This is a genomic window from Flagellimonas alvinocaridis, assembly GCF_965248585.1.
Classification (GTDB): Bacteria; Bacteroidota; Bacteroidia; order Flavobacteriales; family Flavobacteriaceae; genus Flagellimonas; species Flagellimonas alvinocaridis.
The window spans coordinates 1,990,841-2,452,213 of record NZ_OZ252111.1 but is presented as its reverse complement, the minus strand read 5'-3'; the positions used below and the strand labels follow the sequence as shown (position 1 = coordinate 2,452,213).

The 461,373-nt window shown below is 41.0% G+C and carries 344 protein-coding genes, 5 tRNA genes and 1 pseudogene (2 of these 350 only partly in view); 206 read left to right on the top strand and 144 right to left on the bottom strand.

Annotated features, from left to right (window positions below):
- The 9 genes from ACP14V_RS10895 to ACP14V_RS10855 all read left to right on the top strand — a co-directional run.
- Window positions 1-1,853, top strand: partial view of an HD family phosphohydrolase gene (locus tag ACP14V_RS10895; protein WP_272610655.1) — the 3' portion only. 184 nt of this gene lie to the left of the window's left edge; 1,853 of the gene's 2,037 nt are visible here — the last part of the coding sequence; the start codon falls outside the window, past its left edge; its stop codon occupies window positions 1,851-1,853.
- A 112-nt stretch (window positions 1,854-1,965) separates the two neighbouring features.
- Window positions 1,966-2,049: transfer RNA gene (locus ACP14V_RS10890), tRNA-Ser, on the top strand.
- 33 nt (window positions 2,050-2,082) lie between these two features.
- Window positions 2,083-2,157, top strand: a tRNA-Pro gene (locus ACP14V_RS10885).
- Window positions 2,158-3,064: 907 nt separating this feature from the next.
- Window positions 3,065-3,661: a YceI family protein gene (locus tag ACP14V_RS10880; protein ID WP_272610562.1), complete on the top strand. Its 597-nt coding sequence runs from the start codon at window positions 3,065-3,067 to the stop codon at window positions 3,659-3,661.
- Window positions 3,662-4,031: 370 nt separating this feature from the next.
- The gene (locus ACP14V_RS10875) at window positions 4,032-4,610 is read left to right on the top strand and encodes a Crp/Fnr family transcriptional regulator (RefSeq protein WP_272610561.1); all 579 of its coding nucleotides are present in this window, start codon (window positions 4,032-4,034) and stop codon (window positions 4,608-4,610) included.
- 71 nt (window positions 4,611-4,681) lie between these two features.
- Window positions 4,682-5,671 carry a cyclase family protein gene (locus ACP14V_RS10870; RefSeq protein WP_272610560.1) on the top strand — a complete coding sequence of 330 codons (990 nt, stop codon included), beginning with the start codon at window positions 4,682-4,684 and terminating at the stop codon, window positions 5,669-5,671.
- 185 nt (window positions 5,672-5,856) lie between these two features.
- Window positions 5,857-6,618, top strand: coding sequence for an alpha/beta fold hydrolase (locus tag ACP14V_RS10865; RefSeq protein WP_272610559.1), 762 nt, complete (start codon window positions 5,857-5,859; stop codon window positions 6,616-6,618).
- 288 nt (window positions 6,619-6,906) lie between these two features.
- Entirely contained in the window at window positions 6,907-7,770 is an 864-nt protein-coding gene (locus ACP14V_RS10860; RefSeq protein WP_272610558.1) for an alpha/beta fold hydrolase, read from the top strand.
- 6 nt (window positions 7,771-7,776) lie between these two features.
- The gene (locus ACP14V_RS10855; RefSeq protein ID WP_272610557.1) at window positions 7,777-8,325 is read left to right on the top strand and encodes a TetR/AcrR family transcriptional regulator; all 549 of its coding nucleotides are present in this window, start codon (window positions 7,777-7,779) and stop codon (window positions 8,323-8,325) included.
- 7 nt (window positions 8,326-8,332) lie between these two features.
- Here ACP14V_RS10855 and ACP14V_RS10850 read toward each other — a convergent pair whose 3' ends face one another.
- From ACP14V_RS10850 to ACP14V_RS10815, 8 genes are all read right to left on the bottom strand, one after another.
- Window positions 8,333-8,785, bottom strand: a complete 453-nt coding sequence (locus ACP14V_RS10850) for a GNAT family N-acetyltransferase (RefSeq protein WP_272610556.1) — start codon at window positions 8,783-8,785, stop codon at window positions 8,333-8,335.
- Between the two features lie 176 nt (window positions 8,786-8,961).
- Window positions 8,962-9,414: a YHS domain-containing (seleno)protein gene (locus ACP14V_RS10845; RefSeq protein WP_272610555.1), complete on the bottom strand. Its 453-nt coding sequence runs from the start codon at window positions 9,412-9,414 to the stop codon at window positions 8,962-8,964.
- A 6-nt stretch (window positions 9,415-9,420) separates the two neighbouring features.
- Window positions 9,421-9,789, bottom strand: a complete 369-nt coding sequence (locus tag ACP14V_RS10840) for an SPW repeat domain-containing protein (RefSeq protein WP_272610554.1) — start codon at window positions 9,787-9,789, stop codon at window positions 9,421-9,423.
- 10 nt (window positions 9,790-9,799) lie between these two features.
- The gene (locus ACP14V_RS10835) at window positions 9,800-10,153 is read right to left on the bottom strand and encodes a hypothetical protein (protein WP_272610553.1); all 354 of its coding nucleotides are present in this window, start codon (window positions 10,151-10,153) and stop codon (window positions 9,800-9,802) included.
- Window positions 10,154-10,252: 99 nt separating this feature from the next.
- A complete protein-coding gene (locus tag ACP14V_RS10830) occupies window positions 10,253-10,810 on the bottom strand; it encodes a Crp/Fnr family transcriptional regulator (RefSeq protein WP_272610552.1) in 558 nt (185 codons plus the stop codon).
- Between the two features lie 209 nt (window positions 10,811-11,019).
- A complete protein-coding gene (locus tag ACP14V_RS10825) occupies window positions 11,020-11,877 on the bottom strand; it encodes a hypothetical protein (RefSeq protein ID WP_272610551.1) in 858 nt (285 codons plus the stop codon).
- 90 nt (window positions 11,878-11,967) lie between these two features.
- Entirely contained in the window at window positions 11,968-12,435 is a 468-nt protein-coding gene (locus ACP14V_RS10820; protein WP_272610550.1) for a DM13 domain-containing protein, read from the bottom strand.
- A gap of 169 nt (window positions 12,436-12,604) precedes the next feature.
- Window positions 12,605-13,327 (bottom strand): DUF547 domain-containing protein, encoded by a 723-nt coding sequence (locus tag ACP14V_RS10815; RefSeq protein WP_272610549.1) that lies wholly within the window; start codon window positions 13,325-13,327, stop codon window positions 12,605-12,607.
- Window positions 13,328-13,617: 290 nt separating this feature from the next.
- Here ACP14V_RS10815 and ACP14V_RS10810 point away from each other — a divergent pair, with 290 nt between their 5' ends.
- Window positions 13,618-14,055 (top strand): toxin-antitoxin system YwqK family antitoxin, encoded by a 438-nt coding sequence (locus tag ACP14V_RS10810; RefSeq protein ID WP_272610548.1) that lies wholly within the window; start codon window positions 13,618-13,620, stop codon window positions 14,053-14,055.
- Window positions 14,056-14,100: 45 nt separating this feature from the next.
- Here ACP14V_RS10810 and ACP14V_RS10805 read toward each other — a convergent pair whose 3' ends face one another.
- The 4 genes from ACP14V_RS10805 to ACP14V_RS10790 form a co-directional block, all read right to left on the bottom strand.
- Window positions 14,101-15,597, bottom strand: a complete 1,497-nt coding sequence (locus tag ACP14V_RS10805) for a sensor histidine kinase (protein WP_272610547.1) — start codon at window positions 15,595-15,597, stop codon at window positions 14,101-14,103.
- A gap of 10 nt (window positions 15,598-15,607) precedes the next feature.
- On the bottom strand, window positions 15,608-16,318 hold the full coding sequence (locus ACP14V_RS10800; RefSeq protein ID WP_272610546.1) for a response regulator transcription factor: 711 nt from the start codon (window positions 16,316-16,318) through the stop codon (window positions 15,608-15,610).
- A 239-nt stretch (window positions 16,319-16,557) separates the two neighbouring features.
- A complete protein-coding gene (locus ACP14V_RS10795; protein ID WP_272610545.1) occupies window positions 16,558-17,433 on the bottom strand; it encodes an NAD-dependent epimerase/dehydratase family protein in 876 nt (291 codons plus the stop codon).
- A 768-nt stretch (window positions 17,434-18,201) separates the two neighbouring features.
- Window positions 18,202-18,402 (bottom strand): hypothetical protein, encoded by a 201-nt coding sequence (locus ACP14V_RS10790; protein ID WP_272610544.1) that lies wholly within the window; start codon window positions 18,400-18,402, stop codon window positions 18,202-18,204.
- Between the two features lie 167 nt (window positions 18,403-18,569).
- Here ACP14V_RS10790 and ACP14V_RS10785 point away from each other — a divergent pair, with 167 nt between their 5' ends.
- From ACP14V_RS10785 to ACP14V_RS10695, 19 genes are all read left to right on the top strand, one after another.
- Window positions 18,570-21,308 carry a Two component regulator three Y domain-containing protein gene (locus tag ACP14V_RS10785; protein WP_424987327.1) on the top strand — a complete coding sequence of 913 codons (2,739 nt, stop codon included), beginning with the start codon at window positions 18,570-18,572 and terminating at the stop codon, window positions 21,306-21,308.
- A gap of 234 nt (window positions 21,309-21,542) precedes the next feature.
- Window positions 21,543-24,581 carry a SusC/RagA family TonB-linked outer membrane protein gene (locus tag ACP14V_RS10780; protein ID WP_272610542.1) on the top strand — a complete coding sequence of 1,013 codons (3,039 nt, stop codon included), beginning with the start codon at window positions 21,543-21,545 and terminating at the stop codon, window positions 24,579-24,581.
- Window positions 24,582-24,591: 10 nt separating this feature from the next.
- On the top strand, window positions 24,592-26,142 hold the full coding sequence (locus ACP14V_RS10775; protein WP_272610541.1) for a RagB/SusD family nutrient uptake outer membrane protein: 1,551 nt from the start codon (window positions 24,592-24,594) through the stop codon (window positions 26,140-26,142).
- 12 nt (window positions 26,143-26,154) lie between these two features.
- Window positions 26,155-28,533 carry a LamG-like jellyroll fold domain-containing protein gene (locus ACP14V_RS10770; protein ID WP_272610540.1) on the top strand — a complete coding sequence of 793 codons (2,379 nt, stop codon included), beginning with the start codon at window positions 26,155-26,157 and terminating at the stop codon, window positions 28,531-28,533.
- A 43-nt stretch (window positions 28,534-28,576) separates the two neighbouring features.
- On the top strand, window positions 28,577-29,938 hold the full coding sequence (locus tag ACP14V_RS10765; RefSeq protein ID WP_424987324.1) for a glucoamylase family protein: 1,362 nt from the start codon (window positions 28,577-28,579) through the stop codon (window positions 29,936-29,938).
- Window position 29,939: 1 nt separating this feature from the next.
- Window positions 29,940-31,331 carry a glucoamylase family protein gene (locus ACP14V_RS10760; RefSeq protein WP_272610538.1) on the top strand — a complete coding sequence of 464 codons (1,392 nt, stop codon included), beginning with the start codon at window positions 29,940-29,942 and terminating at the stop codon, window positions 31,329-31,331.
- A 1-nt stretch (window position 31,332) separates the two neighbouring features.
- Window positions 31,333-32,127 carry an alpha/beta hydrolase-fold protein gene (locus ACP14V_RS10755; protein ID WP_313791647.1) on the top strand — a complete coding sequence of 265 codons (795 nt, stop codon included), beginning with the start codon at window positions 31,333-31,335 and terminating at the stop codon, window positions 32,125-32,127.
- A complete protein-coding gene (locus ACP14V_RS10750; protein WP_272610537.1) occupies window positions 32,120-33,883 on the top strand; it encodes a discoidin domain-containing protein in 1,764 nt (587 codons plus the stop codon). The genes ACP14V_RS10755 and ACP14V_RS10750 overlap by 8 nt, the downstream gene beginning before the upstream one ends.
- A gap of 21 nt (window positions 33,884-33,904) precedes the next feature.
- Complete coding sequence (bglX, locus tag ACP14V_RS10745; RefSeq protein ID WP_272610536.1) at window positions 33,905-36,172, top strand: beta-glucosidase BglX; 2,268 nt, start codon at window positions 33,905-33,907, stop codon at window positions 36,170-36,172.
- Window positions 36,173-36,178: 6 nt separating this feature from the next.
- Entirely contained in the window at window positions 36,179-37,807 is a 1,629-nt protein-coding gene (locus ACP14V_RS10740) for a sulfatase family protein (protein ID WP_272610535.1), read from the top strand.
- Window positions 37,808-38,289: 482 nt separating this feature from the next.
- The gene (locus ACP14V_RS10735) at window positions 38,290-41,199 is read left to right on the top strand and encodes a response regulator (protein WP_424987321.1); all 2,910 of its coding nucleotides are present in this window, start codon (window positions 38,290-38,292) and stop codon (window positions 41,197-41,199) included.
- A 125-nt stretch (window positions 41,200-41,324) separates the two neighbouring features.
- The gene (locus ACP14V_RS10730; protein WP_156102226.1) at window positions 41,325-41,489 is read left to right on the top strand and encodes a hypothetical protein; all 165 of its coding nucleotides are present in this window, start codon (window positions 41,325-41,327) and stop codon (window positions 41,487-41,489) included.
- Window positions 41,490-41,496: 7 nt separating this feature from the next.
- Entirely contained in the window at window positions 41,497-42,072 is a 576-nt protein-coding gene (locus tag ACP14V_RS10725; protein WP_272610533.1) for a lipocalin family protein, read from the top strand.
- 15 nt (window positions 42,073-42,087) lie between these two features.
- The gene (locus ACP14V_RS10720; protein ID WP_272610532.1) at window positions 42,088-42,708 is read left to right on the top strand and encodes a hypothetical protein; all 621 of its coding nucleotides are present in this window, start codon (window positions 42,088-42,090) and stop codon (window positions 42,706-42,708) included.
- 4 nt (window positions 42,709-42,712) lie between these two features.
- Window positions 42,713-44,122, top strand: a complete 1,410-nt coding sequence (locus ACP14V_RS10715; RefSeq protein ID WP_272610531.1) for a hypothetical protein — start codon at window positions 42,713-42,715, stop codon at window positions 44,120-44,122.
- Between the two features lie 3 nt (window positions 44,123-44,125).
- Window positions 44,126-44,530 carry a hypothetical protein gene (locus ACP14V_RS10710; protein ID WP_272610530.1) on the top strand — a complete coding sequence of 135 codons (405 nt, stop codon included), beginning with the start codon at window positions 44,126-44,128 and terminating at the stop codon, window positions 44,528-44,530.
- On the top strand, window positions 44,530-46,269 hold the full coding sequence (locus ACP14V_RS10705; RefSeq protein ID WP_272610529.1) for an OmpA family protein: 1,740 nt from the start codon (window positions 44,530-44,532) through the stop codon (window positions 46,267-46,269). The genes ACP14V_RS10710 and ACP14V_RS10705 overlap by 1 nt, the downstream gene beginning before the upstream one ends.
- 44 nt (window positions 46,270-46,313) lie before the next feature.
- A complete protein-coding gene (locus tag ACP14V_RS10700) occupies window positions 46,314-47,000 on the top strand; it encodes a hypothetical protein (protein WP_272610528.1) in 687 nt (228 codons plus the stop codon).
- 107 nt (window positions 47,001-47,107) lie between these two features.
- Entirely contained in the window at window positions 47,108-47,950 is an 843-nt protein-coding gene (locus tag ACP14V_RS10695) for a hypothetical protein (RefSeq protein ID WP_272610527.1), read from the top strand.
- Window positions 47,951-48,354: 404 nt separating this feature from the next.
- On the opposite strand, the gene ACP14V_RS10690 is transcribed toward ACP14V_RS10695, so the two are convergent.
- The 19 genes from ACP14V_RS10690 to ACP14V_RS10600 form a co-directional block, all read right to left on the bottom strand.
- Window positions 48,355-49,416: a DUF3137 domain-containing protein gene (locus ACP14V_RS10690; RefSeq protein WP_272610526.1), complete on the bottom strand. Its 1,062-nt coding sequence runs from the start codon at window positions 49,414-49,416 to the stop codon at window positions 48,355-48,357.
- 4 nt (window positions 49,417-49,420) lie between these two features.
- Window positions 49,421-50,233, bottom strand: a complete 813-nt coding sequence (locus ACP14V_RS10685; RefSeq protein WP_272610525.1) for a DUF1266 domain-containing protein — start codon at window positions 50,231-50,233, stop codon at window positions 49,421-49,423.
- An 11-nt stretch (window positions 50,234-50,244) separates the two neighbouring features.
- Window positions 50,245-50,811, bottom strand: a complete 567-nt coding sequence (locus tag ACP14V_RS10680; RefSeq protein ID WP_272610524.1) for a LemA family protein — start codon at window positions 50,809-50,811, stop codon at window positions 50,245-50,247.
- 20 nt (window positions 50,812-50,831) lie between these two features.
- Window positions 50,832-51,524 carry a hypothetical protein gene (locus ACP14V_RS10675; protein ID WP_272610523.1) on the bottom strand — a complete coding sequence of 231 codons (693 nt, stop codon included), beginning with the start codon at window positions 51,522-51,524 and terminating at the stop codon, window positions 50,832-50,834.
- Between the two features lie 26 nt (window positions 51,525-51,550).
- The gene (locus ACP14V_RS10670; protein WP_272610522.1) at window positions 51,551-53,425 is read right to left on the bottom strand and encodes a hypothetical protein; all 1,875 of its coding nucleotides are present in this window, start codon (window positions 53,423-53,425) and stop codon (window positions 51,551-51,553) included.
- 25 nt (window positions 53,426-53,450) lie between these two features.
- Entirely contained in the window at window positions 53,451-54,785 is a 1,335-nt protein-coding gene (locus ACP14V_RS10665) for a hypothetical protein (RefSeq protein ID WP_272610521.1), read from the bottom strand.
- Between the two features lie 8 nt (window positions 54,786-54,793).
- The gene (locus tag ACP14V_RS10660) at window positions 54,794-55,135 is read right to left on the bottom strand and encodes a hypothetical protein (RefSeq protein WP_272610520.1); all 342 of its coding nucleotides are present in this window, start codon (window positions 55,133-55,135) and stop codon (window positions 54,794-54,796) included.
- Window positions 55,136-56,308, bottom strand: coding sequence for a hypothetical protein (locus ACP14V_RS10655; protein WP_272610519.1), 1,173 nt, complete (start codon window positions 56,306-56,308; stop codon window positions 55,136-55,138).
- Window positions 56,305-56,922, bottom strand: coding sequence for a hypothetical protein (locus ACP14V_RS10650; protein ID WP_272610518.1), 618 nt, complete (start codon window positions 56,920-56,922; stop codon window positions 56,305-56,307). Before ACP14V_RS10650 ends, ACP14V_RS10655 begins: the two co-directional genes overlap by 4 nt.
- 26 nt (window positions 56,923-56,948) lie before the next feature.
- Entirely contained in the window at window positions 56,949-57,719 is a 771-nt protein-coding gene (locus ACP14V_RS10645; protein ID WP_272610517.1) for a hypothetical protein, read from the bottom strand.
- 1 nt (window position 57,720) lies between these two features.
- Complete coding sequence (locus ACP14V_RS10640; RefSeq protein ID WP_272610516.1) at window positions 57,721-58,683, bottom strand: hypothetical protein; 963 nt, start codon at window positions 58,681-58,683, stop codon at window positions 57,721-57,723.
- Between the two features lie 109 nt (window positions 58,684-58,792).
- On the bottom strand, window positions 58,793-59,857 hold the full coding sequence (locus tag ACP14V_RS10635; RefSeq protein WP_272610515.1) for a trypsin-like peptidase domain-containing protein: 1,065 nt from the start codon (window positions 59,855-59,857) through the stop codon (window positions 58,793-58,795).
- Between the two features lie 11 nt (window positions 59,858-59,868).
- Window positions 59,869-61,074 carry a hypothetical protein gene (locus tag ACP14V_RS10630; protein ID WP_272610514.1) on the bottom strand — a complete coding sequence of 402 codons (1,206 nt, stop codon included), beginning with the start codon at window positions 61,072-61,074 and terminating at the stop codon, window positions 59,869-59,871.
- Window positions 61,075-61,110: 36 nt separating this feature from the next.
- Window positions 61,111-61,497, bottom strand: coding sequence for a hypothetical protein (locus ACP14V_RS10625; protein ID WP_272610513.1), 387 nt, complete (start codon window positions 61,495-61,497; stop codon window positions 61,111-61,113).
- A gap of 43 nt (window positions 61,498-61,540) precedes the next feature.
- Window positions 61,541-62,101, bottom strand: coding sequence for a hypothetical protein (locus tag ACP14V_RS10620; RefSeq protein ID WP_272610512.1), 561 nt, complete (start codon window positions 62,099-62,101; stop codon window positions 61,541-61,543).
- A 21-nt stretch (window positions 62,102-62,122) separates the two neighbouring features.
- Window positions 62,123-62,335, bottom strand: coding sequence for a hypothetical protein (locus ACP14V_RS10615; protein ID WP_272610511.1), 213 nt, complete (start codon window positions 62,333-62,335; stop codon window positions 62,123-62,125).
- Window positions 62,336-62,565: 230 nt separating this feature from the next.
- Window positions 62,566-63,303, bottom strand: a complete 738-nt coding sequence (locus ACP14V_RS10610; RefSeq protein ID WP_272610510.1) for a LytR/AlgR family response regulator transcription factor — start codon at window positions 63,301-63,303, stop codon at window positions 62,566-62,568.
- Complete coding sequence (locus ACP14V_RS10605) at window positions 63,300-65,540, bottom strand: tetratricopeptide repeat protein (RefSeq protein WP_424987312.1); 2,241 nt, start codon at window positions 65,538-65,540, stop codon at window positions 63,300-63,302. The genes ACP14V_RS10610 and ACP14V_RS10605 overlap by 4 nt, the downstream gene beginning before the upstream one ends.
- Before the next feature lie 699 nt (window positions 65,541-66,239).
- Window positions 66,240-70,292 carry an ATP-binding protein gene (locus ACP14V_RS10600; RefSeq protein WP_272610508.1) on the bottom strand — a complete coding sequence of 1,351 codons (4,053 nt, stop codon included), beginning with the start codon at window positions 70,290-70,292 and terminating at the stop codon, window positions 66,240-66,242.
- Between the two features lie 455 nt (window positions 70,293-70,747).
- Here ACP14V_RS10600 and ACP14V_RS10595 point away from each other — a divergent pair, with 455 nt between their 5' ends.
- The 5 genes from ACP14V_RS10595 (at window position 70,748) to ACP14V_RS10575 (ending at window position 81,505) form a co-directional block, all read left to right on the top strand.
- Window positions 70,748-72,112 (top strand): Gfo/Idh/MocA family protein, encoded by a 1,365-nt coding sequence (locus ACP14V_RS10595; protein ID WP_272610507.1) that lies wholly within the window; start codon window positions 70,748-70,750, stop codon window positions 72,110-72,112.
- Window positions 72,113-72,150: 38 nt separating this feature from the next.
- Window positions 72,151-75,099 carry a SusC/RagA family TonB-linked outer membrane protein gene (locus tag ACP14V_RS10590; RefSeq protein WP_272610506.1) on the top strand — a complete coding sequence of 983 codons (2,949 nt, stop codon included), beginning with the start codon at window positions 72,151-72,153 and terminating at the stop codon, window positions 75,097-75,099.
- A gap of 19 nt (window positions 75,100-75,118) precedes the next feature.
- On the top strand, window positions 75,119-76,777 hold the full coding sequence (locus ACP14V_RS10585; RefSeq protein WP_272610505.1) for a RagB/SusD family nutrient uptake outer membrane protein: 1,659 nt from the start codon (window positions 75,119-75,121) through the stop codon (window positions 76,775-76,777).
- A 61-nt stretch (window positions 76,778-76,838) separates the two neighbouring features.
- A complete protein-coding gene (locus ACP14V_RS10580; RefSeq protein WP_272610504.1) occupies window positions 76,839-80,162 on the top strand; it encodes a VCBS repeat-containing protein in 3,324 nt (1,107 codons plus the stop codon).
- A gap of 2 nt (window positions 80,163-80,164) precedes the next feature.
- Window positions 80,165-81,505, top strand: a complete 1,341-nt coding sequence (locus tag ACP14V_RS10575; RefSeq protein ID WP_272610503.1) for a DUF3472 domain-containing protein — start codon at window positions 80,165-80,167, stop codon at window positions 81,503-81,505.
- A 237-nt stretch (window positions 81,506-81,742) separates the two neighbouring features.
- Here ACP14V_RS10575 and ACP14V_RS10570 read toward each other — a convergent pair whose 3' ends face one another.
- Window positions 81,743-82,612 carry a TolB family protein gene (locus ACP14V_RS10570; protein ID WP_424987308.1) on the bottom strand — a complete coding sequence of 290 codons (870 nt, stop codon included), beginning with the start codon at window positions 82,610-82,612 and terminating at the stop codon, window positions 81,743-81,745.
- Between the two features lie 172 nt (window positions 82,613-82,784).
- The gene (locus ACP14V_RS10565; RefSeq protein ID WP_272610501.1) at window positions 82,785-83,357 is read right to left on the bottom strand and encodes a hypothetical protein; all 573 of its coding nucleotides are present in this window, start codon (window positions 83,355-83,357) and stop codon (window positions 82,785-82,787) included.
- A 312-nt stretch (window positions 83,358-83,669) separates the two neighbouring features.
- Between ACP14V_RS10565 and ACP14V_RS10560 the strand changes: the two genes are divergently transcribed.
- From ACP14V_RS10560 to ACP14V_RS10515, 10 genes are all read left to right on the top strand, one after another.
- Window positions 83,670-84,524: a helix-turn-helix domain-containing protein gene (locus ACP14V_RS10560; protein WP_272610500.1), complete on the top strand. Its 855-nt coding sequence runs from the start codon at window positions 83,670-83,672 to the stop codon at window positions 84,522-84,524.
- A 142-nt stretch (window positions 84,525-84,666) separates the two neighbouring features.
- A complete protein-coding gene (locus tag ACP14V_RS10555; protein ID WP_272610499.1) occupies window positions 84,667-86,190 on the top strand; it encodes a serine hydrolase in 1,524 nt (507 codons plus the stop codon).
- 4 nt (window positions 86,191-86,194) lie between these two features.
- A complete protein-coding gene (locus ACP14V_RS10550) occupies window positions 86,195-87,649 on the top strand; it encodes an amidohydrolase family protein (RefSeq protein ID WP_272610498.1) in 1,455 nt (484 codons plus the stop codon).
- A 215-nt stretch (window positions 87,650-87,864) separates the two neighbouring features.
- Window positions 87,865-89,055 carry an FG-GAP repeat domain-containing protein gene (locus ACP14V_RS10545; RefSeq protein WP_272610497.1) on the top strand — a complete coding sequence of 397 codons (1,191 nt, stop codon included), beginning with the start codon at window positions 87,865-87,867 and terminating at the stop codon, window positions 89,053-89,055.
- A 1-nt stretch (window position 89,056) separates the two neighbouring features.
- Window positions 89,057-89,716 (top strand): cyclase family protein, encoded by a 660-nt coding sequence (locus ACP14V_RS10540; protein ID WP_272610496.1) that lies wholly within the window; start codon window positions 89,057-89,059, stop codon window positions 89,714-89,716.
- A 116-nt stretch (window positions 89,717-89,832) separates the two neighbouring features.
- Window positions 89,833-90,981: a DJ-1/PfpI family protein gene (locus ACP14V_RS10535; protein ID WP_272610495.1), complete on the top strand. Its 1,149-nt coding sequence runs from the start codon at window positions 89,833-89,835 to the stop codon at window positions 90,979-90,981.
- The gene (locus ACP14V_RS10530; protein WP_424987304.1) at window positions 90,965-92,290 is read left to right on the top strand and encodes a sialidase family protein; all 1,326 of its coding nucleotides are present in this window, start codon (window positions 90,965-90,967) and stop codon (window positions 92,288-92,290) included. Before ACP14V_RS10535 ends, ACP14V_RS10530 begins: the two co-directional genes overlap by 17 nt.
- An 89-nt stretch (window positions 92,291-92,379) precedes the next feature.
- Window positions 92,380-92,778, top strand: a complete 399-nt coding sequence (locus ACP14V_RS10525) for a hypothetical protein (protein ID WP_272610492.1) — start codon at window positions 92,380-92,382, stop codon at window positions 92,776-92,778.
- 208 nt (window positions 92,779-92,986) lie between these two features.
- The gene (locus tag ACP14V_RS10520) at window positions 92,987-93,652 is read left to right on the top strand and encodes a hypothetical protein (protein WP_272610491.1); all 666 of its coding nucleotides are present in this window, start codon (window positions 92,987-92,989) and stop codon (window positions 93,650-93,652) included.
- A gap of 273 nt (window positions 93,653-93,925) precedes the next feature.
- Entirely contained in the window at window positions 93,926-94,444 is a 519-nt protein-coding gene (locus ACP14V_RS10515; RefSeq protein ID WP_272610490.1) for a DUF5004 domain-containing protein, read from the top strand.
- A 128-nt stretch (window positions 94,445-94,572) separates the two neighbouring features.
- Here the strand turns inward: ACP14V_RS10515 and ACP14V_RS10510 are convergent, their stop codons facing one another.
- Window positions 94,573-95,628: a PAS domain-containing sensor histidine kinase gene (locus ACP14V_RS10510; protein ID WP_272610489.1), complete on the bottom strand. Its 1,056-nt coding sequence runs from the start codon at window positions 95,626-95,628 to the stop codon at window positions 94,573-94,575.
- Window positions 95,629-96,125: 497 nt separating this feature from the next.
- On the opposite strand from ACP14V_RS10510, the gene ACP14V_RS10505 reads away from it, so the two are divergent.
- The 3 genes from ACP14V_RS10505 to ACP14V_RS10495 all read left to right on the top strand — a co-directional run bounded on the left by ACP14V_RS10505 (window position 96,126) and on the right by ACP14V_RS10495 (window position 101,960).
- Complete coding sequence (locus tag ACP14V_RS10505; protein WP_272610488.1) at window positions 96,126-97,049, top strand: dihydrodipicolinate synthase family protein; 924 nt, start codon at window positions 96,126-96,128, stop codon at window positions 97,047-97,049.
- Window positions 97,050-97,137: 88 nt separating this feature from the next.
- The gene (locus tag ACP14V_RS10500; protein WP_272610487.1) at window positions 97,138-100,443 is read left to right on the top strand and encodes a SusC/RagA family TonB-linked outer membrane protein; all 3,306 of its coding nucleotides are present in this window, start codon (window positions 97,138-97,140) and stop codon (window positions 100,441-100,443) included.
- 11 nt (window positions 100,444-100,454) lie between these two features.
- The gene (locus ACP14V_RS10495; protein ID WP_272610486.1) at window positions 100,455-101,960 is read left to right on the top strand and encodes a RagB/SusD family nutrient uptake outer membrane protein; all 1,506 of its coding nucleotides are present in this window, start codon (window positions 100,455-100,457) and stop codon (window positions 101,958-101,960) included.
- A gap of 148 nt (window positions 101,961-102,108) precedes the next feature.
- Here ACP14V_RS10495 and ACP14V_RS10490 read toward each other — a convergent pair whose 3' ends face one another.
- Entirely contained in the window at window positions 102,109-102,837 is a 729-nt protein-coding gene (locus ACP14V_RS10490; protein WP_272610485.1) for a FadR/GntR family transcriptional regulator, read from the bottom strand.
- Window positions 102,838-102,970: 133 nt separating this feature from the next.
- On the opposite strand from ACP14V_RS10490, the pseudogene ACP14V_RS10485 reads away from it, so the two are divergent.
- The 6 genes and pseudogenes from ACP14V_RS10485 to ACP14V_RS10460 form a co-directional block, all read left to right on the top strand.
- Window positions 102,971-103,153, top strand: a pseudogene (locus ACP14V_RS10485) (AGE family epimerase/isomerase); the annotation flags it as partial.
- A gap of 3 nt (window positions 103,154-103,156) precedes the next feature.
- Complete coding sequence (locus ACP14V_RS10480) at window positions 103,157-104,752, top strand: exo-alpha-sialidase (RefSeq protein WP_424987300.1); 1,596 nt, start codon at window positions 103,157-103,159, stop codon at window positions 104,750-104,752.
- Between the two features lie 3 nt (window positions 104,753-104,755).
- Window positions 104,756-106,756 (top strand): family 20 glycosylhydrolase, encoded by a 2,001-nt coding sequence (locus ACP14V_RS10475; RefSeq protein ID WP_272610483.1) that lies wholly within the window; start codon window positions 104,756-104,758, stop codon window positions 106,754-106,756.
- Window positions 106,753-109,362: a sodium:solute symporter family transporter gene (locus ACP14V_RS10470; protein WP_272610482.1), complete on the top strand. Its 2,610-nt coding sequence runs from the start codon at window positions 106,753-106,755 to the stop codon at window positions 109,360-109,362. Before ACP14V_RS10475 ends, ACP14V_RS10470 begins: the two co-directional genes overlap by 4 nt.
- Before the next feature lie 3 nt (window positions 109,363-109,365).
- Window positions 109,366-110,868, top strand: coding sequence for a sialate O-acetylesterase (locus ACP14V_RS10465; protein WP_272610481.1), 1,503 nt, complete (start codon window positions 109,366-109,368; stop codon window positions 110,866-110,868).
- Window positions 110,869-110,947: 79 nt separating this feature from the next.
- Complete coding sequence (locus tag ACP14V_RS10460) at window positions 110,948-112,048, top strand: SGNH/GDSL hydrolase family protein (protein ID WP_272610480.1); 1,101 nt, start codon at window positions 110,948-110,950, stop codon at window positions 112,046-112,048.
- Window positions 112,049-112,102: 54 nt separating this feature from the next.
- On the opposite strand, the gene deoD is transcribed toward ACP14V_RS10460, so the two are convergent.
- The 4 genes from deoD to cls form a co-directional block, all read right to left on the bottom strand.
- Window positions 112,103-112,807, bottom strand: coding sequence for a purine-nucleoside phosphorylase (gene deoD, locus ACP14V_RS10455; RefSeq protein WP_272610479.1), 705 nt, complete (start codon window positions 112,805-112,807; stop codon window positions 112,103-112,105).
- Between the two features lie 8 nt (window positions 112,808-112,815).
- Window positions 112,816-113,454, bottom strand: coding sequence for a deoxyribose-phosphate aldolase (gene deoC, locus ACP14V_RS10450; protein WP_272610478.1), 639 nt, complete (start codon window positions 113,452-113,454; stop codon window positions 112,816-112,818).
- A 1-nt stretch (window position 113,455) separates the two neighbouring features.
- Entirely contained in the window at window positions 113,456-113,860 is a 405-nt protein-coding gene (locus ACP14V_RS10445) for a hypothetical protein (RefSeq protein WP_272610477.1), read from the bottom strand.
- Window positions 113,861-114,037: 177 nt separating this feature from the next.
- Window positions 114,038-115,444, bottom strand: a complete 1,407-nt coding sequence (gene cls, locus ACP14V_RS10440; RefSeq protein ID WP_272610476.1) for a cardiolipin synthase — start codon at window positions 115,442-115,444, stop codon at window positions 114,038-114,040.
- Window positions 115,445-115,531: 87 nt separating this feature from the next.
- On the opposite strand from cls, the gene ACP14V_RS10435 reads away from it, so the two are divergent.
- Complete coding sequence (locus ACP14V_RS10435; protein WP_272610475.1) at window positions 115,532-115,693, top strand: hypothetical protein; 162 nt, start codon at window positions 115,532-115,534, stop codon at window positions 115,691-115,693.
- A gap of 117 nt (window positions 115,694-115,810) precedes the next feature.
- A complete protein-coding gene (locus ACP14V_RS10430) occupies window positions 115,811-117,127 on the top strand; it encodes a PQQ-dependent sugar dehydrogenase (protein ID WP_272610474.1) in 1,317 nt (438 codons plus the stop codon).
- Between the two features lie 116 nt (window positions 117,128-117,243).
- Here the strand turns inward: ACP14V_RS10430 and ACP14V_RS10425 are convergent, their stop codons facing one another.
- From ACP14V_RS10425 to ACP14V_RS10415, 3 genes are read right to left on the bottom strand one after another with little or no spacing between them, the layout of a single operon-like run.
- On the bottom strand, window positions 117,244-117,666 hold the full coding sequence (locus tag ACP14V_RS10425; RefSeq protein WP_272610473.1) for a putative quinol monooxygenase: 423 nt from the start codon (window positions 117,664-117,666) through the stop codon (window positions 117,244-117,246).
- Window positions 117,667-117,676: 10 nt separating this feature from the next.
- A complete protein-coding gene (locus ACP14V_RS10420) occupies window positions 117,677-118,252 on the bottom strand; it encodes a DapH/DapD/GlmU-related protein (RefSeq protein ID WP_272610472.1) in 576 nt (191 codons plus the stop codon).
- Window positions 118,253-118,262: 10 nt separating this feature from the next.
- Complete coding sequence (locus tag ACP14V_RS10415) at window positions 118,263-119,165, bottom strand: helix-turn-helix domain-containing protein (RefSeq protein WP_272610471.1); 903 nt, start codon at window positions 119,163-119,165, stop codon at window positions 118,263-118,265.
- 163 nt (window positions 119,166-119,328) lie between these two features.
- Here ACP14V_RS10415 and ACP14V_RS10410 point away from each other — a divergent pair, with 163 nt between their 5' ends.
- The 8 genes from ACP14V_RS10410 to ACP14V_RS10375 all read left to right on the top strand — a co-directional run bounded on the left by ACP14V_RS10410 (window position 119,329) and on the right by ACP14V_RS10375 (window position 133,945).
- Window positions 119,329-119,802, top strand: a complete 474-nt coding sequence (locus ACP14V_RS10410) for a cupin domain-containing protein (protein WP_272610470.1) — start codon at window positions 119,329-119,331, stop codon at window positions 119,800-119,802.
- Between the two features lie 58 nt (window positions 119,803-119,860).
- Window positions 119,861-120,637 carry a hypothetical protein gene (locus tag ACP14V_RS10405; RefSeq protein WP_272610469.1) on the top strand — a complete coding sequence of 259 codons (777 nt, stop codon included), beginning with the start codon at window positions 119,861-119,863 and terminating at the stop codon, window positions 120,635-120,637.
- 78 nt (window positions 120,638-120,715) lie between these two features.
- Entirely contained in the window at window positions 120,716-121,177 is a 462-nt protein-coding gene (locus ACP14V_RS10400) for a (2Fe-2S)-binding protein (RefSeq protein WP_272610468.1), read from the top strand.
- A gap of 20 nt (window positions 121,178-121,197) precedes the next feature.
- Window positions 121,198-123,468 (top strand): xanthine dehydrogenase family protein molybdopterin-binding subunit, encoded by a 2,271-nt coding sequence (locus ACP14V_RS10395; RefSeq protein WP_272610467.1) that lies wholly within the window; start codon window positions 121,198-121,200, stop codon window positions 123,466-123,468.
- A gap of 24 nt (window positions 123,469-123,492) precedes the next feature.
- On the top strand, window positions 123,493-125,760 hold the full coding sequence (locus tag ACP14V_RS10390) for a xanthine dehydrogenase family protein molybdopterin-binding subunit (protein WP_272610466.1): 2,268 nt from the start codon (window positions 123,493-123,495) through the stop codon (window positions 125,758-125,760).
- Window positions 125,761-126,583: 823 nt separating this feature from the next.
- Window positions 126,584-129,742: a SusC/RagA family TonB-linked outer membrane protein gene (locus ACP14V_RS10385; protein ID WP_272610465.1), complete on the top strand. Its 3,159-nt coding sequence runs from the start codon at window positions 126,584-126,586 to the stop codon at window positions 129,740-129,742.
- A 9-nt stretch (window positions 129,743-129,751) separates the two neighbouring features.
- Window positions 129,752-131,431, top strand: a complete 1,680-nt coding sequence (locus ACP14V_RS10380; protein WP_272610464.1) for a RagB/SusD family nutrient uptake outer membrane protein — start codon at window positions 129,752-129,754, stop codon at window positions 131,429-131,431.
- A 195-nt stretch (window positions 131,432-131,626) separates the two neighbouring features.
- The gene (locus ACP14V_RS10375; RefSeq protein WP_272610651.1) at window positions 131,627-133,945 is read left to right on the top strand and encodes a GH92 family glycosyl hydrolase; all 2,319 of its coding nucleotides are present in this window, start codon (window positions 131,627-131,629) and stop codon (window positions 133,943-133,945) included.
- A 26-nt stretch (window positions 133,946-133,971) separates the two neighbouring features.
- Here ACP14V_RS10375 and ACP14V_RS10370 read toward each other — a convergent pair whose 3' ends face one another.
- Together ACP14V_RS10370 and ACP14V_RS10365 are read right to left on the bottom strand one after the other, a co-directional pair.
- Window positions 133,972-135,855: a helix-turn-helix domain-containing protein gene (locus ACP14V_RS10370; RefSeq protein ID WP_424987292.1), complete on the bottom strand. Its 1,884-nt coding sequence runs from the start codon at window positions 135,853-135,855 to the stop codon at window positions 133,972-133,974.
- A gap of 261 nt (window positions 135,856-136,116) precedes the next feature.
- On the bottom strand, window positions 136,117-137,085 hold the full coding sequence (locus tag ACP14V_RS10365; RefSeq protein ID WP_272610462.1) for an NAD-dependent epimerase/dehydratase family protein: 969 nt from the start codon (window positions 137,083-137,085) through the stop codon (window positions 136,117-136,119).
- Between the two features lie 164 nt (window positions 137,086-137,249).
- On the opposite strand from ACP14V_RS10365, the gene ACP14V_RS10360 reads away from it, so the two are divergent.
- The 3 genes from ACP14V_RS10360 to ACP14V_RS10350 all read left to right on the top strand — a co-directional run bounded on the left by ACP14V_RS10360 (window position 137,250) and on the right by ACP14V_RS10350 (window position 139,512).
- Complete coding sequence (locus ACP14V_RS10360; RefSeq protein WP_272610461.1) at window positions 137,250-137,711, top strand: Lrp/AsnC family transcriptional regulator; 462 nt, start codon at window positions 137,250-137,252, stop codon at window positions 137,709-137,711.
- A gap of 161 nt (window positions 137,712-137,872) precedes the next feature.
- A complete protein-coding gene (locus tag ACP14V_RS10355; RefSeq protein WP_272610460.1) occupies window positions 137,873-138,883 on the top strand; it encodes a sugar kinase in 1,011 nt (336 codons plus the stop codon).
- A complete protein-coding gene (locus ACP14V_RS10350; RefSeq protein ID WP_272610459.1) occupies window positions 138,880-139,512 on the top strand; it encodes a bifunctional 4-hydroxy-2-oxoglutarate aldolase/2-dehydro-3-deoxy-phosphogluconate aldolase in 633 nt (210 codons plus the stop codon). The genes ACP14V_RS10355 and ACP14V_RS10350 overlap by 4 nt, the downstream gene beginning before the upstream one ends.
- 6 nt (window positions 139,513-139,518) lie before the next feature.
- Here ACP14V_RS10350 and ACP14V_RS10345 read toward each other — a convergent pair whose 3' ends face one another.
- The 3 genes from ACP14V_RS10345 to ACP14V_RS10335 all read right to left on the bottom strand — a co-directional run bounded on the left by ACP14V_RS10345 (window position 139,519) and on the right by ACP14V_RS10335 (window position 143,620).
- Complete coding sequence (locus tag ACP14V_RS10345) at window positions 139,519-140,730, bottom strand: Nramp family divalent metal transporter (protein WP_272610458.1); 1,212 nt, start codon at window positions 140,728-140,730, stop codon at window positions 139,519-139,521.
- A gap of 294 nt (window positions 140,731-141,024) precedes the next feature.
- A complete protein-coding gene (locus ACP14V_RS10340) occupies window positions 141,025-142,809 on the bottom strand; it encodes a PQQ-dependent sugar dehydrogenase (protein WP_272610457.1) in 1,785 nt (594 codons plus the stop codon).
- A 13-nt stretch (window positions 142,810-142,822) separates the two neighbouring features.
- Complete coding sequence (locus ACP14V_RS10335) at window positions 142,823-143,620, bottom strand: ThuA domain-containing protein (protein WP_272610456.1); 798 nt, start codon at window positions 143,618-143,620, stop codon at window positions 142,823-142,825.
- A gap of 300 nt (window positions 143,621-143,920) precedes the next feature.
- On the opposite strand from ACP14V_RS10335, the gene ACP14V_RS10330 reads away from it, so the two are divergent.
- From ACP14V_RS10330 to ACP14V_RS10305, 6 genes are all read left to right on the top strand, one after another.
- Window positions 143,921-144,607 carry a TetR/AcrR family transcriptional regulator gene (locus ACP14V_RS10330; RefSeq protein WP_272610455.1) on the top strand — a complete coding sequence of 229 codons (687 nt, stop codon included), beginning with the start codon at window positions 143,921-143,923 and terminating at the stop codon, window positions 144,605-144,607.
- Entirely contained in the window at window positions 144,600-146,267 is a 1,668-nt protein-coding gene (locus ACP14V_RS10325; protein ID WP_272610454.1) for a peptidase domain-containing ABC transporter, read from the top strand. The genes ACP14V_RS10330 and ACP14V_RS10325 overlap by 8 nt, the downstream gene beginning before the upstream one ends.
- Before the next feature lie 5 nt (window positions 146,268-146,272).
- A complete protein-coding gene (locus tag ACP14V_RS10320; RefSeq protein ID WP_272610453.1) occupies window positions 146,273-147,625 on the top strand; it encodes an HlyD family secretion protein in 1,353 nt (450 codons plus the stop codon).
- On the top strand, window positions 147,609-149,021 hold the full coding sequence (locus tag ACP14V_RS10315) for a TolC family protein (RefSeq protein ID WP_272610452.1): 1,413 nt from the start codon (window positions 147,609-147,611) through the stop codon (window positions 149,019-149,021). Before ACP14V_RS10320 ends, ACP14V_RS10315 begins: the two co-directional genes overlap by 17 nt.
- A gap of 106 nt (window positions 149,022-149,127) precedes the next feature.
- Window positions 149,128-150,603 (top strand): potassium/proton antiporter, encoded by a 1,476-nt coding sequence (locus ACP14V_RS10310; protein WP_272610451.1) that lies wholly within the window; start codon window positions 149,128-149,130, stop codon window positions 150,601-150,603.
- A 96-nt stretch (window positions 150,604-150,699) separates the two neighbouring features.
- A complete protein-coding gene (locus ACP14V_RS10305; protein WP_272610450.1) occupies window positions 150,700-151,539 on the top strand; it encodes an endonuclease/exonuclease/phosphatase family protein in 840 nt (279 codons plus the stop codon).
- A 27-nt stretch (window positions 151,540-151,566) separates the two neighbouring features.
- Here the strand turns inward: ACP14V_RS10305 and ACP14V_RS10300 are convergent, their stop codons facing one another.
- Both ACP14V_RS10300 and ACP14V_RS10295 read right to left on the bottom strand, forming a co-directional pair.
- Entirely contained in the window at window positions 151,567-152,799 is a 1,233-nt protein-coding gene (locus ACP14V_RS10300; protein ID WP_272610449.1) for an amidohydrolase/deacetylase family metallohydrolase, read from the bottom strand.
- A gap of 3 nt (window positions 152,800-152,802) precedes the next feature.
- Complete coding sequence (locus ACP14V_RS10295; RefSeq protein ID WP_272610448.1) at window positions 152,803-154,068, bottom strand: amidohydrolase/deacetylase family metallohydrolase; 1,266 nt, start codon at window positions 154,066-154,068, stop codon at window positions 152,803-152,805.
- A 263-nt stretch (window positions 154,069-154,331) separates the two neighbouring features.
- On the opposite strand from ACP14V_RS10295, the gene ACP14V_RS10290 reads away from it, so the two are divergent.
- Entirely contained in the window at window positions 154,332-156,524 is a 2,193-nt protein-coding gene (locus ACP14V_RS10290) for a PQQ-binding-like beta-propeller repeat protein (protein ID WP_272610447.1), read from the top strand.
- A gap of 12 nt (window positions 156,525-156,536) precedes the next feature.
- On the opposite strand, the gene ACP14V_RS10285 is transcribed toward ACP14V_RS10290, so the two are convergent.
- The gene (locus tag ACP14V_RS10285) at window positions 156,537-157,559 is read right to left on the bottom strand and encodes a sterol desaturase family protein (protein ID WP_272610649.1); all 1,023 of its coding nucleotides are present in this window, start codon (window positions 157,557-157,559) and stop codon (window positions 156,537-156,539) included.
- Between the two features lie 455 nt (window positions 157,560-158,014).
- On the opposite strand from ACP14V_RS10285, the gene ACP14V_RS10280 reads away from it, so the two are divergent.
- The 10 genes from ACP14V_RS10280 to ACP14V_RS10235 are packed head-to-tail and all read left to right on the top strand — an operon-like array spanning window position 158,015 to window position 177,743.
- Window positions 158,015-158,449: a DUF5004 domain-containing protein gene (locus tag ACP14V_RS10280; protein ID WP_272610446.1), complete on the top strand. Its 435-nt coding sequence runs from the start codon at window positions 158,015-158,017 to the stop codon at window positions 158,447-158,449.
- A gap of 22 nt (window positions 158,450-158,471) precedes the next feature.
- Window positions 158,472-159,437 (top strand): DUF4961 domain-containing protein, encoded by a 966-nt coding sequence (locus ACP14V_RS10275; RefSeq protein ID WP_272610445.1) that lies wholly within the window; start codon window positions 158,472-158,474, stop codon window positions 159,435-159,437.
- A 13-nt stretch (window positions 159,438-159,450) separates the two neighbouring features.
- Window positions 159,451-162,579 (top strand): SusC/RagA family TonB-linked outer membrane protein, encoded by a 3,129-nt coding sequence (locus ACP14V_RS10270; RefSeq protein WP_272610444.1) that lies wholly within the window; start codon window positions 159,451-159,453, stop codon window positions 162,577-162,579.
- Window positions 162,580-162,590: 11 nt separating this feature from the next.
- Entirely contained in the window at window positions 162,591-164,090 is a 1,500-nt protein-coding gene (locus tag ACP14V_RS10265; protein ID WP_272610443.1) for a RagB/SusD family nutrient uptake outer membrane protein, read from the top strand.
- 1 nt (window position 164,091) lies between these two features.
- Window positions 164,092-166,869 carry a GH92 family glycosyl hydrolase gene (locus ACP14V_RS10260; protein WP_272610442.1) on the top strand — a complete coding sequence of 926 codons (2,778 nt, stop codon included), beginning with the start codon at window positions 164,092-164,094 and terminating at the stop codon, window positions 166,867-166,869.
- A 44-nt stretch (window positions 166,870-166,913) separates the two neighbouring features.
- Entirely contained in the window at window positions 166,914-170,399 is a 3,486-nt protein-coding gene (locus ACP14V_RS10255; protein ID WP_272610441.1) for a VCBS repeat-containing protein, read from the top strand.
- A gap of 5 nt (window positions 170,400-170,404) precedes the next feature.
- Entirely contained in the window at window positions 170,405-173,092 is a 2,688-nt protein-coding gene (locus ACP14V_RS10250) for an ROK family protein (RefSeq protein WP_272610440.1), read from the top strand.
- Between the two features lie 14 nt (window positions 173,093-173,106).
- Entirely contained in the window at window positions 173,107-174,456 is a 1,350-nt protein-coding gene (locus ACP14V_RS10245; RefSeq protein WP_272610439.1) for a sugar porter family MFS transporter, read from the top strand.
- An 8-nt stretch (window positions 174,457-174,464) separates the two neighbouring features.
- Window positions 174,465-176,447: a sialate O-acetylesterase gene (locus tag ACP14V_RS10240; RefSeq protein ID WP_272610438.1), complete on the top strand. Its 1,983-nt coding sequence runs from the start codon at window positions 174,465-174,467 to the stop codon at window positions 176,445-176,447.
- 60 nt (window positions 176,448-176,507) lie between these two features.
- A complete protein-coding gene (locus tag ACP14V_RS10235; RefSeq protein WP_272610437.1) occupies window positions 176,508-177,743 on the top strand; it encodes a DUF4185 domain-containing protein in 1,236 nt (411 codons plus the stop codon).
- Between the two features lie 4 nt (window positions 177,744-177,747).
- Here ACP14V_RS10235 and ACP14V_RS10230 read toward each other — a convergent pair whose 3' ends face one another.
- The 6 genes from ACP14V_RS10230 to ACP14V_RS10205 are packed head-to-tail and all read right to left on the bottom strand — an operon-like array spanning window position 177,748 to window position 183,607.
- Window positions 177,748-178,506, bottom strand: a complete 759-nt coding sequence (locus tag ACP14V_RS10230) for a GntR family transcriptional regulator (RefSeq protein ID WP_272610436.1) — start codon at window positions 178,504-178,506, stop codon at window positions 177,748-177,750.
- A gap of 54 nt (window positions 178,507-178,560) precedes the next feature.
- Window positions 178,561-179,799 (bottom strand): hypothetical protein, encoded by a 1,239-nt coding sequence (locus ACP14V_RS10225; protein ID WP_272610435.1) that lies wholly within the window; start codon window positions 179,797-179,799, stop codon window positions 178,561-178,563.
- 5 nt (window positions 179,800-179,804) lie between these two features.
- Window positions 179,805-181,001, bottom strand: a complete 1,197-nt coding sequence (locus tag ACP14V_RS10220) for a hypothetical protein (RefSeq protein ID WP_424987282.1) — start codon at window positions 180,999-181,001, stop codon at window positions 179,805-179,807.
- 11 nt (window positions 181,002-181,012) lie between these two features.
- A complete protein-coding gene (locus tag ACP14V_RS10215; RefSeq protein WP_272610433.1) occupies window positions 181,013-182,041 on the bottom strand; it encodes a hypothetical protein in 1,029 nt (342 codons plus the stop codon).
- 3 nt (window positions 182,042-182,044) lie between these two features.
- Window positions 182,045-183,058: a hypothetical protein gene (locus ACP14V_RS10210; RefSeq protein WP_272610432.1), complete on the bottom strand. Its 1,014-nt coding sequence runs from the start codon at window positions 183,056-183,058 to the stop codon at window positions 182,045-182,047.
- A gap of 9 nt (window positions 183,059-183,067) precedes the next feature.
- Entirely contained in the window at window positions 183,068-183,607 is a 540-nt protein-coding gene (locus ACP14V_RS10205; protein WP_272610431.1) for a hypothetical protein, read from the bottom strand.
- Window positions 183,608-183,796: 189 nt separating this feature from the next.
- Here ACP14V_RS10205 and ACP14V_RS10200 point away from each other — a divergent pair, with 189 nt between their 5' ends.
- The 4 genes from ACP14V_RS10200 (at window position 183,797) to ACP14V_RS10185 (ending at window position 188,654) form a co-directional block, all read left to right on the top strand.
- Complete coding sequence (locus tag ACP14V_RS10200; protein WP_272610430.1) at window positions 183,797-185,593, top strand: tetratricopeptide repeat-containing sensor histidine kinase; 1,797 nt, start codon at window positions 183,797-183,799, stop codon at window positions 185,591-185,593.
- A 6-nt stretch (window positions 185,594-185,599) separates the two neighbouring features.
- Window positions 185,600-186,352 carry a LytR/AlgR family response regulator transcription factor gene (locus ACP14V_RS10195; protein WP_272610429.1) on the top strand — a complete coding sequence of 251 codons (753 nt, stop codon included), beginning with the start codon at window positions 185,600-185,602 and terminating at the stop codon, window positions 186,350-186,352.
- A 79-nt stretch (window positions 186,353-186,431) separates the two neighbouring features.
- On the top strand, window positions 186,432-187,280 hold the full coding sequence (locus ACP14V_RS10190; RefSeq protein ID WP_272610428.1) for an ATP cone domain-containing protein: 849 nt from the start codon (window positions 186,432-186,434) through the stop codon (window positions 187,278-187,280).
- A gap of 3 nt (window positions 187,281-187,283) precedes the next feature.
- Window positions 187,284-188,654, top strand: coding sequence for an MBL fold metallo-hydrolase RNA specificity domain-containing protein (locus tag ACP14V_RS10185; RefSeq protein ID WP_272610427.1), 1,371 nt, complete (start codon window positions 187,284-187,286; stop codon window positions 188,652-188,654).
- Window positions 188,655-188,671: 17 nt separating this feature from the next.
- On the opposite strand, the gene upp is transcribed toward ACP14V_RS10185, so the two are convergent.
- Window positions 188,672-189,325 carry a uracil phosphoribosyltransferase gene (upp, locus tag ACP14V_RS10180; protein WP_272610426.1) on the bottom strand — a complete coding sequence of 218 codons (654 nt, stop codon included), beginning with the start codon at window positions 189,323-189,325 and terminating at the stop codon, window positions 188,672-188,674.
- Window positions 189,326-189,981: 656 nt separating this feature from the next.
- On the opposite strand from upp, the gene ACP14V_RS10175 reads away from it, so the two are divergent.
- From ACP14V_RS10175 to ACP14V_RS10155, 5 genes are all read left to right on the top strand, one after another.
- Window positions 189,982-190,590, top strand: coding sequence for an RNA polymerase sigma-70 factor (locus ACP14V_RS10175; protein WP_136566997.1), 609 nt, complete (start codon window positions 189,982-189,984; stop codon window positions 190,588-190,590).
- Window positions 190,591-190,660: 70 nt separating this feature from the next.
- Window positions 190,661-191,788, top strand: a complete 1,128-nt coding sequence (locus ACP14V_RS10170; RefSeq protein ID WP_136566996.1) for a FecR family protein — start codon at window positions 190,661-190,663, stop codon at window positions 191,786-191,788.
- A gap of 119 nt (window positions 191,789-191,907) precedes the next feature.
- Window positions 191,908-195,321 carry a TonB-dependent receptor gene (locus ACP14V_RS10165; protein WP_136566995.1) on the top strand — a complete coding sequence of 1,138 codons (3,414 nt, stop codon included), beginning with the start codon at window positions 191,908-191,910 and terminating at the stop codon, window positions 195,319-195,321.
- A 37-nt stretch (window positions 195,322-195,358) separates the two neighbouring features.
- The gene (locus ACP14V_RS10160) at window positions 195,359-196,798 is read left to right on the top strand and encodes a RagB/SusD family nutrient uptake outer membrane protein (RefSeq protein WP_136566994.1); all 1,440 of its coding nucleotides are present in this window, start codon (window positions 195,359-195,361) and stop codon (window positions 196,796-196,798) included.
- 157 nt (window positions 196,799-196,955) lie between these two features.
- Window positions 196,956-198,200: an aminotransferase class V-fold PLP-dependent enzyme gene (locus ACP14V_RS10155; protein ID WP_272610425.1), complete on the top strand. Its 1,245-nt coding sequence runs from the start codon at window positions 196,956-196,958 to the stop codon at window positions 198,198-198,200.
- A 182-nt stretch (window positions 198,201-198,382) separates the two neighbouring features.
- Here ACP14V_RS10155 and ACP14V_RS10150 read toward each other — a convergent pair whose 3' ends face one another.
- Window positions 198,383-199,153, bottom strand: a complete 771-nt coding sequence (locus ACP14V_RS10150; RefSeq protein WP_424987276.1) for a carbohydrate-binding family 9-like protein — start codon at window positions 199,151-199,153, stop codon at window positions 198,383-198,385.
- Between the two features lie 113 nt (window positions 199,154-199,266).
- Window positions 199,267-199,848, bottom strand: a complete 582-nt coding sequence (locus tag ACP14V_RS10145) for an RNA polymerase sigma factor (RefSeq protein ID WP_272610423.1) — start codon at window positions 199,846-199,848, stop codon at window positions 199,267-199,269.
- A 118-nt stretch (window positions 199,849-199,966) separates the two neighbouring features.
- Here ACP14V_RS10145 and ACP14V_RS10140 point away from each other — a divergent pair, with 118 nt between their 5' ends.
- The 23 genes from ACP14V_RS10140 (at window position 199,967) to ACP14V_RS10030 (ending at window position 228,728) form a co-directional block, all read left to right on the top strand.
- Window positions 199,967-201,118, top strand: a complete 1,152-nt coding sequence (locus ACP14V_RS10140) for a FecR family protein (RefSeq protein WP_272610422.1) — start codon at window positions 199,967-199,969, stop codon at window positions 201,116-201,118.
- 183 nt (window positions 201,119-201,301) lie between these two features.
- On the top strand, window positions 201,302-204,598 hold the full coding sequence (locus ACP14V_RS10135) for a TonB-dependent receptor domain-containing protein (protein WP_272610421.1): 3,297 nt from the start codon (window positions 201,302-201,304) through the stop codon (window positions 204,596-204,598).
- Between the two features lie 9 nt (window positions 204,599-204,607).
- Window positions 204,608-206,221 carry a RagB/SusD family nutrient uptake outer membrane protein gene (locus ACP14V_RS10130; RefSeq protein WP_272610420.1) on the top strand — a complete coding sequence of 538 codons (1,614 nt, stop codon included), beginning with the start codon at window positions 204,608-204,610 and terminating at the stop codon, window positions 206,219-206,221.
- Between the two features lie 369 nt (window positions 206,222-206,590).
- A complete protein-coding gene (locus ACP14V_RS10125; RefSeq protein ID WP_272610419.1) occupies window positions 206,591-207,763 on the top strand; it encodes a DUF5009 domain-containing protein in 1,173 nt (390 codons plus the stop codon).
- An 11-nt stretch (window positions 207,764-207,774) separates the two neighbouring features.
- On the top strand, window positions 207,775-208,857 hold the full coding sequence (locus tag ACP14V_RS10120) for a family 20 glycosylhydrolase (RefSeq protein WP_272610418.1): 1,083 nt from the start codon (window positions 207,775-207,777) through the stop codon (window positions 208,855-208,857).
- Window positions 208,858-208,904: 47 nt separating this feature from the next.
- A complete protein-coding gene (locus ACP14V_RS10115) occupies window positions 208,905-210,719 on the top strand; it encodes a PQQ-dependent sugar dehydrogenase (RefSeq protein ID WP_272610417.1) in 1,815 nt (604 codons plus the stop codon).
- Window positions 210,720-210,744: 25 nt separating this feature from the next.
- Window positions 210,745-211,758 (top strand): SMP-30/gluconolactonase/LRE family protein, encoded by a 1,014-nt coding sequence (locus tag ACP14V_RS10110; protein ID WP_272610416.1) that lies wholly within the window; start codon window positions 210,745-210,747, stop codon window positions 211,756-211,758.
- 17 nt (window positions 211,759-211,775) lie between these two features.
- Window positions 211,776-213,023, top strand: coding sequence for an amidohydrolase/deacetylase family metallohydrolase (locus ACP14V_RS10105; RefSeq protein ID WP_272610415.1), 1,248 nt, complete (start codon window positions 211,776-211,778; stop codon window positions 213,021-213,023).
- Between the two features lie 42 nt (window positions 213,024-213,065).
- Window positions 213,066-214,691: an aminotransferase class V-fold PLP-dependent enzyme gene (locus tag ACP14V_RS10100; RefSeq protein WP_272610414.1), complete on the top strand. Its 1,626-nt coding sequence runs from the start codon at window positions 213,066-213,068 to the stop codon at window positions 214,689-214,691.
- Between the two features lie 55 nt (window positions 214,692-214,746).
- The gene (locus ACP14V_RS10095) at window positions 214,747-215,226 is read left to right on the top strand and encodes a RidA family protein (RefSeq protein ID WP_136566983.1); all 480 of its coding nucleotides are present in this window, start codon (window positions 214,747-214,749) and stop codon (window positions 215,224-215,226) included.
- A gap of 40 nt (window positions 215,227-215,266) precedes the next feature.
- Complete coding sequence (locus ACP14V_RS10090; protein ID WP_272610413.1) at window positions 215,267-216,187, top strand: RraA family protein; 921 nt, start codon at window positions 215,267-215,269, stop codon at window positions 216,185-216,187.
- 26 nt (window positions 216,188-216,213) lie between these two features.
- Window positions 216,214-216,708, top strand: coding sequence for a nuclear transport factor 2 family protein (locus ACP14V_RS10085; protein ID WP_272610412.1), 495 nt, complete (start codon window positions 216,214-216,216; stop codon window positions 216,706-216,708).
- A 58-nt stretch (window positions 216,709-216,766) separates the two neighbouring features.
- Window positions 216,767-217,873, top strand: a complete 1,107-nt coding sequence (locus ACP14V_RS10080; protein WP_236640919.1) for a bile acid:sodium symporter family protein — start codon at window positions 216,767-216,769, stop codon at window positions 217,871-217,873.
- Between the two features lie 53 nt (window positions 217,874-217,926).
- Window positions 217,927-218,973: a sugar kinase gene (locus ACP14V_RS10075; protein ID WP_272610411.1), complete on the top strand. Its 1,047-nt coding sequence runs from the start codon at window positions 217,927-217,929 to the stop codon at window positions 218,971-218,973.
- Between the two features lie 24 nt (window positions 218,974-218,997).
- A complete protein-coding gene (locus ACP14V_RS10070; RefSeq protein ID WP_272610410.1) occupies window positions 218,998-219,672 on the top strand; it encodes a bifunctional 4-hydroxy-2-oxoglutarate aldolase/2-dehydro-3-deoxy-phosphogluconate aldolase in 675 nt (224 codons plus the stop codon).
- A gap of 181 nt (window positions 219,673-219,853) precedes the next feature.
- Window positions 219,854-220,732, top strand: a complete 879-nt coding sequence (locus ACP14V_RS10065) for a sugar phosphate isomerase/epimerase family protein (RefSeq protein WP_409557936.1) — start codon at window positions 219,854-219,856, stop codon at window positions 220,730-220,732.
- 92 nt (window positions 220,733-220,824) lie between these two features.
- A tRNA-Arg gene (locus tag ACP14V_RS10060) sits at window positions 220,825-220,898 on the top strand.
- Window positions 220,899-221,392: 494 nt separating this feature from the next.
- Window positions 221,393-223,369: a WD40/YVTN/BNR-like repeat-containing protein gene (locus ACP14V_RS10055; RefSeq protein WP_272610408.1), complete on the top strand. Its 1,977-nt coding sequence runs from the start codon at window positions 221,393-221,395 to the stop codon at window positions 223,367-223,369.
- Window positions 223,370-223,607: 238 nt separating this feature from the next.
- The gene (locus ACP14V_RS10050; protein WP_272610407.1) at window positions 223,608-224,606 is read left to right on the top strand and encodes a TlpA disulfide reductase family protein; all 999 of its coding nucleotides are present in this window, start codon (window positions 223,608-223,610) and stop codon (window positions 224,604-224,606) included.
- 1,040 nt (window positions 224,607-225,646) lie between these two features.
- Window positions 225,647-226,249 (top strand): hypothetical protein, encoded by a 603-nt coding sequence (locus ACP14V_RS10045; protein WP_272610406.1) that lies wholly within the window; start codon window positions 225,647-225,649, stop codon window positions 226,247-226,249.
- Window positions 226,250-226,381: 132 nt separating this feature from the next.
- Window positions 226,382-227,146 carry a hypothetical protein gene (locus ACP14V_RS10040; RefSeq protein WP_272610405.1) on the top strand — a complete coding sequence of 255 codons (765 nt, stop codon included), beginning with the start codon at window positions 226,382-226,384 and terminating at the stop codon, window positions 227,144-227,146.
- A 32-nt stretch (window positions 227,147-227,178) separates the two neighbouring features.
- Window positions 227,179-227,967, top strand: coding sequence for a hypothetical protein (locus ACP14V_RS10035; RefSeq protein WP_272610404.1), 789 nt, complete (start codon window positions 227,179-227,181; stop codon window positions 227,965-227,967).
- A gap of 341 nt (window positions 227,968-228,308) precedes the next feature.
- A complete protein-coding gene (locus ACP14V_RS10030; protein WP_272610403.1) occupies window positions 228,309-228,728 on the top strand; it encodes a hypothetical protein in 420 nt (139 codons plus the stop codon).
- A gap of 56 nt (window positions 228,729-228,784) precedes the next feature.
- Here the strand turns inward: ACP14V_RS10030 and ACP14V_RS10025 are convergent, their stop codons facing one another.
- The 3 genes from ACP14V_RS10025 to ACP14V_RS10015 form a co-directional block, all read right to left on the bottom strand.
- On the bottom strand, window positions 228,785-230,767 hold the full coding sequence (locus ACP14V_RS10025) for a DUF3857 domain-containing protein (RefSeq protein WP_272610402.1): 1,983 nt from the start codon (window positions 230,765-230,767) through the stop codon (window positions 228,785-228,787).
- A 6-nt stretch (window positions 230,768-230,773) separates the two neighbouring features.
- Entirely contained in the window at window positions 230,774-232,561 is a 1,788-nt protein-coding gene (locus ACP14V_RS10020) for a DUF3857 domain-containing protein (RefSeq protein WP_272610401.1), read from the bottom strand.
- Between the two features lie 130 nt (window positions 232,562-232,691).
- On the bottom strand, window positions 232,692-235,991 hold the full coding sequence (locus ACP14V_RS10015) for a hypothetical protein (protein ID WP_272610400.1): 3,300 nt from the start codon (window positions 235,989-235,991) through the stop codon (window positions 232,692-232,694).
- A gap of 725 nt (window positions 235,992-236,716) precedes the next feature.
- Here ACP14V_RS10015 and ACP14V_RS10010 point away from each other — a divergent pair.
- From ACP14V_RS10010 to ACP14V_RS09950, 13 genes are all read left to right on the top strand, one after another.
- Window positions 236,717-237,325 carry a hypothetical protein gene (locus tag ACP14V_RS10010; protein WP_272610399.1) on the top strand — a complete coding sequence of 203 codons (609 nt, stop codon included), beginning with the start codon at window positions 236,717-236,719 and terminating at the stop codon, window positions 237,323-237,325.
- 75 nt (window positions 237,326-237,400) lie between these two features.
- Window positions 237,401-238,411, top strand: a complete 1,011-nt coding sequence (locus tag ACP14V_RS10005; RefSeq protein WP_272610398.1) for an alpha/beta hydrolase — start codon at window positions 237,401-237,403, stop codon at window positions 238,409-238,411.
- A gap of 2 nt (window positions 238,412-238,413) precedes the next feature.
- A complete protein-coding gene (locus ACP14V_RS10000; protein ID WP_272610397.1) occupies window positions 238,414-239,115 on the top strand; it encodes a hypothetical protein in 702 nt (233 codons plus the stop codon).
- 16 nt (window positions 239,116-239,131) lie between these two features.
- Complete coding sequence (locus ACP14V_RS09995; protein WP_272610396.1) at window positions 239,132-240,010, top strand: hypothetical protein; 879 nt, start codon at window positions 239,132-239,134, stop codon at window positions 240,008-240,010.
- Between the two features lie 7 nt (window positions 240,011-240,017).
- Window positions 240,018-240,506, top strand: a complete 489-nt coding sequence (locus ACP14V_RS09990; protein ID WP_272610394.1) for an SRPBCC family protein — start codon at window positions 240,018-240,020, stop codon at window positions 240,504-240,506.
- Window positions 240,507-240,865: 359 nt separating this feature from the next.
- The gene (locus tag ACP14V_RS09985) at window positions 240,866-242,992 is read left to right on the top strand and encodes a M48 family metallopeptidase (protein WP_272610393.1); all 2,127 of its coding nucleotides are present in this window, start codon (window positions 240,866-240,868) and stop codon (window positions 242,990-242,992) included.
- Between the two features lie 91 nt (window positions 242,993-243,083).
- Window positions 243,084-243,620: a hypothetical protein gene (locus ACP14V_RS09980; protein ID WP_272610392.1), complete on the top strand. Its 537-nt coding sequence runs from the start codon at window positions 243,084-243,086 to the stop codon at window positions 243,618-243,620.
- A 466-nt stretch (window positions 243,621-244,086) separates the two neighbouring features.
- Window positions 244,087-244,491 (top strand): hypothetical protein, encoded by a 405-nt coding sequence (locus ACP14V_RS09975; protein WP_272610391.1) that lies wholly within the window; start codon window positions 244,087-244,089, stop codon window positions 244,489-244,491.
- Window positions 244,492-244,775: 284 nt separating this feature from the next.
- Window positions 244,776-245,156, top strand: coding sequence for a hypothetical protein (locus ACP14V_RS09970; protein ID WP_272610390.1), 381 nt, complete (start codon window positions 244,776-244,778; stop codon window positions 245,154-245,156).
- Between the two features lie 53 nt (window positions 245,157-245,209).
- Entirely contained in the window at window positions 245,210-245,674 is a 465-nt protein-coding gene (locus tag ACP14V_RS09965) for a hypothetical protein (RefSeq protein WP_272610389.1), read from the top strand.
- Window positions 245,675-245,712: 38 nt separating this feature from the next.
- Window positions 245,713-246,813 (top strand): serine hydrolase domain-containing protein, encoded by a 1,101-nt coding sequence (locus ACP14V_RS09960; protein WP_272610388.1) that lies wholly within the window; start codon window positions 245,713-245,715, stop codon window positions 246,811-246,813.
- 116 nt (window positions 246,814-246,929) lie between these two features.
- Window positions 246,930-247,235 (top strand): hypothetical protein, encoded by a 306-nt coding sequence (locus ACP14V_RS09955; RefSeq protein ID WP_272610387.1) that lies wholly within the window; start codon window positions 246,930-246,932, stop codon window positions 247,233-247,235.
- A 469-nt stretch (window positions 247,236-247,704) separates the two neighbouring features.
- The gene (locus ACP14V_RS09950) at window positions 247,705-248,976 is read left to right on the top strand and encodes a site-specific integrase (RefSeq protein WP_272610386.1); all 1,272 of its coding nucleotides are present in this window, start codon (window positions 247,705-247,707) and stop codon (window positions 248,974-248,976) included.
- Window positions 248,977-250,064: 1,088 nt separating this feature from the next.
- On the opposite strand, the gene ACP14V_RS09945 is transcribed toward ACP14V_RS09950, so the two are convergent.
- From ACP14V_RS09945 to ACP14V_RS09915, 7 genes are all read right to left on the bottom strand, one after another.
- Window positions 250,065-250,571, bottom strand: a complete 507-nt coding sequence (locus ACP14V_RS09945; RefSeq protein WP_272610385.1) for a hypothetical protein — start codon at window positions 250,569-250,571, stop codon at window positions 250,065-250,067.
- 339 nt (window positions 250,572-250,910) lie between these two features.
- Window positions 250,911-252,044, bottom strand: a complete 1,134-nt coding sequence (locus ACP14V_RS09940; RefSeq protein WP_272610384.1) for a DinB family protein — start codon at window positions 252,042-252,044, stop codon at window positions 250,911-250,913.
- A 217-nt stretch (window positions 252,045-252,261) separates the two neighbouring features.
- On the bottom strand, window positions 252,262-252,903 hold the full coding sequence (locus ACP14V_RS09935) for a class I SAM-dependent methyltransferase (protein WP_272610383.1): 642 nt from the start codon (window positions 252,901-252,903) through the stop codon (window positions 252,262-252,264).
- A 139-nt stretch (window positions 252,904-253,042) separates the two neighbouring features.
- Window positions 253,043-253,483, bottom strand: a complete 441-nt coding sequence (locus tag ACP14V_RS09930) for a GNAT family N-acetyltransferase (protein WP_272610382.1) — start codon at window positions 253,481-253,483, stop codon at window positions 253,043-253,045.
- 90 nt (window positions 253,484-253,573) lie between these two features.
- Window positions 253,574-254,386, bottom strand: a complete 813-nt coding sequence (locus ACP14V_RS09925; protein WP_272610381.1) for an alpha/beta fold hydrolase — start codon at window positions 254,384-254,386, stop codon at window positions 253,574-253,576.
- A 141-nt stretch (window positions 254,387-254,527) separates the two neighbouring features.
- On the bottom strand, window positions 254,528-255,337 hold the full coding sequence (locus ACP14V_RS09920; protein ID WP_272610380.1) for a sterol desaturase family protein: 810 nt from the start codon (window positions 255,335-255,337) through the stop codon (window positions 254,528-254,530).
- A gap of 77 nt (window positions 255,338-255,414) precedes the next feature.
- On the bottom strand, window positions 255,415-255,981 hold the full coding sequence (locus tag ACP14V_RS09915) for a Crp/Fnr family transcriptional regulator (protein ID WP_272610379.1): 567 nt from the start codon (window positions 255,979-255,981) through the stop codon (window positions 255,415-255,417).
- 309 nt (window positions 255,982-256,290) lie between these two features.
- On the opposite strand from ACP14V_RS09915, the gene ACP14V_RS09910 reads away from it, so the two are divergent.
- The 3 genes from ACP14V_RS09910 to ACP14V_RS09900 all read left to right on the top strand — a co-directional run bounded on the left by ACP14V_RS09910 (window position 256,291) and on the right by ACP14V_RS09900 (window position 259,741).
- Window positions 256,291-257,214, top strand: a complete 924-nt coding sequence (locus tag ACP14V_RS09910) for a M43 family zinc metalloprotease (RefSeq protein ID WP_272610378.1) — start codon at window positions 256,291-256,293, stop codon at window positions 257,212-257,214.
- Window positions 257,215-257,219: 5 nt separating this feature from the next.
- The gene (locus tag ACP14V_RS09905) at window positions 257,220-257,741 is read left to right on the top strand and encodes a DUF5946 family protein (RefSeq protein ID WP_272610377.1); all 522 of its coding nucleotides are present in this window, start codon (window positions 257,220-257,222) and stop codon (window positions 257,739-257,741) included.
- A gap of 545 nt (window positions 257,742-258,286) precedes the next feature.
- Window positions 258,287-259,741 carry a serine hydrolase domain-containing protein gene (locus ACP14V_RS09900; protein WP_272610376.1) on the top strand — a complete coding sequence of 485 codons (1,455 nt, stop codon included), beginning with the start codon at window positions 258,287-258,289 and terminating at the stop codon, window positions 259,739-259,741.
- 215 nt (window positions 259,742-259,956) lie between these two features.
- Here the strand turns inward: ACP14V_RS09900 and ACP14V_RS09895 are convergent, their stop codons facing one another.
- From ACP14V_RS09895 to ACP14V_RS09880, 4 genes are all read right to left on the bottom strand, one after another.
- On the bottom strand, window positions 259,957-260,355 hold the full coding sequence (locus tag ACP14V_RS09895) for a lipocalin family protein (RefSeq protein WP_272610375.1): 399 nt from the start codon (window positions 260,353-260,355) through the stop codon (window positions 259,957-259,959).
- Between the two features lie 92 nt (window positions 260,356-260,447).
- Complete coding sequence (locus ACP14V_RS09890; protein WP_272610374.1) at window positions 260,448-260,873, bottom strand: lipocalin family protein; 426 nt, start codon at window positions 260,871-260,873, stop codon at window positions 260,448-260,450.
- A gap of 92 nt (window positions 260,874-260,965) precedes the next feature.
- Window positions 260,966-261,793 (bottom strand): alpha/beta fold hydrolase, encoded by an 828-nt coding sequence (locus tag ACP14V_RS09885; protein WP_272610373.1) that lies wholly within the window; start codon window positions 261,791-261,793, stop codon window positions 260,966-260,968.
- Window positions 261,794-261,873: 80 nt separating this feature from the next.
- Window positions 261,874-262,767 (bottom strand): LysR family transcriptional regulator, encoded by an 894-nt coding sequence (locus ACP14V_RS09880; RefSeq protein ID WP_272610372.1) that lies wholly within the window; start codon window positions 262,765-262,767, stop codon window positions 261,874-261,876.
- 130 nt (window positions 262,768-262,897) lie between these two features.
- Here ACP14V_RS09880 and ACP14V_RS09875 point away from each other — a divergent pair, with 130 nt between their 5' ends.
- From ACP14V_RS09875 to ACP14V_RS09850, 6 genes are all read left to right on the top strand, one after another.
- Window positions 262,898-263,920 (top strand): fasciclin domain-containing protein, encoded by a 1,023-nt coding sequence (locus tag ACP14V_RS09875; RefSeq protein ID WP_272610371.1) that lies wholly within the window; start codon window positions 262,898-262,900, stop codon window positions 263,918-263,920.
- Window positions 263,921-264,076: 156 nt separating this feature from the next.
- Window positions 264,077-266,725, top strand: coding sequence for a DUF5916 domain-containing protein (locus ACP14V_RS09870; protein WP_272610370.1), 2,649 nt, complete (start codon window positions 264,077-264,079; stop codon window positions 266,723-266,725).
- A 125-nt stretch (window positions 266,726-266,850) separates the two neighbouring features.
- Entirely contained in the window at window positions 266,851-267,555 is a 705-nt protein-coding gene (locus tag ACP14V_RS09865) for an aspartate/glutamate racemase family protein (RefSeq protein ID WP_272610369.1), read from the top strand.
- 199 nt (window positions 267,556-267,754) lie between these two features.
- Window positions 267,755-268,576, top strand: a complete 822-nt coding sequence (locus ACP14V_RS09860) for a GNAT family N-acetyltransferase (RefSeq protein ID WP_272610368.1) — start codon at window positions 267,755-267,757, stop codon at window positions 268,574-268,576.
- Between the two features lie 6 nt (window positions 268,577-268,582).
- The gene (locus ACP14V_RS09855) at window positions 268,583-269,065 is read left to right on the top strand and encodes an acyl-CoA thioesterase (RefSeq protein WP_272610367.1); all 483 of its coding nucleotides are present in this window, start codon (window positions 268,583-268,585) and stop codon (window positions 269,063-269,065) included.
- Between the two features lie 10 nt (window positions 269,066-269,075).
- Window positions 269,076-269,438 (top strand): nuclear transport factor 2 family protein, encoded by a 363-nt coding sequence (locus ACP14V_RS09850; protein WP_272610366.1) that lies wholly within the window; start codon window positions 269,076-269,078, stop codon window positions 269,436-269,438.
- A 341-nt stretch (window positions 269,439-269,779) separates the two neighbouring features.
- Here ACP14V_RS09850 and ACP14V_RS09845 read toward each other — a convergent pair whose 3' ends face one another.
- The gene (locus ACP14V_RS09845) at window positions 269,780-271,021 is read right to left on the bottom strand and encodes a dipeptidase (protein WP_272610365.1); all 1,242 of its coding nucleotides are present in this window, start codon (window positions 271,019-271,021) and stop codon (window positions 269,780-269,782) included.
- Between the two features lie 35 nt (window positions 271,022-271,056).
- The gene (locus ACP14V_RS09840; protein ID WP_272610364.1) at window positions 271,057-272,427 is read right to left on the bottom strand and encodes a hypothetical protein; all 1,371 of its coding nucleotides are present in this window, start codon (window positions 272,425-272,427) and stop codon (window positions 271,057-271,059) included.
- 440 nt (window positions 272,428-272,867) lie between these two features.
- Between ACP14V_RS09840 and ACP14V_RS09835 the strand changes: the two genes are divergently transcribed.
- Window positions 272,868-275,057: a PAS domain-containing sensor histidine kinase gene (locus ACP14V_RS09835; RefSeq protein ID WP_272610363.1), complete on the top strand. Its 2,190-nt coding sequence runs from the start codon at window positions 272,868-272,870 to the stop codon at window positions 275,055-275,057.
- A 5-nt stretch (window positions 275,058-275,062) separates the two neighbouring features.
- Complete coding sequence (locus ACP14V_RS09830; RefSeq protein WP_272610362.1) at window positions 275,063-275,464, top strand: response regulator; 402 nt, start codon at window positions 275,063-275,065, stop codon at window positions 275,462-275,464.
- On the opposite strand, the gene ACP14V_RS09825 is transcribed toward ACP14V_RS09830, so the two are convergent.
- The 5 genes from ACP14V_RS09825 to ACP14V_RS09805 form a co-directional block, all read right to left on the bottom strand.
- Window positions 275,461-277,671 carry a DUF5916 domain-containing protein gene (locus ACP14V_RS09825; protein WP_272610361.1) on the bottom strand — a complete coding sequence of 737 codons (2,211 nt, stop codon included), beginning with the start codon at window positions 277,669-277,671 and terminating at the stop codon, window positions 275,461-275,463. The two genes, ACP14V_RS09830 and ACP14V_RS09825, sit on opposite strands and share 4 nt — an antisense overlap.
- A gap of 194 nt (window positions 277,672-277,865) precedes the next feature.
- Complete coding sequence (locus tag ACP14V_RS09820) at window positions 277,866-278,756, bottom strand: PorP/SprF family type IX secretion system membrane protein (RefSeq protein ID WP_136567063.1); 891 nt, start codon at window positions 278,754-278,756, stop codon at window positions 277,866-277,868.
- A 30-nt stretch (window positions 278,757-278,786) separates the two neighbouring features.
- A complete protein-coding gene (locus ACP14V_RS09815) occupies window positions 278,787-283,838 on the bottom strand; it encodes a gliding motility-associated C-terminal domain-containing protein (protein ID WP_272610360.1) in 5,052 nt (1,683 codons plus the stop codon).
- Between the two features lie 11 nt (window positions 283,839-283,849).
- The gene (locus ACP14V_RS09810) at window positions 283,850-284,398 is read right to left on the bottom strand and encodes a DUF4347 domain-containing protein (RefSeq protein ID WP_272610359.1); all 549 of its coding nucleotides are present in this window, start codon (window positions 284,396-284,398) and stop codon (window positions 283,850-283,852) included.
- Between the two features lie 466 nt (window positions 284,399-284,864).
- Window positions 284,865-285,461: a Crp/Fnr family transcriptional regulator gene (locus ACP14V_RS09805; RefSeq protein ID WP_272610358.1), complete on the bottom strand. Its 597-nt coding sequence runs from the start codon at window positions 285,459-285,461 to the stop codon at window positions 284,865-284,867.
- Between the two features lie 328 nt (window positions 285,462-285,789).
- Here ACP14V_RS09805 and ACP14V_RS09800 point away from each other — a divergent pair, with 328 nt between their 5' ends.
- From ACP14V_RS09800 to agaR, 7 genes are all read left to right on the top strand, one after another.
- Window positions 285,790-286,932 (top strand): SIS domain-containing protein, encoded by a 1,143-nt coding sequence (locus tag ACP14V_RS09800; RefSeq protein WP_272610357.1) that lies wholly within the window; start codon window positions 285,790-285,792, stop codon window positions 286,930-286,932.
- Window position 286,933: 1 nt separating this feature from the next.
- Entirely contained in the window at window positions 286,934-287,857 is a 924-nt protein-coding gene (locus ACP14V_RS09795) for a 1-phosphofructokinase family hexose kinase (protein ID WP_272610356.1), read from the top strand.
- Window positions 287,850-288,800, top strand: coding sequence for a carbohydrate kinase family protein (locus tag ACP14V_RS09790; protein ID WP_272610355.1), 951 nt, complete (start codon window positions 287,850-287,852; stop codon window positions 288,798-288,800). Before ACP14V_RS09795 ends, ACP14V_RS09790 begins: the two co-directional genes overlap by 8 nt.
- 1 nt (window position 288,801) lies before the next feature.
- Window positions 288,802-289,644: a class II fructose-bisphosphate aldolase gene (locus ACP14V_RS09785; protein ID WP_272610354.1), complete on the top strand. Its 843-nt coding sequence runs from the start codon at window positions 288,802-288,804 to the stop codon at window positions 289,642-289,644.
- The gene (locus ACP14V_RS09780; RefSeq protein WP_272610353.1) at window positions 289,625-290,620 is read left to right on the top strand and encodes an amidohydrolase family protein; all 996 of its coding nucleotides are present in this window, start codon (window positions 289,625-289,627) and stop codon (window positions 290,618-290,620) included. The genes ACP14V_RS09785 and ACP14V_RS09780 overlap by 20 nt, the downstream gene beginning before the upstream one ends.
- Window positions 290,621-290,640: 20 nt before the next feature.
- Window positions 290,641-292,086, top strand: a complete 1,446-nt coding sequence (locus tag ACP14V_RS09775) for a Gfo/Idh/MocA family protein (RefSeq protein ID WP_272610352.1) — start codon at window positions 290,641-290,643, stop codon at window positions 292,084-292,086.
- Between the two features lie 94 nt (window positions 292,087-292,180).
- Window positions 292,181-292,939: a transcriptional repressor AgaR gene (agaR, locus tag ACP14V_RS09770; RefSeq protein ID WP_136567072.1), complete on the top strand. Its 759-nt coding sequence runs from the start codon at window positions 292,181-292,183 to the stop codon at window positions 292,937-292,939.
- A gap of 135 nt (window positions 292,940-293,074) precedes the next feature.
- Here agaR and ACP14V_RS09765 read toward each other — a convergent pair whose 3' ends face one another.
- Genes ACP14V_RS09765 through ACP14V_RS09750 form a run of 4 tightly spaced genes read right to left on the bottom strand, consistent with a single transcriptional unit; the run spans window position 293,075 to window position 298,524 of the window.
- Window positions 293,075-294,718: a serine hydrolase domain-containing protein gene (locus tag ACP14V_RS09765; RefSeq protein WP_272610351.1), complete on the bottom strand. Its 1,644-nt coding sequence runs from the start codon at window positions 294,716-294,718 to the stop codon at window positions 293,075-293,077.
- Between the two features lie 4 nt (window positions 294,719-294,722).
- The gene (locus tag ACP14V_RS09760) at window positions 294,723-296,021 is read right to left on the bottom strand and encodes a M20/M25/M40 family metallo-hydrolase (RefSeq protein ID WP_272610350.1); all 1,299 of its coding nucleotides are present in this window, start codon (window positions 296,019-296,021) and stop codon (window positions 294,723-294,725) included.
- 5 nt (window positions 296,022-296,026) lie between these two features.
- Window positions 296,027-297,643, bottom strand: coding sequence for an N-acyl-D-amino-acid deacylase family protein (locus ACP14V_RS09755; protein WP_272610349.1), 1,617 nt, complete (start codon window positions 297,641-297,643; stop codon window positions 296,027-296,029).
- A 2-nt stretch (window positions 297,644-297,645) separates the two neighbouring features.
- Entirely contained in the window at window positions 297,646-298,524 is an 879-nt protein-coding gene (locus ACP14V_RS09750) for an aminotransferase class IV (RefSeq protein WP_272610348.1), read from the bottom strand.
- A gap of 163 nt (window positions 298,525-298,687) precedes the next feature.
- On the opposite strand from ACP14V_RS09750, the gene ACP14V_RS09745 reads away from it, so the two are divergent.
- A complete protein-coding gene (locus tag ACP14V_RS09745; RefSeq protein WP_272610347.1) occupies window positions 298,688-299,821 on the top strand; it encodes a formylglycine-generating enzyme family protein in 1,134 nt (377 codons plus the stop codon).
- A 25-nt stretch (window positions 299,822-299,846) separates the two neighbouring features.
- Here the strand turns inward: ACP14V_RS09745 and ACP14V_RS09740 are convergent, their stop codons facing one another.
- The 4 genes from ACP14V_RS09740 to ACP14V_RS09725 form a co-directional block, all read right to left on the bottom strand.
- Window positions 299,847-301,796, bottom strand: a complete 1,950-nt coding sequence (locus tag ACP14V_RS09740; RefSeq protein ID WP_424987251.1) for an OmpA family protein — start codon at window positions 301,794-301,796, stop codon at window positions 299,847-299,849.
- Window positions 301,797-301,804: 8 nt separating this feature from the next.
- Entirely contained in the window at window positions 301,805-302,731 is a 927-nt protein-coding gene (locus ACP14V_RS09735) for a PorP/SprF family type IX secretion system membrane protein (RefSeq protein ID WP_272610345.1), read from the bottom strand.
- A 33-nt stretch (window positions 302,732-302,764) separates the two neighbouring features.
- Entirely contained in the window at window positions 302,765-306,043 is a 3,279-nt protein-coding gene (locus ACP14V_RS09730; RefSeq protein ID WP_272610344.1) for a gliding motility-associated C-terminal domain-containing protein, read from the bottom strand.
- 226 nt (window positions 306,044-306,269) lie between these two features.
- Window positions 306,270-306,752, bottom strand: a complete 483-nt coding sequence (locus ACP14V_RS09725; RefSeq protein WP_272610343.1) for a CAP domain-containing protein — start codon at window positions 306,750-306,752, stop codon at window positions 306,270-306,272.
- 358 nt (window positions 306,753-307,110) lie between these two features.
- Here ACP14V_RS09725 and ACP14V_RS09720 point away from each other — a divergent pair, with 358 nt between their 5' ends.
- Genes ACP14V_RS09720 through ACP14V_RS09705 form a run of 4 tightly spaced genes read left to right on the top strand, consistent with a single transcriptional unit; the run spans window position 307,111 to window position 310,041 of the window.
- Window positions 307,111-307,632, top strand: coding sequence for a 5' nucleotidase, NT5C type (locus tag ACP14V_RS09720; protein ID WP_136567078.1), 522 nt, complete (start codon window positions 307,111-307,113; stop codon window positions 307,630-307,632).
- Between the two features lie 8 nt (window positions 307,633-307,640).
- Entirely contained in the window at window positions 307,641-308,369 is a 729-nt protein-coding gene (locus ACP14V_RS09715; RefSeq protein WP_272610342.1) for a prolyl oligopeptidase family serine peptidase, read from the top strand.
- A gap of 5 nt (window positions 308,370-308,374) precedes the next feature.
- Complete coding sequence (locus ACP14V_RS09710; RefSeq protein ID WP_272610341.1) at window positions 308,375-309,094, top strand: M15 family metallopeptidase; 720 nt, start codon at window positions 308,375-308,377, stop codon at window positions 309,092-309,094.
- A gap of 17 nt (window positions 309,095-309,111) precedes the next feature.
- Entirely contained in the window at window positions 309,112-310,041 is a 930-nt protein-coding gene (locus ACP14V_RS09705) for an alpha/beta hydrolase (protein WP_272610340.1), read from the top strand.
- Here the strand turns inward: ACP14V_RS09705 and ACP14V_RS09700 are convergent.
- The 3 genes from ACP14V_RS09700 to ACP14V_RS09690 form a co-directional block, all read right to left on the bottom strand.
- Window positions 310,038-311,159 carry a class I SAM-dependent methyltransferase gene (locus tag ACP14V_RS09700; protein ID WP_313791646.1) on the bottom strand — a complete coding sequence of 374 codons (1,122 nt, stop codon included), beginning with the start codon at window positions 311,157-311,159 and terminating at the stop codon, window positions 310,038-310,040. The genes ACP14V_RS09705 and ACP14V_RS09700 overlap by 4 nt on opposite strands.
- Window positions 311,160-311,229: 70 nt before the next feature.
- The gene (locus ACP14V_RS09695) at window positions 311,230-312,330 is read right to left on the bottom strand and encodes an AI-2E family transporter (RefSeq protein WP_136567082.1); all 1,101 of its coding nucleotides are present in this window, start codon (window positions 312,328-312,330) and stop codon (window positions 311,230-311,232) included.
- 3 nt (window positions 312,331-312,333) lie between these two features.
- Window positions 312,334-312,984, bottom strand: coding sequence for a DUF4159 domain-containing protein (locus ACP14V_RS09690; RefSeq protein ID WP_272610338.1), 651 nt, complete (start codon window positions 312,982-312,984; stop codon window positions 312,334-312,336).
- A gap of 138 nt (window positions 312,985-313,122) precedes the next feature.
- On the opposite strand from ACP14V_RS09690, the gene ACP14V_RS09685 reads away from it, so the two are divergent.
- On the top strand, window positions 313,123-313,800 hold the full coding sequence (locus tag ACP14V_RS09685) for a DUF1223 domain-containing protein (RefSeq protein WP_272610337.1): 678 nt from the start codon (window positions 313,123-313,125) through the stop codon (window positions 313,798-313,800).
- Here ACP14V_RS09685 and ACP14V_RS09680 read toward each other — a convergent pair.
- Genes ACP14V_RS09680 through tsaD form a run of 3 tightly spaced genes read right to left on the bottom strand, consistent with a single transcriptional unit; the run spans window position 313,797 to window position 315,916 of the window.
- Window positions 313,797-314,501 carry a 16S rRNA (uracil(1498)-N(3))-methyltransferase gene (locus ACP14V_RS09680; protein WP_136567085.1) on the bottom strand — a complete coding sequence of 235 codons (705 nt, stop codon included), beginning with the start codon at window positions 314,499-314,501 and terminating at the stop codon, window positions 313,797-313,799. The two genes, ACP14V_RS09685 and ACP14V_RS09680, sit on opposite strands and share 4 nt — an antisense overlap.
- A 3-nt stretch (window positions 314,502-314,504) precedes the next feature.
- Window positions 314,505-314,831, bottom strand: a complete 327-nt coding sequence (locus ACP14V_RS09675; protein WP_136567086.1) for a TfoX/Sxy family protein — start codon at window positions 314,829-314,831, stop codon at window positions 314,505-314,507.
- Window positions 314,832-314,887: 56 nt separating this feature from the next.
- A complete protein-coding gene (gene tsaD, locus ACP14V_RS09670) occupies window positions 314,888-315,916 on the bottom strand; it encodes a tRNA (adenosine(37)-N6)-threonylcarbamoyltransferase complex transferase subunit TsaD (protein WP_136567087.1) in 1,029 nt (342 codons plus the stop codon).
- Window positions 315,917-316,044: 128 nt separating this feature from the next.
- Here tsaD and ACP14V_RS09665 point away from each other — a divergent pair, with 128 nt between their 5' ends.
- From ACP14V_RS09665 to ACP14V_RS09650, 4 genes are all read left to right on the top strand, one after another.
- Window positions 316,045-320,439 carry a translocation/assembly module TamB domain-containing protein gene (locus ACP14V_RS09665; protein WP_272610647.1) on the top strand — a complete coding sequence of 1,465 codons (4,395 nt, stop codon included), beginning with the start codon at window positions 316,045-316,047 and terminating at the stop codon, window positions 320,437-320,439.
- 131 nt (window positions 320,440-320,570) lie between these two features.
- Entirely contained in the window at window positions 320,571-321,557 is a 987-nt protein-coding gene (gene pfkA, locus ACP14V_RS09660) for a 6-phosphofructokinase (RefSeq protein WP_136567089.1), read from the top strand.
- Window positions 321,558-321,580: 23 nt separating this feature from the next.
- Window positions 321,581-322,582: a type I glyceraldehyde-3-phosphate dehydrogenase gene (gene gap, locus ACP14V_RS09655; protein ID WP_136567090.1), complete on the top strand. Its 1,002-nt coding sequence runs from the start codon at window positions 321,581-321,583 to the stop codon at window positions 322,580-322,582.
- A gap of 74 nt (window positions 322,583-322,656) precedes the next feature.
- A complete protein-coding gene (locus tag ACP14V_RS09650) occupies window positions 322,657-323,508 on the top strand; it encodes an N-acetylglucosamine kinase (RefSeq protein ID WP_136567091.1) in 852 nt (283 codons plus the stop codon).
- Here the strand turns inward: ACP14V_RS09650 and ACP14V_RS09645 are convergent.
- Complete coding sequence (locus ACP14V_RS09645; RefSeq protein ID WP_272610336.1) at window positions 323,501-323,881, bottom strand: RidA family protein; 381 nt, start codon at window positions 323,879-323,881, stop codon at window positions 323,501-323,503. The two genes, ACP14V_RS09650 and ACP14V_RS09645, sit on opposite strands and share 8 nt — an antisense overlap.
- A 45-nt stretch (window positions 323,882-323,926) precedes the next feature.
- The gene (locus ACP14V_RS09640) at window positions 323,927-326,626 is read right to left on the bottom strand and encodes a putative LPS assembly protein LptD (protein ID WP_272610335.1); all 2,700 of its coding nucleotides are present in this window, start codon (window positions 326,624-326,626) and stop codon (window positions 323,927-323,929) included.
- 130 nt (window positions 326,627-326,756) lie between these two features.
- Between ACP14V_RS09640 and ACP14V_RS09635 the strand changes: the two genes are divergently transcribed.
- From ACP14V_RS09635 to ACP14V_RS09585, 11 genes are all read left to right on the top strand, one after another.
- Window positions 326,757-327,977 (top strand): N-acetylmuramoyl-L-alanine amidase family protein, encoded by a 1,221-nt coding sequence (locus ACP14V_RS09635; RefSeq protein WP_272610334.1) that lies wholly within the window; start codon window positions 326,757-326,759, stop codon window positions 327,975-327,977.
- 68 nt (window positions 327,978-328,045) lie between these two features.
- Complete coding sequence (locus ACP14V_RS09630) at window positions 328,046-329,011, top strand: MlaD family protein (protein ID WP_136567095.1); 966 nt, start codon at window positions 328,046-328,048, stop codon at window positions 329,009-329,011.
- Window positions 329,012-329,014: 3 nt separating this feature from the next.
- On the top strand, window positions 329,015-330,337 hold the full coding sequence (locus ACP14V_RS09625; protein WP_272610333.1) for a (Fe-S)-binding protein: 1,323 nt from the start codon (window positions 329,015-329,017) through the stop codon (window positions 330,335-330,337).
- Window positions 330,338-330,347: 10 nt separating this feature from the next.
- On the top strand, window positions 330,348-331,133 hold the full coding sequence (locus ACP14V_RS09620; protein ID WP_272610332.1) for a (Fe-S)-binding protein: 786 nt from the start codon (window positions 330,348-330,350) through the stop codon (window positions 331,131-331,133).
- A gap of 2 nt (window positions 331,134-331,135) precedes the next feature.
- Complete coding sequence (locus ACP14V_RS09615) at window positions 331,136-331,621, top strand: ABC transporter ATPase (protein ID WP_272610331.1); 486 nt, start codon at window positions 331,136-331,138, stop codon at window positions 331,619-331,621.
- An 89-nt stretch (window positions 331,622-331,710) separates the two neighbouring features.
- A complete protein-coding gene (locus ACP14V_RS09610; protein ID WP_272610330.1) occupies window positions 331,711-334,623 on the top strand; it encodes a glycoside hydrolase family 3 N-terminal domain-containing protein in 2,913 nt (970 codons plus the stop codon).
- Between the two features lie 29 nt (window positions 334,624-334,652).
- A complete protein-coding gene (gene bshA / locus ACP14V_RS09605) occupies window positions 334,653-335,795 on the top strand; it encodes an N-acetyl-alpha-D-glucosaminyl L-malate synthase BshA (RefSeq protein WP_272610329.1) in 1,143 nt (380 codons plus the stop codon).
- Window positions 335,796-335,798: 3 nt separating this feature from the next.
- Window positions 335,799-336,248: a hypothetical protein gene (locus ACP14V_RS09600; RefSeq protein WP_272610328.1), complete on the top strand. Its 450-nt coding sequence runs from the start codon at window positions 335,799-335,801 to the stop codon at window positions 336,246-336,248.
- Window positions 336,249-336,367: 119 nt separating this feature from the next.
- Window positions 336,368-337,537 carry an OmpA family protein gene (locus tag ACP14V_RS09595; RefSeq protein ID WP_272610327.1) on the top strand — a complete coding sequence of 390 codons (1,170 nt, stop codon included), beginning with the start codon at window positions 336,368-336,370 and terminating at the stop codon, window positions 337,535-337,537.
- A 128-nt stretch (window positions 337,538-337,665) separates the two neighbouring features.
- Complete coding sequence (locus ACP14V_RS09590) at window positions 337,666-341,352, top strand: efflux RND transporter permease subunit (protein ID WP_272610326.1); 3,687 nt, start codon at window positions 337,666-337,668, stop codon at window positions 341,350-341,352.
- A 1-nt stretch (window position 341,353) separates the two neighbouring features.
- The gene (locus ACP14V_RS09585; RefSeq protein ID WP_272610325.1) at window positions 341,354-343,075 is read left to right on the top strand and encodes an efflux RND transporter periplasmic adaptor subunit; all 1,722 of its coding nucleotides are present in this window, start codon (window positions 341,354-341,356) and stop codon (window positions 343,073-343,075) included.
- A gap of 43 nt (window positions 343,076-343,118) precedes the next feature.
- Here ACP14V_RS09585 and ACP14V_RS09580 read toward each other — a convergent pair whose 3' ends face one another.
- From ACP14V_RS09580 to ACP14V_RS09515, 14 genes are all read right to left on the bottom strand, one after another.
- Window positions 343,119-344,798, bottom strand: coding sequence for a N,N-dimethylformamidase beta subunit family domain-containing protein (locus ACP14V_RS09580; RefSeq protein WP_272610324.1), 1,680 nt, complete (start codon window positions 344,796-344,798; stop codon window positions 343,119-343,121).
- A 26-nt stretch (window positions 344,799-344,824) separates the two neighbouring features.
- A complete protein-coding gene (gene asnB / locus ACP14V_RS09575) occupies window positions 344,825-346,726 on the bottom strand; it encodes an asparagine synthase (glutamine-hydrolyzing) (protein WP_272610323.1) in 1,902 nt (633 codons plus the stop codon).
- A 12-nt stretch (window positions 346,727-346,738) separates the two neighbouring features.
- A complete protein-coding gene (locus ACP14V_RS09570; RefSeq protein ID WP_272610322.1) occupies window positions 346,739-347,890 on the bottom strand; it encodes a glycosyltransferase in 1,152 nt (383 codons plus the stop codon).
- A gap of 39 nt (window positions 347,891-347,929) precedes the next feature.
- Window positions 347,930-349,786, bottom strand: coding sequence for an asparagine synthase (glutamine-hydrolyzing) (asnB, locus tag ACP14V_RS09565; protein WP_272610321.1), 1,857 nt, complete (start codon window positions 349,784-349,786; stop codon window positions 347,930-347,932).
- A gap of 42 nt (window positions 349,787-349,828) precedes the next feature.
- Window positions 349,829-350,926 carry a glycosyltransferase gene (locus ACP14V_RS09560; RefSeq protein ID WP_272610320.1) on the bottom strand — a complete coding sequence of 366 codons (1,098 nt, stop codon included), beginning with the start codon at window positions 350,924-350,926 and terminating at the stop codon, window positions 349,829-349,831.
- Between the two features lie 62 nt (window positions 350,927-350,988).
- The gene (locus tag ACP14V_RS09555; RefSeq protein ID WP_272610319.1) at window positions 350,989-352,107 is read right to left on the bottom strand and encodes an O-antigen ligase family protein; all 1,119 of its coding nucleotides are present in this window, start codon (window positions 352,105-352,107) and stop codon (window positions 350,989-350,991) included.
- Window positions 352,108-352,116: 9 nt separating this feature from the next.
- A complete protein-coding gene (locus tag ACP14V_RS09550) occupies window positions 352,117-353,214 on the bottom strand; it encodes a glycosyltransferase family 4 protein (protein WP_272610318.1) in 1,098 nt (365 codons plus the stop codon).
- A gap of 3 nt (window positions 353,215-353,217) precedes the next feature.
- Window positions 353,218-354,213 carry a glycosyltransferase family 2 protein gene (locus ACP14V_RS09545; RefSeq protein ID WP_272610317.1) on the bottom strand — a complete coding sequence of 332 codons (996 nt, stop codon included), beginning with the start codon at window positions 354,211-354,213 and terminating at the stop codon, window positions 353,218-353,220.
- A 7-nt stretch (window positions 354,214-354,220) separates the two neighbouring features.
- A complete protein-coding gene (locus tag ACP14V_RS09540; protein WP_272610316.1) occupies window positions 354,221-355,192 on the bottom strand; it encodes a glycosyltransferase family 2 protein in 972 nt (323 codons plus the stop codon).
- Window positions 355,185-356,714, bottom strand: a complete 1,530-nt coding sequence (locus ACP14V_RS09535) for a sugar transporter (protein ID WP_136567114.1) — start codon at window positions 356,712-356,714, stop codon at window positions 355,185-355,187. Before ACP14V_RS09535 ends, ACP14V_RS09540 begins: the two co-directional genes overlap by 8 nt.
- Window positions 356,715-356,933: 219 nt before the next feature.
- A complete protein-coding gene (locus ACP14V_RS09530; protein WP_136567115.1) occupies window positions 356,934-358,271 on the bottom strand; it encodes a UDP-glucose dehydrogenase family protein in 1,338 nt (445 codons plus the stop codon).
- Between the two features lie 263 nt (window positions 358,272-358,534).
- Complete coding sequence (locus ACP14V_RS09525; RefSeq protein ID WP_272610315.1) at window positions 358,535-360,922, bottom strand: GumC family protein; 2,388 nt, start codon at window positions 360,920-360,922, stop codon at window positions 358,535-358,537.
- A 26-nt stretch (window positions 360,923-360,948) separates the two neighbouring features.
- Window positions 360,949-361,725 carry a polysaccharide biosynthesis/export family protein gene (locus ACP14V_RS09520; RefSeq protein ID WP_272610314.1) on the bottom strand — a complete coding sequence of 259 codons (777 nt, stop codon included), beginning with the start codon at window positions 361,723-361,725 and terminating at the stop codon, window positions 360,949-360,951.
- A 23-nt stretch (window positions 361,726-361,748) separates the two neighbouring features.
- Window positions 361,749-363,692, bottom strand: coding sequence for a polysaccharide biosynthesis protein (locus ACP14V_RS09515; protein WP_272610313.1), 1,944 nt, complete (start codon window positions 363,690-363,692; stop codon window positions 361,749-361,751).
- Between the two features lie 453 nt (window positions 363,693-364,145).
- Here ACP14V_RS09515 and ACP14V_RS09510 point away from each other — a divergent pair, with 453 nt between their 5' ends.
- From ACP14V_RS09510 to ACP14V_RS09480, 7 genes are all read left to right on the top strand, one after another.
- Entirely contained in the window at window positions 364,146-370,358 is a 6,213-nt protein-coding gene (locus tag ACP14V_RS09510; RefSeq protein ID WP_424987234.1) for a LamG-like jellyroll fold domain-containing protein, read from the top strand.
- Entirely contained in the window at window positions 370,259-370,693 is a 435-nt protein-coding gene (locus ACP14V_RS09505) for a PKD domain-containing protein (protein ID WP_424987232.1), read from the top strand. The genes ACP14V_RS09510 and ACP14V_RS09505 overlap by 100 nt, the downstream gene beginning before the upstream one ends.
- A 115-nt stretch (window positions 370,694-370,808) precedes the next feature.
- Window positions 370,809-371,906: a glycosyltransferase family 4 protein gene (locus ACP14V_RS09500; RefSeq protein ID WP_272610311.1), complete on the top strand. Its 1,098-nt coding sequence runs from the start codon at window positions 370,809-370,811 to the stop codon at window positions 371,904-371,906.
- On the top strand, window positions 371,896-373,104 hold the full coding sequence (locus ACP14V_RS09495) for a DegT/DnrJ/EryC1/StrS family aminotransferase (protein ID WP_272610310.1): 1,209 nt from the start codon (window positions 371,896-371,898) through the stop codon (window positions 373,102-373,104). Before ACP14V_RS09500 ends, ACP14V_RS09495 begins: the two co-directional genes overlap by 11 nt.
- Complete coding sequence (locus ACP14V_RS09490; RefSeq protein WP_272610309.1) at window positions 373,101-373,694, top strand: sugar transferase; 594 nt, start codon at window positions 373,101-373,103, stop codon at window positions 373,692-373,694. Before ACP14V_RS09495 ends, ACP14V_RS09490 begins: the two co-directional genes overlap by 4 nt.
- Before the next feature lie 3 nt (window positions 373,695-373,697).
- Entirely contained in the window at window positions 373,698-374,714 is a 1,017-nt protein-coding gene (locus tag ACP14V_RS09485; RefSeq protein ID WP_272610308.1) for an NAD-dependent epimerase, read from the top strand.
- An 11-nt stretch (window positions 374,715-374,725) separates the two neighbouring features.
- The gene (locus ACP14V_RS09480) at window positions 374,726-375,856 is read left to right on the top strand and encodes an acyltransferase family protein (RefSeq protein ID WP_424987229.1); all 1,131 of its coding nucleotides are present in this window, start codon (window positions 374,726-374,728) and stop codon (window positions 375,854-375,856) included.
- 50 nt (window positions 375,857-375,906) lie between these two features.
- On the opposite strand, the gene ACP14V_RS09475 is transcribed toward ACP14V_RS09480, so the two are convergent.
- Window positions 375,907-377,451 carry a pectate lyase family protein gene (locus tag ACP14V_RS09475; RefSeq protein ID WP_272610306.1) on the bottom strand — a complete coding sequence of 515 codons (1,545 nt, stop codon included), beginning with the start codon at window positions 377,449-377,451 and terminating at the stop codon, window positions 375,907-375,909.
- Window positions 377,452-377,793: 342 nt separating this feature from the next.
- Here ACP14V_RS09475 and ACP14V_RS09470 point away from each other — a divergent pair, with 342 nt between their 5' ends.
- Window positions 377,794-379,452 carry a glucosamine inositolphosphorylceramide transferase family protein gene (locus tag ACP14V_RS09470; RefSeq protein ID WP_272610305.1) on the top strand — a complete coding sequence of 553 codons (1,659 nt, stop codon included), beginning with the start codon at window positions 377,794-377,796 and terminating at the stop codon, window positions 379,450-379,452.
- 183 nt (window positions 379,453-379,635) lie between these two features.
- Entirely contained in the window at window positions 379,636-384,285 is a 4,650-nt protein-coding gene (locus ACP14V_RS09465) for a PKD domain-containing protein (protein ID WP_424987227.1), read from the top strand.
- On the opposite strand, the gene ACP14V_RS09460 is transcribed toward ACP14V_RS09465, so the two are convergent.
- A complete protein-coding gene (locus tag ACP14V_RS09460; protein ID WP_272611063.1) occupies window positions 384,286-385,029 on the bottom strand; it encodes a tyrosine-protein phosphatase in 744 nt (247 codons plus the stop codon).
- Between the two features lie 300 nt (window positions 385,030-385,329).
- Between ACP14V_RS09460 and ACP14V_RS09455 the strand changes: the two genes are divergently transcribed.
- From ACP14V_RS09455 to ACP14V_RS09435, 5 genes are all read left to right on the top strand, one after another.
- Window positions 385,330-386,604, top strand: coding sequence for a sensor histidine kinase (locus ACP14V_RS09455; RefSeq protein ID WP_272611062.1), 1,275 nt, complete (start codon window positions 385,330-385,332; stop codon window positions 386,602-386,604).
- A complete protein-coding gene (locus tag ACP14V_RS09450) occupies window positions 386,597-387,301 on the top strand; it encodes a response regulator transcription factor (RefSeq protein ID WP_272611061.1) in 705 nt (234 codons plus the stop codon). The genes ACP14V_RS09455 and ACP14V_RS09450 overlap by 8 nt, the downstream gene beginning before the upstream one ends.
- Before the next feature lie 391 nt (window positions 387,302-387,692).
- On the top strand, window positions 387,693-388,781 hold the full coding sequence (locus ACP14V_RS09445) for a sensor histidine kinase (RefSeq protein ID WP_272611060.1): 1,089 nt from the start codon (window positions 387,693-387,695) through the stop codon (window positions 388,779-388,781).
- A 13-nt stretch (window positions 388,782-388,794) separates the two neighbouring features.
- Window positions 388,795-390,114: a sigma-54-dependent transcriptional regulator gene (locus ACP14V_RS09440; protein ID WP_272611058.1), complete on the top strand. Its 1,320-nt coding sequence runs from the start codon at window positions 388,795-388,797 to the stop codon at window positions 390,112-390,114.
- 187 nt (window positions 390,115-390,301) lie between these two features.
- Window positions 390,302-390,661 carry a hypothetical protein gene (locus tag ACP14V_RS09435; RefSeq protein ID WP_272611056.1) on the top strand — a complete coding sequence of 120 codons (360 nt, stop codon included), beginning with the start codon at window positions 390,302-390,304 and terminating at the stop codon, window positions 390,659-390,661.
- A 109-nt stretch (window positions 390,662-390,770) separates the two neighbouring features.
- Here ACP14V_RS09435 and ACP14V_RS09430 read toward each other — a convergent pair whose 3' ends face one another.
- Both ACP14V_RS09430 and mnmE read right to left on the bottom strand, forming a co-directional pair.
- Entirely contained in the window at window positions 390,771-393,497 is a 2,727-nt protein-coding gene (locus ACP14V_RS09430; protein ID WP_272611054.1) for a hypothetical protein, read from the bottom strand.
- Between the two features lie 141 nt (window positions 393,498-393,638).
- On the bottom strand, window positions 393,639-395,009 hold the full coding sequence (gene mnmE, locus ACP14V_RS09425; RefSeq protein WP_272611052.1) for a tRNA uridine-5-carboxymethylaminomethyl(34) synthesis GTPase MnmE: 1,371 nt from the start codon (window positions 395,007-395,009) through the stop codon (window positions 393,639-393,641).
- 86 nt (window positions 395,010-395,095) lie between these two features.
- Between mnmE and ACP14V_RS09420 the strand changes: the two genes are divergently transcribed.
- A complete protein-coding gene (locus ACP14V_RS09420) occupies window positions 395,096-395,455 on the top strand; it encodes a DUF4870 domain-containing protein (RefSeq protein WP_272611050.1) in 360 nt (119 codons plus the stop codon).
- Window positions 395,456-395,508: 53 nt separating this feature from the next.
- Here the strand turns inward: ACP14V_RS09420 and dnaN are convergent, their stop codons facing one another.
- The 5 genes from dnaN to ACP14V_RS09395 form a co-directional block, all read right to left on the bottom strand.
- Window positions 395,509-396,627, bottom strand: a complete 1,119-nt coding sequence (dnaN, locus tag ACP14V_RS09415) for a DNA polymerase III subunit beta (RefSeq protein ID WP_136567433.1) — start codon at window positions 396,625-396,627, stop codon at window positions 395,509-395,511.
- A 118-nt stretch (window positions 396,628-396,745) separates the two neighbouring features.
- Window positions 396,746-398,413 carry a gliding motility-associated ABC transporter substrate-binding protein GldG gene (gldG, locus tag ACP14V_RS09410; protein WP_272611048.1) on the bottom strand — a complete coding sequence of 556 codons (1,668 nt, stop codon included), beginning with the start codon at window positions 398,411-398,413 and terminating at the stop codon, window positions 396,746-396,748.
- Complete coding sequence (gene gldF, locus ACP14V_RS09405; protein WP_272611046.1) at window positions 398,410-399,141, bottom strand: gliding motility-associated ABC transporter permease subunit GldF; 732 nt, start codon at window positions 399,139-399,141, stop codon at window positions 398,410-398,412. The genes gldG and gldF overlap by 4 nt, the downstream gene beginning before the upstream one ends.
- The gene (locus tag ACP14V_RS09400) at window positions 399,141-399,443 is read right to left on the bottom strand and encodes a putative quinol monooxygenase (protein WP_272611045.1); all 303 of its coding nucleotides are present in this window, start codon (window positions 399,441-399,443) and stop codon (window positions 399,141-399,143) included. The genes gldF and ACP14V_RS09400 overlap by 1 nt, the downstream gene beginning before the upstream one ends.
- Window positions 399,444-400,274 (bottom strand): SAM hydrolase/SAM-dependent halogenase family protein, encoded by an 831-nt coding sequence (locus ACP14V_RS09395; RefSeq protein ID WP_272611043.1) that lies wholly within the window; start codon window positions 400,272-400,274, stop codon window positions 399,444-399,446. It abuts the gene before it with no gap.
- Between the two features lie 121 nt (window positions 400,275-400,395).
- Here ACP14V_RS09395 and ACP14V_RS09390 point away from each other — a divergent pair, with 121 nt between their 5' ends.
- The 5 genes from ACP14V_RS09390 to acs all read left to right on the top strand — a co-directional run bounded on the left by ACP14V_RS09390 (window position 400,396) and on the right by acs (window position 406,392).
- On the top strand, window positions 400,396-401,355 hold the full coding sequence (locus ACP14V_RS09390; protein WP_136567438.1) for a PhoH family protein: 960 nt from the start codon (window positions 400,396-400,398) through the stop codon (window positions 401,353-401,355).
- 6 nt (window positions 401,356-401,361) lie between these two features.
- Entirely contained in the window at window positions 401,362-402,321 is a 960-nt protein-coding gene (locus ACP14V_RS09385; protein ID WP_136567439.1) for a phosphoribosylaminoimidazolesuccinocarboxamide synthase, read from the top strand.
- Window positions 402,322-402,393: 72 nt separating this feature from the next.
- A complete protein-coding gene (locus tag ACP14V_RS09380) occupies window positions 402,394-402,648 on the top strand; it encodes a DUF4212 domain-containing protein (protein ID WP_116218961.1) in 255 nt (84 codons plus the stop codon).
- Window positions 402,648-404,423: a sodium:solute symporter family protein gene (locus ACP14V_RS09375; protein ID WP_272611040.1), complete on the top strand. Its 1,776-nt coding sequence runs from the start codon at window positions 402,648-402,650 to the stop codon at window positions 404,421-404,423. The genes ACP14V_RS09380 and ACP14V_RS09375 overlap by 1 nt, the downstream gene beginning before the upstream one ends.
- Window positions 404,424-404,484: 61 nt before the next feature.
- Window positions 404,485-406,392 (top strand): acetate--CoA ligase, encoded by a 1,908-nt coding sequence (acs, locus tag ACP14V_RS09370; RefSeq protein WP_136567442.1) that lies wholly within the window; start codon window positions 404,485-404,487, stop codon window positions 406,390-406,392.
- A 3-nt stretch (window positions 406,393-406,395) separates the two neighbouring features.
- Here acs and ACP14V_RS09365 read toward each other — a convergent pair whose 3' ends face one another.
- The 3 genes from ACP14V_RS09365 to ACP14V_RS09355 form a co-directional block, all read right to left on the bottom strand.
- Complete coding sequence (locus ACP14V_RS09365; RefSeq protein WP_272611039.1) at window positions 406,396-407,073, bottom strand: 3'-5' exonuclease; 678 nt, start codon at window positions 407,071-407,073, stop codon at window positions 406,396-406,398.
- The gene (locus ACP14V_RS09360; RefSeq protein WP_272611037.1) at window positions 407,073-408,992 is read right to left on the bottom strand and encodes a DUF294 nucleotidyltransferase-like domain-containing protein; all 1,920 of its coding nucleotides are present in this window, start codon (window positions 408,990-408,992) and stop codon (window positions 407,073-407,075) included. Before ACP14V_RS09360 ends, ACP14V_RS09365 begins: the two co-directional genes overlap by 1 nt.
- A gap of 366 nt (window positions 408,993-409,358) precedes the next feature.
- Window positions 409,359-409,432, bottom strand: a tRNA-Met gene (locus ACP14V_RS09355).
- Window positions 409,433-409,570: 138 nt separating this feature from the next.
- Between ACP14V_RS09355 and ACP14V_RS09350 the strand changes: the two genes are divergently transcribed.
- A complete protein-coding gene (locus ACP14V_RS09350; RefSeq protein ID WP_136567445.1) occupies window positions 409,571-409,954 on the top strand; it encodes an START-like domain-containing protein in 384 nt (127 codons plus the stop codon).
- A gap of 52 nt (window positions 409,955-410,006) precedes the next feature.
- On the top strand, window positions 410,007-410,861 hold the full coding sequence (locus tag ACP14V_RS09345) for an aminotransferase class IV (RefSeq protein ID WP_272611035.1): 855 nt from the start codon (window positions 410,007-410,009) through the stop codon (window positions 410,859-410,861).
- Here ACP14V_RS09345 and ACP14V_RS09340 read toward each other — a convergent pair.
- From ACP14V_RS09340 to ACP14V_RS09320, 5 genes are all read right to left on the bottom strand, one after another.
- Window positions 410,854-411,414 carry a YqgE/AlgH family protein gene (locus tag ACP14V_RS09340; RefSeq protein WP_136567475.1) on the bottom strand — a complete coding sequence of 187 codons (561 nt, stop codon included), beginning with the start codon at window positions 411,412-411,414 and terminating at the stop codon, window positions 410,854-410,856. The two genes, ACP14V_RS09345 and ACP14V_RS09340, sit on opposite strands and share 8 nt — an antisense overlap.
- Before the next feature lie 122 nt (window positions 411,415-411,536).
- Window positions 411,537-411,809, bottom strand: coding sequence for an HU family DNA-binding protein (locus ACP14V_RS09335; protein ID WP_116218957.1), 273 nt, complete (start codon window positions 411,807-411,809; stop codon window positions 411,537-411,539).
- 176 nt (window positions 411,810-411,985) lie between these two features.
- Window positions 411,986-412,948: a methionyl-tRNA formyltransferase gene (gene fmt, locus ACP14V_RS09330; protein ID WP_409557943.1), complete on the bottom strand. Its 963-nt coding sequence runs from the start codon at window positions 412,946-412,948 to the stop codon at window positions 411,986-411,988.
- A complete protein-coding gene (locus ACP14V_RS09325; protein WP_272611032.1) occupies window positions 412,926-414,821 on the bottom strand; it encodes a RecQ family ATP-dependent DNA helicase in 1,896 nt (631 codons plus the stop codon). Before ACP14V_RS09325 ends, fmt begins: the two co-directional genes overlap by 23 nt.
- On the bottom strand, window positions 414,821-415,384 hold the full coding sequence (locus tag ACP14V_RS09320; RefSeq protein WP_424987216.1) for an AAA family ATPase: 564 nt from the start codon (window positions 415,382-415,384) through the stop codon (window positions 414,821-414,823). The genes ACP14V_RS09325 and ACP14V_RS09320 overlap by 1 nt, the downstream gene beginning before the upstream one ends.
- Before the next feature lie 85 nt (window positions 415,385-415,469).
- Here ACP14V_RS09320 and ACP14V_RS09315 point away from each other — a divergent pair, with 85 nt between their 5' ends.
- The 3 genes from ACP14V_RS09315 (at window position 415,470) to murA (ending at window position 417,812) form a co-directional block, all read left to right on the top strand.
- Window positions 415,470-415,757, top strand: coding sequence for a DUF493 family protein (locus ACP14V_RS09315; RefSeq protein WP_136567449.1), 288 nt, complete (start codon window positions 415,470-415,472; stop codon window positions 415,755-415,757).
- Between the two features lie 84 nt (window positions 415,758-415,841).
- A complete protein-coding gene (locus ACP14V_RS09310) occupies window positions 415,842-416,489 on the top strand; it encodes a DUF4290 domain-containing protein (protein WP_136567450.1) in 648 nt (215 codons plus the stop codon).
- A gap of 15 nt (window positions 416,490-416,504) precedes the next feature.
- Entirely contained in the window at window positions 416,505-417,812 is a 1,308-nt protein-coding gene (gene murA / locus ACP14V_RS09305; RefSeq protein WP_272611030.1) for a UDP-N-acetylglucosamine 1-carboxyvinyltransferase, read from the top strand.
- Window positions 417,813-417,816: 4 nt separating this feature from the next.
- Here the strand turns inward: murA and ACP14V_RS09300 are convergent, their stop codons facing one another.
- The 10 genes from ACP14V_RS09300 to ACP14V_RS09255 form a co-directional block, all read right to left on the bottom strand.
- The gene (locus ACP14V_RS09300; protein WP_272611028.1) at window positions 417,817-418,233 is read right to left on the bottom strand and encodes an SRPBCC family protein; all 417 of its coding nucleotides are present in this window, start codon (window positions 418,231-418,233) and stop codon (window positions 417,817-417,819) included.
- Window positions 418,234-418,246: 13 nt separating this feature from the next.
- Window positions 418,247-418,627, bottom strand: a complete 381-nt coding sequence (locus tag ACP14V_RS09295; protein ID WP_272611026.1) for a DoxX family membrane protein — start codon at window positions 418,625-418,627, stop codon at window positions 418,247-418,249.
- Between the two features lie 12 nt (window positions 418,628-418,639).
- Window positions 418,640-419,137: an SRPBCC family protein gene (locus tag ACP14V_RS09290; RefSeq protein ID WP_272611024.1), complete on the bottom strand. Its 498-nt coding sequence runs from the start codon at window positions 419,135-419,137 to the stop codon at window positions 418,640-418,642.
- Window positions 419,134-419,586 (bottom strand): SRPBCC domain-containing protein, encoded by a 453-nt coding sequence (locus tag ACP14V_RS09285; RefSeq protein ID WP_272611022.1) that lies wholly within the window; start codon window positions 419,584-419,586, stop codon window positions 419,134-419,136. Before ACP14V_RS09285 ends, ACP14V_RS09290 begins: the two co-directional genes overlap by 4 nt.
- Window positions 419,573-419,911, bottom strand: a complete 339-nt coding sequence (locus tag ACP14V_RS09280) for a metalloregulator ArsR/SmtB family transcription factor (RefSeq protein WP_272611065.1) — start codon at window positions 419,909-419,911, stop codon at window positions 419,573-419,575. The genes ACP14V_RS09285 and ACP14V_RS09280 overlap by 14 nt, the downstream gene beginning before the upstream one ends.
- A 133-nt stretch (window positions 419,912-420,044) precedes the next feature.
- Window positions 420,045-421,052 (bottom strand): pirin family protein, encoded by a 1,008-nt coding sequence (locus ACP14V_RS09275; RefSeq protein WP_272611021.1) that lies wholly within the window; start codon window positions 421,050-421,052, stop codon window positions 420,045-420,047.
- A 4-nt stretch (window positions 421,053-421,056) separates the two neighbouring features.
- Window positions 421,057-421,941, bottom strand: a complete 885-nt coding sequence (locus ACP14V_RS09270) for a VOC family protein (protein WP_272611020.1) — start codon at window positions 421,939-421,941, stop codon at window positions 421,057-421,059.
- Between the two features lie 2 nt (window positions 421,942-421,943).
- Window positions 421,944-423,371: an amidohydrolase gene (locus tag ACP14V_RS09265; protein ID WP_272611019.1), complete on the bottom strand. Its 1,428-nt coding sequence runs from the start codon at window positions 423,369-423,371 to the stop codon at window positions 421,944-421,946.
- Window positions 423,372-423,468: 97 nt separating this feature from the next.
- Window positions 423,469-424,782: a cryptochrome/photolyase family protein gene (locus ACP14V_RS09260; RefSeq protein ID WP_272611018.1), complete on the bottom strand. Its 1,314-nt coding sequence runs from the start codon at window positions 424,780-424,782 to the stop codon at window positions 423,469-423,471.
- Window positions 424,782-425,279 carry an SRPBCC family protein gene (locus ACP14V_RS09255; protein WP_272611017.1) on the bottom strand — a complete coding sequence of 166 codons (498 nt, stop codon included), beginning with the start codon at window positions 425,277-425,279 and terminating at the stop codon, window positions 424,782-424,784. Before ACP14V_RS09255 ends, ACP14V_RS09260 begins: the two co-directional genes overlap by 1 nt.
- A 153-nt stretch (window positions 425,280-425,432) precedes the next feature.
- Here ACP14V_RS09255 and ACP14V_RS09250 point away from each other — a divergent pair, with 153 nt between their 5' ends.
- A complete protein-coding gene (locus ACP14V_RS09250; protein WP_272611016.1) occupies window positions 425,433-426,287 on the top strand; it encodes a DUF2911 domain-containing protein in 855 nt (284 codons plus the stop codon).
- A 48-nt stretch (window positions 426,288-426,335) separates the two neighbouring features.
- Here ACP14V_RS09250 and ACP14V_RS09245 read toward each other — a convergent pair whose 3' ends face one another.
- The 6 genes from ACP14V_RS09245 to ACP14V_RS09220 all read right to left on the bottom strand — a co-directional run bounded on the left by ACP14V_RS09245 (window position 426,336) and on the right by ACP14V_RS09220 (window position 433,621).
- The gene (locus ACP14V_RS09245) at window positions 426,336-428,042 is read right to left on the bottom strand and encodes a sodium:solute symporter (RefSeq protein WP_136567461.1); all 1,707 of its coding nucleotides are present in this window, start codon (window positions 428,040-428,042) and stop codon (window positions 426,336-426,338) included.
- 110 nt (window positions 428,043-428,152) lie between these two features.
- Window positions 428,153-430,684, bottom strand: a complete 2,532-nt coding sequence (locus ACP14V_RS09240) for a PIG-L family deacetylase (protein WP_272611015.1) — start codon at window positions 430,682-430,684, stop codon at window positions 428,153-428,155.
- A gap of 93 nt (window positions 430,685-430,777) precedes the next feature.
- Window positions 430,778-431,722 carry a septum formation inhibitor Maf gene (locus ACP14V_RS09235; protein ID WP_272611014.1) on the bottom strand — a complete coding sequence of 315 codons (945 nt, stop codon included), beginning with the start codon at window positions 431,720-431,722 and terminating at the stop codon, window positions 430,778-430,780.
- Between the two features lie 34 nt (window positions 431,723-431,756).
- Window positions 431,757-432,356, bottom strand: coding sequence for a Maf family nucleotide pyrophosphatase (locus ACP14V_RS09230; RefSeq protein ID WP_272611013.1), 600 nt, complete (start codon window positions 432,354-432,356; stop codon window positions 431,757-431,759).
- Window positions 432,349-432,876: a KdsC family phosphatase gene (locus ACP14V_RS09225; protein WP_272611012.1), complete on the bottom strand. Its 528-nt coding sequence runs from the start codon at window positions 432,874-432,876 to the stop codon at window positions 432,349-432,351. The genes ACP14V_RS09230 and ACP14V_RS09225 overlap by 8 nt, the downstream gene beginning before the upstream one ends.
- Window positions 432,860-433,621, bottom strand: a complete 762-nt coding sequence (locus tag ACP14V_RS09220; RefSeq protein WP_272611011.1) for a Rossmann-like and DUF2520 domain-containing protein — start codon at window positions 433,619-433,621, stop codon at window positions 432,860-432,862. The genes ACP14V_RS09225 and ACP14V_RS09220 overlap by 17 nt, the downstream gene beginning before the upstream one ends.
- A gap of 135 nt (window positions 433,622-433,756) precedes the next feature.
- Here ACP14V_RS09220 and ccsA point away from each other — a divergent pair, with 135 nt between their 5' ends.
- The 4 genes from ccsA to bshB1 all read left to right on the top strand — a co-directional run bounded on the left by ccsA (window position 433,757) and on the right by bshB1 (window position 440,453).
- Complete coding sequence (gene ccsA, locus ACP14V_RS09215; protein WP_272611010.1) at window positions 433,757-436,927, top strand: cytochrome c biogenesis protein; 3,171 nt, start codon at window positions 433,757-433,759, stop codon at window positions 436,925-436,927.
- A 174-nt stretch (window positions 436,928-437,101) separates the two neighbouring features.
- On the top strand, window positions 437,102-438,517 hold the full coding sequence (locus ACP14V_RS09210) for an MATE family efflux transporter (RefSeq protein ID WP_272611009.1): 1,416 nt from the start codon (window positions 437,102-437,104) through the stop codon (window positions 438,515-438,517).
- Between the two features lie 38 nt (window positions 438,518-438,555).
- Entirely contained in the window at window positions 438,556-439,722 is a 1,167-nt protein-coding gene (locus ACP14V_RS09205; protein WP_272611008.1) for a trans-sulfuration enzyme family protein, read from the top strand.
- A gap of 8 nt (window positions 439,723-439,730) precedes the next feature.
- Window positions 439,731-440,453: a bacillithiol biosynthesis deacetylase BshB1 gene (bshB1, locus tag ACP14V_RS09200; protein WP_272611007.1), complete on the top strand. Its 723-nt coding sequence runs from the start codon at window positions 439,731-439,733 to the stop codon at window positions 440,451-440,453.
- Here bshB1 and ACP14V_RS09195 read toward each other — a convergent pair whose 3' ends face one another.
- On the bottom strand, window positions 440,454-442,475 hold the full coding sequence (locus ACP14V_RS09195) for a tetratricopeptide repeat-containing sensor histidine kinase (RefSeq protein WP_272611006.1): 2,022 nt from the start codon (window positions 442,473-442,475) through the stop codon (window positions 440,454-440,456).
- Between the two features lie 343 nt (window positions 442,476-442,818).
- On the opposite strand from ACP14V_RS09195, the gene ACP14V_RS09190 reads away from it, so the two are divergent.
- The 9 genes from ACP14V_RS09190 to ACP14V_RS09150 all read left to right on the top strand — a co-directional run.
- Window positions 442,819-442,894: transfer RNA gene (locus ACP14V_RS09190), tRNA-His, on the top strand.
- Window positions 442,895-443,950: 1,056 nt separating this feature from the next.
- Window positions 443,951-448,339, top strand: coding sequence for a hypothetical protein (locus tag ACP14V_RS09185; protein WP_272611078.1), 4,389 nt, complete (start codon window positions 443,951-443,953; stop codon window positions 448,337-448,339).
- Between the two features lie 125 nt (window positions 448,340-448,464).
- Window positions 448,465-450,522, top strand: a complete 2,058-nt coding sequence (locus ACP14V_RS09180; protein ID WP_272611077.1) for a hypothetical protein — start codon at window positions 448,465-448,467, stop codon at window positions 450,520-450,522.
- A gap of 558 nt (window positions 450,523-451,080) precedes the next feature.
- Complete coding sequence (locus ACP14V_RS09175) at window positions 451,081-454,557, top strand: hypothetical protein (RefSeq protein WP_272611076.1); 3,477 nt, start codon at window positions 451,081-451,083, stop codon at window positions 454,555-454,557.
- Window positions 454,557-455,912 carry a PKD domain-containing protein gene (locus ACP14V_RS09170; RefSeq protein WP_272611075.1) on the top strand — a complete coding sequence of 452 codons (1,356 nt, stop codon included), beginning with the start codon at window positions 454,557-454,559 and terminating at the stop codon, window positions 455,910-455,912. Before ACP14V_RS09175 ends, ACP14V_RS09170 begins: the two co-directional genes overlap by 1 nt.
- A 171-nt stretch (window positions 455,913-456,083) precedes the next feature.
- Window positions 456,084-456,446 carry a four helix bundle protein gene (locus tag ACP14V_RS09165; protein ID WP_272611074.1) on the top strand — a complete coding sequence of 121 codons (363 nt, stop codon included), beginning with the start codon at window positions 456,084-456,086 and terminating at the stop codon, window positions 456,444-456,446.
- 104 nt (window positions 456,447-456,550) lie between these two features.
- Window positions 456,551-459,658, top strand: a complete 3,108-nt coding sequence (locus ACP14V_RS09160) for a C39 family peptidase (RefSeq protein WP_424987205.1) — start codon at window positions 456,551-456,553, stop codon at window positions 459,656-459,658.
- Window positions 459,659-459,856: 198 nt separating this feature from the next.
- Window positions 459,857-460,600, top strand: coding sequence for an SH3 domain-containing protein (locus tag ACP14V_RS09155; RefSeq protein ID WP_272610278.1), 744 nt, complete (start codon window positions 459,857-459,859; stop codon window positions 460,598-460,600).
- Window positions 460,601-460,731: 131 nt separating this feature from the next.
- Window positions 460,732-461,373: the beginning of a PQQ-binding-like beta-propeller repeat protein gene (locus ACP14V_RS09150; protein ID WP_272610277.1), read on the top strand. 1,230 nt of this gene lie beyond the right edge of the window; the window shows 642 of its 1,872 coding nt (coding positions 1-642); it begins with the start codon at window positions 460,732-460,734; its stop codon lies off the right edge, out of view.

The window sequence follows — 461,373 nt, the reverse complement described above, 5'->3', positions numbered from 1 at the left end:
AGAAAAGCCAAGAAGAGATTGCCCAAGAACAACTTTCCATCCGCAATAGCAAAACTGATTATTATACTTTTGATGGGTCTATTGTTACAACCGTAAAGAATGATGTACAAAAAGGGTTGGAGCGATGGTTTGCCACCAATACTTTCACAGCAAGGCAACAGCGTGATGCCCTGAAAATAGGTATGGATGTCATTGACAACATATACTCGCTCGGGGTATTTGAAAAACATCCTGGTTCCAACTCCATTATAGTGGTAAGAAACAATGAAGCCGTTCCGGTAGCTCCCAGTGATTTTCTTGATTTGGAAAGTGCAAAAAGGCGTGTCTCCGCAGAACTATCAAATAGCGCTATTGAAAACAGGATTGGGCTGGAAAGTGTAATACAAACCAACTTGAGAATCAACCTTTTTTATGATGAAGCGCTTACGGAAAGTGCTTTGGAACAAGAGCTGTCAAGAATTTCATATACTAGGGGGGAAGTGTCCCAAGGCAGATTGATCATAGCTAAGGGAGAGGTTGTTGAAGCTGAGAATTTTAAGATACTTAATTCCTTAAAAGAGGAATATGAGTCCGAATTATGGAGAGGGAATAACTATTATTATATCATTTTGGGTTACACTATATTGGTGGCCTTGGTGCTTATTATGTTGTTCCTGTTTTTAAAGCGGTACAGAAATGAAATTTTTAAGAACAACAATAAAGTAACTTTCATCTTTTTCAACATATTGCTCATGGTCCTTGCCACTACGTTAATGGTAAAGAACAATGAAAGTTATGTGTATGGAGTACCATTGTGTATTCTTCCTTTGGTACTCAAGAATTTTTTTGATGCGAGGTTGGGACTCTTTGTACATGTACTCACCGTATTGATTCTTGGTTTTGTGGTGCCCAATAGCTTCGAGTATATTTTTTTGCAGACCATAGCAGGTATAGTTACCATTTTAACGGCATCTGAACTGTATAAACGGGCTAATTTGTTCATATCCGTTGGGCAGATTACCTTGATTTATATCATAGGTTATTTTGCATTCCATGCCATTCACGAAGGAAACCTTGAGAACATAGAATGGATATTGTTTGGGGTATTTGTATTAAATGGACTATTGACACTTTTTGCACAGCCTCTTATCTATATGTTTGAAAAATTGTTTGGGCTAATATCCGATGTTTCCCTATTAGAGCTTTCAGACACTAATTCTAAACTGTTAAAAGAACTTTCAGACAAGGCCCCAGGAACTTTTCACCATTCTTTACAGGTGGCCAACTTGGCCGAAGCAGCAGCCAATGAGATAGGGGCCAATGCCATGCTGGTTAGGGTTGGAGCCCTTTATCATGATGTTGGCAAGATGGAGAAGCCAACGTTCTTTACAGAGAATCAGGTGACCAATGTTAACCCACATGATGACCTGCCACCTCGCGAGAGCGCCAAAATTATAATTGATCATGTGATCCAGGGAATTGAAATTGCAAGAAGGAACAATCTACCCGATAGAATCATAGATTTTATCAGAACCCATCATGGCACCACATTGGTATACTATTTCTATAAGAAACAGCAGGAGATGGAGGCGGAAGTAGATGAAAACGACTTTAGGTATCCGGGTCCAATTCCATTTTCAAAAGAAACCGCCATTTTAATGATGTCAGATGCCGTTGAGGCAGCCTCCAAGAGTTTGAAGAACCCAACTTTTTTGGTAATTGATGAATTTGTGGAGAAAATAGTGAAGGGACAGATGCAGGCCAACCAATTTTTAAATGCCAATATCACCCTAAAGGAAATAGAGATGGTCAAGAAAGTATTGAAGCAAAAACTGACCAATATCTACCATCTACGGGTTGAGTATCCAGAGTAATGTTCATAAAATCAGTTCCTAATTAAAAAAAACGGAAAATAGTTGCGTTATTTCGGATGAAAAGGTACATTTGCATCCGCATTTTTAGAGTGCAAGTTCATAAGAAGTATTGGGAGAGGTGCCGGAGTGGTAACGGAGCAGATTGCTAATCTGTCGGCGGGTAACTGTCGCCTGGGTTCGAGTCCCAGTCTCTCCGCTTTTTCCTAAGTATTTGGAATTAAATTATGTTCGGGGTGTAGCGTAGCCCGGTTATCGCGCCTGCTTTGGGAGCAGGAGGTCGCAGGTTCGAATCCTGCCACCCCGACGAACCTAGAAATAGGTAATATCAAAACACTGTTAATCGTATGATTATCAGTGTTTTTTGTTTTTAGACAAAACTCCAAATCAATTCAAAACGCACCAAAACGTAATGTTAGGTGTCCTATTTTTTTAGATATCTTCTTGGCCCCTGCCCTCCAAGGGGATTTGGGAGCTTCGCCACCGAGATACTTCATACCATAAGGAACCAAGCCACCCCATACTTCCCTTCCACTTACACTGGGTCTTGATTATTGGATGGTAAGATCGGTAATCCCAATTCGTTGGGACAAGGTTGCCGCTTGACTACTTCTTGGTAAAAAGTCCAATTGTCCCCTTAATGTACCCGCAAGCAGTTGGAATAGTATAACTAGTAAGACCGATAAAGATGAGTTGAAATTTTTCATTGTTCATTGTTTGATTTAGTGATATTGTGCGAAACGATTTGAACTTGTTAGAAGATAAGTCTTGCTTAAAAAACATGTAACCCAACCTTAATGCCCAATCCATTTATTGTTAAAAAAACTAATTTTCATAGCATTGTTTGGAATAGTCGCAATGCTTACGAGAATCTTATTTTCAATTTGCCATTATTTCCAAAATTGTTACTTCAAAACAATTTCTCAATTGATAAGGCACCTATTAAAATCTCCCAAACTTCAAATGGTTATATGAGAAGAAACGTTGATGTTCTGATTACGTTTACCAATGAAGTTTAACAAAGATTCCTTCAAGAAATGATTGCGTCTTACTTTAGGGACAACCAAAAAAAATGAGCAAAATAGGATTCAAATAATGACTGCACAAGATGGCAATGTTAATCTAGTTTAATCAACTTTTTTAATTTATCTTATTTTTCTTCCAGCCGATTTGATTCAATTTTGTTTGATAAAACAGTAAAAATTGTCAAATTGATGAAAGAAAAATTGCAAAAGAACATATCGTTACTAATAGTGATGGGTATTGTTTCCCTTGGTTATAGTCAAAACACGGTTTGGAATATTGATCCAGCACATTCAACATTGGGGTTTTCCATTGATCATTTGGTCGTTTCGGAAACAACAGGGAAATTTAATGACTATTCGGCAATGGTGAAATCAGATGAGAAAGATTTTTCAGACGCCACAATAGAACTTGTGATAGAAACGCAAAGCATAGATACCAATGATAAAGAACGAGATAAACATCTACAAAGTGCTGACTTTTTTGATGTCGAACAATATCCCCAAATAGTATTTAAATCGGATAAACTTTATAAATCCAACAACGGTAATTATAAGTTGTCGGGGACCCTTCAAATGCATGGGGTTACAAAGAACATAGAATTGGATGCAAAATTTGGTGGTATAGTTAAAGACCCTTGGGGTGGCACACGTGCTGGGTTAAAGATTTGGGGAGTATTGGATCGTTATGACTATGACCTCAAATATAATAGCCTGTTGGAAGCCGGGGGGCTCTCCATTGGACGAGAAGTTAGAATTGACTGCCGTATTGAATGGATAAAAGAATGACCATCTAATTAAAAATAGGGCATTTTAGGGTTGAATTGATTTATGCCCCAGGCTTCTAAGCTGTGTTGTACTGCAAATTTCATGATATTTTACTTAGTCGCTAAAATTTGATTGGTTGTTGAAGTAAGGGCGGTTCGGGAGGTACATTGTGTACCTTTCGACTGCTTTTACATTCAAGTTTTACCTTAGCTATTTAGTTAAAGTGTAAAAGTATATAGCAATTTTTTTCAAGACACTTGAGGAATTTGTCCATAGAACCAAGTTATTTTCAATTTGAGGTTTGTTTTTACAACGTTTGGGAAACTTTATCTTTCCCTCTGTATAATTCTAGGGTTATCCCTAATTTGTGGATAAATTTAATTAAACATCAATGGATACGGATTATTATGCTCCCATCATGAAAGTGTTGACGGATAACACAAATTTTACCGACGAACAGCTCTCTAAAATAAAAGATTCATTTAAGGTTGTAGAACTCCATAAAAAACAGTTTCTACTTCGACCTGGATCAAAGGCTGACTCACTTTTTTTTGTTGCTGACGGTTGTGTCCGGGTTTTTAAGATAGCACTGGATCGCGAAGTAATCATTCAATTTGGGGTTAAAGGGTCTTGCGTCAGCGATCTTCAGGCTTATTTGGGCAAAAAGGCATCAGAACAGTTCATTCAGGCCATTGAGCCTTCGGTTGTATTACAAATCCGCCAAAAACAGTTGGAAAACCTATTCGATGAAATACCACCCTTGGAACGTTTTTTTAGAATTAAGTTTGAAAATGCCCATAGTGAACTTCAGGAGCGACATCTTACAAATTTAAGTAGGAATGCCCGGGAGCGGTATGAACAATTTAGGAATAAGTTCAAGGATTTGGAGCAACGGGTCCCGCAATACATGATAGCTTCTTATCTTGGTATGACCAAAGAATTTTTGAGTTATATAAGACGATCAAATTAGCTTTTTAAGATTTCTTATTTTTTTTCGGTTTTCACTGTATAAAATTTGCGCCATATAAATCGAAAAATAATATGATGAAAAGAACTTTGATTATCGCAACTATTTCAATTTTATTTGTTCATTTCTCCCATTGCCAACAAAAGGCTGGAACTAGTCCATGGGGCAAAGAAGACCAAATTGGAACATTAAACATGATGACCGATGCGTCCAAATTACAGGTCTTGAAATCCATAGGTTCAGGAAAAACATATGATTTGGGCGTGGAATATTTTGTGGGAATGCCCGGGTTTAATTTTTTTGGGGATCCACAGTATCAGTATTGGCTTACCCATACACCTCATGGCACATTGGTAGACAATCCAAACTATCAAGGTGAGGCAATGAACAAGAAAGTAAGCTATACATCCGACGCCATTTCCATGCTTACCCACTCGGGCACCCACATTGATGCCTTGAATCACTTCGGTCTAAACGGTCAAATTTGGAATGGTTTTTCCGCGAATGAACATTTAGGGGATAAGGGTTGGAAAAAGGCCGGGGCGGAAAAAATACCACCGATTATTGCGCGAGGTGTGCTCATTGATGTTGCAGGATATAAGAACAAAGCTGTTTTGGATAAAAATTATAGAATAAGCGCGGATGACCTTAAAGGAACGCTCAAAAGACAAAAGGTTGAACTTAGAAAGGGGGACGTTGTCCTCATTCGGACTGGACAAGCAACCTATTACAATGATGCTGCAAAGTATTTGGGTCAATACCCTGGTGTGAGTCTTGAAGCTGTAAAATGGTTGGTAGAAGATCAAAATATTATGATTCTAGGCGCAGATAATCTAGGTCTTGAAGCCTTTCCATCGAAACATAAAGAAAGTTGGGTGCCAATTCATAGCTACTTGCTCGCTGAAAAAGGAGTTATGTTCATGGAGCAATTAAACTTGGAAGGGATGGCATCAGATCATGTGTATGAATTTGCCTTCATTGCATCATCATTAAAATTAAGGGGAGCTAGTGGAGCTCCAATGAGGCCCATGGCACTTCCATTGGCCACAACCCATGTTAAATAGGAATGGGAACTTGATGTATGGATTTGGTGCCTTGATCTTCTTTCTTGGTTCCAAATCCATTTCTATTGTAAGTGAAGTGATAAAAATCGACCAATACTGAGAAAATTAGCTATCCAGATTTAGCTGTTCAATATATGCGCCGACATTGTTATGCAGTTTTTATGATTTTCATCTTTTTTATTGGTATGGCAAACAACAACCTTTACTCCCAAACAGATTTTGAATCGGGAACCATTATTGCAGATGGCAGGCACATTTATTTTGAAAAATATGGAGTAGGGGACCCCCTTATTTTTTTACATGGATATGGCTTGTCATCAGAATCATGGAAATCTTATGTGAAAGACTTTAGCCAAGATTATACAGTCTACCTCATTGACTTGCCTGGGCATGGTAGGTCAGATAATTTTCAGGAAGACCTTTCTGTAAAAGAAGTCGCAGAGGATGTGAACAAAATGCTAGATAAAATAGGACTGAAACGCATCAATGCAATTGGTTTCAGTTTTGGAGGCGATGTACTTTTTCAACTTACACTGATCAATCCACAGTTGATTACGGCAATGATTAGTATTGGCTCCGTTGGTTCGTGGACCATTGCGGATTTTCCTCAACTTAGAGAGAGTTTCACCTATGAAAACAGGGAACAATACAAGTGGCTTCAGGAAGCGCAAACTAGTGAAGAACAAGTAAAGATATTAATGGACCAGTTTCAGAATTACACCATTTATCTTACGGATGAAGAACTGCAACAAATTCAATCCAAAGTACTTATTATCTATGGCGATGATGACCCAGGTGTTGACTTATTTGAAATAGCCAGGGTTCAAAAATATCTAACCCACGTAGATGTCTGGATTTTGCCAAATGTTGCCCATAGCGCCCATACCGGTCCAAACAAGAAAGTCTTTATCTCAAGAACCAAAGCATTTTTGGCCAAAACAAAATAGCCTTACATAAGGTTGATCTCTCTAGGATAACTAGACAGTATTTTTTCAAATTATGAAAAGGTAGTTCCATGTCAAATACCATAAATATATGTTAATTTATATATACAGACTTGTCTGAATAAAAATATGATGATTACTTTTGATATGGATTAAAAATTCAATTCAAACAAAACAAGAATTTGGAATATGATAGCTCAAAAAATACTAGTTGCACTACTGTTTTTTATAAGCACACAGGTATGCCCAAAGAATGGTCTTACCGATACGTTGAACAAAAATTATAATGATATGACATCTACACAAATACAGTTTAAAAGAAAGAAAATTAGCGGCATCAATATTTTTTATAGGGAAGCGGGAGACCCCAAAAATCCAGCTATTGTGCTGTTACATGGATTCCCCACATCTTCACATATGTATAGAAAGGTCTTGGACGAACTCGCTGATGAATATCATCTGATTGCTCCAGATTATCCCGGATTTGGTGAAAGTGATTTTCCTTCGCCCGATAAATTCAATTATACCTTTGATACTATCGCCAAATTGATGGATGAGTTTATTGCGAGTTTCAATCTGGAAAATTATGCGTTGATGATACAGGATTATGGGGCGCCAATTGGTTTTAGGATTGCTACGGCCCATCCCGAAAAGATAACGGCCATCATTAATCAAAATGGCAATGCTTATGAAGCTGGATTGGGAGATGCTTGGGCAAGTATTCGAAAACTATGGGCAGAAAATAGCGAGGAAAATAGAAATGCACTCTTGGGGGCATTTTCTTTGGAAGGGCTCAAATGGCAATACACCCATGGGACCAGAAACCCAGAAAACATAAACCCAGATGCTTGGCAACTGGATTATCTGCGTTTATCCCGGCCGGGTTCCCACGAAGTCAACTTGGATTTATTCTACGATTACCAAAACAACGTAAAGCTTTATCCCAAGTGGCAGGAGTATTTGCGAAAATACCAACCTCCCATGCTCATTGTTTGGGGCAAGAACGATGAATTTTTCCCCGAATCGGGTGCCAAAGCCTACACAAATGATTTAAAAACTGTTGATTACAATGTTTACGATACTGGTCATTTTGCCCTGGAGGAAGATGGTGAGGCGATCATCAAAAAAATACGTTCCTTTATGGAGAAATTGTAAGATGTCATGGTACAGCAGAATCAAGATGTAAGGGATAGAATTCTCATTACGGCTGATAGATTGTTCCAAGAACAGGGGTTCAACGAGACGGGAATCAATCAAATAATCAGTGAGGCCAATATTGCTAAGGCCAGTCTTTACTATCACTTTAAATCTAAAGAAGATTTGTGTGTGGCCTATTTGCAACGGCGCAATGAAATTTGGAACAAGGCCTTTTATGAGTTTCTCAGAGACAAAAATAAAAAGGCCTTGTCTGCATTTGATTTTTTGGCTGACCGAAATATAGCAGACGATTTTAGAGGCTGTAGTTTTTTAAATATGCTTTCTGAAACCAGCCCGGAAAAGAAATTGGTCTATGACGAGATTCAAAACCACAAGAGTGGGCTACTTCTTTTTTTTGAACACGAAGTACAGGATAAGGAGTTGGCCTATATTATTTATTCCCTTTTCGAGAACGCCATTATTGAAAGCAAGCTGCAACGAAATCAAGAGCCCGTTTATCGGTTAAAAAAACTGGCGGAAAGTTTGATCCAGGTCAAAAAATCTTCAAATTGAGTGGGTATTAGTCCAAGCCCATTTCGTAGGCACTGTTTTTGCGAAGGGTAAAACCAAGTTTTTCATACAATTTTTTGGCCCTAGCATTATCAGGGGTAACTTCTAGTTGAAGACCTACAGCATCAGCAAATTTGGATTTGGCCAATCGGTAGATCAGTTGGGAGCCTATCCCTTTAGAGCGATACTCCTCTTTTATAAATAGCTCATCAATATGCAAAATGTTCCCGCCATATTCGTTGCTCCAATAATTGATGAGCATGCAGTACCCTATGGTTTCACCTTTGACTTCAATGACCAAAACAGAACCTAAATCCGCTTTTTTAGAAAGCAGTTCCAGAGTGCCGAGTGCTTTTTCCTTGGTCATTTGTATAAGACCAGGGTCCTCATTGTATAATTTAATGATCAAATCTGTGACCGTAGCAAAATCTGAAACGCTACAGGGTCTAAAACTAATATTCATACTGGGCTGGTGCTATAGAATTATTTTGTTGAATTAGTAGAAGTTCGATGGTAGAAATTACAGTTACACTTCTTATCGGTGATTATTTTAAATATGAACGCAAAAAAAGGAACAACCAAAATATGAGCAAATAAAAAAGGCCCAGAGGAAGTATTTTCCAATGGGCCTTTTTAGTGTTACTTACTTAACTTCTTCCAATTGGCATCTGCCTTTTTCTTTACTTGTTGGTGATTTTCTGCCAACCAAAGTTGTTGGGCATCCACTTCTACATCGTAAAGAAACAAAAAATACTTTCCATCCTTAACCACAAATTTTGTGGGATCAACTCTAAACTTAGCACCTACGGAAACACCAAAAGCGCAATAGCCGCCATATTGGGGAAGGTATTTCTCAGGAGCAGCTTCAAAAGTTTTCTTTTGATCCGCACTAGTAAAGTAGTAAGATATTCCATTATGAGAAGCTTTATGCTCTTTAACTCCCCTTTGTGCAATACCCAAATCCAAATAGGAGACCGGGCTGTATCCTTGCAATGCAATTTTGCTGTCATCAATGTTATTACTTTCTTTTAAATTTTGTGAATAACCCAATGATGCGATTAGTAGCGTTGCCGCCAATAATAATGATTTCATAATGATTTAATTTTTTGCTTTTTGTAAATTATTTTCTGGTTTATGTAAACTAACCACCGTTAAAACGGCAATACCATTGACCCAATAGTAGTAGGCATCCATCCCCTCAAAACCGAGCAAAGAGGGGGCTATTACAAACAAGCCTCCCACCATTCCATCAACAATGAGGTGCCCCTTGTAGGGAATAATTTTCAAAACCCCAAACTGATGATCTGTCAACAGGGTTAAAATGAGTGCAGCTATTCCCACAATAAGGGAAAGTTTCCAAGCCATTGGGTTAGAAGATCCCAATCCCAATACAAAAGGTAGGGCCATCAACGCCAACGCTACTGGGTAATCCAGATACGCATGTATTTTTTTTGTTACAAATCCCATAGTATCTGTTTTATCCTTTAAAATATTGTTCTTCCACAATCTGTCCATTATGCCAGACGGTACGCAGAATTTCGTGCCATAAGATTTTACTACCGTCTTTCATATCAAAGTCGAAGGTGAATTCTGTAAAAGAGACATCTCCTGATAATGATGCATGATGCAAGGTGATACCGTTGACTTTGTCAATAGCTCCAGCAAACCCTTGCATTTTGGCTAGCATCTCGGCTTTGTTATTGGTAACCGTTCCATCAAAATCATACGTTTTGGCATCCGGAGAAAAATACTTTTCGGTGGCCTCCACAATTTGTCCATTTTTGACCATTTCATTTTTGGCCGAAAGGACTTCATTTAATGATTGTTCCATTTTTAAGGTTTTAATTCTATGTCAATATCGACAGGACAAATGTCCTACCATTGGAGGCAGAAAAAAATGAAGTATATCAAAAAATATAATTGAACTAGGTCAACTTTTATTGGCCTTTTTGTTTCTGATTCTGGAGAGAAATTCTTTGGTCATCCCTAAATAGGAGGCTAGGGCATATTGTGGTACCCGGTTCACAAAATTGGGAAAGTTCAACAAAAAGTTTTCATACCGGGCCTCTGCAGAATTGGTGAGGTTAAAAAGAATCCTTCGGTGTTCAAAGGCAAGCCCTTTTTCGGCCATGATTCTAAAAAAGGTTTCGAACTTGTGGTTGGATTTTTTTAGATTTTGTTCTTGGTTATATTCTATTTGTAAAATGGTACTGTCTTCCAAGGCAACGATGAATAGCGTGGCTGGATGTTGGTAGATATAGCTGTTAAAATCTGAAACCCACCAATTCTCTATGGCAAATTGAAGGGTTTGTTCTTGTCCATCAGGGGTGATTATATAGGCTCTGAACGCACCTTTTACCACAAAAGCCCTGTGCATGTTGGTAAACCCGGGCTGAACAATGAACTGTCTCTTTTTTACTTTTAACTCTTCAAAATTTGAGATAAATTGACGGGTTTCTTCGTCGGACAATACAACAAAGTTGTTCACATAATTTATCAGAGATTTTTTACTCGACACTGGATTGGATAGTTGTTTGTTTAGGCATCAAAAATCGATAAGGAGTACCGGACTCACTTTGTACCATGAATTTAAGCATATAAAGTAAAAGCTCGTTATTTTAATTCCTTAAAAAAGAAAACCTTACCTCCAGATATAATATACAAATGGAAGTAAGGTGATTTTGTTTGTGGAGAGTCTCAATACTCTATGGAAATGCCCAAAGAGAAGGTTGCTCCGTCATAAATATTTTTGCGTTCTACCAGAAAACCGGCATAATCTGAATAAGAAGATACCAAACTCAAATGTCCTCCCAATTTATAAATGGCATTGAACCCATAAGATGTAAATGTTGTACCCTCTCCATAAAGAAAGGAGCCACCTTGGAATCCGTCACCGGAAGATAGTTTTTCCAATATGCGCAATTTACCGATCAAATACAGTTTATCAAAAAATAGGTGTCCGACTTCAGCCCCGGCCTGAAATTGATTGCTAAAGGATTCGGTTCTAAAATTTATCCCGGTATATAAACTTCCATAGGTCTTTCCATCTCCAAAGGAATGGGACCCAATAATATTGGTCCATACATTAAACTCCCCATCAGAAGTTGGGAGGTTAATTTCATCAAAAGTGCCCAGAGCGTTGGGACGTTTTGACCTTGCGAAGTTTGTTCCATCGTCAGTGGGGATTTCAAAATCGGCCTGAACAGCTATGGGAATGTTGTTGAACACTTTATATTTTAGACCAACTTTTACGCTTCCCACTCCTGCAACGGTTTCGGTTGAACTGAAACTGTTCAGCATTATCACCGGAAAATCGACAATGGCAGTAATGCGATCTGTTATGCCATATTCGCCATACAGGAATAGTGCGCTACTGTTGAACCTGCTTCCAGAATCAGATAGATTGCCTTCCGTAGTATAGTAATCTTTTGAAGAATAGTGGGAAACCGAAGATTGTACGTAAAAACTTTTGGCTTTCCTTGTCCAGCCACTTTGGGCTTGGGTTTGGGGTATCATTAGTGAAAAAACCACAAGAGTATACCAATACTTTATCATAGTATTATTAATTAAGAACCTTCGGGAAGTAGTTGGAAACCATAGGTTTTTATTATTGTCCCCGAAGGCAATTGTTTACATAATCCGCTTTTACTGAAGTTCAGCGTTTCCAAAAGGGATGTTGGCGGTAGCACACCATAAAATTACATGGGTGAACTTTGCTTCCGGTCCTTCATTCAGTTTAACGAACATTTCTCCATTACTTTCCACGTTTCCAATCAACTTTAAATCCGGATTTCCGTTGGCCGGATCGGCGTTGTAAACGGATGATGTGGAAAAGAATATGGCCACAGTACCTGTTCCGAGTTCGGTGGTGAAATCATTGGAGAAACGTAAAAAATCAGTTCCTTCCGAATCAGTTCCCAATTGAACGGTCCCTTGGGTGGGGGTTCCACTTTCTGCGACCAGGTCTCCTTGTCGGTCGACTTCAAAATCACCAACAGGCAGTGCCGTGTCAACAGTTATAATTTCAGAATCAGAATCATCATCGGAACAGCCGACAAGGACAAAGGCAAACACTGAAAAAATACTGGTTAGTAGTGCAAATTTTCTTTTCATCAATTTAGGTTTAATTATTCTTAATTTGTTTTTTGAAATTCATTATGGATTTTTCAAACCTTATGAATTTCGATTTCAAACCTATGGGTAACCTATCACAGAAAAATCACGATTACATAACAAAAGAATTCAGGCGGCTTTTTTAATGTTGACCAGCTAAAATGGAGCGTTATTTCATCTTGTTCAAAGACCAATCGTAGGGGTAAAAAACGACTTTTGAATCAGGGTTTAATTTTTTGGTTCTATACATGTTTACAAAGTCGATAAAGCTTTTTCCATTTTTTGTGAAATCACCCGCATACCATTCAAAAATTTGGGACAACCCAACCTTGTCACCATCAATGCGGATAAAATGAGGGTTGTTCAAAGAAAGTTCTGTCTGCTCTTGCAATTGTTTGTCCAGCGTTTTTGGTAAATACGCTTTATCAATAATTGGGGGGCACCCCAGACCTGCACAAACCAAGGCAAAATGAAACCGCGGCTCTTCAGGAAAGTTGGCTCGGAGCAATTTGTTCTCTATCTCATTCAATGTTCTGTCTGTATTGGCAATGGTATAGGTTTTCGCATCAAAAAAGCCCTGTACATCCAATGGGGAATTAATGGGATAGTTGTCCACCACACCCTTAATAACACACAGGTTGTAGGCGTTTATCCAAAAGGCTTGATAGGTTTTGGGATTGTTTTTTGTTACCGAAATATTTTTGGCCAATTCCAATACCCTGTCCAGTTTTTCAGGGTTTGAATGAATTTGTTGGTAATTGACCCTACCATCTTTCACATATTGGCCAAAGATTGTATTGGCCTTTTCAAAAAAATGGGAAGTGTCTTGGCCATAGCTATATGATAAGCCCATTGTTAAAGCGCAGATAATCAAAAAGTTTCTTGTTTTCATGTTTACATCGAATCTATTTCAAAACTGTTTTAATAGTTCAAAGAAATTATGAACATATCCCACAGAGGTCACAAAAATGTCAAATCTTCATTATTGAAACGGAGCAACACCCCATAGGGTCGTTTGGGTTTAAAGTAGTGCCACTTCTTATACAATTTGGTGATTCTTTCGTGATGTTTTTGGCATTAATTTGCTTTAAACGGTTTGTTGCAAGTCTGAACAACAGTCCAAAAAATCAAATTTTGAAAGTTCTACACTTCTTATTTTATATTGTTTTTAGCCTTATTTCCATGAGCAAGGAAGTTTCTGAGAGATACGTCAAGGAATTTTACCCAACAGGTTTACTTAGATCCGAGGGCTGGGTGAAGGGAAATGACAAAATCCGGTATTGGAAATATTATTATTCCAATGGAGCCCTTATGAAAAAAGGACATTATATGAACAATACGAAGGAAGGGTATTGGTATTTCTATGCTGTAAATGGTGTTTTGGAAAAGGAAGGGCATTTTGTAAATGGAAACATGGAGCATTGGTGGTTATTTTATGATGACCAGGGTACTGTTAATCATAAATGCCAACTTACCAATGGTATAAAGGATGGATATTGTTTACGATATGAGAACAAAAAATTGGCCTCAGCGGAAAAATATAAAAATGGGGAGAAGGTAAACGAGTGGCACGATTTTTACAGCTTCAAGAGGGATAACGATCTTTCCAGGTTAAAATAAAGTAGGGATTACCTATTGTAGGAACCATGGTTTATTTTAAAAATTTTAAATAGCACTATAAATGGGTAATTCAAAGCTAAATTCTGTTCCTTCATTTGGATTACTGAGGACAGTGATTTCGCTATCATGAATATCCATGATCTTTTTTACGATGGCCAACCCCAATCCAGAACCTTCTTTTTCTTTTCCAATTTTGGTTTGCCTATACCGCTCAAAGATTAAAGCTTGACTTTCTTTATCAATACCCGGCCCTGAATCCTGTACAACAATCTCCACATGGGTTTTCAAAGCTTTTACCTTCATCACAATTTTGCCATTTTCTGGAGTAAACTTTATAGCATTGTCCATAAGATTTTGAATGGCCCGTTCCACCAATGAAATATCAGCAAAGACCAATGGGATATCATCGGACATGGATAACTTTAAATCAATGTTCTTGTTTTGGGCAAGAATGGAGTAGTTCCTATGAATGTCATTGGCCAGTTCACTGATTAAGAACGGTTCTTTTAGAGGCTGGATTTGGTTGGATTCAAGTTTAGAATATTCAAATAATTGCGAAATTAAGTTGGAGAGTCGTTCACTGCCCGAAGAAATTATTTTTAAATAGCCTTGTTGTTCTTCAACGGAAAGCTGGTCATTCTTCATATGCAAAGTTTCAATATACCCTTGAACAACCGAAAGAGGTGTTCTAAGATCATGCGAGATATTTGCGATTAATTCCTGCCTTAGTTGATCTATGGATTTTATTTTTTCTATATCGGAAAGAATGGTGTCTGCCATGCTATTGAAAGTGGTGGCCACATTGGCCAAATCTGTCTTGTCTGCATTTTGGATGCGATAGTCTAAATCCCCTTCCTGAAAGCGTTTTGCGGCATAAATAATCTTTCTGAGGCTCCGAGTAAGGTGCCAAATGGCTAGTATGCCTAGAAAGGTTGAGAAAAAGAGGGTCAATAACGAGCCTCCAAGACCTATATGCATAAGGTAACCGCTGAACAAGTCGCTCCGTGTTGCCAAGAAATCCTTTCCAGCCAGAACAATATAAATATACCCGTTATGGCCATTTTTGTTAAACCTGGCTGCTGAAAAAATGGTTTGTTGGGTAGGGTCTTTGGGGTCTTCGCCCAATATGTAATCCTTTCCTCCACTCTGGATGAATTCATGAATGGGGGCAAGGTCTATCTTTTTTTGATTGGTCTCGGGGATATTATGATCTAAAACCACAGAGTATTGCACATACCCTTGGGCATCCAATAGATATACTTCAATGGCCCTGTTTACAGCCATCATATTGTGCATGATATCCCCAAAAAGAACTTTGTTTACAGTTCCAGTAGAGTCGAATGGTTGATTAGCACCGAATTTTTCATCAATAAGGTCCTGGGCTAAGCTGGCATTTAAACGCTGGGTGGTTTGCTGGAAATATTGATTTGAGAAATAAACAGATGTAACCGTGTATCCAATACCGGCCATCAAGATTATAGTAAAGAAAGTCAATATTAATTTTACAATAAACTTTGTGGTAAGAACTTCACTTTTTCCCATGATAGAATAATTATGCAATAACAAGCTCTTCATTGAATTTATACCCGACCCCCCAAGTGGTTAGAATATATTTGGGCTTGCCCATATCGGGTTCTATCTTGGATCTAAGGCGATTAATATGAGAATTTACGGTATGCTCATACCCACGAAAGTCATACCCCCAGATTAGGTTCAATAATTTGGAGCGGTCATAACTTTTCCCTGGGTTGGAGGACAGTAGCACCAATAATTCAAATTCCTTTGGGGAAAGCTCCACTTTTTCACCCTTTAAAACCACCTTTCGCATTTCAATGTCAATGATCAGGGTCTCAAACTGAAGTATTTTAGAGTTGTCGATGGATTGCTCTAGATTATCTAATTTCTGTCGCCTAAAAATGGCCTTGACCCTAGCGATGAATTCCCGAACACTGAAAGGTTTGGTCAAGTAATCATCTGCTCCTACCTCAAGGCCCAAGACCTTATCAATTTCTTCAGATCTTGAAGTAAGCATCATAACGGGAGTGGTATTGTTGCTTGCTCTTATTTTTTGGCATATTTCAATACCATCCATTTCTGGAAGCATGACATCCAAGATTATGAGATCAAGATTTTCATTGATTGCAGAGGAAAGTCCTTTGATACCATTGGTTTCGTTTACGACTTCACACCCTAAGTCCTTTAGATGTATTTGTAGCAGACGAACAATTTGAAGATCGTCCTCAACAATAAGTACCTTTTTCATGGCCTCACCAAACTATTGAATGGCATTATAAATGCTTTTTACAACACTATAAAACCATTGATTTGATTTAAGCAGTCTTGTTTTAAGTTAAAACTTTACAAGATTTTTATACTTTAACATATTTCAAAGCGATGACCAGAATTGATTCCAACAGTGATTTTACGAATTTGAAAAAGATTATAAAGATGGAACTACTTTTTAAGTAAAGACTATATATTCAGCCGATTTGAAATTGAGGTTCAAGAAGGTGGTAGTATTTCATAATCACCATTATCGAACTGCTTGAACACTTCAAGTGGGCCGTTTTTTGGTCGCCAACCAAGTATTTTTTGAGAATAAGATGAATCATATACCCTATCAATGGACTCTGGGAATTTCCAACCTCTTTTATCAAGCTCCTTGGCCAAAAGGGGGTGCCGCATACGAATAACAGCTTCAGGATTTTCAAACAACAATTGGCTGTCGGTTTTAAGAAATGGTGTGTCTGCTGAAATAAGGTATACATCAAAGTTTTTATTTTTTTCCAGTTGGGCGGCCAATAGGTGAGCTTCCGCAACATCCCTATAGTCCACTCCTCTGTGAAGTCTGTAAGATGCCATAATTTGCACCGGCTCAGGAAAACATCGAGACATTCTAATTACACTAACAGCTAGGCTTTTTTTTGAGTATTCCTTCATTATAGTTTCGGCTTCCAGTTTTGTTTTGTGATAAATGGTTTTTGGCTTGGGTATGGTTTGTTCATTTATCCAAACTGCTTTTTGCGACCCATTATTTGAAAAACCGTACAAAGCTGTGGTACTGGTAAAAATTATTTGGGACACCCCCGTCTCTATTGCTGCCCTGCAAATTTTTTCTGTTGCGGTTACATTAATATCATAAAACTCCTTCTCTGAAGCAATGCCTACATGTGGTGCGTGTAGAGCCGCTACATGAAAAATGGTGTCCATTCCTTCAAAGTTCCATAGAAGCTGTTCATAGTCTCTGATGTCAACAATTTTTGAGGTCACTGAAGATGGAAATGTGTCAATGCCAGAAACATCATAGTTTTGACAAAGCTTCCAATGTAAGGCACGCCCTATTCTTCCACTACTTCCTGTAATAACTATTTTATTCATAATTCATCTTCCCCTTTAATCGTTTTTAAACAGGATATATCTTTTCATTTTCAACACCTTAGAACATGTTTTGTTAATTTCTTTGACAATATCCAACCATGTAGATTTTGTACTGCGATTAAATAAATACACATATTTGATTCAGTAATAAGCTAAGTGTTTCATTGCCAAATTCTTATTTGGCGATAGGCTTGCTGCCACCAGTTACTTTCATTATAACTTTAAACCTTCAACTAAAAGTGCTAATAAACATTAATATACTGATTGATTTGAGGCTTAATAATAAAGCTTTTTAGGTTGAACACAAATAGCTTGAATATTATTACTATTTTTATGGATGGTTAAGCACATGAAAATTGTGTTCAGTAGTTGTTTTTTGTTTTCCGTGTTCTTAACGGGAATGCCCTTAAGATTAAGGTGTTAAAACATTTATTTTTAAATATATATAAATCGGATGTGGTTTCTGCCACTCTTACCTTAACATTTTATCAACAAAATAACCCTGGTAATCTTCTGATAATCAGAGTTTTTTTGTTTTTTGAACGAAACCCCAAATCAATTCAAAGCGCACCAAAACGTAATGTTAGGTGTCCTATTTTTTTAGATATCTTCCTGGCCCCATCAATAAAGGGGTCAAGTATTGTGGTTCCAATGGATCATGGATTCGAACTTAAATATTGTGTATTTAGTTTATTGCAGGAAAGTGAAATACTTGTAATGTCAACCTAAGGAGTTTAACCTCAATGTAATTATTCAAAGTGTTGAATGTCAATCCTGTATGATTGATTTGGTTGTAAGTGCAAGCTCGCTATACATCTGCTTGTAGTTGGAAAGTTCCACTTTCAACTTCTTTAGTTGAGAGGAATTCATTCCTCTGTATTTGCCCTCCCAATTATTGAACATGGATGTAATGATGCTCTGTTTCTTGCGCAGCTTCTTTACAGAAATACCGACCTTGTACAGTTCCAAGGTCTTGACGATTCGGGTCTCAGTGAAACTGCTTCTTTTGATGTCTTTAAATTTATGGTTCTTCTATTTTTGACCTAGGTATGCTTACTGTATCTTTTCTTTGTGACAGTTTTGTATATTGGGTTATACAAATGAGCCCTGAACTACAATCAAAAAAACATTCTTTTATGCTATTTCGGGTTATAGTTTTATTCATCCCCTTATTGTTGAATGGCCAAAACCTATTGCCTCCCATTTATAATTATCGTTTACTGGAATACAAAGGCGCCAGCAAGAATTGGGATTTGTCGGTAAATGCCAATGGAGAGCTATTTGTAGCCAATAATAGTGGATTATTGCATTTTAATGGAGAGGAATGGAATTTAAACAAACTACCCAATAACACAATTATTAGGTCGGTCGAATCTATTGGTGATAAGATTTACACGGGTTCTTATGAAGAATTTGGCTATTGGAAGAAAAATCGTTTGGGCGAGCTAGAGTATACGTCACTTAAACAACTAATAAAGGACCATGAATTCACTAGCGAAGAGTTTTGGGAAATCCTATCTGCCAACAACAATGTTCTATTTAGATCATTCTCATCCATTTATAGCTATGATGGCAATAGTATAAAAGTGTTAGACCCACCGCAGGTCATTTCTGATTTTATCGAATTCAACGATAAAATTATTGTTGCGGGTGGATTGAGCGGGCTTTTTGAGCTCAAAAGTGATGAACTTGTACCATTACAAAATCAAGAGCTTTTACAAGGGAAAACTGTTACCGATATGGTGGTGTTCAAGGGCAAGCTTTTGGTCGGTACCAAGTTGAGTGGTTGTTACCTGTATGATGGTCAGCGTTTGCAAGCATGGAATCCTCTGATAAATGAAGAACTTAAACTTCATCAATTAAATAAGATTCTCCTTTTGGAAGATGATAAAATTGGCTTTGGCACCATTAAAAATGGGATGTACCTTTTTAATACCAATACTGACTCTTACCAGATATTGAATCGTGAATCGGGGCTTCAGAACAATACGGTTCTTTCCATGCTACTCTTTAACGATCACTTGTGGTTAGGTCTCGATAATGGAATCGCAAGGGCAAAACTCAATAATTCGATTATGTATTACACCGACTATTCCGGTACCTTGGGAATGGTCTATGATATGGTGGATTATAACGGTAGGCTATATTTAGGAAGTAATACTGGAGTATTCTATTTTGAGAATAATACATTAAAATTTGTCAAAGGTTCCCAAGGACATGTTTGGGACTTGATTGAGATTGAAGGTGATCTACTTTGTGGCCATAATACAGGCACATACAAAATAGGGGAAAATGGATTTCAGTTACTGACTTCACAATCGGGAGGGTATCAAATCATAAAGGTTCCGGATCAGAATGCAACATATATCCAAGGTACGTATAATGGGTTGGTAAAGTTTAAGAAACAACCTAGCGGACAATGGGAAATCAAAAAAATAAGAGGTGTTGACTTCCCTGTAAAGCATTTATCCTTTGAAACTCCCAATATTTTGTGGGCGGCCCATCCCTACAAAGGATTTTATAGGATTCATTTAGCGGATAATTACGAAGAAGTTGTACAGACACAAAGGTTCGATCAAGATAGCGCTCCGAGCGAATACAACGTAAAAGTGTTTAACATTAAAAACCAGATGGTATTCTCGAGTGAGGGAAAATGGTACAAGTACAACCCCATAGGTGAGCGTATTGTTCCGTTTGAGGAATTTATAGATTACGCCAACAAGGAGTTATTGTTTTTTGATGACAGACATTTTTGGTTCGTAGATGGCGAAGGGAGAAAGTCAATCATTTATACCGATTTAAAAGGCGATAACTTGATGATTACAGATTTATCGCTACGGGAGAGATTGATTCCAGCATCCCAGCGGGTAATTAAAATGAACGATTCCACCTCTTATATTACACTTAGCGACGGTTTTGCCAAGGTTGATGATTCAAAGTTGCAGAGTCAAACCAATCAGTATGTACTCCCCATTCCTGATGTTACTGTACTCAGGGATGAGAAAAACACCTATTCAGCAAATGGTACAGTTAAAATACCTTTTAATAATGCTGAGTCCATTATCATTGAAGCGTCCTGTCCAGAAATAATCCAATCTAGATACTTTTATGAATTGGAAGGGCCAAAAGAATATTCCGAATATGCGGAAAATGGATTTATAAATTTCCAGAACCTACCACATGGGGAGTATACCTTTAAGATTTCTACTGCAGGTATGGACAACAAAATATCTGAACCCAACATCATCCATTTTGAGATTGCGCCGCCTTGGTATCTTTCAACCATCAGTATGATATTTTATGGTATATGTGCAATATTGTTCGTTGTCGCGGTACGGCAATACAACCGAAGGAAATTTATGCGAAAGCAAAAAGAGCAGCAGGAACAGATGGAGAAAGAGCAGCAGGAGCGCTTTTCCCAATTGGAAAAGGAAAAATTGGCTAAAGAAGTTAAACTCAAGCAGAATGAGTTGGCGAGCACAACCCTTAACATCGCCAAAAAGAACGAAATGATTCTAGAGCTCAAAAATATGCTCTTGATGAACAAGGAAAAATTCTCCAACTCCCAGCGATATAGGTCGTTCATTACAAAACTGAACAAATCCATTCAAGATACTGAAGACTGGAAACGATTTGAAGTGAACTTCAAGGAACTACATGAGGATTTTTTTGAACGACTCCTAAAAGAATATCCTTCATTGACCCCCAAGGACCTAAAATTATGTGCGTACCTTAAAATGAACCTTTCAACGAAGGAGATTGCACCGCTAATGGCAATAACCGTGAGGGGGGTAGAGATACATAGGTACAGACTTCGAAAAAAGCTTGATATGGACAGTTCGGATAACCTCTCCAATTTCCTAATAACCTTTTAATAGGGTTGCTGTAGCTAAAGCAACAGGTATTTCGGCAAGTTTTCAATTACATCATTACTACATCACTCTGTTAAATTTTTTTACATCAAATAGGAGTGATGTTACTGCAGAACAAGCGAAATAGGGCATTATGCGCGATATTTTAATGATGTATTTATTATGTAATGGTACATCTGACCATCAAATGCACTCTTTATTAATTTAGTAAAAATCTAACTCAATTTTTGCACAATTATGAAAATTAGAAGCAAACTATTAACAATCTCATTTATATTGTTTCAGGCGCTGCTTTATGCCCAAAACAATATAACGGTCTCGGGAACGGTTACCGACGATCAGGGACAGCCATTGCCCGGGGCTAGTGTTATTTTAATGGGTACTACAAACGGTGTTCAGACAGATTTTGATGGAAATTACAGTTTGGACAACGTTCCCAGTAACGGAACGATTGCATTCAGTTACATTGGTTTTACCGACCAAGAAATTCCTATTAATGGCCAAACCATCATTAATGTCTCACTCCAAGAAGGCACACAAAGTTTGGATGAGGTAGTCGTGGTTGGGTATGGTACTCAAAAGAAAGCAGATTTAACTGGTTCCATTGCTACGATCAAATCAGAGGATATAACCCGAACCCCATCCGGTGCGGCTATGCAAGCCCTTCAAGGAAAGGTAGCAGGATTACAGGTTGTGAGTAGCGGTGCACCTGGAACAGGACCCACTATCAGGGTCAGGGGTATTGGTTCGTATGTAGATGGAGCTTCCAATCCTTTGTATGTGGTAGACGGAACATTTTTTGACGACATTGACTTTCTCAACCCAGAAGATATTGAAAGTATTTCGGTTTTGAAAGATGCTTCGGCAGCTGCTATTTATGGTGTTAGAGCGGCAAACGGTGTGGTATTGGTCGAGACCAAATCCGGTAGAAAAAATCAAAAACCACAAATTACCTATAATGGGTATCAAGGGGTGCAAGTAGCACAAAATTTGGTGACACTTTCCAACACAGAACAGTTTGCCACCCTTGCAAGGAAATCTGGGTCAGCTGCTGAGGCACAGTTTATTGAAAATGCCATGCAACGTTACGGGAGGAGCAGGGTAAACCCCAATGTGCCAAATGTTAATACAGATTGGTACGATTTGATTCTTCGTCATGCCTTACAGCAAAATCACAGTTTTGGCGTTACAGGAGGATCCGAAAATATCGTCTATTCCGTGGGACTGAATTATTTTGAGCAAGAAGGGATTCTAAAAATGAAGAATGACTTTGAACGACTCAATGTTCGAAGCAAGTTGAGCTTTGATATCAGTGATCGTCTCAATGTAGGGGTGTCAACACTTTTCAGTAACGCTACAAGATACAGACCTGAAGACACTGCATTTGCACTCGCATATTTTGCAGTTCCAGTAATGCCTGTTTTGGATCCTTCCAAAACCGATGCCTTTCCAAAACCTTATGCAAATGCACAGGATTTAGGATATAGGGGTACACAAAACCCTTTCCCAATACTGGATAACACGGAAAACAGGAATAAAATACGAAATACGTTGATGAGCATTGATTTGAGCTATCAATTGGTTCCAGATAAATTGACATTCAAAACGGCTTATTATCACAATTTTGAAACCTTGGAAGTAAGGGAAGTAAGATTGCCCTTCTTTTTTGGTAATGGAAACGCTTTTAGAGAAAATGCAGAATTGATCAAAAGGTCTGAAACCTTTTCAGAACAGACTTGGGACAATACCTTAACCTATAACGACAGTTTTGGGAAACACAATCTAACGGTTTTGGCAGGTACGGCATTTCGGGATAGGTCTTTTGAACTTTTGGAAGCTAAAGGGTTGAATTTTCCTAATGGCCCTGGAATTGGAGATGAGTCCTATTTTTTGGATTTATCCAAAACAATAGATGTTGATGGTGTTGGAGATGATGGAAGTCGACAATACTTTTTCTCCTATTTTGGCCGGGTTGCCTATAATTTTGATGACCGATATCTACTTTACGGAACATTCCGAGCGGACGGAACAAGTAAGTATCAAGAAAAATGGGGTTATTTTCCAACCATTGGTGCCGGATGGGTCATTTCAGAAGAATCTTTCTTCCCACAAACAGATGCCATCAATTTTCTAAAATTTAGAGGTAGCTGGGGCGAATTGGGTAATGCCAATGTTGCCTCAAGTACTGGAGGTATAACTTCCGAAGAAGTTGATGCTGCTTTTGGAGATACCAGATATTCAGGATTGGTGACCAGTAGTGACTTTGAAGCCTTGAAATGGGAAGTGACCGAAGAGACCAACGTAGGAATAACAGCAAGAATGTTCAATAACCAATTGTCTTTGGATGCTGATTATTTTAGAAGGGATACCAGGGATGCGGTAATTCCAGTATCCAGATTATTGGTGCCAGGTACCACCAGACAGAATGTTGGAAAAATCAGAAACACCGGTTTTGAGGTGGTATTGAATTGGAATAAAAGGGTTTCTAAGGATTTCAGTTACACTGTTGGAGCAAATTTTTCGACCTTGGACAATGAAGTGTTGGATTTAAAAGGACAAGAAAACCTGACGAGTGGAGGTGACCTTGCCCAAAGAACCGTGGTCGGAGGTACTATAAACCCTTTCTTTGGTCTCGAAGTGGCAGGAGTGTACCAAACGCCTGAAGAAATCCAATCAGACCCTGCTGCACAAGCTGCTATTGGAAACGGTCTTACGGTAGAGCCTGGGGATTTTAGATTCGTAGATCACAATGGAGATATGATGATTGATGCCCAAGATAGGGTCGATTTAGGATCATACTTGCCCACATATACCTTCGGATTCAATTTGGGACTTAATTATAAAGCATGGGATTTTGCATTGAATGTCATTGGACAAGGTGGAAATGTCATCGCCAATCAAAAACGATTCGCAATTCGCCAAACCCCTGATCCAAATATAGACAGAGACTTTGCCATAAATCGCTGGAATGGGCCTGGTTCCACCAATTCTTATCCATCAGCAAGGGGGATCAGAAACCCATGGAGCAACCAATTCCTGAACAGCTTTTTTGTGGAAAAAGGAGATTTTGTCAGACTGCAAAATGTGACCTTGGGATACACCCTGCCAGAATTGACAGGGAAATTTAATCCCGAAATACGGTTTTATATAACCGCTGAGAGGCCTCTGACCTTGTTTGATTACAATGGTTTTACACCAGAGGTGCCAGATGGTCGGGATAATCAAACGTATCCTATACCGGGAGTTTATACAGTGGGAGTTAATGTTAAAATCTAAAAAGACAGCTATGAAATTTATAAAAACAAACAATTTTTTTGCACTCGTAGCATTTCTGGGCATCTTGGTTTCAAGCTGCTCCAGTGAACTTGAGCAACCAGAACTCAATAACAATTTTGCGGGCGGTACCGACTTTTCAAAGACCGATGACATGATATTCTCCTTGGTAGGGATTTATCAAGCGGTAAATTCCAGAGGCTGGGAACAACCTTTGGTTGTGGCAACCCGGGGAGACGACGTCAACGCAGCAGGAGATCAACAAGGACTCAAAAACCAAGACCGTTACGTATACGATAACTCCTTTTTTGGTTCAAGGACCCTATGGGAAACCTATTACGGTGATATAATAGCAGCCCATACCGGAATGGAACAGATTGGTAGGTATATGGAATTAGCTAATGAGGAAGGAGTTGCCCTTGGCAACCAATATATTGCCGAGGCAAAGGTTTTGCGATCCATATTGCTTTTCCAATTGTCGCAGGTATATGGAGCCGTCTTTATCCCTGAGTCTTCGGATTTGAGTGCCTTTGAAAATGTGACCTCAGTACCAAGTAAAGAAGAGGTAATGCAGCATATTTCCGATCAAATGGATGAAGCCCTGCCATTTTTGCCAAATATGCGCCCAAACGAGCGTACAGATTTGCCCGGAGGCGTTACCCGGTATACAGCCTTGATGATCAAAGCATTGGCAAACCAAGAATTGGAAAACTATCAAGCCGTTGCTGATGCTGCGGGAGCAATAATCAGTTCGGGCAAGTTTAGTTTGATGCAAGATTACTATGAATTGTTCAAAACACCGGGTAAGCTCAGTGATGAAAACCTGTTTGAATTCCAATATTCTGATTTTAATTCAGGTCAAGGAGACCGGGTAGGACATCTCTATGCCCCTTACGGGCCAAACGGTTGGACCCCAGCTGTGGCTGGATCCGCAGGTGGCTGGGGCTTTTTTGAACCAAGTATGAAGTATGTGACTTTTATGCTGGATAGAGGTGAAACCGAGCGTTTGGAAACAACTGTATTGTTCACCCAGAACGGTATTGACAGTATCATTAACACAACAGATTATACAGCAGAGACCTTACCCGATTTTGTTTCCCCCGAAACACGGTATGGCGATGTACTATTGGACAATGAAAGAGCCATATTCTGCAGTGGCAAACATTATCTGCCAAGTAGTCAACTCATTTCGGGGCGTACCGCATACGGAAGTAACAAACACTACATCGTATATAGATATGCCGAAACCTTATTGATCTATGCCGAGGCCTTGTTGCATGGAGCCTCTGGCTCAGCCATCAGTGCAGACCAAGCAGTGAACATGGTAAGGGATAGGGCAGGACTTCCACCCATTACTGGTGTTACCATGGATCAACTTGTAGACGAAAAATATGCCGAATTGGCCATGGAATGGGGCAAGCGGTTTTTAGACATGGTTCGGTTGGGTAGATATGATGAGCTCAGCTTTGAAGGAAGGACGTTTACGGCAGATAAGGCCTACGTCACCTATCATCAAGACCAAATTGATGAATTCCCCATTTTGGGAGACATAATTAACAACTAACACAGCAGAAAGATGAAAACCATAAGATTAATACTGGTCAATTGCCTGATCATCCTGTTCTTTTATGGATGTGACCAAGGGATTGATCCCATTACGGAAATTATACCAGGAACTGATGAATCGGCTCCTCAAATTACCATAAACTATCCTACCGAGGGAACCCAAATACAGGTTTTTGAGGAGATAACGAGTCTTGACATAGATTTTGAAGTCACGGACGATATTGAGGTCACGGACATTAAGGTGATGTTAAACGGTACACAAATAGCCAATTTCAACTCGTTCTTGGATTATCGTGTTGTACTTAAAGAGTTCGCTTATGACAATTTAGATGATGGAGATCACAAACTTGTGGTAACAGCCACAGACCTTGAAGGGAAAACATCCACAGAGGAAGTCAATTTCTCTAAATCTCCACCATACGAAGCCATGTTTGATGGTGAGGTAATGTACATGCCTTTTGATGGTCAATATATGGACCTTATTAGTTTCCAACAACCCGAAGAAGTAGGTACACCCGGCTTCAATGGCGATGGTTATGTAGGTTCCGATGCGTATAAAGGAGCACAAGATTCATACCTCAATTTCCCAATGAATGGTCTTAAGACTCCAGAATTCAGTGCAGCATTTTGGTATAAGGTAAACCCAGTCCCGGATAGAGCAGGAATACTTGTAGTTGGTGATGATGCCGAAGATCGTTTTCAAGGCTTTAGATTGTTCAGGGAAGGTAATGGAGCTGAACAACGTATCAAACTGAACGTGGGTACCGGAGCCGGTGAAAGCTGGAACGATGGGGGTGTCATTGATGTTCCCGCTGGTGAATGGGTTCATGTGGCCATGTCCATCTCCCAAACCAAGACCACCATTTATTTCAACGGAATAGAAATGCTATCCGCAGATTTATCGGCCCCAATCGACTGGACAGGTTGTGAAATTTTAACCATTGGTTCAGGGGGTCCTACTTTTGATTACTGGAACCATTTATCAGACTACAGTGAAATAGATGAACTCCGTATCTTCAACAAGGCGTTGACCGATATTGATATTCAAATTATGTTGAATTCTTTGAATCCTTATATGCCACAATATCCCGGCGAGTCGTTCTATATGCCTTTTGATGGGGATTATATTGATTTGGTGGGAAGTAGGTCAGCCACTAAAGTAGGTACACCTGGCTTTACCAATGAAAGTCAGGTAGGTGACCAGGCCTATGCCGGAGCAACAGATTCATATATTCAATACCCTGCCAATGAAGCATTACTTACCCCTGAATTCAGTGGTGCATTCTGGTACAAAGTGGATGCAGACCCTGATAGAGCCGGTATTATTGTCATTGGTGATGATGAAGTGGATCGTTTCCAAGGATTCAGGCTCTTTAGGGAAGGGGATGCCAACCAGCAACGTATAAAACTCAATGTAGGAACCGGAGCTGGTGAAAGCTGGAACGATGGTGATGTCATTGATGTTGCCGCTGGCGAATGGGTGCACATTGCCTTTACCATTGCCAGCGATAAGAACACCATTTATTTCAATGGAACTGAAGTACTTTCTTCTGCCATGTCCGCGCCTATTGATTGGACTGGCTGTGAAACCTTCACCATTGGTTCGGGAGGCCCTACATTCAGTTATTGGAATCACTTGTCGGACAATAGTGCCATAGATGACCTTCGTTTCTTCAATAAGGCACTTACCCCAGAAGAAGTGGCAGCTGTGGCTGGAGGTACGGTTACTGTTCCAAACTACGGGTCTACCTTCTACATGCCTTTTGATGGTACCTATATCGAGGCCAATAGCAATACAGAACCCACGATTGAAGGAACACCGGGATTTGCTGGCGAAAGCAGTGTGGGAACAGATGCCTATGCTGGTGCAGCAGATTCGTATCTCACATTCCCTATAGATGGATTGTTCAATAATCAGTTCAGTGGCGCTTTTTGGTACAAAGTAAACGGTGCCCCTGATAGGGCAGGACTGCTTACAGTAAGCCCACCGATGAATGGAGGCGACAATGATTTAAGTGCTGGTTTCAGATTGTTTAGGGAAGGAGATGCCGCATCACAGCGCATTAAACTTCATGTGGGCAGTGATGCCGGAGATGTGTGGAATGATGGAGAGGTGATCGATGTCACTGTAGGGGAATGGGTACACGTAGCCTTTACCGTGACCGAAACCGCTACACTGATTTATTTTAATGGAGAACCTGTGGCAAACATGGGGGATATGACGGACAAGACCATCAGTTGGGAAAACTGTTCCATACTCTCCATTGGTTCGGGTGCACCCAATTTTATTGGGTGGAACCACCTGTCGGACTCAAGCTTTATTGATGAGCTGTACCTCTTTGATAAGGCCTTGACCCAAGAGGAAATACAAGAAATAATGAATGATTAATAAAAATCAAAAAAGTTAAGTTTTTTGAGTTAGTTGATTTTGTATGAGGTTAATTTTAATTTCAATTGCTTTGGCTGTTGCATCCCTGGTTATGGGGTGCAATGGCCAAAAAACTAAAAAGGAAAAAAGTGTAGCAGATAATACTTCGGCTACCAAAGCATATTCGGATGAAGAATTGTTGGATTCCGTTCAATACCAAACCTTCAATTACTTTTGGGATGGGGCAGAACCCATTTCAGGTTTGGCTAGGGAACGGTTTCATATGGACAATGTGTATCCAAACCACGATAAGGATATCATTACCACAGGTGGGTCCGGATTTGGACTCATGGCCATTCTAGTGGGAGTCGAACGAAAGTTCATTACACGTCAACAAGCACTTGAGCGGTTCGAGAAAATTGTGGGTTTTTTGGAAAGAGCAGACCGTTTTCATGGCGCATGGCCCCACTGGCTTTTACCTTCGGGTAAAGTGACCCCCTTCAGCAAAAAAGATAATGGAGGCGATTTGGTAGAAACTGCCTTTCTGGTTCAAGGACTCCTAGCAGTAAAGGAATACTTCAAAGACGGTAATGAACGTGAACTAAAGCTAGCGGATAAAATCCAGAAACTTTGGGAAGGTGTTGAGTGGGACTGGTATACCAAAAACGGGGAAGATGTGCTCTATTGGCACTGGAGCCCCGAGTACAACTGGGAAATGAATTTTCCCGTGGGCGGGTACAATGAATGCTTGATCATGTACGTGTTGGCGGCTGCTTCGCCTACCCATTCCATCAAAAAAAGCGTGTACGAAAAAGGTTGGGCCTTGAACGGCAAAATAACCAATGACACTACCTACTATGGTTTGGAAACCGAACTGAACCATTATGAGCATGATAAAGCCCAAGTAGGCCCATTGTTTTGGGCCCATTACTCCTATTTGGGGTTGAACCCGAAGGGTCTTACAGATCAGTATGCGGATTACTGGAAGTTGAATGTGAATCATGCCATGATTCAATACAAATATGCTGTGGATAACCCCAAAGGTTACAAGGGATACGGTGAAAATTGTTGGGGGCTTACATCGAGCTACTCCATTAAAGGATACGCTGGTCACCGTCCTGGCATGGATTTGGGAGTGATTTCTCCAACTGCGGCACTCTCTTCCATGCCGTATACACCAAAGGAAAGCATGCAGTTTTTACGCTTTATCTACACTAAACAAGACAGTCTGGTTGGCAAGTACGGCCCCTATGACGCTTTTAGTTTGGAAAACAACTGGTATTTACCCAGATATTTAGCCATAGACCAAGGCCCAATTCCCGTAATGATTGAAAATCACAGGAGTGGCTTGTTATGGAAATTGTTCATGGCCAATACAGATGTACAGAAAGGATTGGATAAACTAGGTTTTAAAACCCAAGAATAAGATGGTAAAAAACATAGTTGGATATTTTTTGCTTTGTACACTTTTCTTTTTCTCCTGTTCCGATGATGGAAAAGGACCTACGGGGTTATCAGAATTGCCTACGGACGATGAGGTTCCCGTTGAAGAGGGAGAGGAAGAGGAAGAACCGAACATCACAGATGAAGAACTCATGGACCTCACTCAAGCTGAAACCTTTAAATATTTCTGGGATCACGCTGAAGAAAATTCAGGGGGCGCCCGGGAACGATACCATCCTAATGACCCAGGCAGGGACGCAAATGTGGTTACAGCAGGAGGTACGGGCTTTGGTCTCATGGCCTTGATAGTGGGAATGGAAAGAGGTTTTATCAGCAAGGAACAAGGTGTGGAACGATTGACCACCCTTCTCGATTTCTTGGAGAACGCAGACCGTTTTCATGGTGCATGGTCGCATTGGATCAATGGTACCAACGGATCTGTGATTCCATTCAGTGCAATGGATGATGGAGGCGATTTGGTGGAAACCGCATTTTTGGCGCAGGGCCTAATATGTGTAAAGGAATATTTTAAGAGCGGAAGTGCTTCGGAACAAACGCTGGCACAACAAGCGGATGACCTTTGGAAAGGAGTGGAATGGGACTGGTATACCCAAGGACAAAATGTGCTGTACTGGCATTGGAGTCCAAACTTTGGATTCGACATCAATTTTCAGCTTAGAGGGTATAATGAAGTGCTGATTACCTACATCATGGCTGCAGCTTCCCCTGATTATGACATATCCAAGGAAGTATACACAAGTGGATGGGCCTCGGACGGCAGTATAGTCTCAGCCAATACCCAATATGGGCACCCGCTTTTGGTGAAGCACAATGGATCGGAACAATTTGGTGGCCCCCTGTTCTGGGCACACTATTCCTATTTAGGGCTTGACCCAACTACACTGTCGGATGAATTTGTTGATTATTGGGATGTGAATGTGAATCATTCCAAAATCAACTATGCATATTGCGTGGACAATCCCAACAATTATTTGGATTATGGGGAAGACTGTTGGGGATTAACGGCAAGCTATTCCAGAAATAACGATGGGAGTATTGGCTATAACGCCCATAACCCATCCAATGATACAGGGGTTATATCGCCCACGGCCGCCATAAGTTCCATTCCCTATACACCCGAAGAATCCTTGAAAGCGATGCACTATTTCTATAAAAACAAGGATAAACTTTTAGGCCCGGCTGGATTTTATGACGCCTTCAGCCCGCAAAACAACTATTGGGTGGCCGAAGCTTATTTGGCCATAGACCAAGGCCCCCAGATCATTATGATCGAGAACTATAGAACTGGATTGCTTTGGAACTTATTTATGGGCAATGAAGATGTACAGACCGGTTTGACCAAACTTGGATTTTGATATGATGAGACAACTATCGTTATTTCTTTTACTCCTTGCATGTAATTTGATTGTTGCGCAATGGCAATCAAAATATGAATCCAAAATGTTGATTGATGGGAATGATACGTTACAATATCGGATTATGTATCCGAAGAATTTCCAAGAAGATGGAAATTACCCAGTGGTGCTTTTTTTACATGGAGCAGGGGAGCGTGGCAGCGATAATCAAAGCCAATTGACCCATGGCGGTAAGTTGTTTGCTACGGATTACCTGCAAGAACGCTATCCCGCAATTGTCATTTTTCCACAATGCCCCAAGGAAAGTTATTGGTCCAATGTAGATGTGGATCGAAGCACATATCCCGTTAAATTGAATTTTAATTACAAAGATGGCCCTACCAAACCTTTGAAAATGGTCATGGATTTGCTAGACACGACCATACGGAAATCATACACAAATGATCATCAAATATATTTAATGGGATTATCAATGGGAGGAATGGGAACCTTCGAATTGTTAAGTCGAAAACCCAATACTTTTGCTGCTGCAATCCCAATTTGTGGTGGTGGAGATCCTGAATCTGTGTCCGTTTATGCCAATGAAACTCCATTATGGGTGTTTCATGGTGCCCAAGACAATGTGGTAAATCCACTTCAATCCATGGAAATAGTATCCGCTCTCTTAAAGGTAGGGGCCTATCCAAAATTTACAATATATGATTTTGCCAATCACAACAGTTGGGATCCTACGTTTGCTGAACCTGACCTAATGCCCTGGTTGTTTTCACATCAGAAACCCTCCGATTATGAATAAAATTTGCTCCATATGTATTGCCCTAACAATAATAGGCACAACTCAGGTTATATCAGCACAACAAAAAACCTATTGCAATCCAATCAATATAGATTATGGGTACACGCCCATACCCCGCTTTGCAAGGCATGGAAAACATCGAGCTACTGCCGACCCTGTAATAGTCACTTTTAAGGACAAGTATTTTTTGTTTTCGACCAACCAATGGGGGTATTGGTGGAGCGATGATATGTACAATTGGAAATTTATCCCAAGGAAGTTTTTACGTGAACGAAATAAGGTCTATGACGAACTTTGCGCTCCTGCGGCATTTGTAATGAAAGATGAACTCTATCTGATTGGTTCCACACATGGTCCGGGATTTTCTTTATGGAAGAGCAAGGATCCAACTACGGATAATTGGGAAATCGCAGTGGACTCCCTTAAAGTTGGGGCATGGGACCCCGCATTTTTGTACGAGGAAGATACCGATGACCTCTACCTCTATTGGGGGTCAAGCAATGTACATCCTTTGTTTGGAACAAAAATTAACACAAAAACCATGCAATCCGAGGGTTATGTAAAGCCTTTGATGAACTTGGCACCCGAAGACCATGGTTGGGAACGTTTTGGTGAACATAATGACAATACCTTTTTGCAACCTTTCATGGAAGGGGCCTGGGTTACCAAACATAACGAAAAGTATTATTTGCAATACGGTGCCCCAGGAACCGAATTCAGCGGCTATGCCGATGGGGTATATGTAAGTGATCATCCGTTGAAGGGATTTGCCTATCAGAAACACAACCCATTTTCATATAAACCGGGAGGATTTGCCAGAGGTGCTGGGCATGGAGCCACATATCAGGATACGTACGGCAATTGGTGGCATGTCTCTACAATCATCCTTAACAATAAAAACAATTTTGAGCGAAGAATTGGTATTTGGCCCGCAGGTTTTGATCAAGAGGATGTTATGTATTGCAATACGGCCTATGGCGATTACCCCACATACCTGCCTCAAGAAAACGCAGATCATATAAAAGGGCTTTTTACCGGTTGGATGATATTGAATTACAACAAACCTGTACAAGTATCTTCTACATTGGGGGGGTATCAACCCAACTATGCTGTGGATGAAAATATGCGAACCTATTGGAGCGCCAAATCCGGACATAAAGGGGAGTATTTTCAAACAGATTTGGGAGAGGTGTCTACCATAAATGCCATTCAAATCAACTATGCCGATCAGGAAGCTGAATTTCTGGGGAAATCCACAGGAGTTTACCATCAGTATAAGATTTATGCTTCCAACGATGGAAAAAAGTGGTCTGTTCTGGTAGATAATAGTAACAATGTGACCGATGTTCCCCATGATTATATTGAGTTTGATAAACCAGCAAAAGCCCGATTCCTAAAACTGGAAAACATAAAAATGCCAACAGGAAAATTTGCGTTGAGCGGCTTTCGGGTCTTTGGAAAGGGTAATGGTGAAAAACCTGCAGCTGTGGAGAATTTTGTTGTGCTCAGAAACAATCCTGAAAAATTTGGAGAACGTAGAAACTCCTGGCTCCGCTGGAAGCAAAATGATGTAGCCGACGGCTATGTCATCTATTTCGGGAAATCAGAGGATAAGCTATACGGTAGCATCATGGTATATGGTACCAATGAATATTATTTTTCAGGAATGGACCGAGCCGATGCCTACTATTTTCAGATAGAGGCATTCAACAACAATGGAATTTCCGCAAGGACTCCCATTGTAAAATCAGAATAAGTCAACTTAAAAAATCTGTTCATGCACATAAAAGGAATAGTGATAACCATTGTAGCGTTATGCACATGGGCGGTGAATGCACAAGAAAGGATTCCTGAAGTGGAAGCCCTATTGCAGAAAATGACCTTGGAAGAGAAAATAGGTCAATTGAACCTTGTGACACCAGGCGGTGGTGTGGCTACTGGCGAGGTAGTGAGCAAAAATGTTGAAGCCAAGATAAAGGCCGGACAGGTAGGAGGTCTTTTTGGAGTCGCAGGGCCCGATAAAGTACGGGTTGCCCAAGAACTGGCCGTTAAAGAAAGTCGTTTGGGGATTCCATTGCTTATTGGTTCCGATGTAATCCACGGATATAAAACTACCTATCCAATCCCTTTGGGATTGTCTTCCAGTTGGGATATGGAGTTGGTGGGACAAGCCGCACAGATGGCGGCAAAAGAAGCCACGGCTGATGGTATCAACTGGAATTTTTCTCCCATGGTGGATATTGCCCGTGACCCCCGCTGGGGCCGGATTGCAGAAGGAGCAGGGGAAGACCCCTATTTGGGATCAAAAATAGCCGAGGCTATGATAAAAGGTTATCAAGGAAATGATTTGGCGGCAACCTACACCATGTTAGCCTGTGTAAAACACTTTGCGCTTTATGGAGCAGCGGAGGCAGGGCGCGATTACCATTCCGTGGACATGAGCAAAATAAAAATGTTCAATCAATATTTGCCTCCGTATAAAGCGGCCATAGACGCTGGTGTGGCCAGTGTTATGAGTTCATTTAATGATGTTGATGGTGTTCCGGCAACCGGAAACAAATGGTTACTCACCGATTTGTTGCGTGACCGTTGGGGATTCCGGGGATTTGTGGTTTCGGATTATACCTCATTGAATGAAATGATTGCCCATGGACTTGGCGATTTACAAACTGTTTCAGCATTATCTTTAAATGCAGGATTGGATATGGATATGGTGGGTGAAGGTTTTTTGACCACTTTAAAGAAATCCTGGGAAGAAGGTAAGGTTACCGAGGAAGCAATCACCAATGCATGCCGACGAATTTTGGAAGCCAAATACCAATCAGGACTTTTTGAGGACCCTTATCGATATTTGGATGGCAATCGCCCAGAAAAAGACATCCTAACCATAGAAAATAGGGCTTTGGCCCGGAAATTGGCGACCCATTCCTTTGTGCTATTGAAGAACCACCAAAATATCTTACCCTTTCAAAAAGGCAAAAAAATTGCCCTAATTGGCCCATTGGCGGATAGCCGAAACAATATGTTAGGTACTTGGGCCCCAACTGGGGATGTAAAATTGGCCGTGACGATTAGGGAAGGTTTCAAAAATGTGGCACCCAACGCCACCATTCAATATGCGAAAGGAGCCAACATTTCGGATGACCCTGAATTTGCCAAGCACGTGAACATGTTTGGACCTCGAATAGAAATCGATGAACGGTCACCTGAGGTGATGTTGAAAGAGGCGGTTGATGTGGCCAAAAACTCAGAGGTTGTTGTCGTTGTTGTGGGTGAAGCCACTGAGATGAGTGGGGAAGCCGCGAGTCGTACCGACCTTTCAATCCCAGAAAGTCAGAAGAAATTAATCAAGATATTGATAGAAACTGGTAAGCCGGTGGCCTTGGTTCTCATGAGTGGAAGACCGTTGACCATTCCTGAGGAATTTGAACTCCCCGTTGCCATTTTACAAGTTTGGCATCCCGGTGTGGAAGCGGGGAATGCGATAGCCGATGTGGTCTTTGGAGATTACAATCCATCAGGAAAACTAACGGCAACTTGGCCCCGAAATGTAGGACAGATTCCAATTTACCACAGTGTGAAAAATACAGGGAGACCTGCGCCAGGGAGTGAAGAGTTCCAAAAATTTAAATCCAATTATTTGGATTCCCCAAATTCACCATTGTTGCCTTTTGGATATGGGCTGAGCTATACCACTTTTTCCTATTCCAGCCTTAGGCTGGACAAAACAACCATTGGGCAAAATGAATCCATATCGGCCACGGTAACCATTGCCAACACCGGTGATTATGACGGGGAAGAAGTGGTGCAGCTGTATCTAAGGGATGTGGTGAGAAGCATCACTCCACCAAAGAGGGAATTGAAAGGATTTCAAAAAATAACATTGAAAAAAGGAGAACGAAAAGAAGTGACCATCACATTGGCTCCAGATGACCTAAAGTTTTATAATAGTCACTTGGATTTTGTGGCTGAACCGGGCGAATTTGAGGTTTTTGTAGGCACCGACTCAGATGCCCAACTTTCAAAAACATTCACCTTAAAATAATACACTATGCGCATTTTTGCAGTTTTGGCAGGTTTGCTATTGGTTTTGGCCTGTAAGCAAGAAGGAAAATCAGAAGAAGAAGTGGCAACAGGTCCACCAAACATCATTTTCATTATGTCGGACGACCATGCCTTTCAAGCCATCAGTGCGTATGGACATGAACTGGGCAAGTTGGCTCCCACCCCTAATATCGACCGGATTGCCAAAAATGGAGCCCTATTCCGGAATAATTTCTGTACGAATTCCATTTGTGGACCCAGTAGGGCGGTTATCCTAACAGGAAAGCACAGCCATATCAATGGGTTTCGGATGAATGGAGAGCGATTTGATGGCAATCAACCCACATTGCCCAAGCATTTAAAAAAATTGGGATATGAAACTGCGATTATTGGAAAATGGCATTTGCATGGAGCACCTACCGGATTTGATTATTGGGATATATTAAATGACCAAGGGAATTATTACAATCCAGAATTCATTTCAGGGGAAGACACCACCATAGTTGAAGGGTACGCTACGGATTTGATTACAGAAAAAAGTCTGAATTGGCTAAAACAGAGAGATAGCACACAGGAACCTTTCTATTTAATGGTGCACCATAAAGCCCCACATCGAAATTGGATGCCTGCATTGCGTCATTTAAATGTGTACGATTCCATTACATTCCCATTGCCCGACACCTATTTTCCAGAATTTGAGGACCAGAGGGCAGCAGCTGAACAGCAACAGACCATTTATGAGGACATGTACGAGGGCCACGATTTAAAAATGAGTGATGGCTATGGTAGTACTGAATTGGCCCATAATCCGTGGACCACAGATTTTGACCGAATGACCCCTGAGCAACGCAAAGTGTGGGACGAGGCCTACTTGGCCAAGAACAATGCCTTTTGGGAAGCGAATTTGCATGGAAAAGAGTTGGCTGAATGGAAGGGACAGCGCTATCTACAAGAGTATTTGGCAACGGTAAAGGCTGTGGATGAAGGCATCGGCAAGATCTTGGATTATTTGGAAGAAACAGGTTTGGATGAAAACACTTTGGTGGTATACACATCGGATCAAGGATTTTATTTGGGAGAGCATGGTTGGTTCGATAAGCGTTTTATGTACGAGGAGTCCATGAAAATGCCATTGTTGATGCAACTGCCCGGAGTTATTGAACCGGAAACAACTATTGATGCCCTAGTCCAAAACTTGGATTTTGCCCCTACTTTTCTTGATTTGGTTGGAGGTTCGCAATATGCTTCGGAAATGCAAGGTGCATCTTTTCGAGATGTATTGGAAGGTTCCAGAACGGATTTTAAGGATGCCATTTACTATCACTATTATGACTTTCCAGCATTTCATATGGTCAAAAGACAATATGGTGTGCGAACGGACAGATACAAACTCATCCATTTTTATGATGATATCGATGAATGGGAATTCTATGACCTACAAAAGGACCCCCAAGAAGTTCACAATGCCATTAATGATGAACAATACAAAGACATCATAGTCACAATGCATCAAAAATTGGACAGCCTTCAGACCTACTATAAGGTAACTGAAAAGGAATTTGAGAATACCCCAAAAGAGAAAGTGGATAAAACGTACGAGGTTTTCAAAAGACTAAGAGGTACGCCACTGCAATGAAAATAGTATTGTTATTTAGTGAAATGGCATATCAAGCGATGCTATTTGTTGTCTTCTTTTTTGTGAAGATCTAGAAAAGAGAGACCGAAAGGGCGAGCAATTGTAAAACGCAGTGTATTTATAATTGGTTTTAGGTACTAATTGAATATTATTATATCTACTGGCCCTGACTTCAACATTATGTCAATATAGTATGGGCTTTAATAATCATAGTATAAGTTTTTTACACCTTGAACCAAGCTCAATTTTTTTAATCTACTAGTCCCTTATAAGATTCCTATATAATCTGAACCCTTTAAAATTTTGATATTCAGGACTGAATATGAACCGGTTCATTCTTGATTCTACAACCTATTGATTACTAAGGATGTAATGGTCATTTTGATCACATGGATTAAATTATGTAACTTTAGTTGTTACCACACTATCCAGCCCCCCGGTTAAAATATTGTACTATTGGTTGTCCTAAGCTTTAGTTTGAGATGAAAAGGTTATTAGTTACGTTATTTTTCTTACCCGCTCTGGTCTTTGCCCAATACGATTCCAAGCTTGACTCGCTCAACAAAGTATATGAAGGCACCACAGATATCAAAGAAAAGGCAAGGATAAAGGTAAAGATGGTGGATATCTACTTGACCATCGATAGGGAAAAAGCAAAAACTGAAATTGAAAACGTACTGGCACTGGACAATGACGGGGATTGTTTGGAATGCTTGGCGCTTGGTCATTTTTTTTATGGGCATTACCATGCATCCGGTGGGGACTTGAAAAATGCCATTGCTTATTATGAGAAGGCTTCCGAACTGGCCCAAAAAGCTGGGGATACTTTTTTATATAGAAAATCTAGGGCATGGATTGCCCAAGAGTACCTGAGCAACAAAATGTTTGATGAGACGGAGAAAGTGCTTACCAACCTCATCGCAGAAGTCGAGGAAGACGAGGACAAAACAGGAATAGAGGACAATTACTTCCTGTTGGCCATTTTGGATTACGAAAGAGGCTTTTTAAATCGCTCGATCGAGAACTATATCAATGTCGAAAAGAACATACAACCGGATAATCCCCTTGCAGATGTATATAGGTTCAAGGTGTACAACAACATAGCGCAATGCTACCGCGAACTAAAAAAGTATAGGAGTTCCCTGGAGTACATTGATGCAGGTCTGGAGATGGCCAGAAAGAAGAAAGATACCTTTAATGTGATGAACCTGTTGCTCAATAAGGGAATCACCGAGGTTGTTTTGGGAGATCCATCGAAAGGTACAGGGCATTTGAAAAGTACATATGGGTACTTTACGGATATTGGGGAGAAATACTTCCAAGGAAGCAGCGCGCTGTTCTTGGGAATCGGATTTCAGAAACAGGATAGTCTGCAATCCTCCATAGTTTATTTGGACAGTGCCGAGACCATTTATACAGAATTGGGCGATAGTCTCAGTCTGGCCGAAACACTCTCGGCCAAGGCAACCAACAACTTGACCTTGGGAAACAATACGACCGCTTTGGACCAATCAAACAAAGCTTATGGTTTGATAAAGCGCCGGGAGTTCTCACCTATACAGATAGAGGTTTTAAAGAACCATATCGACGTATTGATTGAAAATGGGGCTTTGGAAAAGGCCGTTCCCTTGCTCAGGGAAAAAGACTCCCTTGAAGCCATTCTTACGGATAGGATGGAAGCCGAAAAATTCTACGAGCTGGAAGCCAAATACCAAACCGAAAAAAAGGAGCAGGAAATAACCCTGCTCTCAGCCCGGAACAAACTCTCTGAACAACGCAGGAAAAATCAAAAAATCCTATATATTGGGCTCTTGGGGCTGTTCTTGGCAATTGCGAGCCTTTTGTTTTATGGATATAGGAACAAGCTAAGGACAGCCGAAAGGATAAAGGAACTCGACACGCTCAAATCCCGTTTCTTTGCCAACGTCTCACACGAGTTTAGAACCCCATTGACCCTGATCAAGAGTCCGGTGCAGCAATTAAGGTCCATCTCGGATGGAACGAACCAAAAACAATTGGACCTGATCGACAACAATGCCGATCGGATGTTGGAACTTGTGGACCAGCTATTGGAACTCTCAAAAATAGAGGGAGGCCAATTGAAGATTATCCTGAAAAAGGGGAATGTTTCCTCTTTTTTAAATACCCTTCTGGAGCCGTTTCAGTTTCGGGCCAAAGAAGAGGGGGTTCCATTCGAAGTTAATGTACAGGTTTCAGAGGAGCCTCATTATTTCGATAGGGACATTCTGGCGAAGATTGTTGTCAATTTACTTTCCAATGCTTTTAAATATAGGGAAGGTGGGCCTGTTTCCTTTGTTTCAAGGATACACAATGAAAGACTTGAGTTGGAAATTGAAAACCGCAATGGTCAAGTGAAAGAGAAAGACCTACCCAGATTCTTTGAGCGTTTTTATCAAAAGGATGGCACTGCGGTTGGTTTTGGAATAGGGCTGGCCTTGGTGAAGAATCTGGTGACTATTTGCGAAGGTTCCATTCATGCAAGTTTGGATAAGGGAAAAGTGATGATCTCCGTTGAAATGCCGTTGAAAAAGGATTTGAAAGAAGCCATTTTAATAGAGGACAACAATGATTCACATTCCGATCAACAGGAACAGGTCATTAAAATTGAAAGTGATGAGGTTCCCGTTTTGCTCATTGCAGACGATCATCCGGATATTCGGACCGTGCTCAAGGATATTTTCAAGGAAGATTTCACCATACTTGAAGCCAGTAATGGGGAAGAAGCTTTTGAATTGGCCCAAAAGGAAATTCCTGATATGATAATTTCAGATATCATGATGCCCAAAAAGGACGGGTATGCATTGGTAAAGGAATTGAAGGAAAATGAACTCACGTCTTCTGTTCCGATAGTGTTGCTCACCGCCAAGGCAGGGGATGAAGCCAGATTGAAAGGTTTGCTGACCCAAGCTGATGGGTATCTTACCAAGCCCTTCAATCACAAAATTGTGAAGGCAACGGTTCATCAGCTTCTCCATGAACGCAAAAAACTACAGGAAAGGTATAGCCGAGAACTCATTTTAAGACCTGTGGATATTGCCATCAATACGGCTGATGAAAGATTTATACAACGATTGGAAACCGTTATGGACGCCGAATTGACCAATCCCGATTTTACCACCGATGATTTTGCTTCGCGGATGAACCTGAGCCGGATGCAACTGCATAGAAAACTAAAATCCCTATTGGGGGTCTCCGCCACAGAGTTCGTTCGTAACGAACGATTGAAAGCAGCCTCGGAACTTCTGAAAAACCCTAAACTCAGTATTGCCGAGGTAGCCTATAGTTCAGGTTTCAACGAAGCCACCTATTTCTCGAAATGCTTTAAGGATGTTTACGGTCTTTCCCCATCCGATTTTAGGAAGACTACCTGATTTCCCTTATTTCTTAATCCCATAGCATGCCCTTTTAAAGGGAGTGTTCCCTATGTTACATATACCCATGGTATCTGTTACATAATTACATGATGCTGTCCAAAGCATCCCATAGCTTTGGAACAATGAAGTCACGCAACGGCAAACCCCTGCACTATAGAGGGGAAATGGACCATCTCCCCAATACCAGGATCTATTTGAACATAAAGTATTTGGAGAAGGGCCATTATGAACTGAACATCATCAACAAACACAAGTTGATCAAGAAGATACATTTCAACAAAAAGTAAACACATCATGAAAACAAAGACAATCATGCTTATTCTTCTGGGAGGAACATTGCTGATTCCTTTACAGCACACCGAGGCGCAGTTTCTTAAAAAGTTGGGCAAAAAAGCCAAAGAAGGTGCTGAACGTGGGGTGGAACGAACCGTGGAACGCAAGGCGGAACAAAAAGCTGAAGAGAGTACGGAAAAAGCCATTGAAACCGTTTTTGGCGTTCCCAAAAGTGTGATGGACAAAAAGGAAGATAACGAGGGGAATGGCCTTGAGGGTATTTGGTACTATGAATCCCTTGAAGGGGTGCCCGGATACGAAAACCTGAACGATTGTGGCAAGAAATCCAACATCACCTATTCGGCCAACAACTATCATGTCCAGTTTTATGATAATGACTGTAATCTACTTACCGATAGTGGGGGCACTTTTGAGTTGGAGGACAACATCATGAAAGTTACTGCCGAGGCAAAGGATGAGATGAGCACAACCAAGATAACCACCACCCAGACCATTATGGAACAGACCCAAAACCGGTTGGTTATGAAAGATGATATGAGTGGGGCTGTGGTGACATTGGTAAGGGAAAAGGAATAATCAATCAGAATCAGTATGGAAACCAAAAAGATTTCAATCATTTTTTTTGCAGTAGTGCTCTTCATGGCCTGCGGGCAGTCAAACAAAAAAAGAGGGGAGGCCACTTCGGAGGCGAAGGTGGAGACTACCGCCAAGAGTAAAGTAAACACAAACGGAATTGGCCTTGAGCAACATGGGGATTATACCAACCTTTACGCCTCCAGCTCCCAATGTAAGTTAACAGCTGAAGAAGTAGCCACCCTCTACGGTATTTCTGTTACGGATATGAAGGAGATCTCCAATGGCCCCAGTGGTCAAGGATATTTATGCAGTTACAATCTAACGCTCAAGGATGGCAGCCAATCCGTTTTTGGCTTGACATTCTTTCAGAAACCCATGTCCGATGTACGGTCGGAAATCTCAAGTTGGCAATCGGGTTCTTATGAGAAAAAATTTTTAAGGATAAGCAATTCAGGCGATCACTATATCTGGAAACATCCCAATCAGGGGTATTTCATCCTTCAAAATCCAAACTACGCCAATGGGATCCAAATCCGGTATAGAACCTTGTTCAAGGTGGACAAGACCCAAAGCGAATATCTGGAACAGAAAGGTATTCAGGCAATTGATTACTTAATCGAAAAATACAAGAACTAATATCATGAAACAGATAAAGATCATATTATTGTTCGGTTTTCTCTCCCTGGGATGCCTTCAAGCATTTGCCCAGCCCTACACGTTGGACAAAGCCATAAAGCCTATTGAATTGATGCTTTCGGAAGATACCCGAGATGGGCATGAAGGGGAGAAAGGGATGGTGTTCTTCAATCGAATGACTGATTCTATCATGTATCACTTTGTGACCGGGCATTCCATGTTCCAATTTTTGGATGTTTTGGTCACCAGCTTGGATGGAAGCCCTTTGGAGGTCAGTTTAAACCAGGATATTTGGAACGATGAGTACAACAAAAAAAGCACAGCCTCGTCCCCGGACGGAATGGTCAGGTTTCAACTCCGGGCAGAGGGCAAGTTCGGCATCAAAATAGAGACGGACAATCCCACCAACTCACTTTACAACATTACCGTGCTGGCAAGTCCAGAAGAAAAGAGTTATCTGGGCAGCGCCTTTAGAAAAATCAAACCGAGTGAGATGAAATCTGGAGGTGATGCAGGGGTCAATACAAGTACAGGGGCCGTATCATCAGATGGAAATGGCAACAACGGCAAAGGCGGTGGTACTTGGCTCTACATTGCGTTGGGCGTAGCACTTCTGGTCATTGGAGTACTCGCTGGAAAATTAATGGGTAAAAAGGGAAAGAACACTACAATGTTGTTGTGCTTCATCTTCATGGTTCCCCTTGGCACAACAGCCCAAAATTATTGGGAGGGAAATGTCATGACCATGGAGCAATTTGAAAATTGGAAAACTCAGTTCGAGCATGATCAAGATATGTTGAAAACCGAGTTGGAAGTGCTCAAAAGCGAAAGGGCCGGTATGAAAAAGGGAATTGAAAACCTAAACAAGACCCTTTCCAATATACGATCCACTTGGACCACGGTTAAAAATCTGTACAGCTCATATACGGGATTGAGTTCGTGTATCAACTCCACGCCACCGGCCGGTGCACCTAGTATTCCATCCATCTGTACAGAAATCTCATTGGATGAAGATGGTAAAATATTGGAGGATGAGGACGAGGGCTGCGCGAGCTGTTTTGTGGAAGCTCGGCAAAAGTTCAATGAGAGACGCTATCTTTTTGAACGTTTGGCCACCATCTACAAATGCACTAAAAAGTTCACCAATGCGGCCATAGCCTTTGGAGACAATGCCTCTGGAGTGCATGGTGTGGCAGGTTTGGCTTGGCAGGGCGAACGCATCAAAATACTAAAATCGGTAGAAGACCTTGAAAAAGCATACGACAAAAAATATGCCGAAATGCTGCAAGACCTGGCCGATGCCATGATGGAACTTAACGTATGCGAGGCCAAATATGGCGTGGAGGATTGGTACGATCGCTTTGGCTACATGTATTTTGAATTTATGAAAGAGAAATATGCAAGAAAAGACTGAGTTATGAAACCTTTTGTGCCAACATTGATTTTTGTTTTTTGCGTGACCCTTTGGTCCGGCTGCAAAACCCAGTCTGTGGGAACGGTCATTTCCAACATCAACACAGACATTGTTGGTTCTTGGGAGGGATGCGATGGACGCGAGGTAACCTTCACCCAAGAGGAAAATGGCGAGATTTATGGTCGATACACCCAATTGGGCGGACTTAAAAAGTACAACTTCTCCCAAGACGAAATAGGGTATCAAGTGGTGAAACAAAGTTCGGGAACTTACACAGGATCGGTAAAATGGCGTAGTACCACAGGTGCTGAGACCTGGAAAAAAGTGACCATTACGATTCAGGGAGATACTTACAAGGATGACAGCTCGGATGGTTGCAGCAAAAACATGAAACGCATAATACGGTGATGGAAAGATGGATCTACATAGCGATGGTCTTGGCGGTCTTTAATTTTTCATGTAAAGATCAAGAACAGAACAAAAAGGGCACACAATCCGATGAAATGGAAACAGGAGCAGCGGATACCGAAATCGCCAACAGTGAAGAGGATGTCGATAGTCCTTCGGGTTTGAACCTAGAGGATATGTTCAAAGGGGATGTGGATATTGAAGGTGCGGCCATGGTCTTTTCCCAAATGATGGGAACGATCTCCATTGAGAAAAAAACGCTTGTCCAAGCCGATATTGACTCCTTAAAAAGTCTTTTGGAACAGCATCCCAATTTAAGTCAAGCCATCGCTGTTGAAGAAAACACGGTGGATGTAGACTTTTCAAAATTTTTAGGGGCTGTTTCCGAAATGGAGCCACAAGACTTCAATACACTAAATGGCATCCTTCCCAAGATTACAAGTTCAGCAGCCGCTGGATCAAGGAGGCCGGATCATCCGTTTGCCGGCACTTTTTTTGAGCAGGACCTCAAAGAAGTTTCCAGTGGAAGCATACAAAAAAGGGTGGAGAACAAAAGATTGTACCAAAATCTTAGGGATGCCAGTCCGGAGGAGGCCGAACAACAATTGGCCAATCATTATGGCATTGACCTTAAAGAAGTAGAGCTCTTAAAAAACATTGAAAAACAATCGGGCATTCTCAATGAGAAGCAGGCCCAGAAACTTAAAGACCCTGTTTATAGCAATGAGGTGGAGATGGCTCTTGAAGATTCGAATACATCTTCAAACTTTAAGGCATTGATAAAAGAAAACAAGGAAATGCAAAAGCGAAGTGCGAACAAGTTCCTGAAAAAGTCATCCAGTGCTCGGGAAGCCTTTTATAAGCTTAATCCGGGATGGTACTCAGAGACGTCGGATGAAATCGGGAATACCTATGCCGATACCCGAAACAAGCAAATATATCTGCCCTTGGGCAAGCGTTCCTTTGCGGATGCGGTGGTTGATTTTGACCCTGGAAATGGCGGTCAATATCCAGAAGGGGCCCTACACGAACCCGATTTGACCGTGGAACTTGCCCGGCTCAATCAAGCCAAGCCGGAAATGTGCAGCATTGGATTAAAAGGAGTGCTTACGCTGCAATTCTTGGACAATGCCATTACTGATGTGAATGGCCCAGACCTTTATGTATTTGAAGCGGGTGCCATAGAACCTACGGTTCTGGAGCTGTCCAAAGATGGAAATAATTGGCTAGAGGTAGGCAAGATCGAAGGGGGTACGGCCATGGTGGATATCCATGACTTTGTAAAACCAGGAGAAACCTTCACCTACGTCCGCCTGACCGATTTGGAAACAAGAAGCGGGGTTCCCGGTGCAGATGTGGATGCCGTGGCAGCCATTGGAGGTGCGCTTCGGTTGAATCTGGACAGTTCGGTATTGTTTGAATTTGGGAAGTACGACCTAAGACCGGAAGCAGAAACATTGCTTATGGAACTGATTCCACAGATAGAGGGTATGGGCAAGGGAACCATTGTGGTGGAGGGCCACACGGACAACGTGGGCAGTACCCAAGCCAATAAGCAACTTTCCGAACAACGGGCCAATAGCGTTAGTACCCTATTGAAAAGTTTGATGAAAGCTTCGGCGGACCATTTTAGTTGGGAAATAAAGGGTCTTGGAGATACCCAACCCATAGCTCCTAATGACAATGATGAAAACCGGCAAAAAAATCGTAGGGTAGAACTATTGGTTTTGCCCAAATAGACCGGTAGAGGGTTGAAATAGTATAAATCAAAAAATCAGAAAAAATGAAAACTTGGATTACCACAGTAATGCTATTGTTTGCTTTGACCATTTTTGGGCAGGGCGATTGCAGTAAGTATTACCCTTTTGGTGAGGGTACTGTCTCCGAATTTGAATCCTATGACAGAAAGGGCAAGTTAGAGGCCAAAATGAAGTATACCGTGAACAATGTGTCCCATACTGGAGGGGCCACAACGGCAACGATTAATTCAGAGCTGTTTGACAAAAAAGGGCAAGTCATAATGACAAACGAATTCGATATGAGATGTGATGGTTCCATTGTGACCATGGATTTCAAATCGTTGGTGAACTCTGCAAGGATGCAACAGTTTCAAAACGGGGAAGCAACGATTACCGGTACCAATGTGGAGATTCCCAATACACTAATACCTGAGCAGACCCTGGCAGATGCTTCGGTGAACATCACCATGGACATGGGGGGCATGAAAATGAACATGGAGACCCGGATAACCGATAGAAAGGTAATCGGCATGGAAACCATAACCACCCCCGCAGGTACATTTAAGTGCGTGGCCATTACACAGACCTCACAGGTTAAAATGATGGTGGCCAATCAAAAAGGGATTCAAAAAACTTGGCTGGCCGAAGGTGTGGGCATGGTAAAGAACGAATATTACAATGCCAATGGAAAACTGCAGGGTACCACTGTGTTAATGGCATTCTCAAAATAATATCATCAAGGTACGGTTCCCAAGAAAGGGGATCATCGCCATACATTAACCATTAAAAACCCTATTCACCCCTGATAGGTATTCCTTTCTTGGGACAGGGGCTTATTATGAAAACTCTAAAAATATTCTTTGTACAAATGCTGCTCCTTGGTCCATGTTTGGGTCAAGCCCAATTTGTGCCCAAAAAACCCGCTACGACCGCCAAGGTTAAGAAGCCTGTAAAGAAGACCCCTGAGGTAAGGGCAATTCCTGCCAATACACAAACGGCAGTGGTACAAATTAGGGAGACGAAGGGTTGTAGGCCACTAGCGGCTGCCAGTGTCAATACCATCCTTACCAAGGTCCTTGCCCATACCCTCAGCGTAAAATTGGACAGGGAAGATTCGTACATCCGTTTTAACGGTCAAACGCAAAGGCTGTCAATCTCTGATTACAAGGTTAAAAAACCTGCCCATGATTGGGTATACTTCATGAATGATGTAAACTCAACCAAAGCTGTTGCTACCTTTGATGAACAGAACAGAAGGTTTTATTTGAAGATTACCTTTGAAGGGGATCGTAGCGAGATAAAAGGAAAATGCCCAGGGTGTATAAACCGATATGAGGACAGTCGCGCCCCTGATATCAACTGGTTGGGAAATCGGGAGCTTATCATTGAATTAAAGCCCATCGTCCACAACAATTCCATTGCTTTTGAAGCCACAGGTACCGAATTGAAGGGGCATTTTACCATAAACGGTCCCGTACAGGCTTTTTTACCCGGTCTCACCACCTATTTTGAACGGCAGATCATGAGTGCCGTTGAAGCCCAAGCCAAACGCTTGATGAACACTACTGGTGTAAAGAACATGATGGCCAATACATTCCGTGGTACGGTAAATACCTTGGGACTTGGAAATATTGACACCGTGGAAACCGGTGAGAACCATCTTTACATCTGTAATGATTAGGATTTGGTTGTTTTTGTAAAGAAGGTGATGATGGGTGATTTTTATACATAATTGGTTGGGTTTGCTTTGAATCCGCCATACTTATTATGTGAAAGTCAATTTTCACATGAAGATGTCCCCTGGGACGTCCTTGTTAAGGAAAAATATTTAAACTTTTTGTTTTTAGGAGGTTACAGATTGGATTCCCTGTTCTACCACCCTAACGTTAACATTTTGTTGACCACCTAAAAGATGGTAATCAATTAATAGGCATTTTTTGTTTTATTAAGGTAATTTTTATTGGATTGACTTAAAAAGTAAAATCGGAGTCCCACACAAATACCGTCATTCTATGGTAGTAAAGGATAGAAAACGGAATTTTTGTTTCTACCAGGTTTAAAAGTGTATCTGTCTAAATAGGATGCTTATAATGTTTCTGAAACTTGCAAGGCGATTTCAATTTCATGGGCCAATTCTTCCACGATTGCTATACTATAGAGCTTCCCAGATGAAAAAGAGAACAATCCATTTTCATTTTTCACGGCCAAATACATCTGTTTATTCTCAAAGGACATGAATATGGGACGATGAAATTTTTCCTTTAAGGCAACGACACTTTCCATTAGTGATGAAGATAAAATATATCTAGCTTCTACTTGGTCAGTACCATATACGATAAAATTTTCGGTAAATCTCGGATCTTCCAAATGTATTTCTTGTTCTTGCCTAAAATTTAAACTGGCCCATCGGTCAAATCTAACCTTTTGGTTTTTGGGCAATACAACGGTGTGTCCATTTAAGGTCTTTTTAAAATTTAACCAACAGAACATACCCCTGTAGGTATAATTGGTATTATCTGCCAATTTACTTGTAGCAATGTTTTTTAATACATTTTGGTACAATACCGCGAACATGTTCAGTATAGGGACCTGCATTATGGCTTTTAAAAACTTGTTTGACAGGTTGTTCTCAATAATGCCAATATCTGCAATATTTACTTGTGTGTTATTTGCGGAGCTTCTTATCTGGCCATAACTATAAATAGGGGCTTCTTTTTTTATCCAAGAGAAGAGTTTGCTCTGTACAATTTCTTTGGTAGGAGCATTGGCCCCTTGTGTGAATTCCACATTTGGAAAGAGCATTTTTACCATTTTGGCCATGGTCTCTTTTTCTATTGTCTTGAATTTCTGAAAAGCTCTGGTAAAAACTACTGTGGTCGGGTAAAGAAGCAATATAAGTCCAGCTATAGGGTATACAGTACCGTAGGGATTGCTTGGGGATGGTTGATATTGCTTGATTATGGCTAATGTACCATTTTCGTATTCCGGAAAATAGGGCACCATTAAAATCACCAGCATCAATATAAAGTAGATACCGGTAATGCCCCACATTATTTTTTGAAAAAATAGGGTTAGTTTTCTCTTTTTGTAAAGTGTGTTTAACACATCACGGGTTTCGGAATAAGCAAGTGATATACGCTCTTGCATTATCTTAATTCTGTGGCCATGTTATGGTGTTCCAGGGGCTATCGGATTTTTCCAGAACCTGCTTGTAGATATGGTACACTTCCTCTTTGTAGGTATTGTAATCAGCCTTCATATCCAAAGAGAAGCCTAGTGCAAAACTTTTACCAAAATCTTCCCAAGAAGAAAAATGGTCCAGTGCCAATCTTTTTGCAAAATTGATGACTTTCCACGCTTCTTCCCCAGAAATGATGTTTGCGGTATAAGCTTTCCTTGCTTGCCCCACTAAAATGGCAGCGTCGTAGCCCGCAACACCGAGTTCCAATTCAGAATCGAAGGTGAAGATTCCTTTTTGTTTCAGGGTATCCAAAGCTTCGCCGGTTCCCAATAACTTCAGGTAACGGTATGCGCGTTCATTGCTGCCAAATTTTTGCTCCATGAGGTCATTCCATTTTTGCTTTGGCACGTTTTTGACCATTTGGGAAATGAAATCAAAATACCAACGTCGACCATCTTTCATAAAATATTCGGTCAATTCCCAATATCCTTCTTGAGTATCGATTCCCCAGCCTTCCAAATAGGGTTTTATTTCTTTGGCGGTCAGGAATGATAAAGTGTTGGTATTGGCTTTCCACCATTCTGAAATGGGGGTGTAAAAGGCTATGGCAAATAACTGCTCGTTAACCAGCTTACTATCTAAAGATTTTTTGAATTTGGCATCGACCTTATCTGGTGCATCATATTCTTTTTTTCCGATTTTAAAATAGCGATAGGCGTAGGAGACAATGGCGATGGCGAATATCACATAGCCGTACCAGGGCAAGTTTTCAAACACTTGCATAATTGATGGGTTTAAGAATTCAACAATTGGTTGATACGTATTTCTTTTTGGTCCGATTTTGGGATTTCCAACAGCATTTGGGCCCTATCTTTTCGAATTCGCGCAATTATACTCGCTGGAAACATTTGTATGGTATTGTTATAGCATGTCACTGCTGCATTATATGCTCGCCGAGCTGCGGAAATTTGATTTTCTATATCAGAAAGTTCAAATTCGATGTTTGCAAATTGCTTATCGGCTTTCAAATCGGGATAGTTTTCCATATTGATGTTCAAACCGCCCATAATATGGGTCAGCTCGTTTGAAGCCCTGATTTTTTCGTTGGCTTCTGAGGCTTTTTCAATGTTACTGCGCAACTCGGTGATTTTTAAGAGGGTTTCCTTTTCATGCGCCAAGTATTTGTTGAGCATGGCAATAAGGTTCGGAATCAGGTCAAACCGCTTTTTAAGGTAGATTTCTATGCTACCGTAGGCCTGTTTAACTTGATTTTTTCTGGCTATGATTTTGTTGTTAATGATTATGGCAACAATGCCCATAAAGGCCAGTATGGCAAAAATGATTATGATACTTATTTTCATGGATTGAAGGTTTCTAATGGTTATATGCGAAGCTGTTGAAATTCCCATTCAAAAGGCTTCCCTAATGTTTTTATTGATTTTAATCGGCGTAGCTCAAACTTTTTGGATTCTTCCTCATATTGCCGCTCTTCGTTGGCATCAATGATTGTGGTTATGATTTTTAGGATTCCATTTTCAAAATCGATACTGTGGTCAATTTCATCACCAGTGCCCCGATGACGTTCACTTTTCTCATATGCAACCAATTCAAAAGCCTTGTTTTGAAACCTGAACCTATACGTGTCATTGGACATGTGCCAACTTCCGGCACTGTACCAAAAACGAAAATCTATTTGAAGGTCACCATTGGGGAGGATTTGAAGACCGTCTAAAGGCTCGTCCATGGTTGGTACATCACGATTTATGATAAACGTATTGGATTGCAGTGCCTTTTTGAGTTTTCCATTCCGTTTGCCAAAGTAGATGCCCAGCATTCTGGGATTAAGGTCCAGCGTATCAACTCCAAGCCCATCATTGTATTCATAGTTTTCTTTTAGGGTATTTTGTAGGGCAAATACCAAATCCTCACGGCCGTCCCCATTTAAGTCTCCTGAAGCCTGCGACAAGACTCGCCAGCCATAAGGAACCAAATCCTGCATTTCCTTTCCCGATCTTGCCAGTTCTGGATGGGCTGGATTCTTTTGTGCGCAGAGCCCATGAATTAAAAAGCACACTGATAAAAAATATGTTTTAATAGCCGTCATTTGCCCTTCGTCTTTAGAATCAGTTCATTGTTTCTATACACATATCTCACGTTGTCGTTGGCTATGGTCACGTTTTCTGAGCCAGGTCCCAAAACCAGCTTGTCCGATTTAAAGGTGAATTCAATACTGTCGTTCCATTCTATTATTGTTATGATTTCGGTCAGATATTTTTCACCATCTCCTTCAATGTCGAGAGTGCCAAGATGTTTTATGGTTCCTTTTTCGAGAATAAAAGCCTCGCCCCCAAATGGATATTCGAATGCCATTTGGCAAATAATGATGATTTTGTTTGATGCATCACTTTTATAAAAATGGGGTTCAAATAGATAGGCGTCACCTATACCTTTTGATTGGTATACTATTTTGTTTGATTCATCCAACATCAAAAGCCTATCGCCCCAATCCGTTTCGGTATCCGGTGATGCGATTTGCCCATCTTCAGGTTGGTAATTTCCAGACACATATTTAAAATTGTCCAATTCAAAGGCATGGTTTACATCAAAATTTCCTAGCTGTAGGCCTTCTAATTTTTGGGGATGAAATTCGGAAAATAAGACAGCATCAATTTCTGTTTCGGTATAGGTTGTACCATTAAATTTCAGCATTGCTGTTATTGTTTCACTCCTATCGGTAGAGACGCAATCCCCGTTTTTATCCTTTGCACTCTCTGAGTAGGTAATTTCTTTGGTAATGCGTAAATCGAAATAGCCGTTGGTCTTTTCTGTACTTTCCACCAATGTTTTCCTTTCCTCCACAAATTCCCCCTCGCAATCGCCGTTCCATTCGCCACCACTACTTTCAACGGGATAATCGGCGAGCACTTTTAATAAACTATCCCCTGATTTCACAAAAAGGGACAGTGTTTTATTGGTGTACGGATTAACTCTTGAATGTCCAAAATACGAAACGCTTAACCCGAAGGCCATTTTGTTTTCGGCAATCTTGAATGGGGTAGCGTTTATTTGAATTTTATTTAGTTCTATGGCATCGGAAACCCAATTATTTGTTTGGGAGCTTTCAAAGTGGTTGTGCGTTATTTTTCCAGAACGGTTGTCCGCAATAACAATGTGGCTGTTGAGGTCAAAATACTGTTCGCCTTCATCCACAACTTCCGGGATGACCACAATGGTTTCATTGGGATTGTCAGGGTGTTCCAGGGTAGTGATCAAATCGGTCTTTGTTTGCACCCAATCCAATTTCAGGTCCATTAAAACACTATTGATCAGTGTGAAATTTTCAAAGGAATCGTTCAATCTTTTGGCATCTGTTTTTTTAATGCTCCCATCACCCCTAATTTCATATTCAATTTTCTCCACTTCTCTGATGTTGCCCCAAAAGATTCTGTTTACTACTAATTTGTTTTCGCTTATGCGGGAGACTGTCCTTGACATACTTTCGGCTATTTCATCGAAAGCTACTTGTTTGTGATCTATGATGTTTCCCTCCGTATCGTAATTGATCATAATCGTCTCCATTTCATGATCTCCTTTCAAAACGGTTGTCACCAAGGTGTGAAAGTTGTTGGATACTGGAACTTTGTACTTGCCGATGGCCCTGTAGTTGTACCCTTCGGTATTGAAATCAGGATAGATTTGGTCCAATTTCAAAGCTTCGGCATCTACTTCATCATAATCTTCCTCATCGATAAAACTGTTAAAATTTGTGTCTTCGATATGTGGCAATTTTTTAGTTTGGATATTGGCAATTACTTCGGCAAAATCCAAAGGCACGCTTTTAGGTAATGTGTCCAGAGCCGTTTCAATGATTTCAACGGCGCCTTGGGTGTCGATTTCCGGTTCTTTTTCCTTTTTGGGGACGTGGCCACAGGAGATGGTAAGTGCTAATAAGGCTATGTGATATTGAATTTTCATTTGCTACTTTTTAAAGCTTTACTATTTAGTCCAGCAATAAGGATTTTACGCTCGCTATCTCAAAATTTTCAGCATCCAGAACTGTTAAAGAATAGGTTTCTTCCAGCATTACATTGCCACCGGCACCGCCTCCTTCATTACCAATGGTCAGGTATAAAATCTGTGGGTCATCGGTGCCGTTGATGACCATCTCGTTAAAATCATAATTACTTAAAGTAAAGCCTTCATTGCCCTCAATGCTTAAAACATTATTGGTAAATGTGATTTTAAGGGAATCAAAATTGTCCTGTTTCTTCCATTCGTCCAGTATGTGGTCTTTAAGGGCCAAAACAAAGTTTTGAGGGTCAATATTTTCAACTGCATCTGGATTCATATTGATGTCATCTTCTGATACATCCGATTTTTTGGAATCGACCAAAACAATGTGTTCGGAATCATATTCAAAAACATCGGTCTGTGACCATTGCCATGATTTTGACTTGCGCATATTTATGCCCGTAATCTTATAGCTCACCGTAATTGTTTTCTCGGCTACGTTTTTCTGTATCAGAATCTCATCAAAAGTGGTCTGAATGGTGGCTGTGTTGGGCATCGTGGGACAACTCTCCAGTTTTTTTAGGGAGACAGTATCCTTGGCAAACCACTTTCGTAAAAAGTTGAGCTGTTTGTCGGAACATTGGTGGCCCAAATCCAATGCTGATACTATACGGCACCACAGGACACGTCCGTTTCCATCCGAGTCGTAGCCCCATTCACATTCGTTGCCAATGTCATAGGCCACATAGGCCAAGGCTGCCTTTTCTGGAGGCGTGATATTGTGGAGATAGCTATGGTTGATCGCCATGCCATTAACATTGGCCTGCGCGGATTCATCGTAAACGTCTACCCGTTTTAAAAATTGAATGGGCTTACGCCCTGAAGCTATTTTTTTTGCATCCAACGCCATCTCTGCGATACCTACCGTTTCTTGGTCGCCCGATATGGCCATACGTTCCATTTTCCATTGTACGGCTATTACATCCCCCTGTAAAAAATTGTAAACTTCATTATCGAACCAATCCCAGTTGTAGAAAAGGGAAACCTCCATACCATTTTTATGGCCAATAATATATCGATAGTCATAATCGTCGTTGTAGTCAATAAATTCTAGCGTATCGGTATATATTTCATTCAACACTACCGGTTCCTTGGGCCGCAATGCACTACTGAATTTTGTGGTTTTTTTATCCGCTGGAATGGTGTCGATTTTCTCTTGAATTGGTTCTATTTGCTGCACTTTTGTTTCAGGTATTTTTTTCTCTTTAACACCTTGATTACAGGAAACGAACGAAAGGAACAGTATAAAGATTCGGTATTTCATTTCTTATTCTATATTACGTCAATGACTTTTTCGAGTAAATAATGAACTATGACAACGAGTACCGTAATGGTCAGCAGTGCCACCAAACGGATAACCAACTTTTTGGGACTATTTTTCAGTTTTTTTCGTAGGTAAAAGACATCCAACAACACGAAGCAAATTGCAATAGCAGCTCCAACCCACAGACCAACCTGAATCATTCCAATATCATAAAATAGATGCAGCAAATACCAAAACCCATCTTCTGATACATCATTGGGACCAAGAACTAGACGCATATATCCAATGCCAATGAACAATGACAAAAGGATCCAAAACAGGTAGGCCAATAGGTGTTTTAAAATTTGCATCTATAACATTTCTTTTGTGCAAATAGTGTCTCTTTCAACTTCATTGGGCATCCTCTTTAGTTTCTCAAAAAAATGGGTGTCGGCCATATTTAATCCTTGATCCACATCGCATACATAGATAAAAGCATCTTTTTGATTGCTATTTTGGGTTCTGTAGACCGAATTGGTCAGTATCCAACTATTGTCTTTAAAGATTATGTGATGGTATGCCTCGTTTAGCCCTCTATCAGGAAATGCTGTTTTAATGAAAAAACCGTCCTGTTCTACGACCACATCAACAATTTGGTTGCCTCCATCTTCCGAAAAATTGGTTGTTTTTAAGGTGAAGTGAAATTCTTCCCCATCATTTGTAAAGAGCAACAGTTCGTCACCTTGATAAGGTCCGGCACTTACTATTTTATCAAGTACGCCATCGTTGTTGATGTCGATATTCCTGATGAAAAAGTGCTCGTTTTCCATGTAATCCGATAAGGTGTAGGTGCTATTGGTTTGGTCATCTGGAAAGGGGTCCGGATTTTCATTGTCATCAAAAAACCCTGTTTCAAATAAATCTTCTAAAATCTGTTTTTTTGGAGTATTTAAATGGGATGCAAAATCATCATCAAACTTTGGATGCGGCCCGTCAAAGAGAAAGAATAGTACAGATTTAGCCCTGGTATCATCCAGTTCGTCTATTAAATAGTACTTTTCGTTTTCCTTAATGTGGTTCAGTACATGGTTTTGAAAGTAGTTGACCCCATCTTCTTCCCATTGGCCATTCTCGCAAATCGATAGGATGTTGTTTTCATATTCGGGGTATTTGTTGGTGCGAAGTAGGTAAAACAAGTATTCAATATAATGTACACTGTGTTCGTATAGCTCATGGGGAGCATCATTTGGCGTATCCCAGCCAAAATAGCTTTGGAATTGTTTAAAATCTTTAGGAAACTGCCGTAGAAACTCTTGCTCATCCTTATCTTCCATGGATTTATACAGATTTAGGATGCTGATTTCCAATGGATTTTTTTCTTGAACCACGGCCGGAGCTTCCCATTCGTCCTTGTTTAAGTTTTCTGACGGTTCCACAAGGTTGGTATTCACCGAATCTTTAGCTTTTTGCTCTTTTTCAACACGGTTGTTCCCCTGACCGCAAGACAGTAATAAGAATATGAAAAAGATGAATAACAACTTCATTTTAAAGCTTTATTGTTAGGATGAATAGGTATCGAAGCCAAATTTTTTAGACTATCGACCTTACTAAATTCCCCTTGATTGAAATAATTGACCTCACCACAATACACCGTAGAATCATTTGGGCATGGGTCATAATAAAATTCTGCCAATCGATACTTTTGGTACATGCCCAATTCTTCGGTAACAAAGCCCCCTAAATCTTCTTCGTGGTCAATAAAATAGCCCGTACCTGCATCTCCAAAAAAACCAAGGGACATACCTCCGTATTCATAAAAGTGAATACCATTTTCGTTAGTATAAGCAAGTGTTTTTCCGATTTTATGCTCGGTTTTCAGATGCTCCTTTATTTTTTCTCGGATGGCTCGCTCTACCATGGAATAGTCTCTATCCGGATATTTTACCAAATACAGATTTGGATATACTTCGGACTGAATGAACCGCATATTTTTAAAAAAGAAGTGGTTGATGCTTATCCCAAGGGTGGCAAACGCCAGTAATGTTAAAGATACCCTTACCCTGATTTTCTTTCGTAAAACCCACTTGACAAGCACAGTGCCCAAGAGTACTAGGCTAGCCAATAAGAGGAGCAGAAAGATGACAAGGATTACTTCCATGGAGTTGTTTACTGTTACAGGTTATGCTATTGGTTATAATGTTGTTTTATTTCATTTAGGATTGTGAAAATGACCCTGTCGGTTTTTTCTATTTCCCTTCTTTTCCAAAAGGTGTACTTCCAATATTGCCCATGTAAATTTTGGGAGTCTGCTTTAAAATAGAGATCTTCAAAAAAGGCTTCTTTGTTTTTCTGATCTTTTATTTCTTTATAAGTGGACAACAATTCGTTCACTTGTTTTTCAAAAATCTTTTGATATAGACTTTTGGGAGTGTTTTTAAAAAGGTCGCCTTTATGTTTGTCAAAAGCATATCGTAAGTGTTCAGGGTTACGGAATCGGTTCAAAAAGCCGAGGGTAAGTCTATTGGCCAACGAGGTGTTCTTGTTAAGCAGATCGGGTAAAAACCTATGATCAAAAACAAGATTATCGTAGTTTATACAAGAACCAATCGTAGCTTTTAAAAATGCCAGTTCCCCAAAATCATCCACTATAACCTTCAATAGGTTGTTTAAGCATATCGCATCAAGTTCACCTTTGGCCCCATAGTGCTGCATGCATAGGTTAATTTTGGCATGATCTGGTTTGCTCAAGTCAATGGATTGATAGCTGACGGTGTTGCCAAAAAGTAACTCTTCCCTGGCAGACCTATCAGCAATCATTTGTTTCTCAATAGATTCATTGAAAGAATCACCTTCCTGTTTCCTTTCAATCAACCTTAGCGATTCGGATGAAAAATAATAGGCCAATCCTACAAGGCAAAGACCGACAATGGTTAAAATGACAACTATTTTTTTCATATCAATCTTTATAATGTTCTTGAATTTCCTTTAGTATGCCATATACTTCGACAGCATTGTTCTCGGAAAAACGACGGTCCCAAAAACTGAACGGCCAGGAATAGTAGAACGAGCGGGTATATTCCTGGGAAGGGAAATCCAGAAAACCATCGTCGGAAATATCATATTCCGCATAAAACTCTGCATAGTTTGGGGTTGCGGTTATGGAGTCATGTACTTCTACTAAATCGTTGACAACTTGTTTGCACAGCTTGTCGTATTTCCTTTTCGAGAAAAAGGTATAGATATAGGATTTGTTGTGATTCCATAGGCCGGAGATACTTTCTGCAGATCGGTCAAACGATTTTATCTTTTGCCCCATGTACACTAGTTGGCTCATACGCTCAAAAAAAGCATAGTTCTCCGCATCTCCCAAATCGCCATAATTTTCTTCCAAATCATGGTATTCATACACACTTGGCACAACACGCAATGACCCGTAGTTTGGTCTGTGGAATTCTTTTGTGTTTTTATTGTATTCAAATGTGATGTTCAAAATGGTATTCCAGTATGCTTCCCCATATTCCTGACTTTCCAAACCGGCCATTATTTCATCTCTTATCGTGTTTTGATAGGAAACATGATCCATACTGTTCAGACCAACATCCAACAGGAAGATTTCGTAACCATGCAAGGCATTTCTATATTCTTGAAAGTGCTTAAAAGCTGTAAGCTCTTTACTGGCTGAAGGATCTTTATCGGATAATTCATAAACGTGCATTTCTTGAATTGCGTAACGTTCCTTTCTTTTTGTATACGCAGAATACTCGATATAGGCATAAAATGATGCCGTTGCAAGGAAAATACCGGCTATTACCAACAATGCCACGGTAAAGATTCTCTTTTTTGACAGCGCTAAAAGTGCCAATATCAGAAGACAGAAAATAGCCGATGCAGAAAATAGAGTTTGGGCAAACGTCATCATGAATGGTTCTCCTTTTTTTGATCTTATGTTGCTTGCTTTTTATTCCTGATGCTAAAAACCGTTCTGTAATCGCTATTTGGTTAGGGTGGGTTGTTGGCCCAAGAAAACCCTATTTGCTATAATGCGTCATTTCTGCCCCAAAATCGTTCACGAATGTATTGTCGAGTTCATCCGCTTTAGTGGCAAGCTGGGCCAGACATTCCAGAATTTCATTTTTACGGTCGGAATACAAATCGCTGATATGGATGCGATATGATAAGTAGATTTGATTGTCAGAAATGGATAATCGATGCGGGCCCATATTTGCGGTTAAGATATACTCATAAATCTCGGCCAGATTTGTACGCGGCAAGTCGTTTAAGGGCGAAGTGGCAAACAGGTAATTATTGTCGTAAACGAACATTCGTATTTCCGCACTGCCTTGGTGAAAATACCAACGCTCCCTGCCAGATCTAGCCAAAACGGGATTTATGCGCAACTTAGTTATGGCCTCTTCTACCTTTAGACTAAAGTCCGATAAGGCCATTTCTTCAAACAGTTTTTCGTCTACGTTGGTTCCACAATTGGGACAATAATCTGTCTTTTCTTCAATAAGCCCCCCACAGTTGGAACAACCGAGGGTAAATGTATTTGACAATTCACTTACAATCTCCAATTCTTCCCGAAGGGTTTCCAAAGGGATGGCAAAGCCCATATTGTCTGCATCGGAAAACTTGGAGGTTACAATACCCATCAGTTCCCCTTTTTCGTTGATTACAGGGCCACCACTATTACCGGGATTTATGGCTGCATCTGTCTGAATGTAATAGCTGCCACCTATGCTTTGACGGGGGTTTGAAACTATTCCCTCGGTTACCGTAAATGGCATGCCGTAAGGATAACCCAAGACAATTACTTTATCTCGAGTCTGTGAAACAGTACTATGGTTCAGTAGAACTGCGCCAACGGGTTTGGGAAGGTTATTTGCCCTAAGGAAGGCAATATCCTTTCCTGGGTTTATATAAAGTACCTGGGTCAGGTATCTATTCTTGTCCTTTCCCTCCAAACTAACGGTATGACATCCCGCCACCACATGGTAATTGGTTATGATGATATCGTTATCATGGTTGTAAAATCCTGTACCCGTACCGTTTGCGGTATTTATTTTATATACTGAACTTTCAATATTGTCCATAATTTCTTGCCTTAATTGGTTTTGTAGTTTGCCATGATCTGTTGCATCATTGCCATGGATTGCTGCATTTGTTCGCCCATCAATTTTGAGAGGTCCATGCCAAAATCCGCACCCATTAGGGTATCCTCCATTATAGCCTGCATTCCATTTAAAAGGATAGGGGCCGCTTGGTTCCACTCCAGACCACTGGACTGTACCAAGGCGTCGGTGATGGGCTTGCTGAGCTCTTCGTTGACCAAATTGTAATAGAACAGGTTGTAAAAACAGGACTGTAACAAATTTGCGGCATCTTCAAATCGAGAATTGGAAATCATATCCTGCGCCTCTTCATAACTTTCTTGCCAGTTTTCCCTGATATTCTCCTTTTTGCTACTGTATTTATAGGGGATGAAGGTTTCAATTTGGTAGAGGTCCGCCATAAATTTATCCCGGGGGAAGTCCTTCAACTTTTCCAAGGCCGATTTTCCGTTCATCAATCGGTCATGAAAGGGTATTTTTCCATCATAAAGTTCGTCAATGGACTTTTCCAGCAAGGTGCGCAAATACCCTTGAGGTTCCGCATGAAATTCTATTTTTTTTAGGGCGATGTTCAAGGTATACCAAGCGTTGTTGCCATGGCGTTTTTCCATATACCGGTCAAAACGTTGCAGACCATCCGCAACTATTTTTTGACAATTGGTATAGGCTTCCTGTTTTACATCCTCGGAAAAAGAAATGGTTTTTGGCTCTTGTAGATGTTCCGCTTCAAACTTTTCAATAAACTCATCATCAAAGCTATCGGCATAAAAACAAATCTCCCGAAGAACACCATAAATTTTATAAGGCTCGCAAAGGGTAGTGGGGCATGAAAAGGTAAAATACACCAAATCATCCTCCAAGACCACATTGGTCAAATTAAGGGGATACATGCGCAGTTCCGCCAATTTTCGCATCATTGGTACCTTTTTGGCATTTTCTATATTCAAAAACGGGCATTTGACCAACAGTTCATCGGTTGTTTGGGTAATGGATACCACTACCGACCCATGGGGAATTTCATAGGTGTCGCCCTTTTTTTTACTGGAAAGGTGATTTCCGACATAATCCAATAGGGCTGGGACTATCTTATCGTACTGTTTGTCGTTAAAAAGGGCCACTGCCTCATCCCATTTTTCATCCTGCCTTGTCGATGATTTTTTGGTATTTATTGGTGGAAAATACGTGCTGCTTTTATCCATTTTTGTTTTGTCATTAATTGGATTACATCCCTAGCTTTAGGCCGCTAAGTTTTTAATTTCACCCTCTAATTCCTTAAATGCTTGCTGTTGGGGCTTTACCAAGATGGCCTGCTTTATGGCTCCTGCAATCACCTCTAAGATGCTTCTGCGAGCCTTTACACTTTTTCCGAAGTAGGCATTCATTAATTTATTGGGAATGATATGGTTTACTTTTACCGTGTTTTCATTCACAAAAAATAACTTTACTGCGTGCATGCCACTTTTTTTAAGTACAATACATTGTGCCATTTGCCCGCTGGCATCCGTGCGTTGTTCCCAGACATCATATTCTTTCGAGCATTCAAAACCTGATTCTTTTTTTAAGAAATCATAGAGTTCATCTAAAGAATTGTATGGTTTTTTTATTCGAATTAAGTTCTCCATTGGTTTTATGACTTTGGTTTATTAGGATAATCCGTACGAAATTTTAATAGTCCATTTCAATTAATGTACCGTCCATTTGATATGAAAAAGTGAAGGAAGTCCCCCCATTTTCAGGTTGCAGTTTTACAATGTATTGGGCATCATTTACATCACCGTTCTTTGGGTATTTGACAAATGCCATTTCAAGTCGAGGGTTGTCGATGTCTTTCTCTGTCTTTAGTTGCTCACTTGATTTTTCTATGAGTTCTCCTAATTGCACCAGACTGATTTTTTCACCCAGTTGAAACATAAAATCTGCCGCCTTGGTACCCTCTGGTATTTCCAAGGTTACTTCAGAAGTTTGGTTCCAGTTGCCCAATGAGTAGGTCCATTGCCCCATTTTCAAAGATTCAGGGGCATCGGTTACCGTGGTCGAAATGCTATTGCCGATGGATTCATTGTAAATGATGGTCAATTCTGTATAGTGGGCATCATCGCCAAATTCACTTTTCAGTTCTTTCTCAATACCTGCAAAGCCATCGGCGTTGGCAGGCTGTTTTGCTGCGTCTCCTCCACAGGAAACCAGCGTTATCGCTATCATTAAAATTATCAGATGTATTTTCATTGGTATCATTCTTTAGGTTGATTATTCCTCTTCTGCTCTTCCGAATAAAAAAAACAGAGCGCCACCTGCTAGAATTAATACTACCCTGAGCACCCATCCCGTGGTACTGCCCCAGCTATCTATCCAGGCAAGTAATCTGATGTTGTAATTAAAAATTGACAATAGGGCAGAAATTAGGCCCATAGCTGCAAGTACAAGGCCCCCTTGGCCTAGTTTGGATTTGATGTTTTCCATTAAAGTTTGATTTTAATATTTCTTGATAAGCACCATTGGAAAAGTGTGATTTTCGTAGAGGACTTAAGTAAGAAATGGTTTGGTCAGGGTAAAGATGGGTCAATGGTATTTCCTATGAAATGGGCAATCCATTTTCGTGAACCGGGAATTGTTATTTGAGTGATGTAAGGGAATATGCGTTTTGGAGAGATAGCTATTTCTGGTGATTACGGTCATTGGGACAATAGTTCTTAATGACTATTGTACCTCAAAAAAGTGGTTATAAAAGCCTCTTTTTTTCGTGAAGAAACGGGAATTTTTTGACCATTCTTCAAATAGATAATTCCCGACTTATCGTACTTGTCGATGAACTTCAAGTTTACCATAAAAGACTGATGAGGTCTGGTGAAGTTGACCTTTTCAAGTTTATCTTCGTATTCCTTCAATGGCTTGGAAGCCACGTATTTTTTATCATTGGCCAAGTAGAATGTCGTATATCCCTTGTCGGATTCGCAGTACAATAATTCTTGTAGGTTTATGACCTGAAAACTGTCGCTGAGCGAAAGAACCAAAGTAGCATCATCTTGATACCAAACCTTTTTTACCGTATTTATTTGCTTTTTTTGTTCGGTAATAGGTAATGTCTTTATCTTTTTTAACGCCAAATCCAATTCCTCAATGTCAACAGGTTTTAAAAGATAATCTACGGCTCCAGCCTTAAGTGCCTTCAAAGCATATTCTTCATAGGCGGTAATGAATACGGTTTTGAAGCTAAGATGCTCGGTTTGGTCGAGAAAGTCGAATCCAGTACCATCGGTGAGATTAATATCCAGAAATATCAATTCTGGTTTACAGGCGTTCGAGACCACCACGGCCTCCTTGACCGAAGTACATTCACCTATGATTTCTACATTGGTTTCAACCGTTTCCAAAAGGTTTATCAATCCTTTTCTGATATAGGCTTTGTCTTCAACGATAAGTGCCTTCATGAATTTTCGATTATTTTATAGGGAATGATCAAGGTAACTTTGGTTCCTTGCTCATTATATTTTTTTCTATCCTCAACAAATATAGCCCCTGACATGTTGAAATCTTTGGCCAAGAGGTTTAGCCGCTCACTGGTAATGGTGGTGGCCAACGACTTCTTTTTTGTACTCGTTTTTTGGAGCATGGCATCTATTCCAACACCGTTGTCCATTATAGTACAGTTTAACTTTTGATTCTTGAAACTTAGGTGAATCTCTATTTCACATTGTTCTTGGTCATTGATAAAGGCATGTTCTATGGCATTTTCGATGAAGGGCTGAATGAGCATGGGTGGTATCAAAAATAAGTTAATATCTATGTTCTCGTCAACCACTAAACTATAACCATAAGGTGGGTCGGCATCCAAATTCTGCAATATCATATAATTGTCAATGGCATCCAGTTCCTGAATCAGAGGAACGATTTTATCCCTTGAATTTTCCAAAACGATACGTAAGAGCTTGGAAAACTTCGAAAGATAGGTGACCGATTTTTTCTCTTCCTTGTTCAAGATCATTCCCTGCAAGACCGAAAGCGAATTGAATATAAAATGAGGCGTCATTTGGGAACGCAAAAGTTTTTGCTCGGTCACAATGTTTTGGTTCCTGATTTTAACAGTCTTGTATTTTTGATGGAAAACAAAGGAACCGGACAGAATAGAGATGACCAGAATGCCGATAACAGCCCATAAGTAATTTTGTTTGGTCTTTGCCAGATCTTGCGAGGTGGTCAGTACAGTCTTGGTAAGCTTCAATTCACGAATACTGGCGGAGTCCAGGGCTTGTTTGTATTTGTACTCGTACTCAAGTTGGGCAATTTTTTCGACATTCTCCTTGTTAAAAAGGCTGTCATTCAATATTTTGTATTGTTGGTGGCTTTCTAAGGCTTTTTTGTAGTTGCCTGTATCATTATATATTGAGGAAAGTATTTTCGCAGATTCCTTTTGATTTTTTAAAAAACCAAACTCTTTGGAAATTTCATTCGCTTTTAGCACATTCTTTAGGGCAATACTGTATTCTTTTTGATTTTCATAGACTTTTGCAAGTCCAATATATGCCTCACACAGTGTTTTTTTATTTTCAGTTTTAAGACTGATTTTTTTTGCCTCGGTATAGAATTGTTTTGCAAGGTTATAATCTTTCAGAGCCAAGTTAACCTCACCAGTATTGATTAGGATATAAGGATCCCCGTTTTTAGCGCCAATTTGTCTGCTAATACGTAGTGCATCCGTATAATAATCCAAAGCACTTTTATAATTTCCATTCTCCTTATGTATGGTTCCTATATCGCTCAATACTTGTGATATTCCTTGTTTTTTATTGGTTCGCTTGTGGATTTCCAATGATTTCTTAAAGTAATCCATTGCCTTATCATAGGATTTCTGAGTCTGATAAATTTGGCCGATATTAGAAAGGTGATTGGCAATCCCCAAACTGTCTCCAAGCTTTTCATCAATGTACAAGGATTCTTTAAAGTGTTCTAGAGCAAGCGGATAATTGCCTTGGGCCACATAAACAGTTCCGATATTATTTAAACTATAGGCAATCAATTGTTCGTCCTTATTTTTTTTAGCAATAAGGAGTGCCTTCTTTAAATACGAAATGGCTTCGTCAAATTCACCCAAATCTTCATATGTGGCACCTAAGTTTATTAGGGCTCTTGAATTAATATTTTCATCAATCTCCTCTTCCAAGCGAATTGATTTCTCAAAGTACGATATTGCTTTTCTTAGCTCACCCTTGTTTTTATAGGTTATTCCTATGGCATTGTAACAATTGGCAACCCCGGTTTTGTTATCGATGGCTACAAATATGTTCAGTGCCTCATTGTAATTTTCGAGTGCTTTCTCAAAATTCGATTGTATGGCCTCGGTAATACCTCCAATATAAATGCTTCTGGCTTTACCTTTTTTAAAATCAATAGCATCGGCCAACGCGCCCGATTCATCTAAATACTCGAGGGATTTAGGAATGTCACTACTGAAATAGGCAAAAGCAAGGTCATTTAACAGGTTCACTCTCGCCGAGTCCTTTTTGGTATGAAGCGTCAATTCATTTTTTAAGCTGTCTATTCTGTTGTTCTGAGCTTGCACTTCAACCGGGATTGACAAAAAGGCGAGAATAAAAAGTTTGACCCAAAAATTTTGATCTAAAAAAAGCACCATATTTCTGGCACTTCTTTTTTTGGTCAATACAGACAAGAAATACAAATTTGACATCAAATAATGCCTGATGGAGGTTGAACACACATTTTCTTTCTAGGAAATTGGTTTTATAAAAACAAAATACGGATTTTAAAACCTCATACGCGGTAAGAAAATAGTTTTCTTTCAAAAAATGGCAGTGAAATGCATATATGGCAATTTGGAGTCAATATCCGCAATGCCTGGACATATAAATGCAGTAGGTTTTGGTTTAAACTTCCTTCTCAAATATTGTTTAGTCATTTCAATGTCAAAGGTGTCTCTTGATTTAATATCATAATCATATACTGCTAGTTGGCGTAGTTACATATTTGCGAAACCGACAAATCAAATTTTTAGCCTGTTGAAATAGTCATGATTTGAGGTGCATCAATTAATGAAAGATAGAGTTAAATGATATTATTTGGTACCTTCAAGTTTTGACAAGCCATAACGATCTGAAAAAGTGACTTATTACAAAATACTGAAGTTATATGGTTGGTTTTTAGTGAGATATAAAATATTTGCACACCCTGCTGTCCCGACCACTTGAACCCCCTGTGTATATAGTTTTTTTAATTTATGGGTTTCCCCAATTCCACCATAGTTGAATGGGATCATATAGTCACCAAAAAGAAGGGTTGTTTTCTGGAGTTGTAAGTTTACCGTCTATAATTAACTGACTTTAAAAAAGGGTTATGTTAGTGAATGCCTAGCCTAAGATCCATAATCAAAATCCGTATTGTTTATTTGGTAAATGGAAAGGTAGGATTCTATGTTTTCAGCTGTATGGGCACGCTTTTTAAAATCTTTTGGGGTAGTTCCAAATTGTCCTTTAAAGCTTTTGGAAAAATATTTGGAGTCGTTAAACCCTACCAAATGAGCAGCTTCCGAGATGGAATACCCGAATTTTGTCAAGAGAACGGCTCCTTTTTTTAAGCGCATGTCCCTAATGAAATCAATTACACTCAACCCTGTGATATTGAGACATTTTCTGTACAAGCTGGAATAACTCATATTCAATGACTGCGCCAATTGTTGAACCTTAAAATCAGGATCTGCCATATTTCTGTTGATATGGTCTACCAAATTCTCCAAAAAAATCTCGTCTTGCGACTGGTTTTGGACAAATTGGGGGCGATTGATCAGTTCTTTCCGATATTTTGAAATGATATGTTCTTTGGACAAAAGCAAGTTATTTACTTTCAATAGTAACTCATTGGTATTGAAAGGTTTGTTTATAAACTCAATAGCCCCTGTTTTGAGCCCTTCAATCTTGGCCTTGGTGGAGTTCTTTGCTGTCAACAACACAATGGGGATGTGTTTGGTCAAATTATGTTTTTTAAGTTCTTTGCTCATAGCTATACCATCCATTTGGGGCATCATGATATCACTTATGATCAAATCTGGGATATTGTTTTTTGCATGATAGAAGCCTTCTTCTCCATTATCTGCTAGCAAAATATTATATTGGGGAGACAATAGATCTTTTAGAAGTTGCTGTAATTCATAGTTGTCCTCAACCACCAAGATACTTTTCTTGTGTTGGGTATTTTGGGGTTCTTCTTGTGGTTGGATGTTTTCTACCTGTACTTTGTTTGGTGTAAAATGATTTATTGCAATTTTTTCCGAATCATCATAGAATTTTTCGGCAACAGGAATCTTTACAGCAAAAGTTGTCCCTTCATGTGGAACACTTTTCACTTTAATTTTACCTTTATGCAGTGTCACTAAGTCTTTGGTCAAGGCCAAACCAATTCCTGCCCCTTTGTATTGCCTGTTGGTATTGGACCGATAGAAAATTTCAAAAATCTTGTCCAGTTCTTCCTTTTCAATGCCAAGACCTGAATCGGATACAGAAATCTTCACAAAACTTTTTTTGTTTATGGGCGACACGTGTAATTGAACGTTACCTTCTGTAGGGGTATATTTAAAGGCATTTGAAAGTAGATTGTACAGGATGTGTTCCAATTTTTCTTTGTCGTACCATGTATGGTCCAGATTTTTTGGGCAGCTTATGGAAAAGTCGATTTGTTTATTTCGTGCAAGTTCCTTGAACGAGGAACAAATATCCAATATATCACTGTGTAGGTTATTCTGGCTGACCAGCAGATTGAGCCTGTTGGAATCACTGCTCCTGACCAAGGTAAGTTCCCGTGCGATTCGGCTAAGTTTCTTTGCATTGTTGGCTATAATGTTCAGCCTTTCCTTCAAGAGCATGTTCCCATTGAGCTCTGCTCTTTTGAGCATGTCATCTATGGGACCCAATATTAAGGTGATGGGGGTTTGTATTTCATGGGACATTTTGGTGAAAAAGTCCATTTTCGTGTTGTGCAGATCATGTTCCTTGGCATGAATGACCCTATTGATAAATAGTTTTTTTCTAACCCTATACCATTTTACGATGATAAAAACCAATAAGGATAAAAGTGCAAAATAGATGACATACGCCAATGGCTTGTTCCAAAAAGGTTGCTGAATTGTGATGTTTATCTTCTTTTCAACGCTTGATGATAGATCGTTCATCCCATACGCTTTTATCTCAAGGGTATAGCCACCTGGAGGCACATTGGTATATGATGCGAAGCCTTCTGTATAGGTACTTTTCCATTCATCATCAAAACCCATTAATCTATACGAATAAAAATAATTGGGGTTTAGAATATTGTCTATGGCCGAAAACCGAATTGAAAAAGAAGATTGATTGTATCCCAGATTTAGATGGTCAAGGTTGAACACTTCAGATTTTATCTGATCGGGGAGTAGGTCTTTGGCAGGTTTGTTCAGAACTTGGACATCATGGACCACTAATTTGGGGTTCAAAGGTTCCTTTTTCAATTTTTCAGGGAAAAAATGGGCAACTCCTTTTGTGCTGCCAAAATAGAGTTGTCCATCCTTATCCTTAAATGTACTTTTTAACATGAAGGAGCCATCCGGTAGGCCATCTGAAGAATAGTACATTTTGGTTGTACAGGTCTTTGCGTTTAAATGAACGATTGCATTTCCGGTACTGGCCCAAATATTGTCCTTGTCAACCAGGTTAATGGCCTTAAAAGTTAAGTCTTTGATGGTTTTAAAATTTTCAAAATCAGTGAATGTTTTGTTTTTTATATCAAAGACATTCAATTTAAATTGTTCATTGATGAGCCAAATCTTATCATCGGAACTGCATATCATTGAAATGATGCGGGGTACAATTTCCCCTGAAGGGGAAGGATAATTTTCAAAAAACGAATGGTTGATGTTTTGGTTGTTTTCCACAAACTTGAATAAACCGCCACCAATTTGTCCAGCCCAAATGTTTCCTTGAGAATCCTCTATTATTTTTTCAACGATTACACCATGTAGCCCATTTTTATTGTTACCGAATGAAGCCAATAGCTTTTGCTCGGAATTATAAATATTGAGTGATACATTGGATCCAACCCATATTCTTCCTTTTGAATCTTTGAACAATTCCCTAATGTCCTGGGCCATCTGCCCTTTCTCGTTTACAACGGATAGGGACTTGAAAGCTTTTGTTCCAAAATTGTAATGCCAGAGACCATTTCTATAGGTTCCAAACCAGAGATTTTGCCGTTCATCTTCGATTATGGATTGGACGTAAAACGAATTTTCCGAATCATTAAAAAATTGTTTTGATGTACCATTATTAAGTATTCTGGTCAGTCCGTTGCCATCAGTCCCAATCCAAAGTGTTTGGTCCGAGGCTTTAAAAATGCTCAATACCCTCATTGGAATGGTATTGTCAGACCCTGTATGATAATTTACATCTTTGTTGGTTTTGGGGATTATGCTCAGCGTTCCATATTTGTTGGTCAGCCATATATTTTTATGATCATCCTCGCTAATATCCAATATAGTGTTGCTCTCAATGGAAAATTCATCAAGGTATCTTTTTTTATAGCTCTGGACATGTCCTGTGTTGTTGTTTATCTTGTAGACTCCGTTGCCATCGGTTCCTGCCCAAATATTTTCATCGCTGTCCAAAAACAGGCTTAAGAAGAGAGAGGATTCAATATTCTTTGTATCTCCTTTTAAGAAGTCTTTTGATATGATTTTTTGTTGGGCAATATCATAAATGTGCAATCCATTTCCTTCAGTTCCAATCCAAAGCCTATTTTCCTTGTCCATTCTTAACACGATACCGCCAGGATAGTCAGTGAAAGGCCCAATAATTTCGGTCTGTCTTCCGGACTGTACCGAGTATTTGTAGATTTTACCTTGGGTGGTGCCTACATAAACATTGTCATTCTTATCAAAATCCAAATTGTTCACCATGTTGTCCGCCATGTTGATATTTGGGATAGTGGTGATGCTGTCAAACTTTTGCTTGGAATAAATATAAATGTCACCACTTTTTGTGGCCATCCATACCTGTTTGCCATTGGGACGAATCCTCCAAATCAATTTTTTACCCAATTTGTGATCAAAACTTTCAAATTGGCCACGCCTCGTTTCATACTTTGCCAAAAGGCCGTTGCGTGTATTGATCCAAATATTTTTTGAATTATCATTTATGATATACTCAATCCTGTCTTGCTCGTCAATGGTAGGAAAGATACTCTCCTTGTCAATCAAGGAAAAGGTATAGCCATTGTAAATCAATACTCCTTGGGAAGAAGACATCCAGATATTTCCTAATGAATCTTGGGCTACGTTGCTGACAAATTGCTGTTTGTTGTTGTGCGTTGGGGTCAAGGATTTAAAGTACACCTGATCCTGTCCAAGAACATACCCCCCTGCCAGATGAAATAGGAAAAGGGTCAATAGAACAATCGTTTTCTTAAAGGGTGAGCACGTTACGCAATTCATTTTACAAGGTAAATGACCAACATAGACACAAATTTTGTCATTTCCGCTCAATATTGATTGGACATTTCCACTAAAAAGGTGGAAAATATGATCAGATGGGGCTTCAAGGGGTACATTTCCAGCCTAATGCAATGCAAGGGGTCATTATACATTCAAAAATATATATAAAAATGAAAACACTTTGTCGTCAAGATTTTCCAAGTTGAATAACCAAGTTTGCCTTTACAACTATTCATCGGTGGATTCCAACGCATCAGGAAGAGCTTCTTGCACTTGCACAAAATCAGTCATAAAGGTGTAGTATTTCGTCATGCCTTATAAAAAGGAAGAAATACACCCTGTTTTTGATTGAAAACCATAAAAACGTTATCCGTTTAAACCCCCAAATTTGGGTCAAACTAAATTAAAACATGAATTCAAGAAGAGGCTTTGTTAAGACAGCTGCTTTGGCTTCAGCCGGAATGGCCATGGTTCCAGAGACGGTTTTTGGGAAAAAGTTAAATATCTATGACAGCAAACTACGGCTGGCTTTCATTGGGGTGGGCCTTAGGGGTACCAACCACTTGAACAATGCCCTTCAGAGGAAAGACGTTGAAATCACCGCCATTTGTGATATAGACCCCAAGCGTATTGAGATTGCATTGGGGAAATTGTCTGAAGCTGGGTTTAAAAAGCCAAAGGTTTTTGGAGAAAACACGCTCGATTATAAAAACTTACTGGAATTACAGGAAGTGGATGCTGTGATAATTTCAACCCCGTGGCTATGGCACACCAAAATGGCCGTTGATGCCATGGAGGCGGGTAAGTATACGGGCCTAGAAGTATCGGCTGCCAATACGCTTGAAGAATGTTGGGATTTGGTGAATACGCATGAAAGGACGGGAAGCCATCTGATGATATTGGAAAATGTGTGCTATAGAAGAGATATTCTGGCTGTTCTTAATATGGTAAAAAAGAATGTGTTTGGAGAAATGTTGCACTTTACCTGTGGCTACAAACACGACCTTAGAGGTGTTAAATTCAATGATGGTCAAACTGCATATGGCAAGGGCGTTGAATTTGGGGAAAAGGGCATATCCGAATCCAAATGGAGGACGCAGCATTCTTTACTTCGGAATGCAGATGTATACCCAACCCATGGTTTGGGTCCCATTGCCGTAATGGCCGATGTCAATCGAGGAAACCGTTTTGTGTCCATGACATCGCATGCAACCAAGGGTGTTGGACTGCACAAATATATTGTGGATAACGGTGGAGAGAACCATCCAAATGCCAAATTGAAATGGAAACAAGGAGATGTGATAACCTCTACCATTGAGACAGCAAATGGAGAGACAATCATTGTAACGCACGATGTAAACTCACCAAGACCCTATTCATTGGGATTTACGGTGCAAGGATCCAAAGGAATTACGGATTTTGATTATCACACCCGTCGAATTTATGTTGAAGGGGTTTCAAAAAGTCATTCCTGGGAAGATATGGATGCTTGGCTCAAGAAGTACGATCATCCCCTTTGGGAAAAATTTGGCGAGTATGCCATGGGATCTGGACACGGAGGTATGGATTTCTTTGTCATGAATGCCTTTGTGGAATCTGCAAAACAAAATATAGCACCACCAATGGACGCTTATGACGCTGCCGCTTGGAGTGCAGTGACCCCGCTATCTGAAGCTTCAATTGAAAACAACGGGGAACCGCAGGATTTTCCTGACTTCACCAGAGGTATGTGGATCAAACGCAAACCCTATAATTGGATTAAAGAAACCTTTTGAACTTAACAATCATCTGTTTACTAACTAAATAACTCTTTATGAAAAACCGCAAATTAATTTTATTAATTCCGCTATTTCTCTTTGCCATGGTTTCGTGGTCACAAGAGAAGCCAATTACCGGTACTGTTGTTGACGGTACAGGACAGCCTGTTGTTGGTGCCAACGTATTGGTCAAGGATCAAGCGAAAGGCGCCGTAACGGATTTTGACGGAATGTTTACTATAGACAATGTAACCTCCGATGATGTTTTGGTAATATCTTCCATAGGATTTACCACTCAAGAAACACAAGTTGGAAACCGGACCAACATAACAGTCACGCTCCAAGAAGATGTGAGTCAATTGGAAGAGGTGGTTGTAGTGGCTTATGGTACACAGAAAAGAGAGACGGTGACTTCGTCTTTGGTCAGTATTGACTCTGAAAAACTAAAAGATATAACCACTCCCGAGGTTTCCTCGATGCTACAAGGAAAAGCCGCGGGCGTTCAAGTGGCCGCTTCCAGCGGATCTCCTGGTTCTGCTCCAAATATCCTGATACGGGGTGTTGCCTCCTTGAACGGGAACATTACTCCCTTATGGGTAGTGGATGGCGTAATCCAGCATGGTGTTCCTATTATCAACCCAAATGATGTGGCCAATATATCTGTGCTGAAGGATGCTTCGGCAACAGCATTATACGGATCCAGAGGTGCCAACGGTGTGGTAGTGGTAACCACCAAAAGAGCTCCCATGGGTGAAAAACCCCAGATTCAAGTGAGTACCAAATTGGCCATCAATCAGTTCAATAGCGGCCAGTTTGAGGTAATGGACTCACAGCAATTGTATGATTACCACACTCAATTTGAAAACTCGCAGCCATGGTTTGATGAAAGCCTGCTGAGTAGGAACACAGATTGGGTAAAAGGAGGTACAAGGAATGCTTTGGTAAGGGATGCCAATGTATCCTTTACTTCTGCCACGGAAACTTTGAACCTGTTCTTGAACATGGGGTATTACAATGAAGAGGGTACCGTAAAAGGAAATGAACTGGACAGGTATACCTTCCGTACAAATGTGGATTATAAAATGAACAAAAAGCTGACCATAAAACCAAAGTTGGCGTTTAGTTTTGATAATAGGGACCGCATTGCCGAAGCTCCTCTGTATGAGTTGTACCTAAACTTACCTTGGGACGTACCCTTTGATAGTGAAGGAATTCCAGTAAATGCACAAGATTCCCAAGACTGGTTGGGTAGGGATCAAAGAAACTACTTCTATGATCAACAGTGGAACTACTCTTCCAGCAACAACTTTAACTTCAGTGCAAACTTTGACTTTGAATATGAAATTGTACCGAATTTAGTCTTTCATTCAACCAATAACTTTACGCTCTACAGAAGAAAGGATCTCCAATATACAGACCCAAGGTCCAATTCAGGTCTGGCCAATGGTGGGAGCATCAGAAACTTTACGGCCAATAGGAACACTAGGTTAACAACGCAAATGCTGAAATACAGCAATATTTTCAATGATAACCATACAGTAAGTATCTTAGGTGGATATGAATACAATGATTACGAGTATGAGGATTTTGGAGCCTCTGGAAATGGAATCATCGCAGGAGGTGAGATCCTTAATGCCGCCAGTGAGACAGGAGAGATAGAAGGTCGCAAGAATGAATATGCCCTGCAATCCTTTTTCTTGGCTGCAGAGTATGACTACCAGAGCAAGTATTTTGCAAAGGCTTCCATTAGAAGGGACGGGGCCTCAAACTTTGGATTGGACAATCAATACGGTAATTTCTTTTCTATCGGTTTGGGTTGGAACATTCATAAAGAAGACTTCTTTAATACCGATGTTTTCAATCAATTAAAACTTAGGGCCAGTTATGGTTCGGTGGGCAACAGACCATCATCATTATATCCTTACCAAGGAACATATAGGGTAAACACCCAGTATATTGGAACCCCGGGGGCCATATTGGATCAATTTGGAAATCCAGATTTAGGGTGGGAGAAGTCCTATGAGACCAACTTGGCCTTGGATACAAGGATTTTGGATGTTGTAAGCCTAACGTTTGAATATTACAACAAGAATACATCAGATCTACTCTATTTTGTGAGTCTCCCTGATCTTACCGGATTTCAAGGATTCTGGGAAAACGTAGGAGGATTGACCAACAAAGGTTTTGAAGCTTCGGTATCTGCCGACATTGTATCAAAGCCTGACTTTAACTTCAATGTTGGTTTCAATATTGGGGTCAATAGAAATGAGATCACTGAACTTTTTGATGAGCAAGAAGAAATACCAGTAGGTTCAAAAATCTTCAAGATAGGAGAAGATGCGGACACTTGGTACATTAGAAAATGGTTGGGTGTAAATCCAGATAATGGTCTGCCATTATGGGAAGTGGTCGACCCAGATACCGGGGCAAAGTCGGAAACAAGCGATTGGAATGAGGCTACATTACAAACAGTAGGCACTTCAACACCCGATTTTATTGGTGGGTTTAATACCAGTCTTAGGTACAAGAATGTGTCTTTGACATCCAACTTTAGTTTCTCCAAAGGGGGAACATTGTACAATGCTTCCCGAGAGCTGTTTGATTCTGATGGATTCTATTCAACATTCAATCAGATGGTACTGGCCGATGGATGGTCCAGATGGCAGCAACCTGGCGATATTGCAACACATCCCCAAGCCATAGAAGGAGGGAACAACAATTCCAATAAGCGTTCTTCAAGATATTTGGAAGATGCAAGCTACCTAAGGTTGAACAATGTAACGCTCTCTTATAGTTTGCCCCAAAACATCCTGACCAAGTTGGGTGTAAGCAATGCCAACATTTATTTGGCAGGGGACAATCTATTTACCATTACTGACTTTACTGGGGTAGACCCAGTAGTAAGGGGTAATCCCGGAGATGCCATTCCAGGATTATCTGGCTCGGTAAGTTTAACCTACCCCGTTCCAAGAAGGTATGTATTGGGACTAAGCGTAACTTTTTAAAAAACTTAATTGCAACGTAATGAAAAGAATAATATATACTATTTTATCCGTTACCGCATTTGTGTTTTACTCTTGCGATATAGAGCGAAACCCTTATGATCAAATAGCAGTTGATGATCTTTTTAGTGACCCAGGGTCCGTTACAACAGCCACAATAGGCAATTATGCCTTGTTGAAAGGTGATGTTGGTTATGACGGTTGGGTAGATGATCTACATAGGATCTCAGAATATGCCGGTGATAATATAACCTTGAGCGGAGGTACAACAGACCATCTGTTTTTCCTCTACAACTATCAATCCATTGCCACAAACTCCAGGGTTGATAGGTTCTGGAGAAATTCCTACAAGATTGTTGTGGGCACAAACCTGATGATTGAAAAAATAGCCGAAGGCGAATCTGTTGAAGGAGATCAGTTGTTGGGCGAGAATTATTATTTGAGGGCATTGGTGTTCTTTCAAATGGGAAATGTTTTTGGAAGACCATATAACCAAGGTGGGGCAAACCCTTCCATTCCTTTGAAACTTACGTCCGATACGGAAGATAGACCTGACAGGAGTACGGTTCAAGAGGTCTATGACCAAGTCATTAGCGATTTGCTGAAAGCAGAATCCTTGATGACCGAAAACAAAGGAGCATCCTTTGCGTCCAAGGAAGCGGCACAAGCATTACTGTCAAGAGTCTATTTGTATATGGAGGACAACGCCAAGGCAGAGGAATATGCCGATAAGGTAATCAACTCTGGATTCTATTCCCTATTGCCTACATCGGAATTTTCCGAAATGAACAGATTGAGACCTGACCAAAATCCGGAAGCAATCTTTGCAGTTACCTTAAGCAGTTCGTCCGACTTGTTGGGACAGTGGGACGATTGGTATACTATTGGTTCGTTCTATGCCACGGTTGAAGGTACCGGTTGGGGAGAAATGTATGCCTCAAGGTCATATTTGGATTTAATTGACGAAAATCCCGAAGATGCTAGAAAATCATTTATCGAGCCCCAATATTTAACCGATGATGCAGGTGCCAAAATACCGGCAGTGTATTGGGTAAATGAGAACTATGTGTACCAGTTTGCACAGACCACGGATACTGGAGGAACCATAACATTTGATTATGAGGACAGCAACTACACCTTGCAATCTGAGGATGTGGATGGTGAGACAGTTTACTATTTTAATGGTCCAAATGGTCGTCAAGACGTTATCTATGATTTTGATTTGCAGAAAAGGAACGGACATCCTAAGTTCTTTATTCTCAAAGCTTCTCTACAGGAAGACGATTTACATATGTGGTCGCCCACGGTATCCAGATTTGCGGAAATGTACTTGAACAAAGCAGAATCCTTGGCCAAACGCAGTGCCGATCAAGATGCTTTGGATAACATCAACATCTTAAGGCAAAGAGCGGGAGTACCCGAATATACATTGGGCAACCTTCCCGATGGCAAGACCGTATTGGATGTGGTTTTGGATGAGCGTAGATTGGAGTTGGCTTTTGAAGGGCATAGAAGATATGATGTGTACAGAAATGGACGTACTCTGAGCAGAAGGTATCCAGGGACACACTTGAACAATGCAAACCCATTTTTTGAAATACCGGCGAACCACCCAAGGGTAATTGAATTTATACCGGAGCAGCAGATTATTTTACAACCGTCATTGGAACAAAATCCATGATAAAATATAACTCCCAAGAAAGGAACCTTGTCTCCTTTCCTGGGAGTTTTTTTAAAAGCTGATGAAGACCAAAAACCTAAAATATTGTTGTCTGGCCATTTGTTCCATGGCAATGTTGTCCTGTTCCAAATCAATTAAGGATATACCACAAGGAAAACTCTTTTCCGAAATCCCATCGGAAATTTCAGGTATAACCTTTACCAATAAGGTAATGGAGTCGGAGAAACTGCATTACTACAAATACCTGTATATCTATATTGGGGGAGGAGTGGCCGCTGCAGACTTCAACAATGATGGCTTACAAGACCTTTTCTTCACTTCCAACATTTATCACAACAAACTGTTTCTTAATAAAGGGGATTTTAAGTTTGAGGATATCACCCTTAAGGCAGGAATTGAAAAGAGAGCAGGTTTTGACACTGGGGTCTCGGTAGCGGATGTGAACAACGATGGTTTCTTGGATATCTATATCAATAGGGCAGGCTGGTACAATGGCGAGCAAAAACTGGCCAATATGCTCTACATAAACAATGGAGACCTCACCTTTACTGAAAAGGCAGAAGAGTTTGGATTGGCAGATACCAACCGATCTATCTCCTCTACTTTTTTTGATTACGACAATGATGGGGATTTGGATGTATACATTGCCAATGCACCTTCTGGAATAGGGCATACGGGCAAGGTGTTGGATTTGGAAAAAATACAGAAGAGCAAGGAAACGGAAACCTTTAAAAGTAGCGATAGATTATACAATAATGACGGGAATGGTCATTTTACCAATGTATCCGAAGAGGCAGGTATCCTGCCCGAAGTTGGATTTGGCCTTAACGCCCAAGTTGGGGATTTGAACAATGACGGCTTGCTGGATATTTATGTGAGCAACGACTTTATAATGCCCGATTTTGCATACATCAACAATGGTGATGGCACCTTTACCGATAAAAAGGATGAACTGTTCAAACACATGTCCTATTACAGCATGGGGGCAGATATTGCAGACATCAATAATGATGGCTTGCAGGACCTCTTGGTTTTGGATATGAGCCCTGAAGATTATGTAAGGTCCAAGACCACCATGTCAATGATGTCCATAGATCGGTTTTATACCATGGTGGCCAATGACCATCACTACCAATACATGCACAATGTACTTCAACTGAATAACGGAAAAGGAAATTTCAGTGAGATTGCACAACTATCCGGGGTCGCCAAAACAGATTGGAGTTGGTCCGCTTTGTTTGCAGACTTTGACTTGGATGGGTATGATGACCTTTATGTTACAAATGGGATTTATAGGGATGTGGTCGATAGGGATGTCAACAATGAAATCAACAAATACATCAGCCAAAACAGGCAAAACCTAAAAGAAGAGGATTTCTACAAGTTTACCCAAAAACTGCCTCAACAAAAACTGACCAATTACCTCTTTAAAAATGAGGGTAATTTAACCTTCAACAATAAAACTGAAGACTGGTCGGATATGAAAGGTACATTCTCCAACGGTGCCGTATATGTAGATTTGGATAATGACGGAGACTTGGATATTGTGACCAATAATTTGGATGAGAAGGCCACACTTTTAAGAAATAACAGCAGGGAGCAAGGTAAGGGCAACTACCTACAAGTTACTTTTAGTGGAACTCCCAAAAACCCTTTTGGAGCGGGAACAAAGGTGACCCTCTATGGGCAAGATGGCAAGCATAGGGTCAAACAGCTCATTAATGCCAGGGGCTATCTTTCTTCAACTTCGAACAAATTGCATTTTGGACTTGGACCGATTGCCGAGTTGGATTCCGTTAAGATTACTTGGTTGGATGGCAAGGAACAAAAAATACTCGGAGTTAAAGCCAATCAACTCTTGCATGTAGATCATGCCAATGCGAAAGATCCTGCACATAGTTCTGTGGTCGGGAAAGATGACACATTTTTTCTTGAAGAACCCTTTCCGTATTCCCATGAGGAAAATGAGTTCAATGATTTTGATGTGCAATTGTTGTTGCCACACAAACTCTCACAGTTGGGGCCAGCGGTTGCCAAAGCAGATTTGAACGGGGATGGTATTGATGATATTTTTCTGGGAGCTTCCCATAACAAAACAGCACAGCTGTTAATTTCCAATACCGAAGGGGAGTATACTCCACAGCGAATCCAAGATTTTATAGAGGATAGATCATATGAAGATGTATCCGCTTGCTTTTTTGATGCCGATAATGATGGGGACAAAGACCTGTACGTGGCAAGTGGAAGTTACGAGTTCACCGAAAATGGGGAACAACTGCAAGACCGACTCTATATAAATGATAAAGGCAATTTTAAAAGGGCAAATTCTAAACTCCCCAAAATAAGTTCTGCCGCTGCCGTGGTTATTGCTTCAGACTATGATGGGGATGGGGATGAGGATTTGTTTGTGGGCAGCCGGGTAATCCCTGGAAAGTATCCCTATGCTCCAAAGAGTGTTTTGCTGATCAATGAGGGTGGGCAATTTAGGAATGCCATTTCGGAATTGGCCCCGGATTTGGAAGAAATAGGATTGGTCACCACTGCCCAATGGGGAGATATTGATAATGATGGGGACCAAGATTTGGTAGTGTCGGGAGAATGGATGGGTCTGGAAGTCTTTTTAAATGACCAAGGGCGACTTTCCAAGAACGAAAAATACGCAAACCTCTCCAATCAAACAGGTTGGTGGAACAAGATTGCCCTGGAAGATTTGGACAATGATGGCGACTTGGACATTATTGCCGGGAATTTGGGGCTTAACTATAAGTTCCATGCATCTTCGGAAAAGCCATTTCATGTCTACACGAACGATTTTGATGAGAATGGCGTGGAAGATATTATGCTGGCAAAGTATTACAACGAAAAACTGGTACCTGTTCGGGGTAAAAACTGTACCTCTCAACAAATGCCCTATTTGAAAGAAAGAATAAAGACCTATCAAGAGTTTGCAAGTAGCGACCTGCAACACATACTAGGGGAAGACATCACCAAGGCAATGCATTTGCAAGCAATTGAGTTTAGATCAGGCTACTTTATCAATAATGATGAACAGTTCCAATTTGTCCCCTTTCCTATTGAAGCCCAATTGAGTCCGATCAACAGTATTGTGTACCATGATTTTAACAAAGATTCCATTAAAGATCTATTATTGGCAGGCAATAATTATGGATCGGAAGTGGAAACCACAAGGGCAGACGCTGGTATTGGAGTATTCTTGAGTGGGCTGGGAGACAACAAATTTGCCCATTGGGACAATTTGAAAACAGGATTTTTTGCAAGTGGTGATGTTAAGGATATGCAACTGATACACCATGGAACCCAAGAAGCTATTTTAATTGCCAATAACAATGCTGGCCATCAGTATTATAAAATAAAAAGCAACTAATTGTGAGCATCCCTAAAAAAATAACCCTAATCTATTACTGTCTTTTTTCATTTTTTGGAATGACGGTTTTTGCATGTCAATCGGATAATGGGACAGTCCCCGTTGATCCACCTGAACAAGGCCTTGACCTTTCCGTGATAATACCGGCCGGTGCCAACAGTTGGGTGATAAATGATACCGCAAGGGATACTGAGGTCATATTTGATACAGGAATACATAACTGGACAAATCTTGACGATGTTGTACGCACCTACTTTAGAACGGAATCTCAAGGAGAATTGCATCTGGGACTTAAAATGAAATCTCCACAAGGTGAATCCAAGGTTAAAGTAACGGTAGGAACCGAGTCCAAAGAAGTGGTTATCTCCAATAACGAATATAAAACCATTGAAGTAGGCAAGTTTGAACTGGAGTCTTCAGGATACCACTACATAGAAATTCAGGGAATCAGTAAATCAGGGACTTATATTGGGGATATCAGTGACATTTTGATCGGAGGCCCGGCAGCAAGCTCCACAACCTTTGTTCCTACTGAGAATCACTACTTTGGTAGAAGAGGACCATCGGTACATATGAGCTATGAAGAACCCGCTGGAAAGAACATACAGTGGTTCTACAATGAGGTTACCGTTCCGGAGGGAGAGGATGTAATAGGATCTTTTTTTATGGCCAACGGCCATGCCCAAGGCTACTTTGGCATGCAGGTGAACTCAGAATCGGAACGAAGGATTTTGTTCTCTATATGGAGTGCTTTCAGTACAGACGACCCTAACCAGATACCAGAAGATTATAAAGTAATAAACCTTGGAAATGGCAATGATGTCACTGTTCAGGATTTTGGAAATGAAGGGTCTGGAAAACAAAGTTTTAAGGTGTTTGATTGGAAGGCAGGGACCACCTACAAGTTTTTGTTGAAAGGGGAGCCTTCCACGGATAATTCAACAGACTACACAGCATATTTTTATGCTCCGGAGATAGGGGAGTGGCAATTGATTGCCAGCTTGCGAAGACCCCAAACATCAACCTTTTTAAAACGACCGCACTCTTTTTTGGAAAACTTTGTGCCCAGTACGGGGTTCATTGCCAGGGAAGTGCAGTTTGGAAATCAATGGGTATATACCACGGAAGGGGATTGGATTGAATTGGATAAGGCAACCTTTACCGCAGATGCAACAGCTTCCCAAGGCCATAGATTGGATTATGTGGGAGGAACCCAAGAAGACCATTTTTTCTTGAGGAACTGTGGCTTTTTTAATGGGAATGTAGAAGTAGGCACAACATTTATTCGCACTTCTACCCAGGAAGCACCCAATATTGACTTTTCAAACTTGGAACTCCCTTGATATACAGAATTTAAAAAACAGTGATTTATTTTTTAATTGTTTGAGTTAGTTTAATGAGTAGGGCCTCTGATTTTCTTCAGAGGCTTTATTCATATAAAACTGTTTGTGCCATAAATGGGCTGGTGTAAACAGGCCCAACTTAATTTTAGTCAGTCGTTGTTGGGCATTGTTTTCTCGTAAAAAATTGGAGGGTCAGTTTTGTAAAAGGGGATTAGTGTATCATAGTGCTTGCCAGAACTAAGATTTGGAACCGTCATTTTTTTTGATGTAAATATTGCTTACACCTTTGGAAAATTCGGAATCACGCCAACTTGCAAAAAAGAGAAACTGAAGGTCTTTGGTAAACGTTGCACTATCTTCATAAGATGCGCTATTGATAGGTTCATTCATTAATTTTGGGGCTTGCCAACTTCCTTCAGAAAAATTGGAAACGTATATGTCATCGCCACCAAAACCATTATTTCTTATTGAACTGAAGTATAACGACCTGCCATTCTCACTTATATAGCTGGGCCATTCGCCACTATCAACATGGTTAATGGGAGATTTTAACTTTTGGATGTTCAAAAATGAGCCGCTGATATAGTCGGCAGTATAAATGTCCCATGTGCCATCTCTATCGGATGAAAAAAAGGCTTTTCCATTAGAGTTCATAGTGAGGCAACAATCCTGGGATTCCGAATTAATGGTTGAAGTAATTGGTTTTACGGTTTGCTCCATAAATTCAAGGTTGTCGTTAACCTCAACTTCCCAGACATTCCACAGATTGGTACTGTCTCCATCTGTAATGGCCATCTTGTTGGTGAAGAAAGCCTTTTTGCCATCAGGACTAAAGGCTAACCCTGCTTGATAATTGCCATGGCCAAAGTTTATTTTCTCAGGAATTGACCATTCATTATCGCTGAATTTTGATATATAGATACCAGATTCCGAGAAGTTTTTTGTGCTTCTGGTAAAGATGGCCACATCCTGTTCAGGGGACAGGTATGAGAGACCCTCATGATGGCCGCTTGTTGAAATGATTCCTTTTTCGAAGATTTCTATGTCCGTATTGCTATACTTGTCCAAAGAATTTGTTCTTCTATGGTTATTGCAGGATAGGAACATAAAAAATATGATAAGCAGCTTAAATAAATTTAAGCCACTTGACATAAGTATTGATTGTCTGTTTTTAATCATTTTGCTAAAACTGCCACAAGGTTTTAAATCCATTTTTCTATGCATTTCTATATTAAAATTAAAGACTAGTGCGGGGAAAACCTTTTTTTATTGTTGTATTCTATTTTTCGAACCAGTAGTATTTACCAAACATATCGGGGTTGAAAACCCTATCGTCTAAGTTTGGTCGCACATCGATATTGGTATATCGTTCTGTTTGAATGATTTTGTCATCAATCAAAAACTCTATCCAAGTTTCAATCCAGTATCCGTCCACGTTTTTGAAACCATCATATCTTGCTTCATAGAGTTCGCCGTTTTTTCCTTTGCTTAGACGTCTAACGACATAGAATTTCTCCGCGTCCATCCAAATTTGGGGTTTATCAAAGTTGGTATCTTCTGCACCAATGATGTAGATAGGTTTGTTTTCAAAGATAGCTGTGGTGAAAAGAGCCGTATCAATTCCTAAGCCCTGAAGCCGTCCTATGGTTTCTGTAACAGAGTAATGGAACAGCCCTCCTTCTAGAATCAAAAACTCTTGTATTTCCGGACCGCTGTGAACCAATTTGTTGCCACGATAAACATAAATGCTGTCATTTCTGTTGATGTTGGCATTCCCTTTTTCCGGATTGCCAAAATCTATCCTGAACTCTTTGGGATAGCGTATGGCTTCATACCATATGCTTGTATCCATTGGTTGTTGTTGAGGACTGTACCGGACCGTTTCTTGAATGAACGTAAAAGACTTTAGATGATTTTGGCTATGGTGATCCTTGATAAATTGTACCAGTTGCTTGGTGGTTTTGATTTCCTTGCTTTTAGGCTTGCTTAGACTGATTAAAAAGGTGCTGACACTGATCAAGATGATTGTCACAAAAACGAAATTTGAGACCTTAAGATTATTACGAGGCATATTTTTATATGTTAAATACTTCAAAATTAAGTAGTAAGAAACGTAACAAATTGTACTTTTTGGACACTGTAAAAATGTAGAACAGATTTAATCATGTATTTAAAAGAATATTATCCAGATACTTTTTTTTCAAAATACATTGTTAGTTATTTTACACTGGACACTTCGCTCGTCTCTGAAAATATTACGGATTTGGTCCTGCCAGATGGTACTTTCGGTATCTGGTTCATGGATTCCAAGGATTCCGTTAAAAGAAACTTGTCTACATCCACAATTCCCAAAACATTAAAAAAGTCGAGCCTCTTTGGTCAGAAAACCAAAGCCGTAAACTACTTTTATTCTCCCGGCAGTACCCAATCATTTGGTATAAAAATCAATCCTGAAGGTTTGCCATTATTCTTGGATGCGGGTTCCAAGGAGATCAAGAATTCACATGTTGGTCTGGATTGCTTATCCAACAAAGCTTTAATGGAATTGGAAGCCAAGGTATTTGAAAAGTCTATCGTTCAGGACAAAATCAAAACCGTTGAAGACTTTATGTTGGAAAGAATTGTGAATTTGAATTCAAAAGTGGATTATGTCCTTTTTTCACAAATTGTAAAGTACATAAGATACAAAAGAGGGGCAATTAGGTTAAACCAGCTTGCTGAACACTTTAACATCAGCTATAAAAAAATAGAGCGTCTGTTCCAGTTCTATTTGGGTATGGCTCCTAAGGTATACATCAGAATAATTCGGTTTAATTCGTGTATTCACTTAAAGAATGAGCTAGGGCAATTGAATCTTACCCAGTTAGGAAATGAAGTTGGTTTTTTCGACCAATCCCATTTTATTAGGGAATTTAAGTCATTCTCTTCATTGACCCCAAAAGATTTTTTTTCAAAGGAAATGTCTTCATCGGAAAGTGTTTTGATAGATATGCTAATTTCCAGATGGACTAGGTTTTAGTGTCTATTTTTTACAATTATGTCTTGTCTGGTGAGAATAGTTTTGCCTTTATACCAGTTGTTCTCAATAAGGAAACTTTTTGGCTTACTTTTTCAAGTAATGGTACCGAAAACACAAATCAAAGAAAAATTCGAAAATACAAATGCAGAAAAAAACAGTAAACCTCAAAATTACCCTGCTCTTAGCTTTAGGGATATTCCATTTGGGCTATGCCCAAAACCCGTATTCCAAACTAGAAAGTGACCTTCAAGGTAACCTAAACAAAATCGTGAAAGAAAAAGGGATACCGGGTATTACTTTTTCTTTGCTATTGGATGGGAAACATCAAATAAATCTAGCTTCGGGTTATTCCGATTTTGAAAAAAAAGCGGAACTGGACCCATTGGCTAAAATGTTGTCGGGAAGCACAGGCAAACTATTTTTCAGTACCATTGCCCTTAAAATGATTCAAGAAGGTCAATTAGGCCTAGACGATAAGGTTCTTGAATATTTGGGTAGCGAAGAATGGTACAAAACCTTTCCAAACCATTCAGAAATAAGAATCAAAAACTTGTTGAATCATACCTCAGGACTTCCAAGACATTTATTTCAGCCAGAGTTTTTAGAAGACTTCATAAAAAATCCTTTATCGGAAAGAGCTCCAGAGGATTGCATACAATCCATTTCAAACAAACCTGCGGTTCATCCCGTTGGCCGGGGTTGGGCATATTCAGATACCAACTACATTCTATTGGGACTGATAATAGAAAAAATTACCGCTAAGAATATTTATGACCTGGTCGATGCAGAACTCATAAAACCCTTGGCACTTCATCTCACGGTACCTTCAAACACATTGGCTATTGATGGCTTGGCCCAAGGCCATATTGGCCCACAAAACCCGTTTCAGCTGCCCAGTAAAGTACTTGATGCAAATGGCAATCTCGTTTTAAATCCATCCTTTGAATGGACGGGTGGTGGCTTTGCTACCAATCCAGCAGATTTAACGAAGTTGGTTAGGTATATACATGAGAGTTCATATTTAAATGAAGAAACCAAAAAACAGCTCATATCCGCTGTAAGCATGACAACTGGTGAGCCGTATGACAACGGTTATGGTCTGGGGTCGTTTATTTGGAGTAAAATGGAGGATGAGCGTTATGGCCATTCCGGTTTTTTTCCGGGGTATGTTTCCCATGTTGAATATTCAAAAAACCGCCAGTATGCCATAGCCATACAGATAAATGATGATGGGGCTTACCCACTTATGCAACAAATTCTTTATGAGATGGAACTTACCATTGAAAAGCATCTGGGTGGAATCGATGAGTTTAAAATTCGGCAAAACTTTGCCGAACAGGAAAAGTGTTGGAATCAGGAAGATATAGAATGTTATATGCAAGCCTATGCAACCTCAGAGCCTATACAAACAGCTTCAACAGCAGGTGTAACATATGGTTACGATGACATTATTGGGGGGTACAAAAAATATTTTCCAAAAGGGAGAATGGGGAAGCTTCATTTTGATAACATCAGCACAAGACGACTGAGTGATAATCTCTATTTCGTTACAGGAAGATTCAATCTTAAGTTTCCTGGCCGGGATGATTTGGCCCAAGGATGGTTTTCCGTAAATATGAAGCGTATCAATGGTGATTGGAAAATGATAACGGATCATTCAAGTTAAAATCATGAAAACGACACATTTAGTTTATTTAATAGTAAGCCTGTTGGTCGTGGCTTGTCAAAAAACCGAGAAACTGGAAGGTACTGTTTTGATTGAAAACATCAATATAGTTGATGTCGTGAATGCAAGTATAATTCCCAATCAAAATGTTCTTTTAAACGATAATCTAATTATTTACATAGGTGAGGCCAATGGAACTCAAAATTTCAAAGTAGATACAAATGTTAAAGCAGCGGGCAACTATTTGATTCCCGGACTCTGGGATATGCATGCCCACCCCGATGACCCTGAGGTATGGCGTATGAACCCCAATACCAGAGAAAAAGATAGGTTGCTACCGCTTTTTGTGGTCAATGGAGTTACAGGCATACGGGATATGGCAGGAGACTTAAACCTGATTAAGCGATGGCGAAAAATGGCAGAATCTGACTCTTTGCTCGCTCCAAAGATATTTGCTGGAGGTCCTTTATTGGATGGTCCAAATCCCATGTGGGACGGTTCCGTTGGTATCAATAGTCCAGATCAGGTAAGAATGGTGGTAGATTCCTTAATAGATGAAGGGGTTGACTTTTTAAAAGTGTATTCATTGTTGCCAAGGGAAACGTATTTGGCCCTGAGTAAATATGCAAATGAAATTGATTATCCTTTTGTGGGCCACGTACCCTTTACCGTGCCGCCGTCGGAAGCTGCCCTCACTGGAATGAAAAGTCAGGAGCATCTACTGGAAATTTTGAAAGAATGCGCAGACCAACCTTCCGAGGCATATTTGGCTGAAATAGGAAGAATGGAAGACCGTATAGAACGTTCCAATAAAATCAATGATTTTAGACTAAGAACATTCAATGAAACAAAAGCAGATTCATTGTACAGTCTCTTCAAAGCAAATGACATATGGCATTGCCCAACGCTAAGCATGTGGTATAAAAATGCTTGGTACGAATCAGAATATCCAAAAGATGAAGAATTGGTGGCTCTATTGCCTCCTTACATAAGGGCCTATTGGACGCCAGAGCATAATGACCACCTGCAGTATAGAAATAATCAGGATTTTATTGAAATCAAGCAGCGACTATACCGACTTTATCTACAAATGGTGCATAAAATGAATCAAAAGGGGATTAAACTCCTGGCGGGAACCGATATGGGTGCCAATCCACTTTGTCATCCCGGAGTGGGGCTCCATATTGAACTACAGGCTTTTGTGGACGCTGGTCTTACGCCAGCGGAAGCTTTAAAGACGGCAACCGTTAATCCTGCCCTGTTTTTTGAAATAGAAAATGAGTATGGAACTGTTGAAGCTGGTAAAATAGCCGATTTGGTAATTCTTGAGGGCAACCCTTTGGAGAACATTCAAAAGGTGGGACAAATCTCATCTGTTATTAAAGATGGTCGGGTCATAACAAAGAATGAGATAGCAGAAATAAAGGATAGCATCCTGCAACTAAATGCTGAAAAATGAATTGGAGGCAATTCATAATAAGCATCTTGGAGGTTATATTTTAATTGCCAATGCTAAATTGAATATGGCGCAATACAATTTAAAACCATGGTTTAAAAGAACACGACCTATGGATAGAACAGATTTTGGACTCAACTACGATTCAATTTTGGATACCGACGGTGCAGTGTTAGGAAAGAAGTGAGGATTACATAGAATTCTGAATTCATAAAAACGTGAAAAAGTTAACCATTGTACTACTATTGTCTTCCGCATTTGTTTCAAATGCACAAAATCTGACATTCAAAAATGTAACGGAAACCAACCTTCCCGAAATAAGCCATTCCGCGAAGAAAAACTCAATGGACGCCAAAGTGGGCGACATTGACACTGATGGTGATTTGGATATCGTGGTTGCCGTGGAGTTCTTTAAAAACATCATACTAATTAATGATGGCAAAGGGAACTTCATGGACGGGCGAGAAAGGCTCCCCGATTTAAAAGCAGATAAAGACCCAAAACCATATCCCTATTATCCCTATCATGATACGGAAGACGTAGCATTGGAAGATTTTGACAAGGATGGTGATCTAGACATTATATTCGTGACTGAGGACGATAAGGTAAATGAATACTACTTGAATGATGGAAGGGGCTATTTTATTGACAACACTGATAAATTCCCAACCGAAGGAGTTTCAAATAGTGTTTTGGCTGGAGATTTCGATAGCGATGGATGGCTAGAAATAATCGTCGGAAACAATGGCCAAAACATTTATCTTGACAACAATGAAGAAGGATTTATGGATAAAACTGAAAAGTACTTACCTATGGTAGAGGACATCACCCAAGATATGCAATCAATAGATTTTGATAATGACGGAGACTTGGATGTTATCGTGGCCAATGAAAAGGAAAATCGCTTTTTACTGAATGATGGGAAAGGTGCTTTTAAAGATGTGACATCCGTATATTTTGAAGATGGGGTATTGGCCGATGAAACCCGTGAGGCCACCTTTGCAGACGTAGATAATGATGGTGATTTTGATATCTACTTTGCCAATGTTTATATGTTTCAACAGCTTGAGCCCATACAGCGATTGCTCATAAATCCGGGCAATGGAGATAAGTTTAGTGATGAGACGGAAAAAAGACTTGGTTTTACCAAAGAGTTGAGTATTCTGGATGGGACTTTTGCGGACTTGGATAAAGACGGTGACCAAGACCTATTGCTTCTCACGCACAAAGGACCAAAACTATTTCAAAATGATGGGAAAGGTTATTTTACCGACATAACGGAAAAATCAATTGGGATGCTTCAAGCTGATGGGGTTGATACTGAAATTGCAGATTTCAATGGAGACGGATTAATGGATATTTTCATTTCTTGCTTTAGGGGAAGTGATGTTTTATTATTTCAAGAATAATATGGAATTTATCGATTTAAGTCACACAATAGAGGACGGTACAATCACTTACAAGGGTCTTCCGGCTCCTATTATTTGTGATTATTACAGTCATGAAGATTCAAGAAAATTCTATGAAAAAGGCACAGAGTTCCACATAGGACACATAAAAATGGTTTCAAATACAGGAACGTACTTGGATTGTCCCTTCCATCGCTACAAAGAAGGAAAAGATTTGTCTGAAACCTCACTCGAGCGGTTGGCCAATATTTCAGGGCTTAAGGTCAAGGTCCCCTTCCAAGAAACACTAGAGATTGACAAATCACACTTTGAAAATTTGGATGTAAAGGATAAAGCAGTTCTTGTTCAAACGGGTTGGTCAGAATTTTGGCAAACGGAGAAGTATTTTGAAAATCATCCCTACCTAACTGAGGATGCAGCCCAATATTTGGTGGACCAAGGCGTTAAACTTGTGGGCATTGACTCTTATAATATCGATGATACTTCCAAAAACACAAGGCCGGTTCACTCAAACTTATTGCAGAAAGAGATATGTATTGTGGAGCACCTGTGCAATCTAGAACAAGTTCCGGAGAACCATTTTACTTTTACGGCAGTTCCGCCCAAAATAGTAGGAATGGGCACTTTTCCAGTACGTGCGTTCGCGCAGGTTACCCGCTAAACAGGTAGGGCACTAGATCTGTTAAAGCAGAGTTAATGTCTATTTTGTACAATTCTTGGGTACGTATTACAAATACTTTGTGGTTAAAATAGCGCTTGCGCAAACTACAAAGTACCATGAAGAGCATCATTCTTATTCTGCACATTGTATTAGTATCTGTTGCCGCCTGTGCACAGTCCAACGATGTGTCCAAAACATCAAAATATTCTGTTGAATACTACTGTCCACCTTGTGGTTGCTCAGAGGATGATAAAATTTTTGATTCACCTGATGTCTGTCCGGTTTGCAACATGACTTACTTATCCAGGGTAAAGGGACTTGATGATAAGCCTAGGGGTGAGTCTCCAAGACGTACAGCAGCAATACTTCTTTTTGATTATGCAGACATAATGGACGTCACTGGTCCCATGTCAGTTTTTGAGCATGCAGGTTTTAATGTCGTAACGGTTGCAAAAGATATGAAACCCAAAACCATTGGTATGTACACACCACTACAACCAAATTTTACCCTTGACAATCTACCTCAAGTAGATGTAATCATGGTACCTGGTGGTGGTCCTGCCGAATCTAATCAAGATATGGATATAGTCAATTGGCTAAAGGAAAGAAATGGTAATACAGATACTATGTTTTCAGTCTGTAGTGGGGCTTTCTTTTTAGGATTGGCCGGTATTTTAGATGGTAATGAAGCAACAACTTTTGCCACACTCATTCCTGATCTTAAGGAGCAATTTCCTAAAGCCAAGGTGCTAAACAATGTAAAATACACCAATAATGGCCATGTAATAACGTCATCTGGACTGTCATCCGGTATTGATGCCTCTTTTGAGGTGGTTTCAAAATACTATGGGGTTGGTAGGGCGCAAGATATTGCCAACAGAATGGAGTACCCCTGGAAACGAAGAAATGACTATGCCAGAACCCAATTGGCAGATAACTATATCGATAGTTTGAAAAGTTTGGTAATGCAATTTGCTACGCGATATACCTATTCAGAAGGCAACATGAATGTTTGGGAGTACCGCTTTATTCTTTGGGATGGTGTGGACCATAACGAATTTATGACACTAGTGGAAAATGAGATGAGAGGTGTTGATGGATTCAAGGTCACAAACTCATCTAAAAACGCGATCATTGGAATTTACGACCACAGAAATCTGGGGATGGGCAATGTTGAACTCAGACTTTCCAAAACTGTTGAGGGAACACAGGTGATTTTAAGAGCAGAAAGACAAAATAGAATTACTAATGTTCAAAGCCTTTAATATGGGTGTCAAACCTTTCATAACCATCATTTTATTGGGATTTGTCTTCCTAAATGCAAATGCGCAGTCAGATATTGCCTTTGTGGATCTAGATAAGGAAAATGATGCAATAGCAGGCCCAAATATTCCAATCAAATCACAATTTGTAAGCAATCCAGTCGTAGAACCGAGTATTTCTGCACATCCATCAGACAATAACATCCTTTTGGCTTCTGCAATGATTGTAACAGATGAGGAGAGACCTTATCAAAGTTGTAGATTGTCAAGCTTCCATTCGAAAGATGGCGGAAGAACGTGGATTGAGACCACTCACAACCACTGGGGTTACGATCCATGGACTGCCATTCTTCCAGATGGTAAGGCGGCCATGAGCTGGCTGGGAACATCTGGTAGTTTCCGACATGAGTTTCCTTTGAACGTATTTACTTCCAATAATTCCGGTAAAAACTGGGATAGCAAAGTACAGGTATTCAATGGTCTTGGCCATGGGCATGACGGCACAAAACTGGTAGGCTTTGAAGATAGTTTTTATTTGACCACGGTTCGTTTCAATGCAAATATGGGTGCCGATGTAGTGTTGTACGAGTCAATAAACGGCGGATCTTTTAAAGAAGTGGCAAAAGTAGACAGCAAAGGAAGGAGACTCAACTTTTGTGAACCTGCGATTCTTACAGATGGTTCCGTAGTGGTTCCGACCATGTATGGTGGTGGCAAGATTTGGGCCAACCTGTATGACCCAAAGCGAAAACAACTTTCAGAAACCTATATCATATCTGACAATCCTAAGCTGGGTAGAGGTTATTCGCGAATGGCTGCAGATACCAACGCCAATTCAAAGTTTACAGATAGGATATATTTTGTTCGGGCCGTTGCTGATGGTACAAGCTCAAAAGGCGTTTGGTTGAACTATTCCTCCGATTTGGGCAAGACATGGAGCAAGGAATGCAGGGTAGACCTTTTTGACAATGGCAAGTTAAGCAAAGCCAATGTGGCCAGTGTTGCTGTCAATAGTAATGGAGTGGTGGGTATTTCTTGGGTAGATGGACAGCATTCAGCTGATCAAAGATCGTATGACGTATACTTTACAATCTCTAAAGATGGCGGCAAAAGCTTCCAAAGACCGATTAGGGTCACAGATGTTAGCTCAAATCCCAGAACAGAAAAGAATGCGGATGTTGCAAATAAGTTTCAACCCGGCGGACATTATCTGGGAATCACCACAAGGGTTGATGGTAGTTTTCAATTGATATGGAGTGATAGTAGAACAGGAATCTTTAAGCTACAAACAAGTCGAATTGAAATAGAATGAAATCTAATTCTATATTTTGCTTATTGTTTTTGAGTTATTCAAACTTCATTTTAGCCCAAGAAATAAAACCCCACGAAATAGTCGAAAATATGTCCGGCAATTTCGAATGGACCATGGGCAAACCTAAATCCAAACAAATTGTAAGAAGAGGAAAGAGAAAAACAGAACAGCATTTTAATGGACAGATCCTTTTCTTCTGCGAGACATTTTATGATTCAGAAATTGAACAGTTGGGTTTTTTTGGGTACGACACAAAGACCAAAGAAGTAGTTAGTATTGGATTATACAATATTGACTTGGGGCCACACATTTTAAGGGGAATACCTCAAAGAGAGGGACAAGGATACCGAGTAGCGTTTTATGAAGGGGACAAAAAGATCATTTTGACTATCAAGAGTCCCAAACATCATTATTGGCAATATTATTCAAAAGAAAACGGAAAATGGATACAAGATGACTTGCAAATTGACTTTCGCAAAAGTACTTGAAAGAAAATATATTTTACCCATTGTTTTTGTTCTGAATGGATTTGGGGTTTGGTCACAAAATTTTCAACCCTTTCCTGAAGATTATAATCGTCTGGTACAGGGAATCAGCATTTCCCCAGACTCCAAAAGGATGTATTACACGCTACCACACAAAGAGCGGTTAAGGGCAATGGGAAAAACGGTGAATGACAGTACACCCAGATTGGCCATGTATGAATCATACCGTAATGTAGATGGCACATGGTCAGAACCTAAATTATTCAATTTTTCAGGCAATATCATAGATTATGAGCCTACAATCTTGCCCGATGGAAAGACACTTCTCTTTAACTCAAGAAGACCCTTAAAAGATTCTGTTGCCGAGACAAAAAATAATATTTGGGTGAGTATATTAAAAAATGGCGTTTGGCAAGAACCTCAATCTTTAAAAAAGATAAACACATCTGGGTTTGAAGAATCCTACGCTACAGTTTCAGCATCGTTAAGATTGGTGCATTGTAAAGAGGTCATCATTAATGGTAAATCCCAGCATCATTTGTTTGAAACAGTTTTCAAAGGGGTGGATACACCAAGAGGGAATAGGATTGATTTTCCGGAATTTGATAAAGAAACTGCAGACCCACATATATCCAAAAATGGTGATTATCTTGTTTTTACAGGCTATGATGCAAGCGACTGGAATGCTACCTGCGATTTATACATTTCATTCTTCAAAGAGGGGGAGTGGACAAAACCAAAAGCCTTAAAAGAGTTAAACAGCAAAGGGCCTGATTTTGCTCCTTTTGTGAGCTTCGATGGTAGCAGAATTTTTTACCGTAAGAGCTTTCAGTTTCTTAGTGTACCCTTTAAAGACATCCTCAGGAAATATTTGTGAGAAACCTAAAGCTTTTTCATATCTATTTTATACATTTTGGGCTGTAGGATTCATTGATGAAACATAACATATATTTCAACCTTTGTATACTTTTTCTATTGGTTGTAGAAGATTCTTCCAGTTACGCAAAAAAATTCCAATAAACCTCAAGAAATGGCCATAAAGTCGGTAAATCAGAAGTGGGTTTAGTTGTTTGATAAAAAAATCTATCACATTTACATGCAACCTTAATGCATTTATATCATCCATCTATATATAATAGAAACATACTTTATGAAAAAAAATGCTTTAATGGCCCTTGCAGCGATGGCAATGGGAATTTTTATGACTGCTTGCAATTCTGATGATGGAGCGGATTGTCCGGAAGATTTTACCGGAGCCCTCACCGCAAATGAGCAAAAATTGGTTGGAACATGGTCTCTCTCCGCCATAGTTTCGGTGGAAGAAGTGGATATCACCGATGATGGCGAAGATAATCCCAGTAATGATATATATGCCCAATATTCGGATTGTCAAAAGAGCACTTTCTATACATTTAATGCCGATAGATCATACCAAATTGGCCAAGAGGGAAATTTTGAAGGGTGCGAAAACGCAGCTACAACCGAAGGAAACTGGCAATTAGTTTCACAGACCTTGAGTCTGTTAAGGAGCTGTACGCTTCAAAATATTACCATTTCCTTCAGCGCAGATGAAACTACCTTTAGCTTTTCGGATAACTATACTGTGACTGAGATAAATGGGAATTCCGTACAGACCGTAATTACCTTTACGTATAGCTTAAACCCTTAAACCTTGCTTGGTAGGGATATTGCTTTTGGCAATTTATAGCCTCTATTTACCTTTCTCCCAGATTGGTTTGAAAAGAATAAAGACCACTGAACATATTGATTTGGTGGTCTTTGTTTCAATTAAAACGATTATTTAAAAATTAGGTTGAAAGTTGTGCCTTTGTTTAGGGTACTTTTCACCTCAATACTTCCCCCAAGGCTGGTTATTTGGCTTTTTATCAAATATAGCCCCACACCTTTACTCTCTTGGTTTCCGCTGTCCCTATCTCGTATCTCAAAAATTGAACTGCCCATTTTGTTCAAATCCATTCCTGCACCATTATCTTCGTAGACGAGTGTTTTTTTTCCATTTGTGTCCCCAGTGGCAATGGAAATGATGGGGGGAACACCCGGTTGCGCATATTTTATGGAATTTGTGATAAGGTTTAAAAAAATACTTTCCATGAACTGTTGTTTGAAGACGATGTCTTCCATTTCTGAAAAATCCGTATTGAACACAACACCTTCTTTTTGAATCAATGCGCCAATAGAATTTTTGACTTTCCGGAACACTTGGTCAAAGTTGACTTTTTCCAATTTTTCTGTGGATACTTCACGTTGCTTCAACGAATCTAAGTAGGTGTTGAGGGAACTCTTTAAACCCTCTGCAGAGAGCGATATCAAGCCTAGTATTTCGAGGGTATCCTTGTCATCAATTTTGGAAAGGTCTATTAAATTGAGCAGGGAAAGTAAATTATTGAGGGGGGATCTTAGATCATGCGGGGTGGCATAATTTTGTTGTCTAAGGGTTTCATTGATCTTAGAAAGTTGGTCTAAATGGGTTATGCGATCCTGTTCCAATTTTTTAGTATGGGTAATATCCTTTGCAATGGCATAAATGAGACCCTTTTTAGATATGGGAATGGCAGTCCAATGCAGCCAAACATGCTCCCCTGATTTGGTGACATATCTGTTTTCAAAGTTGACCAAAGGCTTGTTTTTCAACAACTTTCCACGGTGGTTAGCGGTCATTTCCCGATCCATTGGATGGATAAAGCTGGAAATTAATCTTGATTTTAACTCCTTTTCCGAATATCCCAAAAGTAATTTTAATGAAGGGTTTACTTTTACAAAATACCCTTCATAATCGGCAATGCAAAGACCATCCAAAGACTGGTTGAAGAATGGTTCTAGTGTTGGATTCATTGATAACTGGTTACTTGTTCCTATGTGGTATTACTTTAAAAGTTGACCAAACAAATCTTTAGGATTCATTGGATGATGTCATGAGTGATGCCAAATGCTCAAACTCAAAAAAAATATTGGCCGTATGGATAAAACAGATTGGCATTCAATTTATTTTATCGGAACTAAAATTATGCAAAACCAACTTGAGCTGAGGTATCTCTAGAAAGATTTAACGATTTGGATAGGTATTGTGCTCCAACTTATCCTGTACCTTGATGAGTACGCTTGCTGAGATGAATTTTCATGCTCAATTCAGTTGCTGATAACAGACCAAGTAGTAGGGAATTAATTTACATAGTTTTCGCTTTTAGTAAACAGTATGGTCCATGCCAAAATATCACAGAAAATTAAAGTCCAGGAATACTGGCGAACGGTGGGGTATTCAGATATTCTAAAATTTTGTTTGATAAATTATATAAATTGCTTTATTTAGCAATATGTAATACATAATACATATGAAGAATTTGATAGCAGCCACGTACGCTCCAATGCAGACAGACGCATCCTTGAATCTATCTATTATCAAAGATTATGCAGGGTTTTTAACAGATAATGAGGTAAGTGGAGCATTTGTGAACGGTTCAACAGGTGATTTTACATCATTGAGCACCACGGAGCGCAAACAATTAATAGAAGTTTGGGCTAAAAATAAACCCGAAGAATTTTACCTGATCAACCATGTGGGGCATACCAATTTGCGTGAATCCAGGGAATTGGCAGAACATTCGGCTGAAATGGTGGATGCCATCGCGGCTTTACCTCCTTTTTACTTTAAGCCTAGAACAATGGATGATTTGCTCCATTATTGCAAAGAAGTAGCACTATCTGCTCCCAATATTCCTTTCTACTACTATCACATACCGGTATTGACAAGGGTAGATTTTTTGATGGCCGATTTTTTGGAAAAAGCCTCGACCAATATCCCAAATTTTGCAGGAATCAAGTACACCAATGATCATATGCAAGATTTCGGCAAATGCTTAAAGTATGATTCCCAAAAAATAAAACTCTTCTTTGGGATAGATGAAAAATTTTTGGATAGTCTGATAGCTGGAGCCACAGGGTGGGTGGGTAGTACCTATAACCATTTGGCTCCATTGTATATTGATATTGCCTCCTACGTATCTCAAGGTGAAATGGAAAAGGCAAAACTACTTCAGGCTAAGGCTATTTCTTTTGTTAACATTTTAGAGTCTTTGGGTGGATTTCATGGGGGTAGTAAAAGCTTAATGAAATCATTTGGATTGGACATGGGCCCCAGTCGCTTTCCGCATAAGGCTTTTGACGACGAAAAGATGAACAAGGCAAAACTACTTTTTGAAAAGGAAGAAATATCGGAATGTATGTCCAAGCCATTTTATCAAGATACAGCACAGTAGCAAAAAAATTTAATGAATTATGTTATACATAATACAAAAATTAATATATTCGCCTTCATAACACTTAGATAATCAAACTTTAAAATCTATGAAACTCTCAAACTATGTAGAAAAATGCACAAGGAGCAATTTGTGGGAGTGCCCTTGGAAAAAGGGAAGACTTACTCATTTTTTCCTTTTTACTTTGTTAAGCCTGTTTTCGGCCACTATGTACGGTCAGGAAGTACGGGTAACTGGTAATGTAACAGGTACGGATGGTGTTCCCTTGCCGGGAGCCACTGTTTTGGTAAAGAACACTTCAAATGGTACCCAGACAGACTTCGATGGAAATTATGTCATTGAAGCAAGTTCCGGCGATATTTTGGTGTTCAGTTATATTGGGTTTACTACCCAAGAAATTATGGTTGCCAACCAAACCAACATCGATGTGATTTTAGCCGAAAACACAGCTATGCTGGATGAAGTTGTGGTAACAGGATATGGTAGTCAGTCAAGGGCAACCCTGACTTCATCGGTGGCAAAGTTGGACACCCAAGTTTTGGAAAGCGCCACACGTTCCAATCCGGCCACGGCCTTGCAAGGGACTATTGCCGGTTTACGGGTGACCAATACTACGGGGCAACCTGGATCTACTCCAGAAATTGTACTGCGTGGAGGAACCAATTTTAGTGGTAGTGACTCACCACTGATTTTAGTAGATGGAGTTCCCAGCTCTTTTTACGCCTTAAACTCAGATGATATTGAGTCGATGGAGGTCTTAAAAGATGCGGCGGCCACGGCCATTTATGGTGCACGATCGGCCAACGGGGTTATTTTGATCACGACCAAGTCGGGTAAATCAGGTAAGTCTTCTATTAATTATAAGTACAGATACAGTATAAACAATGAGCGGAACGACCAGAAATATATTGGTGCCGCAGATCATATCAACTACAATAGGCAATCAGTGGCTTGGTATCGTGAGGCAACAGCCAATCCAGGCGCATTTAGTGCCTTTTTGGACGGTAACCATAGTGCGGCCACAGGGAACAATGCCACAAATGACCCCTTTACCACGCAATTGTTGACCTCGGATAATCAATACCTTCTTAATCAGCCAGGATGGCAATCCATTCCGGATATTTTAAACCCTGGTCAACAGATCCTATTTTATGACAATAAGGATGTGGGGGACCGAATTTATCAAACCAGTGAATCCAAGGACCATTATATATCCTTTGATGGAGGCAACGAAAAAGGTACGTACTACTTAGGATTGGGCCTTTTGGACAACGATGGACTTACATTGGGTACAGGTTTTAAAAGGTATTCCGGAAAGTTTAGTGGGTCTTACAAGATCAGTGACAGGGTAAAGGTAAACTCCAACATTTTATATTCCCATTCCAATTTAAGCCTAGGCGGATTGGGTAATGAAGATACCGTGTTCAGAAGGTTCCAAGGACAGGCTGCAACTTCCAGAACTTATGACAGCAACCCTGATGGAACTTGGTCCGATCAATATGCGGTAGGGCAGAACCAAGGTTTTGGTAACCCTCTGTATTATCAGGATAAGTTTGTAAGAAAGAACTTGGAACAGCGTTTAACAGCTTCAGTAGGTCTCGATTGGAATCTAATGGATGAATTGAAGTTCTCTTTGAGCGGAAGCCACTTTACCATTAATGACCATAACGAGAGTTTTAACAAGGCCTATAGAGTGGGCAGCACTACTGGACCTTTGCGTACAGGCCGTGAAGCAAGTGTTAGTTTGGAAAGGACCCTGAGAAACCAGTTGACTGGAACCTTGAGCTACATTAAGTCTTTTGGTAACCATAATGTCAATGCATTGGTTGGGGCGGAATATTTTAAGGATAATGTTTTTCAAACATCGGCTGGTACAAGAAATTCACCAACGGATTTGATTCAGACACTCAATGCAGGAGCCGAAGCTAATGGCATTCCTTACAGTTTTGAAACAGAGTACGTGATTACTTCAACTTTTGGAAGATTGTTATATGATTACGACAATAAATATCTGGTTGGGTTTACATTCAGAAATGATGGTTCTTCAAGATTGGGCAACAATAAGTTTGGGTTCTTTCCAGGGGTATCACTTGGTTGGAATGCGCATAACGAAGACTTCTTCCAAAATTCAGGGTTGGGCAAGGCCATAAGCATATTTAAACCTAGATTGAGTTACGGTGTAAACGGGAATCAAGATGTTTTGAGCAATTATGGAGTATATGGTTCTTATGGTTCGCAAGGCGTGTACAATGGTCAAACGGGATATGCCAACTCCAGCTTGTCAACACTGGATTTGAAATGGGAAAAAGCAACCACGTTCAATGTAGGGTTGGATGTGTCTTTGTTTGATAATAGACTGTCGTTCATCGCGGATATCTATACTAGGGATATCAAAGATAAGTTGGCAAGTCTTACATTACCGTATTATACGGGCTTTAGTGGCATACTTACCAACAACGGGACCTATAGGAACAAAGGTTTTGAGCTGCAGGTGAATGGTGATGTCATCAGAAAAGATGATTTTACTTTGAATTTAGGAGCTACCATCACATCCAACAAAAATTATGTGGTGGAGTTACCTGAGAATGACAATGATTTGAACAGACAGGGCGGAACCTTGATTTGGAATCCTGCTACGGGCCAAGAAGAGTGGGTCGGAGGACTTCAGGAAGGACAACGTTATGGAGGTGATTTGGTGGTGGCCTTTGAACAAGAGTCCATTTATGCCAATCAAGCCGAGGCTGATGCCGACAATGGCATTACCGACGAGTATGTGCCCGGGGCCAGCCGTAACCAAAGATGGGCAGGTGATGTAAAGTGGGTAGATCAAAATGGGGATGGTGTAATCAATAACCTTGACAGAAAGGTCATAGGGCGTACCACGCCAGATTTTATCGGAGGTTTCAACACGAGCCTTACCTACAAAAACTTTAGTCTGTTCGTTCAAACGGATTTTGCCACAGGACACTTGGTATGGAACCATATCAGAAATAAGGGATATGCACAGACGCAGGGTAATTTGGAACAACCCATCGAGGTCTTGGATTCATGGACACCTGACAACACCGATACTGACTGGCCCCGTTTTGTGTTCGTAAACGGAACCAAGAACGTCTGGAGGGGAAGCGAAAGTGTAGGAAGTTTGCAGACCGAAGGCAACGAAAAGTTTTGGGAAAAAGGAGATTATTTGGCCTTGAGGGAGGTAACGTTGACGTACAATGTGCCTACTGAATATTTTAATGACGTAATTAAAAGGTTGAGCATCAATCTAACAGGGACCAACCTACATTATTTTAAGAGTATGAGCGGGGATACCCCTGAGGTTGGTGGTGTACAGTACGGTGAATTTCCAGTACCCAAAACCATTACCATTGGACTTAACGTAACATTTTAAAAAATACAGAAATGAAAAAGTATATCGTAATAGTGATAGCAGCACTGGGCCTCTTTGCTTGTGAAAGCGAATTGGAACTGGTTGCACCAAGTCAATTGACAACTGCCGGATATTGGGATACCGAAGAAGGCGCAAGGACAGCACATACGGGAATGTTTGCGAATTTAAGGGATGCATTTGGAACCCTGTGGTTGTTCGGAGAAATACGAAGCGATGTATGGGGAGGAAGAACCTATGAATCGCCAGCAAATGAGTCATTGATAGAATCGAGCTTTACGGTCTCAACCGCTCCTTTTGGAGGTTGGGCAGGATTGTATACCCAGATTCATCGGATCAATGACTTTTTGATCAATGTGCCGGGAATAGATTTTGTCAACGAATCCGATAAAGATCATCTAATTGGTCAAGCCTACGGATTAAGGGCATTGTATTACTACACTTTATTGAAAACCTGGGGTGATGTGCCTATCATTTTGGAACCTTTGGCAACCGTTGACCCAGCCGGGTTAAGTAGGGAAAGATCGCCCCAAAGTGATGTTATGGCCCTCATAAAATCGGATATTGAAGCTTCGTTGAACGCTTTTGGTTCGGACAATAGTTTTTGGGCGGGCAACAAGAATTTTTGGAGCAAGGCGGCCACCTTAGCGCTCAAAGGCGATGTCTATATATGGTCTGGGAATTTAATGGGAGGTGGAAATGCCGACCTTACTGAGGCCAAAACGGCTCTACAACAAATCGCTTCTTTTGGGATAAGCCTGGAACCCAGCATCGATAATTTGTGGGGAGTGCCAAACGAGGGAAACAGTGAGTTTATTTTTGCTGTTCAGTACCAGCGTGATGAAGCCTCCAATATTTATAACAGTTTTACAGGGAGAAGTACGGAAATCAATCCCCAGTTCAACGCTGCGGGAGAATCCATGGCAGATTTTATTATTGCAGGGGCAAATAGATATGGACAATCCGAGAAAACTATTTTATTGTTGGATGACAATGACGATGCCCGAAAGGATGCAACATTCATTAGATTGTATACAGATGACAATGGCGGAGCTGGTTATCCCACCTATAGCGAACCAACATATTTTGGGTCCATATTCAAAAAGTTTTTGGGCCAAGTAGATGGCTCTGAACGAATTTTTGAAAATGATGTGCCATTGTACAGATATGCTGATGTACTCTTGTTATTGGCCGAAGCCAAGAACCTTCTTGGGGAAGACCCCTCTGGTGAAATCAACCAAATACGTCAAAGGGCTTATGGTGAAAATTATGAACCTGCCACCCATGCCTATGTGAATGGTTCCCAAACCGCCAATGCCAATGCTATTTTGAATGAGCGTTATAAGGAGTTTATTGGTGAGGGAAAACGTTGGTGGGATCTAAGGCGTGCCGGAGACAGCTTTGTGATAGATAATGTAAGTTTTCTTAACTCTGGCGATGAGTATAAATTGATATTGCCCATTACGGAAGATATGATAGGAAGAAACCCATTGTTGGAACAAACACCCGGATGGCAGTAAAATCTGATTGATTGTTTTGAGTTAGTTTAGTTTAGTTCAAGAGAAAGGGGCTCGACATTGGTCGGCCCCTTTTTATTTCCAGAGGGTCTGAATTAAAGGAGGAAGGGCAATAAAATCTTTTTGCCCATTGTGCCAAAGGTGTGGTAAGTTACTTTTTTCCGTTTTTGAAAATATGGTCAAAATGGGGCTCTAAATGTCTTCGCATGGCATTTCTAAACGTCTCGGGAGTGCCTACTTTTAGATTGTCCAAAAGCATTCTATGGGTAACAAATGTGCCTTTTGTGTAATGATAATCATCCAAATCACGGTTCTTGGTCTCTTTTAAATAAACATATTCAAAAACAGGCAAGAGCAACCCTTGGAACCTCTGTAGGGTATCATTCTTGGAAATCTGATAAAGTTTTCCATGAAAGGCAACCTCCTTGTCCAATGAGAACCTGACCTTACTTGTGCTCGTGGCCTCTTCCGCCTCAACTATTTCTTCCAGTTCATCAAGCTCTTTCTGTGTCTTGTGCTCAAAAAGAAAATCGGCCATGCCCATTTCAAGAATCATCCGAAGCTCAAACAGATTTTTTAAGGTCTTCGTGCCCAATAGGGTGGGATCCATTATCCGCTCAAAATTGTTGATGATATCAGGTTGTTTCAATATCATCCCCCTATGTTTTTTGGATTCAATGAGCCCTAAGGTCCGCAACCGCAATAGAGCTTCACGAACAACAGTTCTGCTGACCCCAAGGTTGGTGGCAAAATCCAATTCTTTTGGGATGGGGTCGCCAGGTCCAAGATTATTTTCCTTAAAAAACTCCAATAGCCTTAGTTCAACTTTATCAACTAGTGAAAGGGTGTCAACTGGCTTTAACTTTTTTAATTGCTTCATAAAGCTTTTGGTTAACTATAATGGAAATTTAAGCTGATGGCGGATTGCTATAACTCACCATGATATAAACATAACATCTTTTACGTCTATAGTGGCAAAGATATTTAAAATATATTGTATATTTGTATTATGTCATACATATTATGAAACATTTAAAAATGCACTTTTTGGGGAGTGGTTCGGATATTTAAACCGACAGGGAGAACCTCATGTAACGCTCAAGGGAGGAAAGTGGAGAGGTTGTTTTCATGTCCCAATGGCCCTGTATCAATGCTGGAAAACATTTGAAAGAATAGAAAACAAAGAAAATAAATAATCAATGGGATTGGTGAAGAATAAACTCGGGATGACAATTACGGCCCTTGCATTGGCAGGGATTATATCATGTGGACAAGAAACGGATTCCGGAATCCAAATAGAAACAAAGCAGCCAACTATGCCTGTCTTGGCCAAGAAGGAACGGAATGCGGTTTTACGTATGGGCATAAGCTTGACCGATACTTTGGAAAGTAGGCAACTGGAAGCCTTTACATTTTCATTGGAAGGTACCACGGATATCAATGATATTGCCGAGGCAACAGTTTTATACAGTGAAATCGGTAACATGGAAGAGGGAACTGTTTTTGGCAAGATCACAAAACCAACTGCAATATTTACCATCACCGGGAATAGCCCCATACGGTCCGGTGAACATAACTTTTGGCTATCTGTTGAATTGGAGGGCACTCCGGAATTGACCCATAAGATTAATGCTAAGCTTGTATCTATTAAGCTTGCAGGCGGAACAGAGATAAGCCCTAAAATTACTTCAGGGATGGGTTCCCAACGTATAGGAATTGCCCTTAAGCAAGCAGATGAGGATAATATTGATACCTATCGCATACCAGGTCTGGCCACCACGAACAAGGGAACCTTGATTGCGGTGTACGATAACCGGTATAATGATCCTGTGGATCTTCAAGAAGATATTGATGTTGGTATGAGTCGAAGCACGGACGGAGGGCAAACGTGGGAACCTATGAAAGTTATCATGGATATGGGAGAGTACGGAGGTCTATCCGAAGATCAAAACGGTATTGGAGATCCCGCAGTGCTTGTAGACAAAAACACAAATACCATTTGGGTGGCGGCCCTTTGGCTCCATGGTCATCCGGGAGAGCGTGCATGGAATGCTTCCCAGCCTGGAATGTCACCAAGGGAGACAGGCCAATTGATTTTGGTGAAAAGTGAAGATGATGGGGTTACTTGGTCCAAGCCCATCAATATCACATCCATGACCAAGAAACCAGAATGGCAATTGTTTTTCAACGGGCCGGGCTCTGGCATAACGATGGAGAACGGGACGTTGGTCTTTGCCGCTCAGTATAAGGACAAGGATAGGATACCGCATTCCACTATCATCTACAGTGAAGATGGTGGTCAATCTTGGGTCGTTGGAACTGGAGCAAAATCAGAGACTACCGAAGCGCAAGTGGTGGAAATCTCCAACGGGGTTCTTATGCTGAACATGAGGGACGATAGAAATCGGGCCAATCGAAACGATTCTATCAATGGTCGTTCTGTGGCCATTAGCACTGACATGGGTAAAACATGGGAAGAACACCCCACCTCCCGAAAAGCATTGATCGAACCCAATTGTATGGCCAGTATTTTGGCATACGAACATCCTGAACGGGGAAAAATCCTGTTTTTTTCAAACCCCAATTCAAAGACCAAACGGGACCATATCACCATAAAGACCAGTTTCGATGGAGGAATGAGCTGGCCCGAGAAGAACCAACTAGAGCTTTATGAAGAGGGAACATATGGTTATTCTTGTCTTACCATGGTTGATGAAGATCACATTGGAATCCTTTATGAAGGAGTCAAGGAGCTGTATTTCCAAAAGATTCCGATTTCGGATTTGATACAATAAACCATGGAGCGATTGAAAAAAGGTTATGCCCTGTGTTGGATATTAACTTCCTTATTGACCACCAACGTAGTATGTTCACAGAGTTTTCAGTCTAAGTTCACCGTTGAAACACTGAATAATGCTCCTGTAAAATTGATTCCCTTTCCGCAGAAGGTGGAATGGGGTAAAGCAGTACGAACGATTTCATCTTTTCGGGTGGAGGCCGATTCGATTTTGCCTGAATCCATTCAGTCAGAGTTGGAATCTATTTGTAATGACACAGGAATCCTAATAGATGGCAAGGCCAAGGACGTAATACATTTCCATAAAGACCCTTCCCTTCCAGATGAAGGATATGATCTCACTGTTACGGAAAAGGCAATTCATATTACCGCTGCTACAGAAAAAGGTCAGTTTTATGCCCTACAGACCCTAAGACAATTAATTTTCCATCAGGAGGATGTCATTTTACTACAGCAATGCACAATCTCAGATTGGCCTGCCTTTTCCATAAGGGGCTATATGTTGGATGTGGGTAGAAATTTTCAAAGTATCCAATCGCTCAAGGAACAATTGGATGTGATGGCGAGGTACAAACTGAATACCTTCCAATGGCATTTGACCGATAGACCGGCATGGCGTATTGAAAGTAAGGTCCATCCAGAACTCAATGACCCCAAAAACCATAGACCTTCGCGAGACCCCGGCATGTTCTATACCTATGCTGAAATACGAGGTCTTATTGAATATGCCGCTGAACGACAGATACAGGTTATACCGGAAATAGATATGCCGGGACATAGTGATGCCTTCACAACGGCTACCGGACATAAAATGGAGTCAAGGGAAGGGATTAAAATTCTTGAAAGGATTTTGGAGGAATTTTTTAATGAGGTTCCCAAAAGCTACTGTCCAATCCTACACATTGGTTCTGATGAAGTTGAGATAGAGGACCCCAAAGGATTTATGGACCACATGGTGAACTTTGTTCGGGACCATGACAGGGAGGTCATGGTTTGGAACCCGGGACTGGAAGCCGATAATGATGTTATCCGTCAAACTTGGAAACCTGATTTTGTAGATGAAAAGGGATACAGGGAAGTGGACTCTTGGAACAATTACATCAATAATGGCGATCCGTTTATCCATATCCCAAAACTTTTCTTTAAGCCCATCGGAAATGGTTCAAAAAATAAAATATTGGGGGGAATCATTTGCTTATGGCCCGATGTCAATCTCAATGAAGAGCAAGAGGCCATCACCACCAATCCGTTGTATCCTTCCCTGCTCACCTACGCATGGACCACTTGGACCTCCGATGTACAGAAAGCCTCAAAGGAGTATTTGACCATGGTACCTCCAAAAGGAACGGTTGAAAATGAGTATTTTGATGCGTTCGAGAAATTCTTGATGCACCACAAGGAAGCTTATTTTAAGAATAAGCCCTTTCCCTATGTGTCACAGGCCAATACGGTTTGGGAACTAACGGGCCCCATGGAGACTGCCCAAAAAAGTAAGGTCAAGAAGCTGGCATCCGGAAATACGGTCTATATCCGCGATCGTTTTAAACAAGGAGGCCAATTTCCAGAGGCCCAACCCGGAGAAACCTATGTTGCAAAAACATATGTTCACTCCAGTAAAGAACAGGAAGTAGATACCTGGATAAGTTTTGAAACTCCATATAGGGCCAATAGGGTATATTCGGGTATTCCCCAAAGGGGAAAATGGGATGCGAATGGAGGTACAGTTTTGTTGAATGGACAACCCTTGCCGTCACCAGAATGGAAGAACCCCGGATGGAAGCCCTCAAAAACGGAGGGTTGGGGTACACCTCAAGATCAGGAAACACCATGGGAAAAAGAAGAACTGTATTGGACTAGGGAGCCCACCAAAGTGCATTTAAAAAAAGGATGGAACGAAGTGGAGATAAAAGTGCCTGGGACCAATTCATACCAAAACTGGATGTTCACTTTTGCCATAGGGCAGCAAGGCATCGAATTTTCCACTAAACCGGTTACCGAATGAAAAAAATAGTCGGCCATATATTGATTGCAACCGTTTTATTGTTTGGATGTAATGTCAGGGCACAGCAGTTAGCGGATAAGGTCAAAATTGAAGAAGGAGTTGCATTGCCCTCAAAATTGCAAGGTGAAACCGCTTTGGGATACGCTGGAATGCTGGGAGGCCAACTGGATGATGTGGTTTTGGCCGCTGGTGGGGCCAATTTTCCCAATGGACGACCGTGGGAGGGAGGTGAGAAAGTATGGAGCGATGACATCTACCTTTTTGAAAACGGAGTTTGGCATATTGCTGAAGAGAAATTGCCAAAACCATTGGCATACGGGGCATCGGTACAATTGCCCAGTGGTATCTTATGCATTGGCGGTGAAAATGCAAGTAATACCAGTAATTTGGTTTTTCTGATAGGATATGACCCAGATAGTGGAAAAGTCACTTTTACGGATTATCCACCTCTTCCTGAACCCTTGGCCTATACCACAGCAGTCCTTGAAGGAGGATATGTGTATGTAGCTGGAGGGAAAAACGATGATAGAAGTACCAATGCTTTTTACCGAATGTCATTGGAATCAGAAAAGTGGGAAAAGCTGCCTGAATTTCCGGGGGAACCACGTGCACTGCATGTGGCATTGGTTCAAGAAACCCAGCACTCCCGAAAACTCTTTCTCATTGGAGGCCGAAACCAAATTTCAGGTCAAAAATCCACACCGTTGACCTCTTTTGTCTCGTATGACCTTGGTAGTGGTACATGGCAGGAAGAAGGCAATATTGCGATTGATGGAAAGCCAAGGGTTGTCATGGGCGCATCAGGGCAAGCAATGGGTTCCATGCATCTTTTGATTTATGGGGGATCGGATGAACTCCTATTCAACAAGTTGGAAGAGATTGCCTTGCAGGTTCCATCGGAACAAAACGATTCCATTGCTAGAGGAATGATTCGAAAAAGAGACTCCATCTTGAACAACCACCCTGGATTTTCAAAAGAGATATTGGCCTATAATACCATTACCCAAACGTGGTTTGTGTACGATACGTTGCCCCGACCCCTCCCTGTAACGGCCCTTTCTTTCCCAATGACCGAAAATCAGGGGCTTAGAATTGTTTCGGGCGAGATTTCCCCGGGGGTCAGGACACCAATGGTGCAAACCCTGATTTTGGGAGAAGCTGCCAATCCATTTGGGACCACAAATTATATAGTACTGATAGCCTATTTATTGTTATCCTTATTGATAGGAGTGTATTTTTCCTATAAACAAAAGTCAACCAACGATTACTTCATTGGGGGAGGACGTATTCCTTGGTGGGCCAGTGGACTCAGTGTCTTTGGAACGCTGTTGAGTGCCATTACATTTATGGCCATACCGGCAAAAGCATTTGTCACGGATTGGTCATTTTTTATGCTGAATATGACGGCAATCATCATCACACCGGTAATAGCAATGGTGTTCATTCCCTTTTTCAACCGACTTAAGATTACCACGGCCTATGAATTTCTGGAAGAGCGTTTTAATTACTTGGCAAGGGCCTTTGGTAGTCTATCGTTCATTCTATTCCAGTTTGGAAGAATAGGGATTGTACTTTTATTGCCTTCGTTGGCGATAACCATTGTAACGGGAATCCCTGTGGAAACCTGTATTCTGATCATGAGTTTGCTTTGCATCATATATACCGCCTTTGGCGGTATTGAAGCTGTGATTTGGACCGATGTGATGCAGGTCATTGTTCTTTTGGGAGGAAGTATTTTGGCCGTGGTCTGGATACTGTTGAATACCGAGGCTTCTTTTGGGGAGATGGTTTCCTATGCTTCGGAAAGGAACAAGTTCAATATAGCCAATATGGATTTTGATTTTACGACTGCTACCTTTTGGGTCGTTACCATTGGCGGATTGGCCTCGGCTTTGGTCACTCAAGGAACCGATCAGACCATAGTACAGCGCTATTTGACCAGTAGCGATGTGAAAAATTCTAGGAAAACCCTGTATACCAATGCGGTATTGACCCTTCCGGCAACCATTATTTTCTTTGGATTGGGAACCTTGTTGTTCATTTTTTACTCGGAAGCCCCGGAACGATTGTCCCCTAGCATTTCAAACAATGACTCCATTTTTCCATGGTATATTGTCAGGGAACTTCCCGTTGGGGTTTCAGGGCTGTTGGTGGCAGGTATTTTTTCAGCAGCAATGAGCAGCATAAGCAGTAGTCTTAATTCAGTTTCCACCGCTTTTTGTAATGATTTCTATAAGCGTTTCAACAATGACATTCCTGACAGAAAACTGTTGAAGATTGCACGTATTGCAACCGTGCTCACCGGTCTTGTGGGGATGGTATTGGCACTTTGGATGGCCAATTCCAATATTAAATCCCTTTGGGATGAATTCTATCGCTATCTAGGATTGTTTACTGGAGGTCTAGGGGGGATGTTTCTCTTGGGGATTCTTACCAAAAAGGCCAATGGTGTTGGCACCCTCCTTGGATTGGTATCCAGCGCGGTATTGATATGGTACATAAGCGCGTATACCGAAATCAGCTTCTTAATGTATGCTTTTTTTGGTATGGTATCCTGTTTCGTTTTGGGCTACATTTTTAGTTTGGTGTTCAAAGAAAAGAATTGAAGGATGAAGGGTTTGGTGGCGTTTGTGTTTTGTCTTCTTGGAATTAACCTGATTGCTGCCCAATTGAGTTTACCACATTTCTTTTGTGATCATATGGTCCTTCAAAGGGATAAACCCATTCATTTTTGGGGCAAGGGCAAACCCGATAGGTTGGTGCGTGTAAGGTTCTTCGGTGAAGCGAAACAAGTACGCGTGGCCAAGGACTCAACATGGAGTGTCTATTTTAAGGCAAGGGATGCAATCAGTACACCTGGTACCGTTCATTTTTTCCAAGGACAGGAGAAAATTGTTCTATCCAATATTTTGATTGGCGATGTGTGGCTTTGCATAGGACAATCCAATATGGAATGGCCTATGGAAAAGGAGATGCACTTTGAGGAAGAACTCAAAAATATTGGCCAAACTTCGTTACGGTTCTACAATCCTACGTATGCGGGAAAGAATGTTTATGGTAGGGTTTTTAGCGATTCCATTGGGAAAAGGTTACAGGTCGATAGGTTTTTTGAGGGCAACTGGCAATTGAATGACAGCAGCACTATAAAAACAATGAGTGCGGTGGGCTATTATTTTGGAAAAAAAATAGGTGAGGAAGAAAAAATACCCATTGGGTTGATTAATTTGGCCATTGGGGGAGCCCCTTTGGAAACCTTCATCAGTCTAACGACCTTAAAAAATGATGTTCGCTTTTCCGGGAAGGCCAGAAAAGATTGGATACACAACAACAACCTACCTATTTGGGTGCGGGAAAGGGCAACTCAAAATACCAAGACCGCAGCAAATATACCTTCCGATAGTTTGGGTCCAAACCATGCTTTCAAACCAGGATTTGCCTATTCCGCAGGAATAGAATCCATGTTGCACATGCCCATAAAGGGCATAATTTGGTATCAAGGAGAAAGTAATGCCCAAGAAATTGAGCGGGTTCAAGAATACGCCGACCTGCAAGAACTAATGATCTTGGATTATAGGAAAAAATGGAAAACACCCGATTTGCCCTTTTATTGGGTCCAACTATCATCTATTGACTCAATACAATATAAGTCACAATACTGGCCTCTTTTTCGGGACGCGCAACGTAATTCATTGGTCCGAATTAAGCATGGTGGAATGGCTGTGTCAAGTGACATTGGGGCTAGGAACGATGTTCATCCCACCAATAAGAAAGATGTGGGGGAGCGTTTGGCCAGATGGGCCTTAAAAGATGTGTATGGCCATGATGTAATACCTTCGGGGCCGCTTCCCAAAAAAGCCATTTATAAAAATGGTCGGGTTATCGTGTCGTTCAAATATGGCCATGGACTTTCTGTAAGCGGCGGGCAAACCATTAAAGGTTTTTCAGTAGACGGAAAAAACCCGATAGAAGCTTTTGTTGTGGATGATAACATTGTGATACCAGTTTCCAAAAGACCTGATTTTTTATACTATGGATGGCAACCATGGACTGAAGCTAATCTGATCAATTCAGAGAAATTGCCGGCCTCAACGTTTAGGATTAAGATTGAATAATATTGTGTAAAAAAGAATTAAGAAGGGAAAAGGTTGTAATATGGTCTTAAAGTTTTTTGACGATATAAATATCTGAAGTATGGATTGGAACAAGATTTTACTTTTTTCAATTTTAGTAATGGTGCATGTTCCAATAGTTTCTATTGGTCAGGAAAAATTGGCCATGCAATGGGAGAACGTGCCTGAAGAGATTGTTCAAGGGAGATTAGAGCCGCAAGGGACGGCTTCTTTTCAACGATTCCCCCAAGAATTGCAAAAAGAGGTTAGGGAACCTGTTTGGCAACTGTCCAGAAATTCGGCAGGATTGTATATCGACTTCGAATCAGATGCTTCAGACATAATTGTGGAATACGATGTGGAAGATCAATTTTCATTCCCTCATATGCCTGCCACAGGAGTTAGCGGATTGGATTTGTATGCCATGGAAGAAAATAGTGTTTGGCAATGGGTTAGAGGCATCTATAGTTTTAAGGACACAATCTCTTACCGGTATAAAGGCATAAAGCCAGCCATAAAAGGAAGTTTGAGAACTTTTAGACTATATCTTCCTTTATACAATACGGTGAGATCGTTAAGAATTGGAGTAGCTGAAAATTCAATCTTTAAACCCATCAAGACCAAAGTGCAAAACCCAATTGTAGTTTATGGCACTTCCATTGTTCAAGGGGCATGTGCTTCACGCCCAGGGTTGGCCTGGACCTCCATTTTGGGAAGATATATTGACAAGCCGGTTGTGAACTTGGGTTTTTCGGGAAATGGAAAACTGGAACCGGAAGTCATTGATTTTATTTTAAGAGCGAGTCCTTCAATAATAGTTTTGGATTGTATGCCCAATTTTAGAGATTCCCAAAAGGCAGAGGAAAGTATCATTAAATCTATTGAACGGATCAGGGCTACGAACGATACTGTTCCCATTTTATTGATTGAGCATGCTGGATATTCAGATGGTTTCGTCCAAAACGAAAGACTTGAGATCTATGAAAATTTGAATAAGGCAACCCAAAGGGCCTTTACCTATCTTAAATCCCAAGGGATAAATTTTCTTCATTTGGTGAAAAAGGAAGATATTAATTTGGGCAAGGAAAGTTTTGTGGATGGAACACACCCAAATGATCATGGAATGGTGGGTTACGCTATGGCCATATCCAAAGCTCTTACCAAAAAGGGAATTTTGGATTAATTTTTTTTAAAATTTCGGCGAATAATGGACTGGACTTGCATCTACAAGTTCTTTCTAGGATACGGATGCTGCCAAGGCAATTTCCACCATATCCCTGAAGGAAGTTTCACGTTTAAGGGCGGAAAGGGATTTCCCGGTGACCAAGGAGTCAGAGATGGTCAAAATAGAAAGCGCACGCACATTGTATTTGGCAGCAATGGTGTACAAACCGGCTGTTTCCATTTCCACACATAAAATTCCATACTCGGCCCATAGCTTGTATTCTTCGGGGTCATCTACATAGAATTCATCTGAGGAAAGTACATTGCCCGCTTTTATGGGAATATTTTGTTGTTGGGCATAGTTCACCGCTTTTTGGAAAAGTTCAAAATTGGCGGTGGGGGAATAGTCGGAATTAATAAATCTTGAGTTGTTTATGCCCGAGGTAGTGGAAGCAGCCATTGCCAATACCACATCGTTCAATTCCACTTCTTTTTGGTATGACCCTGCGGAACCTACACGAATAATGTTCTTTACCCCATAATCTTTAATGAGCTCATGAAAATAGATCATGGAAGATGGCATTCCCATACCGCTTCCCTGTACGGAAACCTTCTTTCCTTGATAGGTTCCCGTATACCCTAGCATACCTCGGATTTTGTTGTAGCAGATGGAGTTCTCCAAAAACGATTCCGCTATCCATTTGGCCCGCAGGGGATCTCCCGGCATAAGCACGGTATCTGCAATATCTCCTTTTTTGGCTTCTAAGTGTATGCTCATGGTATGGATCAATTCAACAATATGATTCCCGAAGATGTCCCAATTCTAGAGACTCCCAAATCAATATATTTCAATGCGGTCTCTTTATCCTTTATTCCACCTGATGCCTTGACACCTAATTTATCCCCAACTATTTTTTTCATTAGGATAACATCTTCAAAAGTGGCTCCGCCACTTCCAAATCCGGTTGAGGTTTTTACAAAATCGGCCCCTGCCTCAACTGCCAAAGTACAAGCTTTTTCCTTTTCGGATGTCGTCAGGTAACAGTTTTCCAGGATTACCTTCAATATATTATCCCCGATGACCCGTTTTATGGATTTAATTTCATTGCGGACCCTGGAATCCTCATTGGATTTTAACCAACCTATATTGATGACCATGTCTATTTCATCCGCCCCATTTTTTACACACTCCCTTGCTTCAAAGACTTTTGCCTCAGTAGACATTGCCCCCAGTGGAAAGCCCACGACCGCCGCAATTTTCACCTTGGTGTTTTTTAACTCTTCAGCTGCTAAGGAAACATGGCAACCGTTAACACATACCGCATAAAACCCATAATATTTGGCCTCTCCGCACAGTTTTTGGATTTCTGATAGGGACGCCGTTGGTTTTAAATTGGTATGGTCAATAAAATTGGATAAAATCATATCAATGGTTAAAGAGCTGTTTCAGCTTAAAGATAGCCAACATCTCCGATTTGTTTTTCCCTGCAAATGCATTGGCAATACTTTCTGAGGTTTCTACGATGAGCGTCTTAACTTTTGGGGTGAACTTTTCTGGATGCTCCTTGTAGAACTCTTTGAACGTATCAAAATAGTCATCACCATCTTTTTCCTCACTTTCCAGCCAATCAAAAACAATTTCAATCTGATAGGCGGCATCTGTATGAAACTCATCCTCAATATCATCTACATCCAACCAATGTTGGCGGACATATTTCCGTAGTCTTTTTGTTTCAATGGGCCTCACATTATTATCGGCCATGGCCACGGCGTAAAAAAGCATTCCTAGATTTTGATAGAATTCGTTTCCTATTTTTTCTGAGTTGAGCATATCCAAGGATTTAAATTTAGATAAAGGTAGTACCAATTATGCCTGTTTTTTTATGACAAAGGTCATGGTATTGTCTCAAGAAATATTGGGTTGTACTGCAAAGTTCCCTTTTTGGTTTAGGACAACAGCGCACCTGATTTTTGTGAAGGAGTCATATTTGGGGTAGATAGGGACTTTTTATAGGATTGGGCTTAAAAGCTTGGCAGTGCCCTCTATCAATTTATGGGTCCATGGGCGATTGCTGAAAATTTGATAATCATCTAGCATGATCGATTTGGAACAGTCCTGTAAGAAGTCGGTTTTCATTTGCTTGCAAAGTGTGGCATCATAAACAATGGCATTGGCCTCGTAGTTTTGTTGTAGGCTACGGTTGTCCAAGTTGGCGGTTCCAATGCTGGCGATTTTGTCATCACAGAGCATTACCTTACTATGAAGAAACCCGTCTGGATATAGGTAAACTTTAATACCTGCCTTTAGGTATGACTCATAGTAGGAGCGGACACACCAATCCACCAATTTAATGTCGGTACTAGAGGACATCAACAGCCTTACATCAACCCCACTCAATGCAGCCGTTTGCATACTTTGGAGAATGGCGTGGTTTGGTATTACGTAAGGGTTTGTGATGTAAACATATTCTTTTGCGTTGTTCATGATGGAGAAATATACCTGCTCTATGGCAGCAAAATCATCATCTGGACCGCTTGGGACTATTTGCATGGGAGTTTCTTTTTTCTCCGTCTTTTTTATTTGGTATGGTGTGGTATCCACTTTTTTATTACTGGCCAAATACCAATCTGTAATAAAAAGTCCATTTAAATAGTCTACAGCCTCCCCTTCAATCCTTAAATGTGTATCGTGCCATTTTCCCAAATGAGGGTCTCCTTTAAGGTATTTATCCGAGATGTTGATCCCTCCGGTAAAGCCTATTTTATTATCAACGACAATGATTTTTCTATGGTTTCTATAGTTTAATGAGGATAGAAATTTCCCAAATCTAAATGGGAGGAACTGTGCTACCTCGACATTGCATTTCCGAAGTCTATTCAGGTATTCCCTGCTGAGCGAATAGCTACCAATACCATCATATAAAACCCTAATGGTAACGTTTTCCGCTACCTTGCGTTCAAATATTTCCAATAACTTTTCCGCCAAGATGCCATCTTCATAGATATAGTATTGTAAATGAATATGCTCCTTGGCACTTTCCAAGGCCTCAAAAATACTTTCAAAGGTATTTCTGCCATCTTTTAAAACGGTAAGTTTATTATGGTCGGTAACTGGGCATTTTGAAGTCTTGTAGATAAGATTGGAGATTTTCTTGTTGTACTCAGAAATCTTGACCGTATCGGTACCATTTGGAGGGTAGTTTCTTTCCCATAAGTCTCTTTGTAATGAAAACAGCTTGCTCTTTCTTCGATTTCTGCCAAGTAGGAGATAGAGTAAAACACCCCCTATGGGAATGGTGAAGATTGCTAGGAGCCAGGCCAATGTTTTACTAGGTCGTACACCATTAAGAAGTAGACTGACTACTATGATCAGTCCAATGATAATGTAAACGATTATGAGTATGGTCGCTAACATATGGGTATTGAAACTTCCTAACTATTACAAATATAGAGTACTTGTGGCCGGCATGTACAATCTTAATTTGTAGCAATGGGTGTAGTCATGAAAATAGTCCGATACCGTTTAAGGGATAAGGATGTGGACCATGACGGTGGACTTTCGTATTTACCCATAACCGATTTGTGGGGATACTTCAACTTTGCAGCTGGCAAAGTGCCCTATTCCAAGAGCTATCTCTTTCCCATTGCTGTTGAACATAGTTAATGTTTTGACTTCAGGGTACGATAAGTGATGGGAAGGAAACTACTCCGGATTAACATAAAAGTTAAAAATATGGTCTTGTTAACAAATGGATTGTAACTTACTTAAAAACACTTTATTATGAATTTTTGGATAAGGAATATCATAGTTTTGGCCTTTTTGGCATTCGTAGGGGGTATGGAGCTTTCATGCAGTTCAAGTGACGATAAAAAAACTCCAGATGTTGAAGAACCTGATGGCTCTGGTGACAATAATGATGATGATGCATCAACCAACGACGATGATACATCAACTCCTGATGAACCTTTGGATCCAGTGGAAACACAAGACCCCAATAGCGATTATTCACCTGCTTTTGAAGGACAAACAAGAATTGAAGGCGTTCAAACACAAACAGAATATACCGCATCGGTGTTTGCAACTGGTCTTTCAAGTCCCTGGGGAATGGCCAACTTGCCAGATGGCAGGATTATAGTGACTGAAAAGGCAGGATCAATGCGTTTGGTCTCGGTTTCAGGAGTTTTAGGGTCACCCATTACCGGTATTCCATCGGTAAACAGTTCTGGACAGGGAGGGCTTTTGGATGTGGCCGTAGACCCCAATTTTGAGGAAAATAGGATGTTATACTGGTCATTTTCCCAAAATGGACCCGATGGAACAGCTACTGCCGTGGCCAAAGGAAGGTTGTCCGATAGCGAAGATCAGGTGGAGGATGCTACCGTGATTTACACGGCCATTCCAGAGTTTAATAGTACCGCACATTATGGGTCTCGTTTGGCTTGGGATGGACAGGGAAATCTATTTGTGAGCACAGGGGATAGATCTAGCTCGGTAACTCGACCAGAAGCTCAGGAATTGGATGCTGCTTTGGGCAAGGTATTGCGAATAACCAAAAATGGAGATCCCGCTTCTGGAAATCCATTTGAATCAAATGCTGATGCGTTACCAGAAATATACTCGTACGGGCATAGAAATGTACAAGGATTGGCAATCCATCCCGTTACCGGTGACCTTTGGGAGGCCGAATTTGGTCCACTGGGAGGAGATGAAGTTAACCTTATCGAAGCTGGGGCAGACTATGGCTGGCCAACTATTTCATATGGTTTGGAATATAGTGGTAACCCAATCGGGGCAGGTATTACACAAGCAACTGGAATGGAACAACCTGTCTATTATTGGGATCCTGCTGTATCACCCAGTGGCATAGACTTCTATTCCGGTAATTTGATTCCAGAATGGACCAACAACTTATTTTTAGGCGCATTGAGTGGTCAGCACATCGTAAGGCTGGTCATCGAGGATAATGTGGTTGTGGGAGAAGAAAGGTTATTGGAAAGTGAGGGGCGACGGTTTAGAGATATTTTGGATGGAGCGGACGGTGCCCTTTATGCGCTTACAGATGGCGATAATGCGGTAATATATCGTATTGGGCCATGATACCCTGATGTATAGATGATGCTGTCAATTGTGAAATTGAACCAAAAAAAATAGTGTGTAAATAGGAGAAGCTTCAAAAGCAACCAAAAATGCTTACTTAGGTGTTTGAAGAAAAATCAATGGCTGATTTTTGAAAATATTTGAGACATGGTTTCTGGGTCAATTGCTGTCATATCTATCAATCTTAACGATTTAACCATGGGCAAAGTAGCTGTTTTGTAATGTTTGAAATGAGGGGTTTGTAAATGCGATTGGTAAGCTTCCTTATTGGCATAAATTTCCAGTAGCCTGATTTGGTTAGGGTTGTCGTTTTGGTACATCGGATAGATACAAATAACTCCAGGTTCCAACCGTACTGAAGCTTCCGCTTCTTCTTTTAAAATTGTCAAATAGCCATCTAGGGATTCTGGCTCAATTTCAATCTCGGCAATACGTACCATCATACTATCATGATCTACCGTAGTCTTATTTATATCGCTCTTATTACATGAACCTAATAATAGAACAATCAGTATGGTAATTAAGTTACTTTTTTTCATATCTGTTCTATTAATTTGCATCCAAATGCTTTACCACCTTCGCTGGTATTCCCGCTACCACCGTATTGTCAGGTACATCCTTGGTTACTACAGCCCCGGCAGCGACCACCGAATTTTCTCCAACAGTTACCCCTGGCAAAATAGTGCAGGCCGCCCCCAACCAAGCATTCCTTTTTATCAGAATAGAACCCAAATCCAAGGATTTTCGGTTCAAAGGAGCAAGTGGGTGGTTTTCTGTAATCAAATTTACCTTTGGCCCGATTTGTACGTCGTCTTCAATAGTAATTCCTCCCAAATCGAGAAAAGTACAAGCATGATTGACAAAAACATTTTTACCAAGTTTGATATGCCGACCAAAATTGGTATAGAAAGGAATAAATACCATTGTACTGCTATCGACAGGATTGCCAATAAGTTCCGAAAGTCTTTCTCGAATTTGGTCAACACTTGTAGAAGTATTTAAATCTGCCGAAAGCTTTATGGCGCGATCCACCAACTTCCATGCCTTTGGCCAGCCCGAATGTTCCTTTGGAACAATGCCGCCAATAAGCATTAGCTCAAAAATGCTATTTTCTTCCTCGGCCATTACTTTCAGGTCAATTAAGACTTCTAAATTCTTTCGGCGAATGCCCTACTTGCTTTTTGAACAACCTACTAAAGTGCTGCGGATATTTAAATCCAAGCTCATATGCTATCTCACTGACTGATTTGTTGGGATTGAACACCTTTTCCTTGGCCACATCAATAAGCTTGTTCTGAATGTATTCTTGTGCCGAATAGCCCATTTCCTTTTTCACCAAATCCCCAAAATAGTTGGGGGACAGATTGAGTTGGTCCGCAAAATACCCTACGGAGGGCAAGCCATGTTTTTGTGGTTTTTCCGAAGAAAGGTAATCATTGAGCAACACATCAAATTTTTCCAAGGCTCCCTGATGGGGAATCTCACGGGTCAAAAACTGTCGGTCATAAAACCGTAGACAGTAATCCAGCAAGAGCTCAATATTGCTCACAATCAATTTTTTGCTGTGCTTGTCCAGATTTTGCTCCAACTCATATTGAATTTTATCGATAACACTTAAAATTAAGCTCCGTTCCCGAGCAGATAAATGCAAGGCTTCTTTCACAGAGTAGGAAAAGAAAGTATAGCTATTGATTTTTCGCCCCAAATCACTTCCCAACAACAAATCTGGGTGAAAAATCAAGGCATACCCTTTGGGCTTGTAATCTGGGTCATAACTGATACCCGCTTTTTGACCCGGACCCATAAATACCATGGAACCTTCGTCAAAATCATATTCGCCACCGCCATATTTTAACTTGCAATTCTTGGCATCCTTCAGGAAAACGGCGAAGCAATCAAACTGCAGACCGTCGTACGAATAATCAGGATATGCGGTTGTTCGCTCATAATCCAAAATACCCACCAGCGGATGTTCAGGTTTAGAATTGCGCCAGGCAAAATAATCGGCTACAGATTTTATGTGATACACGTTTTCCATCTATTGTTAAATTTTATTTAAAGATAAGAGATTGATTGTCAGTTAATCAACCCAAATACATAAAATCCGTAATAATGGTATGAACATCCGTGATCTGGGTATTACTTCCACTTACATAGATGAATATTTTTGGTTTGATGGAAAATCTTTAAAAAATAATATCATGAAAAAAATAATTTGCTTCATCGTGTTTGCCATATCTGCAAGCATTTCTGCCCAAAATTCAGCATACACTGTTTCTTCCTATTTCACCGAAGGTATCAAAGCACCAAACACACATTATATTGGTGAAGCTTGGTTAAATCCTGTTCTACAAGCAGATGGGGATTTAACGTACAATATTACCAAGGCAACATTTAAGGCGAACTCCACCTTGGACTGGCATAAGCATGAATCTGTACAAGTATTGATTATCGTTGATGGTGAATGCTACTATCAAGAAAAAGGAAAGGAACCAACGGTTCTGAAAGAGGGTGATGTAATCAGATGCGAAAAAGACACAGAACATTGGCATTCGTCTTCCAAGAACAGTGATGTGACCTATCTGGCCATCTACGGAGGAGAAACACCTACTGTCTGGACAGAAGTGGTTACCCAAGAATATTATGACAGCTTAGCAAAAAAGTTGAGTGAGTAATGCCCCTTTAAAAGCTAGTAAAGCAAAACATACAATGAATTTGTAGCTAAGTCGAAAAATGAAAAACGCCAATCTTTTACCCGTACTTTTTGTAACCTTATTTTACCAGGGGTATTCTCAAGAGGATGAGCGCAAATTTTTGGATGATTTCAGGGGTTCGGCCAGTGTAACGCACAACGGAATTTCATTGGTCCCATCCTTTTCATTGGGAGACCCGGCTTTGTTGTTCGATTTAAAATTTACCAAGGGAAAACTAAGCTTTGAACCTGATATGCGTTTTGCACTGGAAGGCAAACCTTGGTCCTTTTTGTTTTGGTTCCGCTATAAAGCCGTTCAAAAAGAGCGATTTTCGCTTCGAGTGGGGGCACACCCGGCGTTGAATTTCAGGACCGTTAGTGTAATTCGTGACGGACAGTCCGAGGAGATACTGGAGTCTAGACGTTATTTGGCCGCAGAAATTGTTCCGATTTATAAATTGGGAGAAAATACGGGGATTGGTATTTACTATTTGCACGGTAGGGGTTTCGATGAAGGCGTAAAACAAACCAATTTTATTGTCCTTAACTCCTATATCAATAACCTTGGCATAACGAAAGACGTATACTTTAATGTTTCGCCCCAAACCTATTATTTAAGAATGGATGAGGATGAGGGATTTTATGTGGTGACCTTTTTGACTTTGGCAAAAAACGACTTTCCCTTGTCCATCTCGGCTATTTTTAACAAAGCAATTGATACAGAGATTGTTCCGGAAGATGATTTTACATGGAACATATCCTTGAACTATAGTTTTGGAAACACCAACAAACGAATTGGAAAGAAGAAGAAAAATTAACGTTTAGTCGATAATAAATCAATAATTTAGATAGAATCCAAACACATAATTCAGTATTTTAATGCAAACGCTTTCATTATGGCAACATATAATCTAAAAATCAATGGAAAAACCCAAACAGTAGATGTAGATGGCGCTACTCCAATGCTTTGGGTATTACGTGACCACTTGCAGATGGTGGGCACAAAATTTGGCTGTGGGATTGCACAGTGCGGTGCTTGTACCATTCATTTGGGAGACAATGCGGTACGTTCCTGCCAATTACCGGTATCCGCCGTAGGCGATGAGGAAATTACGACCATAGAAGGTTTATCGGAACACGGCGACCATCCTGTTCAAAAAGCTTGGTTGGAGATTGATGTCCCACAATGCGGTTATTGCCAAGCAGGGCAAATCATGAGCGCTTCAGCCCTTTTAAAAAGAAACCCATCCCCAACGGATGATGAAATTGCTACGGCCATGAATGGCAATATTTGTCGTTGCGGAACCTATACCCGTATAAAAAAAGCCGTTAAGTTGGCTGCGGAAAACAACTCTTAATTCACCCTAATCCTTAAAAAATGACACTAGTAAGAACACAATTGGGTCGCAGGGCCTTTATAAAAAATACCGGCATGGCTGGGGGTGGATTGGTACTTGGGTTTAGCTTTTTTAATGCTTGCAAGCCTAAGGTTGCCGAAGCCGTTGCCATGGAGTTGGAAATGCCCGAAACGTGGTATGAAATCAACGGATATCTAAAAATTGGAGACAATGGCGTAGTAACGATCATGTCTCCCAATCCTGAAATTGGCCAGAACGTTAGAACTTCCATGCCCATGATCGTGGCGGACGAATTGGAAATTGATTGGAAAAATGTGGTTGTGGAGCAAGCACCACTCAACACCAATTTGTATAGTTGGCAAGTTGCAGGAGGTAGTAGATCTATAAGCAGTTCTTGGCAAAACCTACGTATGGCAGGTGCAACAGCACGCCATATGCTGAAAGAGGCTGCCGCCCAAGCTTGGCAGGTTCCTGCTAGCGAGATTACCGCAATAGCTGGGGTTTTGACGCATGAAGCCAGTGGCAATTCTGCTGGTTATGGAGAAATGGCTTCCGCAGCTGCACAAATTGAAGTGCCCGAGGAGGTCGAATTAAAGAAAAATTCAGAATTCTCCATTATTGGAACATCCCGTAAAAATGTGGATGGTAAAAAAATAGTGACTGGAAAACCGCTATTTGGTATCGATGTGATGCGGGAAGGTATGTTGATTGCTTCTTTGGTCCACCCACCGGCGTTTGGAAAGCAATTGAAATCCTTTGATGCGGAGGAGGTCAAAAAAATGCCCGGTATTCGAGATGTTTTTTCCATAAAATTATATGATGACGATTTCGATAAAATGGCATTCCATTTTACGGCCTTTAATGAAGTGGTCGTAGTGGTTGGGGAAACCACTTGGCAAGTATTCCAAGCTAAGAAAGCATTGAATGTAGAATGGGAAGATGCCCCGGAGGTCACACAAAATCTTACCTTGTTCGGAAACGAGATGAAGGTGAAACATCCTGCCGGTATGGAAGATTCGGAAAGTCATACCAAGAGGTTGAAAGAACTGATTGCCAGTACTGCAAAAGTGGCCCGAAGGGATGGTAACCCAGAGCAGGCCTTTAAGAATGCGGCCAAGGTTATCGAAAGAAGCTACAGTTGTCCGTTTTTGGCCCATAACACTATGGAACCCATGAATTTCTTTGCCAATGTAACCGAAGACCATGCCGAACTATTGGGGCCAACACAAACCCCGGAATGGATGGAGGTGGCCGTTGCTGAACGTTTGGGTCTTCCTTTGGAGAAAGTAGATATTCAGATGACCCGCCAAGGGGGTGGTTTTGGACGTAGATTATACGGCCATTTTATGGTAGAAGTTGCAGTTATCTCGCAAAGGATGAATGCACCTGTGAAGCTGGTGTATACTCGTGAAGATGATATGTCCCAAGGTATTTATCGCCCATCGTATTATGCCACTTACCGTGCTGCGTTGGATGCGGATAATAATTTGATTGGTTTCCATGTCAAGGCAGGAGGCATCCCTGAGAGTCCGCTCTTTGCGAATCGCTTTCCAGCAGGTTCCATTGATAATTATTTAGCAGAAGATTTCACCGTTGACACAAACATAACCACAGGGGCATTCCGGGCTCCACGTTCCAATTTTATTGCCGGGGCGGAGCAATCCTTTTTAGACGAATTGGCAGAGGAAATGGGCAAAGACCCCATCGATTTTAGATTGGAGCTTTTGAAAAGGGCAGAAGAAAATCCTGTGGGTAGTCCAGAATCCAACGATTATGATGCTTCACGATATGCGGGAGTGTTAAAATTGGTTCGGGAAAAGGCAAATTGGGGTCAAAATGAAGCTGGCGTACACAGAGGTGTTTCGGCTTATTTCTGTCATCAAAGTTATGTGGCCCAAGTTTTGGATGTTGTTATGGAGAATGATACTCCTGTGGTTCAAAAAGTCACTGCCGCCATAGATTGTGGTATCGTGGTAAACCCTGATGCTGCATCAAACTTATCTGAAGGTGGTGCTGTTGATGGAATTGGGCATGCCATGTACAGTGGACTTACCTTTAAAGATGGTGCTCCGGAACAAATCAATTTTGACCGCTATCGCTTAATACGACATCGTGAGGCGCCAAAAGCCGTTGAAACCCATTTTGTAGAAAGTGATATAGACCCTACAGGAATGGGTGAACCCCCCTTCCCACCCATTATGGGTGCTTTGGCAAACGCTCTGTACAAAGCTACAGGTAGGAGGTATTACCATCAACCTTTTATAACGGACAAACCTCCTTTAATAGGTTAAAATACGATTGGCCAATTGGCAAATATGACACTTGTAAAAACCAAAATAGGCAGACGGACTTTTATCAAAAATACCAGTTTGGCCAGTGGTGGGCTGGTTTTGGGATTTAGCTGGCTAAATTCTTGTAGACCAAAAGACACTGGAAGTTTGACAGGCAAAGAAATGCCCAAGGAATGGTTCCAAATGAATGGGTATTTAAAGATTGGTGAAAATGGTCTAGTAACCATTCTTTCCCCTAATCCTGAGGGAGGTCAGAACGTTAAGACTTCCATGCCCATGATTGTGGCTGATGAATTGGATGTAGACTGGAAAGATGTCATTGTTGAACAGGCCCCTTTGGACACGGATGCTTTCAGTTTTCAATTTATTGGGGGTAGCCAAGCCATTAGAAGAGGATGGCCCGGACTGCGAATGGCGGGAGCATCGGCAAGACACATGCTGAAGATGGCCGCGGCTGATGCTTGGAAGGTTCCAATGAGTGAGATAAAAACAGCAAAGGGCAGACTAACTCACGAAGATTCCGGAAACTCCGTAGGATATGGGGAGGTGGCTTCTGTCGCAGCAAAGTTTGAAGTTCCTGAGGAGGTTCAACTAAAGGAATACAATGAGTTCAACATTATTGGTACTTCCCGTAAAAATGTAGACGGATCTGATATTGTTACTGGCAAGCCTCTTTTTGGGATGGATACCCAAAAGGAAGGTATGCTCATTGCCATGATTGTGCATCCCCCAGCTTTCGGTTTGAAACTTAAATCAATAGATGATGACGAAGCAAGAAACATGCCGGGCATTAGGGATATTTTCAAAATTAAAGTCTTCAACGATGACTACGTTAAGACTTTTTTTGATACCCGGACCTATAATGAGGTAGCGGTAATTGTGGGTGATTCCACATGGGAGGTGATGCAGGCCAAGAAAGCAATCAAGATAGCATGTGAACCTATTGAAAGTTCAACCGATACTAGAGATAGGTTTGGGAATGCATGGGAACAGCATACACCTGCCGGGCTTGAAAGTACAGAAAATCATTTGGCCAATATGGAAGATAGAGCGGCCAAAGGAGGGGAGGTCCGTCGTAGGGATGGTGATCCCGAAGCAGCGTTCAAACGAGCGGTCAAAACAATAGAGCGTACCTATACAGCGCCATTTTTGGCACACAACTGCATGGAGCCTATGAACTTTTTTGCCGATGTGAAGGACGGAAAGGCAGAATTGATAGGACCATTACAAAAGCCAGAATTTACGGAACAGACGTTATCGGCACGTATGGGAATTCCATTGGAAAACATTGATATTAAAATGACTCGTTTAGGTGGAGGGTATGGTAGACGCTCTTACGCCCATTGGGCTGTGGAAGCTGCCTTGATTTCCGAGCGTATGAAGGCTCCGGTTAAATTGATCTATACTCGGGAGGATGATATGACGGATGGGGTCTATCGGCCAACCTATCTTATAAAACTAAAAGCAGGTTTGGATGCCAATAATAATCTAATTGCCTATCATGTCAACGCAGGTGGTATCCCCGAAAGCCCTTTGCATGAGAATAGATTCCCTGCTGGAGCTGTGGACAACTATTTGGCAGAAAGCTGGACAATAGATAGCAATATTACGGTAGGCTCTTTTAGGGCGCCGAGCTCCAATTTTATGGCAAGTGCAGAACAATCTTTTTTGGATGAAGTGGCCGAACTAGCTGAGAAAGACCCTATAGATTTTCGTTTGGAACTCTTGGAGAAGGCCATCAATAGCCCCTTGGAGGGCACAACAAATGACTATGACCCCACTCGCTATGCGGGAGTTTTGAAAAAGGTCAAGGAGAAGTCAAATTGGGAAGACCAACAGCCAAACCTAAGCCGTGGCGTAGCCGCTTATTTTTGTCATAACTCTTATGCAGCCCAAGTATTGGATTTGGTTATGGAAGATGGAAAACCCAGAGTGGAAAAAGTAACTTGTGTTTTGGACTGCGGTATGGTAGTCAACCCAGATGGGGCCAAGAATATGGCAGAAGGGGGAATTGTGGACGGTATTGGCAATGCCTTTTTTGGAGAGTTAAGGTTTGAAGACGGGATACCCTCCAAAAATAATTTTGATTCCTATCGGATGATCCGGATGCAAGAAAGCCCTAAGGAAATTGAAGTACATTTTGTGGAAAATAAGATTGATCCAACTGGATTGGGCGAGCCTACCTTTCCGCCAATTTTTGCCGCATTGGCCAATGCCCTGTACAAAGCTACGGGCGAAAGATATTACCAACAACCCTTCATGTCCAAACTACCTTCTTTGGCAAATGGGTAAAATATTTTTTCCAATTATATCAAAGTCAATAACCACTGTTTTTGCAAGGGCAAAATTTCTTATATGAATACCCAAGTGAATGTCTTGTTGGGTAGCCCAGGGAAATGGGTTTGATTATTTCAGTTCGGTCAACTAAACATTAGATAACCGCAATTTTAAAGGAATCCTTTGTGGCTACGCTGAATTTTTGGAATATATCTAAATCTTAAATAGATATATGTAAGACATAGTGATAAAAAAGACATCTGCGATCCCCTTTTTAATAAGCCTTACAAATATGCCGAGATGATATTTGATATGTCAGAGCTTTAAGTATATGTATATCGAAAAAAATACAGTGCACTTTTCAAAGAGTTCAAATATTTGAAATATCAAATTTTGATGATGTTTTTTTGAAAACGAGACAATAAAAGGTTTAAAAAAGTAAAATTCATGAATTTTAGAGCCTTTTCTTTTTAAAAAAAGCAAAAGGTTTAGGTCAATGAATAACTTGACCATGGAATAACCCATAACTCATTGAAAAGTCAATGATATATAAATGGGAAAACAAGAAACTAATTAACTTAAACAGCGATTACATGAAAACAGGATTCTAATAAAAAAGCCTAGAAAATGTTGGAGCTTTTCTAGGCCTGAAATTCCAATATTGTACATACAATATCTGAAACTACAAAAATATACTTCTTTTTTGGATTGATGAAGGTTTAGGTTCATTAATGATAAAGGTGAAGGTTTTGTGCAGTATTGGCATTGATACCTAATGTCCCATAAACGATATCGGGATAAAACACTGAAAATTAATAACTAACAAACTATTCAAATTATGAAGTATTGTTTATACAAAAAGATACTGTTGCTTGGATTTGCACTTGCTTCAAATGTAATTCTTGCACAGACAAAGATTGTTTCGGGAACAGTACAGGACAACCAAGGAACCCCATTACCAGGGGTAAATGTTGTTGTTGATGGCACTGTCAATGGAACACAAACAGACTTTGATGGAAATTACTCCATAGAAGTATCTGAAGGAGAGGTGTTACGATTCTCCTATATTGGAATGATAGCAGCTTCTGTGGTGGTGTCCAGTACCAACACCATAGATGTTGTGTTGCAGGAAGACACAAATCTTCTTGATGAGGTTGTGGTGACAGGATATTCCAAACAGTCTACCCGAAATATTACAGGTTCGGTAACCGTAGTGAACACGGAAGACCTTGCGGCCACATCACCTGTAAACGTGGAGCAATCCCTTCAAGGGCAGGCTTCAGGAGTAGTGGTAGGTTCGGAAGGTGGTCCTGGAGGAGAGGCCCTTGTCCGAATCAGAGGTTTTGGAACCATAAACAATAATGACCCGCTCTATATTATAGATGGTACACCAACAACTTCTGGAATTCGACAGCTCAATCCTGCGGATATAGAGTCCATACAAATCCTTAAAGACGCTTCGTCAGCTGCTATTTATGGTTTTCGGGCTGCAAACGGGGTAATCATCATTACCACCAAGGGTGGAAAATATAATAGCAAATCCAAAGTAGAGATTGGGGTAAGCACAGGCATTGATTTTGTTGCCAAATCCGATTTTCCAAAGTTTTTGAGTCCTCAAGAATCGGCCAATGTAATATGGCAACGGTTTCAAAATGACGGTGTTGCACCATCACATCCTCAATACGGTAATGGAGCCTCTCCAGTACTGCCCAATTATTTGACACCCACGGGAGCGGATTCTGTAGATGAATCCACGTATGACCCGTTGACCAATAAAATCACCAGAGCCAATAAAAAAGGGACCAATTGGTTTGATGAATATTTTGACCCTGCACTGGTCCAAAACTATACCTTGGGTATGTCCGGAGGGTCAGAATCGGCCAAGTTCAATGTGGGTATGGGCTTCCTAAAGCAAGATGGTGTAGCTCTGGAAACCTATTTTGACAGATACACTCTAAGGGTGAATTCTGAGTTCAAGGCAACAGAAAACATTAGAATAGGGGAATCGTTCAATATTTCTTATTCAGACAGAGTTGCTGCAGGGGGCAATCAAAATACGGGTGGTGATATATCATTTCTTTATCGCGCCGATCCCATTTTACCAGTTTACGATATCGCGGGGAATTATGCGGGAACCAGAAGTGTTGGTTTAGGAAATGGCTTTAATTCCGTTGCGGCTGCAAAACGAAACAAGGATAATATATTTAGGTCATTACGGGCACTGGGTAATGTATATGTGGAGGTCGATCTTTTGGAGGGACTCACGTTCAAGACCAATATTGGGTTGGATTATGATACTTCCCATTGGTCAACATTCAGGTTCCTGAATCCTGAAGTAGCCGAACCCAATGCAGTCAATGGGTTGACCGAGAATACCATATACACGATTTCCTCAACTTGGTTCAATACCCTTAACTATGCAAAGGATTTTGGCCAGCACAATATCAATGTATTGTTGGGAACGGAGTTTTTCAAAAACCAGTTCAAGCAATTTGGGGCAACCAGAAACGAATTCTTTACAAATTCCCTGGATTATAGATATCTGGATGCCGGTACGGGTACAAGTACAAACTATGGTTATGGGGGCAAGCGGTCTTATTTCTCATCCTTTGGGAAAATAGACTATAACTATTCAGATAAATATTTGGTTTCATTTTCAATGCGTAGGGATGCCACTTCACGTTTTGCAAAGAATACAAGGGTGGGCTATTTTCCATCCTACAGCGCAGCGTGGAGACTGTCCAATGAGAAGTTTCTTGAGGATTCAAACGTCATAAATGATCTTAAACTCAAATTGGGATATGGTGAATTGGGGAATGAGAGTATCCCACAGGGAAGAGTGGAAAACTTGTACGGGAATGATATAAATACCTCCAATTACTCAGTTACCGGGAGCAATAGTTCTGTGGCCCCAGGTTATAATCTGACTTCTATTGGCAATCCAGACCTTAAATGGGAAACCACTACCACCAAGAATATTGGTGTTGATGGAATTCTTTTTGACAACAAGCTCAATTTTAGTTTTGAGTACTACATATCGGAAACCAAGGATATGCTATTACAAAGTGCCGGTGATATCACCATTATAGGGCACGTGACCGCACCATATGCCAACTTGGGGTCCATGGAGAACAAAGGATTTGATTTTTCCGTTGGATATAACGGTAGAATAGGTGAGGAGCTTAAGTTCAATGCATCGGCCAATATATCTGCATACAAGAATAAAGTACTTAGCCTAACGGATAACCCAGATTACTTTTTGAACGGTAATGCTGCTCGGGAAACCTATCCTTCTCGAACTCAGGCTGGTCAGGCACTGGCTTCGTTCCATGGATTTATAATTGATGGAATAATCCAAAATGAAGCAGAGCGTGATGCCGCTGCGGACTACGGTGGAAAAGATGTGGGTACCTTTAAATATAGAGATGTGGTTCCTGATGGAGTCATTGATGACAATGACCGTACCTTTATTGGTAGTCCACACCCCGATTTTACCTACGGATTGAACCTAGGGATGGAATACAAAAACTTTGATTTATCTGTGCTTTTCCAAGGAAGTGAAGGGAACGATATCTATAACTTCACCCGATTCTTTACCGATTTCAATAGCTTCCCAGGTGCCAAAAGCTATAGGTACCAAAATTCATGGAGCCCTGACAATACAAGTGGAGGGTTGCCCCAATTGACCAATAATCCTGCACAACATTACTCAAGTGCAAGCACCTACTATATTGAGGATGGCTCCTATCTGAGATTAAAGAACATCCAATTAGGCTATAATTTGCCGGAAGCATTGACTTCCAAGATAGGGGTGGAGTCATTGAGACTTTTCATTCAAGGAAAGAATCTGTTCACTTGGACCCAATACTCTGGTCTTGATCCGGAAATCAACCTTCAGAGCTATGGGGGGGATGATGTAAACCTAGACATAGGGATAGACCGAGGGGCATATCCAATTGCCAAGTCGGTATTGTTCGGCCTAAATCTAACTTTATAAAAAACTATCATGAGAAACGTAATATTATTTTCACTTTTTACAGTTCTTACCCTTGCTTCATGTGAAAATGAGCTGGAGATAAATCCGCAGGGAAGCCTTTCGGAAGGAGTTATTGAGATCAATGAGGAATGGGTGGGCCAACAATTGGTGAGTGCCTATGCAATGTTGGATGGAAATCCAGGATATTTTTGGGCGCCAGCATCTAATTGGACGGTTGGCGATGTAGCGTCCGATGACTTTTACAAAGGTAGCGATATCTCTGACCAACCCCCTTTGAATGAGATAGAACGGTATACCCCTGGGACCACCAATATTTATTTGATCAGAAAATGGCAAGCCATTTATGAAGGGATACATAGGTGCAACCAAACCTTGAACTCCATTGGATTGGCCATAGAAAATGGCACGGCGGAAAGTGCTTTGACTACCTTAGGGGCTGAAGCGCGCTTTTTAAGGGCACACTACCATATGGATGCCAAGAAAATATGGAACAATATTCCTTATATATTGGAGACCACCACAGAGGCCGTGTCCAATGATATTGATGCTTGGCCAAGTATAGAGGCAGATTTGGAGTATGCCGTGTCCAATCTCCCTGCTGTCCAAGATGATGCGGGCAGACCAACCTCTTGGACGGCCAAAGCCTATTTGGCCAAAGCCCATATGTTTCAGAAAGATATGGCAGCTGCAAAGCCAATCTTGGATGATATTATTGATAATGGCCCTTACAGCTTGGTGACCAATTACCATGATAACTTCAATGGGGAGAAGAATAACAATTCAGAGTCTGTTTTTGCCGTTCAAAATTCGGTGAATGATGGTGGGGATGGTTATATCAATGGGAATAGGGGAAACCGATTGAACCACCCCTACTCCAATGATGCTCCCGGAGGAGGATGCTGTGGATTTTTCCAACCTAGCCAAAATCTTGTGAACGCCTTTAAAACAGATGCGAATGGACTTCCTTTGTTGGATACTTTCAATGATGTGGACGTAACGAACGACCAAGGTATACCCTCCGAAGACCCTTTTGATCCTTACGTGGGCAATCTAGATCCTAGACTGGACTGGACTGTTGGAAGAAGGGGGGTAGAATATTTGGAATGGGGCCCCATGCCCGGTATGAGATGGGTCAGGGACCAATCCAATGGAGGTCCGTATGTAGCCAAAAAGCATGAGATCCTTAAGTCGCAAGAAGGAACCATTTCTGCAGCAGGCCTACCTCAGTACAATGCAATCAATACTCCTTTGATCAGATATTCCGATGTGTTGTTGTGGAGAGCTGAAGTACATGTGGAAGACAATGAACTTCCAGAAGCCATGGGCTTGGTTAACCAAGTCCGTAGCAGGGCGGCCAACCCTGATGGGTTTGTTAAAGATACGGAAGGAATGGATGCGGCCAATTATGTTATAGGACTATATACGGATTTTCCAAGCCAAGACTATGCCAGAAAAGCGGTTCGGTTTGAAAGACGATTGGAATTGGCTTCTGAAGGACACCGATTCTTTGATTTGGTTCGCTGGGGAATTGCTGATGAAGTATTGAACGAATATGTTTCCGGGGAACAATCCAAAAGAGTATACCTGCAAGGTGCAGTTTTTACTTCCGGAACCAACGAATACTATCCAATACCACTTGAGGCCATTAATACATCAAGAGGTGTTTTACAACAAAACCCCGGATATTAGTTTTTGAGTTAGTTTAGTTTTTTAATTCGAGAGGTGGGATTGTGCGTAATCCAATCCTGCAGATCAGCGATGAAGGGCAGTGTCCTCCTTGGATACTGCCTTTCTCATCAATAATATCTTCCCCACAATAGGTAAACGATTTTATCGCATTTATAGAGTATTGAAATGTTTTCAGTGAAATATAGTATTGCCCACATGACAACCCTTGTGTTGTTATCCATTTCTTTTTCATGCAAGCAAAAAGAAGCTGTTTCTGATTTAAAAACGGAAATTCGCACGCATGACAACTTTATCCAGTATGTAAATCCAATGGTGGGCACCAAGAATATGGGGCATACCTTTCCTGGGGCAACTTCTCCTTTTGGAATGGTACAGCTTAGTCCCCAAACCAACAACCAACCCTATGCCACAGGGGGGAGGTACAATAAACGAACCTACGAATACTGTTCTGGATACCAATATGCAGATTCTACCATTTTTGGTTTTGGACACACACATTTTAGTGGTACGGGCCATTCAGACTTAGGGGATCTTGTAATAATGCCCACGGTAGGTAAATTACAACTGCAACCTGGAGATGCTTCGGAACCCAATAGCGGTTATCATTCAAAGTTTTCCCATGAAAATGAACAGGCAGTTCCAGGATATTACAAAGTAAAGCTTGAAGACTACAATGTATTGGCCGAACTGACTGCCACTGATAGGGTGGGTCTCCATCAATACACTTTTCCAAAATCCAATAGTTCACATATTGTACTTGACTTGGTGTCCAATATTTATCACCATAAAGATAAAAATGTATGGACTTTTGTTAGGGTGGAAAATGACTCCTTGGTCACAGGATATAGGCAGACCACTGGATGGGCAAGGACCAGAAAGGTTTTCTTTGCCATGAAATTCTCCAAACCATTTCAATCCTACGGCCACAAAAAATACGATACCATTCAATATGGCGGATTTTACCGTAGGTTCAATGAAGAGAAGAATTTTCCCGAAATGGCAGGAAAGAATCTAAGGGCCTATTTTACGTTCAATACCGATGAGAATGAGAAAATAAAGGTGAAAATGGCATTGTCTTCTGTAAGTACAAGAGGAGCCTTAAAGAATATGGAAGCAGAAATCCCCCATTGGGATTTTGACCAAACAAAAAAAGAAACCCAAGACAAGTGGAACAGGGAGCTATCCAAGATAGTTGCTGAAACCGAAAGCCCAGAACAAAAAGAAACTTTTTATACAGCACTGTATCATACGATGCTGTCTCCCATTATTTATGAGGATGTGGATGGAAGGTACCGGGGATTGGACCAAAACATCCATCAATCTGATGGATTCCAGAACTACACCATTTTTTCCCTTTGGGATACGTATAGGGCATTGCATCCCCTATTTAACATTATTCAACCACAACGGAGCAATGATATGATTAAGTCCATGTTGGCCCATCATGATCAAAGCGTACACAAAATGTTGCCCATTTGGAGCCATTATGCGAATGAAAACTGGTGCATGATCGGGTATCATTCTGTTTCGGTGATAGCGGACGCCATTGTCAAGGGAACTACTGATATAGACCTTTTAAGGGCGTTTCATGCTTCGAAAAATACATCCACCGTAGGATATTTTGATGGAATTGATAGTTATATGGCCCTAGGGTATGTTCCCGAGGACAAAAGTACTTCATCAGTCTCAAAAACGCTGGAGTTTGCTTACGATGATTGGTGCATTGCCCAGATAGCGCAAAGGGCGGGAAACAAAGATGCCCATAAATATTATATGGCACGGTCCAACAATTATGCCAAAGTTTTTGACCCCAAATCCAATTATATGCGTCCCAAATTGTCTGATGGTACATGGCGAAAGAAATTCAACCCCTTTGATACCCATGGCCAGGGATTTATTGAGGGCAATGCATTGAATTATGGACTCTATGTGCCTCATGATATTGATAAAATGGTGGAAATGATGGGGGGGAGGAAAGAATTCCCAAATCACTTGGACAAGATTTTCACCACAGAAATAGAAGACAGGTATATTGAGAAGAACGAGGACATTACCAGGGATGGAATCATAGGGAATTATGTGCATGGCAATGAACCGGGACATCATATCCCGTATTTGTATAATTGGACAGATAGTCCATGGAAAACACAGGAAAGGGTCAGGATGATTCTGGACACGATGTACAGCAATAAAGAAGACGGGCTTTGTGGCAATGATGATGCCGGTCAAATGTCTGCTTGGTATGTTTTTAGTTCGTTGGGATTCTATCCTGTGTTACCAGGCTCTGATGAATATGCCATAGGAAGCCCGATGGTAAACAGGGCAACTATACGATTGGACAATGGAAAGGAATTTGTCATTGAGACCAAAAATCAGGGGAAGGAAAATATTTATGTCCAAAAAATGGAACTCAATGGTGTAGAGTTAAAAGGCTTGAAACTAAGGCACGGTCAGATTGTTGAAGGTGGAATCCTAACCTTCCATATGGGAAAAGAGCCTAAAATATCCAATTAGTAAGGGATCTTTAAATGGATAAAGGGTTACACTTTTTTGGGCTTTGATTCCTGAATCAGTTCGTTGATAAAAAAAGAAGGTAGTATGCCCTGCCTTTTTTTAAAGGCGGCGTTAAAGGTATTAAGGTTGTTATAGCCTACGCATGTGGCGATATAACTTAGTTTGTTGTACTTAAAATCAGGGTCTTCCAATAAGAATGTCAATAAGTAGCCTATTCTGAGCTCATTGATATAGTTGCTGAAACTCATTCTCTTTTCTTGATTGACCACTTGGGACAAATATTTGGGATTGGTTTTCAGTTGTTTGGCCACCTCTCTTAAACTACAGGAATGGTCCAGGAAAAAGTGCTCCTGTTCCAATGTATCAAGCCGCTTTAAAATAATGTTCGTTATGGTGTCGTCCAAGGTTTTGCTGGTTTTTAACCGACGGTCATCTTCCGAAGGGTCTATTTCGCTGACCTTGGTTTCCTTAGTCTCGAGTTGCTGCAACTTTTGTCTCATGCTGACCTGCACTTGTGCCAACTCAATGGTCTTTCGGTACAACAACCGATTTTTGTTTCTTACCTTGAAATAGGCATACGCGCCAAATGAGCCAATAAGAAGAATAAAAACTAAAACAATGATGATGGTATTGTAGCGAGCCTTTTGTGTTTCGTTTTCAAGCTCTAGTATTTTTTGTTTTTGGGTGACCTCTTTTATTTTTCGTCTGGTTTCCAGAATTACGATTTTTTGTTCCTTTTCATTACTGAACAAAGAGTCCCGAATTGCTTTATGAAGTGTGTTGTATTCATAAGCTTTGGAAAGCTGGTTGGTTTTTTCATAAAGATTGGCCAAAATGGCACTACTGGTTTTTACCACATCAAACGCATTAATATCTTTTGCGGCATCTATACTTTTTTCATAATACAGCAGGGCGTTAGTGGTATCTTTTGTTTTTAGGAACAATTCGGCCTGTAGGATCAATGCTCTTGGAATTCTGAAACGGTAATTGTTTTGGTAGTTCAGTTCCAAGGCCTGGGTCAAATATTCCTGAGCCTTTTCATATTGATTTGTTGAGATGTAGATATCCGCAATGTTCATGTATACAATGCTTTGGATGTAGCTTCCAGGCGAAGCTATTTTTTTTTCGACATCGAGGTAAAAAGAATACACTTCCAAGGCTTTTTCCGCACCCTCCAATTTGGCGGTCATTCTCCCTATCTCATCAATCTTGGGAAATATAAATTGGATTTTTTTCAATCGAATGACATAGTGTAGTCCTTTTAGGCAATAGCTCAGGGCCATACGGTAATTTTCCATCCGGAGATAGTAGTGGGAAAGTGCTGCGCTTGCCCTCATAAAAAGATATTCATTTTGGGATTTTTCAGCAATGTCCAATAACCGTAATCCTGTTTCCAAGGCCATATCATATTCCCCTCTTTCCGTGTGGATATATGAAATCAAGGCATAGGTATCTGCATGCACTTCGGGATAGTTTTCAAAAGTGGCCTTTCTTGAAACATTTTCCGCCAATAGCATGGCTTCATTAAACTGTCCATTGACGAACAATAGATAAGCTTCATTGAACTTTGCGGAAAGTTCTCCTTTTACATAACCTATATTTTCTGAAAGCTGAAGGGCTTTTTGGTTATAGCTGCGTGCATTCTCCAATGATTTGTATGCGTAAGCGGAATATAGTTTGAGCAGTGTGCATACTTTTTCGGTACCGCTTACCCGTTCTTGTTTGTCCAAAAGAAAGTCTATGTCCAAAAAATCCTCCTTATGGTCCTTGCTTTTTTTTAACAGGTCTTCTATCTGCCCGAAATAGGTGTTTATGGAGTCATTGTATGTTTTCTGTGGATAAACCATGGAAGGACACACAAAGAAAATCAATAGGAAAAATATACTGGTCTTTGGATACAGGAGGTGCATTCAGATGCTTTGATGGTTAAAAAGTATACTTACATTCTCAACACTTATTTCAGGTTTCCTGTTCTCTTTTTAAAAACATGGAAGCAAGAAGTTGGATGCCGTTTAATTCAAATATAATAGCTAAATAACCCTTTGCACAAATTTGGAATCGTTTGGGGGGGCGTGTCTTTATAAATTGTATTCCCGATCTACTACCAAACAACTAGGGTTAAGCTACCCATCGTATTTCTCATTAAGAAAATAGTTTGTTAAAAGTATTGGTTACATGATATTGGCTTTTTTTGAGTTGTACATTTTGGACAATTGGGAAATCATTTCATTGGAGATGTCATCCAACGAATATTTGGGCGACCAATTCCAATCGTTTTTGGCATGGAGCCCATCAATGGAAGAGGGCCATGCATTGGCAATGGACTGTCTAAAATCTGGAGTGTAGGCAATTTCAAATTGTGGAAACCATTGCCGTATGGAATCAACCATTTGTTTTGGAGTAATGGTTAGACCGTTCAAGTTATATGATGTCCTGGTCCGTATTTTGTCCTTCGGGGCATCCATTAATTCTAACGTGGCCCTTACCGCATCATCCATATAGATCATGGGCAGTGCAGTATCCTCTGTAAGATAACAGGTATAGGGTATGTTTTGTACGGCTTTATGGTAAATATCCACGGCATAATCCGTAGTGCCCCCGCCAGGCAATGTGCCATGACTAATAACACCCGGATAACGCAGGGAGCGAACATCCAATCCGTATTTTGAAAAAAAGTAGTGTCCCCATTGTTCCCCTGCCGCTTTACTTATTCCATAAACTGTCAAAGGGTCCAAAAAATCTGTCTGGGAAGTGTTTGCTTTACTTGCTGATGGTCCGAAGACTGCTATTGAGCTGGGGAAAAAAACTTTGGTGACTTGATATTTTCTTGCGGCTTCCAACACGTTGAGCCAGCTTTTTATGTTAATGTCCCATGTTTGGATTGGATTGGACTCCCCATTGGCCGACAATATGGCGGCAAGATGGTATATCTGCGAGATTTTGTTCTTTTTTACAATTGCTTCCACACTGTTAGTATCCGTGGTGTCCAAAAAACCAATATCCCATGTATCCATTGTTTTGGGATGAAGGTCGGTTGCCGTAACATTTTCAATTCCATACCGGTCTATCAAAGCTTTAACCAAGGTGGTTCCCAGTTGTCCTCCAGAACCAGTTATCAAGATTTTTTCCTCCCTTTTCATTGTGTGATTTTAAAGTATGAAATTATAATATTTTAGGTATCAATAGTGTTATTATCTATGTTTTAGTTTAAAATCAGTAAATATTATGTTTATTTATGTATTTTACCATAAAAAGTATTTTATTATGTTTGATATGTAATTGATACAAGTAATTTTATCTTCCCATGGAAAGACTGGATGAGTATGATCTCAAGATTCTAAGAATTCTTCAAAAGGATTCAAGCATGTCCACAAAGAAAATTGCAAGTGCTTTGAACCTAACTGCTTCGCCCGTTTACGAACGGATCAGAAAGCTGGAAAAGGAAGGATACATCAAAAAATATGTGGCACTTTTAAATAAAAAGCGGATAAACAAACCTGTCACGGCTATTTGCATGGTGTCTTTAAGGTATCATAATGAAGGGTTCATAGATAAGTTTGATTCCCAAATCAGAAAGCTCAGTGAGGTCCAAGAATGCTATCACATGGCCGGAAAAGTAGATTTCTTCCTAAAAATAAATGTTTCGGGTCTTGATGAGTACCATGATTTTGTCCGGACAAAGCTATCCAAGATTGAAAATATAGGCGTCTTGGAAAGTTATTTTGTCCTTAAAGACATTATTGATACCACAGAGTTTTACTTCTGAAATTGTAGATGTGCAAATTGTGGGGTAAAGCAATCCCAAAGAGCCAAGTTTTAATTCTAAAATTAGTTCACCGCTATTTCTCATATCACTCTTCAATTCTTTAAATTTGAGTACAATGAAAATTCCACTTTCGTTTAAGGACTAACCATTAAAATAAGATTATGAGCTTTGTGGCATTTGGGGAAATACTAATGCGATTTACACCTTTTGAGAATGGGTCAAAACTTTATTCTTCCAAGTACATGGAGACGAATTTTGCAGGCTCAGAGTCCAATGTTGCATCCTCATTGGCAATTTTAGGAAACTCGGTCCAATTTGTAACAAAACTTCCCAATAATGATTTGGGGCGAGCTGCATGTGGGTCTCTTTTGTCTTATGGTATTGGAACCGCTAATATACAGTTTGGAGGAAATAGGATTGGAATCTATTTTATAGAAACGGGCAGCTCCATAAGACCTTCTAAAGTCATTTACGATAGAAAGGGTTCGGCAATCTGCGATATATCCGAGCAAGAATTTGATTGGAACCAAATCTTGGCAAAACAAGATTGGCTTTTCATTTCTGGAATTACACCTGCACTTTCAGAGAACTGTGCAAAGGAAACCCTTAAAGTTGCTCAAGTTGCCAAAAAACTTGGAGTAAAGGTTGCTTTCGACCCCAATTTTAGAAGAACTCTTTGGGAGTCTTCCTCCAAAGCCAGAAAAGTATATCTGCCCATACTTGAGAACACCGATTTGCTTTTGGGCAACTACGGAATGTTGCAAGATGTATTTGGATATCTGCCAAAAGGGAAAGATTCAATGGAAAAATCCATAGATGCCATAGAAGAAGCAGAAAGTTTGTTGGGGATCTCCAAAATAGCCTTTACCGTTCGCGATCATTTTTCCGCAAGTCAAAACCGATTATCTGGATTGCTGCGTGTGGATAATGAAAATATAGTATCCAGAGGGAGTTATGAGGTTAACATCACTGATCGCTTTGGTACTGGTGATGCGTTTGCGGCTGGACTTCTGCATGGTTTGGGAAATCAATGGGATACTAAAAAAGCACTCGATTTTGCCACGGCGGCCTTTGCACTTAAACATACCATAAAGGGGGATCAGCATACCAGCAGTGAGGAGGAAATAACCTCTATAATGAACGGAAATACTCAAGGATACGTACTAAGATGAATAAAAACGAAATCATCTCTTTTCTTGAAGAAGAGAAGTTGATTGCCATAATCAGACAAAAAGATCGGCAAAAAATTCAACCTATAATAAGCGCGTTGGTCGATGGCGGTATAAAGGTCTTGGAAATCACATCCAATACCCCAGGATTTTTAGAGGAAATCAGGAATGCTAGAAACTTGTATCCCAATATTTTGGTTGGAGCCGGAACGATTACCAATAAGAACTTGGCTGAAGAAGCTGTAGCTGCAGGAGCTCAATTTTTGGTCACACCAAACGTAGATGTGTCCATTATTCCAGTGGCGCATTCACATGGTATCCCGGTAATAATGGGTGCATTGACCCCTTCTGAGATATGTGTGGCCAATGAACATGGTGCGGACATTATTAAACTATTCCCGGCAGGAATCTTTGGGATGGATTATTTCAAAGCCATAAAAGGGCCACTAAGTAATCTCAAATTTTTTGTTGTTGGTGGAATAAATACAGAGAATATAAAGGAGTGGATGCTGGCGGGAGCCGATGGTTTTGGCATTGGTAGTGAGCTTACCAAAATGGACAAAACTGACAGGCCGAGTGTAGTAATGGAAAAAGCGAGAAGTTTTATACAGCAGATTAAGGGAAGCAAATAATTGGTATCAGTTTAAAAAGTCCGTCAGTGCAATCACAGCCTTATAGGATATAATCAGTGAAAAACAGAATGCAGTTACCAAACTTATGTTCATGAACAGGTTTGCACTTTGTGTACCCATGAGTTTTTTGCTATTGATCAATACAATTATCCCACCGATGACTAATGGAAGTACAAAAACATTGGCAACTTGAGTGGCTATTTGGGCAACGATGGGGTTGGCACCCAATATAGGGACAATTAGTCCAACCAAACAGGCTATGGCCACCAAAATTTTGAAGGTAGGGGTTTTGGTCTCCATTTTCCCGCTTTTATAATCACTGATCAGCAAAGGTAATACCATAAGAATAGGGAATATGGATGATATTCCAGCACTCATGGCGCCCATCATAAATACGGCCACAGCCATTTTACCAGCTACTGGCTCCAAAGCCTGAACCATATCCAGTACGTTGGTAACAACTTTTCCATCATAAAACAAGGCCCCGGTGGCAGCAATCATTATGGTTGCGGAAATGGTCAAAAGAAAAAATGCAGAAACCAAGGCATCTTTTCGTTGATCGCTTAAATTGGAAGTGCCCCATCCCTTTTCCTTCAATAAAATGGGACGTACCACAAAGGTTGGGGCTGCCATGGTAGTTCCCACAAATGCAGCAACCATTAAGTTGCCACCAGGAGGAATCCGAGGAATCAAACCCTTTACAATATCTTCAGAAGAAGGCAAAACCATAAACATGGAAAGAATAAAAGATAATCCCATGAGTGTCACAAAAACAACCAAAATTTTCTCGAAGAATGAATACTTGCCCACTAATAAAAAAATGTACATGATGGCAATGAGCAGAATGGATATTGCCAATACGGCCCAATAATTATTTTCATTCAAGCTTGGAAAGAACATACGCATGAATTCATAAAGAGCATTGCTTGTCAAACCCAATATACCGGAAAGTGAGCTCCATTGTCCCATGACAACACCTGCAATAGTGAAAACGGCTAGGATTTTCCCCCACTTAAGATGGTTCTTAAAAGCATTCATGGCAGTTTTGCCTGTAACCACGGCAAAACGACCATAGGCATCCATTAAAATCCATGAGAAAAAGGCACTTAAACATAAGACCCACAGCAATTGCATGCCATACATGCTCCCCGCTTTTATCATTGCTGTTACGCTTCCAGTCCCTATAGTGTACCCGATACAAAAAATACCTGGACCCACAGATAATAGTATAGCCCAAAGCTTATGTAAGATAAAAAATTTTTGAGTTGTTCCTTTTTCTGATTTATTAGGTTTCAAAATGTTGTTATTTTTATGTGTGTCATAAATATAGTGACATTTAATATGCGCAAAAGAATTTATGTCGTTCAGGACAAATTTTTAGCTGTAAATCAATGTTTTGGTTGGATGCTTGCTTGATAAAAGGATGGTATATCGATGTACACCAGAGAATTATGGATTCTTGCTTAAAATTTGAAGTGCAAAGCTTATTTCTATGTTCTTTCCAGCTTGGAGTTATGGAGTCTTATGGGGTACTACTCCTGTAATTTTTCGGATAGTGCCATCTGCTTTGTTCATCGTGTAGAAATTTCCTTTCCCATCCTTTCCTATGCGAAGATCTGTTCGAGAGTTTCCAACGATTTTTTTGAAATGGGTATGTTTCCCATTATAAAATACACCAAGTTCTTTGATGGGAATGGGTTGAGGTTCCGTAGAAAACACGTTGAGGGAAAAGACTTTTCCTTGGACAATATCCCCAAAAATGTAGTGATTGTTTAGTTCTTTGATGGGACCTTCATAGACATAACCTCCAGATATGGCATTCCCGGTTTCATGGCCAAAGAGCGCATAAGGAAGCTCATACCGCATATCGCTTTGGGTAAGGGTATAAAGTTCTTTTATTTTTTTTGGGTTGATTCCAAAATACCCCTCACGTTCGTTCCATCCATAATCACTGCCCGGCTTTACCATATTGATTTCTTCCACGGTCAATTCTCCCACATCTGCTGCGATAAGGCGAGCGTTTTCTCCCTTCCCGATCCAGGTAATCCGATGCGGATTTCTAAACCCATAAGCATATATTTCTTTCCATACACCACCGTCCTTACTATTGGCATAAGGATTATCCATTGGGATTCCATATTTTCCGTTTCTGGAATTGTTCCCTTTGGGGTCTATTCTAAGGATGGTGCCAAGAGGGGAGTGGATGCTATGGCATAACTCTGGATAACCAGCAATGGTAGCGCCCCCATCTCCAATGCCCAGATATAACATGCCATAATCTGGATCGTTTTGATCAGTAACGTTTGAAAAAATAATGTCCTGCATACCGTGCAATCGGGTGGGTACATCAATTCGGAGCAGTTCTTTCCTGCTTCCTTGGAAAATGGGTTGTGTGGGATTACTGTTCACCCATTCGGTAAGAATCCATTGCATGGCCACTTCCATTCCTTCTCCCAATGGAAAGTCGGGAGTAACGCCTTGCGGTTTTTCAGTATGTATGGTATAGATTTTTCCATTTTTTAAATACTCTGGGTGGAAGGTAAAAGTACCAAGCCCCGATGCAAGCCCCGGACCATCTATAAAGTTGTCTGTTCTATCCTTTAGGTTGAGAAAAACAGTGGCCTTTCCGTTTTGCAATTGGTAGATACTTCCTCTTTGATCATGGACAAAAAGCAGTGACTCTCCGTTCTGCAAGGGAACGGAGCGCATACTGGCCAATCTGGAAGGTGGGTTTTCTCCAGTTTTGGGCATTTTCATGAAATCCTCCAGCACAATGGATAAGTTGGAGTGTTGTACTTTTGGAATCGTGCTTAAGTCCGGTTCGGTTCTTTGGGAGGAATCTTCACTTTTTGAAATCTCTGCTTCACTGCTGTCAAAGGTTAATCCCAAACTATCCGATGTTTTATGGATATAGGTAAGTATGGATTCCACCTCTTCTTGCGGCAGAAAGGAAAAGGATGGCATATAACTTTTATACTCATCGAACAGCTTTGTTGCCCGTTCATCCTTGTCTTTAATGAGTTTTTCGGGATTCTGTACAAACTGTAGAAGCCAATCTTTTTCAACTACTGCGGTTATTCCTCCCAACTTTGGTCCCATGCCATTCATCCTCAAATCATGGCAAGAAGCGCAATATTGATTAAATAAGGCTTTACCCTGGATGATGTCTCCGTTCCATTTAGGTTCCTTTTCAGATTTGCATCCTGAGGCAAAAATAATTCCAATGAGCAACACAAAAGTCATCCATGGATAGACAGAGTTATCTTTTGCAGGGATTGGTTGCATTTGGGTCGACATACTGGGAGGAGTTTTATTCACTTTCGGATTTGCCCATAACGTAAAGGATACCTCCTAAAACATGATTTAAAAAACGTTCATCAGAATAGGATTCCTTGGTGTGGCCCAAAGCGGTATAAAACATTCGTCCACCTTCAAAGGGCTTGTACCATGATATGGGATGCACGTTTTTGTGCTTTCCGCCTGTATAGGTGGACTCATCCACAGAAATAAGGAGATTGAAATTCTCATCCATCCACCTAAAATTGTACCATTCGTCAAAACGTTCCCAGGTTTCGGATAAATGCTGGGTAGACAAATGCGTGTTGTCATGGACAATGAGTGTGGCTTCCTGGGGTTCTGGATGCCCATCAAAATAACCACCGATCAGTTTGCCATACCAGTCCCATTCATATTCTGTTGTGGATGCCCCGTGGATTCCCATAAAACCTCCACCAGATTGTATGAAGTTCTTGAAAGCGGTCTCTTGCTTTCGGTTAAATACATTTCCACTAGTGCTTAGAAAGAGGACGGCATCATACTCCTTGAGTTTTTTGGAGTTGAACCATTTGGATTTTTCAGTCACTTCAACCTTGATGCCATTTTCGGTCCCCAGTTTTTGTAAGGCATCAATGCCCACCTCAATGGATTCATGGCGAAAGCCTTTGGTTTTGGAAAAAACAAGTAACTTTTTGGTAGGAGCATCTTGGCACCATACCAAAAATGGCACAAAACAAAGCATGCAGAGCAACAATAGGGCTCTTTTTGGTTCATGAGAGGTAGATTTGAAAGCACCTACAAGGGTTTTATCAGTTGGTCTATTTGTGTGCATATTGTTCAGCTTGACTTTTTGTGTTAAAAATACACAAATACAATTATACGAACTTTCCCTTAAAAAAAATATTGACACTTCAATGCTTTTTTCTGATAGGCTAAGGATAACCAAAACAGAATAAATGGTGTTTTAAAACGCGTTCTATTTTCACTACCCTTATTTGGGTATTCTTTTCTGATTAGGTTATCACATTGGATTCTTATTGTACTCACTACATAAAGTTAATTGAAAGTTAAACTATCACATTTTGATAGTAATACTATTATATTTGCGATTGTTAGTTTTAAAATATGAAGTATGGATAGGTTGATGCAGTCGCTTAAGATGGGAATCAATGAAAAACTCTATGTGAAGGACCCTGAATCATCTTCCTTGGGAAAAAAAATCATTGAGCAGGGTATTCTCATGATAGATGAAGTTGGTTTTGAAAGTTTCACCTTTAAAAAGTTGGGAACAAAGATTGGCTCCAATGAAAGCTCCATTTATCGTTATTTTGAGAACAAGCACAAGTTGTTGCTCTATTTGGCTTCATGGTATTGGGGTTGGACAGAATATAAGTTGGTATTTGCAACGCATGGTATTTCGGATAGTGTTGAAAAATTGCAAAAAGCTATGGAAATACTTGCCCAGACTGTTGAGGAAGATGAATCCTTTACCCACATCAATGAAGTGATATTGAACAAAATCGTAATTAATGAGTACTCCAAATCATATCTTACCAAAGAGGTAGACAATGAAAACAAACAAGGGTATTTTGCCATTTATAAACGATTGGTGGACAGGCTCAGTGAGATGATTATTGCTGTAGATCCAGAATACCCATATCCATCCAGTTTGGCCAGTATGGTCATGGAAGGAACCCTGCACCAGTTTTTTTTGAAAGAACACTTCCCTGCACTTACCAATTGCAACGAAACGGTAACCCCAACCGAATATTTTACAGACTTGATTTTTAGAACTTTAAAAGCAAAGCCCAATGGCTAAGAACATTCTAACGGCATGGCAACGACTGATGGGCATGCTTACCTTGGATAAGAAGGATATCTTTCAGGTATTTTACTATGCAATTTTTGCTGGATTGGTCAATCTTTCCCTTCCATTGGGAATTCAAGCAATCATCAATCTCATACAAGGTGCTCAGATAAGTACCTCATGGGTGGTTCTTGTAGTTTTGGTGACCGTTGGGGTAGCCTTTGTCGGCGCCTTGCAACTAATGCAGATCAGAATCATAGAAAACGTTCAGCAAAAAATATTTACTAGGTCTTCATTTGAGTTTGCCTATCGGTTTCCGAAAATCAAGATGAGCGAATTCAGCAACCATTATCCGCCAGAATTGGCCAATCGTTTTTTTGATACGCTCACGATTCAAAAATCACTCTCCAAAATACTGATTGATTTTCCCGCTGCATTGTTACAAATTGTATTTGGTCTTTTGTTACTGTCTTTTTACCACCCATTTTTTATTCTATATGGATTACTCTTGGTACTCTTAATATATGTGGTGCTCAAGTTTACGGCCCAAAAGGGTTTGGAGACCAGTTTGGAGGAGTCCCAACATAAGTATAGAGTGGCCCATTGGATCCAGGAAATTTCCCGATCGATTATCAGCTTTAAACTTTCCGGGAAGACGTCGCACGCCATGGACAGGAATGATCATCTAGTGGCTCATTATTTGGATGCACGGGAAAGTCACTTTAGGATATTGGTGCTGCAATTCATCCAGATGATAGGGTTTAAGGTGCTGGTTACGGCAGGCTTGTTATTGATTGGAGGACTTTTGGTATTGGACCAACAAATGAACATAGGTCAGTTTGTAGCGGCAGAGATTATCATTCTGTTGGTAATTGGCTCGGTTGAGAAACTCATTTTAGGACTGGAAACCTTTTATGATTTATTGACCTCCCTTGAAAAAATGGGACAGGTAGTGGACAAGGAGATGGAGCCACAACAGGGTGAAACACCTTTCGAGGGCACTAACGGGCTCACGGTAGAACTTCAGGATGTGACCTATACCGTACCTGGTAGGGATAAAAAAATCTTGAATGGCATATCGTTTACCATAACTCCCCAATGTGCTATTTTGCTAAAAGGCACCAGCGGATCGGGGCGATCTACACTACTTCGATTAATTGCGGGGATTCATGAACCCAATGAAGGCAAGATCTATGTGAACAATGTAGCGCTCCAAGGGATATATCTTAACGAATATCGCTCACTTTTAGGGCAATCGTTAACAGAAGAATATCCGTTTGAAGGTACCATTTTGGAGAATATAACTTTTGACAATAAGAGTATTCCCATGGAAGATGTATACTGGGTATTGGAGAAAACAGGCCTTACACAATTTGTGAAGGAACAACCCCATGGACTCCAGACCATGCTTTATCCCGAAGGGAAAAAGATTCCCCACACCATTTCAAAGAAAATTGTTTTGGCCCGTAGTGTAGTGCACCGACCAAAGCTCTTGATTCTTAAGGACCCATTGGACCAATTTGAAGAAAAAGAAGCAGAACAAGTAATGGATTTTCTGACTGATTCTTCGAATGGATGGGCCTTGGTGGTTGTAAGTGAAAACCCAAAATGGGTAGGTCGATGCAATAGGATACTGACCATAGAAAACGGAAAATTGATCAATCCAAGTTAAGGACCATGCTGAACATTTCACATAACAAGTTGAATCAAAAAGTGGACTTATCCAGGTTCCAGGCAGGTGCCAAGGTTATCCACAAACGACATTACAAGCAGTTCAATAGGTTTTTGGCTGTATTTTCCATAATCCTTTTGGGGATTCTTTTTCTCCCATGGACCCAGACGATATCTGGTCGGGGCTATTTAACTACTTTAACTCCCGATCAACGACCTCAGACCATTCAATCCCCAATCCCGGGGCGTATAGAAAAATGGTATGTTCGGGAAGGGGACTATGTGGAAAAAGGAGACACGATTCTCCACATCTCCGAAGTAAAGAGTGAATACTTTGACCCCAGTTTGGTAGAGCGCACCGGAAAACAGATCAAGGCAAAGTCAATGGCCGTGACCTCGTACCAAGAAAAGGTAAAGGCTTTGGAAACACAGATCAGGGCTTTGACCCAAGAGCGCGGATTAAAACTGGAGCAGGCAAAGAACAAATGGGAGCAATCTAAATTAAAGGTAAAAAGCGATAGTATTGACCTTGAAGCAGCCAAGACCAATATTGCTATTGCCCAAAGGCAATATGATCGGGTGGTACAGTTGGAAAATGAAGGATTGAAAGCAGTGACCGATTTGGAAGAAAAGCGGTTGAAGCTCCAAGAAACACAGGCAAAGTTGGTTTCACAGGAAAATAAATGGTTGGCCAGCAAGAATGAGGTCATTAATGCCCAGGTGGAAATCAACAGGGTACAGGCGGAATATACCGATAAGATTTCCAAGGCGCAGAGCGATCTGTTCACGGCCCAATCCAACCAATTTGACTCCGAGGCCCAAGTGACGAAATTGGAAAATGAGTACACCAACTATGAAATGCGGAACAGCCTACTTTATATAAGGGCCCCACAAAATGGCTATATCAATAAAGCCATCCAATCCGGAATAGGGGAAACTTTTAAGGAAGGTGACCGTTTGGTGGGAATTATGCCTTCGGAATACGATCTGGCGGTTGAAACCTATGTGAACCCCATAGACCTACCGCTTGTCAACTTGGGAGAAAAGGTGCGTATTCAGTTTGATGGATGGCCTGCCTTGGTTTTCAGTGGTTGGCCCAATGTCTCCTATGGTACTTTCGGTGGAAAAATAGTGGCCATAGAGACTTTTATAAGTACCAATGGAAAGTATCGCGTGTTATTGGCCCCGGATGAGGAAGATGTTCCATGGCCCAAGGATATTAGGGTAGGGTCGGGCGCCATGACCATGGCTCTTTTGGAAGATGTCCCCATTTGGTTTGAACTGTGGAGGCAGCTCAACGGCTTCCCGCCAAATTACTATCAACCCCAAAACACAAACAAGGATGGAGAAAAGAAGTAAAATGCGGATTTTTATAGGTATTTGTTTCTTCATGGTTTTTGGAGCTTCTGCACAGCAGGATAGCTTGGTGTTAGGGTTCAAAGAATATTTAGGGTATGTTAAAAAGTACCACCCCATTGCAAAACAAGCCCAATTGACATTAAACGTAGGTCAGGCTAATTTAATGAAGGCTAGGGGAGGCTTTGACCCAAAGATTGAAGTGGATTATGACCGGAAAGAGTTCAAGGGAACCGAATATTGGGACCGTCTCAACACAACTTTCAAGATACCTACATGGTTTGGCATTGAGTTAAAAGGAAGTTTTGATCAACGCGAAGGGGCTTACCTAAACCCTGATGAAACCCTTCCCGAAGATGGCTTGTACAGTGCGGGTATATCCATGTCTTTGGGAAAAGGATTTTGGATCAACGAACGTATGGCCACCTTGAGAAAGGCCAAACTGTATAGGGAGCAGACCAAGGCAGATCAGGATATTATGGTCAATGAGGTACTCTATCATGCGTCAGCTGCTTATTTTGATTGGTTGAAGGCATATCGGGATGCATTGGTTTTCAAGGATTTTTTGGGCAACGCCCAAACCCGGTTTCAAGGCGTTCGCCAAAGTGCCTTGGCTGGCGATGTGGCCATGATCGATACTGTAGAGGCCAAAATAGCAGTAAGAAACCGTGCTTTGGGATATGAGCAGAGTAAGGTGGAGTTATTGAAAAAATCCCTTGAACTCTCTAATTTTTTATGGATAAACGATGTTCCTGTGGAATTACAACCCGAAGTGGGACCAGACTTGGATACCGCAGGCCAGATAGATGATGTATTGGAGATTTTGGGCAAACCCTTGGACAGTTTCAGTATGGAAAACCATCCCAAGCTACGTTCCTTGGAATATAAAATAGAACAGCTTTTAGTGGATAAACGGCTAAAAGCCAACAAACTGCTCCCCAAACTGGATGTAGAGTATAATTTCATTACTGAAACACCGGATAGGATAAACTCCCTTCTCGTGGATAACTTTAAAGGCGGCGTTACGTTTCAGCTCCCGCTTTTTTTAAGGAAAGAAAGAGGTGATTTAAAATTAGCCAAATTTAAGCTTATGGATGCTGAGTTTGAAAGAGACAATGCACAGGTGGCACTTCAAAACAAGGTATTTGCCATTTATGGGGAATTGGAATCCTACGAAGTCCAAAACCAATTGATTGCCGATATCGTAACGGACTACACTGCATTGCTAAAGGCTGAGGAGCGCAAGTTCGGTTTTGGGGAAAGTTCACTTTTCTTGATCAATTCAAGGGAAAGTAAACTCATCGACACCTATTTAAAACGGAATGAAATGGAGAATAAATTTTTCCATACCAAGGCAAAATTGTTTAGGAACTTGGCCATCAATCCTAAAATGTTATAACCTATCCAAAAGCCTGCCATATTCCAAAAAAAGATAATTTGCATTAGCTGTTTTCAGGTGATGAAGCAATACCTTTGTTGAGCACGTTTTTTTTGAATGACCGTAAATGAACTTGACCATTGAGAACATATTGTTGGTAGGCTCCCTGTTGCTTCTATTGAGTGTATTTGCAGGGAAAACTTCCTATAAGTTTGGCGTCCCTACCTTGTTGCTCTTTTTGGCGGTAGGAATGTTGGCTGGCTCGGATGGGATTGGGGGAATTCATTTTGATGATCCCAAGATTGCCCAGTTCATAGGTATAGTGTCCCTAAATTTTATTCTTTTCTCTGGTGGACTGGATACCAATTGGAAAGCCGTAAAACCCATACTCAAGGAAGGAGTGACCCTATCTACCTTGGGAGTTTTGTTCACTGCGTTGACCTTGGGATTGTTTGTATGGTATATTACGGATTTTACGTTTTATGAAAGTATGTTGCTGGGTTCCATTGTGTCCTCCACGGATGCGGCTGCGGTATTCTCCATTTTAAGGTCCAAGAGTTTGGCACTAAAGGCTAACCTTAGACCTACATTGGAGTTGGAAAGTGGTAGTAATGATCCAATGGCCTATGTCCTTACCATCGCTTTTTTGACCTTGGTGGTCAATCAAGACCAGAGTTTTATGTCGATTGTTCCCATGTTTTTCCAGCAAATGGTTTTGGGTGGACTTAGTGGTTTTGCCTTTGGAAAGCTCAGTAAGTTTATCATCAATAAGATTAAACTGGATTTTGAAGGACTTTACCCTGTTTTGGTCATTGCTTTGATGTTTACCACTTTTTCAGCTACGGATTTTGTGGGCGGAAATGGGTTTTTGGCTATTTATATATGTGCCGTGTACTTGGGTAACCAAGATTTGATCCACAAAAAAACCATCTTAAAAATGTATGATGGTTTGGCGTGGTTAATGGAAATTGTACTCTTCTTGACTTTGGGGTTGCTTGTTTTCCCAAAACAGGTGATTCCTTTTATGGGTATAGGTCTGCTCATTTCACTTTTCTTGATCATGGTAGCCCGCCCTGTGGGTGTTTTCCTGAGCCTTTTGCCCTACAGAATGAAGCTCAGAAGACGGTTCTATATTTCTTGGGTAGGTCTTAGGGGGGCAGTACCTATTGTGTTTGCAACCTATCCTTTGTTGGCAGGAATCGATAAGGCGAATATGATCTTCAATATTGTATTCTTTATTTCGGTGACTTCAATACTTATACAAGGAACCACACTTTCCATTGTAGCAAAATGGTTGCATGTAGCATTGCCGGAAAAAGTAAAAAGAGCCAGCCCAACCGATTTATTGTTGGCGGAAAACCCAAAAGCGGAAATGAAAGAGATTTTAGTGTCCCCGAATTGCTTCGCTGCAGATAAAAAAATAGTGGAATTGGGTTTTCCCAAGAACGCTATTATTGCCATGATCAAAAGGGATGATGGCTACGTTACCCCACACGGTTCAACGGTAATAGAGGCTTGGGACAAATTGGTTGTCCTGGCCGATAGACCTGAAATTTTTAACGAAGTGGACAAAACATTAAAAGGGGAGCAAGAGCACACCTAATTTTTTAATAACATGGAATAATGTGGCAATTACCCGGAAAAAAGTAGCTTGCCATTTCATTAGAGACCGCAAAACAATAGAACAGATAACCAAACCATGAAAAAGTACATTACCCTTGTCTTTATATTGGGAGTCCTTTACGGGATCCAAGCACAAACTATAGATGTGATGACTTATAACATCCGCTACGATAATCCTAATGACAAACCTAACCACTGGGACAATCGAAAAGATTTTCTCATTTCCCAATTGAATTTCTATGCACCTGATGTTTTTGGGATACAAGAGGGGCTTATCAATCAACTTAAGGATATGGACAATGGTCTTGAAGATTACACCTATTTTGGAATAGGGCGTGACCATGGTGACGAAAGAGGGGAGTTTACCGCCATTTTTTATAGTAAGGGGAATATTGAATTGCTCAAAGAAGGTACATTTTGGTTGTCCACTACACCGGAAGTCCCTTCCAAGGATTGGGATGCCGCATTGCCCAGAATTTGTACTTACGGGCTTTTTAAAGATAAAAAGAGCGGAGTTCTTTTTTTTGTGTTCAACACCCATTTTGATCATGTAGGTGTGCAGGCACGCGAAGAAAGTGCCCAACTCATCCTGCAAAAGATAAAAGAGTTGAATCCTGATAATCATCCAACAGTATTGATGGGCGATTTTAATCTGGAAAGCGATAGTAAAGGCATCCAACTGATTGTTCAGCAGATGAAGGACACTCATGTTGAGGCAGGGGCCAATGCCTTTGGTCCAAACGGAACCTTCAATGGGTTTGATTTTAGCAAACCTGTGGACAAAAGAATCGATTACATTTTTGTTTCCAATGGGTTTAAAGTTCTTAAGAGTTCTATCCTAAGCGATTCAAAAGACCTTAGGTATCCATCCGATCACTTACCGGTATTTGCGCGATTGGAGTTTAGTAATGAATAGGTTGGTTTTTAGGGATGTATAGGTGTACTAATCAATAGGATTTGCGGCCAGTCCATTTAGATCCCACACAATTTTACCGTCTTTTATAGTGAGTTCCGCTTCCAATTTTTGGTAGCCCTTGAGCAAATTGTTACGGGCATCGATATAGCCAAATGATCCTTTTCTAAGCCGGAGTACGGCTATATCAGCGACGGCACCTACACCCAAATGGCCCAAGTCATTGCGTCCAATAGCTTTGGCAGGATACCAGGAACCACGCTTGAATACTTCCTTTAAGGGAATGCCCATATTCAGGAATTTGGACATGACGTTGAGGAAATCCTTCATGCCGGCATTCATGCTAAACCTATGTAAGTCTGTACCAAATGAATTGGGCCAAAATCCCTGTTCAATGGCTGGAATGCCTTGGTCAAACCAAAAGCCGGCACCTCCATGTCCCACATCAAAGAGAATGCCCCGTTCCTTGGCTTCCATTACCACAGGCAAAACGGTACCATTTTGATCTACAATGGGCCTACGTTCCGAGATGTTTTCAAAAGTATGGGTGATGATATCCCCGGGCCGCATATGGGCCAACTGTTCCTCCAAGGTGTATTCGGGCAGATGGCATTCCACAAAAATGGGTCGATTGGTCTTTTCCCCAGCTTCAATAGTGCGATTGAATGGTGTCCAATCCTTACCATTGTAGTGCCCAATCTTGATGCCAACGATGGTGTTGGGATATTGGTTAATCATTTCCACGGTCTTGGCCACATTCATTTCACTGATGTCATTTTCAAGCTCATCCCCGGTCATCCCATAGCCAGAAATATTGATAAACGCCAAGATGCGGGTCTTCGAATGGTCTATGACCTGTTCCTTGAATTGGGGGAAATTTCGCCAACCAGAGGTTCCGGCATCCACAACCGTGGTGACCCCTGCCTTAAAACTGAAATCGTCAGGGGATAGACTGTAGATTCCATTGGCAAATTTTTTCGCCTCAGGGCCAACAAAAACGTGGGTGTGCGTATCGATCAAGCCTGGTACCACATACAATCCTGTTGCATCTACGACCACTTTGGCCGTCTTACTGGAAATATTTTGGGAAACTTCCGAGATTCGTCCATTTAAAATGGAAACATCGGCAATGGTGTCCACCTGGTTCGCTGGATCAAAAACATGTCTGTTTTTAAGGAGTAAATCAACCTCTTGGGCATAGATGCCCGAGCTGAGAAGAGCTGTGAATAGCCAAATTAATACATTGTAATGGACTTTTTGCATATGTTATTTATTGTTGAACTCAGTTCCAGCCAATCCGTTCAGGTCCCAGACGACTTTTCCGGCTCTAAGAGTGAGTTGGGTCTCCAGCTTCTTTTTTCCTTTAAGGGTGTTCCTTCGCACATCCAAAAAACCAAAATCTCCTTCACGTAAGCTGAATACGGCGATATCCGCTTCGGCCCCAACGTCCAAATGCCCCAAGTCCGTCCTGCCAATGACCTTTGCAGGGGCCCAAGTTGCCCTGGCAATAACATCTTCCAAAGAGAATCCCATGGCCATAAATTTGGAAAGAACATTGCTTAAATCCTTCATTCCGGCATTCATACTCTGGGTATGTAGGTCGGTACTGATCACATTGGCCTTAAACCCTTGTTGGGATGCAGGTACAGCCTGACGCCAAGAAAATGCACCGCCTCCGTGGCCTACATCAAAGATAATACCTCTTTCCTGTGCCTTGAAGACAAAAGGTTTCACCTTGTCATTTTCGTCCACTATGGTTTCACGTTGTGTTGGTCCATAGGAATAGGTATGGGTAAAGATATCCCCAGGACGGAGATGCTCCATGAACAGAGATTCTATGGAGTTGGGTGGGTCATGCTCACCAAAATCGACCATTACGGGGACGTTGGCCCTTTTACCGGCTTCAACGGCCAAATCCACTTGGTCGAAACCGCCCCAATAGTGGGCCGCTTTTATTCCAACCAAAATTTCAGGATAGAGTTTTGTGATGGAGTAAGCCGTCATCTCAGGGTTCATGTCGCTTAAATTTTGCTCATCGAACCTACTTTTCATGCCATGACCCACAATATTGAGCATTGCCAGCACCCGCGTTTTGGCTTTGTCAATGGTTTGCTCTTTGAACAAGGGAAAATTCCTCCAACCGGATGAACCTGCATCCACAACCGTGGTTACCCCGGACCTAAAGGTAAACCCATCCGGCATTACACTGGTCTGGGCATTGGCAATATAGTCATCCAGCTCGTTGCCCATAAACACATGGACGTGCATATCTATAAGGCCAGGCGTTACAAAATACCCGGAAATATCGATGGATTTTTCAGTTTTTTTCACAGAAATGCTCTTGGATACGGTTTTTATTTTTCCATCCTTAATGCCTATATCCATAGGGGTATTGATATTATTTTTCGTATCAATAAGGTGACCTCCTTTCAGAAGTAGATCATATTCTTGGGCATGTAGCCCCAAGCTTATGGCAAATAAAAATATGGGAAGTAAGAAACACAGTCGGTTTAGGTTGGTGTGGAAATTCATGTGGTTTAGTTGGTTTAGTGAATCTGTTGATATATGGCTTTGCAGCTTGGGAAAGCGTTTGAGGACAAAAAGGTTCTTTTGCTTTTCCAGCTCATATAATAGTACACTTGAAAAGGGCATTACCCTATACTCTTGTTTTGCTATGTCGTTGGAAACAAGATGCATATTTGATGATTCGATTTGTGATATCAGCATACAAAATTTAAATTAATGTTCAGGATATGAGCTTTATATTTAAGCGACCATTTTTAAAAAGAGCTAAATTGAAAACTAAGAGAATCATTGGATTTATCCTTTGCGCACAATTGTTGAGTGTGGGATGTGGAGAAAACACCCATATGGAACGAACATGGAGCATTTACAAAGCGGATAAGCATAGCAGTAGTTTTTCTCCTTTAAAGCAGATAAGTAAGGAAAACGTTGCCAAACTGCAGCCTGCATGGACCTTTAGGCCCAACGATGCCCGAGAGGGCACTAGATTTTCCAGAAATGAGTCCAACCCAATCGTAGTGGATGGGGTAATGTACACTACTTCGGCTAGACACAGATTATATGCGCTGGAAGCAAGTACTGGAAAGTTAGTATGGTCCTTTGACCCTTTCGATGGAGGAACCGGGGGAGGAGTTAGTAGGGGAGTGACCTATTGGGAGGATGGCGACGACAAAAGGATATTATTTACCGCGGGCGACCAGCTTTTTGCTGTGGACGCAGAGACAGGAGAGCCTGTTCTGTCCTTTGGAGAAGAAGGTAAGGCCAGTATGAATGTTGGACTTAGGGGCGACCCAGACGCCATTTCGGTTATCCCAACATCGCCCGGAATTGTCTATGGTGGCCTGTTGATCATGGGGACCGAGGTCTCTGAGTTGTATGGCGCTGAACCTGGATATATTAGGGCATATGATATTAGGACTGGCGCTTTAAAATGGAAGTTTCATACCATTCCCAAGCCCGGAGAAGTCGGTTACGATACTTGGCCCAAAGATGCCTATAAGTATGCAGGCGGTGCCAACAATTGGGGCGGTATGAGTGTGGATGAAAAGCGGGGCATGGTCTTCGTTTCCTTGGGGTCTCCTACCTATGATTATTATGGTGCCGACCGGGTGGGTATGAACTTGTTTGGTAATTGTGTGGTTGCCCTTGATGCGGGAACTGGGGAGTATATATGGCACTTTCAGACCATTCATCATGATCTATGGGATTACGATTTGGCGGCACCTCCAAATTTGGTGACCTTGGAACGGGACGGAAAAAAAGTGGATGCCGTTGCACAAACTTCCAAAGTGGGGTTTCTGTATGTGTTGGATAGGGAAACTGGAGAGCCTTTGTTCCCTGTGGAAGAGAGGGAGGTTCCGGCATCCAATATACCTGGGGAATACGCTTGGCCCACCCAGCCCTTTCCGCTTAAGCCCGCACCCTATGCGAGGCAATCCATCACCGTGGACGATTTAAGTTTTTACTCCCAAGCATCCCACGATTCCTTGTTGAAAGAATTCAATTCATATCGTTATGAAGGACTCTTCACACCGCCCGATACCGTAGGAACCTTTATGTTTCCGGGCAGCAGGGGAGGTTCAAGCTGGGGAGGAGGCGCTTACGACCCCAATACGAGTGTACTGTATGTAAAATCCAATGATTCCCCCGAAATCAGTATGTTGAAAAGAGTGGAAAAAACGAAAAGCGAAGATGAAAACGCTTCACTGTATGAAAAAGGGGAACAGTTTTACAAGAATTTTTGTTTGAGTTGCCATGGAGCAGATAAAAATGGACAGGAACCCGACTATCCATCACTTTTGGGCTTGAAAATGAAGATGGATCGTGGGGAAGTCTTGAAAAAGATTGAGGACGGTGCCGGGAAAATGCCTTCGTTTTCCAGTGTACTTCCCGGAGAGGAAGAAGCTATTTTGGCGTATCTGTTCGAACAAAAAAATGCAAGGTCCAGACGGGAGGATCGTTGGCTTAAGGAAGTGCAGGCCAATGAAAAGGCCAATACTGAGGAACAGCAGGATACCCTACCAAGATATTTGAACATTCGGGCCTATGGGTATTTCAGGGACAGCGAAGGCAGACCTGGAATTAAGCCACCATGGGGTATGTTGAACGCCATTAACCTGAACACTGGTGAATATGAGTGGAAAATTCCAGTGGGAAACTATCCTGACCTGCAAGAGGAAGGAGCACCCATAACGGGAACGGGAGGTTCGGCCGGACCCATTGTGACCGCTGGTGGAATTGTGTTTTTGACGGGAACCCACGATCAAAAACTATTTGCTTTCGACAAGGATAGTGGGGAACTGCTTTGGGAAACCTTGCTTCCCGCATCGGGAACGGCCACTCCCAGTACCTATATGATGGATGGAAAGCAATATTTGGTCATTTCCCTGGCAGGAAACGAGGATGAGCCAGGAGGGTATATCATGGCTTTTGCATTACCTGAAAGCAAAGGTGGGGAAAATTGAATCTCTCATAGCTTAGCGTATATGGGCAGTTTCTTTTTGAAGGTCCAAATATTTTTTGCGAACGAGTTTAGCGGTTTGATGTTCCCCCGTATGACTCCATCCCGGGGGCATGAACAGATATAATATTTTGTTTTTTAGGCCTGGAGCATTGACCACATCTTTGTAGAGTGCTTTGAATTCACCAAAATATACATCAAAGAAACTTCCCGAATCCATCTCACGGGTTATACCATATTGGATGGGAAGGTGGTCTTCCTCATCTTGATAGGTTCCAAAAACCCTATCCCAAATGTTCAAGAGATTACAGAAGTTGGTGTCCATATACAGGGGATTTCTACCATGGTGAACCCGATGGTGCGAGGGAGTTAAAATAAGTTTTCCAAGGAACCCTAAACGTCCCTTTTGCAGTACATGCTCACCAACATGGATAAAAGTGGCATAGGTAATATCCAGCAGAAGAATGGAAAAGAACAGCTTTGGGTCAACTCCAAGGAGCATGCATGTTGCGGTGCGGATAAAATCAGCATACGGGAACTCGAGAAAAAAATGCGCATGGTTTACAGATAAGTTCATGGTCTCCGCCGCATGGTGTGGGGAGTGGAGGCACCAGAGCAAACGAACTTTGTGGCCAAAATAGTGATAGATAAAACTGCCCAATTCCCAGACTACATATCCATAAATGAACCAATACCAAGTGTAAGAGGTCTGAAAAGGTGCATATTCTTGAAAGAAACCGATACACCACACAATGGTGCCCAATGAAAGAATACGGCCAATAACCCTATTAAAGACAATAATGAAGAAATTTACTTTGTACGTCTTTAATTGTTTCCTTTCCCTGAAAAAAACAATGAAGAACTCAACAAAAAGTAAAATGGGAAGCGCTAGGAAGATACAGGACATGATACCATCAAAACTTTTGAAAAAGGCGTAGTTTTCTGTTTTTAAGGCTTCCAGTATGCTGGCGAAGCCCATAAAATTCATTATTTCCTCAAAAACTGCATTCAAGAATTCCATAAGTTGGTCGTATTTCACTTTGTTCAAATATATTACTTTTTATGTATGAACATATGAACATGTTTATAGGTAAACAGTTTACGAAAACGTTTTATTGGTTCTATTGAGGCGGCCCAGCCAAAGTTTACTATAAGTGCCATATTTAGGCTATCAATAATTCAAGGGTTGCTATAATAATGAATTGACAAAAAAGAAACATTTTTTTTGGCAACATGCAATAAATATCTATATTTGAACATATGTATGAACATATGAACATAATGTACCTGATTTTTGATTGGCCAAAGATGGACCGGGTTGGGTAAAAGAGATGATATTTTAATAGAATTATTTGAGTTGTTGGGTTTAGTTCTAAAAATGGATGATGGGAAGAAGGAAGTGTCGATTCAATGCTTTCGGTCTTCCCATTTTCATTTGATGACTTGTTCAACAAAGTGTACCGTTAACTAAACTATCCTTCAAACTATGTATTTATGAAATGTTTGCGATTGATTTTATTACTGTCGGTCATGGCTGTATTAAGTTGTGATGACGACCCAGAACAAAACCCTGAAGGGTTTACCGAGTTCGTCACCAACATTGATGGTGACTGGAAGATTGACCAAGTGCTCCAGAATGGGAACGATATCACCGATCTTATAGATTTTCAATCCTTTTCCCTGCAATTATCGTATGAAAACGGGATACCATCTTCGTATACCCTTTCCAATTTAACAACACCTTTTGCTTTGGAGCAGGCGAGTGGGAGCTGGTCATTTGATGATCCTGTATATCCTACCAAGATCAATTTTTCGGATGGTACAAGCCTGGATATTCAGGGAGCAGTGCTTTCCGGTGGGGATGAGCTTACAGTGACCGTTCCTATGGGCTGTACCTCTAATACGTATACATACCGATTGAGCAAATAACCAGAAACTAACATGCACTGAAATGAAAAACAAACTATACAAACTAAAACGCATCCTGTTTCAGCAAAAAACACTGTTTCTGCTGTTTTTGTTGTTGAGCATGTGCATTACCATCAATAATGTAAATCAACCCTCTTCCATGGGTGTCGGAGAGAGAATGGACATCACTATAGATGTTGATGTTGCCCCTGCCGAAGATGCGGCCCACAACATTATATTTGGCGTTTTGGCTCCTGAGGCTTGGGACATAGCTTCCAATGCCACGGTTTCCTATACTTCTGATAATGGAAATGGGACCATGCGACTGGCCAATGGTGCCGACCCGGATTATACTACTCCCATTATGGATCTTGCCGGAATCGGTGAAAATTATGGTCTGGTAGAGTGGGTGGTGTTCATCTCCGATGAAACGGTATCCGGTGCAAATGGCGTAAACTTTTCCGGACAGATCCAACTTTCCATGGATGTCGGGACCGATAACCTTAAAACACAACTGGGATATATTGTGGGAACTTCAGGGTACGGCATCACTGCGGGAGAGACCGATATAAGGTTCACCCCTTGCATGGAAGTGACCGGAGGGTCCAATCCGTTGATAGACCTCTGTGGTCCACTTCCCTTTCCAGTGACCTTTCAACCGGCGGAATATACGTATGATGACATTATCCATATTGGGTTTGATGCCACAAAGGGACCCGAAGGATCACCAACAGCGCTTTCAGGGGCTACTGATGTATATCTCTGTGCGAAGGCTGTTATAGACGGACAAGCTGTTGAGGTGTGCGATAATGCCAGTATCACCAAAATGCGCAGTACCGGCAATGACCAATGGGAAATATCCATATGGCCCAGACAGCTTTTCAATGCTTTGCCAAGTCAGGAAATTGCGGATATCACCTTCAGTTTTATCAATGAAAATAGAGATGTCGAGGTCAAGAATCCAGATACCGGGGAAGACTTTCAACTAATAGCCAACTGTACGAATTAAAAACATGACGATTATGAAAAACAGAACAAAAGGCCTTGTTGTCATTTTTTTGGTGCTTGGCAATCTTATGGCCTTTGCACAAAATATTACCATTCAAGGGGTGATCACCGCAGAAGACGATGGTCTTCCGCTACCCGGGGCCAACGTAGTGGTGAAGGGTATGGCCATTGGTGCCTCCGCCAACTTTGATGGAGAATATACCTTGGAAGTCCCGAGTGGGGATGTAACCTTGGTCTTCAGCTATCAGGGGTTTAGTTCCCAAGAAGTTCCGGTGGGCGGACAACGAAGCATCAATGTGGCCTTGAAAACGGATGTGAATGAATTGGACGAGGTGGTCATTATTGGTTATGGAAGCACGACCAAGAAAGATCTTACGGGGTCTATTGCCACGATTAAATCAGAGGATTTGGAGTCGGTACGTTCCACTACCGCCGATGACTTTGTGCAAGGAAGGGTCTCGGGACTGTTATTGACCCAAACTTCGGGTCAACCCGGGGGTGCCACTTCTGTCCGGATTCGAGGGAGTAGTTCCATCAATGCAAGTAATGAACCATTATATGTAATAGACGGTTTCCCTGTGGACAACAACAGCGACAACCTTTCCGCAGGTGTGGCCGAGGGGCCTTCCATCAATGCCCTTTCTACCTTGAGTGCCAACGATATTGCCTCCATAGATGTGTTGAAGGATGCTTCCGCTACGGCCATTTATGGTTCCCGTGGAGCCAATGGGGTCATCATAATTACCACCAAAAGAGGATTGAACGGGGATGCCCAAATCAATTACGACACCTATTTAGGGGTCAGTGAGGTTATAAAAAAGCTGGATGTGCTCAATGCATCACAATTTGCATTTTACGTGAACGAGTCCAGGTATAATGGTTCGGGAGCCCCTAGGTTTTATACAAACCCAACCTCTTTTGGAGTGGGTACCGATTGGCAGGATGAAATTTTTAGGACCGCCATTACCAAAAGCCACGACCTTTCCATAAAGGGAGGGAACCAAGATATCAAGTATGCTGTTTCCGGGTCGTATTTAGATCAGGAAGGAGTGGTTATTGAAACCGATTTTAAACGGTACAATTTTCGGGTAAACCTCGATTTTAAGGCTACGGAAAAATTGTCTATTGAGAACTCCTTGAGCTTGAACAGGACCAATTTCAATACGGCTAGGACCGAGACCACAGGCGGGGTAGAAGTGGCCAGTAGTGCCATAACCGGGGCATACCAGTTTAATCCCCTGTTACCTGTTTTTGACCCTGAAGGAAATTATACCAAAGGAAATTTCATTGTTCAGGACGATGGAACCTTTGTAAACGAAGTAAGCAACATCCAAGAACAGATTCCTAATTTCCCAAGCCCAGTGGCTTATCAAAACCTATCGGAAAGCAAGGGGAAGGCCACAAGGATATTGGACAATTTGGCCATTAAATGGGATGTGGCCAAAAATCTACAGTTGAAGACTACTTTGGGGGTGGATTTGAACATCAACGAACAGTTTTATTTTAGGACTGAGGAAATCGATTTTGGAAATTCACCGGGGGCATTTGCGGCCCAAGCCAAGAATACGGCCACCAGCTATTTGGCGGAATCCACTTTGAATTATACCAATACCTTCAACAATAGACATCGTGTGAATGCCTTGGTAGGGGCTTCGTGGCAAGATTTTACCATTGAGTCCCTTTCTGGGAATGCCTTGGGATTCCCTACGGAGAATTTCGGTTCCAACAACTTGGGGCTTGGATTGAACCCTGGGGTCAGTTCCAACATCATAGAGTCCAGATTGATATCCTACTTTGGAAGGGTCAACTACATTTTGGACAACAAGTACATCTTTACGGCCACTTCGCGGGTTGATGGCTCCTCCAAATTTGGGGATGGCAATAAATATGGATTTTTCCCATCAGGGGCTTTCGCATGGAATGTTTCGGAAGAAGATTTTCTTCAGGATTCAGGACTCTATCTAAAACTGCGTTTGGGGTATGGAATCATAGGAAACGAGTCCATCGCACCCTATTCTGCGCAATCCACATTCAAGCCTACCTATCATTCCTTTAATGATAATGAGGTGGTGGGGCAATTGCCCAGCACACCGGCCAACAGTGCCCTTAAATGGGAGCGCACCGAACAATACAACATTGGTTTGGACCTCGGTTTTTTCAATGACCGATTGGGATTCACTATTGATGGATACCGAAAAAATACGGAAGATTTGTTACTGAACCTCCAAGTGCCTTCACAAACCGGATACATCCAAAGTGTGGTCAATGCCGGAAGTGTGCGCAACGAAGGAATTGAATTGGGCATCAATGCACAAATGTTCAAGGGGAAGTTCAATTGGGACGTTAACCTGACCGGGGCCTATAACAAGAACAAGATTTTGGATTTGGCCGGCTTGGACAATATTCCAACAGGCTTTGGGATTCTGGGTATTAACAATTGGCAGTTGCTTGTGGAAGGTGGCGAGATCGGAGCATTCTACGGTTATGTTTCGGATGGTATCGTTCAATTGGATGATGACCCTGCTACAACCCCAAGGTTTGCAACGGACACCTTTACCCCCGGAGAGCGAAAGTATAAGGATTTAAATGGAGATGGGGTCATCGACGCCGATAACGATAGAACCTTCATCGGAAATCCCATTCCAGAATACACCTTTGGGATAAACAATACCATAACCTGGAAGAACTGGGACCTTAACATTTTCATGCAAGGGGTGTACGGCAATGAAATAGCCAACTTCAACAGGATCAACCTTGAAAATTTAAATGGACAAGGTAACGTACTGTTGGAGGCTTTCTCAAACAGATGGACCCCGAACAACCCTAGCAATACCTACACTAGGGCCGCGGATGGTCCTCGGAACATTGTGTTTTCCGACCATTATGTAGAGGATGGCTCTTACTTGAGATTAAAATCGGCCACTTTGGGGTATTCCATACCGGGTAAATTTTTGTCCAGGATGAAAATCAACAAACTTAGATTTTATCTCACGGGAAAGAACCTGTTCACCCTTACCGATTATAGCGGAGTGGACCCTGAAGTCAGCTTTGGAGGACAGAACAACAACCTTAGTGCAGGAGCAGATTTTGGGGGATATCCTACCTCAAGGACCTTTCTCTTGGGTCTTAACGTAAACTTTTAAAAGTCAAAATCATGAAACAATTCAAAAAATATAGAATGTACTTCGCTGCCCTGATTTTGATCTTGGGTTGTGAAAGTGCCTTGGAAGAGGAAGTGAAGACCTTTTATACCGAGGATACATTTTACCAAACAGAGCAGGACGTCAAATTGGCCATTAATGGGATTTATGGACATTTGGGGGCCACTTTTGATGAAACATTGAACGCCAAGGGGCTATATTTTGCCAACTATTGGACGGCGAATGCTTTGCTGTCGGATGAAGGGGAAACCAGTTTCAATAGAGGGGATGGATACAACCAGCTCTCTGCAATGGCCCATACACCAGAGAATACCATAGCATTGGAAATTTGGTCCAATCTTTACTTGGGCATCAACGCGGCCAACATGGCCATCGTTAACATCCCGGACGTTGAAATGAATGGGGATACCAAAGATGATTTGTTGGGCGAAGCCCATTTCTTGAGAGGGCTTCTCTATTTTGAATTGGTGCGCTTCTTTGGCGATGTACCGTTGCAATTGGAACCCCAAAAAGTATTTACTTCAAGTGCTTTCTTGGGTAGGACATCCGTTTCCGAAGTCTACACCCAGATTTTTGAAGATTTGTCCATAGCAGAAAGCAGCCTTCCCTCCGAACAGATTGGGGTGGACAATGGTAGGCCCACCAGCTGGTCGGCCAAGGCTTACATGGCAAAAGCAGCCCTTCAGCAAGGGGAAAACCTTCAATTGGCAAAAAGTAAGCTGGAAGAAATCATGACCAGCGGACGTTTTGAGCTTTGGGAAGACTACGCGGACGTTTTCAAAATTGCCAACAACAACGGTAAGGAAGTCTTGTTTGCCATAAGCTTTTTGGAGGGTACGGATTTGTTCACCACCCTGTGGGAAGGTGGACATTTGGTCTACAGGACACTCCCAGGCGGGGTATATGGCGGTAGGCCCAATGGTGGAGGCTTGGAGATACCTACCATGGCCCTGTACAATTCCTTTGATGATGAGGATAGAAGAAAAGAAGTGACCTTCATGACCGAAGATGTCATCAACGGGGTGTTGGTGGAATTTGATGCGCCCCATATCGTAAAATATTGGGACCGGGTAGCCGAGCCTCTGGTGAACAATACGGCCAATGACCTTCAGCTCATCCGTTATGCGGACATATTACTTATGTATGCCGAAGTGTTGAATGAGCAGAACAATGGAAGCACTCCCGCTGCATTGGATGCCATCAATGAAGTGCGGAAAAGGGCAAGATTTGCCGATGGCGTGGAGCGCAATATTCTTCCAGATTTATCCGCAATGGGATACGAAGCTTTCAAAGAAGCCATACTGGAAGAACGAAAAAAAGAACTTACGTGGGAAGGCCATCGTTGGTTCGATTTGGTTCGATTTGGCAAACTGGAAGAAAAGGTTACCGAGGCCAAGCCCGGGGTTCCCGTGGCAGCAAGACATAACCTGCTTCCCATACCCCAAAGAGAAAGGGATATTAACCAAAACCTGACACAGAACACAGGCTATTGATATGAACAACACTTTTTTTAAAGCCCTCAAGGTAGCTTGTGTGCTGCTGGCAACCTTGGATGGTTTCTCGGCTTTGGCGTCTGAAAACATTGCCAAGGAAGCCACTGTGAAAGTCTCTTCCCAATTGGTAGGAAATGAAGCCTCTAATTTGATTGATGGATTGATCCGCTTGGATGGGCAGGGCGAATGGGCCTGCATCGGTGAGCGCAAGGCATGGGGGGCCAATACATTGCCTTGGCTCCAAATGGATTGGGACGGACCACGGAGCATCAACAGCATTGTCATTTATGATCGTCCCGGTTTGGAGGAGCACACTGCTGGAGGGGTTTTAAGGTTCAGCGATGGTTCCCTGATTCGCGTAAACACCATTCCCAACAATGGCGATGCCAAGAAAGTGGAGTTCCCAACAAAAACAGTGGAATGGGTCCGCTTTGAGGTCACCGATGGGGAAGGGCTCCACCTTGGTCTATCTGAAATGGAAGTGTTTGCCTCGCCCAGTGACAGCACAAATCCCTTGCATTGGGTGAATCCGTTTGTGGAGTCGGCCAAAGGCCGGTATTTTTTCTTTACCCCAGGTGCCCACCCCATGGGAATGGTGGCTGCGGCACCCGTGACCCGCAATAAAAATCAATATGGTGGAGGGTACAGTTACAATTCCACGGAAGTATTGGGTTTCGGACAGATTCACGGTTGGTGCCTTTCAGGAATACAGATCATGCCCACGTTGGGTAACATAGACCCTACCTTGGGAGATCAAGGTTGGAAATCCAGTTTTAGCCATGACGATGAAGTGGCCATGCCGGGATATCAACGTCTGTATCTAAAAAAACATCATGTTTGGACAGAACTGACCAGTACCAAGCGTACTACCCTATATCGCTTTACATATACCCAAGCGGACAAAGCCAGTATATTGACCAATTTGGGAGGCTATTTGGGAAATTCAACCATGATCAATGCAGATGTCCGTAAAGTCAGCCAAAATGAACTGGAGGGCTCGTTTGATTCAGCTGGAAGATTTTGGGGCGGACCGGAGAAAGTCAAAGTGTTTTTTGTTATCCAGTTTGATAAACCTTTCCAGACCTTGGATGGATGGAAGGATAAGGAGAGATTCAGCGATATTACCACTATAAAAGGCTCCGATACCATGACCCGTAGGGATTCGGTCGTTTTTGCCGGAATTACCCAGAGTTATTGGAATGCGCCCACTACCGGTGTTGCTGCTACCTATAATGTTAATGCAGGGGATGAAATTCAAATGAAGGTGGCCATTTCGTACACCTCCGTGGAAAACGCCCGTAAAAATCTTCAAACCGAAGCACCCCATTGGGACTTTGACCGCTATAAGGAAGATACTTTCAACATATGGGAAGAGCAGTTGGGAAAGATTGAGGTCAAGGGAGGAACAGAACAACAACGGATAAAATTCTACACAGACCTATGGCACATTTTGTTGGGAAGAAGGATCCTGAACGATGTCAGCGGGGATTATCCCGATTATACCCAGGGAGAGCGCCAAGGAACCTTCACAAAAGCCGACCTGAAAGTGAGAACGCTGCCGAAGGATAAAGATGGCAAGTCAAGATTCAATATGTACAATTTTGATGCACTTTGGCTTACCCAATGGAACCTGAACATTGTTTGGGGGTTGGCTTGGCCGGAAATTTTGGATGATTTCTCAGCTTCCTTGGTACAATATGCCGATAATGGCGGACTGTTGCCCAGAGGTGCCATAGCAGGCGGATATTCCTATATCATGACAGGAAACCCGGCAACGAATATGTTGGTGAGCACCTACATGAAGGATTTGATGACAAAAACAAATCCCAAACATGCCTTCCAAGTGATGAAACGCAATCACATGCCCGGTGGTATGATGAGCGATTCCGCAGAGGACCTTGAGTTTTATATGGCCAATGGATACTGCCCCGATAATGCCGGAAAGACCCTGGAGTGGGCTTTTCAGGATTGGTCGCTTTCCCAAATGGCAAAGAAGATGGGGAAGACAAAGGATTATGCCTATTTTTCAAAAAGAGCTGAAGGGTGGTCCAAATTGTTCCATCCCGACTTAAAGCTGGTATTGCCCAAAGACCGATCGGGGAATTGGCTTCATACGGATTTGCTATCCGGTCAGGGTTGGGTAGAGTCCAACGCGTGGCAAGGAACCTGGTCGGTGTCCCACGGTATTACGGAATTGTCTAAGCTTATGGGTGGAAACGATGTATTATCGGACAAACTCAACTTTGCTTTTGAGCAAGCAGCTCCCCAGGATTTTGTATTTGGATATTCGGATGGATATGTCAGTTATGCCAACCAGCCGGGCTGTTCCAACGCCCATATCTTTAATCATGTGCAAAAACCATGGCTTACACAATATTGGGTGAGAAGGGTGAATGAGCAAGCCTATGGTGCCACGACCGTGGACCAAGGCTATGGCGGACATGATGAGGACCAAGGCCAGATGAGTGGCGTAAGTGCGTTGATGTCCATGGGACTTTTTAGCTTGACGGGGAACAATTCCCTCACACCAAAATATGAAATTACCAGTCCGGTTTTTGACGAGATAACCATAAAACTCAACCCAACCTATTACCAAGGAAAAGAGTTTACCATCAAAACCTTGGACAACAGTAAAGAGAACAGTTATATCCAAAAGGCAAGGTTGAACAATGAGCCGCTCCAAACATTTTGGTTTACCCATGATGTTTTTCAAAAGGGAGGGGAGCTTATCCTGCAACTTGGGCCTGAACCCAATACCAATTGGGGAATTCAAGATTGAACGTATAGCAAAAAGGAACCTTCCATCAACAGAAGGAATCAGCAATGAAAAATGGGATTGTAACATCTGGGATTTGGTCTTTTGTACTCTTGATTTTGGGTGCGTCGTGCACAGAGGGTACAAAGCGGGGGGAATACCTCTTCCAGCCAGTGGCGGCCAAAGTCTCTGGAATCCATTTTTCCAATGACCTTCCCTTGGATGACGATTTGAATATCCTCAACTACATCTACTACTTCAATGGTGGAGGTGTTGCGGTAGGCGACATCAATAATGATGGATGGGACGATCTTTTCTTTACTGGAAACCAAGTTTCCAACAAATTATACCTGAACCAAGGCAATCTAAGGTTCAAGGACATCACCGAAGAAGCAGGTCTGGAGTCCAAAGGATGGTCTTCTGGAGTGAGCATGGTGGATATCAATACAGATGGTTGGTTGGATATTTATGTGTCCAGATCTGGACATTTAGATCCAGAACAACGAAAAAATCTGCTTTACATCAACCAAGGTGATGGAACCTTCGAGGAAATGGCCCAGGAATACGGGTTGGCAGATGCTTCGTATTCCACACAATCCGCTTTTTTGGATTATGACAAGGATGGTGATTTGGACATGTACCTGCTCAACCATATGCACCAAATGACCGGGATGAACAATCCTGTGCCACGAAAACTGAATGGGGAATCCGAAAGCAATGACAATCTGTACCGCAACGATGGTGTTGGTCCATTGGGGCACCCGGTCTTTACGGATGTTTCTGATGAAGCTGGTATTACGATTGAAGGGTTTGGTCTTGGGGTAGGGATAAGCGACCTTAATCAAGATGGGTATCCGGATATTTACGTGTCTAACGATTTCATTTCCAATGATATCCTGTATATCAACCAAGGGGATGGGACTTTTAAGGACAGATCCAAGGAGCTTCTCAATCACCAAAGCCATAACGGGATGGGCAATGACATTGCCGATATCAACAATGACGGTCTTACCGATGTTTTGGTATTGGATATGCTGCCTTCGGATAATCGTCGTAGGAAACTGATGCTGAACAAACCCAACCACAACCTTTTTGAATTCAGCAAAAGTGTAGGCTATCAACCCCAATATATGCGGAACACCTTCCAATTGAACAATGGAAGCCAGGCCCCGTTCAGTGAGGTGGGTCAACTTATGGGTATTAGCAGTACGGACTGGAGTTGGGGTGGATTGATGGCTGATTATGACCGCGATGGTCTAAAGGATATGTTCATCACTACGGGCTACCTCAAGGATATGACCGATTTGGATTTCATCGTGTATCGCAGAAAACAGTTCAAGTTTAGGACTAGGGAGGAAGCGGACAGTATATACTTGGCCAGTATCAACAGACTGCCCGAGGTAAAGCTCCAAAACTATTTTTATAAGAACAATGGCAGGTTGAAGTTCATGAACACTTCATCTACATGGGCCCCTGAATCCCCTGGTTTTTCAAATGGGGCGGTGTACGCAGATCTGGACAATGATGGAGACCTTGACATTGTCACCAACAACATCAATGAGAAAGCCAGTGTACTGGAGAACACCTCTTCCCACAATGGAGGACATTCCTTAAAACTCATTTTTAAAGGCCCAAAGACCAATCCAAATGGGATAGGGGCAAAAGTATGGGCCTATGCCGGGAGTACGGTTCAGTTTTCAGAGAACTATACCACCAGAGGGTTTCAATCCAGCGTGGCACCCTCACTGTATTTTGCATTTCCGGAAAATCAAAAAATGGACAGCCTTATCGTGGTTTGGCCAGATGGAAAAGGAAAGACCTATTCCAATGGAGGGATGGATACTACGTTGACACTAAAGTATTCCGATGCTTCTGAGGTATTTGAACAGATTCGTACGGTTGAAAAAAATCAAATGTTTTCCAAGGTTGATAAGATGATTTCTTTTGAACATCAGGAAATCCCTTTTTCAGATTTTGATATAGAGCCGCTCATTCCGCAAAAGTTTTCCAGCAATGGACCTTCACTTGCAGTTGCCGATGCCAATGGTGATGGTCTGGATGATCTTTTCATTGGAGGCTCGTATGGTTTTTCAGGGCAGTTGTATATCCAACGCAAAGAGGGACGCTTTGAAAATAAAACCTTTGAAAGTAATGCAGAGCATGAAGATGCAGGGGCGATATGGTTTGATGCGGATAACGATGGAGATAATGACTTATATGTGGTCAGTGGAGGGTCCGAATTCTCGCTGATGAAGCCAGGACATTATCAGGATAGATTGTATATAAATGATGGTCAGGGGAATTTAACCATGGCCGAGGATGCTTTGCCCAACATGAACACGAGTGGGGGTAGTGTGATTGCTTCTGATTATGACCAAGATGGGGATTTGGACCTTTTTGTAGGCGGAATGGTTGTTCCCGGAAGCTATGGGGTGGCTCCCAAAAGTTATGTATTGGAAAACAACCAAGGGAGGTTCATCGATGTCACCCACTCAAAATTGGGTGAACAGGAATTGGGAATGGTTACCGCGGCCCTTTGGACCGATGTGGACAATGATGGTTGGGTAGATTTAGTGGTTGTGGGGAAATGGATGCCGGTAACCCTGTACAAGAATCAAAAAGGAAGTTTTGAAAAAGCTGTATTGCCCAATTCATCGGGTTGGTGGAACAGCGTCAATGGTGGGGACTTTGACAATGACGGGGATGTGGATTATATCGTCGGGAACCAAGGAACCAATAGCGTGTATAGGGCATCAGGGGAATATCCCATGGAACTGTATGTTGGGGATTTTGACAAGGATGGCAGAGTGGACCCCTTGATCACGCAATATGGTCTAAGTCCCGATGGGGCTATGATGAGCTACCCGCTGGCATCAAGGGATTTATTGGCAGAACAAATGGTTTCCATTAAAAGTAGATATAAAAATTATCGATCCTATGCCGATGTCCAGATTGAAGACCTCCTTTTGAACAATATGGCCGATAATCCTATCAAGAGAACCGTAGAAAATTTGAAGAGCCTATATATTGAAAACAAGGGAGGGGGCAAATTCAATGTAAAGCCCTTGCCCACGGAGGCCCAATGGGCGCCAATTATGGGCACTACCATCACAGATGTGGACTTGGATGGGAACTTGGATGTCATCCTTATAGGCAACTTTTACGAGTACGAGGTGGGCTATGGACAGAACGATGCCTTTTTGGGACTTGTCCTAAAAGGGGATGGTAGGGGAAACTTCAAACCAAAAAATCAAAAAAATACCGGCTTTATGATCAATGGAAATGCCCGCGCTTTGGTCCGGGTATTGGGAAAAGAAGGAGAGCTGTTGGTTTCTTCCATCAATAATGATAGCCTTAAGATACATCGAATAAACCAAGGTTTGGAAAACATGTTAATGGTCCCGCAAGATGCGCAATCGGGCATCATCACCTTGGAAAATGGAAAACAACGAAAAATGGAATTCTATAATGGCGAGGGGTATTTGTCCCAATCCACCAGAAAGGTGCAATTGCCCAAGAATGCCAAGATTAAGTTTAACACAAAACAGAAGTAAAGTCCATGCAGGACCAAAACAAATATTATCTGGGGATTGATATAGGAGGTAGCCATTTTGCCCTTGGTATGGTGGATGCTTCGCAAATGGGCTTGCTCATGGAAACGGTGGAACGTTATCCTGTGGACAGTAATCTACCGGCTCAGGATTTTTTGGACCAATTGCTCTCTGCCATAAGGGAATCCATTCAAAAGTTCAAAAGGCCCATAAGGGGCATTGGTCTGTCCGTGCCCGGTCCATTTGACTATGCCAATGGGGTTTCCCATATCCGTGGACTCAACAAATACGACGCACTGTTTGGGGTCAACCTGAAACTCTTTCTGTGGACTCACTTACAGGATGCCTTGCCCTCTCCAGAAAGTATTGCCTTTATCAACGATGCGGACAGTTTTGTTCTAGGGGAGACCTATACCAACAATCTCGATAAGGGAAAGGTTTTGGGGGTAACCTTGGGAACCGGAATAGGCTCGGGCTTTGTCATTGATGGAAATGTGGTCACCGAACATGCCAACATACCCAATGAAGGCAATATTTATAACCTTCCCTTTAAAAACAAGAGAGTGGAGGATTGGATTTCCACCCAATGGTTTTTGGAAACTTTTACCAAGACCACGGGCATCACGGTGGGCAATGTGAAGGAAATTGCCGAGCATGCGGAAACTTTGGAAAAGGCCAAGGAAATTTTTGAACAATACGGACAGCATTTGGGTGAAGTAATGACTTCTCTTTCGGAAGAGTTCAAACCAGATGCCCTTGTTATTGGAGGAAGCATATCCAAGAGTTATCACCTTTTCAACGAAGCTTTTGAAGCTTGTTTCCCCGTCCTCCCTAATATTCATATTACAAAAGGCACGGCCCATGCGGCCATTTTAGGTGCCGTCATACATTTAACCATTAAACAGAATAAATTGAGCACAAAAAGAAACACGGAGCAGTATGTGATGCCAATGCAGGCAGATGGGTCAAGAACAGATGAAGGCTATATGGTGTACCCCTCTTTTGAGATTTCTACGGGGACTGTTTCCATGGGCGTGGAGAGCCTCGTGGATGAACTTCCCAAAACAGGATGTGTTCTCATAGACGGTTATATGGGGGGATACTGGGAAGAATTTATGGCCCGTTTGTCCAGTGAACTCCAAAAAAGAAATGTAAAGCATATCAATTATGCTATGGCTTCTGCGTACAAGGAGGTTTCGGTCATAGAAGAGATGGTGGCTCCCTATTTGGGAGGCGACGACCCTGTTTTTGGAAAGATATTTCCCGGAGATTTAAAGGATTTTTTCGATGAGGAAAAATTGCAATCCATCAAACCGGAGGAGGGTGTCCTAAATATTATCTATGGGCCTGGGGCAGCCTTGAGTGGTTGGAAAGGAACCGTGATTTATATGGATATTCCAAAAAATGAGATACAATTTCGTTCCAGGGCAGGGCAGGTTACCAATTTGGGCAATATTATGGTGGCTGATAAAAAACATCAATACAAGCGCATGTACTTTATTGATTGGCCAGTCTTGAACAGACATAAACACCAATTGCTGAAGGATATGGACTATGTTGTGGACGGGCAGTTTGAAGGTGATGTCTCATGGTGTTCGGGAGATACCTTGCGAACAGCACTTCAGGAAATGACTGCCCATGCCTTTAGACCAAGACCTTGGTTCTCACCCGGGATTTGGGGAGGGGATTGGATGAAGGGAAAAATTGACGGACTGGCGCAAAATGTGCCCAACTATGCATGGTCCTTTGAACTCATTGCGCCAGAAAATGGAATTGTGATTTCAAAGAACGGTGCACGGTTGGAGGTTTCCTTTGATTTTTTGATGTTCCAGGATAACCAGTCCATTTTGGGCAAGGCAGCAGATGTTTTTGGAACGGATTTTCCCATACGGTTCGATTATTTGGATACGGTGAATGGACAGAACCTATCCGTGCAGTGCCATCCTACTTTGGAATACATGCGGGAAAATTTTGGGGAAAACTTTACCCAAGATGAAACCTATTATATTTTGGATGCCGACGCCGGTGCCCAGGTGTATCTTGGATTTAAGGAAGGGGTGCGAAAAGAGGAATTCCAAGAGGCCTTGGAGCAGAGCCATGCCCAAGCAAAGCCCATGCCGGTAGAGAATTATGTGCAAACGTTCGATGCCAAAAAACATGACCTTTTTCTTATTCCAAATGGAACCGTGCATTGTTCCGGTATAGGGAACTTGGTTTTGGAAATTAGCAGTACTCCTTACATATTCACTTTTAAGATGTACGATTGGATGCGCATGGATCTGGATGGAAAACCAAGACCATTGAATATTGAACGCGGTGTGGCCAACCTGAATATGGAATGTCAAGGAGATAGGGTAGAAGCGGAATACATTTCCAAACCACAAGTGGTCCAATCCGGTAATCATTGGAAGAAGGTAAAGTTACCCACCCACCCAAAGCATTTTTATGAAATCCATAGATTTGAGTTCACTGACGAAATGATCATTGATACAGAAGAACAATGCCACATCCTCAATTTGGTGGAAGGCACTAAAATACGGGTGGTGGCCCAAAACAGGAGTATGGACATCCACTACGCCGAAACCTTTGTGGTCCCTGCCGCGGTAGGACGTTACAAGATTGAAAATTTGGGTGAGGGAGAGGCAAAAGTGATCCAATCCAATGTAAAACCAGAATTCTGTAAAACCGGATTTTAATCATTGATAAAAGCATGGAAGCACAAAAGAACAGCTACCTTTTTAAGATTACCGCCATTGGAGCATTGGGGGGATTTTTGTTTGGTTACGACACAGCCGTGATTTCGGGAGCCATTGGTTTTATGGAAACCAAGTTTTCCTTGACCCCTTCACTAAAAGGTTGGGCCGTATCCAGTGCCATTTTGGGTTGCATCTTAGGTGCGCTAACCGCTGGGTATGTGGCCGACCGGATCGGCCGGAAAAAGGCCCTCATCATAACAGCTTTGCTGTTCGCCATATCGGCCATTGGTTGTCTGTTGGCCCCAAGTTTTACCCTTTTGGTCATTGCGCGGATTATTGGGGGTGTAGGTGTTGGTGCTGCTTCCATGCTTTCGCCATTGTATATATCGGAGATTTCGCCAGCGGAAAAAAGAGGGTCTCTGGTCTCCCTATATCAATTAGGGATAGTGTTGGGGATAATTATTGTGTATTTCTGCAATTATTTGGTGGCACAGGCAGGGGATGAAGCTTGGAACGTTGCATATGGGTGGCGCTATATGTTGGGGTCAGAGGCTTTGCCAGCCCTATTGTTTTTGGGCGCCCTGTTCTTGGTTCCCGAGAGCCCTCGGTGGTTGTCCAAGAACGGGAACAATGCGGCGGCCCTTCACATTCTGGAAAAACTGAATCCGAAGGAGAAAGCCACAGAAATCCATCAAGGCATCCAAAAAGCGTTGCAGCAGGAAAAAGGCAAATTATCCGAACTCTTTGAAAAAGGCTTTCGTACTGCAATCATTATTGGGGTGGTATTGGCTCTTTTTTCACAGATTACAGGTATCAATGCCATCATGTATTACGCCCCTGAAATATTGAAATCTGCTGGTTTTGGCGTGGATTCAGCCCTTATGCAGACCGTTCTGATAGGAGTGATCAATTCAATTTTCACCTTTGTGGCCATTAAGTACATTGATAAGGCAGGTCGGAAAAAACTATTGTTATGGGGAATTTTGGGAATGATCGTTTGCCTGTTGGTCATTGGGGCCTTATATCAGTTCGATGCCCTTGAAGGACCTTGGCTACTGATTTTCATCTTGGGATTTGTGGCTTGCTTTGCGTCTTCCTTAGGGCCTATTCCGTGGGTGTTGATTTCTGAAATTTTTCCAACAAAAGTACGGGGAGTGGCCATGTCCATATGTATAATGGTCTTATGGATAGGGGTTATGCTAATATCACAATTCACTCCCGTATTATTGAGTGACCTAGGACCCTCCTATACATTTTGGTTGTTTATGTTAAATGCCATTTTCCTGTGGGTTTTCACGTATAGGATGATTCCTGAGACCAAGGGCAAGACCTTGGAGGAAATTGAAATGGGATGGAAAAAATAAATCTAATCATGAAGAAAATAGCTTTAAAGCTCTTATGTTCCTTTACAGTACTTGTACCCATGTTGGTGTGCGGGCAGATAGAGTTGCCTCCCATTTTTTCTTCCCATATGGTATTGCCAAGGAATAAGCAAATTCCTCTTGAAGGGAAGGCAGAGCCAAGGACTACATTGACCATTACCATTGGAAGCCAAAGCCATACGGCGAAAGCGGATAAAAATGGAGTTTGGAAAGTGAATCTGCAACCCATGGTTGCCGGAGGACCTTTCGTTCTCCAAATTGAAGATGATCAAGGGAGGGAATTGACATTGGACAACCTATTGGTCGGGGACCTATGGTTATGTGCAGGGCAATCCAATATGCAGTACACCCTGAACATGCTGCGGTATAAGGAAACCCCGGATGACAACTATGATTCCCCCAACCTTCGGTTGTGCTCGGTATGGGTAGACCGGGATTATCTTCCAAGAAAGGATGTACCCAATGCCGTATGGCAGGAAGTGTCCAAGGAAACCGCCCGGAACTTTAGTGCCGTTGGATACTTTTTCGGGAAAAACCTAGCTGGGGAACAAGAAGTTCCCATAGGTCTCATCAGTAGTAATTTGGGGGCTACGGCCATAGAAACCTGGATGGGTATGGACGTTCTCAAGATATTTCCGCAGTTTGATGAGGTTACGCAGAAGGTGGGTAAAATCAACAAAAGTTTTAAAACCCTGGATACTGAATTGGAAAAGTTCAGAAAGAAATGGGATGATAAATATTATTTAAAAGGACCTGGAATTCAGGGGAAATGGTACGAAGAAGGGTATGATTATTCCAATTGGGAAGAATGTACCTTGCCCGCTTTCTGGGACGATTTTGGGTACGCTTCTCATGACGGTAGCATGTGGTTTAAGCGAACCTTTGATTTGGACTCCGTTCAAATGGAAAGCGATTTCAACATAGTACTCAACCAAATTGATGACTACGACAGGGTTTGGGTCAATGGGGTGCAAATAGGGGAGTCCTTTGGGAAAAGTAATTTCAGGAATTATTCCGCACCCAAGGACATCCTTCGGGAAAAAGGGAATATACTTACGGTACGTGTCTTTGATGTTGGCGGGAAAGGAGGAATCTATACCAATGCTTTTTGGGGCAATTCCATCCTTAATGGGACTTGGAAATATAAAAAAGGCGTACGTATAGATAGCAGTCGGTTTCCAAAACCCGAAGTGGCCAATGGCAGTCCGTTTTCACATCCCATGCTCCTGTACAATGCCAGTATAGCACCATTACACAAACTACCTATAACCGGGGTGATCTGGTACCAAGGGGAATCCAATGAATCCAGGGCTGTGGAATATGGCTCCTTGTTACCGGCCATGATACAAGATTGGCGGAAGCAATGGAACAATCCTAAAATGCCTTTTTTGGTTGTTCAATTGGCAAACTATAGGCAAGAGGATGCTGAACCTAAGAATAGTCAGTGGGCCGAATTGCGGGAGTCCCAAATGAAGGCCACCGAACTGGAGCACGTGGATATAGTGAATGCAATAGACATTGGGGATGCCAATGATATCCACCCTTACAACAAAAAAGAAGTGGGTAGGCGATTGGCCCTTTTGGCACAACACCATACCTATGGTAAAACCCTTAAAAAAAGTCCTGTTTTTAAAAGCAGTACCCTGTCGGATTCTATTATCACCATTGAGTTTGAGACCTATGGCAGTCCATTGAAAAGTATGGATAAGCATGGCTATGTAAGAGGTTTTGCCATGGCGGGAGCAGATGGAAAGTTTTATTGGGCCAAAGCCAAGGTTTTGAATGATACCCAGGTGGCGGTATATCATGGGGATATTAAAAAGCCAATGTATGTCAGGTATGCTTGGTCTGATAACCCAGGACCATTGGATTTGGTAAATACGGATGGACTCCCGGTCTTTCCTTTTAGAACCGATGATTTTGAGTTGAGTACAGAAAAGAATAGATATAGCTACGATCCCCATGCATTTTAGTGATGGATTGTAATGGTAAAATGAATAAATAACGGGTCTTGGAGCCTAAAAAGATGACATATGGAATACATAAAATCAATACGTTCTTTTAAGCAACAATGGATGGGCGTTGCGGCGATTACATTGTTGTGCACCTCCTGCGTTGACAAAAAAGAGACAAAAAAGAACGACAAGGACAGTGCACCGGAAGTAAATATTGCCATGGCAGGCGAATCAACAGCGTGGAGTGAACTCTTCATTAAAAATGAAGGATGGTTTGGAGGAGATGGTATTTTTGGAATTCCTATGGATGGTAAGGAGTTTGTCCCGGCGACGGAGAGTACGGTGACGCTGTTTACTTTTGGGGATACCATGATTGGCCACCATGATGGGGAAACCCTCTTGCCGGAAGACTTTTTGATGATCAATAATTCGGTGGGTATCCTTACAGGAAAAGAACCGGATTCGGAAAAGATCACCTTTCACTGGAAACAAAGCAGTGAAGGTAAGGCCGAGGGCCTTTTCAAACCCAATACAGAAAACGCAAGACCCCATGATTATTATTGGTTGGGGGATGGCTTTGTCAATACGGAAGGGGATGGCAACCTGTATATTTACGCGTATCCTGTAAGGGAAAAAGATACCACCGGGATTGGTGGGTTCACGTTTGAACAGGTAGGGGTGAACCTATTGCAAATTCCAAAGAACAGTCAACCTCCATATGTGGAGCATAAGCAATTGGAGACCCCATTTTTTGATTCGGAAACCCAAACCTCATTCGGCAGTGCCATTTACGTGAATACAGTGTCGGCAGGAGCACCTAACCCTGATGGATATATCTATACCTATGCAGTTTCCAACCAGGACGGGACAAAGGGACTATTGGTGGCTAGGGCCTTACCGAAGGATTTTGTCAATTTTGGACAATGGAAATTTTGGAATGGGACCGATTGGGTGGCCAATATGGCAGATGCGGCATTGATTGCCAGGGATGTTTCCAACGAAATGAGTGTTTCTCCGCTATCGGATGGCAGCATTATACTTACCTACCAACGTTACACCATGGGACCGGAAGTTGCCATACAAGTTGGGGAGTCCCTTGTAGGACCATTTGCCGAACCCAAAGTTGTTTACAACACCACTGAAAACAACACGAACAAAACGTATTTCACCTATAACGCCAAGGCCTACCCGCATCTTTCCAAGCCGGGAAGCCTCTTGGCCAGTTACAATGTAAATTCATTCGATTTTTGGGCAGATATTTTAAAGGACCCCAACCTTTATCGACCTAGATTCCTTGAGATTCCTTTGGAATAGGGTTTCAACGTTTAATGTCTATACTGTAGGTGAACTGATCGGCCCTGTAATACCCAATGTTGTATTCTATGGGCCTGTTACCGGGGTCGTAGACTACCCGTTTTCTCTGGAGAATGGCCGAGTTTACGGGTACCCCCAACTTTTCTGAAAGGGGTTTGTTGGCTAAAATGGCACTTATCTGTTCCCTTGAAAGTACTGGGACAGTATGGTATTCATGCTCCAAAATATCGTAGAGGTGGCGTCCAAAATCCTCATCTCCCGTGATGCCAATTCTGGGGTGAAAATAACTTATGAAATACACAAAGGGTCCATTGTCCAGCCCTCTGAGCCTTTCCAATTTAAAAACTTCTTGGCCTTCCTTGATTTCCAGTTCCCCGGCAATTTCAATATCGGCCATGATCTTGGAAACCTTGATCTCATAATTTCTGAAATCAATCCCCTGGGCATGCATCTCCTGACTGAAACTTACCCAATTGGACAGTTTGGTCTCGACCTGTTTTTTGGCTACTTTGGTACCAACTCCTTTTTTTCTGATTAAAAGTTTTTCCTGGACCAACCTATTGGTGGCCTGCCGGATAGTGTTCCGTGAAATACCAAGCCTTTTGGAGAGATCTACCTCTTTGGGCAAGAATTTTCCATTCTGGTATTCCGGGTCATTGATCATGTCACGGAGTATCTCCTCAACCTGTAGATGTAGGGGCACAGGGCTGTCATGGTCTATGCTTAGGGACTTAAGGTTGTCCATGTTCTTTTGTTCAGACATGAAGCAAACTTATAAAAATTGTTCTAATAACTACCTATTCTCCACTGTTGGATTTTATTGGGGTCCCTTGTAGATGAGTTGGTCCAACCTGATTTCACCCAGTTTTCTGGTCAATTGGGCGTCTGTATATAACTCCATAACGGGATCCAAGAAATGGTAGGTGAAGTTTGGATTGTAAACAAAAGGGTTGGCAGTATCAAAGTCCTTGAAAACAGACTTTACCTTCATGGTCAGTTGTAGCAGAACACTTTTGTCGTTGATAAGGGCCTCGGCCTTTTCCGGATTCATTTTGAAAAGCACCTCGGCATTGATGTAGTCCACTTGCTCCGTTTTTCCATAGAATTGATTCCCGTATGTGGTTTCTGGTGAAAAGGTGTTGAAGTATTCCAAAGCTGAAACCCCTAAAGGAGGTCTCTTTATGGGAAGTCGTAACCAAAAACCTCCGTGGTCAAAATCATATTGACCTTGAAATTTAACAGCATATACAAGCTGGAAATCATGGGTGCCATCAGCAAAAAAGTCTTCGCTCCATTTTAGGATGATATCCAAGTATTTCTCAACAAAGGACACGTATCGCTCATTTTCAGTGAAGTCATCAGATTGGTGCCCACCCCATTTTCTTACAAATGGACTTTTACCGTCACCACTCCAATCGTTCATAAAATACTCTTTTTTCAAAGCATCGGTCCCCATGCTGAATGCAAATTCCAACAAGGTTTTTTGGGCGAGACTCGATTTGGCTTCCTCTTCCACAATGGTTCCTTTGGTTCTTTGGGTAAGGGCGGTCCGGTCCATTACCTTAAAATGATCTTTTAAAATATGGATACGGGCCAGATGGGCAAAACCCGTATATCCCAAACCAGTCAAATTTCTTTTCTCGGCTGCCTCTTTGGAAAGGTCCACTTTTTTCGGATTGTCGCGCATCATATAAAAATCTATGGCCCCAAACCGGGGAAGATCTTTATGTTTTTGGAGGACAATATCCTTGAAAGCAGGGTTTGGGGACGGCAATACCATAAATTCAGAAATGTCAGGAGAAGGAGATGTCTGTTTTTTTGGGGTGCTCTGTTTTTGTTGGGAGGATTCTTTCCCAGTTGAAGGCACGTTGTCTTTATTTGGTTTTTCGGGTTGTGGATCTGTGCCCTCAAAAACAGCATCCACTTGCTCATCGGCCTTTTTCAATAGTTTTTCTTCGGCTTTTTGCTTCAATTTTTTTAAAAATTGGGCATTTGCATCCGTGGTCTGGGAAAAGAAACAGAGAATTATTACAACAAAGATATATGTGGCTCGCATGGTTTCTAGTATTTGGATTGCAATGTCTTTAGGTCTATTTCCCCCATTTTATTGGTAAGGGCCGCATCGCGATAAATTTCAATGACCGAATCTTCCAGCTCATACTCCCAAGCCACATGGGTTGGGTTGCTGAGCCTTGGGGATACCTTTACCTTAAGAACGGCAAATACAGGGGACCTTTGTTGAAGGTTCAAGGTCTTCGCCATGGAAGGATCAATGGGTACAAAGTGTTTCTTGGCGTTGTTGGCCAATGCCTTTTCATTTTCAGTGAAGGGTAAAAACTCGGAATGGTGGAGCATGAAACTGCTACCTACCAAGGAGAAGATATTGTTTATCCAGCACCCCTTGTTTTTAAAATCGTATTTCTCCGAAACGAGTGCCCTGTTCACATAATAGACCGTTTCACTGCCGTTTGCATAAAACGTTCGGCTCCATTCTTGTAAAGGCTCCAAATAGTTCTTGACGAAACTTGTATAGCTACGGTTTTGGGCAAATTCATTTTTTCCGGCCCCGCCCCAATAGGCTACGTGTTTTCTTTCCCCGGCAGGATTATAGAAATTGCATGGCGATTTTGCCTCTGGGTCGCAAAAATATTCCATGAGCACCTTATCCGAAGAAACATATCCGGCAAGTTGTAGCAGATGGTGTTGGGCAAACTCGGAATTTTTGAATTCCTGCCCCTTTTCTTGTTGGGAAGAGTTGGACTTTGTCAATTTGGAGCGATTGATATCGGCATAGATTTCCTTTAAAAATTGGAGCTCCATGAGTTTTTCATACGCTTTGTTGTCGGTAGGTTTTGTAGTCCCCCGCACAAAATAAAGCGCACCATACCTTGGGAGTCCCTTGTGGGACTGTATGGTGATGTCAATAAAATCTGAACTGGGCGATGTATAGGTAATCACGGAACCTTCCGTACCAACAGGATAGGTTGTGGAGGTTTTCTTTTGATTGGGTACCGATGACGGTGTCTTTGTTTCACTCTGGGTATTGGTGGACTTTTCCGTTTCTTTTTTGGTTGAGGAGGTATTCCCGTTTGTGCCATTCAGGATTTCATCGGTCTTTTCGTCCGCTTTTTGGGCAATCTTTTCCTCAACACTTTTCTTCAATTTTTTCAGGAACTGTCCCTGCAAATGGGTAGGGGCGGCCACCCCCAACAGGATAACGAACAGGATATAGTGTATTTTGATGTTCATCTTTTTCATGCTTTTTTGGATTATCTGGTTTTGGATACCATGGTGCTGATATCGATTTCACCTACTTTTTGGGTGAGACTGTCATCGGAATAGATCATGATCGTGGGGCTGTTCAAGGTAAATGTGGTTTTCAATTGGTCTGCCCTATAGTTTTCCAATCCGTTGAGGGATGCAGTGATGTCAAGCACCAGAAATATGGTTTGATGGTTTTCCGAAAAGGCTTCTGCTTTTTCCGGTGCCATTTTAAGCAAGATCGATGAGCCGTTGGGATGCACCAGTTTTCGCTCTGCGGAATTGGAAGGTTGAAGCTCCCACCATCGCAATAAAAAATCGTTTTGGTGCATTTGGTGGGTGTGTAACCAATATCCGCCATCCTTAAAACTGTAGGTACCGAGCTGGGTCTTTGCCACATAATACCCGTCAATGGTGTTGTTGGGGTATAGCGAGTTGCCCCATTTTTCCAATTTTGGGAACAGTTCATTCACAAAAGCTGTGTAGGCCCTCAATTGTTGGAACTCGGAAGCTCCCCGACCACCCCAGGAGCGGATGTTCCTCGGTTCGTTGTAGTACCCATCTTCTTTGAAGATGGAAGCACAATCTTCCTCCTTTTCATTGCAGAAAAACCGTTTTAATTCGCTCTTCGAGGATAGGGCATTGGCCAAGGCCAGCACATGTTGTTGGGCCGTGTAGGATTTCAAATCCTTTTCAAACATGGATTGGGTGCGTTCCGTAAAAAGATTACGATCCATGGCACTGAACATGTCCGCTTTAAAACGGATTTTCAAAAGTTCCAGCAAAGCGTGTCTACTGGCCCGGTTGTGGCTGGATTTTTTGTCCACCTCAAAGTAATTTTCAGCTTTGGAACTTACATAGGTACCATCGGCCTTTACAAAATACTCGTCCTGTATCCCAAAGCGCAGCTTGTTGTTATAGGTCTGCAATGAAAGGGATATAAAATTGGGCGATGGCGATGTAAAGACCTTCTCCTCTTGAGATTTTAAGCTGGACAATACGGCCAAGGTCAGAAGCACATATACGATTTTTTTCATTTGTTACGGGGTTTTAAGGATAAGGTTGTCCATGGACAAGGTGGTGAAGTGTTGGGTCAGGGCTTCATCCAGATACACATCCATTTCCTTGTTCACATGGGAGTAATTGAATTCCAAGCGGTCATTTGGTCGAGATAAGGGCTTGCCCGAGTACACCATCTTTATTTTCTTTACCAAGTACAGTTTACTAATGCCTTCTTTCATTAATCGCTCTGCAGTCCCTTCATCCATTTGAAGGAAGAAGTCCACATGGTTTTTTGAGCTGGTTTTTTTCATCAGTTCGGTTTCAAAGGAGGCTGACGGCAGGAAGGTCATCGAATGGATACCACTGGGTTTTAGGAAAAAAACATCATTCAATTGGAGCGGATGTACCAACCAATACCCCTTTTGGTCAAAATCGTAGTTGTTGCCCACATGCAGGGTGGAAACGTGATAGCCCACCATTTTCTCATTTTTGAAGAAACTTTGGCTCCATTGCACCAAGGGATCTAAGCATTGCTCTATAAAAGCCTTATAATTCCGGATTCGTTCAAACTCGTTGGCCCCACGATTGGCATTTTCGCAAACCGGACCCGTACCCATGCTCTGCGCTATTTGGTTACGAAGATAGTTTTGCAGGTAGGCCGAGTTGCGTTGCTCTTGCGACATATTTCCCGAAATTGTGGTCAAACGTTCCCGATCAAGATCACCCATAAAGGGTGTCCTATACTTGAGCCCCAGGAGGAGGGAGAAGTTTCTGTAGCCTAAACCAACCTCCTTGCTTTTTTCGGTATCGTAGGAGCCCCGTACCGGTCTTACGGTTCGCCCGGGAGTTTTCCCTGTGTTGTTTTGGATTTTGTAGTTGTCCCTTGCGCCAAATCTTGGCAATCCTTTATGGGACTGCAGCACAATGGGGATAAATTGGTCCGATGGCGGGTCAAAAACCAATAAACCATTCGATTCTTGCTGAGCATGAATATGTACGGCGAAAACCAAGGTGATGGCCCAGAGGTAGTATTTTAGTGATAGTTTTTTCATGTTGAGCAGTTATTCCCAAGTAACGACACCATCCATGGTCAAAACCAAATCGCTGTCCGTGTTGATTACGGTAGTGCCATTAAAAACAACTTTCTTGGCATTGAAGTCAACACTGTATCCATCGCCACAGGCGGTAAAAAAGCCTTGGTAGGGTGATGAGCAGGCATGCCGGAATTCTTCACCATTCTTTACGATGGTCATGGAGATGGTCTTTTCAATATCCGGAGATCCCCCGGTTGAAAAATCCGCAGCAACGATTACAAAGCCATTTTGGTCATTGGTGTAGACCAATTCGTTGTTTTCCACCCGGATGTTTTCGGAGAGCAATATTACGGATTTATCTGTTCCCGTGAGTCCCACTTGGGCCACGGCTATGTTGGCCACGGTAAGGGAATTTCCAAATTCCGAGGTTTCTTCACCGGACAATTGAATGCTTCCGCTTGCTTTTTCGGTTGCTATGTTTTCGGTTGTATTTCCATCATCCGAAGCACAATTGAAAAAAAGGGTAATCGATAGAAAAAAAAGGGAGAATAGAGGTGTTTTAAGCATTGTAACAAGGATTTGGTCTTGATGAACCTCTAAACTATGGGATTCCTGAACGATACACCATGACCATTTAGTTATCGTTATATATTGTTGGATTATCGTTGTGGTTTGTGCAATATTCGTATTGTAGTGAAACTAAAGCGGTATAATGGGGCAAAACCGTTAAATTTGGAACTACACCAATTTCCAAACATGCCAGTACCCTTCAAAAGAGCCATTACCCTTTTTTTGATTTGTTTTGTTCCCCTTTGGGGAATTTCCCAAGAGAATCCTTTGGATTCGTTACAACAGGAATTGGCTTCCCATACTGCCAAGGATTCGGTCAGGGCCAATTTGCTCATCAAAATTGCAGGGAGCATGACCTATTCCGAACCACAAGGAGCTTTTCCCTATGTGGAGGAGGCCATAAGTATATCCAAGACACTGGATTGGACCAAAGGAGAAGCCTTGGCGCTTCGTCAAAAAGGACATCTGCACTATGTCATGGCCGATGAACTCAATGCCTTGGATGCCTATCAAAGCGCTTTACAGTTGAGTCACGCTATGCAGGACAAGGAGTTGGAGTCGACCTTGATAAGCAATATTGGGAACATTTATGCCGATTTGAAACAGTATGACAAGGCCTTGGAAAACTATGAAAGCTATCTTGCCTTTGCGGAATCCACGGGGAATATCAATGAACAGATCAAAGGACTTTCCAACATTGCCATCGTCTATAACGATACGGAACGATACACCGAAGGAGTGGCTTATCTGGAAAAAGCCTTGGCATTGGCCAAAGAGGAAGGGAATGAACTTTTTGTAGCCGCCATTACCAATAATTTGGCCTTGGCGTATAAAAAATTGGAACAGTACCCAAAGGCATTGGAGCATTATCAAGATGCCGCGGTTCTGGCCCATACGATTGGCAATAAATATATTGAGGCGTCCGCCTTGAACAGTATCGGGATAGTGAACATACTCGTGGGAAATTATGATGCGGCCAGTGGGGTGGGACAGAAAGCTCTGGAATTGTCCCAGGAAATTGAGGCGGTGGAATGGCAGGCCGATTCGTGGAAGGTACTCAGCGAAATCTATGAACACGATGGGAAAATGACAGAGGCCCTGGAGGCTTATAAAAACCATGTCCGGTTACAGGATAGTGTATTGAGTGAGGAAAAGAAAATGGAATTGACCCGTAAGGAAATGCAGTTTCAGATGGAAAGGCAGCAAGCAGTTGCGGATGAGGAAATCAAGCGCCAACAACTGGTGAAAAACGGGTATTTAGCGGGTGCTGTGGTCTTGGCATTGATTTCTGTTGCCGGTTATTTTGTCTACAAGCGAAGACGGGATGCCCTTGAGAAAAAGAAAGTGGCGGAATTCAATGCAAAAGTGGCCGAAACGGAACTAAAGGCCCTAAGGAGCCAAATGAACCCGCATTTTATTTTCAATTCGTTGAATTCCATAAGTGATTTCATTTCAAAAAAGGATGTGAAGCAGGCCGATGACTATCTGGTAAAATTTGCCAAGCTCACCCGTTCCATTCTGGAGAATTCAGAGAAAAAATGGATCAGCCTTGAAGAAGATCTGGAATTGATGGAGCTGTACATGCAGTTGGAGTCCCTCCGATTGGAGAACAAGCTTCATTACAGCATTGTGGTGGATGAAAGCATTGACCCGGACAATACCTTGGTGCCCCCAATGATTTTGCAGCCTTTTGTGGAAAACAGTATTTGGCATGGGATTGCCAAGCGAACCACGGACGGAACCATTGACATTACCATCAAGAATGAGGGGGATATGTTGTTATGCGTAGTGGAGGACAATGGAGTAGGGCGTTCCAAGAAGGTGCCCCAAGAGGAGCATAAAAGTTCTTTGGGGGTGAAGATTACCAAGAACCGTATCGATATTATCAACCATCTTAAAAACACCAAGGGTTCCATTGCCATGATCGATAAGGAAATGGGACTTCGGGTAGAGCTGAAACTGCCCTTGGAACTTCAATTTTAAAAAAGTATGCTAAAGGCTATTATCGTTGACGACGAACAACATTGCATCAACCGTTTGGAAGAACTCTTGCAGGAACACAAGGAGGAAATCCAGATCGTATCATGTTGCAAAACGTTGGAGGAGGCCAAACAGCAGATAGGGAACTTTGGGCCGGACATCCTGTTTCTGGATGTGCATTTGGGAGATGTGACCGGGTTTGATTTACTTTCCCAGTTGGACACCATGGATTTTGAACTCATATTCACTACGTCCTTCGATAGCTATGCCCTGCAAGCGTTTAAATTTTCAGCATTAGATTATCTGTTAAAACCTATAGACAAGGATGATTTGAAAGAAGCTGTCAATAGGGTACAGCAGGCCAAAAAATTAAAGGAGACTTCCCAGAAAATCGATGTGCTCTTCCATAACTTCAAGGACGGGGCCGGAACATCCAAAAGAATAGCGGTGCCCACCATGGATGGGTTCGCCATGGTAGATGTGAAAGATATCATCAGGTTGCAGTCAGACGGCAATTATACCCATATATATACCACCTCGAACAAACGGATAACTGCCGCAAGGACCTTGAAACATTTTGAGGGGCTGTTGGATACGGATGCATTTTTCAGGACCCACAAGTCCCATTTGGTGAACCTTTCCTTTGTGGACAATTATATCAAGGGCAAGGGTGGGTATGTGGTCTTATCCGATGGAACCAAGGTTGAAGTCGCTGTAAGACGGAAAGAGGAGCTGATCCAAAAATTGATGCCCAATTCGTAACGGAATTAGACTCCAATTGCATTGACGGGTAAAGATATTTTCAAGATATTTATGGAAGCTTGTCCACATCAAAAAGAGTATGCAAAAACAGGAGTTCGATATTATAAAATCCACAGGGGAGAAAACCAAGTTTTCCGTTACAAAGCTGGAAAATTCACTAAAAGCCAGTGGAGCTGACGATGCCTTGGTGAAAAAAATCGTCAGCGTGGTCATGGATGAACTCTATCCGGGGATTTCCACCAAGGAAATCTACAACAGGGCATTTGCCATGCTCAAAAAGGCTAAATCGGTCTGTGCTTCAAAATATAAATTGAAGAAGGCCATTTATGAGCTGGGTCCCACGGGATTTCCCTTTGAACGGTTTATAAGTGGCATTTTGTACTATTCGGGATACACCACCCAAGTGGGGCAGATGGTGCAGGGCACCTGTGTGTCCCACGAAATAGATGTATTGGCTCGTAAAGATGGGATCTTGAATATCATTGAATGTAAGTTTCATGGTGAGGATGGCCTTAAGTGCAATGTAAAGGTGCCGCTGTATATTGCTTCCAGATACCATGATGTCAAAGGACCGCTTGAATCGGAAAAGGAAAAGGAGTATGAAAAGACCGCAGGATGGGTGGTCACCAACACCCGTTTCACCACAGATGCGCTCCAATATGGTCAGTGTGCTGGATTGAACTTGTTGAGTTGGGACCATCCCTCTGGGAATGGACTGAAGGATAGGATAGACAGGCTAAGGTTATATCCCATCACGGTCTCCACCTTGCTGTCCGCAAAAGAAAAACAGTTCTTGTTGAACAGGGATGTTGTGTTGTGCAAGCAATTGCTGGAAGATAGCTTTTATTTGGACCATTTGGGGATTTCCAATGGGAGGAAGAGCAGGATTATCAAAGAAATGCAATCCCTGTGTCACATCCAGATTTAGTATATGGAAAGACTTAAAATTCATTTTTTGGGTGCTGCCGGCACGGTAACGGGCTCCAAGTTTTATTTGGAAACCAATGAGGTCAAGATACTGGTGGACTGTGGCATGTTTCAAGGGAACAAGGAACTTCGGATACAGAACTGGGAACCTTTGCCCATTGAGGTTTCCCAGATTGATGTGGTTCTGTTAACGCATGGTCACTTAGATCACTGTGGATATCTTCCCCTATTGGTGAAGCAGGGGTTTCAAGGAAGCATTTTGGGAACGGCGCCCACTTTGGAGATTGCCAAGATCATTCTTGAAGACAGTGCCAAAATACTGGAAGAAGAAGCCGAAAGGGCCAATAAGGAAGGATACAGCAAGCACGACCCGGCACTTCCGTTGTTTGACCAACATGATGTAGTGGCCACCTTGAAACTCTTTAAAAGTATAGAGGAAGAGGAAAGTATAGGGATTTCACCCCATTGTTCGGTACGTTTTAGGTATAATGGCCATATCATTGGTTCAACCTTTATTGAAATAGACCTTTTTGGTAAAAAGTTGGTTTTCTCTGGGGATGTGGGGCGTCTAAAGGACGACCTGCTAGACCCGCCCAAGCGGCCACAATGGGCCGACTATCTTTTTGTGGAAAGTACCTATGGGGATAGAAAGCATCCAGAAGAAGACTTGGAAACTATTTTACGGGAACTTATCCAACGGACCATACAAAGGAGGGGCACCTTGATCATCCCATCTTTTGCAGTGGAACGATTACAATCGCTCATGTACGTATTGTGGAAGCTCTATGACAGGAACAAAATCCCCAACATTCCCATTTTTGTGGACAGTCCCATGGGAATAAATGTATTGGAGGTTTTTGGTCGATTTCCCAAATGGCATAAGCTCGCCCCGGAAGAATACCATAACATGTGCAACCATGTTACTTTAGTGAGTTCGTACCGGGAAACCTGGGAAACCATAGATGATCCCAGGCCCAAGATTGTCATTGCGGGCAGTGGCATGGTCACAGGAGGGAGGGTGCTTACTTATATCAAACAACTGGCGGATATGGAATCCACTTCCATATTGCTGGTGGGGTACCAAGCCGAAGGAACCCGGGGCAGGGATTTGTTGGAGGGCGCACAAGAATTGAAAATGTTTGGAAAGTATGTGCCGATCAAGGCCAGTGTACAGCATTTGGAAAGTTTATCGGCCCATGCGGACCAAGGAGAATTGTTGCACTGGCTTAAAGGTGTGGACAACATACCGGAAAAAGTGTTCCTCATACATGGGGAAACCGAGACCATGTCCATTTTCAAGGCCAAGATTGAAGAGGTGTTCGGATGGCACACCCATATTCCTAAACTCCATGAAACCGTTGAGATTTTACTTTGACACCTTGGGCGAGGGCATCATAATTTGATTCCATAACTCAAATCACCCGCATCACCCAGACCAGGCACTATATAGCCTCTGCTGGAAAGCTTATCGTCAATGGCAGCAATCCACAAATGGGTATCTTTAGGAAAGACTTCTTTCACTTTTTCAACTCCGGCCTTGGAACCAATTACAGAGATAATGTGGATTTTTTTTGGCGTACCATGTTCTTTTAGAACATTGAGTACATTTTCCAAGGTTTTTCCCGTGGCCAACATGGGGTCGGTCAATACCAATACTTTACTTTCTAACGAAGGTGCGGCAAAGTACTTTACCACCACTTCAAAATCATCCGAATTGTTGGGATGGTGCCGGTATGCCGAGATGAATGCATTTTCGGCAGCATCAAAGTAGTTCAGAATGCCATGATGTAAGGGTAACCCCGCCCTGAGTACTGAACAAAGAACCAGTTGATCAGTACAGCCAAGAATTTTTTTGGAACCCAAAGGTGTGGTAATTTCCTTTTCCCGATAGGTAAGGGTCTTGCTCATTTCATATCCCAAAACCTCACCAATCCGTTCAATGTTCCTTCTGAACCGCATGGCATCTTTCTGCACCCCCACATCTCGTATTTCTGCAATAAAGGTATTCAGCACGGAAGGAGTTGTATCAAAACGGTTGATGATCATAACGGACTTTTAATTTGGATTGAGGGTCTTCTATAAAAATAGCACATAAAGGTTCAAATTGTACATTAAGTTGCGTATTCCCTTTTCTTTATTTTCTATAATCAATAAAAGATTCTCGGTGTGCAACAATGGTGGTATCCGTAATTAAAAAGCTATAGAAATAACGCAAGAGTGATATAATGATAATATAGAATTAATAAATATGATATGTTTTCAACCAGCCTTCATAAAATAGAAAACTTTTAAAACTCAAAGCGGGTTTGTCTTTTAACATATCATATGTTTCTGTAAATCAAGTAAATAAAAGCATGCTTGTTAGTTGCAATTTATAAATATCAGAAAAATGACTGACAATAAGTTATATTAGCGAAATTCTTGATTTTGCTAGAGAAAAGCGGTTAAAGAGGAATCCAGAAACACGACTGTTTTGAAATATCACAAAAAAACATTGTAATTTTAGGATTTTACCCAAAGAATATCGTTAAAAATTTGAAAATTTACAGGAATTTTCAAGAATTGGCGGTGATGTACTTGATGATACGCTTAATATAGAAAAAAAGTGGATGCATAGCGAACATACTTGAAGGCATCCAAATCCAACAGTTCGGATAAGCGACATTAAAAGTATTTCCCCCTATTGTTTCTATCGCCAGAAAATGAAAAAAGATTTTTATAGCGCAGAGGACTTTCAGTTTTCCCAATTTAAAAAAGGGGACAACCGTGCTTTTGAGTTTTTTTTCAATAAATACTTTAACGACATTGTTGGATTTAGCCAAAAGTTCATTGGTGATCGGGATAAGGCCAAGAGTGTTTCCCAGGATGCCTTTATCAAATTGTGGACCAACAGGGATAAAATCATTAAAATAGGGGGTATCCGTTCTTTTTTGTTCACGTCGGCCAAGACGGATTGTTTGAACTTGCTTCGTCATAAAAAAGTTAAGAGAAGATATGAATCCTTGAAACTTCAAGAAAAGGAAAGATTACTGGACATGGAAATCCTGGATTCTCTAAAGTTTGATTCCATGACCTTTTCAGAACTTGAGGAATTGGTGGAAAAATCCATTGCCGAGATGCCTGAAAAATGTAGGCAGATCTTTATGAAGAAGCGCATGGAGAACAAGAAGAACAAGGAGATAGCTGAAGAAATGGACATCACCCTAAAAGCAGTGGAGGCCAATATGACCCGGGCGCTCAAATTCCTTAAATTGAGGCTCGCCAGCTACATCCCTTACATTCTTATTTTAATTTTTTTAACGCTTTTTTAAAAAAAACTTAACTGTCATATAGGGTAGAAAGTGTTTGACGTGTACCTACTACAAACACCAAAGACTTTCAATGGAATATCGTTTGATAACCAAATACCTATCAGAAGCAGCTTCCGAAGCCGAGGTGGCGCAAATTTTTGAATGGATAGAAGCCTCTCCAAGCAACAAGGAGGCATTCATGGAAATAAAGAAGATTTGGGCCTTGGGTACCAAGGGAGATGAAGACATTGAAAAGGCTTGGTATGAAATTCAAGGACGCCTCAAGATCATGTCACGCAGGAGAAAACGGGCCAATACCCTTAAATACGCGGCCATTTTTGTTGGACTTGTTGCAGGGGCCTATGTTTGGTTGTCCCAAGAACCAGTGGAAAATCCAGGATTGATCATTGAAGACAGTGCCGTTGTTCTTAGTACGGGTGACAATACCACCGAGAAACTCAATGTGAACTCAGAGCAGAACTTCTCGACCCAAGGAGGAAAAGTATTTGCTACCCAAGTGGGGAACAAGATTGTGTACAATGCCAATGAATCCATTAAGGAGTTGGTGTATAATGAGATAAAGGTACCCCATGGAAAGACATTTCAGTTGGTACTTTCGGATGGTTCCTTGGTGCACCTCAATTCGGGCACTTCCATGAAATTTCCAGTCAACTTTCTTCCAGGTCAGGAAAGAAGGGTATTCTTGGATGGCGAAGCCTATTTTGAGGTGGCCAAAGACGAGAAGCGCCCATTTTTGGTTGAGGCCAATGATATAGATGTCCAGGTTTTAGGAACACATTTTAATGTAAGCTCATATAAAGGCACCGAACCTTTTACCGTACTGGTTGAAGGAAGCGTTTCTGTGTCGGATAAGCAGCAGGAAGAAGAAGGAAGAATATCCCAAGTCATCGTTCCTGGGCAAAAAGCATCTTTGACCTCCAACGGGTTTGCTGTTGAGGAGGTGGATGTGAACGATTACTTGGAATGGAGACAAGGAAGGTTGATTTTCAACAATGAGTCTTTCCAAGAAATTGTCTACAAAATTGAAAGAAGATACAATGTAGAGATCAACAATGCCTATACAGAACTGGATCCCATACGATTCAATGGTAAGTTTGGAAACGAAACCATCATTGATCTATTGGATACCTTCAAGGAAAGTGCCGGATTTGACTACTACATTCAAGATAATAAAGTGATAATTAATCAACCCAACTAAAAACCCACTTGCCAATGAATTAAAACAAACTGACTCAAAAAAAAAGGGAACGCGGCCACGTTCCCCTAAAAAATGATTTTAACTGAAGGATTAATAATCAATCAAAATCTCTCAAAATTATGAAAAACAACCATTGGTTTTCCTGTTTTTTGGAAAACATTTTAAACAAGAACCGAACATTGAAGGTTTCGATCTTATTATTTATATGTGTCTTGTTCAATCTCCATGCGAGCTCATATTCCCAGAACACAAAAGTGACGGTGAGTGTGAACAACGCCCCTATTGAAATGGTATTGGGCCAGATAGAGAACCAAAGCAAATTCAAATTCTTTTACAAAACAGGTGAAGTTGATGTGAACAAAAAGGTGACCATCAATGTGAAGAACATACCTATTAAAGATTTGTTGCACAAAATCTTTGTAGGGGACAATATCTCTTTTGTAACCGTAAAGAACCAGATTGTACTGAAGAGCAACAGACCCGTGCAGCCTGTCTTTTCTGGAAAAACCCCTATGGCCAATGCGGAACAACCTGTTCCTCAGATTTCCATTAGTGGGACTATTGTAGACAGCAACGGAGTTCCTATTCTTGGAGCCTCGGTCATAGAAAAAGGGACCACTAATGGTACCGCGGCCGACTTCGATGGGAACTATGTGCTACAAGTTTCCGGTCCTGACGCCGTGTTGGTGTTCAGTTCATTGGGATTCTCTACCCAAGAGATTGCCGTAGGAACCGCCACTACCTTAAATGTGACCTTGATGGAAGATGCACAGAGTCTTGATGAGGTGGTGATTGTAGGGTATGGTACCCAGAGAAAAAGTGATTTGACCGGAGCCATTTCATCTGTTTCCTCGGATGATGTACAAGGACAGCCTGTTGCCAATATCAACGAAGCCGTTCAGGGAAGGATTCCCGGTGTTGAAATTACCTCTAGCTCGGGAGAGCCCGGCGCGCCTTTACAGATAAGAGTGCGTGGTATGGGTACTTTTGGAAATACCGGTCCACTATATGTTGTGGATGGTATGCCGGTAAACGTTACCGATGTGAACTCCATAGACCCCAATTCCATTGAGTCCATGGATATCTTAAAAGATGCCTCTGCCTCTGCCATTTATGGATCAAGAGCTGCCAATGGAGTGGTATTGATCACCACCAAAGCAGGTAAAAGTGGTAAGCCCAAAGTAACTATAGACAGCTACTACGGTATACAAGAGTTTACGGATTTCATTCCAATGTTGAACTCTAGACAATATGCCCAATTGAATATTGATGCTTCCGCCGCAGCAGGAGCAACAGTTGAACCTGCATTTGCCAACCCTGATGGCATAACCGTAAATACTGACTGGCAGAAGGCGGCCTATCAGGCTGCTCCGATACAAAACTATAACGTGTCTATATCTGGAGGTAGTGAAAATGCCAAGTATTCTGTTTCTGGTGGGTATTTTGATCAAGAGGGTATCATGGTGTTCAGTAACTTTAAAAGATACACCGCTAGGGTAAAGAGTGAATTCAAGATTGGAGAAAAACTGACCATTGGAGAATCCATCAACCTAAGTAGGGGATTGGGTCTAAACATGGGTCAAGGAAACAACTTGGACTTTGCTTACCTCTTGGGAGCGTCCCCAACGATGCCCATCTTTAGGGAAGGAAACCTTGGAGGGTATGCCGGTCCCAATGCTGCCGAAACTGGCAGGAACAACCGTGAGAATATTGTAGGTAGAAGGAACTTTAGACGTACCTATACCACCATCAATAAAATCTTGGGAAGCTTGTATGCCGAGTATCAAATCATTCCTAACTTGAAATATCGTTTGAATTTGGGTATCAATGCCGGTTTCAATACATCAAAATTGTATGTGCCCAAGTTTGAAATGGAAAACAGGACCAATCTTGTTCAGCAATTAACGGAGAGCAAGAACGAATCTTACGAGTATTTGGTTGAGAATATTTTGACCTATGACAAGCAATTCGAAGATTTCTCCCTATCTCTATTGGGTGGATACACCGAACAGAATGCTTTTTATAGCAACATCGGTGGATCAATTCGCGAATTCCCCAGCAACGAACTACGTGTAATCGATGCAGGAACAGGAAGCTTCACGCTTCAAGGGAATGAGTCCGAATGGGCATTGAGATCTTATTTGGGAAGGGCCAACATCACCGTTTTGGACAAGTATTTGTTCACAGCGACTTTCCGTCGTGATGGTTCTTCAAGATTTGGTAGTGAGAACAGGTTCGGTAATTTCCCATCCTTAGCTTTGGGATGGAACATTTCCAGGGAAAACTTTATGTCCGCCATACCGGCCATCAGCAACTTGAAGTTAAGGGGAAGCTGGGGTAAATTGGGTAACCAGGATACCAATGATAATTATGTGAACCAGACCACCATTGATACCACACCAAGGTATATTTTAGGATCAGGTCAAGGTATAGCTGCTGCTGCAGCGGTCACAAGCTTGGGTAATCCCGCCTTGAAATGGGAATCCACAACACAGACCAACGTAGGTGTTGATCTAGGATTGTTGGACGGATCTATTTTCTTTACCGCGGATTACTGGGTTAAGGATACCGATGGCGTTTTGTTGCGTACCCCGATTTCGGTGGCCACCGGTATTGATAGGTCTTCGGGCCCATATGAGAATTCCGCAGGGATCAAAAACTCCGGTTTTGAGTTCTTGTTGGGATATAGAAAAGATCGTGAGGATTTCAACTATGAGGTATCGGTTAATTTATCCACAGTTAAGAATGAGGTGACCAGTTTGGGAGATGGAACTACATCCATCATCAACTTGGTGAACAACGCCTATAACTATGGAACCTTTACCCGTACCACAGTTGGAGAGAGCATGTCCAGTTTCTATGGTTATGTTGCCGATGGAATTTTCCAGAACGATCAAGAAGTAGCCAGCCATGCCACACAGCCTGGAGCAGCACCTGGAGACGTAAGATTCAAAGACTTGAACGGAGATGGTGCCATTACCGATGCGGATAGAAAGGTGATAGGAGATCCATTTCCTGATTTCAGTTACGGTATCAACGGAAGCATGTCTTACAAGAACTTTGATCTGAGCTTGAGCTTTCAAGGAATTGCAGGAAAGGAGCTATACAATAGCCAAAGAGCATATTTGGAAAGTATGGACGGTGAACACGGACAAATGGCCACTACGTTGAACCGTTGGACCAGTGAAGGTTCCACAAATACCTTCCCAAGGGCAGTACGTGGAAACCCTAACGACAACACGCGTCCATCCACACGTTTTCTTGAAAATGCCTCTTTCCTGAAATTACGCAACATACAGGTTGGGTATAGATTCCCAAAGAGCATCTTGGATTCCGTTGGGCTGACCAATGCCAGGATTTATTTAAGCGCCCAAAATGTGTTTACCATTACCGATTATTCAGGATATAATCCTGATGTACTTGGTGGATCTGGTTGGGCGACCAACGATTTGAATCCTCTTGCAGTAGGGGTTGATACGGGAACTTACCCTTTGCCTAGAACCATACAAATGGGCGTGCAAATAGGATTGTAGGAAACCGAGGAAAATAAATCGAAAAAAAATAGAGATCATGAAATATATATATAAAATACTCACTCTTAGCTGCTTGGCTTTATCTCTAGGCAGTTGCGAAAAAGATTTTTTGGATAAAACTCCGCCAGATGCCATTCCAGTTGACGGATTTTTTAACTCTGCTGAGCGTGCGGAACAAGGGGTGAATGCAATCTATGCGACCCTACAGACCACCGAATTGTATTCGAACACCATGGCAAAGTTGTACGATCCCCCAACAGGCGAGACCGTCCTTACCAACACTGGTGGCTATGGATTCAATGATTTTACCTATTCAGCTGCTGATGGTATTCTAATGGATGTGTATGGAAAGCTATATGAAGGAGTCTTTAGAGCCAATACAGTAATCAAGGAAGTACCTTTAATGGAAGAAATCGATGCAAGCCTTCAGGCTAGGTTTGTGGGAGAAGCCAAGTTTCTACGCGCGTTCTATTATTGGCACTTGACCACCTTGTGGGAAGATGTGCCCCTGTTCACAGAGCCTTTTGATGTGCCTTCTGATGCCCTTGTGGCCAAATCGACCAGAGCTGCCATCTATGAAGTGATGATTCAGGATTTGATTGATGCCGAGGCAGTGCTTCCCGAGGTGTATGGGGCTTCAGATTTGGGTAGGGCCACCAAAGGAGCTGCCCAGGCCCTTTTGGGAAAGGTCTACCTGTACGATGAAAACTATCAGCAAGCCGAAGTTTGGCTAGGTGAGGTCATAGATTCAGAATTATATGACTTGGTGGAGAACTTTGGGGATATCATCAATATCAACAATGAGAACAATGTAGAGTCCATTTTTGAAATCCAGTTTGCCGAAGTGGGTGAAGGAGATGTTGGTACACTAAGGGTATCTTACAATAATCCACAGGTTAATGGAGGTTTTGGAAATCACTTGCCTACCCAATCTATTGTTGATGCTTTTGAAGATGGAGATCCAAGGCTCAACGAATCCATCTTCATTGATGGAGATGTTTTTGCTCCTGAACTGAGCACGGAGAGTCTTAATTTGGATACCTATCAATCGGTATGGTCCGCTACAGGATATAACCTGAAAAAAGGCTTGTTCCCTGTAATGTATGTGAACAACCGAGGAACCAACTTCCCAGCTATCAGATACGCAGATGTTTTGTTGATGTATGCAGAAGCTGCCAATGAGTTGGATATGAGAGATGATGCCCGTGATGCGGTGAACGAGGTTCGGGACCGTGTAGGAATGCCTTTGTTGGATGCCGGCACCACTGGGACCAAGGAAGCTTTGTTCGATGCCATTGTACATGAAAGACAAGTAGAATTGGCCTTTGAGTACCATCGTTTCAATGATTTGAGAAGATGGGGATTGGCTCAAGATGTATTGGGCCCTAACGGTTATGCAGAGCGAAACAGATATTATCCATTGCCTCAGGAAGAAATAGATACCAATGAAAACCTTGTTCAACGACAAGGATGGTAATTGGTCCATTTTTACTGACAGAGGAAAACTAAAATAAGTTGAACAGTGATGGGTGCCACCAGAGGGAGTTCTGTGGCACTCGGTCACTGTCTTTTTAGTACAATTGGGAGGAAGTGGAACGTATCATGGAATTGGAATAACCCAAAAACAATAACAAATGATTACAAGGAGAAAATTATTGAAAAACTTATCGGCTGTTCCGGTAGTAGGTGGATTGGTAGGTACCGGTATGGTATCGGCCTGCGAATTCAGCAAGACCGACCCAGGAGCTGGAACAGAGGAAGCGACCAGGAACTTTTTTGAGGAACTGGGCGTGACCCCGGTAATCAATGCGGGGGTTACCATGACCTTTCTATCGGGCTCGTTGATGCGTCCAGAGGTTATGGCGGCCATTAACTCCACCGCCCATGATTTTGCCAATATGTACCAACTACAGGACAAGGTAGGGGAAAAGATAGCTGAAATGCTCAACGTGGAAGCGGCTATGGTAACCTCCGGTGCGGCCTGTGCCATGGTATTGGGTACCGCTGCGACCATAACGGGCATGGACCTGAAGAAAAGAAGGCAATTACCCGATCTTCCAGATCCACGTCCGGAAGTTATCATGCAGAAAAGCCATAGATATGTTTTTGATCAAGCAATTCCTACGGCAGGAGCCAGGATTGTAGAGGTCGATGGTGCGGAGGAAATGGAAGCTGCCATCAATGAGAATACGGTAATGGCCTTGTACTTCAATGCAGCAAGTGGCCCAATTTTACACGAGGAATTTGTGGCCATAGCCAAGCGCCATAATGTACCTACGTTCATTGATGCTGCTGCTGATGTGCCCCCAAAGGAGAACTTGTTCAAGTTTCAAAAAATTGGTTTTGATTTAATCACTTTTTCAGGAGGAAAAATGATTAGGGGGCCACAAAGTGCCGGGCTTCTTTTTGGTAGAAAAGACCTTATTGAAGCGGCTAAATTCAACCATAGCCCGCATGAAGCTCCAATAGGTAGGCCCATGAAAGTCAACAAAGAGGAGATTTTTGGTATGTATGCCGCCCTTAAGGCTTATTTGGAACTGGACCATGAGAAGGAATGGCAAGATTGGTTGGATCGTATTGAGCGTATCAAAACAAAGATAACAACTATTGAGACCGTGAGTGGTGAGACCCATGTAAGTCCTGGTCCCGCAAATGCTTTTCCAAGTATGTTGGTAAGCTGGGATGAAGAAAAGGTGAAGATGAGCCCCAAAGAGGTTAGTGATGCCTTAAAAGCTGAAAATCCAAGTATAGTAACCAATATAAGAAGAGGAAGGGATGGTGCTGCGGACAGATTGAGTGTCGGTGTTGTACTATTGAAGCCTGAACAGGTTGATTATGTGGCCGAACGTTTGGCAGATGTGTTGATTAAGGCCGTTTAAGTAAGAAATTTGGCCAATATCAGATGTAGGATGATTGGCCCCACTGTACATTTTATTACAGTGTGTAAGATCGAGCAATCATTGGAATTGTTTGGTTAGTTTTTTAGATTGCATGGGGCGCTGGTTATCACCTGCGCCCCATTTTTGTTTTGAAATGAGTGCACTTTGATTTTTACGGCCTTTTATTCCAAAACCATATAGCCAAAGTATTCAGGCCTGTGGAAAGCAGGTCTTTTGGCCATGGTGGAACTCCAACAGGCAAAGGTGGAATTTTCTGCATTGTTTCTCCAGCCCTTTTCGGTTTGGTCTTCTTGGGAAATGATTCGGTAAAAATTCAATCTATATACATTGTCAGGCGTGTTTTCAGGGTACTGTAGCAATTTTAATGGAATTCTCATGTGTCCGCTCCATGTATTGGTGTTTTGGTCCTTGGAGGCACTGTGTTCCACACCCATGGCGTTGGGATCCAAATGCTCCGAGCTAAATTTTCCGTCACCTTTGAAGTTGTTATGTATGGTGGCCAGGAACATGGCATTGTTGGGGTTTAATTGAATCTCAACATAGTCCTCCATAGGTTCTTTTCCTTTGCTGATAAAAAGCTCAAAGACCTCTTGTGTGAACATGGGGGTGTTATCTTCCGTGAAATAATTCTGGTCCATTCTAGGGTTGTCCCTGCATTCAAATTGTATTTCAAGAAATTCATCATCATATTTTACCAATACCAAGGTTTCTTCTTTAATGGGCTCTCCACCAACGCTGTGCTTAAAATGGAGGTCTCCCAATTGGGTAAAGGATTCCTTGTTTATGGTAATTGTTGGCAGTTTTCCGGTGTTGTTTTCAGTCATGGTTTGGGTTGTTTCAGTTGTATTGGTATTGTCCTGTTTTTGTTTGGTATTGCAGGATAAGTACAGGATAGCGCATAAAAATACTGTGATTGGTTTGGTTTTTTTCATTGTTGAAAATGTGATATCAGGTTGTGTAAATGTTCAATTTAGCAGGTCATAAAACGTTAAGGCCTCAAGAGATAAAAACAATCATACCCGTTGAAGATTAATGAATGTCTTTTCTACCGTAGTTTAGGGTTACAGGCTAGAAAAAAAATGGTCTCATATTTATGCCCCAATTTTTTCTCTAGGATTTTAAATGCCCTGGTCATGTGCGCCTCAATAGTTTTAATGGAAATACCTAAATGCTCGGCAATTTCTGTGTGGGTAAGCCCTTCTTTTTTGTTGAGAAGGAAAATACGCCTGCATTTTGGAGGTAGATTGTTTATCTCCAAATTCACTAGCATAATGATCTCTTCCAGATTGTCTTGCTCATTTTCAACAGCAATGTCTATGGCCTCCAAGTATTTTTTTTCCAAGTACAGAACAGACTTATTCTTTCTATACTCGTCTATAAACTCATTATAAACCGCTTTATAAAGGAAGTTCTTGATTAAAAAGTTAGGATTGAGTTTTTTTCGCTTCGTCCAAACCCTTACAAAGACATTTTGTACAATATCTTCTGCTTTACCATGATCGTTCGTCAAGGTGTAGGCATAGCTACAGAGTCTTTGGTAATAGGTGTCCATTAAGTATTCGTATGCTTTCTCATCACCTTTGACCAGTCGTTTAGTCAAAAAGTAATTATCGTCGGTATAGTCCATTGGAGGTTGATGATTTCCTATCCACTTTATCGTTTTCGTTGGAAAAATTATAAAAAAATATCATAAAAAAATGCAGGGTCTCAAAACTTTCACACGTATTTAAGAGTAATTACAAAACATGGAATCAGCCAAACGTCATAGACTTATTGTCAAGTTCCTTAATAAGGAAGCCAATCAAGAAGAATTGGAGAGGTTGGAGGACAGTTTGCACGACAAGGAGAATATCACAACCTTTAACAATTTAGTTAGAATCCAATATCTAACCGCTAACGGTATGGCAAACTATAATTTAAATGAAGCCAAGGAATCCATTAAGCAAAAAGTCAAATCCGAAAAAAAGAAGCAAAGGCTACAGCTTTATAGAAGAGTTTCTGTTGCTGCTTCGGTTTTGTTGGTTTTGGGACTGGTTCTTAACGGGTATTATGGAGAAGAAGCAATTCAAGAGAAGCCTAACAAGATTGTAATTGGTTCTGACAAAGCTGTACTTACCTTGGAAAACGGGGATCAAGTAGCGTTGGAAAAAGGCAAGAACTTCAGTACGCCAATGATCAAAAGTAATGGTGAGCAAATTGTGTACTCCAGCAAAGAAAGTATAAGTAATGAAGAAGGGGAGTTGAACAACTACTTATCCATACCGAGAGGGGGACAGTTTTTTGTGCAGCTTTCAGATGGAACAAAAGTGTGGTTAAATTCGGAGACCAAGCTAAAATATCCAGTATCTTTTAATGGAATGGAGACCCGTAAAGTGGAACTTTTGCATGGGGAAGCCTATTTTGAGGTGACACCAAGCACCCTTAACAACGGAGCAGGTTTTCAAGTGGTTTCCAACGATCAGAAAATAGATGTCTTGGGTACAGAATTCAACGTTAGTGCGTATAAAGATGATGATGAAATTGTGACCACTTTAATCGGTGGCAGCATTGCACTTGAGAGGGGAGCTTCCAAGAAAATGCTCCGACCCAACCAGCAATCCAGGATTCATAAATCTTTGGATGATATAGTTGTTGTGGATGTGGATGCATCCCAAGTAATGTCTTGGGTAAATGGTGTGTTCACTTTTGAAGGAGATACTTTGGATGAAATAATGAAAGTGCTTTCCAGATGGTACGATATAGAGGTGGTCTTTGAATCGGCCCAGCGTAAAGATTTTAGTTTTACAGGGATACTGGAAAGAACCAAATCATTTGATGATATCTTGGGCGTAATGGAAGTAGCGGCCCAAGGAGAAGTCACATTTGAAGTAAAGGATAAGACCGTACATATTAAATAAAACAATATGACAAGAAATTGCTAAATGCATAAAAAAAGGAAAAGGCTAACACATTCCACCGTAATAGCCTTTGTCCTCAGCGGATTAATTAAAACTAAGTATAACTAAACCAATTGCTAATTTATGAAAATTAACTTGAATCTGGGTCGATCTAAAACAAGATTTCGACTCTTAAAGTTTCTTATGAAAACTTTTATTTTCTTATGTTGTACCCTTGCCTTTGCTCTGGGATCCGAAAAGGGCTTTTCCCAAGATGCTGACATTTTGATTGCAAAGGATAAGGTGCTCAATGTTAAGCAAGTATTTAAACTGATGAACAAACAAGCCGACTATAAATTTATTTATAGGAACGACTTGTTGGAAAATGCTCCTGAAATTTCTGTGAAACAAGGTGTTGTTAAAGCAAAACAACTTCTTGATATGCTCCTTACCCCTGTAGATTTCACTTACGAATTCACTGCCAACAATACCATTGTTGTTCGGAAGAAAGAGAAATCTGAGATAAAGATTGAAGAATCGAAAGTGGAAACCGTAGAGCGTTTGCAGCAACAAGTAAGCGGTACTATTGTAGATCAACAGGGAATTCCATTGGCTGGGGCCAATATTGTTGAAAAGGGAACCACCAATGGAACACAAACCGATTTTGATGGAAATTATGCCATTTCAGTAGATGACAATGCCATTTTGGTTATCAGCTATATTGGCTTTCAAACAAAGGAAATTTCCGTTAACGGACAATCGTCCATCGATGTTACCTTAGTGGAGGATGCCAATCAACTTAGTGAAGTGATTGTAACTGCCCTCGGTATTCAAAAAACCAGAAAGTCCCTGACTTATGCAGCACAGGACATCGATTCTGATGAATTGAACCGTGTAAAACAGTCCAACCCTATGAACAGCTTGTCCGGTAAGGTGGCCGGTGTGGCCATTACCAGAAGTTCATCTGGTGTAGGGGGGTCTGTAAAGGTTACCTTGAGGGGTAACAACTCTTTTGGAAACAACCAGCCCTTGTATGTGGTGGATGGTGTACCGTTGTCCAACCCAACTGCTGCCCAACCTACAAGCACCTTTGGTGGAGGTAGGGACGGGGGCGATGCCCTTTCCTTGATCAACCCTGACGATATTGAATCCTTGACCGTATTGAAAGGTGCTTCCGCATCGGCACTCTACGGAAATGCAGGTCTTAACGGGGTAATATTGATTACCACCAAGAAAGGTCGTGATGGCACCTTTAAAGTGGATTTTTCTTCCAACCTTACGGTGGATAGAGCTGCTTATATGATTGATTTTAATGATGAAGCGCAGCAGAATGTTGATGATTTTTTGGAAACAGGAGTGAACAACATCAATTCCGTGTCTTTGTCCGGTGGAACAGAAAAGGCGCAGACCTATTTTTCTTATAGTAACAGTTTTGCTTCAGGAATTCTTCCCGACAATACCTTAAAACAACATACCATAAACTTGAGGGAAACCGCCAAGTTTTTTGATGATGTGTTGACCATGAATGCCAGTATTATGGCATCGACCCAAAAGATACACAATAGGGCCGTTTCAGGATTTTATTTCAATCCTTTGGTAGGTACCTATGTGTTCCCAACAGCAGAGGGGCGTTTAACAGATTATGCTGATTTTGAAGAGTACAACCCGGACAGGAACATTCAGGTACAAAGATGGGTAAGACCATTGGCTGATATTGAGCAGAACCCTTATTGGATCGTGTACCGAAACCCAAGAGAAGACACCAATAGAAAATTACTGGCTTCATTGAACCTGAATTTTAAGGTGACTGATTGGTTGTCGATTCAGACCAGGGGAACCTATGACCAATCATTTTTGGATTTTGAACGAAAGGCCTATGCTTCCACCCAGGCCACATTGGCCCATGAGAATGGCCGATACACTTTTAACGAACAGGATATCCGTCAACTATATGGGGATATCATTGCCAATATCAATTATGATATCACCGAGAAGATTTCTTTGACAGCCAACGTAGGTGGCAGTGTTAAGCGAAATACCACTGAAATTCTAAATGCAGATTCAGGATCACAGGGAGGGCTTCAGTTTGCCAATGTGTTCACCGTTCAGAACTTTAATGCCAATTCCCAAGTGGCCTTGTCACAGACCTCATTGAATAGACAAATCAATTCTGTTTTTGCAAGTACTACCTTGGGCTATGAAGAGAAGATTTTTGTGGATCTTACCGCCAGAAATGACTGGTCGTCCACACTTCCACCAGAAAACAATTCATTTTTCTATCCTTCTGTGGGTATTACTGGGGTTTTGAGTGAAATGTTTGATTTTGGAGATAAGGTTTCCTTTGCCAAAATAAGAAGCTCATATGCAGAAGTGGGTAATGATTTTGCCCCTAACCAAATTAGCCCAAACAGGACTATTTTGTTTGGTAATGGAATCAGTCCTACCGATCCTATCAGGCCATTTCCAGGGACCACGCCAAAGCCGGAAAAGCAGAAGTCTTTTGAATTGGGTACCGAATGGAGATTTTTCAACAATCGTTTAGGCTTTGATGTTGGGTACTACAACACGAAGACGGTTAACCAGTATTTCCCCTTCCCAACTTCGGTTGCGGTTATTGGGGCGCCCAATGCAGGGTTAAATTCAGGAGAGATTGTCAACAGGGGTATTGAGGCCACTATTTTTGCCACACCCATCCAAAGTGAGGATTTCCGTTGGAAGACCACAGTGAACTTTGCGCGAAACAAGAACGTAGTGGAAAGCATCTATGACGGTACGGTTGCCGATGGACTTATTGAACCTACCTATTTTACCCTTTCCGGAGCTGGGAACAATTCCTTTGCTTCCTATTTGGTTGAAGGAGGTTCCTTTGGGGACATCTATGGCCGGGTGGTAAAAAGGGATGAGCAGGGTAGACCTGTTGTAGTTGATGGTGGTTTGGTGGAAAATGACCAAAACCCCGACAATGTTATAGAAGGTTTGGAAAAAGTGGGGAATGCCAATCCAGACTTTACTTTGGGATGGAACAACTCCTTTAGCTACAAAAACTTTAGTCTTGACTTTTTGATTGATGGGAAGTTTGGTGGTGAGACCATGAGCATGACCCAGGCCGCTGTGGAAGGCTTGAGCAATAACACCGCTCGTGAAACAGCCAATGGAAACATCGAAGTGGTTGATATCAATGGTAATCCAGAAACTTGGACGGCACAACAATACTACGGTGCAGCAGGTGGAAGGAATGGTTTTACGGGTGAATACGTCTACAGTGCTACCAATGTACGGTTGGCCGAATTGGCATTGGGCTACACCTTTGATTTGGGAGAAGAATCTTTCTTTAGCAATGTGAGCGCTTCCTTGGTAGGGAGCAATCTGTTCTTTTTCTACAAGGACGCCCCACATGACCCCAATGTCAGTTTAAGTACGGGCAATGCACTACAGGGAGTGGATGTTTTAGGTCTTCCCTCTACAAGGAGCACAGGTCTAAACGTAAAACTAACTTTTTAAAAAAAACTCATGAAAAATATATATAGATTGGGCGTTTTGGCAGCAACTTTAGGGTTTTTGGCAACGTCCTGTACTGAGAATTTTGAAGAACTCAATAAAAACCCAAGGGAAATAACCCAAGAACAGCTCGAAGGGGATTTTCAACATGTGGGATCCAAATATAAGCCCGTGTTTGAAAGTATCTATATTTTCAACCCAGGGTGGCAATACCAGCTTCAACAGAACTTGAACGCGGATGCCTATGCAGGATATTTGACCCCTCCAAACCCTTTTCAGAATGGGTCCAACAACACCACCTATAACTTGGTGAGTGGCTGGAACAATACCATCTGGTCCGTTCCTTATTCCAATGTCATGAACAATGTCAAGGACATTGAAAGCCTCACCCAAGGGGAATATCCTACCCTTTATGCAGTGTCCCTGATTTTAAAGGTGGAGGCCATGCACAGGGTTTCAGATGTTTTTGGTCCTATTGTATATACCAATTTCGGCGATTTGGACAATGCTGGGGTTTATGACTCACAAGAGGAAGCCTATGATGCATTTTTTGCTGATTTGGACACTGCCGTGGATAATCTTATGGCCGATATAGAAAGCCCAAGGTTTACTGCATTTGACCTAGCTTATGGAGGAGATTACTCCAAATGGGTAAGATTTGCAAATTCCTTGCGGTTAAGACTGGCTATTCGAATTTCCAAAGTAGCCCCTGAAAAGGCCAAGTTACAAGGAGAAAAAGCTTTGAGCCATCCTCTGGGTGTGATGGCTGGCAATGACGATGGATTCTTTGTGACCAGTACCAATAGCCATCCGTTGGCCCAGATAGATAATTCATGGGGAGATACCCGTATGAATGCATCCATGGAGTCCATTATGGGTGGATATAACGATCCTCGAATCAATGCCTATTTTTCGGAAGTGAACCCTGGTGATTCGGAAACAGAACCCATTGTTCCCGGAACACTGAAAGGAATCAGAAACGGGTTGCCCTTGTTGGATGGATATGCAGATGCATCGGCTCAAAAGGCCGACTATGTAAGATTTGCGGTAATCAATGACGATTTAACCCAGTACACCGTACAGCTAATGACGGCTGCTGAGGTAGCTTTCCTTAAAGCAGAAGCTGCTTTGAGGGGATGGACTGGTGCTGGTGATGCACAGGCCAATTATGAAATGGGTATAGCCCTTTCTTTTGAGCAAAGAGGTGTAGGTAGTGCGGACGATTACATAGCGGACAATACTTCCGTATCTGCAGATTATGTGGATCCCGTATATCCGTCAAATAACATCAATGCCCTTACCAATGTTACCATTGCATGGGATGGGGCCGATGACAACGAAACCAAATTGGAAAAGATCATCACCCAAAAATGGATTGCAGTATTTCCTGATGGACAAGAGGCATGGAGCGAGTTCCGTCGTACGGGATACCCCAAAATTTTCCCGGTAGTGAGCAATCAAAGCCCTGGAACCATAGATACGGATATTCAAATACGAAGAATCCCATTTGTGGATAGTGAACTTTCAACCAATGCCGAAGGTGTTGCGGGAGCCGTTACTAAACTTGGCGGACCTGACAATGGAGGCACTAGGCTTTGGTGGGATACTGGCGCCCCTAATTTTTAGAAGTTTACATGTTTAAGTTGAGTTAAGTTTGAAGCCGCGGGTGGGGAAGCCAGTTTTCTCGCCCGCTTTTTTTTCTATTGGAAATATTGGTATAGGATATTTAATTCAAAAATTGAATGCATAAGACTCCGACAAAACTCTGGGAGCTACCTTTTTTGAAGGCTTTGTTTTAGATGTACAATAATTATTACCCTTTTAAACCAAAGGAAATCGAAAATTTAATAGATTGCGATATTGTGCACATCTGAAGATATTTTATTAAAAATCATAAAAAAGTATAGGGTTATTAAAGTTTCGTGCGTACTTATAATATGAGTGCAATGAAATTGGTAAAAAAATTACAGAGGTGTAAGGTCAATTTAAATCATTATGCGACTTAAGTCAATTGACATTCTTAGAGCTCTGACCATGTTTTTTATGATATGGGTAAACGACTTTTGGACACTGCAAGGCTTGCCCAAATGGCTTTTGCATGCCAAAGCTGGTGAGGATTATTTAGGATTTTCAGATGTGATATTCCCACTTTTTCTATTCATTGTAGGGCTAAGCATTCCCTTTGCTATTAAAAACCGGTTGCAAAAAGGAGATTCTCGTAGAGACATAGCCAAGCATATTCTAATCCGCTCTTTTTCTTTGCTTTTTATTGGCGTTTTCATGGTAAATTATGAATCTGCCTATCATGAAGGCATCATTATAGGAAAATATCTTTGGTGTATTCTAATGGCACTTGGGGTGTTTTTAATATGGACACATTATAAGAAAAGCCCAATTCCAAAACAATGGCATCTGCCATTACAAATTCTAGGGCTGGCGGTTTTCGTGTTTTTAGCCATTATTTATAAAGGAGGTGCTTCCGGGGAACATTGGATGCGCCCTCAATGGTGGGGTATTTTAGGATTGATAGGTTGGGCATATTTGGTCAATGCACTTATCTTTTTATTTGTTAGAGGAAATTTTGCTGTAATGATTGGCGTTTGGGTTCTCTTCAACATACTTTCTGTTTGGGCTCAAACAGACATGGCCATTCAATTGTCAGGACCATTCAGGTATCTTTCAACCATTGTGGGAGGTACTATACCAGGATTGACCACTGGAGGAATTGTTGCATCCTTGATATTCGAAAAATGGTCTAAGGTCAGCTTAAAGCAAGTATACACAATCCTTGCTGTCTTGGGAATTGTATGTCTTGCATATGGATTGGGTACACGACCAATGTGGGGAATCTCCAAACTTGGGGCTACACCTTCATGGCTTGCCATATGTTCGGCCATGGGTTTTTTCCTTTTTGCTATTCTACATTATATCGCAGATAAAAGGAACATTACAAAATGGGCCAAGATTATAGCTCCCGCGGGAACGGCTACATTGACCTGCTACATGTTGCCTTATATTATTTATCCAATGCGCACATTTGTGGATTTCACATTGCCAGATGTTTTGAATACGGGGGTGATAGGGCTCATAGGCTCCATGGTATTTGCCCTACTTGTTGTTGCGATTACGGGTTGGCTGGAGAAAAAAGGAATTAAACTCAAACTGTAAATCATATTATCATGGGAAGAAAAATAACATTGCTGATTTTGTTGCTTGCCACAACCCTGGGTTTTGGTCAATCCTCATTTGCGGTTAAAGGCTTTTGCATTGCGGCCCCGTCAAAGGACAAGGTGAACGATTTTGTAAAATTCATTGAAGATGAACTGGCCCCCGGAGGGATCAACACCATTATTCTTCGGGTGGACTACAAGTACGCTTATGAGTCCAGGCCAGAGCTTAGGGATGAAAACCCTTTGAGCAAGGAAGATGTCAAAAAAATGGTTGCGGCCAGTAAGAAACACAATATCAGCCTGATTCCACAGGTCAATCTTTTAGGGCATCAATCTTGGCATAGCGATTTGAGCAAACTGCTTGAGGTTTACCCAGATTTTGATGAAACCCCAAATGTGAAGCTTCCAGAAAAATACGAATGGCCCAACGCAGATCGGCTTTATTGCAAAAGCTACTGTCCATTGCACCCTGAGGTACATGATGTGGTTTTTGATATTGTGGACGAGATTGTAGAGGTGTTTGAGGCCAAAGCCTTTCACGCTGGTATGGATGAGGTATTTTATCTGGCCCATCCAGATTGCCCCCGCTGCCAAGGCAAAGACCCTGCTATGTTGTTCGCAGGAGAAGTCAATAAGATTAGTGACCATTTACAAAAAGGAGGAAAAGAACTTTGGATATGGGGTGATCGACTAATCGATGGAACAGACTCTGGTATAGGCATGTGGGAAGGAAGTTACAACAACACGGCCAATGCAGTGAACCTAATTTCAAAATCTGTGGTCATATGCGATTGGCACTATGAGAAAGCCATTCCAACACCTGCCTATTTTGCAATGAACGGATTGCAGGTTATTGCCTGTCCATGGCGAAGACCCGAAGTAGCCGAACAACAAGTGCAGATGATGCATTCCTTTAAACAGAATTCAACACCGGAAATGGCAGAAAAATATTTAGGGGTAATGCATACGGTGTGGTCTTCCGCTGATTCTTTTTTGGAAAATTACTACAGCGAAAAACCAGATGAGGCCAGTACCGGAGTGGTAAATACCCTAAAAGCAATGATAGCCGAAACACAAAGAATAAAGAACTAAACTAAGTTGAACCAATACCAAAAAATGGAGTAATAACGCTAACTAAAATGAATGATTTTTTAAACCAAACCAACCAACCTAATACTAAATACGCTAACAAGAAGCGTGTTTTTGTATATCCCTTACTTTGCGTTATCGCTGCAATTTTTCTTGTACAATGTACCTCAAAGGATAATGGATTGCCTGCAGGCGACCCAGACAACGCAGGCCTTTTTGTTCCAGATGGATTTGAGGTCGTAGCCGTTGTAGACAGCTTAAAGGGAAGGGCTAGGCACCTTACCGTGAATACCAATGGTGATATATATGTAAAGTTGAGATTTCCAAATGACGAGGGAGGAAATGCTGCACTCCGGGATACCGATAATGATGGTAAGGCAGATATCATTGAAACATTTGATGATTATATAGATCGAAGTAGTTACGGTACCGAGATGCGGATTCATAATGGCTACCTATATTTTAGCTCTGTAACACGGATCTATCGTCAAAAACTAACAGACCAATTGGTGCCAGATACTGAACTGGAACTAATTCTAACGGATAGGCAGCCCCCCAGACAGCACGATACCAAACCTATAGCTTTTGATAACGAAGGGAACTTGTATACAGTGTTTGGTGCCCCTTCAGATGCCTGTCAGGTAGATGATAGGTCACCATTGTCCCCTGGAATATTCCCTTGTCCACTTTTGGAACATCGGGGAGGTGTTTGGAAATTCGATGCCAACAAATTGAACCAGTTTCAGGAAGATGGAGTAAAATTCGCCACAGGTTTGCGAAGCGTTGTGGGAATGGATTGGAACGATCAAGATGACAACCTATACGCTGTGGTCCATGGAAGGGATTATTTGCACAATACATGGCCAGCTGAATTTACAGCTTGGGAAGGTTCAGTATTGCCATCGGAAGTATTTGTGAGACTTAAGGAAGGGGACGATGCCGGATGGCCATACCATTATTATGATCAGATAAAAGGAGACTATTTCCTTAACCCTGAATATGGAGGTGATGGTGAAAAGCAAGGAGAAGATAAGGATGAGCTTACGGATCCAGTGGTTGGTTTCCATGGTCACTATGCACCAAATGATATAATGTTCTACGAGGGAGATCAGTTCCCAGAGAGATATAAAAATGGAGCTTTTATTGCATTCCATGGTTCTACCAGTAGTGCCCCATACCCCCAAACAGGTTATTTTATTGGATTTGTCCCTATGGAAAATGGGATTCCAACAGGACCTTGGGAAGTATTTGCTGATGGTTTTGCGGAGCAGGAAATCATTAAGAATACCAGTGATGCAACCTATCGTCCCATGGGATTAGCAGTTGGACCTGATGGTTCTTTATATGTGTCGGATTCTGAAAAAGGTAAGATTTGGAGAATCATGTACAAAGGAGATAAAGACGAATTTGGGGAAGCTGAATTGGCCGGGATGGAAGAGCGCAAAAGAACCGCTTCCAATATTAAAACCCCTGTTGAGTTCGAAGACTTGGTGGTTAAACCGAATGATGAGGACGATATATATAGCGATGAAAATGTAGGAGAAGGTGGAAAGCTTTACAACACCTATTGTTCTGTATGCCACCAGCGAAATGGTTTAGGTAACGATCGTTTCCCACCTTTAGATGACGCGGAGTGGATTTTGGGAGACAAGACACGCTTGATCAATGTAGTGCTTCAAGGCCTACGTGGGGAAATATTTGTGCATGAAAAATCATATAACAACGTAATGCCAAAGTTGGATAGACTTTCAGATGAGGAGATAGCGGGTATATTGACCTATGTGCGTGGAAGTTTTGGAAACAAGGGTTCAAAAATAACCCCGGAAGAAGTGGCCAAAGTGAGAAAGACCAACGAAACACCATAAGATAACCAATTAAACCACTTTTTTTATGAAATCTGTATATCGTATAACAATGGCTGTTAAGAACAGGGGCGTTTCCAATTGCTTCCGTAACTTTAAGCTGATGACGGTATGTTTTGTGCTGCTATCCACAGCGTGTAAACAAAAATCAAATGATCAGTCAACAACGGAAGATCAGGAAAATACCACTAAAGAAGAATCAACATTGTACCAGAGTAGCGTTTTAACGGAACCATCAGGCTTCACAGGAGGAATTGAAGGACCTGCTGTGGATGCAAATGGAACCCTTTATGTGGTAAACTTTGAAAAGCAGGGTACCATTGGCCAAGTTGATGCCGAAGGGAATGCCTCACTCTTTGTAACCCTTCCCGAAGGGAGCATTGGAAATGGCATCCGGTTCAACAGTAATGGGGATATGTTCATTGCGGATTATACCATGCACAATGTTCTAAAAGTAGACATGGATACCAAGGAAATTAGTGTTTACGCCCATAATGATGGATTAAATCAACCCAATGATATTGCCATTATGGACAATGATATCATCTTTGCCAGCGACCCTGATTGGGCCAATTCAAAAGGACAGATTTGGAGAGTGGAAGAGGGGACCTTTACCCTGCTCGAAGGGGATATGGGAACCACAAACGGTATTGAAGTAAGTCCGGACAACAAAACACTTTATGTGAACGAATCCGTACAACGAAATATATGGGCCTATGACCTTTCCCCTGAAGGTGAAATCAGCAACAAGCGCCTGCTGATCAAATTTGAAGATTTTGGCATGGATGGCATGCGTACCGATGCAGATGGGAATTTGTATGTGACCCGGCATGGAAAAGGTACCGTTGCCAAAATATCCACAACAAGTGGAGAAATCCTCGAAGAGATTTCATTGACCGGAAAGAGAGCTTCCAATATTGCATTTGGGGGTAAGGAAGGCACCCAAGCTTTCGTAACCCTACAGGACAATGGAAATGTGGAGACCTTTACTGTAGACAGTCCTGGAAGGGCATTTCAAATGATGAAAGAAAGAAAAGAATAACCTAATCTCATAACATAATGAAAATACATAAATTAAAGTACACACTTATTGCTTTGGCAGTCTTGTTTTGTTCTAAGGCCGTTCAAGCCCAGGAATATGATTTGGTGATAAAGAACGGGACACTTATCGATGCCAAAAATGGTATAAACAAGAAAATGGATGTGGCCATTTCAGAGGGAAAAATCGCTGAAGTTGCTAGTAATATATCGGCCAAAAAAGGTAAAAAAATAATCGACGCCCAAGATAAATTGGTCACTCCGGGACTTATAGATCTTCACGGGCACGTGTTCTTCGGAACCGAAGAGAATTCAATGTATAGCGGCGGTTCGCATAGTGTAGCCCCCGACAATTTCACGTTTAGAAGTGGGGTCACTACCATCGTGGATGCGGGAAGTTCAGGTTGGCGTAATTTCCAGATTTTCAAGAAGAATGTCATTGACGAATCCAAGACCAGGGTATTGGCATTTCTGAACATCGTAGGCTCTGGTATGAAAGGCGGTGTTATTGAGCAGAATATTAATGACATGGACCCAAAAATGACGGCCTTGACCGTGAAAAGATTTCCTGAATTGGTTGGTGTAAAATTGGCCCACTATTCTGGGTTTGAGTGGACCCCAACCGAAAGAGCAGTTGAAGCGGGCACCATTGCGGAAGTACCGGTAATGATTGATTTTGGGGGTAGTACCCCGACCCTATCCATAGAAACCCTTTTTATGGAGAAATTGAGACCAGGTGATATCTTTACCCATGCCTATGCATCGCTTGGCAGCAGGGAGCGTGTGGTAGATGATCAAGGAAAGGTTAAGCCCTTTGTGTTCGAAGCCCAAAAAAGAGGAATTGTTTTTGATGTAGGCCATGGCGGAGGAAGCTTTGCTTTTTCGCAGGCAATTCCTTCCATGCAACAAGGGTTCAAACCCAATTCAATAAGTACTGACCTGCACATCGGAAGTATGAATGGTGGCATGAAGGATATGACAAACATCATGTCCAAGTTTTTGAACATGGACATGTCGGTTGAAGAAGTAATAGAAATTTCAACTTGGAAACCTGCCCAATATATCAACAGGACCGATTTGGGTCAATTGAGTGTTGGTGCCATTGCCGATGTGGCCATCCTTAGTGTTAAGAAAGGAGAATTTGGTTTTGTGGACACGAGAAACCAAAAAATGATGGGAGATCAAAAATTTGAGTGCGAAGTGACTTTAAAGGATGGGAAGGTAGTTTATGATCTCAATGGATTGTCCAGTAAAGAATGGGACAAATAGAAAGGACCAAACGAAAACAAACTAATACTTAAAAACATGAGCATGAAACGAAGGGAAATAATCAAACAGTTAGGCGTTGTTCCTGTAGCGGGAAGCCTAATGGCCAGCCAATCTATGCTTGGCGGCACATTGGGTAATGTAGGCCCGTTGATGACAAAATCATCCAAAGGCCCCAACATTTATGAATCCTTGGGAGTAGACACCATTATAAACTGTAGAGGTACCTTTACCATTTTGGGAGGCTCCACGGAACGTCCTGAGGTTATAGAGGCCATAGAAGCCGCATCTGGTTATTTTGTACAATATGATGAGCTTGCGGAAGGTATTGGCCGTCGTTTGGCGGAAATCACCAAGGCGGATTGGGGAATGGTTTCTGCGGGATGTGCAGCCGGAATGAAACATGTTACTGCCGCCTGTGTAACGGGAGGTAACCCAGAAAAATTGATCAGGATACCACATATTGATGATTTCGAGAAGAATGAGGTCATCATCCCAAGAAGTTCACGAAACTACTACGATCACGCTATCCGGAATATCGGGGTTAAAGTGATCACAGTGGATTCCCCTGAAGAAATGCGGGAGGCCATCAACCCAAGAACAGCCATGATCTATATCATGACCGGGGATGACAATGAAACAGGAAAACCACTTTCGTTGGAAGTGATCAGTGAAATTGCCAAACCAAAGAATATTCCAATTTTGGCCGATGCAGCCGCAGAGGATTTAAGCATTCCTTGCGTGCACTTGGAGCGTGGCGCCACAGTGGTAGCCTATAGTGGTGGGAAAGCCATTTGCGGGCCACAGTGTGCGGGACTTTTATTGGGAGATAAGGACCTGCTCATGGCAGCATGGCAAGCTAGTTCTCCACACCACGGACCTGGAAGGGACAATAAGGTAGGAAAAGAGGAGATGTTGGGGATGTTGGCTGCTGTTGAGGCTTGGACCACCAGAGATCATGATAAGGAATGGCAGACTTGGTTGGGTTGGTTGGATGAGATTTCTTCCAAATTGACCAAGATTGATGGAATCACTTCAGAAGTGACCTTGCCCAAAGGATTGAACAACAGGACCCCTAGATTAATTTTAAAATGGGATCCGGACAAACTTAATATAACAGGAGAGGAAGTGGCCGAGGAAGTGGCCCGCAACAAGCCAAGGATAGCTATTGGTGGTTGGAGTAGGGGTGATAGTACTTCCATCAACATTACTCCCAGCCAAATGCGCCCAGGAAATGCAAAAGTGGTAGCGGACAGGTTGTATGAGGTACTTTCACAAAAAAGAGAACCAATTTCAGATGAAATGGTATCTCCAAGTGAGGATATCTCCGGACATTGGGAAGTGGACGTAGCATACTTTACAAGCAACAGTGGCCATAAGTTTTTCTTGGAGCAAGATGGTAACTGGATTTCAGGCTCGCACACCAGTGAATATGCCAGTCAGGATATTATTGGTATGATAGAAGGGGATGAAGTAGTGCTTAGAAGTAATTTCAGGATTCCAGGAAATGGTATCAGTTTTTGGTTCATTGGTAAGATTTCCAACGGGGAGCTTAGTGGCTCCGTATTCCTTGGAGAATATTTAACAGCGAAGTTCGCTGCCAAAAAGGTATCTTACAGACAAAATCGCACAAAACTAAATGTGCCCGGAGGTCCACCATTGGCCACTTGATCATTAAAAAAGCTAGAATAGTAAACAAACCTTAATCATTTTTAAACATTGTAATATGGAAAATCAAACAAGAAGATCATCGTTCAAACGAATAGGAGTAGGATTGGCAGCTCTTTTTGGAGTTGGGGCTACAACAGCTGCAAAGGCCATGACCGGAGGCGCCAAGGCTAAAAAAGAGGTTGTTGGTGATATCATTACCGATCAGGATGTTCCTTTGTTCTCTGGAGCAGTAAAGCATGGAAATACTTTATACATAGCAGGTAAAGGAGCTCACGTTGAACCTTTCGAAATAAAAGCGCACACCAAGATTGTATTGGATAATATCCAGAAAGAATTGGAAAAGAACGGTTCCTCAATGGATAAGGTCCTTAAAGTAAATGTGTATTTGGCAGACCTTAACGATTATCATGCAATGAATGAAGTGTACCGTGGACGTTTCGGTAAAAACCCTCCTGTAAGAACTACTGTCGCTACCTATGGTGGTGTTCCTGGGGATTCCTTGGTGGAGATTGATTGTATAGCTGCTTTGGACTAAACAAATAGTACAAACGATTAACTTAAACATGATGAAACATATGTTCAAACTGAACATTGCCATAGTATTTTTATTTTTTATCTCAATAGGTCTGAAAGGTCAGACAATCCCAAAAGAGGAGTTGATTTTCTTGACTTCGGAATGGAAGGGTGAACGTTTTGATGATGGACGCCCCCGTATTCCGGATGGTATTTTGGAGAGAGCCAAGAAAATAGGGATAGATGATGCTTGGACCGTACTCAATAACGAAGGGTATACCAACCAGTTCGAAGGGAATTGGAAAATAATCCATGATGATGTTCCGGTAGTGGGCCGTGCGCTAACGGCCATGTACATGCCAAGCCGACCCGATGTGGAAAGTAACATCAAAGCGCGTGGACATGCCGAGGGCAGAAAAGGAAATACCAATTCCTGGCCTATCGAAATGCTTTCCCAAGGTGACGTTTATGTTGCGGATGGCTTCGGAAAAATTGATGCCGGTACACTTATGGGAGCCACATTGGCCACGTCAATTTTTAGCAAGTCGGGCAATGGTGTGGTCTTCAACGGAAGTGCAAGGGATTTGGAAACCGTCAAGGAATTGGAAGGTTTCAATGCTTTTGTACGGGATTTCCATCCTTCTTTTTTGGAGGAAATGGTAACCATGGGACTCAATGTGCCCATCCGTATGGGTGCTGCCATAGTACTTCCCGGTGATTTGGTGATTGCCAAACAAGAAGGTGTCCTTTTTGTGCCAGCCCATTTGGCGGAACAAGTAGTGGCTACCGCAGAATTCGTTGCACTAAAGGATGTGTTCGGTTTTGAAATGGTAAGAACCAAAAAGTACACCACAGGGGAAATCGATAGTCAGTGGAGCGATAAAATCAAAAATGACTTTATCAATTGGTTAAAAGGAAAACCTGAACTTGGAAAAATGACCAGGGAAGAACTGGACAAGGTCTTAAGTAAGAGAACTTGGTAATGAGAATTAAAGATTAATAAATATTTATGACTGTAAAAAATAGTACGGCCATTGCCCTTTCGGCAATGGCCCTGTTGCTATCCCTAGCTTCCTGCGGGGATACCCAACAGAAACCGGAAGAGATAACAACAGTGGTTGAATCCGCAGCCCCTGCGCCTAAAGTATCGGACGTGGAAGCTGTGGTTTTGGAATTTAATAAGGCATTGGAAAATCCAACCAGAGAAGTGTTGGAAAAACTTTGCTCGGACAAGATGACCTACGGCCATTCCAGTGGATTGGTCCAGGATAAAGCAACCTTTATTGATGATGTGCTCAATGGCCCTTTTGATTTTCAATCAGTGACCGGACCAGAGCAGACTATTACCTTATCGGGGAATACTGCGGTGGTACGGAACATTTTTTTGGCCAGTGCCACAAAAGATGGGGAACCCCTGGAAATCAAAATAGGGAACATGCAGATTTATGAACTCTCCCAAGAAGGAGAATGGCAATTACTGGCCAGACAAGCCTTTAAGCTATAGGTATCTGTTCCATGCACAGGAACAGTACACATAAGAATAACCAAAACAAACTCAACTTTTGAAAAAATTAAACAAACATTCGATTTCATTGTGGATTTCACTGCTGTTGCTGTGCATTGCCATAGGAATGGCCGTAACGGGTAATTTGGCCAGTGCCGGTCTGGTAATCATCGGAGTATTTGCTTTTTGCGCCTATGGTTTCAGCGGGTACGAATCCTTGAACGGCAATGTATTCACGGCCTTGATATTTGCCGGGGTAACATTGGCACTATATTACCCACAATATTTTACTTATATAGGCGACTTTAAACTCACAGGTTTGATCATCCCTTTGATCCAGATAATCATGTTTGGGATGGGAACCTCCATGAGCGTCAATGATTTTGTAGGAATAATCAAGACCCCAAAAGGGGTTTTGGTAGGGGTTACCGCCCAGTTGGCCATTATGCCGGTCATGGGTTTTATATTGGCAACCTTAAGTGATTTTCCACCGGAGATTGCTGCAGGTATAGTGTTGATAGGCTGCTCGCCTAGCGGTGTGGCCTCAAATGTAATGGCCTACTTGGCCAAGGCAAATTTGGCCCTGTCCATAACCATTACTTCCATTGCTACACTGATAGCTCCCTTTGTAACCCCTTTGTTGATGAAACTATTGGCAGGGGAGTTCATTGAAATAGATGTATTGGGTATGATGTGGAGCATCGTCAAGATGATTATCCTGCCCATTGGTGCCGGTCTGTTGTTCAACAAATTGAGGGGTGATGGCGCCAAATGGTTGGATAAAGCCATGCCAGTGATTTCTATGCTAGGGATAGGACTAATCATAGTAGTGATCACTGCGGCCGGAAGGGACAGTCTTTTGGATATAGGTGGTCTGTTGATGGTACTGGTGTTGGTACACAACCTTTTTGGGTACACATTAGGATATTGGTTTGCACGACTTGTGGGCATGTCTGAGCGGGATTCCAGGACCATATCCATAGAAGTAGGAATGCAAAATGGTGGATTGGCCTCAGGTATTGCAAACTCCTTGGGTAAGATTGCCACTATGGGGCTCGCTCCTGCGGTATTTGGCCCCCTTATGAACATTACAGGATCTATCTTGGCATCGTACTGGCACAAAAGACCTCCAAAAGGAGAAGAGATCGAGGAAGATAAAGAATAAGAAACTAGATTAAATTAAAAAATAACAAACAAAAAATACGATTAGTAAAAGGAATGAAAAGAGTTGTGACATTTGGAGAGATTATGCTTCGATTGGCCCCTGAAGGTTTTTTAAGGTTTTCGCAAGCAAGCAGTTTTGATGTGGTGTACGGTGGGGGAGAGTCCAATGTGGCGGTTTCCTTGGCCAATTATGGGGTTCCAGTGGATTTTGTGACGCGACTTCCCAAGAACGACATAGGGGAATGTGCCCTTATGGAGATGCGGAAAAGAGGTGTTGGTACCGAACATATTGTATTTGGTGGTGACCGTCTTGGAATATACTTTTTGGAAACCGGTGCAGTGAGTAGGGGAAGTAAAGTGGTCTATGACCGTGCCCATTCAGCCATGGCCGAGATTACCAAAGGTATGGTGGATTGGGACACAGTGTTCAAAGGAGCCGAATGGTTTCACTGGACAGGGATTACTCCTGCCATTTCGCAAGGAGCTGCAGACGCCTGTATTGAAGCCGTTAAAGCCGCGAAAAAATTGGGACTTACCGTTTCCACGGACCTTAATTATAGAGCCAAACTTTGGAAATTTTGTGACGATGCCAAGCGTGAGGAGATCATGTCCGAACTGACCTCATATTGTGATATCGTCCTAGGAAACGAGGAAGATGCCGAAAAGCACTTTGGAATCAAACCGGAAGGACTGGATATCACTACTCAAGGTGAACATGTCAAGGCAGAGGCCTTTTTGTCCGTTTGTAAGCAGATGATGGAACGTTTTCCAAATGCCAAAAAAGTGATTACCACCCTAAGGGGATCCATATCAGCTTCGCACAATACTTGGGCAGGGGTTTTGTATGACGGGAATACCATGTACAAGTCCAGTGAGTATCAAATCACTCATATTGTGGACCGTGTAGGAGGCGGGGATTCGTTCATGGGAGGCCTTATTTATGGATTGCTCAAATATCCAGAAGATGATCAAAATGCATTGGACTTTGCGGTAGCGGCTTCTTGCCTTAAACACACCATCAAAGGAGATGCAAACTTGGTAACCGTGGATGAAGTGGAGAAACTCATGGGAGGAGATGCTTCTGGAAGGGTTGCCCGATAATAATCATATAACAGAAGAAGATATATGGCAAGGTACAGTAGATTGGAAGTAGCACAGGTCATGCAGGAAACGGGTATGGTCCCGTTGTTCTATCACCCTGATGTGGAACTTGGAAAAAAAGTGCTCAAAGCATGTTATGATGGTGGGGCACGTTTGTTGGAATTCACGGCCCGTGGCGATTTTGCCTACGAGGTCTTTTCAGAACTCAACAAATATGCATTGGCCGAACTTCCAGGTATGATTATGGGAGTTGGGTCCATTACAGATGCAGCAGCGGCTTCACTTTTTATACAGATGGGGGCAAATTTCATTGTGACCCCATCATTGCGTGAGGACATTGCAGTGACCTGTAACCGTAGAAAGATAATGTATTCACCAGGCTGTGGTAGTCTAACGGAGATTAACCGAGCCGAGGAGTTGGGTGTGGAGATCATTAAACTGTTCCCGGGATCGACCTATGGCCCCGATTTTGTGAAAGCAATAAAGGGACCGCAACCTTGGACGAGCATTATGCCTACCGGAGGGGTAAGCACGGAAACCGACAACCTGAAAGCATGGTTTACCTCTGGGGTCACTTGCGTAGGCATGGGATCTCAACTGATTAGCAAACAAGTTTTGGCCGATCAAGACTATGCCGGACTGGAAGCATTGGTCAGAGATACATTAAAGAATATTAAGGAAATCCGGAGCGGACTCTGAATGTAGGGTAAGCCCATTATGAATCTGTAAAGCCAATAGCAAAGAATTTTTGTTGTTGGCTTTATTTTTGAATAATATGTATCGTTTACAGTCATCAGGAATCCCAAGTAAAGAACCGCAGTATTTGTGGCAAGAATATCCCCAAGAAAATCCTATATTGAACTGGAATTAATTATTACAGATGAAGATGAAAACAGTTTTAATATCAGCTAAAGGTGTTTTAGGTATATTTTTAACACTGCTTTTAACAGTAAGTTTAAATGCTCAAGAGAGTTTTGGCGGACTGGCCTTGTATACGGTCCGGGATAATATGGGAGATGATGCCAAGGCTACCTTGGAGAAGGTAAAGGAGGCAGGCTACGCCTATGTGGAGGCCGCTGGTTACAATGATGGGAAGTACTATGGAATGGCTCCCGAGGATTTTAAGGCGTATTTGAATGGTCTGGGACTACAGCCGGTAAGTACGCATCAGGCATCCGCCACTTTGGACAATATTGATACTGAATTGGAAGCTGCCAAAAGAGTGGGATTTGAGTACTTTGTTATTCCAGTACCTCCAATGGGACTTTTTACCTACAATGCTGAGACCAGAAGTATGGGAATGAAAGGTTCTGTATCCGATTTGGCAGAAATACTTACCCAAATGGGAAAAAAATGTGAAGCCGCTGGATTGAAATTGTTATACCATAACCACGATTTCGAGTATCAAACGAATGAAGAGGGTATTGTACCCATTGATTACCTTTTGGAGCACACAGACCCAAAGTATGTGAACTTTCAAATGGATTTATACTGGGTGACCAAGGCAGGGGCGGACCCACTTGCTTATTTTGAAAAGTATCCGGGTCGATTTAAGGCATGGCATGTCAAGGATATGGATGAGGAGGGAAAATTTGCCCCAGTTGGTGAAGGTACCATTGATTTTAAAAGGATTTTGGCTCAAAAAGAAGCTTCTGGAATGTTAAAATATTTCGTTGAGCAGGATATGACCTGGGACAAGGAACCCTTGGAAGTGATTAAAATAAGCCACGAAGGACTCAAGAAAATAGGATTTCACTAGAGAATCAGAGGAAATAGGGATGAAGGGGGTAAGAAATCAAAAAAATATTTTTTACAACCGAAGACATTAGTATCTTTGCACCCGCAAACTTAGGTCGCGTAGCTCAGCTGGATAGAGCATCTGCCTTCTAAGCAGACGGTCGAAGGTTCGAATCCTTCCGCGATCACCGCCCGAAACCCCCAGTATTTATGGGGGTTTTTCATTTTACGCATTTTTTTTGTTAGATGATTATAGGGTGAAATTCCGTCTAAATAGGTACTTTAAAGGAATTATTTCCGACCTATTTCCGACCCATTATGAATCTGTCAATTACTGTCAACAAAAGAAAATCAAAGAAAACAAAAAGGGTTATCCCATAATTGTCTACGCATCGAAGGATTATCAAGACATAGAATTTATTTTTTTGGTTTTTCAAAAATAGGGGATATGGGGTGGAAACAACTTTATGTTTTTTAATTGAACATCGCACCCCAGTGGAAATTTTACTCAGAAGAAATTTTAGGAGGGGGTAAAAAGGTTACCGTTTAATTGAACTTTGAGCGGCCAACCAATGTGTAGATAAAACGAGTTTAGGCACATTGCCTAACTCAAACGGATAGTTTGCTCATTGCTCATTTTGGAATAATTATTGAGCCCTTAGTTTAGCAAAAAACATGAACCATGAAGATATTTCCTCTTTTTTTGCTTTTTGTATCCATTGTGAGCTTTTCACAAGAAGATTATTTGGCTGAACTTCAAATAAGGGGAGTGGTATCCGAACTAGGTGTTTCTCCCTCAGAAAGAATTTGGATAGCAACAAAACCAGGCAACACATATTATACCGATAGCATAAATGGGATTTGGCATTTTGGACCCTTACAGCCAAAAGGCATAACCGGGGGAGGTATTTTTGAACGTATCAATTTTTTTTCAGAGAACATGCTGATGATTTCTGGATATATTCATGGTGATAAATCCGATACAGATTTTGTATTATGGTCGGGAAATAAAGGTAAAACTTGGGAAGAAATTAAATTTGGCAATGGCAGTTGGATTGATGCCGCCTATATAAACCAAAATGGCAAGGCATGGATGAGTGGATCATCCCAACTGATTTACTACACTGAGGATAGTGGAAGGACTTGGAGGGAATTCCCGAAAATTGAAAAAAGAAAGAGCGTCCTGAGGTTTTCGACAATCCATTTCTCTAAAGACGAAAGTATAGGTTTGTTCGGTTCTTTTTGGAATAAAATTTATAAGACCAACGATAATTGTGAATCATGGGAAAGTATCCAAACTCCGTTATCGCAAGGAAAATACCAAAGACTTTCAAAGGAACATCGACCCGATATAAGAAAAATTCGTGTTTTCGGGGATTATTATATTGTCAACCAACAAGGAAAGGTGTTCCGTACGCATAAAGATTCCATCAATTGGATGGAACTTCCGCAAATAGTCGATTTTGAAGTTTCCGAAAATGAGTCCGTTTATCTAATCCATAAGGATTTAAAGGTTGAACTGAAGGACTCCAATTTCCAAACTCTTTTCGAATCGGAAAAAAAGTTAAACAGTTTTCCTTTGGCGGTGGCGGTTAGAAACAATTGTTTGTTTGCTCTTACATCCAGTGAAATTAATAAAATTGGACCTCAGGAATTTACAGTATCCAAATTATTGACGGACGATATCGAAATACCTAGACCTTCACTTAGAATGATTTATGAAAATGAGTCTTATGGCTTTACTGGAAGTTCAGTATATAAGTTTAACAAGGAGAAGAATCAATGGTATCGTTACATGGAGGTTGAGTTTGATGTTGCGAACGCTGTGGTAATGGATAGTAAAATAGTATTGGCAAGTCAAGAACTTGATAAAAGGTTTGCCCTGGATATAGCAAACAAAACGGTCATACCATATTCTTTACCGGAAAAACTGTTTGATTTAACCTCCAACTCTGTTAAATACGTTTCATTCGGTATCGGGAGCTATGGTTGTTTCCATAACAACAGTGAAACCATTGAATATAGACGGAAAAACAATGAATTCATTGTCAAAAACCCTGGAGGCAAGATTTTTTCCAACATTCCAAGAGAAATATCATCCCAAGAAATAAATAAACTTATTGAAACAGTTGACGAATCCCGTTTCTATACCAATAAAATCTCCGATTTAAAGATTACCAAAAAAGACTTGGATGACTTTATAGGATTTGTATCCAAAACTGAGGAAAGAATCAATAAAAAAGGTATTGATCGACTTGGCTATATGAATGCCTATTCATTTCCTGGGGAAAATACTGATTTTGATTTTTACAAGGATGTGGCAAATAGGTTTTATACGCTTCCGGATTCAATTGTGGACAAAGTATTCCAAAGAGGCTCCACTATTTGGAGTACAACAACAAATTGGAAAAAAATAGAAATTACATTTCAAGATGGAAAAATATTAAAGCTAATGAACTCTGAGTTCACACCAAATTATCTTAATGCTCCATGGCAGATTGAATATGATGGAATTTTGTTAAAAAACAGTTCTATGGTTCTAGCAGAAAAAATTGACATACTCACCAAAAATTCAATGAATAGAGGTTCGATAGGAGAAAAAAACTTCGCAATTTTCCAAATAGCAGATTATCTATATCGGCAATCCCTTAATGATTGATTGAGCAGTTTTTAACCAACTTTTATTGAACTTTCACCCTAATACAAGTTTATTGATTATAAGGAGTTTACTTTATCGGTACATTTGAATAGTTTACCTTATATACCCTTTATTGCCCCTAAGATGAAGTTTGGATATGCAAGGGTTGGCACCCAGCAAAGGACGCTGATTATTTAGTTGTAAGAATAATATGTATTTTAATGGTCCATTAGCACCATACCATTAAGCATATTGCCTTATGAAAAAATTAATTTTAGGGTTAGTTCCATTTTTAATTATCGCTTGCAGTACAAAATCAAGAGAAACATTTCAATTAAGCGGTATTACCAACGGCATTGAAAATGGAACTGTCCTATACTTTGATGACACTGGTACTGAAACCTTTATCGATTCAGCGATTGTAGAAAACAATTCCTTCCATTTCAAAACCAAATTGCCAAAATCACCTTTGCAAGTGGTTTTGAGAACAAAGAATTTTTCCCATTATCGTTTTATGTGGTTAGAAAACAGCTCCATGACCTTTGATGCCACCAATTCCGATTTCAGAAATGCACTTGTCACAGGTTCCGTTGAAGAGAACTTGAGCTACAAACTGAACAAGGAAACTGATACGCTTCCCAGGGATGAAAGGATAAGAAAAGAGCAACAATTTGTAGAGCAGCATCCAAATAGTATTCATAGTGCCTACGTTCTCTCGGTATATTTAACAACCTGGGGAAGAGAAAAGACCAAAGAACTTTATGACAATCTTTCAATCGAAATCAAGGAAACGGAGTACGGAAAGAAAATAGCCAATTATATAAAGCTAAACAAGAACCCAGAAATAGGGGAAAGTTATGTGGATTTTGAAATGGAGGATCCCAATGGTGAAATAAGAAGACTATCCGATATTAAGGGCAGATTGGTCCTGTTGGAATTTTGGGGTTCAGGTTGCCTTCCATGCAGGAAGGAAAATCCAAACTTGGTTAAAACCTATGAAAAACACCAACCTAACGGATTCGAGATTTTTGCTGTGTCACAGGACACAAAAAGAGAAAGTTGGCTGAAGGCAATTAAAGACGATCAATTGCCTTGGATTCAAGTCAGTGATTTAAAAGGCCATAACAACACAGCTTCTTTAATTTATGGGATTAATCATATTCCAGACAATTTCTTAATAGACCAAAATGGTATCATAATAGAACGTGATATCCGAGGGGAAAGACTGAATGCAAAATTGGAAGAGTTATTTAACTAAAAAGTATTGATAAACGATAATTCTCTCGATGAAGTATTTCTTTATGTCAACTCTTTTTTTTCTTGTCTCAATTGAAATCTTTTCTCAAGATTCGTTTAGTCTTGGCTATTCTATAAAGGGATGGAGTTATGGTACAGCAGGAGCTTTGTTTCAAAGAAGTGTTTTAATTCTGCAAAGGGATAGTACTTATGTAGACATCAATGAATCATATCTGACCAGGAAATTATATAAGAAAAGTCTACCATGGAGAGTTGTGAAGACTTTTGGGATGTATTCAATAATTGGAGACACGTTGATATTGAAACAGAAAGATAATCCAGCTAAAAAGCCCGAAGTATTTATTATCAAAAGTAATAGACGAATTAAATATTATGATAGTACTCTTGAAACGGAGTATCCGAGAAGTTGGAAAAAATTACTGTCACCTAAATTTGGAAACCTTAGGATTAAATAAAGTTCAAAAAAACGATTCAACCAATAGTAATGGATAATAATCCCCATGAACTATCAAATAAGTTAAAGCTTGCTATTCTTTTCACGGATTATCTAGTTTTCAGCCTTCTCTTTTTGACAATAGAATACTTGTTTAAAGCTCAACTTGGCTTGGGTATTGATTATCCTTGGCTTTTCAGGTTATTGATATATTTTGTGTTTTTCACAATGATGGAATTTCTTTTTAATTGTAGCTTGGGCATGAAACTATTTAAAGTCTCCTTGCCAAATAGAAGAAACTGTCATTTGGATAAAGCATTTTTAAAATATGCCTTATTGATAATACCAGATAGGTTTATCTTATTAATCTTGGTTTACTTTTTTCGGGTATTTTTTCACAGTCGAGAGAACTTACTTTTAAGTGAGAAATACAGCGGGCTTAGATGGGTAAGAAAACAGTAAAGTTCAAATAAACGATGAAGAAATCTATAATGTTTATTACTGTTTGTTTTCTGTTGAACCATTGTTATTCCCAATCACAAAAAACCGAGCAGGCGCAAACCGATATTTACAACTGGTTAATAGATGGAAAAACGATGGTTGATGTAATGAACAAAATTGTTCAAAGTCCAAGACAGCAAGAATTGGCTTCAAAGTTTCAACAAGGTGTTCGGGACAATTATGAATGGTTCGTTGAATACATGGCAAATACAACGCCGGGAGAGCCTATTCAATATCATCCAAATCTTGGTATAACGGAAGACGAGTTTAACGAACTTCAAAACCTGAGTAAAAATATTGAGATTGCTTCCTCTGGAAGGGAAAATGTGGAAATATTCAAAACGGATTCAACAATTTCATTCAATAGCACAGGAAAGTTGCAAATTCTGAACATTGTTAAAATTCATTCCGTTAAAAATGAAATTGAAATTGGTGAAGTCAAATTATCATATTCAGGTGCCGTCAATGTTGACAATGATCAAAACGGATTTAAAAGTAGATGGGATGGTCATAATTGGGCATATGAGTTTCCAGAAGGACTGAATAGTGAAATGTTGAAGGATGTCCAGAGTTTGGTTGCAAAGAACTATAAGTTCACTATTGGGAAACTTGAGAAAAGCGGAAGGATATTTATTCAGATTAAAGGTCTTGAAATTAACAAAGGTGTAAAGGAAGAAGAGTTTGATATTCCCCTGTTGTTTTTGAATTAATAAATGAAATTTGAAAAGTTTTGATTATTAAAAGTTCAAATAAACGATTGTGGTGGTGTAAATTAAAAATTAATGGTCTTTAGATTTCATTATTTACTTTTTTCATTTACCCTCCTTTGTTTTCACTTATCCATGGGACAGAAAAATCTTCATGGAAGAGTTATTACAGAATATTTTGAAATACTGCCAGGAGCCAAGATTTTCGATAGAGACACTACCCTGTTGGGAACATCTGACTGGGATGGTTATTTCAAGATAAATTTACCAGAAGATTCCGATACCCTAATCATTGCAGATCTCGGTATGGAGTGGTCAAAAATATCAATCTCAAAAGGTTGTGAAAATTTGGAAATAATATTATTAATGGATGGTACTTATGATTTTATGTCATCTAATAAAATTGACCGACTTCGAAAAAAGAAGTTTGACCGACTACCAGAGTTACATTCAAAAGCTTTTCAAAATGAACTTTTCATAACAGAATCCCCCTGTTTTGAAAGGGAATTTGAACCTGACAAACCTGTTTTGGATAGGATAAGTAGAGAATTAATGGAATTCAGAAGAGTGAATAAAAATGACTTTAAAGGTTTAAATAAAGGTGACATTGTAAAAATCCCATTTGGATTAGATAAATCGAAAAAAAGAATAAATACTTATTATTCTCATTGTAAGAATTGTAAGGAAGAAGATTATGACTATGTAATTATTGGAGAGATTATTAATAAACATAGAAGAAAGCTAACCCTAGATATTAAGATTACCAAAATGCATCCTTATGAGTCATTGGAATATGAGGGCAAAATTCTAAATGTCGGAAGCAATTTTAAATATGAAATGAAGTATTTTGAAGTGATAATTAATTGGGATACTTACCTAAAAGTTCAATTAAACGATTGACAAAACTTAATAAAGTCCTGAGATTTCAAATTATGATAATATTGATTTTGGCTTCATTTGGCTGCCAAGCGCAATCAATTGGGACTACATTTATTTCAAAAGGTAGAACATTTGAAAAGAAGAATAAGTATTCGATAAATGAGATGATCATTTATTCTGACTCAACTTTTATTCTGAGTTATTATAAAATAAGGAGTAAGAGAGAAAGGGATCAATGTCGGAATTTCATTCCAAAAATTTCAACAGGTAAGTTCACCAAGAAGGGCGAGTATTTACATTTCAAAGAGATAGGTGGAGATTCGATTTTCACAAATCATTTCAGGCTAAATGGAACCAAGCTTGTCTATTATTATGAAAAGAAAGGGAAACTTAAAAAAGGAGCGGTTTTTAGAAAAGTTAAGACATCGAAACTTTACCCTAAGGATCAAATTAGAGAAATATCAGATTACATATATTTTAGGAGTATTGATAGAGAATTAAAGTCACAAACAGTAACAATAGAACTGAGGTATGGTGATTATATTTCGGGTAAGGCAAAGCAAAACATAACCGAATTTATTTACCCAGAAACCAGAGAATTAATCCAAGTGAAAATTTCTGGCGGGGATAATCCAGTTTATACTGACAGCTATTATTACAAGAAAGGGTCCTTGGTTTATATTGAAACTTGGGTAACTACTGAAGAGTTTGATGCTGAAAAGATTAAACTCTTCATTCGGAATGGAAAAGCCGTAAATGAAGTCAAAATCACTAAAGATAGAGTTCAGGAAATAATTGATGGAGGCAATAGGTATATGAGAGATTATATGTCTAGGCTTTAATTATAAAATTAAGCATCAAAGTTCAAATAAACGATAATGGGATACTTGTATAATTGGCCCTCAGAATCAATTCCTTTTTTAATAATTACGGTTTTGATATTGATTGCACGAATCATAATCACGCTAAGAGCAAAAAAAGATACTGAGACCAGTGATTATACCAAATTTAACGATTAAATATCTCTTATTGGTCTTCCAATACTTATTATCATCTTGCTATTCGTAATTTACAATGCAGATTGGAAAAACTTTTCAGAGCTGTTTTAAAGTTCAAATAAACGATGAGATTTCAGTCATTATTCAATAACCAAACGGAAAGCCTTGGAGTGAAAATAAGTTTAGTGGATTTGAAAGAACTATTGAATGACGGCCACAAAAAGTTTCATTTCAAATGGCTGTCTGAAAACAGCTTCGTGATAAGTTTAAATTTTTCATTTGGAACTAATTTGGCATTTGACACGAACTATCCAAATACCAAAAGTGATATTATTTTTTACGGGAGTTTGGCTGAGATGGAGGATTCAAAAACAGAAATCAAGTTGGAAACCGAAAAGAAGTCTTTTCTTCTGGTGCTTATGATAGTTCTACCTGTCTTGGTTTTAATATTTCAAAGTTTCCTGAGAGTAGAATTCCCTGTTTTCTTGATTGCCTTGTTATTGTTTCCAATTCTAATTATTGGATTACTGAATTTTATTAGAAGTGAGGAGAATAGATTATTAAGAGTTTTCATGGAATTCCTCAACAATAGATTAAATTCATAATCTTTAAAGTTCAAAAAAACGATAAACTATAGCGAATCCGTTGTTGTATGGATAAATTAATTAGTTGGCTCTAATACCAATGTAATTTTGTTGAAGTCTGCCGCGCTATTAATCACTTTTCTATATTCTTCAAATATTGATGGAGGAACAATATTGGTCTTATAATATTCATCCGCTTTTACAGTTATGGTATTGCCATTAACTTTGTAGGATGAAATGAAGGAAAAAAGGCTTTCTCCATTTTTTTTATAGACATTTTCCATGACCAATTCATCCAAATTGGCCACCTTATATCCTTTAGGAACATTTACATTTATAGTCCGGATATAGCTTCTGGTATGTTCGTTTTCCAAGGGCAGTTTTCGTTCTTTTTCTTGATACATTTCAATTTGCGGACCAATGAGCTCGCCTATCTTGAACAGATACTTTCTCCCAGCTTTTTCAACAAACGCGTTTGACTTGGCCTCTATTACAAAATGAATGGGCTCTACACCGAAAAGGTTAGGGTCTTCGTTCACTATGGTAGACTCTTCTACTGTTACGTTCTCATTCATGAATTTGGCTAAACTTTCAATGATATTTGTTCTATCATCCTCTTTGACCAGATTCATATACGGATGCATTGGAAGGCCATAATACCCGGTAAAAGAACGATCCAAAGCAATGGAATTAGAAGTAAGGTCATCAAGGTCAAACTGAACGTCAAGAACCATTTCATCAATGGTTTTATCTGCGCTCAACGGGTGTATATACTTTATTTTGCCAACTCCTGACTTAAAACTTCCAACACTGACCTCCTTTATAAATAGGCCATAATTGTCGGTTAACCATGCTGGCGGATACCCATATCTTGAGTTTGTTTCCGTTGCCGACAAATATGTTTTGAACTTTGGGAAATAAATAAGGTAGTCATTTAGAAAATTGTGAGCCTCAAATTCCTTGTCAAATTTTAAGTTCCCTCTGTTGCTCGTGATTACTATTTCATGATCAATCCCCAAATGGTTAAGAAGAGCAATATATAGCCTCATCATACCACTGTTATTAGCAACTTTTTTAGATAAAACCTCTTCCAAATCCTTTAGCGCATCATCCCCTCCCTTTGACAAATAGAAATCAGCTTTTATGGTGTTATCTAGCCTTCTAATTTTTGCCTCTACGCTTTCATCTTCTTTTTGTATTGTCTGTGCAATAAAACTTTCGATTAATGATGTTGCCTTCTTTGTGGGTTCATTGTAATAATAATTATATATGTTTTGTGACACATCTCCGTACGAGGAAATATCACTCAGATTTTTGGCGGTGTTCCTATCCAATTTATAGACTAAATAGGCCCTTGATGCATCGTAAGGAGACTGTGTTTCGTTATCAAGACCATCTATGGCTTCAATATCTAGTTTCCAATGCAATCGATCTTTCACTAAAGTGTCCTTAGTGACCTCCGGCAAACTATTATAGGATTTAAATGCAAATATCAAGTTGGAAGGGGAGAACAAATCAAAACCTATATCTCTTTTGTCATATTCAGTCTGCAATCGAAAAGCTATCCCTCTAAAACTTGGCTGCTTTTTTTCCACATAAAAATATTCTATAATACTCTCTTTTTCAATACCTTCAAAGGCAAAATACTTATAATGCTTACCTGTCTCTTCATCTTGAGCGCTCAATATTTTTGAATCATCAAGCTCAATTATCTTTCCTCCTTTTGTAATTACTCGGGCCTTGCTTTTAAGCAATTCGGATGTATTGGAATATGGCAGATATATCTTGTTATATGCATCTATTCGTTCGTTGCTATTTAGCCATAAAGCTTTATGTTCCAAATAATACTCCTCAAGGGCACCATCTTCAGAATAGGCAAATTCAACAACATATTTTTCTTTTAATGCCATCATTGGCTTCTCATTCGAAGTACCTATGGAATAACCCGGGTTGCTATCCCAATCATAATTGGACACATAAAGAGTGTTCTGAGAATAAGTTACCAAAGCTGGTAAGAGGAGAATGATTAATATGGGTAGTTTTTTATTTAAAATGCTCATTGTCAATTATATTTTCTTCAATACCACAACTTCTTTATATCCCTGTTCAATCTTCTTTATAAGGTCGTTGACCTTCTTTTGAGTATTGATGTCAAGTATTAAGCTATTGTGGTCTATATGGTGTTTATAAATTATTTGGCTGTCCACCAATTCATATCTAATGCTGCTGCTTATGTATTCGTTTGAAATATCGATATTCTCAGGTAGATAGTCTACTTTGTATCCTTCAGGAATAATAAAAGTGTTTTGAAACTCGAATGAATCCAAGTATTTATGTTCCAAGGGCATTTCTCTATCATCATCTGTTTTCAATAATGCTATGTCTCTGTTAAGGTTTAGATTTATATAGATTTCATTGCCTATTGTCTTGGCATAGTTGGACACATTGAAGCCATAATCAACTATAAAATCTTTGTCATAATCAAATCTATTTGTTTCTGCGAATTCGGTTATCAAAAAACTATTGTTTCCTTTTTCAAAAAACCACTTGTAATAGTCTCTTATTTTATCGTTTGAATCTTGTTTTTCGAGATCATAGAAAAAGTTTATTTTGGTATACCCTGTTAATGCTGCGTTGGAAGTTCCTGTTAAATCATTTCCATTTAATTTTATAGTGGCAAAATCTTTATATACACTTTTTTGCGATTTAATAACAGGCACTTTTTTAAGCATAAATGAATCCCTTCCAATAGAAACAAGTGCTTCTTTTCCCTGAATAAATGAAGTAGGAACCTCTAAAGGATTATATCTCCCAGTTGCATCTAAATAATATGATTTGCCTTGGTTTTCGTAGTGCAAAATCATGTGGTTGTCAACAGATGGAGTAGGAACATCCGAATAGCTATAGGGAATACTCCTTGTGCCTATCCAAGCTAAATTTCCTTTAATACCCGCAATCTCCAACATTTTAAATAGTAGGCTTGTATTGTCCTTGCAATCCCCATACTTTTTATTGAAAACTTCATTTGCTTCTCTTGGCACGAACCCTCCTAAAGCATATTCAAAAGCTATATACTTAATGTTTTCTTGGACCCAATAGTAGATTGCCTTGACTTTTTCCAGTTCATTCTTTTTGTTTTTGGTTAAGTCATTTACAATTTGAACCAACTCATCTGAAGTTTTTTCTTTATTGATATTTTTAGTTAAGGAGTAGTACCAGCTATAAAGGTTAGAAACATCGTTCCCGACATCAATTGTTTCACCATTGTATTTATAGGAAGAAATTATTGGGATTATATGAGGCAATATGCTTTTATAAGTTGGCGAACGGCTCTCATACTTAAATTCATCCATATCCCTCGACTCCCAAGTATAGATATTACTTTTCCTAGTTTGACTCTTTGAAAACTTAATGGGAATACTATCCGTGTTGAATTCCTTAAAACGAAGGTTTATATCCTTATCCACAATAATCGTAAACTTATTATTCTTGATAGGGTAAAAGTTCCCAAAATAGTGGGCATTCAAAAACCTTGGGTTCTTTATGGTTTGCTTATACTTTAGCTTGGTTTTGGTTCCTGTACCTAACCGAGGAAAAATAAAATTTATGGATTTTAAGTCATCGTAGAATGCATTGTCCAAATCATCCTTTTCTTTGAAGTCAGAAACACTGAATTCTTGATACTGATCTCCTTCGATAGCGTAAGAAGATGCTTCTATACTCTCTAAATCATAAAAGGTCGAAAAACTCAAAGATTGTTTGGCATTATTTTTTGCCCCATCGTCCAAGTAGATGTCTTCCTCAGAAAAGTCTTGAGTTATCTTAAATCTACCATCATCAAGGCCAATCGTCAATGTCGATTCCTGGCTCAATCTTATTGAATGCGAATTTGGGTATAGTTCCTTATATCTTTTATACTCAGAAGTAATTTGAGAGTATGAACTAAACACAAAAAAGAAAGCGCATAAAGCGACTAAAAATTCCCTACAGGGTCTTAGATGATATGATACTGTCATCAAAATATAATTCTTCTTTTTGCAATTTACCATCTTCATTATATGATTTGGAAACTCCTTCCTTAATGTCGTACAAGTAGTTCACTTCTTTTCTTAGATTACCGTTAGAATAATATTCTTTGGCAATTCCATCCCTTTTCCCTAACTGATAAATCTCTTCTTCTTTTACATTTCCATTTGAAAAATACTCCAATCTCTTCCCATCAAACTCTCCATCAATGTAAAATCCCTCTTCTAATAATTGGCCCGAATAATAATATTCCTTAAACTCATTAATCAACAGTCCATTCTTGTATTCCATTTCCCTAGAAACCTTGCCATTGTCATAATAGGTGACAATTTTTGCCGTTTCATTTTCAATTGAAATCATTGGTAGTTCTTTTGAATTTTCATCCAAATAACTATATCCAATCATGCGGCCATATTCATAAAACCTAACGATTTGCAGGTTCCCATCTGGGCCATACGCTTCTCTTCTTCCATGGTATTCATCATTTAAATACTTAACCTTTGTATAAATATTTCCATTCTCATAATAGGAGTTGACTTCGCCTTCCCGTTTGCCTAACAAGTAATTGTATTTAAGATCGATACTTGCATCTTCATGGTAAAATACGTAATCTCCCTCCAACTCACCATTCACATAATTTGCTTCTGTTTCAACGTTGCCATTATCATGAAACCATATCCACTTACCATGCATTTCTCCATTTAAATATTCACCTGTGGTCTTTTTTCTTCCGTAAAAATCAAAGAGGGTACATGGACCATGTTTTACCCCATTTACATAAGTGAATTTAACACTTGGCTTTTTGTTATAATGGTAAACTATCATTTCATATTTTCCGTCATGTCCTTGATGATCGATTTCATAAACAACTTTACCTTGTTTATCATATGCAATGTCTTTTACATTCTCTCCAAAATCATATATGCTAGAGGTCTTCTTAATTCCTTCTCCAGAAAAAAACTGTTGTTCTCCATGTAGCATTCCTTTGTGAAAGAAGTTGATTGTCGTTACTATACCAGCAGGAGAATACGTTCTCCACTCACCATGATGTAGATTGTTCTTGTACCACCCTTGTGTCTTCATCTTGCCATTAAGATGATAATCTATATAGTATCCATTTAGCGTATCATTGTTATAGGGAGAAACAGAATGAAGTTTACCATTGCCATAATACTCTTTATACTCACCACTCAGTTTATTGTCTTTATAATTTCCTTCACCAGTAATCACCCCATGAGATGAATAATATTTCCACATACCAATTTTACCCCCTTTAATGTCATATAAGCCTTCGGAAGTTATTTTCCCATATGGAGAATGTCCTTTATAGTAAAATTCACCCCCTTTCTTTCGGTTTTCTTCTATGACAGCACCTTTTTTGTCATAAAACTTATATGCGATTACTTCTCCTTTTCGGTATTCGTATTCGTAATGGATTTTTCCATCTTTATCATAGTACTTGTATTCACCTGTAGTTTTCCCCTCATCATCATAATAGAAATCACTTTCAAGTGTTCCATTACTGTAAAAGGTTTGCCAGTGACCAACATAATAACCGGAATTGGTTTGCCCCACCTCTTTGGCATTACCATTAGGATGGTAAGTTTTATAAGGGCCATTCCAATAACCATCCTTGCTATTTGCATCCATTGAAAGCTTTCCGTTAAGGTAGTAACTGTGTTCGGGGCCATTGTTCTCACCATTCACAAAATTTATTTCAGACTTTACCGTACCTGTTGGGTAATATTCAAAATAAGTACCTTGGGCGTTACCCTCAATATATGCTACTTTTGACTCTAACAACTCTTCACCAACATCATAGAAAGATTGATAAGTCCCAGCCAACAAACCATTCTTAAAATACTTTTTCTGTTGTAGGGCACCCTTTTCTGTGAAATATCTGTACTCACCATCAAGCTTACCCTCTTTATAAGAAGAAATGATTTTTTCATTACCATTCTCATAATATTGGTGATTCAATCCATTTGAATTTCCATCAATGTAATTTCCAGTCTCGCTTTTTTGTCCATTATAATTGTACCACGCCCAATCTCCCTCTCTATTTCCTGATGAATTAAAATTGCCTGTAACTGTTAGTCTGCCTTGATCGTTATAAAAATTCCATTTTCCAGAGGGAGTATTATCTTCCATTTTACCAATAGCTCCCAATTTTCCATTTTCATAGTAATAGGTAATGGTTTCTGTTTTTCCATACCACTTTTCGATGTTCTTTTGGACAATATCTGCCCATTTTTGTTTGGCTATGCCATAAAATTCAGAAATCTCATCTGTCTTTTTTTCTACTATTTTTTTGAAAGATTCATTTTCGATAGAGTATGAAAGCGTATAGCTAAAAACATCGAAATACTCATTGTTTACAATCCATTGATAAAATGGAACAAACTTTTTATCCCAAAACCCACCATTACCCTTAAAGTTCTTCAAGGATTCCAAAAGAGCATGATTCTGTCTGGTTAATGCAATGTCAATTTCATTGCCAGTTTCATATTTCTCATTCATAGCCACCCTGTTGTTAAGAATCAGATCTATCTCTTCAAAGCTGTTGTCGTCAATGGAAATATTCAAATTAGGGTTTCTGGAGTTTTCATTTTTGGACCTTACAACATCATTAAGGGATTTTAGAGTAGCAAATGCGTTCTCGGCATCTGGTTCAAGCAACAAGTACATATCAAAACACATTAAAGCTTGACTCATTAACTCCTGCTTGTAACATATATTTCCCAACTGCAAATACACTTTTTTATATAGCGGATCTAGAAGGATGACCTTTTGATACATTTTGACAGCATCTTCTATCTGGCCTAAGCTTTCAAAACTCAACCCCTTATTGAACCAAAGGGTTTTGTTCATGGGAAATTTTTGGAGCCCTTCATCACACAGGGTTAAAGCCTCATGGTATTTCTCTTTACCAAGTAATGCCACTACTTTGTTGATGATGTATGAGCTGCATAAATCTTTGCAATCTTCTTGAAGACCAAGGTCAGTCAACCGAATCACCTCATCATACTTTTTAAGCAAAATGTTAAAATATGACTTGGTGACAATACTGGACAAATATGTGGAATCATTCGGGATTATTTGGTCTAACAACTCAAGGGCTTTATCATATTGTCCTTTTTGTTGCTCTTCGGCAACCTGACTAATAATCGAATCAAAGTCAACAAATGGTATTTTTTCCTGTGCTAAATTGAAATAACTAACTGATAAGGCAGAAAGTAAGAGGAGAGTTTTCTTCATTTTTCAAATATAGAAAAGGAACTTAAAATTCAACATTTAATGTAGGGTGTTTCGATATTTATATTTATATATTCGATTAAATAATTGTTTTTCTTTTTCTAAGGACAACATTACCCCTTATATGGATGGGCACTTCTAAAAAAATTGAAAGGAGTTAAAGAAAAATGATTAAAAGTTCAATTAAAGGATGACCGCTTCAATTTCCGCTAAACACAAATGAAAAAGAATTTTGTATTAAAAGCAGAATAGTTCAAATAAACGATGAGTTGTAAATGGATTTTTGAAAAAGGAATGTTCTGGATATTTATCATATCCTGTTTAATCGGAAATTATTTTAGTGAAAACGAAATACGTGAATTGAATAAAACAGTTGGTTGGTCATATGACTATTCTAATATGTGGATAATAACATTGTACATTGTTTTTGGCTCTTGGTTGATTTTTATAATAGGTTATGGAATTGCCGCTTTATTAGAAAAAAAACCAACTTGAATTTATCCATCGCTCATTTTATCATTTTCATTGGCACAGTAGTTATAGGAATTGTGAATGACCGATTTGGACCATCAATTTTAATAGTCAGTACAGTTTCAATTTTTGTGTTTGGAGCCAACATATACAAAACCTTAAAACCTGTACACAACAACTAGTGGAGGCAAAACAAAGTTCAAATAAACGATGACCAACAACGTATATATAATGCATTACAACCGAAGAACAAATTGTTGAAAAAGCTAATTTTAATATTATTCTTTGGACTTTGTGCCTGTAAAACAGGCTTTGATTCCACCTTAACCAATACAACTTCAAAAGAATGTGTTGAAAAGGAACAAATGAAAACTTTAGAAAAGGCGGTAGAATTGTTTGAATTTAAAGTTGAGGAACAATATCCTGAGATTTCTAAAGAAGCAGCTTATTTTGAATTCATCTCCGATTGGGCAAATAATGAATTACCTATGAACTTTTTCATAGATTCATTGAAATTAAAGATTAGGAATTTGAATATATGGGCAGAGTCCAATCGCTCAGATAAGGATTTGGATTTGGAGAAAAAATTGTACAATGTTGACTCAATGAATCCAATTCGAGTCAAATTAAACCCTGATTTTTCAATTTGCCTTGCGAATAAAATCGATTGGATGCTTGGGACAAATAGTTTTTTAAGAGTAAACTCAAAATATCGGTTAAGTCCAAAGCTTGCTAAAAAACAATTGTACAGAACAAGTGAATATGACTTAAAAATATTTGAAAATAGGTTAGCAATTGTTCTTGGTGTTTATTATCAAACTATGTTTAATATCAATACTATAGTTGTCAACACTTTGGATAATTAATTTTTTAAAGTTCAAATAAACGATGTAAACAAATTAGTGATAACCAAAAAGACAATAATCAAACCAAAGAATGACTTGATTGATAAACGAAAATGGATCAAATATGGTCTTTGGACTTTTTTGACAATTTTCGCGTTGATGAATGCTGTTGCCCTATTCCACTCATACAAGTTTACCCACTTTACGGACAGTAAAATTGAAAAGACAAAAGCCCCTGAAAAATTAACAGCAGGGCAAAAAATAAGGACATTGGTTTTTGGTGTTTCCAATCCAAGACCTAAAAACATCGTGGGGCCAACAATGGACTATGAGACAATCAAACTCAAGAGCAACAGAGAAATAGAAGGCTGGAGCATAAAGACAGATAATCCCAAGGGAACAGTAATTCTTTTTCATGGTTTCGGTGGTAAAAAATCTTCAATGCTGGACAAATCTGACATATTCCTTAAACTCGGCTATAATACCTTTCTTGTCGATTTTATGGGCTCGGGTGGCTCCGAGGGGAACCAAACTACAATCGGATTCTTAGAAGCGGAACAGGTAAAAACGTGTTTTGATTTTTTGACGGAAAAAGGGGAGAAAAACATTTATCTATTTGGAACTTCAATGGGGGCCGTTGCAATTATGAAGTCCATTTATGACTATCAGCTCCAAACTAAAGGGATAATCATTGAATGTCCATTTGGCTCAATGTACCAGACGGTTTGCACAAGATTCAAAGCAATGAATGCTCCGACTTTTCCAATGGCGGGACTTTTGGTTTTTTGGGGCGGCGTGCAAAATGGTTTTTGGGCATTTGGACACAGTCCAACTGAATATGCTAATAAAATTAATTGCCCAACACTATTGCTCTACGGAGCAAAAGACGAGAAAGTGAGCAGAAGAGAAATTGATGGGATTTATAAAAACCTTTCAGGAGCCAAAAGCCTGATAATTTATCCGGAAGCGGGGCATGAAAACTATTTGTCAAAATATCAAGACAAGTGGACAAAGGACATACAGGATTTTTTGAAAATGATTAAACAAACAAAACCTATGGGTAAGCCTTTGGACAGTAAAATCCATCTGACCAAACCCAACCAATAAAAGTGAGCATATTCTCTTATCATTTGGTCGAGATTCCCTTTTTTAAAGCGATAAGAGGAATATTCTCCAGTCCTATTTGCAAAAACACTAAAGGACTGATTCACTCCGAATATATGACAGTGATGACCTTAGGTTCTCCAATTATTTCCACCTCCAGAGTTCTAATAGGACAGGTAGCGGTTTTTGCACAATGGGAAAATGAAATCGCACTTCAAAATTATTTGGAACAAACCAATTTTGGAAAAACCTTGGCAAAAGGCTGGCATGTTCGCTTGTCTTTTATAAGGCAATGGGGGAAATTCAGTGGATTCAAGGTCCCACAGCATGAAGACAGATTAGATAATCCAGATTCTACTGTGGTTGCTGTGACCATAGCAAGAATGAAGCCTTTTGCTGTACCGCGATTTATTCATTGGGGAAGACCCGTGGAAAAACTGGTACGAGACCATCCAGGAACAACCCTTGCGTTGGCTTCTGTGAAGTTTCCTAATACAGTCTCTACTTTTTCAATTTGGAAGACTGAAAAACATATGACCGATATGGTACATGGACATAGTACTATTGAAAAACCAAAAAGACATGAGCTTGCAATGAAAGAAAGAGAACGAAAAGACTTTCACTTTGAATTCACAACTTTAAGGTTTAAACCCATAACTGAATTTGGTGTGTGGAAGGGTCAATCGAATTATATTCCCAAAACTTAAAGAATTTTAAGGATAAATGGGAACACCGGATAAAAAACAAACCTTTCAAGATCGGATCACACAACAGTGGGTCATTCTTTTTGGCCATAGAATTGACAGAGTAAATTACCAATGGCTACTTGGCCCTTTTGGTAGAACAAATGGTATTGGTTTAAAATTTATAAAACAATTAGCGGAGAAGGAAAATTTGGTTGTTGATGACCAAACAGAAGAAAGAGGTTTGATCCAATCAATAGATCAGTTCAATCTACCTGAAAGTGAATTGGCAACCCTGTCCCAACCGGTTATTGACTTTTATGAAAAAACATCGAATTATGACCTTCAGTTAAAAGTTAGGTGGAATCCATTCTTCAAGGTTTTTGGCATTTTATTGAGAATGATTTTTAGTAAAAGAATAGAACAATTAAATGTTCCTATTCAAAATATTACAGATTCTAAAGGATTGAAAAGCGAAATAATCCATTTGCTTGATAGAAAAACGAATGAACTAAAACGGACAATCTGGCTCAGATCATTTAAGACAACGGGACAAGTAGTATATTCAGGAGTATATGAAACTTGTAAACTTCCTTCAGGTCAGGCATGTATAAAAGCAATTTTTCCTTTACCAAATGGAAGTGCAACAGTCATTTTAACTCCTAGGGTCAGTGAGAAAGGTGACCTAATCTTGGAGTCATCGGGACAACAAATTGGTGATTGCGGATTTTACTTTTTACTAGAAGGCTCAAAAGGAGAACTATGGGCTAAATTCATCAGATCATTTAAAGATAAACTGGTAATGACCAGCGATAATGGAAAAATAGCTGCCGTACAAACGTTAACTTTATGGAACTTGAGAGTTTTACGTTTTGAGTACAGCATGAAAAAGTATGAGGCAGAGGATATCCAAACTTAAATGAACAATGCCGAAGATTGAATTGAAAACTGAAATTAAAGCTGATAAGGAAATAGTTTTTGATTTATCAAGAAGTATTGATTTACATAAGATTTCAACTGAGCATACTAAGGAAGAAGCAATTGGAGGAAAGGTTTCTGGGCTCATCGGTGACGGTGAATGGGTGACTTGGAGAGCCAAACATTTCGGAATTTACCAAATCCTAACATCTAAAATCATTGAATTTGAAAGACCAGATTACTTTGTAGATGAAATGGTAAAAGGAGCCTTTAAAAGCTTTAGTCATAGGCATGAATTTAAAAAGCTTGATCGCGGTACGTTGATGATTGACTATTTTGAGTATAAATCTCCTTTAGGAATTTTGGGAAATTTGGCTGATCGTTTGTTTTTAAAAAAATACATGAAGGTATTACTTGAAAAACGCAATCAAACAATCAAAGAGTTTGCTGAATCAGAAATGTGGAAGCAAGTACTGAAGAAACAAGGGTTCAAATAAACGATACAAGAATCAAAATGAGTTTTGGAGTATTTAGAAGTATTGGACCTTTTATGGATAAAAATTCCTTACAAAAAAATCGCTATGGAGATTATCCATATTATGGAGTTGGTTTTAGTTTCATAGGTGCGATAATAATCATGATATTTTACTTGCCGATATGGTTCTGATTTTAAATGGTAATTTTTAACCAGATTGGAAATAATAGGATAGTTCAAATAAACTGTTCTTATCATACTATCAATGCTCAAACAAGCATGGTTGTTTTTAACCCAAAAAGAAGTTTTTTAGCTTATTTCTTGTAGTAAAATACTTGTTTTTTTTATTTTCATTTCATTAAAACCGAACCTTTCTTTTCAATGACTACCACGTACTACCCCAAAAGTCCCGTTCTTTCAGCCAAAAAATTAACAAGTTTAACTCCATCCTATCGGTTTAAAGCCTTTCTGGCAATCCTTTCAATTGTACTTTTTTTTATACTCTATGCGGCTTTAGTGGTCTCATTGGGGTACTTGCTTTATTATGCCGTAACCTATGAAATGGGAATGATCAATAAGCTCACTATTTTAATGAAAGTGGGCGCTATTGCGGGAGCCACAATGCTTTTTGTGTTCACATTGAAGTTTATTTTAAAACTTAAGAACCATAAGCCCTATAACCGTATTAAACTGGTAAAGGAAGAACATCCTGAACTCTACGGTTTTGTAGATCAGGTTTGCAAAGAAACCGGAGCCCCAAAGCCCAAATCTATTTATGTTGATCCAGATGTCAATGCATATGTATCGTATACCAATATGTGGTTGAGTCTTTTTCTTCCTGTACGCAAGGAGCTTACCATTGGAATGGGATTGGTGGATTGTCTTAATCTTTCTGAGTTCAAGGCAGTGATCAGCCACGAATTTGGTCATTTTGCCCAAAGCAGTATGAAAATAGGTAGTTATATTATTTCAGCCAATACTATTATACATGATATGATTTTTGCCCGGGATAAATGGGATGATCTGTTGGATCAGTGGAGAGCTTCAGATATTCGGTTTTCAGCCGCTGCCTGGGTAATTACCCCCATAATTTGGATAATTCGTCAAATACTAATCTTATTTTACCAATTCCTTAATATCATGTACTCATCCCTTTCAAGGGAAATGGAGTTCAACGCAGACAAGGTGGCAGTAAGTACATCTGGGAGCGATGCCATCATCTCGGCGCTATGGAAGTTGGATTGGGGAGTAACTCATTGGAACAGTACCCTGAATCACGCACATTTGGCTTCACAAAAGAAGAATTTTGTTCGGAATTTGTACCTCCATAACGGTATGGCCATAAAACGAAAGGACAAGGAACTATTAGAGTTGTTGTCCAATTTGCCAGAAGATCCAAGAGGTGGAAAACTATACTTTTTGGACTCTGAGGTGTCAAAGGTCAGCATGTATGCCAGTCATCCTCCAAATGATAAACGTCAAAATAATGCCAAAGTACCCTATGTGGCTTGCGAGGAAGACCAACGGTCACCATGGCTTTTGTTTGGGGAAAAGAAGCAACTGCAGGAAAAAATGACCGAATTGCTCTATAAAGAATATTTGAACCAGAGTCCTGAAACCTATATCACCACGGAAGCTTTTGAAGATTTTATCAAAGCAGAAACTTTGGGAAGCGAATTATTTGGGGAATATAGCAATACTTTTGAAAATAGGTTTATGCAGATTCCAGGGCCACTAGAACTTAAACAGGCCGCCAAAAAAGTAACGTCGATTGATGCATCTATGTTGGCAAGAATAAAAGCTGATTTGGCATCACGATTAAAACCTGTGGCTGAATTGGATGCATTGATGTTAAAGGCGCAACAGATTGCTGAAGGGACCACAAAGGATAGTACCTTTTCGATACATGGAATCACCTACGGGAAAAAGAATTTACAACAAGGCTATAATTATTTGTTGCAACAACGCGAAAAACTATTTGAAGAATCATTTAAAGAATGGGATAACACCTTTTGCGCTTTTCATTATGCGCTTGCTGAGAAAGTTGGGGAAGAAACCACTTTATTCAGTCTTTATGAACAACATCGAGGAATTGTAAGGGTTTATCGGGCGATTGCAGGAACCAAATCAGCAATATATAAGAAATTACAGGAAGCTCAGGCACAGGGAGAAATAACCCACGGGGTAATCAACGCCCTTATGCATAATATAAAACAGTCCATTGCTGCCCTAAATGAAGAAATACGGGTTTTGGATAGTATCAATTTTGTTCCTATGCCCAACATTGATACCCCGGATGAGTTAAGGAATGCTATTGTTGAAGATGGAAAATTTAAACTGGAAACAGGCAATATATTTGAAAATGGAGGATTAGATAGAATGATGAGTTCCATGGAAAATGCAGCTCTAAACTGTCATAGAATAGACCAAAAAAGTGTGGCTGCAATCTTGGTGCTCCATAAGAAACTACAGGAGAGCCTCGAAATCGTAAATGCTGACTCTGAATAAAAAGTTAATCCATATTAACTTTTAAGCTAAGATTGCACGATACTGTTTTAATCTAAATTTAGCATTCAACTTTGCAATTAAAAATCGAACTATGACCAAAAGAGATTTTTTCCGGATTGTAATTAGATTATTTGCCCTTTATCTATTATTACTGGTAATATTCAACTTTATTCCTTCTAATATAAGTTACTTGACCTTTGAGTTTTCAATGTGGCCAATTCTAATCATATTTGGATCCACCGTATTAATGATATTGTTGTTTTTATTTCTACTTCGAAAATCTGATAATGTTATTGAAGTGCTCAAATTGGATAAAGGATTTGATGATGACAGAATAGAGTTTGGCAATTTGGGAAGTCTAGAGATTGTCAAAATTGCACTGATCTTTATTGGCGGTTTTATGATTCTAGACCACTTGCCTGAATTTCTCCATTATTGCTATCTAGGTTTCAAAAAGGAAATTTCCGCAACTGGTTTAAGTCCATTTGAGGCACCAGGCTTATCCGATTTTCTGGATTATTTCAGATGGTTTGTCTCTGGCATAAACATATTGATTGGATACCTAATGCTTTCCAATTTAGGTAGGTTGACAAGATTTCTGATAAGTCTGAAGGCAAAACAGGTATGAAATACAAATAAATGAGAAATGAGTTCAAGGTTTGTTAGAGCAATATTTAATTTCATCGGAGCAGGCAGGTGCAAGATGGATTTGGGGGTCCATTTGGAGAACTCTCTTTAACAAACCAAAATATAAATGGAGGGAATATCTATATGGCCCGGATAATCCGGATTATTTTGATGAGATGGGACATAGATTAAACAATGGTTTGATTGGTATCTTGGTTTTAGTTTTCATATTAATCCCAATCATAGAAATACTATTTAGATAGCTTATTTAACCATAGTTCATCAAATGTCAATGATTAATTATACTAATCAATTTATGAGAAAGTCATGAAAACAACCTTTAAGAAGTTCTTTGAACTTGGTCTTTGGATCTGGATTTATGGTTTATCTTTTATTGCAATGATTTTTCTGATATACTTAGTGCTTGGTTGAAATATATAACATTGGAGTTCAAATAAACGATCTTGATGTCTAATAAATCACTAATCGTATATATTTCATTTTTTTTGATGTTTTCATGTCGTGAAAAATCATTTGAAGAATATGATGAAAGTGAATTTTACAAGACCCAAGGAATTATTATTTCTGCAAAGCAGACCAAAACGATTTTGGATGATCCTTACTTGAAAGAAATCAAATATGAATATTTTGTAAATGACTCTTTAATTCTAGAGGATTCAGAAGATTTTTCATTTATGGACATGCAAAGAGGGGTTCCTATTGAAGTGCTAGTTCATAAGAAAAATCATGATGTAAGTTTTTATTGGAGAAATGGAATTTCAGAGTTTGCCACTCCACATCAACTTGAATATATTCAAAAGAAAATGGATACCATTTTTGCAGAAATGGAAAACGTAAGGAAAGAGAAATAAAGTTCAAATAAACGATTGGATGGAAAGGCTTAAAGACTTCCTAGTAAATTTAATAGATTCATACCCTTTAATAACAGGTATTTTTATGATTGTATGTGGGATATTAATTTTCAACTATCAATATGGTAAAAAGGAGTCTTTCAAAATGAGTGAGCATGGATTAGGATCTTGGAAAGCTTTTGTAAACATATGGGCTATATCCATAATATTTCTTCTTTGGGGGCTGATTTTGATAATTAGAAGTGTATAATAAATAACCAATAGTCCAAGTAAACTATTAATGAATGGGATCAACTGAAAGAGGATTAGGGATACTTATAGAGTCATTTGCTGATTTTCTTCAAAGATTAATTGAGGGCAATGGTAATATGGAACCCAGTGAAAAGGAGTTGGAAAAAGCATTGATAGCTCAAGGTAATCTTACACTTAAAGAAACGTTGAAACTCCCATTTTCAAACTGGTCGATTAAACTAAAAAATATAAATACAAAGGAACTGGATAGACTTGCTGTCCATCTTTACGGCAAAATGATGAATGATAAAACCAATTCTGTTGAAAGATTAGAGAGAACCATTATCCAGCTAATAAGTTACCTTGATGGTGAAAGGAATGAATTTTCTCTGGAAAGGAACAATATTAAAAATTCATTACTTCATAGCAAGTAAAAAAGTTCAAATAAACGATTGAGGAAACTAGGAGAAATATGCAATTCATTTTGATGAAATCTATAATATATTCAATAGGATTAATTGTATTTTCTGCTTGTGGAAATCATCCGATAACAATTACAAAGGATAAAATTTTAAATGAAAATTGGAGTCCAGACCCAAAGGAAGGACGAAATGGGTTGACTATACAAGAAGTATCGGTAGTTAATGATTCTGTCTATTACTATTTAGACAAAGGATTTTTAAATGATAAAGATTTTATAGGTAGTTCTTCGTTCCATTACAGAGCGCATTTTGGCGAAAGAGAAATAAAACAAGTAAATTTTGATTCAGAGTATGATTGGAAATGGATTAGGATGGATAACAAAAATGAAGTTGAAAGAATCGGATTTCTAGAGAATGATAAATGGTATAAATTCTCTGGATTAACAAATAATACAAAGTTGTTTTTGTATGTGTATATAGATGAAAATGGCAAGTCACATCAGTACTCAGTAAACCGCTCAAATTATTGATGATGACAAGAAGCCTAATAAAAGTTCAATAAAACGATATGCATAGAAAATATTTCTACCTTATCTGTTTTTTATTGTTGGGCAAAATTGCAAGTTCGCAGGCCAGCAAGGAGAATAAAGAAAGTATTATTGATTACTTGAACCGTATTTCCTATCCAGAGTTTTCAGGCGTAATACTTTTAGCAGAAAAGGACAGTCTTCTTTTTGAAAGGGCATATGGTTATTCAAGTATTGAATATGAAGTTGAAAACAATGTCAATACACTTTTCAATGTAGCATCAATAACAAAAACAATGACCGCTGTGGCAGCTCTTCAATTGGTAGATAGAGGTCTATTGGACTTAGATATGCCAGTAGGTAAGTACTTGCCAGATTATCCCAACAAGACAGTTCGTGATTCTGTAACAGCATTTCAACTTTTGACCCATACTGCTGGATTGAACAACTTTCTAGTGGATGATTTTAAAGATATGGGGAAATTAAACCTAAAGGCTCCTAAGGACTATATACCGCTATTTGCATCCAAGCCACTTTTGTTTACCCCTGGATCTAAATATTCATACAGTGCTGCGGGGTATGTTGTTCTTGGTCTCTTGATTGAAAAACTGAATGGTGAGAGCTATCATAAATACATGAAAGATAAATTGTTTAAAAAGGCTGGGATGAAAAATACAATTGCCATACCGATAGACTCCATTGTCAAAAACAAGGCAAGTGGATATACCAGCTATTTTGGAGAATCCGCCCATTTAAGCAAGAACGATTCCTATCTTGGGTATGCCAATCCAGCTGGATTTTATTATTCCACCGTCAATGACATTTATATGTTTTTTGAAGCTTTGAAGAATTATCGATTGATCTCTGAACCTTTGACTAAAAAAATGATGTCACCACTGGTAAAAGGATATTATACAAATTATGGGTTTGGGATTTCAGTGGATGAACGATGGGAACAAACCATTGTTGGCCATACTGGTGGTTGGTATGGAGTTCAGTGTGAGTTGATGTATTTTGAGAAAGATAAAATTACAGCAGTGATAATTTCAAATGTCGATACTGCTGTAGGTGAGGGAATGAACAAAATATCGAATTACATTAAGCAGGTTTTGGCCAATAAAACAATTCCAAAGTTCAAATAAACGATACCATGAAATGTGTAATTCTCCCTTACTTGATTTTATTAACCTCTTTCACCTCATATGATTATGAATCTAAAAGTTGTACTGATTTCAAATTAGGCTCATATAAAATATTTATGTCCGAAGATTCAGAATCATACTACACCATAAATAGAACCGATTCAAGTCAAATTGAAACCAATGAATATGGAGACGAAGTTTACTATACCGTAAAATGGATAAGTGATTGTAGCTATGTTCAAAAATTTGATAAGAGTAAAATGAAACTCACAGATGAAATGAAAATGGTGAACGGTGATGGAGGAATGATTATAGAGTTATTAGAAGTGATTGATGAAAACCATATTACATTTAGGTCCTACGTCAAGAATTTCAAAGAAATGAGTATGAGAAATGGCGTGTTTGAAAGAACAAAAAACTAGACTCAACTTTTAACTGAGATAAAATAAAGTTCAAATAAACAATTCAATCTAGGATTTTAATATGACCCTTTAGATATTGAAGGGACACAGGTCTATTATAAATAATAAATAAAATATTCCGACTTATTCCCGACCTTATACTTTTAAATTCCATTTAAGTATTTGATAAACATATATATTATGTTATAAATACTGCCTTCTAAGCAGACGGTCGAAGGTTCGAATCCTTCCGCGATCACTATAAGAGTTTAAATAAAAACAAAGCCTTGCATATCTTATTGATTTGCAAGGCTTTAATGTTTTAGGAGCCCCATTTGAATTGGTTTGAAATGGTATGTTTTGGTTTGTAATTCGGTTAGCAAAATATTTTCTTTAAAGTGTTAACCGAATAAGCATGTAATTAACTATATTACAACCACTTAGTATTTGACTTTCGTAGGTGATTTTCGTTCAATTTAAAACAAAACCTATGAGAACCCGGTCTACATTTTCAATCAGTTTCTGGATAAGCACTTCCCGGAGGAGTGACAACACCGCTAAGATTTATGCCCGTATAACCGTTGATTCGCAAAGGGCAAACATGAGTTTAAAGTATATTATCCCAAAAGAGATATGGGACAGTAAGGGGTCGAAGGTTCTGGGGCGAACAAAAGAAGCTCAAGAAATTAATACTTATCTGATGGAAGTTGAAACAGAACTATTCCAATGCTATCGTGAAATTCGATCTAGAACGCCCCATATAACTCCACAGATGGTCAAGGCTCACTATTTTGGAGAAGATGTGAGTGAATTTACTTTAAAGAATTTGTTCGAGTATCACAATACGCATAATGCACATATTCTTTGCAGGGCTACTCTTAGTCATTACAAGACCTGTCAAAAGTACTTATTAAGGTATATCAAAAAGCAATATAAATGTGATGATTACAGATTATCACAACTCAATCATCAATTTATTGTTGGGTTTGAAACATATTTACGAAAACTGCATCCCATTAACCATCATGCAAACCTTTCAAACAATGGAGCTATGAAGCATATTCAACGCCTACGTAAAATGATTAGGATAGCCGTTGACAATGAATGGATAGATAAAGATCCATTTCAAAAGTTCAAGGTCAGGATGGAAAGAAAGGAAAGAGAGTTTTTGACTTTATCGGAGCTTCAAAAAATTCAAGATTATTTTACAGGGATTGAACGGTTACGAATTGTGAAAGACTTATTTGTTTTTAGTTGCTATACGGGCATTTCTTATTGCGATATCATGGACTTGTCTGAAGATAACCTAGTATTGGGGATAGATAGAAAGTATTGGATAAGTACAAAAAGGATGAAGACCAAAAATAGCTTTAAGCTTCCATTGGTAGGCCCAGCATTGTCTATTATTAAACGATATCAATATCATCCTAAACGGGATTCTGAAAAACTGTTCCCCAGAATATCCAATCAAAAATTAAACAGTTATTTAAAGGAAATTGCAGATGCATGTGACATTACAAAAAATGTAACCTTCCATGTGGCCAGACATACTTTCGCCACAACTATTACTTTAAGTAATGGGGTGCCCATTGAGACGGTTTCCAAAATATTAGGGCATACAAAATTGGCCACTACCCAAGTTTATGCAAGAGTATTGGATAAGAAAATCAGTGAAGATATGAGTGGTCTAGAAACGATTCTGGATTCGAAGTTTTCAGATTCAAATGACAATATGGAAAAGTTTGGAAATCTTGACTTTTGATTTGTAATTCTGAAAAGCCATTCATAAATGCACATCGTATGTTTTGTCCCAAGTCCTTCCTTTAACGTTTGAGTTTGGCTTCTATTTGGTTTTTATGGTGTTCTGGAAGATATGTTTAATCAACAACTTCTAATCAATAATAACCACTGAATTTGTTGATGGCTCGGCACACCAAAGAAAGGTATTTGGGTTTTCACGCTCGCGTGAAAAAACGAATAGCAAGAGGGTGATGCGCATATTGCGCCATCACGGTGGTTTTCGGGTCTTCAACAATTTGAAAACCAGTCTGTTGAATTGATTTTGGAATACTATGTAAAATCTGGGGCTACAGTAGACTTTTCCGAAATCTACAGTAAACCCTTTGGCAGGCCCTGTAAACACTGGAAATTTTTGACGAAAAAATTGACGCAATTTCACTAAAAAACAAAATCGAACCTATGGAAAAACAATCAACAAACGGTAGAACAAAGAAAGGAGCCGGTGGACAAGAACAGTTTTGGAAAGAGTTACCTGAATCTTGAGGAAACAGAATTGAGATTAGAACGATATAAAATAGAGCCCAACAGACCATTGGATTACGTCAAATGATGAGAAGATTATATCAGATTAATGGATTAAATTGCCTCACTCAGTAGTATTAGTTAAGGGTAAGATATGGGGCTTGCAGCACTCCACTTCGTTGCGTTCGCTTTTATTCCGATTTCTATTTCAAGACTATGGTTTTTAAGGCACCGTTTTATTGAACTTATGACATACTGGAAGTGGACGAACTCTAGGCACATAGAAAAGTGGAAGACTTGATCTAAGATATTTTTAATATGCACGATTGTTTATCGGTCACATCTCAATTTATAAAGTATATTCAATTTTAAATAATTTTATTGCCGTTTTTACTTCTTATCACGCATAATGTCTGAAATAGTTTTGACTAAAGTTCAAACCCAAAGATTCCGATACAGTTGACAAAGGTGTTGTCATTTTGTTCGAGATATCCTTATATTAGAAAAATCACTACTTACTAGCTCAGGAAAACTCTTGTGTTTGATAAATGTTACTATTTCTAGAACATTTTGGATTAAACTGGATGCCTATGACGCATCCAATTTAACCCATTCTTTGTCTTCATTCTTGAATAACAGAACACGATACTGTCTCTGCAATCCAAAATCCTTGCTATAATTAAGACTGGACTTTGTTTGCATAATGGTCGAGCCAGGATGATCTTTCAAAATATTGATCATCGTTTTTTTGGGAAGGGCAATGTTTTCGAAATTTTCATAAGTGGCTTCAATTTCTCCTTTTGAATTATAAAAGGCTATTATGGAGCCTTTATCAGACTTACAGACAATTTCAAAGAGTGACTTTCGTTTATCAAAACTCTTGGTCTTCGTTATATCCAATGAGGAGACCAGAAGATGAAATTCCTTGATTGACTCTGAAGTATGGTCATCTTGGACCTTATTTAGATATTCGGAGTTAATGATTACAGCTTTTCCCGTTTTCAAAAGATCTCTGTCAATTTTAGGGTTTGAATTTTGCGCGATGCCCGCAATTGATACCACGCTTGCGATTAGACTAATTGTGTACTTTTTCATGTTGTTGTTAAATGATTTATGAATAGAATTAATTGTTTGATTTTTCATTTTGTTTTCTTGATACCTTTTGGCCGTTTTGTTTTCGTAAATGCACTGTGCCAACCAAACCAAATCCTGGTATTGACTTTAAGTTTATTCGTCATTGTTTCTGATTAATGGGTTACTAAATATTTTGAGGGATTCAATTTCAATTCAATAGCTAACCGGGCTCCTGTTTAATTCAACATTTTGGATTTCAAGAGAATGGGATGGGTTAGACTTTTTAATGTTTAAGTGGATGGGATGGGTATTGCGCCCCATTTTCCAGATAGGGTGGTGTATTACGCCATTCTCTTTACACTATCCTTTCAATTGGTCCTCTAGGATAATAGGCTCTTCCTTCTTAGGCAATCTTTTCTTAAGCATTTTGATTTGCCCCAAGTGCCCTGCTTGATGTTCCATGACATGAAACCAACTATAATGATTGTTCATTATACTCCCCGGTGGTGTATGTAACAGCCATTCATCGTCCCTTTTATGTAATTCTTCCAATGTATGTGCCCTGACATTCTCGTAGAGTTCCAAATAGTACAAAACATCATGGCCCTTGATCTTAGACCTACCTTGTTCATCAAGATCAAGTGCTGCTTGCCAAAACGCAATTTCTTCTTTATTGAATGTTCTATTCTCAAAAGTCATCACTTGATAATATTTCTCTGCCGCCGCCAAATGAAAGATCAACGCCCCGATCGAGTTTGCATTTTCATCCCATAAATGGTCGATTTGGTCTTGGGACATTTCCTTCACGATATTGATGACCCGCTCCTTCAAATTCTCCATCATAGCAACAAGGGAACCAATTTGAGGGGAATACCCTTCGTGCGGATACAAAAGAAAAGATTCGTCCCTTTTCAGATTCTTTCCGATAATTCTTAAAACATTGCCATTGTCCTCCATTATGGTTTCGAGGGTATAACCTTTGATATTTACATTGGTCTCCGTTCCGTCGATGGAAGTGAACCAATCAGGAATGGTGTTGTTATTGGAAGGTTTGTCAAAGCTTGGGTTCAACAAAGGATAGTTGATGAACCCCCTCAAACCGTCCCCAATTTCCAACTTGAAATCATCAAAAAGGAATTCCCCTTCACCAACGACCAACCCACCAAAAGCAATTTCATAGATATTTTCGTCCATGGGACCTTCAATGGATATGGTTTCAAAATCCTGTTCCCCCATCTGTTCAGCTGCGCTATATTCGGCAAAGAGACTGTTGCCATCAGAGTCTTTTGCTTCGAACCATATCGACATGGAACTATTTTCACTCCCTCGTTGTCCTTTTAGGTTGGCCGAAAACCGGAACTCGACCTTAGCGTCCGTTTTAAATTGCATGTGTTGGTGAAATGTCGCCCATTCCTGTTCCAAAAGTGTTGTCTGGGATTGACCATAAGTAATCAACACCAATAATGCTATGATTGTAACAATTTGCTTTCTCATAAGTATATATCATATTTTTATACAGGCCATGCATATCGGCTTGTATCTACATATTATTAAATGAATGCGTAAAGTGTGGCCTTACATGGTAAGTTTCTAGACTTGACAAACTGAATGGGATCTAACAAAAGACTATTTTGAACCCTATTTCTGCAACCGATAGAAAAGGATGATTGAGAAACTAAACGCTTCTTAGTAATCTACAGTTTTATCTGATTTATTTAATTGCCTTTCCCCTTATTTGAGGGATGATCGGAATGAATGGCGAATACAGCTTGTACGAGATCAGATCCAAACTACTGAAACCACTCGATTCCAATAATGACCTTGTATCCCTGTTCGTATGACAACCTTCAAAGAACCAATGCCATGGTTTATGTACTATCTTTTGGAAAATGGCCAGAAAACTGTTGTCCCTTGCCTTAACATGTTCAATAAAAACAAAACTGCCCGAGGGTTTCAAAATTCGTTTTATCTGTTGTACGCACTGCTCTGGGTCTTTTACCGTGCACAGGACCAAGGTGCTGATCACAAAATCACAGGAATTGTCCTCTAGATCAATTGACTCTCCTTTTAGGGTTCTTATATCCAAATTGACACCATACTTTTTTGCGGTTTTTCTTAGGTTGTTGTGCATGTAGACATTCGGTTCAATGGCCATCAAGCGGGTTCCCTTTCTTAAATAACGCATATTTGCTCCTGCACCGGGCCCAATTTCAACGACGGTATCGGGGTGGTCCTTAAAGAGCACTCTTTTAGATGCTCCGAATAAATGGTCCAAGTAGCCGGAAAGAATATGGAATAGCCACGAATTTAAAGGGCCTCGTATTCTATTTATTTCAAAATTTGAATCTTGCATTATTACTTGATTTTGTTTTTGACCTGATCTGTATTGATGGGTAAACAACCTGGTATAACTGCCTGTTGCGTGCTTATATGCGTTATCGGTTAAGAACTGAATACGCCATAATTGTGGTGATACATTTTTTGGTCAGTTTTTATTTTAATGTCCTTTTAAATCCTTTGTGGGAAATTGGGTCAAATCCGAGTTTTTTGTAAAACGCAATGGTTTCTTTTCTATCGGTTTCTGTTATAAAAATGATTTGAGAGCATCCTTTTTCTTTTCCGATTTTCTCAAGCTCATTGAATAAATTCCCGCCTATACCTTTTCCACGATGATCTTTGTCAACCACAAAATTTTCCATTACCAAAAAAGGAGTACAGTCACCGTATATTTCCTCGCAAACAATTCCCTGGATAGTTCCGATTACAGTCCCATTTTTTTCGGCACATAAAAAAATATAGTCCGGGTTTTCGGAAATTTGACCGAACTTTTCCTTCATTTTGGCAATGTGCATTTTATCGTTCCAAAACAAAGCATACAATCTGGCAACGTCATTTATATCTTCTGTCTTCAAGTTTCTGATTATATAATCCATGTTGTCGCTAAGGTTTTGGAAATTGGCACCATGCAGAGTTCCTTGTAAAAAATCTGCCAAATTCTTTTTATCTATTGTTTGAGCCTTGGATTATAACCGCCCAGCGGCCATAAATAATTTGGAAACCTCTAAAAACTTATCGGACCAGAGATCCTTGAAATTGGGCAGATGCCCCCCACCTGGAACGATCCATAAGTAAGCGTTGGGAATTGCTTTATAGGCATCAACAGGAATATCCAGTGGAAAGTATGAATCCCTATCCCCATGGATAATAAGCGTTGGACACTTGATTTGAGTGAGATATGCGGACGTAAAATTCATATCGTCATAGGAATGGGCCATTTCCCTAAATTGCTTTTTTAAATTCCTGATTTGGATTTCACCATCTGGATGGAGTTCATGCAGATCGCTCAATGAGCTTGGAGGTTCCGTTTCATAATAATTATCCCTCATTATTTTTCGAGCCTGTTCTGGAAAAAAGGTAGTGGCCCCAATGAGTACCATGGCATCGATTCTTGTAGTATCCATAGTTGCCATGTGGATTAGTACCATGCCTCCAGAGCTCATGCCCATTGCTTTGAATTTTTCAATTTTCAACTCATCCATTAAAGCATATATGTCCTTTGCGGCATCATCATGCCTAAACTTATCCGACGGATTGGTTGACTTGCCATGCCCCCTTAAATCTGGGATAATCAACTGATAATCCTTGGAAAGGCTATCGACCCAGGGACCCCAGACAGCATTGCTCCCCTCATAATAGTGCAACAGAACCAAGGGTTCTCCTTTCCCATAAACTTTGTAATGCAGCTTTGTGCCATTCAAATTTGCAAAATGGCCTTCTTGCGCAAAAAGTACTATTTGTAGTAAAATGAATATGACCAGAATACTTGTTTTCTTCATTTGATAAACTTTTGAGTTGACAATCTTTTTATAGGTCCATGCATATAGGCTTACATTAAATGAATGCGTAAGGTGTGGCCTTACATGGTAAGTTTCTAGACTAGACAAACTAAATGGGGGCCAACCATACCTGAACCTGATTTACTTTTGGACATACTTTTTCTTATGTTCCGTCACAAGTTGGGTTTTCGAAATGTCCTTGAACAATAGCATTTCCTTCACCTTTGAGGAGGCCCCGTCGTAGAATCCCGTTTCGTGTTCATAATTTTTCGGGTTTTTGAATGTTCCGAAAACAATGTCGAATATGGATATATCTGAGTAATTGAAGGCGTGGATTCCCCTTGCGTGATGTATTGCATGTGCCTCTGGCCGTTGAATGATATACCCCAACCATACCGGGGTCTTGATATTGCTGTGCTGAAATATGGAAAGAAAGGTGGTACCGAGGATAAACAAGGTCGTGGCCTCCGGTGTAAATCCAGCAATGACTACTAGGGACAGGCTTCCCAAAAAGGTCAACCCGATCACATCTGTGGGACTGAAATAGAAGGCCCCGTAGCTGTCCAAACGTTCCGCACTATGATGCATTTGGTGGAATATCTTCCATAAGGAGTCGCTCTTGTGCATGGATCTATGCCAAATGTACAGCCCAAATTCATAAATAAGGATACCTACGATCGCTCCCCAAATAGTTCCCAGACCACTGAGGTCAAACACTTGATAATTGGCCAAATAACCGTCCCAGATAAGGGGAAGATAGGAGGATACAAAAAAGAACATGATGAATGCAAGGATTCCTTTTAACTTCCAAAATTTAACCTTGGGAAGCTCTCTGGCGGGAAAAACTCCTTCCCATATCATTAACACTCCATACATAGCAAAAACTATATAGGAAATGGGGTCAAAAATTAAATCGGTCGGTGCTGGAAGTTGTGAAATGAAATTTCCCATGATTTTTAGTTTAAAATTTTAGACGGCAAAAATATGTGCGGTAATAAACCTAAACTAAAAAAGAGGCTTGACCTATGTTAGGAATTCATTTTGCTTCTAATTCGACTAAGACTCTCAGGATGGATACCCAAATATTTGGCTATTTTATTCACGGGAATGTTAGAAATGTATTTCGAATGCGTCCGGAACATTTCGGCATATCGCTCTTCAGCGGTCAAGGTTAAAAAGTCCTTTTCACGTCGGGCTTTGTTCAAATAGGCCTGTTCCAAAACAATTCTCCCCAGTTTATTGGCTTCAAAAGAATTGTTATATGCCTTCATTAAGTCTTCATGGGAAATCAGTTCTGCCTCACAGTCCATCAAGGCAATTATTTGGACATCTGATGGTTGTTGGTTCAAAAAAGAAGTGAGCGAGGTGAACAGGTCATTTTCGTAAAAGAAATCTATTATTTTTTCCGACATATAACTTTTTATGGTCATTTCGACAATACCCGAGTTTAGAAAATATATGGATTTCTCGATTTGGCCGTAGCCGGTTACAACCATGCCCTTTTTGAACCGTACTTTTTGAACCGGGTAGGGAAGGGCCTCGTAGGAAATGATCGTAGTACCTAAAGTCGAGTTATAAAATTCGAGGAACGACATCTTACCCAGGATTAGAGTTGAATACGAAATTACAAATTTTATGATGCGACAGCCTGAAATCTAACCAATGAATTTTACTAACCCTTTGAACATAAATCATTTACTTCATGCTCAGATGGTGTCTTGTAAGTTGAATTAAATAGATAGAGTAACTTACAACCTTAATTTTTAGGGACAAGGAACTTGATTCTAACATAGATCAAGGCTAAATCTCATTTTAGGTTATTTATCCTATTTACTTTTGTGCATTCAAAAAAAATTGGGAAGCATAACTAAAACCATTATCACCCTCCGTATTTTAGTAAAGTAATGAAAATCAATAACAAAAAATTTCTGTTAGCGCTAGTTTGTCTTTTAGCAGTTTCATGCAGCGAAAGCGATAGTATTCCGTCACCAGCAGATCCGGAAAAACCGGAACCCGGCATTGATGTCGTACAGCTTCCCATAGTGGTCCATATCGTTCATTTTGGAGATGAAACCGGGGCTGGCCCCAATCTATCAACCGATAGGATACTACGCCAAATAGAAATCCTCAATGAAGACTTCAGAAAGAAAGAAGGAACGAGGGGCTACAACGACCATGTGGATGGGGCAGATGCCAAAATTGAATTCGTACTGGCCAAGTTGGACCCCGAATCAAACCCAACGGACGGGATCAATCGAATTGATGCCTCTGCAATGCAGGTTGAAAATTTGGGATACAACCAAAACCACTATGCGCAATATGCATATTGGGATCCAAATAGATATATAAACATCTGGGTGACACCATTGCCAGAAGATACGGAGTGCATAGCACTGGGGATGGCGTCCGGTCCCTTAACAAATCTTCCTGGCACAGCGCTTCTCTCAATTCCGGGAGATGGTGATGCAGATGGTATTTTGATCAACTGGATTCATTTTGGGGAGTCTGAAATTGACTGTCATGTAAAATACGGACGAACCTTGACCCATGAGATGGGGCATTTTCTGGGATTACTGCACACCTGGGGCGGAAAGGACTGTGAACATAATGACTATTGTGACGATACACCGGCTGTTGCTGATGCCGTATATGGGAGAACTCCCTATGCAGGATGTGATGGTGAAACTATTATGATTGGCAACTATATGAATTATAGTGATGATGATGTAATGAATATTTTTACCAATGACCAAGTTGAACGGATGTACTATGTACTCAACAATCATACAGGTAGAAATAGCCTAATGACGAGCCCAGCACTTAAATAAACAAAATGAGGAGGACAAGAGTGACTGTTGAGAAAACCAAATGTTATGGTTGTGGTGCATTGGTTGACCATATTGAGGGTGTGCCCCACAAATACATTGGAGCAACACAAGGCTGCTGGGACCTATATGTGCAAATTTTGGCAAAGGAATATGGCGAATACAACTATCCTGAATTAACGCACAGGCTTACGGTTGACACGTATGCAATACAACACCCCGGCATGCTAGGAAGACAATCCAAGAAATCCGTAAATGTACACTTGGCAAGTCTATACCTTGTATTGGTTAAAAATGTAGGTGGGAAGGAGGCAACCCAAAAAATTGGAAAACTCTTGGCAAAGAAACCAGAATTTGAATGGTTGGAGCCACCATTTCCAAACGGACAAAAAACGGTGTTGGATGTACTGCCAGCATCCAATTTGGGAGAACACGAACAAAAGGTAAGAGCATGGGCGGTAAACGTTTGGAGCTGTTGGAATTCAAAACATAGAAATGCAATTGAAAAAATTGTAATTGAGCATTTATAAAAACCAAGGCATTTTTTGCAAAAAAGACCATTAAGAACAAGTATTGGTCAAAACTTGCCTTGCTCAGAAAGGTTAGTTTGGCAAAATTTGGTGCTTGCAGCACTCCACTTCGTTGCGTTCGCCTCTATTTCTATTTCAAGAACGGGTTTTTTAGGCACCGTTTTATTGAACTTTCATATGGAAACGAGTCCACTGGTTTGTTAAAGTTCATTTCCCCGTACTAATTAAATCGTTTACATTCTGACGTTTATTTAAACTTTCAGGTTATGTTTTTGGATATGCACGGCTTAGTACCTTGGGACAAAGTATCAAGTGCTAAGGAAGAACGAAAGGGTTTGAGCTAACATTTAAAATATGTTAGCGACGGTGATACTATTGTGGTCTGGAAACTTAACCTGTTGGCTGTTGTTTGACTCATTTTACCAATCCCAATCAAGTAGCCACAAATTGCACTTGAAATTTATCTTAACTTAGTTCCAAGCATTAAGATATATAGATCATATGTGCTATATCCATACGTTATTGGTCATTAAGAATTGAAAATAATGAAAAGAAGTGTATTAATATTCCTGGTCATTTTCCTGTATTATTCAATTGCTAATTCCCAGAATGAAGCACATCGAATTGTTAAGGAAAGAATGGATTCCAAGAATATTCCGGGAATGACTTTTCTAATTGCCAAAGATGGAAAAATACTTGACGAAGGATATTATGGAAAGGCAAATTTGGAATTAGATGTTGAGGTAACAAAGAAGTCTGTTTTTGCCATTGCTTCTATGAGCAAGACCTATACAGCTGCGGCTATTCTATTGATGGGAGAAAAAGGATTGTTGAAATTAGATGATTCCATCAAAAAGTATATTCCAGAAGCCCCCGATACTTGGGAACCAATTACCATCAAGCATCTTCTCACCCATTCATCTGGGATAGTTGAGGATTGGAGTCTATACAGTTGGAATGAATCAAATGAATTGTTTTTGAAAACGCAGACGGACGCTGACTTTCTAAAAATTCATTTTGAAGAAGAACTAAAATTTAATCCTGGAACAGATGTATCCTACGCAAGTGGACACTTTGTTTTAGGGATTGTGATTGAAAGGATAACTGGTGAATTTTATGGAGCATATCTTGAAAAGAACATCTTCAAGCCTTTATCTCTCAATGAAACATTCGTTGACCACCCTTACAAGATTATCCCTCACAGGGTTTCTGGATATTTTATCCATGACCCTGATATCATAAATAGTCCAGTATCTGGGCTTGGAAATGGACTTGTAATTGCTCCGGTTGCTAATGGGAGAGGAGATGCAGGCATTCGAACTACAGCAAATGACTTACTAAAATTTTATAATGCCCTCTTTACCACAAAGCTACTTAATGAGCAATCAAGGAAGATGATGTTCGAGCCCGCAACACTGGACAATGGAGACTTTATTTCAACAGGGGCAGGCTGGATGAATTGGCCCCTTGGAGGAATTCCCATTTCCGAACACAGTGGAGGTTTTAGAACTGGATTTAGCAGTCAGTCCTTGGTTATCCCCGAAGATAAATTTGTAGTAATTGTATTGACTAATTTGAAGGGGCCAGACAGCTCATATAGTGGCGCCAGTTTTACCTTGACTAAAAAACTTGCATCGCTATACTATCCTGAACTAGAGCGACTGTCAAAAAAATCACCTGTTGAAGACACCAATACAGAGTTGACGAATAGTCATATAGATTTTTTTCAGAGAATAACTTCAAACGCAGCAAACGAAAATGTCAATCAAAACTTCCCAATTTCCTATTATTCTAAAAATTTAAAAAAGTCAATATCGAAAACTGAATCAATTACATTGTTGGGTGAAAAAAACGTGCAAAATAATGGAGTTAATATCTTTAATGTGGACATTCACAAACTAAGATATTATCGTTTAAATAGTAAAAAAAAGCTTTACACCACCGTTTATCTTGATGAGGATGAAAAACTAGTTTTTATTGATTACCCTGAAACGGAATAAGTCAGAAAAACGACCACTAACAATGTGCATATGCTCGCTACGCATCTCACATCATATGCACTAGTCGTTACTAAAGTTCAAATAAACGATTTAAATAAGCATGGACTTGCAACAAAAAATGGATAATCAGTTATGATTCTCCCCCTGGATCCCCTCTTTTCAACATCATAAACAATGGTTTAAATAGAAAGTTAATCTAAAGGGATTTGAGACGCTTACCCCTCAGTTTTATCGTAGGTAATGATGGCTCCAGTATTTAGTCTCTGCGTCACCAACTCCTCTTCCGAAATGGAAATAATCTCCCAATAGATATATGTCTCTCCGTCATTAAGTGTAAAGCGGATTTCTGCATCATTAATAACTTCATAATCTAGTGCCCCATAATCTACAGATTCACATTCACCATCCACTAGATTAAACAATTCGGCAATCATGGTTTGCTCGCTTACAAAATCATAATAAGTGGTACGAACACAATAATCCAATTCGCCGGCGCTTACTACCGATTGCACATACCATCTGCCAGACATCAACAATTCATGTACCGTTGGTTCTGGTATTGGTTCGGAATCATCATTGCTGCACCCTGTTTGGAGTAATAATGAGAATGACATAATTGCAAGTAGGACAGGTTTTTCAAAATTGTGTTTTAGGAATCTTGAATTCTTTTTCAATGCTTTCATATTTTATGTTTTTTACAGGGTTATTATCCTTCGGTTTTATCAAAAGTCTGAGCTTGTGCTCCTTCTATTTGAAATGTGAGTTCCTGTTCTGAAATGGACAGGACGGTAATCATCAATTCCAAAGCTCCGGTAACCTCAATGGAATTGTTGTCCAGCAGTGTGTAACTTGCAATTTTATTGGTGATCAAAGCGCATTCATCCCCTGAATTTAGATACGCCTTTACAATCAATGTTCCTTCATCAATGAACTCGTAGTAGGTTTGTTTTCTACAACTGTTCAATTCTTCATGACTTTCTATGGATTCCAAATACCATCTACCAGAAGTTAATAGCTCTTGTACTTCAAATTGTGGCAATGGACCAGGATCGTCATCATTACCGCAACCTGTAAGCGCCATAAACAGACATAGCGCCAAACAGATTACATATTGTTTTACCAAAATGTTCATAGTTTACCTTTTTATAGGGCAAACTTCGTTTTTTACGAACCAATGGCGAAAGAATGAATTTGAGTTTTCTTGTTCCCTTGATTGAAAACTTTTCAATTTAAAAATGAACCAGAAACGTATTCCCACAAGGGTTGTGAATTTCTTGAGAAAAAACCTAAATGACCGGTTCTTTCCAAACCAAAATCAACTGGATTTAAGAGCGCTACGCTTTTCTCCGCCTTTGTGAAGTATTTCAGAAGCTTTTCGGCAGATTTCTTACTGGTTATTTTGTCATCACTAAAAACATAGGATTTTATGTTCCCAGATAGGTCATTGAATGTGTCTTGGTTAATGGTCTTTCCAAAATCTATCTCCCAATAGTTTGCGCTTAAGCACCATCTACGCCATTGTAGAGCAACACCCTTGGGTAAGTTTTCGCCCCTTCCAATTAACTTGGCATTGGCATATCCATAAATAAGGGTGGATAAGGGCATGTATACATGCCAAAGCAAAGGCATGAAATATTTCATTGGGGACTTTGGCATATCTTTCCAATAACCAGTACCTGAAGCAATCAATAGTGCGTTATCTATTTTATGGGCATTTTTTAGAATTCCAATCAGTTGTCCTCCCATACTATGCCCAACAACTGTTTTTTTTAAACTTGGGTAATTTTTGATTCCCCAATCAAGCACTGCATCTATGTCTATACCCCAGTGGATGATCGTAGCTACAAACCGTTTTAAGGTTTTTGGTTTTGAAAGTCCAATCCCTCGATAATCAAATGTAATGACGATATAGCCTCTTTGGGCCAGATATTTGGCAAAGTGCCTATAAAAGTGTTGCGGTATTCCTGTACCCGGGTTGATTTGAACGTAACCTTTAGGTATGCCTGAAGTTTCCCACAAAGTAGCAATTATTTGGAAATGGTCATCTGTCATTATGTTTATGCAGCGTCCTAACATAACGTTGTGTATTTGAAGTTTAATACTATTCCGGTAAAGAAGAAGTGAAGGGTCTACTAATACGAATTCAAGAATTCGTCTTCAAAACTCGATATAAAATCGTGAATGTATTTTTTATTTCTATTTGTTTTTTTTACCACTAAATGGTGTGTTCGTTTTAAACCATTTTTACCAATGCGCTTAAAAACCAAATCTTCTGAAAGCCTGAAAGATTTTAATTGCCATTTAGGAGCGCACATTACGCCCATATTGGCAGTTACCATTTCCAGGGATATTTCGGTAAATGGAATAGCTGAAATTTTCTTTGGATGAATCTTATTGGGCTTTAAAAAATACTCATAGGCCCAAACCCCTTCCATTGGAAACGAGTTGATGAGTAAATGCTCACTGGAAAAATCACTTGCCTCCAAGTATTCTTTTTGATCGAGCCTGTTCTCCTTGTGCATTATGGCAAAAATCTCATCTTCGTGAACCTTAATGGTTGTGAGTGTTTCGTCTTCTGGCTGGGTCGTGACAATGGCAATATCAATATCGCCGGACAATACTTGTGATACCGTTTGGTGGGTAGCGCCCAAAGTCAGATCAATATCAATTTCAGGATATAGTATCCCCATCTTTTGTATGAAAGATGGAATGGTGTGAAAAAATGATTGACATTCGGCACTCAACTTTATGGCCCCTTTTGAGCCTTCTTTAATGTCTTTTATATTGCTGAAACTCTCATCTATGGAACTGAACAGCTTATTGGCCAGTTTGTACAGCTCTTCTCCTTCTTGCGTAAGCTCCCATTGATTTCTGGTTCTATGAAAGACCTTAAATCCCAATCGTTCTTCCAGATCGCGCAACTGATGGCTTAATGCAGATTGGGTCAAGAACAAACGTTCTGAAGAATTGGCAATGCTCCCTTCTTCCGCAATGGTCTTTATGAGTCTAAAATATTTTAGTTCCATATCACAAAGATATGATCCAAAGTATAATGTTGTAGTTGAATATTTTTCAATCATGTCCAAAAAAGCATTCAACTAACATTCTGGTTCATTGGTATTTGCTGGGATAGTTTTGTTGAAAAAACATTTTAGTATGAAACCTTTTATAAGATTGACCACAAACTATCTATTTATATTAATGCTGATTGGAACATATTCTTGCGGCAATGATGACTCCGTTACAGGCCCAATGCCCAATGAACCTATAAAAACCATTTATAAAGAGCTCGTAGACAATCCAAACTTGACCTCCTTTACAATGGCTTTGGATAAACTGGTATCTACTAAAAATATATTGAATGACTCCACTGAACTCGCAATATCTGTAAATACCTTCACTGTTTTTGCACCTACCAATGATGCCTTTGATACATTTCTGCTCAATAATGGGTATGATGGTGTTGAAGCCATTGATATGGACAATCCAGATGATTTTGCTTTTTTATGGAGCTACATTCACGGTCATATCACCCAACTGGAAACAATCAGTGATATGATGAAAGAAGAAGGTTCGGGATACCTGACTACATTTACCGATGATGGGATAAGCATGTTTTTCAACTCCTCAAATAACGCTATTACACTAAATGGAATAGCTATGATCATTGAGGCAGATATGTATGCCACTAATGGTGTGATACATATAATTGACAACGTTATTCCAATACCAACGCTGACCACTTTCATTGAGACCGATCCTGATTTTAGTATTATGAATGAAGCTCTGGAAAATATTGCCGTCATGCAAGGTTCCACCATACAGGAAGATTTTACCAATGCCATAGCCTATTCAGCTTTTATACCGAACAATTCAGCATTTGAAAGCCTCTATGAAGAAGGCGGTGTCAATAGTTTAATTGATTTTCCTTCAAGCATCATTGAGGATATCGTTGAAGTGCACATGCTGCCCAATATGCATTTTAACTCAGGCGACATAGAAGATGCTATTGATGGTACTATTTCGACCTTAACGGATGACTTACATGTGGCCCTGGACGATAGTGAATTTTTTACTTTAACCGACCCACAGGATAGGACAGCAACCATCATAAAAACAGATATTATGGCTTCCAATGGTTATTTGCATGTTATTGACAAGGTCCTGTTAGGGAATTAGTCAACCATAATTCGAGGAAAAGGCCTTTTGATAACATTTCAAAAGGCTTTTTTATAACTGAAAACATTTCAATCACGCCTCACTAACTATTCATATAACTTTCTGGTTATAAGCTTTTTATCGGCATAATTTTGTCAAAAATTATAGCGATACACTATGCAAAGATCAAATATCATAACAGCACTTCTTTTTCTTGTTCACTTGTTTGTTTTTTCTCAAAGCGAGAGATCCATAGAGAAGAAATACTATACCACAAAACTGATTACCGAAACTGAGACCCCAACTATTGACGGAATCTTAAAGGACCCCTTTTGGTTGAATGGCGATGGTTGGGAATCAAACTTTATTCAACGTGAACCCAATGAAAACACTCCGCCTACCGAGGTAACCGCGTTTAAAATAGGTTATGATTCAAAGTACCTCTATGTGGGGATCAAAAATTTCGATGCAAATCCAGAAAGTATCACCAATTGGATGTCCAGACGTGACGGATTTGAAGGCGATTGGGTGGAAATAATTTTGGATAGTTATCAGGATCTACGCTCGGCATTTTCGTTTACAGTTACTGCTGCTGGCGTAAAAGGCGATAAGATCATTACGCTAAATGGAAAAAATGAAGATATTACCTGGAATCCCATTTGGTATGCCAAAAGCTCCATTAACGAACAAGGCTGGATGGCTGAACTAAAAATACCTTTGAGCCAGCTGCGATTTGGCAATGATAAAAGCCAAGTTTGGGGGCTTCAAGTCATTAGAAAGTACTTTAAGAATGATGAAACTTCCGTTTGGCAACGTATACCATTAGATGCTCCAGGATGGATAAGTGAATTTGGAGAACTACATGGGTTAAATGGATTAAGGCCTCAAAAGCAGTTTGAGATACAACCCTTTGTAGTTGCCGCTTTGGAAACCTTTGAAAAAGAACCCAACAATCCATATCGAAATAAAAATATTACATCCGTAAACGCAGGTGTGGATGGTAAAATAGGCATCACTAATGACCTTACTTTGGATTTTACCATTAATCCGGATTTTGGACAGGTAGAAGCTGACCCAGCTGCCATAGCGTTGGATGGATTTCAATTGTTCTTTGAAGAACAACGCCCATTTTTTGTGGAGAACAAGAACATATTCAATTATCAATTTTCAAATTCCGTAGTAGGCGGCCCTTTTAGCAGTGATAATTTATTTTACTCCAGGCGCATAGGCAGAAACCCCCAGGGAATGGTGCAAGCTTCGGAAAGTGATTATGTGGAAATCCCTGAACGCTCGACCATATTGGGTGCCGTTAAATTCAGCGGTAAAACAAAAAATGGCTTGTCAATAGGTGTTATGGAAAGTTTGACCGCCAAGGAATATGCCAATATCAGTAACGATGGCAATGAACGAAACACATTGGTGGAGCCCCTTACCAACTATTTTGTTGGACGCATTCAAAAGGATTTCAACAATCGAAACACATTTCTGGGAGGGATCATTACCTCGACCATTAGACAGCTTGAGCCAAATATTGATTTTCTGCACAAATCGGCCACCACTGCCGGTCTTGATTTTATGCACCAGTGGAAGGACAGAACTTGGTACTTTGGGGCCAATCTGGTCATGAGCCATGTGGAAGGTAGTGAGGAATCCATTTTAAGAACGCAACAATCCATTGCACACTTGTTTCAAAGGCCACATGCGGATTATGTTGAAGTAGACTCCAATAGAACTTCACTCACTGGTACAGGCGGGGATATTAGATTTGGCAAAGCTGGTCAGGGAAATTTAAGATTTGAAACTGGTGTTACTTGGCGTTCACCTGAACTGGAACTTAACGATTTGGGCTTTATGCGCGAAGCCGATGACGTTCAAAACTATGCTGGGGTCACGTATAGCTCATTAAAACCTTTCGGATGGTTTAGAAAAGCATCAGTTGGTTACAAGCACTGGGTTAAATGGGACTTTGGCGGCAATCTAAACTATATGGATTGGGATGTAGAGGCAAAAGGCACATTTAACAATAACTGGAATGCAACGATAGGCTTTTTTCAGCAGCCCCATATTTATTCCAATTCATTGCTTCAGGGCGGACCACGTATGTACCTTCCTGATCAATATGGTGCATGGTGGGCTCTGGGCACCGATACCAGAAAAAAACTATCCGTAAATATGGATGGTTGGACCAAAACCGGTAATGGCGACAGCTATTTTTTGTTTGAAACTGGAATCGGGATTGTTTACCAACCAATCAATCAACTAGGTGTTTCGGTATCTCCAAGATATAATATCATTAGACATCGCATTCAGTTTAATGAAAGTTTGGTTTACAATGACACTTACCAATACATTATGTCTCGATTGGACCAAGACACATTTGGTTTGGCTTTCAGAATGAATTATACCATCAACCCTAATCTGTCCATACAATACTATGCCGAACCTTACATCTCGACCGGATTATATGATGATTTTGGACATATGGTTGACCCTTTGGCAAAGTCGCAAGACGAGCAGATATTGTTTTACAGTGATTCTCAATTGACCTATAATGAGGCAAACAACCATTATGAGGTTGATACAAATAATAATGGAGTGACCAATTATACTTTTAACGACCCTGATTTTTCATTTGCACAGTTTCGTTCTAATCTGGTAGTACGATATGAGTACAAACCAGGGTCTGAAATTTTCTTGGTATGGTCTCAAGGGTTGACGGACTATGGGAGGCCCAACGGAAGTTTAGCATCCAGCTTTGATAACCAGATTTTAAACAGGCAACCTGAAAACACTTTTTTAATAAAGGCTACGTATCGCTTTTATTAGTTTTTGAATAAAAGAACCATTGAGACATGACAATTATTGAAACCAAATGGGATGTTTAATGGCGAGTTATACCTACCTACTGGCATAGGCAGGTCTGACCGATTAAAACAATAAAATTTAGATAGATGAAAACAATAGGACTAATTGGAGGAATGGGTTGGGAATCATCCAAATTATACTACGAGTTTATAAATAAAAGAACCAATACGGTTTTAGGGGGTTCACATTCTGCAAAAATGGTCATGGTATCAGTTGATTTTTCTGAAATAGAGAAACTCACCTTTGCCAACCAGTGGGATGCCATAGGTATCCTAATGAAGAAAGCCACAAAACAATTGGAAAATGCTGGTGCTGATTTAATACTGTTGGGCACCAATACCATCCATATGGTAGAGCATTACATTACTGAAAACACCCATATTCCTTTTCTGCATATTGCAGACGCTACGGCCCAAGCGATTCAAGACAGAAACCTGGGTAAAGTTGCACTCTTGGGAACAAAATTCACCATGGAAAAGGATTTTTATACAAGGATATTAAATGACCATTATCAAATTGAAACCATTATACCATCAAAAAGTGATAGGCAACTTGTACATGATATTATTTATAATGAACTGGTAAAGGGAATATTTACGGAAGCGTCAAAGCAATTAATTATCAATATCATCAATGAACTTATTTTAAAAGGTGCCGAAGGTGTCATTTTAGGATGCACTGAACTTCCTACCCTTATCCCAGAAACCGATGTTACCATTCCCACTTTTGATACAGGAAGGATCCACGCCTACAAAGCTGTTGAAATTGCTACTAAAAGTAAAACGAATTGACCATGAAAGAATGCTATTTGGACCATACCTCTTCAATAGAGAACGAAAGGATCAATAAATTGGGCAAACTGTTTCTCAAGTTGTTCAATGCATATGTTGAAAGTTTAAGTAAGGCGTTATTCGATGACACAGTGCAATGTGACAATTCAAACTCAATTGATGAAAAGTACAGAATGTTTCATAAGTAAACCACTACATTGTGAAAGTTAGAAATTTAGGGCATATCAATTTTTCGGTGGTAATGGACTGTTTCCATAAGTCCTTTGAAAACTATTTTGTAAAAATGCCTACGGACCACGACTATTATAAAGAACGTTGGAAGATGGCCAATGTAGATTTTGCATTGTCCTATGGCATGTTTGATAAAGATGAATTGGTAGGCTTTCTCCTAAATGCGGTTGACATACGTAATAATGAATTGCTTGCATTTAACACGGGAACAGGTGTTCTTCCTGAATATAGGGGACAACACGTTGTTGACTCCATTTATGAATTTGCCATTCCGGAATTGAGAAAAAATGGTATTGAAAAATGCACCCTTGAGGTCATTAAAGACAATATAAAAGCCTTAAAAGTATATGAACGAATAGGTTTTGCCAAAACGAAAACCTATAAATGCTTCAACGGCAGTATAAATTTGGAAACCCAATCTATATTTTCCAATACAAAAAAGGTGGATGCTGATTTTTTTGAATGGAGCTCGGTGAATCAAGATGTCTATTCTTGGGACAATCACATTAAAACCATTAAAAGAGGTGCGTATGATTTTTATGCCGTTCTCAACAACAGCACAATCGTAGCCTATTTTATCATCAATCCAGAAAATGGTTATTTGGCCCAGTTCGATACGTTCTGTAATACAAATGATAATTGGATCCGTTTGTTCACTGCTATCAAGGGCATTTCAGGGACCATAAAGATCAATAATGTTGATGAATCATTAACCGACAAATTACACTATCTAAATCATTTTGGTCTCAAAAATACCGTTGACCAATTTAAAATGGAAATGAAACTATAACCCGTCATGAAAAAAGTATTGAAAAGCAAAGTAAAGATACGGTTCCAGGATTGTGATCCTTTTAACCATTTAAACAATTCCAGATACATTGACTATTTTATCAATGCCAGGGAGGAACAGTTATTGGAAAACTATAACCTAAATGTTTTTGAAGATATGCTCACTACAGGAAACACTTGGGTTGTAACATCAAATCAAATACAATACTTAAGTCCAGTAAATACAGGTGATACAGTTATAATAGAATCTCAATTAAACCAATTTTCAGATACCAATCTGTTGGTTGAAATGAGAATGTGGAACGAGGAAGAAACCACACTCAAATCTGTTATTTGGGTTAGATTCACACATTTTAACATTAAAACGAAAAAAACGGGCAAACATGCTTCAAAATTTATGGAATTGTTCGATTCCATTGTCTCTCCCATTGAGACAAAATTCTTTGAAGAACGTTGCATTAACCTATTAAAACAGTTAAAAAATGCCTAGAACCGAAACCTTGGAACAGTTTATAAAATCTGTTGAGTCCAACAAACATGATTTGGCCATAGAACAATTCTATACTGAAAATGCATCTATGCAGGAAAATCAATCCGCTCCAAGGGTGGGCAGAACTTTCCTTGTTGAAAATGAAGCTAAAACATTGGCCAAAGCAAAATCAATAAGTTCAAAATGTATCCATCCTTATTTTGTTAGTGGAAATATGGTTGTTATAAAGTGGCATTTTCGCTTTGAATGGAAAAATGACACCTATAGTGAAATAGAAGAAATTGCCTATCAAGAATGGCAAGACGAACTTATTTGTAAAGAACAATTTTTTTATGACCCTAAACAATTGGTTCCAAAACCAGTAGCGAATTAAAAATGCAGGTCAATAATTATAGTAGTTTTGAAAAAATCGTTCTAAAGGTTGATTTATCTACTATCAGAAACAAAACATTTTCCAAATAATATATTATCTAATATTAGTATCTAGGTACTAAGCCTAACTAAATTAGTATTAATTGGTTAGTTTTGTATCATACGAAGACAGAAAACTATTAGTGGTCTGTAATTCGGTTAGTAACAAAACATCAGCAAGGTAAAAGCCAGTAAAAATAAGGGGTAGCGAATGGAGTTCGAATCCTTCCGCGATCACAGAAAAAAAGCAAGCTTAAAGCTTGCTTTTTTGTTTTGTACGATTTGGATTTTCCGTTCTTTCCACTATCCTCCAGTCACCTCCCGAATCACGCGGAGCCAGTTGAGACCAAGGATTTTCTTGATTCGTTCGTCGCTATAACCCAGCCTTTGCATGGCCATAGTGATTTGGGGAAAGTCACTGATGTCTTTGATTTCACGGGGCAACTCAGGGCCACCATCCAAATCGGAACCGATGGCCATATGGTCTTCTCCCACTAAATTCACACCATAATCGATGACCTTGGCCAGTTGGTCCACATGCATCCAGTACTCATCAGGAATGGTTCCCTTGAAATTTAATGGAACTTCTTTGGCAACCGCCCTATCTGCTTCCTCAAGGGTTTTTGCAAAATTCTGTACCGAAGACGGAGTGGTCTCGTTTGCGGCCTTCTGTTGCCAGCCAAAATATTTTGGATTGTTGAAAAGACTGCCAAAGTGAATGCCGATCACACCTCCCTTTGCCGCGACCGCTTTAGCTGCCTCATCCGTAATACAGCGTGGGTGGTTCACAATACTATAAAATCCACCATGGCTGTAGGTGACCGGATGCTTACTGGCCTCAACCGTCTGTAAGATGGCATCATTGGAGGCATGGGCAACATTGATGACCATACCAAGCCTGTTCATTTCTGCAATGACCTCTTTGCCAAGATTGTTGATTCCGCCCCAACGGCTCACATCATTACACGTGTCGATGAAGGCATTGGTTGTATTGTGAGCCGTCAACTGGATCGATCTAAGTCCCAAGCGATAGAGGGCTTGAAGCAATAGAATATCCCCATCAAGGTCGTAACCGCCCTCCAAATCCAGAAAAGCAGCCATTTTCCCTTTTTTGTTGATGCGTTCTATATCGGAAGCATTGAGTGCCAATTCAATGACATCGTTGTTCTTTTCAATCTGTTCCAAAGCTAGATTGATCACACGAAAGGTGTTTTTGGTCTCCAATCTTCCCGGATAATAATGTTCCGGGGTATATACGGAGAAGAACATGGCATCTAGCCCCCCCTCTATGGCCCTTGGAAGGTCCACGGTACCATCTGAATAACGTTGGCCAATGTCGGTTCCCATCAACAGTTCACGGGTCATAACATGGGTGTGTCCGTCCATCACAAAAGCATTCCGGTGTAACTCGGGCATGGTTTGTTGGTCAAAATTCAAAGGTGTTTTATTTCCCACAACGGGAGTGGACAACAAGGATGTTAGGGGAAAAACACTTCCAGCCAAGGGAAGCATGGATAAACTCTTTACTAGTTCTCTTCGTTGCATATGTGTATTGCTTTTAATCATTATTGAGTCTTGCTCTATTCACTAAATCCTCTTATGTATGGGCGACTTGGTGGCCGTTCCCCCGTATTGAACTGCGCTCCCCGAGTAGTGTGGTATTTCATATTGAGTACTGGGGTTTCAATTCGGCGACCTATCGGGGAATATTCACTGTTCTCCCAGTTGGATTCCATATAGTGGTTTACAATTCCTGTTGACAATAGCAGTCGCTCTGCATGGAAAGGTTCTTTTTTGGTCACCATCATTTCGGTAATCCAGTGCGGTTGTGCATTAGAGGCATGATATTGGTCAAAAGGGCCTGCCCAACCCAACATGGAGATGATTGTAGGGTCATTTTGCCCTTCAATTTCTCCGGCATAGGTCCATCCCACACCTCGACCACCAATACCAGCGGCCATGGTACCATCATTATATTCTATCAGGCACATATTGGTTTGGGGGTGCTGTTGAAAATGTCCTGCTTCGAGTTCAAATTTTTTCTCCACGGAACCTAATAATTTACGCGCCCATGGGGTATTTTCTACCCATTTCCAGGTTTCCGGACCGCGTATGGATTGAACGGACCTGACCCCTGTTTCTCCTCCTTTACGGCGTTCCACAAAGGCTTGGAGTACATCAACAGCATGGAAAATAGCACCTTCATCTGAAGTTCCACCAAGTACGATGGAATGTTTTATGGGAGTGTCTACGGGAAGGTCCTTTGCAGGTGTCCTGTAATAAATAGGGATGGAAGAACCTCCGGTGAGTGGAAAGTTTAACTCGCGGGATTTGTCGAACATCCACTTGGCCTCGTCCCAATTATAGGAAAGGTGCTTGTCATTGAAAACGGGAACAGAGCGATTACTCCGCTCAAAAACCCGAACAACTTGATTATAGATCCACCATCGGGGTAAAAGCCAATGGCCTTTAAGGTCCGTAGGGTAGTTTCCATGTTCCCCAACGATGACCACACCATCCACCGCAAGTTCATCACCACCAAGCGTCACGGCTTCGCCAACGGTATCAAAAATGGGAATGCCCTTGGCTTTGCATATTTTCTGGCCCAGACCACTTTCCTTAAGTTGGTGAATGTAAACGGAAACGACCTCCACACGTGACTCCATGTAAGCACCTTGCCACCAATAGCCATCCAACAACTTGGTAAAAATCCAATCTGCATGCGACCGGGTTGCGGCCCAATAGGTGGTAAGACATGCAATACGCACCTTTTTTTGTGGCTGCATTGGAATGGTACTGGAAGTCAATCCCATTAGTGCCGCTAAACCGGCCATTCCGGTCAGTCCCAATGCTTCGCGACGTGTAAAATGTGTTTCAGTTTTGGTGGTTTCGGTGGTTGGGCATGAATCAGCCGCCCCGTCTTTAATTTCGAGCTGTTTCTTTGCTTTCATGGTTAGGATTATCTTGTAAATTCAAAGGAGTGGATATAGCATTCCATCATTGCCTACAATTTACTTATAATTCATGGTAACCCCTTAGAAAAGAAACAATTTGTTTGTTATAATTCCTTGTGTTTAAGTGTCTATTAGTTGAAATATATCAAATACGAAAGTTTTTGGCACTAATCCATGTTTTCAATGTTCCAAGAGAATTAATGAACAAATCACCAAAAAATAACCTTTGATTTTCATATCCTCATATGAATTTTGATAAATCAAGTATAGACATTAAAAATGGATTCGGGTCCATGGGTAAATATTTTTTTGGAACAGTAAGGGATTGACATTGTTTCTGAATACTAACACAGTTTTTTTTATCGTTATTGTAGGTAATCATGACAAACTATTAGCGACATTTTTCCTAAATTTAGTTTAATAACCCAGCGTGCTACATGACGATTGACCAATCTCTATTTCAAAGAACCCCCGTACCAATAGCGTTATTGGATGCCCAATTGACTTTTGTGGATTTTTCAGATCGATGGCTCAACCATTTTGGACTATCACGAAATACTTTGGGAAAACCCTTTTTTGAATCCATGCCAAAATTGCCCGAAGAGCTAAAACTAGACATCGATTATTGCTTGGAAGGTGTCAGTTTTAGAACAGATACCATGAGGATGATTTTAGAAAATGGTGACAGTGTATGGTACGAATGGAAGATAGATTCTGTAAAAGACGACGATGAAGAGGTAAGTGGAGTGATCTTGGTTTTGGAAGACATCACTGGGAGAAAATTGGATGAGACCCATTTGATAAAATCCCAGCAGGTGGCAAGGATAGGTGGTTGGGAAGTTGAGCTTGTGAATAATACTATTTATTGGTCAAGCATTACCAGGGAAATCCATGAAGTGCCAGATGATTATATCCCCAATCTAAAGGATTGGATATTTTTCTTCAAAGAGGGATTTAGCAGGGATACCATAACACGGTTGGTGCAAGAAGGTATTGAGCACGGAACGGCTTGGGACACAGAACTTCAAATTGTCACTGCCAATGACAGGGAGGTTTGGGTAAGAGCCATAGGGGAACCTGAAGTGATCGATGGTAAATGTGTTCGAATAACAGGAACTTTTCAGGATATTGAAAGACGGAAGAAAGCCGAAATTGAACACAAAAATGTCAGTGGAAGGCTGGCGTTGGCCACAAAAGCGGCCGGAATAGGAATATGGGAATACGATATTGAGACCAATGAAGTATTTTGGGATCCAAACATGTATATGCTCTATGGCATAGAAGCATCCAATTTTGAGGGAGTATATGAAGCATGGCAGGCCTGTGTGCTACCGGAAGACTCGGAAAGAACCACCAAGGCGGTACAGGATGCCATCGAAGGAAAAAGGGAATTCAACACTACGTTTAGAGTGAAATGGCCCAATGGTGAGGTCCGATGGATAAAGGCGGAGGCCACAGTGATAAGAAATGAACAAGGTGTAGCCCTGCGAATGATCGGAATCAACACAAATATTACCGAGTTAAAGATTGCCCAATTGCAGTTGGTCACCAGTGAAGAGTCGCTCCAAGGAGCTTTTGAGAACTCTTCGGTGGGGATGGCATTGGTGGGTATGGATGGTAGGTTCATTCAGGTGAACCAAAGCTTTTGCAACAGTTTGGGCTATGCCAATTCAGAATTGCTACAATTGACGTTTCAGGACATTACGCATCCAGATGATCTGGAAATAGATCTGGCCTTGCTTCGCGAAGTTGTGGAAGGGAAACGATCTACATATCAAATTGAGAAACGCTATTTTGATAAAAAAGGACAATTGGTGTATGTGCTTTTAACTGTGACTTCGGTAAAGAAAATAGATGGGGAAATATCCCATTTTATATCGCAAATCGTGGACATCTCATCCCGAATTACTGCAGAAAAGAAATTAAAAGGCTTGTTGCAGTTGACCACCAACCAAAATAACAGCCTTCTCAATTTTGCGCATATTGTTTCGCATAATTTGCGTTCCCATGCGGCCAACCTGACCATGATCAGTGAGTTTCTTTTGGATGAAACATTGGCCAAGGAAGAACGCAAAGATACGTTGATGATGCTGGGAAGAGCTTCCCACGGACTTAATGAGACCATTGCGCATCTTAACGAAGTGGTACAGGTGAAACTGGAAACGGAAAAGAAATTGAAAGTGGTCCCTCTACGAAAAACCGTGGATAAGATTTTAATGGATGTACATGCCTTGATCAATGAGAACAATATTCAGGTCAGGGTAGATGTTCCTAACGAAATGAACATTAAAGGAGTCGTGGCCTATATGGAAAGTATCATCCTGAATCTAGTGACCAATGCCATCAAGTACCGTGACCATAAAAAGGAATGTACACTTACCATTTATGCCAACGCTGAAGGACAGTACATTGAATTGATAGTAGAGGATAATGGACTTGGAATCGACCTAGAGAGGTACGGCCAGAAGTTATTTGGAATGTACAAAACCTTTCATGGCAACAAAGATGCCCGGGGTATTGGACTATTCATCACCAAAAACCAAATAGAGTCCATGGGTGGGCGTATAGAGGTTGAAAGTGAAATCAACATAGGAACAAAGTTCAGGGTAAAACTATTAAAAGCGTAAAACCAATGAGTCAGTTGCAAAGTGCTTGTATTGTGGATGACGACCCCATACACTTATTTGGGATGAAGATCCTCATGAAAAGGCTGGACTTTTCCGATGAGGTGTTGGTGTTCCAAAATGGACAGGAAGCCATTGACGGTCTTTTGGATATGCTGGGGGCCGGAAGACCGTTGCCTTCGATCATTTTCTTGGATTTGAACATGCCTATCAAAGACGGTTGGGGCTTTTTGGATGATTTTGTTAAAATACCCCACCATAATAGGGAAAGGGTCACTATTTATGTGGTCAGCTCATCCATTCATCCATTAGACCAAGAGCGCGCCAAGAAGTATGAGGTAGTGGGCAATTATATCATTAAACCCGTTAATGAACAAGAATTGAAGCAAATCTTAGTAGGGAAAGACTAGAATTGTTTCAAGAAGTTGATTTTTACAATGGCCTGTTGTTCGGTTTGATTGCCATAAAGGGTCTCATTGAAGTCCCGATCATTGAACACCAAATACACAAAGGACAGTGGGCTGTATTCCCATGAAAAACGGACATTGATGTTGGTGAGGTCGTTTTCCGTGTTCTTTTGAAGGAACCCAGAAAGCTGGACCCTAGGGTTCAGGGCCAAGCGGGACTCCAAGCTGAACAGGTCTACTTTTTTGCTGATACTTCCTGTCCCTACTGCATCAAACTCAATTCTATTAAAACTCCCACCCAAGGAAATATGGGGTAGGGGAGAGTATCCTATCTGGGCGTTGTACGAGGTCAAATCACCATCAAAGTAGCTTCCCCACTGTACTTCTCCTCCAAAATTGAGTTTTTTGGAAGGGTCGCTGTTCCCAAAAACGGAATGTTGCACATAATCATACTCGCCAACGGGAACGGAAAGGCCGAGAGGCGTAAAGGTTTCGGTCAGATTTTGGAAAAAACTGGTGACCTCATAGCCAAAATTCCCTCCATTTTGAAGATTGAGGTATAAGGGATTTCCCGTTAACTGGCGCTCAATCAATTTTCCCGTGGAAGCTTGATGATAAAACTGTGCATGCACACTGGGTTCATAAGCACGTAACCATTTCTTGAAAGGCATCTTTTCCCCTCGAAAGAACCGAGTGACTCCGGGTGTGGTCCCTATCACATCACTTCGGGAAACAAATCCCATTTCCGGATTGAAATCCTTGGTGATCACGGATTGGGTCCACCATGCTTTCCATTTGTTGGAAGTGTAATAATATTGAGCAATTCCGGAGAAACCGCCGCCACCTATTTCCGTATTCCCTGAGTAACTCAAAAGGGCATTGATGGAATGTGGTTCGCCCAATCGTATAAAAGCATCCACAGTTCCGGTAATGTTGGTATTTTCAGAACCATTTTTAGCGGTTACCAGTGCCCCGATGCGGTTCTGTTTTCCAAAATTCTCCGAGTATCTTCCCACCAAAAAGTTGGTTCCGGATATGGTGGAATTTCCTGCTTGGCGAATATAAATACCACCATAATTTCTTCTTGATGCACGATGCACAAAACGTCCACCAACATCAATGGGAAGCGGATTCCCTTCGTTGTCAAGACCAATGCTTCGACTAAAAAATGGCTGTACTACCATAGATCCGCCCTGTGAACGATCGCCTGGGCCTACATTGATTCCGAAAAGGGAAGCATTCTCCAGAAAAAACTGTCGCCGTTCCGGGAAGAAAACGGAAAAACGACTGATATTGTTTACCTGTCGGTCAACATCGGCTTGGGCAAAATCAGTGTTTACGGTAATGTCCAAAACATTGTTGGGGTCAATGGCCCATTTAAATTCTCCCCCTGCTTTCACATCCGTATTTTCATCTTCAATATCAGGGTTGTTTCCCTTATACCGATTGTAGGAGGTGAGGAGGTAAGGCTTTACTTGGATATTGGGCGTTGGCGGAGGTGGTTTAAGGTTGGTAAGCCTTCCTGCATAATCCATTCTCGCCGCACTGAACGAACGTGGAAATGGGGAGAAAGCGGTAATCTCGTTGGTCAATCTTCGGTTACGATACAATTGAAAGCCCCAAATTTGAGTGGGGTCATCGGTCTTGGGATATCTTAAGGTCTTCCATGGAATGGCAATTTCGGCAATCCAACCTTTGTCTGTCCGAGTAGTCCGGGTAGTCCATCTACCATCCCATTCAATATCGTAGTACATGGCATCAAAGGATAGGTAGTCCCGTTGCACACCATAGGGGTTGACCACAATGGACATCGCATTTCGCTCATCATTGAACCCATCAAAACACAGGGTTACCAAATCATGGGTCCTAAAATTAAAATCACGTTTGAAATCCGTGGCACGAATGGCCTTTTTTCCCAATGAATCCTTGCAGAAAATCCCGAAATATAAATTGTCCTCATCAAAGAGCACCTTGATTTCCGTATCGTGATTGGGAGCTTCGCCTTGATAAGGGTCTACCTGGGTAAACCTAGGGTGAGGCTTTGTTTTTGCCCAATCTGCTTCGTCCAGTATGCCGTCCACTTTGATGGGACCCGAAGTCTCCATGGCTTCCAGCTTATTTTTATTGGGATTGGGTTTAAAAATTTCTACATCTTGGGAATAGGTCGTTAGGCTAACGAGAAAAAAGAACAATACGTAAAGGCGCTGCATTTTTGCAATTTGGTTGAATGCTGGCAAAGCTAAAAAAAACGATGGGGTCCGCGGTGAAAAATCTTGTTAGATATTACGGTATTGGGCATTAAGTTGTGATACTCTCAGCCTGAATAAGAAAACGTAAGGAAACCGATAAAAAAAATGCCCCACAATTGATGGGGCATTTGTTACGTTCAAAATGGAATTTGGTCTTACATACGCAACCGCATGAAGAGTTCATGGGTATTGTTGTCCAATCCATCAATGGAATTCTGGATGGAAGTCTCGTAGGCATACCCCAAGTTGAAACCATTACTTATGTTGAATAGGAACAAACCACTGACGCTTTCATCAAAGCGATAGGATGCCCCAAATTCAAATCGTTCCCCAAAATCCAAGATACCGGTAAGTTCCAAAGATATAGGGGAGGCATCCACATAGCGAAACATTCCCATGGTCTTTAGGTCCAAAGTTTTGCCCAAGATAAAACTGTAGCCTCCACTTAGATAGGCGTGCATTCGGTCAACGCCTAAATATGCGTTTCCATCCCGTTCCTGTAATCTATCAGGGGTAAGGAGTTTAGGAGCCGAAAGGGACACAAAGTATCTATCGTGTTTCAAGTAGGCCCCTGCACCCACATTGGGCGTAAACCTACTTTCATAGTTCATGAGCGTGCCATCTTGTCCCACACCGTAGGTAATCAATCCATCGGTGTTCGCATCATAAGAGTTGGCACTACCCTTGATGCCAAAATAAAGGCGATGGTCTTCATTCAATTGGATGAAATACGAAATATCTATGGCCACCCAAGTCTGTTGTTCGATAAAAGTGCGGTCATTGAGAATGGATGCTCCCAATCCCACATTCTTTCCAACGGGCATACCAAAGATGGCACTTTGACTCTCCGGTGCACCTTCTATACCTGCCCACTGGCTCCGAATTCCCAATGAGAATTCGGCAGCCTCGGAGCTTCCGGCAAAAGCCGGGTTGTATATGTTCATGTTATACCGGTAAAAGGTATAGTTGGGATCTTGCTGGGCACTCACTGTTGCGGTAAAAGCCATGGCCGCCAACAGTATCTGTAATTTATTAATTAGGTTCATGTCTGTATTGTGTGTTTTCTGTTGTTGTGGTTAATAGTTGATAAAGATCCAGCCTTGTAATGGAGCACTTCCATCACCCAAATCAATGATGTATAGGTACGATCCTGCAGGAAGCTTTTCATTTCTGCTTTTGTAGAAACCTTCCCAGTTGTTTCGGTAGGACCTCGTTGCATATACTTCATGGCCCCATCGGTTGTAGACCGATACGGTATTATTGGGATAGTTATCGATCCCCGGTATAATCCAAGCATCGTTGTTGCCATCTCCGTTAGGGGTAAAAGCTTGTGCAGGTACCAAGGTAGGTTCATTGCTGGTTGGGAAAGCATCGTTGGCATCTGGTACACCATCGTTGTCATCATCATCATCCATGCTGTCTGGAATACCATCACCGTCCGTATCAACAGGAATGCTGGATGCATCCATTGGGTCCGTACCTTGGGATTCTTCAACCTCATCGGAATAGCCATCGTTGTCATCGTCGGAATCGGCATTGTTCCCAATTCCATCCCCATCGGTATCTGTGGTTTCCGAAGCGTCATTTGGGAAATCATCCTCGCTATCGGGAATTCCATCGTTGTCATCATCAGTATCCACATTGTCACCAAGACCATCCCCATCATTATCTACATCGGTAACACCATCGTTGTCGTCATCATTGTCTTGATTGTCTCCAATGCCATCACCATCAACGTCTGAATCTTCATTGGGATCGTTAGGAAATGCATCCTCAGAATCCGGTGTGCCATCATTATCGGCATCATCATCGGCATTGTCTCCAACACCATCTCCATCGGTATCTGTATCCTCCGAATCATCTTTAGGGAATGCATCCTCTGAATCAGGGGTCCCGTCGTTGTCATCGTCGTCATCGGCATTGTCGCCTGTCCCGTCACCATCGGTATCGGTATCCTCCGAATCATCCTTTGGGAACGCATCCTCGGAATCAGGGGTCCCGTCATTGTCATCATCGTCATCAGCATTGTCGCCGGTTCCGTCACCATCGGTATCGGTATCCTCTGAATCATCCTTTGGGAACGCATCCTCGGAATCAGGGGTCCCGTCGTTGTCATCGTCGTCATCGGCATTGTCGCCTGTCCCGTCACCATCGGCATCGGTATCCTCTGAATCATCTTTAGGGAAAGCATCCTCGGAATCAGGAGTACCATCGTTGTCATCGTCGTCATCGGCATTGTCGCCTGTCCCGTCGCCATCGGTATCGGTATCCTCTGAATCATCCAATGGGAAAGCATCCTCTGAATCAGGGGTCCCGTCGTTGTCATCGTCGTCATCGGCATTGTCGCCTGTCCCGTCACCATCGGTATCTGTATCCTCCGAATCATCCAATGGGAATGCATCCTCGGAATCAGGGGTCCCGTCGTTGTCATCGTCGTCATCGGCATTGTCGCCTGTCCCGTCGCCATCGGTATCGGTATCCTCTGAATCATCCAATGGGAAAGCATCCTCGGAATCAGGGGTACCGTCGTTGTCATCGTCGTCATCGGCATTGTCGCCTGTCCCGTCGCCATCGGTATCGGTATCCTCGGAGTCATCCTTTGGGAATGCATCCTCGGAATCAGGGGTTCCGTCATTGTCATCGTCGTCATCGGCATTGTCGCCCGTTCCGTCACCATCGGTATCGGTATCCTCGGAGTCATCCAATGGGAAATCATCCTCGGTATCGGGCGTTCCGTCGTTGTCATCATCCGGGTCCAAATCATTTGGGATCCCATCACCATCAGTATCTTGGGCTGCTGCAATATCTGCACTATACGTAGTGGAGCTCAATGCATCGGAACCATCTTTGACTTTAAATGTGAAGGAGGTATAGTTTGCGCCAAATTCACCATTTTCTGTTGTGTACACCAAAAGGGTTACATCATTAATCATATCATTGATGGAAATAGGGTTTCCGTTGTAGGTCAATGTACCTTTTACAGGCAATGAGATAATTTGTATTCCATTGAAACCATCGCTTGGATCATCATCGGAAAAGGTGAAATCTTCCATGGCAAACGCGTATCCTGCATCTTGAAGCACATCTACGGAGATATTGCCTCCTTCAGGGATATCATTTACATTATTGATGGTAAGGGTAGCAGTCACAGTTTGCGTGAAGGATACCTCATCTTCAAAATTGTAGGTGAAGCTATCTGAACCAGATTCATCCCCATCATGTTCATATGAAAAGGTTCCATCTGGATTAAAGGTAAAGGAAGTGGCATGTGATGGCCCTGAAATGAGGTGGTACACCAAATCATCCCCATCAATCTCTACATCATTGGTTGAAACGTCCTCATTCAAAGTATCGCTCTCATCCATGGTAAAGGCATCTGCATTTGCCACGGGCAAGTCATCTTTTGGCAAAATGGAAAGGGTAATGTTGGCCGTTACTTTCTGTCCCTGATCATCCAATTCATAGGTAACGGTATCCGTTCCATTTTCATTGGCATTTGCGGTATACACTACCTGATTGCTTCCATTGACCACGGCATTACCCTTGGCACCCTGAACCGTAATGGTCACGGTTGGGGTAACGTTGGTATCGTACACATCATTAAAGAGCACATCTATGGGACTGGAAGTGGTATCCTCATCCAAAATGGCCAAATCGTCATCGGCGCTTACCACCAAGGTCACATCATAGGGACCAAAGGTTGCAGTACCCGTATTACCGGCGTTATCTTTGACTTCGGCATGAATGTACCATCCCGAGCCACCTGAAGCAAATGATGTGGTCTTGGATTGACTGTTGCTCCATGAAGTCCACGCTGCATTGTCGGTAGCAGGTGGGGTTGCACTCTGAATTTTGGCAAAGCGTTGTACATCAAAACCACTACCTCCGTTTTCATCGGTAAAAACCAATTGAATGTCCGTATTGGTATCCAGATTTCCACTGGATGGCGTTGCCGTAATGGTTGGGTCAGTGTTGTCATCAACAATGGTCAACGTGCGATAAAAAGGCTCAGACCAAACACCCGTATCGGTCTGCGTCCGTAGGCGGATGATGTATTCTGCGGATACATTGTTGTAGGCAGAGAAATCGGTCATTGGAGTACCCGCATTGTAAATTTCCGTATCGGTCGGGTCTCCATTGGTATCATAGACGCGTTGGGTAACAATCCACTCTTGTGTGCTCAAAGTTCTGCCGTAGGGATCTACAGAGTTGTCCTCAATGGCAATGGTCATGGTACCCGTATAGGTATTGAGCATATCCGGAAGGATATTGAACTGAGCAATGGGAAGGTCACTTGAACCTCCCGAGCCTGAAGTTTTTTCTACATAGATACTGGTTGGGCTACTCCAAGTGCCTTGGTGGTCCTGTACCCGTAGCATAACCAAATATTGGCCATCACTGACGGAATTCTTATCAAAGGCCCCCGTGTTCCAATCGTTTGTGGAAGCTGCATCCACGGATTTCCATTTCCATTCGGATTGGGCAATACCATTATTGGCACCACCATCCAAATCGTATGAAGTGTTGTTGATAAAACCTGTATCCCCGCTATAGGTAAAACTCGCTACGGGCTTACGGTGGAAAAACAGGGTTGTTGGTGCTGTTGGCAGGTCTTCAAAAGTGAAGGTATACTTACCCGGTTTTTCGTAGTATTCCGGTACGTCTTCCAAATACAATCCGTTCCAGGAAACTTTTCCCGTATTGTTGTCAAAATAGGTTTCGTCATGGGTTATGTTCCAGCGTCCGCTAGGGTAGCTTGCATTGGCCGTATTGGTTTTAAGCTGTGCTGGATCTACATCGATTTCAACGGATGTCCCGGCGATGAAGAACTCCCCGGCGCTTACTGTACCAAATTGATATTGTTCATAGATGTATTGTGCCATATCATCAATCCATGAAGCCCAGCTTCCGGCATCCCTGTTGATGAATGTACCTTGATCGTTGTTTTGTACAATAAAGCGCTCAAATTGGGCCTGATTGGTATTGGTACCCCAACCAATATAATGAATGTCCTCATTGATGGTACGCATTAAGATTTCTGATAGGTCGGTATCAGAATCAAAATCCGCTACCTCAAGGTCGTCCAAGTTTACGTTGAAGCGTAAAGCGCTGTTTCTCCATTGGGGCTCACGCAATACATCTTTAAAGGCACGGAGTTCCAATTTTTCAATGTTGATGTCTTTGAAATAGGCATTTTGCTGTTCATGGACATAGAATCCATAACTTCCAGAGGGGTGTGTTGTATCCGAAATGTCAAAAGATTGGATCCATTCGGTTCCGGCATCTCCACCGCCGCCTCTACGGGATACTTTAATGTTGTTTCCGGACATCTCTATTTTAAAATCAATTTTCTGTCCGTTATAGAAGGCAGCAAACATGTCCGCCCTATTGGCTTCCCATCCGTAGGTTGCCGTTCCCGTTCTTCCACTATTGGTGTTTACAGCCAAGATAGTGGTGACCCCATTTTCTCTTTTTAAGATGGCTTCGGCGGGATAACCGTCTCCAGGAGCATAATTGGATAAGTTTCCACAAGCCGTGTGGTTGTCTATGATGTAGGCGTAAAAATTGTCATTGTCTACTTTTCTGAAGATAAAGCCTACCTCGGCATGGGTATATGGTGCCCCCGAAAGACCAAAAGTGGCGGAGATGGTCCCATCCGATACATCGCCGGTGGGGTCGTACATGGCCACTCCATAATTGCCTGAGTTCCGGGCCACGGGATCTGCCAAGATTTGGTTAGTGCCGGAATCAAAGGAAAAGTAAGGCCCGCTGTAGGAACCTCCCCCGGCACTGCCCAAATAATTATGGGCATTTGGTGGTTCAGCTCCATTAAAGTCCATCTTGTTCCAGCTGTTGAAAATGTCACTGGCATCGGCTTGATCAGAGGATATGGAACTTCGTTGAAAGGCTTCTACCCTGAGTTTGCCCAGAGGAATTCCTTTTAAGTGCATGGCTTGTTCCAGATCGTCCTCAAAAGTGGATAGGTCCACGTTGGCCGATCCAACGGTTACCATAACATCTACGTTGGGTCCTTGCTGTACGGTCATATCCACGGTTTGGGCCTGTACGGTCCCTACCAGTAGAAATAGTACGAAAAGCGATAAAATGCTTGTAAAAGTCTGTTTCATGGTTGGTTGATCTATTGAAATATTGAATTTTGGGTGGGTTGGTTCATGGTGGTATGATCAAACTTCAGATTGCTCCTAAAAACCGAACTACAGTTGGTGGGCACTGCAATGTTGAAGTAAGATTTGTCACTAATTTTCTTGAGTAGGGCAAGGCCTTCCGTGTTGGAGCCCAGGTTGCAGTCATAGACTATAAGCTGAATGTGGTCACCTTGGTAGAGACCTTCCAACATGGATAGTTCAAATTCTTGGTCAACTGCGTCCGAATCGTATGTGGTGTTTCCCAATTCAAAGGCATTATAGCTTGCATTGACAAACAAATGAACAGCAACTGTAGAGCGATTGTTTTCCAAATGCTCACGAATGGATTTCCAGGGGTTCCCATTTCCATCGATTTCCAATACCTCTGTATTGCTCGGTAAATTGTCGAGTACTTGTTGTTTCTGTGAATACTTGGCATCCACGATTACAATACTGTTGGTTTGTGCCATGGTTCCTGTCACAGTAAAGAGGAACAGGTAAAAAAAGGATTGCAAAACTTTCTTGTTGATTAAATCTTTCATTGATTTTTGTTTAAGGTTGTGTCAATTGTGATTTTTTTTGATTTTTATTTTCGTTCAGTAAAGGCATGGGAAGGTCACGCCTGCAAAATCGAGGCAATTCGCTTAGTGGCCCAAGTTGAATAAGGCCGCCTTAAAATCTTGAAAATGTATTGGACAGGTTCTAGTAAATCTCTTCCATAAAAAGAACTATTTTTAAATGTTTTTTAGGCTGTTGCGTCTGTCATTTTCCTACATTCACAACAAGAAGAACTGTACAGATTTTCTTATTCTTCACCTAAGAAACGGAGGTGGTATGGTCTTATTTTATGAAATCGTTCGAGGAATTGACAAATATCAATTTAGAGTCATTTTCTTACATTGAATGAAGCTAAATGAACCTAAAAACACTGTTTCAAGGGTGTGATGTGGAATGATTCCTACAAAAATATAGGTGTAGAAAATGCATTATAGGATGTATATGGTACCTCTATAGGATTTCCTTCATGATACGGGAAAGGGTTTCTGCCCTCATCGCCAAAAAAGAAGCCAGATGTTTTCTGGGGATTCTTCCTACAATATCGGGTCTAATGTTTTCCTTAAAATAGAGAACCCGTTTTTTGGCATTGGGAATTCGAGCCAAATACACTCTATGCTCCGCCAAAATATAGTATTCCTCGAGCATGATTCTATTAATTTGGCGTATTTCGGGAAAATTATTGAGACAATACTTGTAATCCTCATAGTCCAGATAGTCGCAATGGGTTTCTTCGAGACTTTGGATATACTCTCTACTTTTCTCATTCCTGAAGAAGCCAGTTATGGAGGTGAAGATTTCATTTTCTGTATCGATCCATGTGGTGATCTCCGTGGAATCACTCAAAAAATAGCCCCGGACCATACCTTTTTTAATAAGGTATAGTCTATTGCAGACTTCCCCGGCCCTGCTTATGATTTCGTTTTTTCTGAAATAGCAGCTTTTAATTTTATTGGCCAAATACGCCTTAAGGCTTGGGCTGAGTGGGTAAATGGAATTAAGGTACAGGATGATGAAGAGATTTTTCTCTAAATTCTGGCTGGAATGCATTTGGAATGCTGGTTTTGGTAAAAGTATTGAACAATGCATCAAAAACACCAAAATGGGGCGGGACAGGTATTTTTGAACCCGAAAGATACGGTTTGATATGTATTTGACGTAATGTTTTTTTGAAAAATGAACATTTGTTCCTCAGATATTGATATTTATCAAGTGCTCCCAAGTTGTCTAACGCCTAATTCAAAAATAAAAATGTTTTGAAAATAAAATTATTTCAAATAAAAAGGAATCGAAAGCTTTTTTTTATGAAACATTTTAGTTTATTTTGTTCAAAGGTCGATTAAATAAGGTTGGCCATACCTAACCATTAAAGTAGAACATGACCATGGAAATGGTGGAAAAGAATAGAACCCATACCGAAATAGAGATTTTTCAACAACCTGAAGTTTGGAAAAAGGTCTTTAAGGAAATTCAAGGACAACGAGACGGAATCAACAAGTTTCTTACCTCACACTTATCAGATGGCAACACAACTATTTTACTGACCGGCGCCGGGTCGTCTGCCTTTATCGGTGAATCGGTTGAGTTGGCCATTGCTGGGGCTACAGGGCTTAGTACTAGGGCCATTGCCACAACGGATTTAGTGACACACCCTGAAGTAGTGGATACCTTATCTGAGTCCCCTGTTATTTTAATATCCTTTGCGCGATCGGGCAATAGTCCGGAAAGTGTGGAAACTGTAAAACTGTTGGAGGCGAGATTAGGGAATCTCAAGCATTTGGTGATTACCTGTAATCCCGATGGGGCGTTGGCTAAAATGGCGGAACAGGATTCCTCTACACATTATTGTATAGTATTGCCAGAGGAAACCAATGATAAGTCTTTGGCAATGACCAGCAGCTTTTCATCCATGCTGCTTTCCAGTTTGTTGGTGTTTAACTTGGACAGGTTGGATGAGGCCGAAACTTGGGTAGCGCATTCGGCACAGGAAACACAAAAGATTTTTGATAATGCAGAACTTTTGAAAGGGGTGGCCCATTTGGATTTTGATCGGGCCATATTTTTAGGCTCGGGACCTCTTCAAGGAATTGCCAATGAATGTCATCTGAAGTTACAGGAACTCACGGATGGCCATGTGATTTGTAAATATGATTCTTGTTTGGGTTTCAGACATGGGCCCAGGGCAGTGGTAAAGGAAAACACCCTTTTGGTTTTCTTCCTGTCTCCAGATTCCCATGTGGCCAAATATGAGAATGACCTAGTATCCAGTATTGTTCAGGGAGGGGGTTATCTTGATATGGTATTGGTTGGTCAAGGCAATGGAACCATGGAATCCAACTACATGATGCCAATAACCAAACACTCTAATGATGTGGCTGGTATTTTTATCTTACCCTATGTGGTCATAGGTCAGCTTTTAGGACTCTATAAATCACAGGAATTGGGATTGAATCCAGATAATCCATCAGTTAACGGTGCCATCAGTAGAGTAGTGCAAGGAGTAACAATTTACAAGAAGTGACATGATTCTTTGTATCTGTCCAAATCCATCCATTGACAGTTATGCCTATTTCAAGGAATTTGAAATAGGGTCGGTCAACCGTATGGAAAAAATAAAAGCCTATCCGGGAGGCAAAGCGACCCATGTTGCCTTGGCTTTGGCCGAAATGGGAAAGAAGGTCACTCTCTTTGGATTTTGGGGAGGAACCACAGGTCAATGGATTAAAATGGAATGCGAAAAAAGAGGGATACAGATAGAAGGAGTGGAACTTTCTGAAAATAACAGACAATGTTATACCTTCCGTTCGGATGATTCCTCTATCGCCAATACTGAAATTTTGGAGCCGGGACCAACCATAAGCCCCAAAGACTGGGAATCGTTTACCCTAAAACTACAGGAACTTGTAGGATTATCGGAAATGGTCAACCTATCGGGCTCTTGGCCCAAAGGCGTACCGGAAAATGCTAGCCAAGCTGTTGCCCAAACCTGTAAGGAGTTGAACAAGAAACTACTGTTGGATGGAACAGGGGGGCAATTAAAGAATGCCCTCAAGATGGGATTTTATGGACTTCATGTCAATGAGCATGAAGCCAAAGACCTTTTCGGAACAGAGGAAGCTGAAAAAGTACAGGAAGGATTAAAGGGTAGTGTCCAATTATTGGCCTTGACCAAAGGCAAAAAGGGACTTTACCTAGCTGATGGAAAAGAAGTGGTACATGCCCTAAAACCCTTGGAGAAAGTAATTAGTACCGTGGGCAGTGGGGATTGCCTTACCGCAGGAATATTGTATGCCTTGTCCGAAAATATGTCCTTGGAACAAGTAGCCCGATATGGAGCGGCCTTTGGAGCCGCCAATTGTGTCAATGACGATTTGGGCATGCTAAAACATAAAGATGTAATGGACTTTTTACCATCGACAGAAACCAAACTTTTGTGCCATGGCTAAAAACGAACTACTGGTAGTTGGGGAGCTTAATGTGGACCTTATTCTGAATGGAATCCAAGGTTTCCCCCAGATAGGAAAGGAAATTGTGGCCAACGATCTTACGCTCACTTTGGGAAGCTCTTCCGCAATCATGGCGGCCAATGCCGCTGCGTTGGGGGTTTCTACTGCATTTGGGGGCATGGTGGGCAACGACCAATTTGGAGATTATGTTATGGAAACCTTGGAAGACCGTAATGTAAGCACTGCTTTTGTAAGAAGGTCGGATAGCCATCAAACCGGGGTGACCGTGGTGATGAATTACGATGAGGATAGAGCCAACGTTACCTATTGTGGCGCCATGGAGGCTATGACCATTTTGGATATTCCGTGGTTTGAAATGTCGAACTTCAAACACTTTCACCTTTCCAATTTCTTTTTGCAGAAAGGACTGCATCAAGATATAACGGCCATTTTCAAAAAGGTGAAGGGTAAAGGACTTACCACATCATTGGATTTGCAATGGGACCCTGCAGATGTATGGAATTTCGATTATAAAGAATGTCTTCCATATATTGATGTCTTTATGCCCAATGAAGCGGAGATTTTGAGGCTTACCCAAGAGAATGATGTAGAAAGCGCATTGAAACAAGTGGAACCTTATGCCAATACCATTGCCCTAAAAATGGGAAGTAAAGGTAGTTTGGGGATAAAGAATGGGGAACGGGTCCAAGCGTCAGCCTTCAAAGCAGATGTCTATGTGGACTCCATAGGGGCTGGGGATTCATTCAATGCAGGATTCATTGCAAAATATCTACAAGGAGCAGAACTTGGGGATTGTCTCTTGAACGGTAACTTGATGGGGGCCATCAACACCACAATGGCAGGAGGCACGGAAGCTTTCAAGGATAAAAAAGCTTTACAAAAGAAAATAGAACAACTTCAACATATCAAAACAACATCCTAGTATGGAGCTTAAACAAACACTGAAAGAATTCACAAGACAGGGGCGAGGGCTTTTGGCAACCAACTACTACAATGTGGAAACCTTGCATGGCGTACTTAAGGCGGCATCCGATTTGAATGAACCCATTATATTACAGTTGACCAAGAGTTCCATTGATTATATGGGGCTTGAAACAGCGGTGAATTTAGGTCGCTCTGGACTTAAACAGTTTGGGGTAACGGGTTGGATACACTTGGATCACGGTGGTTCCGTAGAATTGGCACACAAATGCTTGGATGCAGGATTTGATTCTGTGATGATTGACGGTAGTGAACTCCCATTCAATGAAAATGTGGCTATCACCCAAAAAGTGGTAGAATTGGCAAAACAATACAAGGCCCATGTAGAGGCCGAGCTTGGCTTTGTGGCCAAATTAGGTCAATCTACCGAGGGAGCTGGATTTACACAACCCAATGAAGCCAAGGATTTTGTTGAAAAAACCGGAGTTGATGCTTTGGCCATCGCCATTGGTACAGCCCACGGATTTTACAAGAGCGAGCCTAAGCTTCAACTGGAACTACTACAGGAAATCGCTTCTGTAACCCCTTCAACCTTGGTGTTGCACGGTAGTTCGGGTGTTCCCCATGATCAAGTGCAGAAGGCCATTTCCCTGGGCATATGCAAGATAAACTTGGCCACAGAAATCAAGAACATCTTTATGAAAACACTCCAAGATAGATTAAGGAGTAATGAGGAAATCGACCTTAGAAAGGTCTTTCCAGTAGCGACTGAGGCTGTTACGGAATTGGTAAAGACCAAACTATTGATGGTAAAGAATGAAAACCATGCTACGACCATTCTTTGATGCGCATGTGCATCTGAATACAACAAGTGGGGAAAAGATGAAAATGGCCATTGGCCATGATGCCTATTTCTTGTCCATAAATACCGATATTCCCTTTTTTCCTTCTTTGGAAGAGCAAGAAAACACAGTTCATGAGCTGAACCAAGTTTTCAATGATAGGGCAATCTATATATGTTCTTTTGATATGAAGCGATGGGGAAAGGAAGATTGGTTGCCAACTGTGTTGAAACAAATTCAACAGGGTATAGCCCGCGGTGCAAAAGGAGTGAAGATGTGGAAAAATATTGGAATGGATGCAGAACTCAGGGATGAAAATGGAAATTTTCTGATGTTGGATCATCCTGTATTTGACCCCATATATGAATACATCCAAGCCAATGATCTAGTTTTGATCGGCCATCAAGGGGAGCCCAAGAACTGCTGGCTGCCTTTGGATGAAATGACCGTGGATTCGGATCGCAACTATTTTAGTGCCCATCCTGAATATCATATGTATCTTAATCCTGAATATCCTTCCTATGAAGCCCAGATTGTAGCAAGGGACAATGTATTGAGACGTCATCCTAAATTAAAGTTTGTGGGGTTGCACCTTTTCAGTCTAGAGTGGAATTTGGATGAAGTGGCCAAACGGTTGGATGATTTTCCAGAGACCATGACCGACCTTGCAGAGCGAATTTGTCATGTACAGTATCAAGCTGCAAAGGACCACAACAGGGTGAAGGATTTTTTTGTCAAGTACCAGGACAGGATCATTTATGGCACCGATATGATTGATGATGGTTCGCTATCGGCACAAGAAGTGGCAGATAGATTGGAACACTTGTGGAAATTCCATTGGGATTTCTTCGCAACGGACAATACTATGGAGGCACCGGAATTCAAGGGAAAATTTAAAGGCCTTGCCTTGCCCGATACGGTGCTGGAAAAAATATTTTATTCAAATGCAGTCAACACTTACGGGGTTCCCGGAGTCTGACAAACTAAAAAACCAACCTTATGAAAAACAACAGGAGAAATTTTATTCGTTCACTTTCCATGGCAGGAATTGGCGTAGCTGGGGCCAATGCATTGGTTTCTTGCAAAAATGAATCCTCATCCACCGCATTGGGAACAGAAGTAGCCGCAACGACAAAGGATTACGGAAAGCAGACATTTAATATGTCTGGTTATGCTGCACCTGCTCTAGAAACTGTTCGTATTGGTTTTGTTGGCCTTGGAATGAGAGGACCAGGAGCTGTTGGTCGCATTAGGCTTATTGAGGGTGTTGAAATCAAGGCACTTTGCGATTTGATTCCCGAAAAAGTGGAAAAGGCCAAAAAAATATTGGAAGATACCACGCATACCCCAGACACCTATTCCGGTAGTGAAGAGGCATGGAAAGAAATGTGCGACCGCGATGATATCGACCTGATTTACATTGCAACTCCGTGGGCACTGCACACTCCAATGGCCGTGTACGCCATGGAAGCAGGGAAGCATGTGGCTGTTGAAGTTCCAGCGGCCAAAACCGTAGACGAATGCTGGCAGTTGGTGGAAACTTCCGAAAAGACCAAGAAGCATTGCATGATGCTCGAAAATTGCTGCTATGATTTCTTTGAGCTATTGACCTTGAATATGGCACGCCAAGGATTTTTTGGAGAAATCATTCATGGTGAAGGTGCTTACATCCATGACCTGGTGGGGCTTAATTTCAATAAGAAGGATGGATATGAAAATATGTGGCGCCTAAAGGAAAATGCATCACGTAACGGAAGTTTGTATCCTACGCATGGATTGGGACCCATCTGCCAAATCATGGACATTAACAGAGGGGATAATATGGACTATCTTACTTCATTGTCCTCCAATGATTTCTCTATGCATCAAAAGGCGGTGGAGCTGGCCAAGGATGACTCTTTTTTCCAAGAGTATACTGATGATACCTTCAGGGGAAATATGAATACTACATTGGTCAAGACCAAGAAAGGAAAAAGTATCATGATCCAACACGACGTAAGTTCCCCTAGGCCGTATTCCAGAATACATTTGGTAAGCGGCTCCAAAGGCATTGCCCGTAAATGGCCTGAACCATCTAGAGTGGCCACTGGACATTCATGGTTCAGTGAGGAGGAAATGAAAGCCCTAGAGGAGCAATACACGCCCAAAATTGTGAAAAAGGTTGGTGAAATGGCTAAAAAAGTTGGCGGACATGGTGGAATGGATTTCATAATGGATTGGAGACTTATAGACTGTTTGAGAAATGGATTGCCCTTAGATCAAGACGTTTATGATGCAGCACTTTGGAGTGCCATTGCGCCTTTAAGTGAGCAATCTGTGGCCAATAGGGCACAATCCATTGATATTCCTGATTTTACCCGTGGTAGCTGGGAAAACAACGCCCCGGTAGACATTTCTTTGGAAAAAGGAGCTACTACAGGGGTTAATATGAGTGTTTTGGGGTAGATATTCAATAGGAATTAATGGAGGTTGGTAGTTTTTGGTTATAAGATTAAAGTTATATTTGTTTTTATAGCTAACCGAAGCCAACAGAATTTTGATGAAAAAAACAGCATACCGAAGGGCCAAAATCCTTGAAGAACTGGATAAGGATGGACAAGTAAATGTTAATAAGCTCAGCAAACTCTTTGGTGTCAGCGAAGTCACCATTAGAAATGATCTGGATAAGCTCGAGAAGAATAATCTACTCGTCAGGGCCCATGGCGGGGCATTCAAGTCCAACAATATTGTTTTAACCTTCAGTCAGAAGAAAAAACTGAACATGGAGGTAAAGACCAAGATTGGGAAGAAGGCTGCATCAATTATAGAGGAAGGGGACACCATTATACTGGATTCAGGGACAACTACTTTTGAGATATCCCGATTTTTACGTGACTTCCAAAAGTTGACAGTTATTACCAATGCCCTTGATATAGTAAACAACTTGGCCCAGCAAGAAAATTTGGAAGTGTTTATGCCCGGAGGCTATCTCAAGGAATTTTCAATGTCTTTGGTAGGTCCGTTGGCCGAGCGAAATCTAAAACAGTTGTCGTGTAATAAACTATTCTTGGGTGTTGATAGTATTAAACCGGATAAAGGTGTGTTCACCCATCATGTTGAAGAAGCCCAATTGAACCAGCTGATGATCAATTTGGCCGAAGAGGTAATTTTGGTATCCGATAGCTCGAAATTTGCCAAATCTGGAATGGCATTTATTTGCACCAGCAACCACATCCACAAATTGATTACGGACAGTGGTATTACAGAAGATCAGATTAAAGCACTTGAAAAACACAACGTTGAAGTTATTGTGGTGTAACTTTAATACATACAACTTAAAAGGGGTAGGTCTCAATCCAATATTTACCGATGATATGGAAACCGCTCCATCTGTTGGACATCAACAACTTCCCATAAAACATAACTGGTCTAGGAATACTGTTAGCTAGCCGTTTTATTTTGAATTACGCTGTTTGAGGAACCACAGATTCCGGGCCCTACCGTTGGATATCCGTACACCTTTTATTTTCCTATCGCCATCTCTGATAAATTTTAGCACACTCAAAGGATATTCCCCTGTAAATAGGTCTTCTTGCTTTTGGTCGAGATATAATTTGCCATGCCTAATGTGGTGGGCATATAGTTTACCGTCTGAAAAATGGACGGTGTAGGCTGTTTGTATTTCAGGGCTATAATACGTGCCTATAAACTCTTCGGCGTTTTTTGCATTCGACTTCAGGGGAGTATACTTTTTAAAAATCAAAGGACCTCCACTGTTTCGGAGCATGGTCATTGTGTTTTTCTGAAAAGTGAGTATGGTTTTATTATCCCTGTCAATTGCTTCAAATCTGTCTATGTCCACTGGGATAAACTTGGAATTTCCATTGCCCAAGAATAGGGTGTCCCCACTTACTTCGATTTTTTGTTCCTGTAAGGTTACATCATCCCAATAATACCCTTCGTAAGATTTCATTTTGCTCTTTGAGATTTTCTTTGCGGATATAGAAATGGGTAGGGTAACATCTCCTAAGAGAATCTCTGCAATTTTGGAAACTTTGGAAGCCGGGCCTGATCTAGAAAAATTGGTGAGTACTACAATACTGATTTCTTTTTCGGGAAATACAGCAACATTGGAACGGAACCCTCCAATGGATCCTCCATGGCTTATTCGTTTTTCCCCAAAAAAATCGTCCACATTCACCCCAAAGGCATATTGGTTATGACTGCCATCGTTGAGCGGGTCCATAGTTTCCATAAGTTCGAATGCTTTTTCCCAACCCGGAAGAGGGGCATAGAAATTTCTTAGGTATTTAAGAAGGTCAGCGGCTGTGGTGTGCATATTCCCGGACCCCACATAACCCCAATACTCCACTGCACGGTTAAACCCAGAGAAAGTTGAATTATACGAAGTGGCATTATTGGGGACCACTCGGTTATATTGGTCTTCTACATAGGTGTTTTCCATACCAAGGGGAGCAAAGATTTCTTGCTGCATGTAACCCACAAAAGTTTTTCCAGTAACCTTTTCAATGATATTTGCCAAAAACATATAACCCGTATTGCAATACAGGTATTCTGCTCCCGGCTCAAAATTTAATTCTTCCTGATCAACAATAATGCGATTTAAATCTGCATTGGTCTTGTAATCATCTCCTCGCCATCCTGCCAGGGCAAGAAGCGCGTGGAGACTTCTTAGCCCGCTGGTATGATGCAACATATGGCGAATGGTGATTCTTTGACCAAACTCTGGTAGTTGATCAATATAGTTGTCAATGGTGTCATCTATAGATAACCTGCCCTGTAAATGCAAGCGTACAATACCCAAGGCACTGAACTGTTTGGAAACTGATGCCACATTGTATTGTGTGCTAGGGGAGTTGGGCACCAAATATTCCATACTGGCCAAACCATACGCTTTGGAGAAAACCGTTTTGTCCCCTTGCATAATAGCGATGGAACCTCCAGGATGGTTGGGACGGTTCCATTCAAGAAACAGGCTGTCAATTTTAGCGGCTTTATCCGCAGGTAATTGGGCAGATGAGATTCCCCAGAAGAGAAAAGCTAGGAGGAAAAATGGATTGTAAAAAGTACGCATCATAATATTACTTATTGAATCCCGCTTCGGCCAAAGTGATCAATAGTGCCAGTTTAATGGATGTTGGTCCTGTTTCATCATTTAAATACCATTCGTGAAGGGAATGTGCACCACCACCTTTTCCGCCCCGGCCAATACAAACGGAAGGGATTCCTTTTGATACGGGAATGTTGATATTGGTTGAACCACGCCCCAATTTAGGTTCTACGCCAAAATGTTTCGTAGCAGCCATTGTTTTTTGAATCAAGGGTAGGGAGGGAGAAAGTTCACCAGAAGGTCGATCTCCAATTTGAACCAATTCATAGGTGACCTCGTCCGTTATACCACTTGAATTATATTCCGAAATAGCTTTATCCACGGACAGTTTGAAGAGCTTTTCTATTTCATCCAAATTATTGGGGTGCAAGGCACGCATATCAACCTCCATCCAAGATTCAAAAGGAATGGAATTGACCGAAGTTCCTCCACCAATCCTACCCACATTAAAACTGGTTTTGGGAATGTTTCCAGAGGTATAGGCCCATGCATCCGATGAAAAAAGTGATATAATTTTACCAAGGGCATGGTGCGGATTGGCCAGGCCAAAATGACCCCACGAATGACCGCCTTTACCGCGTACGATAACCTTGTATCGTTTAGACCCTAGTCCAGCGTTGCTTATTCGGCCTATATCGCCACCATCAATAGCTATCCATGAGTCTATGGGTAATCCAGATTCGTTGAACAGATATTTCATACCCCGAAGGTCTCCCAAGCCTTCTTCACCAACGGTTCCTACAATGAGCAGGTCTTTTTGGGTCTGGATTCCGGATTTGTTCATGGCTTTCAACATACTGATAAGCATAGTAAGACCACGGGTATCATCTCCAATGCCTGGAGCTTTTAGCGTATCACCAACTTTGGTTACGCTTATATTGGTGCCTTCAGGAAAAACAACATCCAAATGGGCATCTACCCCAACAAAGCCCGATTCTCCTGAAGTTCCTTTCCGCAACCCGATTACATTACCCACCTTGTCTGTCCATAAACTATCCACACCCGCTGCAATGAGCATTTGGGCAAAGGCTTTGCCCCGTTCCGCTTCTTTAAAGGGAGGTGCCAAGATTTCGGTAAGGGTAACAAGGTCTTTCATGGTTTGCTCTTCTTGTTGATCAATATGACCGAAGGCGGCCTCGACCTTTTTAGACTTGACCAGTTTGGCAATTTCTTTAGTGTATTTCTTTTCGATATTGATGTTTTCCTGTGCTGAAACACAGGTTGACATAAGGGCAATGGCCACAATGGAAACTTTTGCAAATGATTTCATACGTTCTATTCTGTTGTTTTTCGTAATACTTTACCGGATCGGATATCTATGAACTCACCGTTATCTACAGCCAAATTGCCATTTACGATAACAAAGGGAATGCCCTCTGGATATTGATGGGGTTTCTCAAAGGTGGCTTTGTCTATAATAGTTTTAGGGTCAAAGATTACAATATCGGCTTTCAAACCTTCTTTAAGTTGTCCTCTGTCTGTTAGATGGAGACTTTGGGCGGGGGAAAGAGTCATTTTTCGGATGGCTTCCGATAGTTCCAAAACAGCTTTTTCCCGAGCATAATGGCCAATTACACGGGGAAAGGTGCCGTACCATCTAGGGTGCGGATGTCCCATGCCTGGCTCTACCAGCCGACCATCGGAACCAATCATGGTCTGAGGGTGTTGCATGATTCGAACTACATCTTCTTCGGCCATGGCATGAAAAACACAGGAAGCCCCACCCTTGAGTTGGGCTTCAATAACCAGTTCTGCACCATTTTCAACGGATGGCTCCATTCCCTGTTGTTGAGCCCAGTATTTTAACGTTTTTCCTTCCAGTTCTGGTTGCCATTCCACTTTTGCAAATTGAATCCGGTCCAAATCCGAACCTCCACGATCATTGAGAATATTGAACACAATACCATTTCTAGTACTGTCCCTAAGTTTTGGGTTTGCTGCCCTTTCCGTAAAGGCATCAAGACCACCTGCCATGGACCAACTGGGAATAAGAACCGAAATACCTGTATAGCTGGCGGCATAGGGGTATTGGTCCATTTTAATGTCCAATCCCTTTGCCCTTGCAGAATCTACCATGGCCAAGGTACGGACACTTTTCCCCCACATGGGTTTTCCAATGGCCTTGTGATGGGTAAGCACCACGGGAATGTTTGCCTTTTCGGAAATTTGGATGGCTTCGGCAACCGCATCAAAAAGACCCAATCCCTCTTCGCGAAGATGTGAAGTATAGATGCCTCTATATTTTGAAGCTATTTTGGACAAGGCAATGACTTCATCAACATTGGAAAAGGTGCCGGGCAGGTATTTGAGTCCTGTTGAAATCCCATAGGCTCCAGCTTGCATGGCACTATCCACTTGTGCTTCCATGGCCTGTTGTTCCATTTGGGTGGGAGCTCTATTCTCCAATCCCATAATATTCTTTCGGATGGTATTGTGACCTATCAAATAGGCTACATTCATACCAACACCTTTATTTTCAAGACTGTCCATGTAAGACCCTAAAGGCCATGGGGAACCTCCATCTGGCCCACCCAAGGCAGTAGTGACTCCTTGCCTGATTAGACTTTCGCAGGAGGATAGTTCCATAATTGGTTCCAGATGGGCATGCATATCAATGAAACCAGGGGAAACAGCAAGCCCCTGTGAATCTATGGTTCGGATAGCGTTGACATTTTTTAAATTGCCGATGGCCACGATAATCGAATCTTTAATGGCAATATCAGCTGTACTAGGTGCTTCCCCTGAACCATCATAAAGGGTTCCATTCAAAATCACCAAGTCATAGGTGTCTGTATTTGAGCAGGATAAAAAGAACAGGAAGCATAATCCCACACCTACTTTCTTGAAAATGGTTTGAAAGGGGTGAGTATTGGTTTTTTTAAGGTTATTCATGGTTATAATATGAGTGTGGAGGAATCCAGTCCCTTTAATTTGGCAAAGGCTTCCTGTAGTTTTAAGGTAATTGGTCCAATAACATCAGAAGTATGGAACACATGTTCACCCAATTTAAAGATTGAGGCAATTTGGGTTGTGGTCCCGGTCAAGAATGCCTCATCCATAGAGGAAATTTTATCGGCTGGAATAGCCTTTTCCATCACGGTAATCTCCAAATCCCGGCACAGTTCCAATACAATTTTTCGGGTGATGCCATCTAAAATATGTTCATTGGCCGGATGCGTATATACTTTTTCATCTTTTATAAAAAAGATGTTGGTATGGGAGCCCTCTGTAATTATGCCATCCCTGACCAATACGGCTTCATCCGTATTTTGGGTCATGGCAGCTTCATTTGTCATGATATTGCCCAGTAATGAAATGGACTTGATATCACACCTGTGCCAACGAAAATCAGGTTGCAAAATAACCTGCATGTTTTTAGTATTGATGTGCGGAAGGGAAAAGGGTAGTGCGTACATCATAACTGTGGCAGGTACATCCTTTGGGTAAGCATGCTTTCTGGGTGCCACACCACGGGTTACTTGCATATAGATAAGGCAGGTCTTATCGCCAAGATTGCAAGAATCAAGTAAAGGATTTATTTGGGCCTCTAAATGGGAAACATTATATGGGATATTGATTTTGTCTAGGTTTTCCTGTAATCGGTCTAAATGTGCTTTCTTATAAAAAATGCCATTGCCCAATTGTACCATGACTTCGTAGATACCATCGCCAAAAAGAAATCCCCGGTCAAATACCGAAATATGGGCATCATTACTTGAATAGATGGTTCCGTTCAGAAAAACTTTTTCTGGAAAATTACCTTTTGGGAGCATAGTTGGTGGTTGACATTAACTAGAATGCCATGTGAAGGTAACGGATATTTTTCTAAATAAAAACTGGATTTCATGCGGGTATTGGAATTGGTAAATATTAGATTTGATATCTTGCAATCTTCAAGGTAGCACTATAAAAATTGGATTAAGAAGTGTAAGTAGTATGGAGAAATTCTTTAGTGGTAAGAACGGAGTGGGTCATTTAGCAGTATTGGCCATTGTATTGGTTTTGATGGGTTGTGGGCAGAAGGACAAAGAACAAAAGGAAAGAACGGAACCAAAGATCGATAATACCCAAAATGCCCCTATAGTTATCACTGTTCCTCCTATTGAAGCGCCAACCGGGATGGTTTGGATTTCAGGTGGGAAATTTGTGCAAGGAGCCAAAGAATCAGATAAAATGGCCATGCCCCATGAAAAACCGGCCCATGAAGTTTTGGTGAATGGGTTCTACATGGACGAACATGAGGTAACCAATGCACAATTTGCCGCATTTGTGGAGGAAACCGGATATGTAACCGTGGCAGAGCGGGAAATTAAGTGGGAGGAAATGAAAAAACAACTTCCTGAAGGAACGCCCAAGCCCCATGATTCCATTTTGCAGCCGGGTTCGCTGCTCTTCAAAAAAACAAAGTCCAGTGTGCCCAACCTTTACGATTACTCCCAATGGTGGCAGTGGGGTATCGGAACCAACTGGAAACACCCCAAGGGACCTAAAAGTACCATTGAAGGAAAAGAGAACCACCCCGTGGTACATATTGCCTATGAAGATGCAGTTGCCTATTGCGATTGGGCGGGCAGGCGCTTGCCCACCGAAGCGGAATGGGAGTATGCTGCCCGTGGTGGGAGAAAAGATGCCATTTTTTTCTGGGGGAACGATTTGGGACAACTTAGTTCACATGCGAACACATGGGAAGGGGAGTTTCCAGTCGAAAATACACTTGCTGATGGTTACGAGGAACGTGCCCCGGTGATGTCTTACCCAAAAAACGGCTATGGTCTATACGACATGGCCGGTAATGTTTGGGAATGGACCAGCGATTGGTATAATACGAAATACTATGCAGAGGTAAAGGCCAAGTCGGGAGTGGAATATAACCCGAAAGGTGCATCAAGACCCTACAATGCCACTAATCCGTATGCCCAAGAAAAGATCATGAAGGGAGGGTCGTTCCTATGCAGTGCCTCCTATTGTGCTAGTTACCGGATTTCAGCAAGAATGGCCACTAGTCTGGATTCCTCGTTGGAACATTTGGGATTTAGGACCGTTCTGGACACGGACATGATTAAAAAGTAATCCGTTACGGAACAGCCCTAGACCACTATTTTCTGGCATTTTGTTCACCCAAATCCTTTTCTACGATAATAAAGTCCGATCGGCGGTTGATCAAATGTTCCTGTTCACTGCACCTTACACCATTGGAGCAGTGATTTTTCAATTGGTATTCGCCATAACCTTTTGCGCTTTCAATTCTGTTGGAATCAATGCCTTTGGCAATAAGATATCGCATGGTGGATTTGGCACGGTCATCGGACAATCGCAAATTGTATTGGTCGGAGCCTCGGGCATCGGTATGTGATTCAATCTTGATTTTTATACCAGGGAATTCACGCATGGCAAATAGTACTTTTTCCAACTCAATTTCGGCCCGGGGGGTAATATCCGATTTGTCGTATTCAAAGTAGATGGGATTGACCTTTATTTTTTCCACATCCCCGTCTTTTATGACCAAACTTTCAAAGGGTGTTAAGTACACCATGTTGTTGGTGGATGCTGCCTGGGGATTTTCACCTGTGGACACCGTGATTTCCTTTTTCACATATTTTGGTTTGATGAACACCAGCTTATTTTCTTTGTTACAGGGCAGCACAAAACTGAAGAATCCAGTTTCATCAGTTTTCATGGCATCCATGAGCCCTGCGTTTACATCATAGAGTTCAACACTGGCCAAAGGGATGGGTTCTCCCGTTTTTTCATCCAGTACATACCCTGAATATTCAAGACAGTTTATGGGTTTCGCTTTTTTCAGGTAGTAGATATCATCATCCCCTGCACCACCAAATCGGTTGGAGGCAAAATAACCATCGCCGGAGATATGATCCATAACTAAGGAAAAATCATCCATATTGCTGTTGATGGGCTTGCCAAGGTTTTGGGGCAGGCCATAGCTGGATTTGGATTTGATCCTAGACGCAAAAATATCCAGACCACCCAAACCATAGTGACTGTCCGAGGAAAAATATAAGGTGTCGCCCACAACAAAAGGGAACATTTCCCTGCCCCGGGTATTGACGGTCTCTCCCAAATTCATGGGAGGGGTAAGCGCATCGCCGTTCAGGCCAAGTTCAACCACGTACAGGTCACTTTCACCTTGTCCGCCCGGCATGTTGGAGGTAAAATACAGATACTTGCCATCCGGGCTCAATGCTGGGTGCCCACAGGAATATTCCTTGCTATTGAATGACAGGGAGGTTACATCCACAAGAGCATTTTTATAGATGGTGCCCTTTAAAATCTGCATATGGGACAGACCTTCGCTGTTGGCGTTCAATTTGTTCTTTTTTATAAAGTTTCGGGTAAAATAGATGGTGTTGGATCTTGGGTCAAAGGTCACATTGGAATCGTGAAAAGAGGATTCTAGATTTTCCAGAAATTTTTCGGGAACAAATTGTGACATGTGTGGATCGGTAAGGTATAGATCCAGATAGGGTTGGTTGTTCCAGGGATACAATTTTCCATTGGATTTTAGGGTATCTCTAGCCGAAGCGAACACCAACATATCATCATACATGGAAGGGGCAAAATCCGATTTGTCACTGTTGAAAGCCAGATTTTGCACTTCATATTTTGGGTCTTTCAACAAAAGTGTATCCAGGTTTCTTTTCTGGGCCATGATCATATCCAATCGGTTTTGATCGGAATAGAAATCGCGCAGAAGCTCATCGGCCTGGGCAGCTTGCATGCTGGCTTTTAGACATTGTACCAGTTTAATGATATTGTGTTCCCCCATTCTTTTGCCTTCAATGGCATAGAGTTTTTGATACCAGTCCTTGGCCTTTTGATATTCATTTTGGTTAAAATGACTATCGGCCAGTCTTTGGACCACATGGGTGGAAGGATTGCTTTTGCGCATGGCCAAATCTTGATAGAGCTCAATGGCCTTTTCAAATTTGAAATCGTTGAAGAGTTGGTCGGCCCTTTCCAATTTGCTTTGTGGAAGGGCACTGGTAAAGGTACAGAGTGTTATGAAAAGTATTATTTTTCTCATCATCGTGATTTTTAAAAGAATCTGGGGGACAATGCCCTTTTACTAGCATCAAAAACGGTGTATTTTAAAATGATTTCATGCGAGCCATCATTGTAGTTGTCCAATCCTGTGATGGAATAATCATAGGCATATCCTATAAAGAATTTTTTGGCCAAGTGAAACCCGGCCAATGCACTGATGGCATCGTCATAGCGATAGGCAAGTCCAATATTTACCTTCTCCTGAAACAGGAAGTTTGCAGATACATCCAAAGTTAAGGGTGCTCCGGAAACGTGCTTCGTCAAGAAAGCAGGCTTAAACTTGATGGCACTCGATACATCAACCACATAACCGCCCATAAAATAATATTGGGTTTTTCTATCGGTAACGGTAAGCTCGTCATCATTGTAGATCTGTGAATTCATGATGTTGTCACTTGAGGCTCCCAAGTACCAATTACTGCCATATAGGAAGGCACCAACTCCAAAAATGGGTCTTGTCTTGTTTAGATTTTCTGCAAAAACGGGGTCTTGGTCGTCTGCATAAATTCCTTTGGACCAATCAATGGAGAGAATGTCCAGCCCAGCGTTCAGGCCCAGCGATAGCTTGGTCTCTTGCCCAACCGGAATTTCATAGGCAAAGTGTCCATTGACCTTTACATTGTTGGAGGCCCCAATATTGTCGTTGATGGCTGTTAGTCCAAGCCCAACGCGTTTGCCAGTACGTCCTTGTACGGTGAAGGATTGCGTTTCGGGCGCGCCATCCAGTCCAACCCATTGGGAACGGTAGAGCACATTGGCCTCAAAGTTTCCCGCTGTTCCCGTATAACCTGGGTTAAGGACGGTGGTGTTATACATGTATTGGGTATATTGCGGGGATTGTTGTGCCTGGGTTTTGGTCAGTTGCAGGACCAAAATCAGACATGTAAGTATGCCGAGATTCTTTGTATGAATTTTCATTCTTATCGGATTTATAGGTTTGGGATTTGGATTTTATCGGGCCAATTGAAGCCAGCCCACAAGGTTTCTGTTGAGTTCGGGAATGTTTATGACATAGTAGTAGGTGCCAGAGGGAAGATGTTCTCCTTTTCCCATAATGCCATTTACATTGGCAATCCCGTCCCAATTGTTTTGATAATCCATGGTTTCAAAAACCTTATTGCCATTACGATTGAAAATCTGGATTGAGTTGGAATAGTTTTCAATGCATTCTATTTCAAAGAAATCGTTGTACCCATCATTGTTGGGAGTAAATTCGTTGTAGACCAATAAACAGAATTCTTCACCCATGACTTCTCCACAATCCTGGACTTCCACATCCCATACCGTAGCTTCGGTTGGGGTACAGCTTGTGCTGTCCTCGTACAGTATACTGATTGAAGTATTCTGAAGGTTGTTCCATACCACGGTGGCGTAGTCATCGGTTGTGGTGCCACCATCCACTATGGCACCCCCAGTGATGGTCCATGTGTAATTTTGTTTTCCACTTTCTGTGGAATAGGTGTATTGTTCCTCTTCCAAACAAAGCTCATCAGTTTGCCCCGTCAAGGTTATGGGTTGTTCGTCCTGAACTTCCACATCCAATTCAGTAGCCTGGGTTGGGGTACAACTGGTGTTGTCCTCATACAATACACTGATCGAAGTATTCTGAAGGCTGTTCCACACCACGGTGGCATAGTCATCGGTAGTAGTACCGCCATCCACTATGGTACCTCCTGTAACGGTCCAAGTGTAGTTCTGTTTTCCACTTTCTGTGGAATAGGTGTATTGTTCTTCTTCCAGGCATAGTTCATCTGTTTGCCCCGTCAAGGTTATGGGTTGATCATCCTGCAGAGTGATGGTTATCTGTATACGGACCAAACTTTCACAACCGTCTGAATCCCTAGTGGCCCCGAAATATACTCCTCCATCTACCAATGGGGTACTGGCACTCAGCTCCAAGCCTCCTGTAAGCACATCGTAGAAAACCACATTGGACTCATTAACCTGAATATCTAGAATAGTGGGATTTGCACTTGCACATAATGTCTGGGTCAAGGAAATGGTTGTGGGGGGCAATAGGTCGGTAAGATTAACCGTAATGCCAACCCTGGTCAAGACAGATATGGGAATATCCAAGATACCCGCAAAATATACTGAGCCATCTGCCAAAGGGGTGTTGAAGTCAAGGGCCGTAGTGGCATCCAAGCTGTCAAAGAATACAATATCGCTACCACTGACATCCAAATCCAAAAGGGTGGGGTTGTCTGAAGCGCAGAAAACTTGGAGAAGATCATCTACGATAAGTTCGGGGAGGTCCACGGTGATTTCTCCGGTCAGTGTACAGAGAGCCCCGTCTATGTATGCCTCTATCAAGCCATCTACATCCAAGGCCAAATCAGTTCCATCAACAGCAATATCAAAATCCAAATTGGCATCCAAAACACCGGTATAGGTCTGTCCGTTGATAGAAAGGGTAACATCATCCCCAATACTGGCATCGCCATTTACCGTTCCGGTTATATTGTACGATGGGGAACCTTGAAAGAAATCAATTAGATTGGTTAAACTAATAACTGGAGTTGAATCAATGGTAATGCTGTTGGCAGAATCAATAATATCCACAGTGGCCTGTGCCAAATCCCCAGCAGCATTTTCGCAACCTGCGGAGGCTTCGGTTATCCTGACATAAAAATTATAGGGACCACCTGCTTCATCCAATCCGGTTATGGAGAGAATACCATTTGAATCAATGGAGTAGGTGACGGGGCCTTGAACAAGGCCGTCTGTGATTTCATTGGTGGCATTGGCATCAAAATACCAGCTATAGGTACCATTGATTGTGCTTGATGGAACCAAGGTCACATCATTCGATGAACATACAGGATTTTCATCACCGGTTATATCGATGTCGATTGCAGTAGGGATATCCACTACAGTGACAGTAACGGCTACCCTTGGGGATTCCTCTGGACAGCCCGGCTCGGCCGCGGCCACATAATATGTGGTAGTTGTGTTCAACACGGGGGTTGTATAGGCTTCTCCTGAGTTTACGGTATTCAACAGGGTTCCACCTGTTTCCGAATCATACCATCTAAGTTCATTGCCGACTGTAGTAGTAGCGATGAGATCTACTGAGTTTCCAGTACAGATGCTTACATCTTCCGAGTCAGAGTCCAATACAGGTAAGGCAGGAGCTCGGTAGATGTCATAAAGTAGAAGGTTTTGTTCCAAGCCCACATTCAATAAGGATGTTAAGCGGACTGTAATTCGGCTGGCTTCATCTCCTGGTGCTATGGGGATAGTTGCTTTTTGACCACTTTGGAGTAGGTTCAAAAGATCAAGGTTCAACAAACTACTCAAGTTTTCTGTATAAAAAGGGGTTTCCGAACCGTTTTGGGCAATTATCTCAATGGAATTGGCCACACCTGCTTGCAACAAGGACGGGTTTATGGCCATGGTTATGTAGTAGCTTTCATCTAAATTGGAGGGGGTATCAAAATAGATGGTTTGCTCTATGCTTGCAGTAACTCCCAAAATACCAAGACTTAGGTCTGAGAAAGTATCCATATCACCATCTAGGATCAGATGGGGATTGGAAACGCCTGCTCCTCCCAAATCCAGTAAGTCCAAAGTAAGTCCAGTACCTGTAAATGAAGTATAGGTGGGAAGCCCGCACGAGGCCAGCCCTTGATTATGGTAAGCTCCAAAAACATCTAAGATCCGGATATTGTTCAACCCCACCAAAGCTCCTATCTGGTTGGTCATCCGTATACGGTTGTATTGAACATCTGGGGTGATGGCCATAAAGTAATCACCATTAACATTGGTGACCACTTTTAGTTGATCTGTAGTAAATGCATTAACACCTCCAGAGGATTCTTCCAATACCGTAGCACCACCATTTTTAGCCGTGACCGTGAACTCTTGATTACCTATAAGAATAGCTCCGGCGATATCGGATAGGAGACCACCAAGGCTGCCTCCAAGAAGATAAGGAAGAAGATCATCCTCCGTTTCCAGCTTAACATATGATGTAGTATTTGGGTTTAAGGTTGACGGGAATTCCATCTCAAGATAGCCTGAGTAGTCCCCAACTCCCAATAAAATACCTGTACTTGCCCTTACTCCGGCATTGGTTGTCAAATTGCCATCGACAGCATTGGCGGAGAGATCTACTTCGTCTTCGCTAACAATCGTTGAAGCAAAGGTTTGCCCCTTAGCAGGGAGCTTCATCAACAATAGTAAAATAAGAAATAAGTAATAATTTCTAAAAAGTATTGATTGATCCATATTAAAAACATTTTATATTTATATATAACATAAAAAAAATGCAAATATTTTGAATCGAAGGAAAATACTTACTTAAAAAGAAGGAAAATAGATGAAAGTGTTGATTTTTAAAGGATTGTGAGAAAATGTTTTTTTGAAAGAATTAAGTGCTGAATCTATAATCTACATCAAAAAAAGGAGCCTTATGCACGTTTGTTGTCCGACATTTATGTACCTAATGAAATAGTTACCTAAAAAAAAGCTGTGTAAAATAAAGCACTCCTTCACCATCAGATTTAATACTGACCGCGGTAAAGACATAATCCCCTTCCATGACTTTTTTATGGGTTGGGCTTTTGGACCAAGCTTCAACAACAGCCTCTGCTGAGACGTACCTACGCCCTAAGTTTTCAGCTACATGACTTGCATCTGCTTCCATAGCTAGGTTGGATGCACGCTTGTCAAAGTCCTTATGAGTTATTTCCCCATCTTCTATCATAGTATTGGTATGAGTTGCGGCATGTGAATACGCTATAGCATTGAACTCCAAGGCAGTCAGATTTTTTGAAAGGCGATATTCGTTCACAAGGTGCAGAACCTGCATTTCAATTTCGGAAGCCTTATTGGTTACAAAAAGAGTTTCTTCTTCACTTATCGATGAGTTGCTACAGGAGGTAAAAAACACTAGTAAAACGGTTAATGAAGCAATGGCAAATTTTATTCTTCTCACAACTATTTTTTTAAATCGGGTGCAAAAATAGCGTGTGATTCCAGCATGGAAATCATCAAGGCGATAGCTTTATACGAATGGTGGATAATATGGGATGAAGTGCATATTTCTTAATTCATGCCTTGTGGTATAACCAATAAAAATAGCATCTCATCGATGAAACGTAATCAGTTGTAAATTGGATTTCGAACTTCTTTTAAATACAAAATAATCATAGATTTGAGTCAATCGAAAAGAGAATTTCAACAGAAGTTTATTTTTATTGAAAAATGAAACAAAAAATAATCCAATGATTATCATTCTGTAAATTTCTTTGGTTTGTTTTGGTTTTTGCCGTACTTCATCAAAAAAAATAATTATGACCATTTTTGTGGATATGGATGAGGTTATCGCAGATACCTACGGAGCTCATTTAGAATTGTATAACATGGAGTTTAATGCTCAATTAAAGCCCGAGGATTGCCAGGGCAAAGGGGTTAGGCAATGTGTGCCTGAACAACACAGACCTTTGGTGAAAGAGTATACAAGTCGTAATGGTTTTTTTAGAAACCTAAAAGTATTTCCAGATAGTCAAGAGGTTTTGCGGGAGTTGTGCAAGGATCATGAAGTATATATCGCCTCGGCTGCTATGGAATATCCTAATTCATTGCGGGATAAATCGGATTGGTTGGATGAGCATTTTCCATTTATTCCTTGGCAGAAAAGAATTCTTTGTGGCGATAAATTTATATTGAAAGGCGATTTGCTCATAGATGACCATTATCGTAATCTTAAACCATTTGAGGGAAGAAAGATTATGTTCACTTCGCCACATAACATCGATGTAACCGAGTTTGAACGTGTGGATAATTGGAGGGAAATCGCAGACAAACTTTTGTAAATTTGGGCATGCGTTGGCCTCAAGTCTTTTTTTGGACACTCTCGGCAGGAGTTTTTTTACTGATGCAAAGCTGTGTGGCACAATCCCATTTGGTTGAAGGTGAACTGCAGACCGTAACCAAAGAGCAGTTGCAATATTATTTGTACTATCCAGAGAATTACTTTTCCAGTGATACCGAAAGATTTGGATTGTTGCTGTTTTTGCATGGCGGTGGGGAGTCTGGATTACCCTTTGAGGAGGTCAAGAAATACAATCCCCCTAAACTTTTACAGGAAGGCAAGCAGTTTCCTTTTCTGGTTTTGGCACCGCACAACCCCCATGAAAAGAAATGGTGGAATATTCAGGCGGTTATGCAGCTTTTGGATTCTGTAACAGCGGAGAATCGGGTCGATAAGAATAGGATATACCTTACCGGACTTAGTAGGGGAGGAAGTGCGGCATGGCAGTTGGCCACCCAATATCCTAACAGGTTCGCAGCCATGGCAGTGGTCTGCGGTATGGCACCTTTGCCTTATGCCCATTGGATAGATCAAAAAATGCCCATATGGGTGTTCCACGGAGATGAGGACGATAATATTAATGTTGAAGAGTCTGATGCCATGGTGGAAAAACTCAAAGAAATGAATTACGATGTTCGATATACGAGGTACAAAGGAGTGGGGCATAATGCATGGGACAGGGCTTATACCACAGATTCGTTGTATACTTGGTTTGCGGAACAAAAACGTATAAACTGATTTTTATGAGATATGGTGTACTTTTTCTGGGATTATGCATTCTTATTGCCAGTTGTAAAGAAAAGCCTGAAGAAGCCAAAGTAGAAGAAGCAATTGAAGTAAAGACCGTAGTGCTGAAAGACTCAATTGTTCCCCAAGAAACTGAAATAAAGCTAAAAACTTTTGAAGGGTTGGCCGATACTACCTTTGTACGCCTGGCTGATTTCAGCAATGATTTCGCCTATGATATGAGGTATGCCACTGAAAACAATTTTCTCAAGACAAAAGTGTACGACTGTGCCGAATGTTATACCCGGGTAAAAACTGCCAAGGCTTTGATCAAGGCAAATGCAGATTTAATGAAAAAAGGGGTAAGGATTAAGTTTTTTGACTGTTACCGCCCCAATTCTGTACAGTACAAGATGTGGAAAATTTTTCCTAATCCGCAATACGTTGCCAATCCTGAAAAAGGTTCCATCCACAATAAAGGAGGTGCGGTAGACATTACCTTGGAAGATTTGGAGGGCAATGAGTTGGAAATGGGAACCGACTTCGATTTTTTTGGAAAAAAAGCCCACCATGATCACATGGACTTGCCCGAACAAGTTTTAAAAAACCGGAAGTTGTTAAAGGAAACCATGGAAGCACACGGGTTTTGGTCCATAAGGACCGAATGGTGGCATTATAATCTTTCAGCGGGTTCAAATGATAAAGTGGCCAACTTTAAATGGGAATGTCCAGAGTAAGACTAAATGAAAATACAATGAAAGCAACAAGAATAAAATTTCTGTTTTTGGTGATGATGTCCCTAGGTGTGTCGGCACAGGATGCTATTGTGCCACTTTGGCCCAATGCAGTACCCAACCAAAGCATGGATACGGATGAAAGGGAGCAAGTGGAATATAGGGATTCAGGTATAATTTGGGTTACCAATGTTCAAAAGCCAACATTGGAGGTGTACCTTCCCGCAAAGGGAAACGCTAATGGAAAAGCAGTGATTATTTTCCCTGGAGGTGGATATTCCGGATTGGCTTATGATTGGGAAGGTAGGGATATAGCCAAGGCCCTAAATGGAAACGGTGTTGCTGGAATTGTAGTAAAGTATCGATTGCCGGAATCCAAATCGATTGTGGCAGACCAACAAATAGTTCCCCTGCAAGATGCCCAAAGAGCCATCAGGATAGTTCGCGGCAAAGCCAAAGAATGGAATTTGGTGGAAAATAAAATTGGTGTCATGGGATTCTCGGCGGGAGGACATTTGGCTTCGACCTTGGGGACCCATTTTGAGGATAAGGTTTATCCAGAGCAGGACTCCATCGATAGGATTTCCGCCCGCCCGGATTTTATGGCCTTGATTTATCCGGTCATTACGCTTATGGAGCCAGCTGTGAACATGGGATCAAGGGAATCCTTGGTGGGTAAGGAGCCTACCATGGAACAATTGAACTATTTATCCAACGAAAAACAAATAAAAGACAATACACCCCCAACATTTTTACTTCATGCTGCGGATGATACTCCAGTACCCGTAGAGAACAGCCTTATGTTTTTTCAAGCGTTAAAAGTCCATGATATTTCGACTACGATGCACATTTATCCTTCGGGTGGACATGGTTTTTCTTTAGGACACAAGAATGAAAGACTGAAAAATTGGCTTGATCTTTTTGTTGCTTGGCTTGATAATTTGGATTAATCCAATTCTTTTGAACAGTCAAGAACCAACAAAGAATCATCATAGTTCGTGGAAAAGAATAAGTAGCGGTCGCCACCATCCTTGATCTTATGTTTTTTTCGTAGTTCGGCAACCGATAAAGGAAAGTTTCGGGTTGTTATATTGGCCTTGGTCTGCGCCATTCTTTTCATGGTTTTTTTGGAGTAAGGCAGAGTCTCCTTAATGACAAATCTCCTGCCAGGAAATTCCACAAGGTTTTCCGAAGTGTACAAATGGGAGTGTGTATGGAGCTTTTTTACTTGGTAATGGTGCCCCACGACCTTGAATCCTCCAGACTTTAAAATGGCCGCATTGGGTTCATATAAGAATGTAAGGGGGTCACCAAACTCAGCGGTGCATGATTTTTCATGCTCGTGCTCAAAATCAAAGTGCATTTCATCATCCCGCGTTAGATTTATGGTTTTAACGGTTACACTTTTAGTGTAATCCTTTTCCAGTACATAAAGCAATTCCTTTACTTCGTTGTTAATAGCAACCACATGGATTTCCTTCACAAAACTGAGTTCCTCCAAGCCTTGGACAAGATCCAAAATCGGCGAGACTTTGATCAAGATATTTTTGGTGTGATCAAATAAAAGAGAAAGATGTTCCAGTATATTGGGTAGGCAATCCTTCAACAGAAAAACCTTTCCAATATTTTCATTTCTTCTAGACGGATCTATATAGATCCAATCGTATTTTTTAGGATGGTTTTGTATATAGTGAATGCCATCTTCAGGTATGCAATTGATATTATTTCGACCTAAAACCTTAAAATTATATTGGGCAATTTCACTGAGTTGTTTGTTGATTTCGCAATGAAAAACCGCCTCTATTTTTTTTGAAAAAAAGTAGGTGTCCACACCAAATCCGCCAGTCAGGTCCAACAGGTTTTTTCCTTCCACTAAACTTGATTTATAACCTGCTGTTTGTTCTGAACTTGTTTGTTCAATATTGAGTTTGTTGGGGTAAAATATGCTAGGGGTAGAGAACCAAGTTGGAAGTTTATCCTTGCATTTTTTCTTGGCTTCGAGTTGCTCAACCAGTTCTTTTTGGGATACCCCATCAAAAAAGGGTTTTTGGAGCAATACTGACATCATGTCAGCATTCCAATTTTCTTCTATAAAAGATTGAACACCAGTATTTAATATCAATTTATTCAAACTGATACTATAAATTTTTAGTCAACTTTTTCACAAAGGAATATTCAGCTAAAAATTCCTTTAAAATCACCTTGATTGCGGTATATCCGGGGACGGCTACCACCATACCCACCACTCCAAAAAGAAGTCCGGCAATAATGATCACCAAGAATATTTCCAACGGGTGTGATTTTACACTTGTAGAAAAAATAAAGGGCTGGGAAAAGAAATTATCAACCAGTTGACCAATGGCCAAACCAATTAAAACGTACATGGCCTTGGGCAAGATAACTGTGCTGAAATCTGCACCCAAAAAACTGGTCATGGTAAGGGTCACCATGATGACCCCACCTATGATGGGACCAACATAAGGGATGATATTGAAAAGGGCACAGAGGAAAGCAATGACTATAGCGTTTTCCACCCCAACAATCAACAATGCAATGGTATAAATCACAAAAAGAATAAACAGCTGAAGAAGGATACCTGCAAAATATCTTGAGAGCAATCCATTGATCTTATCGATGGATTTCACCAAATTGTTTTCCTTGTCGTCGGGCACAAAAGTGAGCATCCCATTTTGGAATAATTTACTGTCTTTTAAAAAGAAAAATGAGATAAAGAGAACGGAAAACAATCCAATGCTAAAATTACTCAGGACATTCACAAATGAATTGAGAAAGTTGGGGATGAACCCCAAGTCTAGACCTTTTAGAAAACTTTCTTCCAGATGGGACTCCTCCACCAAGCGCTCGACATTTCCTGTGGTGGCTCCAAAATATTCCAAAATCTGAAAATATAATTTGTTGATGTCCTCCTTTAAAGCGTCAATGTCCAATAAGGAGAGGTTTTTACTCTGTTCCGAGATCAAGGGCACAAAAAGTGCCAATATGCCCATAAAAATAGCCAGCATAAATACCATGGTGGCTATTACAGCAAGCGTGTTGGGAAACTTTAGTTTTCTTCGCAAGAAAAGAACAACAGGCCTGCCCAACAATGCAATTACGGACGCAATGGCCAGATAGGTGATAACGGATTGTATCTTGTACAGGAAATAGCCCAAAAGAAGCACTCCTGCAATTACGGCAACGGCCCTTAGGATTCCATTGGCTATGGTTTTTGAAGTCATAGATTAGCTTTTAAAGGCGTATTCAACAATATTGGAGCCCATTTGCAAGGCTTTCAACCGCACTTCTTCAGGGTCGTTGTGAACCGACGGGTCTTCCCAGCCATCACCCAAGTCGCTTTCAAAAGTAAAAAGCAGCACTAGTCTTCCCTTGTCAAAAATCCCAAAGGCTTGGGGTCGCTTTCCGTCGTGTTCATGTATTTTGGGTAACCCATTCGGAAATTTAAATTTTTGGTCAAAAATAGGATGGTCTGCACCTAATTCTTCCAATTGCTTATCGGGAAACACTTTAAGCAATTCCCTTTTTAGATAGGGTTCCATTCCGTAATTGTCATCAATGTGTAAAAAACCCCCGGAAAGGAGATAGGTCCTGAGATTTTGTGCTTCCTCATCAGTAAAAAAGACATTGCCGTGTCCGGTCATATGAAGAAAAGGATATTTAAAGAGCGTAACACTTCCTGCTTCTACGGTTTCGGGCTGTGGATTGATTTTGGTGTCGATGGTATTATTGCAAAATGCAATAAGATTGGGAAGTGCAGTAGGATTGGAATACCAATCTCCACCACCTCCATATTTAAGGATTGCCATTTCTTGGGCACCCACAGTGCCCATCACAAAAAAAGTTAAAATACAACCTAGTTTGGTAAGTTGTCCCATGAGTTTGCGATTAACCAACTACTCAAAAGTACGGTATTCATGATTAAAAAGGTGATAATTGTTTCATTTGCGTGTTTTGGAATGTCTTTAATGGCACTATATACAGCAAGGACAAAAAAGGTTTCTAATCCACCGCTTATGGAATTTATAGATACCCCAGTCGTGGTTTTGGAACTCTTTACCTCCCAGGGTTGTTCTAGCTGTCCGCCTGCCGATGCGCTTTTGGATAAAGTAAAATTGGAGTTTCCAGATGAGGTTTTTTCATTATCATATCATGTGGATTATTGGGATTACATTGGTTGGAAAGATCCATTTGCCAAGTCGGGCCACGCCAAAAAACAACGGGAATACAATAGTAAATTTGGTTATGATGGCAATTATACACCCGAAATGGTACTTAATGGAGTTATCCATTTTGTAGGCTCGAACGAAACAAAACTGTACTCTGAAATCAATGCCCATTTGAAAAGGAAAGCACAAAATGGGGTCCAAATAGGAAAGATTGCATCAGAAGCAAACAAGATTTTGTTTGATTATTCTGTTACGGGGAGTTTAGATCACAAATTGTTGCGTGTTGTTTTGGTGATTGATGAACGTATTACCGAGGTGAAACGTGGTGAAAACCGGAATAGGACCTTGCGCAACAGCAATATTGTAGTCCAAGAAAAATACTTGGACTTGGAAGCGTCTTCTGGGGCCGATTCCATTACCATTCCCAATGTGGTTTCAAAAACAGACAATCTTACACTGGTTGTATTGGTGGAAGCAGAGAATTTAGAGGTCACTGGAGCCGCTAAGGCACCTATCCATCACTAACTATTTATAATTGAAACCGTGGTGCAGGCCACAATGGCTGCGGTCTCTGTACGTAACCGATTGTTTCCCAGTGAGATTGGTCTATACCCCTTTTTGCGGGCCAAATCAATTTCTTCTTTGGAAAAGTCTCCTTCCGGGCCAATAAGAATGGTAGCGTCCATGTCGGCGATAACCTTTCGTTTGAGCTCCATTTTTTCACCATCATCACAATGCGCAATGAACTTGAGCCCGGTTTGTTCTTGTTCCAAAAACGTTTTAAGGGATATAGCTGGATTCAATTTTGGTAAAACGGTCTGTAAGGATTGCTTCATTGCAGATTGCAATACCCGTTCCATACGGTCCAGCTTGACCACTTTTCGTTCTGAATGATCACAAATGACAGGAGTGATTTCATCAACACCAATTTCAGTGGCTTTCTCTAAAAACCATTCATAACGATCGTTCATTTTTGTGGGTGCTACGACCAAATGCAGCGTGTATCTTTTGGGAATGGATTTATGACTGGATATGATCGAAGCCTTGCATCTTTTCTGGTCAGCACTGATAATTTTGGCCTCAAACCGGTATCCTTTTCCATTGGTGATATGGAGAATATCCCCTTCCTTTTTCCGTAGGACTTTTACAATGTGTTTGCTTTCATCCGAAGGGAAAGTGAATTGAGTGGCACTATTGTCCAATGAAGGATTGTAAAAAAGTTGCATAGGCTATAGCTTGCTTTTGGCGTGTTCCAGACCTAGTTCTATCCATTGGTGCATTTGTTCCTCAGTTGCAAAGCCGTTCGAAGAGACAAAAACAAATTCTTTCATGGGTTTCCCGGTAAAATCCATGGGACGTACAAAATTTTGGGAAAGCACGTGTTCCATTTTCTCTCCGATTACCCGTACCATTAATTCATCTTTTACAACACCGACAGTCATTTTTCCGAGGTAAAGAAAGGCAATCCCGCCGAACATTTTCTTTTCGGTAAAATCTTCTGGAAATAGCTCCAAAAGGTGTTGTATCCTACGCGCTGTTTCTTCGTTATAGGCCATGTGCCGGAGTTCTGCTTTTCCCAAATATCCGAATAATCCTTGAATCTAGGGAGGGCTTAGCTCCCAATTGCATACCGGGCCTTGGCGGCCACACTTTGGTTTGTGAAATCCCCTTTTAAAAACTTCAGGTACCCCACAATACCGATCATGGCGGCATTGTCTGTGCAATATTCAAACTTTGGGATGTAGGTTTTCCATCCCATTTTTTCTTCAGCTTCCTTGAGTCGAGCACGTATTCCGGAATTTGCCGCTACGCCACCCCCAATGGCAATTTCTTGGATTCCGGTCTGTTCAACCGCCAGGGTCAATTTGTCCATTAAAATTTCTAAAATAGTATACTGTACTGAGGCGCAGATATCATTGATGTTCTCTTCCACAAAGGCTGGATTTTTTTGTGTCTCCCGTTGAAGAAAATAAAGAATACTGGTCTTTAAGCCACTAAAACTGAAATTAAGCCCATCCACCTTGGGTTTCGGGAATTCAAAGGCATTTGGATTGCCTAACTTGGAGTACTTATCTACCAACGGGCCTCCAGGATACGGTAAGCCCATAAGTTTGGCACTCTTATCAAAAGCTTCGCCCACCGCATCATCCAAGGTTTCACCTAGAATTTCCATATCAAAATGGTCACAAACTTTTACAATTTGTGTATGCCCACCACTAATGGTCATTCCCAAAAACGGGAATTTGGGAGGTGTCTTATCTCCATCTTCAATAAAATGTGCCAATATGTGGGCTTCCATGTGGTTCACTTCAATTAAGGGAATGTTCAATCCCAATGCCAAAGACTTGGCAAAAGAAGTACCCACAAGCAGGGAACCCATAAGTCCAGGGCCTCGTGTAAATGCTATGGCAGATAGTTGTTTTTTATCGATATTTGCTTTGGCCAAGGCCTGATGTACCACTGGAACAATGTTTTGTTGATGTGCCCGTGATGCCAACTCAGGGACAACGCCACCATATTGCCTGTGTATTTCTTGTGTGGCCACCACATTGCTCAGTACCTTTGTATTGCATAAAACGGCAGCTGAAGTGTCGTCACATGAAGATTCTATGGCAAGGATATAATTTTTTTTGTCTGTCACTGTTTTTGGAACAAAAATTGGTCATCAAAGGTAAAACATAAAGCCCTATCAAAAAACTTCGCAAAATAGTAATACGATCCCTGTTGGCCTTGGTGCTTTTATTGGTCTTGGGCTCGCTTATTTTGTCCATGCCCATGGTGCAGACAAAGATTGCAAAGTATGCCACAGATTCCATAAATACAGAGTTTGGGACCAATATTCAGATTGACCGGGTTAGCTTGTCACTTTTTACGCTCAACGCAGGTATCAAGGGAATCTATATTGAAGACTACAAAAAAGACACCTTGGCCTATATCCATAAGTTGAATACTTCCATATTGAATATCCGCAACATGGCCAATGGCACGTTGGAGTTTGGGGATATGGAAGTGGATGGAATCATTTTTGACCTAAAGACCTATGAAGGGGAAAGTGATACCAATCTGGATATTTTTGTGGCGAAATTGGACGATGGTAAACCTAGACCGCCGGGAACACCGCCATTTTTTATGTCATCCGATGAGATCCAAATCAATAGCGGTAGGTTTCGATTGATTGATGAGAACCTTGAATCGGAAGAAACCCTGAATTTTTCAGAGTTGAAAGTGTTGGTGCGCGATTTCCAGATTTTGGGCCCCAAGGTAACCCTTAGAATAGAGGACTTGTCCACATTGGCCAAAAGAGGAATCAGACTTAAGAAACTCGCAACAGATTTCACCTATACCAAGGAGCAGATGCGATTTGACTCCCTTCTTATCGATACGGAGGAATCCGAGATCAAGGGAAATCTTGTCTTTAATTATGACAGGGAAGACTTTTCCGAATTTTTGGATAAGGTGAACATTGAAGCCCAATTTGATGAATCCAGTGTGGCCCTGAATGATGTCAATGCATTTTACAACGAATTTGGTAAGGACAGGGTGGTTACATTTTCAGGGCAAATGGGTGGGGTACTTAATCAACTTGAGGTGAATGACCTGTATGTGCATATGGAGAACACAGGTATTCATGGAGATTTTGTGTTTAGCAATATTTTTAGTGAGGAGGCTCCATTTGTTATGAAGGCCGATTTGGACAATCTTACTTCCAGCTATTATCAGCTAAGGGCCATCCTGCCTAATATATTGGGTAAGAATATACCAGCTTCAGTACAAAAACTGGGACAGTTCACGGTTCGGGGAGATGCAGAGGTCACCGAAACATCCTTGGATGCAAGGGTAAATCTCAATACGGCTCTTGGGGACAGTTATGTGGATTTACAAATGACCAACATCCAGACCATAGACAATGCTTCTTATATTGGGTTTATTTCGCTCATAGATTTTGATTTGGGTGATTTTGTGGACAATAATAAGCTCGGCCATACATCAATGGATGTAAATGTTGAAGGAAATGGGTTTATTGCCGAGTACTTGAACACGGAAGTCATTGGCGAAGTATACAAACTTGAGTACAACAATTACGAATACAACAACATAAAGGTTTCCGGGATTTTAAAGGAACAACTGTTTGATGGTACTTTGCTTTGCAATGATGAAAATTTCCGATTCGATTTTAAAGGTTTGGCAGATTTTGGCGGTACGGAGAACAAATTCAACTTTATTGCTGCCGTGGACTACGCCGATCTTAAGGAACTCAATTTTATTGATGACAGCATTTCCATATTCAAAGGTCATGTGAATATGGATATTGAAGGAAGGACCTTGGATGATATGGTGGGTCAAATGCGTTTTTCCAACACCACCTATCAAAATATAAATACCACCTATTATTTTGAGGATTTTGCCGTCTTTTCATCGTTTGACCGAGATACGGTCCGAACCATAGAGATCAATTCACCAGATATTATTACGGGTTATGTTAAGGGGAAATTCAAGGTCAATGAGGTAGGTCAATTGGTCCAAAACTCCGTAGGAAGCATATATACCAATTATAAACCCTTTGAAATTTCCGAAGGTCAGCATCTGGATTTCAATTTTAAGATTTACAATAAGATTGTCGATGTTTTCTTCCCCGATCTGGTTTTTGGACCCAATACTTTCATGCGGGGAAGCATCATTGCGGATGAAGGGGATTTTAAGCTCACGTTTAAATCGCCCAGCATAGAGGCCTTTGAAAATAAATTCGATAATGTTGAACTCAAGGTAGACAATAAAAACCCACTCTTCAACACCTTTGTTTCTGTAGAGGATATGTCAACGGTTTATTATGATATCAAAGACTTTAGTCTTATCAACACCACACTAAAGGATACGCTTTTCTTTAGGACCGAATTTAAAGGAGGCAGCGAGTACAATGACAGCTATAATCTGAATTTCTATCACACCTTTAATGAAAACAACAGATCTGTAATTGGACTTAAAAAGTCTGATATTAGTTTTAAGGGAAATAAGTGGGTGTTAAACAAGGACGGTAACAGCAAGAACAAGGTCATCATCAACAAAACCTTGGACAGCATAATTATAGAGGATGTTGTTATGGACAACAACAGCCAAGAACAGATCAGACTGCGTGGTGAGCTTGCAGATTCCACATACAAAGACCTTGACCTTCAGTTTAAGATCGTATCCTTGAACAAGATCACACCGGCTATTGATAGTCTTAAGTTAAATGGCGCAGTAGATGGGTTCCTCAATATTTTACAGAAAGACGGTAAATATTTGCCAACGTCCAGTCTCAACATAAAAGATTTTAGTGTCAACGATATCCGTTTGGGAGATTTGGAAGTAGGCATTTTTGGGAACAATAACCTTACCCAGTTTGGGGTAAGCACATGGTTGAACGATAACGGCAAGGAGAAAATGAGTATCAATGGCAAGGTGAGTAATATTAACAATCAACAGCAATTAGATCTTGCCGCCAATTTCACCGATTTTAGTTTAGAACCCTTTAGCCCATTGGGTGATGGGGTTATTTCCAACATAAGAGGGAGTATAATCGGTAGTGCCAAGATTACGGGCGATTTATACAATCCTTCAATCAATGGATCTTTAAGCTTGGTCAATGCGGGCCTTGGGATTCCATACCTTAATGTGGATTATAATTTTGCACCCTATTCCCGCGTCCGTCTTTTTGATCAGACCTTTTATTTTGAAAACGTAGGACTTTCCGATGTGGCGGAGGGGACCAAAGCAACTCTGGATGGGACCATTAGCCATACCGGTTTTTCGGATTGGTACCTTGGGTTGGATGTGGACACCAAGAACAACAGGTTTATGATTCTGAACACTGATTTTGATGAGGAGTCGCTCTACTACGGACAAGGGTTCATCAATGGTACGGGAAGCATTTATGGTTCAACCGATGCCCTCACCATTGCCGTGGATGCCACAACGGCCAGAGGGACGTCCCTCAAGATTCCATTGAGCGATGTAACCAGTGTGGGAGACTATTCGTTTATCAATTTCATAGAAAAAGGAGGATCAAATTCTTTCGAAGAAGAGCGGGTGCTACAGGAATATCAAGGTTTGGAAATGGCTTTTGACTTGGCCGTAACACCAGAAGCCGAGGTAGAGATAGTGGTGGACAGGGGCACGGGAAGCTCATTAAAAGGTACGGGGGAAGGAATTTTGTTGATAGAGATCAATACCAACGGAAAGTTTAACATGTATGGGGAATTCGTAGCGGTAACCGGAGAGTATAACTTTAAATACGGAGGGGTCATCGATAAAAAATTTAAGGTACGACCGGGAGGGACCATTCTTTGGGAGCGAGACCCCTTGGCTGCACAATTAAACTTAGAAGCCGTCTATTCCCTTAATGCCAACCCCGCTCCGCTTTTGGATAACTCAGGTTTTTCAGGAAGGATCCCAACAGAGGTAATTGTTCGTTTGGATGGAGAGCTGGAAAGTCCAAACATTAATTTTGATATTGATTTTCCGGGCACAAGCTCGGTAGTACAGTCTGAACTACAGTATAGGCTGCAAGATCCAACCGTAAAGGAGCGAAATGCATTTTTTCTCTTGGCCCAAGGTACTTTTGTGGATTCGCAATCAGGGATTAATCAACAAGCCGTGACAGGGAACCTGATCCAAACTGCTTCAGGGCTGTTGAATCAAATTTTGGGAGGAGAGAATGACAAGTTCAATTTGGGCGTGTCTTACGAGCAAGGTCTATTGGACCCTGAGGCCAGTACTCGGACCGAAAACAGGATTGGGGTTACAGTTTCCACACAGATTTCAGATAAAATTCTGGTGAACGGAAGAGTAGGGGTGCCCGTTGGTGGAGTTTCAGAGACCGTTGTTGCCGGAGATGTGGAGGTGCAGGTACTCTTGAACGAGCAAGGGACCTTGAGTGCCAAGATTTTTAATCGGGAAAATCAGATACAAAGATTTTTGGCCGAAAGGCAAGGATACACCCAAGGTGTGGGACTATCGTATCAAGTAGATTTCAATAGTTTTAAGGAGTTGATGCAGAGAGTCTTCAAAAAGAAAGAAAAAGAACCGGAACGTCCAAGGCAAATAGAGACTCAAGAAGTTATGGGCCAAGATAGTTTGATCCGCTTTTTGCCCAAGAAAGATTCTCCCTCAAAAAGCAGAAAATAGCCTTGTATTTTTTCACGCAATTCGATTAATTCTTTACGAAAACGTTTGAAAAAATGGATGGAAGTAAATAAATTATTAAGGCATCCATATTTTAAATAAAGTTTCCTAGTTTTGATCCTTTAAAAATTTGAATGGCTTCTGAAATTAAGAAAATAGGGGTTTTTACCTCTGGGGGAGACGCTCCTGGGATGAATGCGGCAATTCGTTCTGTTGTCCGTACATGTGCGTATCTCAAAATTGAATGTATAGGTATTTACAGAGGGTATCAAGGTATGATCGAGGGTGATTTTAAGGCCTTGGATGCCCGTAGTGTAAACAATATTATAAATAAAGGCGGGACCATCCTAAAATCTGCCCGTTGTGAAGAGTTTAGAACAAAGCAAGGAAGGCAAAAGGCATACGACCAATTGGTAAAAGAAGGCATAGATGCCTTTGTGGTTATTGGGGGTAATGGCAGTTTTAACGGAGCCATGCTTTTTAATGAGGAATTTGGTTTTCCCGTGATGGGAATTCCAGGTACCATAGACAATGATATTTTAGGATCTTCCTATACCATTGGTTTTGATACAGCCATCAATACAGTAGTTGAGGCTGTTGATAAAATACGGGATACGGCCAGTTCCCATAACCGTTTGTTCTTTGTAGAGGTAATGGGAAGGGATGTGGGCCATATCGCCCTAAATGCGGGAGTTGGTGCTGGTGCAGAAGAGATTTTGATCCCAGAGTTGAATTTAGGCCTTGAGCGTTTGGTGGAGTCCCTTAAGCGAAGTAAAAAATCCGGAAAATCCTCCAGTATAGTTATTGTCGCTGAAGGTGATAAAATAGGGAAGAACGTTTTCGAGCTTAAAGAATATGTAGAAGAGCATTTACCTATCTACGATGTAAGGGTATCTGTTTTGGGACATATGCAAAGAGGAGGTAATCCAACATGTTTTGATCGTGTCTTGGCCAGTAGAATGGGTGTAAAGGCAGTGGAAAGCCTGTTAGAGGGCAAATCCAACTTCATGGTAGGGATAAAAGACACCAAATTGGTGCTTACCCCAATTGCCGAAGCAATCAAGGCGCATACAGAAATAGACCAAGAACTCATTAGAGTTTCAGATATAATGACAACATAATTTAAAAACAAAAAGGAGAGAAAATGTCAAAATTGAAAATAGGAATCAACGGATTCGGTAGAATTGGAAGGTTGGTGTTTCGTGCAACCGTAAAAAGGGACAATGTAGACGTAGTTGCGATCAACGACTTGCTGGATGTGGAACACCTGGCCTATTTGTTGGAGTATGACTCGGTTCACGGTAGATTCGATGGAACTATCGAAATTAAAGATGGAAATCTTATTGTAGACGGAAAAACCATTAGAATTACTGCTGAGCGCGACCCCAAGAATTTAAAATGGGATGAGGTTGGTGCTGATGTTGTAGCTGAATGTACAGGTATCTTCACCACTTTGGAAACCGCTCAATATCACATTGACGGAGGCGCCAAGAAAGTTGTTATTTCTGCGCCATCAAAAGACGCTCCTATGTTTGTAATGGGAGTTAACCATCAAGATGTTAAAGCTTCGGATACCATTATATCCAACGCTTCTTGTACCACCAACTGTTTGGCTCCTTTGGCCAAGGTACTTGATGATGAGTTTGGAATTGAGGAAGGGTTAATGACCACGGTTCACGCTACTACAGCTACACAGATGACCGTAGATGGACCATCTAGAAAAGATTATAGAGGAGGAAGAAGTGCTCTCTTGAACATTATTCCTGCAGCTACTGGAGCCGCCAAAGCAGTGACCAAGGTTATTCCTTCTTTGGAAGGAAAACTTACCGGTATGGCCTTTAGAGTGCCTACTGCCGATGTATCCGTTGTGGATTTAACGGTTCGTTTGGAAAAGGAAACTTCCTATGAGGAAATCAAAAAGGCATTCAAAAAAGCAGCCGATGGTGAATTGGCCGGTGTTTTGGGCTATACGGATGAAGCTGTGGTTTCCCAAGATTTTGTGGGCGACACCAGAACGAGCATCTTTGATGCAGAAGCTGGGATTGAACTAAATTCCAAGTTTTTCAAAGTGGTATCATGGTATGATAATGAGACCGGATATTCCCATAAATTGGTAGACTTGGCCGAATACGCCGCGAGCCTTTAATTTAGTATCTTGCATATAGGTCCAAAAGAGGGTGAATACCCTCTTTTGGATTCAACCAAAAAACTTCGACGTATATGATTTTGATTGTGGATAGTGGAGCCACTAAATCCGATTGGATTGCATTGGATGAAAAAGGGAAACAATTGTTCCTTACCCAAACACTGGGATTAAGTCCAGAAGTGCTTACGCGAGAGGTGATTGAGGATAGATTGGCCAACAATTTTGAGCTTTCCAAGAACAGGGAAACAGTACGTCAGTTATATTTTTACGGAGCAGGTTGCGGTACAGACCGCATGAAGAATTTCCTAAAGGAAATTTTCAAGGACTTTTTCCCCAATGCAAAGGCAGAAGTTAGGGAAGATACCTACGCAGCTATATATGCAACTACCAATATAGGACGTCAGGGGATTGTCTGTATTTTAGGAACAGGCTCCAATTGTAGTTATTATGATGGTCATCAATTAATGCAAAAAGTAACCTCATTGGGCTACATTTTAATGGATGATGGAAGTGGTAATTTCTTCGGAAGAAAACTTTTAAGGGATTACTATTTTCATAAAATGCCACAGGATTTGGGAATCAAGTTTGCCAAAGAGTATAACCTTGAAGCAGATGTGATCAAAGAAAACCTGTACAAGCAGCCGAACCCAAACACCTATCTGGCCACTTTTGCCCGTTTCATCATTGAAAATAAAGAACACCCTTATTGCAAAGGGGTCATAGAGAAAGGATTGCAGCAATTTGTGAACAACTACATTATGCAGTTTGAATTGGCCACCAAGGTTCCCATTAGCTTTGTGGGCAGTATTGCCCACTTCCTTCAAGACGAGCTAAAAGCTTGTTTGGAAAGGAACGATCTTATTCTTGGGGTTATACGAAGAAGGCCCATAGAAGGCTTGGTAGAGTTTCACCAGCAAACTATTTAACGGCAATCATCGAAATTTCAACATTTACAAACTTGGGGAGGTTGGCCACTTCAACAGTTTCCCTTGCTGGTGCCGTTGCAGCATCAAAGTAAGTGCCGTACACTTCGTTTATTTCAGAAAATTGATGCATGTCCTTAATGAAAATTGAGGTTTTTACCACATGTTCAAAAGTCAACCCAGCTTCGTCCAAGATGGCTTTTAGGTTTTCCATGGACTGTTTGGTTTCCTTTTTAATATCTCCCTCCACCAACTTTCCCGTAGCGGGATCAATTGGGATTTGCCCCGAAATATATAGCGTATCCTTAATCAGTACAGCTTGATTGTATGGTCCGATGGGTGCAGGGGCTTTTGGAGTATTTATGATTTTCTTCATGATGGACGGTTTTGATTCTGTTATAAGGTTTGAAGATATTTAAAATTATCTTCTACTAAAAGGCTGACTTCTATTTTCCCATTTCAGGTCACTAAGGATGGAACTCTTTATACCAATAAAGAAATACCATCGTTCATATCTACCAAAAGGTGTCCAATCGAAACTGAGCCTAAAACTGCTTAGATCCCTTTTAAAGTTGAACCGTGTATCTGCAAAACCTTTGTTCTTTAGATCATAACCAGAGTTGAAACCAACTTCCCATTTGGGGGTTAGTTGCACGTTCCCAGAGAACATTAAGGAATGGTTGGTAATCTCTTTTTCCCTGTTTCTGTTGTTGTATGTGGCCACGTAGGTAAGTCTAACATCCCACGGAATGTCCGTTCTGTAGGTTGGACTGTCCACTTCGTCAGTGCCGGCATCATCCTTTTTAAAATGCGGTTCCCCATCACGGGCGCCCTGAAGTTCAAACGGGTTGGCACCATAATCTGGTTGCCCCTGTTGGTCATCCTCTTCTTTTTTGTCTTTGGCTCCTTTCTTGAACATTTCACTGTTCAAGGAAAAACCGGTATTTATACGCGCTGATGTCAATCGTGCCAAACCACCCCCATTTTTTATGTTCAGGGTATTTATTCTTCTACCATTGTTGTCTATGGCGTAGGGATCAAAAGTAGCGGCAAAGTTAATAGGGACTTTTTTAATGATTTCAGTGGAACCAGATAAGTTGAAAGGGCTCAACTTTAACGAATCGGCTTCAAAATTATAACTGGTTGATAGGGTAAGGTTGCTAAGGATGCTCACTTTTCTAGGTTCAGTGGCCGTTGAGTCCTTGTCCCTGACCTTGGCCTCCAAAGTATTCTGTAATGAGAAGTTAAGGGAGCTTCCCTTGCTTAACGAGGGCCTTCCATAGATACTTGTTTCATATGGGGTATACTGTACTTCATCACCATCGCCATCTATATAGCTTTCATAAAATTGTTCAAAGGAAGGCGTATAGCTATACCCAATGGAAGGTCTCATAACATGGCGGATAGCTTGGATTTTTTTGTCCTCTCCAAAATTAAAGGTACCATATACCACGGTACCAATGCTCGCTCCTAGATTATAACGGTTAAATCGGTCAAACCCGGCAATTGTATCTGTTACAACCCTTTCTTCCTCTTCAACATATCTGCGGCGGATGGTCTCGAGGGTCCATACATCCTCATAACTTCCATTTAAGCTAACACTCAAATATTTGGCGACCTTGAAGTTGGTCCCAATAGGGATACGGTGCCTCGCCCCAATTTTGGCATCATCGAACATTTTGCTCGTAAAAAAGTCTTCCTCATTGGTAGTTATACTGTTTTGGGCGTTCACATCATACTGAAAGTTGATGTTCTGCAGGATGCCTTTTTTTATTCCATCGCGTTTGGCAAATGGGAAAATACGTTCCATACTGGCCTGGAACGTTGGCAACGACATGTTTATGGTTCTCTCTTCAGATCGCGTATTTTGGGTATGCGTCAAAGTTAAGCTTGTATTTACCGAAGGGTAAGCCGGAAATGTTTTGGAATAGCTTATGGACGAAGCAAAAGTGTTCGTTTGGGAATTGTTTCGGTTTACTTGGTTCAGGGAGTTGGTATAATATTGACTGCTTCCCAGGTTCACAGAAGCTGAAAATCGTGAATAGGGACTTGCCTTGGGATCCTGTGTATGCGTTATCCTAATGTTGTAATTACTGGTACGGCTATAATCGTCGAACCCTTTTTGACTTCGGATAAGGTTCTCATAGCTAAAATTGATGTTTCCCTTAAAATTGTATCGTTTGGCGTATATGGACTGGCCTCTAAACCCATAGCTGCCATTAGTATAGAAATCTCCGGTAACACTAAGGTCCACATATTCGCTTATGGGTAGATAATACCCTCCATTCTGAAGGAAATATCCCCTTTGGGGATCATTACCAAAAGTAGGGAAGAGCAATCCGGCCACTCGTCCCGTGGTCAATGGAAAATATGCAAATGGCAAAGCAATGGGGGTGGGAACATCCACAATATACATATTGCTATAGCCAGCAATGATTTTTTTCTTGGGCACGAACTTGGCCTTGCGAACACGGATATAATAATCTGGATCTATAGTGTCCTTTGAGGTAGTCAATTTCGCCTCACTTAGAAAGTACACGGAGTCGTTTTCCTTTTTGGTGACCTCAGCATATACCTTCATGGCATCGCTGCCCAATTGCCCAAGTCCAGCTTGTTGTTCCGTTCTGGAATTCCAGATCAACGCTTTTTGGGTGTCAAAATTAAAACGAATGGAGTCAGGGCGTACCTCATTGTCTCCTTGTTTAAAATAAGGAATTTGCGAAAAAGTACCTGTGGAATCCCTCATTCGACCGGCATAAACCTCATTTTTCACATAATCCATTACAATAACACCAGCTTTGAGTTCGGTATCTTGATAATAGATTTCTGCCTCGTCGTACAAATAAATTTTGTTATCTTTCTGGCTGAGTTTTACGTAGTCCTTGGCCTTATATTTGATTTTATCCAACAATAAAGGCTGTTTTTGGGCTGCGGAATCGACCTCAACAGAATCAACCTCATTGGGACCTTTAAGGAAATTGGCCGGCATCAAAGGAGCAGTTATGCTATCCTCTATGGCTTTTATGGGCAAAGGCATAATAGGGTCTTCCTGAGCCACTAAGGATGCTGTGCCACAAAGAAGAACAAATAGGAAAACTAAAAGATGTTTGTTTGATTGCAACGTGATAAATCCTATTTTTGTGCTGGTTTGGCTCAGTTTTTGGGCTCAAACTTACATATATTTTTTGTTCTGATTATGGCGGATTACGATATTTTTAACCAATTAGGAACACTATAATTACTCGGTTCTTATGAATAAAAGCAGGTCAACATTTTTGGTTTTTTTCCTATCAGTACTCACTTTAACGTCCTTCACCAAAAATAATACCGAATTCCCTCCCAAGGATAAATTTGTTGTTGTTTTGGATGCAGGACATGGAGGGCATGACCCGGGGAACCTTGGAAATGGGTATTTGGAAAAGGATATTGCGCTAAAAATTGTGCTGAAGGCAGGTGAGGAATTAGGCAAGCATCCGGATGTCAAAGTCGTTTATACTAGAAAGGACGACACTTTTGTTGATTTATTTAAAAGGGGGGAAATAGCCAATCAAGCCAATGCGGACCTCTTTGTATCCGTACATTGTGATTCCCATAATTCGGACGCTCATGGGGCCGGTACTTTTGTTTTGGGACTGCATGCCAACCGACAAAATTTTGAAGTGGCCAAAAAGGAAAACTCGGTAATTTACTTAGAGGACGATTACGAACAACGTTATGCGGAGTACGATATCAATTCTCCAGAGTCTGTCATTGGCCTTACCATTATGCAGGAAGAATTTTTGGACCAGAGCATTATGCTTGGAAAAAGGCTTCAAGATAATTTCACCAAACAACTCAAAAGAAAAGATAGAAAAGTAAAGCAAGCAGGGTTTATAGTGCTACATCAAACTTTTATGCCCAGTGTTTTGGTAGAAACAGGCTTTTTAACCAATAAAAATGAAGGAACTTACCTAAATTCATCAAAAGGGCAGGCTGAGATGGGAAAGGCAATTGCGGATGCTGTTTTGGCCTATAAATCGGACATTGTCAGTGGTGTTGAACCGGGCAATACCAGTCTAGAGATTGAAGATACAGAAGTTGCGACCAATATTCCTGAAGAAAAAAAAGATATAGCTCCAACGAAAACAGAAGAAATCAAGGAGAACAAACCACAAACAGTTGAGCGGCCGGTAACTAAAGAAGAAAAAGAAGATGTTATCCCATCGGCAGCAAGTAAATCAGATGTGGTTTTTAAAGTACAGCTTTTGGCGAGCGCCAAGAGCATTCCACTAAATGGACAAAATTTTAATGGATTGGACCAATTATCCAGAGAGCCTTTTAAAAATTTGTACAGATATATGTATGGTAACGCCCCAACTTTGGAAGAGGCCAAAAGGCTTAAGGCCAATGCAGATGCCAAGGGGTATACCACATCGTATATTGTAGCCTATAAAAACGGAAAACGCGTGCCCATTTCGCAAGCGGTAAATTAGGTTGTCCACACAATGATAGCCTTGTCAAAAATATTCCTAATTTTGTTTAAAACCATAAACCGAATCTTTTGAAACTATCCAGGGAAATCAAAACTGGGGTTATTGTGTTAGCTGGGATTTTAGCCTTTATTTTTGGGTTGAGTTACCTAAAATCCGCCTCCCTTTTTGAAAACAACAAGACTTTTCATGCTGTTTATGACAATGTGGGAGGACTGCAAGCCGGAACCCAAGTATCTATCAATGGGTTGAACGTGGGCAACGTAAACAATATTAAATTTAAAGACAGTTCAGGGAAATTGGTGGTCACTTTTACCGTCAGCAACGAATTTGAATTCTCCGAAAATAGTGTTGCAGAACTTTATGACACTGGAATTATAGGGGGGAAAGGAATCCAGATAAACCCTGTTTTTGATGACGCCCCGCGTGCAAAATCCGGAGACACCCTTACATCTAACATTAAACCAGGGATTACGGAATTGGTGCAGCAAAAACTTACTCCGTTACAGATGAAGGTTGAAGGGGCTGTTTCCAATGCCGATTCACTTTTGATGAACGTGAACCAGATTTTGGACGATCCTACAAAAAGGGAACTTAAACAAACCATAGTTGCCCTTCATGAAATGGTAAATTCTTTTAAGGGCAGTGCAGATAAACTCAATGGCCTGTTGGAAAACAACAAGGAGCAATTGGATAGTTCATTGAAGAATGTGGACAACATCACTACAAATTTCTCAAAATTGTCCGATTCATTGGCCAATGCCGGATTGGCGCAGACTGTCTCCAATTTTCAGGTTACGGTTGACCGTCTGAATACAGTTCTTGAAAAAATTGAAAAAGGGGAAGGGTCTTTGGGCAAGCTTGCCCACGATGATAAGTTGTACAATAATCTTGCGGAAGCTTCGCGGGAACTGGATTTACTGCTTCAGGACTTTAGGCTCAACCCAAAACGATATGTAAATGTATCCGTATTCGGTAAAAAACAGAAAGAGTACACCCTACCGGAAAAAGACCCTGCCGAACAGGACCAAAATTAAGATATGCAATACCTTCCCAACATTCTTTTTCTAATAGCCCTGATAGGGGGTATCGGTTTTTTTGTCAAGAATGTTAAAAAGCTCGCTAGAAACATCAAATTGGGAAAAGATGTTGATGTAAGCGACCATAAGCCACAACGATGGAGAAATATGGTTAGGATTGCATTGGGACAGAGTAAAATGGTTGTTCGCCCTGTTGCTGGTCTTATGCACATCATTGTCTATGTGGGGTTCATTATCATTAACATTGAAGTGCTCGAAATCACCCTAGATGGTATTTTGGGTACTCACAGACTGTTTTCTCCTTTAGGAGGCCTATACGATTTTCTTATCGGTTCATTTGAGGTTTTAGCACTTTTGGTCATTGTGGCCGTAACGATTTTTTGGATTCGAAGAAACATCATCAGATTGAAACGGTTCATCAAACCAGAAATGAAAGGATGGCCCAAGAAAGATGGGAACATGATTCTATACATAGAATTTGTGTTGATGGTACTTTTCTTGACCATGAATGCTGCCGATTTTCAATTACAACAATCGGGAGCTGAACATTATACCCAAGCAGGAGCCTTTCCGGTTAGTCAATTTTTATTACCCCTAATGGATGGATTGTCCATTTCCACTTTGGTTATCATAGAGCGTACCGCATGGTGGCTGCATATTTTGGGTATTTTAACTTTTTTGAACTACCTCTATTATTCAAAACATTTGCATATCCTTTTGGCGTTTCCCAACACATACTATGGAAAGGTCAAACCCCAAGGGGAATTCAATAACTTGGAGTCTGTCACCAATGAAGTAAAATTGATGATGGACCCATCGGCAGACCCTTTTGCAGCACCACCTGCCGATGCCCCAGTACCTGAGAAATTCGGGGCATCGGACGTAATGGATTTAAATTGGGTGCAATTGCTCAATGCCTATACCTGTACCGAATGTGGAAGGTGTACCTCGGAGTGTCCGGCCAATCAGACCGGAAAAAAATTGTCCCCAAGGAAGATTATGATGGATACCCGAGATCGCTTGGAAGAAGTAGGAAAGGTAATAGAGGCCAACAAGGGAACGTATGTTTCGGATGGGAAACAACTCTTGGATGATTATATCAGCAGGGAAGAGTTATGGGCATGTACTACGTGTAATGCTTGTGTTCAGGCTTGCCCAGTGAGTATAGACCCTTTGTCCATTATTATGGAGATGAGGCGGTTCTTGGTAATGGAACAATCTGCCGCACCATCTGAATTGAACGTAATGATGTCCAATATAGAAAACAATGGAGCCCCTTGGCCGTACAACCAAATGGACCGTTTAAATTGGGTGAACGAATAATTTTAGGACTATGAGCGAGCAATTGACAGTAAAGACCATGCAGCAATTTATGGCGGAAGGAAAGCAGCCGGAAATATTGTTCTGGGTGGGCTCTGCTGGCAGTTACGATGATCGTGCCAAAAAGATAACCCGGGCCTTTGTAAAGTTGCTGAACAAAGCTAACGTGGATTTTGCCGTCTTGGGATCAGAGGAAAGTTCTACTGGAGATGTGGCTAAGAGAGCTGGAAACGAGTTTTTATTCCAGATGCAGGCCATGATGAACATTCAATTGTTGAATGGCTACGAAATAAAGCGAATTGTAACCTGTGACCCGCATTCTTTCAATACCCTTAAAAATGAATATCCGGATCTTGGTGGAAAATACGATGTAGTGCACCATACCCAATTCCTAAAGGAATTGTTGGATTCTGGGCGTTTAGCAATAGAAGGTGAGAAGTACAAAGGAAAACGCATAACCTTCCATGACCCCTGTTACCTAGGTCGTGCCAATTCAGTTTTTGAAGCTCCCAGGGACGTGCTCTCCAAAACCAATGCCGAATTGGTAGAAATGAAACGGCACAAGAGCAGGGCTTTGTGCTGCGGTGCTGGAGGGGCACAAATGTTTAAAGAACCGGAAAAGGGAGATATGGACATTAATGTTTTACGAACGAAAGATGCTTTGGAGACCCACCCCAATATTATCGCAACAGGATGCCCTTATTGCAATACCATGATGACGGATGGGATTAAAGCCCATGAAAAGGAAGATACTGTTTCGGTTATGGATGTGGCCGAACTTTTAGCAAACTCTATTTAGTTATGTTGACAGAATTTAAAGACCTTCCAGGTCACTCAAGAATATGGATTTATCAATCCAATAGAAGCTTTACCGATGCGGAACAGGAAGAAATTGAGGAAGCATTATCCAATTTTCTACGGCAATGGACAGCCCATGGAAGTGATCTGCATGCCGGATTTGAGATAAAATACAAGAGATTTATTATTGTAGGATTAGATCAGTCGAATGCCAGTGCTTCTGGTTGCTCTATAGATGCTTCGGTACATTTTATCCAAACTTTGGAGCAAAAATACGATGTGACATTGTTGGACAGGATGAATGTTTCCTTTAAGCAAGGAGATTATATCGCATATAAACCGTTGAAGGATTTTAAAAGAATGGCCAAAGAGAAGGCGGTATCAAAAAACACCATTGTTTTTAACAATTTGGTAGCCAGTAAACTGGAATATTTGGAGAACTGGGAAGTCCCCGCCAGTGAAAGTTGGCATGCCCGATTTGTGTCATAAAAGTCTTAAATTATCTTAATTTCCGTACATTCTTCGATGAAATGCAATATTTTTATCTGCGATAAGTTCATGTCATAGACAAGATATTTATGCGAAGAAACCTCTACTTTCCCCTTTTCTTATTCTTTTGTTTGTGCCTTAACGGTCAGAACAATCCTTTGGTCACCAAAGATTCCATTACCCAAATGAATTGGGTGGAAAACCAATATGGACAGATGTCTCTTGAAGAACGGATTGGGCAACTGTTCATGGTGAGCATTGCTTCAAATCAAGATAAAGCTTCTACGGATAAGATTACCAAGTTGGTCAAAGAAGAAGGTATTGGTGGGGTTATTTTTTTACCGGGCAGTCCTGTTAAACAAGCTATGTTAACCAATACGTACCAATCGCAATCCAAAATTCCATTGATGATTGGGCTGGATGCGGAATGGGGGCTTGCCATGCGTTTGGATTCCACTTATGCATTTCCTTGGAACATGACCTTGGGGGCCATACAGGATAATGATGTTGTTGAAAAGGTTGGGTATCAAATTGGAAAGCACGCGAAACGATTGGGAGTACATATTAATTTCGCCCCCGATTTAGATGTCAATAACAATCCACAAAATCCTATTATTGGTAACCGCTCCTTTGGAGAAGACCCTTTAAATGTTGCCCAAAAGGGAATGGCCTTTGCAAAGGGGATGGAGGAGGCAGGTGTTCTGTCTTGTGGAAAACACTTTCCGGGACATGGCGATACCGCAACCGACTCCCATAAGTCGTTACCCATTATTGCTTCAGACAGGAAGCAATTGGATTCCATTGAGCTCTATCCTTTCAGTAGGGCCATTGATAGCGGTTTGAGCTCTGTGATGATTGCCCATTTGGCGGTTCCAAGCTTAGAACAAAGAGAAGGTTTTCCCTCGTCACTTTCTAAAAATATTGTGCTGGACCTGCTTCAGAAGGAAATGGGATTCAAGGGACTCGTTTTCACGGATGCACTGAACATGAAGGCAGTTTCTGAGTTTGCTCCGGATGGCGAGGTGGAATTGCAGGCATTTTTGGCTGGGAATGATATGTTGTTGATGCCCGTGAATGTCATGGCTGCCAAGCAAAAGATAGTGGAAGCCTATCAAACAGGGGTTATTACCGAGGAACGTCTTTCGCATTCCGTAAAAAAGATATTGATGGCCAAGTATAAAGCTGGTTTATCAAACTATAAACCCGTTGTCTTGGAAAATCTTTATGAAGATTTAAACGATATAGAGAACGATGTGCTGTATGAAGAGGCTATTGAGGGAGCCATAACAGTAGTGAAGAACAACTTTTCCTTGATGCCCATCAAAAAACTGGAGAACAAAAAAATTGCCTACGTCCATTTTGGCGATGCCGAGGGCGAACCTTTTTTGGATGCGTTAAATCAGTATTTTAAAGTAACAGCAATAAATGCCAGCGATTTGGCAGGGTATCGAAAGGAATTGGCGGACTATAACTTGGTCATCATAGGATTTCACAAAAGCAACCAAAACCCATGGAAAGGATATAAATTTTCCAAAAACGAGCTGTTTTGGCTTCAAGAAATATCCAGATTGCGCACCAGTAATACTATTTTAACAGTTTTTGCGAGGCCTTATGCGTTGTTGGATGTGTTGAATTTTGACACGATTGATGGCGTGGTCATGGCTTATCAGAATAGTAAGATAGCGCAAGAAAAAGCAGCAGAGGTCATTTTTGGTGCAATTGGGGCCAATGGTAAGTTACCAGTGTCCGCGCATCCTGAGTTTCCGGTAAACACAGGACAAAAAATGGAATCCTTGAAACGATTGGGCTACAGTATTCCTGAGCGGGTGGGATTAAGTTCCACAAGACTTGCCGAAGTGGACAGTCTGGTCCATTCCGGTTTGGATTCCCTTATGTTTCCAGGAGCACAGGTCTTGGTTGCTAGAAAGGGTAAGGTAGTCTATAATAAGAGTTTTGGGAAACCCACATACGATTCTACTCAACAAGTAGATGTAAACTCTATCTACGATTTGGCTTCGCTGACAAAAATACTATCGACCCTACCCTTGATAATGAAAATGGAGGAAGAAGGGAAGATAGCCCTTAACAATACGTTTCAGGAGATGATACCCGAATATGGAGATACGGAATTAAAAGATGTTACCGTATTGAAGGCATTGTCACATTATGGTAGGCTTCCAGCGTGGATAGCTTTTTATTTGGATACTTTGACCAAGGATAGGCAACCTTCCGAAGAGTTTTATAGAGAATCACCAGCTGAGGGGTTTTCTTATCAAGTTGCGGACCACTTGTACCTTTCCAATGCCTATAAAGATTCCATTTACAACAGAATAGGTAGGCAAAGCCTAAAATCCAATAGGTACCGGTATAGTGATGTGGGCTACTATGTTTTTAAAAAGTATATAGAGGAAACTTACGGCAAATCCCTTGATGAACTGATAGATGAATTTCTATTTACGCCTATGGGCTTGCAACACACTGCCTTTAACCCATTGCACAAGTTTTCTAAAGAGGATATTGTGCCTTCAGAGGAAGATAACTATTTCCGATATCAGACCTTGCAAGGTTATGTACACGATATGGGAGCTGCCATGCAGGGTGGAGTAGGAGGACATGCGGGATTGTTCAGTACAGCCAGCGATGTGGCCAAAATCATGCAAATGTATTTACAAGGTGGATATTATGGAGGAGTACGTTTTTTGAATGACAGGACGGTGAAAAAATTCAATACCTGTTACTTCTGCAACAAAAATGTACGAAGAGGAGTGGGGTTTGATAAGCCACAGCTAGAGGAAAAAGGACCCACTTGCGGATGTGTATCACACAAGAGTTTTGGCCATAGCGGGTTTACAGGAACCTACACATGGGCAGACCCCGATGCGGAGCTGGTGTACGTGTTTTTATCTAACCGCACCTATCCATCGGCTACTAATACCTTGTTGATTAAGTCAGGTCTTAGGACCAGGATTCAACAAGCTATTTATGATTCCATTATCAATTAAGAAACAAATATTACCGTAGCTTTGTTTTCATGAAAATTGCAATTGTTTGTTATCCCACTTTTGGAGGTAGTGGTGTTGTGGCCACCGAATTAGGTATAGCCTTGGCAGAAAGAGGGCACGAAGTACATTTTATTACCTACAAACAGCCCGTTCGTTTGGGGCTTTTGGGGAATAACATCCATTTTCATGAAGTCCATGTCCCGGAGTATCCCCTGTTCCACTACCAACCGTACGAGTTGGCCTTGTCCAGTAAATTGGTGGACACCATTAAAATGTACGATATTGAGCTTTTACATGTGCATTACGCTATTCCGCATGCTTATGCAGGGTACATGGCCAAAAAAATGCTTCAGGAGTATGGGATTTTTATCCCTATGATCACAACCCTGCACGGAACAGATATTACCCTAGTGGGGAAACACCCGTTTTACAAGCCTGCGGTTACCTTCAGTATCAATAAATCGGATGTCGTCACTTCGGTATCCGAAGCCTTGAAGAAAAGTACTTTAGAGATTTTTGATATTGAGAAGGAGATAGAAGTTATCCCGAATTTCGTTGAAAAATCAAAATACAGTACGGAATATAAAGATTGCCAGCGTTCGCTGATGGCCAAGGATAATGAGCGGATTATAACACATATCAGTAATTTTAGAAAAGTGAAACGCATCCCAGATGTGATTCGCGTGTTTGACCGTATTCAGAAAAAGCTGCCTGCAAAACTGATCATGGTAGGCGAAGGACCTGAAAAGGAAAGGGCCGAACAAATGTGTGATGATCTTGGCTTAAAGGAAAAGGTATTGTTCTTGGGGAATAGTACCGAGATTGACAGAATTCTGTGCTTTTCAGATTTGTTTTTGTTGCCTTCGGAAACAGAAAGCTTTGGTTTGGCAGCCCTGGAAGCCATGATCAATAAGGTTGCTGTGGTCTCTAGCAATACTGGTGGAATTCCCGAAGTAAACATTGATGGGGTGTCCGGCTTTTTGTCCGATGTTGGAGATGTGAACGACATGGCCAGCAAGGCCTTGCAAATTTTAGGGGATACCAAAACTTTGGAGAAGTTCAAGCAAAATGCTTACAATGTGGCCTCCAAATTTGATATTGTCAATATATTGCCACTTTATGAGGAAATATATGAAAAGGCCTATAATTCCCGCTTTAAAAATACAGTCTGATTTATGAAATTCCTTTGGTCTTCCTTATTGTTGATATGTTTACTTTCCTGTAAGGCCCAATCCTTGTATGGTGAAAAAATGGAAGATTTGATTTTGATTGCCCAAGATGGTTATAGTGGCATTTCGGAATATGAAGCAAGTGTCATAAAGGACGAAAAATCCCTGAACAAGTTTTATGCACAAATCAATAAGACGCGAAAACCAGGACTTCCGGTACCTACAGTCGATTTTTCAAAGGAAATGCTTCTAGTGGTCTGTTTGGGAGAGATTCAAGGGCAAAGGGACCCAATGTTATCACAGATTGAGCAAACGGATGATGTACTTTCAATTGCCGTAGAACTTTCAACAATAAAGAAAAGTACAGAAAACAGTCAAGTTGTCTCCTATCCTTTTTATGTTTACAAAATGCCACTTATTTCAAAAGACATCAGTTTTAAAAAGATTGGGTGGTAAATAACGTAAGATTCCTTTTTTATTGCGTCTTGTCGAAAATTAAAGCACTTGAAAGTGCAAAATTCACCTTTTTGTATAGTTGACATAGCTTTGTTGACGATAACCTCAAATCAATTATCATGAATACTTTAAAACCGGCCCTTGCGGTATTGGTATGCTTCTTTGCATTGACCATCTCTGCACAGGATATCCAAATGACCAAGAAAGACAGTATTGTACAGAGCTATTGGTTGGTTTCTTTGGGAACCAATATGGTGGATGACTCAGGCCACGAATTTAGCAGGCTTTTTGACATAGAGAATGCTTGGAACATGGTTCCATACCCGTCTAGAATTAGCGTTGGTCGCTATTTTAAGAATGGGCTTGGGCTAGAGGCCATCGGGAGCTATAACAAATACAAGGAGGGAAAAATCATTGATAAGGCCATAAACCCTGAAGATGTAGATTACTTTGGATTGGATTTTAGGGTAAGCTATGATCTTAATATGATTTTGGGCGAAACCGGTTTTTTTGATCCTTACATTGGGATTGGTGCAGGATACACCGATGCAAATAACCAGGGTAGAGGAACTTACAACGCTACAGTTGGTTTTAGGACCTGGTTCTCCGATCACTGGGGATTGGACTTCAACACTACAGGGAAGTGGGCCATGAGCATTGACAATGCAACAAACCACATACAGCATGCTTTGGGTGTGGCTTACAGATTTGAGGTCGAAAAAGGACTTTCCAGAAAAGGATTGGAAAAATTGGCCTTGTTGGAAGAAATGGAAAAAGAACAGCAAAGAGTGCAAGATTCCATTGCAAAGGCAGAGGAAGAAGCACGTTTGCTTGCTGAGCGTCTACAGAGAGAGAAAGAAGCTGCTGAACTCGCCGCAGCCGAAAAAGCCAAAAAAGCGGCAGAGGATGCCAGAAGGGCAGCACTTCAAAATAAAATCAACGATTTAGGCAATGTATACTTCAGGTTAAATTCCTCTTACCTGACTACCAAGGATAAAGAACTATTGGATGAGCTTGTTGCCATTATGGAAAGTGAGCCCGGATTGAATATCAGAATTACGGCGCATACAGACTCCAGAGGAACCCATACCTATAACCAATGGCTGTCCGAAAGAAGGGCAGAACGGACAGTGGAATACGTGATTTCCAAAGGTATTTTGGAAGAGCGAATTGAGCATGAAGCCTTTGGTGAAACACAATTGGTGAACGATTGTAAAGATGGGGTGCGTTGTACCGAAGAGCAGCATTCAAAGAATAGAAGATCAGAGTTTTTAATAATCAAGATGTAAAATACGAATCTCAACTGCATAAAAACCATAAACATTCGTTTATGGTTTTTATGGTTAATGGAGATTAGCAATAACAGGAATAAGTTGATTAACTTCACTCAAATTTGATTTAAACCCAACCTCATATAATGTTGAACAAGGGTATCCACTTCCTAATTAAACACAAGGTCATTGTTCTCGTATGGATCGCACTGATCATTTTCTTCGGAGTGGTTACATCACCATTTAAGTTTGGTACAGATATTTTTCCCAGCAATCCTGTCAGTGTTGATGCCATACCAAATATTGGCGAAAACCAACAAATTGTTTTTACCCGTTGGGATGGTCAATCTCCCCAGGATATTGAGGATCAAATCAGTTACCCCTTAACATCTAGTTTTTTGGGGATTCCGGGGGTCAAATCCATTCGGAGTACCTCTATGTTTGGGTTTTCTAGTGTCTACATCATTTTTGAGGACGATGTAGAGTTTTATTGGTCCCGGACGAGAATCCTAGAAAAACTGAACACTTTACCCAAAGAATTGCTTCCGGAAGGAGTGCAGCCTAAATTAGGACCAGATGCCACTGCTTTGGGGCAAATTTATTGGTACACATTAGAAGGACGAAGCCCCGAAGGAAAGGTCACAGGGGGATGGAATTTACAGGAACTCCGTAGCATCCAGGACTTTTATATCAAAAATGCGTTGGCTTCCACCACTGGGGTTTCAGAAGTAGCTTCCGTAGGAGGTTTTGTAAAGGAATACCATATCGATGTTGACCCAGAAGCTATGCGGCAATATGGCATCTCATTGAACCAAGTGGTTGATGCTGTGAAAAAGAGCAACAAGAGTAGTGGTGCCCAGACCTTGGAAATCAACCATACAGAATACTTTGTCAGGGGCTTGGGGTATGTGACTTCCACAGAGGATATTGAAAACACAAGTGTTTCTGTAAAAAATTTCACCCCGGTTTTGATCAAGGACATAGCCAAAGTTTCCTTGGGCCCTGCCGAAAGAAGAGGGATTTTAGACAAAGAAGGGGCCGAAGTTGTAGGAGGAGTGGTTACGGCACAATACGGGGCAAACCCCATGCAGGTGACTCAAAATCTTACTGCCCAAATTGATAAAATAAGCAAGGGATTGCCCAAAAAGACATTGGAAGATGGTACCATATCCCAGTTGACCATTGTACCCTTTTACGATAGATCCGTCTTAATACATGAAACCCTGGACACCTTGGGCGATGCCCTTCTTTTTGAAATCATTATAGCGATTTTGGTGGTCATTGTTATGCTGCGAAGTCTAAAAGCTTCATTTTTGGTTTCCGGATTATTGCCTTTGGCCGTCCTAAGTGTTTTCATTGCTATGAAATTAGCCAATGTTGAAGCCAATGTTGTGGCACTATCAGGAATTGCCATTGCCATTGGAACTTTGGTGGATATGGGAATTGTCCTTGCCGAGAATATCACTAGGCATCTTAGGGCCAATCCTGAACAAAATGTACAAACAACGATCCTCAATGCTTCAAATGAAGTTTCCGGAGCTCTGCTAACGGCTGGTTTAACCACTATAGTAAGTTTTATACCTGTTTTCACATTAACAGGGGCAGAGGGAAAGTTGTTTATTCCTTTGGCTTTTACTAAAACTGTTGCGTTGTGCGCTGCCATTGGCTTGGCTCTTTTTGCCCTACCTCCTGTGGCCGCCCTCATAATGTCCAAGAAAAAGGAACGCCGAAATGTTCCGTTCCTATCAATTTTATTGATTGTTCTTGGGGCAATATCCCTAGTTTCCGGATTTTACCTTGTGGTGACATTCATTGTATTGTTCGGATTGTTGAAGTTATTAGTTCACTACAATATTTTAGATAAGGAGTTCCAAAAGTACATTCCATATGGCGTGATGTTATTATTCATTGTAACCATGTTGGCCGTGTATTGGAGACCCTTGGGATTCTCGCATAACCTGATACTTAATGGCCTGTTTGTTTTGCTCCTCATTGGTTTGGTGTTGTTGCCGTTAATGCTTTTTATCACAAAGTATGAGGATATGTTGCAATGGGTGTTACGGAACAAATGGATCAGTGTTTCCGTCCCATCGTTTTTTGTGATATTGGGATTGGGCATTATGCTGAATATGGGGAAAGAATTCATGCCTAGTTTGGAAGAAGGCGATTTCCTTCTAATGCCTACCTCGCTTCCACATGCCGGTGTTTCAGAGAATCAACAAGTATTGAAAAAATTGGATATGGCCGTAGCCGCAATACCAGAAGTGGGCAATGTGGTTGGTAAAGCTGGTCGAGTGGAATCACCGCTGGATCCCGCTCCGTTATCCATGTATGAAAACTTAATTTCGTATAAGCCCGAATATATTTTAGATGCAGAAGGTACTCCCTTGCGTTTTGAGGTAAATGAAGAAGGACTCTTTAAAACAAAGGAAGGAAATTATATAACTTCAGGTGAAGATGTATCCCAAGACGATTTAATACTGGACAGGGGAGGGGAGTATTACCGAAATTGGAGACCTTATATTAAAAATGTGGATGATATTTGGCAAGAAATTTCCAAAGCAACCCAACTACCAGGAGTAACTTCCGCTCCTAAACTCCAACCCATAGAAACCCGTTTGGTAATGCTTCAGACAGGAATGAGGGCGCCAATGGGCATCAAGGTCAAAGGACAAAACTTAAAGGATGTGGAAGCCTTTGCCTTGGAGTTGGAAAAACAATTGAAGACGGTAGATGGTATTATCCCCGAGTCTGTCTTTGCCGATAGGATTACAGGGAAACCCTATATTCTTTTTGATATTGACCGGCAGAAAATAGCCAGATATGGACTGTCCATTGAAGATGTACAACAAACTTTGGAAGTAGCAGTTGGAGGAAAGACACTTTCCAATAGTATAGAAGGTAGGGAACGCTATGCGCTACGGGTACGTTACCCAAGAGAATTGCGTGGAACCCCGGAAGATTTGGCGTCGGTCTATATGACTTTGTCCAATGGGTCCACAATTCCTCTTACGGAGTTTGTTCAAGTAAAGTACCAAAGAGGGCCACAGAGTATAAAAAGTGAGGATGGTTTTTTGGTGAGCTATGTCATCTTCGATAAAAAAGGGGACATCTCTGAAGTTACAGCTGTTGAGGAGGCCAAAACCACCTTACAAGAATTGGAGGATAAAGGAGAACTTGTTGTTCCAGATGGTGTGCACTACGTGTTTAGCGGAACCTATGAAAACCATATCCATTCTCAAAAAACATTGCAGTTTGTAATACCTGCCGTGCTTTTACTCGTTTTTGTTTTGCTATACCTACAATTTAGGTCGGTTTCCATATCGTTCATAGTTTTTTCTGGAGTGGCAGTGGCTTTTGCAGGAGGATTTATCATGTTGTGGCTGTATGGTCAAAATTGGTTTTTGGATATCCAGATGGGATCGGTGAACATTAGGGAATTGCTCAATGTTAAAACAGTAAATCTGAGCGTGGCCGTTTGGGTGGGCTTTATTGCCCTTTTTGGTATAGCCACAGACGACGGGGTGGTTATGGCGACCTATTTGAACCAATCTTTTCAAGATAAGCCTTTGAACAGTAAGGATGCCATTAGAAGTGCCGTAATAGAAGCCGGGAAAAGACGTGTTAAACCGTGTTTGATGACTACGGCTACAACCATTTTGGCATTGTTGCCTGTATTGACATCCAATGGCAAGGGGGCCAATATCATGATTCCCATGGCCATTCCGGCTCTTGGTGGGATGTTCATGGCATTGATTACACTCTTCGTCGTACCTGTTCTGTATTGTTGGCAAAAAGAGGTAACTTTAAATAGTGCAAAAACTGAACTTTAATATGTTGAAGAGAATTGGCACATACGCATTGTTGACAGGTTTGGGATTGCTCTTGGGATACCTGGTTTTTAGTAAGGAAGACGCTCAAGGCAAAACCTCTGAGAATCTTGTTGTAGCGAAAAGTGGCGTGTGGACGTGCTCTATGCATCCACAAGTGGATGGTAAAGAAAATGGAAAGTGTCCGCTTTGTGCCATGGACCTGGTCTTTGTCCAAAATGAGATGGCGGATATGTCCATGAATCAATTTAAAATGTCTGAAAGTGCTCTGGCTCTTTCCAATATCCAAACCGTTAGGGTGGGTTCCCTAAAACATCAAGAAGCTACGATACAATTGTCGGGGCTTATTGCAACCAACAGGGAAACCGATGCGATACAAACTACACTTTTTGATGGGAGAATAGACAAATTGTATCCAGATTATGTAGGTAAGAAAATAGTGAAAGGCCAAGAAATTGGGGTCATATATTCCCCAGAGCTCTATTTGGCCCAAGATAAGCTCATCACATCTGCTTCCTACAGGGGCACACATGAAAAATTGTTCAATGCGGCCCGAAATACACTTGGACTTTGGAAAATGACAGATGCGCAGATTGATGCCGTTTTGGAAAGCGGTAAGCCAATGATGAATTTTCCATTGTATGCTGATGTAACGGGTACGGTAACGGAGGTTTTGGCATCTGAAGGAAAATACTATTCCCAAGGCGACCCTCTTTTTAAAATATCGAATTTGCGAACGGTTTGGGCAGTATTGGACAGCTACGAAAGTCAATTGGAATTGTTGGAAGTAGGCCAAGAGTTGGAAATACGTCCAAAAGGACTCCCTAACATGGCCATTAAAACAAAAATAGATTTTATCGAACCTGTCATGGACAAGGAAAAGAGAACAGTCTCTGTAAGGGCTGTCTTGGATAATCGAAGCGGAAAGTTGAGACCGGGAACCTTTATTGAGGCCACAGTATCGGCAAAATTATCGGAAGATGTTATCCGAATACCCAAATCTGCGGTACTCTGGACAGGTAAGCGCTCTGTGGTCTATAAACAACCCATGGAGGGAAAACCTGTTTTTGAAATGGTCGAAGTGGAATTGGGACACATGGCCAATGGAGAATATGAAGTTTTGGATGGATTAAAAAATGGGGACATTGTAGTGTCTGAAGGAACATTCACTGTTGATGCAGCTGCCCAGTTGAATGGAAAAAAATCCATGATGTCTTTAGAGCATGTTGAAGGAAAGAATCTTGAAAAGACAATGGACCATCAGGGACATCAAAATAAAGATATGCCCATGACCATTGGTCTCGAAGGGAATTTTGGGCCATTCATGGATGGCTATATTGATTTAAAGGATGCTTTGGTGGCCACTGATGCAAACCAAGCCAAGGATAAGGCAAAAGCTTTATTGGTGCTTTTTACCAATGACAATTCAATTTTGAAAAATTCCCAAGGGGAAGGTTTTACGCATATTAAGACCCATTTACAAAATATTGGACGAGCCAAGGATATTACTGAGCAGCGGTATGAGTTTAAGTATCTTTCGGAATCTTTGATAGCTCTGTTGCCAGCGATATCAAATTCCACAAATACGTTATATGTGCAGCACTGTGATTGTGCTGACAATTTTAAGGGAGGAAGCTGGGTTAGCTACCAAGAGAATATTTTAAATCCCTATTTTGGTGATGCCATGTTAACCTGCGGAAGGGTAGAACAGGTATTGGCCAAATAAGTCAATCTTATATTGAAACCAAGCCACTGCCATTCCGCAAAACTCAATTCCCGATAAACTTATCCAAAATATTGGCAGTTATTTTTTCCGCTTGTTCGGAACGACAACTTTTACGCAATGTTCCCACATTGAAATCATCAAGTCCCCAAGACCACTGCATACTACCGGTTGAAAAAACCATGGCACCGCTATCTGCCTTGTAGAGGGTCATGTTGGACACAATATTTTTGGAATAGTAAATCTTCAAAAACCAAAGAATCATTACCAGAGCGCCAAACCCAATTAAGACCAATAAGAAAGGTAGACCAATAAACTTAATGAAAACAAAACTTCCAAATCCACCTAAAACTAGCATAACGGCCAATAAGGCTTTGTTTCCAATTCTGACACCTATTAATTTTTCACCTACGGATTTAAATATTCCAGCAATTTTGGCGCCCATATAGGTGAGGATATACTTGGTGTTGTACTCATCTATCTTTTTTGCTGGGGTGGCGCCTAAAATTTCCACGTTCGAAGGGGAATCTTCACAAACAGAATCTACTTCATACCCCAATAGGCCTTTTAGGGTATCACCATTTTTCAGACCGGTTCCCTCAAAGATCCAATGTTGGGCATTGGAGACTTTAATATCACCAATCACCGGGTCGGCAATATACTGTACCCCAATAATTTCAGCTTCACCCTTAAGCTCCTTGATATCCCTGTAATTTATGGTGCTTCTTTCCCCTTTTATGGGGTCCATGTCGGAATCTTTATAGCAGACCATGGTTCTAGGTTCTTCTTGATCTGAATCTTTTTCAAACCGTACTTGCCAGAACATGGAATTGGAGGAGAAAAAAGTAAGGTTTGTTCCTTGATTTCTAGCGTTTTCCACATTTTTCCGCATTTCGTAAGACCAATATTCATCATGCCCTTGGGATAAAAAAACTTTGGTGGAAAGTAACTGCTTAGGTCTTTCATGTGTATCCAAACTTGTAGTATAGCCCAGATGATAACCTTGTCTTTCCAACCATCGTACCATATTATAATCCCAAGCAGCACTATTTATGGGGTATCCATGGGTGGTAACGGGTTGCACATTGGTCAAAAATTCCCCTGCACCCATGCCAAACGCTGCTGAGGGATTGTTACTGGCAATATATGGACGGTCAAAGGACACTTTACTTGCTCTTGCCCCATCAATGGTTCCCCATGCCGTATCAGAACCACTTCCCCAATCATAAAGCGATTTACCACCCCAAAAATTATAGGCTTGGTAGGTGGTTACGGGCAATTGGAACAAAACATCATTTGGCTCAGCGTCGTTTCGTACAACAAAAATGATATAGCTTTGCTTGTTTTCCTTTAATTCTTCAAGCTTTACCAAATAAACACCTGCGGTCCATGCTTGTTCAATGTTTAGAGCATATGATGCTGTCCAATCACATTTTACCATTCCGGTTTCTGGATCGGCAATTATTTTTTCCTGATGACTCCCTTTCAGCGTTATCGGTTCCAAAACTTGCCTAGCGCCCTTGCCATTGTACCACCCCATTCGGAAAACTGTAAGGGAAAACTGTTCAGATTTTGTGCTAACGAATAGTGCAATGGACTCTCCATAAGTTACACTGGCTCTAGAAGCATATCCTTCAATCTCACGATGTATGGCAGGTTGGGTCAACCCCCAGTTTTCATCTCCTTCTTTTTGATTTTCAATAATTATGGGATTGTTGGCGGACATGTTTGACAATGGGTTTAAAGAGGTTGTTATAGTTGTTGATAGATGTTTTTATACCATTTTTGAAAACAGTAATAGGCCCAAACACTGTAGGTACTGTCTTTTTTTCCTGTAATGTGGTCATTGACCAGCGTATTTACATAGTCAATATTGAAAAGGCTTTGGCGGGCCAAAAAGTCCGGTTCAATATAGGACAAAAGTTCTTTTTTGAGATTGGAACGTAGCCAATCACCCACAGGAGAACCGAATCCTTGTTTTCCACGCTCCAGAAAGTTTTCCGGGAATTCGTCCTTGAAGGCTTCTTTTAAAATATGTTTTTTACTCCATCCCTTCATTAGGTATTCTTCTGGAAGGCTATTGGCAAAATGCCAAATCTCCTTGTTTAGAAATGGAGCCCTACATTCCAAGGAATTTTGCATACTGGTTCTATCCACTTTGGCCAGCATACCCCCATCCAAGCTCAAAAACTTGTCCACATACCTAAAATCATGCACCGATCGTGGGTTTTGTATGTTATGCCGGTCCATATAACTTTTAAAGATATTGGAATCATGGATCTCATTCAGGAGTAGTTTTTTTGCTTGTTCCGAGGTGTTGGCAAGAGAAATGATATCCCAGTAAAATTGCCCATTGTAATCTATGGAATTGAGCAGCTTGTTGATTTTGAACTTAAGCCCTCTTTGGTCGTTGTTGCTTTTCAATAGCTTGGAACCAATGCCCATAAAAGCAGAATGGATACCCTTGGGAACCAATCGGGTATATCTTCGGTTGAGCTTGCCAATATAGTATTTGTTGTACCCTCCGAACATCTCGTCCCCTCCATCCCCGGTGAGGGCAACGGTAACGCGCTCCCTAGTTTTTTTTGAGACCAAATGGGTGGGAAGGGCAGCAGTATCAGAAAAGGGTTCATCAAAATTGATGATGATTTCATGGATGCTGTCCTTTAAATCGTTCTCCCCAATGATAAACTCGTTATGGTTGCTGTTGATGAGCTTGGAGACAACCCTGGATTTATCGGTTTCATCAAAAGATTTTTTTTCAAAACCAATTGAAAAAGTGTTGATTTTTTCCTCCTTGCATTGGGCAAGACATAGTGAGATAATGGATGAATCCACACCTCCCGACAGAAAAGTACCCAGGGGAACATCTGAAATAGATCGTGAACCCACACTTTCTTTTACAAGCTCTTTTGTTGTGTTCTTTGCCGTATTGAAATCAATGGAGCTTTTTTGGGACAGTTTATCAGGTTCTATTTGATGAGTGCTATAGGTATGGGTTCCCAAATCATATTCGATATAATGATTAGCCTCCAGTTTATGCACATTTTCATAGATGGTAAACGGAGGGGGGATATAGGTAAGCCTAAAAAAAAGATTTACCCCAGTGGCACTTATTTTAGGTTTCTCTTCCAAGTAAGGCACCAATGACTTAAGTTCAGATGCCCAGATAAACTGATTGTCCGATTTGGAGTAATACAGTGGTTTCTCCCCAAAAAAGTCTCGGGCAATAAAAACTTTTCCCCTTTCATTGTCATGAATACTGAACGCAAACATTCCATCCAACTTTTTAAAAGAGGATTCCCCTTCCAACTCATATAATTTTAGGATGACTTCGGTATCACTCTTTGTTTTAAAAGTGACTCCCTTGGATTGCAATTCATTTCGTAGGACTTGATAGTTGTATATTTCCCCATTAAACACAATGGTAATGGTACCGGAATCGTTTGAAATGGGTTGCTTTCCTGTAGAAAGGTCAATAATGGACAATCGCCTCATTCCCATGGCCAACGCATAGTTGCCGGTAGTCTTGCAAAAAACACCATCATCATCTGGACCTCTATGGAAAATGAGATCGTTCATGGTATTTATTTGCGCCTTAAGTTCTGTATTACCAGGGTCGCTTTTTTTTATAAAACCGTTAATACCGCACATGGTTGGCTAAGTTTATTTGTGAACAAATTCTTTAAATTCCGTATAAATATTGCTTAAATGATACTTTTTGGCTCGTTCTAGGGCCAAACGACCATATTTCTCCCTCTCATTTGGATTTGAATGGAAAAACTCCAAAGCTTTTGCCAATGCAATAGCATCGCCGTTGTTGATAAGGATACCGTATTTGGCTTTGTAAAATTCTCCATTGGAAATTTGTACCGGTTCATTGTCGTTGAGCAATTCCAAAGGCCCTGAAAGGCAGTTGGTAGAGATACTGGGCAACCCTACGGCAAGTGCTTCGAGCAGTGCATTGGGAAAGCCTTCAGTATTGGAAGACAAAACAAAGCAGTGACTCTTGGCCAAGTAATCATTTACATTTTTCTTCCGTCCCATTAAATGTACTTTCTTTTCCAAGCCTAGATCATTGGCTTCCTGTTCCAATGCATTATGCAAATCACCCACGCCCAAAATCTCAAGTTCCATGTCTGGAAGGTTCAGTTTACCCAAAGCTTCGATGATGATACGTTGGTTTTTCCTCACATTCAAAGACCCAACGTTTATTACCTTAAAGACATCTTCTGTTTTACCCAAAGAAATGGGATCAATGGTGGTCGAAGGTACTTCAATGGGATTGTAAACTACATCCATTGGAATCTTGATATTGAAATTTTCCTCTAAATCCTTGTTGATATAAACAGAATTTGAAAAAAGCCTATCCGCTTTATTATATAGAATAGGATAGAAAACCTTGGCTATTCCCAAAGACAACCTACTCGTGGTATTGTCTGAAGGAAACCCCCGCTCACTGATCAGAATTTTCACATTCTTGTTAAAAATACCTATGATTCCGTTTACCAAATTGGGAAAAGGAAGAAAAGACACTGCATATTGGATTTGCTTTCTTTTAAGGATAGATCGGTATTTGAAGATAAATCGAAATAAATCCGTTATTTTTTGATAGTATCTGCGGTCCGGTCCTTTTTGGGACAATAGTATAGTATCTACCTCTTTGGGAATGGGAAAGTGAATTTCATTGTAAAAAAGAATGAGGGTCACATTGTAATCCTTTATAAGTTCCTTGAGCAGTAGGCTAATGACCTTTTCAGCACCGCCACTGGTAAAACTTATATCAAGTATGCTGAGGTTTGGTTTGGACGAATCCATTTAAATCATGTTTTTTGAAGTTGTCAAAAATCCCTTGCCTTATTTTATGGACAGTCCTTTACCATTGGTGTTCAACCATTGTTTTAAGACCAATAATTTCCATATGGTGGGGTATCTGTTCCAACTGCCACTCAAATGCTCATCAATCATTTTTTTAACCTTCGGCGGATTTATCCCTGGGATTTCCTTAAGGCTTTGCTCATTGAGTTCTGTGAGGACCATATCTTTTAGTTCGCCTCGGAACCACTCCTGAAAAGGCATGGTGAACCCTGCTTTGGGCCTTTGGAAAATCTCTTTTGGCACATGCTGGTACAACAAATCTTTTAGTATTCTTTTTTGATTGGCTCCTTTAAATTTAAATTCTGTTGGGAGTGATCTTGAAAACTCGACTACCCTATGATCAATAAGGGGAGACCTTGCCTCCAATGAATAGGCCATGGTGGCTCTATCCACTTTTGTGTTAATGTCCCAATTGAGATATGCTTTTAAATCAAAATCTGAAATACGTTCATACAGATTCTTCTTATTATGGAACAGGTATTCATGTTCCATTACGTCCTTTTCGTCCCATTGATGGTCTATCCATGACATATCAATATTGGTCAAGGTTGCCATATATAACGACTCTAAACTTTCATGTCGTAAACCTTTGGCAATGGCTTTTAGCCTGTAGTTGGGTGCCAATTCTACAATATTGGCCCCTAGTTTTCGGAATGCACCTGGCATGGAGTACAAAAATTTCACCTTCTTCATCCAGTTATACCGATGATAACCAATAAAACTTTCATCCCCTGCATCACCAGACAAGGCCACCGTAACATGCTTTCGGGTATATTTGGCCAACAACATGGATGGAATTGCCGATGGGTCTGCAAAAGGCTCATCATAATAATGGCTAAAATTGCTGATTAAATCCAAGCCTTCCTCATAATTGCAGCGGATTACGGTATGATCAGTTTGTAGGTGGTCCGCAACTTGTTGCGCATATCCACTTTCGTCAAAACCTTTTTCATCAAACTTTACCGAGAATGTTTTGACCTTATTGGCGACTGTTTTTGTAGCCAAGGCGGAAACCAATGAAGAATCCACACCACCAGACAAAAATACTCCGATCGGTACATCGGCATACATTCTGGTACTGACAGCATCCTTTAACAAATCTTCCAGTTCTGCCAAGGCATCATTGTACGAACCTTTATAACTGGGAGGTGTCAAATAATCAATATCCCAGTACTTTCGAGTTGAAAGCTTACCAGTTTTTAGGTCGAAGCTAAACTGATGTCCAGGTAGTAATTTTTTCACCTCGTTGAAAATGGACAAAGGATCAGGAATAGCTCCCCATTTTAAATACTCCAAAATGGCCCGTTGCGATATGGATAGTTTATCGTTATAAAGTTGTATGGATGAAATTTGGCTGGCAAATTCAAAATCCAGGCCGTTGTGATAATAGTAGAATGGCTTTTGCCCCAATCTATCCCTTGCGCCAAAGAGCTTTTCTTTTTGTTTGTCCAGAATAACAAAGGCGAACATGCCATTTAAATGTTGTACGCACTCTTCCCCATATTTTAGATAGGCGGCACATATCACTTCGGTATCACTGGTGGTCTTGAACTCGAAACCATCTTTGATCAAGGTCTCCTTAATCGTTTTGAAGTTATAGATTTCCCCATTGAACACAATATCCACCAAACCTTGGTAATTAAAAGGCTGGTTAGACCTGGGGTCCAAGTCGATAATGGATAGCCTATTATGGCCAAATGCGACCTTTCCATTTCCACTTTGGGTTGGAATGATCTTCCAATCCAATTTGTCGGGCCCCCTAAAATTGGTTCTTTCCAGTTTTTCCTTTACTTGGTTTTCTGTGTAACCTATGGTTGATCCGTATATTCCGCACATGTGTTTATAGTTGGGTGTTTAGTGTTTTTTGATTAAGTCTTTTTAACGCATTAGCTCCACAAAAAAGTCTTGGTACTTGTCCAAAATAATCTTGGAATCATATTTCTTGTATACCGACTGACTCACTTCTTTTGGGTCTAAATCCAATTCTAGGATTTTATGGATAGCCTTCACCAAGTCTTCCGCATTGTCCACAGTATATCCGTTTATACCTTCCTCCACAATTTCATTGATGCCCCCTGGCGCCCTAAAGGCGATTACAGGAGTTCCAACGGCACAGCTCTCCAGCAATGCATTGGGAAACCCCTCTACATATGAGCCCTGTATAAAGATGTGACTTTCCTTTAGATAGTTACCTACCGTTTTGGTAAAAGGGACATGTCTTACTTTACCTCCAAGTCCAAGCTCGTCAATGAGCCCATCCAAATGTTTCTTTTGTGATCCGCTTCCAACCATGGTATACTCAAAATCCATATCAAGTTTGGCAAGACCTTTTAAAATTCTTTGATGACCCTTCCTCGGTTCAAGACTTCCCACTGTAATGAACTTATAAGGAGGGGTGTTTATTGTACGCTCCTCTTTGGGTAAAAAGCCATCTGTGATTGGATTGTTTATTACAAATAGCTTTTCCTTTGAATTAGGGTGCTCAGATTGAATATCGTTGAGCATGTCATTGGATTGGCATATGATAGCATCCAATTGGGTAAAACTCATTTTGGAGATAAATGCAGGATATTTTCTGGTTTTCTCTTCTGGGTAGTCCTTGAGCACACTCATGACGTTTACTTCACGGGCCACAAACTTTATTTTCGGGAAGAAAAAGGCCACTGTACCCATGACAATATTTAGATGGCGAATGGCACTGAAACAAATATCTGGTTTCGAGCGTCTCAGGTATCCTATGATTTTGGGAATAGAAAAAAGGACCCTGTCTTTATTAAGGAAAACTACATCTACCCCAGTAAGATCATACTTTACCTCATTTTCTGAACCGGTCACTACAAGGGTCACAGAAAAAATGGAACGGTCCAGCTTTTGGGCAATAAAGGACATTATTCGTTCTGCACCGCCAGCGGTTAGGCTTGGTAAAAAAATGGAAATCTTTATTTTCTGGTTTGCCATACTACGCTTACTCTTCATATTTTGAGCAACTGTCTTTTAACATATTTCTCGTTTTGTACAACATAGAATTTGTTGGCAGTTTAAGATGGTTGGGGTAGGGCATCGGCTCTTTTTTTCTTCTTGTAATTTGAAATTTGGTTGGCTATCCACAGAGATGCTATCAAAACATGGTCTGTGGTGAAATAGTTGTGAAATGTCAATAAGAACAGGAACAAGGCTATGCTTTGCATTAAAACATGGTGTTCATCCTTGAACATGACCACCCCCATGTATAAAAAATATAGATAGAGGGAGGTGAGAAGGATAAAGGCAATGATACCTGCTTCACCCAGCACCAAAATATAAGTGTTGTGTACTCCAAAAGTCTGAAAGACACCACCCATGAATGAACCGTAACCATTTCCTAAAATGGGGCTTTCCTTTAAAGGTTCGTAGTAATACGACCAGGTCTCTGATCGGGATGCTTCCCCTGCTTTTTGCAATGCACCTTCGTTTTGGTTCACCACGGCAGTAAATGTTTCCAATCTGTCCGTGTTCAATTTTAAGAGAGGGCCGATCGCGGCAATAAGAATAATCAGACCAACACCCACACCAATAATCCTAATATTTTTAAATTCAACTTTAACTGACATTAGATTGATCAACAACCAGATGAGAATAAATGTCCTTGAAAAGGTAAAAACTCCTGCTACGGTAATAATAACCTGTAGTAGCGTCCGGAAAGGGAATTTTTTTATTCTAAAGGTCAGGGCATAGGCCATTAAACACACAAAACCAGCTTGGTTGGGATCAATGTAAAAGCCGCTGTACCTTCCATAGTTGTCTGGAAAGGCCACCGCATGGACAATAATACTGATGGAACCCAAAAAATATAAAAAGAAAATATCGTCCTTGGTTACCTTTTTTACCAAAGCACTTCCGCAGATGATCATTATAATGTACTTGGTAAAGGTGATGAAATAGTCACTTTCTTTATCGCCGGCAAAGTTCAGTCCTCCTATGGCAAAGTAGGCAACCCCAATGGCAATCATCCAAAGATTGGGGCGATGTTTTTCGGCAACGATAAAATAGGCCATTAAAAGGGCATATATAAGATAGCTCAATACCGTACTGATGGCCGGATTCACATAAAAGAAAAAAGTGGAGGGCACATTTAGTATAGTGAGTATAAGGATGATATATTTTAAAACTTTTGCCACAGATGTTTATTAAGCTAGGGAGTTGAACAATTCTTCCCATTGTTTTTTCACAGAACCCATTTCATATTTTTTCGATGCTTTAATGGAGTTTTCACTGAAAGTGTCCCTAACGCCGGGCTCATTGATAAGATGGACAAGCTTTTCTTCGAGTTGCTCCACACTATCAACTTCAATGAGGTATCCATTGGTTCCATCCTCTATAATTTCCGAAGGTCCAAATGGACAATCCGTTGAGATGCAAGGTAATCCAAAATATTGGGCTTCAATCAAGGCATTGGGCAATCCTTCCGATCTAGAGGTGAATACAAAAATATCCGCTTTTTTATAATAGTCAGCCACATTGGACTGTCTGCCAGCAAAGTGAATCTGCTCTCCAACTCCCAATGCTTCGGAAAGTTGTTTTAAACTTTCCATTTCCACCCCATCTCCCAAGAGTTTAACGGTCCAATCTTTATGGGGAATATTGGCAAAGGCACGAATCAATATGTCTTGTGCCTTGTTCGAATCTAATCTCCCCACGGTCAATATAGTTTTATTATCAGGCCTTTTGATGGGAAGTACACGCTGACTTTGAAATTCGGGGTTCAATGGATTGGGGAGTACCACAATCTTGTTGTTATCCATGATTTTGGAAAAGAAATCCTTGCTGGATTGTGTTTGGGAAATAAGGCAATCCGATTTGTTGTAGAGCAAGTCTCTCCATGTTTTCCAAAATAGATTGGGTGGGTCTACGATTGGATTGTTCACTTCACTGATAACGCATTTTGTATTGGTCCCCATACAACCCAAAATGGCAAACACATTTACCGTTGGCGAAGCACTCACCACTAAATCTATCTTTTTCTCTTTTATAAGTTTTCTCAGTTTTATGGCAGTGGTAATATAGCTGAAATACCTGCTAACAGGTCCTTTTTTGGCTATACTGAGACCACAATCCCATCGCTGTACCCGTTGGTCCAATTCGTAAAAAGGGGTACATTTTTCAATGGTGATCATACTTACGGGATAATCCGCGCTAAATTCATTGGCCAAATTGGAAAACACCCGTTCAGCTCCTCCAGAAGTGAGGTTAAATGAAAGAAAGGCTATGGATTTTTTTTTGGACATAGGCTATGCTTGGTTTTTTGAGGAGAGTACATTTTTAAGTCCAGTATAAGTCCGTATGAGGCCATAGTACAACCGCACCGGCAATAATTTAGCCATGGAATGTTGTATGGGTAGTGAACCATTGATGTCTTTGAACAATTTTCTTACCCAAATGCGTAGCTCAAAATTATCATCTTGGTCATGGTTGTGGTGCAACAACTTATAATTGTACAGGAGAATGTCCATTAAAAAGGTATTGGCCAGTCTCTGTAATTCTGGGTCTTGCTGTACTGAGCCAATATTTTCCCTTAAAAAGAATGCTGCCTCAATGGACTGTTTTAGGTTTTTTGGATTGTATGGCCCCCTGGTAATACTTTCCGAAGCTCGGTAGTAGTTATAGAAGTGGTTGCTCAGGTAAACAATCTTATCAACCCGTTTAAAGACATAGCTGGTAAAATACACATCCTCAGAAATTTTACCTTCTGGAAATTTCAATCCATCCAACAGGCTTTTTTCATAAAGCCTTTTACAAACAGAAAACTGTCTTCTACGCAAAATACGCTGTAAGGCCTGTAGTTTATTTTGATGTTCCAGGGTCCCCTCTTCGGGTTCTTTCTCACCATATTCGGTCCTGAAGATAAAATCGCATTCTACGAGGTTTACATCGTTTTGCAGCATGGCATCCATCATCTCCCCGTACATTTCTTCATCTATCCAGTCATCGCTGTCCACAAAGCCTATGTAATCCCCCGTTGCATTTTCCAAGCCTGTGTTTCGGGCACCACTCAAGCCTTTGTTCTTTTGATGGATAACTACAATTCGGTCGTCTTTTTTGGCAAACTCGTCACAGATGGCACCACAGTTGTCCGGTGAACCGTCATCAACCAAAATAATCTCTAGATTCTGATAAGATTGGTTCAAAATGCTGTTTATACAGCGTTCCAGATATGGTTCAACATTGTATATAGGTACAATGACAGTTATTTTTGGCAGGTGTGCATGTTTGCTTTTTTCTTCCATTGTATCCTTATTGTTTGTTAAACAATTTTTGTCTGTACAAATTGGCTGCAAAAAACAATTCGTATAGGGGTAAAGGCAGTACGTTGATCAAGAGAAGGTATATGTTCGTAAATTTAAATCTTGAATATTTTTTGATGAGCTTTCTCATTTTTTTCAGGTTTTTTCTATCTGGATCTAGGTGCTTTACCTCTAAAAGAGAGTGAAAATGAAAAAAAAGGGCGTTCATGAAGTTACTTCTGAGGGTTTCCTTTGCCTTTTCGGTACTGGCCATGGCCATAAAATTTTGATTGGCTTCATGGATGACCCAAAGTCCCTCCACTTTTTTTAGACTATATCCGCTGCGTTGGATACTCTCTCCCTGTTGCGGGTTAACATAATAACCCATGGGAACAAAACCTATTTTGTCTAGTTTCTGCCAAACCTCTGAATTAAAAATAATATCCTCATACAATTTGCCCTTTTTAAAAGGGATGTCCTTGATGAGGTCGTATTCATATAGTTTGTTGATGGCGCTGTTGAAACCGGCATATTTGGCACGTTCCAGTGCATCATCTATGGTCTGGATAAAAAAGGCGTTCGGGTCTTGCTCAAAAAAGAATTCCCCACTTAGGTTCATACTGCTTTCTACCATCCTGAGATTGTTTTCCAGCATTACTTTTAGCATGGACTCATACATTTCTTTTTCAATGTAATCATCACTGTCCACAAAGGCAACGTATTTACCTGTGGCCAATTTCATTCCATTGTTTCGGGCCATACTAAGCCCCATATTTTCTTGATGGAGAACCGTTATCCGATCATCCATTTTAGCATAGCGGTCACAAATTTCACCGCAACTATCGGGAGAACCATCATTTACTACAATGATTTCCAAGTTCTTATAGGTTTGGGCAATTATGCTGTCCAAACATCTTTCAAGATAATCTTCTACCTTATAAACAGGAACGATTACGGTAATTTTGGGACTTTGATCAACCATTTCGTTTAATTATTCTTTCGATTAAACTTTTAAAGCCTTTTCCAAAGAAATAGATCAATGGAACAAATACAAGAATGATGATTACATTCAACTTTACTGCATATAGGAACCATTCCCAATAATTTACTGGAGTATAGTCCAACACCATGTTTTTTAATTGATGGGTGATGTATGCCGAGGCCAAAAAGACCAGTATCAGCTTTAGGAAATGGGGCCAGAAATCTTTGCGTAGCGATTTTTTGAACCCAGAGGTATATAGATAATAGGGTTTCCAAAGAATCAAAATAGTAGTTACGCTGATGGTGGTTCCGAACACAATTCCCTTAATGCCCCAAAGACTTCCAAAAATGAGCGATATACCAAGGTTCAATACGATTTCTACCATGGGGGCCCAAGTGTCTTTATAGAGACCATAGGCATGGAGAAAACTGTCTATGGGCAACCTTGCTATCAGGACAAAATAATTTAGCGCCATGAAGATTATGATGTCGTTGTCCAACAAATATTTGTCTCCAACCCAAATGGATATAAAACTATGGATCAGAAAATAAATATTCAATGTGGTGAAACCCGCCAAGAAAAATCGGAGGGACATCATCTCCCAGAAAACCTTTTCAATCTGCTTTTGGTCGTCTTCCGCAATTAAGTTTCCAATTCCCGCATTGATTCCTGTGAACATTTTACCAACAATGTTCTGGATCATGGAAAAGATCAGGAAATAGTTCCCAAAATAGGCCACACTTTGGATGTTCACAAAATAGTAGATCAGGAGTTGGTCTGTACCGTAGGTAACAAAGGTTGATATTTGATGGACAAACACTTGCTTGACCTTTGTGATGATTTCCTTGAACTCCTTTAAAATATCCTTACTGGCTTTTTGGTTAAGATGTAGCCACGGATATTGCTTCTTGATTACTCTTCGTATAATAATACTGTATACAATGGAGAAGAAAAGTTCCAAACTTACCCATAAGTACAGGTTCTGGAAGTAATAGGCCACACAAGCCTGTATAATTTGGCGTATGATGTTCGAGGTCTGCAGATATGAGGTAACCAAGTATTCTTTTTGGTCGGCCTGAAGCAAACTTTGGTGGTAATTGACCAGATATCCCAATAGGGAAGAAAAAAGGAATGCATAAAAGCAATAGAGGATAAGCCAAAGGGAAAATGTGGTTTCCTCGAAAAAATGGCCAAAGAAAAATGAACAAACAATACCAACCCCCAACATGATTAAGGCCACCCTTTTGTAGAGATAACCCAAAAGGGAAACAATCTTGTTCAGTTTTTCCCTGTCATTGTCAAAAATAGGTTTATAAAGTGCAAAACCAATAGCGGTACCTATACCCAATTCCGCTAAGTTCAGAAACCGTAGAATACTCTGTAAAGTACCTACCAAGCCAACGAACTCATCACCAAGATAATCAAGGAATATTTTTCTGCTGAAAAAACCAACAAAAGTGTAGATAAGGTAAAATATGAGATTTACCTTGATATTCTTTAAAGCATGTTTTACCCTGGACATTCGGTAGTTCTATGGTTTAGTTGGTGGTCTATTGGCTAAATCCTCTCGGGGTAAGGATTTCTCCAAAATAGGGTGCATTTTTTTACTTATGCATTCATTCATATAATAAAACCAAACCCTGAAAAAAATATCCTTTTTAAATGTATGCGGAAATCGTTTTCAGGGTTTAAGGTTTATACGGGTTGATTTCACGTCTCCGATTTGTAACGTAGCATCAATCTACCCGACTCTTTTTTTGCCAATTTGATGATATTCAAAGCCTTGACTTAAAAGCATTTCGTCATTGTATTGGTTTCTTCCATCAAAAATGAGCGGCTCCTTCAATTGTTTTTTCAATTCTCCAAAATCAGGCGCTCTAAATTCTTTCCATTCGGTTAGCAATACCATGGCATCGCATCCGTGAAGAGCTTCATATTTGGAGTTGACATAGGTGATTCCCTCTACATCCTTCAGGTAAAATTCTTTGGCCTCTTCAATGGCTTTTGGATCATAGGCCTGTATTTTGGCTCCTCTTTTGGTCAACTCCTTAATGATGTAAATAGCTGGTGCCTCTCTCATATCATCCGTACCTGGTTTAAATGAGAGTCCCCAGATAGCAAATGTTTTTCCAGAAAGGTCTTCACCAAAGCGTTCAATGATTTTTTCGGCAATCACCAGTTTTTGCTTATTGTTCACATCTTCCACGGCCCCAATGAGTTTTGGGGAATATCCGTTTTGCTCAGCGGTTTTCTTAAGTGCTTTTACATCTTTTGGAAAACAAGAACCTCCATACCCACTTCCTGGATAAATGAAGCTATAGCCAATCCTACTATCAGAACCTATCCCTATCCTTACCTTGTTCACATCGGCACCTACCAATTCACAGATATTGGCAATTTCATTCATGAATGAGATTTTGGTGGCCAACATGGCATTGGCAACATATTTGGTCATTTCAGCAGAACGGACATCCATGGTAATTAGACGGTCTGTGCTACTTCTAAAAAACGGACTGTAAAGACTTCTCATTTTTTTGGAAGCCTCTTCATTGTCCGAACCAACCACAACGCGGTCGGGTTTCATAAAATCGTTTATGGCATCGCCTTCCTTAAGGAATTCGGGGTTGGACACCACATGAAATTCGATGTCCTTGTTTCTTTTGTCCAATTCTTTTTGGATGGTCTCCTTGACCTTATCAGCAGTTCCTACAGGTACAGTGGATTTATCAACAACGATAATGCTGTGCTCCATGTTTTGACCAATTTCCTTGGCAACTTGCAAAACGTACTGAAGGTCGGCCGAACCATCTTCACCCATTGGTGTGCCCACGGCTATGAAGGCCACATCGCAACCTTGTAGGTTACTGGAAAGGTCTGTGCTAAAGAAAAGAGTTTTGTTTTCAATATTACGTTTTACCATGGGTTCCAGACCAGGCTCATAAATGGGGATTATACCGCCATTTAGTTTTTCAATTTTAGCTTTATCTATGTCGATACAAGTTACTTTGTTGCCCATTTCGGCAAAGCAGGTTCCACTTACAAGTCCTACATAACCGGTACCAATTACAGTCAAGTTCATAATGATTTTTTATCGTTTAAAATTATTGCACTATTGTTGTGTTCAAGGCTATAAGAAAGTTGTGTCCATTGTTTTGGTCTAAAAAACACCAAGATTGCCCTTCTACTAATGTGGGTTATACTTGTGGACCACTTTGTAAACGCCGTGAATGTTGGATTATTATGAAAAAACATGGTTAATCACCTTGTTTGTTTTTAGATATGCTTTTATCGTTTTCGAATCCGTTTCTGAATAGGTGTCAAGTGTAGATTTTGTATAAAGTATCAGGTTCTTGAGAAATGCCACCATTTTTTTACCGTAGCGCCATACCCATATCCGTATCTGCCACCATATCCAAGTTCAGATTGCTTAACCCCATTTACAACAAATGTCAATCCGTTTAGTTTACCTTCTTTTTGAAGGTTTCGGGGAAACTCCAGTGAAGTTCTTTCTGTCATTCCAGATCGAGTTACGTACACTGTGAAATCGGCAAAGGTGCTTATCAATAAAGTATCTGAAACCACCATGAGAGGGGCAGTATCCACAATTACATAATCGTACTTTTCAGAAACTTCATCAAAAAGTTCCTTTAATCGCTCACTCATTAGCAATTCTGCCGGGTTTGGCGGAATTTTTCCGGAGTATACCACATCAATGGTATTGGAATAGGCCAACATGGGATTGATCATATCTGATAACGAAATGCTATGGTCATGTAGGAATTCCGAAAGACCAATTCCATCTTGGGATTTCCCTAAACTCAACTTATCAACATTTGCACCGCTGAAGAAAGAGTAAATTTTTGGGTTCCTAATATCAGCACCAATAAGAATGACCTTTTTATTGGTACTGGCCAAGACCATGGCCAAGTTAGACGAAACAAAGGTCTTACCTTCTCCGGGAACACCCGAAGTGACAAAGATGATGTTGTTTTTGGACTTGTTCTTTTTGGATTTGATGAGATAGTCCAAATTGGTCCTTAAAATACGAAGCGATTCGGCAAGTACAGACCTGTCTTGGTCGTTGATGATTTTCAACTCGTTCTTTTTCAATCTTGGAATCTCTCCCAGTACGGGAACCTCACGGATGAACTTCTCCAATGTTGATTTGTTATGGACTTTGGAATCCAGCAAATCCTTTGTGTACAAAATAGAGAATGGGATGGCCAAACCAAATAGGAGAGAGGCCAAAAGAATAATGTTTGATTTGGGCGCAACTGGATTGGAACTGGTTGCATAGGCCCAATCAATTACTTTAGACTTGGGTGCGGACGAAGCAAAAGATATTTGTGCTTCTTCACGCTTTTGAAGCAAGTATAAATATAACGATTCTGCTGTTTGCTGTTTACGGGTAATATCCCTTAACGCCCTTTCATTTTTTGGAGCAGAATAAATTCTGGAGTTTACCCTGGAGAGCTGTTTGCTCAAATCATTTACCTGTAGGTTTAGATTGTTTTCTACACTGTTTAAACTGGACTGCATGGTTCTTTTCAGTCCTCTTAACTGTTCGTCAAGGTTAACAATTACAGGGTTTTTTTCATTGGAACTTTTAAGAAGTCTGTTCCTCTCCGCGACCAGCTGGTTGTATTTGGCTGCTGCATTGGCAATGGAAGGGTCTGAAAGTCCAATATTGGATGGAATAATGTCAAAACTCTCTTGGGTTTCAATCAAATCCCGCATAGAAGAAGCAATATTCAATTGAATATTGGCGTCCCTCAATTCTTGTTCACCAGTGGCGCTTACATTTAAATTGATGTTGGATTGGGAAGCTATGTCGGCAATTCCTCTATCGGTACGGAAATCCTCTGCAGATTGATCTACTGATGAAAGATCTGAATAAATGTCCGCAATACGATCATCAATAAAAAGCGAAGTTTTGTCAGCTACAGCCTTTTTGTCCGCAATGGCATTGTTGTTATAGGTGTTGATGAGCGCATTAAGAATGTCTATGGCTTTATCTTGATTAGGGTCCGTAATGGTTATGCTGAGTACGTTGGAAAACTCATCCTTCATGGACACCTTGATCTTCTTCATATAATTTTGACCCACTTCGTGGATAGGCATAATATCTACCCTTAAATTCTCATTCTTGTACCTTTTAAAGTTATCATTGGGCGTAATAACCATATTGCCTATTGGGGTGGGCACTTGTTTTCCGTATACATACGATTTAAACGATTCATTCTCCTCACTTTTATGACCAAATTGGGTCTCGCTGCTCAAATCAAGGAAAAAACTGAATTTGGACTGCTCTACTATGGAGTCTGATGGAATAAAATTGATGTTTACCGGAGCATCATTATAAATTTCCGTATCGGCAATTTTTCCAAGTACGGTCATTCTAATGTTAAGCCCTAGTTGTTTGGCAACTTCAATAAAATTAGAACGGGATTTAAAAATGTCGATTTCGTCCTGAACCTTGGTTTTGTTGCCACCGGTAAATATTTCCAGTTCCCTGAAAACGCCCAATTCAGATGAGGCTGCATTCTCATCCAGAACCTGAATCTGTGCACTGGCAGAAAAAATCGGAGTTGCATACCTCAGGTAAAGGAAGGCAACTACCAAGCATATAAACACTGAAAGAGCAAACCATTTCCAATGTTTGGTATAACTGGAAACAATTTCTGACAATTCTGTTTTTTTATCTAATGGTGAAGAATACGTCTTGTCCATTTTTTATAAAAGATGAGGGGGTAAAATTAATTTCTTGTAAGAATAAGAACCGTAGATGTAATCAACAAGGATGCAATGGATACTGCAATACCGGCCCTATTGTCCAATGTAGACGATGTAACCGCGGATTGATTGGGTTCAATATAGACAATGTCGTTTTGTGTAAGATAGTACACAGGGGAGTTCAAGGCATCTTTCTTGGTTAAATCTATTCTGTTGTAGACTTTTGTACCGTTAAAATCCCTGATAACAAGAACATTGTTCCGCATACCTTTAATGGTAAGGTCATTGGCCAATCCCAAGGCCTCGAAAATAGTGATTTGCTCGCCTACTACGGGATAAGTGCCAGGTCTGTTGACTTCGCCCAATACAGTAACGGTAAAATTCTTTAACCGGACGTTTATGATGGGATCTTTCAAATAATCGCTGAGCCTATCTTTCAATAAGACCTTTACCTCTTCCGGCGAAAGCCCTTGAATTTTTACACTTCCTATAACGGGAAAGTCAATATTTCCTTCCTTATCAACGATATAATCTACTTGTTGTGGGGTAAAACCACCTTCCTCAGCACCTTTAAAAAGGTTAAAGGGCACACTTGCTTCCGGATCCAATGTTGAGACGTGGATACTTAAAACATCGTCTACCTTGAACTTGGATGAAAAAGTATTCTTGCTCACCAAAGTTTCAAAATCCTTTGCATCTTGAAAATAGACTACATCTTTTTTAGAAGCGCATGAAGCAAAAAGGGCACCAATGACTAATGTGATGCCTAAGCATTTGATTGAAGATTTAATTTTGTGCATGAAGTAAGGTTTTTAGTAAAAGTTCACGTAAGGTTTTTTTCTTTGACATCGGACAAGTGGGGGGTGTCCAATTTCTTTTCTTGATCTAGCTGGGTAAATTTAGAATTTTTAGAGACATATTCGGGTACGATCTCCTTCATTAATCTAACGGTATTCCCCGAAAAGAACATATTGGTAAGGCAAAGCTCCTCTATTTTGGTTCTTGCAGCATTATAATCGATACATTTGGTTTTGCTGATCAATATTTTCTTGTGGTAGGTCGGCATTGTGTTTTCGCCATTGGCCAACAACTCTTCATAAAGTTTTTCACCAGGGCGCAGACCTGTGATTTCTATGTCGATATCATGCGGATAGGATAATCCGGAGAGCTTTATCATATTCTTGGCCAAATCGAATATTTTTACACATTCTCCCATATCAAAAATAAAGATTTCACCTCCATTGCCCATGGACCCTGCTTCCAAAACCAGTTGCGAGGCTTCGGGTATGGTCATGAAATAACGGGTTATATCTTTATGGGTAACGGTAAGCGGACCACCTTTTTCAATCTGCTTTTTAAACAATGGAATTACAGACCCATTTGATCCCAGAACATTGCCAAATCTTGTTATGATGAACTTGGTTTTGTTCTCTTGTTGAAGACAGCTGATGTACATTTCAGCAATTCTCTTGGTGGCACCCATGACGTTGGTTGGGTTTACCGCTTTGTCCGTAGACACAAAAACAAACTTGCTCACATTGTTCTGAATGGCCAAGTCTGCAATTACCTTGGTTCCTGCAATGTTTATTTTAATGGCCTCGTAAGAATTGTATTCCATTAGCGGAACATGCTTGTAAGCGGCAGCATGGAAAACCATGGTTGGCTTATACTCTTGAAACAGCATGCTCATCCTATTTTTATCCCTGATATCGGCCACTAAGGCAATATAGTTGTAGTGACCATTTTGTTTCAACTCTTGTTGAAGATCGTATAAGGCCGATTCCGCTTGGTCAATAATGATCAATGACGTATAATCGTAGAGGCAAATTTGCCTAACAAGCTCGCTTCCAATGGATCCCGCGCCCCCGGTCACCAAGATGGTCTGGTTTTTAAGCGCTTCGCCAATTTTGTTGTTCTTGGTGTCAATGGGTGGCCTGTCCAACAAATCCTCAATCTGAACCTTTTTGATTTGGGAAGGCTTTAACTCACCATTGATCCAATCCTCCACGGGTGGAACAATTTTTACTTGAATGGGTAGATTTACCAATTCCTGTACTTCTTTCCGTAGCTCATTTGGTCCAATCTTTTGTATGGAAAAGATGACTTCGGAAATTTTGTTTTTATGGATAAAGCTTTCCGTCAGTTCTTCTTTACCGAAAATTTTGACACCATTGATTTGTTTCCCAACTTTTCTGCCATCATGGTCAATGTATCCTATGACACGGGCAGTGTTCAAAGGACTGTTGGTGATAACATTGTGGGCGATGATCCCAGATTCGCTGGCACCATAGATAAGAACGTTCTTTGTGATTTTGAGGTTGTTCCTGCTTTGATATTGGTGGTGCAAATACTTGAAAAGAAACCTCGATGCCGTTAATCCCATGAAAGAGATGAGACTGTGTATAATGATAATGGAGAGCGGAATGGTAAACCCTTCCACAAACTCGTACTGTTTGATCAATACCACAAAAAAGATGGTGAAAATACTCGCCAAGCAAGTTGCGTTGAACAAATTATACACATCCTTTACACCAGTATGCCTTATAACTCCCTTGTGAGACCCAATAATCAAAATTGCAGCACATGAAATCAACACAACCAAAGGAAGCTGATAGAAAAGTTGCTGTACATCAAAATCCAAGGTAAGATTAAACCTGATGATGTAGGATAAGACAAAGGAGAATGAGATTATTATGGAATCAATAACTAATACCAGCCACTTGGAAATATGCTTTTTAGTGGTTTCTGCAAGTAGTTTTGAAATCATTTGTTTGATTGGGTTTTTGGGTTAAGCCATGGTGAAGATACAAATGATCAATTCTCCTGATTAAGTTTGAAATGTAATTTCGTTAAAGCCGAGATATTATCGTTTAAGTGCAAAAAAAATCCTAAAGCCTTGGTTAAGAATAATGATAAATCTGTTTGCAAATGAATGGAGCTTTAAGCTTTTGTTTTCATGGGAATCCAACAAAACTCCAAGAGATATAAGATTCTTCTTTCAATAAATGTACTAGAGGTTGTAAAGTAGTAAGGAAAGGTTGAAAAGGATACCACTTGGTACCTAAACTGAATGCCCAATGAGTTTCATCCTGAGATTTTTGACGATGAAATGCGGTTTTTCTTTTGGGGTGGTTTTTAATCGAAGAATTGAACGCTTTTGACATATTAATAGAGAAGAGTTTTTTGTTAAAGTTAACTTTGGTTGTTCAAAAAAATGGAAATGAAAAAAATTACCCCTTCAATCTCACTTATCTTAATTTGCTTTTTCACCTTTTTTGCAACCAACCTCAAGGCTCAGTCTCCTGATCAAGTAGGTCAATGGAGCGACCCCATCGGATTTGGCATTGTACCAGTTGCGGTGGCCAACCTTCCCGACGGACGTTTGATAACGTGGTCGTCACAGTTTAGGGACACATGGACGGGTTCTGGTGATGGAGCAACTTTTACTGAAATTTTCGACCCATTTATGGGACCTGATGGACAGGCGCTTGGTGAATTTACCACCAATACAGATCATGATATGTTCTGTCCAGGAATCAATAACCTTTCTGATGGAAGAATTCTTTCCGCAGGAGGTACTACCAGTCAACGTACCAGTATATATGACCCGGTCACAGGAGATTGGGCAGTGGCTGATGAAATGAACATCCCCAGAGGATATCAGGGTAATGTAACCTTGACAGATGGCTCCGTTTTTACAGTTGGTGGGTCTTGGAGCGATGCGGATACACCTGCAACCAATGGCGGTAAAGATGCAGAACTTTGGACAGAAGCAACGGGCTGGGTGTCCTTGCCAGGAATTACAGGGGAGGATATTTATACCGCCAACGATTTGGCCTTGGAACTACAAGGCTTGTATAGAGTGGACAACCATGTGTGGCTTTGGCCAGCACCCAACGGATACCTTTTCCATGCAGGACCTAGTGAAATGATGCACTGGATCGATGTTTCTGGTACAGGTTCTATCGTCGACGCAGGCCTTAGGGCAGATGATACTTATTCCATGAAAGGCACCACCGTAATGTTCGATATCGGAAAAATATTAAAAGTGGGCGGTGCCGAATCGTATGGGGATAGTGATTTGGTGGGAGCGCCTCCTGCCAAGGACAACAGCTTTGTGATTGACTTGAACGGGGTGGCTTATGGGGGTACACCAACCGTAACCCAGACAGTCAACAATTTGGAATTTTCCAGAACCATGCACAACAGTACGGTTTTGCCTAATGGAGAGGTCTTGGTTACTGGAGGTTTGGACCACGCAGAAGTATTTACGGATGATGGGGCCAGACTTACGGCTGAAATCTATAATCCGACCACAAATAGCTGGCGATCCGTTGCCGGGATGCAAATGGCTAGAACTTATCACAGTGTTGGCATCTTGATGATAGATGGCCGAGTTTTTGTAGGTGGTGGTGGTTTGTGTGATTCATCTAACCTGGATGAATGTTACAATCACTTCGACGCTGAGATCTACAGCCCGCCCTATTTGTTCAATCCGGATGGGTCTTTGGCCGCACGGCCAACCATAAGTGCACCAGCCACTGCGGATTACAATACTTCTATAAATGTAACAGGAAGTACTGATATTCAAGAATTCAGCTTGATTAGATTTTCGGCTGCCACACATAGTACCAATAATGAACAAAGAAGAATACCGGTTACATTTTTTCCAGGAACTCCCGGAGATTATTCGGTTGATATTCCTGGAAGGGAATTGTTGCCTCCAGGCTACTACATGTTGTTTGCCATCGATTCCAATGGAGTTCCTTCTGTAGCTGAGGCCGTTCAGATAGGATCGGATATTCCTCTTAGCAACAACCCAAGTTTGGTTTTGGATGTTAAGTTTGATGAAGGTTCAGGCTCTACAGCAGCTGATGATTCACAATACGGAAACAACGGAACCATTTATGATGTAGATAATGATGCTGCCACCAAAGTACCTAGTACTGACAATTGGGGTACTGGTGTATTTGGAGGTGCTTTGCAAACCGATGGGGCCCAATTCCAAAGCAACACTATTTTTGAGGTGCCATATTCTTCATCTATGTCCACAGTAAGACAACAGATTACCATGATGGCTTGGGTAAATAGAGATGAAGTGGTAAACAATGCCGGGGTGTTCAGTCATGATTATCCAGCTATGTTCTTTGGATTCCACAACAGTTTGTATAAATGGGAATTTACCAATGGAGAAGGAGGGGAAGCTTCATGCTACTCAGGATATACACCTCCGGGCCAATGGGTACACATTGCCGCAACCTATGATGGGCATACAGCCAAACTTTATGCCAATGGAATCGAGATTTGCAGTGTTCCAATGACTTTGGATATCAACTTAAATTCCACGGACCCTAATTTCTCGTCATTTACATCATCTGGATTTTATGAAACAAATCCTGATCCTGATCCAGGCTACAATGATAGTGGTGTAACCGACGAGTTGGATGGTAGAATAGATGAATTAAAAGTATTTAACATCGCACTTTCACCTAGTGAAATAGATGTATACTATCAGTTAGGTGTACAGACAGGCAACCCTAATATTCCAGACTGTAGCGGAAATCCCATTGTGGCCGAGTACAAAGTGGGTGCAGCAGGCGTTTGGACAGAAGGGAATAACATCAATGCCACAGAAGGCAGTGAGGTATTCATTAGGGCAAAAGACTATGTAGGGGAATATTTTGTTACCACCATGGAAGTGGATGGCCCTACCTTTAGCTCTGTAGCCGACTTACCCGGATTTAACGCAGATGTAGCTTATCAAATAGATACCAACATTGCTCAACAGGGCGATGTACAAAAAAATGACGGTTTGGTAAGTGTTGGAAATGAAGGAAAATATGTACTTACAACTGCGGACGGCTGTTTAACCGTAATCAATTTAAATGTTGCCGGGTCTTGTGATCCGGGAGACACACCCATATATCCTGAATACCAATTAAATGGTGTTTGGAACGAAGGAGTCGCAGATGAAACCATCTCCGTTGAGCAAGGTACCACCGTGGTATTGAGTGCAGCTCCAAATGAGGTAGGTGAAATCACCATAACACTGCCTAATGGTACAGAGGTGGGAGACGATTATGATTTAGGACCAATTGACCCCATACAGGCAGGTACCTACATCTTCACATCACCTGAAGGGTGTACTACCACACTGGAGATAGAAGTAACTTCACCAGACTGCGGAACATTTGGTCTCGTAACTGAGTATAGTTTGGATGGTAATAACTATGTTGAAGGAGCTAGTGCCCTAGAAGTTGATGAAGGTCTTACCCTTATATTAGGAATTGAACCAACAGGATATCCATTTACAATTATGGGCCCTAATGGAAATAACAAGACCTTTGACCAAAATGACATGACCATTGCTAATCTTACTCCTGCGGATAGTGGAACCTATACGTTCACTACTGGTAATGGTTGCTTCGTAACCTTGGACCTTACCGTAAATGCAGTGGATTGTGCTACTTTAGGATTGGTCACCGAATATAGTTTGGACGGAGACAATTATGTTGAAGGAGCAAGTGAGCTTACTTTGGATGAAGGATTACCATTGATATTGGGTATTGAGCCAGGAGGGTACCCATTCACAATTACAGGACCCAACGGAAATGACAAACCTTTTAATGAAGCAGACCTCACCATTCCAAACCTTACAGTGGCAGATAGTGGCACCTATACCTTTACAACAGGTAATGGCTGCTTTGTAACTTTAGATCTTACGGTAAATGCAGTAGACTGCGGAACCTTTGGATTGGTCACTGAATATAGTTTGGATGGGGATACCTATGTAGAAGGGGCTAGTGAACTGGAAGTGGATGAAGGATTTTCTCTTATCTTGGGTATAGAACCCAGCGGATTTCCCTTTACCATTACAGGGCCTAATGGCAATGACAAACCTTATGATTTAAACGATCTTACCATTCCTAGCCTAACTACGGCAGATAGTGGAACATATACATTTACTACAGGTAACGGTTGTTTCGTCACTTTGGATTTGACCGTTAATGAAGTGGATTGTGTAGCATTGGGCTTGACCACCGAATATAGTTTGGACGGAAATAACTATGTGCAAGGCGCAACGGATATTACCATTGACGAGGGCAGCGTACTTTATTTAGGAGCGGAACCACAAGGAATTCCATATAGCATCACTGGGCCTAATGGGAATGATAAACCCTTAAACGCTGATGACCTTATTATTCCCAATGTAACTCCCGCAGATAGTGGTACATATACATTTACTACAGGAAGTGGTTGTTTTGTGACATTGGATGTGACTGTCAATGATGTTGATTGTGGCACACTTGGATTGGTTACAGAGTATAGCCTGGATGGGGAAAATTATATCGAGGGAGCAACAGATGTTACCGTTGATGAGGGCAATATTCTCTTTCTAAGTATCCTGCCTCCTAATCTACCGTTTTCCATCACTGGACCAAACGGCAACAATAAAGCTTTCGATTTTAATGATTTAACCATTTCCAACTTGGTTCCCGCAGACTCTGGAACATATACCTTTACTGCGGGCGGGGATTGTGAGGTTACAATCAACCTTACTGTGAACCCAGTGGACTGTGGTACTTTGGGTATGGTTACAGAATACAGTATAAATGACAACTCATTTTTTGAAGGAGCTACCGAGCTTACGGTGGATGAAGGAAACAAGTTGCAATTGAGTATTCAACCTCAAGGATTGCCTTATTCCATTATCGGCCCTAATGGCAATGATAAGCCCTTCGATTTTGATGATCTTATCATTACTACGTTAGTTCCTGCAGACAGTGGTCTGTACAGATTTGTAAGCGGTAGTGGGTGTGAGGTTACGCTGGATTTAACTGTAAATCCGGTTGATTGTGCCACCTATGGTGTGGTTACGGAATACAGTTTAAATGGTGGATCATTTGTAGAAGGTGCAAGTACCTTGGAGGCCATTGAAGGAGATAATCTTGTGTTGAGCATAGAACCGTTTGGCGCAGCTTTTTCAATCGATGGACCTAATGGGAACAACAAACCTATGGGAGTCAATGACTTGACTATTACAAGTTTAACCACAGCGGATAGTGGCACTTATACCTTTACAACAGGTAGCGGATGTGTAGTAATGTTGGATTTAACGGTCAACACTTTCTGTTCTACCATTGGTTTGGAAACTGAATACGTCCTTAATGGCGAGGCGGCAGTTACTGGATCTAGTTCAGTTTCTGTAGTCGAAGGAGATAACATTTCACTTGGAATTATTCCTGATGGACGTACATTCTCTGTGGCTGGCCCCAACGGAAATACAAAACCTTTGGATCTTACCGACCTTGTACTAGGCAGCGTTACTCTTGCTGATAGTGGAACATATACCTTTACTACCGCAGAGGGCTGCGAAGTTCAATTGGACTTGAATGTAGTTGAATTCTGTACCTCACTTGGATTACAGACTGAGTTTAGCCTGAACGGTGATACGGCTGTTGTAGGACAGGCCACAGTTGCCGTAGAGGAAGGAGATCAATTGTCCTTGGGTGTTTTCCCTGATGGACTTACCTTCTCCATATCTGGCCCCAATGGAAACAACAAAGCCCTAAGTACGGATGATTTGGTACTTACGGATATAGCGCAAGCCGATGTTGGCGTGTATACCTTCACTACAGATCAGGGCTGTGAAGTCCAGTTGGAAGTCACTGTAGGCGATCCATGTATTGCACTAGGCTTACAGACTGAGTATAGCCTGAACGGTGATACGGCTGTTGTAGGACAGGCCACAGTTGCCGTAGAGGAAGGTGATCAATTGTCCTTGGGTGTTTTCCCTGATGGACTTACCTTCTCCGTAGCAGGCCCCAATGGAAACAACAAAGCCCTAAGTACTGATGATTTGGTACTTACGGATATAGCGCAAGCCGATGCTGGCGTGTATACCTTCACTACAGATCAGGGCTGTGAAGTCCAGTTGGAAGTTACTGTAAGCAATCCTTGTACTGCACTAGGATTACAGACTGAGTATAGCCTGAACGGTGATACGGCTGTTGTAGGACAGGCCACTGTTGCCGTAGAGGAAGGTGACCAATTGTCCTTGGGTGTTTTCCCTGATGGACTTACCTTCTCCGTAGCAGGCCCCAATGGAAACAACAAAGCCCTGAGTACGGATGATTTGGTACTAACGGATATAGCGCAAGCCGATGCTGGCGTGTATACCTTCACTACAGATCAGGGCTGTGAAGTCCAGTTGGAAGTTACAGTTACAGCGGGGAACCAAAATCAGCCGCCGGTTGCAGTCATTGACGCCAACCCCGCAGATGGCACGGTACCGTTGGAAGTTATTTTGTTGGGTCGAACTCCCAAGACGATGTGGAGGTGGTATCCTACACTTGGAATTTTGACGACGGTAGCCAATCAGATGAAGCAAATCCTACTCATATATTTGAGGTTTCAGGAACCTATGAAGTAACATTGACTGTTGAAGATGCCGAAGGTTTGACGGATACAGCCACAATAACCATAGTGGTAGAACCATCCGCGGAAATGGTTTCCATTTTGGCTCCTAACCCTGCAACAGGAACCGCAAGGATATATGTGGATACTGCAGCTGATGAAATAACAGTCACGCAAATTCATTTGCATGACTCTAGTGGAAGATATATTACATCCTATGTTCCTTCCGAAGTAGAAGTTGACGGAGGATACGAGCTGCCCATATTTGCGGTTTCAAATGGCGTGTATACAGTGCAGTTGGTTCTAAACAGTGGGGACACAGTACCTTTAAGACTCATTGTTCGAAACTAATAACAGGAATAATTAAAAGAGTAAGCAGGCTGTCCATGTTCTGGACAGCCCTGCAATACCTTTGAAGCTCTTCAGATAAAACAATCAAGGAATAGTTTAGAGAATAAAAATCCAAATGGAGAAAAAAATTAAATTATGTTTGGTTGGGGGGGAAGACGCCCATAAAAGAATCGAGCTTTCAAATTATTTGCTTCAACATGGTTTTGAGATTACCATTTTGGGCACCAAGGATTATGACTACCCAGAACATATCCAGTTCATAAAATATAACCTGAACAGGAAATTGAACCTGTTCTCGGATATAGCATCCATTTTCCAATACAGAAAAATTTTCAAGGAGCATAAGTTTGATATTGTACAAACCTTTGATACCAAACCTGCTTTCTTGGTACCCTTGGCTTCGTTTGGACAACCCCACAAGGTGGTACGTACCATAACTGGTTTGGGAAAATTATTTGTTTCCAAAGGTCTATCAACACGTATTGCCCAATCCGTATATGTTTTCTTGCATACATTGGCCAGAAAAAGGGTGTTCTGTACTACCTTCCAGAATTTGGATGATCGCAACTTTTTTCTTGAAAAAGCGTTGGTAACAGAAAAGAACCATTCCATGATCTATGGTAGTGGCATAGATTTAAAAAGCATTAAAGAGAAGGCTGCCAGGAGCAGAAGCCCCTTTACCGCAATTTGCGTTTCAAGGTTGGTCTATGCCAAAGGAATCATCCAGTATTTGGAAGCCGCTAAAATGTGTGCTGACAAAGGATTTGGGTTTAAGTTTTTGTTGGTTGGCCCATTGGAAGAGAATTCAGAAAAGCTGAACGAGAAAATCCTAAACCAATATGCGCCATATTTAGAATGGCTGGGAAAACGAAGTGATGTTCCAGATCTGCTATTGGGATCTGATGTCTTTGTGCTGCCTACCTTCTATCGCGAAGGTTTTGCAAGGGTGTTGTTGGAAGCATCTGCATATGGATTACCCTTGGTGACCACAGATGTACCCGGAGTTACCGATATCGCAAGGCACATGAAAGAAGGGTTAATTGTAAAGCCAAAGGATTCTGAGGCGTTGGCGGAAGCCATAATTGCCTTATATGAAAATGAAACGTTAGCGGACGAACTTTCTAAGAATGCGCTGCTCAATGTTCAGAATTACAGCATGGAAGTTGTAAGTAAAGCCTATTCAGACCTATATCAAAAAGCATATGAAAATTGATTTTTCGCCTCCGTTTATTAACGACAAAGTAAAAGAGGAAGTCCTTAAATCCTTGGATTCAGGGTGGATAACCACAGGTCCGCAAGTACGCAAACTTGAAGAACAAATCAAGGAAGCAACAGATGCTCCCGAAGTAGTCTGTGTAAACTCATGGACTTCTGGTGCCATTTTGGTCTTAAAATGGTTAGGAGTAGGTGAAGGTGATGAAGTAATCATACCGGCATATACGTATGCGGCCACGGCCATGTCCGTGATTCATGCAGGGGCAAGACCAATTATGGTAGATGTTGGTGAAGATTTTAATATTGCCATTGAGAACATTGAAAAAGCAATTACGCCTAGAACTAAGGCCATAATCCCTGTTGATTTTGCGGGCTGGCCTTGTGATTATGATGGAATCAATGACTTGGTGACCAAAAAAAGGGAATTGTTTGTTCCACAAGGTGAAGTTCAGGAAAAACTGGGTCGTATTTTGGTGGTGGCCGATGCTGCACATTCCATAGGTGCGATGTATAAGGGTAAAAGCACGGGTGTTTTAACGGATATCACTATTTTTTCATTACATGCAGTAAAGAATGTCACCACAGCAGAAGGTGGGGCAATATGCTTAAATCTTCCAGAGCCATTCAATAATGATGAGTTATATCGTACCCTGAGATGTTATTCCTTAAATGGACAGACCAAGGATGCTTTGGCCAAATCCAAGGCAGGGAGCTGGAAATACGATATTATTTACCCAGGGCTTAAGATTAATCTTCCTGATGTTTTGGCTGCAATTGGTGTAGGTCAAATGGAGGTGTATTTGGATGACATATTGCCAAAACGAAAAGAGATTTTTGAGCAGTACAATTCCTTTTTTGAGGAAAAGGATTGGGCCATTGAACCACATTTTCGTACGGACGACCAACAATCGTCTTGCCATTTGTATCCGCTTAGAATCAAAGGAGCAACCGAAGAACAAAGAGATTTGATCATTCAAGGAGTTGGAGAAAGAGGGGTGGCCGTAAACGTACATTTTCAGCCATTGCCCAGATTATCGCTTTTTAAACAAATGGGATATCAAGAAGAAGCGTATCCGATGGCCATGCAGATGTACACAAATGAAATATCATTGCCCATATACCCACAATTGTCCCAAGAACATATTGCCTATATAGTAAAGGTGGTTTCCGAGACTGTGGAAAATGTCCTGAAATGAAAAGATTGTTCGACATAATACTGTCTTCTTTTGGGATACTTGTATTGTCGCCAATACTTGTCCTTATTTCCATATTGGTCAAGATTTCATCCAAAGGACCTGTTTTTTATAGGCAAGTGAGGGTTGGTAAAGGAAACAAGGATTTCAGGATTTTTAAGTTTAGGACCATGTATACTGGTTCGGACAAGAAAGGACTGCTCACAGTAGGAGGTAGAGACCCTAGGGTTACCAAAGTGGGGTATTATCTGAGAAAGTTTAAATTGGACGAACTTCCTCAACTCTTTAATGTTTTTACGGGTGAAATGAGTTTGGTAGGACCAAGACCGGAGGTGAGAAAATATGTTGAGCACTATTCCGAATCAGATATGGAAGTTCTTTCCGTTAGACCGGGAATAACCGACTATGCTTCTATTGCCTTCAGGAATGAAAATGATATTTTAAAAGAATCCGAAGACCCCGAAAAAAAATACATTGAGGAAATAATGCCTATCAAACTAGGCCTCAATAAAAAATATATTGCCGAGAAAGGCATGTTCAAAGACTTGTCCATTATACTCAAAACCATAACCGTTATCATAAAAAAACAATAGTTCATGAACATTTTAGTCACAGGAGCCGCCGGCTTTATTGGATTCCATGTATGTAAATCTTTGTTGGACAAAGGACATAAGGTCGTTGGGCTAGACAATATCAACGATTACTATCCGCGTAGTCTTAAGTTTTCAAGGCTGGAACAGTTGGGTATTGAAGAAGACAAGGCCAAAAATTTCAATACTATTGTAGAGAGCGGTACATACCCAGATTTTAGTTTCATTCGTTTGGGATTGGAGGATAGTGCTTCGATGGATAAACTATTCAATGAGCATAAATTTGAAATAGTTTGCAATTTAGCGGCCCAGGCAGGAGTAAGATATAGTTTGGAAAACCCTTCTGCATATATTGAAAGCAACATTGTGGGGTTCTTCAATATTTTGGACAACTGCAAGCGCCATGAAATAAAGCATTTGGTATATGCCAGTAGTTCCAGTGTATATGGGTTGAACAAAAAGGTTCCTTTTGAGACTACTGATAATGTGGACCACCCAATTAGCCTTTACGCCGCTTCCAAGAAAAGTAATGAGCTTATGGCACACACCTATAGCCATCTCTACGGTTTTAAGACTACTGGACTACGGTTTTTTACAGTGTATGGCCCATGGGGAAGACCAGATATGGCCATGTTTCTGTTCACCAATGCCATGCTAAAAGGCGATCCCATAAAAATATTCAATAATGGGGATTTGGAAAGGGATTTCACCTACATAGATGATATCGTGAATGGGGTTGTAAGGATCATAGAAAAACCTGTTGCGGATGATGAGCCAAAATATAAGATTTTCAATATCGGTAACAATGATTCAGTTAAGCTTACCGATTTTATTGAAACTTTGGAAAAGGAGTTGAACATAGAGGCCAAAAAAGAGTATTTGCCCATGCAACCAGGGGATGTTAAAAAAACCTGGGCCAATGTAGATGATTTGGTAAGCGAATACAATTATGAACCAAACACAAGTATTTCTGTTGGGATTAAACGATTTGTGGAATGGTTCAAGGCCTATTACAAAATCTAACATCAAGTGTCATGAAGTTCAAACTATTTAGACAAAACGCCATTGATCTTCTTAGGAGGAAATCTTCACAAAGATTTATCCCAGAGATCGATGCTTTACGGTTTTTTGCCATACTTCCTGTAATGTTTGCGCACTGTAGCCAAGCTTTTTTGGAATACAACACCAATTTTGATCGCGAGCTGATTGAAAGTGAAAGTTTACTTCGGTATGTTATGTATCAAGGAAATCTGGGAGTGGAACTGTTTTTTGGTATTAGTGGATTTATCCTTGCACTTCCTTTTCTTGGAAAAAAAATAAAGGAGTTGGACTTTAGGAGTTATTTTCTGCGTAGACTTATCAGAATTGAACCGCCCTATCTTATTGCGATCTCAGTGTTCTTTTTGGTACACCTTTTTATAATGGGACAACATGACTTTGCTTTTTTATGGGATCGTTATGTGGCCTCATTTTTTTATGTGCACAATCTAGCTTACCACTCCTATTCATACATTCTTCCTCCGGCATGGAGTTTAGAAATTGAGGTGCAGTTCTATCTATTGATGCCAATTTTCATTCTAGGTTTCTGTTTCATAAACAAAGCAGTTTGGCGTTATTTCCTCTATTTCTTAATGTTGATGCTTTCTTTACATTTGGATGTTACCCCGGATTTGGATTTAAATGACTACTTGAGGTATTTCCTTGCCGGGATAATAGCAGCGGATGTATATAAGAATGTTAAGTTTGAAAGATTTTGGGTATGGGATATCTTTTTTGTGGTAAATCTGTTCCTGTTTTTCTTTGTTTTTGGCGATTGGATGCTAAGAACACTTAGTTTATTCTTGATATTGATATCGTCCTTCAACCTCTCTATTTTGAAAAAGGTAATGACCAACAATTGGGTCACGGTCATAGGGGGAATGTTTTATTCATTGTATTTGCTTCACTTTCCGTTTTACCATTTGGTGATGAAGATCTTTTCGGATAGACTTACTTTTATTGATTCTTATGAATTTACCTTTATTTCCCAAGCTTTGATTTTTGTTCCACTTTCAATTGTTGTGATTACAGGGTACTATCTTTTGGTTGAAAAACCATTTATGGTCCTTAGCCAGAAGTATGGGAAGATTGGAAAAAAGACTACTAAAAAACTAAAGGAGGCTTAAGCCTCCTTTAGTTTTATTTTTGATGGAATAATAAAGTCTTTTTTTAGTTTCTATCTATCAACCATGTTCAAGAACTCTTCCAAATTGGTATAGCCATCTTGGTCGGCATCATCATTGGCCCCAGTATTCAAGGTTCCAAAATTGGCCATTTCCCAAATATCCGCCATACCATCCAAATCAGAATCGTAATCACTGCTTCTTTGGTTGGTTGGAATGTTAGGGTAAGCATAGCTTCCACCATCATACCAGACAAATCCACTACAACCTTTGCAGTTGGTGTAGGTGTCGTTTAGGAAATCACTGATATATTCTTTATCCAAATCATCTTGCCAAGTCCCATAAGAACCATCAGCTTTTAGGTATTTATTGGCTCCAACATCGCCTGTCACATCATTTACGGCTTCACTGGCAGAGGTTACGGTAACAGGAACCCCTTCTATGCTAAACGGACTGCTTTGAAAATAACTTTCCCAAGGGTTGGGAGGGCTTACAGCTTGTCCATTTATGGTTATCGTCCATCCATCTCGGTTATCTTGGTTGGCAAAATTCATACCTTCATAGTAATTACCCGAGGCATAAACTTTTACGTCGTGACCTGATTTTACACTTAACATGTTAAGTCCATTTCCTTTACTGGTATTGGAAGTGGCTCCAGGTCTATAGTAATTGTTGATTTGATTTACCCTTGCATTGCATTCGGCACTGATAAGTTTAAATTTCCAGTTGCCAATTAGGTTGTTTACATATTCGTGGGTACCACCAGCCGCATTCGAGGGCATTCTATTATATCCGTGAATGGATAGATTGTGGTGCGATGAAAAATAAGTCAAAGTTCTCCAAACATCTGGATTTTGCTCACCACCGGCCAAACCTCCATTCTGACTTTCGCCTGTTAGAACCCGTTGTACGGTAACATTGCCAGATTGTGAACCTCCAAAGTGCCAAAAATCTATGGTTTCATCTCCACCTCCTGAAACAGAAAGGTGATCATAGATCACATAACGGCAACCCATACAGGTAATGGCATCATTTCCTTCACCAGCACCTTGCGAATTGAAAGGTCTAACCCTTAGATATCGTATCACAACATTTTGGACACTGTAAAACTGTAACGGAGCCCCTTTGATGGTGATTCCTCCTTGCGGGGCAGTTTGTCCTGCGATGGTTAAATTACTGTGTTCAGAACCACTAAGCACAATACTGCTACGGAGTTCAATTTCACCGGAAACATTAAAAACAATAGTTCTAGGACCACTTTGTTGAATGGCCCATCTAAATGATCCCTCACCACTATCCGCAAGGGTTGTTACAACTAAAACCTTTCCACCACGGCCACCGGTAGCATAAGCACCGGCCCCTTCGGCGGAAGGGAATGCCAAAACACCATAAGAAACCTCATCATCCAATATGGGGTCAGTATCGGAATCTGGTGCATCTACGGCATTGTCATCTTTATTTTCTTCTTGTACGGCCTCCTCTATTTCTTCGTCAATGGCTTGAGTAAATAAATCCTCGTCCTTTTGGCATGATGAAAAAGTAATAAGCAGAAAGTAGGTTAAGAAAATGCTCATCAGTAATCTTTGAGGTTTTTTCATAAATAACTAGATTTGTGGGGCGTTCGAGACTTCATCACGGGGCGTAAATTTAATTCGTAAAAAAATTAAATCGATAAAAACACATGATTTTTCGATGAAATGCACAGCACACCACCTTTTTTAACTTTTTAACTGTCTTTTTGTTACTAAAAATTGTGAACAAAGCCTTGTACGAACCGATTACGAACTATGGATTTTCCTTTTAACTTTATTTAACAATTTTCATGTCTTTTTCGATGAACTACACTAAATTTTTGATTGAAATTGGCATGATACAATTAGCAATTCGGAGCAAACAACCACTGTCTTGAACCATATTTTCAATAAGAGATCAACCAAAAAATGAAGCAAAAACTAAAGATTGGTGTGTTGATAGACCAATACCAAATTTCCTCTTGGGAAAACAGCATACTACAAGAATTGGTGAACTCTCCTTATGCAGAGATAACCGTATTGGTAAAAAAAAAGGTAGGTAAAACAACCCAAGATACTTTCTCTGAAAAATTAAAGAAATACGGCCGGGTTTTTTTGTATGAACAATATATGAAACTTGAGCAAAGGTTGATAAGCCTTTCTCCGGATGCGTTTGAACCCAAAGACATTAGGGAAACCGTTTCTGTCCCTGAGTTGACAGTTGAGACCACCGAAACCGCTTTTAGTGATAGGGTTGTAGAGGAAGACATAGCCAAAATAAAAGACTACAAGTTGGATGTCCTCTTACGCTTTGGATTTAGAATTTTAAGGGGTAACATCCTAAAATGCTCCAAGTATGGTGTATGGTCTTACCATCATGGGGACAATAATGTAAATAGGGGCGGTCCTGCGGGAGTTTGGGAAGTTATTAAAGGTTGGGATGAAACAGGGGTAATATTGCAGATACTTACTGAAGATTTGGATGGAGGAGTGAAACTTTTTGAATCCTATTCATCCACTGATAAGTCTAGTATCCAAAGGAACAGGAACAACTATTATTGGAAAGCAAAATCCTTTATCCCAAGAAAGTTGAAAGAACTTTATGAAATGGGGGAAAAAGACTTTTTTAAAAGTGTTTCACCACTTAACAACAAGCCCAGCATTTATTATAATGAGCTTTTTATAACTCCAGGGAATTTCACCATGGTGAAATACATAACAAAAAGAATATGGCATACCATTAAAGAAAAGATAAGGGAACTTTTTGTTTTGGATCAGTGGATTTTACTCTATAAGTTTGAAAAGCAGGATAAAATATCACAGTCATTTTTTAGGTTCAAGAGGTTGGTTCCTCCTAGAGATCGTTTTTGGGCAGATCCTTTCATTGCGGTAAAGGACAATAAGTATTTTGTGTTTCTGGAAGAATACATCTACAAAAAGGGAAAAGGAGTAATATCTGTTATTGAGTTAAATGAAAAGGGAATGGTGGGAGACTGTAAATTGGTTTTGGAAACCGATTACCATCTTTCGTACCCTTTCCTGTTTGAAGATGGGGACAAAATATACATGATTCCCGAAAGTGCTGATAATAATACTGTTGAGCTTTATGAGTGCGAAGAATTCCCACTAAAATGGAAACTTAAAAAAGTACTTCTGGATAACATCAGTGCATATGATGCCACAATTTTTCAATATGATGGAAAATATTGGATGTTTGCCAATGTCAGAACCAATGAAGGAGCTTCTACATGGGATGAACTTTTCCTGTTCTATGCAGACGACCTGTTTAATGAATGGAAGGAGCATCCAATGAATCCTGTCGTTTCAGATGTCAAAAAAGCCAGGCCGGCAGGTAATGTTATTGAATACCATGGTAATCTGTACAGACCGGGTCAAAACTGCGCCAAAAGGTATGGCCACGGAATGACGTTGAGCAAGATTACCAAACTTACCGAAACGGAGTATGAAGAAATGGAAGAGCAATCCATTTATCCCAATTGGGAGAAAGACCTCTTGGCCACACACACGCTTAATTCCAAAAACAGACTTACGGTCATTGATGCAATGATCAAGAGAAATAGGTTTTAGTATGCTTTTTTGGGAAATAAGGGCAACGAAGCTGTTTTCATAATATTGTGATCCCTGAAATCCGTTTAACGATAAAACTGGTGTTTTGTCGAAATTCACAACTGCTGGATTTTTATGCGCTCGACTATTGAGTAGCTTTAAGAAAATTCCCCGTTTTTTTAAACTAAATCAACCTTTTCAACCATGCAAAAGAGTGCGTATATAGCAATTCTTGCTATCTGCAGCTTTCATTTTGTCTATACCCAAAATCCAACTCAAGACGGTCAATGGAGTGATCCCGTTGGGTTTGGAATTGTGCCTGTGGCTGTGGCTAATTTGCCCGACGGCAGGCTCATTACCTGGTCTTCAAAATTCAGGGATACCTTTGGGGGACAAGATGGGGCTACCTTCACGGAAATATTCGATCCATTTATAGGCACCCATGGGCAAGCATTGGGCGAATTTACAGCCAACACAAATCATGACATGTTTTGCCCGGGCATTAATAACCTTCCAGATGGTCGTATTTTGTCGGCAGGAGGTTCTTCCAGTGAGCGTACGAGCATTTATGACCCCGTAACAGGCCTATGGGAAGTGGCAGACGATATGAACATCCCTCGAGGATATCAAGGCAATGTAACTTTATCAGATGGTTCTGTATTTACTTTAGGGGGGTCTTGGAGTGGCAACGGAAACTCTGGGGCACGGGATGCTGAAATATGGACGGAGAGTACAGGATGGGTTGTGTTATCTGGGATCGATGGTGATGATATTTACACAGGGGGAGATCTTTCCACTGAATCGGAAGGTGTTTACAGAGCGGATAACCATGCTTGGTTATGGCCTGCGTCCAACGGAGGCCTTTTTCATGCTGGACCGAGCGAATTGATGCATTGGATCGATGTTTCGGGAAATGGGAGTATCGTGAGCGCGGGTCAACGATCCAATGATTCGTATTCCATGAAAGGAACCACGGTAATGTTCGATGTGGACAAAATTTTGAAAGTGGGTGGTTCTGAATCTTATTCCAGTGGTCATCCAGCCAAAAATAATGCTTATGTCATCGATATAAACGTTCCTTATGGCACAGCACCCAATGTTACAAATGCTGGACAGCTTTCCTTTTCCAGGACCATGCACAACAGCACAGTCCTTCCCAATGGTGATGTTTTGGTCACCGGAGGACTTGATAGGGCAGAAGTGTTTTCAGATATAGGGTCAAGACTTACTGCTGAATTATATAATCCTTCAACCAATACGTGGCGTGCGGTTGCCGGAATGGTAACGCCTAGGACCTATCATAGCGTAGCTATTTTAATGACAGATGGTCGGGTCTTTGTTGGGGGCGGAGGTCTTTGTGACAGTACTCCGGGTTGTGTAAACCATTTTGATGCAGAGATCTACAGTCCACCTTATCTTTTCAATGGTAATGGCTCTTTGGCCGCCAGGCCCATAATTAGTGCTCCGGACAAAGCAAATTACAATACAGGAATCAATGTTTCGGGAAGTGCCAATATTCAAGAATTCTGTTTGATTAGATTTTCATCTGCTACACATAGCACCAATAATGAGCAGAGAAGAATTCCAGTTAGTCACACACAATCCCAAGGGGCGTACAATGTAAATATTCCAGGAAACAACCTTCTGCCACCAGGGTACTATATGCTTTTTGCATTGGATGGTAATGGGGTTCCCTCCATAGCCGAAACCATACAAATTGGAGCAAATGTGGCCAATAATCAAGATCAGAGCTTAATCTTGGATATTGGTTTTGATGAAGGTCAAGGCACAATGTCTTTTGATCGTTCCAGTTTCGGAAATGACCTCTCATTTTTTGATACGGATAATAACTTGGGCATTAAGAACCCAAGCAGCGATAATTGGGGTCAAGGCTTGTTTGGTGGAGCAATGGAAACAGATGGATATGAGTTTCAAAGCAATACTATTGGAGAAGTTTCACATTCGCAATCAATGGGTGCCCTAACCAATAAAATTACCCTCATGGCATGGGTGAATAGAGATGAAGTGCAGCACAATGTGGGCATTTTCAGTCATGATTACCCATCCATTTTCTTTGGATTCCACAATAGTCTCTACAAATGGGAGTTTCCAACAGATACGGGAGGAGAGGCAAGCTGCTATGCAGGGTATTCACCTCCCGGTCAATGGGTTCATGTTGCGGCTACGTACGATGGAAATAATGCCATATTGTACGCCAATGGTGTAGAAATTAGCCGCATGCCCGTTCAGGGAAATTTCATCCTAAATCCAAATGAATCCAATTTTTCCACTTTTACAACTTCTGGGTTTTATCAAAGACTACAGAACCCTTCCGGCAATTATAATGGTAGTGGCGTAACGGATGAGTTGGATGGACGAATAGACGAACTTAAGGTATACAATCGCGTTCTTTCAAGAAACGAAATTGTTTCCCAATACCTACAAGGGCAATTGCAAAACAATCCCAATCTTGCAGATTGTTCCCAGAATAGCATCGTGGCAGAATACATGATAGGAAATAATGGTGTTTGGATTGAAGGAAATAACATTGAGGTTTCTGATGGTGAAACGGTATATATTAGAGCCAAGGGCTATTCCGGAGAATACTTTTTGACCACTCCCCAGAAAGATGGACCTACATTCAGCTCTGTGGACGATTTATCAAATCACAATGCCTTCAATGCGTATCAGATTGATACCTATGTGTACAACTTTGGTAATCCTGAAAGAAATAATGGACTGGTAGACCCTACCAATTATGGAAAGTTTGTTCTTACCACGGCAGATGGATGTCCAACGGTAGTGAATCTGAACACGGAAATACCCTCCTCTACAGATTGCCCACCAGGTACTACTCAAGTGATTCAAGAATATCGCCTAGATGGCGAGTGGTTAAGTGGAAGCGATCATATTACCGTAGCGGAAGGCACAGAGGTAATGTTGAGTATTTTACCCAATACTTTGGGAGTTTCCATTACGTTACCAAATGGTACGGTTGTGGGGGATGATTATAATTTAGGCAATGTAGATATTTCTGATAGTGGTGATTATTTGCTTACCAGTAGTGAAGGGTGTACAGTGACTTTAACGTTGCAAGTAACTTCTGAAGGTGGGGGCTCGGCTCCGGTAGCGGTTGCCACGGCGAGCCCTTTGACGGGCAATCCACCGTTGGAGGTCAGTTTTACGGGCAGTGGCTCCACGGACGATGTGGGGGTGGTGTCGCACAGTTGGGACTTTGGTGACGGTGGCAGCTCCACCTTGGCGGACCCTGTCCACACCTATTCCTCACCGGGAAGCTATACCGCCACCCTAACCGTAGAGGACGGGGAAGGCGAAACGGATGTTGACACGGTCTCCATCACGGTGACCCAGGAGGGCACCCCGGGCGAGTGCACCGCACTTTCGGCTCCTTGGTCGAACTCGGATGTGGGCTCGGTCCTTGCGGGCGGCAGTGCCTGTTCTGATGGCCAGACCTATGAGGTGAGCGGTTCGGGGGCGGATATCTGGGGTTCCAGCGATGGCTTCCATTATGTGTACCAACAACTGGAGGGCGACCTTGAGATCAGCGCCCGGGTGGTGTCGCTGTCGAATACGGACAATTGGGCCAAGGCCGGTGTCATGGTCCGCAACAACCTGTCCGGGAACTCGGCAATGGCCCTGATGTCGGTCTCCCCGGACCCGAGCTATGGTTCCGGTCCTGGTTATACGCTACAGCACCGCAGTGTTGATGGTGGCACGATGACCTCCAGCGGGCACAATCTGGGCCCTGTCCATGTGGGCATGCCCTATTATGTTCGTTTGGTGAGGGAAGGGGACACCTTTAGCGGTTATGCTTCGGCCAATGGAACGGATTGGTCCCTGTTGGGCAGCAGACAGATCCCGATGGGGAGCAGTGTGTATGTTGGCCTGGCGGTTACCTCACACAAGAACGGAGTGCTGGCGGATGCGGTCCTGGACAATGTTACGGTCAGCGGGGGCAGTTCCAGTGGTGGCAATTCGGCCCCGGTAGCGGTTGCCACGGCGAGCCCTTTGACGGGCAATTCGCCGTTGGAGGTCAGTTTTACGGGCAGTGGCTCCACGGACGATGTGGGGGTGGTGTCGCACAGTTGGGACTTTGGAGACGGTGGCAGCTCCACCTTGGCGGACCCCGTCCACACCTATTCCTCACCGGGAAGCTATACGGCCACCCTTACCGTACAGGATGGGGAGGGTAGAGTGGATTCAAGTACGATTGGAATTGTGGTTACGGATCCAAATTATTGTGAAACAGGAACCATAATTCCAGAATACCGTCTTGATGGTGTTTGGTCAAGTGGATTGAATGATCTGACCGTTGTGGAAGGGACAGAGGTAATGTTCAGTATTTTACCGAATACGGTTGGGGTTACAGTAACCCTTGCTGATGGGACTGTTGTTGGAGATGATTTCAATTTGGGGCCGGTAACGGTTTCCCATAGTGGACCTTATGTGTTGCTTTCATCTGAAGGGTGTGAAACTACAATAAACCTTACCGTGCTGCCTGATACCTTAGCGGGTCGCTCTGGAATTTCAACTGGTCAGGTAGATCAAAGCAGTGGTGGATTTACCTTTAATTCTTTGGAAAGTTTGGGAACTAGAATATTTCCGAACCCAACAAGTGGTTACTTTAAAATATCGAATTACGAATTGGTGGGTGAAACCGTGAGAGTTATGATCTATGGAACTTCAAACAGGCTGATATTTGAAAAAGAGTTTCCAAATTTTCCTGGCGAAATTGAATTGGAATCGCTCTACTTTTTCCAAGACGGTATTTATAGGGTTCTAGTAAGTTCATCAAACCATCTCACCAGTCATTCTTTAATATTAAAGAAATGATTAGGAACCAAAAGTTGATTTGGTATTTTCCAAAACGGGTAAAACTTTGTTCAGGAGGCGCTCATTTAGCTTTACACTTTTGAGTGCCTCAATATGATGCATCTTATGTACATCTGACCCTACGTATTCATACATTCCGGAATCTAGCAAACTGTGTGCAATTTTCTGTACATCCACACCATAGTGTCCACCCAAAGACAATAGGTTGAGTTGAAAGTGTACGCCTTTCTGTTTATAACGTATGTACTCATCTTTTTTGGGTTTCAAGTAGAGATATCTTTCAGGGTGGGCCAAAACTGGAAAAAGACGCTCTTTTGTGATTTTTTCAATAGAAACATCAAAATTGATACTAGGTTGTAGATAAGACATTTCTATGAGTAAATATTCCCCTTTAATAGGGAGTACTTTTTTTGTGGATAGAAGATGTTCAAAGTTATCATCGATCATATGCTCCGCAGCAAAATCCAAAGAGACTTCCAACGAGTCCACTTTGCTTAGATGCTCTTTTAGCATCGTATGGGCCGATAGGATGGTTTCCTCTGTATTGTTGTAATAATTGTGCATGATATGGGGGGTGCATATAAATTCAGTTACTCCTAAATCGGAAAAACCTCGTAACAGTTCCACAGATTTGTTGACTGTTTTCGCCCCATCGTCAATACCGGGAAGAATATGGTTATGTATATCTACGAGCCCATGAAGATAATCGGCCAAGAAAATTTTTTTCTGAAAAAAATGAAACATGCCTAAAATTTGGAAAACAAAGATAAGGGATATGATAAATTGATGTTGTCTGATTTACAAAGGACTTTTACATCGCTATTGCACTTAAGGAAACTGTACAAAAAAAAGGCCAATCCAACGATTGACCTTAGAAGTACTTTAAAGGAGGTATTTGAACCTTTTTTTATTAACTAAACTCAAACGTAAAAATATGGGATGTTCCCATTACATATGATTAACAAAAAAACAAAAAGATTAATGAAAGATTAATCTACTTAACCAACGGGTAAATTGCTGGTGTTTTTTTACTTATTTCGCAATATGCTGACAAAGAGAAACGTATATGTCGCTGTTTTTGTTGTATCCGTAATTGGCCTTTTGGTAGTTCAATACCAGTACTTAAGGGTTGGTTTAGGTTTGGCCCGTGTACAATTTTCAAAAAAAATAGATGAAGTACGGGTAAACATCAACACAGAGCTTTCCGAGCTTAACCCATTGTCCTATACGTTGGTCAATGCCATTACCAAGGATACATCAGAAGTAAATATTGGTTTGGATAGTTTGGAAAGGGCTTCCCGCTACTATCTTAACGATTATATAGCCTATCAACTTGGAGTGTCAGGAATAGATGCGCCATTCACCTATGCTTTATATGCTAGGGACTCCACTCAATTTATCGCATCTGAAAAACCTCATCTAAAAGGAGATGGTATACTCACTTATCCCATAAAAATTGAAGGGTATCTTCCGGAACATATACAAAAGGATGTTGTTTTGGAGTTGAGTTTCGAAGACATCAACACGTATTTTTATAGACAATTAAACGGTCTTACCCTACCAGGGTTATTGTTCATTGTGGCCATAATAATAGTGGTGATTTGGGTACTTAGGTCTTTTTATTGGCAAAGTAGCATTATCACTACAACCAATGACTTCATCAACAACCTTACCCATGAGCTAAAGACTCCCGTATTTTCAATTGGGTTGGCAAGTAAAATTTTGGAGGAGGGCCTTTCCGAAGATAAAAAACCAGTTTTAGAGTTGATAAGGAGGGAGACCGATAGATTAAAACAGCACATAGATAAAGTTTTGGAATTGTCCAGTTTGGAATCAGGGAAAAAACTTATGCAGTTTGAAATGCTGGATTTTAAACCGGAACTGGAACGTATCTGTGAAGATTTCAAAATGCTTTCTGAATACGAAGAGTTGGAATTTTTGTACACGCTAGATGACGGTCCTTATCAAATCCGTGCCGAAAAATTTCATTTGGAAAATGCTATTGGAAACCTTCTGGAAAATGCAAAAAAGTACTCGGATAGCCCTAAAATTAAATTAAGGGCAACCATTCAACGGAGAAAATTGAACATTGCTATTTCAGATAATGGGCATGGCATCTCTGAAAAGGACAGCAAGCGAATTTTCAGAAAATACTATAGAGTGGAAAACGGAAATCTTCACAAGGTAAAAGGATACGGCATAGGATTGTCTTATGTGCAAAAAATTGTGAAAATGCATCACGGCAAGATTAAGGTAGAAAGCAAACTTGGGGAAGGAACCACATTTATCCTTTCGTTTAACTTGATTAAAAATGGATGAAACATATAAATTAATATTGGTTGAGGATGATGCTTCTTTGGGTTACCTACTTTCGGAATACTTGGGAATGAAGGGTTTTGAGGTACTCTGGGCAAAAAACGCAAAGGAAGCGCTCTTAAATGTTAAAACCAATTTTTTTGATTTGGCCATATTGGATGTGATGTTGCCGGATATGGACGGTTTTGAACTTTCGCAGAAAATAAAGACCATCAACCCAAATTTGCCATTTTTGTTTCTTACCGCACGCTCCTTAAAGATTGATGTACTTAAAGGTTTTTCCCTTGGCGCGGTGGATTATTTGAAAAAACCCATAGATGAAGAAGAGCTGGTGGTCCGGATTAATGCCTTGCTCTCCAGATTGGTGGCATCTGGGTCGGAACAGGGAAAAACAACCACATACATCATAGGGGACTATTTTTTGGATACAGATACCTTCGAACTAAAGTATAAAGGGGAAAACATAAAACTTACAGGGAAGGAATTTGACCTATTGACCCTGTTGGCCATGAATAAAAACCAACTTTGTACACATAAAGAAATCTTGACCACAATTTGGGACAAGAATGATTATTTCAATAAAAAGAGCCTTAATGTCTTTATTTCCCATTTAAGGAAACATTTGGGAAGGGATTCCAGGATAAGTATCGTAAATGTAAACAGAAGAGGGTTCATGCTTCGCGTGGGAGAAGAAAAATAATTTCTTTAAAAGAAACTACGTGGCTTGGTTTTTGTTGCTTGTTTTGGATAATCCTACCAACCGCTTAACTAAATGTTTAAATTTTTACGTAGCAATTCAACCAAAGAACCATTGGCCCATCTTGATAGACTTTTTAACCAAACCATATCCCAGTTACCGGTCAATGAGCAAATTGCCTATTGTCAGAGACTTATCGAAAGTTCGAAATACCAGTTATCTCACCAATGTCCTAAAAAAGATTCGGAATACCTAGAATGTTTGATTAAAGCAGCCGATATGGAAATTCAAAAATTGAATACTACAGGTATAGATTCATAAGCTCCATGGTTCCTTAAGGAAGCACTTTAATTTGTAGATAGGAAATTAGTAATTTGCATAGAAAGTAAATGTCTTGCATACAGCTGAAGAAAAACTTAGGGAACGGATCAAGGAACTTACCTGTTTGTATGAGGTGACCTCTTTGATCGTTAATTGTGATTATGATCAGATTGAAGAGGTCTTGCGTGCAATTTTATTTTGTCTTCAACGTGCTTTTCAGTTTGATGAGGATACCTGCGTTGAATTACGGACATCTACCATGAATATTGCTACATCTGATGGGATGGGCCAATGTGTCTACCTAGAATCCACTATTAGAGTATTCAATGAAGAGGAAGGAACCATAAAAGTGGGCTATCCTTCGAATAAATATTCGCTTGCGGATTTTTTAGTTGAGGAACAACGGTTATTGGACAATGTTTGCATGGAGGTTGGGAATCTCTTGGAGCGAAAGGAAATCAAGGAAAATCAGGCAGGTATTCGTAGGCAAGTGGAGCAAGCTGACCGTTTGCGTATTCTAGGTGAGATTACAGCGGGCATAGCCCACGAACTTAACACACCGCTGGCCAACATTCTTGGGTTTGCAGAACTGCTAAAGGAACGCATTGAAGGTGATGTCCATGCCGAAAAGGATTTGGACAAGATTATTTCCAATGCGATATTCTCTAGGGAAGTGGTTAAAAAACTAATGTTTTTTGCCTGCGAAATGCCTCAAGAAAGAACGAGTCTAAATATTGTTCCAATCATCAAGGATGCCATAGATCTTTTAAGGACTACCCTTAATAGAAGTGAGATAGGTTGCGACTTGGTAGTGAGTAAAGAGCGGATTGTTTTAAAAATTGACAAAATTCAACTTACCCAGGTAATTTTCAACCTAATAATGAATGCCATATATTTTTCACCCCCAAATAGCACCATAGTTGTGGAAGTTCTTGAGGAGCGTAAAAAAGTGGTGTTGAAAATTTCAGATGAAGGTATTGGTATACCGGAGGAGAAAGCAGACAATGTGTTTGACCCCTTTTTTACCTCAAAACCTGTGGGAGAGGGTAGTGGACTGGGGCTTAGCGTGGTGCACGGGATTGTAAAAAGCCATCAGGGAACCATAGATCATGCCCCAAACCGTCCTAAAGGCACTATTTTTACCATAGAATTCCCTAAATAATATAGCAAATACGATGTTGAAGAAGGAAAACATATTGTTGGTGGATGATGACATCCAAATCTTGGAATTATTGCAAAGGCACCTCACTTCCATGCAGTACCATACCTACAGTGCGGTATCTGTTAAGGAGGCCCTTTATATTTTGAAGGATACCGCCATAGACTTATTGATCACCGATATTAATATGCCAGATATCAATGGAATTCAACTGATCAAGTATATGGCCGAACATTATCCCGATATTCCCAAATTGGTGGTAACGGGCTTCCCTTCCATTGATGATGCCATGAGTGTCATTAAATCCGGGGCAACCGAATACATTACCAAACCATTCACCAAAACTGAATTGGCCGAGGCCGTAAAAAAATCCTTGGAAGGTGCTAAACCCAAGAACCCCATAAAAAAAGTAGCACCCAGAGAACAGCACGGATATGGGGAAATGATTGGAGCATCAGCTGCCTTTAAAAATGTGGTGGAAATCATAGAAAGGGTAAAAGACAATCATGCCACAATCTTAGTTCAGGGTGAAAGTGGAACAGGAAAAGAACTTGTGGCGCGATCCATACATTATTCCGGTAGATTTGCGAGGGCCCCGTTTATTGCGGTGAATTGTGGGGCCATCCCTGAAAACCTTTTGGAAGCTGAATTGTTTGGCTATACCAAAGGAGCCTTTACCGGCGCTTATGAGACCAGGAACGGTTTCTTTCAGGCAGCCAATAATGGTACTATTTTTTTGGATGAGATTGGTAATGCATCCATGGCTGTGCAAGGAAAACTACTTAGGGTATTACAAGAAAAGGAAGTAACCAAGGTAGGCTCCCAAAAACCTGAAAAATTGAATGTCCGTGTCATTGCAGCCACCAATACCAGTTTGGATGAGCTTATTGAAAAAAAACACTTTAGGGAAGATCTTTACTATAGGTTAACCGTGGTTTCCATAACCGTTCCACCACTAAGGGACAGAATGTCCGACATTCCATTTTTGGTAGATAGATTTCTTCAAAAGTATGGAGTGGAATACAAAGACCGTTTGGTTGGAATTACCCCTGATGCCCTTGAAATACTTAAACGCTATGCGTGGCCTGGAAATATAAGGGAATTGGAGAATGTGGTACAAAGGGCGGTCATCATGAGTGATGGACAGGTTACCGCAAAACACTTGCCCGAACAAGTGAAATTCAGGATAGATTTTCCAGAACAGCCTCTGAAACCGTTGAGACAAATGGAAAAAGAGTACATAGAAAAAGTGTTGATCGCCACGGGGAACAACAAGACCAAAGCGGCCCAAATATTGGAAATTGACCGCAAGACACTTCGGGAAAAGCTCAAATGATACCGGGTAAAAAAGTACCATGCGGGTAAAAATTCCCCAATTTATTTTTACGGTTATTGAATTTTCAGTTATTTATACTTCTGTTTTTCAGCACGTTACATATTTCAGAAAATCGCTTTAAAATTTAGGCACGCCCTTTGCCTTACTGGAACAAAAAGCAAGCTTATTTATCTTAATTATACCTATTATGAAAAAATACATTTTAGCATTTACATTTTCAATTTGTGCTATGGGACTTTATGCCCAATCTTCAAACAAAGCAGAAATTGAAGTAGGGGACACCTTTGAGATTGGGAGACCGGATGCGGCCCAGTATCAACATATAGACTTTCCAAAACCCAATTTGATCATCAAGCGTGGTGGATTGGCTAACTATAAACGTGTAGAAGGTAACAAGGTAACGGTCACTTCGGTTAAGGAGAAAAAAGACGGTACCCTTTTGGTCAAGCTAAAAAAAGCAGATGGTAGCCGATTTTTTGGAAGTCACTGGCAAGTCGCGGCAAATGTTAAGGAAGCCATGGCGTCAGGTGAGCTAAGAAAAATATAGTTTATTGATTGATGTGTTGTGCCCGACCCTGTTTCTCATTTGTTTGCTTTAAAGGTTAGTTAATGGGGTCGGGCTTTTTCTTCTTTTTTTCATGGACGTTTTCCTCCAATCAGTCAGATCTTTCTTTTACCTGATACTCCACTGTTTTATATCCTAGGCGTCCATCGGTTGAAATTGCTTCAACTATAATTACATACTTTCCAACAATATCACCATTGTAAAAATTCAAAGAGGTATTTCCATCTTTGTTCAAAAATACTGATGGTTCCCAATGAATGAGAGACCTTAAATCCGGTTTATCATCGTTGGTGGCTAAAGGGGCATCATACTTTGGTTTATAAAACTCCCTTATTGGAGAGAAAAGTGGTAGTGTGGATTTTAGGGTTCCCGGTTCAGGGCGGTTTGGCGCCTGTATACCTACCCCGCCCTTGGTGGTAATGGAGATGATATGACCCAAGGATGGGATTTCAAATAAGTCGGCCTGGGGAAATACGGTAAGGTACCTAGATTTAAAAAACTTGGCGTATTTTATGAGTTCCACCCGTTCCACTATTTCTGGGGACATACTGGGCACATATTCATACAGATGGTTTTCCAGTAATTTGCCATCTACCATCAATAGAGTGGCTTCTTTGCTGCCGCCTCTTACGTGGGCCAGCATAAACCCATCTGGAAATCGCTCAATGGCTATTTGGTCACCATAGTTGAACAAAAGGATACTGTACAGACCATACGACCATTCCTTTTCTTTAGCACGAATATCATCTCCAGAGATGATTACATCCGGTTTGCCATATTTTTTGTAGAGTTGGGCACGTTCAGGGGTGATCAAAAGATCGGAAACCACTACTTCGTCCAATTGGGTGACTCCATAAAGGGAATCAAATACGGAAGCAATCCGATTTCTTTCCCTCCCTGCTTCCATCACAGTGTTCACCACCGAGTCCAATGCCCTATACGTAGGCTTTGCTGAATACCCTATTTTTGGAGGGTCTACGGTGTTCACATGTATTTTATGATGTACTTTTTCCCCTTTAGAATCTACCGTACTGAGCATATACGGAATGGTAGCGCCATAATCATCATCCAATAAAAAATCAAACCTCCCTAAACTATCTACAGGTGTAGAATAGAACTTGGTCTCCTTGCCAAAGGTTGCCAAGCCCATCTGTAAATGTTCCTTATTCTTTTGTTTATTAGGGTTGATGGAAACTGACCCCTTTACTTCAATGCCTTTCTCTGGCCAATGGAAGGCAACACCTTCTCGCTCTATGGGATATTTATAATTTCGCCAACCTTGGGTAAGCAATAAAGCATCCAAATCCTCAAACCTACTTGGGGTTTGCTCCCGAAAGTAGTAGCTGGGGTCTTCTATTTTACCCCTAAGTTCAGAATCAAGCAAAAAATAGGATTGTATGGTGTTTATCAATTTTTCCTGAAAATGTTCTTTATTCAAAATTAGGATTGAAGCATTCAACGGAACAGGCCCGGAATCCTGTTGATCAATGTTTATATGCAATTTTGCCATTTCCCTTCGGGTATAGGATGCTTTATCCGTTTTTACTGAAATGTTCAAGGTTTCATCCTCTCTGAAGTTGAAGAAAAGGCGTTCGGCTACAGGTTGTTTTTGGGAATTCATCAAGGTAAAGGCAAGAATCCCGTTAGGCAGTTTTCCGCAGGCTAGATCTTTGACCAAGAACCCATTTTTCAAAGGGCCTTCCATCAAAAACAAATCTTTTCCACGACTTGAAATTTTGATGAATGCTTGACCGACCAATTGATTGCTGGAAACCCGTACCCAGAGTTTTTCTCCTACTTTGGACACGGACATGATACTGCCCTGTGAAACCACTTTGGGGAGAGGGTGCAAAGTCGCACCTTTGTTGACGGTATCATTGGAAACCAAAACTTTGGCCTGATACGTTTTACTGCTGTCCGCCAACATCGTAAAAGTTCCCATTCCTAATGGGCTGGTTGAGAAATTGCATATGGTTTCCCCATTCTGGTCCATGATAGAACCGCTAACAATTCGTCCCTTTCCATCCACTCCCAAAGCTTTAACACCAATTTTGTTGGTGAATCCATGGACCAATTTTCCACTTTCGGGAAAGAACTGCAGATCTACAGCGTTTTTTAGAAGTACCGTTTCGGAATGATTATAATTTTCGCTTTCGCCTAAAGTTAAGGTCATCCATTCTGCAGTAATTGGTGTTTCATACGTCAATGAAAAAATGCCGTTGCTTTTTTTGATTTCAATGGTATCCCGACCTTGATTGGAGTTAAGGTAAATGGGAATTTGGTTCTTGTTGTGGGGTCCTACAATGGAAGGATTGATTTTGGCAGAAAGGAGAAATTTACCAGACTTGTCTTGTGTCATTGTCAGCGAATCAAGAAAGCGGTTTGTTCGCAATTCTGGAGACACAATATCCAAATAAGCTTCGAACATGAAATCGGAACCAAAATTCCGATTCCATTGGGTATAGGCCCTAATTAAATAGCGGCCACTCGGGTAACTTTTGTTGAGTTGAAAGGAACCATACCCCAACCCCGAGTTTAATTTCACCAATTTTTGATCAATGATTTTTTGATTAAAATCTATCAGATCAACATAAAGGACACCACTTATTTCAGTAGGCAAGTGGTTTTCAGAATCAACAACTATGGCCTTGAACCAAATTTCTTGATCGTTCGCATAAACACCGGAACCTAATTGAAGATAAATCTTTTCGGCCACCGAAACATCTACACTCCTTTGCGCTTGGGCTATCAAAAACAACGGGAATAGGAAAAATACAGCGAAAAGTTCTAGCTTGAAATTGTTCCTGATGGCTCGCATGTTTTACTAATTTTTATGGGAACTGCCTTAAAAATAGAGGATTTGTTCGTGTTTTCATATCTAATGGGATACAATTGGAGAATATATTAAAAGCGTAGTACCTAATTGGAAGCAAATGGTTTTATAGCGGAATAGGGAGGGTTATTTCCCGATGCAGAAATTGGAAAAGATATTTCCCAATAGGTCATCGGTGGTAACACTTCCCGTGATTTCACCAAGATGGAAGAGCGCCTGCTTAATGTCGATGGCTACAAGGTCACTTGCCAGTCCGGCATCCATGCCTTCCTTAACTTTTTGGATTTCCTCAAGAGCTTTCAACAGGGCATCATAGTGCCTACTGTTGGAAATGATAGTACTATCTCCACTTAAAGCACCAGAATCAACAAGATCTAGGAGCTTTTCTTCCAATGCGGCCATACCCACTTGTTGCTTTGCAGATAGAAAAAGAAGATGGGGCATTTCTTTGGAGAGTGTTTGTTTTTGCTCTTCGGTGAGAAGGTCAACTTTGTTGCAAATAACTAGAAGTTGCTTATTGGGGTATTTTTGTTTGATTTTTTCCAATTCCAAACGGTCAAAATCCATCCGATCAAAAAGGAAAATAATCAAGCGAGCTTTCTCAATTTTATCAAAAGTACGTTCAATACCAATTTTCTCCACAACATCTTCAGTTTCCCGGATTCCTGCGGTATCAATAAACCTAAAATTGATGCCATTAAGACTGATATGGTCCTCTACCGTATCGCGCGTGGTTCCTGCAATGTCGCTTACAATAGCCCTTTCTTCATTCAGTAGGGCGTTGAGCAGGGTGGACTTGCCAACATTGGGTTGGCCAACAATGGCAACAGGTATACCATGTTTTATGGCATTTCCCAATGCAAAAGAATCAATCAATTTTTTAAGTACTTCGCTGATTCGGTTCAGTAGCGCATTGAACTGTGTACGGTCTGCAAACTCCACATCTTCTTGGGAGAAATCCAACTCCAACTCAATTAGAGAGGCAAAATTGAGGAGTTCTTCCCTGAGCTTTTGTATTTCATTGCTAAAACCACCACGCATTTGTTGCATGGCTATGTCATGTGCAGCTTCGCTATCACTGGCAATGAGGTCGGCAACTGCTTCAGCTTGGCTTAAATCCATTTTTCCGTTTAAAAATGCACGAAGCGTAAACTCTCCAGCGGAAGCTGTTCGACAGTCTTTCTTTAAAATTAATTGGATGATTTGTTGCTGAATGTATGGGGAGCCATGACAGGAGATTTCCACCACATTTTCACCGGTGTAGGAATTGGGCCCTTTAAATATGGAGACTAAAACTTCGTCCAATATTTTCCCATTATCTACAATATGACCCAAATGAATGGTATGGCTTTTTTGATTGGATAGTTTTTTTCCTCTTACGGATTGGAAATGCGTATCGGCAATGGAAATAGCATCCGGTCCTGAAATTCGGATTACGGCTATGGCTCCGGTTCCGGATGGGGTGGCCAGGGCAACGATGTTATCATTGTACAACATGATGGCAAAAGTACAAATTAACCGCGGGCTGTAACATTTTATGGTGAAGTCACACTAATAAGGTACATCATCAAAATCAATCAAAAATGGAAGTCATCAATCAAAACGTTGTTAGAAAGGACAATACATTATTGGCCCTTACACATTTATCACAATTATTGCATTATGTTACCGGAGTTGGTGGATTTATTGTTCCTCTAGTTCTGTGGTTGGCCACGCGCCGTACGGTGGAAGGTATGGACGAACATGGCAAGGCAGTAATCAACCTACAGTTGAGTTTATTGCTCTATCTCGTAATCAGTATTCCCGCAATCTTGGCCTTTGGAATAGGACTATTGGGGCTTATGGCGGTCGGAATCCTAGGATTTGTCCTGCCTATTGTAAACGCTGTTAAAGCAGCTAATGGCGAGTTACCCTCCAATTTTATGACCATACGTTTCCTATAAAAAGAAAAGGCTGGAATTAAGATTCCAGCCTTTTTTATAGTTAGGTTGTGTACTTAGTTGTTCAACATTACAGGCATCACCAACATGGTAACATGTTCGCCTTCATCCAAACCATCAATAGGGGTGAGGATACCTGCCCGATTGGGTAAGCTCATTTCCAGGGCAACATCATCTGATGAGAGGTTGTTGAGCATTTCCACCAAAAAGCGCGAATTAAATCCTATTTGCATATCGTCACCTTGATAGGAACAGGACAAACGCTCTTCGGCCTTATTGCTATAATCCACATCCTCTGCAGAAATATTAAGCTCTGCCCCAGCAATTTTCAATCGAATTTGATGGGTGGTCTTGTTTGAAAAAATAGAAACCCGACGTACAGAACTTAAGAACTGATTTCTGGATATGGTCAGCTTATTTGGATTCTCCTTTGGAATCACCGCTTCGTAATTTGGATACTTTCCATCGATGAGCCTGCATATCAATTCCGAATTGTCAAAAATAAATTTGGCATTGCTGTCATTGTACTCAATTGTAACTTCAGATTCGGACCCTGCTAAAATTCCTTTTAAAAGGTTCAAAGGTTTTTTAGGCATGATGAACTCTGCTACTTCCGATGCCGTTACGTCTTGGCGTTGGTATTTTACCAATTTGTGGGCATCTGTGGCCACAAATGTTAGATTCTCTGTGGAGAATTGGAAAAACACCCCGCTCATTACAGGTCTTAAATCATCATTGCCGGCGGCAAAAATGGTTTTGTTGATGGCCGTGGCCAAAACATCTCCCAAAAGGGTGGTGGAGCTAGGGTTGGAAACTTCCACAGCCTTGGGGAATTCAGCGCCATCGGCATACGCCAAGGCATATTTACCATGGTTGGAACTGATTTCCACAGTATTGTTGTCCTCCACAACAAAGGTCAAAGGCTGTTCGGGAAACGTTTTTAGCGTGTCCAACAACAATCTGGCCGGTACGGCAATGGTGCCTTCGGTATCGGAGTCTACTTCAAGCACCGAACTCATTGTGGTTTCCAAATCCGATGCGGAAACGGTAAGTTGACTTTGTTTTAAATCGAACAAAAAATTGTCTAGGATGGGTAGGGTATTGCTATTGTTGATAACTCCTCCCAAAACCTGCAATTGTTTTAATAAATATGTACTGGATACAATAAACTTCATCAAAGAAATTCTTTAGTGTGTTGTCCGTTGGACCTATAATCCAAGAAAACGGGTCGTAAAATCGACAAAAGCAAATATATCTTAAAACGTTTTAGGAAAGAAACAAATTTATTAACAGCTAACTGGCAAACTTTCGCTTTCTCATATAGTTGAAGAAAATACCGAGAACTAGAGTCAATATAACTGGCAATCCGATATTTATCACTTGCCATTTCGTTTTTTGTTCCATAATTTTGGTCGTGTCTAGTAATGGTATGGACACTTTTCTGTTTCTAATGTTTATAAGTCCAGTATTATCTAAAAGATAATTGGTGCAGTTCACTAAAAATTCTTTGTTTCCATAAAAGCTATTGGTCCATTTATCATAGCCTAATTCCAAAGGTCTACCATTGCGCAATTGATTTTTGATGACGTCTCCATCCGAGATCACGATGATTTTGTTGGAAGCTCCTTGCTCCATGGTATTCTGTAGCTCCAATGGCTTGATCCTGCTTTTGTACATAGAGGTAAAATCCCCTTCTATAAGTACTGCAAGAGGAAGGTTTCCATCTGTATAGGATTCCCTATCCGGGGGATTGTTTAAAATATTCAGGCTAATCTCCCTCGGGATACCATCGGTTTTGGACAAAGGTGAACTACGAAGCAATACGGTTTTTTCATAACCATTTTCAAGTACCTCCATATGGCTGGTGAATTGATAGCGCACGGCCTCGATATTGGTGTTGATGGGATGGTCATTTCTTGAGAACACCATGGGATTATAATACCAGGGAAGGGGATTGTATTGGGAATCGTTTCCTTCTCCTGTGGCCAATACAATTTGGGTAAAGTAAAGGTCATTTACCAATGCAGGATTGATGCGCAATCCATATTGAAAGAAAAAATCTTTTAGGTTTAGGTCGCGAGGAATGGCAATTGCGCTTCCGTCTCCGCTATAAATGCTGTCCATTTCCATGGCCACCTGATCAATCAACCAAATAGATTTACCGCCCTGTACCATAAATTGATCCAAAACATATTTTTCCTCATCTGAAAAAGCCTGCGTTGGCTTGGCCACCAAAGCCAAGTCGAAGCCTTTTAATTGGTCCAACGCTTTTTGTGGATTTGTGGCCACGGAATCCAAGGTAATGGCTCCAATATTGTAATAATCACGGATGGTGGTCAGGTAATCGGCCAGATAAATATCGTCCAATTCCCCATTTCCTTTAATTACGGCAATACTCTTTTTCTCCGTGATGCTCAATTTGGTAAAGGCATCGGCAAAGGCATACTCCAATTGCTGTACCGAATTATTGATGCGATCTTCAGCGGTGGAACCCAGTTTGTTCTTTAGTAGAGGAACTTTAACGGTATTGTCGCCATAGTTCACCATGGCCCAGGGGAATATCAATTCTTGGGATACCTTGCCATTTTCCTCCACGGTGACGTTGGCAGGTTGTAGCCCTAAACTTTGAAGCTCCGCAATGGTTTGTTGGGTTTGACTTTCGTTCTCCAGCGGATTTACCAAATTATATTTGATGTTACCGTTTTTAGAGGCAAAGGATTCCAATAATTGTACGGTCTCTGTCTTTAGCTTGGAGAATTCCGGAGGGATATTACCATCGAGCAATACATCAACAATGACAGGTGAATCAAATTTTTGAACCACATCAATAGAAGGCTGGGATAGCGTATAGCGTTGATCCTCGGTTAAATCAAATCTGGTGTATATAAAACCAGCAATTAGATTGATAACGATTACTCCAACAATGGCCTTGAGCAATGAAATAAGAAACGTTGACTTCATCTTGGCAATTGTTTTAAACGTTGAAGTGTGAGATATAAAAAAACCAATGTCAGCGAAATGAAGTACACTAAATCCCTTGTGTCCATGACACCTCTGGCAATGCTTTCAAAATGGGATTGGGCTCCAAACCCCTTGATCAATTGCTGGGTTTCTCCATTTGTAAATAGGGATGAAAGGGCATCAAACCCATTAAACACCACAAAACAGATAAGTATGCCTACCAAAAAAGCAATGATTTGGTTATCGGAAAGGGACGAGGCAAAAATTCCTATTGCTGTATAGGCTCCAATAAGGAACAATAGCCCAAAATAGGAACCGAACACCACACCAAGGTCATAATTGCCTTCTATGACTCCCAAACTTGAAATGGAAAAAACATAGACAACTGTAGGGACCACAGCAATGATGCATAAAAAGAAAGCACCCCAAAATTTCCCTAGGACCAACTTCCAAACAGAAATGGGCTTAATGAGCAATAATTCCAAAGTACCCATTTTGCGCTCTTCGGAAAAACTTTTCATCGTGATGGCAGGCACCAAAAAGATGAAAATCCAAGGAGTTAATAAAAAGAAGTTGCCCAAATCGGCAAAGCCGTAGTCAAAAATGTTATAGTCTCCTTTGAACACCCACAGAAAAAGACCATTGAGCAGTAAAAAAGACCCCACGATCAAATACCCAATTGGTGAAGTGAAAAAAGACCTGACCTCTCTTTTAAAAATTGCAAACATTATACTGAGGTTGAGGAATTGATCTTGGACACGCTCCAAGCTTCTGGTTTTTCAGAAAACAATACTTTGGTATGGCTCCAAACGTTCTTAAAAAATGACGATGCTCTATAATTTTCCAAATCTGATTCTTTTTCCCAAAAACTGTATGTGAAAAACACGCAAGGGTTACCTAGGTCTTGGTAAAGCTCAACCAGCGAACACCCCTCAAAAGCTAAAATCCCGTTTTTCGATTCATTAAATATTCGCTCAAAACTAGGAATATTTTCGGGTTTAAAAGTGAGTTTTACGATGCGTATCAGCATTTATAGAAAATTTATGGTTACGGTATCCCTATAATTTAGGCCTAATAAAGAAGAAGCCCCACCAACAGAATTAAGGTCACTCTTGTATATAGCCAACTCAATATAACCCGCAGAATTAAAAAGCGCCAAGGCATCTCCAGGACCTTTACGTTGATTTCTTTCCAAATTAAAATTGATGATACCGTTATAGCTATTTTCAATCTTCTTGATGGTTGTGGTCCGGGCCGTCAGCTCAAAATCCCTTCCGTTTCGGTAGGCTTCAAAAACGCTTTTTTGTATGTTGGTGACCACATTCCCATAATTGTCAATATAGATTACATTGCCAGATATGGTTTTACCGTCATTGGAAACCCGTGGTTCAAACTCTTTAAGCTCTTTTAGTGAATCAAAAGGCTTCCCAATGACTTCCAATTTTCCACCTCTTGCAATGTGGCAGGCCGCTTGTACAAAAACATTCAACACTGGAAAAGAACCTGAGTTGGTATTGGGTAGATGGATTTCAACCACCTTTTCCGGTGTTATTTCAGAAGTAATCAATGAGATCACCCCACTATTGGCACTCACAAAATAGTGTCCATCCACCTGTACCACAATATGCTCATTTTCTGGGGAAAGTTCAGAATCTACCCCAACTATGTGTACCGTGCCTTCCGGGAAGGATCGGTATGCATTTTTAAGGATGTAGGCACATTCTTGAATGTTAAATGGGCTTATGGCATGCGAAATATCAACAATGTTCACCTCTGGCAGACTACTTAGAATGGTCCCTTTAACAGCACCAACAAAGTGATCTTTATAGCCAAAATCTGTAGTTAAGGTTATGATTGCCATGCAATACTGTTGATATGTTTTTCCACGCCTAAATTGATTTTTGGTTAGATTTGTGGAGTAAAATTACATTAAAAAAGAAAGAATACAATTCTTCAAAAAATAACTCTAAACACCCCGTTTTTTGAACGAACTTATAATTGAACTCACGGATATTAGCCCCCAAGACTTCTTCGGGCAACAGAACGAGAATATTGAACTGCTAAAAAAGTACTTTCCTAAACTGAAAATTGTTGCCCGCGGCAGCAAAATAAAAGTTTATGGTGATGAAGAACTCTTGGAGGAGTTCGATAAGCGTTTTGATATGCTCACCAGCCAGTTTGCCAAGTACAACAAGCTAGACGAAAATATGATTGAGCGTGTACTTACCAGCAATGGCAAGGAGGATTATGCAGCATCCAAAAGTAGTGGAGATGTGTTGGTCCATGGTGTTAGTGGTAGATTGATCAAGGCACAGACTGTAAACCAACGTAGATTGGTAGATGCTTGTAAACAAGACGATATGGTCTTTGCCATTGGTCCGGCAGGTACGGGAAAGACTTATACCGGAGTGGCCTTGGCGGTAAAAGCCTTGAAGGAAAAGCAGGTCCGGCGCATCATCCTGACCCGCCCAGCTGTGGAAGCAGGGGAAAACCTTGGTTTTCTTCCCGGCGACCTTAAGGAAAAGCTGGACCCTTACATGCAGCCTTTGTATGATGCCCTTAGGGATATGATTCCTGCCGAAAAATTGGCAAAGTACATTGAGGACGGTACAATCCAGATTGCTCCTATGGCCTTTATGCGCGGACGCACCTTGGACAATGCCTTTGTAATCTTGGATGAGGCCCAGAACACTACCCATGCCCAAATGAAAATGTTCCTCACACGGATGGGTAAAAATGCCAAGTTTTTGTTGACAGGAGATCCAGGGCAGATTGATTTGCCCCGACGGGTCATTTCCGGTCTCAAAGAGGCTTTGCTCATTCTAAAAAACGTAGAAGGTATCAGTATTATCTACTTGGATGATAAGGACGTAATTCGTCACAAATTGGTCAAAAAGGTTATTGACGCATACAAAAACATAGAACACCAAAACCAATTCTAACAGCGCATGGGGAAGAATACTTTGATGGACACGGATTTTCATTTTCCGGGGCAAAAATCAGTATACAAAGGAAAAGTACGGGAAGTCTACACACTTGGCAACGATGTTTTGGTCATGGTAGCCACAGATAGGCTTTCTGCTTTTGATGTGGTCATGCCCAAAGGAATTCCATACAAAGGGCAGATTCTGAACCAGATCGCCACCCAAATGATGCAGGCCACGGAAGACATTGTACCCAATTGGTTAATGGCAACTCCAGACCCTAATGTGGCTGTAGGAAAGGCTTGTGAGCCTTTTAAGGTTGAAATGGTGATACGGGGATACCTTTCTGGTCATGCGGCACGGGAATACAAGGCTGGCAAACGACTTTTGTGTGGCGTTCCTATGCCCGAAGGGATGAAGGAAAATGATAAGTTCCCAGAGCCCATCATCACTCCGGCAACCAAGGCAGAAAAAGGAGACCATGACGAAGATATTTCCAGGGAAGAGATTTTAGAACGCGGCATTGTCTCCAAAGAAGACTACGAAGTGTTGGAAAAGTATACCAGAGCTTTGTTTCAAAGAGGTACGGAAATTGCAGCCAAACGTGGATTGATTTTAGTGGATACCAAATATGAATTCGGTAAGACCAAAGAAGGTGAGATTGTGCTCATTGATGAAATACATACTCCCGATTCTTCCCGTTATTTTTATGCCGATGGATATGAGGAACGACAGGCCAAAGGAGAACCCCAAAAACAACTGTCCAAAGAATTTGTGCGTCAGTGGTTGATTGCAAATAATTTTCAAGGCTTGGAAGGTCAGGTTGTGCCCGAAATGACTGATGACTACATCGACTCGGTTTCTGAACGGTATATTGAACTGTATGAGAGCATTACAGGGAAAGATTTCGAAAAAGCAAATGTTTCAAACATTGACGAACGTATCAAATTCAATATTTCGGAGTATTTAAACAAACTTTCTTGAAAATGTTATCCCTTATAATTTTGAGTGCTGTTTTATGAAGATTTCATATATTTCAGCCATTAAAATTATAAAATGGACATTAAGCAGAGAGAAAAGTATTGGAAAGAAAATTTAAAGTACCTGGGCATTCTTCTTGCCATTTGGTTTTTGGTCTCCTTTGGGTTTGGAATCCTTCTTGTGGATCAACTCAATGCCTTTAAATTAGGAGGCGTTAAATTGGGCTTTTGGTTTGCCCAACAAGGATCAATTTATGTGTTTGTGATCTTGATCTTTGTCTATGTCCGACTCATGAACAAATTGGATAAAAAATATAAGCTTGACGCATAATGGATATACAAACTTGGACGTTTATCATCGTCGGGCTCACTTTCGCTTTATATATTGGAATTGCTATTTGGTCCAGAGCGGGATCTACCAAAGAATTTTACGTTGCAGGAGGAGGAGTGTCTCCCTTGGCCAATGGATTGGCCACAGGCGCGGACTGGATGTCTGCGGCATCTTTCTTGGGAATGGCAGGAATTATTGCTTTTGCAGGATATGATGGTTCTGTATACCTTATGGGATGGACCGGGGGATATGTGCTTCTAGCACTGTTGTTGGCCCCTTATCTGCGAAAATTTGGAAAATTCACCGTCCCTGATTTCATCGGGGATCGTTATTATAGCAACGTGGCCCGTACCGTTGCCGTTGTGGCAGCCTTGTTCGTGTCGTTCACCTATGTGGCCGGACAAATGCGGGGAGTTGGCGTGGTATTTTCGCGCTTCTTGGATGTTGAGGTAAATACAGGCGTGTACATTGGTATGGCCGTGGTTTTTTTCTATGCGTTTTTGGGAGGAATGAAAGGGATTACCTATACGCAAGTGGCACAGTATTGTGTATTGATTTTTGCATTTATGGTCCCCGCCATTTTTATCTCTCTTATGGTCACAGGAAATCCAGTCCCTCAAATTGGGTTCGCTTCCACTGGTGAAGATGGGGTGTATTTGTTGGATAAGTTGGATGGGTTGATGACTGAACTGGGCTTTACGGCCTATACGGATGGTACCAAGTCCATGACCGATATGTTGTTCATTACGGCGGCATTGATGATGGGAACTGCGGGATTACCTCACGTAATTATCCGCTTTTTTACGGTGCCCAAGGTTAGTGATGCCCGTAAGTCTGCGGGTTATGCATTGCTGTTTATTGCTATTCTGTATACCACAGCTCCGGCAATTGCCGTATTTGCACGTACCAACCTCATTGAAACCGTAGAGGATACTCCTTATGAGGAAATTCCAGCTTGGTTTACCAAATGGGAAAATACAGGTCTTATCGCTTGGACAGATAAGAATGGTGATGGAAAGATCCAATACCTCCCAGGGGAAGCTGTTGAAGGCAGACAACCAGAGTTTGTTGAAGGTAGGGGAGCACAGGGACAACGGATGATCTCCAATGCCAGCTCTTCAGCCAATGAGTTGTACGTGGACCGTGATATCACCGTTTTGGCCAACCCTGAAATTGCAGGATTGCCCAATTGGATCATTGCGTTGGTAGCAGCAGGGGGATTGGCCGCAGCGCTTTCTACCGCCGCAGGATTACTTTTGGTAATTTCCACTTCCATTTCCCATGATTTGATCAAAAAACAGATTGCTCCGGACATTTCGGATAAAAAAGAACTATGGGTTGCCCGTTTCTCAGCACTTTTGGCTGTAGTGGTAGCCGGATATTTTGGGATTCACCCACCAGGCTTTGTGGCCTCGGTGACGGCCTTGGCCTTTGGTTTGGCCGCATCTTCATTCTTTCCCGCCATTATTATGGGAATCTTTAGTAAGCGCATGAACCGGGAGGGGGCCATTACAGGTATGGTGGCCGGACTTGGTGTTACGTGCTATTACATTGCCCGTTTTAAACTTGGTTGGATTGGAAACCCAGAAACCAGCACACAAGAGTACTGGTGGTGGGGTATTTCACCCGAAGGTTTTGGAACCATGGGTATGTTGGTCAATTTTGCTGTGTCTATTTTAGTATCAAGATTTACACCAGCTCCTCCGGAAGAAGTACAGGGTATTGTGGAAAACATACGTATACCTAGTGGGGCCGGTGAAGCTATTGAGCATTAATTCTGGTGAAAGTCCCTCTCTTTTTTTAATTTTAAGGCACATAAAAATTTACTATACCTAAATGAGCAATTACCACATTAAGCATCTGGAAGAGTATTTTCAGGTGTATCGTAAGTCTGTTAGAAACCCTGAGGATTTTTGGGAAGAAGTGGCAGAGGAACATTTTTTTTGGAGAAAAAGATGGAACTCCGTTTTGGAATGGGATTTTACAAAACCCGAAATTAAGTGGTTTGATGGAGCGCAGCTCAATATTACCGAAAACTGCATAGACCGTCATTTGCGGAGCCGTGGTGATAAAACGGCCATTCTTTTTGAACCCAATGACCCCAATGAGGAGGCGGAGCATATTACCTATCGTGAGTTGCACGAGAGGGTGTGCAAGTTTGCCAATGTACTAAAGGATCAAGGGATAAAGAAAGGGGATAGGGTAGTCATCTATTTGCCCATGATTCCCGAATTGGCCATTTCACTCTTGGCCTGTGCACGTATCGGTGCCATTCATTCCGTTGTGTTTGCTGGATTTTCTTCAACGGCCTTGGCCACACGTATCAACGATTGTGGAGCCAAAATGGTATTGACTTCTGACGGTTCGTACAGAGGTACCAAGACCATCGACCTAAAAGGTATTGTGGACGAAGCTTTGCAGCATTGTCCAAATGTGGAAACCGTACTGGTGACCAAACGCACCGGAGAAGAGATCCCGATGAAAGACGGTCGTGACAAATGGTTACAACCTCTTTTGGACAAGGCATATTCCGATTGTGTTCCAGAAATCATGGAGGCGGAAGACCCACTATTTATTCTGTATACTTCGGGTTCTACAGGTAGGCCCAAAGGAATGATGCATACCACGGCAGGATACATGGTCTATACGGCCTATACCTTTAAGAATGTCTTCCAATATAAAGAAGAGGATGTGTATTGGTGTACGGCAGATATCGGCTGGATTACCGGACACTCCTATATTGTATATGGACCTCTGGCCAACGGAGCTACTACTGTAATGTTCGAAGGCGTGCCTTCTTACCCTGATTATGGTCGGTTCTGGGAAGTGGTTGAAAAGCATAAAGTAACACAATTCTATACCGCACCAACGGCCATTAGGGCCTTGGCGAAGGAGAATTTGGATTTTGTGACCAAGCATGATTTGTCTAGCCTTAAGGTTTTGGGAACTGTAGGAGAACCCATCAACGAAGAAGCTTGGCACTGGTACAACGATCACGTTGGAGAGAAGAATTGTCCCATTGTGGATACCTGGTGGCAAACGGAGACAGGAGGGATCCTGATTTCTCCGATACCGTTTTCAACCCCCACAAAACCCACATATGCTACCTTACCCATGCCAGGCGTTCAACCTGCTTTGGTAGATGAGAGTGGCAATGAGATGAAAGGGAACCAAGTGGAAGGTAGGTTGTGCATTAAGTTTCCATGGCCTTCCATAGCACGGACCATTTGGGGAGACCACCAACGCTATAAAGACACCTATTTCTCAGCATTTGAAGGGAAATATTTTACGGGTGATGGTGCGCTTCGTGATGAAGTGGGCTACTACCGAATCACTGGTAGGGTAGATGATGTGATCATTGTTTCCGGACACAATCTGGGTACAGCACCCATTGAAGATGCAATCAACGAGCACCCTGCTGTTGCCGAGTCTGCCATTGTTGGCTTCCCACATGATATTAAGGGTAATGCTTTGTATGGTTATATCATTTTAAAGGAAACAGGGGAAACCAGAAACAGGGAAAACCTTGCTAAAGAGATTAACCAATTGATCACTGAACATATCGGACCTATTGCCAAGTTGGACAAGATTCAGTTTGTACCTGGTCTGCCCAAGACCCGAAGTGGTAAGATTATGAGACGAATCCTTAGAAAGATTGCTTCCAAGGACACCAGTAATCTGGGAGACACATCAACTTTGTTGAACCCAGAAGTGGTTGAGGTTATCATGAAGGAAAGTCTATAAGACTTAAAGCCCAAATTTTGGAGGATTTTGTTTTTGAAATAAGTCTTTCAAGTTTTTGGGCTTTAATTTTTCTACAATCGCTAGGAACGCTATCGCCGTAATCAACGCATCTCCTAGGGCGGTGTGCCTGTCTTTTTTTGATATCCGGAACTTTTCCGCCAAGTCGTCCAACGAATAGGATTCTTTTTTTCGAAGAACCGAAGAAATGAGTAGCGTTCTTTTGTAGAGCAATCCAGTATCCAAGGTTTTGTTTTTTAAATGGGGAAGACCGTTTCGTTTTAGGGCCGCATTGATCATGGCAATATCAAATGATACATGGTGGCCGACCAGCACATGGTTTTTTGCGTAGGCCAGAAACTGTTGCAAGGCATCCAATTCCGAAAACTGTATTTTTTTACTCCTTTTTAAAATGCCATGGATCTCGGCACTTTCAGAATCGTAATGTTCCTGCTCTATATAGATTTCCAAACTTTCTTTTATGCTGATGGTGTTGTTTGTAAGCTTAATGGCCCCAATGCATAACATCCTGTCCTTGGTCAAGTTTAATCCAGTGGTTTCCGTATCCAGCACCACAAAAGTATTGCCAAGCACTTCCTGTGGGAGTTTCTCCTGAAATTGTTGGGTATAGTCCAACCAAAATTCTGGAAACTCCAACGTTTTTTTCTTTTTAAAGAACCACATTACCGTAAAAGATTTTTTACTTGAAACCGTACCTGGATCAGTTCTTGTATTTCCTTAATGGTCTTGAACGTCCTCTTAAGCTTGATTTTCTCTTCCTTGTTCAATTGGTCCAAAGCAATGAACCTGCCCGAATCATTGTGCAAGAGACCTTGTTTGGTCCTAAATTTCAATAAAGCTTTGCTTGCAAAAGAACAAGCAGTATAGAGTTCTTGGTTTTTCGGTTCCAGCTCCGCCAGTTTTTCATAGCGTTCCGCCGTATTGTTAATGGATTTTATGGAGTGGGACAGAATCAAAACCCGGGCAGCATCAATTATAGGCATCAATGCACGTAGTTTTAAATCGAAGAAATCTTTGTGGGCTCCATCTTGCTCTACCAAAAAGTCCCTGAAAAATCCTGATGGGGAAGGGTTCTGCAATGCTCCGCTGGCCAAATGGGTAAGAAACTGTGGATACTTTTTTGCATTTTCAAAAATGTGCAAGGAAAGTTCATCTGCCAATGCCTTTTCACCATAGGTGACATTAAAATCGAAGAAAATGGAGGATAGAAGCACTTCATCAGGTCCCGGATTGCCCATCCAGTGAGATGTGACTTCTTTCCATTCCTGCAAACTATGACACCACAAAGGGTTGGAAGCCATCATTTCGGCAGGGCAGTATTCAAAACCGATATGGTTCAACTCAACCGAAATGCGATTCCCCAAGGCAAGAAAATAAGACTGTGTTTCCTCTTTTTTGTCTTCCGGGACATCTTCATAAAGAATGGCATTGTCCTGGTCTGTTGTAAGCAACTGCTCCCCGCGTCCCTGACTACCCATGGCCAGCCATGTGAATTTTACTGGAGGCGGTGTTTCCATTTGGTCAATACAAACTTGAATGACCTGTTTTATGGTAGCATCGTTAAGTTCCGAAATGATTTTGGATACCAACCCCATAGGGATGTTCTGTTCCAAATACCCCTGTAAAAGGTTAATAATGCTATGCCTAATGGTACGTAGCCTTTTGGAATCCGTTGCCCTTTTTATAGCCCGCATTAGCACAGAGGGATTGTTTCCCAGGGCCACCATGACATCATGCTTGGATAGGATTCCCACGGCAGGTGTATCCGTTGTTCCGTCTTCGGTTAGACAAAGATGGCTTATACGGCTTTTCATCAAGGCCATTTGGGCTTGGGTAATGGTCAGCTCCTTGGAATAGGTAATTACAGGAGTGGACATAATTGCCTTGGCATTCTTGGTGATGGGGACCATTCCTGTAGCCACTTTGTTTCGTAAATCTTTATCAGTGATGATGCCTATGGGCAGCTCATTTTTTGTAACTAAAATGCACCCGACACTATTAAGGCTCATGGCGTTGGCCAACACTTTTATTTGAGTTTCTTCGGCACAGGTTACCAGATTTGTGGAGTACCTTACGGGTTGAAGGTCCAATAATTTATTCTCCGCTGTGCCTTCGCCATCATTGGAAACCCCGTATAGCTTACCTCTGTGCTTAATGGAGTACGGATTTCTAGTATTGGAGGCAAAGCTTTCAATTAAAAAATCCCCAACTTGATGGTTCTCCAAAGCAATGGGTTTAAACTCTTCAATGGGTATGGCATATAATATGGTCTCTTCTTGTGCAGTGGCCTGAAGTTTGTATTTTTCGTGGGCCATTAGAGGTCTCAAACCAAATATGTCCCCTTCATCACAAATATCCAATATATGCTGGGACCCTTTTTTGGTAAGGGCAATAGCACCTTTGTGAACTACATAGAAATAATTGTGGGGTGCTTCTTTTTCGGCAAAGACAATACTATTGTTCTCTTTATGGATTATGGTTACCTCATAGGCTAGCTTTTGCAGTTGATGCTCTGCCAAAATGTTGAAAGGAGGGTATTTCTTCAAGAAATCCGCAACCCGTTCCGAGATGGTGTTCTTCATACCCTAAAGTTAGGGGTAAAACCGCTATAAAGGGAGCTGTAAATGGAAAATGGTATTTTCTTAGGGCATTAAGGCCAACCCTAGACCAATTAAGAATACAGATAACACAAGTAGCCATTGGATGGCCTTTGTTTTTCCTTTTTTTGATAGTAAGATTCCTAACATATTTCGCCTATTTTGATGGAAGATACGATTTTGTTTCCGCAGACCACACAATTTTAGCGATTAGCCCATAAATTTCATAGAGGTCTGGTTGGTACCCAAAAATAGATACATGCAAATTAAGTCACCAAGATTTGTTGCTGTTCTGGGTAAAAAAAGAAGGGCCAACAATTTGATAAACAATTGGTTGACCCCTCATGGATGTAGCGAGAGGGAGACTTGAACTCCCGACCTCAGGGTTATGAATCCTGCGCTCTAACCACCTGAGCTACCTCGCCGTGGTTTCGCTAAGCGGCTGCAAATATAAAGTTTAATTTTTGCCGAATCAAAATTCAGTATTAATTTATTATTTGATATTTATTTTTTTATCTTCCCAAATTATATCAATGGTTGAAAAGGGATAATAGAACATTAGAATGAGCGATAAGGTAAAATTTGAAATTGAGTTTGTAATCCAAGCATCCCCACAGTTGCTTTACCAATATATTTCCACCCCGTCTGGCCTATCAGAATGGTATGCGGACAATGTTAACTCCAGAGGTGAAATTTTCACTTTTATTTGGGATGGAGCAGAGGAACAGGCAAAGATGCTTAAACGAAAAAGCGAAGAATTTGTCAAGTTCACTTGGGTGGACAATGAGGATGATTCTTTTTTTGAGATGCGAATCATAGTGGATGAAATTACCAAGGATGTTTCACTCTTCATCACCGATTTTGCTGATGATGATGAAGTTGATGAAGCAAAAATGCTCTGGGAAAACCAAATTTCAGACTTAAAACAAGTGCTTGGCTCCAAATAGGGGTATTTTCAACTAAGCCGTATATTTGGCCTTGATTTGACAAGGAGTGTATATGGTGAATCTCAACGGAAAGCTTTTTTCAAGCGAAGCGGAAATCCTTACCCACAAAAACAGAGGGCTCAAATACGGTGATGCCCTTTTTGAAACCCTCAGATGCATTAAGGGAGACCTCTTCTTTTGGGAAGACCATTATTTTAGGTTGATGGCCTCCATGCGGATAGTACGAATGGAAATTCCAATGGAGTTTACCACGGAGTTTCTGGAAGGGGAAATCAAAAATACTATAGTTGAAAATCAGTTGGAAAATGAAGCCGTGCGGGTACGGGTCACTGTTTTTAGAAATGATGGGGGGTTATACAGCCCCTTGACCAATACAGTGTCTTACCTCATTGAGGTTGAAAAAATGGAATCCCCTTTCTATCTGATTTCGGAAAACGCTTATGAAGTTGAGCTTTTTAAGGACTATTATGTCAACAGAGATATGTTGTCTAATCTAAAGAGCACAAATAAAATACTCAATGTAGTTGCCAGCGTGTATGCCCAAGAAAATGGGTATGACAGTTGTTTGTTGATCAATACGGACAAGCATGTGGTGGAAGCCATTGGAGGTAATCTTTTTGTGGTCCATGGGGATACAATTAAAACTCCACCTTTGGCAGATGGTTGTTTGGACGGTATTATCAGAAAAAAAATCATTGAGATTGTGGAAGCTACCGAAGCCTATCAATTTGCGGAAGAGTCCATTTCTCCCTTTGAGCTTCAAAAAGCGGATGAGCTTTTTATAACCAATAGTATTGTTGGAATCCAGCCAGTAAGTAAATATCGAAAAAAGGGATTTAAAAATGAGATTGGCAAAAATCTAGTGGGAAAATTGAACGCCAAGGCAAGGATGGCTCAGACTAGTTGAGTGCAGGATTCTCAGGAGCGTTGGACCATAATAGGTAATCCCCACCCAGTTCCACCATTTTTTCTTTCCAAAAAGCAATGGATGATTTTTCCAGGATACCGCTTTCATACTCATTTTTTACCACTACCCATGATTTAGAGGATAGTTCTTGGTCCAGTTGCCTAGAACCCCACCCAGAATAACCCAGAAAGAAACGAATGTCCTGTTCGGTAATAATTCCGTTGTTGACGAGCGATACGATTTTTTCAAAGTTTCCTCCCCAAAAAATACCATCTGAGATTTCAACACTGTCCTCAATCAAATTCGGGACTTTATGGATAAAATATAGATTGTCTTGCTCTACAGGGCCACCATTGAATACTTTAAAAGGAATGGTGATTTCAGAAACAAGATCACAAATGGTATAGTCCAAAGGTTTGTTAAGAATAAACCCAACAGAGCCTTCGTGGTTATGCTCTGCGATAAGCACCACAGATCTGTTGAAAGAAACATCTCCAGTCAGGGAAGGTTCTGCAACAAGTAACTTTCCTTTTTGAGGCTTTAGGCTCACCATTTTCATGGACTACTTGACTTTAATTGCTGTATAATATACAACATTTACAAAAACAAAAGCATCCTGAAAATAAAAAAGCACTTCTTCTCAGAAGTGCTTTGATATATTTTAATACTAATTGATTAGTTTACTGCACCACTCAATTCTGCACCTGCTTTGAACTTTACTACGTTCTTAGCTGCAATTTTGATGGTCTTACCAGTCTGTGGATTTCTACCTTCCCTGGCGTTTCTTCTGGAAACGGACCAAGAACCAAAACCAACCAAGGAAACTCTGTTTCCTTTTTTAAGAGATCCCTCTACATTTCCCAAGAAAGATTCCAATGCTTTTTTGGCTGCTGCCTTAGTGATGCCCGCATCGGCTGCCATAGCATCGATTAACTCTGTTTTGTTCATAATGGAATTAAATTAATTGTTGTTAAAATAATTTTAATGCTGAACAAATTTATACGGATTTGCATTTAACGCAAGTAAAACCGTGGGAAATAGGGGTTTTTGTTGATAACTTGAAACGTTTGTTGATAAAGTCAGAAAAAACAACGGATTTTTCCCAGCCCTTTACCTGTAGGGGTTTAGCGAAGGTGTGCATTTTCATCCAGGTTCAAACCATTTAAAACTTCAGAAACTTTCATTTTTCGTTTCCCTGGAAGTTGCAATTCCAAAATGTGCAGGTAACCGCCACTCACGGCAACCTTCAATGCTTTTTTTTCAACCAAAAGCTGCCCGTTTGGTTGTTTGTGGATTTTGGACTCTATCTGGGTTTCATATATTTTTATGGCCTCTTCCTTGCCATGGTTCACCAAATGGGTCCATGCGGCAGGGTAAGGGCTTAAGCCACGGATAAGGTTATGTATTTCCTCTAATGGTGCTTCCCAATCCACACGGCAGGTTTCTTTATGGATTTTGTGCGCAGGTTTAAGGTCTACAGTTTCCTTCTGGGGCAAACGCTTCACTGTACCGGAAACTATCTGCTGGCAGGTTTCCACCACCAAACTGGCTCCTACCTCCATCAACCTGTCGTGCAATGTCCCTGCATTGTCTTCAGGAAGTATGTCTTCTTTCTTTTGTAGGATGATACTCCCTGTGTCTATTTTATCATCTATAAAAAATGTAGTAACCCCTGTTTCTGTTTCCCCGTTGATAATGGCCCAATTGATGGGCGCTGCACCTCTATATTGGGGCAGGAGCGAGGCATGCAGGTTAAACGTGCCATATTTTGGCATTTGCCATACTACTTTGGGTAACATCCGAAAAGCGACCACTACGTGTAAATCAGCTTTTAGCTCCCGTAGCGCTTCCAAAAAAGATTCATCCTTTAAATTGGTTGGCTGCAATACCTTTATTTGATGTTCCAGAGCAAATTGTTTTACTGCTGATGCCTGCACTTTTCGTCCCCTGCCAGCAGGTCTGTCAGGAGCTGTGATTGCTCCTACAACTTTAAAACCCGCTTCAAGGATACTTTTAAAACTGGCCACGGCAAAATCTGGGGTGCCCATAAAAACAATTCGTAATTTACTCTCTGATGGCATACTCATTAATATGGTTTAAAACAATCATTTCATCTTCCAAAAGACCCTGTAGAGCCTGCAATAAATCCTTTTCACTTGCCCCAGTGGCTTTCTCCAACTTTCTGGAGGTACTTGGTCCAAGGTTTAAAAGGGCTAAGATTCTTTCCTCCAATTTCACAGGGGATTTTAACTTGTCCCCTTTAGTGCAAATATCGCATGTGCCACACTTTTCCTTCGCATTTTCTCCAAAATACTTTAAAAGATAAATGCTTCTACAAATTTTCTTGTTCTGGACGTAACCCAGCATGGCCTCCATGTTGCCTTGTTTCACAGCATTGAGTTCACGAATTTTCTTGGCAAAGGGATTTATGGTGTGATCATCCTCCCTTGGAACCAAAAAATTGATTTCCAAATCACTTGTATTGTTCTGATATTTTACAATACCATCGTCCTGTAATTGTTTCAAGAGTTTTTTTAATGCTTTTTCATTCTTGCCGGTTTTCTTGGATAGTAGATGCAGGTTTATTTTTGTTTCATATTCCGTTATTCCTCCATAGGTCCGGAGAATGGTCTGTATAATTGGTGCAGAGGTACGGTTTTTGTCCAGATAAGAAAAAATACCCGCTTTTGATGCTACAAATTGCAACAGGGTTTTTTCCTTAAAGTTTTCCGATAGGGAGAGAACGGAATTTTGGTCCAGGATTCTCAGTGCATTATATGTGGTATTTGGATTAAGGTCATACCGTTTACAGAACTTATTGAATCTAAATTCCAAAGGTTCTTCTAGGGACTCTCCATAAGAAATCTGAAAATAGTTGTTCAACTTGGAATAGACATTCTTTACAAAAGCTACATCCGGCAAGTTGGAAAGAAATTGCTGCTTTGCCCTTTCTTGGTCTTCCAATGTGGTCAAAATAATGGCGGTTGAAGGTTTTCCATCCCTTCCTGCTCTTCCTGCCTCTTGAAAATAGCTTTCCAGACTATCCGGGATTTGGTAGTGTACCACCAAACGGACATCAGGTTTGTCCACTCCCATACCAAAAGCATTGGTGGCCACCATGGTGTTGATGTTTCCTTCCAACCAAAGGTTGAGCTTTTCCTCCTTCTCTGTTTTGGTAATGCCTCCATGAAAAAAAGCAGCCTTTACGCCATTCCGGTTCAAAAATTCCGAGAGCTGTTGGGTCATCTTTCGTGAACGGACATAAACAATAGAACTTCCCGGAAATTTGCCCATATACTTTTTTAATTGATATAACTTGTCCTCGGTTCGTTTTACCTTAAAGACAATATTTGACCTTGAAAACGAATCCTTGAAAATGGCGGCACTATCGAGTTTCAAGTTTTGGATGATGTCATCAACTACTTGGGGCGTGGCAGTAGCTGTTAAGGCAATAGTGGGAACATCTGGTTTTAACTCTTTGAGTATGGAGCAATCCAAATAAGCAGGTCTAAAATCGTTTCCCCATTGCGAAATACAGTGGGCCTCATCAATGGCAATAAGGTTCACGTTCATTTCTTGGATCCTTTCCTGAATAATGGATTGTTGCAGTCTTTCCGGCGAAAGGTAGAGGAATTTGTAATTGCCAAACAGGCAATTGTCCAAAAGGTCGTTGAGTTCCTCAAAAGGAATGCCGCCGGTTAGTGCAATGGCCTTAATGCCTCGTGCCTTTAATTGCTTTACTTGGTCTTGTATTAAAGCTACTAGTGGGGAAACTACAATGCAAAGCCCGTCCATGGTCATTGCTGGAACTTGGTAGCAAAGCGATTTTCCTCCACCTGTTGGCATCAGCGCCAACACATCATTTCCGCTTAAGATTGCATCAATAATGGACTTTTGGGATCCCCTGAAATCATCATAGCCCCAGAATTCCTTTAAAATAACTGTTGCTTCTTTTTGCACTAAAGTTGATTAAGGGTTTCCAAAATAAAATCAATCCGATTGGGGACTGCATCTTTTGGCACTTCAATGGGGTTATAGCCAAATTGGGTGTACGTATTAATCAGGGCATCATGGATGTTCTCCGCCTCTTCAAAAGTTTCCAAGCGTTCATTGTCCGACACATAGATTTCCTGCCAAGGCGGAACAATGAAAATGGTATCATACCTGTTAAGCCTACAGGTGTCCAAAAACTCCTTTCCATAAGGTTGTCCAAAGAAGTCCATATAAGCAAGCACATCTGGGATGCCGCGGTCAAAAAAACTTAGAGGGACATCCATTTCGAGGGATTTTTGGTAATGCTCTGCCCTTCCATAGAGCAAATCCTTGTTGAATTGCAAGGCATCATCAACAAAAACCAAGGGATTGGAGACATGTGTATCTCCATCGCCCTCTAGCCTTGCCTTGAAGGTCATATCCCTAATGATCTCATGGAAACAATGGAATCCTCTTTGCTCCAAACCATGGATTATAGATGTTTTTCCTGTTCCCGGAGCTCCTGTAACAACTACTTTGTTCTTGCCCAAACACTTTAATTTACGACTACAAAGTAATGAAATCAGTCAATGGAAAAAAAATTGGGCAGTAAGCCATATATTTGTAAAAAAAAGGATGGAGAAAGAAAACACGGATGAGTTTTATGCGCGACTTAAAGACCAACTGTTGGAAACTACAAGCTGGCCATCCAATTATTTGTTCAAGTTTATTGTGCCAACAGATGAAAAGCGTATAGAGGAAATCAATGCCATTTTTGATAATACCGGAGCCGTGATCGAGTCAAAGAAGTCTAAAAAAGGAACCTATACAAGCGTTTCCATCACTGTAAACATGAAGGACCCGGACGAAGTGATAGCCAAATACAAAGAAGTATCGACCGTGGAAGGCATAATTTCCCTATAAAACCACAGATTGCCATAATTTTATTATTTTGCAGACGTTATCGGATAGACTTCCCGATAATTTAATTTCATTAAACATTTCAATTTGAACGTAGTAGAGAATTTAGAATACAATACAGAGCGTCCAAAGCTCTTTATTCCAGAATATGGTCGTCATTTTCAAAAAATGGTGGATCATGCGGTTTCCATAGCGGATAGAGAAGAGCGCAATAAGGAGGCCAAGGCCATCATCAGTGTTATGGGAAATCTTCAACCCCATTTGCGAGATGTGCCTGATTTTCAACATAAACTTTGGGATCAATTGTTCATTATGTCCGATTTTAAATTGGATGTGGACTCTCCGTTTCCCATTACATCCAAGGAAGTGCTACAACAAAGGCCAGAACCTTTGGAATATCCTCAAAACCATCCGAAGTATCGATTTTATGGAAACAATATCAAAAGAATGATTGATGTGGCCGTAAAATGGGAAAAAGGTGATATGCGTTCCGGATTGGAGTATGCCATAGCCAACCACATGAAAAAATGCTACCTCACTTGGAACAAAGATACCGTGGAAGATGCGGCTATTTTTGGTCACTTGAAAGAGCTTAGCAATGGTGAAATCGATTTAGCTGGTGATGGGGAAAACCTAACTGAGAGCGGGCAGTTCCTAAAAAACAGACAGGCCAAATCCAACAGAAATGGAGGCGGAAGCAAAAAGGGGCAGCGCAACAGAAAAAAAAGGTACTAAACTCCAAAGAAATCCATGGGAACATTTCGAATAGAGGGTGGGCATCAACTTCATGGTGAGATTACACCCCAAGGGGCAAAGAATGAGGCGTTACAAATTCTTTGTGCCGTACTTTTGACCGGTGAAAAAGTCACGATTCACAACATCCCGGATATTGTAGATGTAAATAAGCTTATTGCCCTTTTGGAAGATTTGGGTGTAAAAATCCAAAAGAAAGGAAAGGGGTCTTATTCATTTATGGCAGATGATGTCAATTTAGAGTATCTGCAATCAGCAAAGTTCAAGGAAGAGGGTAGAGGTCTTAGAGGCTCTATCATGTTGGTTGGACCTTTGTTGGCCAGATTTGGCATGGGGTATATTCCTAAACCTGGAGGCGATAAAATAGGTAGACGGCGTTTGGACACCCATTTTGAAGGATTTATTAAACTGGGGGCAAAATTCCGATACAATAAGGAAGAATATTTTTATGGTGTGGAAGCCAATAAGCTGAAAGGTACCTACATGCTTTTGGATGAAGCATCGGTTACCGGAACAGCCAACATTGTCATGGCCGCTGTGCTTGCAGAAGGCACCACCACCATATACAATGCAGCTTGTGAACCCTACCTTCAGCAATTGTGTAAAATGCTGAATAGAATGGGAGCCAAGATTTCAGGAATTGGATCTAACCTTTTGACCATAGAAGGGGTTGATAAACTGGGAGGTACAGAACACACCATGTTGCCCGATATGATCGAAATAGGAAGTTGGATCGGACTGGCGGCGATGACCCAAAGTGAGCTGACCATAAAAAATGTAAGTTGGGACAATTTAGGGTTGATTCCCAGTGTGTTTCGTAAGTTGGGCATAACGGTGGAGCGTAAGAATGATGACATCTTTATTCCCAAACACGATAAAGGCTATGAAATCCAAAATTTCATAGATGGCTCTATCTTAACGATTGCCGATGCACCATGGCCAGGCCTTACACCTGATTTGTTGAGCATTCTTCTTGTTGTGGCCACGCAAGCCAAAGGAGAGGTGCTTATTCATCAAAAAATGTTCGAAAGCCGACTTTTCTTTGTGGACAAGTTGATAGACATGGGGGCAAAAATCATTCTTTGTGATCCCCACAGGGCCACAGTGATTGGACACGACTTTAAATCGACCTTAAAGGCCACTACCATGGTTTCCCCCGATATTAGGGCAGGGGTTTCCCTATTGATAGCGGCACTTTCGGCCAAAGGGACTTCCACGATCCACAACATTGAGCAGATAGACCGTGGTTATGAGAACATTGATGAACGCTTACGCGCCATAGGGGCTAAAATCGTAAGGGTCTAAAACCTCAATGGGATTCAGTATACTTCTTGAAATTGTTTAGAATGGCCTGCCAGCCATTCTTTTGCATCTCCAGAGAGTTCTCTTTTTCAGCATCGAAGGTTATGGTGACTTTGGTTTCTTTGTGGGATTCTTCAAAAAGGACGATTGTTTTTCTTCCGTCCTCTAAAGTGAAGGCAATTTTCTTTTGAGGAACGACCTCGTCGTAAACCGCTTCAAAGTCAAACCCAAAACTGCCATCCTTGGCTTCCATTCGAGCTATGTATTTTCCGCCTTTCCTCAAATCATTTTTTGCGGATGGACAATGCCAACTATCATCGGCAAAATTCCACTGGGTAATATGTTCTGGTTTGGTGTAAAAATTCCACACCTTATCTAAAGTTGTAGTAATGTTGACGTCTATTGTAATGGGTGTTGTATCCATGTTTACAGCTGGTTTAGGATTGGAACATTGGTTTGTATTTGGGCCAGTTTTCAATGATTACCCAAAGGTTGATGGCAAATAAGGGAAGCGCTATGGGAAGTCCAGAAGTGTCTGTAACGGTATTGATCAATAATATTCCAACCATTACGGGAAGAATGACAATGGCCCCAAGCGCCCTGGTCTTTTTAAAAAGGAACAGCATGCCGCCTACAAGTTCCACAAGACCCACAAGAGGGATCAACCAATCCATAGTCATAATGGCTTGCATCATTTGCATTAGACTTTCCGGAAGGTCTTCGGGAACGGGCATGTAGTTGAAAAATTTGTTCAATCCTGCATTGATGAACATCAGGCCGAACAGCACACTGACAACAGTGATGATTTTTTGTTTCATGGTTACGATGATTTATGAGTTTGACAATATGGAATCCAACCCTTGCAAAGCAATGGTAAAGCCTTCCTTGAAACCAAGTTCGATTATTTTTTCCAGATCGGACAAGTTTTTATGTTTGATGGTAATGTACACCAAGGTGGTATCTCCCTGATTCACAAAATCCAGATTCCAGTTAGATCTTGGAAATTCGTCATTGATGTTTCCGTCTGCATCGCAGAAGGCATCCATATACTGAAAGTTGGTCTTTGGCGAAATAGAAGTGAAATCGGCCACGGCCCAATGTTCTTCTCCTTCAGGGCCACACATGGCATAAAGGCGTCTTCCACCTACTTCGAACACCATGGACTTGGTTTTGGCCACCCATGGTTGTGGGGCCCACCATTGGTCAAGGATTTCTGGTTTTGTGAAAGCATCCCATACCACATCCTGTTCAGCGGCAAACTCCCGCTTTACATGTACACTGCTGTTTTGCTTGTTTACGGTAAAATCAAATAAGAGATTGGTCTTCATAGAGAGGGTTTTAATTTGGATATGTAGTTTTCAAGTTTAGCGATGTTTTGTTTCATGCCTTCATCAGCTTTGTGGGCCTTGATTATGGTCTGCAAGATTTCTTCAGAATCAAACACCGCGGTCCAGGACATGTGAGTTTCCTCTCCATTGGGCTCAAAGACAACGGTGGTAATAAAATGTGGATTGAAGTGTTCAAACACAATTTTTTTGTGGAGAACAATTTCCTTGTAAATACTTCGGTTAGGGTAGTTGGTACCATCTGGCCCGTGCATGGTCAGTTTCCATTCACCACCTTCACGAACATCCATTTGCTGTATGCTATTGGTAAAACTATTGGGTCCCCACCATTGTGCAATATGCTCGGGTGTGGTCCATACTTCCCACACTAATTCAATGGGAGCTTTGAGGGTTCTTGAGATTGATAGTTGTCTACGTTCAGTGTTTTCCATTCTTTTTTGCGTTTTTGAGATCGGCCAAATACCTGTCCAGATTATCGAAACGGTTTTCCCAGATTTTTTTGAACTGTTCCAGCCACCTGTCAATTTCCTGCATCTTGTCAACCTTCAATTCATAGAAGATTTCCCTACCCTGTTGATTAGATTTGACCAAATCACATTCGTTAAGGATTTGAAGATGTTTGGAAATGGTAGGCCGAGCCGCATCAAAGTTTTCCGCAATGGCCCCAGCGGTCATGGTTTGTGATGTGAGTAGGACCAATATGGCCCTACGTGTTGGGTCGGCAATGGCTTGGAATGGATCTCGTCTCAATTTCATCATGAAGAAATTTAAAATATGAAGCTATATGACTACAAATATACGTGTAGCTATTTAACTACGCAAGTAATTCTTGAAAATTTTGCATGCGTCTAGGGAAGGTTGTTGTTCTATTTCAGGTAAATAAGTCTAATTACGATTCCTTTTCCACTAGTGAGCCATCAGGATAAAGTGCAAATCTGCCTCTATCTTTCTCATGAACATTGTCTGGATAGGGCCATGGCCAACCCCCAAATTGGGTCAAGCGATATTCGTCCATGGCCTGTTGGATTTCCTCTTCGGTATTCATTACAAAGGGACCGTATTTTGCTACAGGTTCTGCAATGGGTTTTCCTTGCAAGAGTAAAAAATGAGCTTTTTCAGCCCCAATTTTTATGGTGATGTCTTCGGCGGGGTTTACCACGATGCCAAATTTTGAATTTACTTTACGATCACCTATAAAAATCTCGGAACCTTCATAAAAATAGAGTGTTCGGGTCACTTCTGAATTTGATTTCGGTAACGTATATTCAGTATCGGCCTCCACCAAGATATTCCAGATGGCTACATCATTTTCTGGATTTGCAGCCCAAGAATCTGGTGCGGGGGATAAAGCGAGGGTATCTTTATAATTTCCTGCAATGACCTTTATTTGGGCATTTCCTTCTTTGATGACGGGAATATCCTCATGCCATAGCATCTTAAAGTGGGGTTCCACAAACTTATTGGCCTTGGGTAAATTCAACCAGATTTGAAACAGTTCCAAAGGATTGTCAGTTTCATCATGGAGCAAAGGGAACATTTCGGAGTGTTGTACCCCTAGTCCCGCTGTCATCCATTGTACATCGCCTTCGCCAAACCTTCCTGCGGCTCCCAAGGAATCAGAGTGGTCGCAGAAACCTTTATTAACAATGGTTATGGTCTCGAAACCACGATGGGGATGATAGGGAAAACCTGGTATAGTTGTGCCATGATACATACGCCATTTTAGGGTGGGGTCAAAGTCACTGCCCATATTTCTTCCTTTGAGGAGCTCTGGTTCCGGTCCCATTTCGCCATTTCCTTTGGGATAATGGTCCAAATGGTATACAGCAAAAAGAAATGGATCTTGGGTCTGCCAAGGAAAGCCTAAAGGAATTGTTTGTATAATAGGGGTGCTCATAAGTTTAATGCTTTACTGTATTAATTTCTATCCAATACCCTTCTGGATCTTGAATGTAGATTTGCTTTACTCCATCTGAACGGTCTGTTATGGAACTCTTGTTCCCAGGCCAATCATAAAAATCGATGTCCTTCGCCAATAAATGTTCAATAAACCCTTCTAAGTTTTGAGTGGATAGGCTTAGGTGCATGCTCTTGTGCTTAACAATAGCATCCACGTCCTTTTTAATAAGATGTAATTGTGAGTTGCCTTGAATTTGAAACCACCTAAAACCTGGAGCTTTATCTGGGTGAGGAATCTCGGTCAATCCAAAGACATCCCGATAAAAATCACCCGTTTCCATCAATTTGGTTACAATCAAGGAATAATGGTCAAAAGTGAAACCAAAGTTGGGTGAATCTGCTTTGAACTGGGTTTGAAGATAAGTTTGTGCCCAGATCCCATCACTATAGTTGCCTACCGTAAAATTATAGGTGTTGGCATCCACATATTCCCAATAATCGGTTACTTGGGTTCCTCCATAATCATAGGTGTAAATGATGTCTTTTCCCTTTTGGGCAACTGTACCTTGGGTAACACCTCCAAAGACATCAAACTCCCAGAAAACTATGGTTTGGTTTTGTGGGTCATATTTGCGTATCCCATGATTTCTTGGTCCAAAAATGGTTTGCTCTTGATTGGTGAATCCTTTGCTTTTGGTTACCACCAAGCTAGAACCCAAATCATAGGCAAAAGTGATTTCCTGTTGAAATTTGGAACCATCTCCCCAAGTTCCCTCGGCCTTCCAGGTTTTGCCCATCAAGGGTTCAAAAATTGAAAGATCAAGATTTTGCGATTGTAAGTTGAAAAAGCCTGCGAGAAGCAGGCTTACAAATAGTATTTTTTTCATTTTTATTGTCCTTGAATAGGAGGGGGACCATCTATCATGGCCTCATATTTTTCGTCTCCTTTACGGGTCTTGTATTCTTCTTTTACCTTGTCTACCAATTTGGGGTTTTCAAAAAGGTCCAGCATGGTCATTCCCATGGCTTTTGCAGCATAGACCATACCTTTATGACCAATGCTCATTCCTCCACAGGCCACTACTGCCCATGAGTGCCACGGGGTATCTTTGGGTGCAACGGTGACACTGAGGTTGATGTTGGGTACATTCCAACTAACATCCCCCACATCGGTTGAACCGCCTCCGGGCAATTCTTGGGTATCAAGAAGTGGATTAATATTACTATCCATGCCCACCTGCGGTTTTCCTGTGGCCTCTTGGATGGCTTTGCCATAGGCAATCTCATCATCAGTATAGGTGATGGGACCCAAGAGTTCTAGATTTTTTTGCATGATTTCCCCTCCCGAACGGTTCACCAAGGTTTCATAAATTCCTGAAACCAATGAGATTTTATAATCTACATTGGCCATAATTGCCGCACCTTCGGCCATTTTTTTTACTTGCTCGTACGTAGGTAGCATCACTTTTCTTTTGGGGTCGCGAACGCGCACCCATATCTTGGAATAATCAGGTACCACATTGACCACTTGACCCCCATCTTGGATATGGTAATGGATCCTGGAAGTTGGTCTTATATGTTCCCTATAATAATTGATTCCAGTGGTGTATAGTTCCAATGCATCAGAAGCACTTCGTCCGTTCCATGGGTCGGCCGAAGCGTGTGCTGCTTGTCCGTAGAATTCCACAATGAAATCAATGAGGGAGAGGCCACTTTGTACATCAGCCTCAATATTGGCTCCGGGATGCCAGCTTACGTTCACGTCCACATCATCCCAAAGTCCTGCTTTTACCATCCATACTTTGGCAAAATATTTTTCTTCGGCAGGGGTGCCCAGGAACTTGACCGTGCCTTTTATTTTTCCCGCTTCAATCTGTTCTTTTATGGCGATGGCAGCTCCTAAACTGGCGGCTCCGAACATGTTATGTCCGCACCCATGTCCAGGGGCCCCATCGATACGAGGGTCCTTGGTAGGGACGGTTTTTTGGGACAGACCCGGAAGGGCATCGAACTCACCCAAAACACTGATCACAGGTTCTCCGGATCCATAGGTTGCTGTAAAGGCTGTGGGGATGTCCGCGACGCCCCGTGTGACCTTCAACCCGTTTTTTTCTGCGTACTTGGCCAGAATTTCAGCAGATTCTGATTCTTCAAAAGCGGTTTCCGCCAAGGCCCAAATAGAATCACTGATCTTGATCAAGTTATCTTTGTGGTGTTCCACGGAAGCGATAATCGCCTTTTTGTTTGATGTAAGTTTTTGTGCGGAAAGGTTCAACGAAATGAAACCCAAAAGGAGCAAGGTTGCAATTTTCTTCATTTTCAAAATGTTTGAGTCGGTTAAATGTTTCAATCACCTAGGATTAATGATTAAAACCCCAAGAGATTGAACGGATACTAAAAATACTGAAAAAGGATTAACCCACCGCCTCTTTGTAAACTTTTAAGCAGCGCTCTCTGGCCATTTTGTGATCTACCATTTTTTCAGGATAGGTAAGTTTCTGTAATTCTGGGACCCACTTTAAAATGTACTCTTTCTGCTTGTCGAATTTTTCAATTTGGGTCATAGGGTTGAAAATCCTGAAATACGGTGCGGCATCTACACCGCTTCCGGCAGCCCATTGCCAATTGCCAACATTGCTGGCCAATTCGTAATCCAATAATTTTTCAGCAAAATAGGCTTCTCCCCATCGCCAATCAATGAGTAAATGCTTGCACAAAAAACTAGCTACGATCATGCGAACCCTGTTATGCATAAAGCCTGTGGTGTTGAGTTCCCTCATGCCGGCATCCACAAAGGCATAGCCGGTATTCCCGGATTTCCAAAGTTCAAACTCGTTCTCATTGTTGCGCCATAAAATACGGTCATATTTAGGTTTAAACGCTTTATTGACGGTATGTGGATAGTGCCACAGGATTTGCATGAAAAACTCCCGCCAGATAAGTTCGTTCCAAAATACTTCGTTTTTTTCGGAAATTGCTTTTTGCACCATTCTTCGGATAGAGACCGTACCGAACCGTAAGTGTGGGCCCAATTTGGATGTGCCCTTTTCCAGCGCAGGGAAGTTCCGGGTCTCCTCGTACTGTTGTATGAATTCTGGAGCGATATTATAGTCATGGACTTTAATACTTGATTTGGAAAACCCAATGTCGGACAGGTTTAGGTTTGGTAAATCAACATTCTTAAAGATACCTTCTCGAAGCAATGCATACGAATCGTGCATATTCAGATGTTTGGATGGATTGAAACTTTCCTTCCAACGTTTCATGTATGGAGTATACACTACATAGGGGTCTCCATCATTTTTTACCACCTCATTTTTTTCGAATATTACTTGATCTTTATAGGTGCTGAATCCAATCCCATGCTTGTCCAGTAATGTCTTTACTTCAGTATCTCGTTTTAGGGCGTACGGTTCGTAGTCGTGATTGGTATGGACGGCCTCTATTGCATAGCTAGAAATGAGATTTTTAAAAATAGTCACTGGATTTCCATGAAAAAGGGCAAGGTTTCCTTGAAATTTGGCTCGCAAAGTTTCCCTGATTTTTTGAAGCTGTTCATGAATAAAAGTAACCCGGGCATCGTCTTTGGGTAGTTTATCCAGTATTTCCGCATCAAAAATAAATATAGGAAGTACGGGGTTCTCGCTTTTAAGGGCATGATACAATCCCACATTGTCTTCTAACCTTAAATCGCGGCGGTACCAAAATATAGTCACAGTTTTTGCCATTAAATACGTTTGGTCGATATTGAGTTTTTGGTGTCCTTAACATTACCAAACAGTTGGGTTAGCTTTTCCTCACGGTACCTGAAAATATGCTTCAATTGTTTTTCTATCCACATGAAATGAGCCAATCGACCAAAAAGCCCAAATGGTAGTTTGTAGTCCACAATGTCTTCCATAACGGTTCCGTTCAAGGTTTCCTTTAAAAAATGCTTGTGGTGCCAGAGTACATAAGGACCAAAACGTTGTTCATCAACAAAATAATCATTATCCACTACATGGGTAATTTCAGTGACCCATCTAACATTGGCGAAAGGAAATGGCTTTACTTTATATTGAATAATTTGCCCTGGGAACATTTTACCATCGGCTCCATCCAAAATATGGAATCCCATATGGCGGGGAGTTATGGTTTTCAAGTTTTTTGGATTGGATAGGAATTCCCAAGCCTCTTTTTTTGAAATAGGCAATATCTGTGTGGCCTTTAGTTGATACATACACAATCATTAGAGTCCTAACAAAAATACAAAATGTTTAATAAATTTGCATTAAAGTTAAACAAATATTGGATGTCATATTCTTTAAGGATTTGTTAACAAATACAACATTTCTTTATAACTAGCTTTGTTCCACTAACAATTTAAAACACTATTCCTATGAAAAAATTTGCACTATTATTATTTGTGGCTATGCTTTCAGTTTCTTTGGAAGCGCAGATACAAAGCCCACCACCTAGTCCTGCGTCTAAATTGGAACAGACCGTAGGTCTTACCAATGTGGTAGTGGAATACTCCCGACCTTCAATGCGCGGCAGAACCATTTTTGGTGATTTGGTTCCCTATGATGCTCTATGGAGAACTGGAGCAAACAAGAACTCTACCATTACTTTCAGTGATGATGTTGTTGTTGAAGGGAAAGAATTAAAAGCAGGGTCTTATGCCATCTATACCAAGCCGGGAGAAGCTGTTTGGGAAGTAATTTTCTATTCTGATACTGAAAATTGGGGTACTCCACAAGAATGGGATGCTTCCAAAGTTGCGGCTACAGTAAAGGTAGAAGTGTACCCTATGCCTGTTCCTATTGAAACCTTTACCATGACCATTGACGACCTTCATAACAACGGCGGTGCTTTGGGCATACTTTGGGAAAAAGTATATGTTGGGGTAAAGTTTGTGGTACCTACCGTGGCCAAGGCTACAGCGAGTATTGAGGCAGCAATGGCAACCCCCGGTAATTTAACGGCCAACGATTATTTCGCCGCTGCTTCTTACTATCATAGTGAAGGCATGAACATGGGCAAAGCCAAAGAGTGGATAGACAAGGCAGTTTCCATGGGAGATGGAAGTACCTATTGGATGACACGTGTCCAGTCTTTGATCTATGCCAAATTGGGCGATAAAAAGGGAGCCATAGAGGCAGCTAAGAAATCTCTGGTAGCAGCTCAATCTGCTGGTAATCAAGATTACGTAAAAATGAACAAGGATTCCTTGAAAGAATGGGAAACTGAGTAAAATTTTAGATTATTCGAAAAAAGCCTGCTTCATACGAGCGGGCTTTTTTTATGCCTTTGCTGGAGAATTCCCCAGAAAATTATCGAACGCTTGGGTTATAAATGCAAGCACAATGACCAGTACACAACCAAATGCATTGAGCCACAGATAGGACATCCAGTCCATGTACCAACCAATTATCACAATTATCTGTGTAACGATTGCTGCTACAAAAACAGCGTTTCCTTTTACAAACTTGAAGAAGAACGCCAAAAGAAAAATACCCAATACATTTCCATAAAATATGGACCCGATAATGTTCACCAGTTGGATTAAATTATCAAAAAGACTGGCCACACATGCAATGGCAATGGCAATAATACCCCATAGAAGCGTAAACCCTTTTGTTGCCATTAGATAATGCTTTTCATCCCTGGGTTTTTTATCATTTCGTTTGTAAAGATCCAAAGCGGTAATGGTTCCCAAGGCATTAAGTTCGGAAGCTGTTGAAGACATGGCAGCGGATAAAATAACGGCCAAAAGCAGTCCTATAAGCCCGGTAGGGAGGTTGTTCAATATAAAATGAATGAACACGTAATCCTTATCATTGGTTTCCACCGTGGTGCTTGCCTTGGAAATTAGCTCCTTTGCGGTGTCCCTACTGGCCCTTTCCTTTTCATTAATCTTAATAATGTTCTGTTTGGCCTGTTGAATGGCGTTGTATTCTTTTAATTCCAGTGCAGCGGAAAAGGCGTTTTGAGCAATTCTTTTCTCCATTTCGAGTTCCTGATGGTCCTCTTCCAAAGCCTTATAGTCATTATGATATTCTGATTGTATTACGGCTTGGGTGGCAGCTGGGTTAAAATTAAGGGGAGATGGGTTATATTGATAAAAAACAAAGACCATGGCGCCCACCAATAGTATAAAAAACTGCATAGGGATTTTAAGGATACCGTTAAAAATTAATCCCAATTGACTCTCCCGAACCGATTTTCCGGAGAGATAGCGTTGCACTTGGCTTTGGTCTGTTCCAAAATAGGCCAAGGCCAAAAAGAATCCCCCAGTAATTCCACTCCAAAAGGTATATCTATTGTTGGTGTCGAAGGTAAAATCCAGTATGTTCAATTTATTGTTGGCCCCTGCAATCTTTAATGCTTTATCAAAGGAAACATCAGTAGGGAAAGAACCCAAGATGAAGAAAAAGGCAAAGAACATTCCCATCATAATGATGAACATCTGCTGTTTTTGGGTAACACTTACTGCTTTAGTACCCCCAGACACGGTATAAATGATGACCAAAATACCTATGATGATGTTCAATGTGCGTAAATCCCAACCCAACACAGCCGAAAGAATTATAGATGGTGCAAAGATGGTAATACCAGCCGCGAGTCCACGCTGTACTAAAAAAAGGAAGGCGGTGAGCGTACGGGTCTTTAGGTCAAACCTTCCCTCGAGCATTTCATAGGCAGTAAAGACCTTTAGTTTTTTATAGATGGGGATAAATACCAAGCAGATGACGATCATGGCCAGCGGGAGTCCAAAATAAAACTGGACAAATCCCATTCCATCATGAAATGCTTGTCCCGGGGTTGACAAAAAAGTTATGGCACTGGCTTGGGTTGCCATTACCGAAAGACCAATGGTCCACCATTTGGCATCATTGCCACTCAGAACATAGTCATCAACATTTTGGCTGCCGCGGGTTTTCCAAACGCCATATCCAACAATAAAGAGCAATGTGCTGCCAAGAATGATCCAATCTAATAAGGCCATTAAGGTTTTAATTATTTAGTATCATGATGAAATAAAAAATAAGGATATACACTGCGTTCAATGCAACCACCACAGTATATTCCTTTTTCCAATCGAACTTGGTTTCCATATTATCCTTTGACATGGCTTTCTTTTTTTACTTCATCCTTTCCAACGGAGAGCATATTGGCAAAAAGCTTGTAGGCTCCAGAAACTCCTGCTGGGAGTTCTCTAAAAAAACTGAGTCCTGTGTAAATATAATGACCTTCTCCATAAGGTGCTACCAAAAGGCTTCCGTTTTTTGGAGATTCATCTTCATCTTGCATAGAAAGTATAGGTGTAAATTCCGAACTCCATTCGGATGGAAAATACAATCCCCTTTCTTGGACCCACCCGTCAAAATCGCTTTCTTTTATGGTGTTGGGAAAGTTCACCAAAGAATTGTTGGAAGCAATAATGTCTACTTTGGCAGTTTCATCTGTTACACGATCCCTGGACAGTGTAAGGTTATATGGGGCTATGTTTTCAAATTGTTCGGCCCATCTTCCTGCCGTGTTGTACTGCACAATCATATTTCCTCCATTTTTTACATAATCAAACAAAATAGGTTGTTTAAATTTTAAGGCATCCACTACATTGTATGCCCTAATACCTACTACAACGGCATCGTACTTATCCAAAGCACCTTGCTGAATATCGTTGGGGTCAATGAGATGAACCGTATACCCAATTTGTTCCAAGCTTTCTGGGACCATATCGCCAGCGCCCATTATATAACCGATGTGTTCACCAGTCTTTTGAATATCCATCCGGACAACTTTGGCTTCTGAAGGCAATAAAATGGATTGCTTGGGAATATGTCCATAATTGATTTCCACAAGTTCCTTGCCATAAACTTGATTTCCAACGGTAACTATCGGGGAAATTTTTCCTTCACTTTCGGAAGAAGGCGGAGTAACAGTGAACGTCACACTTTGTTCCTGTCCTTTTTGGGGGATGGAAAAAGGTATATTGGCAGGGGAGACCTTCCATCCAGCTGGGTGGTTCAAACTTACCGCGCCTTTTACATTGTCTTTTCCTGCCGTTACCTTTACCTGAATTTCCTTGGAAGATGCATCGGCAAAAATTAAAACCTTTTCATCAATCTTGGAAGTTACTAGCGGAAGTACCACAAAGGGTTCATACAGCTCGCCTTTATCCGGTTTTGAAAAACGATGGACCACAGGTTTGTCAAAATTGATTGGAATCCCATTGAAATCTAAAACGAACCGAGCCACGAAGGCATCTGGAGTTTCTGGTTTACCAATTAAGCCTTGTTTGTTTACCGTGTACATACCCAAAGTACCAGGCTCATTTAACCAATAGGGACTGGAGTAATCAGCCGTATTGGGAACGGGGAAGTCCATGGAAAAGTTTTCCTTTTGGTTGTTTTTGAGCACTTTGTTGGGCTGTATGGAAGCAGTGGCACCAATAAGATGTATTTCCTTGAGTGTTATGTTTTGCGAACTACGGTTGATTGTTTCAATGTTGATTTTGGCTGTGCTTCCAGGTGTAGTGGAGGCATTTTCGGAGCTGGCTTCCAAATACAATCCAGCGCAAGCGAGAAGGAGCTTTTTTAACTCTTCGGATTTTACTGTCTTCCAATGTTCATTTTCCACTTTTTGTAAAAGCTGATAGGCTTTCACCAAATCAGGAATATGCTTGGAAGGATTTGTAAAATCGAAATTTTTCTCGATGGGGTATAAGATATTCCCAATGGCCGCACCCCCTTTTATACGGGACCAGCTTGTATCAATACCATCAAAAAGGCTATTTCCTTGAGGTAAATCACCTTTCAACAGTTCAACATATTCATCCGTGGAACCTCTATCGGTCAGTCGTCCAAAACCTTGGCAAAGATGTTGGCTGCTGGCCAATGAAGCTATTTCGTTGTTGGAAAGTCCCAATTCTGGGTAATATACCCCAATATCCAATTTCATCATCTTGGATTTGTCGGCCTTTTCAAAGTTTTCCTCGCTACCGTAAAACCACCATGAGGTATTAAAAAAAGCTCTCCTAGGTTGCCAAATGGATGTTTCGGTCAACTGTTCTGGATAAGCATTGGGATTATTGGCCAAATCAAAAGCCTCCATACTTAGCATGGCAGAAGATGTGTGGTGGCCGTGGGTTGATCCTGGAGTACGGTGATCAAAGCGATTGATAACCACATCAGGCTTTAGGTTTCGGATGGCCCATACCACATCGCCCAATACTTTATCCTTATCCCAAATTTTAAGGGTTTCCTTGGGATGCTTTGAAAAACCAAAATCATTGGCCCGCGTAAATCGTTGTTCACCACCGTCTATATTTCTTGCGGCCAATAGCTCTTGGGTTCTAAGTACGCCTAAAAGTTCCCTAAGCTCTGGACCAATTAAATTTTGTCCACCATCTCCACGCGTAAGTGATAGATATGCCGTTCTGGCCTTGTCATGGTTAGAGAGATATGAGATCAACCGGGTATTTTCATCGTCGGGGTGCGCTGCGATATAGAGGGCAGTCCCTAAAAAGTTCAACTTTTGAAGGTTATGGTAGATTTCAGCAGATGTAGGTTTGTCCGGCTTTTGGGCAACGCTATGGAAAATAATGCCAACAAAGAAAAAGGCGCAAACCAGAAAATGACGCATAGTTTGGTTTTTGTGGTTCCCCAAATATAGAAAGATTAGTAGCAGGGGGTGGGAATTTAGAACATCTTTAACAGGCTGTCTGACCTCCCATACTTATAGTCCCAAACTATCTCTAAGGCTTAAATCCGCATTGCTGTTTTGGCTCCAATAGGGTGTATTCAGGGATTTGATTTTAGTGGCTTTGGTTGTCAACACTTTGGCATTGGGTCCAAATCCACTTTTAAATTCTTCGGACCATCCTTGAATTGTATATGGAAATTCCGGGGAAAAATAAATTTGAAGCGTTCTTTCCAAATCTGGATAGGTTAGGGTGTATGTTCCCATTCCATTTTCTGAAGAAAGTGCACCAGTGGCACCATAAGCTTCAATTTTTTTATGGCTTAGCCGAAGGTATTCCAATGAAGGAATCACTTTTATTTCCCCTACGGGAAGATCAAATGGGTTGACCCGTATCTTCGTCCAAACTTCATTCTCCAATAGTTCTTTGTCCAAGCTCAACTTTTGGTCGGCCTCCTCCTCAAAATACGAATGCGAAGTAAACTCAAAAGTATTTCTGTTGTTGATTTGGGCATATACGTGACCACACCATTCTTGAACTGATAAACTTGTTTTTAAAGCATGTTGATTGTCATGAACAGGGTAAAAGGTGCTACTGAGAATAGAGTAGGGGTAGATGCCCGTTAAAAAGTTTTTGGTGGCATTGAGTTTTAACACAGATACATTTTCTGGGTCTTTAGTGTCTGCTTTGACCTGTTTTTCGGGCAAGAAAGGTTCTGTCACATAAATAAGCACAGCATTTCCATCCCTGAGTTCCCCATATCGGGCTTGTTCCAATTTGTAGGAAGTAATCTCTGCTTCCCCAGCATACCAGTATGCCTTAAACGCATTGGAGAGTTGTTTTTTTGGTGCAACGGCTTCCAATACCACCTCGCTGTCAGAAGCAGCTAAGGATTGGTTTTCTGAACTGGATTTTTCCTTGCATGAAATAAATGAGAAAAGGATGAGGAAAGAAAAAAGGGTAATGCGAAAAGGTATCATGAAGATGGATTTCAGTAAAGTTAAGCATCCCAGCTCAAGAAACCATATCCATTAACGTTTTGTAAACCAAATGGGTAGGTAGGCCAACCACATTGGTATAGGAACCCTTGATTTCTGATATTCCCACCATACCAATCCATTCCTGAATACCATAAGCACCGGCCTTATCATAAGGTTTAAAATTTTCAATGTAATAATTGATTTCAGCATCGGTAAACGCCATGAATTTAACTTCAGTAATTTGGCTAACGGTCTTTTGGATTTTAGAGGTGGTAAAACAAACGGATGTGATTACTTGGTGCCAATCCCCAGAAAGGGTCCGGAGCATAGTAAAAGCCTCTTCTTTGGTTGCCGCCTTGGCCAGGGAAGTAGTGTTGTGCCATACCACAGTGTCAGAGGTGACCACAATCTCATTTTCGAGTAGTTCACTTTTAAATGGAACAGCCTTAAGCTGTGCTAGATATTCCGAAATTTCCACACCCTGTAAATGTTGGGGATAAATCTCTTCCACAGCTTTCGGACGGACTTCAAAATCCAGCCCCATCTCTTTCAAGAATGCTTTTCGCCTAGGAGAACCTGAACCTAAAATGAGCTTATGGCCCTTGAGCTTTTTGTTGAGTGGATTTTCAGTCATTTTCAGCACTGAAGTTATCGTTCCAATCACCACGCACTTTTAGAACTTGTTCGATAATGTCGCGAACACATCCATCACCACCGTTTTTATGCGACACGTAATCAGAAATGGCCTTAACCTCTTGTACCGCATTTTGTGGGGAAGCGGCCACGGCGACTATCTTCATAGGGGGGATATCTGGCATATCATCACCCATGTACAGTACATTTTTCGGGTCTATATTATAAATGTCCAGATATTCCTCCAAGGGCTCTTGTTTGTGGTGTACTCCCATGTAAAAATCGGTTACCCCAAGACCCTTCAAACGTTCCATGACACCTTCGTTAGTGCCTCCGGTGATAATGCATACCCTGTAACCCTTTTGGATGGCCGTTTTAAGGGCATAGCCATCTTTGACACTCATTTTTCTCAATAACTCGCCCTTTGAGGTTATCAATACAGAACCATCTGTAAAAACACCATCAACATCAAAAACAAAAGTGGTTATATCACTTAAAAGTTCTTTATAATTCTTTTTCATATATACGTTCTATAGCTACACTGCACAACTTGTAAAGCTCAATTTGTTTTTTGTCCTTTAGCAATTTTAAGTGTTCCTGCATACTGTTTTGGTCTCCTCTTCTGGCTGGACCTGTCTGGGCTTCCTTTGGTGATAAATACTGAACTTTATCGGCTGTTTCCATGATTAAGGGTTTTAGCAAATCAAAGGACAGGTTGCTATCCATGCATATAGCTTCTCCAACCCCATAAAGATAGTTGGTGAAATTATTCACAAAAACGGCTGCAAGATGCAATTTTTTTCGTTGGTCCGAATTGATTTGGTACACCTGTTCGGATATGCTTTTTGCCAATTCCTCAAGAATGCCAAGTGTAACATTGTCATTACCTTCAATGCAAATAGGAATCGTGGAAAAATCCAAAGTTTCGCCTTTGGTAAAAGTCTGTAAAGGATAAAAGACCCCTTTTCGTTCTGCCGCGATGGCATTTAGGGGAACTGCCCCAGAGGTATGGGCCACCACACCTTTTTTATGCGATAATGCTTGGGAGACCTCCGCTATGGCATCGTCCTTGACAGAGACCAGGTAGACATCCGCATCCAGTATCGAGGAAAAATCATTGGAAACAGAAACACTATCGGCAAACCATTGTAATTGGTCTTGGTTTCTGCCCACCACTTGAACCACTTGGGCCTTATCCGTTTTGGAGAAAGCCTGAAACAGATGCTTTGCCAAGTTTCCAGTTCCTAAAACAACAATGTTTAGCATGCCCAAAACTACAAATTTTGAACCTATGGGATAGGCAAAGAATTAACAAAATTGTTTGATTTTTTGTGGTGGACACGAACAACTAAGTTGTAAAAAGGCCGTATTTTTGCATGTTGAAAAGTACACCGCATTTACATGATCAACATTCTCAAGAAAACCCTCTTTTCCACCAGACTTATGGCCGTTCTTTTTTTGGTTTTTGCCACGGCAATGGCCTTTGGTACGTTTGTGGAAAGTTGGTACAGCACGGAAACCGCACGTATTTATATCTACAACGCCACTTGGTTTGAAGTGATCATGGTCTTTTTTGTAATCAATTTTATTGGGAACATTTTTCGGTATCAATTGCTGCAGTGGAAAAAATGGCCAGTTCTTGTTCTACACTTATCATGGGTATTGATCATCTTGGGTGCTTTTGTCACCCGATATATCAGTTATGAAGGGGTAATGCCCATTCGTGAAGGGGCTACCGAGAACAAAATGTTTTCGGACAAGACATATCTGACTGCTTTTGTTGATGGCGATTTTAATGGGGAAATCAAACGGAAGGTACTTGAAGATGACCTGATTGTCACCCCTGAAGGACGTCGCTCCAGTCTTCCTTGGAAATCCGATTTTAATGGCCAGCCCTTTACCATTGCCTATGTTGATTTTATTCAAGGTGCAGACGAAGGATTGGTTCCCGATGAAAATGGAAAAGAATATTTAAAGGTTGTGGAAGCCGGGGATGGACAACGCCATGAGCATTATCTGGAAAACGGCCAGATTGCCAGTATACATAATGTGTTGTTTGCCCTAAACAAGGAGACGGAAGGAGCCATCAATATTTTTTATGATGGTAATGATTATCAAATAAAGACACCATTTGAAGGGAATTTTATGCGTATGGCGGACCAACTCCAAGGAGAAGTGGCCAACGATAGCCTTCAACCCTTGCAATTGCGCTCCCTTTATTCCTTGGCCGGAATGCAATTTGTAATTCCTGAGCCCATAGTGAAGGGAAGTTATGGGGTGGTCAAGTTACCCAAAGAACAGGTGGATGAAAGCTCCAAGGACGCCTTGATTGTTTCCATTACGGCCAATGGGGAAACCAAACAGGTAGAACTTCTAGGTGCTAGGGGTTATGCCGATTTCTCGGACAAGATCACCGTAGGCGGTTTAGACTTTTCTTTGAGCTACGGTTCCAAGGTATATGAACTTCCTTTTTCAATTCAGCTCAATGATTTTATCGCGGAGAAGTATCCCGGCACTGAAACAGGCTATGCCTCGTTTATGAGCAAGGTAACTGTACAGGATGATCGCTCCTTTGATTATGACATCTACATGAACCATATACTGGATCATAGGGGCTACCGCTTTTTCCAATCCAGTTTCCACCCGGATGAAAAGGGTACCGTTTTATCGGTTAACCACGATATGTGGGGTACTTGGATTACCTATATAGGTTATTTTTTATTGTATATAGGGTTGATGGGCATTATGTTTTTTGGTAAGACCCGGTTTAGGGATTTGCAGCAGGCCATTGAAAAGGTCAAGGCAAAGAAAGCGGCACTTACGGCAATTTTGATGCTGTTCACATTCTCTTTGACAAATGCCCAAGAGGCTACCCCTGGCCATGATGAGCATGTGGGCTTGCCCACACAACAACAGGTAGATTCCATTATTCATTCTGCTGTGGTTGCTGAGGAACATGCAGATAAGTTTGGTGCCTTGGTCATCCAGGATGAAGGAGGAAGAATGAAGCCGGTGCACACATTTGCCTCTGAACTCTTGCGCAAATTGAGCGGAAAGGACACTTATCAGGATTTATCGGCCGATCAGGTCTTTCTTTCCATGATGATGAACCCGGGGGTTTGGTACAGTACCGAGTTTATTCAACTTGCCAAAAGGGAAAATGACAGTATCCGAGAAGTTATTGGAGTACCAAAAGACACAGAATATGTAAAGGCCACCGACTTTTTCGATACAAAAGGAAATTATAAGCTACAACCTTATTTGGAAAAGGCCACATCAACCAATAATCCTTCAAATTTTGAAAAGGATTTTAAAAAGGTAGGGGAACGACTCAGTCTCCTGAACATTGCCTTGAGTGGTCAAATCGTTAAGATTTTTCCACTATTGGATGATGAGAACAATAAATGGATTTCGGCAGTAGAGTACCGTTCCGGTCAACATCAGATGCAGGATTCCCTTTATTCCAATTTTGTGCGAAATGCAATGCCCTATTACCTAAGCTCCTTGCAGGAAGCCATAGCCACGGGGGATTATTCCCAGCCAGACAAGCTGTTGGATGCTTTTAAGCAGAACCAGAAAAATCATGGGGAGGAAATATTGCCTTCCGATAAAAAGATTAAGATTGAGATCGTATACAACAAGTTGGATATCTTCAATCGGCTTTACAGATATTACGGATTGATAGGAGGGCTCCTTTTCCTTATCCTCATTTTGAAAATTTTTAAGGAAAGGAAAATATACAATGCAGCGGCCTATCTACTCAAAGGGACCATTATTCTCATGTTTATATGGCATACGGCCGGACTGATTTTACGTTGGTACATTTCAGGGCATGCTCCTTGGAGTGATGCTTATGAAAGTATTCTTTATGTGGCTTGGGCCACCATGGGGATTGGGCTGGCTTTGGGCAAAAAGAGTGAGCTTACCATTGCGGCGAGTGCCTTTGTGACCTGTATGCTTTTGTTCATTGCGCATCAAAGCTGGGTGGATCCTGCTATATCAAATTTGGTTCCTGTTTTGGACAGTTATTGGCTCATGATCCATGTGGCCGTCATTGTGGGTAGCTACGGACCGCTAACCGTTGGGATGATTTTGGGGGTTGTAGCCCTTATCCTGATGATCTTGACCACCGAAAAGAACAAGAAACGAATGGACCTGAGCATCAAAGAGTTGACCATAATCAATGAGTTGGCCTTGACCGCTGGTCTGGTAATGCTCACCATTGGAAACTTTTTGGGCGGACAATGGGCCAATGAGAGTTGGGGACGGTATTGGGGTTGGGACCCCAAGGAAACTTGGGCCCTGATTTCCATAATGATCTATGCTTTTGTGCTCCATATGCGTTTGGTACCCGGTCTTCGGGGGAAATGGATCTATAATTTTGCCAGTATCCTTGCCTTTGCCAGTATCATGATGACTTATTTTGGTGTTAATTTCTACTTGGTGGGATTGCACAGTTATGCAAGTGGAGATCAAGTGATAACCCCCACTTTTATTTGGTATACCGTACTTGGGGTATTCATTTTGGGAGGGGTCAGTTTGTGGCGATATAAAGTGCACTACGCAAAATAATTTGCCCTTTATGGGATTTCACTTGAAAAAAAATTGCATATTTGCTTCATCATGAAGTTATAAGAATTATGTACGCTATAGATGTCATCTTTGGCTTTACGCCAAAAAAGTAACCGAAATACTTTTCGGTACCATTGACATTACTTCTTTTTTACACACATAATTCTTTTTAAAATGACACAATCTAATCATAGAAACTTTTCAGTAAAGAAATATCTTAAGTATTTCTGGATTGCCGTATCCGGTAAGGAAACCGAATTTACAACCGGGAGCATCCGCAAGGCCATTTTTATGCTATCCATCCCCATGATTTTGGAGATGTTGATGGAATCCATCTTTGCTTTGGTGGATATTGCCTACGTTTCCAAAGTAAGCGTAAACGCCGTAGCTACCATCGGATTGACCGAATCCGTCATCACCTTGGTATATGCCTTGGCCATTGGGTTGAGCATGGCCGCAACGGCAGTAGTGGCCCGTAGAATAGGGGAGAAAGACGTTGACGGGGCCAAGGTGGCTGCCGTTCAGGCTATAGGCTTGGGTGTTTTGGTTTCCCTTGTTTTGGGAGTGGTCGGAATCCTATATGCCAAGGAAATTTTGGCGCTCATGGGAGGAGAACCCGATTTAATTGCCGAAGGATACGGGTATACCAAACTTTTGATCGGGGGGAACATTACCATCATGCTCTTGTTCTTGATCAATGCCATTTTTAGGGGTGCCGGTAATGCCTCCATGGCCATGTGGACCTTGGTGCTTTCCAACGGACTCAACATTATTTTGGACCCTATTTTTATTTTTGGTTGGGGCCCCATTCCCGAGTACGGGGTTATGGGAGCGGCCATAGCTACCAATATTGGGCGTGGTACGGCAGTCTTGTTTCAATTGGGAATCCTGTTCTTTGGATGGGGAAAGATCAAACTGGTGCTTCAGGATTTGGTGTTGAACGTCAAGGTCATGGTGAATTTGATCAGGGTTTCCCTAGGAGGCATTGCCCAGTTTTTGATAGGCACTTCGAGTTGGGTATTCCTCATGCGGATCATGTCCGAGTTCGGTAGTGAGGTATTGGCCGGGTATACCATAGCCATCAGGGTGATGATGTTCACCCTTATGCCCTCATGGGGCATGAGTAATGCTGCAGCCACTTTGGTGGGACAGAATTTGGGGGCAAAACAACCCGATCGGGCCGAAATATCCGTTTGGAAAACAGGAAAATACAATGCCTATTTTATGGGCGCTGTATCCTTGGTGTATCTCATTTTTGCCAAAAGCATCATTTCTTGGTTCAACGCAACTCCCAGTGTGGTGGAAAATGGAGCGCTGTGTCTCCAGATCATTGCCTTGGGGTATGTTTTCTATGCGTATGGTATGGTGGTCAGTCAGGCGTTCAATGGGGCGGGGGATACCAAAACCCCGACCAAGATCAACCTGATTTCTTTCTGGTTATTTCAATTGCCTTTGGCCTATGTGGCCGCTTTGGTTTTGGGATGGGGGGCCAAAGGAGTCTTTATTGCCATCACCTTGGCCGAGGTGCTATTGGCCATCATGGCCATGGTCTGGTTCAAAAAAGGAAAATGGAAGCAGGTTCAAGTATGATGGGTTTCGTATCTTTAACCTAATAAAGATATACCATCATGAATACCAAAAATAAAGGAGTCAATACCATTTGCACCCATAGTGAGCAATTGGACGATACAGTTTTTGGAGGTGCCGTGTCCCCGTTGTACATGGCCACGTCCTATCCTTTTGATGATGTCGACATAAAACGATACCCAAGATATTTCAACACGCCCAACCAAGAAGCGTTGTGCAAAAAACTGGCGGCCTTGGAACATGCCGAGGCCGCTTTGATTTTTGGCAGTGGCATGGCCGCCATCAGCACAGCCTTGATGGCTTTTCTGAAGGCAGGAGATCATATTGTGTTGCAGCAAACCATGTATGGAGGGACCTATCACTTTGCCGTTACCCAGCTCAATAAGTATGGTATAGAATATTCCTTTACCAATGGATGGGCGGTGGAAGATTTTGAAAGGGAAATCAGACCCAATACCAAAGTGGTGTATTTGGAAACCCCTTCCAATCCTCTACTTACCATTACGGATATCAAAGGCGTGGCCCAATTGTCCAAATCCAAAGGATTGATTTCGATGATAGATAACACCTTTGCCAGTCCCATCAACCAAAACCCCATTGATTTTGGAGTGGATGTGGTGCTGCACAGTGCCACCAAATATATGGGTGGGCATTCCGATATTTGTGCAGGAGTGGTCGCGGCTTCACAAGCTCATATGGATCAAGTATTCCAATCGGCCATTTGCTTTGGGGGAAACCTGAGTGATTATACGGTTTGGTTATTGGAACGAAGCATCAAGACCATGGGAATTCGTGTAAAGGCACAGAATGACAATGCCTTAAAAATGGCCACCTATTTGGAAAGCAATCCAAATGTAGAGAAAGTATATTATCCCGGATTGAAGAGTCATCCCGATTATGAATTGGCCCAATCACAGATGAGTGGCTTTGGGGGAATGCTCTCCTTTGAGTTACCCGATGTGGATATATCCCAATTCTTTAAACACCTTAAATTGATAAAACCGGTAATGAGTTTGGCCGGGGTGGAAAGTACGGTAATTTTACCCGTGACCACCTCCCATGCCCTGATGAGTCCCGAAGATCGGGAAAAACAGGACATCAAGGATTCTTTAATCCGCTTCTCTTTGGGAATCGAGGATATAGAGGACCTCGTTATAGATATTGAACAAGCCATTGTACAGGCCAAAACCATGACCATACCCGCATAAGAAGACCTATGAAGTTAGATATTTTAGTTTTTGGGGCCCATCCTGATGATGCCGAGCTAGGAGCAGGAGGTACCATAGCCAAAGAAGTTTCCCGTGGAAAAAAAGTAGGAATCATTGATTTGACCCGAGGTGAATTGGGAACCCGTGGTTCTGCCGAATTACGCGATAAGGAAGCCACCAAAGCTGCAAAGATTTTGGGAATTTCCGTTAGGGAAAACTTAGAGTTTGCAGACGGTTTTTTTGTGAACGATAGGGAGCATCAACTGGAGGTTATCAAGATGATACGAAAATATCGCCCGGAGATTGTATTATGCAATGCCGTGGACGATCGCCATATTGACCATCCCAAAGGAAGTAAGCTGGTAAGTGATGCATGCTTTTTAAGCGGCTTGGTGAAAATTGATACCCAGATGGAAGGGGATGATGAATGGCAAGAACCTTGGCGGCCTAAATTGGTATATCATTTTATCCAATGGAAGAATCTGGAACCGGATTTTGTAGTGGATGTTTCAGGATTTATAGAAAAGAAAACAGAAGCCATTATGGCTTATTCATCACAGTTTTACGACCCCAAGAGTAAAGAACCGGAAACTCCCATCAGCAGTAAAAATTTTACGGACAGTGTTAATTACCGAGCCCGGGATTTAGGTAGACTGGTAGGTGTGGAGCATGCCGAAGGTTTTACGGTGGAACGCTTTGTTGCTGTGGATAGTTTGGACGCCTTGATTTGATCAACTGGCCTGTTGGTAGCGCTTTTGTGCTTGTGGCACAGTAAAGAAGAACGAAGTTCCCTTACGTGGTACACTTTCCACCCATATTTTACCCTTGTTCTTCAAAATCATTTCCTTGCAGAGTGAAAGCCCTAGACCGGTACCTCTCTCATTATTGGTGCCGTAAGTGGTAATGTTGGAGGAATCTTCGAATATCTTTTTCTGGATTTCTTTATTCATCCCAATACCGGTGTCCTTGACCATAACTTGCCACATGCCGGCCTTTTCTTCAGCCTCAATGGTAATAAGACCATTGTCCGGCGTAAACTTAATGGCATTGCTCAACAGATTTCGGATTACAATGTCTATTTGGTTTTGATCGGCCCATATTTGGGGGTTTTCCGGCAATTGATTGATGATCTTGATGGATTTTCCAGAGGCTATTTCAGAGAGCAACTGTATGTTGATATTGACCAAGTTATCCAAAGAGACGCGTTTGGGTTTGGTTACCACTCCATTGAGCTGTGTTTGTCCCCATGACAATAGATTATTTAGGGCAAAGGAAATATTTTCAACATCGGCCTTAAGTTTGGGGATAAAGGATACAAACTCGTTTTTGTCCACCTCACCATCAGTATATAATTTTAACAATCCATGCAATGCTCCAATGGGGCCCCTGAGATCATGCCCTATAATGGAAAACAGTTTGGTCTTGGTTTTGTTCACTTCATTCAACTGACTTTCCCGCTCGGTTACCGCCTGAGTTTTTTCTTGGAGCTCAATGTTCAGCTTTTTCTGGATTTTTTCACTACGGCGGATCACAAAGGTTATGATACTTAAAATCAATAAAATAATAACAGAAAAGTAAATGTAGTTCCGTTGTTTGGCCAAAGCCATTTTATTGCTCTTGATGAGTTCTTGTTTTTCCAGTTCGTATTCCAGTTTGGTCTCCAGAAGTGAAAGACTTTGCTTGTTTTTATCCCTGAACAGGGAATCGGACAACGATTTGAAGGATTCCAGATAATTGAGAGCTGCTACATGTTCTGCTTTGTTCTTGTGGACTTTGTACAAGGTTTCGGAACAATCTATTTGCCCTTGTAATGATTGTATTTTATTGGATAGTTCCAGGCCTTCGTTGGCATATTTCATAGAGAGGCTATCCCTACCGAGTCCAAGATATACTTTGGCCATTCCGTTCATCAGGTTTATTTTTTCCCGATCATCATCCAACTGTTGGTTATGTAGCATATTACTTTGGTCATACCAGTATAGGGCCCACTGATATTTCTCCTGTTCCAAATAAATACTACCTTTTACCTCATAGGCGTAGGCCAACCAATCATATACTTTGTTTTTTTCAAAAGTGTTGATACTCTTGTTGATGTTGAACATGGCCAGGTCAAAATCCTTGGCATCCTTATATAGTGAGGCCATATTGCTCGAAGTTTCGGCATCAATGATCTCATCGCCTATTTTTCTATTGATTTTTTGAACAGTATCGTAAAAAATCAAGGCATTTTTATAATCCTTTTGGTCTGCATATAAACTGGCAATGTTTTCATTTAATATGGACAGCATTTTATTGCACTTGGCTTTACGGGCTACATCTATTCCTTTTAAATAAAGATTAAGTGCTTCGGCGTAATTGCCTTCATAGCTGTAATCATGGGCCAGTCCGTTAATAATGTCAAGTTCAGCAAGTTCATCCCCAATTTCTTCGCTTAGAATTAGAGCCTCTTTAAATAGGGCCATCGATTTTTCACGATTACCTTGATCGGAATTGTAATTTGCCAATCCACTCAAAGCCCTGATAATTCCACCTGTATATTCAATTTCAGTACTAAATTTCAGTACGCGCTTAGAAATGGAGTGGAGGCTATCATTATTAATGAAACGGTATGAAAATGCCAGATTGGAGAGTAGATTTATATGGGTGGTATCCTTTGGATTGAACCTACTAGTGGACTCTAAACGCTTAAGCTTAAAAGCGAGACTGTCCTTTTTGGTCAATTGGGATTGTAGTGATACTGATACAAGAAGCATACCCAAAAGAAAGCTAACTTTCCCAAGTTGGAATTTGTGGAGGATAAGGTTGATATTTTTATGGGGCATACTATGTTAATCTACCAAGGGTAAAAATACCTTCTCTTTGGCGTTGTAGGAAACTAAATGTTGTGAAACATCAAAAAATGTGTGTTTTATCCGTTAAAATATGCATTTCATCGATTATAACAAGAAAAAGACTACAAAATGTAAATTGCTGAAGCTTTGTCATTTGGAATACATTCTTCCCTTTGTATTTAAAAAGTTTAATTTTCATAGAGGGAAGTATTAAAATCTTTTGGTTGAATCAAACCAAAAAAGTATTTTTGCATCCGCTTTTAATGGTGGTTGTAGCTCAGCTGGTTAGAGCGCTGGATTGTGGTTCCAGAGGTCGCCGGTTCGAACCCGGTCTTCCACCCTTAAGTTTATAAAAAGTCCCGGACATTGATTGTTCCGGGATTTTTGTTTTTAGGAGTATTAGGGAGAGAAGCCTGTGCCGAGCGCAGTCGAGGTAAACCCGGTCTTCCACCCTTAAGTTTATAAAAAGTCCCGGACATTGATTGTTCCGGGATTTTTGTTTTTAGGAGTATTAGGGAGAGAAGCCTGTGCCGAGCGCAGTCGAGGTAAACCCGGTCTTCCACCCTTAAGTTTATAAAAAGTCCCGGACATTGATTGTTCCGGGATTTTTGTTTTTAGGAGTATTAGGGAGAGAAGCCTGTGCCGAGCGCAGTCGAGGTAAACCCGGTCTTCCACCCTTAAGTTTATAAAAAGTCCCGGACATTGATTGTTCCGGGATTTTTGTTTTTAGGAGTATTAGGGAGAGAAGCCTGTGCCGAGCGCAGTCGAGGTAAACCCGGTCTTCCACCCTTAAGTTTATAAAAAGTCCCGGACATTGATTGTTCCGGGATTTTTGTTTTTAGGAGTATTAGGGAGAGAAGCCTATGCCGAGCGCAGTCGAGGTAAACTTGGTCTTCCACCCTTAAGTTTCAGAATCCCAGGCTGTAAAGTCTGGGATTTTTTTTGTCTATAGACTTGCTTGTTGGCTCATCCATCAATTGAAAAGGGGCATCCGTCAATTCACAGACCCTTTTGATACATTTTAGTCTATTTTCCCTTTCAGCACTGGAAGTATTTTCTTTCGCACCCAAATCGAGACACTTACTATGGGGAAAACAAAATTAGCCTTATGCATTGGTTGTTTGCTTTTTTTTGGACATGTTAAAGCAAAAATCAACGTTGAAAATGATTCATTGTTAAACGCAAAGACTACTCATAGGTATTTTAATGAGTTAGAAATTAAGTCCCAAGATTTCTTTTCTTTTTCTTCTCAGGAGAAAAGTGAATTTGACCAGAATTATATAAGCAAGAATTTTTCAAAGGATACGGTTACTGTTCAACAACTCAATATTGCCAAATCAGTTATTGAGCAACTTGAACGTGATCAAAATTATGTAGGACTAATTTCTTCAAGTGACTTGGTAACACTACCAATTGGTGTAAAAAAAGAAATTGGAACAATAAGGTATACCCTTGCTATTAATAAGGCTGAAATATTTCCCACATATACTAGGGTAACTGCATATGTTCATATCAAATTACCACAAACTGATTCGAATGGGGAACCTATTGAGCTGTTTTTTGGAGCAGATGACATTAAGATTTCCCATGAAGGAGGAATATACGGTGATGCCAATTTGGTGTTATTGGGTGATATTGGTATACCTATAAATGGCGGTAATGGATTGGTGGCACTTAAGGGTGGTTTTGACGTGCAAACCGGAAATATCCAAAACCTGACCTATGTTACCATGGATTGTGGGGGATTCAAAGAAATGGGAGTTACCGCAGATGTACTCTTTCCCCGAAGTATGCTCGAACCTGTCGATTCGAATTATGAGGTAATTCCTGATACGAATGAGAAAGTAACGGGCCATTTTCAAACCATTGTTGGGGATTGGAATGATATTTTGGTTGAAATAGATTTACCTCCATTTCAATTAACCAAAACGGGAAGCCCAAATAGTGATGGTAAAGCAGGACTCATTTTTGAAATTACCAATGCTATTTTTGATTTTAGTGATGTCAGAAATTCATCGAGTGTACTATTTCCCAAAGGTTACCAGCAATATCTAATTCCTGGGAACGAACAGTTATGGCGAGGGGTTTATGTTGACAATTTGCAAATAATACTTCCCAAACAGTTTAAAAAAAGAAATAGTGAGGAGCGCATAACATTTCAGGCTGCCAATCTGCTTATTGATGGTGTCGGCGTTTCAGGAAATTTCTCTGTAGACAACATTTTGCCCATAGACGAAGGGGATGCTTCAAAATGGCAATTCTCTGTGGACCATATCGAAGTAGATTTATTGGCGAACCATTTGGTCGGGGCCGGATTTGAAGGCAAAATAGTACTGCCTGTTACCAAAGAAGTAACACCTGAAGAGAAAAGTGACCTGGCAGCGGTTAATCAAAAAACGTTGAGTTATGAGGCAATTATTGACCCTTTAAATGAGGAGTACCTTCTTACCGCTACCACAAATGACGCTATTCCTTTTGATATCTTTAAAGCCAGGGCCACAATCACACCGAACTCCTATGTGGAACTGCGGGTATCGGAAAAGAAGTTTAGGCCTAAAGCCGTACTACATGGTAATATAGCTATAAAAGGGAGTAACAGTACTTCTGATCCTGATAAAGGAACGGTGGACTTTAAGGGAATCACATTCCAAAATCTACAACTACAAACGGTTTCGCCATATTTCCAAGTAGATTACATGGGTTATAATGGAGATGTGAAGTTTGCCAACTTTCCAGTAACTATTTCCGAAATCGAATTTAATTCTACCAATACCACAGCGGCACTTTCCTTTAATCTTGATGTAAATATGATGGAGAAAGGGTTTGCAGGAAATACAACCCTTTCCATTATTGGCGGATTTGATGAAAATGAGGATTTACATCGTTGGAGATTCCAGAGAATAGAAATACATCAAATTTACCTGGAAGCAGATTTGGGGACCATACAAATTAATGGAATGGTGGATATTAAAAGTGATGACCCGGTTTATGGAGATGGTTTTTACGGAGAATTGGGAGCCACATTTAATGGCATAGCGGTAGATGCTTCGGCATGGTTTGGCAAAACAGATTTTAGATACTGGTTTGTAGATGCCTATGCGGATCTTTCTCAATCACCCACACCAGTTTTTATAGGACCTGCCAAGGTTAGCGGTTTTGGCGGTGGAGCATATTATAGAATGAGTAAAAAGCCAGGCTCTTATTCGGCTTTGGTTCCATCTGGACAATCCTATGTTCCCAATGCAAGTAATGCCCTTGGATTTAGGGCTTTGATCGGGTTTGCGCTTACAAATGAAAAAGCATTCAATGGCAAGGTTGGTTTTGAAATGGATTTTAATAATCATTATGGCCTAAACCGAGTCATGTTTTTCGGGGAAGGTCACATTGTCAAGGCATTGGATTTTGAATTTGGGGATGAGTTCAAACAAAAAATGCAAGGTATGGAGGAGAAGATCAACTCCTTTGGTGAGAATAACCCAACTATACAACGTCTCAAAGAAACCAATCTAGTAGATTACAGTAAGGTTAGCTTTCCTCAGGACGGTTTGACCTTTGATGTGGGAATCGATGCCCACTTCGCCATGGAAATGGATTTTCAACACAGGACATTCCATGCTGAATTGGAGATTTATGTAAACACGCCTGGTGGCTTTTTTCAAGGAGTAGGTCCAAAAGGAAGGGCTGGTTGGGCTGTTTTCCATATTGAACCGGAAGAATGGTATCTCCATATAGGAACCCCTCAAGACCGAATAGGGTTAAAGCTTGGTCTTGGAAATTTTAATCTTGAGAGTACTGCATACTTAATGATTGGTGAGGATTTGCCCGGAAGTCCGCCACCGCCACCTATTGTTGCAGAAATTTTGGGAGTCGATTTGGCGAGCTTGGATTATATGCGGGATTTGAATGCCCTGGAAAGTGGAATGGGTTTTGCCTTTGGTGCTGATTTTAGTATAGATACCGGGGACATGACCTTTTTGATATTCTATGCAAGATTTCAAGCAGGCTTTGGTTTTGACATCATGATAAAGGATTATGGCGAGACAGCTTGTAAGGGTAGCGGACAAATAGGTATTGATGGCTGGTATGCCAATGGCCAGGCTTATGCCTATCTCCAAGGAGAGTTGGGTATCAACATAAGACTGATGTTTGTAAAAAAGAAAATACCCATTATAAAAGCTGGGGCAGCAGTTTTATTGCAAGCAAAATTGCCCAATCCTTCATGGTTCAAAGGATATCTGGGGGGACATTTTAACCTTTTGGGCGGATTGGTCAAAGGAAGGTTCCGCTTTAAAATTGAACTTGGGGAAGAATGCGAAATTATTGGGGGATCTCCTTTGGGTGGGTTAAAAGTGATTGCTGATGTGACCCCCAGGGATGGTTCAAATGATATTGATGTATTTGCTGTTCCACAGGCTGCATTTAATATGCGGATTGACCATCCTTTTGAGTTGGAGGATGATGAAGGGGTAAAAACCTACCGTATCCTTTTGGATGAGTATCGGGTGACCAGTGAGGGAACTGTCATCAATGGAGAGCTGGAATGGAACGAAAATCATGATCTGGCAAATTTCGTTTCCCACGATATATTGCCTCCCAATGCTCCAATAGATGTAAAGGTTGTGGTAAGTTTTCAAGAATGGGGAGGAAACCGATGGATTACACTGACCCAAGATGGAAAACCGGCCAAAGAAATTGAAGAACGTAGGTTTACGACCGGAGAGGCTCCAGATTATATTCCAATAACAAATGTGGTTTACACCTATCCTGTTGTAGACCAACAATACTTTTATCAAAAAGAAAGCAACGCGGGCTACGTAAAATTAAAAAGAGGACAACCTTATTTATTTACGCCACAGACCGATTGGGTGCAATCCACAAGATTTGAAACAGAATCACAATCCCTAGGCACAAACCAAGTATCGTACAACGCTTCGAATAAAATGGTCCATTTTGATTTTCCAGAACTTCAGAATCAAGAGACCTACACTCTCAAAATAATCAGTTTGTCACCAGAAGAAGCAAGTTCGGGGATTGTCAATGAAAACTATGTTTCAGAAAATAGCGGTCAGGAAGGTACATCCATTGAGGTGCGTAATAGGGAAATAGGGACAGCAGCAAAACAAACCTCAGAAACTGAAATTTTAGCATATGATTTCACTACAAGCCAATACAACACTTTTAAACAAAAAGTGGCAGCTAAGGTAGTGGACCAGTATTTATTGGACCCTATATATTCCAATGTTCATGCATTACAGGTAGATGTCAAGGTGCCATCAGAACGCTTTGGGAAAGATGAAATTTTGGGGACCGAATATTCGGACAATGAGCCCATGATTTCAAGAGAAGCCATCTTAAATAATAGCTATTACCAAGAAGTCATACAGCCGCTAATTTATGAAGGTTATCCATTGGAACCTGGCTTTACGGTTGACCGAGATGTTAAGGAATTGGGCCTACCACCAAAAAGAGGCGTAGATATTATGACGTGGTACATCTCATATTTGGAATCCAATCCAGACTATTCATTATTGGATAAAAGGATTCCGTATCGTTACAATTTACCCTACTACTACAAACAAGATTTTATAGATATCCAATATAAAGTAGTCAATGCCTATCTGCACGAACCAGCAAAGTATCAGGCCCAAATTGGTGAGTACAACTATATCATCAATGGAATAATGCCGCCAATACGGACAGGAGATTATAAGGTAAAGTTCCAATATGTGCTTCCAGGGCAGATAGAAGGGACTTCCCAAATATTTAACTACAACAATCCCTACTAATGGTAAAACTTATTCAAAGGCTTCTGATTTCAAGGGGTTTTGTGTTTGCTGTGACTTTCGGATGTTTTTCAATGGCTCAATCACAACAGGATTCCCTAGCTGTCCAACAACCTGAAATTGTTGTTATGGCACGTCCTCAAAAAGATGGAAAGATTATGTTGCGTTGGGCGGTTACCACCCCATTGGCATGGCGTAAACTCAACGAATATGGCTATGAAGTAAAACGATACACCGTTACACGCAATAAAAGTACACTCCCAAACCCAATAGAAAAGCTGTTGGGAATTTTCAAGCCCAAACCATTGGATGAATGGATGCCAATGATAGAAAATAATAACAACGCAGCTGTGATGGCCCAATCCATTTATGGGGAAGCTTTTGATATTGAGGGTATGGATCAGCTGTCGGCCATAATCAATCTAGCCGAAGAGCAGGAACAACGATTTACATGGGGATTGTATGCTGCCGATCAAGATTATGAAGTGTCCCAGATGGCAGGTCTTGGATATTTAGACCAAGAGGCACTTATAAACGAAAAATATGTGTACAAAATAACGGCTCTGGTCCCTGAATCTTTAATGAAAATTAAAGAAGGAGGGGTTTTTATCGGTCTTCAAGATTATGAGGATTTACCCAAACCCTTGGATTTAGCGGTGGTCTTCTTTGATGGAAAATCCATGTTGAGTTGGAACTATACCATCCATAACCAGATATATAATAGCTATTTCGTGGAAAGGTCTATTGATGGAGTCAATTTTAAAGGTTTGAACAATTTACCCCTTACCACACTCAACAACGGTGAAAAAACAGACCCGATGCGGATGTTCTATACAGATTCCATTAGCAATGGTCAGACGTATTATTATCGAATTCGAGGGAAGACCCCATTTGGTGAGTTGAGTCCGGTCTCCGAAGTGGTATCTGGAAAAGGAGAAAAAAAATTGCCTTATGTCCCACACATTACCTCCCGATATTATGAGGACGATAAAGCGGTATTGTTGGAGTGGGAGTTTATGGAAGAGGGAAATACGATGATCACAGGGTTTGAACTCAACCAAAGCGATAATGTTGATGGGACATATAAAACTGTAGTGAAAAATATTCCGCCTGAAGCCCGAAAGGTGTGGTATGACAGCCTTATGCCCACTAATTATATGACCATTACGGCCATAGGAAAAAATGGGAGCAAGCGTACCTCATTTCCAGCATTGATTCAACCTGTGGATTCTGTGCCACCAACCAAACCCAAAGGGTTAACAGGAAAAGTGGACAGTTTGGGAGTAGTGACCCTAAGTTGGACGGCAAATACCGAGAAGGATATTCTGGGCTATCGTGTTTTTAGGGGCAATAATAGAGATGAGGAATATTCACAGATAACCGTTTCACCACATCAGGGCATCATGTTTTATGACAGTGTTTCGGTAAAGAACTTAAATAGCAAGGTATACTATCAGATTATTGCTGTAGATCAACGTTTCAACATGTCCGAACCTTCGGAAATCTTGGAACTCAAGAAACCGGATTTTATAAAACCTACCCAACCTGTATTTAAATCTTATAAGATAAAGGAAGGCAAAGTACATCTCACTTGGGCCAATAGTTCTAGCGAGGATGTCGTTAAGCACGAGATTTACAGAAAAGCACAAGATAGTGTAGACTGGGTATTGGTGAAGACAATCAGTAGTATGCAGTATGTAGATAGCAGTATACAGACTACTGCAAAACTGCTTACTGAACCCCTGCCTACTGACCAACTGCCCACTGAACCCCTGCCTATTACCCACTGGACCGATGAAAACATAAACGAAGGAAAGCAATACAGCTACACCATCATAGCCATTGACGACAGCAAATTGGAATCCGACCCTGCACCACCACTTACAGTAATTATACCCAAGACCAGTTTATATCCACCCTTGCAAGGATTGTATGGAGAAGCAGATAGGGAAGTTGGAACCATAATCATTCACTGGAAAGCTTATAAAGAACCCAATGCTTCCAAAATAACTATTTACAAGGGAGTACAAGGGAATACTATGAACCTGCTAAAAGAAATGCCTATGGAGAGCAAAGGAATTGTAGATAGTAAAGTAAAACCGAACAACACCTACGAGTATGTATTTCGGGTGGTTTTTAGGGATGGGAGGGTAAGTGAAATTTCAACCTTGGATGTAAAATATTAAGTGATGAAAAAAATAATTTTAATTGTAGGGATGTTAATGTCGACATGTCTCTTCTCTCAAGAAAGACGTGTAATTCTTAGAACGTATATAACCGCTCAAGACTTTTTTAGTGACCAATATGCGGTATCATTGCAAGTAGGGGTACTTAATGTGAATTCTATTTTTCATAATCAAAATCCTAATGGTTCGCCGCCATTAACAAATGAGAAGATAATAGAAGTACCGGAGAATTTTACCATATATGGTGAAATCAGTGATCTTCCTATTTGTGGGATTGATGGAGATAGTTGGGAAAAAGATATAACGCCAGCTAATTTTCACGAGATGACAGGCACTACAATTGGAGCTTGTGGTGCTAATGGTTATGTATATCCTTTTTATTTAGAGCCTTTTTATCTACAACCGGACCTTGATAATGTTTTTTGCAAAAAAGAATCTATTCCTCTAAAATCAGCTAGAGGCTGGCAATATAAAATGATAAATGACGGAAATACATGGTATGACTTTGGAACTAATCCAAATAATCAAAATCAACCTATCGAAAATTTGTCTTATTCAATGGATATCAGCTTTGAAGAATTTTCAAAGGATTTCAACTATACTGGTCCTATACAGATAAGGGGGTTTTACCAAGGAGTTTCCACAAACATTCTTAACCTTGAAATTATTGGCTGCTCCCCAGAACTCCTCAATCTAACCCCCCACAAAACCTCTTGCGTAGGAGCAGAGGATGGTAGTTTTACGATGACAATGGATAGGGATTTGGAAGATGGAGAGGCATTATTTGTGGCAGTATATGCACAGAATATAAATGATCCAAATGTTTTTGACCTAAAAGGAAATGCCTCAACAGCTAAGGAAAATCAATTAGTCGATAATGGCAATCAGACCTTTACCTATCCTAGTCTATTAGATCAAGGAAATTACAAAATCAAATATCAAACCTACCCAGATGAACAAGAAGTTGAAGATATACCATGGGATAGCCTTGTTGAGGTTGAGGACTCTTTTACCATCGAAGACCCCGACCCGGTCACGTTTACTCTCCAAAAGCTCAACGATGTATATTGTTTTGAAGGAAGTGATGGCAGTTTAAAAATTACGGCCTCGGGAGGCTTAGGGGACGGAAAGTATCAATTTAGGGTCAACAATGAGGGAGCTTGGATAGATTTTAACAATCCCAACCTTCATATTGTGAACAATTTATCCGAAGGGGATTATGAGGTGGCTGTGAGGAGGGTCAATGGAAACACCATATGTCTGTCTCAAGAAAACCATGAAGAACATATTGACCAGCCGTCCGAATCAGTTTCAGTAGAACTTTTTCAATATGTAGAACCCACCGCCTATGGTTTTACCGATGGCAGCATCACTGTGGAGGTCTCAGGTGGAACTCCATATCAAAACAATAGCTATGATTACACATGTTACGATGAAGATGACAATCCTATCAATACAACCTCTGCGCAATATGTGAACAATGTATATAACATCACCTTGGAGAATGTAACGGCTGGAACTTACACTTTAGCGGTTACGGATGCCAACTACAATCAAGCAACTGATAAAGGAGGCTGTATGCTAACCGAGGATTTTGAACTACCCGGACCGCCCAAACTACAATTGAATGTGGAAGAGTCTATTCCCATTTCCTGCAACAGCGCCAATGCGTATAACAATCCTTCCAATGACGGTCTGTTAACGGCCATTGCATCTGGAGGAGTACCACCTTATGATTATTCTTGGAGCAAGAAAGATGAGAATAATCAATGGCAAGATATTCCCAACAACAATTCCAATGTGCTCGGTAATCTTGAAGCAGGTCAATATGCCGTGAATATTGAGGATGCCAATGGAATTATCATGGGAACTTATGTGAACAACCAATTGCAACAAGCCTCTCCCGCAATCTATGTATTGAAAGAACCTGAACTGCTAACCGTACAGATAGAAAAAACGGATATATACTGCTTTGGAGGCACGGATGGGACAGCCACAGCAATTGTCAATGGCGGAACACCTCCCTTTGAGTATTTATGGTCAACTGGTGCTACCACGCAGACAGCTGAAGGACTTTGGTTGGGCAACCATACAGTTTATGTTGTGGATTCCCGTGGTTGCGAAGCCGAAGCGGAGATTACCATTGGGCAACCCGATGCTCCGGTATCAATTTCCAACCCACAATATGTGCAACCTACGGCCTTTGGTTTTACCAATGGGAGTATCTCGGTTCAAGTAAATGGGGGAACCCCTTTCAACAATGATAGTTATATCTACCAATGGCGGGACGAACAGGATAATGTTATCAATACAACAACTGCTCAAACTACACTGGAGGGCTATGTTATACAAGTTCATGACATCCCCGCGGGCACTTATACCCTTACAGTTACTGACGTCAATTACGGAAATGCCACACAAAAAGAAGGGTGTACTTACATTGCCGAGTTGGTTTTGGGCGAACCACCTGCTCTGGAATTGAGCGTGGAACAGACCATGCCCATTTCCTGTAATGGGGAAAATCAATTCAATAATCCATCAGATGATGGGCAATTGATGGCTATCGCATCTGGAGGAGTACCCTTTAATCCATTAATAGAGGGTCAGTTTGCCTATAGCTATACATGGAAAAAGAAAGATGGACAAAACATCTGGCAAGTTATTCCCAATGTTACCGGTAACGTGTTGGATAATGTGGATGCAGGTGAGTATGCGGTCAATATTGAAGATGCCAACGGAATTATTCTAGGTGTTTACGTGAACAATGTGCTGGAAGAACCAACGGATTATGAATACCCTGTTCAGGAAACGGAACCAATCACCTTGCAATTGGATAAGCTGGATGTAAGTTGCTATAATGGAAACGATGGATGGGCATCTGTAGCCATAGAAGGAGGGATGCCCCCTTATACCATTTCATGGTCCTCAGGAGGCGATACCGAAGTCGCAGAAAACCTGATGGCAGGCACCTATTTTGTTTACGTGATGGATTTTTATGGATGTGAAGTAAGTGCTCAGGTGACCATAGACCAGCCCGAAGAGTTAATTGTAAATGTGATTGATACCGTTTCACCCACCTGTTATGATGCAGAGGATGGCAGTTTGAGTGTGGAGATTTCAGGAGGAATACCACCTTATACCTATTTATGGAATACAGGTGAAGTTTCCTTATCCCTGGACAATATTGGGCAGGGTAGCTATAGTATGGAAGTTACGGATGCTGTTGGCTGCACCACTAGCAAAGAAGTAACTTTGGAAGCACCATTCCCTACGCAAGTGGATTTGGGAGGAAATAGAACGCTTTGCAATGGGCAAGAGCATACATTGGATATTACCATAAACGATTCCAATGCCATGTATCTGTGGACTTCTGATAATGGATTTAGTAGTACCTCTCCCAAAGTTGCGTTATCAAAATCCGGTGTATATACCGCAACGGTGACCAATAGTTTGGGTTGCTCTGGGTATGATACCATCAAAGTTACCACGACAGAAACTGAAATTGATTCCCAATTTTTGATTACCTCACAGGCCTTTGCAGGGGAAGATATTGTTTTGGTAAACACAAGCAACCCTATTGGAACCAATGAGGAATGGGTCTTTCCCATGGGAATGGAAATCATTGAGCAAGAAAAGGGTGTCGTAATAGTTCGGTTTGAAGAAACCGGTGCCTACGAAGTGATACTGCGGAATTATCAAGAGGATTGTTATAAGGATATTGTTAAGACCATCATCGTGGCAGAAGCCAGGGAGCTTCCAGATGTTGGGGAGTCCGTAACACCTTTCATAAAGGAATTCAAGGTGTCGCCCAATCCATCATCAGGCACTTTCACGGTTTTGGTTTCTCTTCAAGAGCCATCAACTGTAGCATTACGTTTGTTTGGTCTAACCTCAAACAATGTCCATGATGAGCAAGAATTAAAAGGAAGTGCTCTTTATGAAGTACTGTACACAATGGATTTGTCATCTGGCGTATACCTCTTATTGTTGGAAACTTCCAAAGGAAGTGAAATCAGAAAGCTTGTAATCCTATAATGAAGCATTACCAAAAATTCATAGTATTCTCAATGGTATTGGGATTTTTGATATCCTGCGCCAAAGAAATTGCGTTGCCGATCAATGCCAATTTTACTGTAGCAGTAGTGGACGATGATTATTCAGTGCCCGTGTATGTAAAAATCAATAATCTAACTGAGGGAGCGGAAACATTTCAATGGACTTTTAATGGGGGCGAACCATCATCTTCTGTTGATAAAAACCCGGGCGTGGTTCTTTACACCGTTCCTGGCAATTATACCATTGCCTTGGAAGCATCAAACAGGGACGGTACCAAAGAAGTTTCCAACTTTCAAATTACTATTGATGAGGCTATTGTTCCTAGCTTTCAGGTGAATATTGAAAAGGATGCGTATCTGCCAATATCGGTCAATATTGAAAACATGACCACGGGTGCGAGCCACTATCATTGGACATTTGAAAATGGAATTCCGGCCACTTCATCTGCGGCGTCACCACAAAACATTGTTTTTAACGAACCGGGAAACCATATAATAGCGCTTGAAGCAGGAAATGGTAGAGAATCAAAACATATTTCCGATACCATTACGGTTGCTCCTGATATTTTTGCTGATTTTGATATAGTAGCTGCTTTTCAGGACGACGATTTTCAAGCTCCGGTTACCTTGTACCTTATCAACAAAAGTATAAGTGGCACCAGTTTCGAATGGACTTTTGATACCGCCGTTCCATCTTCAAGTTTGGAGACAAACCCTACTATTACAGTTGATACTCCAGGTATTCATCAACTTAAGTTAAAGGCTTCCAATAGCAAACGGTCTCATACGGTTAGCAAAGAGATAACGATTTATGAAGAAACTAATCTAAGAAGCATCGAAAACGTGCAGCTAGGAACCAGTTCAGCGCATAACAACAATATTTCAGGTGCTTTTTTTTCCACCACATCACGAAAAGTTTATACAAAGGACAGTGTTCCATTGGATGATGGAGGTATTGTCGATATCGTTTTTTTCGCATTGAATCATGATTTCAACTTCAACAAATTTGTGTCCCCTGACGAGGTTGAGGATTACACTTTTGAACCGATACCCATTGCAAAACATACCAAGTTCATCAACCTGCAAGAATCGTGTGAGTGTGAAGCTTCACTTTCGGTTGTGGAATTTGATGCCATGGAAGATGATACCCTTTTATCCGAAATGACCATTGAGGAAACCATAGGAGGCATTCAGGATTTTGATGATTCCGTAGTTCCAAGAATTGTACTGTTTGAGACATGGGATGGCCGTAAGGGAGCGATTAAAATAAGGGAGTTTGTTCAATCAGGCCCTGATTCACACATCGTGATGGATATTAAAGTCCAAAAACAATAATCAATGAGCAATAATCAATGAGCTATAATCAATGAGCAATAATCAATTAAGAATCAAATAATGTCAACGAATAATGTCCATGTCATTCTGAACCTAGTGAAGAATCTCTTTTTAGTAAGCAGTATGCAGTATGTCAGGATACAGTAGGCAGTAGTTGTGAAAATTGAAGCTATGTACAAAGAATTGAAAGCATATCAAAAAGCATTTGACTTGGCCATGAAGATTTTTGAGGTCACAAAGACGTTCCCAAAGGAGGAGCGCTTTGCCCTGATAGACCAAATACGGAGAAGTTCACGTTCCGTATGTTCCAATATGGCTGAGGGATATCGAAAACGATTGTATGTAAAACACTTTGTGGCAAAACTATCCGATGCAGATATGGAAAATGCTGAGACACAGCTATGGTTGGATTTTGCCCTTTCGTGTAAATACCTTTCCAAGGATTCGCATGATGGATTGTTTGAAGATTCACTGGAAGTGGGAAGACTTTTGGGATTTATGATTCAGAACCCTAATAAATTCAGGAAGAGATGAAGGAGTTTTTTCAAGATTCAGTTTGCGGTTTTCAGTTAGCAGTAGGCAATTTTCAGTTAGCAGTAGGCAGTTTTCAGTCGAAAGTATGCAGTGAACTTTACAAATTGTTAAAAACACTGTCTACTGCATATTGTCTAATACTATACTGCCAACTGTCCAACGCTCAAATCTACCCGGTACAGGTCACCCCGCAGATCATCCCTCCCTATAGTTTTCAACTGTCCGATTACGCTACGACCACACAGGAAAAGCTCTTCGTGAACCTTTTGCTCACCGATGCACAGGAATTTGGCAGGCAGGTACGGTTGAAATTGTTCGTGGAAGGCCCGGGCATCAATTTCCAGTCCACGGACTTTGTTTCGGGAACATTGCCCATAGTTCTGGACGGAGGGATCAACAACAGGTTGACCAATCTGGACCTACAGGCCTATTTCAGTTATAACAATCTGGTGGGCATCTCCCCGCAACAGTATGGCCAACAGTTGCCCGAAGGGCAGTACCGTTTCTGTTTTGAGGTGTACGACCAGTTTTCGGGCCAGCGCATAAGCAACCGTAGTTGTGCCAACATTTATCTGGTGCTCAACGACCCGCCCCTGCTCAACGTTCCTTTCCGAGGGGACTTGGTCACGGCCCAGAACCTACAGAACATCATCTTCAATTGGACACCGAGACACATCAACGCCGGGGCGGTACAGTACGAGTTCACCCTAAAAGAACTATGGGATACGGCTATGGACCCACAGGCCGCTTTTTTGGCCAGTCCGCCCTTGTACCAGACCACCACCTTTGCCAATACCCTGCATTATGGTCCGGCACAGACACCTCTTTTGGAGGGCAAGACCTATGGCTGGCAGGTAAGGGCCTTTGTGAGCGATGGCATCAACGACACCTCCTTGTTCCGGAACAACGGTTTAAGCGAGATCTACCATTTTACCTACTGGGCCGATTGCCCACCGCCCCGATTTGTGCTCTCCGAGGCCGAGAATTCCCAGACCGTTAAGATTACATGGCAAATGGGCGAACACCTGCGCTATCGGGTGCAGTATCGTAAAAAAGGGTATGGCGAAGATGACTGGTTCGGGCAATGGTCGCAGACCAATGGGACTACCATTCGCAATTTGGAAGCGGGTACCATTTACGAGTTTAGGGTGGGAGGTGAGTGTACCCCCAACGGCGGTCTGGCCTATTCCCCGATACACGAGTTCACTACGCCCACCGAGGATGAGATGGCCTACTACAACTGCGGCATCCCGCCCGAGATTGAAATTGCCAACCAAGACCCATTGCTGAACCTTGGGGTGAACGAGGTGTTTACGGCAGGGGATTTTCCGGTAGTGGTTCAGGAAGTAACTGGAAACAACGGATATTTTACAGGCTGGGGCTATATCACATTCCCATTTCTGGAAAACCTTAAAGAAGTGATAGATGTAGCCAATGTAGTTAGTGGAGGAGAGGTGAACATTGGCAAGTTCAGCAGAATACGGGTAGAGTTTGATAACATCAAAATCAACACCGATTACCAGTTGGTGGAGGGCATGGTGGAGACGAGCTATGATGTGGAGTGGTCTGGAGTTGTCGATGTGGATGAGGCGATTGCGGATATTGGTCAATTGTTGGAACTCCTTTCGGATGAGTTGAACCAAATAGTAGCAACAATAAAAGAGAATTGGGAACTAAACCAACAAGTGGATGCAGCAATAGCGATATTGGAAACCAACTTGGATGACCCCAATAATGGATTGACGGATGAACAAGAAGAAAATATCAGGAATTTTATTTCCGATCGGGAAAAGGTAAAACAAACTATCATTCAAGAGAAGGAAAAAATAGCAAGTGGAGAAAGGGATGAGGTGATTAAACAGAATTTGGCCTCAAACTTAATGAGCAGTGCAGAAGACCATTTAACCAGATGTACCTTAGAAAAGCTACTGGACGCAAATACATTGTCCCGAGATAAGGTATTCGATATAACTTCAAATGGAGATGTATTTACCATTGTCAAGGATAATTTTGAAAGTTGGTTAGAGGAATCCCAAAATGTGACAACCTCCAATACAGAAATCAATATGGTTCAAGATTGGTCCATTAGGGCAGACGCCCAATTTAGTAAAAGGCACGGGAGAATTTTGTTTGATCGATTGTTCGAAACGATCCGCAATGCCCCAAAAAATGAACTCTATGCACTGCATTCCGGGCTTTATGAGAAGGGCGTGTATTTGGGAACCTATGAAATGAACGAAACCATACATGGGCTGGCCTTATACACTCCAAAAGCGATACCACAAGTTTTTAAAATGGAGGCAGAAGATTATTGCGAGTTGATAAGTTCCCAACAATACAATGATCACATAAAAGTCATGGAAATTGCCAACTCGTTGGTATTGGCTTTTCTTAACGAAAACCAAGAAGTTACCTTTATGGTGCAGTTAATGAACAACAATGATGCAGATTTTGAAAGCATCTTAAAATGGTTTGGGGTATTAAAATTGTACAAACCCAATATTCTTGTGCGGGATTTGACCCAACAGCAAATATTGAATGAACTTTACTTGCATGAGGAGTTAAGGGCCGTGGACATTGGTGCATACCGGGTAATGATCGCCAACCTGCCCGAAGAGGAACGCGCCGAGGCCTATCTGGAACTGCAACGGCATGTGCCCTACAGGAGCCAATTGGACAATGAGTGCAAAATAGTAAGTGGCTCCCGAATGTGCAACGTAACGAGTTTGGCCATGAACTTTGAGGCCTTGGGCATCTCGAACCCAACCGAAAATGAGCAATTTGAGGACTGGCTAGCAGTAGAAGCTGGAGGAGCACCTAAAATATATTCACCTAAAACTTGGATGGATTTGGGAGAAGGATTTAACATCAATGGAAATAAAAAAGAATTATATACTTCTGATAAAGATGTTTTGATGGATAAAATTAAACCAGAACTTGAAAAAGGAAATAGCATAAGCCTATCATTGTATCCGGGCTGTATGGGTCATATTGTAAGGGTACAGGGAATTGATGAAGGGGGACTATGGATTGATGATCCCAACGGCCATTGTCCTTTGGCCTGTATGTTGGATAGGGAGGGCTGCAAAAGTGGATATGATAAGGGTACACGAAATACAAAAGAACCTAATGTAGGCAAGGATAACCTATATACTTGGGAAGAGATTGCACAAATAACCATAAAATATATGGTTGTATTTTCTAACCTATAATTTAAGATGATGCGAAGAACTCTAATATTATTTTTTATTGCACCGTTGTTGATACATTGCCAAACAAAAAAAAGTTTGGAAAATGACGCTTGGAAAAAATTTCTGGATAAATTTCCAACCCAGTCTTTTAATGCACTTAAATGGATACCTTCTATAGAGAATGTAAAAGACACTATTGACCCAAACCTTGTCAACAAAATGTTATGGCAAGAGAGACGAAAACCAGAAACAATTTATAGCAAAGAGGGAAATTTTCAGTATCCTATAGCTGGTCATATTTATACAGAAAACAAGTATCAATCTTATAGTTCAAATAAAAAAGGAGAGGAATGCCAAATTCCTCTAAAAGTATACCCCTTTTTTAAGATAAAATTAAGCGATGATAAAATTCTAATCTCATATTTAGAATTTGAAACTGCAGAACGTCTTATTTTCCAGCCATTGATTCTTCTTGGTGAAAATTACAAAAAGATAGGTTATTTTGCTTTTATACATAGTCATATTTGGAGATACTGTGATAGTACCATAGAGGAAGTTCTCAAAGAAACCAAGCCATACAGTGCCCCTGTTGAACTTTATGAAAACGGCTTTCTGCTTCATGATGAGTTGTTGGGTGTATATTATGAGGATGTTTTGGATGATGAATATTGGAAGGTCATTATACGGGAAGATGGAAAGTTTGAAATTGTTGATGAAAAAAAGAACTATCAGGATGGTACCGTAATGCTTTGGAGCAAGTATGGCTACCATGTGTCGGACCCTGATGGATATACCAACCTTAGGAAATCGCCATCAACATCTTCCGAAATTCTTTCCCAAGTCAAAAACAATACACAGTTGGAAATACTGGATGCGAGTTCCGATTGGTGGAAGGTGCGTATACCGGATGGAAACGAGGGCTATATGCACAGTTCACGAATTGCTAAAGGAGATGGGGAATAAGTATTAAATAAATACACTGCCAATGAAAGTATAGACCACTAACAATAACAAAACGCAGCATAACCCCAAATCGAGTTTTTGTCTAAAAATGATTTAGAAAAAACAAACAATAACCATTAAAAAAACAACTTATGCTACGTAAAAATTATCTAACAGCACTTTTTGTGCTGTGCATTACAACTATCCATGCCCAGAAAAAGCTATGGGAAATCAATCTAAACCAAAAACTCTACAAAGTAGGGTGGATAGAACAGACCAACGATGGTCTCATCTTGGCCGCTGGAGCCAAAGGCCTTATGGCACTCGACAATAACACGGGCGAGGAAGTTTGGTTCAACGAAACCCTTAAATCGGTAGATAAAAACACCTTGTTGCTCATTCCCGAGCTTCCCATGTTCTATGCCGAATATGACCCAATGATTGGTAAAACAAGGGGGGTGCTCATCAACTCCGGTAACGGAGAGATTTTGTTCGATACCAAGGAGAGCGGTTACAAGGTAAGGGGATTTTCCATTTATCCGGAACAGGCCATGATATTGTTTGAGTTGGTTCAAGATAAGACCAGATATCTTATGAAGTTCAGTCTTAGAACTTGGTCCGAAGAATGGATGGCTCCTGTTGGAAAAAACAAGGAAAACCTATTGCAGAAAGCTTTTGGGGGAGTATCATTTATAGACCATGAGCCACAATTTGATCAAAATGGAAACATGATTATAGGTATCGATGATGAAATCTATGTCATAAACCCAAAAGATGGAAGTGAACTTTGGCAT

Bases quoted from the DNA above. Each gene is read 5' to 3' on its own strand.
- ACP14V_RS09530 (WP_136567115.1), bottom strand. From the start codon at position 358,271: ATGAACTTGACTGTAATTGGTACCGGTTATGTAGGACTTGTAAGTGGA.
- ACP14V_RS10710 (WP_272610530.1), top strand. From the start codon at position 44,126: ATGAAACCTTTTGTGCCAACATTGATTTTTGTTTTTTGCGTGACCCTT.
- ACP14V_RS10500 (WP_272610487.1), top strand. From the start codon at position 97,138: ATGAAACTCTCAAACTATGTAGAAAAATGCACAAGGAGCAATTTGTGG.
- ACP14V_RS09465 (WP_424987227.1), top strand. From the start codon at position 379,636: ATGCAAAAGAGTGCGTATATAGCAATTCTTGCTATCTGCAGCTTTCAT.
- ACP14V_RS10085 (WP_272610412.1), top strand. From the start codon at position 216,214: ATGACTGTAAAAAATAGTACGGCCATTGCCCTTTCGGCAATGGCCCTG.
- ACP14V_RS10420 (WP_272610472.1), bottom strand. From the start codon at position 118,252: ATGGCCGAGGAAGAAAATAGCATTTTTGAGCTAATGCTTATTGGCGGC.
- bshA (WP_272610329.1), top strand. From the start codon at position 334,653: ATGAAAATTGCAATTGTTTGTTATCCCACTTTTGGAGGTAGTGGTGTT.
- ACP14V_RS10610 (WP_272610510.1), bottom strand. From the start codon at position 63,303: ATGAAGGCACTTATCGTTGAAGACAAAGCCTATATCAGAAAAGGATTG.
- ACP14V_RS10655 (WP_272610519.1), bottom strand. From the start codon at position 56,308: ATGAAGTTGTTATTCATCTTTTTCATATTCTTATTACTGTCTTGCGGT.
- ACP14V_RS09965 (WP_272610389.1), top strand. From the start codon at position 245,210: ATGAAATCTATAATATATTCAATAGGATTAATTGTATTTTCTGCTTGT.
- ACP14V_RS10505 (WP_272610488.1), top strand. From the start codon at position 96,126: ATGAAGAATTTGATAGCAGCCACGTACGCTCCAATGCAGACAGACGCA.
- ccsA (WP_272611010.1), top strand. From the start codon at position 433,757: ATGATCAACATTCTCAAGAAAACCCTCTTTTCCACCAGACTTATGGCC.
- ACP14V_RS10135 (WP_272610421.1), top strand. From the start codon at position 201,302: ATGAAAACTTTTATTTTCTTATGTTGTACCCTTGCCTTTGCTCTGGGA.
- ACP14V_RS09365 (WP_272611039.1), bottom strand. From the start codon at position 407,073: ATGTGGTTCTTTAAAAAGAAAAAAACGTTGGAGTTTCCAGAATTTTGG.
- ACP14V_RS09790 (WP_272610355.1), top strand. From the start codon at position 287,850: ATGGCTAAAAACGAACTACTGGTAGTTGGGGAGCTTAATGTGGACCTT.
- ACP14V_RS09170 (WP_272611075.1), top strand. From the start codon at position 454,557: ATGAAGCATTACCAAAAATTCATAGTATTCTCAATGGTATTGGGATTT.
- ACP14V_RS09765 (WP_272610351.1), bottom strand. From the start codon at position 294,718: ATGATGCGTACTTTTTACAATCCATTTTTCCTCCTAGCTTTTCTCTTC.
- ACP14V_RS10650 (WP_272610518.1), bottom strand. From the start codon at position 56,922: ATGGAAGTAATCCTTGTCATCTTTCTGCTCCTCTTATTGGCTAGCCTA.
- asnB (WP_272610321.1), bottom strand. From the start codon at position 349,786: ATGTGCGGAATATACGGATCAACCATAGGTTACACAGAAAACCAAGTA.
- ACP14V_RS10385 (WP_272610465.1), top strand. From the start codon at position 126,584: ATGAAGTATTGTTTATACAAAAAGATACTGTTGCTTGGATTTGCACTT.
- ACP14V_RS10665 (WP_272610521.1), bottom strand. From the start codon at position 54,785: ATGAAATACCGAATCTTTATACTGTTCCTTTCGTTCGTTTCCTGTAAT.
- ACP14V_RS09210 (WP_272611009.1), top strand. From the start codon at position 437,102: ATGACACAATCTAATCATAGAAACTTTTCAGTAAAGAAATATCTTAAG.
- ACP14V_RS09545 (WP_272610317.1), bottom strand. From the start codon at position 354,213: ATGGAAGAAAAAAGCAAACATGCACACCTGCCAAAAATAACTGTCATT.
- ACP14V_RS10340 (WP_272610457.1), bottom strand. From the start codon at position 142,809: ATGTCGACCCAAATGCAACCAATCCCTGCAAAAGATAACTCTGTCTAT.
- ACP14V_RS10105 (WP_272610415.1), top strand. From the start codon at position 211,776: ATGAAAATACATAAATTAAAGTACACACTTATTGCTTTGGCAGTCTTG.
- ACP14V_RS10740 (WP_272610535.1), top strand. From the start codon at position 36,179: ATGCGCATTTTTGCAGTTTTGGCAGGTTTGCTATTGGTTTTGGCCTGT.
- ACP14V_RS09220 (WP_272611011.1), bottom strand. From the start codon at position 433,621: ATGCTAAACATTGTTGTTTTAGGAACTGGAAACTTGGCAAAGCATCTG.
- deoC (WP_272610478.1), bottom strand. From the start codon at position 113,454: ATGATTTTATCCAATTTTATTGACCATACCAATTTAAAACCAACGGCG.
- mnmE (WP_272611052.1), bottom strand. From the start codon at position 395,009: ATGTTGTACAATGATAACATCGTTGCCCTGGCCACCCCATCCGGAACC.
- ACP14V_RS09945 (WP_272610385.1), bottom strand. From the start codon at position 250,571: ATGAAAAAGTACACAATTAGTCTAATCGCAAGCGTGGTATCAATTGCG.
- ACP14V_RS10525 (WP_272610492.1), top strand. From the start codon at position 92,380: ATGTCCGGCAATTTCGAATGGACCATGGGCAAACCTAAATCCAAACAA.
- ACP14V_RS10615 (WP_272610511.1), bottom strand. From the start codon at position 62,335: ATGGAAAACATCAAATCCAAACTAGGCCAAGGGGGCCTTGTACTTGCA.
- ACP14V_RS10265 (WP_272610443.1), top strand. From the start codon at position 162,591: ATGAAACAATTCAAAAAATATAGAATGTACTTCGCTGCCCTGATTTTG.
- ACP14V_RS10445 (WP_272610477.1), bottom strand. From the start codon at position 113,860: ATGCTCAACTCAGAAAAAATAGGAAACGAATTCTATCAAAATCTAGGA.
- ACP14V_RS10120 (WP_272610418.1), top strand. From the start codon at position 207,775: ATGGGAAGAAAAATAACATTGCTGATTTTGTTGCTTGCCACAACCCTG.
- ACP14V_RS10040 (WP_272610405.1), top strand. From the start codon at position 226,382: ATGGGACAGAAAAATCTTCATGGAAGAGTTATTACAGAATATTTTGAA.
- ACP14V_RS10775 (WP_272610541.1), top strand. From the start codon at position 24,592: ATGAAATTTATAAAAACAAACAATTTTTTTGCACTCGTAGCATTTCTG.
- ACP14V_RS10315 (WP_272610452.1), top strand. From the start codon at position 147,609: ATGGAGAAAAGAAGTAAAATGCGGATTTTTATAGGTATTTGTTTCTTC.
- ACP14V_RS10825 (WP_272610551.1), bottom strand. From the start codon at position 11,877: ATGATAAAGTATTGGTATACTCTTGTGGTTTTTTCACTAATGATACCC.
- ACP14V_RS09950 (WP_272610386.1), top strand. From the start codon at position 247,705: ATGAGAACCCGGTCTACATTTTCAATCAGTTTCTGGATAAGCACTTCC.
- ACP14V_RS10335 (WP_272610456.1), bottom strand. From the start codon at position 143,620: ATGCACACAAATAGACCAACTGATAAAACCCTTGTAGGTGCTTTCAAA.
- ACP14V_RS09495 (WP_272610310.1), top strand. From the start codon at position 371,896: ATGAAAATTGATTTTTCGCCTCCGTTTATTAACGACAAAGTAAAAGAG.
- ACP14V_RS10815 (WP_272610549.1), bottom strand. From the start codon at position 13,327: ATGAAAACAAGAAACTTTTTGATTATCTGCGCTTTAACAATGGGCTTA.
- ACP14V_RS09395 (WP_272611043.1), bottom strand. From the start codon at position 400,274: ATGGCAATCATAACCTTAACTACAGATTTTGGCTATAAAGATCACTTT.
- ACP14V_RS09475 (WP_272610306.1), bottom strand. From the start codon at position 377,451: ATGAAAAAACCTCAAAGATTACTGATGAGCATTTTCTTAACCTACTTT.
- ACP14V_RS10425 (WP_272610473.1), bottom strand. From the start codon at position 117,666: ATGAAAAAAAGTAACTTAATTACCATACTGATTGTTCTATTATTAGGT.
- ACP14V_RS10205 (WP_272610431.1), bottom strand. From the start codon at position 183,607: ATGCTTAAAACACCTCTATTCTCCCTTTTTTTTCTATCGATTACCCTT.
- ACP14V_RS09225 (WP_272611012.1), bottom strand. From the start codon at position 432,876: ATGAAAAAGAATTATAAAGAACTTTTAAGTGATATAACCACTTTTGTT.
- ACP14V_RS09250 (WP_272611016.1), top strand. From the start codon at position 425,433: ATGAAAAAATTTGCACTATTATTATTTGTGGCTATGCTTTCAGTTTCT.
- ACP14V_RS09845 (WP_272610365.1), bottom strand. From the start codon at position 271,021: ATGCAACGAAGAGAACTAGTAAAGAGTTTATCCATGCTTCCCTTGGCT.
- ACP14V_RS09285 (WP_272611022.1), bottom strand. From the start codon at position 419,586: ATGGAAAACACTGAACGTAGACAACTATCAATCTCAAGAACCCTCAAA.
- ACP14V_RS10275 (WP_272610445.1), top strand. From the start codon at position 158,472: ATGAAAAACAAACTATACAAACTAAAACGCATCCTGTTTCAGCAAAAA.
- ACP14V_RS10820 (WP_272610550.1), bottom strand. From the start codon at position 12,435: ATGAAAAGAAAATTTGCACTACTAACCAGTATTTTTTCAGTGTTTGCC.
- ACP14V_RS09440 (WP_272611058.1), top strand. From the start codon at position 388,795: ATGTTGAAGAAGGAAAACATATTGTTGGTGGATGATGACATCCAAATC.
- ACP14V_RS10155 (WP_272610425.1), top strand. From the start codon at position 196,956: ATGATTACAAGGAGAAAATTATTGAAAAACTTATCGGCTGTTCCGGTA.
- acs (WP_136567442.1), top strand. From the start codon at position 404,485: ATGAGCAATTACCACATTAAGCATCTGGAAGAGTATTTTCAGGTGTAT.
- ACP14V_RS10375 (WP_272610651.1), top strand. From the start codon at position 131,627: ATGACAACCCTTGTGTTGTTATCCATTTCTTTTTCATGCAAGCAAAAA.
- ACP14V_RS10690 (WP_272610526.1), bottom strand. From the start codon at position 49,416: ATGCAAGAGCGTATATCACTTGCTTATTCCGAAACCCGTGATGTGTTA.
- ACP14V_RS09995 (WP_272610396.1), top strand. From the start codon at position 239,132: ATGGGAACACCGGATAAAAAACAAACCTTTCAAGATCGGATCACACAA.
- ACP14V_RS10680 (WP_272610524.1), bottom strand. From the start codon at position 50,811: ATGAAAATAAGTATCATAATCATTTTTGCCATACTGGCCTTTATGGGC.
- ACP14V_RS09180 (WP_272611077.1), top strand. From the start codon at position 448,465: ATGGCACGTCCTCAAAAAGATGGAAAGATTATGTTGCGTTGGGCGGTT.
- ACP14V_RS10760 (WP_272610538.1), top strand. From the start codon at position 29,940: ATGGTAAAAAACATAGTTGGATATTTTTTGCTTTGTACACTTTTCTTT.
- ACP14V_RS10130 (WP_272610420.1), top strand. From the start codon at position 204,608: ATGAAAAATATATATAGATTGGGCGTTTTGGCAGCAACTTTAGGGTTT.
- ACP14V_RS10015 (WP_272610400.1), bottom strand. From the start codon at position 235,991: ATGAAGAAAACTCTCCTCTTACTTTCTGCCTTATCAGTTAGTTATTTC.
- pfkA (WP_136567089.1), top strand. From the start codon at position 320,571: ATGGCTTCTGAAATTAAGAAAATAGGGGTTTTTACCTCTGGGGGAGAC.
- ACP14V_RS09710 (WP_272610341.1), top strand. From the start codon at position 308,375: ATGAGATATGGTGTACTTTTTCTGGGATTATGCATTCTTATTGCCAGT.
- ACP14V_RS10320 (WP_272610453.1), top strand. From the start codon at position 146,273: ATGCTGAACATTTCACATAACAAGTTGAATCAAAAAGTGGACTTATCC.
- ACP14V_RS09265 (WP_272611019.1), bottom strand. From the start codon at position 423,371: ATGAAGAAAATTGCAACCTTGCTCCTTTTGGGTTTCATTTCGTTGAAC.
- ACP14V_RS10300 (WP_272610449.1), bottom strand. From the start codon at position 152,799: ATGCAAAAAGTCCATTACAATGTATTAATTTGGCTATTCACAGCTCTT.
- bshB1 (WP_272611007.1), top strand. From the start codon at position 439,731: ATGAAGTTAGATATTTTAGTTTTTGGGGCCCATCCTGATGATGCCGAG.
- ACP14V_RS09825 (WP_272610361.1), bottom strand. From the start codon at position 277,671: ATGCAGCGCCTTTACGTATTGTTCTTTTTTCTCGTTAGCCTAACGACC.
- ACP14V_RS10695 (WP_272610527.1), top strand. From the start codon at position 47,108: ATGAAAACTCTAAAAATATTCTTTGTACAAATGCTGCTCCTTGGTCCA.
- ACP14V_RS10430 (WP_272610474.1), top strand. From the start codon at position 115,811: ATGAATTTTTGGATAAGGAATATCATAGTTTTGGCCTTTTTGGCATTC.
- ACP14V_RS09755 (WP_272610349.1), bottom strand. From the start codon at position 297,643: ATGAATAACCTTAAAAAAACCAATACTCACCCCTTTCAAACCATTTTC.
- ACP14V_RS10730 (WP_156102226.1), top strand. From the start codon at position 41,325: ATGAAGTCACGCAACGGCAAACCCCTGCACTATAGAGGGGAAATGGAC.
- ACP14V_RS09705 (WP_272610340.1), top strand. From the start codon at position 309,112: ATGAAAGCAACAAGAATAAAATTTCTGTTTTTGGTGATGATGTCCCTA.
- ACP14V_RS09360 (WP_272611037.1), bottom strand. From the start codon at position 408,992: ATGAAGAACACCATCTCGGAACGGGTTGCGGATTTCTTGAAGAAATAC.
- ACP14V_RS10465 (WP_272610481.1), top strand. From the start codon at position 109,366: ATGAAGGGTTTGGTGGCGTTTGTGTTTTGTCTTCTTGGAATTAACCTG.
- ACP14V_RS10630 (WP_272610514.1), bottom strand. From the start codon at position 61,074: ATGGATAAAAGCAGCACGTATTTTCCACCAATAAATACCAAAAAATCA.
- ACP14V_RS10700 (WP_272610528.1), top strand. From the start codon at position 46,314: ATGAAAACTTGGATTACCACAGTAATGCTATTGTTTGCTTTGACCATT.
- ACP14V_RS10125 (WP_272610419.1), top strand. From the start codon at position 206,591: ATGCGACTTAAGTCAATTGACATTCTTAGAGCTCTGACCATGTTTTTT.
- ACP14V_RS09520 (WP_272610314.1), bottom strand. From the start codon at position 361,725: ATGCACAAAATTAAATCTTCAATCAAATGCTTAGGCATCACATTAGTC.
- ACP14V_RS10240 (WP_272610438.1), top strand. From the start codon at position 174,465: ATGAAGAAAATAGCTTTAAAGCTCTTATGTTCCTTTACAGTACTTGTA.
- ACP14V_RS09880 (WP_272610372.1), bottom strand. From the start codon at position 262,767: ATGGAACTAAAATATTTTAGACTCATAAAGACCATTGCGGAAGAAGGG.
- ACP14V_RS10810 (WP_272610548.1), top strand. From the start codon at position 13,618: ATGAGCAAGGAAGTTTCTGAGAGATACGTCAAGGAATTTTACCCAACA.
- ACP14V_RS10480 (WP_424987300.1), top strand. From the start codon at position 103,157: ATGGGATTGGTGAAGAATAAACTCGGGATGACAATTACGGCCCTTGCA.
- ACP14V_RS10055 (WP_272610408.1), top strand. From the start codon at position 221,393: ATGAAGATATTTCCTCTTTTTTTGCTTTTTGTATCCATTGTGAGCTTT.
- ACP14V_RS10765 (WP_424987324.1), top strand. From the start codon at position 28,577: ATGAGGTTAATTTTAATTTCAATTGCTTTGGCTGTTGCATCCCTGGTT.
- ACP14V_RS10720 (WP_272610532.1), top strand. From the start codon at position 42,088: ATGGAAACCAAAAAGATTTCAATCATTTTTTTTGCAGTAGTGCTCTTC.
- ACP14V_RS10260 (WP_272610442.1), top strand. From the start codon at position 164,092: ATGAACAACACTTTTTTTAAAGCCCTCAAGGTAGCTTGTGTGCTGCTG.
- ACP14V_RS10415 (WP_272610471.1), bottom strand. From the start codon at position 119,165: ATGGAAAACGTGTATCACATAAAATCTGTAGCCGATTATTTTGCCTGG.
- ACP14V_RS10245 (WP_272610439.1), top strand. From the start codon at position 173,107: ATGGAAGCACAAAAGAACAGCTACCTTTTTAAGATTACCGCCATTGGA.
- ACP14V_RS09470 (WP_272610305.1), top strand. From the start codon at position 377,794: ATGAAGCAAAAACTAAAGATTGGTGTGTTGATAGACCAATACCAAATT.
- ACP14V_RS09915 (WP_272610379.1), bottom strand. From the start codon at position 255,981: ATGTCGTTCCTCGAATTTTATAACTCGACTTTAGGTACTACGATCATT.
- ACP14V_RS09665 (WP_272610647.1), top strand. From the start codon at position 316,045: ATGCCCATGGTGCAGACAAAGATTGCAAAGTATGCCACAGATTCCATA.
- ACP14V_RS10725 (WP_272610533.1), top strand. From the start codon at position 41,497: ATGAAAACAAAGACAATCATGCTTATTCTTCTGGGAGGAACATTGCTG.
- ACP14V_RS09715 (WP_272610342.1), top strand. From the start codon at position 307,641: ATGCGTTGGCCTCAAGTCTTTTTTTGGACACTCTCGGCAGGAGTTTTT.
- ACP14V_RS09460 (WP_272611063.1), bottom strand. From the start codon at position 385,029: ATGTTTCATTTTTTTCAGAAAAAAATTTTCTTGGCCGATTATCTTCAT.
- ACP14V_RS09625 (WP_272610333.1), top strand. From the start codon at position 329,015: ATGCAATACCTTCCCAACATTCTTTTTCTAATAGCCCTGATAGGGGGT.
- ACP14V_RS10595 (WP_272610507.1), top strand. From the start codon at position 70,748: ATGAATTCAAGAAGAGGCTTTGTTAAGACAGCTGCTTTGGCTTCAGCC.
- cls (WP_272610476.1), bottom strand. From the start codon at position 115,444: ATGTTAGCGACCATACTCATAATCGTTTACATTATCATTGGACTGATC.
- ACP14V_RS09675 (WP_136567086.1), bottom strand. From the start codon at position 314,831: ATGGCCTATAACGAAGAAACAGCGCGTAGGATACAACACCTTTTGGAG.
- ACP14V_RS09600 (WP_272610328.1), top strand. From the start codon at position 335,799: ATGAAATTCCTTTGGTCTTCCTTATTGTTGATATGTTTACTTTCCTGT.
- ACP14V_RS10750 (WP_272610537.1), top strand. From the start codon at position 32,120: ATGAATAAAATTTGCTCCATATGTATTGCCCTAACAATAATAGGCACA.
- ACP14V_RS09480 (WP_424987229.1), top strand. From the start codon at position 374,726: ATGAAGTTCAAACTATTTAGACAAAACGCCATTGATCTTCTTAGGAGG.
- ACP14V_RS09750 (WP_272610348.1), bottom strand. From the start codon at position 298,524: ATGCTCCCAAAAGGTAATTTTCCAGAAAAAGTTTTTCTGAACGGAACC.
- ACP14V_RS09450 (WP_272611061.1), top strand. From the start codon at position 386,597: ATGGATGAAACATATAAATTAATATTGGTTGAGGATGATGCTTCTTTG.
- ACP14V_RS10225 (WP_272610435.1), bottom strand. From the start codon at position 179,799: ATGCGAGCCACATATATCTTTGTTGTAATAATTCTCTGTTTCTTTTCC.
- ACP14V_RS09195 (WP_272611006.1), bottom strand. From the start codon at position 442,475: ATGCTTCTTGTATCAGTATCACTACAATCCCAATTGACCAAAAAGGAC.
- ACP14V_RS10095 (WP_136566983.1), top strand. From the start codon at position 214,747: ATGGAAAATCAAACAAGAAGATCATCGTTCAAACGAATAGGAGTAGGA.
- deoD (WP_272610479.1), bottom strand. From the start codon at position 112,807: ATGAGCATACACTTAGAAGCCAAAAAAGGAGATATTGCAGATACCGTG.
- ACP14V_RS09910 (WP_272610378.1), top strand. From the start codon at position 256,291: ATGAAAATCAATAACAAAAAATTTCTGTTAGCGCTAGTTTGTCTTTTA.
- ACP14V_RS10645 (WP_272610517.1), bottom strand. From the start codon at position 57,719: ATGAAAAAAATAGTTGTCATTTTAACCATTGTCGGTCTTTGCCTTGTA.
- ACP14V_RS10780 (WP_272610542.1), top strand. From the start codon at position 21,543: ATGAAAATTAGAAGCAAACTATTAACAATCTCATTTATATTGTTTCAG.
- ACP14V_RS09865 (WP_272610369.1), top strand. From the start codon at position 266,851: ATGAAAACAATAGGACTAATTGGAGGAATGGGTTGGGAATCATCCAAA.
- ACP14V_RS09315 (WP_136567449.1), top strand. From the start codon at position 415,470: ATGGAGAAAGAAAACACGGATGAGTTTTATGCGCGACTTAAAGACCAA.
- ACP14V_RS09560 (WP_272610320.1), bottom strand. From the start codon at position 350,926: ATGAAGAGTAAGCGTAGTATGGCAAACCAGAAAATAAAGATTTCCATT.
- ACP14V_RS10295 (WP_272610448.1), bottom strand. From the start codon at position 154,068: ATGAATTTCCACACCAACCTAAACCGACTGTGTTTCTTACTTCCCATA.
- ACP14V_RS10195 (WP_272610429.1), top strand. From the start codon at position 185,600: ATGCTAAAGGCTATTATCGTTGACGACGAACAACATTGCATCAACCGT.
- ACP14V_RS09340 (WP_136567475.1), bottom strand. From the start codon at position 411,414: ATGGTGAGCCTAAAGCCTCAAAAAGGAAAGTTACTTGTTGCAGAACCT.
- ACP14V_RS09300 (WP_272611028.1), bottom strand. From the start codon at position 418,233: ATGGATACAACACCCATTACAATAGACGTCAACATTACTACAACTTTA.
- ACP14V_RS10355 (WP_272610460.1), top strand. From the start codon at position 137,873: ATGAGCTTTGTGGCATTTGGGGAAATACTAATGCGATTTACACCTTTT.
- ACP14V_RS09485 (WP_272610308.1), top strand. From the start codon at position 373,698: ATGAACATTTTAGTCACAGGAGCCGCCGGCTTTATTGGATTCCATGTA.
- ACP14V_RS10270 (WP_272610444.1), top strand. From the start codon at position 159,451: ATGAAAAACAGAACAAAAGGCCTTGTTGTCATTTTTTTGGTGCTTGGC.
- ACP14V_RS10110 (WP_272610416.1), top strand. From the start codon at position 210,745: ATGAAATCTGTATATCGTATAACAATGGCTGTTAAGAACAGGGGCGTT.
- ACP14V_RS10705 (WP_272610529.1), top strand. From the start codon at position 44,530: ATGGAAAGATGGATCTACATAGCGATGGTCTTGGCGGTCTTTAATTTT.
- ACP14V_RS10540 (WP_272610496.1), top strand. From the start codon at position 89,057: ATGGAATTTATCGATTTAAGTCACACAATAGAGGACGGTACAATCACT.
- ACP14V_RS10360 (WP_272610461.1), top strand. From the start codon at position 137,250: ATGGAAAGACTGGATGAGTATGATCTCAAGATTCTAAGAATTCTTCAA.
- asnB (WP_272610323.1), bottom strand. From the start codon at position 346,726: ATGTGCGGTATTAACGGTTTTATAAAAAAAAGCGACCCTGGTAATACA.
- ACP14V_RS09380 (WP_116218961.1), top strand. From the start codon at position 402,394: ATGGACATTAAGCAGAGAGAAAAGTATTGGAAAGAAAATTTAAAGTAC.
- ACP14V_RS10220 (WP_424987282.1), bottom strand. From the start codon at position 181,001: ATGAAAAAGATGAACATCAAAATACACTATATCCTGTTCGTTATCCTG.
- ACP14V_RS10550 (WP_272610498.1), top strand. From the start codon at position 86,195: ATGAAAACGACACATTTAGTTTATTTAATAGTAAGCCTGTTGGTCGTG.
- ACP14V_RS10100 (WP_272610414.1), top strand. From the start codon at position 213,066: ATGAAACGAAGGGAAATAATCAAACAGTTAGGCGTTGTTCCTGTAGCG.
- ACP14V_RS09550 (WP_272610318.1), bottom strand. From the start codon at position 353,214: ATGTCCAAAAAAAAATCCATAGCCTTTCTTTCATTTAACCTCACTTCT.
- ACP14V_RS10410 (WP_272610470.1), top strand. From the start codon at position 119,329: ATGAAAAAAATAATTTGCTTCATCGTGTTTGCCATATCTGCAAGCATT.
- ACP14V_RS10580 (WP_272610504.1), top strand. From the start codon at position 76,839: ATGAAGACCAAAAACCTAAAATATTGTTGTCTGGCCATTTGTTCCATG.
- ACP14V_RS10770 (WP_272610540.1), top strand. From the start codon at position 26,155: ATGAAAACCATAAGATTAATACTGGTCAATTGCCTGATCATCCTGTTC.
- ACP14V_RS09580 (WP_272610324.1), bottom strand. From the start codon at position 344,798: ATGTCCGCCAACAATCCCATAATTATTGAAAATCAAAAAGAAGGAGAT.
- ACP14V_RS09240 (WP_272611015.1), bottom strand. From the start codon at position 430,684: ATGCGTCATTTTCTGGTTTGCGCCTTTTTCTTTGTTGGCATTATTTTC.
- ACP14V_RS09535 (WP_136567114.1), bottom strand. From the start codon at position 356,714: ATGTCCAGGGTAAAACATGCTTTAAAGAATATCAAGGTAAATCTCATA.
- ACP14V_RS09955 (WP_272610387.1), top strand. From the start codon at position 246,930: ATGTCCGAAGATTCAGAATCATACTACACCATAAATAGAACCGATTCA.
- ACP14V_RS09855 (WP_272610367.1), top strand. From the start codon at position 268,583: ATGAAAAAAGTATTGAAAAGCAAAGTAAAGATACGGTTCCAGGATTGT.
- ACP14V_RS10475 (WP_272610483.1), top strand. From the start codon at position 104,756: ATGGAGCGATTGAAAAAAGGTTATGCCCTGTGTTGGATATTAACTTCC.
- ACP14V_RS09680 (WP_136567085.1), bottom strand. From the start codon at position 314,501: ATGCAACTTTTTTACAATCCTTCATTGGACAATAGTGCCACTCAATTC.
- ACP14V_RS10715 (WP_272610531.1), top strand. From the start codon at position 42,713: ATGAAACAGATAAAGATCATATTATTGTTCGGTTTTCTCTCCCTGGGA.
- ACP14V_RS09260 (WP_272611018.1), bottom strand. From the start codon at position 424,782: ATGGCAAAAACTGTGACTATATTTTGGTACCGCCGCGATTTAAGGTTA.
- ACP14V_RS10140 (WP_272610422.1), top strand. From the start codon at position 199,967: ATGGAATCAGCCAAACGTCATAGACTTATTGTCAAGTTCCTTAATAAG.
- ACP14V_RS10520 (WP_272610491.1), top strand. From the start codon at position 92,987: ATGTATGAATCATACCGTAATGTAGATGGCACATGGTCAGAACCTAAA.
- ACP14V_RS10435 (WP_272610475.1), top strand. From the start codon at position 115,532: ATGAAAATAGTCCGATACCGTTTAAGGGATAAGGATGTGGACCATGAC.
- ACP14V_RS10215 (WP_272610433.1), bottom strand. From the start codon at position 182,041: ATGAAAAAAATCGTATATGTGCTTCTGACCTTGGCCGTATTGTCCAGC.
- ACP14V_RS09885 (WP_272610373.1), bottom strand. From the start codon at position 261,793: ATGACAGATGACCATTTCCAAATAATTGCTACTTTGTGGGAAACTTCA.
- ACP14V_RS09930 (WP_272610382.1), bottom strand. From the start codon at position 253,483: ATGGATTATATAATCAGAAACTTGAAGACAGAAGATATAAATGACGTT.
- ACP14V_RS10845 (WP_272610555.1), bottom strand. From the start codon at position 9,414: ATGAAATCATTATTATTGGCGGCAACGCTACTAATCGCATCATTGGGT.
- ACP14V_RS10635 (WP_272610515.1), bottom strand. From the start codon at position 59,857: ATGGACAATATTGAAAGTTCAGTATATAAAATAAATACCGCAAACGGT.
- ACP14V_RS10255 (WP_272610441.1), top strand. From the start codon at position 166,914: ATGAAAAATGGGATTGTAACATCTGGGATTTGGTCTTTTGTACTCTTG.
- ACP14V_RS10305 (WP_272610450.1), top strand. From the start codon at position 150,700: ATGAAAAAGTACATTACCCTTGTCTTTATATTGGGAGTCCTTTACGGG.
- ACP14V_RS09435 (WP_272611056.1), top strand. From the start codon at position 390,302: ATGAAAAAATACATTTTAGCATTTACATTTTCAATTTGTGCTATGGGA.
- ACP14V_RS09975 (WP_272610391.1), top strand. From the start codon at position 244,087: ATGTCTAATAAATCACTAATCGTATATATTTCATTTTTTTTGATGTTT.
- ACP14V_RS10555 (WP_272610499.1), top strand. From the start codon at position 84,667: ATGCAGAAAAAAACAGTAAACCTCAAAATTACCCTGCTCTTAGCTTTA.
- ACP14V_RS10350 (WP_272610459.1), top strand. From the start codon at position 138,880: ATGAATAAAAACGAAATCATCTCTTTTCTTGAAGAAGAGAAGTTGATT.
- ACP14V_RS10185 (WP_272610427.1), top strand. From the start codon at position 187,284: ATGGAAAGACTTAAAATTCATTTTTTGGGTGCTGCCGGCACGGTAACG.
- ACP14V_RS10075 (WP_272610411.1), top strand. From the start codon at position 217,927: ATGAAAAGAGTTGTGACATTTGGAGAGATTATGCTTCGATTGGCCCCT.
- ACP14V_RS09780 (WP_272610353.1), top strand. From the start codon at position 289,625: ATGCTACGACCATTCTTTGATGCGCATGTGCATCTGAATACAACAAGT.
- ACP14V_RS09155 (WP_272610278.1), top strand. From the start codon at position 459,857: ATGTTATGGCAAGAGAGACGAAAACCAGAAACAATTTATAGCAAAGAG.
- ACP14V_RS09525 (WP_272610315.1), bottom strand. From the start codon at position 360,922: ATGGACAAGACGTATTCTTCACCATTAGATAAAAAAACAGAATTGTCA.
- ACP14V_RS10535 (WP_272610495.1), top strand. From the start codon at position 89,833: ATGAAGAGCATCATTCTTATTCTGCACATTGTATTAGTATCTGTTGCC.
- ACP14V_RS10620 (WP_272610512.1), bottom strand. From the start codon at position 62,101: ATGAAAATACATCTGATAATTTTAATGATAGCGATAACGCTGGTTTCC.
- ACP14V_RS09800 (WP_272610357.1), top strand. From the start codon at position 285,790: ATGACCATGGAAATGGTGGAAAAGAATAGAACCCATACCGAAATAGAG.
- ACP14V_RS09815 (WP_272610360.1), bottom strand. From the start codon at position 283,838: ATGAAACAGACTTTTACAAGCATTTTATCGCTTTTCGTACTATTTCTA.
- ACP14V_RS09430 (WP_272611054.1), bottom strand. From the start codon at position 393,497: ATGCGAGCCATCAGGAACAATTTCAAGCTAGAACTTTTCGCTGTATTT.
- ACP14V_RS10045 (WP_272610406.1), top strand. From the start codon at position 225,647: ATGAACAAAATTGTTCAAAGTCCAAGACAGCAAGAATTGGCTTCAAAG.
- ACP14V_RS09875 (WP_272610371.1), top strand. From the start codon at position 262,898: ATGAAACCTTTTATAAGATTGACCACAAACTATCTATTTATATTAATG.
- gldG (WP_272611048.1), bottom strand. From the start codon at position 398,413: ATGAAGTCAACGTTTCTTATTTCATTGCTCAAGGCCATTGTTGGAGTA.
- ACP14V_RS10405 (WP_272610469.1), top strand. From the start codon at position 119,861: ATGAAAAACGCCAATCTTTTACCCGTACTTTTTGTAACCTTATTTTAC.
- ACP14V_RS10160 (WP_136566994.1), top strand. From the start codon at position 195,359: ATGAAATATATATATAAAATACTCACTCTTAGCTGCTTGGCTTTATCT.
- ACP14V_RS09990 (WP_272610394.1), top strand. From the start codon at position 240,018: ATGCCGAAGATTGAATTGAAAACTGAAATTAAAGCTGATAAGGAAATA.
- ACP14V_RS09230 (WP_272611013.1), bottom strand. From the start codon at position 432,356: ATGACTGAAAATCCACTCAACAAAAAGCTCAAGGGCCATAAGCTCATT.
- ACP14V_RS09540 (WP_272610316.1), bottom strand. From the start codon at position 355,192: ATGGTTGATCAAAGTCCCAAAATTACCGTAATCGTTCCTGTTTATAAG.
- ACP14V_RS09695 (WP_136567082.1), bottom strand. From the start codon at position 312,330: ATGACTTCAAAAACCATAGCCAATGGAATCCTAAGGGCCGTTGCCGTA.
- ACP14V_RS10530 (WP_424987304.1), top strand. From the start codon at position 90,965: ATGTTCAAAGCCTTTAATATGGGTGTCAAACCTTTCATAACCATCATT.
- ACP14V_RS10230 (WP_272610436.1), bottom strand. From the start codon at position 178,506: ATGTCTGAACAAAAGAACATGGACAACCTTAAGTCCCTAAGCATAGAC.
- ACP14V_RS09775 (WP_272610352.1), top strand. From the start codon at position 290,641: ATGAAAAACAACAGGAGAAATTTTATTCGTTCACTTTCCATGGCAGGA.
- ACP14V_RS09270 (WP_272611020.1), bottom strand. From the start codon at position 421,941: ATGAAAAAAATACTATTTGTAAGCCTGCTTCTCGCAGGCTTTTTCAAC.
- ACP14V_RS10065 (WP_409557936.1), top strand. From the start codon at position 219,854: ATGAAGATGAAAACAGTTTTAATATCAGCTAAAGGTGTTTTAGGTATA.
- ACP14V_RS10785 (WP_424987327.1), top strand. From the start codon at position 18,570: ATGCTATTTCGGGTTATAGTTTTATTCATCCCCTTATTGTTGAATGGC.
- ACP14V_RS09590 (WP_272610326.1), top strand. From the start codon at position 337,666: ATGTTGAACAAGGGTATCCACTTCCTAATTAAACACAAGGTCATTGTT.
- ACP14V_RS10850 (WP_272610556.1), bottom strand. From the start codon at position 8,785: ATGAATATTAGTTTTAGACCCTGTAGCGTTTCAGATTTTGCTACGGTC.
- ACP14V_RS09500 (WP_272610311.1), top strand. From the start codon at position 370,809: ATGGAGAAAAAAATTAAATTATGTTTGGTTGGGGGGGAAGACGCCCAT.
- ACP14V_RS10395 (WP_272610467.1), top strand. From the start codon at position 121,198: ATGACACTAGTAAGAACACAATTGGGTCGCAGGGCCTTTATAAAAAAT.
- ACP14V_RS10660 (WP_272610520.1), bottom strand. From the start codon at position 55,135: ATGCAAATTTTAAAACACCTATTGGCCTACCTGTTTTGGATCCTTTTG.
- ACP14V_RS09805 (WP_272610358.1), bottom strand. From the start codon at position 285,461: ATGCATTCCAGCCAGAATTTAGAGAAAAATCTCTTCATCATCCTGTAC.
- ACP14V_RS10515 (WP_272610490.1), top strand. From the start codon at position 93,926: ATGAAAAAAAATGCTTTAATGGCCCTTGCAGCGATGGCAATGGGAATT.
- ACP14V_RS09745 (WP_272610347.1), top strand. From the start codon at position 298,688: ATGGAGAAATTCTTTAGTGGTAAGAACGGAGTGGGTCATTTAGCAGTA.
- ACP14V_RS10865 (WP_272610559.1), top strand. From the start codon at position 5,857: ATGGCAAACAACAACCTTTACTCCCAAACAGATTTTGAATCGGGAACC.
- ACP14V_RS09785 (WP_272610354.1), top strand. From the start codon at position 288,802: ATGGAGCTTAAACAAACACTGAAAGAATTCACAAGACAGGGGCGAGGG.
- ACP14V_RS10050 (WP_272610407.1), top strand. From the start codon at position 223,608: ATGAAAAAATTAATTTTAGGGTTAGTTCCATTTTTAATTATCGCTTGC.
- ACP14V_RS09935 (WP_272610383.1), bottom strand. From the start codon at position 252,903: ATGCAAGATTCAAATTTTGAAATAAATAGAATACGAGGCCCTTTAAAT.
- ACP14V_RS10280 (WP_272610446.1), top strand. From the start codon at position 158,015: ATGAAATGTTTGCGATTGATTTTATTACTGTCGGTCATGGCTGTATTA.
- ACP14V_RS09455 (WP_272611062.1), top strand. From the start codon at position 385,330: ATGCTGACAAAGAGAAACGTATATGTCGCTGTTTTTGTTGTATCCGTA.
- ACP14V_RS10510 (WP_272610489.1), bottom strand. From the start codon at position 95,628: ATGAATCCAACACTAGAACCATTCTTCAACCAGTCTTTGGATGGTCTT.
- ACP14V_RS09335 (WP_116218957.1), bottom strand. From the start codon at position 411,809: ATGAACAAAACAGAGTTAATCGATGCTATGGCAGCCGATGCGGGCATC.
- ACP14V_RS09275 (WP_272611021.1), bottom strand. From the start codon at position 421,052: ATGAGCACCCCTATTATACAAACAATTCCTTTAGGCTTTCCTTGGCAG.
- ACP14V_RS09900 (WP_272610376.1), top strand. From the start codon at position 258,287: ATGAAAAGAAGTGTATTAATATTCCTGGTCATTTTCCTGTATTATTCA.
- gap (WP_136567090.1), top strand. From the start codon at position 321,581: ATGTCAAAATTGAAAATAGGAATCAACGGATTCGGTAGAATTGGAAGG.
- ACP14V_RS09740 (WP_424987251.1), bottom strand. From the start codon at position 301,796: ATGATGAGAAAAATAATACTTTTCATAACACTCTGTACCTTTACCAGT.
- ACP14V_RS10390 (WP_272610466.1), top strand. From the start codon at position 123,493: ATGACACTTGTAAAAACCAAAATAGGCAGACGGACTTTTATCAAAAAT.
- ACP14V_RS10190 (WP_272610428.1), top strand. From the start codon at position 186,432: ATGCAAAAACAGGAGTTCGATATTATAAAATCCACAGGGGAGAAAACC.
- ACP14V_RS09350 (WP_136567445.1), top strand. From the start codon at position 409,571: ATGAGCGATAAGGTAAAATTTGAAATTGAGTTTGTAATCCAAGCATCC.
- ACP14V_RS09810 (WP_272610359.1), bottom strand. From the start codon at position 284,398: ATGAAAGATTTAATCAACAAGAAAGTTTTGCAATCCTTTTTTTACCTG.
- ACP14V_RS10210 (WP_272610432.1), bottom strand. From the start codon at position 183,058: ATGAAAAAACTATCACTAAAATACTACCTCTGGGCCATCACCTTGGTT.
- ACP14V_RS09615 (WP_272610331.1), top strand. From the start codon at position 331,136: ATGTTGACAGAATTTAAAGACCTTCCAGGTCACTCAAGAATATGGATT.
- ACP14V_RS09585 (WP_272610325.1), top strand. From the start codon at position 341,354: ATGTTGAAGAGAATTGGCACATACGCATTGTTGACAGGTTTGGGATTG.
- ACP14V_RS09700 (WP_313791646.1), bottom strand. From the start codon at position 311,159: ATGATGTCAGTATTGCTCCAAAAACCCTTTTTTGATGGGGTATCCCAA.
- ACP14V_RS10250 (WP_272610440.1), top strand. From the start codon at position 170,405: ATGCAGGACCAAAACAAATATTATCTGGGGATTGATATAGGAGGTAGC.
- ACP14V_RS09280 (WP_272611065.1), bottom strand. From the start codon at position 419,911: ATGAAATTGAGACGAGATCCATTCCAAGCCATTGCCGACCCAACACGT.
- ACP14V_RS10565 (WP_272610501.1), bottom strand. From the start codon at position 83,357: ATGGATACAAGCATATGGTATGAAGCCATACGCTATCCCAAAGAGTTC.
- ACP14V_RS09515 (WP_272610313.1), bottom strand. From the start codon at position 363,692: ATGATTTCAAAACTACTTGCAGAAACCACTAAAAAGCATATTTCCAAG.
- ACP14V_RS09940 (WP_272610384.1), bottom strand. From the start codon at position 252,044: ATGAGAAAGCAAATTGTTACAATCATAGCATTATTGGTGTTGATTACT.
- ACP14V_RS09570 (WP_272610322.1), bottom strand. From the start codon at position 347,890: ATGGATTCGTCCAAACCAAACCTCAGCATACTTGATATAAGTTTTACC.
- ACP14V_RS09510 (WP_424987234.1), top strand. From the start codon at position 364,146: ATGAAAAAAATTACCCCTTCAATCTCACTTATCTTAATTTGCTTTTTC.
- ACP14V_RS10090 (WP_272610413.1), top strand. From the start codon at position 215,267: ATGTTCAAACTGAACATTGCCATAGTATTTTTATTTTTTATCTCAATA.
- ACP14V_RS10370 (WP_424987292.1), bottom strand. From the start codon at position 135,855: ATGCACCTCCTGTATCCAAAGACCAGTATATTTTTCCTATTGATTTTC.
- ACP14V_RS10070 (WP_272610410.1), top strand. From the start codon at position 218,998: ATGGCAAGGTACAGTAGATTGGAAGTAGCACAGGTCATGCAGGAAACG.
- ACP14V_RS09175 (WP_272611076.1), top strand. From the start codon at position 451,081: ATGGATATCAGCTTTGAAGAATTTTCAAAGGATTTCAACTATACTGGT.
- dnaN (WP_136567433.1), bottom strand. From the start codon at position 396,627: ATGAAGTTTATTGTATCCAGTACATATTTATTAAAACAATTGCAGGTT.
- bglX (WP_272610536.1), top strand. From the start codon at position 33,905: ATGCACATAAAAGGAATAGTGATAACCATTGTAGCGTTATGCACATGG.
- fmt (WP_409557943.1), bottom strand. From the start codon at position 412,948: ATGAGTATGCCATCAGAGAGTAAATTACGAATTGTTTTTATGGGCACC.
- ACP14V_RS10470 (WP_272610482.1), top strand. From the start codon at position 106,753: ATGAAAAAAATAGTCGGCCATATATTGATTGCAACCGTTTTATTGTTT.
- ACP14V_RS10800 (WP_272610546.1), bottom strand. From the start codon at position 16,318: ATGAAAAAGGTACTTATTGTTGAGGACGATCTTCAAATTGTTCGTCTG.
- ACP14V_RS09685 (WP_272610337.1), top strand. From the start codon at position 313,123: ATGGAATTTATAGATACCCCAGTCGTGGTTTTGGAACTCTTTACCTCC.
- ACP14V_RS09920 (WP_272610380.1), bottom strand. From the start codon at position 255,337: ATGGGAAATTTCATTTCACAACTTCCAGCACCGACCGATTTAATTTTT.
- ACP14V_RS10590 (WP_272610506.1), top strand. From the start codon at position 72,151: ATGAAAAACCGCAAATTAATTTTATTAATTCCGCTATTTCTCTTTGCC.
- ACP14V_RS09760 (WP_272610350.1), bottom strand. From the start codon at position 296,021: ATGAAATCATTTGCAAAAGTTTCCATTGTGGCCATTGCCCTTATGTCA.
- ACP14V_RS09835 (WP_272610363.1), top strand. From the start codon at position 272,868: ATGACGATTGACCAATCTCTATTTCAAAGAACCCCCGTACCAATAGCG.
- ACP14V_RS10035 (WP_272610404.1), top strand. From the start codon at position 227,179: ATGATAATATTGATTTTGGCTTCATTTGGCTGCCAAGCGCAATCAATT.
- ACP14V_RS10855 (WP_272610557.1), top strand. From the start codon at position 7,777: ATGGTACAGCAGAATCAAGATGTAAGGGATAGAATTCTCATTACGGCT.
- ACP14V_RS10570 (WP_424987308.1), bottom strand. From the start codon at position 82,612: ATGTTCCTATCCTGCAATAACCATAGAAGAACAAATTCTTTGGACAAG.
- ACP14V_RS10840 (WP_272610554.1), bottom strand. From the start codon at position 9,789: ATGGGATTTGTAACAAAAAAAATACATGCGTATCTGGATTACCCAGTA.
- ACP14V_RS09375 (WP_272611040.1), top strand. From the start codon at position 402,648: ATGGATATACAAACTTGGACGTTTATCATCGTCGGGCTCACTTTCGCT.
- ACP14V_RS10145 (WP_272610423.1), bottom strand. From the start codon at position 199,848: ATGGACTATACCGACGATAATTACTTTTTGACTAAACGACTGGTCAAA.
- ACP14V_RS10400 (WP_272610468.1), top strand. From the start codon at position 120,716: ATGGCAACATATAATCTAAAAATCAATGGAAAAACCCAAACAGTAGAT.
- ACP14V_RS09385 (WP_136567439.1), top strand. From the start codon at position 401,362: ATGGGGAAGAATACTTTGATGGACACGGATTTTCATTTTCCGGGGCAA.
- ACP14V_RS09490 (WP_272610309.1), top strand. From the start codon at position 373,101: ATGAAAAGATTGTTCGACATAATACTGTCTTCTTTTGGGATACTTGTA.
- ACP14V_RS09645 (WP_272610336.1), bottom strand. From the start codon at position 323,881: ATGAAGAAAATCATAAATACTCCAAAAGCCCCTGCACCCATCGGACCA.
- ACP14V_RS09925 (WP_272610381.1), bottom strand. From the start codon at position 254,386: ATGAAGAAAACAAGTATTCTGGTCATATTCATTTTACTACAAATAGTA.
- ACP14V_RS09290 (WP_272611024.1), bottom strand. From the start codon at position 419,137: ATGAAGACCAATCTCTTATTTGATTTTACCGTAAACAAGCAAAACAGC.
- gldF (WP_272611046.1), bottom strand. From the start codon at position 399,141: ATGTTTGCAATTTTTAAAAGAGAGGTCAGGTCTTTTTTCACTTCACCA.
- murA (WP_272611030.1), top strand. From the start codon at position 416,505: ATGGGAACATTTCGAATAGAGGGTGGGCATCAACTTCATGGTGAGATT.
- ACP14V_RS10235 (WP_272610437.1), top strand. From the start codon at position 176,508: ATGGAATACATAAAATCAATACGTTCTTTTAAGCAACAATGGATGGGC.
- ACP14V_RS10860 (WP_272610558.1), top strand. From the start codon at position 6,907: ATGACATCTACACAAATACAGTTTAAAAGAAAGAAAATTAGCGGCATC.
- ACP14V_RS10640 (WP_272610516.1), bottom strand. From the start codon at position 58,683: ATGATGACGTTTGCCCAAACTCTATTTTCTGCATCGGCTATTTTCTGT.
- ACP14V_RS10115 (WP_272610417.1), top strand. From the start codon at position 208,905: ATGAATGATTTTTTAAACCAAACCAACCAACCTAATACTAAATACGCT.
- ACP14V_RS09620 (WP_272610332.1), top strand. From the start codon at position 330,348: ATGAGCGAGCAATTGACAGTAAAGACCATGCAGCAATTTATGGCGGAA.
- ACP14V_RS09345 (WP_272611035.1), top strand. From the start codon at position 410,007: ATGGTGAATCTCAACGGAAAGCTTTTTTCAAGCGAAGCGGAAATCCTT.
- ACP14V_RS09245 (WP_136567461.1), bottom strand. From the start codon at position 428,042: ATGGCCTTATTAGATTGGATCATTCTTGGCAGCACATTGCTCTTTATT.
- ACP14V_RS10150 (WP_424987276.1), bottom strand. From the start codon at position 199,153: ATGAAAAAAACCAAACCAATCACAGTATTTTTATGCGCTATCCTGTAC.
- ACP14V_RS09830 (WP_272610362.1), top strand. From the start codon at position 275,063: ATGAGTCAGTTGCAAAGTGCTTGTATTGTGGATGACGACCCCATACAC.
- ACP14V_RS10495 (WP_272610486.1), top strand. From the start codon at position 100,455: ATGAAAAAGTATATCGTAATAGTGATAGCAGCACTGGGCCTCTTTGCT.
- ACP14V_RS09960 (WP_272610388.1), top strand. From the start codon at position 245,713: ATGCATAGAAAATATTTCTACCTTATCTGTTTTTTATTGTTGGGCAAA.
- ACP14V_RS10685 (WP_272610525.1), bottom strand. From the start codon at position 50,233: ATGCAAGTGTTTGAAAACTTGCCCTGGTACGGCTATGTGATATTCGCC.
- ACP14V_RS09890 (WP_272610374.1), bottom strand. From the start codon at position 260,873: ATGAACATTTTGGTAAAACAATATGTAATCTGTTTGGCGCTATGTCTG.
- ACP14V_RS10175 (WP_136566997.1), top strand. From the start codon at position 189,982: ATGAAAAAAGATTTTTATAGCGCAGAGGACTTTCAGTTTTCCCAATTT.
- ACP14V_RS09970 (WP_272610390.1), top strand. From the start codon at position 244,776: ATGGGATCAACTGAAAGAGGATTAGGGATACTTATAGAGTCATTTGCT.
- ACP14V_RS09980 (WP_272610392.1), top strand. From the start codon at position 243,084: ATGACCAAAAGAGATTTTTTCCGGATTGTAATTAGATTATTTGCCCTT.
- ACP14V_RS09595 (WP_272610327.1), top strand. From the start codon at position 336,368: ATGAATACTTTAAAACCGGCCCTTGCGGTATTGGTATGCTTCTTTGCA.
- ACP14V_RS10880 (WP_272610562.1), top strand. From the start codon at position 3,065: ATGAAAGAAAAATTGCAAAAGAACATATCGTTACTAATAGTGATGGGT.
- ACP14V_RS09165 (WP_272611074.1), top strand. From the start codon at position 456,084: ATGTACAAAGAATTGAAAGCATATCAAAAAGCATTTGACTTGGCCATG.
- ACP14V_RS09870 (WP_272610370.1), top strand. From the start codon at position 264,077: ATGCAAAGATCAAATATCATAACAGCACTTCTTTTTCTTGTTCACTTG.
- ACP14V_RS10380 (WP_272610464.1), top strand. From the start codon at position 129,752: ATGAGAAACGTAATATTATTTTCACTTTTTACAGTTCTTACCCTTGCT.
- ACP14V_RS10460 (WP_272610480.1), top strand. From the start codon at position 110,948: ATGGATTGGAACAAGATTTTACTTTTTTCAATTTTAGTAATGGTGCAT.
- ACP14V_RS09400 (WP_272611045.1), bottom strand. From the start codon at position 399,443: ATGCTGATACGCATCGTAAAACTCACTTTTAAACCCGAAAATATTCCT.
- ACP14V_RS10325 (WP_272610454.1), top strand. From the start codon at position 144,600: ATGGCTAAGAACATTCTAACGGCATGGCAACGACTGATGGGCATGCTT.
- agaR (WP_136567072.1), top strand. From the start codon at position 292,181: ATGAAAAAAACAGCATACCGAAGGGCCAAAATCCTTGAAGAACTGGAT.
- ACP14V_RS10170 (WP_136566996.1), top strand. From the start codon at position 190,661: ATGGAATATCGTTTGATAACCAAATACCTATCAGAAGCAGCTTCCGAA.
- ACP14V_RS10835 (WP_272610553.1), bottom strand. From the start codon at position 10,153: ATGGAACAATCATTAAATGAAGTCCTTTCGGCCAAAAATGAAATGGTC.
- ACP14V_RS09650 (WP_136567091.1), top strand. From the start codon at position 322,657: ATGATTTTGATTGTGGATAGTGGAGCCACTAAATCCGATTGGATTGCA.
- ACP14V_RS10200 (WP_272610430.1), top strand. From the start codon at position 183,797: ATGCCAGTACCCTTCAAAAGAGCCATTACCCTTTTTTTGATTTGTTTT.
- ACP14V_RS10365 (WP_272610462.1), bottom strand. From the start codon at position 137,085: ATGAAAAGGGAGGAAAAAATCTTGATAACTGGTTCTGGAGGACAACTG.
- ACP14V_RS10755 (WP_313791647.1), top strand. From the start codon at position 31,333: ATGATGAGACAACTATCGTTATTTCTTTTACTCCTTGCATGTAATTTG.
- ACP14V_RS09730 (WP_272610344.1), bottom strand. From the start codon at position 306,043: ATGGATCAATCAATACTTTTTAGAAATTATTACTTATTTCTTATTTTA.
- ACP14V_RS10585 (WP_272610505.1), top strand. From the start codon at position 75,119: ATGAAAAGAATAATATATACTATTTTATCCGTTACCGCATTTGTGTTT.
- ACP14V_RS10310 (WP_272610451.1), top strand. From the start codon at position 149,128: ATGAACTTGACCATTGAGAACATATTGTTGGTAGGCTCCCTGTTGCTT.
- ACP14V_RS09735 (WP_272610345.1), bottom strand. From the start codon at position 302,731: ATGAAAATTCATACAAAGAATCTCGGCATACTTACATGTCTGATTTTG.
- ACP14V_RS09205 (WP_272611008.1), top strand. From the start codon at position 438,556: ATGAATACCAAAAATAAAGGAGTCAATACCATTTGCACCCATAGTGAG.
- upp (WP_272610426.1), bottom strand. From the start codon at position 189,325: ATGATCATCAACCGTTTTGATACAACTCCTTCCGTGCTGAATACCTTT.
- ACP14V_RS09895 (WP_272610375.1), bottom strand. From the start codon at position 260,355: ATGTCATTCTCATTATTACTCCAAACAGGGTGCAGCAATGATGATTCC.
- ACP14V_RS09420 (WP_272611050.1), top strand. From the start codon at position 395,096: ATGGAAGTCATCAATCAAAACGTTGTTAGAAAGGACAATACATTATTG.
- ACP14V_RS10875 (WP_272610561.1), top strand. From the start codon at position 4,032: ATGGATACGGATTATTATGCTCCCATCATGAAAGTGTTGACGGATAAC.
- ACP14V_RS10735 (WP_424987321.1), top strand. From the start codon at position 38,290: ATGAAAAGGTTATTAGTTACGTTATTTTTCTTACCCGCTCTGGTCTTT.
- ACP14V_RS09635 (WP_272610334.1), top strand. From the start codon at position 326,757: ATGAATAAAAGCAGGTCAACATTTTTGGTTTTTTTCCTATCAGTACTC.
- ACP14V_RS09720 (WP_136567078.1), top strand. From the start codon at position 307,111: ATGACCATTTTTGTGGATATGGATGAGGTTATCGCAGATACCTACGGA.
- ACP14V_RS10330 (WP_272610455.1), top strand. From the start codon at position 143,921: ATGGATAGGTTGATGCAGTCGCTTAAGATGGGAATCAATGAAAAACTC.
- ACP14V_RS09840 (WP_272610364.1), bottom strand. From the start codon at position 272,427: ATGAAAGCAAAGAAACAGCTCGAAATTAAAGACGGGGCGGCTGATTCA.
- ACP14V_RS09795 (WP_272610356.1), top strand. From the start codon at position 286,934: ATGATTCTTTGTATCTGTCCAAATCCATCCATTGACAGTTATGCCTAT.
- ACP14V_RS09235 (WP_272611014.1), bottom strand. From the start codon at position 431,722: ATGATACCTTTTCGCATTACCCTTTTTTCTTTCCTCATCCTTTTCTCA.
- ACP14V_RS09985 (WP_272610393.1), top strand. From the start codon at position 240,866: ATGACTACCACGTACTACCCCAAAAGTCCCGTTCTTTCAGCCAAAAAA.
- ACP14V_RS10165 (WP_136566995.1), top strand. From the start codon at position 191,908: ATGAAAAACAACCATTGGTTTTCCTGTTTTTTGGAAAACATTTTAAAC.
- ACP14V_RS10795 (WP_272610545.1), bottom strand. From the start codon at position 17,433: ATGAATAAAATAGTTATTACAGGAAGTAGTGGAAGAATAGGGCGTGCC.
- ACP14V_RS09610 (WP_272610330.1), top strand. From the start codon at position 331,711: ATGCGAAGAAACCTCTACTTTCCCCTTTTCTTATTCTTTTGTTTGTGC.
- ACP14V_RS09690 (WP_272610338.1), bottom strand. From the start codon at position 312,984: ATGGGACAACTTACCAAACTAGGTTGTATTTTAACTTTTTTTGTGATG.
- ACP14V_RS10870 (WP_272610560.1), top strand. From the start codon at position 4,682: ATGATGAAAAGAACTTTGATTATCGCAACTATTTCAATTTTATTTGTT.
- ACP14V_RS10805 (WP_272610547.1), bottom strand. From the start codon at position 15,597: ATGGGAAAAAGTGAAGTTCTTACCACAAAGTTTATTGTAAAATTAATA.
- ACP14V_RS10560 (WP_272610500.1), top strand. From the start codon at position 83,670: ATGTATTTAAAAGAATATTATCCAGATACTTTTTTTTCAAAATACATT.
- ACP14V_RS10670 (WP_272610522.1), bottom strand. From the start codon at position 53,425: ATGAAAATTCAATATCACATAGCCTTATTAGCACTTACCATCTCCTGT.
- ACP14V_RS09820 (WP_136567063.1), bottom strand. From the start codon at position 278,756: ATGAACCTAATTAATAAATTACAGATACTGTTGGCGGCCATGGCTTTT.
- ACP14V_RS10025 (WP_272610402.1), bottom strand. From the start codon at position 230,767: ATGAGCATTTTAAATAAAAAACTACCCATATTAATCATTCTCCTCTTA.
- ACP14V_RS09905 (WP_272610377.1), top strand. From the start codon at position 257,220: ATGAGGAGGACAAGAGTGACTGTTGAGAAAACCAAATGTTATGGTTGT.
- ACP14V_RS10490 (WP_272610485.1), bottom strand. From the start codon at position 102,837: ATGAAGCAATTAAAAAAGTTAAAGCCAGTTGACACCCTTTCACTAGTT.
- ACP14V_RS09295 (WP_272611026.1), bottom strand. From the start codon at position 418,627: ATGAAACAAAAAATCATCACTGTTGTCAGTGTGCTGTTCGGCCTGATG.
- ACP14V_RS10625 (WP_272610513.1), bottom strand. From the start codon at position 61,497: ATGGAGAACTTAATTCGAATAAAAAAACCATACAATTCTTTAGATGAA.